The sequence below is a fragment of the Rhizobium sp. BK312 genome, from assembly GCF_014193605.1.
GTDB lineage: Bacteria > Pseudomonadota > Alphaproteobacteria > Rhizobiales > Rhizobiaceae > Rhizobium.
Map to the genome: position 1 here is coordinate 458,423 of NZ_JACHZP010000002.1, position 409,422 is coordinate 867,844.

Consider the following 409,422-nt stretch of genomic DNA (forward strand, 5'->3'; position numbering starts at 1 on the left):
GGCATGAGCCGTTCGACGCTGCATCGGAAGATGAACCGGCTCAATCTGCACTGAAGTGCCGTCAACGCGCATTCGATCCGGCGGATGTCGCAGAGTTGCGACACTGTGCGCTGCAGCACGGCAAGCCACCTCTATCGCCGGCCGCGATGTGCCCGCAGACTTCTCCCATCGGTTCGCTCATCGAACCTGCCGACCAAGGGAGGATGGCATGCTGCATCAAAAGATCGTGGAATCTCCGTTCAAGCTGAAATATGGCAACTATATTGGCGGCGAGTGGCGCGAGCCGATTGCCGGAAGGTACTTCGACAACTTGACGCCGATCACCGGCGGCAAGATCTGCGAGATACCGCGCTCCGACGAAAAGGACATCAACGCGGCCCTCGACGCCGCTCATGCGGCGAAAGACAAATGGGGCCGGACCTCCACGACCGAGCGCTCCAATATCCTGATGAAGATCGCCCAGCGCATGGAAGACAAGCTGGAAGTGCTGGCGCAGGCGGAAAGCTGGGACAATGGCAAGCCGATCCGCGAGACTATGGCGGCCGACATTCCGCTCGCGATCGATCACTTTCGCTACTTCGCCTCCTGCATCCGCGCCCAGGAAGGCTCGATCGGCGAGATCGACCACGATACCGTCGCCTATCATTTCCATGAGCCGCTCGGCGTCGTCGGCCAGATCATTCCCTGGAACTTCCCGATCCTGATGGCCGCCTGGAAGCTTGCGCCGGCGCTTGCCGCCGGCAATTGCGTCGTCATCAAGCCGGCAGAACAGACGCCGGCTTCGCTTCTGGTCTGGGCCGAACTCGTCGGCGATCTTCTGCCGCCCGGCGTGCTCAACATCGTCAACGGTTTCGGCCTCGAAGCCGGCAAGCCGCTGGCGACCAGCCCGCGCATCGCCAAGATCGCCTTTACCGGCGAGACAACGACGGGCCGGCTGATCATGCAATATGCGAGCCAGAACCTGATCCCCGTCACGCTCGAACTCGGCGGCAAGTCGCCGAACATCTTCTTTGCCGATGTCGCGGCCGAAGACGACGATTTCTTCGACAAGGCGCTCGAAGGCTTTGCAATGTTCGCGCTTAACCAAGGCGAGGTCTGCACATGCCCGAGCCGAGCGCTGATCCAGGAATCGGTCTACGACCGCTTCATGGAGCGTGCCGTCAAGCGCGTGGAGGCCATCAAGCAGGGCAATCCGCTTGATGCCGCAACCATGATCGGCGCCCAAGCATCGAGCGAGCAGATGGAGAAGATCCTCTCCTATCTCGATATCGGCAAACAGGAAGGCGCCGAAGTGCTGACGGGCGGCGCGCGCGCCGATCTCGGCGGCGAGCTGTCGAGTGGCTATTACATCAAGCCGACCATCTTCAAGGGGCATAACAAGATGCGGGTCTTCCAGGAGGAGATCTTCGGCCCGGTCGTATCGGTCACGACCTTCAAGGATGAGAAGGAAGCGCTCGAAATCGCCAACGATACGCTCTATGGCCTCGGCGCCGGCGTATGGACCCGTGACGGCAATCGCGCCTATCGCTTCGGCCGCGAGATCCAGGCTGGCCGCGTCTGGACGAATTGCTATCACGCCTATCCGGCCCATGCCGCTTTCGGTGGCTACAAGCAATCGGGCATCGGACGCGAGACGCACAAGATGATGCTCGATCACTACCAGCAGACCAAGAACATGCTGGTCAGCTACAGCCCGAAGGCGCTTGGCTTCTTCTGAGTTCTCCCAACCAAGCGAGCAAGGCTCCCGGCTGCGGCCGGGAGCCTTCCAGCATTTTCAGGGGGTGATGGAGGATCATCATGGACGACAGTGGATCGGAGCCGCGGGTGCTGGCGACCGATAAGGCGCTCGAGCTTATCCGCGAGATACAGCAGGACCACCCCGATATCCTGTTTCATCAGTCGGGTGGCTGCTGCGACGGCTCTTCGCCGATGTGCTATCCGGCAGGCGAATTCATGATCGGCGACAACGATGTCAAACTCGGCGAGATCGGCGGCGTGCCGGTCTACATCAGCGGCAACCAGTTCGAGGCGTGGAAGCATACGCAGCTCATCATCGACGTCGTGCCGGGGCGCGGCGGCATGTTCTCGCTCGACAATGGGCGGGAGAAGCGATTTCTAACCCGCTCGCGCCTGTTCGGCGGTAGCGAAGCCTGCTCAGTCCCGGACATCAGCCGTGCGCCGGCGCAATAGGCAGGGTCATAAACGGCGTGTAGTATTGGCCTAATACCCGCAACCGCAGGCGCTTTGCTAGACTGCCGTCCGTTGGTTTTTGAGGGAGGACGACGATGCCAGCAGCAAAGATTTTGATGATCACCGGTGATTTCACCGAGGACTACGAGACCATGGTGCCGTTCCAGACGCTGCTTGCCTGCGGCTATACGGTTCATGCCGTCTGCCCTGGCAAGAATGCCGGCGAGACCGTGGCAACGGCCATTCATGATTTCGAGGGCGATCAGACCTATTCCGAGAAGCGCGGCCACAATTTCGCATTGAACGCGACCTTCGCCAGTATCCGGGCTGAGGATTACGACGCACTTGTCATTCCGGGCGGTCGCGCGCCGGAATATCTGCGCCTGAACCCAGAGGTCATTAAGGCCGTTCAGCATTTCTTCGGGGCAGACAAGCCCGTCGCCGCAATTTGCCATGGCGCGCAATTGCTGGCGGCTGCGGGTGTGCTCAAGGGACGAACCTGCTCGGCCTATCCCGCCTGCCGTCCCGAGGTGGAGCTTGCCGGCGGCACCTATGCCGATATTGCCATCAATGACGCGGTTGCCGACGGTAATCTCGTCACCGCACCGGCCTGGCCGGCGCATCCGGCATGGTTGCGGCAATTCATGGCTGTGCTCGATGCGAGCGCATTGTCGGAAGCCAACGCTGCTTGAAGCTGAAAGGGGAGGCGTGCATGTGCGAATTGTTCATCAAGGCCGATGCCAGGCTCTGGGAAAGCACCACGCGCTCCCTCCGCATCGACGGTATGGTGACCAGCGTCAGACTGGAAAACTTCTTCTGGTCGAAGCTGGAGGAAATCGCCCGGCGCGACGGCATGAACGTGGTGCAGCTGATTACCAAGCTGCACCATGAATCGATCGATGCCGGCTATGATCTCGGCAATTTCACCTCGTTCCTGCGGGTCTGCTGCGCACGCTATCTCGACCTGCAATTGGCCGGCGACATTTCGAGCGATCTCTCCCAGCCGATCGCTGGCGTCGACGCGCCCGCCATTCTTGGCCGCGAGCGTCTGAAGTATCATTGATCCTATCGATGCGGCAGCGCGGCATCCGGAAATCGTCGCACGGCCGGTTTCGTGGTGGCCGTCGCGTCGACAATAACTCTTATGGCGGCATACAACTTATAGGGAGTGTTTCGTGGCGAGGAGCACCCTGGGTTATTCAAACCTTAACTAACTTCCGGTAGTAATTGAATCATCGACTATCGCATGAGGCATAGAGCTTTGCGTCAGGCTTCCATGAGGGAGAGGCTGTGGCGCTTGAGGATAAGCGATGACATCGATTTCAAATGTGCCTTCGGCGGCTCTGGCCATTCTCCAGCAATTGAATAAGGGCACGACAATATCGGAGCAACCTCCATCCGCCGCCGATGGCCTTATTGCGGTGGCGACCGGCCTGACGAATAAGGTGGCCGTTTCCAAGCAGCCCACTCAAGCTCAATCGAAAGTTTCGGAAGCCATGTTCAGCATGAGCAAGGACAGCATCGCGAAGCAGAAGCTTGATCTTATCGAACGGACAGGCAGGGCTCTGGGGGTCGAACGAAGCGACTATTCCTCCATGGACGAGTTTGTTGCAGCGATGAAAAAGGTCTATGGCGAGATAAAGGTGCAGGCTGGAGGCATGGCGGTGTTTCATGCGCTTGAAAGGCAGCTCGGCCTCGATAAGCTTGGCCTGTCGATCGAAGACGTTATCGAGAGCGCTCAAGATGGCGACAGCAACGACAAGGTCACGAAAGCCCTCGAAAGGCGGGCGAAGAAAGAAAAGGACGAGGCGAGTGGAGCCGGATCGGATCAGGCTATCCAGATCGATGCGGCTGCTGCCAATCTCTACGGCCTGCTTTCGTTCAACTGACATGGTTTGTCAGTCGCGCAATCGAGTTCTGGCGGTGCCGTCAGACGACTTTTGATGAGCTCGGCTGCCGCATCCGCTGCAGTTTCCATATAGCTCGGATCGCGATGGAGCAGGACCACGGCAAATGAACCGTCGAGGAGCAGCATGATCTGGCGCGCGAGCGGCCGGGCATCATTGCCGGCTCCGGCTTCCATAAAGGTTGAAGCAAGCCAATCCTCGACGCGCTTCTTATGGGCGCGGGCAGCCACCAGAGCCGGATGGCCGGGAAGGTTGATGAGCTCGACCGAGGTGCGCAGGAACCCGCAGCCCTTCCATTTGGCGCTGTGCGCCGATTGTGCCAGATGGCGACAAATGCCGGCAACCCTCTCGGCTGTATCGCCTTTCGTTTCCTCGAACCAGCGTTTGAAGAGGACGAGGTTCGGCTCGTCCCGCACCTGCAGATGGGCGGCGATCAGGTCGTCCTTGCTGCGGAAATGATAGTAGAGGGTACGCTTGGTGATGCCTGCTTTTTCGGCAATCGCATCGACGCTGATCGCGCGGATGCCATCGCGATGGAAAAGTTTTCCGGCGGCCTCAAGTATGCGTTCGCGTGTCGGCTGCGAGCTGTCTTTCATGGCTCAATGTATACCGGGTAGTGAATATACACAATGCGGCGGTGGCCTCATCCTCCGTCCCATGAACGAGCAACACATTCCATCATCCTCGGGGCCGCGCAGCACGCCGATTTCCATTTCATGTGCCGACAGCGTCGTTCTCGGCGGTCATCTCTGGCTGGCGGAGACGGCCAAGCCGGAAGGCAGCGTGATCATCAACCCGGCCACGGGCGTGCTTGCGCGCTACTATCACCGCTACGCGCAATTTCTGGCTCGGCATGGGTTCGATGTCCTGACCTATGATTATCGCGGTATCGGGCTATCGCGGCCGCAACGGCTGCGTGGATCCCGCTATCGCTGGCGGGATTGGGGTGAGCGGGATTTCGATGCCGCACTTCAATGGCTGGCTGGCTATCGTCGCAGCGGCCCATTGATGGTGGTCGGCCATAGCGTCGGCGGTTTCCTGCCGGGACTGGCCGAACATGCTCCTATGATGGACAGGATGCTGACAGTCGGCGCCCAATATGCCTGGTGGGGCGATTACCTGCCGCACCGCCGCGCTGCCCTCTTTTTCAAATGGCATGTCGCCATGCCCGCAATCACTGCGCTCTGCGGCTATTTTCCCGGTCGCCGGCTTGGCTGGCTGGAGGATCTGCCGAAGGGGGTAGCAAATGAGTGGAGCTTTCGTGGCCCTCGGTTCGAGCGCAGCCATCCAGCGGCAGAGAGGCAGGATGCTCTTCGGCGAATGGCCGCGGTCCGGGCGCCGATCCTCGCGATTGCGGTTTCGGACGATGAACTCGGCACGGTGCCGGCGGTTCGCCGCACGCTGAACTATTATACGGGTGCGCAATCCATCCTGGTAAGTCTGCATCCTATTGACCTTGGCCGCGACAGGACCGGTCATTTCGGCCTGTTTCACGATAGCTACAAGGAGAGCTTCTGGGTCGACACGCTGTCGTGGCTTCGCGAGGGCCGCAATCCCTGGTCGGTCTCGGCGTGAAACTGGAAGGTTAGGCCCGCCTCAGGGCTGTCGCTTTGCGCGGCTGCCTGTATTGCATGGGCTGATCGTCTCGGATAGACGGCATTTTCGGATCATGATTAAGATGGAAGCCAGGCATTTGTCGGCTCCGGATATTTAAAAAAAACGTGAAGTGGAGTTTGGAATGACCGGCCAAAATGACGAATATGTCTATGACGAAGTGACCGGCGAGTGGCGGCCCGCCGCAGAGATGGCTGCCGCAGCTGCCGCAATAGGCCTCATCGTACTTGATGCAAGCGGTAACGTGCTTGCCGATGGCGACTCGGTTACCCTCATCAAGGATTTGAAAGTGAAAGGCGCCAACCAGACCTTGAAGCAGGGTACGGTTATCAAGTCCATTCGACTGACCGACAATCCTGAAGAGGTCGATTGCCGTTACGACGGGATCAAGGGTTTGGTTCTCCGCACCGAGTTCATACGCAAGCGCTAGACCGTGGCGGCGGAGGAATTATTCCTTTTGTGCTATGCGGTTGCAAAATTGAACGGTGTCGCGCCGATTATCCGGATTTCCGAATTGTAAAATTGTAAATTGGTGCTTATCTCCCTTGCTTGATGCACTTACATGATGTGGAAAGTTATGTAGCGGCTGCAGACCGGCTGGGGGATTATGCATGCATCTCGAAGACTATGCCGCACTCGGCCGCTCGGAGTTGCGCGTCAGTCCGCTTGCGCTCGGAACCATGACTTTTGATACGGGGGGCGCCTGGCCATCCCGTGAAAACCAGCCTGCTGCAGTTCTGGCGCGCTATCTCGAACTCGGTGGCAACTACCTTGATACTGGCAATGGAGCGGTTAAAGCGGGCGGCCAGACGGTTGTCGGCACCTATATCGCCCAGAACTCGATCAGACGTGACGATCTTGTCATTGCTGGCAAATTCAATGTCGAATGGGATGGTGAAACACCTGGCCGCAAGGCCGTGATAGCCGGTTTCGAGCAGGCCCTTCGACGGCTGCGCACCGATTATCTCGACCTTTATTGGCTTGATAATTGGGATATCCAGGCGCCCCTGGAAGACATACTGGCGGCGCTCCACGATCTCGTTCAGTCCGGAAAATTGCGTTACTTCGGCATTTCCGATGCCCCTGCCTGGAAGGTGGCGCATGCGCACCTCCTGGCGCAATCCAATGGCTGGGCCCGGTTCATCGGTCTGCAGATCGAATATTCGCTTGCAGCAAGGCTGTTTGAAAACGAGCTCATTCCGCTGGCAACAGGATTGGGGCTTGGCGTCGTCTCGCATTCGCCCTTGAGTGGCGGTCTCATCAGCGGCAAATATAAGCCTGCCAATAATGCGGGCATGAGACGGGGGCATGCGGCGCAATTGGCGCAAAGGCCCGATGAGCAGGATCTTGAAATCGTGGACGCCTTATTCCGCGTCGCCGACGAGCTCGGTACGACGACCGCACGCGTCGCTCTTGCCTGGGCAATGGGACGCCTTGGCGTATCTTCGACGATTATCGGCGTTCATACGCTGGAACAACTCAATGAGGATATCGGCGCACTCGATGTCCAGCTCTCGCCCGAGCAGACGGCGACACTGGATGCGCTTACGATTCCCAATCCCGTCATGACCCTGCCGCTGCCGTTGCACAACGCCGCGCCCCTGTGCTGCGTCGATTGAGCTGCAGCCTGCAAGCGATGCATTGCAGCCGGTGTTCGATGCTTCCAATTGTGCCCGCAAGCATGGCACCGGACCAAGAGGACGATTCGATCTGCGAAGGAATGGCCGTTAGAAGCGTTGCCGATTGCCACACGATCATGATTCAATTTCACGAGTGCATGTTTGAGACGTAATCGTAATGAAATCCATTACTTCAAATGTTGGTGCTGTGCTTATTTTCGATAGTACTCAAAGTAATTTCATTAATATTGACGCCTTACGGTAGCGGTTCGATAGTGCAGCCGATGGTTACCGATGTCAGAAGCAGGAAGACCGACCTATATTCCGGCCCTTGATGGATGGCGTGGACTCGCCGTCTTTCTGGTATTGATGGGCCATTTCGGCGGCGACAAGTACCTGCCCGGTCTTGGATCCGCCGGTGTGGATCTATTTTTCGTGCTCTCCGGACGCCTTATGGCCGAGATCCTTTTCGTCAGGGAGATGCCTTTGGGCACTTTCTTCCTTCGGCGTTTCAGCCGCGTCTATCCAACTTTGTTTATATTTGTTTTGGTGAATACGGCGATCTTCTCGTCAACGTCGCTTGCGCCCGACCTTGCGGCTGTCCTCGCCGCCCTTTCTTTCACGTTAAACTACTTCATAATTACCAGTCACACCTTCGTCTCGATATTCGATCACATTTGGTCATTATGCGTCGAAGAGCACAGCTACCTCCTGCTTGGGCTGCTAGCCTTTTCATTGCGTGGTGCCGGTAACAGGTTCGTGGGGTTTTCCCTCTTGTTGCTTGGTCTTACCGCACTTGCCACCGGCATTTTGCAATATGACGTTTACGGGCAAAATCCATTTATCGTTTTTTGGTCGAGCCAGGTGGCGGCAGCGCCAATTTTGATTTCAGCTGGGTTGTTCCTGCTGATCGGGCAGCGAAGCCGCGGATTACCCCTGGAATGGCTGGTACCTTTGATATTTTTCTGCGGCTTGGCTGCGCGCTTGTTCGCCGATGTCGCCTGGCTATTTTTCGGCGTTAAAACCCTGTTGCTGGCGATCAGCGTGTGTTCGATCGAGAGCGCCGCTCGCTTTTCCAGGATTTTATTTGAAGGCTCTGTCATCCGGCGACTTGGGCGGATGTCGTTCTCAATCTATCTATGGCAGCAGCCGTTTTATGTGTTGGCTCGGCAAGGTCGCTTGGCCGAACTGCCTGCGCTGCTCATAGCCATATGCCTTGGGTTGCTTAGCTACTATCTAATCGAGCAGCCCGCACGCACTGGATTGAATGCGTGGTTCGAAAGAAGGAAACGGCCAAATGCCGTTTCTGAAAGCGCTTGAAAAAGGGCGCGATCACCTTTGATCGCGCCCGATATTTTCAGCATCAAGCGATGTCGAAGCGGTCGGCGTTCATAACCTTGGTCCATGCCGCAACGAAGTCCTGGACGAACTTCTTCTCGGCATCGGACTGGCCGTAGACTTCGGCGATCGCGCGCAGTTGCGAGTTGGAGCCGAAAACGAGATCGGTGCGCGTCGCGGTCCACTTCACGTCGCCGGTTGCCCGGTCGCGGCCTTCGAAGACGTCCTTGGCATCCGAAACGGCCTTCCACTCCGTGCCCATGTCGAGCAGATTCACGAAGAAGTCGTTGGTCAGGGTTTCCGGACGCTTGGTGAAGACGCCGTGCTGGCTCTGGCCGACATTGGCATTCAGCACACGCAGGCCACCGATGAGGGCGGTCATTTCCGGCGCCGCCAGCGTCAGAAGCTGTGCCTTGTCGATCAGCAGCTCTTCGGAAGAGACGGTGTAGGCCTGCCGCTGATAGTTGCGGAAGCCGTCGACGATCGGCTCGAGAACGGCGAAGGCCTCGACATCGGTCTGCTCCTGCGTCGCATCGGTGCGGCCCGGAGCGAAGGGCACGACCACGTCATGGCCGGCCTTCTTCGCAGCCTGTTCGATAGCGACCGAGCCGCCGAGAACGATCAGATCGGCAATCGATACAGTCTTGCCGCCGGTCTGGGCATCGTTGAACTTCTTCTGGATGCCTTCGAGCGTCGCCAGCACGGAAGCGAGCTGGGCCGGCTGGTTGGCCTCCCAGTCCTTCTGTGGAGCAAGACGGATGCGAGCGCCGTTTGCACCGCCGCGCTTGTCTGAGCCGCGGAAGGTCGAAGCCGAAGCCCAGGCGGTCGAAACCAACTGCGGGATGGTGAGACCCGATGCAGCAATCTCGGCCTTGAGGGCGGCGACATCGCTGGGCTCGATCGATACGGGACCGGCAGCCGGGATCGGATCCTGCCAGATGAGCTCTTCGCTCGGCACTTCCGGGCCGAGATAGCGCACGCGCGGGCCCATATCGCGATGGGTCAGCTTGAACCATGCGCGAGCAAAGGCATCGGCGAACTCATCCGGATTTTCGAAAAAGCGGCGGGAAATCTTCTCATAAGCCGGATCGAAGCGCAGGGCGAGGTCGGTGGTCAACATGGCAGGAGCGTGACGCTTGGACTTGTCGTGCGCGTCCGGGATCGAGCCGGCGCCGGCGCCATGCTTCGGCACCCACTGATGCGCGCCCGCCGGGCTCTTCGTCAGTTCCCATTCATAGCCGAACAGGTTCCAGAAGAAGTTGTTGCTCCACTTGGTCGGCGTCGAGGTCCAGGTGACTTCGAGACCGCTGCCGATCGTGTCGCCGCCCTTGCCAGTGCCGAAGCTGTTCCTCCAGCCGAGGCCCTGTTCTTCGATGCCGGCTGCTTCCGGCTCGGGGCCGACATGGGCCGCGTCGCCGGCACCATGGGTCTTGCCGAAGGTGTGGCCGCCGGCAATGAGGGCGACAGTTTCTTCGTCGTTCATTGCCATGCGGGCGAAGGTTTCGCGGATGTCGCGAGCGGCTGCAAGCGGGTCCGGATTGCCGTTCGGTCCCTCAGGATTGACGTAGATGAGACCCATCTGCACGGCTGCGAGCGGGTTTTCCAGATCGCGATCGCCACTGTAGCGCTTGTCGCCGAGCCAGGTATCTTCCGCGCCCCAGTAAATGTCTTCTTCCGGCTCCCAGACATCTTCGCGACCACCGCCGAAGCCGAAGGTCTTGAAGCCCATGGATTCCAGCGCGACGTTACCGGTCAGGACCAGCAGGTCGGCCCAGGAGATGCTGTTGCCGTATTTCTGCTTGATCGGCCAAAGGAGACGGCGAGCCTTGTCGAGGTTGACGTTATCCGGCCAGCTGTTGAGCGGTGCGAAACGCTGCGTGCCGGAGGAGGCGCCGCCGCGGCCGTCGCCCGTGCGGTAGGTACCGGCGCTATGCCAGGCCATGCGGATGAAGAGCGGACCGTAGTGACCGAAGTCGGCCGGCCACCACTCCTGCGAATCCGTCATCAGGGCGGTGAGGTCCTTCTTCAGGGCCTCCAGATCGAGCTTCTTGAACTCTTCGGCATAGTTGAATGCCTCGCCCATCGGGCTGGACAGCGCGGAGTTCTGATGAAGGATCTTGAGGTTCAGCTGATTCGGCCACCAGTCCCGGTTCGAACGTGCGGAAACGCTCGTGTTCCCATGCGGAAACGGACATTTGCCGGCAGTCTCGACTTTTGTATCCATGATACTCTCCCTTACGATGATTTGATTTGTGACGACCGGAGAAGGAGCTTTGCCAGCCCGCCGGGAAATGGCCCGGTTCCAAAACTGGTATGGCAGCGACATGTCAGACGCATGAATCTCTCGTCATTCTGGCCTCGCGTGAAACGGAGACGTGGAAGCAGGCAAAGCTTGGGTCCCCTGCCTTCCGACCGGTCCGTGCATCGATGAACTGAACGCAGTCAATGCTCTCAATATGAGCTTCGTATGACAGGCGGCCACATCTCATCTTTGCTGCGGCACTATAGCCAAGGCTTTCCATTAATTTAAGTTGGATTTCCTGATTGGCGCGATAAGATAGGCTTATGGCAAACTTCACGCTCAAACAGCTTCGCTATTTCGAAGCGCTGGCTCGGCTCGGCCACTTCGGACGTGCCGCCGATCTATGCTCGATCTCTCAGCCCGCCTTGTCGATGCAGATCAAGGAACTGGAGGAGCAGCTCGGCACGAACCTCTTCGAAAGAGGCGCGAGACAGGTCCGGTTGACCAATTTCGGGGAGGCCTTCGCGATCCGCGTCCGCGACATCCTGCGCTCCGTCGACGAGCTGGGAGATCTTGCCCGTGCGTCGCGCGATCAGCCGGTGGGCCGGTTGCGCATCGGCATCATCCCCACGGTCGCGCCCTATCTCCTGCCGAGCATCATCGGCAATCTCTCCCGCATCTATGACGGGCTGGATATCCATGTGCGCGAGACCCTGACGTCGAAGCTGGTCGAAGAGCTGGAGGAGGGAAGGCTGGATACCGCGATCGTCGCTCTGCCCGTCTCCGAGACATCTCTGACGGAAGTGCCACTGTTTGCGGAAAACTTCGTGTTGGTGCGACCGAGCGAGGACGAAGGCAAGCCGGTTCCCAACCGCGAGGCGCTTCGCGAAATGCGGCTGCTGCTGTTGGAAGAGGGGCATTGTTTCCGCGACCAGGCTCTTTCCTTCTGCAACATCCATTCAGCCTTGCCGCGCGAACTGATGGACGGCAGCTCACTGTCGACGCTCGTGCAGATGGTCAGCGCCGGCATCGGCGTCACTTTGATACCGGAGATGGCTGTGGCGGTGGAAACCCGCTCGGCCTCGGTGTCGACCGTGCGCTTCCAAAGCCCGCAACCCTCGCGCACCATCGGCATGATCTGGCGCAGGACGAGCCCTCTCGCCAAACAGCTCATGCAGATTTCCGAAGTGGTGCGCGAGGCGGCCGACGCCATGCGCGAACAACATGATTCGATCGGACGCGCGCAGGATCTGGAGTTTGATGGGCGAGAGCGGGCAACCCATAGGGGAATAGCGTAGCCTCTCTTGGCATGGGGTTGTGCGCGCGGATGGAAGCTGACGCGATCCCTCATATCGGGACGGATAGAGCCTGTTAACCGTGTTTCCTTACGAAAATTTATGGATAACAAGTCATGTTTCGGGAGATCTGACTTCTCCTTGAAAGGCATGTGCAATGTTGCATTCCGAAACTTCCGGCTCCTCTTTTCGTAAAACTTGTCTGCGCCTGACATTGCTTGCTCCCATCGCCGCTATGGCGATGCTGCCCGTCGCCAGCCATGCCCAGGAACAGACACTGCTTAACGGCCAGAATATTGGTACAGTGGGTGGCGCTGTCGCCGGAGGTCTCGTCGGCAACAAGCTCGGCGGTAAGAAGCACAAGACACTTGGGACGATCGCCGGTGTCGTCGGCGGTGCGGTTGCTGGCAGAATGGTCGGCAACATGGTCGACAACCGGAATTCGCAATATGGTCAACCGATGCAACAGGCAATGCCGATCCAAGCTGATCAAGGGATTGATCCGCAAGCTACGGGCAGCATCGCCAACGACGGCACCCCTGGCTTGTTAAATGGTCGGAACATCGGCGCCGTCGGCGGTGCCATTGCAGGCGGCATCGCCGGCAACAAGCTTTCGGGCAAGAAACACAAGACCTCCGGTACGATTGCTGGCGCAGTGGGCGGCGGCCTGCTCGGTGGGGTCGTTGGCAACATGGTCGGCGGTCAGTAAAACGTCATCGTAACGCGCCGGTGACGGCCGGGGGCGCTAAAGAGACGTCGTCGAGTAACCCTTGGCGTTTCGCTGGATCGGCTTGAAAGCACAAGTGCCGAAGTGGGTGGGCGAGGTTCGCCCTCATGCGGTTAAGGGCCTGCATTTTCTGCGCCGAATACAACTTCGGTCGCGATTTCGGCAATGTGAGGTTCATCGCCTTTATGTTGCAGGTCGGCGGGCGAGCGTCGAGTCCCTCGTCCCGCCCAACGTCGCGTGATCTTGATACTCTGGCCGATGCGCCTGATCGGCTGAAAATATCGTTCCGAACACCGAAACGTCACGTCCGGTTACGCTGGAGGCAGGGTTTGGGATTGGTACGCCAATGCGGACGGCGATCTGCTTTCAAGACCACCTTTGACGGATTGTCCGGTGGTGACCGTCGCACGAATCCACAAAATCGCAAGGGATCAATCCCACCACTATTGAAGGCCGCCACTGGATATCCAAACCCGCATCCTCATCTGTCACCAATCTTTCCACAGAAGGCAATATTTCAAACGATTGAAAATATTTTAATCGTTTAAATAGTTTAATGCCTTGATTTACAAAGAAACTCCTCCATGTCATGCCAGTAACGCATGGCAATGGAGGTCGTGATGCAAGAGTTTGAAAACGTAAGAAATGAAATTCCTACGTATGTGATTGATCGCCTCGAAAATGAATGGCGGGTAATGCAGACTCAGAATGGGCAGCTGGAGGCCGGGCTGGGGACTGAAACGCCTGCAAATACAGCGCCTGCAACGGGCGATAGTCTCGGATCATTCGATAAGTAGTATTTATAAAGGCAGGAATCGTACTGCGCTCGCGGGTCTAGAGCAATTCCGCTTTTTTCCATGACATCCAGAAAACGGATCAGCCCCGGCTTGTTGCCAGGGCTGCTGTTTATCGTGGCGTCGCCAGCTCCGCCTTGCGATCCAGACAGGTACCGGTTCAGGCGTCGAGATAACGCTCGGTCAGACGTGCCCACATAGCGGCACCGACGGTGAGGCTTTCATCGGCGAAATCATACTTGGCGCTGTGGAGGATGGCCGAGTTCACGCCGTTGCCGAGGCGCAGGAAGCTGCCGGGCTTGTGCTCCAGGTAATGCGAGAAATCCTCGCTGCCGGGGATAAGGCCGCAGGTGGTGACCTTCTCAGCGCCGACAAGTTCCTCGGCGATCATCCGCGCGAATTCCGTTTCCTTCTCCGAGTTGACGACCACCGGATGGCCATAGACGTAGTCGATCTCGACACTTGCGCCATAACCCTCTGCAATGGACGCTGTCAGCTTGCGGATGCGCGCCTCAAGCAGCTCGCGCACCTTCGGATCGAAGGAGCGAACCGTGAGCAGCATCTTCGCACTTTCGGGAATGACGTTCGATACTTCGCCGGCATGGATGGCGCCGACGGTGACAACCGCTGTCTGGGTCGGGTCGACGCTGCGGGCGACAATTGTCTGCAGACTGACGACGAGGTTGCAGGCGACAACCACCGGGTCGATAGTCAGATGCGGGCGTGAGGCATGGCCGCCTTTGCCTATGATGGTAATCTCAACTGTGTCGGCGGCCGCCATCAGCGGGCCGGAGCGCAATAGCCAGGTGCCCTCCGCAGCACCCGGATGATTGTGCAGCCCGTAAATGACGTCGAAGGGAAAGCGTTCGAACAGGCCATCCTTGATCATCGCGGGAGCGCCGCTGACAGCGCCCGCCTCCTCAGCCGGTTGGAAGATCAGGTTCACGGTGCCGTTGAAGCGGCGGGTGCGAGCGAGATATTCGGCCGCTCCGAGCAATATGGTGGTGTGGCCGTCGTGGCCGCAGGCATGCATCTTGCCCGGCGTCTTGCTGGCATAGGCGGCGCCGGTCTGCTCGGTGATCGGCAGGGCGTCCATATCGGCGCGGATCGCGATGCTCTTCTTGCCGGCCCCAACAGTCATGCGCGCGACGACGCCATGACCGCCGACATTACGGGTAACCTCGTAACCCCAGGCTTCCAGCTTTTCGGCGACGAAGCGCGCGGTTTCCGCCTCTTCGAAGGATAGCTCGGGATTGGCGTGCAGATGCTGGCGGATGCCGGCCAGTTCGGCCTTCATCGGCTCGAAATCCGAGAGGCGGGCGAAATCGTTGTCGAGGGTCATGGCTGTTCCAATGGTTCGCTTGAGCCGCTTTCCGCCAGAAAGCGTGCAGGCTGCACTGATGATGGAGCTGTCGCGCTAGATGAAGCGCGACAGGAAGCTTCTGGTGCGGGGATGCTGCGGATTGCCAATCACATCCTCCGGCTTGCCCTGTTCCACGATCTTGCCGCCATCCATGAAAACGACGCGGTCGGCCGCTTCGCGGGCAAAGCCGATCTCGTGGGTGACGACGATCATCGTGAGGCCCTGTTTTGCAAGGTCGCGCATGGTGGCAAGTACTTCGCCGACCAATTCCGGATCGAGCGCCGAAGTCGGTTCGTCGAAGAGCATCAGCTTTGGCTTGATCGCCAGCGCTCTTGCAATCGCGACGCGCTGCTGCTGGCCGCCGGAGAGTTGCCGGGGGTAGTTGTGAGCCTTGGCCGACAAGCCAACGCGGTCGAGCAATGCCAGCGCATTCTCGGTTGCCTGCTTGTGGCTTTCGCCATGAATGCCGATTGGCGCCTCGATGACATTCTGCAGCGCTGTCATATGCGGATAGAGATTGAACTGCTGGAACACCATGCCGATCTTGCGCCGCTGCAGCGCGATCGCATGGTTGGAGAGCTTGACCAGCCGACCCTTGTTCAGCCGATAGCCGATCTGCTCGCCATCGACTTCGATCGAACCGCGATTGATCGATTCCAGATGATTGATGCAGCGTAGGAAAGTCGACTTGCCGGAACCGGACGGCCCGAGAATGACGACGACTTCACCGGGCGTCACATCGAGGTCGATGCCTTTCAGGACTTCAAGATGTTCGAAGGACTTGTGGACGTTGCGCGCCTGTACCAGGGGACTGGCGTTGACGATTGAGTTCACGGAAGCGTTCATTGGCCTGCCTCCTGTGCCGGCACAAGCGCGGGCGTGCCGTCTGCTGCCACCTTCGTCCCGCTGGTGCGGCGGTCGGCGCGGCTATAGTAGCGCTCGATATAGCTCTGGCCGATATTCAGCACCGACGTAATCAGCAGATACCAGATGACGGCGACGAGCAGCATCGGGACGACCTCAAAGGTGCGGTTATAAATCGACTGCACGGAATAAAGCAGATCGGCCATAGCGATGACGCTGACGAGCGAGGTCGCCTTGATCATGCTGATCAACTGATTACCCGTTGGCGGCACGATGGAGCGCATGGCCTGCGGGATGATGATGCGGCGCAGAGCCCGGCTTCTCGTCATGCCGAAGGCTTCGGCGGTCTCGAACTGGCCTCTATCGACCGAAAGCAGGCCGCCACGGATGATTTCGGCCATGTAGGCGGCTTCGTTCAGAGCAAGGCCGGCGATCGCCGCCGTCATCGGGCTGATGACGGAATTGGTATCCCAGCTGACGAAGGTCGGGCCGAAGGGGATGCCGATCGATAGCGTCGGGAAGAGCGTCGAAAGATTATACCAGAAGATCAGCTGCACCAGCAGCGGCGTGCCGCGGAAGAACCAGATGAACAGCGAGGCGAGCGTGCTTGCCAGGGTGTCTTTCGACATGCGGGCAATCGCCAGCAACAGGCCGAAGACGATGCCGAGCACCATGGCGACGACGGTCAGCCCGAGCGAGACATAGAGGCCGCTGATGACGACGGGGTCGAAGAAGTACTGGGCGACGACATGCCAGCCGAAGTTTTCATTGTGCGCGACCGACCAGGCCCAATAGGCCGCGATCGCAAGGGTAACGATCCAGGCTGCCACACGACCCTTCGGGAACGGTGTGTGGGCATTTGCCACATCCCGTTCCGACGCATCGCCTGAAGGCGATGCGATGTTTCCGGCGTTCCTACTCATTTCGGTAATGTCCCGCCAAGATTGATACCGGGTTCCTTGATCATGTTGTTCTCAAGGCCCCATTTTTTCATAATGGCGGCATAGGTGCCGTTGTCCATAAGAACCTTGACGGCCTCCTTGAGGATCGGACCGAGCGGCGAGCCTTTCGGCACGACGGCACCTTGATAGAGATCCTCGAAACCGTTTTTCTGGCCGACGCCCGTTAATTCGAGCTGGCCGTTCGCCTGCGAGACGAAATAGGTGAGCGGCGCCTGCGAAGAGAAGAAGGCATCGGAGCGCTTGGAGCGGACGGCGAGGATCGAGCTCGGCTGGTCGGTGAAGGACTGAACCTCGATTGCACCCTTGCCATCAGTCTTGCACTTCTCGGCCTGCACCTGGATCACCTTTTCGGCCGATCCGCCGGCCATGACGGCGATGCGCTGGCCGCAGGCGCTATCGAGCGAGGTAATGCCCTTCGGATTGCCCTTCTGGACGGCGAAGACGACGAATTCCTGCACCCAGTCGACGAAATCATTGGCTTCCTCGCGGCTCTTGAAATCGCCGATCGGGCCGAAGGCAAATTGATAGCGGCCGGAATTGATGCCGGCGAGGATGGCGGGCAGACCGCTGACGCTTTCATGCTCGATCTTCACGCCAAGCACCTCGCCGATCGCGTCGGTCAGATCGGCGCTGGCGCCGCTCAGCTTGGTGCCGGTGACGATTTCATAGGGAGGGAAAGAGCCGTTGTTGACGGAGATCATTTTGCCCGATGTGCGGATCGCTTCCGGCAGCTTGGCTTGCAGGTCCTTGTTGACCGAAAGTTTCGGCAGGCTCGCATCCTCGGCGAAGGCGGCGCCCGACATCATCAGGCTTGCCAGGGCGAGGTAGGTCATTTTCTTCAGCGACATGTTCATTCCCCTTTTTGCTTTGTGTCTCTGATATGATGTGGTCGTCAGGCAGCGCTTGTCCGGCTGCCGTCGACGTCGAACGGGAAGAGTTCCTCCGGCGTCATCAGCCGCGGCAGGATGCCCTGCACATGCAGCTCCTCGGCGAAATCGGCGATCATCTTGCGGTTGGCGGCAAAGCCGCTCGCATCCCACCCTTCGGGCAGCTCGGTGGCCGATTTCAACAGTTCGTCGAGCATGAAGGGCGTGGTTTCGGCATATTTGCGCCGCTTGCTGAGCCACATGCGCTGCGATTCGTCGATCAACCTGCTCAATTCGGCAATGACCCAGGGATGCTCGGCGACGATCTCAGCCTTCAGGCCGATCAGGTGCATCCCCGGTACATAGCCCACATCGGCAAAATAGCGATGCTCGGCCGCGCGGAAATCGGGCAGAAGCTGGCGGAAGCCGGAGTTGCCGGCGAAATAGCCGTCCGGCATGAAGGGCGTGAAGATCGCGTCAAGCAGCCCTTCCTTCAGCAGGTCCACCATCGGCCTTTCGCCGGGTGCCGCCTCTATGCGGCCGGGACGGCCAAAGCCATCAAGGCGGTCGGTGATCGGATGGGCTTCAGTGAGGCGGCCGGCATACCATATGGCATCTTCGACGCCGACGCCTTCGCGGCGTAGCGCTGCCCGCGTCCAGGTATTGCCGGAGTCGCGCCAGCCGGTGACGCCGATACGCTTGCCGGCCAATTGGGCGAAGCTCGTGATCGGGCTTTCCTTGGTCGTGATGACGCAGCGATGGCGGAAGCCGCGCATGATGAAGTTCGGTATGCCGACCACGCTCTCGTCGCCGTCGATGCGCATCTGCGTGTAGCGGCTGAAGGATGTTTCCGCCGCGTCATAGGCGTCGCTCTTCCCAACATGCGAGACCAGCGTGCCGACCCGATCCACCTTGATGTCGAGTTTCGGGGAGGAGACATCGCCCAGGACTAAAGGCGTCATATAGTCCCAGTCGCGGAGGGCAAGGCGGAGAGTAAGGGGCATGAAATTCACTCGCGGGAAAACTTGTTTTCTCAACGAGTAAATGTTCAATATAAGTCGATCAAATGTTATTACGTTATTGAACATTAAAAATGGTGTCAGAAATGAGCGAAGAGCGGGATGCGAAATGGTTTGCCTCACAATTGAGCGATCGGACCATACGTGGCATCGCGCTTGAAACGAGCGCGCTCATTCGCGCTGGCGCCCTGCCTGTTGGCACCAAGCTGCCGCCGATCCGCGACCTCGCCTTTGTCCTTGGCGTGAGCCCGGCGACCCTGTCGGAAGCCTGGAGCGAACTCAGACGTCAGAAGATCATCAGCGGACGCGGCAGGAATGGCACATGGGTCAGCGGCGACCGCTTCGTCGCCAAGCCGGCGCGGTTAGCAAGTGTCGGCGATTACGGTTCCGACGCCCTCAATCTGACAGCAGCCGTTCCCGATGTTCGCCTGCTGCCAAAGCTGGAGGCGGCGATGGCCTATGGCGCCTCGGCCGAAAATCTCAACAGCTACGAGCGCAGCCGCATCCTGCCGGAGCTTGAGCGCGAGGTCAGGAAGACATGGCCCTATGAGCCGGAGGCGTTCCTGGCGACTAATGGCGGCTATAATGCCGTCTACACCCTGATCAACGCCCTCGTCATGCCGGGTGCTGCCGTTGCGATCGAAGATCCGACGGGCATGCGGCTTCTCGATATTCTCGAGGATCGGGGCGCCCGCATCATTCCGGTGAAATGCGACGAGGAGGGGCCGCTGCCGGCCTCGCTGGAGGAAGCGCTAAAATATCGCCCGGTCGCTTTCATCTTCCAGCCGCGCATCCATTCCGTCACCGGCCAGAGCGTGAGCCCGGCACGCATGGCAAGCCTCACGGAGATCCTTCGCGACAAGGATACGCTGATCGTCGAGGACGATGGCATTGCCGATATCTCGACGGCACCACGTCATTCGATGGGACATCTCTTTCCGGATCGGGTCATCCATATTCTGTCTTACTCGAAGACGCACGGGCCGGACCTGCGCCTCGCCGTATTGTCGAGCTCACGGGCGATCATCGACCAGATCCAGTCCTATCGCAGCTTTAGTTCCGGCTGGACCAGCCGTATCCTGCAGGCGGCGGCTGCCTGGCTGCTGCGCGATCCGGCGACGGCATCGTGCCTGGATCATGCCCGCAGGACCTATCGGGAACGCCGCGCAGGGCTCATCGATGCGCTTCGCGAGCGCGGCGTCGATGCGTGGCACGGAGAGGGATTATGTGCCTGGGTGCCGGTCTCGTCGGAGCCTTTCGCGATGGTGACGCTTGCTGCCCGAGGCATCGCGGTGCATCCCGGTGCCAAGTTCTCGATCCTGCCCAGCAGCAATTTGCGCGTCGCGACGGCCAATCTTTCGGAGCGGTGCGACGAGGTTGCCGATGCCATCGCACTTGCCGCCGTCCACACATGATTTCTGGAGACAGTCAGCCGCGTTGGCTGGCTTCAATGCCTTTGTGAGCGCCTTTCGAGGCGCCGATATAGCGAACCAGGATTTCCGCCAGCTTGGCCGAGATGAGGGCGATGATGGAAATCGCGACGAGATAGATCGCGACGTAGACGGGCTGCGGCAAGTGGGTATCGCGCATCAGATGCCCGTAAATCTCAGTGAAGCCGCGATGGCACATATAGATGGGATAGGAGAGATAGCCGAGAAAGATAGCGAGCCGTTGCAGCCTCTCTGGCAGTTCCAGCATCGTGCCGGCAAGGACGATGAGCGGCGAGATCAGGATGCAGAAAACAAGCGCATATTTCAGCGAATAGGTGGGGAGAAACAGCAAGATTAAGATCACCGCAATGGGCAGCAGGGCGGCATAGCTGTTCATGGTCCAGCCAATCGCGGTGCTGTTTCGAAGCCGGTAGATGATCATTCCGAGCGTGAAGGAAAAGAAGACGCGGGCAAAGCCGCCGTCCACCGAGTGCCATTCCCAGCCCAGATCGAGCGATTTGTGCAGGAAGACGGAGCCGATCAGCAGCGCCAGAGATGCAGTGGCTATGAGGATCAGGCTCCGCGTTTTCAATCTGAACAGCACGAGCGCGAATATGAGATTGGCCAGCAGCTCCCAAAACAGCGACCAGGCGGGGCCATTCAGCGGATAAAGCGCCAAGATGTCGCCCGCCGACCGCGTCAGAAAACTCGGCGAAGGCAGCATGAATATGGTCGTAAGGATGCTCGCGGCAAGATCGGCCCGTCCGACACCGGATGCCTGCCAGTGCAGCAGCAATTGCACAAGGCCGTAGACGCTGCCGATGAGAAAGAGCGGATAGAGACGCGCGTAGCGAGCCTTCATGAAGGCCAGCACGGTCATGCCGCTCGCGAGTTTTTCACCATAGGCCCTGGCAATCACGAAGCCGCTGAGCACGAAGAAAAAATCGACCGCGATATAGGCCGAAGGCGCATAAGGCCTGTCGAGGTGATAGACGACAACGGCGAATGCCGCCAGACCGCGCATCGCATCCAGGGCGGCATATCTGTGTCTCGTTGCATCAGCCGGCATTGATCGAAACCTCATGGGGGGGAAAGGTTACGCCTAAGCTATCCGGCGGCCCGCGCGCCGAAGAACTCGTTTCTAAGGTTGCGATCGAGCGGGCGCACCCGCGAAAGGTTGCCCAGGAACTGGCGCGGACTTGTCAGCACCGACCGGTTGAGGAAATGGGTCCTGATGAGATTGGAGGATTTGCTGTGGGCGCCGGCATGGCCGACCCGATAGATCGCGCCGCGGAAGGGCAGCGAGCCGAGCGGAGAGCCGGCGTCGGCCAGCAGCTTGCCGATGCGCACGTGGCTGCCGAGCATGGATTTGATATAATCGATCTCCGCATCCTCGAAGGTCGCCGGCAAGCGATAGAGATCGGAGCGAATGATCAGCGACGTACCGCAATAATTGGCGAAGTCGTTGTGATGCATAAGCAGCCTGCCGCCTTCGTTCCAAAGATAGCCCCGGTTGATTTTCCAGCCGTTGGCATCGGTATTTCCAGCCGCGAAATCCACGATGTTGGCGCTGACGAAATCATCGTCGTCGACGATCATGAAGAAACGGGTATCCCGCGCGGATAGCATGCCGCTCAGGACGCGGCGGCCCTTGTCCAGCCGGAATGCATCATAGACCTTCTCGCGATCGGCGCCGTTGATGTCATGCAGCTGGTTTGGCGGGAAGGTCACGCGTTCTGCCGTAAAATTCGGCGGCAGATCCGGCAGATCGGCGCCTTCATTGGCGACGACAACGCCGCGCCAGTTTTTGTTGGACTGCCCGGCGATCGATGCGATCGTTTGCGACAGCCGCCGTTTCAGCGCCGGCCAATCATTGGAATTGGCCTGATGGCGAACGGGAATGATGAACGTAACCAGTGTCATGAGGCGCCTTTCCGACTTGGTATTCTATCGCGAGATGGAATGAGCCTTTTCCGTCCTTGTTCGCGACGACTGCTACTGTGCCTTCGCGCGACGGCCTTGCAGCGTCGTTCGCACGAGGAAGAGGACCCTTTCTCTGCATAGGAGAAGGATGAGGGCTGAATAGGCGAGGCCACCGACCAGGACTTCGCAGATAAGGCGTTCTGCCAGGGGCTGGTTGATCAGGGCCGACGAGATTGCCAGCACGGCGACAAGCATGCCGAGATAAGCGGCGATGGGCCTCAGGAACTGACCGAAATATTCCGCGATGCTGAGACCGATCAATCGCGACACCATCCACAGCGTCACCGGCCAGAGCATCACTACTCCGAGCATGAGACCAAATACGACGGTTGTCACCCCGTATTGGTGAAGAATGAGCACGGTGAGGATCGAGACGACGTTGCGCACCAGCTGATAGTAGAACCACCAGTCGGATCTGCCCTGGCTGGTGATCAGGGAGGCCTGGATGATGCCGATACCGGCCATCAGGCCGATGACGCAGAAGAAACGAACCGGCCAGATGGCGGCGGCCCAGTGCGGTCCGAAGATCAGCGGAATGGCATCGTCGGCGACCGCCGCAAGCCCCATGAAGGCCGGGAAAGACACCAGCGAGCAGCCGAAGGTCGCCATGAGGAAGGCTTCGCGCACCTTGTCCTTATCATGCTGCAGCGAGGAGAGCAGCACGTGGCTGACCGAATTCAGCCCACCCGCAACGACATTGTTGAGCATCTCGTAGAGCCGCCGGGCGAAATTATAGATGCCGAGAGCGGCCGGGCTCACCAGCGTGCCGATGATCAGCTGGTCGAGATTCATGGTCTGGAGGAAGCGGTTGCCCGAGGCGAAGATGCCGTAATGCAGCAATTCGCGCAGGCTCGAGAGCTTGATCCGGAAACCCGGCAGCCATCTTGCGCCCCAGAATGCGGCAACGCAGGCAGCAGCGGGAGCGGCGATCTGGGCAATTGCAAGCGCCCATAGCCCGAAACCGGCGAAGATCAGAGCAAGACAGATGGTCGCCGAAACGGTAGTGGCGATCGCCGTGCGGGCAGCTGCGAGATGGAAGGACATCGTGCGGCCGATCAGGGCGTTTGGCACGATGATCATCATGTCGAAGAAGATTTTCAGGCCGATGATCAGCAGCAGCTTGACGATGTCGTCATGTCCGACCCAATGGGCGAGAAACGGGGAAAGCAGAAACAGCGCGGCATAGAGGATCGCCGCGGAGGCGAAGGATAGCCAGAAGACAGTATCGAGGTGGCTGCGCCGAATGGATTTCTGCTGGATCAACGCCTCGCCGAAGGCCGTCGGGCCGAAACCGGAAGCGAAACTGACGATGGCGAAGGCGAGTGCGACCAGGCCGAAATCCTGGGGCAGAAGAAAACGCGAGGTGACGACGAAGACCAGGCTGTTGAGCGCCGTTGGGATCAACGTGTCCAGCGCCGACCAGAAGGCGCCTCTCAATGCGGCCCGCGATCGGTTCTCGCTCAGATGTTCAAAGACGACTTCATCCGTTTCGGAAGCCAGCAAACGCATACCTCGCCGTTTTTAGACCTTCGGCGAATGCCGGAAACAGGCGCCCGCCATTGCCGCTTCGCCGTCGCCCGATGAAGCAGGACGGCGTGCTGGATGCATGATCTAGGCCAGCCCCTCGATTTGTCCAGGGAAAATTGTTGCATTGCAACATTGCGTTGCTGAAAGTGATGTGGCGATCAAGGCAAACGCGAAATTTGCCTCTTCCGAGCAGTGAAAAAGTGAGCTTCTACTGCGCGGCCGAGCGGACCCTTGGCTCGTCCCATTCGATCTCGGCAGCTGTTTCCGCTTCTTCCTGAGGCTCGTTCATCTCGTAAAGATAGCCTTCGAGCATGTCGCAGGCGCGTTCGGTGGCGCCGATCTTTGCTTCCGTTTCGCTGATGGCGGTGGCGATCGCTTTGATGCGGGCGCGCAGCATGTGGCCGACTACGTCTTTGCCCGGACGCTTGCCCAGCCGCTCTAAATGAAGGCCGATGCGATTGGAGTGTCGCTCGAGCTCGCTCTTGCTGAAATTCGCCTTGCGAATTTCTTCCAGAAGGCTCGCGCGCATCTTGGCGACCGGATCGAAGGTACCAGGTTCCCGTTCGTCAAGCACGACCTCTGTAATCAGCTTCTCGATCGCGACCAGCGCCTGCAGGTCGACGGCATCGGTCAGTTCGACATCATAGCCGGTATCGTCGAACACCTTGCGGCGTACGGGGTCGAGAAGAAGCTCGTAGGCCTTTTGCAGCCGCGCGAAAGCCTCGGTATCGCCGCCGGAATCCGGATGGGCTGCCTTCGCGCGCTTGCGATAAGCTGCCTTGATCTGCTCCTCGCCCGCATCGCGCGCAACGCCGAGAATATCGTAGGGATCAGTCACTCCAACTCCTGCCGCCGCTTATTCCTGTTTTAAGGCCCAGCCGCTGATATCGCCGGAGCGGTTTAAACTTCCCGCCCGATCGTTTCAATCGGCTCCGGCGCTATTTGTACCATCACAAAGGCAGAGTTTGGACAAAAAGAGTCAGGTGTCAAAAACGGAAAGGTTTCTGTTGTGGAAAGGTGGCGTTCAGGACATAGGCCACGTGGAGACGGCGAAACAAGACAAATTCGGCCCGCTCCGTTGCTGGAAGCGGGCCGATCATTCAATGCCTCAGATCTTCTAAGCGGCCGAGAACGGCACGGCGACGAAGGTCTTGTTGCCGTCTCGCTCGATCAGGAGCAGGACGGACTTGCGGCCATCCTTGCCGGCTTTGGCAACGGCCGTCTGCACCTCATGGGCGTTGTGGACCGGCTGATCATTGACCGAGACGATAATGTCACCGGTTTGGATGCCAGCCGCAGCGGCGGGCTTCTCCGGATTGACGCTGGCAACGACGGCGCCCTCGACGCCATGCGGCAGGTTCAACTGCTCACGCACATCCGGTGTTAGGTTGGCAAGGCCGACGCCAATGCTCGGTTGATTGGAGGGCTGGACCTTGCCGTCGCCAGCGTCGTTGGCGGCCTGCTTGCTGTCGTCATTGCCGCCGATGGTGACATTGACGTCCATGCTCTTGCCGTCGCGCCACAGGGTGATGGAACGTTTGTCACCGGGAGAGAGATCGGCGACCAGCCGCGACAGATCCTTCGGCGTCTTCACGCTCTCGTTGCCGACGGCGGTGACGATGTCGCCGCTCTTGATGCCGGCGCGGGCGGCCGGGGTATCGTCATTGACGCTGGCGACAAGCGCACCCTGGGTCTGCGAGAGGCCCATGGCATTGGCGATATCCGAGGTCACCGGCTGGATGGCGACGCCGAGATAGCCGTGATCGATCGAGCCGTTCTTCTCCAGCTTGGCGACAATCGCTTTGGCCTCGGCAGAGGGAATGGCAAAGCCGACACCGACGCTGCCGCCGTTCGGCGAGTAGATGGCAGTGTTGATGCCGACGACATTGCCTTCGCGGTCGACCAGCGGCCCGCCGGAATTGCCGTGATTGATGGGGGCATCGATCTGGATGAAATCGTCATAAGGGCCGCTGTGCAGGTCGCGGCCGCGAGCGGAGACGATGCCGGCTGTGACGGTCGTGCCGATGCCGAAGGGATTGCCTATGGCGAGAATCTGGTCGCCAAGCTTCAGCTTGTCGGAGTCACCCCAGGCGATGGTGGCGAGCGGCTTCGGCGCGTTGATCTTCAGGACGGCAAGGTCCGACTTGGCATCGGCACCCAAAAGCTTGGCAGGCAGTTCGGTGCCGTCGTCAAGCGTCACCTTGATGTCGACCGCATTCTGAATGACGTGATTGTTGGTGACGATGACGCCATCGGGGCTGATGATAAAGCCGGAGCCGAGCGCCATGGCGCGCTGGTTCTGTTGTTGGCGCGGCATCTGCTTCGGGAAGGGGATACCCTGGTTTTCGAAGAATTGCCGGAACTGCTCGTCCATCGGCGAGTTGCTGCCGTCGGCGCCGGTATCGGTCGCCTTCATGGTGGTGGTGACGGTGACGACGGCCGGCTTGTCGGCATCGACGATCGGAGCGAAGGAGCCGCCGGGTGCGATGATGCCGGCCGGTTCGGCGGCCGAGGCGACGGTTGCGGATGTGCTGAAGGCAAAAGGCAATGCGCCGGCGCCGACGATGATAGCGGCACCGACGATGGCGGCTGTGCGATGTTTGCGGAGAAGAGAAGGCATGGCAAAGTCCCTTGCGAGATCGTTGGCGGTTTGGCGGCCCGTCCATATCGGAGACGAGCTGTGATTGGTTCCGCGTCAATTTTGCGAGCGACTTTGTTTCCCGTTTTTACTGCAGGAAGCAAAGTATAGATTTGAATTGGCGCTTGGTGTTAATATGATCCGCCAAGAAACTTTTACAAATTAAATATTGATCATGTTTGTATTGCAAAATGTTAAGATATTACATGAATTTAATGTTGAGCGACCGGAAATTTTCCATATTTAAAGCTGCGCTGCCGGCCAACGCTTGAGGGCCTCTATTCCAAGCTCTGTCAAAGCGTAGATTCCTCGGTCAATGCGCTCGAACCAGCCGTAAACGTTGTCCCTCAGAATTTGCGGGGCCTTCGGTGCTGCTTCGCGCATGTCTTTCGGGCGTTGCGCTCCGTTTTCGATGGCAGCGGCGCAGGCAAGGGCCTGTTGGCGATAGGCGGTCATGATCGGCTTGCGCGTGCTGCCGCCTAGGGCCGGATCCCCCTTGCGCCGGCGATGCTCTTCCACAAGGCGTGACCTGCGCCGCGCATTCTTGCGCGGCATCGGCGCGACGGGGCTGACGACGATGTCGACGACATCGCTGTCCGAGACGGTGAGCATGCCGAAGCCCAGCCTTCGGCAAAGGTCGCGGAACCGACGATCGCCTTCCCGACCCTTGCCCTTTGCCGAGACGCGGGCGGCGATCCAGACCTCGTCGCTGGCAGCAGCGCGATCCACCGCCTGCAGGACGAGTTCGAGGTTGAAGGTCATCTTCAGTTCGCAGATGACGACGACAGGCGGCTCGCCATCAGTCAGGCCGACAAGGTCGCAGCCGCCGATCTCGCCTTTTACCGCATAGCCGGCCGCTTCGAGAAATGACTTGATCGGGAGATAGAGCGCCGTTTCCAAATCCGCCTCCGGGCTTTGCACATCCGCACGAGATTAGCCGATTCGGTTAACCAGACGGTCGATAGACGCGGCAATAGGTAGCCAAGTTAAAGCGAAGGCGCTGAGGTCGATTCGCCGGATGCCTATGCCGGCGCCCGACAACCGCCATTCTCGCCGCAATTCGCGCAGCCCTGACGTCATCGATATAGACGAGCCCAACCCATCAATAAAACAATGGCTTACTTGCCATATTTGATCTCGCGGAGAAGCTTTTATCGACATAACCAGTCGGAATTTCAATCTGATAGCGGAAGTTGTGTGCGGCGTGTTGAGGTGGTTACCTGATGGAGACTTGGCTCGTACTGTCGAATTGCCAAACCTACGAACTTGCGAACTCCCTGAAGCTTCTTTCCTCTCGTTTCCATATCGATGCAATCGACATATGGGCATTCACGAAAAATATCGAGAAATACAAGCAGGAATTACCCCGTTATTTCAGGGTACTTCTCCACCCCCGCTTTTACAGTATGGATTTCGATTTCAGTATCGCTCAGAATATCGATTTCATCCCCTCGATCAGCTTCGATGCCTATCATCCAGATATCTGCTATGCCTTCTCGCCCGGCTCTGTCCAAGGCCCGATGGGCTTTTATCATTCCATGATCGTCCTGGCGGCGTACGAAGACGGGTTAAGTGTAGAAACGACCCGGAAGCTCTTTCGGCGCGACGTTTTCGAACGATGCGGCTTTTTCGCACGCTGGGAACGGGAGCGGGCGCGGCTCCTCAAGCATTTTGCCGAATATGGTCTGGATATCGCGCCCTGCTTCGCACAATGGTCGCGAGGCGAAGCCTTTATGTATTCGGTGAATCATCCGAAGATCCGCTGCATTCACGATATTGCCGGCAGCTTTTTGAAGCGGCTGGGGGTCGAGCCTATTGTCAGTGGTATCAAGCCCGTTGACGATTTCCTGAACGGGGCGTGCTATCCGGTCTATCCCGAAATTGCCGAGGCTTTCGGAACCCCGGGCTCCTACCTTTTCAAGCTGCCGGACGAGTATCGACTTATTTCCCTCGAGAGGTTCGTCGAGCTCAGCTTTGCCGCGTATTCGCGGCTTCCACCGCGATCAATTCAGGTCGAATCGACCTTTCGTGCGCGCTATGACCATGTGAAAACAGTTGTGGTGGAGGCAGCTCGATAACCGATCGCTAAGCCGGCCGGGTATCATCAGCCTGTGCCATGCTGATCGAACTCTTGCGATCCGCACGCACCGTCGGTAGCCTGCGCGAGAAAAAAGGCCGCAAAAGCGGCCTTGTTCATTTGACCTTGGTCAAGCCGTGAAATCCAGCTTCACCTCGCAGGCGCCGATGGATGCCGGCAATAACGGCTTGTGGATACGCTCGCCGAATTGCCGCTTGAAGCCGAAGACGTTGCCGATCAGGCTCTTAGTGTAAAGGCCGGGGCCGCTCGAATAGATGCGCCAACCGCCATCGACGGCGATATCGCCCGCCTTGACGCGCGCCCATTCCGCAGATGCTTGATAGCGGTCGTCGAAGGCCGCATCGCTGCTGCTGAAATAGGTGTTGCGCTGGCGCAGAGACGCATGTTCCACCCTGCCGCTGACGGCAATCGGATTGGCGAGCGCGAGTGCCGCCCATACCGCTTCCGCATCGTCTTCGAGCGCCAAGGCCTCGCAGTAGCGCAGATGCGCATGCACATACATGAGCCCGATTTCGCGACCGAAGAAGGACGAGGATTCGGCCCGCCGGAACAGCTTCTCCGGACCACCGGAATAGGTTGCCGGCTTTTCCATCAGCCGCACGCCGTCCGGGAACAGCAGGTTCTCGCGAATGATCTTCATGTGGGCGTGGCGCTGATCCGGCGTGAACAGCCCGCCGATCATCGGCTGCGTCATCGCGATCAGCGAATAATGCAGCCCGGTGCGGGTATCCTCTGGATGCAGCAGCAATTCGACGCCGTCATGGCTCGGATCGAAGACGCCATAGCCAGCGACGATGCCGTCCCGCATCAGGAGCCTGTTGAAATCGGCGCGCATGGCAACAGCCGTTGCTTGAAGCGACTGCGCTTCGTCATTGCGGCTGGCGAGCGTCAGGATGTTGGCGTAGCGCACAAGCTGTTCATACAGAAGTGAAACGGTCCAGCTGCTGACCATCCAATCGCGCAAATGCGGATCGGCCGGCTGCAGGCTGTCGTTCCAGTCGCCCTCGCCGTAGCGGATCAGGCTCGTGCCCGGCACGAAGCGGCTGCGCACGGTGTCCAGCAGCTTTTCGATGTGATCGGATATCGTTGCATGTTCGGAAGTCAGCTGCATGGTGTCGTCGGCGCGCCACGGCACAGTTTTGGCAAGGAAGGCGAAGTCGCCGGTCGCCTCGATGTAATCGCAGAGCGCCTTCAGCGGCCAGACGACGATATCGCCATGCGCCTCGCCGGCGCGGATATTGGCGTAGGGCTCCAGCATGAACCATTGTGGCCAGTCGCCGCGATCTCGATACTGCTCGGAAAAGAGCGTCGAAAGAATTTGCCGGACTTCTTCGTCATGCTCGTAGGCGAGCAGGAATTCGATTGGCCCCTGGCAGACGTCGCGCGTGCCCCAGGCCGCCCCCGTATATTGTTCGAGCCCATGCGGCACGCTCAGATGGATGATGGCGTCATGCGCGATCCAGGGCAGCATCACGGCCTGCGCCGCCACATCTCGGCCATCACCCTCGATGCGCGCGCCCCGCGTCACATGGCTCCAGAAGCGGCGCGCCGGCGCCAGCATCTCTTCGCTTTCGACACCGGCGCTGTAGCGCGCAGCAAGGGCTTCGGCCGTATCCGGATCGGTCATCGAGCCCGTGACGGCAAAGCGCAGTGCTTTCGTCGGATGCGATTTCAGGGCGATGAATGAGCCATTGCGGGCGGTGCCGTCGCTATAGAGCAGTTCATCGCCACCAACGGCTTCGAACGCATCCGGGGTTGAGGTGACGAGATGGTATTCAGCCTTCGGATACCGGTCCCACAGCCAGGACGGCTGCGGCCGGAAAGAGATGCGCTTGCCCGCCGTATCGACTGCGATGTTCGTCACGGCTTCGTAATCACGTTCGCCAAGCACGATATGGCCAAATACGAGGAAGCGGCAGGCGGCGCCCTCTACGGAAACGCTCCATTGCATCGCCGGGTCGTCGCCGGAGGCGATTGCCGATACAGTGATGGTTCGGCCGGGAAGGCGGTAGATCCAACGCACATCGCTCAGCCCCATCTCGAAGGCGGCGGGCACGCCAAGCAGGCGCCAGCCATCGCCGAGATCAACGAGGATGCGCAGGCCGCTCGACCGGGTCAGATTGTAGGGATCGCGCGAGACCGAAAACAGCTTGTGGAAAGATGTGTTGCCGATGGTCAGCTGCGCCGCGAAGATGCCCTGCATCCAGCAGGTGGCGGCCAGTGTCTGGTCATCGAGCAGCATGTTCTGGCCGCTGCGGACGATGGCGCCATGGCGGCGCGCTACCTGCCGCTCCTTTTCGCGCAGCACGATGTGCCTGTTATGCGGCCCGTCGGGCACGAAGAAGGAAAGCAGCTTCCCGTCGGCGTGTTCTTCCAGCATACGCTGGGGGTAGAGCGTATTGATCGCGGCTTGATCCAGATCGTCGCTTTCGGCAAGCGGCGCGTCCTGCACGAGGCTGCGCACTGGTTGTCCAACGGATATCGTCTCCGCTGCCAGCTCACTTTGAAGCGCCGGCAGGCTATCGAGATTGGCAAGATCGGCGTCACTGGAAGCGGCCGGATGATCGGCAACGAAGAGGCCGAAGAAGGTCGTCGCGGCGGCGGCACCTGCTGCCAGGGAAAGCGGCTTCGACTGTATTGTCGGGCAGGCGACTTCGTGCTGGCGGCGCGCGCTGGGCAGGCTGGTGCCGAAGTCCGGCACCATGACGCCATCATTGCCCTTGGACGGCACGAGAAGCTGGATTGCATCGGTCGCGTAGGCCGCCGCACCTTCGAGGCAGCCCTGCGCCAGCCACGGATTTCGCCCGCCACCCTGCTTGAGGTTCTGCCTGACCATGATGACAGGGCCGAAGGCGCTATGATCGGCAATGTGGTGATCGATATATTGCGAGGCATAGGCTTCGCTGTTCATCAGGAAGCCGCGATCGCCGAGGCCGACATCCTGAACGAGAACGAGGTCGGCCGAAAGCGTCGCATTGGTGCTGTTTTCCAGCGAAACCTGCCAGAACCATGCGGTCTTGTTCGGGTGCAGCCGCAGGCTGACCGTATGCTTCACACCGGCCGTCTCGCCGCTCCACGAAAAGCCGTTTCTGCCATGGCCGAACTGCACGGCAGCCTTTGGCCCGACGATTTCCGCAGTCGCCGGCTTCGCACCGCCGATGCGCAGATAGAGCCGGCCGATACCGCCATAGACGGGCGAACCGAGGACCTGATTGATCATGACGCCGCCCTGCTGGTCGGCAAAGTCGATCGAAAACAACGTGCCGTTCGGCAGGGCCGAAGCCGAAAGGCCGGCGGTATTGCTGAGGGTGATGAGGCCAAGTTCTTCGCGGCGGGGCGTCTGAAAGCTGCGATTGGTGTCCGAGGACATAAGCGTGATCTCGCTGATTCATGGATTGGATGAGTGGCACTAGATCACAAGGCGCCGTCCGATCATAGGAGGCAATTCGCCATTCACCAGCGCAATCTTTTGTGACGGCATACGGAAAATATAGGCCTAGATCCGGCGCAACGCGCCGGATATTTTCGCGTACGGAGGCGCGGTTTCAGTGATTTGGAAGCTCCGCAACCTGGTTGGCCGTGCGAAGGATTGCCGAAAGATCGGCATCGTCGAAGGCCTCCTTAGAAATGCCTTTGGTCTGGAACGTCCTGCTTTCCCCGGGCGCGAGATTGACCAGCATGTCGTCGACCTCGGCATTCGGATTGATGCGATCGACGAACAGGCAGACATCCCGCAGGAACGACTGCGCCGTGATGGTGACTGCAACACCGTCCACCGTCTGGACGCTCTCGACGTCAAAGCGCGGCTGCGGATATTGCAGCTTCATATCCTTCTCGAAGAACCACCACGCTTCCGCATCGCCGAGGCGGGCGCGTAGATATTCGCGGCGCGGATCGCTTGGTGTCGCGACCTCGGCCGGAATCTCGATATCGGCATTCTCGAAGCGATCGCACAGGATGCGCCAGACATGGTGACGGGCAAGCAGCTTGCCGTTGAAATCGAAGCGCTCGACGGTGAAGGGCACGCGCCAGAACAGCGTTGCGTCATTGACGGCGACCGCAGCCAAGCCATCATCGCGCGGCTGGATGGTGAGCAGATGCGTCGCATAGCTATGCTTCAAGGCATACCAGAGCGGTTTCTTCCGGCCGGCGCCATCGACGGCCGCCCAGGAGGTGACCGGCCAGCAATCGTTAAGCTGCCAGACGATGGTGCCCATACAGGTTGGCCGATGCGAGCGCATATGGTCGATGCCGCAGCTGATCGCGCGCGCCTGGTTCAGCTGGGTGACGAAGAGCCAGTCGTCGAAATTTTGCGGGTGGGGAAACCAGCCTTCCAACCCCTGCAGAAGCTTGTCGTTGCCGCCGGTTGCCTTCTGGTGATGCAGGACCGCGGGGGAGGCCGGGGCGCGATCCTTCTCGCGAACGGATTGGGCAAGGGTTGCGAATGTCGGCGGTGCTTGCCAGCCGAATTCGGAGCAGAAGCGCGGGATATAGTTGCGGTAGGTCTCGTAGCCCACCTCGTTCCAGACGTCCCAGATGTGCTTGCAGCCATGTTCGTCCGCGTTCGGCGCGATCTCCATGGAGCCGGAATAGGGGCTGCCCGGCCAATAGGGTCGGGTGGGATCGATCTCGGCCACCAGCTTCGGCAGGAGGTCGAGGTAGTAGCCGGCGCCCCAGGGGCGATTGCCGAGCACGTCTTGCCAGCCCCAGTCGAAATAGCCCCAGATATTCTCGTTATTGCCGTTCCAGATGACCAGCGAGGCATAGGGCATCAGTCGCGTGATCGCCTCGCGCGCTTCCGCCTCGATCTCGCTGTAGACCGGCTCTTCTTCGGGATAGGTGGCGCAGGCAAAGAGGAAATCCTGCCAGACCATGATGCCGGCGGCATCGCATTCCTCGTAGAACGTATCGGTTTCATAGATGCCGCCGCCCCAGACCCGCAGCATGTTCATATTGGCATCGCGAGCCTGGCCGATCCGCTCACGGTAGCGTTCACGCGTCACGCGTGGCAGGAAGCAATCATCGGGGATCCAGTTGGCGCCGCGCGCAAAGACCGGCACGTCGTTGACGACGAGCGTGAAGGCAGAGCCGATCTCGTCCGGTGTCGTATCCAGCCGTACGGAGCGGAAGCCAACGCGCCGCTTCCAGCCGTCGAGCGCCGCACCGTCCGAGCCGAGCAGCTGTAGGTCGAGATCGTAAAGCGGCTGACCGCCCATGCCATGCGGCCACCAGACCTGCGGGTTGTCGATCCGGCACTCGATCAGCGCGTGGGTCTCGCCTTGCGCGACACGCACTTCCGCGCGCTTGCCGCCGATGGAGAGCACGAGTGCCACGCTGTCCGTGCCCTTGTCGGCCCATTCGATCTCGACATGCAGGCGCGCGACGCCCTGGCTGCCTTGCAGGGTGATTTCTGGCCGGATGCTGCCGAGACGGGCCTTCGACCAGCTCTCGATAACGATCGGTTTCCAGATGCCCGCGGTGACGATCGTCGGACCCCAGTCCCAGCCGAAATTGCAGGCCATCTTGCGGATGAGATTGCTCGGACCGGGATAATTCTGGGGAATATCGGCGGCGCTGCCGAGCTGTTTGCGGACCTCCTCGCCATGTTCATAGGCGGATTGGAAATCGACGATCAACTCGTTGCGGCCGCTTTTCAGGTGATCGCCTATGTCGAAGCGGTAGCTGCGATGCATGTTCCGGGTTTCGCCGAGCAAGCTGCCGTTCAGTTCCAGGCGTGCTGCCGTGTCGAGGCCAAGGCAGGAAAGATCGATGCGCTCGGCGTCCTCGCCATCCCAATCAAAAGCCAGCCGGTAACGCCAGGCGGCGCGACCGATCCAATCCTGCGAGATCTCGTTGACGTCGAGATAGGGATCGGTAATCAGCTGCGCTGCCATCAGGTCGAGATGAACGTTGCCCGGCACGGTCGCGGGGATCGAATTGGGCAGGGGCGGGGCACTGGATGGCGCGCGAAGGCGCGAGATGGTCCAGCCGGTGTCGAGCGTCTGTCTTTTCATGTCATATGTCCGTGATGAAATGGATGTCTCAAACAGCCTTTGGCGCGATGAACTGCAGGCCCGCCTGCAGGTGGCGGTTCATATGATAGGCGTAGGCGATTCGATCCCGTTGTTCCAACGCTTCGATGATGGCGCGATGCTCGTGATAGGCGCTGTCGACAGCCTCGCGTGAGCGCTTTCCGGCCTCCATCAGCCGCTGCAACAATGGCTGCAGAATGCCATAGACTTGTGACAAGGTTTGATTGCCGGCGAAGCCGACAAGGGCGGCGTGAAACCGGAAATCAAGTTCGGCAGCCTCGGCCAATGTCGATGCGGCCTTCATTGCGTCGTTGATGGAGCGCAGCCTGTCGATGGCGGTTTCGTCGAGAGTTTCGAACAGAAGATCGCTGAGATTGACCTCGATGAGGCGACGGAACCCCTGGATATCGAGAAAGCTTTCTGCCGAGATGTCGATGGCGAAAGAGAAAAGCTCCATTAGCGCCTGCTGGCGGCGATCCGTAATCACCGCGCCGACCTTCTGGCGGCTTTCGACGATGCCATAGGCCTTCAGGATGCGGATCGCTTCGCGCACTGTATTGCGGCTGGCATTGAACATGGAAGCGAGTTCGGCTTCCGAGGGTAGGGCGTCTCCGAGACCGAGATTGCGCTCGCGCATCAGCCGTCGCAGCGCGTCGACCACCTGATCGACCGCCGAACCCCTATCCTCGATGTCAGCGGTATCTGCCACCATCTCTCCTCCGCTATCGGACCATATTGTTGGTCAATAAGAGGTGTCAACCGTGATACGACGGGTAGACATTTCGCTTTTCAAGGATATTTTGACCCACAAATGGGGAGGTGTCATATGGAAAGCTGCTGGCGTTGGTTCGGCCCGAAGGATCTCGTTCCGCTCTTGCATGCGCGCCAGGCAGGCGCGACGGGCATCGTCACGGCGCTGCATGAAGTCTCGCATTCGCGCGTCTGGATGCCGACCGAAATCGAAGCGCGAAAGGCGCTGGTCGAGGCGGCGGGGCTGCGCTGGAGCGTGTGTGAATCGATCCCCGTTCCGAGCGCAATCAAGCTCGGCGGGGTAGGGGCGAAAACTGCGATCGGTGTCTGGAAGGACAGCCTCGTTAATCTCGCCCGCTCCGGCATCAAAACCATCTGCTACAATTTCATGCCTGTCGTTGACTGGACGCGTACGGATCTGCGCTTCGAGATGCCGACCACCGCGCTCGCATTGCGTTTCGACATGGCGGAGTTCGTTGCCTATGACGCGTTCGTCCTGCGCAGGAAGGGTGCGGAAGAAAATTATACGCCGGACCTGCTGCGGCGTGCAGAGGAGCGGCTGAAGGGGCTCTCGCCGGAGGCCGTGCAACGGCTGGAGAATAACATCATCGCCGGTCTTCCCGGCGGTGAGGACAGCTATGGCCGCGACGCCATCCGTTCCGCCATCGCCCTCTTCAACGGAATGACGGCAGAAGATCTCCGGGCCAATCTCGACGCTTTTCTGCAAGAGGTTGTGCCGGTTGCAGCCGAACTCGGCGCCCGTCTCGCCATTCATCCCGACGATCCGCCGATTTCGCTCTTCGGTCTGCCGCGCGTCGTCTCAACGGCAGCGGATCTGCGCCGCATCCTCGGCAATGTCGATCATGCCGCCAATGGTTTGACGCTCTGCGTCGGTTCTCTCGGCTCTCGTGCCGACAATGATGTGCTGGCGATCGCCCGCGAATTTGCCTCCCGCATCAATTTCGCGCATCTGCGCGACGTTGCGATCGAAGAGGATGGCTCCTTCGTGGAGGCTTCGCATCTGGAGGGGCGCAGCGATATCTATGCCATCCTGCGTACATTGCTTGCCGAGGAGGCCCGCCGTCGCAAAGAAGGCCGGGAAGATCATGTGATCCCAATGCGGCCGGACCACGGACATCTGATCGGCGATGATATCGATAAGCCGACCAATCCCGGCTATTCCCTCATCGGCCGCCTGAAAGGTCTTGGCGAGCTGCACGGCGTCATCCATGCGATCGACAAGGCGGGGCTTTGAACCTCACGGCATTTGCGGTCCCATCGATGAAACGGGACGAAGGGAATAAAGCCTGTCGTTGCATATTCGATAGGCTTTTGCCTAAAGTTTAATCTCGTTACTATTTTGATTTTATTTAGTTTTTTCATCTATCAATGTCCAATTCGCTAATCTTCAAACTCGAATTGGCAAGGTCGACCTTCCTATGAATTCCGTTTGGCCCGACGCCCCGAACGACGATTTTCGGTCGCTTTTCAAGACACATCCGTCGCCGATGTGGGTCTATGATCCGCAGACGTTGAAGTTTCTGATCGTCAACGATGCGGCCCGCGACCTCTATGGCTATGGCGACGCGGATTTCGCGGTCATGACCGTGCTCGATATCAGGCCATCTATGGAGCGCGAGCGGATGCTGGATGCCGTGTACCACCGCACCGACATCGAGACGGCGCAGCGCTGGACGCATCTGAAGGCGGATGGCGATACATTCGAGGTCCTGACCTATGGGCGGGAGATCCGCTTCGACGGCAAGATAGCAATCCTGGCGATTGTGCAGGATCGTACCGAGGTTAATGCGGCACGGCGGCAGGTCGATGCCACCCAGTCGCTGCTCGACAGCATCGTCGACAATCTCCCCGTCGGCGTCTTCGTCAAGGATATGGAGCGGGACGGCCGTTATATTCTCTTCAATGAGGCGTGCGGCGCTATCGCTGGGCACGCAGCACAAGATGTGATCGGCAAGTCGGATCGGGCGATATTCTCTGATGAACAGACGGCGCTTTTCCGGGAGCAGGACAAGCTTGCCTTCGAAACCGCCGAAACCGTCTACTTCGAGGAAACCATTCACACTGTGGATGGCATGTTGCGTATTCTGAAGACAGCGAAGCGGGCGCTTCCCGCCCCGTCAGGGCAAGCGCCGCGCTATGTTCTCGGCATTTCCCAGGATGTGACCGAGGAGCGCAGCGTCGAGGCACGGCTTGCGCATCTTGCCATGCATGATTCCCTGACCGGCCTTCCGAACAGAGCATTCTTTTCCGAGAGCATCGTACGGCAGGTGGCGGCTGCGAGGCCGGAAAAGCCAATCGCGCTGCTCTACATCGATGTCGATCATTTCAAGCATATCAACGACAGCAAGGGCCATGCCGCCGGTGACATGCTCCTGCGCCAGGTTGCCGAACGCCTCCAGCAGCTTGCCGAGAGGAGCGATCTGGTCGCGCGCCTGGGCGGCGACGAGTTCGCGCTGGTTTTGCGGATGACGGATGCCGGGCGAGCCCGGCGCTTCGCCGATCTGCTGTTGCAATCGCTCTCGGCACCCTTCGATCTCGATGGCGTCCGGGAACACGTGACCTGCAGCATCGGCATTGCGATGGCGCCTGAACATGGCAGCGACGCCGATGTGCTGATGCGAGACGCGGATCTGGCGCTCTATGCAGCCAAGGCAAGCGGCCGCTCAACCTATCGCTTCTACCAGACGGATATGCGGCTTGAAGCTGAACGGCGCCATCAGCTCACGCTGGAGCTTCGTGAGGCGTTGCAGAACGACGAATTCGAGCTCCATTACCAGCCGATCATCCGACTGGACGGAGACGCTCTTTCCGGCTTCGAAGCTCTGATCCGCTGGCGCCATCCCAAGCGTGGGCTCATCGCGCCGGCGGAATTCATCCCCGTCGCCGAGGAAACGGGGATGATCGTTCCGATCGGCGACTGGGTGCTGCGGGAAGCTTGCCGGACCGCCATGGAGTGGCCGGAACATCTGAAAGTGGCCATCAACCTGTCCGTCTATCAGTTCCGGCATGCGAGCCTGCTGGCCACGGTCGTTTCTGCACTGAGCGAGACGGGTCTCTGCCCCGGACGCCTGGAGATCGAGGTCACGGAATCCATCCTGCTTTCCGAGGTCGAGCAAAGCCTGTCGCTGCTGCGTGCCCTCAAGGAGCTTGGCATTCGCATCGCGATCGACGATTTCGGCACGGGCTATTCCTCGCTCAGCTATCTGCGCTCCTTCTCTTTCGACAAGATCAAGCTCGACCGCAGTTTCGTCGCCGGCATGGATGCCGATCCCGGCAATCTTGCCATCGTGCGGGCTGTTGTCGGTATTGCCTCCGGCTTCAATGCGGTGACCTTGGCCGAAGGCATCGAGACGGAGGCGCAATTGGCGAAATTGCGGGCCGAAGGCTATCACGAAGTGCAGGGTTTCCTGCTCGGGCGACCAATGTCACGCGAGGATGCCCTGGCGCGAATTCTAAGCGAAGCCCGCCCCGCCCGGCTTATGCGCGCCTGAATGCCAGCGCATGGATGGCCGCCGAGGTCTGGAACGGGCGCGCGAGAATAATCGAAAAAATTCGGCGCCGGTTGTCGGGAAGGATGATCGGCCAACGTCCTTGGAACAGCCCATTGAAAGGGCACGACACCTAGAACCGTTCCCAAGGAGACGAACATGACCGATGCAGCAGATCAGACGCAGTCCCAGCAGCCACGCGTGCCGGTTCGCGGCGGCGTCGTAGCCTATCTGACCGTCGACGGCGCTGTGAAGGCCGCCGAATTCTACAAGCGCGCTTTCGGTGCCGAACAGGCCTTCATGTATCCGGTCGATGAAAAGGGCCGGACCATGCACATCCATCTCTATATCAACGGCAGTTCGGTCATGCTCGGCGACGCTTTTCCGGAATATGGCCATGCGCTGGAAAAGCCGCAGTCCTTCACCATGCAGCTCGTCGTCGATGACCTCGATTTCTGGTGGAAGCGTGCCGTCGATGCCGGCGCCGAAGTGGTCGTCGAGCCGCAGGTGATGTTCTGGGGCGATCGTTGGGGCCAGCTCCGCGACCCGTTCGGCGTCGCCTGGGCAATGAATGCGCCTGTCAATAACTGACACTATCTCAATCGCGGTTGACGGAATGCCCTCGGTGCGGATAGCGCCGAGGCACCTCTTTTGTCCGGCTGCGAAGACGTTATTCGGCTAGCAATGCCTGCGTCAGCGGACGTTCGGCCTCCATCAGGCCATCCAGAATTGAATAGTGATGCTTGTCGGGCTCCACCACCACCTCAGTGGCAGCGCCAAGTCCTGTCCAGATATTGGCAAGCAGCGCATTCTGGCGGACGAATTCGGCGCGTTCGGCACCTCCAACCCAGCAGGTGAGGCGGACGGTTTCGACCGGCTCCAGAAGCGCCGGGCTTTCGGCCTTTGCCTCGGCATCATCGATACGAAGCTGCTCGTTCATGCTGCGCCTCATGATCGGCCGCAGGTCGTGAAGGCCGGAAATGGCAAGCACATGCCGAATGCGCTCCCGGATCGCCTCGTTGAGTGGCGATGTCGTCGTCATCATGCGCGCAACGAGCTGACCGCCGGCCGAGTGGCCAGTCAAAACGATAGGGCCACCGACGAGTTCGGCTGCTTTCGTGATCGCGGCTGAAATCTCCTTGCCGATCCCGGCGATGCGATTTTCCGGGCAAAGCGTGTAGGACGGGATCGCGACCGCGTATCCTCTGGCAATCGAGCCGGCCGCCAGGTGCGACCAGTAGCTTTTGTCCAGTTGCAGCCAGTAACCGCCATGGACAAAGACCACCAATCCCTGCGGTTGGCCTTCGGGCAGAAAGAGATCGAAGCGATTGCGCTCCGCAGGACCATAGGCCAGATCGAGTTTTGCGCGTCCCGCGGTTGTTAGCCTGTCGCGGAAAGACTTAGCCGGCTCGACCCAGGCGGCCGGCCATTGATCGCCGTCGACGATATAAGCGCCGTTGGTATAGGCGGCGTCCCAATCGGTGACCCGGAAATAGCTCATGTTCAGCTTCCTCTCTCCAGCTAACGGCGCCTGTAGATCAGGTCACGGCCGCGCGCACCGCAAAGCGTGCGTCCTTCCATGATCCGCTGCTCAGGATTTCCTCGAGCACCGTCACAGCACGCCATACGTCGCGATATGAGACGTAGAGCGGCGTGAAGCCGAAGCGCAATGTCGACGGGGCGCGGAAGTCGCCGATAACGCCGCGCTCGATCAGCGCCTGCATGACTTCATAGGCGTTGCTATGGATGAAGGAGACCTGGCTGCCGCGCTTTTCGCTGTCCCGCGTCGTCTCGAGCTCGACACCATATTGGCCGCATTTGGTTTCGACCAAGCGGATGAAGAGATCGGTCAGCGCTATGCTCTTCCGGCGCAAGGCTTCCATGTCCACCTCGTCCCAAATGGAGAGCGCCCCTTTCAGAGCTCGAAGCGACAGGATTGGCTGGGTGCCGCAGAGGAAACGCTTGATACCAGCATCGCCATCGAAGCTCTGTTCGAAGGCAAAGGGGCGGGCGTGGCTCCACCAACCGCTGAGCGGCTGAACGATCGATGCGTGATGGCGCTTTGCCGCATAGATGAAGGCCGGCGCTCCGGGGCCGCCATTCAGATATTTGTAGGTGCAGCCGACGGCAAAATCGGCATCCGCACCGTCGAGATCGACAGGCAGGGCGCCGGCGCTATGGCACAGATCCCAGATGACGAGCGCACCCGCCGCCTGGATGCGCTTCGTCATCGCCGCCATGTCGCGCAGCTCGCCGCTCTTGTAGTTGACGTGATTGACGAGGACGACGGCGACGCTGTCGTCGATCAGCTCCTCGATGGTGCCGGCATCACGGCCTTCAAGGCGGAGCGTGATGCCGGGGCGCGTCGAAAGGACGCCTTCGGCCATGTAGATATCGGTCGGGAAACTGTCGCCCTCTGCCACGATAACGTTGCGGCCCGGTCGCATGGCGAGCGCCGCATGAAGCGTCTTGTAGATGTTGATCGATGTGGAGTCGGTGACCACGGTCTGGCCTTCGGCGGCGCCGATCAGCCGGCCGACGCGGTCGCCGAGCTCCAGCGGCAGATGAAACCATCCGGCGCTGTTCCAGCTACGGATCAAGCCGTTGCCCCATTCTTCCATGGCGGCCTGGCGCACTTCGGCAAAGACCTCGTGCGAGGCTGCACCGAGCGAATTGCCGTCGAGATAGATGACGCCGGCGGGCAGGGCAAAGCGGCTGCGGAAGGCGCGCAGCGGGTCGGCCTCGTCCATAGCCTCGACGGCGGCGAGATCGGGAAGGCTATCCATGATGTCGTTGCCTCGTAATCTATTCGCGAATGGTTTCTCGGGTGGCGGCTCCGCCGCGGCTGCGGCGGATACTCGGCAGCGCCAGCATGATCAACACGAACAGGCCGGTTGCGAGCTTCAGGTTCGGCGGCGGCATGCCGGCGGCAAGGCACAGCGACACGAGCTGATAGTAGATGATGGAGCCGACGAATGGCGCCAGTAGCTGACGCAACACGGTCTGCTTGCCGGTAAAGGCTTCGCCGATCATGAGCGCGGCAAGACCGTTGATGAGGATGCCGATACCCATGTTGACATCGGCAAAGCCCTGAGACTGCACCATCAGTGCACCGCTTGCGGCTGAAAAGGCGCTGGCGATGCCGACGCCACCGATGGTGGCCGCCCAGACATTGATGCCCTGCGCCTCGGCCATGTCGGGATTGGAGCCGACGGCGCGCATGGCTGTGCCCTTTTCCGTCTTGAAATAGAGATTGAGGGCGATCAACACGATGACGGCCAGCAGGCCGGCGATGACGATCTTGCTCGCGGGAAAGCCCGGCGTCGTGAAGGGTACCCAGTCGAACACAGTCGGCGAGCCGAAGACGGAGAGGTTCGATTTGCCCATGATGCCGAGATTGACGCTATAAAGCATCGTCGACATCAGGATGCCGGCGAGCAGCGTATGAATGCGGAAGCGCAGGTGAATGAAGGCCGTGCAGCAGCCGGCGGCAAGGCCGACGACGAAGGCGACGGCGATCGCCAGCGGCGGTGCGACGCCGGCGGCAAGCAGAATGCCGCAGACGCAGCCGCCGAGCGGAAACGCGCCTTCACTGGTCAGATCCGGAAAGCTCAGCATCCGGAAGGGGATCATGATGCCGAGGACGACGAAGCTCAGGATGAAGCTCTGGGCCAGCGTGACCGGGATGAGCGAGACGAAGCTCGAAACGGTTGTCTGAATAAAGTCCATCATGATCTCAGCTCACCAGCAGCATGCGGTCGGTCTTGACGGCAAAGTGGCCGATCAGCTCGGGTACGGTGATGCGCCGCTTGCCATCCCCGGTAATTTCGAGATGGACGCGGCCGGCATCGAGCATGATGATGCTGTCGCCGAAATCGACGGCGTGCTGCATGTTGTGCGTCACCATCAATGTCGTCAGCTTGAGCGCCTCGACCGTGCGCACCGTTGCCTGCATGACGATATCGGCGGTGCGCGGATCGAGTGCTGCCGTATGTTCATCCAGCAAAAGCACGTCGGGCGAACCGCCGACTGCCATGATGAGGGATAGCGATTGGCGCTGGCCGCCCGAAAGCAGCTCGACCTTGGTATCCAGCCGGTTTTCGAGGCCGAGACCAAGCACGGCCAGGCGCTCCTTGTAGGCGGCGAGGCGGGCGGCATTCAGGCCGGGACGAAATCCTCTGCTCTTGCCGCGCAGTTCCGCGAGAAGCATGTTTTCGCCGACCGTCATGCTGGCGGCGGTGCCCTTCATCGGGTCCTGGAACACGCGCGCAAGCCGCGCGGCGCGCTTGTGGACCGGCATGCCGGTGACGTCGTTGCCGTTGATGAGAATCTGACCGGAATCGAGGCTGAGAGCGCCGGAAATCGCATTCAGCATGCTGCTCTTGCCGGCGCCGTTCGAGCCGATCACGACGCCGAATTCGCCTGTCTTGAGGGAGAGCGTCAGGCCATTGAGCGCGACCTTCTCGTCGGGCTGGCCTTTATAGAAAACCTTGCGCGCGGATTTGACATCCAGCATCCGTGCCTCCCCTGCGGTATAGGGTTATGAAATGGCGGCATCCCTGACGCCGCCATGGAAAGGAATTATGCAGTAGAGGATGCCGCCTATTACTTCGTGAAGCAATTGCAATCGGCAAGCGAAGCCGGAACCTCGGCACCGAAGGCTTTCAACACAGTCTTGTTGATCAGCGGCGCGTGGTCTTTATAGGCAGGAACGGAGGGCTTGATCGTCTTCGGATCGGCACCCTTCAAGATTTGCGCCGCGATCTTGCCGGCGTTTTCGCCAACCTGCTCGTAGTTGACGGCAAAGCTTGCCGGAACGACGCCGTTGCGAACAGCCGCGTCGTCGGAGTTGACGATGGGGATCTGTGCCTGGTGGGCGGCCGCGGCAACGGCGGGGATTGCTGGCTGCAACAGGTTGGAAGCGGGCGTGTAGATGACATCCGCCTTGCCCGCGAGCGATGCGATGCGCTGCTGGATGTCATTGACATTGTCGACGCCGACGGGAACCACTTCGAAGCCGGCTGCCGGAGCGGCCGCCTTGACCTTGTCGAGCAGCGCCACGTCGTTGGCTTCGCCCGGATTGTAGGGAATGCCGATACGCTTGGCATTCGGAAGCAGCTTCTTGGTAAAGGTCAGGATCGCGGAGATGTCCTGCAGATCGCTTGAGCCGGTGATGCCGACGTCGCCTGCGTCCCAGGACGGCACGAGCTTGGCGGCGACGGGATCGGTGACCGCAGTAAAGACGATCGGAATGCCGGAGCCGGCGAGCGCCTTCTTGGCGATCTGCGACACCGGCGTCGTGACCGTGTATATCAGCTTCGGATGTTCGGACTGCAGCTTGGCGATCATTTGCGGAACGAGCGAGGCGTCGAAGCTCGTATTGCTCTCGGAGTAGACGACATCCTTGCCTTCGACGAAGCCGTTGTCGGCGAGTGCCTTCTTGAAGCCGGCGATCGAAGCATTGAGCTGCGGATGTTCGCCGAAATTGGCGATTGCGATCTTGATCGGTTCGGCCGATGCCGTCGCAACACTGGCAACGAACGCGCCGGCAACGACGAGGCCGGAGAGCCATTTAGATGTAGATCTCAGCATATTTTCCTCCCGGATAGACAAGGAGCCGTGTTCCATCGGCTCTCTTGACGAGGGATCATAGCGACTGCCGCAAGACTGTCAATTTACGATATATGATATTCACGATAGAGAGGTTTTATATATAATTTTGGCAGCAGATGATTTTATATATAATCCGAGCCTGAGGGGACTGGGACAAGGATCATGCAAGACACGGATGCCCTAAGCAAGACGGAGGCGGCTTACTGGCTGTTGCGGCGCGACATCCTCAATACCAGGTTAAGGCCGGGTGCATCGTTAAGGTTGAGCATGCTTCGGGACACCTACGGCGTCGGCTGGACGCCGCTGCGCGAGGCGCTGTCGCGGCTGGAAGCTGAAAAGCTGGTTACCGCGGTCAGCAACCGCGGCTTCGCGGTCGCCCCCGTATCGCGCGCCGAACTGGAGGATTTGACGCGGGCACGTATGATCGTGGAGCTGCCGCTTTTCATGGAATCGATCGAGAAGGGCGGGCCGGATTGGGAATCGGCTGTTGTGACGGCGCATTACCGTCTGTCACGCTGCAAGATCGTGCTCGGGTCCCCCTCCGACGAAATGGCGGACGAATGGGACGAGAAGCACAATGCCTTTCATGCAGCACTTGTCAGTGCTGCGACATCGAACTGGCTTCAGCGCTTCCGGTCCACTATCGCGGATCAGCTTCGCCGCCACCATCGTTTTCTCGGTCTGGCACCGACGCAGCGCGGGGCCGCCGGCCTCTCCATCGGCTACGAAGAAGCTGCCGCCGCCCTGCAGGATGCCATGGCGATCGAGCATCATACGGCCCTGATGGACGCCGCCCTCGACCGCGATATCGAGCGTGCACGCGCTCTGATGACCGAGCATATCGGCTATACGCTGCAGGTTTATATCCGCTCGGAGGATAAAGACGGGTAACTCCATTATATCAAATTCCACTAAATAGCACTACTATATCAATTGGTTAGCTTGACACGTTCTGCGATTGGGCGCTACCAATATCCTGCGGTTTTCGGCCACGATGGTATCCCTGTGGTGTCCTGTTCAAAGTCTTGGAGGGCGCTAAATGGGCAAGCGCAGCACCGTGCTTTTGACCAAGCGTATCGTTGATGCGGCTCGACCCGGTCATGAACCCTACCACGTTTGCGATAGCGAGCTTTCCGGCTTCGGTCTTCGCATCGCTCCCACCGGCGTCAAGACATTCATCATCAAATATCGGGCCGACGGCGGCGGGCGATCATGTCGGTGCACTGGAGTTTCGGCCAACTTGCCAGCTTGGTCGGAGCCCCTGCGGCCTGTCTCCGCCAACTCCCCGCGACGCTCGCCGGCATCGTTCCGCGTATCATATATCCTCGGACCCAAACACGGTGACCGCTTTTTCCATCTCAATCAATGAGGGCCAAGCTCTTTCTAACTAGTTGCGCAGGCGGTGAAAAATGCCCAACCAAAATTGATATTCTTCTTCTTCGCATTCGCACCACGCCTCGAATGCGCACCATGCGACGGCCGTTGGCGCACAGTCGCCATAAAGCGCGATCATGTCATGGACTATTTGATGATAATCGCAAGCGCCATCGGATTTGCCGTTGAAGCGGTTGCGTGCCACACGTGCACGTGTCGTTGAATTTCGGGACAAGCAAACACCTCCTGCGTCCGGCGCAGGGAGCTGATTTTGAAGCCGGACGTTGGGAGCTCACAATGGAGCCGCGGAGGCCGGTATCGTCGGCCTATCTATCGTCCCTGGCATTTTGCTTGTGACAAGCGTGTCACACCGAAAGCCGGATTGTCCAAGAAATCCGACAAAATTCTAACTCTGCGCCTACGCTCGTCCACTTGAGCGGCGTTCACTTTGTTCTACTTCCATCCTCAGCGCTTCAAGACGACCCTGACAGACTGCTTCCACCCGATCGATTAAATCCGTGGTGCGGTTCAAGAGCCATGCGAGCGCCTCTCGGCTTATCTCATAGTGCTTTGAATAGCGCGCCTTCACATATGCTTCGTTGAGAATGTTGAACCAAGCGACAAAGCGCTGCTGATCGCGGGGCCAAGCGTCAGCCAACTGCTGCGCCTGACTTTCAGCGAGACCACGCAAATGCTTGAGGTTGTGGGAAGCTGGGCTGTAATTGGTTAGCACGAGTAGCAATGCTGCATAAGCCTGTTCAATTGATTGATGCAACAGGAACGCAGCTTCCTTGAAATTAGCCTCACTGATGCAAAATGCAGCGGTTTTGGCAAACACTCGCGCGTGAGGAAGCCGGTCTTCGAAATACTCTATTGCGAATTTATATGCGTCCGCGGGGTGAAGGAGATTGGGATTGGCCAACGGTGTGTTATCAAGTTCATATAGCACAATGCCGTCTCGGCGGAGGTCGACGAAAAAATACCGGCCTTGCTTAAGCAGAGTGTTTACCTCACGAAGCGAATGCACAATGAAATTGACCGGTGTTTTGATTTCATCGAGATGCATGAGCCGGTCCGCCGCCTTCTGCCAATAGGCTGAGAAATCGGTGAGTTTGCGGTTATTGACGACAATCAGCAGATCGAAGTCCGAGCGGTAGCCCTTCTTCGTATGCGGCTCATCGACCCAGCTACCACGGGCATAGGATCCGAACAGAATGATTTTCAAAATGCGGCCGCGCTTCTTGAAATCGGCTGAGCCACCCTTAAGCGCGTCTTCAAACTCCTCATGCAGCACCTCGACGACCCGCGCGAGCTCGCGCTGTTTGAGCGGCGGAAGATGGTCGATGCTGGACTTCATGAACAATGGCGGCTCTTTCACGGACATAGGACAGGCATAGCGGAGCTTGCGTTTCATATCCATAGGTTGCGCCAAGCGCACAGGAAAAGCAACAAAAATGTTGCATCAAAATTGGAGAAGCATACTAGTCTTTCATGACGAAAATGCGAAAATTAGCCAATTTCGTGTGAAATCCATTGGGAATTTATGAAATTCGGCGATTTTACCTCTATTTTTGATGCATCAAAATCTCGGATCGTTGATTTGGCGGTGAGCTACGGGGACTGTAGTATGAATCAAGAGGTTCTTTTCTGGTCGCGGAATCCCGACCTTCTGGAGCTAGGCTTGGATAGCAGCAGCACCTCTCTGATTCATGGTTGTTCCGCAGTCGAACGTGCTCAATGGCGCACTTGACCAGCGTCAGATTTGCCGCGCTTGCTATGCTTTGTTGGTCATCACCGCAATGGAGTTGCCTTGGAACGGCATTCGGGGATTCGCCGCATGAGCATTCCGATGCGTCGTCTCCGAATTTGCGTAGATGATGCTTAAAACCGAAACCATCGATTTTCACAGAGCAAATGCAAAGCTACTGTCTTTTGCAACCCTGAAGGAAGAGCTTCGTGCAGGTTTGTGCCCGTGAGATAATTTCTGCATCGGGAATATTGGCCAACTGGCCGAGCATCACGGCGCGCTGAGGCTCCATTGCCATCATTCCCCGGAGCATACCGGTTGCGGCACCCGGATCGTCCAGCTCTATCTGACCCGAGCTCATTCGCTTCTTCAGCCAATTTTCGATCGCTTTGCTCGTCTTGCGGATCGCCTGCTCATAAAAGATAGCTGCGATCTCCGGAAAGCGATCCGATTCACTCAGAACCAGCCGTGTCATCGCGATCGTCTCTTCAGAGAGGGTAAGCCTGCCATAGGATATTAAGAGCTTTTCGAGACTTTCCTGCAGTGGTGTCTCGGCAGCGCCTTCCGTATCCAACGCCAGGATGTAATTTTTGATCTTCTTGGATATGACGCTCGAAAAAAGATCGGCCTTCGCTGGGAACAGGCGATAGAGCGTCTTTGTGGAGACACCGGCGGTCTGGGCGATCATACTGATGCTTGCAGCAGCGTAGCCCGCCTTCTTGAACTGATCATCCGCGACATCGAGGATAAGCTCCCTGGTCTCTTCATCTGATCTGATCTGTGGCCTACCGCGACAGCGCTTTTCACTTTCTTTTTGCATAAGATTTTTGCCTTCATTTTCTCCACGATACAGGCATTAAGGAAAATATCAAGTTTCCTTAATTCCCAAAGTGCTCGTGTTCTAGAGCGCCGTCTCGCCCCGGTTTGGATACCCCAAATATCGGCATCTTTTCAGCGGTTCGGTTACTCGGGACATCAACCTCAGCCCGTGGCAACTAAGGACTTCCGGAATTCGATCAATTAGAAAATCTGATATTTTCCAAAATATATTGACAAGACTCCAAACAAGCATATTTTGGAAAACGAAACTTTTCCTAATTGTCCGACCTGTGTCGCCGGACTGAACCGGAGCTACTGAAATGGACGAGAATGTAGTTGGCATCACCAGCAAGATCGACCGCAAACTTGGGACCCCTGACGGCGTCGCCGACACGGCCGAAGCGAAACAGCAACCTATCGCGGAAGCCGCCATCCCAGCGCCCTCGGTTAGAGCCGATATCCGACGCTCCCGCATCAAGAATGCCTTGTTCGCCGCAGTCGCGCTGGGGGCGATAACAGCCGTTGCCTATTATGGGCACAATTATTGGACGGAGGGCCGCTTCGAGGTTTCGACCGATGACGCCTATGTCAAGGCGGACAGCACGACCGTCGCACCGAAGGTTTCCGGCTATCTGTCCGAGGTTCTCGTCAGCGACAATGAAGTGGTCAAGGCTGGCCAACCACTCGCCCGTATCGATGATCGGGATTTCCGTACGGCGCTCGATCAGGCGACGGCAGATGTCGCCGCTGCGGAGGCGACGGTCAATGCCAAGCAGGCGTCGATCGGCATTCAGCAGTCCACAATCGCTGCCGCCCGAGCAACGCTCGATGTCGATAAAGCCAACGAAACCTTCGCCGAGCAGAACAACAAGCGCTACACCAATCTGGCCACCAATGGCTACGCGCCAGTCCAAACAGCTCAACAGACCGCTTCGGCGATTGCTGCAGCCCAGGCGACAATTGTTCGAGACACCGCCGCGCTCGATGCGGCGATAAAGCAGGTCGACCTCTTGAACGCCGAACTCACTCAGGCCAAGGCGACGTTGGCGCATGATCAGGCGGTCGCGCATCAGGCGGAGCTCAACCTCTCTTATGCGACTATTGTCGCGCCCGTAGACGGAACCGTCGGCAACAGGACGTTGCGCGTTGGACAATATGTCCAGGCCGGCACCCAGCTGATGTCGGTCGTTCCGACGACGGCGGCCTACATCATCGCCAACTATAAGGAAACGCAGCTCACCGATGTCCATGCCGGTCAACCGGTCGACATCGATGTCGATATGTTTCCCGGCCGCACATATCGCGGCCACGTCGACAGTATAGCTCCGGCAAGCGGTCAGGAATTCGCGCTCCTGCCGCCCGACAACGCCACTGGCAATTTCACGAAGATCGTTCAACGTATCCCCGTCAAGATCGTCCTCGACGGAAGGGCCGCCGACACAGCTGACCTGCGTCCGGGAATGTCCGTCCAGCCCAGCATCGACACCAAGGCCGATGCCATCAGTCACTAGGTGCGAATGCAGGAGATCGTGTCATGTCCGCCATCACGACAACAGCCGGCCACGCCCAGCAACCGCGCGCCAGCACCAAGGAATGGATTGCCGTTCTCGCCGGAATGATCGGCGCCTTCATGGCGATCCTGAATATTCAGATCACCAATGCCTCCCTTCTCGACATTGAGGGTGGCATAGGCACAGGCGTCGACAACGGCGCCTGGATTTCGACATCCTATCTCATTGGCGAGATCGTCGTCATTCCTTTGACGGCCTACTTCAGCAACGTCTTTTCCTTCCGCCGCTATATTCTCGTCAACTCCGTTCTCTTTCCCCTCTTTTCCATGGCCTGCGCCTTCGCGCATGATCTCGGAACGATGATCCTGCTTCGCGGCCTGCAGGGTTTTGCAGGTGGCGTCCTGATCCCGATGGCCTTCACCATGGTTCTGACCAAGCTGCCAAAAAACCAGCAGCCGCTGGGTCTTGCCATCTTTGCTCTTTCGGTCACCTTTGCCCCGGCGATCGGACCGACGATTGGTGGCTATCTGACCGAAAATTACGGCTGGCAAACCATCTTCTTCATCAACACCATCCCAAGCATAATCATGGCGATTGCTCTCGCCCTGACGCTCGAAAAGCAACCAATGCAACTCAGCCTCCTGAAGGAAGGAGACTGGGCCGGCATCGTGACGATGGCGGTTGGCCTGTCGGCTCTGCAGACCGTGCTGGAGGAAGGCAACAAGGATGACTGGTTCTCCTCCCCCTTCATCGTCAAGCTCAGCATTGTCGCCTTTGTTTTCCTGGCCGCATTCATCTTTATCGAGCTCAGGGTGAAGAAGCCGCTCGTGAAGCTGCGGTTGCTGACGCAGCGCAATTTTGGCATCGGTGTGCTCGTCAACGTCCTGGTCGGCGTCGCACTCTTCGGCACTGTCTACATCCTCCCGCAATATCTTGGACAAGTGCAGCGCTACAACGCCGAGCAGATCGGCAATGTGCTTGCCTGGACCGGTTTACCGCAACTCTTGCTTATCCCGCTGGTGCCAGTCCTGATGAAGCGCTTCGATGCCCGCTATATCGGCTTTCTCGGTATCTCGATCTTCGCCATCAGTTGCTTCATGAATGTCATGCTTTCGGCCGACAATGCCGGCGACCAATTCTGGGTACCCAATATCGTGCGCGCCATCGGCCAGGCTCTCGTCTTGACACCGATCACCGCCATTACGACAGCCGGTATCGCGGCTGCCGACGCGGCTGCCGCCTCCGGCCTCACCAACATGCTGCGAAACCTGGGGGGCGCCGTCGGAACGGCCTCTCTTGGCACGATCCTGACCAAACGCGAGCAGTTTCACTCAAACATCATCGGGCAGTCGGTCACTCTTGCTCGCGATGAAGTTCGTGATCGCATTACGACGCTGACCGGCTACTTTATTCAGCATGGTGTTGCCGATCCCACTGTTGCGACCCATAAAGCGGTCGTTGCACTTGGCCAAATTGTCCGGCGGCAGGCTCTCATTCTCGGCTTCGGCGATACCTTCGCCGTCATCGGCATCGTTCTTTCCCTTGCTGCGCTCGCGCTGCTCTTTACGCGCAAGCCGCAAGCAGGCGGAGGCGCGGGTGGCCATTGATCGCGCGCGTCCATCGTGCTGCCCCGCGTATCGGCTCTGTCGCAAACTCCAAGTTAAACAGGCACCCTGGATAGCCATGTGGCGAGACGCGGAGTGTACGACCCCACGCAAAGGCCGGGGCGTGGCTATGACCAGCCCCGGCCTTTCGCACGCCATCAGCCGCGAAGGAACGCAAGCAGGTCGGCGGGTTCTATCGCAAAACGATATCGAGGTCACGGATGTGGAGCTATGCACTGGGGCTCAGGCGGCAATAAGTTCGAATTGCTCGGCGATTGACGGGCCTGGATTGTCGGCGAACCTCGCCTGCCGTTTGCGCATCATACGGACCATCTCGATACCGGAGAGAATGACTTCAGCGCTTGCCGTCGATTTGAAGCCGAGCACGGACCGAATGCGGCGCTTGATGCGTCGATGGTCCTGCTCGATCCGGTTGTTGAAATATTTGCTCCTGCGGACGCGGATCGGGTTCAGTGAACGCCGCGATCGGTCGCGCCGGCGGTCTTCGGCATCGCTGGAAATGACCGCTTGGTGATTGGTCAGGCTGCCGTCGATGACGATGCAATCCGGCCGGCCATGACGATCCAACGCCCTGCGAAGGAAGCGCTTGGCCGCTGGCAGGTCACGGCTTTCGCTGAAGAGAAACTCGACCGTGTCGCCGCGCTGTCGATGGCGCGGTAGAACTACATCCATTCGCCGCGGACCTTGATGTATGTCTCGTCCATATGCCACTTGCCGGTAACGCACCGCTTACGACGGTTAAAGCGCTCCAGCTCGCATTGGAACAACCAAGCTGCCTGCAGGTTAGGCTTCGTGATTATCGAAACAATAATTCACTGCCGCGTGACGCGTGGAGAATTATCTGATGCCACTCGCCGTTCAGTCAGACGCCGCATTCAACCATCCGCGGATCTACTATGTGAATCCATTGCTGCTGGGGGGGAGAGATCGATGGAGCGAGGTATTTGATCACGCGAGTGCGCTGGGTTTCGACATCGTGCTCTCGGCTCCGCCCTTTCGCAAAAAGGCAGACGCTGGTCTTTTTTCTACGGACAATTACGAGCATCTGGATACGGCGCTCGAGCTAGAAGGAGATGCAAAAGAGGCTCTTTCCATGCTGGCGCAGGAGGCGCGAGCATCGGGGATCGAACTCATGCTGGACCTTGTGGTTACCGCGCATGATGCGGGGACTACAGCCGACTTTACCCCGCTTGACCCACGGAGGTCGCCACTCTCTTCAACTAAGCCTGCGGCACTATCGCCGGCCGCGGTAATCGACGAGTGGGAAGCGCGGCTGACGGAGTTTGCGTCCTGTGGGATCGCCGGTTATCGGGTCCTTGGGCTTGCCGGCGTGCCTGCCGATAGCTGGCGACGCTTGATGACCAGCGCGAAAACGGCACGACCGGGAACCAGGTTTTTTGCGTACACGCCAGGAACCGATTTCGCTCTGCGCTCCGCATTACAGGACTGCGGCTTCGATGGCGCCTTTTCCTCGGCTGGCTGGTGGGATCTGCGCGAAAGCTGGTTCCTTGAGGAATATCGCCTGCAGCTTCCTTTCGGACCACAGATCGCCTTTCCGGAGGTGCCGTTTGGAAGGCGCTTGGCACATGGTACCGAAAGTAGGGAAATCCGCGAGCGAAAATCACGCCGCGCCCTCCATCTTGCGGCCGAACTCGGCCACGGATTGCTGGTGCCAATGGGTTTCGAATTTGGCGCCACCCTGCCGCTCGATCCGACATATGGTCATGGACAGGGTCTGCGTGTCCTCAAAGCGGAGGGAGCCTACGATATCTCTGCCGATATACGCGACCTGAATTCTGCTTCACGCGCGCCCACTCAATGGATGCTTCTTCAGTGTGAAACAACGAGCCAAGTGACAGTGATCGCCCAGGCTGATCGGCCCGCATTACGGGGTGCAACGCAGGCGCGGCTTCTCGCTGTCAACAGAGATCTGCGTCGTGCCGCGGAACTGCCTGACGACATCATGCATCGCTTGGCTTCGCCTTTCATGCCTATCGAGGTGGTGCCTAACAGCCGCAGGATCGCTCCGGGCGAGGTGCGTGTTGTCACAACCGAGGCCCGTCCTCTCGTCACGGCTGATGAAGGGCAGCTGTCTCTCACGGAGGCGACGGCCTCTCCGCGCATCGCCATCGAGCATGTCACGCCGCAGGTCGACGACGGACGTTTTGCAGTCAAGCGCATCGTCGGCGATACCGTGGTCGTCGAGGCGGACATCTTTGCCGACGGCCATGATCTACTGTCGGCCGCTCTCCTTTACCGCACCCGCGATGCGCAGGATTGGCGTCAAACCAAAATGGTCCTTTCCGAAAACGATCGTTGGCGGGGCGCCTTCCTTCTCGATCGCGTGGGACGCTTCGATTTCATGGTCGAAGCCTGGAAAAATCCCTTCGCCATCTTCCGCTACGAGCTTCTCAAGAAGAGCGAGGCGCGGCTCGATCTGCGGCTGGAATTGATCGAAGGCGAAGAGTTGATCCGCGATGCCGCGGCTGATGGCGGCATACCGATGAGGGATGAGGACAGGGCGGAGTTTGCGACGCTGCTTGCCGAGCTCGAAAGGCGCGACGGGCCGGGCAAGCTTGAATTGCTGCTTGCCACACGCACAAACGAACTCATGGCGCTCGCCGACCGCCGTCCCTTTGTCTCGCACTCGCGGACCTATGGTGTGGAAGCCGAACGCCGTGAGGCGGCCTTTGCGAGCTGGTACCAGATCTTTCCCCGTTCACAGAGTGGTGACCCCAATCGCCACGGCACTTTCGAGGATGTCATCGCCCGCTTGCCGGCCATCCGGGATATGGGCTTCGACGCGCTCTACTTCCCGCCGATCCACCCGATCGGCCACACCAACCGCAAGGGCCGCAACAATTCTCTCATCGCCGCTCCAACTGATCCGGGCAGTCCCTACGCGATTGGTTCGGAAGCCGGTGGCCATGAGGCAATCCACCCCCTCCTTGGACAATTCGATGACTTCGAGCATCTGATTTCGGAAGCAAAGCGGTTCGGATTGGAGATTGCGCTCGACCTGGCGATACAAGCCTCTCCCGACCACCCGTGGCTAAAGGAACATCCGGGCTGGTTCGATTGGCGCCCGGACGGCACGATCCGCTATGCAGAAAATCCACCGAAGAAGTACGAAGATATCGTCAATGTCGATTTCTACGCACCGGAGGCAGTCCCCGCACTTTGGGCCGAACTGCGCGACATCGTCGAAATGTGGATCGAGGAAGGCGTAGAAATCTTCCGGGTCGACAATCCCCATACCAAGCCTTTTCCCTTCTGGGAGTGGCTGATCGGCGATATCCGCGCGCGTCATCCGAAGGTCGTGTTTCTTTCGGAAGCCTTCACAAGGCCGAAGGTGATGTACCGGCTGGCAAAGGTCGGCTTTTCCCAGTCCTACACCTACTTTACATGGCGCAACACAAGGGCGGAGCTGGAGGAATATCTGACCGAGCTTACTCAAGGTGAGGTCACCGAATTCTTTCGTCCGCATTTCTTCGTCAACACCCATGATATCAATCCGGACTTCCTGCAGAACGCGCCGCGCTCTGCCTATTTGATCCGGGCCGCACTGGCTGCCACGCTGTCCGGCCTTTGGGGCGTTTATAACGGCTTCGAACTTTGCGAGGGACGGCCGGATGCTAAGCGCAAGGAATATGCCGATAGTGAAAAATACGAGATCCGCGCCTGGGACTACGATCGACCGGGCAACATCAAGGCGGAAATCTCGATGCTCAACCGCATTCGCAAGAATAATTCAGCCCTGCATTCACATCTTGGCCTGACCTTTCTGCCCTCATCGAACCCCAACGTCATGTTTTTCGAGAAGGCAAGCGTCGGACGCCACAATGTTCTGTTTGTCGCCGTGACGCTCAATCCCCACGCGACAGAGGAAAGCAATATCGAATTTCCGCTCTGGCGGTTCGGCCTGGCAGACGAAGGAACACTGGCTTTCGAGGATCTCGTCAGTGGCCAAAGATTCACTCGTGCGGGGAAGTGGCAGATGATCCGCCTCGATCCGGCTTATTTGCCTTTTGCCATCTGGCGCGTCAGGGCAGGGGAGGTCTGAGATGGACACTGTTCACATGGCCGAGAGCGATAAACTGGCCGACGATCCGCTATGGTATAAGGATGCGATCATCTATCAGCTGCACATCAAGTCCTTCTACGATGCCAATGGCGATGGCATCGGCGACTTCGAAGGCCTCTACCAGAAGCTCGATTATATAGCTGCGCTTGGCGTGAATGCCATTTGGCTCCTGCCGTTCTTTCCCTCACCCCGGCGCGATGACGGCTATGACATCGCCGACTATCGTAACGTCAGCCCGGACTACGGGACGCTCGAGGATTTCCGGAAGTTCGTGGCGGCGGCGCATGAACGCAATATCCGCGTCATTATCGAGCTTGTCATCAATCACACGTCGGACCAGCATCCCTGGTTCCAGCGCGCGCGGCAATCGCCTGCCGGCAGCCCTGAGCGAGACTTCTACGTCTGGTCGGATACCGATCTGAAATTTCCCGAGACCCGCATCATTTTTCTCGATACGGAAAAATCGAACTGGACATTCGATCCCGTGGCGGGCGCCTATTACTGGCATCGCTTCTATTCGCACCAGCCAGATCTCAATTTCGATAATCCGCTGGTGATGAAGGAGATTATCGATGTCATGCGCTTCTGGCTTGAGACCGGGATCGATGGCTTCCGGCTCGATGCGATCCCCTATCTTGTCGAGCGCGAGGGCACCAACAATGAAAATCTGCCGGAAACCCATCTGATCCTCAAACAGATCCGTGCGGCGCTTGATGCGACACATTCCGGCGTGCTGCTCCTTGCCGAGGCAAACCAGTGGCCAGAGGACACGCGCGAATATTTTGGCGACGGCGACGAATGCCATATGGCGTTCCATTTTCCGCTGATGCCGCGCATGTACATGGCGATTGCCAAGGAGGACCGCTTCCCGATCACTGACATTATACGTCAAACGCCTGATATCCCCGAAATCTGCCAATGGGCGATCTTCCTCAGAAATCACGACGAATTGACGCTGGAAATGGTCACCGACGCTGAACGCGATTATCTGTGGGAGACCTATGCCTCCGATAAGCGCGCCCGCATCAACCTTGGCATCCGCCGCAGGTTGGCACCATTGATGGAACGCGACCGCCGCCGTATCGAGCTCATGAATGCGTTGCTGCTGTCCATGCCAGGAACACCGATCGTCTATTACGGTGACGAGATCGGCATGGGAGACAATATTTATCTCGGCGACCGGGACGGGGTACGCACCCCGATGCAATGGTCCCCCGATCGCAATGGCGGCTTTTCGCGCGTAGATCCGGCGCGCCTCGTATTGCCACCGGTTGCCGATCCCCTCTACGGCTATGAGGCGTTGAACGTCGAGGCACAGGTGTCGGATGCCCATTCGCTGTTGAATTGGACACGGCGAATGCTGGCGTTGCGCGGTCGCCATAGTGCCTTCGGCCGAGGATCGTTGCGTTTTCTCACACCGGCCAACCGGCGGATTCTCGCCTATTTGCGGGAATATGATGACGAAGTCATCTTATGCGTTGCAAACCTGTCGCGCGTTCCCCAGGCGGTAGAACTCGATCTGCAGCAGTTCGAAGGGCGGGTTCCTGTGGAGTTGACCGGCATGTCGCCGTTCCCGCCGATTGGGCAGCTCACTTACCTGCTCACGCTGCCTCCCTATGGTTTCTTCTGGTTCCAGCTCAATGTCGAGGCCGACGGACCAACCTGGCGCACGGCTCCGCCGGAGCAACTCGTCGATCTGTTGACCATCGTTATCAGGCGCAGCCTGACGGAGCTTGCCGAACTACCGCATCATACTGCGGTGCTGAGTAGGGATATCCTGCCGGCCTACCTTTCGAAGCGCCGCTGGTTCGGCGCCAAGGACCAGGTCCTGCAGGAAGCGAGACTCGTTTCCGCTACACCGATACCCTTTGCCGACGGTATCGTCCTCGGCGAGATCGAGGTTGTGCTGTCGGATCATGTGGAGAGCTATCAATTGCCGCTTGCAGCCGAGTGGGATGATACGGCGCCCAACGTGCTCGCCCAGCAGCTTTCCCTCGCCCGCATCCGCCAGGGCAGGCGGGTTGGATTCCTGACTGACGGATTTGCCGTAGAGATGATGGCGCGCGGCATCCTTCAAGGCCTGTGCGATCGCTCGACGGTCAGCGGGCGCACCGGCATGATCGAATTCATCGGCACCGATCGGCTCGATTGCCTGGCGTTGACCGAGGATATGCCGATCCGCTGGCTTTCGGCTGAACAATCCAACAGCTCCTTGCTCGTCGGAGACTTGGCGATGATCAAGCTAATCCGTCATGTCTTCGTCGGAGTTCATCCGGAAGTCGAGATGACGCGCTATTTGACGGAGCATGGTTATGAGCATACCGCCCCTCTCCTGGGCGAGGTCGCCCGAACCGACGGCGAAGGTCGCCGTTCGACGCTGATCATCGTGCAAGGAGCGATCCGCAATCAGGGCGATGCTTGGAATTGGATGCTGTCGAACCTGCGCCGCGCTGCTGACGAGGTCGTTATCACCGAATCTCCAATCGAGGCGGCCGACGAACAGCTGCGTCCGCTTCTGCATTTTATTTCCATGGTCGGCGAACGCCTCGGAGAACTGCACGTCTTGCTGGCTCAGCCGACCGACAACGAAGCCTTCGCGCCACGTCGCGCGGATGCACGCGATGTCGCCGCCATTCGCGAAACCGTAACAGGCGAAATTACCTATGCCTTTTCCAAGCTGACCGACCTTGAAGATAATGTCGAGCCTGAGATCGCGGGGCGCATGTCCTTGCTGCTTGCCGAACGCGACAGGATCATCGCGCTTGCCAGCGCGGTGGCGGGCGAAGCGAAAGGCACGTTGTTGACGCGTGCCCATGGCGATTTCCATCTTGGCCAGATCCTAGTCACGGAAGGCGATGCCGTTATCATCGATTTCGAAGGCGAGCCGGCGCGCAATCTTGCCGAACGCCGCGCCAAAACGAGCCCGTTGCGCGACGCTGCCGGCCTGCTGCGGTCGCTCGACTATCTCTCAGCTACCGCCATGCTCGAAAACGATGCCATTTCTGATCATCACGATGCCCGCCGCCGCGAGGTGATCCGGCGCTTCGCGGAAAATGCGGAACGCATTTTTCTAACGTCCTATATCGAGGCACTGGCGGTTTCGCCCGATTTGCCCAAGGAGTCTGCGGAAGTTCGGCGGATCATCGATATCTTTCTTCTGGAAAAGGCGGCCTATGAGATCGCCTACGAGGCACGAAACCGTCCGAAGTGGCTTCCGATCCCGCTAAACGGACTTGCCGCCATCATAGCTCGCCTTTCGGAGAGCCGCTCATGAGCGATGTTGCCGACATTCGCAGCGGAATGGATGCGGGTTCCATGCAGGCCTTGGTGGAGGGGCGGCATGGGGATCCCTTTTCCATTCTCGGCATGCACCAAGGTGTGGACGGCCGCTACAGCGTCAGAGCCTATCTGCCGGGGGCTTTGCGCGTCGAAATCCTCGATCGAGACAGTGATCGCGCTCTGGCGTCGGCCGATCTTATCCATCCCGCCGGCCTGTTCGGCGCCACACTTGCCGAACGCAACGCCTATTATCTGAGAATTCAATGGCCCGATGCAGTTCAGGTGACGGCCGATCCCTACAGCTTTGCGCCGTTGCTCGGCGATCTTGATCTCCACCTGATCTCGCAAGGGACACATTACAACCTGAGCAAGGCTCTCGGCGCCAACCCCATGACGATTGACGATGTCACGGGCGTGCGCTTTGCGGTGTGGGCGCCGAATGCAAGCAGGGTGTCCGTGGTCGGCGACTTCAACGCCTGGGACGGACGCCGCCATCCGATGAGGCTCCGGCCACAGGCAGGTGTCTGGGAGATATTCCTTCCGCATATCACGGTCGGCGAACGCTATAAGTTCGAGATTGTCGACCGGGTCGGCAACCTGCTTCCGCAGAAGGCCGATCCGGTCGCCCGGGCAGCGGAGCCGGCGCCATCGACGGCGTCAGTAGTGGCGTCGTCCGAACCTTTCCGCTGGAACGATCATACCTGGATGGACAATTGCCGAAACGCCGATCATTTCGCCAAGGCGCTTTCGATTTACGAGGTTCATGCCGGCTCCTGGCTGCGCGACATGGAAGATGGCGGCCGCGCGCTGGATTGGATCGAACTCTCGCAGCGGCTCATTCCCTATGTCAGCGAAATGGGTTTCACCCATATCGAACTGCTGCCAATCATGGAGCATCCTTTTGGGGGATCGTGGGGCTATCAGCCACTTGGTCTGTTTGCGCCGACCGGGCGCCACGGCACGCCTGAAGATTTCGCATATTTCGTCGATCGCTGCCACCAGGGGAGGCTCGGTGTCATTCTGGATTGGGTGCCGGCGCATTTTCCAACGGATGTGTGGGGATTGGCGCGTTTTGACGGCACTGCGCTTTATGAGCATGAGGATCCGCGGGAGGGTTTCCATCGCGACTGGAACACGCTGATCTATAATCTTGGCCGCAACGAGGTCAAGGGCTTTCTGATTGCGAGCGCGCTCGAATGGCTTGACCGCTATCATGTGGACGGACTGCGCGTCGATGCCGTCGCCTCCATGCTCTATCGCGACTATAGCCGCCCGGAAGGAGAGTGGATCCCGAACCGCTACGGCGGGCGCGAAAATCTGGAAGCCATCGAATTCTTCAAGCATCTGAACAGCATCGTTCACGACCGCTTTCCGTATGCGCTGATGATCGCCGAGGAATCGACCGCTTTTCCAAGCATCACAAAACCCGCTGCGGAAGGCGGGCTCGGCTTCGACATGAAGTGGAATATGGGATGGATGCATGACACGCTCCATTACATGTCCGACGATCCGGTCTATCGAAAGTATCATCATGGCTCGATGACCTTCGGCATGATCTATGCCTATAGCGAGCGCTTCATCCTGCCGTTTTCGCATGACGAAGTCGTGCATGGAAAGGGTTCCACGCTCGCCAAGATGCCCGGCAATCCCTCGCAGAGGATGGCCAATCTCCGCGCTCTTTTCGGCTTCATGTGGGGGCACCCGGGTAAGAAGCTTCTCTTTATGGGCGATGAGATCGGTCAGTGGTCGGAATGGAGCCACGACAGTTCCGTGGAATGGGATCTCTTGGATGAACCGTCTCATGCCGGCCTGCAACGGCTGGTGCGCGATCTCAACCGGATCTACAGGCATTTTCCCTGCCTACAGCATGGCGATACGGTGCCCGACGGCTTTGAATGGGCGGTTGCCGATGATGCCGAACAGTCGGTTTTCGGAATGCTGCGCTTCGATGCGGGGCGACGGTTGGCCATTCTGGTCATCTCGAATTTCACTCCGATTTTCCGAGGCGGATATAGGGTAGGCGTCCCTTTTCCCGGCCTCTGGCGGCGGATACTCGATACCGATGACTCTGTTTACGGCGGAGCAGGCTTGGGCTCTGGCGATCGTCTTACCGACGATCTTTCTGCGCATGAGCGCCGCCAGTCTCTTCTCCTCGATCTTGCCCCTCTTTCAACGGCGATGTTTCTCTTTGAGGATGGAGAAGCGATGACGGAGGTGAGTGACCCTGAAGGCCTGCCGTCTTGGAAGTAGACGATACTATCGTGGCTGCGCATTCGACAGAACCGTCCGGTAGCGAACATCGTCTTTCTTTCAATTCGATCTATCTCTTATTGCATGAGGAGGTTGTGATGAAGATTATGATTGTCGAGGATGAGCCCTTGGTGGCACTCGAATTGGAGCGTATCGCTACCGAAGCCGGTCATGAAGTCGTTGGCTCCTTCATGACGGCAGAGCAGGCGCTCGCCTATGCGTCCAAGGCACAGGTGGCTTTCGTGGATCTCGGCTTGGCCGACGGCCATAGCGGAGCGGGGCTCGCTCGCCGATTGACGGATCGGTTCAGGATAAAAGTGATCTTTGTGACCGGCAGCCCAGAGCGGGTTGGATACGGCCTCGAAGGAGCAGTCGGAGTAATCGACAAACCATTTACCGACAAAATGATTATCGATGCCTTGGAAAAGGCACAGCGCCTACAAGGTTAAGCCTGGCGGGGTTGGAAGTCTTTCGAAGAGCGGCGCAAGCTCGTCATTCAGCTTCACAATGTGGCTTATGACAGGCTCCAAACAATGCTCCACGATCCGATCGCGTTGTTTGCCATGCCGTCCGACGAAAAAAATATCTGCCCCTCAATGGGGCTTTTCAAAACAACAGGCGTGTTCGACAGATTGGCTGTCAGATGAAGGTTTGAGGACCCCATTGGCCAGCGCACTCGAAGGGGCGAGGCGTCTGGATCGTAGGTTGCCACACAACTACGTGCGTCGCCAAGGAGCGGCACGATCACCTGATGTCTGAGCTTTAACAACTGCTCGTAATAGTCGCCAATTGTCGGATTCTCATTCATTTTGTCCCAACGTAATTTGGCGCTGCGGAAGGTGGCTTCGGCCGTCGGGTCGGAGGCATCCTCTGCTTCGAAGCCGGGCAGGCGCTTCAGTTCCTCCTTGCGGCCAAGTCTTACCTTGGCGTTGAGCTCCTCATCGAAGTCGCAAAAGAAGGGAAAGGGATCGGCAGCGCCCCATTCCTCACCCATGAACAGCATGGGGATCTGCGGCGAGAGAAGATAGATGGCTGCAATGGCCTTTATCGCCTCGATCGGGTGGGAGGAAATCATGCGATCGCCGCATGCCCGATTGCCAATCTGGTCATGGTTCTGGATGAAGGAGATAAAGGCCGATGGCGGCAAGCCAGCGCTCGGCGATCCCCTTGGCCGGCCTCGATACTCCATGCGCTCTCCTTGAAACGCGAAGCCTTCGGCAAGCGCACGGCTCAAAGGTGGTCCCCAATCGACATAATCTTGATAGTAGCCGAAGGTCTCGCCCGTGGCCGCCACATGAAGAGCGTGGTGGATGTCATCATTCCATTGTGCCGTAAAATGGCGCGGCTTGCCGTCTTCGGCGCGAGCGAGGAGAGCCGAGTCATTATCCTCGTTCTCGACGATCAGATGGATTTGGCGTTGGGGAAATGCGCTCCTGACGCGCTCGGCAAGTTCGAGAAGGATATGCGGATCGCTATCGTCCTTCATCGCGTGAACGGCATCGAGCCGCAAACCATCCATCCGAAACTCGTTCAGCCAATAGATTGCGTTTTCGATGACGAAATCGCGGACGAAACGGCTGCCGTCGCCATCGTAATTCAGCCCCTTGCCCCAGACGCTTTCGTGCCGGTCGCCAAAGATCGGCGCGTAGCGTGGCAGATAGTTCCCATCCGGTCCGAAATGATTATAGACCACATCGAGAAAGACGCAGATGCCGCGCTCGTGGGCTGCATCGACGAGCATTCTGAGATGTTCGGGGCGACCATAGCTGCTATCCGGCGCATAGGGTAAAACACCGTCGTAACCCCACCCATATCGACCGCGAAAATCCGAAAGCGGCATGAGTTGAATGGCCGTTATTCCAAGGCGCTGCAAATGGTCGAGCTTTTCGATGGCCGCTAGAAACGTGCCAGCTTCGGTGAAGGCGCCGACATGCAGTTCGTAGATGACGATTTCTTCCCAGCGGCGTCCCTTCCATCCCTGCGTTTGCCATTCGAACAATGGATCGATTAGCTCGCTCGGGCCGTGGACGTCTTCGGGTTGAAAGCGCGAGGCAGGATCCGGCACGGCAAACCCGTCGCCCAGCACGAATTTATAGCGATCGCCGATCCGCGCATCCTTGACTTCGACGATATGCCACCCGTCCTGCCTCCGCCGCATGGTCCATTCCCCACGCTGCTCGATGCGGATGAGCACGCGCTTCGCCAAGGGCGCCCACAGGCGGAACAGGACGGCATTCTCGTTGAGTTGCGGTCCAAATGCGAAGTTGTGCTGCATGACATCCCCGTTCGTCGATGACGCTGAAATTTTCCTGCATTCCAACGCATCTTGCTGGGAACGGTTCCTGAGGTGGGAACAGATCTCTTTCAGTCCCGTTCGTTAAGGCGGCCCGACGCAGCGAGGAAGCTATGACTGTCTTAACCTCTACCTATCGCCTGCAGTTTCGCGGAGATGTCACCTTCGACAGAGCAACGGAGTTGGTTCCCTATCTGAAGGATCTCGGCATCAGCCATGTCTATGCCTCGCCGATCTTTGCAGCCAAGAAGGGATCGACGCATGGATATGATGTCACGGATGCGAACGAGATCGACCCGGTGCTTGGCGGCCGCGCGGGTTTCGATGCTTTCTGCACGGCCTTGCAACATGCGAAGCTGGGCCTGATCCTCGACATTGTGCCCAACCATATGGCCGCCTCCGTCGAAAACCCGTGGTGGCATGACGTGTTGCAGCGTGGATCGAGCAGTGCCTATGCCAGTCATTTCGATATTGACTGGCGCCGCAAGCTCACCTTGCCGCTGCTCGGGCGGTCGTTCGAAGAAAGTCTGGCCGCAGCCGATTTTGATCTTCGCTACGAGCGTGCGAATGGGAGCATCTATTTGGTCTATTTCGACGATCTGCTTCCGCTCTCGATCGAAAGTGCCAAGCGGCTGACGGCGGACATAGGAACGGATGCGGAGCGGTTGCGCGCATTTTCGAACGATGCGGCCGCGATGAGAGAACTTCTCGCGGAACAGCATTGGCAATTGCTCCATTGGAAAGACGCCGCCGAAAATCTCAGCTACAGGCGTTTCTTCGAGGTGGCAGGCCTGGTCGGGATGCGAGTGGAGGACGCGCGGGTCTTCAACGACACGCATCGGCTGATCGTCGAAATGGTTCGCGCCGGACAGGTCCAAGGATTACGCATCGACCATATCGACGGACTGGCCGATCCCAAGAGCTATCTGGAGCATTTGCGGCAGGCCATCGGCCCGGACACTTTCATCGTAGTCGAAAAAATCCTTGCCCGCAGCGAGACGCTGCCGGCGGATTGGCCGGTATCAGGAACGACCGGCTACGAGTTCATTGCCGCCATGGCCGATCTCTTCGTGAACGAGGAGGGATTACGCAAGCTGGACGCCGCTTACAGGTCCGTCAGCGCGGAAGATGCCGACTTTGCCGCAGGTTTGCGCAAGGCGAAGCTGCTGATGGTCGAGCGCAATTTTGCCGGCGAGATGAGGCGCCTGACGAGGCTGGCATGTTTGATTTTTCCCGATTTCGACGCGGGAGAAATATCGTTGGCACTTCGCGAGCTGCTGGTTGCCTTCCCGGTTTATCGTACCTACGGCTATCGGGGCGCTGCATGGTCTGATGGAGCGGCGGTCATCGAGAGTGCCTGCGAGAATGCACGAAGCCGATTACCGGCCATTGATGTCCTCGATGCGCTCGGCCGTCTTTTGAAAGGGGAGGTTTCTGCAGCCGAAGCTCTGGAGTTTCGGGCCAGATTCCAGCAGCTCAGCGGTCCGATCATGGCAAAGGCGGTCGAGGACACGCTGTTTTATCGGTACAACCGCCTCATCGCATTGAATGAGGTCGGAGGCGAGCCCCATGTGCCGCCGGGCTCGCTAGCGGCCTTTCACCAATTCATGACTGATCGATTTCGGTGGCAACCTCGCGGCCTTTCCGGGACATCGACGCATGATACCAAGCGGGGAGAAGACGCCCGCGCCCGCCTCTACAGCCTGACGCAGGATCCTGATGCGTGGATCGCCGGTGCCGAGCGGTGGCGCAACATGAATTCTCCTTTTCGTTCCAGCCTTGCCGATGGAACTGCGCCTGAGCCCAATATCGAATGGATGCTTTACCAGGCGCTTGCAGGCATCTGGCCGCAGGATATCGAAGGAGCCGATTGGAATGTGCAGCAGGAGCGGTTTTGCGCCTATGTCTTGAAAGCGATCCGAGAGGCCAAGCTCCGGACGGATTGGATGAATGAAAATCCTACCTACGAGCATGCGGTTCAGGCCTTTGCTGCCGCCTTGTTTTCGAAGGACAATCGGGAGTTCATCCGCGACTTTGACCGAACGCTGCGCCCTTTCATGGAGTTTGGCTTTCGCAACAGCCTGTCGCAGTTGCTGATCAAGCTCACGGCTCCAGGCATTCCCGATATCTATCAGGGTACCGAGAGTCTGGATTTCAGCCTGGTCGATCCGGACAATCGAAGACCGGTCGACCATCTGTGGGCCGACACGCGAGTAGCCCACTCTCTCGCGTCGGATGCCGCGTCCTTGAAACGGCACATCCTTCGCAAGGTGCTGCGTTATCGCAATCAGCACCCTCTTCTTTTTCTTGAGGGCAAATATGTGCCCCTGGAAACCAGCGGGCCACGAGCGACCAATCTCGTGGCCTTCGCGCGCGTTCACGAGCGGGAAATAGCGGTTACCATCGTGCCGCGTCTGGTCCGCATGCCTTCATCGGATTTCTGGAAGGATACCGCCGTCGTGATGCCGCGAGAGTTCAAGGGGCCGCTCTATGATCTCCTCACGGATCGGCCGGTCTCAGCCGACAACCTTCTCGCAGCGCAGCTGTTTGCCGATCATCCTGTCGCTCTTTTCGTGGGAGATAGGTGACGATCCCGGCATCGATTCATGCGTACTCCAACCGCAAGGCCGGAACAAAGCACTTCAATTGGTGTTTATGCTGCGCAGCAACAATCACGAGGATTCCATGACGCAAGGCGGCGGGAGGCATGCGATTGAGCCTGGCGATTACACGCGCCTGGGAGCAGATTATGACGGGAAGGGTGTCAATTTTGCGCTTTTCAGCGCCTATGCGGAAAAGGCGGAGCTTTGCCTTTTCGACGAAAGCGGAAAGCAGGAGATCGAACGGATCGCTCTGCCGGAATATACCCATGAGATCTGGCATGGCTATGTTCCTGGATTGAAGCCTGGCGCCTTATATGGTTACCGCGTGCATGGCCCGTTCGATCCGTCAAAAGGCCATCGTTTCAATGCGAACAAATTGCTTGTCGATCCCTACGCGCGCGAGCTTGTAGGCAACATAGAATGGTCGCAAGCCCAGTTCGCCTATGTTCTGGACGACGAGCAAAAGGATCTTTCCTTCGACGAGACCGATAGCGCCGGACAGATGCCAAAATGCCGTGTCGTCGACCTGAAAAATGAAGCGCCCGATAAAAGGCCGACTGTCGCATGGCCTGACACCATTTTCTATGAGGCGCACGTCAAGGGGATGACGATGCTGCATCCGGCAATTCCGGAGCCGTTGCGTGGCACGTTTGACGGCTTTGGGCACGCAGCAGTCGTCGATTACATCAAGAGCCTCGGCATTACCTCGATCGAGCTCCTTCCCATCCATTTCTTTCCCGATGACAGTCATCTGCTCGACAAGGGTCTGCGCAACTATTGGGGCTACAACAGCCTTGCCTTCTTCGCGCCGGCAACGCGTTATTACGGGCCGAAAGGCCTCGAAGGCGTTCGCGACATGGTGCGTGCCTTTCACGATGCCGGTATCGAGGTCATCCTCGATGTCGTCTACAATCACACCGCGGAGGGCAATGAACTCGGTCCGACCCTTTCATTCAAAGGCATCGACAATTTCTCCTATTACCGGACCCTGCCGGATCAGCCCCGTTACTATATTAACGACACCGGCACCGGTAACACGATCAACACGTCGCATCCGCGCGTGCTGCAAATGGTGACGGACTCGCTACGCTATTGGGTCGAAGAAATGCAGGTCGATGGCTTTCGTTTCGATCTCGGGACCATTCTTGGCCGTGAACCCCAGGGGTTCGACCAACGGAGCGGCTTCTTCGATGCAGTCGGCCAGGATCCGGTGCTTGCTAAAGTCAAACTTGTCGGCGAGCCGTGGGACATCGGCCCGGGCGGTTATCAAGTGGGGGGATTTCCGCCGGGCTGGGCGGAATGGAATGACAAATATCGCGACACGGTACGGGATTACTGGAAGGGCACACCCGGCATGACAAGGGATTTTGCCGCCCGCATTTTAGGGTCAGGCGATGTTTATGATCTTCGCGGCCGCCGCCCATGGGCGAGCGTCAATTTCATCGCCGCCCATGATGGCTTCACGCTCAATGATCTCGTCTCCTATAACGAGAAGCATAATGAGGCGAATGGCGAAGATAACAATGATGGCCACAACGACAACCGTAGCTACAATTACGGCGCTGAAGGTCCGACGGACGATGAAGCCATCAATACCGTTCGGGAGCGCCAAAAGCGCAATTTTCTCGCGACCCTCTTTCTTTCGCATGGTACCCCGATGCTGCTGGCGGGTGATGAATCCGGCCGAAGCCAGATGGGCAACAACAATGGCTACTGTCAGGACAACGAACTTAGCTGGCTGCATTGGGACGATCGATATGGCAGCGCCGAAGCGCTTTATACTTTCGTCAAACGCCTGATCGCCTTGCGTCAGGCACATTCCATTCTCAGACGAGAAAATTGGCGCGATGGTCTGATTGTCACCTGGCTCAATCCGGGTGGTGGTGAGCGGACGGATGAGCAATGGGACGATGAAGCGAATACGGCGATCGGTTTGCGCCTATTGCGCGAGCAGCCATTCGAAGAGGGCTGGGATGATGTTCTGATCCTGTTCAACCCTCGCGATGGAGATGTCGACTTTACCTTGCCAGATGACAAACGCTGGGCGCCGGAACTGTCGACATCCGATCCAGATGAGCCGGATCGAGGCATGGTCGACAAGAAATTCTTGAAACTTGAAGCCCGCAGCCTCTCGCTTTTGCGGCCAGCCTGAAACAAGCGTGGGAGAAAAGACGATGCACATCCAGGTCTTAGGAATGTGGAAGCTAGGATAGGGTCGCGTCAAAGATCCTAGCCTCCATTCCAGCATCCATCATGAATCACAATTCTGATGATTTGGGAATGCACTCCGATTTCGATACGCAATGAACCGCTCTAACGTTCCGATTACCTCAAAGAAATTGCCCTGCCGGGTGGGGCCAGGCAGGGCGGCTGCGTAGCAGTATTTGCGCGAGTGGAGGGAACTGGAGTTCAGTAACTTGCGCACCTCAATCTATAATTGTGTGACAGTTTTGTGAATGCCACCATTCGCATCTAGGAATGGACATGCGGAACCAGAATTACGTTCCCGCACCGACTATTCGCAAACGGTTTCACGCACGACGACCCGATGATGATGGCGGTAGCCATAGCGCCTCTCCGTCCAGCACCGGCGATGATACCTATAGCGCGGAGCGTCATAGTATCCATCATCTGCGTAGGCCGGCCGATCGCGATAATAGCGTGGCGGCGCATCATAGTCGTAGCGAGGTCCAACTCCATATTCAAAGTAGACCTGAGAGAATGCCGGCGATGCAGCCAAGGTCGCGGCGAGCGCCAGTGCTGCGATTACAATCCTTTTCATGTCTTTCCATTCCAATCTACATAGGGCGGCGGCGCGCTAACCTGCGCCTTAGGCCTAGTATGCCATGAGCGCTGCTCGTGGATACGGACCAAAGTCCCGGCCAAGCAAGGACTTAGGCCTCAGAGCTCATGAAAGCTCGGTTTGTTGGCGTAGGAACGGATGGACTCCGGCTTCTCAAAGCGTAAGATGAGGTATCGCCGCCAAGCGAATAAGTAGGCGGTGGCGACTGAGGGCTTATACGTGCTCCCGCCTGCAAGACCGAGGAAGCGGCATTATGCCCTTTCGGAAATACGCATCTATTCCAAATGATCCCAATTTCCGCGAAGCGTTATTGCTGTGGGCTCGAAAGCTTGTCAGGTCCGAGATGGTCGCAAAACGTGTGGCTCGGCGGACGATCGATGTGTTGTGCGACGATCCCAGCCTCCTCGACGGACGCGACATAAACGAAGCGATTTTCAAGCTTTTGCGCCGGCACGCGTTCGATGAGAACGAATTGTCGCCTGAGCAAGGCCTTCGCGGTGATGGCCTCGTCCGTCCCCGAGAAAGAGCCGATGTAGTGAAGTGAATGGGCCGTTGTCTATCGGCAAATAGAGCTGCCTCGTGGTTCCGAGGCAGGGCTGTGAGGCTAAGCAATCAACCTCGAATGCGAACAGCTGGTTGGGGCAGATCCGTTCGCATAGTTAGATGGCCGCGACATTTCGAAACTCGGCCTAAACGCCTCAATCCGATTTACGCCAAGCCGGTCCTCCGACATCCTTACCAAGTCTGGCGGCCATACCAATCGTCAACATCAGATTTGGCGCGGTCCTTCGCAAATCCGTACCGCTCCCGGATTTTACCTTCGAGCTGATCCCACTTTCCGGCGATTTGATCGAGGTCGTCGTCGGTAAGCTTACCCCATTGTTCTTTGACCTTGCCTTTAAACTGCTTCCAGTTGCCTTCGACGCGATTCCAATCCATGAGTGGCGGCATGGGTCGTCGGCTGTTCAGGCGAGCATGCGTATTTTGGGCTCGCGATCCCAATATCGCTTGGAAGCGGCCTCTATGAAGGAGCCGAGATCTACGACGCCGGCATCGGGTTGAATACCCGCTTTGTCGAGCAGCGCCTTGGCGGCTGCGTCATGACCGATGGCTTTCAAGTGTCCGAATGCATCCATGACCCACTGAACCGCCGCTCCCTCGTGTATCAAAGACGTTGCTCCCTCGTTTGAAAGAATGACGGCGATCGCGTCGAAAAGCTGCGAAGGTGAACCAAGGAGCTGTCCGTCGGCACGGATCGTATTTCCGTCGGAAAGCTTCGTCTCCCCGACCTTGGGTGCGACGATAAAGGGCCTCGCCTTGGCGTTGTTCAAGGCGCCGATGAGATCGGAGATAGTCTTGGCGTCGCTTCCGCCAGCGATCAATATGCCGATCTGCCGTCCTTCCAGCGTTTCTTTCATGTTTTTCTGAATGGAAAGAGCGGCGGACGCATCGAGCTCGATCGGTTCGCGCGCCGGCGAGTTCCTGGTCGGGTTAACAAGACCCAGCCCGGCGGCAACGCGATTGGCGAGACCTGCATCGACGTTCAAGAGATTGCCGACCATGCGCGGAGGCACATGCGGCAGTTGCACTTTTGATAGCTCGAAGACGAAGGCGGAAGCAATGTGGGCCTGTTCTGACGGCGTCTGGGATTTCCAGAAGAGACGCGCCTGGCTGTAGTGGTCGGCAAAAAGTTCGGCACGCACACGCCGCTTGTCGCCTTGTTCACCAGGAGCCGACGCATGCTCATAGGTGTGGAAGCCGGTTACAGGACATTCGCGGGGGCCTCCGGCTTCGCTATTCTCACTCAAACTGTTCGGTTCGTAATTGGCGCGGCCCTTCGGAATCTCCATTTGCATTTGCCCGTCGCGCTGGAAATTCATGACGGGACATTTCGGCGCGTTGATTGGCAATTGATGGAAATTGGCCGTCCCGAGACGGGATTTCTGCGTGTCGAGATAGCTGAAGAGACGACCTTGGAGCAGGGGATCGTTGGTGAAATCGACACCCGGTACGATGTTGGCCGGGCAGAACGCCACCTGTTCGGTTTCGGCAAAGAAATTGTCCGGGTTGCGATCGAGGACGAGGCGTCCGACGATCTTCAGCGGCAGGACTTCTTCCGGGATGATCTTGGTGGGGTCGAGGATGTCGTAGGGAAGGCTCTCTGCAAGGGCCTCGTCGAACAGCTGCAATCCGAACTCCCATTCCGGAAAGTGCCCGGCGGCGATCGCTTCGAAAAGATCGCGGCGATGATAGTCGTTATCGGCCGCCTGTAGTTTCAATGCCTCATCCCAGACCAGCGATTGCACGCCAAGCTTCGGTCTCCAGTGAAACTTCACGAATGTCGATTTGCCCGCATCGTTGACGAGGCGGAAGGTGTGAACGCCGAACCCTTGCATCATGCGGAACGATCGGGGAATGGCGCGATCCGACATTGCCCATATCAGCATATGTGTGGATTCCGGCATCAGCGATGCCCAGTCCCAGAAGGTGTCATGGGCGGTGGCGGCCTGCGGATAGCCCCGGTCAGCTTCCATTTTAACGGCATGAACGAGGTCTGGAAACTTCATCGCGTCCTGGATGAAGAACACAGGGATGTTGTTGCCGACTAGGTCCCAATTGCCTTGCTTGGTATAGAACTTTACCGCGAAGCCGCGAACATCGCGCGGTGTGTCCACCGAGCCGGCGCCGCCGGCGACGGTTGAGAAGCGGACGAAAACCGGCGTTTTCTCGCCTTTGCGCTGAAAAAGATCGGCGCTCGTGATGTCCGAAAGCGGCTCATAAAGCTCAAAGAAGCCGTGCGCAGCCGATCCGCGGGCATGCACGATCCTTTCGGGAATACGCTCGTGGTCGAAATGGAAGATCTTTTCACGCAGGACAAAGTCTTCTAGCAGGGTCGGGCCTCGGACACCGGATTTGAGGCTGTTCTGATTGTCGGAAACCCGAATGCCCTGGTTGGTCGTCAGATGATCGGCGCCCCCATGAGGGCCACTCTCGGGGATGTGCTGGTGTGTCTCGCCGCCTTCGCCGCGGGAAGTTTCGAAGGGTGTGTCTGTCGCCATGATGTCCTCCTTCTGCCGTCGGAACTGCAGACCGAACCTCTTTCGATCGGCAATGTTCCGCTTGATTTGAGATTGGTATCCGACGATCTCAAAGCTCGATCAGTGCGATGCCGAGATCCTTCCGATGGCGACGATGCAGCGCTACCGGCGTTTCGATGATGGTCGCTTCCAAGGTCGGATGCACGACACCTTCAAGGAAATGACCGCCGCGCGTCGAGCCATCCCTGAGACCCAAGACGGCATGAAGATGGAGGCTCGCCTTGCCGTCGTCGCCCGTCGCAATATCACCGATCAGGCTCAGCACCTCGCACTGTTCGGCAACGAGAATCTTGCGATAGCTGCAGTCGGCGAAATCGAACCAGCCGACGGTCGCATGTTCAAAGGCGCCGATTGCGGTGATTGAAGCTGCGGTCAACCCCTGTTCGGTTGCGAATGCGGCAAGCGTCGCGAATGCTTCCTCATTCGCGTCGAGAACCACGACATAGGTCTTCTGCCCGTTTTGAAGATCGATTTTCTTGTGATGCATGGCATCGCCTCCATGTTGCCTGTCGTGATCGATGCCTGCCAAGACTGCCCAGCCGTTGACGGCAGCTTAGGCAGGGCCACTCTGCCGACCTTTGGCGTGACGCATTGCTTCCTCTGTTGAATTCGGCGATCCGAAATCCTTGGAACGTCGAAGGCTCAGAACCACCTGGAGCCTCGCAGGTTCCATTGGCGTGAGGACTCTTCGTCGTGCAGGGAACCTGAGGGTCGGATGAGGGTTGGCGAGGGCAAACGATCAGCGAAAGAACCTGAGAAGGAAAGGCGCATGCCTCCTCTCCCAGGCCTCCATTTCCAGCACAGCGGCAGTCAGCCCGGACACTCGGTGCGATGCGCGGCCCAGCGTTCTTGTTTCTAATGGTGCTTGAAATATTGCACTTCGCGCTCGTGCTTTTCTGCCGCCTCACGGGTTTTGAAAGTCCCGAGGTTTTTACGCCTGTGCGTCTTGGGATCGAGCTTGCGCGAGTAAAGGCGATATTCGCCTGACTTCAGTTTGCGGATCATGACAGCGTCTCCTTTCCTATGAATATAACCTCAAGGAGTGATTTCGGTTCCCGGCGCGATCAGGCTGATGCCTAGTGGATCATCTCGGCCATGGCAGGGATATGTCGATAAAGGGATTGCTGTCCTTATTTGTCCTCCAAATTCATACTCTAGCGAGATTCCGGGAACATGCGGCCCTTCGTATGGTTGGCACATACATATCAACGAAGGGCTTGATGACGAAAAAGCTTGCGCCCATCACCTTCAGTGCGGCGGTTTTCGCAACGGCGTCGTTTGCTCGGGCCTCGTCGGCGCGATGATCGACGAAGGTGTGCCGGAGGAGGAGGCGAATTTATATGGCGAGGGAATTCGCCGCGGCGGGTCCCTGGTCGCCGCCCCCTGGACGATGATCGCGTAGTGCGAGCTCGATCGATCCTTCAGGCCCATGCAGTCAATGCGGATGAGCGGCGCGCAAGCTATGTCGAGCAGGGAGGTTCTTGGAAATGCACAGGATTTCCAATCGACTGTCGCAATCCGCATCTCGGCTGCGCACGAACGCCGATAGCTGCTCGTCGGCAGCTATCGGCTCTTCGGCAGGAGAACCGAAAGGAAGGCGGGGAACCCTTCCGGTTATAGAACCGCGCGCCTTTGAGAAAGTTCCTGATAACAGTTGAATACAGGTGTGATTGTCTCTTTGGCGCTCGTATGTCCCGCCTGAACTTTAGCGTCGTCGATTTGCGTGAGTAGGCGGACCATTCGAGTGCGAGCGTCGGTCTCGCAAGGGCCAGTACGGGCGGAAATGATTGTTACGATATAGACTTGTCTCCATCAGGGAACTGCCTACTGGCTGCGCCCTGCAAGAGAATTCACGAGATTTCGGGCCGCTGCTCCGTCGTCGGATGGAGCCCGGTAGTCTTTGCGGGCCGACGACCCTGGAAACAGGTCATTCACGAACGGGTCGCGGGCTTTTGGCACGAGTGGTTTTTTTCTCTTTCGGTCATGCGGTCCCGAACCATTGCTTTTCAGGTCCTCTGACTTGTCGGTTTCTTGCTCGGTTCGCTCGTGCTGTTCTTCGGCGCGTTGCCAATGATCAAGGTGCCGTCCCTCCGGTCGTCCCTCTTCCTCCCAGATTCTGTAGGCACGCTCACGACGCTTATCCGAGTTTTTGTCTTCGTGATTGGCCACGGAAGTTCCTCCTGGTTTTTATCGGAAAGTCATTCGTCAGTTCGCTAAATGACGGAGACCGACGTTTCGCAGCCATGAGCAAATCGAGCTCAATCGATGATGGGCCGAAACGAAGGAAAAGGTTTTCGGCCATGGCATCATCGAGACCATATTTCTTTTGGAAATCCTCCAGCGAATAGGGGTTGCCCCTTACCAGTCGGCGCCGCTCCAAAGGCCGTTGCGTTTCCATATTGCGTCATCTCCTCGCGTAGCTCAGCAAAATCGCTGGCGAGACTGAAAGTTCCCCACAGCGCGAAATATTGTGAAAGAGCACGCACGGCCTGGGCGAGCGATTGGGCTACGTATCAGCGCTCCAACATCGCGGAACCAGATAGACGCAATGTGCGGTTCACCATGGCTTTTGCGTCGCGATCGAGCAAGGCAGACTTATAGCGCTGCGCTAAACGCACGCATATCTGCCGTATGACGTTGTCGAGGAGTGCCAACATGCCTCCTATCCCAGCAAGGATGTCTATTTAACGGCTTAGTCTTTTGGCTCGCCTAATCTGAAGGCGACCTCTCCGACAACCTCGATATCGCCGGACCTCGTACCAGCATGCGGCCCGGCGATATGAGTCTAATGCACAGATTTGTACAAAGCTGTTGGCAGAAAGGATACTTTCCGCTCACCAGGTTTGACGATGGAGACAACGCGTTTCATTTGTATTGGTTCGAGCGAATGCGCCATGCTTTGAGCCGTGGCCTTCACCTTCCGCACTCTATAGCACTAGGTGCTCGCAATCTTTGTCAATTCGAACCTTCCGACGTGAAGATTATCGAGCTTCTTCCTTGCCTTAAAGGAAGCCGATGCGCGAATTGACGAGGTGCTCCACGGCGCGGCTAGACGCTTGTGCTTGAAAAAATCGCATAGCGACACATTTTTAGACAATAGAGCAATGCTCGTGGTCCAGCTGGAGGAAGGATTGGCAATCCTCATGTCTCCCTCATAGCCTCATGGCTATGCGCTGTCCGGTGTTTAAACCCCAACCTGCTTCTGACCAAAACTCGTCGACGTTCGGCAAGTGGCCTTCGAGACAAGGCTGCTGGCGATGGAGGAGCGTGAATATGGTCCGAAATGCAAATGAACCCACAGGTTCGTCCTTCACTGCTTACGAGCGGAACAAGGTGTCCCCGGATTTATTGATCAATAACCCGATCGCGGAACATTTTGGGATTTCCGGCCTGTCTGCCGAAGCCTGGCTCGCCGCCATCGTCGAAAATTCCGACGATGCGATCGTCAGTAAGACCGTCAACGGCATTATTACCAGCTGGAACAGAAGCGCCGAGCGACTTTTCGGATTTTCCGCCGCCGAGGCGGTGGGGCGGCACATCAGTATCATCATCCCTGACGATCGCCTGCATGAAGAAGATACAATTATCAATCACATTCGCAATGGCAGGAGGATCGAACATTTCGAGACGATAAGGCAGCATAAGGATGGAACGCTCCTCGACATTTCGCTGACGATTTCCCCCGTCCGGGATAAGAATGGCGAAATTGTCGGCGCGTCGAAGATCGCTCGCGATATTTCTGAGCGAAAGCGGATGGTGGAGCGACAGCGGCTGATGCTGCGGGAAATGCACCATCGCATCAAAAATCTGTTCGCCATCGTCAGCGCATTGATTTCCGTCAGTGAACGGTCCGCTCCGATGGTGGGCACATCATTTGCCGAGGACTTGCGCGCGCGCGTCAGAGCGCTGGCCGCTGCCCAGGACTTTGTCCTGAAGGAATCAGAAGGCGGCTCCGATGGGCATGCTTCAACAAGCCTTTTTGGTCTCATTGACGCGATTTTGTCGGCTCACCAGGACAAGAATGGCGCCCGCATCGTCGTTAGCGGAGAGGACGTTAGCGTGAACAATGCCGTGCTGACGTCGCTAGCTCTGCTTTTGCACGAATTCGCAACGAACGCGATAAAATATGGCTCTCTTTCGGTAAACGGCGGTCGGGTCGAAATCGAGGTGTCTCGTAATAATGGACTCGCGCTAACGTGGACGGAAGTCGATGGACCTCCCGCACGGGTCCCCGAAGGAGCCGCGGGCTTCGGATCAGAGCTTGAACGCATGACAATCGCATCGTTAAGGGGATCTCTCCGTCGCGAATGGCGTCCTGATGGGGTGCGTATCCTCGTTGAAATCCCTGATCAGCTTCCGCGGCGTTAGGTGCAGAAGCTGATTGAGCCGGAAAATTTGAAGCGCGATGCCTCCAATGGTCGCCAGATGGTACAGTTAAATGGTTTAACTCCACGATCGCATGCCTTGTTCGCTGGCATATTTCGGGTCTGCTGGAGGGATTATCCACCAAGCGACTGTAGCGGGATCCTCAGACTGATGCGCAAGCCGTCCGATCTCCAATTTCGGGTGATCGAGCCCTTGAGAGCGTCCAATGCGAGTTGCTCCAATCGAGAGCCGAAACCAACCGCTCCGCTTGGCGCGTCAATTGAGGGCCCGCCGACCTCGGCCCAATGCAACTCAACTCCATCCTGGTCTCGAACTTCGACGTCGATATGGCCACCGGATGCCGACAGCGCACCATATTTGATCGAATTGGTGACCAGCTCATGAAGGAGCAACGCGATCGATGTAAGCGCAACAGCACCGACTGCAATGTCATTGCCTTGGACGGCGATGCGCTCACCCTTCTGATCCTGGTGCGCTGCAAAAATTGCTTGAATGAGGGCAAAAAGGCTCGCGGAATCGCCGGATTGGGAGTTTCCGCCGGTGTGACCCAAAACGAGATTGTGTGCGGCAGAAAGGGCGCGGATGCGCGCGCGCAAGTCGTCGGCAAGGCCGCGGGCGCTCGTTGTTGTTCGTTCGCTCACCGAGACAAGCGAATTCATGACGGCAAACAGGTTCTTCACCCGGTGGCTCATCTCTTGCAGTAGAAGATCTTGCCTCTCGATCAACCGCTTCCGCTCGGAAATGTCGCGTACGATCTTGGAAGCGCCGACGATCTCGCCATCCTTGTCCGTCACAGGGGAAACCGTCAGCGAAATATCGACCAGCGTCCCATCTTTGCGACACCTCACCGTCTCATAATGCTCAATCCGCCGGCCTGCCCGAATGGAGGCGATTATGGTTGCCTCCTCATCCAAAAGATTGGGCGGCACGATAATGGTGATGGGCTGTCCGATTGCTTCGGCAGCTGAGAAACCGAAGAGACGCTCTGCGCTTTTGTTCCAGCTCGTGATGATGCCGTTGACGGATTTGCTGATAATGGCATCTTCTGAACTTTCGACGATTGCAGCAAGCCAGGCGTCAGCCGATAGGGGGAGGGCCGCCGAATGGGCATCATTGCGTGCGTGTGACACTTGTTTCTCCTGTCTCTTACGCTGTCACAGATTGCGAGAATCAATTCGTCGTGTCGCCTCTTGGAGGCGCAATAGACTGCCTCTCAGCTGCCCGGATCGATCCGAGTAACCGCATTTAATCTATGCCCTGTATAATGGATGCCAAGCCGAGAAGTTTCAAAGTTAATGATGTCTCTAGCGGCATCAGCAGGGTCTCCGGCTCAAGTGGCGACTATTCGCCCGGAAAGTTCAATCGCGCTGGGTGGCTTTGGGAACATTTCTATTGGCGTGATGTTGGAATGACCCAAATGCGCCGCCGCTTGCCGGACTTCCTGACGAAGGTGGACAGCTGCCGATCCGGCGCTATTTACCCTCCGGCCGGGCCAGCGATCCGACAAATCGCATAAGGATCTTGACGAGGCATTCATGCGAATCCTGGTTGTTGAAGATGAAGTTCTGATTGCCCTTGATGTGGAATCTGTACTGCGCTCAGCCGGCTATGACGTTGCAGGGCCAGTCGGCAATAGCGAGGATGCTACCGAGTTGGGAATTGGCGCCGATATCGCCATCGTCGATGTTCATCTCAGTGATGGTCAGACGGGTCCCTCATTGGCCGGGTACCTAAGCCAAGCGCATGGTGTTACCGTCATATTCGCAACCGCCAATCCGGAAATCGTCGCTGCTGATCCTCACGCCATCGGGGCTCTGGTTAAGCCCGTCTTCGCCACCGATCTACTCAGCACGATAGAGTATGCCGCTGCGCTCCGCAGGGGCGAACCCGCTTCGGCACCCCCCTGCCTGAAACGCCTTCAGGCGTAGTCTTCGGGTCGCCGGTGCCGCCCCGTAAAAATGTATCCCACTGCTTGATCCGACCATGATATGGACAAGGAGAAGCGTTCCGCAATCGCTAACGCCAATTTCGGACTTGTTCATGCCGGCCAAGATATTCTGGTCCCATCGGCTGATGATCACGAAACTGATCGACGGTAAGCCCGCGACCGCTGCCAACGGTGGGGCGATCGGTATCGCCGCCGCAAGCCCCGGCCATGTTCTGGCGTGGCATGCCGCCGGTGTCGCACATGGTGGTGCGGCATTTAAGAGCCCGCCCGCGGAGCGCCCAAATGGAGCATTCGTCGCATATCTTCGCGATCTTGACGGAAACAAGCTGACCGCGAGGTCTCAGCCGACGAAATGATAGGTCGTTGCCCGCGTCCCACGTGGGAACCTCAGACCACCGGGAGGGGTTTAAGCGGTATGAATTTCGGAGGTCTAAGATGGGGCCTGCAAGATATTGCGCCGTGCGCGACACCGCTTGGTCTTGGTCTGTCCTCGACGCAAGCACAGGTCGGGTTGCGGCTTACAACAACGTTATTCTTGCCGGTCTCAGCGAACGTCTCGCCGAGGATATGGCAAAGCTCCTCAACGTGGAGTACTCGGCTGCCGACACGAAAATCTTCTCATCATCAGGATCACGCGAGATATAGGCATGGACATGAGGCCTGCACTGCTTAGTCTCCGAGATGATCGGCGGCGCTCATACCAAGCTCGAAGAGCTTTTTCTCATCGTGGACGCCCTGCTGATAAAGCTTGATGACAAAGGCGGCAATGTCCTCAGCCTTTTCGGCTTCGCGATTAATGCTTAGTTCGGCAAGGATGGCGTCAAATACGTGTTGACAGGTATCGAGCGCCTCGGAATCCAGGGACATATCTCTGGTGCGAGAGTATCTATTGACCACCCTTCGCCATCTCCTGAGCATGGATTGGGAATTCACTTAGAAACTAAAACTTTCCTTGTGGCTTTTCAATAATCGAGATTAGGACCGCTTCTGATTGTCAGGAGCGTGAAAAGCCCGGGGCCGGTATGCTGGTCGGCTTGTCTGGCTCATCTCGAACAGCGTATGCGGCGTTTTTAATCCGTCGCTACTCATTGACGAGGACGTACTTCACCACAATAAGGTCGCGCCGAGAAATTTGGTAAGAACGAGCGAAGCCACAACAGGAGCATCCGAGTGACCGAACTGACCGTATCAGACGCAATCAACCGCATTTATGAATCGCTCCAGGCAGACAATGCCGACATCGACTTGCATATCGTGACCCTCAAGGCAGCCTTGGCGCGGGCGGGTTTGAAGGACGCCGTATTCGACCCGGCTAAACTGGTGCAGAACAATCGTTCAGGCAGGAAGCTCATGCAGGCCTATTTTCGTCAACGCGGGGTGACCGTGAAATTCGCTACCTCGTGACGCGGAACCGATCTCGACGATCATGTTCGCATTTCTGCTTCGTGGCCTGGGCTGACTGGTATCCGGGAGCCCATATCGGCACAGCATAAGGTGTAGCGTCAAACTCCCGGTAGGTGCTGTCACGTTGTTTGAAAAGGTCAGCATTGAGCAGCGTGACCTGATTTACGCCCACATTCCGGTCACGGCTTTGCATTCCGCCATGGCCTTGAGGCGGTGGATATGGATGGCCAGCGCCGAGTTTTTGGAGCTGGGTGGGATGAAGAGATTTCGCAGCGTCGAGAATATGCCGATGAACCGCTGCGGACCTCCAGGCGATCGCAAGCCCTGCATCATTCGCTCTCGTTTTCGCAAAGGTAGATGCGAGTTCTCCGCTCGATTGTTCAATCCCTTGTGGGATCGGTGTTCGACGGCTGGAATGACGTCGCGCTTGGCCGCACCATATGAGCGCAGTTTGTCGGTGATGATGCGCTTGGGTGCGAGACCTTGTTTCTTCAGCGGCCGGATCAGCAACCGCTTGGCCGCCTTTGTGTTCCTGCGGGTTTGAACGATCTCATCGAGACCATAACCATCCTGGTCAACCGCGCGCCAAAGCCAAGGTGTTCGCCCGCCAATGGCTATCATGACCTCATCCAGATGCCAGATGTCACGATGCGACGGTTTCTTGCCGCGCATAGGCGGGGCCGAATTTCCGGCCCCATCGGCGGCTGATTTCATAGGAAATGACGACGCCGCGTTCCAACAGCATCTCCTCCACCAATCGCAGGCTCAGTGGGAACCGGAAATACAGCCAAACTGCCCGAGCGATGACCTGTGACGAAAAACGGTAGTGCTTATCATTGACGGTCGGCAAGCTCATCCTGCCCGACCTAACGGCCAACCATTAAACCGAAATCAACGTGACAGCACCCGTCAGTGTTCTGATCGAAGTCTCGCAATTCGACATCCGAGTTTGAGCTTTCCAGGTTCTCGCATAACAATCTGCTCCGGATTTCGCTGCGGCCTAGCGCCCGGCTGCTATGGATGACACTTAGCGCCAGAGAAAATTATTCCGATGATTCGCTGCTGGAAACAGCAATTCAATCCAATTTTCTTTGAAGATTAGAACATCTTTGCCTGTCTAAAATCTACTAAAAATATAGTGTAAATTATCTAATCAACTGGGCACGTTGTCGTCATGAACATCCTCGCGCTGAGTGGAAATGTCAAAACACCGTCGAGGACGGCGTCTTTGGTGAACCTCGCCGCTGATCGCCTGCGAAGGCGCATTGGTGGCCATGTACAGTCCATCGAGCTCGTCGACGCAGCGCCCGTGCTCTTTCGGGCGCTCAGAGCGGATCAGCTCGATGTCGAGGGCAAGGTGATCGTTGCCGCGGTGGAAGGCGCCGATATCATCATCGTAGGATCGCCCGTCTATCGCGCGTCCTTTAGCGGCGCGCTGAAGCATCTGTTTGACCTTGTCGATTATCGAGCGCTGACGGGCAAGCGCGTCGTCTTAGCCGCAACCGGCGGCACGCCGTTACACGGCCTGATGCTTGAGCACCAATTGCGACCGCTCTTCGGCTTCTTCAATGCGATGACCGTTCCGACCGCGATTTATGCGCTAGAGGCCGACTTTACTGATCACGAACTCAGGAATCCTGCGGTCCTCGAGCGCATTGATAGAGCAATCGACGAGGTTGCGGCTATCACGCCGGCGCTCGACACAGGAGCGCTCGCTGCCCCTGAGAAGCGCAGCGGATTAGCCGCTTAGTCCATAGAACGAAATTCAAGAGGGAGCCTCACATGCCTTTTTCAAACGCCTCGAACGGGCCGGTCAAATTCGCTTATTGGGTGCCGAATGTTTCGGGTGGCCTGGTGATCTCGAACATTGAGCAGCGCACGAGCTGGACCATCGAGTATAACAGAAAGCTCGCGCAGATCGCGGAAGCCAGTGGCTTCGAATATGCCCTGAGCCAGATCCGTTTCACGGCAGGTTATGGGGCGGAGTTTCAGCATGAGTCCGTCTCGTTCAGTCACGCTTTGCTCGAATCGACAACGACATTGAAGGTGATAGCGGCGATCCTGCCAGGCCCTTGGAACCCGGCCCTTGCGGCAAAGCAGATCGCGACCATCAATCACCTGAGCAACGGGCGCGTTGCCGTCAATATCGTCAGCGGCTGGTTTCGCGGTGAGTTCGCGGCAATCGGCGAGCATTGGCTCGATCACGACGAGCGCTATCGCCGATCGGAAGAATTCATCCGCGCGCTTCGCGGCATCTGGACCGAAGACAACTTCACCTTCCGCGGCGACTTCTATCGCTTCAACGAATATTCGCTGAAGCCGAAACCGATCGACCCGCAGCCGGAGATTTTCCAGGGCGGTTCTTCACGGGCGGCCCGCGACATGGCGGCGCGTGTCTCCGACTGGTACTTCACCAACGGCAATACGCCGGCCGAGATCCGCAAGCAGGTTGACGACCTCAACTCGAAGGCGAGGGAAAATGGCCATTCCGTTCGCGTCGGCGTCAATGCTTTCGCCATCGTCCGCGAGACGGAAGAGGAAGCCAAGGCTGTTCTTGCCGAGATCATCGAGAAAGCCAACCCGGATGCGGTGAAAGCCTTCGGTCATGAGGTGAAGAATGCCGGCAAGTCCTCGCCGGAAGGCGAGGGCAACTGGGCAAAATCCTCCTTCGAGGATCTCGTTCAGTACAATGACGGCTTCCGCTCAAACCTTATCGGCACACCGCAACAGGTCGCGGAGAGGGTCGTCGAGCTGAAGCGGGCGGGGGCGGACCTGATCTTGCTCGGCTTCCTGCACTTCCAGGAAGAGGTCGAATATTTCGGCAAGCACGTGATCCCGCTGGTTCGTGAACTCGAAGAAGCCGCTAGCGCGCAGGCGGTGGCGGCCGAATAAGGCCAGCCAGCCCCTTATTTCTCGCAAGAGACCGATCATGAGAGCGTGGACCGGAAACGGTCCATGCAGCGGGGAAGTGTGCGCCGCGTTTGCGCGGCCCCTGAGAGTCGTATGGAGGACAGCGAATGCCCGCCGCAAGTTATTCCTTCGACCTGCCGTCAACCGGCGCTTCGTCGCAGGATGCGGTCGAACAGATCGACCGCAGCTCTTCGCCTTCACTGGATGAAAAGAGTGTGCTGAACGCGTCAGAGGATACCGGTGGCCTCGCGTTGCACGGGATCAGCCTTTCGTTTGGCGGCGTTGCGGCTCTGCTTGACGTCGATCTGTCGGTCAAGCCGGGCGAGATTCGCGCGGTCATCGGGCCGAACGGGGCCGGCAAGAGTTCGCTGATCAACGTCATCAGCGGTGTCTATCGCTCCGACAGGGGGCATGTTCGCATTGGCTCCACCTCGTATCGGCATGTCCCGACCGAAAGACTGGCATTCCTCGGCGTCAGCCGAACCTTCCAGAACCTGGCCTTGTTCAAGGGCTTGAGCGTCATCGACAATGTTGTCGCTGGCCTGGCGCATAGGGTGCGCTCGACCTTTGCCGAGCAGGTTCTGGGCTTTCCTCGCGCGCGACGCGAAAATGCGGATATGCGCGAGCGTGCAATCGACATCCTTGAATTCCTGCATCTTGACCATGTCGGCGACCGGTTGGCGGGGACGTTGCCCTATGGTTTGCAAAAGCGCGTCGAGCTTGCCCGTGCTCTCGTGGCCCAGCCGAAAATCCTACTTCTGGACGAGCCTATGGCGGGGATGACGGCGACGGAGAAGAACGACATGGCGGACTCCATCCGAGCCGCGCGCGATCAATACGAGACGACGGTGATCCTTATCGAGCACGATATCGGCGTGGTCATGCAGCTCTCGGACCGGATCGCCGTGCTCGATTACGGCCGCAAGATCGCCGACGGGACGCCGGACGAGATCCGCACGGACCAGCGCGTCATCGATGCCTATCTCGGCGTTGCGCCGGAAAACGAAGACGGGGAGGGCATCTGATGGCGGATTTCGACTGGTCGTTTTTCATTGAGGTGCTGGTCGGTGGCTTGCTGTCCGGCGTCATGTATTCGCTCGTCGCGATCGGCTTCGTGCTGATCTACAAAACCTCGGGCGTACTCAATTTCGCTCAAGGGTCGATGCTGCTGTTTGCAGCGCTGACCTTCGTCAGCCTTGTCGAACGCGGTGTACCCTTCGCATTGGCCTTCGTCATCACTTTCGCGGTGATGGTGCTGATCGGGGTCGCCATCGAACGCACCGTGCTGCGCCCGCTGACCAACAAGCCGCCGATCACGCTGTTCATGGCGACGCTCGGGCTCTCCTATATCATCGAGGGCGCGGCGCAATTGATCTGGGGCACGCAGGTCCATGGGCTTGACCTCGGTATCGAGGATCTTCCCCTCGATTTCGGCGGCGTGCTTGTCAGCCAGTTCGACATTTTCGCCGCCGCGGTTGCGGCCGGGATGGTGCTGCTGTTGTCAATCTTCTTCCGCTACACACGGATCGGCCTGGCATTCAGAGCCGTGGCGGACGATCAGTTTGCGGCCCTTGCCGTCGGACTGAAACTGCCCTGGATCTGGGCGACGGTCTGGGCTGCCGCCGGCATCGTGGCGCTCGTTGCGGGTCTGCTGTGGGGCGCGCGCCTCGGCGTGCAGTTCTCGCTGTCACTGGTCGTGTTGAAAGCGCTTCCCGTCCTCGTGCTCGGCGGCTTCGATTCCATTCTGGGCGCGATTGTCGGCGGCCTGCTGATCGGCGCGACCGAGAAGCTCGCGGAAGTCTATATCGGCGACTATTTCGGCGGCGGTATCGAAAGCTGGTTTGCCTATGTCGTGGCGCTCGCCTTCCTGCTCATCCGTCCGTCCGGTCTTTTTGGACAAAAGCTCGTGGAAAGGGTCTAACCATGGCCGTCGTCACCACCGATCTTCACTCCACGCAGCCATCCTATCGCTGGCTGGCGCCGGCAGCCCTGATTGCTTTTGCCTATCTGGTCATTCCAATCATCGGCTCGACCTATCTCTATGAGGCGATCCTCGTGCCGTTCCTAGCGCTTAGTCTGGCGGGTGTCGGCTTGAACCTGCTCACGGGCTATGCCGGCCAGGTGTCGCTCGGGAGCGCCGCCTTCATGGCTGTCGGCGCATTCGCCGCTTATAATTTCAATCTGCGCGTTGATGGCCTACCGCTGATCGTCAGCATTCTGCTGGCCGGTCTCTGCGCGGCGGCGGTCGGTATCGTTTTCGGCCTTCCGAGTCTCCGGTTGAAAGGCTTCTATCTCGCCGTCTCGACCCTCGCCGCGCAATTCTTCGTGCAATGGGCGCTGACCAAGTTCAGTTGGCTTTCCAACGACTCTGCCTCCGGTGTGATTGATGCACCGCCGCTGACGCTGGCGGGCGTGGAGTTCACAGGTCCTGTCGGCCGTTATCTATTTTCGCTCACGGTCGTCGTGGTGCTGACCTTCCTTGCCCATCGGCTTGCGACCTCACAGACCGGCCGCAACTTCATCGCAGTTAGAGACAATGAGACGGCGGCGCGGATCATCGGCGTGCCGGTGCTGAAGACCAAGCTGCTCGCCTTTGCCATTTCCTCCTTCATCATTGCTGTCGCGGGCGTTCTCTGGGCCTTCGCCTATCTGAGGACCGTGGAGCCGGCTGGCTTCAATCTCGACCGGTCGTTCCAGATCCTGTTCATCATCATCATCGGTGGGCTCGCCTCGACCCGCGGCGCTTTTTTCGGCGCGGCGCTGATCGTCATCTTCCCGCTCGTCCTGTCCCGCCTGGGCTCATTCCTGCTTGGCGACCTATTCGATTCCGGTGTGCTCGATATGAGTCAGCGCATCGTACTCGGCGCCCTGATCATCCTGTTTCTGATCCTCGAACCGGACGGGCTTTCCTCGCTCTGGGGCAAGATCCGAAAACGGCTCGGCTCTGCCGTCAGCAGCGCCGCCTGAGTCAAGCTGGAGCGCAAGCTCCCAAGACCAACAAACGCATCATTCATTCAAACCAGATCCGGTCTTCGCGCCGGACAACACCAGGGGTGTATCCAGACATGACTATGATTGCGAAACTCAAAGCCGCTGTCATCGCGGCCGGCCTGGCCGTCTCGGCCGCCATACCGGCGGCGCATGCAGACGAACAATATTTCCCGCTGCAGAGCTACCGCGTCGGACCCTATGCGGCCGGCGGTACCGGCTTCTTCGGCGGTTTCATCGACTATCTCAACCTCATCAACACGCGTGACGGCGGTGTCAACGGCGTCAAGCTCACTTGGTCGGAAGCGGAAACCCAGTATGAAGTCGAGCGCGGCGTCGAGGCCTATGAGCGCCTGAAGAGCAATCCGAACATCGCCGCCTGGAACCCGCTTTCCGTCGGCATCGCCTATGCCATGATCGACCGCATTACCCAGGACAAGGTGCCGCTGATCACCATCAACCACGGCCGCACGGATTCCACCGATGGCCGCGTCTTTCCCTATGTCTTTCCGCTGCTCCTCAATCCCTATAGCGAGACTTCGGGCATCGTGAACTACATCGCCTCGAAGCTCGGCGGTGTCGATAAACTGAAGGGCAAGAAGATCGTCGTGCTCTATCACGGCTCGCCTTATGGCAAGGAGACCATTCCGATCTACGAGCTGCTGTCGCAGAAATACGGCTTCGACCTGCAGCAGATCGAAGTGCCGCATCCCGGTAACGAGCAGCAGGCGCAATGGCTGACGATCCGTCGCGCCAAGCCGGATTACGTCGTGTTGCGCGGTTGGGGCGTCATGAACCCGGTTGCCCTGAAAACCGCCGCGAAGACCGGCTTCCCGGCTGACCACATCATCGGCAATGTCTGGTCGAACTCGGAAGAAGACGTGATCCCGGCGGGCGATGCGGCCAAGGGATATACCGCGATTACGACGCAGGCCTCCGGCACCGAATATCCGATCGTCCAGGAGATCGTGAAGACCCTCTATGACAACGGCAAGGGCAATCTCGAGGACAAGAAGCGCATCGGCTCGGTCTACCACAATCTCGGCATCGTCAACGGCATCCTGAACGTCGAGGCGATCCGTATCGCTCAGGGGAAATTTGGCCATCGTACGCTGACCGGCGATGAAGTCCGTTGGGGCTTCGAACATCTGCAGCTTGATCCGGCCCGCGTCGAAGCGCTTGGCGCCAAGGGTCTCTTCCACTCGATCAACGTCACCTGGGACGATCACGAGGGCAACGGATACGTGACCTTCCAGCAGTGGGACGGCAAGAAATGGAACGTCGTCTCCGATTGGATCGCGCCGGACTGGGCGCTGCTGCGGCCGATCATCGAAAAGTCCTCCGAGGCCTATGCCAAGGAAAAGGGCATCAAGTTGCGCACGGCTGAGGATGCTCAGGCCACTGTGACGAACTGAGCCCAGTGGCCGGGTATCGGCAAGAGGCGGGTTCTTCCGTCTCTTGTCTGTGCTCGGCTGCCCCGCAAACCACACAGAGATCGGGTGGACCATGGCTGCAAAAGACGTTCTGCTAAGCGTCGATGGTATCAAGGCGACCTATAATGGGGCGATCACCGCGCTCCATGGTGTGAGCTTCACGTTGCATCGCGGTGAGATCCTTGCTTTGCTCGGCGCCAATGGCGCTGGTAAGACGACCACGCTCAAAGCTATTTCGAACCTGCTGCCCGCCGAACGTGGTGAAATCACCGCCGGCGGCATCCATTACGAAGGCCGTGATGTCACGACGGCAACACCGGCCCAACTCGTGCGCGCCGGTCTCGTACAGGTGCTGGAAGGCCGGCATTGCTTCCGCAATCTGACCGTCGAGGAAAACCTCGTTTCCGGTGGCCTCGGCCGCAGCGGTTCGCGCGCCGAAATCGCCTTCGACCTGGAGAAAATCTACGCGCTTTTCCCCCGGCTAAAGGAAAAACGCCGCGCTCTGGCGGGCCTGACCTCCGGCGGCGAACAGCAGATGACGGCTATCGGCCGCGCGCTGATGTCGCGTCCGGCCCTCCTGGTCCTCGACGAGCCATCCATGGGCCTCGCGCCGATCGTCGTACAGGACATTTTCAAGACGCTGCGGCGGCTGAACGTTGAAACCGGCCTTTCCATTCTGGTCGCGGAGCAGAATTCAGCGATTGCGCTGCGCTATGCCGACAGGGCGACCGTCCTCGAAAACGGCGTCGCCGTGCTTTCCGGAGAGGCAGCCGAGCTGCGCCAGCGCGATGACGTCAAGGCGTTTTATCTCGGCCAGAAATCGGCTCCCGCGCCTGCCCTGACGCCAGCAAGCCTTCCATCCGCCTGACCCGTCCATCTTCAATGAGGAGAAATCAGCATGACGCTCTCACAGGTTAATACAGAAAACGCCGTTCAGGCCGTACCGGCCATACCTCGTCCGACCGCACCTGCCCATGTCATCAAGGATGATGCCGAGGCGATTGCCGTTGCCAGGGGGCTTGCCGCCGAGTTCGTCAAGGAATCGGCCAAACGCGACCGCGAGCGGATCTGGCCGGTTGCCGAGCTGGATGCTTTCTCTCAAAGCGGCCTCTGGTCCATCAACGTGCCGAAGGCGTTCGGCGGCCCGGAGGTTTCCTACGCAACACTTGCCAAGGTCATCGAAATCATATCGGCGGCGGATTCCTCGATCGGCCAGATCGCCCAGAATCATCTGGGCGTGGTGGCTGCGATCCGCACCGTGTCGGACGCGGAGCAGCAAAAGCTGCTTTTCGCCGAGGTTCTGAAAGGCACGCGCTTCGGCAATGCCTTCTCGGAGTTCGGCTCAAAGCGGGCGGTCGATTTCGAGACGCGCTTCACCGATGCCGGCGACCATGTCGTCGTCAATGGGCGCAAGTTCTACTCCTCCGGCGCATTGCTCGCGCATCTGGTGCCGATCGTTGCACTCGATGGCGAGGGGCGGGCCTGGTATGCGATTGCGCCGCGCGCCGCGCCCGGCCTTACCGTCATCGACGACTGGTCTTCCTTCGGCCAACGCACGACGCTCTCCGGCACCGTGCTGCTTGATAACGTCAAGGTGCCGAAGACCCATCTCGTGCCGGGATACAAGGGCTATGAGGTGCCGACGGCCGATGGCGCGATCTTCCAGATCATCCAGGTCGCGGTCGATACCGGCATCGCACAGGCAGCTATCGATGAGACGGTTTCCTTCGTGCGCACCAAGAGCCGCGCCTGGGTGGATAGCAGCGTCGACAACGCCTGGGACGATCCCTATACGATCCAGGCGGTCGGCGATCTGACGCTGCGGTTGCATGCGGCGCAAGCGCTTCTGGAAAAGGCCGGCTACGCAATCGACCGGGCGGTGCTGAACCCGACTGCTGATACCGTCGCCGAGGCGCAGATCGCGACGGCGGAAGCCAAGGTGCTGTCGACCGAAATCGCGATCGCGGCCACCAACAAGCTGTTCGAGCTGGCGGGCACCCGCTCGACGCTTGCCGAACATAATCTCGACCGCCATTGGCGCAATGCCCGCACGCACACGCTCCATGACCCTGTGCGATGGAAGTACGCCATTCTCGGAAGATACTTCCTGAACGGCGAAAATCCTCCGCTGCATGCGTGGAGTTGACGATCCAAAGAGGTCTCTCGCGCCGCCGCGGCGCGAGAGACCTCCCGTAGATTCATGGCAAAGCAATGTGAACAGGAGCAAATTAGAACGCTTAAGCCTTGATAATTCGGAGTTCCCGCTGAGCCCGGGTTCGGTACTCTTCAAGGCGATGCAGCGAGGTAGTTCAAATCGTGGCGGCTAACCCGGGCACGTGTTCGCATCTCTCAGTTTTATTCTTGTCGTGTTGCTATCTTCGGCCACCTTTAAGGGGCGTCGAGGGTTGGTCCCCGAGCTAGAGATAGAGCAGTCTCGAGCAGGATCTTTGCGCCTATCTCGATATGCTCTGAGGTGACGAATTCAGCTTCGTTGTGACTGATACCGTCTCGGCATGGAACGAAGATCATCGCAGTCGGTGCAACTTTGCTGACGAAAAGTGCATCGTGAAAAGCGCCTGAGACCAATTTCATGTTGGAAACGCCTAGCCTTTCGCATGCGTTGTCGATCACATCGACAATTGCCACGTCAAACTTTCCGGGTGCCAAGTCGAAGTGTTTTTCGATATGCACTTCCACCATATGATGCGTCGCCGACGCGCGGCATTCTGCATCGATCTGAGCCTCGATGGAAGAAAGTACGTCTTCCTGCGGGTGTCGGATATCGATCGTGAATGTAACCCTGCTCGGAATGACGTTGACGGAACTGGGTTCGACACTCATTCGGCCAACGGTCAGCCTCGCCATCGGATCGGCTGGCATGACGACCAGCTGCAGTTGCGCAATCGCCGCGACGGCGGCCGCCATGGGATCTTTACGGAATTCCAGCGGCGTCGTGCCAGCATGGGCCGCCTCGCCGCTGAAGGAAACCACGAGCCACCTAGTTCCCTGTACGCCGGTGACGAGGCCGATCGGGATGCCCGCGCGCTCGAGCACGGGTCCCTGCTCGATATGCACCTCAACGAAGGCAGACACGGCATGGCCGACCGGCCGCATCCTTGCTTCCGGCAGTGCCTTCAATGTCGCCGCCAATTCATCGCCAAGTCTTGCCCCGTCGGTGCCGCGCGTATCCTGCCATCCGGCGATGTCTCCCGCACCAATAAAGGCCATGGATCCCATGCAGCCGGGAGAGAAGCGGCTACCTTCCTCGTTGGTCCAAGACACAACTTCGACGGATCGTTCTGTATCGACTCCGGTATCCTCAAGGGCTTCCAATACCTCGAAGGCGGACAGCGTGCCAAGCGCACCGTCAAACCTGCCTCCCGTGGGCTGACTGTCAAGATGGCTGCCGATCAAGACGGGTGGCGATGAAGGATCACGTCCCTCACGCCGGATGAACAGATTGGCAATCGCATCCTGGTGGACGTTGAAACCGCGGGCAACGGCCAGTTCCGCAAGTCGGCGCCGGGCCGTCCTATCCCCGATGCTCAACGCTTGCCGGTTCACCCCTCCCGCTGGCGTTGCTCCTATCGTTGCAAAATCGGCAATGCGCTGCAACAGACGCCGCGCATTGATTTTTGGGTATGACGTCATCGATGGATGCCTGTCACGAAGTCTTTTACCCGTTGCGGATCGACCGGGTTCCACCAGACGCCATCATATTTCAGTGAGCTTGCTATGATCACGCCATCGGCTACCGACAGAATGTCGTTACCATTTTCCGGCGTCACACCGCTGCCGACGAGCGTCGGCAGGCCCGCCGCCTGCTTGATCATTCTGATGTAATCGAGATCGGCTGCATGCCCTGTCCTTTGCCCTGTGGCGATAATTACATCCGCGTCAAAGAAGACGAGATCCTTGACCTGTTCCTCGACCGGTCGGTCCGCAACGATGGCATGCGCTCCATGTTTGACATGGGCATCGGCGAAGATGCGGATGCCATGGGCATTGAGCCGTGCGCGATAGCGCATTGCGCGTGCGGCTTCTCCCTCGATGAAGCCTTCATTGGCGACATAGGCGTTTGCCCATTGATTGACGCGCACGAAGCCCGCACCTGCCGCACTGGCGATTGCAAGCGCCGGAATGGCGGCATTGGCAAGAACATTGATGCCGATCGGGCCGCCGAGTTCGCGGCGAATGCGATCGGAGATGACGGCCATGTAGGCCGAGGTTTCCGGGCCGATATCATCGGGCTTGGAAAAAGGAATATCGCCATGGTTCTCGATAATCACGGCGTCGCAGCCGCCTGCAAGGTAGGCGCGGGCATCGTCAAGTCCACGTTGGTAGACAGTCTCAATCTCCTCGCTGGAGTAGCGCGGCGCACCGGGAAGCGGCGCCAGGTGAACGACACCGATGATCGCCTTGTCGCGCCCGAAAAGATCGATGAGCGCGTTTCCAGCTACCTGCCCGATGGGCTTCATTGTCCCACTCATGTGTTTTCCAGTTCTGATCTCTTGATGATTTCCGAAATTTCCATCCGCGAGGGATAGGAGGCGAGCGTTCCAAGACGGGCGACGGAGATGGCGGCGGCCTTGGTCGCCAACTTTGCAGCTGCGATCAGGGTTTTTCCCTGCGCGAGCAGGCCGACGAGGACGCCCGCAAAGCAGTCACCGGCACCGCTGGTATCAACGACCGCGCTCTTGGCAGCTGCGAGGATAGCAGGTGCGTGATCCGCCCGATCCCATACGATGCTGCCTTGGCTTCCCAGCGTCACGACGACGCTTCTCGCTCCGTTGTCGAAAAGCAGGTTTGCCGCTGCCGTTGGGTTTTCGATGCCCGTCAGCGCCGAGGCTTCGCCTTGATTGACGATGACAAGATCCACATCGGCAAGATCCTCGACCGTCATGTCCGACAGCGGACTGGCATTGAGCACCGTCTTGAGACCTGACCTGCCGGCAAGTTCCAGACAGGCGGCGGTGACCTCCCTGGACAGGTTGCCCTGCATCAGAAGGATGTCGCCCTCGCGCCAGGTCTGCGTCAGGGCCGATTGCCGCATCGGATCGAAGGCTCGCGCACAGGCGACGGCGCTGACGATGGCGTTTTCGCCGTCTTCTTCCAACAGGATCGTCGAACGGTCCGTGGAAAGAGGCAGGCGGATCAGTCGATCGACCTCAAGGTCGCTCTTCAGCATCTCGCTCACGCCACACGCCATATCGTCGTCGCCAAGCGCGCTCCAGAAGCACAGAACTGCCCCGCTTCGCGCCGCCGCGACGGCTTGATTGGCACCCTTGCCTCCGACGCCTTCAACGATCGAGGTCGCGTTGAGCGTTTCCCCCTGACGCGGAAGTCGCTGCAGGCGAAAGCTCGTATCGACGCAGACATTGCCGACGACATGGAGGCGCATGGGCGTCAGTCCTTGAGCGTTGCCCAGGCCAGCATCTGCTCGAAGAGCGTCTTGTAGCCGTTCCAGGCAATGAACTCCGGCGGCAGCCAGTGTGGACCGACATCCGAGGTCCAAACGAGTGTCTTTCCGGCGCCATAGGTGCCGGTTACCAAAAGTGGCTGCGAACCATATTCGCTCGAAACCGTCGCAAGCGTTTCAGCTCCTTGTTTCACCTTCACCTCGTTGAAACCGAGAAGGTAGGGCCAATCTTTTCCGAGGCCCTTGAGAACCGGGTGGGTGTCATTGCCCGTTACGATGGGCGAAAATCCCTCGGGAACTTCAACGCGGTCATCGATGGCAAGGCAGGTTACCGGCAGCACGTCCTCCACCGGCGTCTTATGATAGCGCGCGCCGCCATTGATGCCTTGGAAGCTGTAATAGCCGCCGAACATCAGCAACGCGCCGCCATTTGTCACGTAATCGCGCAGCAGCTTCAGCCGGTTGGGGGTCCTCCTGGAATGAATCCAGGTATCGGGATGCAATAGCAGCGTGTTTGCGCCGATATCGGACAGTACGATCGCGTCATAGTCTGCGAGTGCTTCGGCTGTCAGCGGAAAATCGCGCTGCGCCTCATGGGCCGGCATGAAGGTGACGTCAAAGGCACTGTCCTTCAATGCCTTCAGCAATTCGTCGGCGCCGGTATGATAGGTCACCGTTGGAAACTGATCGAAACCCTTGATATGGGTGGCGGTCGAAACCCATGATTCACCCGCCAGAAGAACCTTTTTCTTGCTCATGTCTGCTCCTTGAATGCACCCGACCTTCAGGCCGAGGCGGAAAATACCGATTGGGGATTGGTGATCAGCATTTGGTCGATTGCCTGCTGATCGACACCGTGGCGCTTCAGTCGCGGCAGGAAATGCTTGAGAATATAGCCATAGCCGAAGCCGCCGTAACGGGTCAGCATGATCTTGAGAAAGACGTCCTGAGACAGAAGCAGCCGATCGGCAAAGCCCAGCTCCACGAGCGCTCTGATCGCCCTTGCGTTCTCCTCGTCCGATGGCGATTGAGCATCCTGATCGGCGTAATAATAATCCATGCCGATCATGTCATATTCCAGGAAAGCACCGCGTTGCGCCAGGCTCTTTTGATATTGAAGATCGTTATGACTGGGGTTCATGTGGCAGAGCACGGTGTGACGAAGATCCGCGCCTTCTTCCTCGACCACATCCAGCACCCGATGGGCAAGGCGCTCCCATCCCGGCAAATGGATGGATAATGGCAGGCCGGTCAACCGCGAGGCTCGCGCCGATGCCCTCAGGGATTTTTGCTCCTGGGCCGTAAAGTCCTTGCTGACGCCGACCTCACCGATGATGCCTGCCATGATGTCTGGCTGGGTTTCGCCACCACCGACGTCGTTGACGATGAAGGCGGTGACCTCGTCCAGATCCATGTCCTTCAGCCACAGGGGATGCGTATGCTCGAGATAGAAGCCGGTTCCCATGATGATCTTAAGGCCGGACATGCGGGCGATACGGCGCAACTGTTCAGGATTGCGCCCTATGCCAAAGTTGGTGGTTTCCACAACGGTATGGCCACCAAGCTTCTGGAAGCGAGAAAGCTCGGCAAGGGCGAGATCCTGATCGTCCAGCGAGACGTTGTCGCGGTTTATATAGGGGTTCATCCGCAACTCGCCGATGATCTCTATTCCAACCGGCTGTTCGGCGATCGCCTTTTCGTCAGGATGGCAAGGACATTTCCATGAGATCGCTCCATCCAGGAAGATGTGCTCATGCATGAGCGTCACGCCCATATCGGCGACCGCAATGGGGCCGAGCACGGTCATTGCGCATCCGGTGTGAACGCCAATGGCATGACGCGGTCTGGCCCCCTCGGCAAAGAGATGATCCATCATGCTCAGCGGCCCCTTGCCGCGCCCTTGAAAAGGCGGAAGTTCAACCAGATCGCCACGAGGATGATCACCCCGGTTACGATCGGCGTGAAGAAGGGCGACATGTGCGAAAGGATCAGGCCGTTGGCGATAACGGCAACGGTCAAAGCGCCGAGCACCGTTCCGACGACCGAACCGCGCCCGCCGAACAGGCTCGTACCGCCCAGGACAACCGCGGCAATGACATCAAGCTCGAAGCCTTGCCCGGCATTTGAGGAGCCGGAACCCAGGCGCGCGGCAAGGATGATGCCGGCGATGGAGGCTGCGACACCCGATATCACATAGACGAATAGGGTGACGCGCCGCGTGTTGACCCCGGCGCGGCGCACCGCCTCGGCATTGGCACCGATACCGGTGACATAGCGGCCGAAGGGCGTTTCGTTGAAGGCGATATAGGCCGCGAAGAGGGCAACGATCGCGATGATCGCGGGGGCAGGAATGCCAACGAACCAGGCTTGGCCGATCGCGGTGAACGGGCTCTGCGGATCGACCGGAATCGAGTAGCCACCGGTGATAAGCAGTGCCAGGCCCCTGATGACCGATAGTCCAGCCAGCGTGACGATGAAGGCGGGGATCCGCTCATAGGCGATGAAATATCCCTGGATTAATCCGGTCGCCGCCCCAAGAAGCATCATCAGAACGACGACAATCGGCCACGCGATTCCAGCCTGAAGGCAGGCGGCCGAAAGCGTTGCGGCAAGGGCCAATACGGATCCGACCGAAAGATCGATACCGCCTGTCGTGATGACGAAAGTCATGGCCGCCGCCACGATCAACAAGGGGGCGGACTGTCTGACCACGTTCAAGAGATTGGGAGCCGTCAGAAAAACGTTTGTAAAGACGGAGAAGAAAATACAGACCGCGATGAAAAACAGGGCGATCGAAACGATGCCGCCATTGGCTATCGCCTTGTCATAAAGGCGAGCCTTGCGCAGCCGGGACGACGGGCTGGTTTGGGCGTGAGAGGATGTCATGGTCATATGGAAGCGCCTCGCTCGGTATGCTGGCCGGCCGAGCGCGCGGAGAACTTGCGACCGACGATCAGGTTGACGACTTCTTCGATATTCGTTTCGGCGATGAGGCGCTCGGCGACGTTCTGACCCTCATACATCACCTGGATGCGATCGCAGACGAGAAAGAGATCCTGCAGCCGATGCGTAATCAGAATGACGCTGACGCCGCGGCCGCTGACCGTGCGGATGAGCTCCAGCACCGCCTCGACCTCAGCAACTGCCAAGGCAGCCGTCGGCTCGTCCATGATCAGGACCGAAGGATTGAATGACGCCGCACGTCCGATCGCGATGGATTGGCGTTGGCCGCCTGAGAGATTCTCGACCTTCAGATGCGTGTCCGGAATGACGATCCCGAGCCCGTCCAGCATATGGCGCGCCCGTTCATGCATGGTCTTCTTGTCGAGGATTGGAACGCCCGCAAGCTTCCATTTCGGCTCACGCCCCAGAAAGAGATTTCCTGCCACATCGACGGTGTCGCAAAGGGATAGATCTTGGTAGACCATCTCGAGATGCGCGGCGCGCGCATCGGCGGGCGAGGCAAAGGAAACTGGTTTTCCGTCGATCTCGATCGTTCCCGAATCCGGGATCACCGCGCCCGAAAGAACCTTGCTCAAGGTCGATTTGCCGGCGCCGTTGTCGCCGACGAGACCAAGAACCTCGCCCGGCTTCAGGGTCAACGATACATTGTCCAATGACTGCATCGTGCCATAGCGTTTGGAAATACCGGTCATCCTGACGCGGTAGGTATCAACGGTTGTCATATCAGTGCTGCCTTGCGGAAATGGCCTCGGCCATGATGCCACAACGTCACGGTCGATGCGATCCGATCGACCATGACGTGACGAGATGCGGGGGCTATTTGAACATGCCCCGGAACTTGTCGACATTTTCCTTGGTGACGATGGATACCGGCACATTGATGATCGGATCGATCTTCTCGCCCTTTTTCACCTTGACGAGCGCTTCGACGGCCGCCTTGCCTTCGCCGGCCGGATCCTGCTGGATAACGGCTGTCACCCAACCCTGATCGATCCCTTCGATCGCCTGCTTGGTCAGATCCCAGCCGAAGACCTTCACATTGCCTGTTTTACCCTGGCTGGTGACGGCCGCAACGGCGCCGAGGAGTGCCGGCTCGCCGGTCGCATACAGCGTCGTCATATCGGGATTGGCGGTAATGAGATTTTCCGCCGCACTGAGCGCGACGTCCTGGACGTTCTGACCGTCCACGGTATCGAGGAAGTCGACCTTCTGGCCGCCGGCCTTTACCGCCGCCTTGAAACCATCAAGACGCTGATTCTGGATGAAGGAATTGAGTGCGCCAACGACGCCGACTTTGGCGCTGCCGCCCATCTTGTCCTTAACGTAATCGGAATAGAACTTGCCGATCTCCTCCCCCGCCTTGGTATTGTCGACACCTACGAAGGCGATGTTGTCGCCGTTCGGAATCTGTGCATCGATAGCGATGACCGGAATGCCGGCCTTCTTGGCGGCGGTGATTGCAGGCTTCACGCCGTTTACGTCGATGGCGACCAATATGATGCCGTCGACTTTCTGGGTGATGTAGTTTTCGATGGCGTCATTTTGCGCGCTGGGCACGTTGTTGGCGTTGAATATGACGAGATCGGCGCCGGCTTTCTTTGCCGCCTCCTTGGCGCCGTCATTGATCTGGTTGAAGAAGAGAGCCTGCTGGTTGATCGTCACGAGAGCCAGCGTATTCGCCATCGCGGCGCCGGCACTGCAGGCAATTGCGACGGTTGCGCCAATCGCGCAGCCGAACAGGTATTTCTTGAGATGCATGATCGTTCCCCATGTTTTTGGATTGCAAGGGGAGTATTCAAGTAACTTGAATAATTGTCAAGCAACTTGAATTGGTGGTTTTGAAGATGATCGCGAGTTCGTTTTCAGGACAGTGGCGGCGCTAGAAGGTCGCCGGCGTATTGACCCAGAAAATGCTTGCGCGCTCCGCTCCCACATTGCGATACCAATGGGGCAGTTCGGAGTTGAAGACGAAGCTGTCGCCGACGGAAAGCCGGAATGTCCGTTCGCCGACCATAAGTTCGATTTCGCCTGCAAGAACGTATCCAACCTCCTCGCCGACATGCTGGATCGGCCCGGCGCTTTGGCCACCAGCCTCGATATGGTGGATGTTGCATTGAAGCAGATGACCTTGCGAATAGGGGATTATCCGTTCGAGAGAGATGCCTTCCCCTCTACGCAAAGGGTCGAGTCCAATCAATGGCCTCGTCCCGGAACGGAAGACAATGCCCTCTTCACCGTCGGCCTCCTCGAACATCCAGCCAATATTCGTACCCAGAACACCGACAAGTCTATGCAACATAGGCAACGAGGGCGAAGCCTTGCCGTTTTCAATTTTCGATAGCAGGCTTTCAGAGCAATCCGCAGCCAGGGCGAGAGCCTTGAGTGTCAAGCCCCGGGTTTGCCTGGCAAGCCTCAGACGGCCTCCAAGCCGCGCCGGATTGGTCAGTATCTTTTCCTCGTTGTCTTCTCCCGATTTCCCGGGGGATCCAATCATGTTCATGGTTCTGGTATCGCCGTTACAAAGCCAGAGCTTAACGCCAGCCCTCCGCGTCTGTCTAGTTATCACGAACATCAGCGACATACGGGTCGAGTTGGTTCTCTCAGGCCATGGCGTCCATCTATCCTTTGCCGAGTAACGCACGCGCCGAGGTTCTGGCGACCAGGTATGCCGTCCAGCGATCTCCTTGAACGTTCAGATCTTCCTGGATTGGTTGGCGCGCAGGCGAGATAAATAAAGCGTCGCCATGATGCCCCCTTACATTTCGTTATGTCTCCCTACGTCGATATAAGGTAGGAGCAGAATTCCGCGAACGTCCCGATTCCGATGAAAAACTGTGATGAGGTTCGACCGGCGGGTTGTGGGTTCTGATCCCATCAATGCGGCTAATTTAATCAGCGGTAGGACGGACGTCCGCGGACACTATGGTTGGTATTGGTCAGCCTGGCCGATTAGCCGCTGTGCCGTGAATTTGTCTGTCACCAGCGTGTCGATCACGCCCACTCGCAACGCGCCGGCGATTGCCGCGCTCTTCTTCGCGCCGCCGGCCAATGCAATAACGCGGTCGACGCCGTGGAGGTCTTCGAGCGGAAGGCCGATGACCCGGTCGTCGAGCGGGGTTTTCACAGACTTTCCGTCTTTGTCGAAAAAGCGAAGCGAGATGTCGCCAACGGCGCCGGCCTCGGCGAGATCGGCTAGCTCGCGTGACGAGAAGATGTTTCCGGATCGGCTGAGCAGCTCCGATGGTTCGACTGCGCCAATACCGACGATCGCCAGCGTAATGCTGCCAAACAGGTCCATCGTCTCGCGAACGAAGGGATCGGCTTGCATGAGGAGCTTCGCCTCGCGCGAGGAGGTCACGCCTTGAACAGGAAGAAGTTTGGGCTCGGCACCTGTTAGGCGGGCCAAACGCGTCGTCAACTGCGTCGCATGCGTCTGGACGGAAGGGTCGCCCATCCCGCCGAGCGTCTGCACGACGTATTTTGCCCGAGCGCTCTTCTGCGGATGGATGTTTTCGACCATCTTGAAGATCGTCTGGCTCCAGCTCGAGACCCCGATGATCTCTCCGGGGGACAGCGTTAATTCGAGCAGATGGGCTGCCGCCTCGCCGATGCGCGCCATGATCGCGCCATCGCGATCTTCCGTGCATTCGACGACGATCGCTTCCGGCAGGCCGTATTTTTCGCGTAGCCCGCTCTCGAGTTCGCTATAAGTCCCGACCGGAGGGATGACGCTCGTGCGCACGATGTCTTCGGCCTCCGCCCGTTTCAGCATTCGTGAGACGGTCGCTTGCGACAGTCTCAGATGCTGGGCGATTTCCGCCTGTCGTCGCCCCTCGATGTGATACATCTGGGCCACTCTCGAAATCAGGCGGAGTTCGTTGAGGCGGGACATGGGCAATTCCGGCTTGAATGTTTATTCACACTTAGCCGGTGTCGGGCGCGCCGTCGAGCGCGCGAGCGCATCATTCCACGTATTCAATAAACCGGCACGGTCCCGAGCCTCGGGAGTGATTGCCCGAACGGCCCGGGGAAGGGACGCGATTGTGTCGAGATCCTTCCAGAGACCCAACGAGAGCCCGGCAAGATAAGCGGCACCAAGCGCCGATGCCTCCGGCGCTTCGCACTGGATGACGGCATGCTCGATAAGGTTTGAGACGCTTTGCATCAGGAAGCGGTTCTGGCTTGGCCCGCCGTCGACGTAGAGCGCGCCGAGCTCGCCTCCGCTTTGGGCGCGCATCGCGGCGATCACGTCATGCACTTGGCAGGCGATCGAGTCCGTGACGGCGCGCGCCATCTGCGCTCTCGTCGTGGAAAAGTTGATCTGCGAAAAAAGAGCCCGCGCCTCCGAGTTCCAATAGGGTGCTCCGAGGCCGACGAAAGCCGGGACGAAGCCTGGGCAGCCCGGTTCTGCGGTTGCGGCGAGTTCGACCAATGCCGCAACGTCGGCGAGCCCGAGGATCTCCGCCATCCACGGCAGGCTAGCGGCGGAAACGAGGATGTTGCCTTCGAAAGCGAAGGTTGGCGTTCCGCCGATCCGCCAGGCAACGGTCGTCGTGATGCCGTTGCGCGGTGCGATAAATGTGGGCAGCGTCTTCATGACAGAAGACCCGGTACCGAAGGTCACCTTTCCGTCGCCCGGTTTAAAGGCGCCGTGGCCGAATAGCGCCGCATGACTATCACCGATAGCGGCGCGGATCGGCGTGCCATCGGCAATGCCGGGCAGCCCTTGCGTGGATCCGAAATCGGCTGAACTGTCGAGCACCTCGGGTAGGAGCCCGACATCGATGCCGAAGATCTCCCCGAGTTCCTCGCTCCATTTCTGATGTTTGAGGTCGAACAACTGGCTACGCGCGGCGTTGGACGCATCGCAGACATGCCGGCTGCCACCGCTCAGGCAATGAATGAGCCAGCTGTCGATGGTCCCAAGCCTAAGCCGCCGGCCGGCTGGAGCACGGTCGAGAAGCCAGCGGAACTTCGCGCCAGGAAACATCGGATCGAGCGGCAGGCCGGTCAGCGCTTCCACGCGCGACAGATGGCCCTCGGCTATCAGGCGCTCGCAATCGCTAGCGGTTCGCCGGCACTGCCAGCTGAGCACCGGGCCGAGCGCTTCGCCGGTTTCGGCGTCCCAGACGGTGACGGATTCGCGTTGATTGGAGATAGCGACCGCCTCGACGGTGACCTCGCCAGCCTTCGGCAGGCAGGCCTCGATCGCTTCGCAGACGGAAGCGAAAATTCTGCGTGGATCTTGCTCCACCCAGCCCGGCTGCGGATAGGAAATTCCAACCGCGGCCGAGCCTCTGGCAAGGATCTCTCCAGCTTCGGAAACCAATACGGCCTTGGAATTGGTGGTACCCTGGTCGATTGCCAGAATTGCCCGCATCGTCGTCTCCTCACATATAGGGCCGGGGCGGATGCGCGCCCCGGCTTATACAATCTGCTACCAGATTATTTGCGCTTGAGCAGCGCGCCTGCGGCATCGGCAATTGCTATGGGCGCCATGCCGAATTCGTCGAGGAGGAATTCGGCCGAGCCCGTCGGGGCGTAGATACCGGGAACGCCGAGGCGCTTCATCGGCACGGGTGCATTGTCGACGACGACTTCGGCTACGGCCGAGCCGAGACCGCCGAAGATCGAATGCTCTTCGGCCGTCACGATTGCGCCCGTCTCGTTGGCTGCAGCGATGATTGCCGCCTCGTCGATCGGGCGGACAGTTGCCATGTTCAGGACGCGAGCCTGGAATCCGCGCTCGGCCAGGATCTCGGCGGCCTTCATCATCCGGTGGGTCAGCGTCCCGTTGGCAATCAGCGTGACATCGGAGCCTTCGCGCAGAAGGTTCGCCTTGCCGACTTCGAACTTGTGACCTTCGGGCAGCAGATCCGGAACGCCGACCCGTGACAGGCGCAGGAAACAGGGACCGTTGTAGCCTGCGGCCCATTCGACGGCGGCAGCCGTCTCGATGCGATCGCAGGGGGCGATCACCGGAAGGTTCGGCAGCACGCGGGTCCAGGCGAAATCCTCGATCGAATGATGGGTCGGCCCGAGTTCGCCGTAAGCCATGCCCGAGGAGATTCCGACGAGCTTGACGTTGGCATTGGAGTAGGAAATGTCGGCCTTGATCTGTTCCAGCGAGCGGCCGGTCAGAAATGGCGAGGCACCGCAGACGTAGGGCAGCCGCCCGCCGTTTGCGAGGCCGGCGCCAACGCCGACCATGTTCTGCTCCGCGATGCCGACGTTGACGAGGCGTTCGGGAAACTTGGACTTAAAACCACCAAGCTTGGAGGAGCCGACGGAGTCGTTGCAGACGGCGACGATCGTTTCGTTTTCGGCCGCCAGGCGTTCAAGCGTCGCGGCGAAGGCATCGCGGCAGTCGTGAAGCTTCGGTGTGTTTAAGGGCGCGTTCATCAAATTGCCTCCGACAGTTCTGCCAATGCGATTTCATATTGTTCCTTGCTCGGAACCTTGTGGTGCCAGTCGACTGTGTCCTGCATGAACGAGATGCCGTGCCCCTTGTTCGTGTGGGCGACGATGCAATGCGGGCGCGATCCGTGGCGCTCGAGCGCGGGAACGACTTCAGCCATAGAGTTGCCATCGATCTCGGTGACGTCCCAGCCGAAAGCCTCGAGCTTTGGGCGTAGAGGGGCGATATCGTTCGTGTCGGAGAGGGACGCGCCCTGCTGGAAACGATTGTGATCGACGACAAGCGTGAGATTGTCGAGGCCGAACTGGGCGGCCGCCATGATCGCTTCCCAGTTCGAACCTTCCTGCATCTCGCCGTCGCCGGTGATGACATAGGTGTGGTAGCGCGCACCTGAAAGCTTTGCGGCTTTGGCCATCCCGACAGCGACAGGCAGCCCGTGTCCGAGCGGCCCCGTATTGGTCTCGACGCCGGGAACCTTGTTGCAGTTGGGGTGGCCGTTCAGCCGCGAATGCGGCTTGAGGAAGGACGAGATTTCCTCTTCGGGGATGAAGCCGCGCTTTGCCAGCACGACATAGAGCGCGCAGGCCGTATGACCCTTGGAAAGGACGAAGCGATCGCGATCGGGGTTCTTCGGATTATCCGGCCAAACCCGCAGCACTCGAAAATAGAGTGCTGCCAGAAGATCGATCACCGACATTTCTCCGCCGATATGACCGGCGCCGGCTTCGTAGACGGCCTGTAGGTCGCGCAAACGGATCTGTCGAGCAATGCGCTCAAGGTCGGTAATCTCCATGACATTCCCTCACAGTGCATAATTATTCATATATTGATATTTTTGCACAGCGATCGGTTTAGTCAAGCCCCATTGCGGCGTTTCAATAATTGATGCGGCTTGATAACGGCAGTTGACAGGCTTTCGTCAAGTTGTTACGAATTTTCCACCATGCATGAATATTTATTCTTATATGAACGAATATCACGGTAACGTCGCAATTGCAGGAGGAACGATGGTGGCGGTAGATATCCAAGACCGGGCTCATTCGTCTGGGACATGGCGCAGCAAGCTCACTGGAGCCACGGGGCCGCTTGTCGGCCTTTTTCTTCTTTGCCTGTTCCTGACATTCACCACCGACGCATTCCTGTCGCTGCGCAATGGCTTGAACATTCTCGACCAGATCACCGTGCTCGGCATCATGGCCGTCGGCATGACCTTCGTGATCCTGATCGGCGGGATCGACCTGTCGGTCGGGTCGGTTCTTGCGCTTTCGATGATGGTGATGGGCTGGACGGCCAATACCGCCGGCCTGCCGCTCGGCGCCGGTATCGCACTTGGATTGCTGGCCTCGGCGACCAGCGGGCTCATCGTCGGTCTGGTCATCACGCTCTTCCGGGTGCCCGCATTTATCGCGACACTTGCGATGATGTCGGCGGCGCGCGGTGTTGCCAACATGATCACCGACGGGCAGCAGATCGTCGGCTTTCCAGACTGGTTCATGATGCTGGCGATCGACCGCCATTTCGGTGTGTTGACGGCAACTGTCTTTCTGATGCTCGCCGTTGCGCTCATCGCTTGGCTGTTTCTGCATTTCCGGTCGGAAGGCCGCATGCTTTATGCCGTGGGCGGCAATCCCGAGGTTGCGCGCCTTGCCGGCATAAACGTGCAGATCGTCACGATTCTCGTCTATGTACTGAGCGCGATCCTGGCTGGCATCGCTGGCATCGTCCTTGCGGCTCGCCTCGACTCCGCGCAGCCGTCCAGCGGTTTCGGCTATGAACTGGACACGATCGCTGCTGTGGTCATTGGCGGGACGTCGCTCTCGGGCGGCACCGGCGGCATTGGCGGCACGCTGATTGGCGTTCTCATCATCGGTGTCCTTCGCAACGGCCTGAACCTGCTCAACGTCTCCCCATTCCTGCAACAGGTCGTCATCGGCATCGTCATCGTTCTGGCGGTCGGCGCAGAGACAATTCGCAGACGTCGGGCTGCTTGAGATTTCGGCCCGGGAGCCGTGCGGGCCAAGCATATTCCTCTCCGAAAGGTTGGAGCGGACTACGACCCGATGGGGAGGTACCCAGGGGTTCATCAAAATGGAGGAAAGAAAATGAAACTTGCGCGTATTCTTTTGACCTCGGCCGCCGTTCTGGCCGTCTCGCTCGGCTCGGTTCAGGCCAAGGAAGCCAAGAAGATCGGTCTCGCCGTCGCCAACCTGCAGGCAAACTTCTTCAATCAGATCAAGCAAGCCGTCGAGGCCGAAGCCAAGGCGCGCGGCATTCAGGTTGTAACGGTCGATGCGAAGGGCGATGGCCCGACACAGATCAACCAGGTACAGGACCTTCTGACGCAGAAGATTGACGCCCTCATCTACATTCCGGCAGGTGCGGCAGCCGCAACCGTCCCGGTGAAGCTCGCCAAGCAGGCAGGCATCCCGGTTGTCAACGTGGACCGCAACGCTGACGGCGCGCCGGGCGACACCTTCCTTGCAACGGACTCGGTTGCATCCGCGAAGGCCGTTTGCGACTACATCCTCAAGGAAGCTGGCGGCAAGGGCAAGATGGTCATCATCCATGGCCAGAAGGGCACGACGCCCGAGCTCGACCGCTCGAAGGGATGCGCGGATTCACTGAAGGCCAATCCGGACGTGAAGGTCGTCGCCGAACAGTATTCCAACAACTGGTTCCAGGACGAAGGCTTCCAGATCATGCAGAACATGCTACAGGCCAATCCGGACATCTCCATCGTCTTCGCACAGGCCGACGCTCTGGCGCTCGGCGCCGCCCAGGCGATCAAGGTCGGCAATCCCTCCCAGAAAATCGTCGTCGGCGGGTTTGACGGCGACACCGCGGCGCTCGAAGCGCTGAGCAAGGGCGTGTTCGACGTGACGGCTACGCAGCAGACGCAGAAGATGGGCCGCGATGCGGTCGCAAATGCCGTTAAGCTCGTTGCCGGCGAAAAGGTACCGCCGGTACAGCTTCTCGACGCGACCCTGACGACCAAGGAAAACGTGGCTGGCTTCATCGCCAACCATCCGTGATCAGTCGATATCCAGAGGAGGTAGTGTCGTGACCGAGCCGGTTCTTTCCCTCAGGGGCATATCCAAGCGCTACGGAGTGCTTCAGGTTCTCAAAAACGTGGACCTGGACGTATATCCCGGCGAAGTGGTTGCGCTTCTCGGAGAAAACGGCGCCGGCAAATCGACGCTATCGGGCATCATTGCCGGATCGCGGACACCCTCCGAGGGCACGATGACCTGGCTGGGGCAGCCCTATGCCCCGGCCACCCCACGCGAGGCGATCGACAAGGGTTTGGTGCTGATCCACCAGGAACTCCAGCTTCTGCCGCATCTTTCGATCGCCGAGAACGTCTTCATCGGCCGCTGGCCGATGAAGAATGGCGTGGTCGATCGCAAGGAGATGGTTCGCCGTGCTCAGGAACAGCTCGCCCGGCTCAACCTGCACATTCCGGCGACGCGCAAGGTCGCGGGCCTGTCGACCGCCAACCAGCAGCTCATCGAGATCGCCAAGGCTCTCGCGCTGAACGCGAAGCTGCTGATCCTCGATGAGCCGACAGCGGCCCTTGGCGGGGCCGAGACGGAAGCTCTCTTTGAGCAGGTGCGCAAGCTTCGCGCCGAGGGCGTCGGCATCATCTACATTTCGCACCGCATGGAAGAGATCAAGAAGATCACCGACCGTATCGTTGTTTTGCGTGACGGCGAGCGGGTTCACGAATTTGCCGACAGCTCGACGCAGGTGCGTACGATCGTCGAAAGCATGGTTGGGCGCTCTCTCGATCGTTTATTCCCAACACTTCCAGTACCGACTGACCGGCCGGTGCTTCAGGTTTCCGGCCTATCGTCGCCGGAAAAGTCCTTCCGTGACGTCAGCTTCGACGTTCATGCGGGTGAGATCCTTGGCATCGCCGGTCTCGTCGGCGCCGGACGCACCGAGCTCGTGCGGGCGATATCGGGTGCCGATCCCGTCAGTTCCGGCACGATCAGGCTGGAGGGCGAAGCCCTGAAGCTGCGCGGTCCTGCAGACGCGATTGCCCGCGGCATCGTCATGGTCCCCGAAGACCGCAAGGAACAAGGCCTCGTCGTTTCGCACAGGATCGGCGAAAACATCATCTACGCCAATCTCGACAAGCTGGGCGGGCGGTGGATTACGTCCGCAGTCAAGCGTGCCTTCGCCGATAAGGCGGTCGCCAAGTTTGGCGTCAAGGGTCGCGCCGAGCAGTTTGCCTCGGATCTGTCCGGCGGCAACCAGCAGAAGGTCGTCATCGCCAAGTGGCTGATGCGCGATCCCAAGGTTGTCGTACTGGACGAGCCGACACGCGGCATCGACGTCGGCGCTCGCGCCGGTATCTACGACATCATCGTCAACCTCGCTAAACAGGGCGTTGCGGTCATCGTCGTCAGCTCGGACCTCGAGGAGATCCTCGGCGTTTCGAACCGCATCCTCGTTCTGGCGCAGGGCAAACAAGCGGGCATTTTGAACCGGGACGAGGCCAATGACGTCTCCGTCATGGAACTGGCGACAATCTAAACAAGACAGAAAGGAAGAGCGGTGTCGGACGTCACTCTCAATGCACCGAAACTATTCGATCTCAGCGGCCAGGTGGCTATCGTTACCGGCGCCGGCAGCGGTATCGGCCAACGTATCGCCATCGGCCTTGCGCAATGCGGCGCCGACGTCGCACTTCTCGATCGTCGCAGCGATGACGGCTTAGCGACAACCGCAGGCCACATCAGGGCTGCCGGCCGTCGCTCGATCGAAATTGCCGCCGACGTCACGAACAAGGGATCGCTCGCCAATGCGGTGGCCCGAACCGAAGCTGAGCTTGGTCCTCTTTCGCTGGCTGTGAACGCGGCGGGCATCGCCAACGCAAACCCGGCCGAGGAAATGGAAGAAGACCAATATCAGGCGTTGATGGACGTCAACCTGAAGGGCATCTTCCTGTCTTGCCAGGCAGAAGCGCGCGCCATGCTGAAGAATGGCCGCGGCTCGATCGTCAACATCGCCTCCATGTCCGGCGTCATCGTCAACCGGGGGCTCAGCCAGGCGCATTACAATGCGTCCAAGGCAGGTGTGATCCACCTGTCGAAGTCGTTTGCCATGGAGTGGGTCGACCGCGGCATCCGCGTCAACACCATATCGCCCGGCTATACGGCAACACCGATGAATACGCGGCCTGAAATGATTCATCAGACGAAGCTCTTCGAAGAGCAGACTCCGATGCAGCGCATGGCATCCGTCAATGAAATGGTCGGTCCGGCAGTCTTCTTGTTGTCCGAGGCCGCAAGCTTCGTGACGGGCGTCGACCTGCTCGTCGACGGCGGCTTCTGCTGCTGGTGATGCCATGCGAAAGCTGATTGCAGGCAACTGGAAAATGAACGGTCTCGTTTCCTCCCTGGCAGAGATCGAGGCGCTGAAGGGGCTAACGGGTAGCGCGGCCTGCGATATCGTCGTCTGCCCGCCCTTTACGCTGATTGACCGCGCTGTTCGGCAGGCCGTTGGCTCGCACCTTTCGGTCGGAGCGCAGGATTGCCACGCGCAGGCGAACGGAGCCTTCACTGGCGATGTTTCTGCTGAAATGCTCGCCGACAGCGGCGCGCGCTACATTATCCTCGGGCATTCCGAGCGTCGTGTCTCTCACGGCGAGGATGACGAGATTGTGCTTGCAAAGGTAAGAGCCGCCCATCGCGCTGGTCTGACGACCATCGTCTGCATCGGCGAGACGCGCCACGAGCGCGACGAAGGGCGGGCAATCGAAGTGGTAAACGAGCAACTGGCGGGGTCCGTCCCGGGTGAAACCGACAGCCGCAACCTCGTCATCGCCTACGAACCCGTCTGGGCGATCGGGACCGGTCTGGTGCCGACGCATGAACAGATCGAAGAGGTCCATGCCACCATTCGCAAGGGGCTCGAGCAGCGTTTCGGACACGATGGCGGTGCCGTTAGGATCCTCTATGGCGGCTCCGTCAAAGGTGTCAATGCTGCGGCGATTTTCGGATTGCGCAATGTGGGCGGCGCTCTGGTCGGCGGCGCCTCGTTGAATGCATCGGACTTCGCCGAGATTGTTCTGGCAGCCACGTGAATTTGAGCGGGCACTCCGGTTGAGGAGCGCGTACAGCCACGTCCTGGAAGGAAAAAAGAATGCAACGCTTCGAAAACAAGACGGTGGTCATAACCGGCGCAAGTCGTGGCATCGGTGCCGCGATTGCCAAACGCTTTGCCCGCGAGGACGCGAACCTCGTTGTCTCTGCCAACGAAGACAGCGTTCATGCAGTTGCCGAGCAGATCAAGGCAGACGGCGGCAAGGCGATCTCCTTCGTCGGCGACGTTACCGACAAGTCAAGCGTCATCGCGCTCTACGACGCAGCGGAACAGGCCTTTGGCACAGTAGACGTTTCCATCCAGAACGCCGGTGTCATCACCATCGCCAAGATCGAGGACATGACCGAAGGGGAGTGGGACAAGGTAATGGCCGTCAACACGAAGGGCGTATTTCTCTGCGCCCAGGAAGCGATCGCCCGGATGCGCAAGCATGGCCGCGGTGGCCGCATCATCAATACAGCGTCCGGACAGGCTCGCGACGGCTTCATCTATACGCCGCACTATGCCGCTTCAAAAATGGGCGTCGTCGGCATCACCCAGAGCCTCGCCAAGGAAGTTGCCACGCAGAAAATCACTGTAAACGCTTTCTGCCCAGGCATCATCGAAACCGACATGTGGGCCTATAACGACCAGGCTTGGGGCAAGCTGCTCGGCAACTATGGCCCCGGCGAACTGATGAAAGAATGGGTCGAAGGCATTCCGATGAAGCGCGCAGGCTCCGGCGAAGACGTGGCCGGTCTCGTGACCTTCCTTGCGAGCGACGATGCTGCCTATATTACCGGCCAGACCATTAACGTCGACGGCGGACTGATCATGTCGTAATTCAATATTCCAGAACGGTGTGTTCGATCGCATCGCAAGGTTCGGAAGTTGGAAGGTGGCGTGGCCCTCTTGCAAAGATGAGGTCCGGTCCCTTATGTTAGATTTGTTCTCAGGGCGGGGTGCAATTCCCCACCGGCGGTATCGGGGAAACCCGGAGCCCGCGAGCGCTTCCGCGAATGGAAGGTCAGCAGATCCGGTGAGAGGCCGGGGCCGACGGTATAGTCCGGATGGAAGAGAGCATGCAGCGGGCGTCGCGGGTTGCGACGTTCCTACGCCTGTTCGCCCAAGGGATATTTGTGGCCGTCATTGGTCATGCGGCCGGTAAAGCGGTTAACCCTTGAAAGGCATTGAAATGGCAATTTCCCGAATTGAAGATGCGATCGCCGCGATCGGCCGTGGTGACATCGTGGTTGTGGTCGATGACCGCGACAGAGAAAATGAAGGGGATCTGCTCGTCGCATCGGAATTGATCACGCCGGAGGCCATAGCGTTCATGATGAACCACGCGCGCGGTCTGATCTGCGTGCCGATGGAAGGCGAGCGGCTGGACGAACTCGACATTCCCTTGATGGTGCCTAACAACACCGAGATGCTGAAGACCGCCTTCACCGTTTCGGTCGACTATATCCCGGAGACGACAACGGGCATCTCGGCGGCCGACCGCGCTGCGACCGTCCGCGCCTTGGTGACGAAGGATGCGCGTCCTGAGGACTTCGCCCGACCCGGCCATATCTTCCCGTTGCGCGCTCATCCCGAAGGTGTACTCGGAAGGCCGGGGCACACTGAGGCTGCTGTCGATCTTGCCCGGCTTGCTGGCCTTTCCGCGTCCGGAGTCATCTGCGAGGTCGCGAAAGACGATGGCACCATGGCGCGCCTTCCCGACCTTGAAGTGTTCGCCGAGCGGCATGGCCTCCATCTTATCACCATTGAGGATCTGATCGCTTACCGTGACCGCGATGCAGAGACGAAGATCAGGGCAGCGTAAAGTCTCAAACAGTCGCCGGCGGTGGCAACGCAGCGCTACGGCAATCCGGTGCGCTCTGCCTCGTATGCGCTTAAGCGCAGTGCTAATAATGCGATCGTGAACGGCTTAATTAGCTCGACCTGGCGCAGCCGGCCCGAGAGGCACAACGCGTAGCCGATGTTGGTATTAAAGTCCGGGTAGTGATAGGGGCGTGGCGATCGCGACCGATGGCGGCAGCATGTCGCTCGACCCAGTGCACGGATAGCAACGCCTCCGTGCATCTCGGCCGTCGAAGAAAGGAGACTTTTAAATCGTTGGCAGCTTGGCATTGCGCTCGAGACATGCGTGATGGTGGGGAGGAACTGCGCGCCGGCCAGCTCAGGCAGTTACTCGAGCCTTACCGGCCCGATTCGGCCGAAGTATGTGCTGTCGTCCCGGCAAGCCCGAGACCGTCAGCAAGGCGCGGGCGATCGCGGACCATAAGGTGTCCATCCATTTTGTGTCGGTCGCTGCGCCCGCTTCATGGGCGAGAATGATAGCGGTCTTGGCGTCATCGGGAACCGGTGACGAGGGGTCGTGAGGCATTCGGGATTCTCCGGGTTCGCGGCACAGGTAGCACGAGGCCGAAGACACCAGCTATTCAACGGCCGCGGACGTTCACGACTTTCTGGAGCAGCGAAAACTTCACAGTTGGTAGTGACCCCACAAGCACGGTGAGCGGTCGGGCATAGCTGGAAGAATATTCCGGAAGCCGTTTGGTTTCTTGCTCTTATTCTGCGGTGCTAAATTACGTCGTCGGCAGAGATGTGCTTCACTTCGGTAATCCGAATCAACGGGAGTTCCGCGCGTTCGTTTGCCTCCCTCACATCTTGCTCCGATGCGGCGTCAAACAGGCAGAAAGATCGTTCCTCGGACGGAACGAATGTTGACCGAAGATAGCGAACGGGTTTGCCATGGCTCGTCATCTCCGCCGTGACGTTCTTCGCGCGGGAGGCCGCAGCGCCCAGTTGATCAGCAGTGATGCCGGGCAGGTGTCTTTCGACCATGTACTGTGGCATGATGGTTGTCCTTTGGTTGAGCGATGACAGCGGATGCGTTTAACCTGCTGCCCGATCGCCTGAAACTTCGGCAGTTGCGAATGGACATCTACTTTGCCGCCGTGTTTACAGATCTTGTCCGACACTCAGCGGTCTGGAACAGGGTTTCGCGCGATTCCATCACAACTACAATCGCCGAATATCGATACCTGTCTCAGACGCTTGCGAGCCAATACGGTCGGCGGCATGAGAACTTTACAGGTGATGGGCATCTTTATCTATTCGAATCTGCTGATGTCGCCGTGCATTTCTCGTTGAAGCTGATTGCATACTGGAAACAACGACGGCGTCACTTGATGTCGGACCCGGCTCACGACCTCCCAATCCGGGTCGGTTGTCACTTCGGTGAGTGTTCTCGAATGCACGACGACGACGCCTGGATCGGCCGAGCCTTGAACATCGCCAAGCGAGTGGAATCCTGTGCCGACCCAGATACGCTTTTCGTCACGCAGACAGTTCTGGATCTCATCGACCTACCGGTCTACCTCTTCCACGAGGTAAAGGTCTTTGAGCTGAAGGGCGACTATCTGCCGCGACGTCATCTCTACCGCATCGTGTCTGTCGATCAAACTGCGCTTGCCGCCAGATCCGTTGAGCAGATGACGGCCGAGGATTGGTTTTTGAAAGGGGCAGGGATCGTCGGTACCGATGATAGGGCGCTAGCAGAAGAACTGCATTGCTGCGAGAAAGCATTGGAGCTTCGACCGGACTATCCGGAAGCGCACAACAACCTTGGCGTCATCTTAAAACGCGGTGGTGACCTCGTGGCGGGCGAAGAACACTACAGAGATGCCGTTCGCCCTTGGCCTCAATATCCAGAAGCTCATTACAACCTGGCGATCCTCCTCGAAGAAACTGCTCGGCCTGAGGAGGCCGCATTGCATTACCGGGAGGCTCTTAAGTGGCGGCCCGAATATGTGGACGCCCTTCTGCGTTTGGCCGGTCTGTTCGACGCCAGGGGTGATCGGTATGAGGCAGAACATCACTTTCGAGAGTCACTGCGGCTCCGGCCTGGTTTTGCCGAAGCGCACAACAATTTCGGGGTCTTCCTCGAAAGCCTGGGCAATGCGGACGAGGCTGAGTCGCACTACATACAGGCGTTGCAGGCTAGGCCGAATTACGCCGAAGCTCACTATAACTACGCCATACTGCTCGAAGGACGAGACCTAGAGGAGGCGGAGGCACACTATCGTGCAGCCATAAGGTCGGCACCGGAATACGCGGAAGCTCACAATAATCTCGCGGTGCTTCTTCACGAGAAAGGCTCATTTTCGGATGCGCGCTCGCATTATCTAACAGTAATAAGAATGCGTCCTGCTGACCCTCAAACGTATCGGAATCTTTCTCTCTTGCTCGCAGCGATGGGGGAAAGCGAACAAGCCGACCGATACGCCCGGAAGGCGGCCGAAATTATCGTAGGGTGATCTTTTAATCAGTCATCCAGACCGTCAACTGCCGAACGACGCTTTTGGAGAACCTAATCCAAGTGCATCATGGCCAATCTTGAGGGTAGGGGATCAGCCTCCCTCTTGCAAATGCCATGAACACTTCGGTCGGTGTCTTATAGCCCAGGCACTTTATCGGTAGGTCGTTCAGATGGTGAGCGAGTTGAACCAGCGCTGATTGCGGTACTTCGGCCAGGTCAGTGTCGCCTGGCATGAAGCGGCGAATGCACTTGTTGGCGTTTTCGACCGCACCTTTCTGCCAGGGTGCACTGGGGTCGCAGAACCAGCTGCGTGCGCCGATGCCATCTTCCAGAGCCCTGAAGCCGGCAAACTCCGTGCCGCGGTCAAAGGTGAAGCTCTGGCGTGCGAAGCCTGGCAAAGGAGAGAATGTCTCGATGATCTTATCCACGATCGGACGCGAGTGCCGGCTTTGGTTCTTGATCATCACCGTGTAGCGGCTTTTGCGCTCGACCAGTGAGGTGAGGTTGGCATGGCCGAGGTCTCGCTCGAAGATCAATAGGTCGCCCTCCCAGTGGCCAAACTGCGTCCGATCATCAATAAAATCGGGTCGTTGTGATATCCGATGACTGGCCGGAAATACGCTATTTCGCGGCTTCCGCGATCCACGCGGGCGGCGTTTGCGGCGCGCCTCCGGCAGGTATCGATAGAGGCCAAGCCCGTAGTCTTCCTTGCCGTAGATGAAGCGGTAGATGGTCTCGGCGCAGATGCGAACCAGGCTGACGCTGTCGGCCAGCAGACGGCCAGCGATCTGTTCCGGTGACCAGTATGCTTTCAATCTCTCAATCACCATACGACGCAGATGCGGATGGCGCCGGAGCTTTCTCAAGCGCCGGCGCCGCTCTTTGGCGATGTCATCAGCAACTGTCGAGAAGTAGCCACTGTATTCGGGAAGCTCGTGACCTCGAAAGGTATTGCGTCGGATCTCACGATAGATGGTCGAGCGGTGACGGCCGAGCAGACGCGCCATCTCATTGATCGGAACCTTGCGCTCGACCAGATGATGAAGGCGGCGCCGATCGGCGAGGGTCAATTGCTGATAGCATCGGGACATGCCAAAATCTCCAAAGCGAAACCATTGAAATCACTGGCATGTCGCACTTGAAAATAGAATGTACCCGTGTGAGTTCATGCTGAACCGCGACTTGCGGGCCGTCTCAAGCTATCCCGCATTCCGCATTTGAGCGAGCAGCTTTTTGCGGAAGACTTCGGCGGGCGTTCGATAGCCCAGGCATTTGCGCGGCGTTGCGTTGAGGTGGTTGCAGATCTCGATCAGATCTGCGTCTGTGACCGACAGTGGATCGACCTCTCTCGAAAGCCATTTCCGTACCCGACCGTTGGTGTTTTCGACCGTGCCTTTCTGCCAGGGTGATTGTGGATCGCAGAACCAAGTGTGCGTGCCGATGCTGGCCTGGAGGTACGGCCAGTCGGTGAATTCCGTCCCGCGGTCGAAGGTTATTGAACGGCGGGCGAGATGGGGCAGGGACTGCAGGGCTTGGATAAGGCCATCCATCACGGGTCGGGACTGCCGATCATTGTTGCGCAGAAAGATCGCGAAGCGGCTAACCCGCTCGACAAGCGATGTCACGTTGGCCTTTCCGAACTTCTTGCGGAACTGGATCAGGTCGCATTCCCAATGGCCGAACTGCTTGCGATCGGCAACGACGTCTGGACGACGCAGGATGTTCAGTTCCGGGCTAAACCGTTGACCGTGCTTGCGTCTGGCATGTCGTGGCCGACGTCGCGCACGGTGCTCCGGCAGATGCCGCCACAGCTTGATAGCGTGCCCGTCAGCCGAATATGCGAACTTATAGATCGTCTCGTGGCTCACGGAGATCGGATGGCGTTCCAGGCGCATGCGGCCGGCGATCTGCTGTGGTGACCAACCGTGTACGATCCGGTCGATCACGGATTGACGGACATCAGAGAAGCGCGCGAGCTTCCGCAGCTTCGCACGACGTTCGCAAGCCATCTCATGCGCCGTCACGCAATAGTAGCCGCTGAGATCAGGTATCTGCTTGTCGACGAACATGTTGCGTCTGACTTCGCGAAAGATCGTCGAACGATGTCGTCCAAGCTTCTCGGCGATGACCTCGATGCTGAGGCCAGCCGTTCTCCAGCGAGCAATCTTACGGCGTTCGTCCAATCCAATCTGCGAGTAGGTGCGTCTCAGCGCGTTTTCCTTGCGACTGATAACCCATTGGTATCATTCGCAAGTCGCACTTCATCCTTGAACCCAACGAGGCGCGGCGCAGATCGTGACGCGCCACTCGGAGCGGCAGCGGTACCACATTGTCGATCTTGTACTCTTCGCGCTCTATCCTGCCATGCTACCACGCGAGACAGGATAAGCCCTAGAGTCCAACGCGGATGGAACCCTAACCCGGCCTTGGATCTGACGACAACCCATAACCTTCCAGTCTCCGACGGCCACCGGGAAGCGACCCGGCTTCAGTCCGGCGGCCGTCCGGACCGTCAGCAAATGGCACACCGCAAGCGTTATTTCTCGGTCTTTTGTGGGCCGCGCCAATCTTGCGTCTTGGGGAAGCATACCAACGCTCGAAGCCCGCCTTCCGCTCGATTTGATAGCGTGAGCCGCCCCCTGTGAGCTCCAATGATCGACAGCGCGATCGCGAGCCCCAGTCCCATTCCCCGGTTTCCCGATTCCGTGAGCTTTCCAGTCGATAGAGCGGTTCGAATACATACACGACTTCGTTCTCTGGGATTCGCAGGCCCTCGTCATCAATCGTGATCTCGATTCCGAGCAACGTGTCGCCGGCACCCTGGTCGGCCATGAGGTGAGCGATGAACTCGCCGTTGTCATCCAGCGCCAGATGCAGGTTTCGCCATCGCCGACGGGACTTGGCTCCATGCTTCTCGTCCAGCCATAATGCTAATTGCGGAAGCAGCGGCGGCCGTAAGGACCAGGGTGCCAACCTCGCGGGCAGCTGTAGAGGGGACGGCAGTAGCCATAGGGACCACGATGAAAGCCGCGGCCACAGCCGTCGGCAACGCGGATCACCTCGCCCGAGGCTGCCTGGGTCTGATTGAGCGGAGCGATCGGCATTGCCTGCGAGGTGGTGATCGTTGCAAGGCTCATAGCCAAAGCAAAGGCAGAAGCAGAAGCAGCAAGTAATTTCATTGAGATATCATCCTTTCTTCCGAAGTTTGCCGAGAAACCTCGGCGGTCCGCTTTTACCAACCGAATGGCGCAATGTCCGCCAATCGATCAAGAGTACCCGGTGACCGGGTCAAATATTTAATCTCAGCGATAGCGCCAGCCATCATGCCACCGCTCACGATGTACCCAATAACGGCGTCCGTCCCAGAAGCCACGGTCGGGATAGAAGATGCCAACTGCTGGACCGACCGGCACGACAAAAACGGGCCTATAATTCGGGCCGTTCGGGCGACAACGATAGGGAGGGGGCGATGAAAGCCGCGACTGCATCCGTCGCGGGCTTCAGCTGGTGAGGTAGCAACAAAGCAAGTTGCGGCCGCTAAGGCGAGTAAAGTGAGTTTTTTCGTGTGTACTTCTCCTTTTGAAAAAATTGATCGTTGTACCGTCAATGCTTGAACGAAACAGATCAGCAAATCCGTTGGTGCACTTGCGAGAAAATTGGGTTTGCCGCCCCATCTTGCTCTTACTCTCGGCAGCTAACTTACGATGCCCGTCACCACCTCATACGGAATCCGACTGTTCCCTTGTAAGCATAGTTGTCACCGATGTTGGCAAGGCTTGTATTAATCGAGCCTTCGCCATAGAGGGAGTATTTGCCATTGCCCCAGTCGTAGCTGCCGCCGACCCCGAGGCCACCCCAGAGTCGGTCCTGGGCGTTGGCAAAGGCGGCATCGGAGACGGTGGCCTTTGTCCCGCTGAGGAACTCGTTGTAGAGATTGGTAATACCATAGACGTTGACGCTTGCCGGCTGGCCGCTCGCGTCGCGCCAACTGTCACAATAGTCGATCGAGAGACCGAGGCGTGCCTTCAAACTTTCTCCGTCGTTTAGCGAGACGCCTGCGGCGAAGGGGTCGGTAAAGCCGTCGAATGTCACCCGCGAGTAAACAAGCTGCGCCTGCGGAGTCAGGGACCACGCGGGCGCAATATCGATGCGCTTACCCATCTCCAGGCCGAAGGCGTAGCCGAAGCCGTCATTACCCTTTGTAAGGCTGCGGTTGACGCTGCTCGAGGAAAGATCGCTATCATACCATGTCGCCTGCGCCTGCCCATCGACGTAGAGACCGCTGACGTCGTACCAGGTCAGAGTGCCGCCAAAGCCGTAGCCCGCAGTGTGGACCTTGCCGTCGCCGTAGATCGAGAAGATATCGGCGGCGTTCGTGCCATAACGGCCGGTAACCCCGGCGATAAGCGATCCTGAGTCGTTCTCGAAGACTTCCCCATCGACGCCGGCCTGGAACTGCCACGTCGAATAGTCGTAACTCGTCCCGCTGGTCGAGGTTCCGGCATCGATGTTGGTCCGGCCGGTATCGATGCGTGCCCAGACGCCATCGCCCGTGGTCGCGCCGCTGCCGCTGGGAGCCCACGAGCGATCCCCAACGCGCTGCCGCAGCGTGGGCAGGCCGTTCAAGCCAAGCAGAGTCTGTGCATAGGCTTCATAGATAGGCACGCCGGGCTGATAGAGTGGTTTCGAAGCGCCCGGGTCGGTCTTATCGAGTGGATTTGCCGTGCCGCCCGGATCGGCTGCCCCACCTGGATTTGCCGCGTCTCCTGGATTGGCTGCGGCGGTTGGATCGACCAGCGACGAGCGCAAATACCAGTCGCCGTCCGTCGGCGTGGTGACACCGTTCTTATAAAGCCGATAGGCATAGGCGCCCCCCACGACCGCCTGATCTCCATGAAAGATATAATCGCCAAGTAGCGTGAAGTTACCGCCTGATGCGCCCGCAACATCGACGATCTTGATGCCTTCCATCGTCTGTGCGCCGGTGCCTCCGGCGTTCGTAACCTTCAAAACGCTGTTCCCGGACGTGTCGCCATTGATGGCCAGTTTGTCGGTCACCGAATTATCGCCGCCGAGAACTGTGGTGACGGCCAACATACCGCCATCGCCGATGTAGTTTCCAATGGTGGTGAGCGTGGTGCCGGCCTTCTGTCCAAAATCGATGACACCGCCATTCGTGAGCGACTTCACAGATTGGTTGAAATCGTTGAGAGCCAGCGTGCCGCTCTGGTAGACGTTGACGTCGGACGAGGCGCTGAGATCATTTTCTCCGCCCGCGGCCAGCGTTCCAGCCTTTACAAAGGTTGAACCGGAGTAGTTGTTTTGTGCATTGAGCAGGGTCGTGCCTGCCCCCGTCTTGGTCAGACTGCCCGCGCCGCGGAAGACGCCCGTATAGTTGAGGGTCGTTCCAGCCACCGTTTCCAATGTGCCGCCAAGGTCCTGCAGTTCCGTGGCGCGATCAATGGTGAAACTATCGGTCGTGCGCAAAGTGCCGCCATTGAACGATATGCCGCCAGCCGCATCGCCAAGATTGCGATTATTGGAAATCTGGAGCGTGCCGCCATTGACGCCTGTGCCACCCGTATAGGTATTGTCGCCATTGAGTATCAAAGTCCCCAGATCGGTTTTGACGAGCTTCGAATTGCCGGTTAGTTCGGAGTCGATCGTTGCTGTAAAAGCCGCCCCCTCGGTTGTGCCGTCGCCCACACGAATGATAGAGGAGGGTGAGCCGACGAGAGTAATCACATCACCCTGAACAACATATCCGTTGCTGGCAAACTGCATACCGGACGCCTTGACCGCGCCAAGTCTGTCGTCAACCGTCACCGTGCCCGCGGTGGCCATGAAGATAGCGAAGGCACCGTCCTGGTAAGGCGCGTTCAGAGCGCCGGTCTGCTCTGTCCAGTTGGTGTTTGCGCTGCCGGACGCAGAGCTTTGCCAAACACCAGTGCCGCCATTGACCTGGCCATTGAACTGTGGCCCGACGTCCCAGAAGTTAAGGTTCAGCCCACTCGTATTGATGAGATTGACCTGCTTGTCCACGGAGGTCTGAACATAATAGCCCGTGGCCGGAATTGTCCCGATATCAAGTCCGTTGTTGGTCAGACTGCCATCATAGCTGATAACGCGATAAATACCGGGGTCGAACGAACCACCTAGCGGCGTCGCGACATTGATCGTACCGTCGAGAACAAGATTACCCTTGACGATCGTATGGTCGTTCAGCGGACCGCCGACCACATTAGCCTGACCAAAGCTATAGTCGAGACTAGAACCGTCGCTTAGGTTAAGATCGCCGTTGATTGTTAACGTACCGGGCGCGGTTCCAGCGCGGCCGGGCGCGAGAATTGCGCCGTCCTGAATAGTCACGTCGCCGCCTATCACTCCGACACCGCCAATCGTGCCGCCATTCTGAACTGTCGTTGCGCCAGTTGCGGCAAATTGATCGCCATTGACGTAGAGCCCGCCGTTAGTGACCGTCGTTTGCCCCGCGTAGCTATTGGCGCCCTCGAGATTGAGAACGCCGGTCCCGGTTTTCGTCAAGCCTCCGGCGCCTGTAATGGCTTGGCTGACCGTGGTGGTATTGCCGTTGGTGTCGAGAGTGCCGCCACCGGCATCCAAAGTTATGGCGCGGGTTTGTGTCAGATCGAACGATCTGTCGAAGCGTAGCGCACCGCCGCTGAAGGTTAGGCCGCCGTTGGCGCTGCCAAGCGCGTTGTCGGCGCTGATCGCAATCGTGCCACCACCGATCGTAGTCCCGCCCGAATAAGTGTTGCCGGCGATCGCATAAGGATTGAGCGTGAGTACGCCCGCGCCAGTCTTCTCGACAGCTCCGCGGCCGACAATCTGGCCATTATACTCGCCATTATCTGGCTGCACGAAACGGACGAGGCCATCGTTTTGGACGTTATTGAGGTTGTTGGCCGGATTTGTCCTGGTCGGAAGGCTCTGGGCCCGGGCCGCAAGAGTACCGTTCGCCTGTACGATGACATTGCCAGTATAGTTGACGTTGTCGCCGGTTAAGGCCAGTGTGCCGTCTCTTACAGTTACGGTCGTGAATCCGGACAAACTGCCTGAGACCGTCCAAAGCCCTTGGCCATCCTTGGTCAAGGTCGTAAAGTTGCTGATCGCTCCCGCAAGCGTGTCGCTGGAACCTGATGTGCCTTGCAGGAAAAGGCTGTTGGTACCGCTGCCTCCATTGATCTTGCCTGTAACAAGCGAACCCGGCTCAAAGGTCAGATTATCGTTGCCGCCTGCGAAACTGAGATCCCCGATGACGCGGGCGTTGGTGCGATTGATGAAGTTGATGCCAGCGCCGCCGCTTGTGCCGATAACGCTGCCGCCGCCCAGCTTCTCGATGATTCCGTAATTGTCGATGGTATTCTTAGTGCCGGTCACTTGATCTTGAAACCAGATGGCGGCACTGCTCTTTCCCTGTATCAGACCATAATTCGTCAGGCTGTTACCAAAACCATGGAGGTTGATCGCCTCCGCGGTTCGGCTGGTCCCTGTTTCAACGACGCGACCTCCAGCTTCGACCAGGATTTTGCCGTTGCTACCCAATTCGATCGTGTTCGGACCTGTTCCAAACAATCCGTTGCCATTCGTCGTCGTGCTGTTCGTAACGGTTGCCCCGCTTCGCACATTGATCGTCGCGCCGTCACCGACGCTGATCGCGTTCGTGTTGCCGACGCCGATCGTTGAACCGGGAGAGACTTCTACCGTCGCGTTGTTATAATTTCGTCCAGTTCCGACCCGGCTTGTCCAGGGATTGGGAGCAGCGGTATCGCATGTCGTTCTGGAGCCGTTCGTCGTGCAAGCGGCCTGCGCGTCGGAAGGGATCAGCGATGCTGCTGAGGGAATTAAGATAGCGATAGCGATCGCGGAACTCGATGAAATAAGGTAATCTTTTCTGCGCATTAAGCCTTCCTCATTACGTAAGCCGCGGAATCCTTGAGATTGTATATTTGCATTGTTGCAATCCAGGGGCGCGGACGGCGAACATGCGCGACCAAAGCGCTACGCTGTTCCACCGAATTTTGTTTCAGAAGGGTCCAAGCCTCAGTCGATAAACGGCTGGCAGGATGAAGGCACGACGCCCAATCCTTCCTCGCCCAGCGACTTCCATGTCGTTCGTCGGCTCGGCCCGATGCGAACTGCGAGGGCGGGCGAAATTTACCCGCGGTGCAATAGTTTCAGTTCGCGTCATCAAGAGTTTCTTTCAGTACTATCTCGGCACGAATCTTCTCCTGGGCGATGAACGCGTCGCTCCTATATTCTGGCGGCGAGCTCTCGGTGAAAGCGTGCGCTCGTGGAACCACGACGCCTGCTTTTTAAAGGTCGGCGCAGCGGATGATTGCGATGATCGGAATTCAACTTTCCAAACTGAATATGTGGGCGGCGGCGCCGTTGTCGGCGTTGTTCTTAAGCACTCGCCGACCGATCGTGTCGGTGCGATACCTAATCTCCCGCTTTCGCCGAGAACCTTTTGGCGTAATCCTCAATGTTCAGAAAAGGCTTCAATCGATGGGATGTAGGCGGCCCACACATTGATCTCAGTAGTCGGTTTTCTCGTTTAACCACTGCGATGATGTCATAAGGGGTTGGCTTGCCATACGAATGGGTCTTGTTCCAGATCGTGTTCTTTGAAGAAGCGGTGATGGCGGGCTGCGGCTCTAAAACGGCACCGTGCGGCTCGAAGCAGGGAATTGCTCTCAGTGGTGATTTCACCATATATGTCATATGGTCCATATACTGGTGCCATGCCCATATGAGCGGGGAAGGCCCCAATGCGCCGGCTTCAAAGTGGGATTGCAGAAAAGATAGCCCTGCACATGCGACGCGCCGGCGGATCTTGCCGCGTTGAGTTCGGCGAGGGTTTCAATACCTTCAACGACGACTGTCGGCGCCACGCACGATGCCAAGGTGACCATACATTCCAAGATCCGCTCATCCATCGCTGGTTGCCGTGGCTTGACGAACATGGCGTCGATCTTGACAATATCCACTGGAATGGACACGAGAGCCTCCACGGTGGAGTAGCCGGTCCCGAAGTCGTCGATGGCGATTTGACAGCCCAGTGACCTGAGGGATTCCAGCCTCGCCGCAGTCTCGTCAATTGTCCCAATCGGCAGGCTCTCCGTTATCTCAAGAATCATACGTGGCGCCAGGGAGTAATGTCGGACGATTACTTCGTATAATCGACTCCAGGTTTCGCATTCCCAGAAGCTGCGGGGAGAAATATTACAGCCTATCGATCCAGCGGGGTTTTCCGAGAGCCAATCAAAAGCCAGTTCCAGCATATGCCTGTCGAACGCTGCAATCATGCCGGACGCCTCAAGGGCCGGTATGAAATCTCCGGCTACCCTTACTTTCCCGTCCGGCATCTTTAGCTTGGCTAAACATTCGTGGTACAATATAGCGTTTGAATTGCTAATATCGCAAATTTCCTGCAGCGAAAAACCGACAAATCCGCTTTGTATAGCGTTGAACACTGTATCATCAATGCTGTTATTCTCGATATATAGCATCTAAAGATACTTTCCATATCACAGACATTATTCGCCGATAGATTCAATGACGCTGGAGCCAGCAATGATTGTGGGAACCTCGGTGGCATATTGTCTAGCTGGTTCGGTCTGTGGTTTTGTTATTCCTCGCCTTGCCGCCCGCCGCGCATGAAAACCTGCGCGACCATTTCAAACTGACCGCTTTGCCAATGTGGCATGACCTATGGATAGTCCTGCCCATTAACTGACGCGCAACCAAGCGGCGCGAAAATAACTCCCGTCCTCTGCGTTTCCGCGACGCGTGTTAATTGACGTAACGGGCGAAACCGCTCAAGTTCAGAAGCTGACAGCAGGATGGTCTTGCCCACATCGAGCCTTCTAGGTGACATAGATCCTCCGTCCATGCTTTTGAAATCGGTGTTCCTCTTTTAAAATCGACCATTTTTTGCCGCATAATCATCATTTGCTGGCTGGGCTGCGAAGTCGGAACGACAGGGAAACCTCACCTGGCAGCGGTCAATGGATAACCTTCTTGCAATCCATACGCTGTCGATGTCGGCCGCCTCTAACTGGACGCAAGTTACACGCCGCACTTACCCCAAAATATGCTTTAGTCGGATTCCTCCTGTATCCCGTCTGTGCGGACGCATCGCGTCCCTTTGGCGTCGCTGCGAGTTCCGGCAAGCCCCTACGGCTCTGATGGCTTTTGAAAGGTCTTTGCTTCAAAAACCGCACTGCCGTCGAAAAGGGCGCGGGAGATCGAAAGCGGCTGTGCCGGCGCTGGCATCGGCCACAGTCGGCGAGCTGGTGTGGCAATGAAACCTAGGTGACGGCCCGCGGCCAATCCACAATTTGGAGAGAGCGGTCGACAAATTCGGCGAGGCGATAGACTTTCATCTATCCACGACGCGTGGTGCCAGAGTTGCAAAACGCTTTTCGAACAAGGCCCTCAATGGTCCGAAGGAGTGGGAGAAGCCGATCCGACCATCATCAACATAGACAAGGCGCCGGCCTACGGCGTTGCTATCTCAGAGTTGAAGGTTGAAGATAAACGCGCGAAAGAGCTTCCCAACAGTTAGGTCAAACATCTGACGCTCTCGTCGAAGCCGATTGGCAAGTTGAAGCCGCTGACGAGCCGGCTCGAGCCTCTAAGACGTTTAACGCCGCTAATATGACGGTCGAAGGTTGAGATCAGCGCCCCTTGCGCAGGGCTGGCGGCGATTGACAATCTAACGGGGGAGTCGGTAGCGAAGCACGCATTGTCAAACCGGACGTCCGGCATCGAACTGCTTATTCCTATACGTTTTTGATGTCGCGTGAGTCCAATTCGCGCGGGTTCCGCGGGCACACATCTCCTATGCTTCAAGTAGCATTATTCTTATATTCGGCATACGCGGCGACATATCACGTTCCTTTGCTCTCGTTGCGACTTTCGCGGTTAAAACGAAGGTTAAACGAAGGGCTGGAGCCATACGCGTTTTTGTAAAGAAGGGCAAATCGTCCTGGATTGGAGAAATTCAGGCTTAGCGCGAGATCAATTACGCTTTCCGCTTGGCCGGCCCTGATCGCGCCATGAGCGGCAGCAAGGCGATAGCTACACAAAATCGCCGTTGGCGTCTCTCTCCGATATGTGTGGAACATGCGCTGGAGTGCTCGTCGACTACAGCCAGCTGCCTTAGCCACGTCGTTCAGATTGATTTTATTATAGAGATTATCGCGCATAAAGGCTTCCGCCCTGAGAAGCTGCCTTGGCATATCTCCTACCGCGCCATGATTGAAGGCTTCAACCATATTGTGTGGCAACCTCACGAAAAGCTTGACCAAGGCCAATTGTTCATAGGCTTTCGCGAGCATCGTTTTCTCGTGCTGCGTGGCAGTGCTAAGATCCCTCTCCGCCTGCCGAAGCGCCGCATATAGCCCATCTACATCGTGTTGCTGAAAGAGAGCAGGAGGCAATATGAATCTCTGCCCATATGGCATACCGGTAAGCTCCTCGAAATATCCCCGCAGCACCGATGACGGAATCTGGAGCAGCAGCCAGGAACTATCGGCGCCGATCTGTAATCTTTCTCCCCGCTTGCCGCTGATAGTCGCGACATGATTGACTGGGACGCGAACTATCTCGCGGCTATGCCGATCGTAGGTTTGTACCTCTCCCGCCAGCACGAAAATGATATTCACACAAGTCACGTCGCGCTTCGCAATGCCTACAATGCCGCGGGAATGTTCCGCGTTGACGATGGATATTGAACGGAGGGGGTGCTTATCAAATTTAAAAAAAACGTAAGGTCCGCCAGCTCTTTGGGACGGGGTCTCCCATCGCCATTCCGGCTCCAGAGCACTAAGATCGCGGATCATTGCGTGGCAAGAACAATCTTCAAAGCCACGAATATATTGCTCAAAAGCCTTCATAGATGTGATCATTCGTTGCCCTGTTTTAAGCTTCCCGTGACCTAAGGCCTCGCGAAATGGCTGCTCAAATTAGAACCGCTAACAACATCCCTCGATCCCATGGGCCACCGTCGCGTTTGACTCAGGCAAAAATAGGCGAACGCCTTATGGCAGAGCGCTCGACTGCCGACGACAGCTACGGCCTGCAAGTCTGGCAAGTCGCGAGTACCGCTGTCCGAAATTGATCAAATGCCCGCGCCATCGGAAGTAATCATGGTCTCGATATTGCCAGATGATACCGGAAAATATGCACTATCATCCGACAACCCATTCTTGTCCAAGAATAGCAACGACGCCCGACCTATTCTTTGAGAATCGATCAGCGGCTATCGAAATCAATCATTTTCCAGGTTATAAGCTGCCACATATACGTCCTCGCGCTCCGCGGAGAGCTATGCGGATAGGCCGCAAGTTAATTCCAAAAGCTCGTGGCTTACCGATCCATAAGTGTTCTCAGACCGAAATTTGCCGATCCTTGTTTCTAACGTTCCCGGTCTTTGTCAACGAAAGGCAACAGTCGCGGATCTGATAGTGATGCCACCCTAGGGGCTTTGGTGCTTCTTGCCATCGATAGCAGCATCGATCGCGTGCTCAACCGCATTGACCTTGAGGCATCCAGAGATATCGCCGGCCGGAATGTTTAGTTGTCTCGTTTTGGCAAAGCACCGCTCACCCAAGAAAGCGCTTTGCATCGTTGTCAATGCGTATGGAGCTGAACTTTCGTCGAAATTGCATCAAGGGGACGACCATCAGATAGAGACCTTGCTATTGGACGCCGTTTGCATTCCTTGATGCTCGATAGTGTCCGCGGTGACGCGAGAGCAAAGCCAGGCAGCGACAATGGAGCCATTATTCGATGCTTTACTCAGCAGCAGGTGTACCGGAAAATAGATCGCATGCGAAGGATGCGATATCGGTTGCATCGACGTATCCAATGCATAGAGGCACCATTAGCCGCAAATCTTGCGATACGCTGAAGGCGTGTTGCCCATTATTCTCTTGAAGACACTCGTGAAATGTGCGTGATCCGCAAAGCCGCAAATGACAGCGATGTCCGCGATGGGCATTTTGGAACGCACCAACAGTTCTTGCCCCCGACGCACGCGAGCGCGGATAAGATAGCGGTGAGGGGTCTCCTTCATTGAATTCTTGAACCGGTAAACAAAGATCGTTTTGCTAACTCCCGCTATCGTCGCCAGTTCATTCAGCGAGAGATCGCGAGATAAATTCTGTTCAATATATTCCAAAACCCGTTGCAATTGCCGACAGCTGAGCTTGCTTCCACAATCCGCAACGAACGGTCTTTTTCTTTCGACCGCGTGCTTAGCCAACACATCCGCGGCTAACGCGCGAGTCAGATATTCAATTTTAAGAATGGAATGATAGACCGGCTCGCGCAATGTCCATTTCACAGCATACATCAACGAGGCGAGACTAGGACAGATCGCACCAAATTGTGGAATGATCTCGATATCGGCTGAACAGTCAAATAGTTCCCCAGCCACCTCGCCCAGCAGATTTGCCTCAATAGATACGTCCAAAGCTCGAGTAGGAACCGAAAGCCGTGTCGAAAGAGGCATTCCCGGCGGAAGCAAACTAATCATGCCCGCAGGCATTTTGTGCTTCTCCTTGCGCCCGTCGAAGCGAAATTCGCAGTCGGTTTCTGAAAGGCTCATATCAATCCAAAGGCAGCTCGCCACATGCTGCCTTTCGATGGGCTCCTTCTCGACAATGGCCGCATGCAACGTCGGCCAACCCAATCGCTCACTCTCTTCCAAGAGGACGACCCCTTTGGCGGTATCCAGTACTGTGTTGCGTCGGCTGAAAGAACGCTCCGCTATATGAGAAGCCTCAACGCCTATTCTATTTAATCGTTCTGTTTTGTTGCTGGACAACGCCTGCGGATCCTTTAGTAAGATATTACCCGATCGTCGGTCGGATCAGCCCAGCGGGTGTTGGGCACGGTCGAAAACCAGCCCGGGCGAGCTGGATCGCGATCGTAAAGATAGCCACCCAACGACTTGAACAGCTCCGAATATCGGCCGAGCTTCTCGCGGTCGAGTTCCACGCCGAGCCCGGGACCATCGGGCACTTTAATTGCGCCGTTGGCATATCTCATCGGGCCTCCGACGATGATATCGTCGGTCAGCTGATGATAATGCGCATCGGCGGTGTAGACGAGATTCGGCAGCACCGCGCCGAGATGCAGCATGGTGGCAAGCTGAATGCCTAGTTCGCCGGAAGAGTGCACGGCAATGCCAAGCTGGAATGTCTCGCATACGCCTGCCGCCTTGATACAAGGCCGGATGCCGCCCCAGAAGGTAGTATCGAGCAGGATGACGTCGACGGCTGGATTTAGCACATTGGTCGCAAGCTGTTCGAAGTTGATGACGATGGTGTTTGTGGCAAGCGGCATATGGGTGTTTTCGCGCACGCGCCGCATGCCATTCAGCCCCCAGGTCGGATCCTCGTAGTAGTCATTATTGAGATCCTCGATACCCTTTGCAAAACGGATGGCCTCCTCGACGCTGAAGGCGGCATTAGGATCATATCGAACGGAATCGCTGCCAACAGCCTTTGCAAGTGCGCGGAAGACCTCGAGCTCGTAATCTGGCGGAAAGACCCCACTTTTGAGTTTGTGCGCCTTGAAGCCATGACTGCGCTTGAGCTCCAGTGCCTGTTCGATCAGCTGATCAGCAGTGCGGATTTCACCCTTGCCGGTATCCTTGTTGGGTAGGCGAAAGAAAAGATAACTCGCGAAACCGACCTCATCGCGCATCTTGCCGCCAAGGACGTCATAGGCCGGAACACCCAGGAACTTACCGATGATATCGATGCAGGCAAATTCGATTGCCGCGTGCATCTGCGTCCGGTTGTTGTAGAGGCTGGCGGTCGGATTGCAGATCTTGAAACGCAACTGCTCGAGTTCAAACGGGTCATGTCCGACAAGATAGGTCTTGAGGGCGCGGAACGCTGCCTCGGCGCTCTCGCCTCCGCCCCCCATCTCGCCGAGACCGATAATGCCGACATCCGTTTCGACCTCAATGATCGTGCGCACGAAGCGCCCCCAATGCGCGCCATTGGAGTGCCGTAGCGGCGCTTCCAGTGGCACGGTCACGGTTGTCGCTCGGATGTCGGTGATCTTGGGCCGCTTCATGCAGGTCTCCGTTCAATTGAATAGAATTAGTTATTCAGGCAGCGCGATGCCGAGCTTGGCCATAGTGCCGCCGTCGATTTTCATGTCAGCGCCGGTAATGAAGCGAGCCTTGTCACTGGCGAGAAAGGCAACCAGATCCGCGACTTCTTCCTGCTTGCCGACACGGCCGATCGGATGACCCTTACCCCATTGAGCGATCATCTCGTCCTGGGTCATATCACCCTTGAAGAGATCAGCGGCCCAACGAAGCATTGGCGTATCGATCGAGGCTGGACAGACGGCATTCACGGTGATGTTGTCGGCGGCATGATCGAGAGCCATAGCGCGCACCAGCGCGTTAATTGCGCCCTTGCTCGCCGTATAGGCAGCGACATTTGCTTGAGAGGCATAGGATTGTATCGACGAAATCGCGACAATCGCGCCACCGCCCCGCTTCTTCATTTCCGGAATGACAAATTTCGCAGCGAGATAAACGCCTTTTAAATTGATATCGAGCACGTCGTCCCAGACGTCCTCCGGCGTGTTTACGACGGTGCCATAGCGCTGGATGCCGGCGCAACAGGTGAGGATGTCGACACCGCCATTCCTCACGACAGCTTCGTCGACGGCGCTACACATATGTCCGGAATTTCGGACGTCGCCAACAAAGCCGGTTGTTTTGCCGCCAATCTCCATCACGGCCTTCTCAACCGAATCTTTGTCGTTGGAGACAATCAGGACCCGTGCTCCCGCCCTGGCGAACCGCTCAGCGCAAGCGCGGCCCATGCCCAAGCTGCCGCCGGTTACGATGACGCTCTTGCCGTCGAATTCCATTTTCGGCGCTCCTCCACCCGATGAAGTTAATAACATTCTACCATACCAGTATGTCAATAGTCGAATTTAGGTTCCTCTACACCACGAAACTCCGTCTTGATCGCGAGCAGGCTGCCTTCGAGCGGATGGGCGTCGAGATGTTCGTCCGTCATGGTGAAACGGGCCGAGGTGACGTAGAGGGTCGAAAGATCCGCGCCGCCGAATGTGCAACTCGTTGGCCAAGAGATCGGCAATTCGATAAGGCCCTTGAGTGTGCCATCGTTGCTAAAGCGCGCGACAGCCGCGCCGCCGACCACGCGACAATTCCAAAGATGATCGTCCGCATCGAGACAGGAGCCATCCGGCAGCCCGCGCTCAAAACCGCTGACAATCGTGCGGCGGTTGGCGATGGCTTTTGTCGCGGGGTCGTAGGCGAAGGAGTAGATTTCATTTGCAAGCGTGTCGGCAAAGAGAAAGCGGTTGTCGCGCGTCCAGCCCATGGTGTTGGTGATGCCATACTCGTTGGGAGTAAGCCGCATGATCGTGCCCGACGCATCGATGCGGTAGACCGCACCGGTGTTGGCGGTCATATCCTTGGGTGTGCCGTCCTGATTGAGATTGTTCTGCATCGTCGAGACCCAGAACGAGCCGTCCGGCGCAACACGGCCTTCGTTCAGTCTATTGTCGGGCATGTCCGGCTCCGGCACGGCGAAGGTTTCGAATTTCTCACCGGGTCGCCAGAAACAGACCTCGCGCGCCAGCCCAACAATGAAGCCGCCGTTCTTGCACATGCCGATCGAGGTGGGGAAATCAGGTGTCGGCCATGTATTGTGCCGGCCAGTCTTTACCTCCAGACGATGAATGCGCTTGCCGCCGATGTCGACCCAATAGAGTGCGCACTCGTCATGCACCCATAGAATGCTTTCACCGACGATATCCTGCGCCTCGAAAATAACACTGGCCTTCATTGGCGCTCCTAACCGTTTCCAAAACTTCCAATTGACAATAGGTAAACTAGGATCTACATCAAGCTTAAATGAAACCTATATGATAGGCAAGGGCGGAGCTTGATAGAGATCGTGTCGGGGATAAAGGAGGCAGGGGATCGGCAGGGAGCGAATGAAGGCCTCCTCGGCGGCGTGATGCGCTCGGTGAAAGCCTTCATTCGCGACAATGGGCTTCAGGTTGGCGATGAGTTGCCGAGCGAGGGCGCTTTTGCAGAACTGACCGGCACGTCGCGAACGATCGTTCGCGAAGCCTACCGTTCGCTTGCGGCGCTGACGCTGATCGATATCGGCAATGGACGGCGGGCCAGGGTGGCGGCACCAAGGGCAGACGTGCTGGCAATGATCACCGATCATGCTGTTCATACCAACCAGGCGACGATCCAGCAGATCTTCGACGTGCGGCGAACCATCGAGCGACGCACGGTGTCGCTTGCCGCGCTGCGTCGGACCGATCGCGAGGCGGGGGACATTTATGCGCTGGCCGAAGCCATGCAGCGCGATTTCGACGATCCGCAGAAGGTCATGGAGCATGACATCGCTTTTCACGAGGCGATCGGCGTTGCTTCGAAGAACCCGATGTTTTCCTTGATTGTCGGCTCCTTCCATGTCGTGACGCGTCACACCTGGCCGATCGGCTGGGCAAGCCGCGGCAGTAATGAAACCAGGCAGGAAAGCATCGACGGCCATTTCGCAATCGCCCAGGCGATTGCCAATGGCGATCCGGCCGGGGGTGAGGCGGCAATGGTCGAGCATTTCGACCTGACCGTAAAGGCACTTTTGGCGGCTGGAGTATACTGATGAAGATCACCGCATTCGAAACCATTCGCGTCAAGGAATTTCCAAACATTCTCTGGGTGAGAATCCACACGGATGAGGGTCTCGTCGGGCTCGGTGAGACATTCTTCATGGCAGAGACCGTCGAGGCCTATATCCACGAAGTCGTGGCGCCAAAGCTCCTCGGCAGAGATCCCCTGGAAATCGATAAAATTTCCAAGGATCTGACCGGCTATCTTGGCTTCCGTTCCACAGGGGTCGAAATGCGCGGCAATTCGGCTGTCGATATCGGCCTATGGGATCTGTTCGGGAGGGCGACGGACATGCCGATCGCGCAGTTGCTCGGCGGCTTCTCGCGCCGCGAAATCCGCACATACAACACCTGCGCCGGCAACACCTATATGCGTGACGCCAGCGGCCAACAGACCGGGAATTACGGCATCGGTGGCCCGAGGCGCGACTATGACGACCTCAATGGCTTTCTCGACCGTGCCGACGAACTGGCCGAGGACTTACTATCCGAAGGCATCTCGGCCATGAAGATCTGGCCCTTCGATATCGCCGCGGAGGCGAGCAGCGGCCAATATATTTCTGGACCTGCACTGCGCAAGGCGCTGGAGCCGTTCGAGAAGATCCGCAAGCGGGTCGGCGACAAGATGGACATCATGGTCGAGTTTCACTCGATGTGGCAGCTCACTCCAGCCATCCAGATTGCCCGTGCGCTCGAACCCTATGCCACGTTCTGGCACGAGGATCCGATCAAGATGGATTCGCTCTCCAGCTTGAAGCGCTATGCGGCGGCGAGCCGCGCGCCTTTATGTGCCTCTGAGACACTTGCGACGCGCTGGGCCTTTCGTGATCTGCTGGAGACCGAAAGCGCCGGGGTCGTCATGCTCGATCTTTCGTGGTGTGGCGGCATTTCCGAGGCAAAGAAAATCGCAACGATGGCTGAGGCCTGGCATCTGCCGGTCGCGCCGCATGACTGCACGGGACCGGTGGTATTATCGGCGTCGACGCATCTGTCGCTCAATGCACCGAATGCACTCGTGCAGGAGAGCGTGCGAGCTTACTACCGTACTTGGTATGCGGATCTCACTACGCAATTGCCGACTGTTGCCAACGGCATGATCACTATTCCGCCGGGGCCGGGCCACGGGGTCGAATTGGCCGACGATCTCGAGAAAAAGTTCAGCGTTTCCCGCCGAATAGCCAAGGCCGAAGCCTGAGGTCCGCAAAAAATACTTGACTTGTATGGTAGTAGGTTAGTACGGTCCGCATTGAGGAAGACATCGGGAGAAGAGCCACCACATGCGTACAGTGCAATCCTCAAACGTCTTCGTGATGGGTGAAGCAGTCGGACCGCAGGTCTATCGCATCCTGCGTGAGCGGATCATTCAGGCTGAACTTTTGCCGGGGGAGCGGCTATCGGAGTCGGATGCGGCCAAATCCTTGTCGGTCAGTCGGCAGCCGGTACGCGAGGCCTTCATCAAGCTCTCGGAGGAAGGCTTGGTGCAGGTATTGCCGCAGCGCGGCACCTTCGTCACCAAGATTTCCGTGGCTTCGGTCATGGATGTGCGTTTCGTACGTGAGGCGATCGAGGCCGATATCGTCAGGCACGTTGCCGAAAGTCACGCGCCTGAGACGATCGCCGAACTGCGTCGGCAGCTGCACGAACAGAGCAAGGTGCCACACGACGATCGCGCGGCTTTCCTAAAGCTCGACGAACTCTTTCATCGCACGCTCGCAGCAGCGGCCGGCAAGGTCTATGCCTGGAGCGTAATCGAAAGTGTCAAGGCGCAGATGGACCGCGTCCGCTTCCTCTCCGTCGACGACATGCATGTCGGAAAGTTGATCGAGCAGCATGAGAGAATCGTCGACGGCATCGCGGCCGGCGACAAGGCGGCAGCCGAGCAAGCGATCCGGTTGCACTTGCGCGAGATACTGACGTCTCTGACGGAAATCGCCCGTTTCCGCGCTGAGCTGTTCGACGATACGGCACCTACAGAGTAAATCACCAGCAACACAGGGAGGAAAGCATGCTTAAGAAATTGATCGCCGGTACGGCGCTCGGACTATCGTTGATGGCATCCGGTGCTTCTGCCGCAGGACTGAATATCACATTCATCAGCCACTCCTCGGCATCCAACACTTTCTGGCAGTCGGTCAAAAAAGGCTTTGACGATGCTTGCGCCCGCGTCGACGCCAAATGCCAGCTTGTGCTCACGCAGACTGAGGGCTCAGTCGAGCAGGCGGTCGCCAATCTCCAGGCGGCAATCGCCACGAAGCCGGATGCGATCTTCGTCGCCATCGTCGACGACAAGGCCTATGACGCGGCGATCAAGGAAGCGATCGACGCCGGCATCCTCGTGCTTGCCGTCAATGTCGATGACAGCCAAGGCGCCAAGGGCAACGCCCGCAAGGCCTTTATCGGCCAGGGCTTTGTCGCGGCAGGCTATTCGCTTGCCAAGGCGCAGTCGCTGAATTTCCCGAAGGACGGCCCGCTCAACCTGCTTGTCGGCGTCAATGCGCCCGGCCAGACATGGTCCGAACAGCGCGCAGCCGGCGTGACCAAATTTCTCGAGGAATACAAGGCCGAGCACAAGGATCGCGTGATCAACATCACCCGCGTTGATGCTGCAACCGATCTAGCTTTGACGGCGGACCGCATCGGCGCCTATCTCAACGCCAACCCAAACACGACGGCCTATTTCGATACTGGCTTCTGGGGTGCAGGCGTCGCAAAGGTGCTGAAGGATCGCGGTATTGCGCCAGGCAAGGTTCTGCTCGGCGGTTTCGATCTCGTGCCCGAGGTGCTGCAGCAGATGAAGGCCGGCTATGTGCAGGTGCAGGTCGACCAGCAGCCTTACATGCAGGGCTTCATGCCTGTCATGGAGACCTATCTGTGGAAGAAGGCCGGCCTTGCTCCATCGGACATCGACACCGGACAGGGTATCGTCACACCCAAGGATGTTCCGACCATCATGGAAATGTCCAAACAAGGATTGCGTTGATCCAACTCCTATAAACCGAGCGGCGCTATGTCTGGGTGATGTAGCGCCGCAAAAATCCGGCGTGGGCCTATGAAACGGTTTCTAAAAATCTACCTCGACAAGCCAGAACTCGCAGGCGCAGCCTTGCTTGCTATTTTGATTATTGTCTTCCAGCTCAAGTCGAGCGGCGTTCTGCTGTCGTTCGAGAATATTCGTGGCATCATGGGTCTCCTGCCGGAAATGGCGTTAGTGGCCATCGGCGTCACCGTATTGATGATCTGCGGTGAATTCGACCTTTCGGTCGGCTCTGTCTTTGCTTTGATGCCGATGTCGATGGCTGTCATGCTGAACGATGGTATTCCGTTCAGTGTGGCCCTGCTGCTGGGGTTAGTACTCAGTGCGTTTATCGGCTTGATCAACGGCTATATTACGCTGCAGTTCTCCATTCCAAGCTTCATCACCACGCTCGGCATGCTGTTCATGGCGCGGTCGCTGACGATCGTCATCTCGGGCGGCTTTCCGCCACTTCTGCCCGACGATCTGCCTACGTGGCTTTTCACCGACTATATCTGGCCGGGAGCGATCCTGCGTATGTCTTTCCTCTGGTTCGCGCTGATTGCGGTCCTTGCTGCTGCATTCCTGTCTCTGACCAATTTCGGCAATTGGATCCGCGCCGTCGGCGGCTTCAACGAGGCCGCGGCATCTATGGGCATACCGGTCAGGCGCGTGAAGATCGTCTGCTTCATGCTCTGCTCGATGCTGGCGGGTTTTGCCGGCCTGTTGCAGGTGCTGCGTCTGGGTTCACCGCTGCCGTCGATCGGCGAGGGGCTGGAGTTGCAGGCGGTTGCCGCTGCCGTCATCGGCGGCACGGCGCTGGCCGGCGGTATCGGCACGGTATTCGGTGCGATCATCGGCACGCTGCTCATCCGCACTATCGACAATGGTCTCGTCCTCTCGCGGGTCGATGCCAACTGGTTCAAATTCGCGATCGGCATGCTCACCATGTTTGCCGTCATCGCCAATGCCTGGATGGGCAAGATGTCCCGCAAGATCAAGGTGGAGGCGCACAAATGACACAAGCAATCATCGAGTGCCGTAATCTTCAGAAATGGTATAGCGGTGTGCACGCGCTGAAAAATGTGTCGCTGACAATCAATCCCGGTGAATCCGTCGGCTTGGTGGGCGACAATGGCGCGGGAAAATCAACACTGATCAAGATCCTCTCGGGAGTGCACCATCAGGATGATGGCCAGATTCTGATCGAGGGGAGGGAGGTCAATTTTCGGTCTCCCAAGGATGCCATGCATCACGGGCTTGAGACGATCTATCAGTACAATTCCATGGTTCCGACAATGTCAATTGCCCGTAACCTGTTCATCGGTCGCGAGCCCATGAAATGGCAGGTCGGCAATTTCGGGATCATGGATCAGAAGCGTATGCGCGATGAGAGCGTCAGGGCGATCGCCGATGTCGATCTGCATTTGCGTTCGCCGGACGCACTGGTTGGCGAGCTTTCGGGTGGTCAGCGGCAGGGTGTGGCGATCGCTCGCGCAATGCATTTCAAATCGAAGGTGCTGATCCTCGACGAGCCCACAAACCACCTGTCGGTCAAGGAAACGAACAAGGTTATCGGTTTCGTGCGCGGCCTGAAGGCACAGGGCCTGACCGGCATCTTCATCTCGCATAACATGCAGCATGTCTTCCAATCTTGCGACCGGATCGTAGCAATGGCACGCGGTGAGATCGTGTTCGATCGAGCGACCGCGGACACCTCGATCGACGAAGTCCACGAACTCTTGTGAGGCTGAGATGGCAATTCTCTCAGGAAAAACTGCGCTGCTCACGGGAGCGCTCGGAACGCTTGGCCGAGCGCAGGCAAAGGTCCTGGCTCAATCGGGAGCGGCTGTGCTCCTGCTCGACCGGCCGGGAGCAGAGAATGGCGAGCAATTCGCAGCAAGTATTACCTCCGAAACCGCTTGCAACGCGCTCTATGTCGGACAGGACCTGAACCGTCTCGCCGAGAGCGAGCAGAAAATAGCCGAACTCGCAGCTACCCATGGTGGTATCGATATACTGATCAACAATGCGGCATTGATAATCAATAAGCCCTTCGAGCAATTTTCTTTGGAAGAATATGAGGACCAATTGCGGGTGAATTCGTCAGCAGCCTTTGCACTGACGCGCGCCGTGACGCCGAGCATGAAGCAGAAGGGGTACGGCAAGATCGTCAATTTTTGCTCGATCACACTCAATGGACGATGGGATGGCTATGTGCCCTATGTCGCTTCCAAGGGCGCCATGTACGGGCTGACCAAATCGCTTGCCCGCGAACTCGGTCCGCATGGGATCCGGGTCAATGCGATCTCGCCGGGCGCCGTTGTCTCTGAAGCCGAGCAGCGCATCTTTGGAGACCGGCTGCAGCAATACAACGATTGGATCATCGAGAGCCAATCGCTGAAGAAGCGCATCCAGCCAACAGATATAGCAGAGCTGGCTCTTTTCCTCGTCTCACCCGCATCCGATATGATCTCCGGCCAGAACATTGCGATCGATGGCGGTTGGTAGATGGCGGTCGAGCGGATCGTTCTGGACAACGAAAAAGCGCGCCTCGAGCTCGTGCCTGCGCTTGGAGGAGGTATTGCGCGGCTTGATGTTCGGATCCCAGGCGGCTCCTTTCTTCCGGCTCTAAGACCCTGGACCGGAAGGGAGGGGGACGCCTTCTCGCTCGGCTCCAATGTGCTTGTCCCATTTTCCAATCGCATCTCCGGCGGCGGCTTCGAACAAGACGGCATATTCTATCTCATCCCCGTCAATCTTCCCGGCGAGCCATTGCCTATTCACGGCGACGGCTTTCAGCGGCGCTGGCGTACGGTTGCTCGACGCGGCGAGATCGCCGAACTGGAATGCGATGGGGAGATCGGTCCCTTCCGTTATCGGGCAAGACAGATTGTTACACTCGCAATAGATAAGCTGGTGATTGATCTCACCGTTCAAAACCTGTCGGGGCAGAAATTGCCTTTCGGTGTCGGCTTTCATCCTTGGTTTCCAAGAAACGCTGGCACCCGGCTGCGATTTCGCGCTTCAGAAATATGGCTGGAGGATGAGCGCCATCTGCCGGCCGGGCGACGAAAGGTTATCGAGGTTCCAGACTGGGACTTTGACAGTGGGCGCGTCTTGCCTGAGGGTTGGATCAACAACGTCTTCGGCGGGTGGGACAGAAAAGCTGTAATCACACAAGGGGGAGGAGCGGTATCACTCAGGATCTTTGCCTCCGATAACCTTGATTACGCGTTGGTCTATTCACCGAATTCGAACGTAGACTTCTTCTGTTTTGAACCAGTTTCTCACCCTGTGGACGCGCACAATCTCGACGGTCGGCCCGGCCTCCAGGTGCTCGAACACCGCGAAGAACTGACTGCTTCGATGACGTTGCAATGGGATGTGTGACACGCAACTCGATTAAAAGTCGCACGCTTACAGGTCGTGTGTGGCTATCGGACGAACTCGCGCCAGCGCAGCAATGTCACATTGTCGATACATGCCCGGACAGGGCGTTTTTTGTGCATTCAACCGGTCGCGCAGTAATATCAGGTCAACACCGATTGAAGGTGATCGCCGTTAGCTGGCGCCATAATCTCCAATCGAACTCAAGGTCACGCTGCCGAAGTATGTCATCCGAATAGAATTGAAATGCCATGACGCTGGAGCTGCAGAATCTCATTTTGGAAATGGTCGCCCGTGGCGAGCCTTGCAAACAACGATTGATCGTTTGTGCCTTGAGGTGGAACGCTTGGTACCGGGCATCGTTTGCTCGGTGTTGTCGGTTGATGGAGCGCGCCTTCATCCTCTCGCGGGACCCTCGCTCCCAGGATCTTATTCCGCCGCACTTGATGATCTGACCATTGGACCGTTAGTGGGCTCCTGTGGCGCCGCCGTATATTGGCGGCAAGCTGTTGCCGTGACAGATATCGCGCGCGATCCTCGCTGGGCGAAATTCAAAGATCTGGCCCTACAACTCGGCTTCAAGGCATGCTGGTCGACCCCAATCTTCAGTGGTGACCGTGTTGTTGCGACATTTGCCTTCTACTTTCACGAACAGCGAGGTCCGAGCCACCTTGAACAACAGATTGTTGACGCTAGCGTGCACCTTTGCGCTATCGCCATTGAGCGGGACGAGCGAGTGCGCGAGCGCCAGCGATTGACGTATATGGACGTGCTGACCGGCCTGCCGAACCGTGGGCAATTTAATCAGGGCCAGATCGCCAATCTCTTCCTTCTTCACCGCAAACATCTCACCGCCGCAGATCATCGAAAGCTTCGTTTCTACGCCATCGCAACATGGCGGCAGATCACCATGTCAATCAACGCGTGAAGGCTGGTACCATGCCAGACGCGCGACCTGTCCCAGCTTAAGGCGACGCCACCCATTGAGGCAATGTGAGCACAAGGCACTCCCGGGCCGGATTGACCCCTATTAGAGCGTCGCGCCACCGGCCTCACGCATTGCGGCGGGCAGCGTCTCCCAGGCCCTGATCAACTCGCCGATGGAGCCGGCCCCCATTTTGCGCATGGCATTGGCGCGGTGCAATTTGACCGTGACCGCACTTATCCCGAGGTCGAAGGCGATTTGCTTGTTGAGCCGACCGCGTGCCACCTCGCGCAGGATTTCGCGTTCGCGGTGCGTTAGTGTCACCAGGCGCTCAATATTCCGCTTGACGACCAAAGCATTGGCCCGTCGCGCCGCGTCGAGCGCGATACCGGCAATGACGGCGTCGAGCAGCGTCTGGTCGCGCACTGGCTTGGTCAGGAAGTCAACCGCACCCGCTTTCATCGCCTGCACGGTCATCGGAATGTCGCCATGCCCGGTTAAGAAGATGATTGGCTTCGCATTACCGCTTTCCAGCAGATGATGCTGTAGGTGAAGGCCGCTCGCCCCCGGCATGCGGACGTCAAGGATCAGGCAGCCGGGGCTGTCCAGTATGTCAGCCTCAAGCACTTCTCGGGTCGAGGCGAAGCTCATTGGCTGCAGGCCTGCCGAAAGGATCAGCTCCGACAAGGCCTCGCGAACAGCTGCATCGTCGTCAACGATGATTACGATGGGCTCGCTGAGGTCATTCTTTTGCTGCCGCGATAGCGGTGCCGTTCTTCGGAGCGGCTGGTCAATTTTCATGTCACCCTCCATTTCTCGATTTCTGTAGAGCTTCCCCTATCGCGATGAGTAGGGCAGGCGCGTCGAATGGCTTTCGAAAAAAGCCATCCACGCCTTTGGCGCGGCCCTGATCGGCAATCTCGTGGCGGCCTGTAACCAGGAATACCGGCAGTTCCGGACGCGCCTTGTTGACTATGTCACGAAGTTCAAAGCCGTTTGTACCTGGCATTCCGATGTCGGTGATCAACAAATCCAGATCCGACAGACCGCAGGCAAGCAGATGTTCAGCCGACCGGAAACAGCAGGCTGAATAGCCGGCGGATTCCAGCAGCTCGTCCAGGGATTCGAGCAGCCTCGCATCGTCATCGACAACCGCAACGATCGGTTTTGTCTTCTTCATCCTCAATTTCCTCCCATGCGGCGCGAATGGATGATCTGTATTCCCAATCGTTCCGCTATGCGCACGAGATCAGCAAGCGATGCCGCCGCCATCTTCTGCATCACATTCCGTCGATGGACTTGCAGCGTCACTTCGCTGATTCCGAGTTGCGATGCCGCCTGCTTGTTGAGCAGGCCGCTAACTACGAGCGGCAGCACGTCGCGTTCGCGTGGCGTCAGTTCGAGATAACGCTGCTTCAACAAGCTTAGTTCGGCCCGTTCCGATCGCTTTTTCCGATCCTCCGAAATTGCCGTATGAACCGCGGCCATGAGGTCCGCATCGCTGAACGGCTTCGTGAGAAAATCCACCGCGCCGTGCTTGATCGCCCGCACAGAGGAAGGGATGTCGCCATGACCGGTGATGAAGACGATCGGCGGATGATCGCCCTCGGCGATCTGCCGCTGCAGTTCGAGGCCGTTGATATCGGGCAATTCAACGTCGAGTATCAGGCAGGCAGGTAGATCCGGTTTTTCGGCGTCTACATAGTCACCCGCCGAACCGAACGCGATGGCGCGCATGCCGTGGGTCTCCAGGAGCTCGCCGAGTGCCTCCCTGATGCGTTCGTCATCGTCGACGATGAAAACAACATGGTTGTCCGGTGTCATGGCGCCGCTTTCCCCACGGTTGGTAAGGTGAAAATGAACCGCGCGCCACGCGGTTCATTTTTCTCGGCCCATAGACGCCCGCCATGCGCTTCCACGATCGAACGGCAGATGGCGAGACCCATGCCCATTCCGTTCTCTTTCGTCGTGAAGAAAGGTTCGAAGATCTGATCCGGGAATTCGATGCCGTTCCCCCGGTCGCCTATTTCGATCTGCACGTCGCTGTCCACGCGATGGGCGCGCACGTCGATAGTTTTCTCACCTGCAACGGTGTCCATTGCCTCCATGCCATTGCGGATGAGATTGACCAGGACTTGCTGGATCTGGATGCGATCGACCGCGATAGGCGGAAGCTTGTCTTCTACATCGATGTCGATCCGGATGCGGCGGCGCAAAGCCTCGCCAGCCACCAGGCTACATGCCTCGGCGATAACGCCTGCGGTCGACAGGCTGACCCTGTTGTCTACGGATTGCTTGAACAGCGCCCGGATGCGACTGACGACTTCCGCCGCTGAATTGGCATCGCGAATGACACGTTCAGTGGTGATCTTCGCTCGCTCGACATTGACGGGCTCGGCTGAAAGCCAGCGGTAGCATGCATGCGAATTGGCGACGATCGCCGCCAGAGGCTGATTCACCTCGTGTGCGATGGAGGCGGAAAGCTCGGCAAGGCTCGCCGCCTGGCTGGCGCGCGCCAGCCGCTCGTGTGCCATGCGCAACTCCTCCTGCATCCGAACCTCGCCATCGATATCCAGGCAGATCACATTCCATTGCACGATTGCGCCTTCGTTGTCGCGCATCGGCGCGGCTCGCGTCTCGACCCAGCGATATTCGCCATCGAAACGGCGCAAGCGATGCCTGCGTGCATAGGGTTCGCCGGTCGACAGGCAACGGGCGTACTGTTCCTTGACCCCGGCAAGATCCTCTGGGTGCACTCCGGCATCGAGCGTGCCATTCAGCCGTGATTTTTTCTTGCCATCCAATTCTTCCAGTTCGTAGCCAAGGAATTCCCGGAGCTGCTGGCTGCGATAGACCGGCTCGCCATTGGGCGCAGCGCAATCGATCATCGCCGGCAGCGTTTCCACCAATTGCCAAAGAAAGCGTTCTCTTTCCCGTAGCGCCTCCTGCGCGAGCATCTCATCTTCGATATCGATCGAGATGATATACCACTGTACGATCGCACCATCGGCATCGAGCAGAGGCTGCGCGCGAGCTTCGATCCACCGATAGGTTCCATCCTTAGTACGCCGACGAAACCGGTTCACGAAAGGTTGGCCGGTCTCGAAGCCATTCATTGCTCGCTGAAACATGATCGGAAAGTCTTCAGGGTGAGCCAAATCTCGCGCCAGCGAATCGAAGTTCTCGATGTCGGGTGTTGGTGCACCGACATTGTCCAGATATCGTCTGCTCGTATAGGTCATCCTGCGCGATGGAGCGAAGCTCAGGATATTGATCGGCAGGGTGTCGATCATCTGCTCCAATTGCCGCTTGCTGGTCTTCAGCGCTTCTTCGGCCTGCATCTGATCGTCGATATCGATGGACACCTGATACCAATGAGCGATTGCTCCATCTGCATCACGCAGAGGCTGCGCGCGCGCCTCTATCCAGCGATAGTTGCCGTCTTTCCAACGCCTGCGATACCGCATCATGAAGGGGTCGCCGGATCTGAGGGAGTTGGCTGACGCACGCAGCACCTCGGGAGCATCTTCGGGATGGACCAGTTCTTGCGCCACCCGGGTCATATCTTCGAAGTTCGCCCCAGAGAGGCCCAGATCCTCCAACGATCGCTTGTTGACGTAGGCCAGCTTGCCGGCGGGTGTCCAGCTCCAGATGTGGACTGGCAAGGCGTCCACAAGCTGGGAGAGCTCTTGCTCCCGATCGCGCAAAGCCTCTTGCGCGCGCACTTCATCATCGATGTCGATGGAGATTGCAAACCACTCAACGATCCCGCCGTCATCGTCGAGCAATGGTTCCCATCGACCGTCGAACCAGCGATAGACGCCATCTGCACGACGCATGCGATATTTCATTGCGTAGGGCTCGCCGGTCGCGATCGAGCGTCGGACCGCGTTCAAGAGCCCATCGGAATCGTCCGGGTGAACAAAAGTCCGCATGGCGGTCACCAAACGACTGCTATCCTGATTGTCCAACTGCTCGACGTCATCCAGGCCGAAATAGTCGAGCAGCCGTTTATTGAAGAAGGTTGGCTCACCTGCCGGAGTCAGACGCCTAATTTGGACGGGAACCATGTTTACGATCTGCTCGAGCTCCCGCTCTCGGTCACGCAAAGCGTCCACACTCTGACGCAATGTCTGTAAGGCGAGCTGATGCTGCCGGGATATGGCGGCCACGACCAGGGCCGAAAATGCCGAGATCGCCAGGAAGAGTTGAAGCATGATCTGGTTGTGGCGCTGGCTCTCGGCATTTCCGGCAAACTGGCTGGCACCGGATATCGTGACGATCGCGGTAATTAGCGCGAGAAGGGCGAGAGAGACGACAGCGCCTTTGAATTCGAATCGCACGGCGGCCCAAAGCAGTGGCGGCATGATGATATAGGCGAAGGGCAGGTAGCTGCCGAGCGAAAGGGCCGCGACGCCGAGAAGGATCAGTCCCACTGCGCATGCTTCAAGCCACCGCGCAACCGATAGCCCGGCCTTGCTGTTCCAGTTCTGGATCACGACCAACGCGAGCGGTCCGACGATCAGGACCCCAGTGGCATCCCCGATCCACCAGAGCGGCCAAGCCCCTGAGAAGGTTTGTGAAAATATGCCGAACCAAGCAAGCGTCGCGCTTCCGACCGTCGCGCTCACCACGGGAGCAACTCCAGCGCCTAACGCGACGAATACAAGAACTTCCCGCAGGGTTTCCAGTCGAACCGGCCGACCCAAAGCCCAGTTTACGAGCCACGCGCCGACCATGGCTTCGAGCGCATTGCCGGCATAAATCAGAACGGCGGCGGGCAGCGGGCTGTGGAACCACAGGACATTGCTGAATAGCTCCCCGAGGCAGCCGACCGATACCCACCACGGCCAACTCCGCTTGGGCGCGAGCATAAGGATTGCGATGATGAAATGCCCGTCCCGGGTACGATTGCAAGTGTCTGCGCGAAGCCGCACCCCAGAATATAGGTCGCAAAAAATTGACCTAGATGCAGGAGTTGGGGGCGGTACGACCAGACGCGCGTCATCGGCGGCTCCTGCAGGAAACACAAAGTTTAGGCTGCGCCAGCATATCGAATGGCCAGTCTCGATAGCAGCATCAGTGATCCAGCCTCGCACACTATTCGCGCCATTGCGCGGCGGCAACTTATGGAAATCCATCTATCGGCGGTGCCATCGCCGCGCTGGTGGAAAACCGTCAAGCCTCAGTGGTATCCGGGATCCACTTGGATGCCTCCTGTCTCAGCCAAAAGCCGCAGGTGGTTATCGGCCAAGTCTGCTGCGTGTTGGACGAGCTCCGAGAGAACGATGATGGAAGGAGATTGAAGAACTGGCGCGGCAAGGCCGCGCCAGTTCAGGACGGCTCGAGGAGGACGGCGGCTTGCCCCGCGAGCCGTGGCCAGCTCAAGCCTTGAGGAAGGCGAGCAGGTCGGCGTTAACCTGGTCTTGATGGGTGGCGGTGACGCCGTGGGGCGCGCCGGGATAGTAGATCTCCTTGGCCCCCTTGATCAGCCGCGCGGATTTGACGGCGGAATCCTGGATCGGAACGATCTGGTCGTCTTCGCCATGCAGGACGAGTGTTGGCACGTCGAACTTCCGCAAGTCTTCCGTGAAGTCGGTTTCGGAGAATGCCTTGACGCATTCATAGGCGTTGAGCAGGCCGGCCTGCATGCTCAAACGCCAGAACTGGTCGAGGGTGCCTTGGGAGACACTCGAGCCCGATCGATTGGCACCGTAGAACGGCAGGGCGAAGTCTCGGTAGAACTGTGAACGATCCTTGGCGAGACCGGCGCGGATCGCATCGAAGACCTCGATCGGCAGGCCTTCAGGATTGGTCGCCGATTTGACCATGACCGGCGGCACGGCGCCGATGAGGACGGCCTTGGCGACGCGCTTCGTGCCGTGCCGGCCGATATAGCGCGCGACCTCGCCGCCGCCGGTGGAGTGGCCGACCAGCGTTGCGTCCCTAAGGTCCAGCGTCTCGATAAGGGCGGCCAGATCGTCGGCATATCCGTTCATGTCGTTGCCCGACGTCGGCTGACTGGAGCGTCCATGGCCGCGGCGATCGTGCGCCACGACGCGGAAGCCGCGTTGGGCGAGGAAGAGCATCTGACCGTCCCAAGCATCGGAATTCAGCGGCCAGCCGTGGGAGAAGGTGACAACCGGGCCGGTTCCCCAGTCCTTGTAATAGATTTCCGTGCCGTCCTTGGTGATGATCGTGCTCGTTGTTTGTCTTCCGTGGTTGAGGCTGACGGAGAGAGGCTGCTTCGGAGTCTTTGCGGCAGCAACCGCGGGCAAGCCGGTTGCGATACCGGCAATGAGGCTGCCAAGCAGGGCGTCGCGGCGTGAGAGGCTAACGGCCGATGGGTTTGGAATGTCCCGCATATTTCTATCTTTCCCGATGATTAAAGTGGAGTAGGGGCCAATCAGTGGGCTGACGCCGCCTCTTCGATGAGGGCGGTGACTTCGCCGGGATGCGAGACCATGAGTGCGTGCGAGGCTCCGTTGATCACGACAGTCTTCACGGCATGTGCCCGCTCGGCCATGAATTGCATGACCGCTGGCGGAATGCTGCGGTCGGAAGACCCGTAGATCATGTAGGAGGGCAGCAGCTTCCACGACGCGACGCCGGAGGGTTCGGCAAGCGCAGCTTGGGCGACGGGTCGCTGCGTTAAAGCCATCAGCGCCGCCTTGTCATCCGAAACGTCGGCAGCGAACTGGAGACGAAACTTGGATGGTTGGATATACAGGTCCCGCTTGCCATCAGGTAGCGTCACGGGCGCGAGTGTGTCGGCAAGCGTGCTGCCTGGGAATTTTGCCGATAGGGTGACGCTGGATTCGCCGGTATCCGGCATGAAACCAGCAACGTAAACGAGAGCTTTCACGTTCGGACTGCCGTTCGCGGCTTCGGTGATGACCGGTCCGCCATAGGAATGGCCCACCAGGATAACCGGGCCGCGGACCGAATGGACAACGGATGCGACGGATGCGGCATCCGATGCGACGCCGCGAAGCGGGTTGGCCGCTGCGATTGCCACATAGCCATCCTTCGTCAGGCGGGTAATCACGGCATCCCAGCCCGACGATTCAGCAAAGGCGCCATGAACGAGAACGATTGTCGGTTTAAGATCGCGATCCTGGGACTGTGCGCTAGCGACCGTCAGCGTGGCGATCGCGGCGCCAAGCGCCAAGACCTTTATGATTTTGAGCATCTGCTTTCTCCTAACGTAGCGGTTCCTATGCGGGGAGAATGCGTGGGTTTGCGGCGGCAAACCATTCTACGCGAGATGCGCCCATCCACTGCTGAGGGATAGGATGATGTAGCGCAACCGGCGGGAAATCTGATCGATCGGCAGGGCACCGCTACATCAGAGAGCAGCCGGGCGCACCTTCCGGCCAGATGGTTGATCCACGGCGCCGGGGTAGTTGGTGATCCGGGCCATACGCCCAGCTTTCCGATCGCAATCAATCCATGGAGAACAGGATGACCAAGCGTTTGAACATATTGGCCAGGAAGAATGACGGAATCGATGGCCTCGTCGCCGTCGAGACCTGGATTGCCAAAAGTTTCGATCCCAAACTAATGGAGCTCGTCAAGGTGCGCGTGTCGCAGATCAACGGCTGCGCCCATTGCCTGCACATGCATCGTCAGGATGCGCTCAAGCTGGGTGAGACGGAAGAGCGTATGCTCTTGCTGAATGCCTGGCATGAATCGCAGCTTTACACGGATCGCGAGCGTGCGGCGCTCGCATGGGCCGAGTCGCTGACCAATGTCGCCGAGAGCCGTGCGCCGGATGGCGACTATGAAGCAGCACACAGCGTCTTTTCGGAAGACGAACTTTTGGCATTGTCTATCGGCATCGCCATGATCAATGCCTGGAACCGGCTGGCGATCGGCTTTCGGCTGCAGCATCCGGCAGATCACAAACGTGCTGGCTAATCGGCGAGCGTCTGCGAGCGGGCCGGGCGGATGCATCCGCTCGGCACAGTATCCAATCCTCAGCCTTCAACACTGAGATGCATCATCAGCAGGACGGAGGGGTAGGACATCGTTCGACCAGCGAGAATTCATGCCGGCCTCTTTGCTGCCAAGTGTCCGCCGCGGCACACCGAGAGCATGGGCTGCCCTATCCTCAGGTATGGTTTTTCCTCTCCCTTGGCCGGATCGACCGCCAAACGTCCCTCAACATAAAATCCGCGCCGTGGCTTATGACCGTTTCGATCACGCAAAACAGGAGCGCATCATGTCGCAGACAGAAACAAAACCTCACACGATTGCTCAACAGGAGACACACATGGGCTTGGAAAACAACTCACGCGTCGGGAGGACAGGCGCCGACGAGCTGGTTCCATCGCGCTACGCGGTGAAGATCGGCGACATTGACGTTTTGGTGATCAGTGATGGCGTCTTGCCGCTGCCGACCAAGATGTTGGGATACAATGCCGACCCGACTGAACACGCGGAATGGCTCAACGACATGTTCCTGCCGCCGGACGCTTTCGACTGGGCGCTGAACGTGGTCGTGGTGCGCAGCGGTAAGCAGACCATCCTTATCGACGCTGGCCTGGGGCTGGACCCGGAATTGAACCTGCCGCGGGCCGGGCAATTGATCAAGCGGCTGGAAGCCGCCGGCATCGACCTTGGATCGGTAACCGACGTGGTCCTGACCCACATGCATATGGACCATGTCGGTGGGCTGCTCGTCGACGGCGTGAAGGAGCGGCTGCGTCCGGACCTCAGGATCCACGTGGCGACGGCCGAGGTCAAATTCTGGGAGGCGCCCGATTTCACCCACGTGTCGATGCCGCCCGGCTTCCCGGACGCGCTTCGGGCGGCCGCCAAGCAGTTCAGAAAGGAATACGAAAGCCACCTGCGACTGTTCGATGATGAGTACGAGGTGGCACCGGGCGTGGTCGTCTCCCGAACCGGCGGCCACACACCCGGGCATAGCGTGGTCCGCGTGGCATCCGGCAAAGACCGGCTGATGTTCGCCGGCGATGCGGTGTTCGCGGTCGGCTTCGATCACCCCGACTGGTTCAACGGCTTCGAACACGACCCGGAAGAAGCTGCCCGCGTCCGCGTCCGGCTTTTGCAAGAGCTGGCGGAGAGCGGCGAGCTTCTGGTGGCCACCCATATGCCGTTCCCCTCCGTCGGCCATGTGGCAGCCGAAGGTGATCACTTCCGTTGGGTGCCGGTCTTCTGGGACTACTAAGCCCTAGTGGACCAGAGCCGAGCCGGCGCGCAGCCTTTAGGGCCGTCCCGGTTCGGCCGATCGGAGCTACGGCTTCGATAGGACCGGCCTGACCACGACCAACCATTCAGCAACGAATGAACGACGCGGTGCGCGAAGCGGCCGCGCATGGAGAAGCTCATGAAAATCGTCATCATCGGCGGAACCGGCCTGATCGGTTCGAAGACGGCCGACCGCCTCCGCAGCCAAGGCCACGAAGTCGTTGCCGCCGCCCCGAATACCGGCGTCAACACGATCACCGGCGAGGGTCTGGCTGAAGCGCTTACCGGTGCCTCCGTCGTCATCGACCTCGCAAACTCGCCGTCCTTCGAGGACAAGGCCGTGCTTGAATTCTTCGAGACATCGGGCCGTAATCTGGCGGCGGCGGAAAAGGCCGCCGGTGTCAAGCATCACATCGCCCTTTCCATCATCGGCGTCGATCGCCTGCCCGGCAGTGGCTACATGCGTGCCAAGGTCGCCCAGGAAAAGGCCATCCGTGAATCCGGCATACCCTATACGATCGTCCACTCGACGCAGTTCATGGAATTTTTGAGCGGCATCGCTCAATCCGCCACCATCGGCAACGTCGTGCGGCTGCCGACGGGCTACGTGCAGCCGATCGCCTCCGATGACGTTGCCGACGCCATGGCCACTGTTGCGACCGCAGCGCCCATCAATGGCGTGATCGAGATCTCCGGCCCGGAGCGCGTCCGGATGAACGAGCTCGTCGCCCGCTATCTGAAGGCCATGGGCGATGCGCGCCATGTCGAAGGCGATCCCGATGCCCGCTATTTCGGCACCAAGCTGGAGGACGGTTCGCTTGTTTCCGACAACAATCCCCGCCTCGGCCGCATCACCTTCGAACAGTGGTTCGCGACCTCTGCACGTAAATGAATGCCCGCAACTAAAGGGACGATGACGGGCCGCCCGCGGGCGGTCCATCGTCCAACCTTCGAGAAAGGAAATTTCGAGATGATCAAGCCAATCCTTACCCTTGCCATGACGGCCCTCTTGTCTGCCACGGCTGCGGCCGCTCATGATGCCGGCGACAAGGACGCCAAGGTGACCCTCGTCTATAGTCATGAATTGCCGAATGTTCCCGGCAAGAGCATGAAAGGGGTCCTGGTCGAATATGGTCCCGGTGGCTTCTCTTCGGCCCACACCCATCCGAACTCGGCCTTCATCTATGCGACTGTGCTGGAAGGCGCAATCCGCAGCCAGGTCAATGACGGTCCCGTCAAGGTCTACAAGGCGGGCGAGAACTTCTCCGAGATGCCCGGCGATCGCCATGGCGTCAGCGAGAATGCCAGCAAGACCAAGCCGGCCAAGCTCCTGGCGGTCTTCGTCGTCGACAGCAGCCAGAAGGAACTGACCTTCCCGATCAAGAAGTAGGTGCATTGAGGCGGATGCCGACGGCATCCGCCTGCGCCTCCCATAGGAAATCATCGTGGGTGAGCCCGTTATGTTTGGCGAACATCATTCCCTTCCGCTCGTCCTTATCAATTTGCTTGGCCTGGTCGGCATTGTCATTTGGCATATCCAGGGGCGCGGCCGTCCGACCGGGCGCCTGATCGTGCAGATCCTGTTCTTCACCGGCATGAGCCTCGTGCTCTGGCTTGCCGGAATTTCGCCCTATCGTCTCGACGATACCGAGCTTCAGGAAGCCGGCATTCTGCTCGCCAAATCCGCAAGGATTCTCTGGTGGCTCCACCTCGCATGGACAATGATCGGCTTCGTGCAGATCTATATCACTCTCAACCACAAGCCCCGGGAAGCACATCTGCTGCAGGATCTGATCGTCGGGGTCGTCTATCTCGGCGTGGCTCTGGCCGTCATCGGGTTCGTCTTCGGAGCGCCCATCGGCCCATTGGTTGCTACCTCTGGCGTGGTTGCCATCATCATAGGCCTGGCGCTGCAGAACACGCTTGCCGATGTCTTTTCCGGGATCGCGCTTACGCTCGGTCGTGCTTACGTCATCGGCGACTGGATCCAATTGGGCGACGGTACGGAAGGGCGCGTCGCCGAAACCAACTGGCGCTCGACCAATTTACTGACCGGCGGCCACAATGTCGTCGTCCTGCCCAATAGCGTCCTTGCAAAACAGGGAATGACCAATCTCAGCCGTCCCGACGAAACGCACTGGATTTCACTTTCCATGCACGTCGCCGCCACCCAACCGCCGTCTGTGGTTGAAGACCTCATGCTGGCCGTTCTGCGGAGCTGCGAGCGAATCGTTAAAATTCCGCCGCCGTCTGTCGCGCTCAAAGCGATCGATGCAATGGCTATCGAGGTCGAGCTGCAGTTTTGCGTAGCAAGCCCGGCGAGCAGGATGTCCGCTAAAAACGAGGTCATCGATCTCGTCTATCGGCACTGCAAGACGAACGGCCTCTCTTTGGTGATGCCGCCGGAGAGCCTGTCCTGGGTGACAGCCGTCGTCAGCGGTGAACCCGCAGCCAGTGTCAGACCGCTCTCGTCCAGCAGGGTTTAGCCATGGACGTCGAGCTTAGACGCAGGATTGACGAACTTGAACAGCAACTGGGCTCTGCGGCGGTCGAGAATACCGATCTGCGATTGGAGCTTGAAATTGCGTTGGAACGCCAGGCCGTCACTGCGCAGATTCTCAACGTCATCTCCATGTCGCGAACCGACGTGCAGTCGGTTTTCGATGTCATTTCCGAGAGCTCGCGACGGTTGCTCGGCGGTCAAACGGCGCTCGTGACGCGGGTCATAGATGGCATGCTCCATCTGGCCGCCTGCACGGCGGGAAGTCCTGCCAGCCATGCGGAGATCCGCGCTTCATTTCCGACTCCCTTGACTTCTTCGGGGATTCACAGCCGAGTTGCACTCAGCTCGGCCATGGCATTCCGCTCTGATATCGAAACCGAACCCGGCATCCCCAAAGCCGTCAAGGACATGGCACGCATTAGAGGATACCGAAGCATTATCGTGGTGCCGATGCTTTGCGACGGCATCGCGATCGGCACTGTCGGTGTTTCGCGTGCCGAGCCGGGGACGTTCAGCGACAGCCAAATCAATCTTCTCAAGACGCTTGCCGATCAGGCCGTGATCGCGATCGAGAACGCGCGGCTATTCGAAGAGGTGCGGGCGCGAACCAGGCAGCTTTCCGAGTCTCTCGACGATCTGCGCGCCGCACAGGACCGTCTGGTGCAGACCGAAAAACTGGCCTCGCTCGGCCAACTCACTGCCGGCATCGCGCACGAGATCAAGAACCCGCTCAACTTTGTCAATAATTTCGCAGCCCTCTCAGCCGAACTGATGGATGAGTTGAGCAGTACGATCGCGCCGCTTGCGCTCTCCGACAATGTTCGCGATGAACTCGAGGAATTTGGCGGCCTGTTGAAGGACAATCTGCAAAAGATCGTTCAGCACGGCAAGCGAGCCGATTCCATCGTCAAGAACATGCTCTTGCACTCGCGGGGAGGCGGCGGCGAACACCGGCTGACGGACGTGAATGCACTGGTCGAAGACAGTCTCAGCCTCGCTTTTCACGGAGCGCGCTCCGAGAAGCCGCAGTTCAACGTCACTCTTAGGCGTGAGTTCGATCGCGATGCCGGTTCCGCTGAAGTATTCCCCCAGGAGATTTCGCGCGTGTTGCTGAATCTGATGTCCAACGGCTTCTATGCCGTTGCCGAGCGAAGCGGCGAAAACATCCCTGGCTTTGAGGCCACGCTCAGCGTCAGTACACGAAACCGTGGCGAACACGTCGAAATCCGCATCCGCGACAACGGCGTCGGCATTCCGCCAGAGGTCAAGGAAAAGATATTCAGTCCATTCTTCACGACCAAGCCGCCTGGCGAAGGCACCGGCCTCGGGCTCTCAATAAGCCACGACATCATCGTGAAGCAACACGGCGGCAGGATCGATATCGACACCGAGCCCGGTGCGTTTACCGAGTTCACCATCTTGCTGCCGCGAAAGCAATTTTTTGCACAATAACAATAGGAGAGGGGCCGTGACCTTATTGGTTCTGGTGGTGGATGACGAAGCGGACGTTGAAGCCTTGTTCCGTCAGCGGTTCCGCCGCGATCTTCGCGCCCGGCGCTTCGCGATGGATTTTGCCGCCTCAGCAGCGCAGGCTCTTGCCCGCGTTGCCGACACTGGCGAGCAAACGCTGATTTTAATCTTCTCCGACATTAACATGCCTGGGATGAATGGTCTCGATATGCTGCCGGAAATGCGCGCACGAAGGCCGGATGTTCCTGTCATCATGATTACTGCCTATGGAGATGCCGAGACGCGCAGGACTGCGCTGGATCGGGGCGCGGAGGGCTTGCTGACCAAGCCGATCGACTTCGGCCAGCTACGCCTGGTCGTCGAGACGAGGCTGGGACCGGCCACATGACTACAACCGTTCTCGTGGTCGATGACGAGTCAGACCTGGAGACGCTTATTCTGCGTAAATTTCGAAAGCAGGTCCGAGACGGAGGCATCAGCTTCCTGTTTGCGCATGACGGTGTTGATGCGCTTCAGGCGATCGAGCAGTATCCTCATGTCGATCTTGTAGTCATGGACATCAATATGCCGCGCATGGATGGCCTCTCGTTATTGGCGAAATTGCAGGAGCGAGAGGACAAGAAGTTGGCCATCATCGTTTCTGCCTACGGTGATATGAATAATATACGCACCGCGATGAATCGCGGTGCGTTCGACTTCGTAACCAAACCGATCGATTTCGCCGATCTGGAAGCGACGATCCTGAAGACCATCCGTCAAGTCGAGGTCTTGCGTGAGGCACGCCGCCGCCAGGCGGAGGCGGAGCGCGCGCATGCGTCGTTGTCGCGTTATTTTTCGCCCGAACTTGCCAAGCTCCTTGCCGTCAACGGTAATGACGATGATATGCAGGTACGCTGGCGCGATATCGCTGTGATTTTCACAGATATCACGGGCTTTACCTCGCTCGTCGAGACAGCCGCTCCCGCGGTGCTGGCGGAGTTGCTTAACGAATATGTCGGCGGTCTGACGGATGTCGTCTTCGCGCATGAAGGAACGGTGGCCAAAGTGATCGGCGATGCCATTCAGGTGCTGTTCAACGCACCTGGCGACCAGGTCGACTATGCGACCCGCGCAATCGCCTGCGCACAAGCGCTCGACCAATGGGCAGAAGCGTTTCGCGAGCGCTGGAAACAGAAAGGCGTGGACTTCGGGATCACACGCATCGGCGTTCATGCAGGTCCCGCACTGGTCGGCAACTTCGGCGGCGATCGTTTCTTCGATTTCACCGCCTATGGCGACACAGTCAACACGGCCGCGAGGTTAGAGGCCGCGAACAAGACACTGGGCACGCGGATTTGCGTCAGCGATAGTGTCGCGTGCGGGGCAAGGAAATTCAGTGGGCGGCCGATAGGCGATCTTGTCCTGCGCGGACGTAACGAGCCGTTGCGCGCCCATGAGCCCTTGTTGGCGGCGCAGTTCGATGCGCCGGTCACGGCGCAGTATATGACAGCCTTTACCAAGCTCGAGCAGAATTGCGCCGCCGCCATGCCGGCTTTCGCCGCGCTGGTTGGCATGCACTCCGATGATCCGCTCGCCAGCTATCATTTGAGGCGGCTGCTCAACGGTGCCACGGGTACTCGCATACAGGTGGGATGATTGACCATGAGCTTAATGACCTATGCGAATGGCAGCAATGCGCCCCTATGTCGGACATGCAGAACGGCATTGCGGCCGCTTGAAAGCAGACGTCGATGGCGATCAGTCGAGTCGGTACAGATGTAATAAATCGCACGAACTACGCACGTCGCATCTTATTGAGGAACACCTACTGGACGTTGTGCGGCGAAATGCTACTCAGTTATATTTGAGTATCGGCAATGATCAAAAGGCTATGCGGCGGGACCGGATATCGAAGATCGTGTAATTTCTCTTGGCAGTGGGCTAGCAGCGATATCCGAACGCCTTCTCTTAGCTCATGCTCGTGGCGAAGTCCTTTTCATTTGCGGCGCAGAGATTTCGAGACCTGCAGGTCTTCCCGATTTTCGTGAACGCGTACTTGACGTGTAGGCTTCGGTCTTGTCGAGATGCACGGTACGGAACGAAGCAGCCTGCTCGACAGCTTTCCTCTTCCAGATAGCCCGCTTCGATTGAGCGGTTTCTTCGACACTCTGTATGCCCGCTACCACGCGCGCGTTGTGGTGAGTGTCCCCGATCTTTCGCGTACGACGCGGCGATTGGACTAGGCCCCCGCTTCACCGGCCTTTCAGGTGCCGGATCTCGACTATACGCCGCGGGTAGGTGGAGAGATCGCGCCAGTCGAGAGTTCTGATTAAAATTCCCACTGTTGGCAAAATATGATTGGCTGCTCCTCTCAACGGAGAACGCCGGGGTTGGTGATCGCCGCCATCAGACCCGATGGTGGCAAGAGATCGCTAATTTCCAAATCGCGGTCATATCGAGGGTTCTCGGTCGGGCAACAAAGCGATCGTCTTTCGCCGTTCTAGATCGCCAATGATCTTGCCATATCGATGATTGCGACGCCATGCCCAATCATCGATGACGATCGCTCTCGGTGGCGTTGGCGGCGGGCGATCATATCGGCGAACGGTTCGCAGCAGCGTATCATTGCTCACTGGAAGTCAGAGACGATCGGCAAACCGTGCTGCCGGGCGACCACCCAATGCAAGAGCCAGATGCCGAGCCAAGCAGTCCAGACGAGCTGTCCGGCGAGCCATGGGGCGGACCACGCCGTCGCCGAAGCGTTCGGCGAAAATCTTTCGATGGCAATTGGCGGCACGACAGACGAAGCGCCGGACCGTCAGGTGCAATTCAATCCTTCGACCCGCACACGGAAGATTGGCAATCATCCGGGGATAGCGACTATGAATACGACGCGAGGCCTTACCGCATTGGGGGCATCTGCAATCTGGTCACCGACCATATGCGGCAACGACGATCGCGTCGGCACAATGATGCACTGCTTCAACGTTTAACTCAGCAGGGATCAGATCGGAAAGCCGAAATTGGGTTCGCATGGCACTGATTCTCTATTGGAAACCAAGCCAGTTGAACTCAAAACATCATCGAGAATGAGTTAGACCCCCGCTACGACGCCGATTGACAGGCTGCATCCGCATGCCGATGCTGATCGCCTTTCCTGACATCGTGTCGGTTCATGGCGCTCCTGCGGTATCGCGTTGCGATTGCCGCCGACGACATTTGTGTCGACAGCGCTTTACCATTCCCGATCTCGGACGATCAGTGGCGACAGCCACTATTGACAAGCTGCCCCGTATATCCCTAATCTTGAAGGCTTGAGAGGGATTGAGGGATGACATGGGAGGGCTCCCTCGACGGTACGAATTTAGTCGTACTTACCATAGTTCGACGAAACTCGTACATGTATATTCGACAGGAATCGTACGGACGTGCTATACGAATGCTCATGACCCTTTCGAGCATTGATATCGTCGACACCGAGCCATCTCGTCTCCCGCCGCCCTTGCCTGAACCGGCGGTGGAGGATTTACGTCTTGACATCATCATGGGGACGCTCGCCGATCCGTTGCGCCTCACCATTGTCCGCAAGCTGCTTCTGGAATCGGAGGCCTATGATCACACTTGCGGCTGGTTCGGCTTCGATCGGCCAAAATCCTCGCTGACGCATCATTTCAAGGCGTTGCGCGAGGCGGGCCTTATCCGGCAGCGGCAATATGGCCTGGAGCGGCGCAGCCGTGTGCGAACCCAGGATCTCGACGCGCGGTTTTCGGGCCTACTCGATTTAGTGAAGGCTTGGCGGCCGGACCATTCAATGTGATCCGCTTTGGGTCTTTGTTCCGACAATTCAGATAGCGGCTCGGCATTGTCTGCATCGCTCACATAAGCTGCGCGCAGAACGAACGGTTCAGGCGCCACCTCGGCTCCGACGGCGATGTTGCAGCGATCACAATAGAAATTGCCCAACCATTAAGCTGTATCAGGCGCGAGGCCCGAATCCGCCATAAGGCTTCAGGGGAACTTCATGAAATTTCTATAGATAGAGATGCTAATGCTGGGTCGTGGGTTCGTGTCCGCCCAAGAGCAAAAAAGGGAGCAAAGCTCTTCCAGAGCTCTTGTCGACCTAGGGCTTCAGCGTTTGGTGGCGCGCGTTGGCCAAGGCGTGCGGTGAGGCGCCTGCTTTGCTCAACAGGTTGCTTACCCGGTTACGTCGATGAATAGGGGGAGCCGATTACCGGACGGACAATGGGCGAGATCTGACAGCCACAGGCGAATATCGTCTTCCATGTACTGACATTCAAAATCGTCGATCATTTGGCATCATGAGTGAATAGTATCTAATTTCATAATTTAAAGAATAGGCGACAAAAGCGATGAGATTTGATAAATTTACGCTAGCCGGTTGCGGTTTGATTGTAGATAAAATTCGCCGGACGTCTTTGCAGCGCCAGCCGGTATGTGGTGCAGGAGGAGAGATGTTATGGTGGCATTCCACGTCATGGCCGGTGCGAGCGGCGAATTTGCGCGTCCGGAAGTGCGGAAGATAAGGATCGGGGATCTTATCGATGCGCTGAGATTGGGGTTTAATGATTTCAGAGAAAAGCCCTCACATTACGTTTTTCTCTGTCTTATATATCCGATCACAGGCGTTTTCCTGATCATGTGGAGCTCCGGCGCTAACCTGATGCCGTTGCTTTATCCCTTGATGTCCGGCTTTGCGCTGGTTGGCCCGATTGCGGCCCTTGGCCTTTATGAAATCAGTCGACGCCGTGAACAGGGACTGGACAGCTCATGGTATCACGCGCTGGAGGTCGGCCGTTCTCCGGCACTGCCATCGATCATTGCCGTGGGCTTTATGCTGTTCGCGCTTTTCGTCGCTTGGTTATTTGTCGCGCAGCATATCTACACCCTGACCTTCGGCAACGCCGGTCTGACCTCGGTCTCCACCTTCCTGCTAGATGTGTTGACCACGTCTCGAGGTCTCTCCCTTGTATTTTGGGGAAACTTGGCCGGTTTCGTTTTCGCAATAATTGCGTTAGCGACGACTGTGGTGACCTTTCCGCTGCTGCTCGACCGGGATGTCGGCGCAACCGCAGCCGTAAATGCGAGCATACGCGCCACGCTTGCCAATCCAGGACCTGTTGCGCTTTGGGGATTGATCGTCGCGGCGCTGCTCGTCGTCGGCACGATCCCGATTTTTGTCGGCCTTGCGGTCGTCATGCCCATCCTCGGGCATTCAACTTGGCACCTGTATCGGAAATTGATTGCCGCCTATCCGAACCGCATGTCTTGAATTCACAAAGGAAACTTCCCCCGGATCATCTTCCAAGCCATTACGACCTATCCGATGGGAGTCGCGTCGTTTAGAATAGCGATGAAGAGAGTGAGGATTACCATGTCTTGGCGTTTTCTTCCGATCTGTCTGCTTCTTGCCATTGCCGCCCCGCTTGGCGCTCTCGCGCAGGAGGGCGATGCGACGGCAGGAGCTATTGTTTTCAAGAAATGCGCCATTTGCCATATAGCTGAAACGGACCAGAACAAGATCGGACCTTCGCTGAATGGCCTGTTCGGCAGAACGGCCGGAACACATCCGAATTTCGCCTATTCGCCGGCAATGCAGCAGGCAGGCAAAGACGGCCTCGTTTGGAGCGAGGCATCGCTCCGCGACTATTTGCACGATCCCAAAGTGAAGGTCAAAGGCACGAAAATGACCTTCATCGGGCTTAAGGACGATACCGAGATTACTGATCTGATCGCCTATCTGAAGCAATATTCCAAATAGCCAGATGCCAAGTGTGGACGAGTTGTCTTCTGCGTCGGCGGTTGGATCGGCGAAATTCGGTTCCGCGATTTGACACCGCCGATCTGTTCGCGCGGCGTCTTTGGGCCCGATACGGTTTGCCAAGATTAACTGCTGTCTTTGCCGCAATTGCCCACCTGACCTCTTCATGAGATAATACTAAAACGTCTCGCGATGGGATTATTGAAATATTCGCGGCCGGGTCAGGGAGGCGACAATGGCTGTCGTCGTGGTTCTCGTTCTGCTGGTGGTGGGATCGATCACGTTCCATCTGCTGAGCCCTTGGTGGTGGACGCCGATAGCGTCGAACTGGAGCTACATCGACAATACGATGGTCATCACCTTCTGGATCACCGGCTTCGTTTTCGCGGCGGTGGTGTTGTTTATTGCTTATTGCATCCTCCGTTTCAGACATCGCCCCGGAAACCAAGCGGCATATCAACCGGAAAACAAGCGGTTGGAATGGTGGCTTGCCGGGGGAACCGCAATTGGCGTGGCTGCGATGCTCGCGCCGGGCCTAATCGTTTGGAAACAGTTCGTGACGGTCCCAGCCGATGCCAGCGCAGTCGAAGTCGTCGGGCAGCAATGGCAATGGAGTTTCCGGCTGCCGGGCGCGAACGGCCGCCTCGGGCGGGCTGATACGCGCAACGTTAGTGCTGACAACCCGCTCGGTTTGGACAAGAACGATCCCGCGGGAATGGACGATGTCATCATCCAAGGTGGCGAGTTGCACCTGCCCGTCGGAAAGCCGGTCAAATTGCTCCTGCGCTCGATCGACGTCATTCACGATTTCTACGTGCCACAGTTCCGAGGCAAGATGGACATGATCCCGGGCACGGTCACCTACTACTGGTTCACGCCGACACGGACTGGAACATTTGAAGTTCTCTGCTCGGAACTTTGCGGCGTCGGCCATCCGCAGATGCGCGGCACGGTCGTCGTCGAAACCGAGGTCGCCTATCAAGCCTGGCTGCAGCAACAGCAGACTTTCTCGCAATCGCTGGCATCGGCGGAAAAGCCGGCGGTCAAGTAATGCCGTGCATGCTTGAAGGGAAAAGCTGTATCGGAGGGAATAGGGAGGATGTGATATGGTCGATATTGGATCCGGCACCGAGCAGGTCATCCGGCCCGCTGAAGTCGAGGATGTGGAGCTTTATCACCCGAAAAGCTGGTGGACGAGATACGTCTTCAGTCAGGATGCCAAGATCATCGCCATTCAGTACGGGCTAACCGCCATCTCGATCGGCATGGTGGCGCTGGTGCTGTCCTGGTTGATGCGGCTGCAGCTCGGGTTCCCTGGCTATTTTTCTTTCATCGATTCAGAGCATTATTATCAGTTCATCACCATGCACGGCATGATCATGGTGATCTATCTGCTGACGGCTCTGTTCCTCGGCGGCTTCGGAAACTATCTGATCCCCTTGATGCTCGGTGCGCGTGATATGGTATTCCCCTATGCGAACATGCTGAGCTACTGGCTTTATCTGCTTGCGGTCATCGTGCTGGTCATCGGCTTTTTCGCGCCCGGCGGACCAACGGGTGCCGGCTGGACGCTATATCCGCCGCAGGCACTTCTATCTGGGACGCCAGGAGGGCGCGATTGGGGCATCATCCTGATGTTGTCATCGTTGATCCTGTTCATCATCGGCTTTACGATGGGTGGGCTCAACTATGTCGTCACGGTGCTGCAGGGTCGCGCCCGTGGCATGACGCTGATGCGAATGCCCTTGACGGTATGGGGTATATTCACCGCCACCGTCATGGCGCTGCTCGCCTTCCCTGCGCTCTTCGTCGCCGCCGTCATGATGCTGTTTGACCGCTTGCTCGGCACGAGTTTCTTCATGCCCGCTATCGTCGAGATGGGCGAACAGTTGAAGCAAGGGGGTGGCAGCCCTATCCTTTTCCAGCATCTATTCTGGTTCTTCGGTCACCCCGAAGTCTATATCGTCGCGCTTCCGGCCTTCGGTATCGTCTCGGACCTGATCAGCACGCATGCGCGCAAGAACATTTTCGGCTACCGGATGATGGTCTGGGCGATCGTCATCATCGCAGCGCTAAGCTTTGTCGTATGGGCACATCATATGTATGTCAGCGGAATGAACCCGAACTTCGGGTTTTTCTTCGCGACGACGACGTTGATTATCGCCATCCCGACCGCCATCAAGGTCTATAACTGGGTGTTGACGCTTTGGCGCGGCAATATCCATCTGACATTGCCGATGCTGTTTGCCCTCGCCTTCATCGTCACGTTCATCAATGGTGGGCTGACAGGTCTCTTTCTTGGCAATGTCGTCGTCGACGTGCCGCTGTCCGATACCATGTTCGTCGTTGCCCATTTCCACATGGTGATGGGGGTAGCGCCGATCCTGGTGATCTTCGGGGCAATCCACCATTGGTATCCGAAGATCACGGGGCGCATGCTTAACGTGACGATGGGGCATATCCACTTCTGGATAACCTTTCTCGGCGCCTATGCGATCTTCTTCCCGATGCACTATCTCGGCCTGATGGGCGTTCCGCGCCGCTATTACGAGCTTGGCGAAACGGCTTTCATTCCGCCGTCGGCGCACACGCTGAACATGTTCATCACCGTTGCTGCGTTGATCGTGGGGGCTGCGCAGCTTGTGTTCCTGTTTAATCTCGCCTGGAGCCTTCGCTGGGGCAGGCAAGCGGGCGGCAATCCATGGCGGGCGACGACGTTGGAATGGCAGACACCGCAAACGCCGCCCGTTCATGGCAATTGGGGTAAGGAGTTGCCGATCGTCTACCGCTGGCCTTATGATTACAGTGTCCCCGGAGCAAGTCAGGACTTCCTGCCGCAGAACCAGCCGGCTTCGGGCGGATTGTCCGAAGGGGCGTCGTCATGAGCGCCATTCTCATCTTCATGGCCGGGATCGCCGGCATCATCATCTGGTGGATGGCAGGGCAGCGGCTGACCTCGAAACCCTGGCTGGAAGCAGGGCTGGCGGGCGATGCGCCGGAGATGCGAGGATCACCGGCGACCGCGGCGAAAGTCGGTCTCGGCATCTTTCTTGCTGTCGCCGGCGCTTTGTTCACGCTCCTTGTCAGCGCCTATCTTACCCGTCTCGGCGGCTCCGACTGGTGGAGTATTCCAATCCCGCGCGTGCTTTGGGTCAATACCGCCACCCTTGCCGCCAGTAGCGTCGCGCTGCAATGGGCAAAAACCGAAGCCCGTCTTGACCGCGGCGACGTGCTGAACACGGCGCTTGCCGTGGCGTTCGTGTTGGCTGTCCTCTTTCTCGGCGGACAGGTTCTGGCGTGGCGGCAACTGGTGTCGGCAGGCTATGTGCTCGCGGACAACCCATCAAACAGCTTCTTCTATATGATTACAGGATTACATGGCCTCCACATTCTGGGCGGACTTTTCGTGCTCGGACGGACGACAATCCGCGCCCGGACCAGCCGTGTGCGGGCAAAAGTCAGCCTGAGCGTGGATCTCTGCGCCATCTATTGGCATTTCATGCTCGTTGTCTGGCTGATCCTTTTTGCGCTCTTCGCGGGCTGGGCAAATAGTTTTGTCGATCTCTGCCGTCAATTGGTCACTTGAGGAGCTTCGATGATGACCGAATCCATAGAACGACCGGCAAACGATCCACTTCTGCAGCCCATGGGACTGCGCGGCGTGGCGGCTGATCTGTCGTCGGACCAGCGGGCGTTCAAAAACGTCTCCTGGGGCAAGGCGATGATGTGGATCTTCCTCCTGAGCGACACCTTCATCTTTGGCTGCTTTCTGCTGGCCTATATGACGGCGCGCATGTCGACCATCGTCCCCTGGCCTAATCCCAGCGAGGTTTTCGCCCTGACGATCGGAGGCACGCAAATTCCACTGATCCTGATCGCCATCATGACGTTCGTCCTCATCAGCAGCAGCGGCACGATGGCCATGGCCGTCAACTTCGGTTACCGCCACGATCGTCGCAAAACCGCCGCGCTGATGTTGGCGACGGCAGCCTTCGGAACGACATTCGTCGGAATGCAGGCATTCGAATGGACCAAACTGATCACGGAAGGGGTGCGGCCCTGGGGAAACCCGTGGGGTGCGGCCCAGTTCGGCTCATCCTTTTTCATGATCACGGGCTTTCACGGCACCCACGTCTCGATCGGGGTGCTTTTCCTTCTGATCATCGCACGCAAGGTGTGGCGAGGAGACTTCGACCAAGAAAGGCGCGGGTTCTTCACCAGCCGCAAAGGCAATTACGAGATCGTCGAGATCATGGGACTATACTGGCACTTCGTCGATCTGGTCTGGGTATTCATCTTTGCATTCTTCTATCTGTGGTGAGGATGGCATCATGGCGCAGGGACAAGCACATTCCGGACAGCAGCATCCAATAAAGCTTTACATGGTCGTCTGGGGACTGCTTTTCGTCCTCAGTACCTTCTCCTATCTCGTCGATTATCTCGGCATTCAGAGCTATCTCAGATGGTTCCTGATCCTTTTGTTCATGATCCTGAAAGCGGGTTTGATCGTTGCCATTTTCATGCATATGGCTTGGGAGCGGCTGGCATTGATCTACGCCATCTTGCTTCCCCCGGTCTTCGTGCTTGTCTTCACTGCTTTGATGGTGTCGGAATCGCACTACACGGTCCTCACCCGACTTGCCTTCTTGGGGCCTGGTCCGTAAGCTCTGGCACCATCCAGCCGTCCCTGAAACAGGACATCAAATGCTCGCCTTATGGCGGGCCAGGATTCTGCTTGAGCGCCTGATCGGCTGGCGCTGGTTTGCCGTTCTATTTTGCGTGAGCGCGATTGGCGACTCGGCGGCATCGCTTCTGATCAGCCCCGACAACATCCTCGGCGTCGGGGCATCGGGCGGGATTATCGGCCTGTTTGCGGCCGTCATCGTGGCAAGCTTTTATTTTCCGTCGGGGCCGCTGCCTGAAGCCTTGCGGATAGGCGCGATATGGATCTCGTACTTCCATCCTGCCGCGCCGGCCAGACCGCCGGTGGCATGAATATCGATTATGCGGCTCATCTCGGCGGCGCACTTGGGAGCGAGGAAGATGCGGTGGTCCCTCCCGCAGTGAGGCGCGGCATGCGAGTTCCGATAGATTTTAGAAGATCTAAAAGACCAACGATGAATTATTTCGGCAGAGTCACGCCTGAGATCTCCTCGCAGATTGCGATGAGGCGGTCTTGAAGCGCTGGATCATGAGCCTGCGGGTTCGCGGTTCGACGCTTCAGATGATAGAAGTATTCTCCCGTGACATCCGTTCTTGGGTCCTCACCGGCTGCCAACCAGGCCTGGGTCAGATGCGCCTGCGCCATGTCGTCAGGCGCGCCAGCACCTCTTGGTTGGCACCCACCCCGGCTCCAGCGCATTCGAGAACACGTCCTTCCAGCGGCGCGCGACAGCAAAGGCAAGCATCGCGTCATGCAGCTTGCTTTCCGCGTAGGCCTCAGATCCATTCCACCGACGCTTTTTCCAGAGAATGTCGTTGAGGTTGGCGTCTGCATGATGGTGCATGCCGGAAGACAGGTAGACGAGCCGCCTGGGGCGGTCGATCAGTGCAGTCAAAATATAGGCTGACAGCGTATTGATGGCGAAGACATGCGGCAGGCCCTCGGTGGTGAGATGGTGGGCCTCCCGGTATCCGACAGCGGCGTTGTGGATGACCGCGTCGAACCGGCCAAGCGCGTTGACGCTCGCCGCGACTTCCTTTGCGCCCGCGACAGTCTCGAGATCGCCGATGACGACAGTTTCAGCCTGGGGCAGGGCGCGGCGGGCATCTTCGGCACGTGCGGTGTTTCGGGCATGCAGCACAACTTGATGACCTTGCTCGGCTAAAAGCCCAGCCGCCATGAGGCCAAGGCCGGTGGACGAACCGGTAACAAAGATGCGGGACATGACCAGTCTCCTTTATGTGAACGGCGAATTTCTCTCGCCGGAAATATTGAACGATGGTTAGGCTTTCGAAAAGCGGGCGGTGCGAACGAGCACAGCGCCAATGACAGCGCAGGTTGCGCCGAACAAGTAGACAGATGCATAACCAAATTCTGCTGCAATGGCACCGCTGACAGGGCCTGAGACGCCATAGGCGATGTCGAGAAAAGCCACGAAAGCGCCCATGGCACTGCCTCTGTTAGCCGGAGGCACCCGCTTCAAGGCTTCCACACCAAGAGCCGGAAAGATCAGGGCGCAACCGAGACCCGTAATCAGCGCGCCGGCAAGCGCCGCTGTCTCACTTGACGCTGTCCATATGATCAATTGGCCGGTTGCCTCGATCACCAAAGACCAGAGTGCGACGCGATACCCACTCACCTTGTCGGGCAGTGAGCCGAAGACAACCCGTACGAAGATGAAGCCGACACCGAATGCAGTCATCACGAATCCCGCATTGTCCCAGTGGCGGGCAGCGAAATAGAGTGATGCGAAAGCGGTCAGCCCGGAGAGACCCACACCCTGCAGCATCAGCCCGGCTCCTTCGCGCCAGATTTGACTGATCACCTTGTGGAAGGGCAGGCGAGGGCCGGGAGGGGTAGCATAAGGATGCTCGCGGAGGGCGATGACACCGCCGACCGCTGGCGCCAGAACGCACGCCATCATCGCGGTCTCCAGACCCCAGGCCCGATAAAGCCCCATACCGATCGGCGCGCCGATAGCCAGAGCCGCAAACATTGCGATGCCGGTCCAGGACATCGACATGCCTGCACGCTGCGGCCCTACTGAAGCAATTGACCATGAGACACAGCCGGTGACAAAGAGGCTCTCCCCCAGACCTGCGATCAGCCGGCCGACAAAGATAAGTGCAAGGCTGATATCAGGCGAAAGCACAGGCATAGCGGCTGCCAGATAGAGCGCGCCCGCGGTTGCGCTGATCGCAGCACCCCGCAATGCCGAATGCTTGCCGCCGTGGAGGTCGGTCAGGTGTCCCGCGTAGCCGCGGCTAAGTACAGTCGCCAGGAATTGAATGCCGATGACCACGCCAACGACGAGACTGTTGAAGTCGAGCTTGTCGTGGATAAAGAGGGGGATAACCGGAAGCGGCAGCCCAACCGCGAGATAGCCACAGAAGAGCGCACCGATAATGCCGGGGGCGGGGCGGGAAAGGTATGTGGTGTCAGCCTTGGGTTCGGCCGCACCGTCGATGAGAGATGCTGGCATGACAGCCTCCATTCTGGATAATGTGTGGGTGAAGGCCGCCGCCGTGAAGCGGCGGCTCCGGCTCAAGCCACATTTATCGGGATGGATGCGCCGATCTGGTCCAGGCGATGGCCGCTCTTTTCCAGCAGGTAGTCGCGCGAGGCAGTGACGTCCGCCGTCAGTTTGATGAGATCGGCGCCGATAAGCTTTCCGCTTCGTTTGCGGATCTCGCCTGCGACCATGACCGTGTCGATATCCGACCGCTCCACCGCCTGGGCCACCGTACCGACGACATTGTTGACCGGTAGGACGGCGACACTGTCGGCGCGCACCATGATGATGTCGGCTTGCTTTCCGGGTGCCAGTGAACCGACCACACCGTCGAGCCCGGCGGCGCCGGCACCGTTGACGGTTGCCGCCTCAAGGACGCGTTCGACAGTGATCGGCGACGGCACATTGTCTTCACCGCGGAACTTGCGATAGCGCATGGCCGATCGCTGCTGCGTGAAGAGGGCGTGCATCTCACCGAACATGTCGCTGCCGAATGCAGTGTCGAGGTCGATGCCGATGGCCGGGGTTAATCCATGATCGATGGCTTGTTGATAGGCAAAACTATCGTCATCGAAGCCGAACAGCGCATCCGAGCGCGGATTGATGGTGACGTTGACGCCCGCGTCAGCAAACAGACGCCACGTTTCTTGCGGGATTCGTGTGCAATGATTGAAGATGTTGTGTGGACCAAGCACGCCCTTCTCCGCGAATTCCGGTCCGAGCTTGGCCAAATCGCCGATGAACTCGGTCAGGATGCGCATGTCGAGGCTATGGGCCACTTTCCACCAGTCGAGATTGAGTTGGCCGAATAGCCCGACATGCACAAGGCTGCCGCCTTGGTTCCACTTGCCTGCCAGCCGCTTCAGATCCTCCGGCAAGTGCGCAGACGAGGCCTTCTTGTCCATAGCAGCACCCACCATGTGCAAGGCGCGGATGCCGCTGTCTCTGAGGGCATCGAGGGCTGCGTCGGTGTGCTCCGGGCTACGCGAGGAATGGCACGCGTCGATAACGGTCGTGATGCCAGCGTCGAGGCAGGCCAGCGCCGTGAGCGTGGTGCTGAGATACATATCGAGCGGACGATAATGGGCGCCCAGCCCTTCCGCGACGAAATCAATATAGGCAAACAGGTCGTCCACATTGGGCATCATGCGGCGCATGACACCGAGCCACATATGGTGATGGGCGTCGACCAAGCCGGGCATCACGATACTGTTCGAAGCGTCTATGACGGCCACATCATCCACGGCGATGTTCGCTCCGATGGCTGCTATCCTGTCGCCTTCGACAAGCAAATCGCCGATTCCAAAATGGGGAGCCTTCTTGTCCATCGTCAGGATGGTGCCCCCTTTGAAGAGGGTGCGGTGTTTAGGGTTGCTCATGATTTGTCCTTTCAAGATTCTAATCCGGCGGGACCGTTATCGCTCCGAGGCGTTCTTGAATTAAGTGCGCTTATGTCAGATGCTTCCTGACAAGTAATCAGGAGTGATGATATGCCGTTCGATACGCGCATCCTGTCGGGGGTCAGCGTGCTGGCTGCCGTCGTCGAAGGCGGCAGCTTCGTGAAAGCTGCCGAACTGATCGGTGTCACCGATTCCGGCGTCAGCCGGGCAATCAGTCGCCTTGAAGGGCGCCTTGGGGTAAGGCTGCTCGATCGGACGACGCGCTCGGTGGCGTTAACCGACGAGGGCCGGCGGTTTTACGAAGAGGTGAGGCCGCACCTCAACGCGATTGAAGATGCCGCACTGATTGCCTCCGGCTCGGCATCAGCGGTACGCGGTCGGCTTAAAGTGGACATCGATCCCTTCTTTCTGCCACTCGTTCTTGCAGGCCGCCTTGGCACCTTTTGCGAACGTCACCCGGACCTTTCGATCGAGTTCGTAACCAGAGAGCATGTCGGCGATCTTGTTGCCGAGGGGATCGATCTTGCAATCCGGTTCGGCCAGCCGCGTTTTGCCACTCTGGTTGCGCGCAAACTGATAGAAGCGCCGATCCTGACTGTGGCCTCGCCTAGCTATCTGGAGCGCTACGGCCATCCAGAGCATCCCCGGGACCTTATCACTCATCGATGCCTGCAGTTTCTTGACCCCTATACCGGCCATCCGTTCGAATGGGAATTCGTACGCGGCGACGAGACAATCGACGTTCCGACAACCGGACCGCTGACCTTCACTGATCCAAAGTCGATGCTCCAGGAATGTATCGCAGGTACGGGCATCGCTCAGGTAATCGGTTGGGGGATCGGGGAGGCGTTGGCGAGAGGTTCGCTGATCGACTTGTTTCCCGATTGGCACGGTGAGCGTTTTCCCCTGTTTGCTTTCCATCCCTCACGCAAGCATTTGCCCGCGAAGGTCAGAGCGTTCATTGAGTTTTGCGCCGAGATCACGATGGCAATCGAACGCTCGGCGCCCACCACCACTTGATGAGATATATCGGGAATACGAGGTGCAGTTCTTTCCGCATTCGCGATTGAGGGACCGTGCTTTTAGACTAAGAGCCTAGCCAGCTTCCCTGGGAAGATAGAATTTGACTGCGGACGCCTCGATGGCATCCTATTTCCTGCGCTTGATGAGCGGGAAGCCATCCTCGCACGCGATATGGGGGCGTCGCAGGAGATGGGTATGCCATCCAGCGTACCGCGGGGTCGCCCTTGACTACCGGTTTTTCGCGCAATCCTGCCGCCGACGGTGAATACCGAGATCGATGGTTCGAGTCCCTTCAAGAGCTTAAAGAATTTTCGCACCACTTTATTCCTTTGGTGTTGGCTTCCATCGCTAACAGCGGCTTTGTGTCTGTATCCGCTTGCATCGCTTTTGAACGTTGCGGGTAATGCGTTCAAGAACACCCGTCGGATCACCAGTCATCGCAGCGATTTGCGGTGCGACCTCGTCACAGGTAGCGCTGACAAGCTCGCTAAGTTCCTCCACTCGTCGGACGGTCGATGCAGCACTCAATCCGACCTTCTCGGCAAGTGTTTGCCAATCCGCGCGCCGCAGGTCGGGCGCAATGAAACGCCCGCCAATAGCCTGCGGCAGGCTCTGATCGACCTGGTGATATACGGCTGCGCACACCAAATCGTAAAGAGGCGCCATAGTTGCTGATCCACCGGCACCGATCAGGATCGAGTAGTTTTTGGCGTGGGAGTCGCAGATCAGCACGTTAAAGACCACTGCGTCCAAAAGCTTCAGCCGCTCGGCAGGCAAAACGAGATCGCTGATGGCATCGAACATCATCGTCAGGTTCACGCCGCGGCCTGTCGATGATCGTTCGTATTTCTGCGACGGAAAATGACCCGTTAGCTGACAGAGATCTTCCTGGTATAGTCTGCGTATCTCTCCTCGAGTGTCGGTGAAGCGGTCATAGCGCTTCACCAGCAGATAGCGTCGTTTGCCGGCGATGCCGACGGCGGCATCAGCAGCTTCAATCCGCAGGCCTGCGCCAGAGCGAGGCAGAAGGCTTCGTTTTCGACGTTTCCCGCGAGTCGTCGCGAATCTGGCTTGATGATATAGGTCGATGGCGTTCCGTCGATCAGGATGGAAATCCTGCCGTCTTCATTGACGAGAACGGGCAATTTCTCCTGCACACCCGCAAGCGACATGGAGACGCCGCGCTCTCCGACCAGAAAGGGTTTGGCCGGAAGCTCGTTGGGGATGCGCTCCAGTGACCCCTCGTCGGGAATGGGCTGGAAGTTGACGCCCGCCCTTCGCGGCTCTCCGATCGACAGCGCCCCCGCGCGCGCAGGAAGATCCGCTGAAGTTCAATGTGATCCTTACCGATCGGTAAGTAATCGCGAAGTTCACGGAAAATCATCCCGATCGGTAAGCCCTTCTTCTGCAATCGAGACGCAAAAAGGCAGCTTCCAACGCTGAACCCGGCTCATCTGCGAGATCAAGCGAGAGGTAGGCAAGAGGCGTGCCCGCCGTTTTAGTCTCTAAGATGAGCCGCAGCGCTCATGCCAAGCTCGAAGAGCTTCCTTTCATCGTGGACGCCCTGTTGATAAAGCTTGATGACAAAGGCGGCAATGTCTTCAGCCCTCTCGCCTTCACGATTGATGCTCAGTTCGGCAAGGATGGCGTCAAATACGCGTTGGCAGATGCCGAGCGCCTCGGGATCCAGGGACAGATCTCTGGTGCGAGAGTATCGATTGACCACCTTTGCCGGCTCCTGAAACAGAGGCATGGAGATGGTTAGAAGCTAGATCTTTCTTTGTTGCATTTCAATCATTCAGCTGAGGTGAGCTCCCTACGCAGCCGCCAACCGGTTTTGAAAAGCAGAAGCCGTCAACTTCGAATGGCGGGGAGATCTAGCTGGGGAAGTAAGCTAAAGCCTTCCTGTCCCGTTTCGCACTCTCGAGACGGGCATCCGATAAAGCTGATTTGACACTTTGGCTTGAAGAGTTCGCATAGCGACATATGTTCAGATGATAGAGCGATGCTCGTAGCCCAGCCCGAGGACGATTGGCAAACCTTATCCTTGCTTGCATAGCGCAAGGGTTATGGCTCCGTTCCCGCGCTATAAATCCAACCTGCTTCTGACCAAAACTCGTCGACGTTCGGCAAGTGGCCTTCGAGACAAGGCTGCTGGCGATGGAGGAGCGTGAATATGGTCCGAAATGCAAATGAACCCACAGGTTCGTCCTTCACTGCTTACGAGCGGAACAAGGTGTCCCCGGATTTATTGATCAATAACCCGATCGCGGAACATTTTGGGATTTCCGGCCTGTCTGCCGAAGCCTGGCTCGCCGCCATCGTCGAAAATTCCGACGATGCGATCGTCAGTAAGACCGTCAACGGCATTATTACCAGCTGGAACAGAAGCGCCGAGCGACTTTTCGGATTTTCCGCCGCCGAGGCGGTGGGGCGGCACATCAGTATCATCATCCCTGACGATCGCCTGCATGAAGAAGATACAATTATCAATCACATTCGCAATGGCAGGAGGATCGAACATTTCGAGACGATAAGGCAGCATAAGGATGGAACGCTCCTCGACATTTCGCTGACGATTTCCCCCGTCCGGGATAAGAATGGCGAAATTGTCGGCGCGTCGAAGATCGCTCGCGATATTTCTGAGCGAAAGCGGATGGTGGAGCGACAGCGGCTGATGCTGCGGGAAATGCACCATCGCATCAAAAATCTGTTCGCCATCGTCAGCGCATTGATTTCCGTCAGTGAACGGTCCGCTCCGATGGTGGGCACATCATTTGCCGAGGACTTGCGCGCGCGCGTCAGAGCGCTGGCCGCTGCCCAGGACTTTGTCCTGAAGGAATCAGAAGGCGGCTCCGATGGGCATGCTTCAACAAGCCTTTTTGGTCTCATTGACGCGATTTTGTCGGCTCACCAGGACAAGAATGGCGCCCGCATCGTCGTTAGCGGAGAGGACGTTAGCGTGAACAATGCCGTGCTGACGTCGCTAGCTCTGCTTTTGCACGAATTCGCAACGAACGCGATAAAATATGGCTCTCTTTCGGTAAACGGCGGTCGGGTCGAAATCGAGGTGTCTCGTAATAATGGACTCGCGCTAACGTGGACGGAAGTCGATGGACCTCCCGCACGGGTCCCCGAAGGAGCCGCGGGCTTCGGATCAGAGCTTGAACGCATGACAATCGCATCGTTAAGGGGATCTCTCCGTCGCGAATGGCGTCCTGATGGGGTGCGTATCCTCGTTGAAATCCCTGATCAGCTTCCGCGGCGTTAGGTGCAGAAGCTGATTGAGCTCTTGTTTCTACCGTCTGGTGCTCTGTCACAGATTGCGAGTGCCAATTCGTCTTGTCCGAGGCGCGTTGGAACGCCTTTCGGCTTCTCGGATCGATCCGAGGGCAACCTCAATAATTCATGCACAGTATAAGGGATGCCAAGCCGAGAAGTTTCAAAGTTGATGGTGATGTCGTGGCGGGAGTCCGTGAAGTATGCTGCTGGTACGGCGATCCTTCATCAGGAGAGCTCAACCGTGGAGTATGACGGCGGGAACATTTCCATTGGCGAGATGTTTGAACGCCTTAAACGTACCCGCCGACTTGCGGACCTCCTGACGAAGGTAGATAGCAGCCGATCCGTCGATGCTTTCTAACTTTCGGTAGGACCACCAGACGTGAAAAGCGCGCAACGATGTCGCGGAGCCATCCATGCGAATACTCGTCGTCGAAGATGAATTCCTGATTGCTTTTGACGCGCAATATGTGCTGCGCTCCTCCGGCTATGACGTTGTCGGACCGGTTGGCAGCAGCGAGGATGCTTTGCGGCTGGGAGCTGGCGTGGATATCGCCCTTGTCGATGTTCATCTCAGGGATGGCGAGACCGGCCCGGAAGTGGCCGCGCATCTAAGTCAGGTACATGGGGTCACCGTCATATTTTCCACCGCCAATCCGGAAATCGTAGCCGCGGATCCTAACGCTATCGGGGCTCTTGTTAAGCCCGTCTTTGCTCCGGATCTTCTCAGCGCCATGGAATATGCTGTAGCGCTGCGCAGCGGCCGGCCCGCTACGGCACCCAACTGCCTGAAGTCCCTTCAGGCATAGATCCTGGCGCCAGCGCTCCGCATGCTTCCGCGAGAGGATAGCATCAGTTTGATGTTCGGTTAGACAGGTTTGGAAGTTTCGGCCTGCCCGATCCCGTTGGGCGCTTCGGGGGCAACGTCAACGGCAGAGCTTCCTCCGAAGAAGCCTCGTTGCTTGAGCAGGAGTTTATCAGCAAGTTCATTGCCCCGAAAGCGCATTGCTGCTTTGGCATTGCAGTTCGGGACAGATATAAGATAACGCAGGGCTCACTTTTTAGGTTGAGCGTGATTTTGCCGAAACGTTGACAGATCAGCCACTTTGCTGGAGACCCGGTTCCTGGCGAACTCGATCAGGTTTGAGGAAAACATCGGCTTGGCCAGTCCAAAGCCCTGAAGAATATCGCATCCAAGGTCTCGAAGTATGGTTGCGTGTCCAGTCGTTTCTACGCCCTCGGCTGTCGCCTTAACGCCGAGAGAATGCCCCATACCAATGATGGAGCCGACGAGTTCCCTTTGCTCCGATGATCTATCTATAGAGCGGATAAGCCGTCTGTCGATTTTTAGGGTGTGAGGCCGGAGGTGTAAAAGGCTCATGATCGAGGCATGCGCAGTGCCGAAGTCATCTACTTCAATCGATATGCCAAGCTTGCGAATGTAGGCAAGGTTTTCCTCCATTTGCGCATCCAACTCGTCGAGGACTATTGATTCCAGAAGCTCGAACGAGAAGCGGCTAGCCGTTTCCGGATCTATACCGAGCAGGGTCTTGAGTTTGGGATCTTGCAAGCGTCGGGCGGAAACGTTGACGGAGCATTTTGGAATAGACACCCCGTCCTTTGCCCAAATCTCCGAGTCCGCCATGGCCTTTCGAAAGATCAAGTCGTCGATGTCGCCGACGATGTTCATTTCGTCAGCAATTTGGAGAAATTCACTAGGTGCAAGAAGACCGCGCGTTGGATGCTGCCAACGGACAAGCGCTTCGACGCCGACAATATCAAGTGTCATCGCGTCGAACTGCGGCTGATACATCGGAAAGAATTCGTCCCGTTCCAACCCAACTAGGATCTCGTCCGAAATCTGTTTTAAGGTCACCACACGACTGCGAGATTTAGTTGAATAGAAGTCAAAGCGGTTCCGCCCATGCTCTTTGGCCTGATAGAGAGCGATGTCCGCATTGATCAGGAGGCTACGCACGTCGACGTCGCGACCGATTTCGCAAGCAATACCGATGCTTGTACTGGAGCGACAGTCGATTCCATTTATGTTTACGGGCTTGCGCAATGCATCGACGATATTCTTGGATATCGCCTCAAGCGGCTCCACCGAACCGTCAAATCTGACGATCGCGATGAACTCATCGCCGCCAAGGCGGGCAACGAATTCATCGCTTCGAACGCTCGCCTTCAGTATCTTTGCTGTATGCTGCAGTAAAACATCGCCGACATAGTGCCCATAGGTATCGTTGATCTGCTTGAAGCGGTCCAAGTCAAAATGGAGCACAGCAGCGCCGCCACCGGTGGCCTTGCAATCGGCTTCAATGCTAATGATCTTTTCTTCCAGATACCTGCGGTTGGGTAGACCCGTCAGAGGATCATGCAGCGCAATGTATTCAATATGCTTTTTGGCGGATTCGAGTTCGGCGTTCCTCGCTTCTGCAAGTTTCTTGGCGTGCGCAAGATCCCGCTGGAGGGCGAGATCGGCGGTAACATCCCAATTCGCCCCGATCATCTTGCGATGGCCGTCATTGTCGATGAACGGCAGTGTTCGGGACCGAATGAAATGTTCCGAGCCGTCCCGAAAAATTACCCTATACTCATCCGAGAAGGGGATAAGATTAGCAACATGGTGATCTACTTTCTTGAAGACCCGCTCCATATCATCGGGATGCAGCATGGACTCCCACAAGCCGCCAATCTTCACCTCAGATTGGTGCTCGACATCGTATAAGCGGAACATGCCCGCGTCCCATTCGGCACTTCCTAAGTCAAAGTCAGCCTCGAAAACACCGATCTTCGAGACTTCGAGTGCCAGTTTGAGACGCCGCGATATCCGCTCAAGCGTCTCTTCCGAATTTTTTCTGGTCGTTATGTCGGTATCCGTGCCCACGACACGGAGGGGGCGGTTGTCACTATCCCATTTGACGCAGCCACCGCGACATTCAATCCAGATCCAATGGCCCTGCCGATGCCTGTAACGGTATTGAAATACACAAGGACTTGCATCTCCTTGCCGCTGCTCGTGAATGCCATCCAAAACTGTTTGCTTGTCATCGGGATGAACTTGTTCAAGCAACTCATCCAGCGATCTTGGAACCGCATCCTCGGCCGACAGGCCGCGAATCTCGCGCCATATATCTGAGTAGCATGTTTCCTCTCGCTCGAGATCATGATCCCACACCGCAGTCCGGCTAGCGATCAGGGCGAAATCCAACGGTCTTTCGGCGCTCGTCTCCGTCGCGATCCGAAGGAGATGCACGTCGGTCGGCACAAAACGCGCCAGCACCGTTCGAGGGAGCGCGGCACCGTCGATGTTCGTTGCCAGCTCGATCAAGACATGCCAAGAAGAGCCGCTGTTGCTACGCAAGAAGACCTGCGCGATCCGGGTAACGCCGGGTATCGCCACTGCTGCTACGAGTTGCGCGTCGAAGATAATTCTATCATGGGCGTCTAGGAAGTCGTGGATATCCCTTCCGACGCGAAAGCCCGGCAGAAGTTGAGCGACATTCGCAAGGGCTGAGTTTGCCTCCATCATCTCGCCATTCGGAGCCAAGATAGCTGCCGCGAGCTCGGCGTCGGCCAACCACGCCGTAGCTGGAGAGCAATCATCCTCTTGAAGGCAACGGGCTGTCTCGATGACTGAATTCAAACGAGTTATCTCCAATACTTCGAGATCACGAGAGAACAAGCTTCATCGAGGCAAATAAATTTGCCGTTAACAGGGTGCGAGAGCGGTGAAGGAAAATCAGTCCGCGGCGCCTTCCGCAGGCTCGCCGCCAGGCAGCCCGCCAGATATGCTTCGACGGCGGCTGCCCTCGCGAACCTGCAACAATTGCCGTCAGTATCCGTGAAGGTCCCTACAGGGCCAAATCGCCAGCGCGATGCCGGCAATCGGATAATAATAGAAGGCGGCCATCAGGAACTCGCCAACTGCGATCAAAATACTCTCCGGGATGGCCGCGACGAGGAGAAAGAACCAGCAAGTAGAACTGGTCCGAGTCCGACCATCTCAGCAATTGAACCGTTTTTTTCTGGAGCGCTTTAACCCTCACCTCCCTCGGCCGTCATAGAGTGTTCGACCTGGCATCGCAATCGCTGCGGCGGCGCACGTTTGAACACCACTCTCCTATTAGCGGGCATGAAAGCACATGAGACCTTGTCCGGTTAAGGGACAGTCTATTGATAAGATCACGGATTGGCATAGTGTATGCGAACCTCAGCAGCGGGATCGTCATGACCATCAGCGCATCTTGGAATAGACCTTATAGTCGTGAGATTGACGCCTCGCCACAGACCGTCTGGAAGGCTCTCGCCGACATTTCCAACTGGAAACTGTGGAACGCCGGCGTGAAGTCAATCCAGATAAATGGAAACTTCATCACTGGATCTCATTTTTCGATGGAGCTGGCGGATGGTGAAGTGATTAACAGCGAACTGATAGATGTCAGCGCACCGAGGCACTTCATCGACGAAACCTGGGTAGGCGAAACAGTCATTCGCGTTGAGCACCGCATTGAGGTGGTGTCGGGTGATCGATGCCGGGTCGTCTATGCAGTCAGCGCCGAGGGGCCCGAGGCGCAGATCATAGGTGAAGCGGTGAGTGCCGACTTTCCCGAGGTGTTGGCGGGCTTGGCAACGTACGTTACCGGACGAGCTGCTGAGTGATTCTGTCGACGCGACGGTGAATTGATACCGGAAAATCTGATCCTTCTGCCGAGCTAATGATCGGCACTGGGCTCCGACCGCATCTGCGAAGATCACGGCCTTGGAACTGTAACGTGCGACATCACCCGGCCCACTGTCCCTACAGGTTCAGGCTGAGGGTGCACCCGATACAAGCCTATCGTTCCGCGTATCATATATCCTCGAACTCAACACGATCCTCGCGTACCCGATTGATGGTTAAGAAGCTTTCGCATCAGCCGCTTGTTGGCTTTGGTATTGCAGCGGCTCTGCATCAGCACGTCGAGAACGAAACCATCCTGATCGACAGCCCACCAAAGCCAGCTTTTCTTTCCGCCGATCGCAACCACAACTTCATCGAGATAACATTTTCGCCAAGCCGACTGGCGGATCGCCTGCGGATTTCGTCGGCAAGGTGCCGACCGAATTTCTCCGCCCACAGGCGCACGGTCTGATGCGAGACAATGATCCCACGTGCCGCCAGTAAATCCTCGACCATGCGCAGACTGAGCGGGAACCGACTACGGGTTCTCCTTCCAAATCCACTTGCATGACAGGCAGTTCTAGGTTCTGTTATCGTTGAGTTTTCCGACATTTGAGCGGAACTTCTTCGTTAACGTCTCGAGGCAATCCAATGCGTGTCGTGTTTCGCTGTGATCCTGCGCTTGTCGACCATCTGCCTCGCCCCGTTCCAGCTCGCAGCATTCTGCCGGACTGGCTCCGTGCCATGCCCGCGAAGGCGCATTCCGAGATTCATGGCCGGGAAATTCGAACCGTAAAGCAGTGCCCTCCCTTTGTTGACGCCATGTCCCATGGTTTTATGATTCTGCTCCCGTGCGACGTAACCGTTCGAAGCGGTGTGTTCGCATGGGATTGGGGTATCCCAGAACCCTCGACGGAAGGTCATCCGCGATCACCGCTCAGCTTTCATGTTGCTGAGCAGCTTGCTGGCGCGCCGTTTTCCAACGGGTTGGCAGCGGTGAAATTCAACAGCTTTTGGACGATCGAACTGGAGGAGGGCTGGTCACTTTTTGCCATGCACCCAGTCAATCGCAATGAGCTTCCCTTCCGCTTGTTGACGGGTGTCGTGGATTCGGATCGCTTTTATGATGCGGGAATCAATTTCCCGGCAATCTGGACCGATCCTCATTTTTCAGGCGTCCTGCCAAAGGGCACCCCGATTGCACAATGCTTTCCGGTACCGCGCGCAGCTCCCGATCTGATCTTTGAATATTTCGATGGGACGCATAAGACTGCCTACGAGAAAACCGTCGCCGAGGTTCTCGCCAATCCCGGAGTCTACCGAAAGCGCTTTCGCGTAAAGCGCCCGCGCGTAGCGCCAGAATCGGCTTGAATGTGAGCTGCATCTAAGATTTGAGCGTTCGCTGCAACGCCTGTCGATCCAACCATAGCTGGCCTCGCGGTGCCGAAGTTAGCGACATGGCGATTGCGCCCAATGTATCGGGCCTCAGGCTGTAGGCCGTCCGATAAGCCGCGATCGCGTCGTCCATATCGCCCATGTCCTGCAACACGATGCCTAGATTGACGGCTGCCTCGGCGTCGTCAGGCCGCTGTTCCAGCGCTTTGCGATAAGCTTCGGCGGCGCCCGCCAAGTCGTGCAAGTCTTGCCGCACCAAGCCCAAGTCAAACCACATCGAGGGAGACCTGTCGATTGCTGCTACACCCTCCAGGATCGCAGCCGCGTCATCGGGCGATCCGTCTTCAAAAAGTATCCGACCGAGGCGTGCGGCAGCCTCCGGAGAAGCAGGGTTGGCACGATTTAATGCCCTCCAAGCGCCGACTGCCCGGCTTCGATCTCCTGCGGCATCGAAGGTGCGAGCCTGCTCAAGAAGGATTTCGACATTCGCAGATAATGTGGCGGCGCGACCAAGGTGAAATATAGCTCGGTTGAAATCTCCCAACGATCGCGCGATACGGCCGGCAAGCAGTTGGCCGGGTGCGTTATCAGGCATGCCCGCCAAACTAATTTCAATGTGGATGTTTGCCCTTGCAGCATCGCCGGTGGCGAACAAAATCGCCGCGAAAAGGTGGTTAAGGGTCGGGTCGCTCCGATCCTTCTGCAAGCCTGTCTCACACAAGGACATCGCTTGGCTGAAACGACCTGCATTGAAATCAGCCACGATTTGCCGCACCTGATTTTCGACCGTCGCAGTACGCATGCCCCGCTCGCCTTTATCCGCTGCCGCCAGGAAAAGCGGCCGATATCGCAGTCATAAGTGCAGACTAAACGGCGCGCCACACAAATTCTATCGCTTGGGACTTAACGGTAAGATTCCGACCATTTTTCGAGACCGGTAATTTCTCTAATAGCCGGTCTGTTCGGGGTGAATATGCGTCATGAGCATGGCGTCGACCGCTTCCGGTCGGACTGCCTCGGCCAGTCGTTCCAGATCCCATGTTGTTAACATGAACATCGCCTGTCTCAGGCTATCCTCGCTGGAAGGTACCAGGCGTGCTCGACTGGTCGATCGGCGTCTACAACCCGCACGTCGACATCACCCAGGACACCACGACGCTCTAAGGGCGAGGGCATGCCTACAGCAAGGGAGCGATCGTTTGGTGCCGAGTGGCTATGCCTGATACAATACAACCAAAGCAGGCAATATTCATCCGGAAAAAACTAAACGTTGACGTCGTACCCCTAAGCCCGTATAGAATGGTTATCGATCTTTTGCTTGCCGAGCTTTGTCTACCGCACGATCGACACCGTGCTCTAAGCGAACTTTTCTTTCAAAAATAGTCGGTCTTTAACTGCGTGGCATCCGCTCCGCGGTTCCTTACTCTATGCTTTGAAAGGGTTCATCATGACCACTGGCACAGTAAAATGGTTCAACTCCACCAAGGGCTTCGGCTTCATTCAGCCTGACAACGGCGGCGCTGACGCCTTCGTTCACATCTCGGCAGTCGAGCGCGCCGGAATGCGCGAACTCGTCGAAGGCCAGAAGATCGGCTTCGAGCTTGAGCGCGACATGAAGTCGGGCAAGATGTCGGCCACCAATCTTCAGGCTGCTTAAGTGATATCGGCTTCTCTTTGACCACGGATGTACTGGCATTGCCGGAAGCACGCTATCATCTGAGGCCAGGCAGTTCGCCTGGCCTTTTCATTTCGGCCCGTTGCCGACATCGAGGAACCCAATGACAGAGACATACAGTAAATCTCGCCAGCAGGCAGAGATCGCCTTCGGCAATGTCCAGGGGGAGTTCTTTGCCAAGAATAGCGCGCTGGAGGAGCTTGAGTCCGCGGCGCAAGCACGCAATGCCAAGACTTTGCGGCTTCGAGAAGCGCGCCTCGCGAAGGAACAAGCGGAGCAGGCGTCGGCAACATCCACCCTGGTCGCTAAATGAGCAAAGGCAGGTTGGTCATCACCGCCTGCTAGCATTAGGATACAGATTTGACATACCACGGAAACAACGAACTCGCCGACCGACGGTCAGCTGCCGCCGGCGCCAAAGCATCCCTTCTCCAAGCTTACCGGGCCGCGAAAACGGCGGCCGAGCCTGCTCGACTTGCCAGGCAGGCCGAGCGGCTCTTGATTGTAGAAGCTCGGGAAGCCCGCCGTATTGAACGGGACCGTCTAAAGCTTGTTGAGCGCAGCCAGCTAGAGGCCGAGGCAGCAAACGAGCAGGCGGTCGCCGAGGCCGCTCGCAAGGCCGAGCGAGACAGGCGCTATGCCAATCGTAAAGCCAGGCAAGCATAGGCCTTCAGGCGCCTTCCGTCCGATCAACGGTTTTTATCGCCTACGTAGGACTGATGCATCCGCGTCGAAATCACTTATGCTTTAGGAGCGACTGTGACCACTGATACAAAAGAGCTGCAGGCGATCAATACGGCCTGGCAAATCGCGATCCAGGAAATCCTGCGCATGGTCATCCGTGACATGTATCGCACCGAGGGGGAAGCAGCGTTCAACACGCACATCAAGCGCATCGAAGAAGCGGCCGTCGATAGCATCTATACGGATCTAAGGCTCCGCGGCACTGACGAATGGACCGAAGTGCTGGTCAAGGAACGAGCCAGCAACTTTGTGACGACCCTTCTGACCTCCTTCACCTACGACCGGGCTTGATCAGGCGGCGAAAAAGGGCTTCGTTTTTTTGATATTGAAGGAGAAAATCATGTCGGCCGACCAAAGGAGATCGCTTCTGAGTCCTAAAGATAAAGTCGAGGCCAATTCACGAGCCATTGTGGCATCGCTGACGCCGTCTCAGGTGCAAGCCCTGAAGCTCGCGAGAAGTGGAGACCTGCATTCTACGGATGGCAGGTCTTGGACTCATCTTAATGCCGTCGTCACCTACGCAAGGTCGGATCGATTTGAAGAGCGTCCGATCAAAGTGAAGTCGGCCACCACGACAACGGTGGAGCGGCTTACGGAACTCGACCTGCTCAGGAATCTCGACGGAACGGATGGAGAGGCACATTCGCCACGCGCGATCACCATGGCGGGAAAGCTCTGGCTTCTCAAGCACAAGTGACCCGGGTAAATTCGCCCTGCGACCTGACGGCAAGCGTACCATCCACCGCTGAGATTGATTGCCAAACCTGCGGAGCATGCTGCTCCTTTTCATCCGAATGGCCAAGGTTCACGACGGAAGCTGACGATGACCTGGCTTTGATACCCCCTGACTATGTTGAAGCTGATCAGCGCGGCATGCGTTGCGAGGGCTCGCGATGTTCGGCACTGTCGGGTGAGGTCGGGATCAACACATCCTGTCTCGTGTACGAGGTGCGGCCAGACGTTTGTCGAGCTTGTGTTCCGGGTGATGAAGCATGCACGATAGCGCGCGCCAAAGTCGGTTTCTAGCGTATGATGGTAGACCGAACTGGTGCGTGTATTCGTGACGGAGCTGGCTCAGGCTCGCTCAGCCGCCGCCAAGCGCGACGGGGGTGGGGGGCCGTCTCTCATTGAAAATCAGTAGGCTACGGGCCTTTCCAGGCTCCGGTAGATCCATTTGGAAGGCCTGACTTCACCAGCCGAAAAGTTAGGACGCTGTCTTTTTCATTTGCTTCGCCGGGAAAGCGGGTAATCTGGCGCGTCGTAGAGCGCCCGGATTTGATTGTGGTCGAAACGCGCCTCATTTACTTCCAACAGAGATCCTCGCTGCTGCGCGCCAGGCATGTCTTCGACCGCGAAGCGGAGCGCTTCGGCTGCCGTTTCGAAACGTCTGTAACGAAGTCCGCTGCGTCCGCGTGTCGCTTTGCCCGCATAAACCCCCGCTCCGTCCGTGTAATCGAAACTGATCACGTCGTTGTCCTCCGGGTTCGGTAAGGGGGCTGACCTTCTACCCGCGCAGCGTCTCTGATGTCGCGCTCGGTCTCTCTGAGCTCGCGTCTGCGGCGCTGCATTCTCTCTCGAAGGTTCATTAGCTTTTCGGCGTTTGATCCTGCTTCGGCGCGGGGCACGCGAAAAAGCTTTTCCGCAGATTGTCTGGGGGTGTGATTTATCATTGGTTCCTCAAATATTGTGTACGACAGCGCGCCCGCTCACAGTAATATTGGCCGGATGGCGCGCCAGCGTGCTATTTCTTGTTCAGATTTGCTGGGGCGCGGCTTGCAAGTTTAACTTGTGCGCCAGATGGGGCGGGTGCCACTCCTGGTGTTTTGTCTTTCTTGGGCTTGCGGATCTCGCGGTTGCTGCGCATTTGGCCCTTAGCCATCGTTTTCTCCTCGGCGCTCGAATAAGTATCGGCGCTGCTTAACTGCTTAAATTTGGATTGGCGTTTCTTCTGATACCGCTTAACTCACGCGGGAGGAGATAACGTCCTGCCGGGCCGTTGGCGTGCAGATTTTCCAAACGGTGCCGAAATTGGGAAACACCGTCATGCTCGCTAAAGGCAGCTTTCGCTCGGCGTCTCGGCCGACGGCAGTTTCCAGGAGCATGCAAAGATCCGCGTGATCACGATATCCGAACGCACTCGTTCGAACCAGGTTTCGTGAAACGCATGCGGAATATTCGTTGGAAGACATCGCGTCCTCCTTTTGTTTGGGCAAGGCCGCCCACCGGGGCGGCGATTCCTATGACACGGCTGTTCACGTCTAGGACGCGCCTGTCTCGCCGTTTGGACAGGCTGCTGCCCTTCTACTGCGCGGTGCGAACCGATCGCACCGGCTGCAATGCTCATTGCGCCGGATCTAGGCGCAGTCGAAGTCGTGACATCGATATTGTCTTCACTGACGTGTAGAAATTCGCACTGTATAAGCGCAAACTGTAGGATGCGGTGCCACGAGCTTCCAGCGCTAAGGCGGAACCTCGTATCTTGCAGTTCGATGTTATCGCGTTATCGCATTACAAGATCTCGAAAACGATCCTGTCATCGGAGCTATGGCAAACACCATTCCAAGCTCAATTCCCAGAAAAACAAAAGGCCGGGCATGGACCCGACCTTTCACAGTCATTCGGCTCAGCTGCCAGTACATCCGTGGTCAGCGGAGCGAATGACAAATTCAAGCCGCCTGAAGGTTGTCAGCGGAGCTCTTGCCGGACTTTCGGTCCTGCACGATGTCGTAGCTGATCTTCTGGCCGTCCGAAAGCGAGCGCATTCCCGCGCGCTCGACAGCAGAGATATGGACAAACACGTCCGTGCTGCCGTTATCAGGTTGAATGAAGCCGAAGCCCTTGACGGAATTAAACCACTTCACAGTACCAGTGTTCATAACGATGTCCTTTCAAAGCAATCGTTGTGGCGCCCGCGATGCCTTGCGGGCTAAGATCGATTATTTGAGAGGAGATCCGACGGGAGCGCGGGGCTCTTGAACGACGTCACAAGCAATGGTCGATGTCCTATATATATACTCAATTTTTGATTTTACAATGGATAATGCGGAAATCGACGGTGCGCACCCAAGCCACGTGCTATTTTCCCCAGACCAGAAATGGTCGCCGCTCTGGGGAGCTGTCATTCCAAAGGTTGCTTAACCTAGCGCAACTTTGCCTCGATCGAAGAAAGTTCGATTTGCGCGACAAGCTCATGCACTTCGCCAGGCGATCGCCTTCACCCGGATGCGTGATCGAGATCGAAACGGCCGCAGCTTTTCGACAGCCGCCGTTTCCAATCATCGTCCCGGCGAGAAGAGAGGCGACAAATCCCGCAAGCTACAGCGCATGAAATAGCCTCAATGGAGAGCGATGATGTCCCGTCAGAATCGCTCTCCTCTTGTCGCTATCAGGGACCACCATGTACGGTCGCAGCACCTCGGGCATCGCCGTCAGCCCAGCCGCGCCAATGGCCGTTGTCTCACCAGGCGTCACTGTTTGCCGAGCACTTCGTCCTCATAAAGCTGGTCCATGCTGAGGGACGCAACTTCGGAAAATGCCGTCTGGTTGCGGACACTGCCGCCGCTGAGGATGACAACGTCGTCGCAGAAAGAGATCGTGCTGCGATGATGGCTGATTACGATCGTCGTGCGGCGACCGGCTCGCAATTTCAGCGTCTCGACAATGGCAGCTTCCGACAATCCATCCATGGCATTGGTGGCTTCGTCCAGAATGAGAATATCGGGATCACGAACAAGTGCCCTTGCGAGAGCTATTCGCTGGCGCTGTCCGGCCGACAGGCTCGCGCCCCTGTAGCCAACGAGTGTTGCGTATCCGTCGGGCAGTTGTTCGATGAATTCATGCGCTTCGGCAAGTCTGGCCGCCTCTTCGGCCTCGGCGCGCGAGGTATGCTGCCCATAGGCGATGTTTTCGAGAATGGTGCCGTCAACCAGTTCCAAGTCCTGGCTGGCAAGCGCGAGCCGGCTTCGCCATTGCGTGGGATCGATGCGGCTGAGCGGCAATCCATCGATCAGGATCTCGCCTTCGTCAGGTTCGACAAAACGGCAAAGGAGGTTCACGATCGTCGTCTTTCCCGCTCCCGATCGGCCGATCAGGGCAGTGGAGCGACCATGGCCAATTTCGAAACTGGTGGATCGTAGCACCACCGGACGCGCGGCGGAGCCAGGATAGCGAAAGCTTACCTTATCGAATTTTATTTCGCGGTTCAGTCTGGGAGCCGGCAGATCTCCGGCCGGCGGCTGCGGTTTGTCGGAGGCGTCAAGCAGCCAGCGGACTTGCTCGAGCGACCCGCTCCAGCCTTGCATCTGGCTCCATGCCTGCTGCAAGGCGCGCACATGTGGCTGCAGCCTGTATAGCAAGACCACGAAGGCCACAATGATCGGAAAGCTAACGTCGAAGGTCCAGGCGGTGACGACGACCGCAAGGAAAAGCGCCGAATGCAGCACCTCGGTCAGCGGCGGCAAGGCGCCCTGACGGGTCTGCAGAACGAATCCCGCCCTTCTGACTGCGTTCGATGCGCCGTCGAACACGGCCTTTTCGCGCTCCTCCTGGCCGAAAATCCGGATCAGCCGACCGGCATGAACGAGATGCAGCATTCTGCCGGCAAGTTCGTTGTTGGAAGATGTGACCTGGCGGCTCGGCATCTTCAGGCTGGCAGAAAGGCCGAAATGCACGGCCTGAATGAGGATGAGGCCGAGCGCGACACAAAGCGTCATCTGCCAGGACAGCAGGAGTAGAAAGGCAAGAAGAATGACAGTCGCCGACGCATTGACCATCGCCCCAAGCACCGTCTGTATCGCATCCGATGCCCGCCAGGATTCGTTGGAAATGATGTTGAGCAGCCGGCCTGGGCTTTCCTGCAGGAAGAAGGGATATCCGATCTTCAGGAGCCGATCGGCAAGCGCGCTGCGGATCGCGTGGCCGGCCTTGCCGTGTATGAAGTTGGTCAATGCCGTATTGGCGAAGGCGAGGATGTTCTTGAGCGTGATCAGCGCCAGGATGCAGGCGGCAATCACCATCATCCGCTGCCGGTCGTCCAGACCGGATCCAACTTGCTGGAAGAGAGCGGAAAATCCGCTCAACCCCGTCGAAGCCTTTTCGCCTCCGATAATGCTGAGCATCGGAATGATGAGGCCGATGCCGGTGCCTTCGAGTACAGCACTGATCAGGCCGAGAATGACGACGACAGGCATGAGCCGGATCTGCCGGCCAAGCGCCTGCCCCAGTAGTTGCAAACCCGGCATGAGGAGTTTCAGCATGGCGGATCTCTCGTCAATGAGCGGGTTGTCTGCTTGATTTGGTTCAGTTCCGGCTGAGGTCGGTTCGTTATCGCACATCGTGCGAATTCGAGCGCACCCAGTACATTCATGAATACGATAGGCCAATGAGACAAGGAGACTTCCGGATCGAAGCGCGGCCCGCCCCACAATTCCTTCCAAGCCGAGCGGAAAGTCCAGCAGAAATGACGCAGCAGCCACGGCGCGCCAGACAGGTGTTTCAAACAGAGCGCGCCATTTCCAAGACTATAGCTGCGATGAAGCCGTTCAATCGCCTCGCGTTGGTTGCGTCCGTGATAATGCAGCACGTTCATGTCGGGAACATATTCGATCGGAATGCCAAGCTGAAAGGCGCGGACGAGATAGTCGGTATCCTCGGCCGATTGCAGAATGCCGCCGGCGCCGAAGCGTTCGTCGAAGCGGCCGATGCGCCGGGCGACTTCGCGGTGCATCGTCATGTTGCAGCCCAGGATGAAGCCGCCCGGATGGACATCCGGCGTAAAGCGGGCCGGCTCCGGCGATCGCTTGATCGTAAACGGCAGATCGAGCGCATTGCCGAGTTCGACACGGCCGCCCCGGATGACCGGGCGTTCTCCGCCTGCGTAATGCCGCTCCAGATCCCGCAAATAGTGCAGATCCACTTCGCAATCGTCGTCGATGAAGATCAGGATGCGTCCGCGAGACCGCTCCATCCCTGCATTGCGGGCGGCGGCCAGGCCGCGGCGGCGCTCCATCACCGGTATGACCGCAATGCTGGAGGAGGCGGCGATGCGGGCGAGCCGCTCGGCGGTATCGTCGGTCGAGCCGTTGTCGACCACTACCAGCTCGCTTGCCATCGAGGCATGCGCGCGACTGGCTGCCTCGATTGATCGGATGCAGGCCTCAAGCGCCTGGGCGCGGTTGCGGGTGCAGACGATGAAGCTCGCCGTCGGCACCCGGCCGATGGACGGGCGAGGGGGCCTTGTGGCGAGCTGCGCCTGCTCTTGCGGGATGTCAGAATCCGCGCCAGCCATATCAGGCAAGCCCTTGTTGCGGCAGCACGCTTCCTGCCGGCACCGATTGCCGATATCTTGCCAGGGCGTCGAGGCGCAGGCTCGCATCGCTCCAAAGGCGGCTGCACCAGGGCGCATAGGTGGCGACGCGAAGCCCATACCGTTCGCGACGCCGTATCGTGTGCCATTTGCCTGTCTGTGTCAGGAACTGATGCGTTAATGCGGGCCGCTTTTCGTCCGCGATCAGCTGATAGAGAAAATAGAAGAAGCACATCAGCCCTTCTTCATAGCTTGCGGAGGCCCGCAGGCCGCGTGCGGCGATCCTTTCTTCGATGGAGAGGAGACAGTCGGCAGCACGGGTAACCGTGTCCTGCGTCACCGCCATACCGATATCGTGCAGGGCATGGGGATCATCGATCAGCGATAACCGTTGGAGATTTTCCGCTGCGATCTTCAGATGCGTGAAGCGCATCGGCCGCTTATGTTTGTTGGTGACGCTCTCGTCGTGAACGCGATAGGCAACGAGGCTTTCGTCGATCATGGCGGCGGGGAATTCTCGGGTGATCCGCCGGAACAGATCGAAATCCTCCGCATGCACATAGCTTGCATCGTAGGTCAGCATGTCAGCCGGAATGACCCTGCGGTTATACATCACGGTCGAATGCATGAAGACGGTGTAAAACATCGATAAAACATGCCAATCGGCCCACTGATGGATCGGATTGGGCGTGCCGCGTACAACGCGATTGCCGATGAGCCGGTCGATGCCGGTGCCGCTGATCGCAAGCTCGGGCCGCTCACGAAACAGGGTGATCTGGCGTGAAAAGCGTGTGGGATAGGCGATGTCGTCGGCATCCATCCGGGCGATGAAATCGCCTTTCGCCATGGTCATGCCCTCATTGAGCGTCGCAATGAGCCCGCGGTTTTCACGCGAGACGATGCGCAGGCGATTGTCCGCTGCCTGATACCGTCGCAGGATATTCAGCGACCGGTCGGTGGAACCATCGTCGATGGCAATGACGTCGAGGTGTTTGTGATCCTGTCGCAGGATGCTCTCGATCGCCGCGGCGAGATAAGGTTCGCCGTTATAGACAGGCAGCAGGACGGAAACCAGTGGGACGGTCATTCTTTAGCTCCCGCGCTATTGCAGATCAGAGGCTTGAACGGCTTCGCCGGGATCATGAGTATCGCGGCGAGAGAGCGTTGTTTCGTATATTTTTGCACCACGCCACGGTTCCCATGGCTCGCCGGCTGCAGCCACCGGCAAGTTGTTGCGGGCGACATAGGGAAAGTGGCGCTTGAAGCCGTTCAGCGGCTTTTCAAAAAGGCGCCATGAGATGGCAGCCACCGCTAGTGTCGCGGCACTTCCGATGATCAAGCGGCCGAAACCCTGTTGTGAGACGTTGACGGGAATCCAGGCTTGAGCCTTGACGATCAGAGAAAGGATGATCGGATGGAAGAGGTAGATGCCGTAGCTGATCCGTCCGGTTGCTGCCATCGGCGCGGATTCGAGCAGTTGGCCAAAACCGGATCGAAAGCCCAAGGAAGCGGCCCCAACCAACATGACAAGCGGCACGAGCGGAAAGACCTCCGAACCGATCCAGATGAACCAGTCGAGTACTGGAGCTATCGGATCAGGTCTCAGCCATAGTGCCACGCTGGCAGCGGCCATCAACGGCATCCAGCTCAGCCGCATCCATTGCGGCCAGGCCTGTGTCCTTTCGCGATAGACGGCGAGCAAAGCGCCGCATACGAGCGCATCCATAGAGGCCGAGGGGAGCAGGTCGCGCACCAGCGAGGGCGTTCCTGTCAGCGGCCAGCAGAGGCGATAGGCAAGCGAGCAGGCAATGACGGCTAGACAGATGCCCCCGATCATTCGCCGCGGTGCTAGCAGGATTGCCAGCGGCCAGACGATATAGAACTGTTCTTCGATGCTGAGGCTCCAGGTATGGCACAGAACCCAAGGCGTCCATTCGCCGCGCAGGGCATACCAGTAGTTTGCCAGGTAGAGCGCATGCCATTTCAGACTGCCAGTGCCGCGAACACCCTCGAGATTGACGAGCCACACCAGCGCCAGAACTGCGAAATAGGGTGGAAATATGCGCAGCGCCCGGCGGATATAGAATGCCTTCAGGGCGGTGGCCGGCTGGTAGCGGGCATCCGCCCGTGCCTCCAACAACAGGCGCGTAATCAGGAAGCCGCTGAGTACGAAGAAGAGACGAACGCCGAGATGACCCCAGATGGAACCGTCGGCCGCAAAAAAATGTGCGTAGAGAACCATGGCAACGGCAATGGTTCTTAGGCCATCCAGTTGGCGATCGCGCATATTCAACATAGACACCCCCGGCTTTTCAGCCTTTTTCGAACCCTCTCGTTACGGCGCCAGCACCCCGATATTCCGCTGCTGTCCTTCTTTCCGGTCCCCTCGCACCATCAACTTGCCAAGCGACCTATCGAGGCTTCCGGATCGATTCCGGCCAAACTTAGGCAGTTCGAGGCTGATAAGGCAGTGGTCGATCACGTGTTTGAAACAATCGGCCATGTCTCTCGAAATATTGAACTATGGCCGCTTGGAGGGGTGCAAAATTTTCGTCATTCATCAGGTAAGGCCGGCCTGGATCGCGGAGAGCCGATCAGGAGCCGTAAACGTAATCTTGGGCGGGACTTCGGTTGGTCAACCCTATGCTTACACTATGCAATTAGCGAAAGATTCCGGGGCCTTCAGACATCCATGCACTGCGGTATTGCGTACATTTTTCGCCTTTGCCTCGTTCTTTTCTATGTTTAGTAGAAAAATTTATTTATGCACCTTATGCGATATTTCGATCGCACGAACGCTTGTTGCATTGCCGGATCATGAAAGTGCACGGAACTGATGATGGCTGCCCGCGCTGGACGGATGCGCGTTCTTGCGAAGAGGCGGGCGGGGTATGTCCGACAGCCATTGCGAGTTCATCCTTGCTGCTTCATGGGCGTTGGTTCTAACCCTATCAACTGCTAGAGAACGATGGATCGCGTCGACTTCCTGGGAATGAGTGTCGGGGCCGACACCCGAATGCGATCATCCGGCGGTATAGCCTCGCCTCCCAACAAATCGAGGGCATTTGCAGCAATCTGCTCGAAGGGCACCCGCAAGGTGGTCAGCGGTGTGGAAAGATGGCTGACGATCGGAATATCGTTGTAGCCGACCAGCGAGACGTCGCCCGGGACGGACAGACCCATGCGCATCAGGCCCGATAATGCACCGATGGCTGTGTTGTCGTTTACCGCAAATATTGCCGTCGGCGCCTGCGGCAGGTGCATGATTTTCTCGGCGGCTTCCGCTCCGGATTCAATTCCGAAGGTCGACGAGACGATCAGGGATGGATCGATCGTCAGTCCCATTTCAGTCATGGCCTGGCGATAGCCTTCCACACGGGTCCGCGCGCTGGAGGCATAGGAGGGACCCGCAATGACTCCGATCCTCCGATGACCAAGATCGAGCAGGTGCCGCGTGGCGAGATATCCCCCAAGCCGGTCGTCGCCGATCGACGAAAGACTATGGCCATCGGTTCTAAGTGCCAAAACCGTCGGCACCCCCCTTGCGGCCAATATGTCGGGAAAGTCATCGTCGTCGCGCGCCGTCGATAAAATGAGCCCATCGACGCCTCGCTTCAGAAGTGACTCCGCAGCGAGGCGATCTGCTTTCGCTCTGTCGTCCGTGGTCGCGACGATGGCGAACCGCCCGGTCCTGCTGCAGGCTTTTGCAAGGGATTCGTAGAGCATCGCCATAACGGTGTCCGTGAGCCTCGGTACGATAATACCGACCGTCATGGTGTTGCCGCGACGAAGACTGGCTGCAGAAACATCTCTGACGTAACCGAGTTCCTCGGCGATCTTTCTGACGCGCCTGGCTGTTTCGCTGTCCGAGCGCGGCAGGCGCTCATCCAAAATGCGCGACACTGTCGACTTCGAAACGCCGGCCGCCGCCGCGACGTCGAGAATCGTTATGCGCGACTGGCGAGCGTTGTCTTCCACTATTGAATTCATTCGGAATTTCCGTGCCGGCGAGTCTAATCTGCGTGTGGATCTGATGATGCCTGAAAAATCCTGTTGACTCCAGAGAAATCGGAAACGATAGTGGGAACGTTCCCATTAACGATCCCGTTGCTGATTGTGAACCGGACAGCGACGACAAAGAGGAGACTACCCATGCACCCAATGGACCTCAGGGGCTTGAGCCCCGCACCGGTGACCGCATTCACCCGCGACGGTGAAGTCGACTATGCGGCGAACGCTCGGATTGCGAAGTGGCTTGCATCGATGGACGGCATAAAGAGCCTCGTCATCCTCGGCCACGCCGGCGAAGGCACATTCCTGACCGAAGAGGAACGCCTGAAGCTGATCCGTACCTATGTCGAGGCCGTGAACGGCGAAATTCCGATCATCGCCGGCATTACGGGCGAGGGCACGAAGGTTGCCGCCGAAGAGGCAAAGAAATGCAAGGCCGCGGGCGCCACGGGGGCTCTTGTCTATCCAAACCATGGCTGGCTGCGTTTTGGCTTCCAGAAGGGCGCGCCGCAGGATCGCTATAAGGCGATCTGGCAAGAGTCCGGTCTGCAGTGCATCCTGTTCCAATATCCGGATGCCACCAAGGCCTCCTACGATCTGGACACGCAGCTCGCAATTGGGACCCAGGAGGGGGTCGTTGCGACCAAGAACGGTGTTCGCAACATGAAGCGCTGGTATGTTGAAATTCCAGAATTGAAGAAGGCCAATCCGAACTTGCAGATCCTGAGCTGCCACGACGAATGGCTCTTGCCGACCATGTTCGACGTCGACGGCCTGCTCGTCGGCTACGGCAACATCGCACCGGAGCTGCTCATAGATCTCATTCGGGCGGGCAAGGCGCAGGATTATCCGGAAGCCCGCAAGATCTTCGAGCGCTTGCTGCCGGTTACCCGCGCCGTTTATCACCGGGGTTCGCACATGGAAGGCACCGTCGCCCTCAAGCTTGGCCTCGTCCATCGCGGCGTGCTCGATCATGCCACGATCCGCGAGCCACTGAAGAACCTCGGGGAAAAGGCCGAGGCTGAAATCTTCGCCGCTTTCGACGCGGCGGGCATCAGCCGTGTCGGGCAGCTTTTGGCGGCGGAATAAAAAACGCGCCTCTGTCGCCAATCGGCGGAGGCGTATTCGAGGGGGAGACTGCAGATCGGAGCGACGCTCTCTAAAGGCGGCGGTTGTGATGCGCCGGAAAGTTGCTTCGCCCATAAAGGACCGCAGCTTCGGATCGCCGCCTGCAGGATGAGCGGCAGCCGAGGCAAGATGTTCAATACGTAGGTCAATGCCAGGTCGGGGAGCCGGAGACCGGGCAGAGGGAGGATGAAATGAATATCGAACAGCGAATGACGGCGCCGGTTGCGCATGTCATCGATCCGCAAGCCGACATAAGTGCGCGGTTGGAGCGGTTGCCCGTCACCCGAGAAGTGTTCTGGGCTCGCAATATCGTCGGCGCCGCGACATTCTTCGACGGTTACACCGTTATCGCCATTGCCTACGCCATGCCGGTACTCGTGCACGAATGGGGCCTGACACCCGGCCAGACGGGCATGATCCTGTCGATGGGATATCTGGGGCAACTGATTGGCGCCGTCCTGTTCGGCTGGCTAGCCGAAAAGATCGGTCGATTGAAGGTTCTTCTCTTCACTATCCTGCTTTTCGTCAGCATGGACATCGCCTGTCTCTTTGCAGCCGGCGCGGCGACGATGATGGCGTTTCGCTTCGTTCAGGGTGTTGGCACCGGCGGCGAAGTTCCGGTCGCCAGCGCCTACATCAATGAGCTGATCGGCTCGAAAGGCCGCGGGCGTTTCTTTCTTCTCTACGAAGTGATGTTCCTGCTCGGCCTCGTCGGTGCGGGCCTGATCGGCTATTTCATGGTGCCGCTCTATGGTTGGAAGGCCATGTTCGTCGTTGGCCTGATCCCGGCTGTATTGATGATCCCGCTGCGCTGGTTCCTCACCGAGTCACCCCGCTGGCTCGTTGCCAACGGGCGTTACGAGGAAGCCAATCGCATCGTCACCAAGCTCGAAGACAGCGCCCGGGCCGCAGGCAAGACGCTTCCCGAGCCGAAACATGCCGCAGTGCCTGTGCGCAAGCAATCCGACTGGCGGGAACTTTTCCAAGGCATCTATCTCAAGCGCACGCTATCCATCTGGGCCATGTGGTTCAGCGCCTATCTGGTCGCCAACGGCACAATTACCTGGTTGCCCACCCTTTATCGTCAGACCTTCAACCTGCCGCTTGAAACCAGCATATTCTATGGGTTCGCGACATCGGTGGGTGGCGTTGTTGCAGCGGTTATCTGCGCGCTGCTCATCGATAGGGTAGGCCGCAAGCGCTGGTATACGGGAGCATTGCTCATCGCTCCCATCCCGCTTGCCATCCTCGCATGGCTCGGAGCGACATCCGCCATGCAAGTATTGGTGCTGGCAGGTCTTGCCTATGCCATCGTCCAAACGGTTACCTTCTCACTGTATCTTTACTCCGCAGAGATCTATCCGACGCGCCTGCGGGCAATCGGGACGGGTGCCGGAAGTGCGTGGCTTCGCCTGGGATCCTCGGCAGGCCCGATCGTGACGGGTTTCCTGCTCTCGTCGATGGGCATCCAGTACGTATTCATGGTATTCGCTGCAATTTTGCTGCTCGGCGCACTTGTCACCGCCGTATTCGCCGTGGAAACCAAAGGCCGGACGCTCGAAGAACTCTCTCCGTAATCCAGCCGCGTTACCTGTTCCTTCTGATGAACGCGGGAGCTGCAGGCATTCATGCTCCGTTCAGCCGCCTGGCTTCAGGATGATGGCACTGATGGAGGTTCGCTATGAAAATCTTTAACAATCTGCTTGCTGCATTTCTGGCTGTCGGCCTGATGATCGGTGCCGGTGCTGCGTCGGCTGCACCGATGATGAACATGACGAAGCCAGAGGTCCAATCATCTGTTCAAACGGTCCGTTATCATCATCGTCGCCACTGGCACGGGCCGCGACATCACCGGCATCACCACTGGAAATCGCACCGCAGCTACCGGAGCCACTACTGGCGCGGCCATCATCACGGTTGGTACAAGCATCGTCACCACCATCGCCATCACCGCTACTATCGCTGGTGATTGCAGCTCGACGGACTGGTAGCCTCATGACCAAACCGTCGCGCAACCTAAAGCCGAGCACCGGCGATATCGCCTGAACCGGCTCTGAAAGGCACTGCAGTTCGAAGGCATGATGGCGTCTGCGACAGCAGGCGCCCTTGTCGCATGGATTTGCAAAGTCTGACGGTTGGCTGCCGGGCGGGTACGAGCCCGAGTTCAGACTGCGAGCAAGGGTAACCTCAAACACCTCGCAAAACCTGCACGGTGTTCGCCGCGCATATGCTAGAAGCAACGTCGCGCCTGCCGATTCACGAACAAAATTGTACAATGGCATCGGCGACGACGCTTCGCTTCATATCGGGAGGTCCTCCCGAATTTCATGTCCGGGAGGAGGAAAGCCAGAATGACCTATGATCCTTCGAAAGATGGCGCCGAGATGGATTTCCGGCAGCGCATGTCCTACGGCGACTATTTGCAGATCGATCGGATTCTGACGGCACAGCTCCCACTGTCATCGGCGCATGACGAGATGCTCTTCATCATCCAGCATCAGACGTCCGAATTGTGGATGAAACTTGCGCTATACGAGATCCAGGCAGCCAGGAGGATGATCGCGGCCGATCAAACGCAGGAAGCGTTGAAAATGCTATCGCGTGTGGCTCGGATTTTCGAGCAGCTGAATTCCGCATGGGATGTCTTGAGGACCATGACGCCATCGGAATATACGCGCTTCCGCGATGATCTCGGCCAGTCTTCCGGCTTCCAGTCATGGCAATACCGGTTGATCGAATATGCGGCCGGAAACCGGAATCTCGCAATGTTGAAGCCGCACGAACATCGGCCTGATATTCTGGAGATGCTGGAAGCTGAACTTGCGCGTCCCTCGCTCTATGATGAAGTGTTGCGCCGGCTGGCGCGTACCGGCCTACCCGTGCCGCAGGAGGTGCTGAAGCGGGACTTGCGCCAGGCATGGCAATTCGACGAGGGTGTCATGGCCGTTTGGGTGACGGTCTATCGCGATCCGTCGCGATACTGGGAAGCCTATGAAGTTGGCGAGAAGCTGGTCGACTTCGAAGACTATTTCCGGCGCTGGCGCTTCAACCATGTTACCACGGTCGAGCGCGTGATCGGTTTCAAGCGCGGCACAGGCGGAACAGCCGGGACCTCGTATCTGAAGCGGATGCTGGAGGTGGAACTCTTCCCGGAATTGTGGCGCGTGCGCACTGAACTTTAGCGTGGCTGGAAGCCTGGCCGGCGTTGTCGAAACGTGCAGCTTCACGTCGTGCATGGTTATCGTCTATGCACGCGGTCTGCGACCATCGCCCAATTTTCAAAAGGTAAGCAGAAAGCTGAGGTCGTGATGTGTCTACTTCTATTGACAAATTAAAGTAGAATTAATTGTGCGAGTCTCGCCTTGATATGAAAGGTCGCCGTTCGACCGAATCGGAGTTTTCTGCGGAAAATCGGCGTGACGGGTAAAGTTGGAACAATCCGAAGCCGCAAACGTAAGGAGCAAGGAGCGAATATTCGAGGGAGGCGGGATTTGTTCAGCGGAATGACACTGGATTATATCGACGTCGGTCCCGGCCTTTTACGCGTTCGCCACGGCGGCAACGGGCCGCCATTGCTATTGCTGCACGGCCATCCGCGAACGCATATGACTTGGGGCCATGTCGCAGACCTCTTGTCTCCTCACTTCACGATTGTTTGCCCTGACCTCAGGGGATTTGGGAAGTCTTTCCAGCCCGTTGACAGCGAGGATAGCCGTTATTCTTCGAAACGGGCGAAGGCGCTGGACTGTGTAGCGCTGATGCAGGCTTTAGGTCATCGGACTTTTGCCGTGGCGGGCCATGACCGCGGCAGCTACGTGGCATTCCGCCTTGCCCTCGATCATCCCGAGATCGTCACCAAGGTCGCCGTGATCGACAGCATTCCGATCATCGAGCATCTCGAACGGATGGATTGGCGCTTTGCGCGTGACTGGTATCATTGGTTCTTCTTCGCGCAGCCGGAAAAGCCCGAGCAGGCCATCAATGCCGACCCTCGGGCTTGGTACAGCCGCATTCACCCTGATTTCATGGGGAAAGAGGCCTATGACGATCTGCTGACGGCGATCCACGATCCCGCGGTCGTCCATGGGATGATTGAGGATTATCGGGCAGGATTGACCGTTGATCGGGAAGATGAACTGCAGGACCGCCTTGCCGGTAAACGGATCGCATGCCCGTTGCTTTGCCTTTGGTCGACGAAAGACGATCTGGAATACTTCTTCGGCGATCCGAGGGAAATCTGGCGCTTATGGGCGGTGAATGTCACCGGCCACGGTATCGAAAGCGGTCACCATGTCGCGGAAGAAAATCCGGTCGACCTTGCAAACTCGCTCCAGCGTTTTTTGAGCGAGGAATGAAAAACTGGCCGCGGCTTAAGCTTCATGCAGGACGTGGGCGGCCCTGACAGCTGCTGATGCCCGGTTTTCGACGCCGAGCTTTACATAGATCTGCTCAAGATGCTTGTTCACGGTGCGGGCTGAAAGGCCGAGGATTTCGCCAATATCGCGGTTGGATTTGCCCTTGGCGAGCCACAGCAATACTTCGGATTCGCGCTGCGTCAGCGCAAAATGCCGGCGCAGGGCTTCGTCGTCGGCACGCTGGCTGGTGGCCGTCAGGCGAAAGAGGTATTCGTCGGCGCCGATGGCGCCGAGAAAGGTGAATTGCAGCGCCGCCTGGCCGCCATTGTTCATCGAAAGAAGATTGTCGCGAGCAGGGCCGAGCCGCTCGCGTTCCAGCATGAAGGCGGCGATATGTTTCGAGGCGAGCTCAAGGCCGTCGTCGCTGCCCGTGGCAGCATTGATCAGGCGGGTTGCCTGGGGCGTCGACCAATGGATGGCGCCATTGCCCTTGACCGCCAGGAGATGGCGGCCCGCGGCATCGAGCGCCACCCTGGCGCTTTGAGCCGAGCGGGCATTGCGCAGGTGGACCCGGATGCGGGCGCGCAGTTCGTCGATATTGATCGGCTTGGTGAGATAATCGACGCCGCCGGATTCCAGTGCGTGCACCACATGCTCGGTTTCGGTGAGCCCGGTCATGAAGACGACCGGAATCTGGGCGATGCCGGCATTGGCTTTCAGCCGGCGGCAAGTTTCGAAACCATCCATGACAGGCATGACGGCATCGAGCAGGATGAGATCGGGTGTGATGCGCTCGACGATGTTGAGCGCCGCCGGTCCCGAGGTGGCGATCAGCACGGAAAAGCCGGATTGCTCGAGCGCGTCAGTCAGAAAACCGAGCGCCTCCGGTGAATCGTCCACCAGCAGGACTATATCGCGGGGAAGGGCAGGCTCAGCCAATCTGTTCTACCTTTTCAGTGTCGAATCTGCGCAGCACCTTCAGGAAACCGTCGAGATCGAAAGCCTGGACATGGGCGCGCAGGGCATCGATGAAGGGTCTGTTTTCTTCAAGTTTCGCAAGATCCGCAAGCTTTGCTTCGATTCCCCTGACATAACCGATCTCGCCGAGCCGCAGCAATTCGCGGACATGCTCGATCCCAGGGCTCTTCAGGGGCGGTGGCGGCTTCGGCGCGGTCGGGATAGAAGCATCGGCATAGATCCATTTCAGCCCGAGATGCAGCGCGAGCTTGTCGCGAAGCTGGCGGATGTCGACCGGTTTGGAGATGGCGTCGTTATGGCTGTCGTCGCTGTCGGTCGCCGCAGCAGCGTCACCGATATTGGCCGACAGCATCAGGATCGGTGCCGTCTGGTCGTTTTCCCTGAGCCGTGAGACGAGCTGCCATCCGTTCATGCCGGGCATGGAGATATCGACCAGGAACAGATCCGGCTTGATGCCCTCGATCAAGGTCAGGCAGTCCGGGCCGCCGGCGGCGGTGAGCACGATGAAATCGAGTGGCGACAGTATCTCGCGCATCAGTTCGCGATGATCCTCATTGTCGTCGACGACGACAATGGTGCGGCGTGGACCTTCGTAGCCGACGATACGCTGCTCCTGCGCCGGCGGCTTCATCGGACGGATTACGGCCGACAGCATCAGGCGTACCCTGAAGGTCGAGCCCACGTCCTTCTCACTGGTGACGGAAATCTCGCCGCCGAGCGTATTCGTCAGCAGCTGCGTGATCGTCAGCCCCAGGCCAAGGCCGGGCATCGGCCGTACGCTGTCCGCCTCGCCGCGCTGGAAGGGTTCATAGATACGTGCGATGTCCTTTGCCGCGATGCCGCGGCCGGTGTCGGAAACGGTGAAGGTTGCGACCTGGTTTCTGTAGCCCACCTCGAAGCGAACGGTTCCGGCATCGGTGAACTTGATGGCGTTGGAGAGCAGGTTGACGAGGATCTGGCGCAATCGCTTCTCGTCGGTGCGGACATAATCGGGCAGGGCTGCGGCGCGCTCGTGGACGAAAGTCAGCCCCTTGGCCTGCGCCTGCGGATGGAACATGTCGACGATCTGATCGAGGAAATCGTGGATATTGATCTCGTTGGAATAGACCTGCAAGCGGCCGGCCTCGATCTTCGAAATGTCCAGCAGCCCGTCGATCAGGCCGGAAAGATGTTCGGCGCTGCGGCGGATGACCTTCAGCGAGGATTGCCTGGGTGCCGGAATGGTCTCATCGCGCTCCAGGATTTGCGCGTAGCCGAGCACGGCGTTGAGCGGCGTGCGCAATTCGTGGCTGAGGCCCACGACATAGCGGCTCTTGGCGCGGTTTGCCGCCTCTGCCGCCTCCTTGGCACCCTGCAGGGCAGCATCCGTTTTCTTGTGCGCGGCAATTTCCTTCAAAAGCAGCGTGTTCTGGCGCGAGGATTCCTCTTCGGCGACCACGCGGCTGTCATGGGCAAGCACATAGAACCAGCACGCGACGCCGGCGATGACGGCAAAGACGAAGAAGACGATGAGGATGGTGCGGTCGACCACGGCAGCGGTCTCGGGAGAGGCTGCGCCGACCTGATGCGCGATCATTGCAAGAATAGCGCCCATGGCGGTCAGCGCCAAGACAACGGCAATTCCATAGCGGCCGAGGCGCGTTGCGAGCCTTGCGACGATGCTTTCCGGCAGCAAGGTTTTTGCGACGGTGGCGACCTGTGTGTTGAGCCGAGCCTTCGGCTTGCACATGTCGTGGCAGCGGCTGTCGAGCGAACAGCAGAGCGAGCAGATCGGCGCGGCATAGGCCGGACACCAGGCCATGTCCTCCGGCTCGAACGGGTGCTCGCAGACGGAGCAGGTGATGGTGGTCAGGTTCTTCCAGCTCTGCCGCGGCTTGCGGGCGAGATAATATTTGCCCTTGGTGATCCAGGCGATAGCAGGTGACGCGATAAGCGCGACGATCAGGGTGATATAGGGCGCAAGCGAGGCGGCAATCGAACCGAAGGCGCCGAAATGCGCGATGAGAGCGATGGTTGCCGAAAGCGCCATGGCGCCGAGGCCGACCGGATTGATGTCGTAGAGATGCGCGCGTTTGAACTCGATGCCGGGAGGTGCAAGCCCGAGCGGCTTGTTGATGAAGAGATCGGCGGAGACGGTGCAGAGCCAGGCCATGGCGATGATCGAGAAGATGCCAAGCGTCTCCTCCAGCAGCCGGTAGATGCCGAGCTCCATCAATAAGAGTGCGATGGCGACATTGAAGACCAGCCAGATAACGCGGCCTGGATGGCTGTGCGTCAGCCGCGAAAAGAAGTTTGACCAGGCAAGCGAGCCGGCATAGGCGTTCATGACGTTGATCTTCAGCTGCGAGATCATCACGAAGGCGGCCATCAACAGCAATGCCGCGTTGTGCCAGGGGATCATGTAGCCGAAGGCGGTCAGATACATCTGTGCCGGATCGGCAGCGCGGTCGGCCGGCACGCCTGACGTCAGCGTCAGGACGACAAGGAAGGAGCCGGCGAGCAGCTTCGGCGCCCCGATAATGACCCATCCGGGTCCAGCGAGGAAGATGGCCAGGCGATGGCGCCATTTGCGGTGACCTTCCGGCGGCAGGAAGCGCAGGAAGTCGGCCTGTTCGCCGATCTGCGACATCAGCGCCAGGATGACGGCGGAAGCGGCGCCGAACTCCACCAGATCGAAAGGAGCGGCGCTGCCCGGCGCGCTTGCGGGATGGTGAATGCCGGCAAAGGCCCGCCAGAGGTCGAATTTTTCCCAGTCGGCAAAGGCGATGAAGACGAAGGGCAGGATGTTGAGAACGATCCAGAAGGGCTGCGTCAGCAGCTGAAACCGGCTGATAAGACGGACACCATGGGTGACGAGCGGGATCACCATGACGGCGCTGATGATGTAGCCGATCCAAACGGGTATGCCGAGCGTCAGCTCCAGCGCGCCGGACATGATCGAGGCTTCGATCGCAAACAGCATGAAGGTGAAGCTGGCATAGATCAGCGAGGTGATGGTCGAGCCGATATAGCCGAAGCTCGCGCCGCGCGTCAGAAGATCGATATCGACGCCATGACGGATCGCATATCGGCTGATCGGCAGGCCGACTGCGAGCATGGCGAGGCTTGCGACGATGATGGCATAGAAGGCGTTGGTGGTGCCGTAGGAGAGCGTGATCGTGCCGCCGATCGCCTCCAGCGCCAGGAAGGAAATGGCGCCGATCGCGGTTTGCGAGATGCGTTGCGAAGAAAACTGGCGGGCGCTCTTGGCGGTGAAACGCAAGGCGTAGTCTTCCAGCGTCTGGTTTGCGACCCAGCGATTGTATTCGCGCCTTACCGGAATGATGCGTTGCCGCGCAGCCATGCTTACCCTTTAGCAGTCCCGCCATCGTCATCCTGGCGGTCCGAAGACGTCGTAACATGGATCGATGCCGTGCTTAAGGGCGTCGGAGTGCCCAAAGCTGCACATTTCGCCCCGGCGTCTACGTCATTTTACGTATGTGGTTTCCTGAGGGCGCGCCGGATAGTCGCGGAAGGCAGCGGCTAATCCTTGTTTACCGGCCGTTGCGGCAGACAAAAAGAGGGGAACCACGGATGAAATTCAAGACTCTCGTCTCCGGCGCGCTGCTCGGCGCCATCATGTCCACCACAGCATTCCACGGCGCTTTCGCAGCCGACGACACCATCAAGGTCGGCGTCCTGCATTCGCTATCCGGCACCATGGCGATTTCGGAAACGACGCTGAAGGATGCCATGCTGATGCTCATCGATGAGCAGAACAAGAAGGGCGGCGTTCTCGGCAAGAAGCTCGAGCCCGTCGTCGTCGACCCGGCCTCCGACTGGCCGCTCTTTGCCGAAAAGGCTCGCGAGCTGATCCAGAAGGACAAGGTCTCGGCCGTATTCGGCTGCTGGACCTCCGTGTCGCGCAAGTCGGTGCTGCCGGTCTTCAAGGAACTGAATTCGATCCTGTTCTATCCGGTGCAGTTCGAAGGTGAGGAGTCCGAGCGTAACGTCTTCTACACCGGGGCTGCCCCGAACCAGCAGGCAATTCCTGCCGTCGACTACCTGATGAAGAACGAAGGCGTACAGCGCTGGGTGCTTGAAGGCACCGACTATGTCTATCCGCGCACGACCAACAAGATCCTCGAAGCCTATCTGAAGTCCAAGGGCGTCAAGGACGAAGACATCATCATCAACTATACGCCGTTCGGCTTCTCGGACTGGCAGACGGAAGTCTCCAAGATCAAGGCTTTCGGCGCGGCCGGCAAGAAGACCGCCGTCGTCTCCACCATCAACGGCGATGCCAACGTTCCCTTCTACAAGGAACTGGGCAACCAGGGCGTCAAGGCTGAAGATATTCCGGTCGTCGCCTTCTCGGTCGGCGAAGAAGAGCTTGCCGGCGTCGACACCAAGCCGCTTGTCGGCCATCTTGCCGCCTGGAACTACTTCCAGTCCGTCGACACGCCCGCCAACGCCGCCTTCATCAAGGAATGGCATGCCTATACCAAGAACGACAAGCGTGTGACCAACGACCCGATGGAAGCCGCCTATATCGGCTTCAACATGTGGGTGAAGGCTGTCGAGAAGGCCGGCACGACCGATCCGGACAAGGTGATCGACGCGCTCGTCGGCGTCTCGGTGCCGAACCTCACCGGCGGTACCGCCACCATGATGCCGAACCACTATATCACTAAGCCGGTCCTGATCGGCGAAGTGCAGGAAAACGGTCAGTTCGACGTCGTTTCGCAGACCCCCGCCGTGGTCGGCAAGGAATGGTCCGACTACCTGCCTGACAGCAAGGACCTGATCTCGGATTGGCGTATGCCGATGAATTGCGGCAACTTCAACGTCACCACCGGCAAGTGCGGCGGCAAGGGCTCCTGATTTCAGCCGACGCAAGACCGCCGCGGGCAGGATTTTCTGGCCGCGGCAGCTTGAGGGGACTAGCGCAATGTTCGACAAATTCGTTTACCGTATCGCCCTGGCGCTGATCGCCGGGTTCTGCCTGATGCTGGCGCTGACGGCGACAAGCCTGCGCGCCCAGGAAGACGCCCACGGCCTCATCAATTCCCTCGGCCAGGCCAATTTCCAGAAGGCCGGCGATATCGTCCAAAGCCTTGCGAAGTCGGGCGATCCCAAGGTCGTGCCGGCATTGCAGGCCTTTTCCGACGGTGATCTTTATATAAGAAAATCTGACAACCAGGTGTTTATCGCCAAATCCTCCGGCGACATGATGGATCTGGTGGATCCTTTGACCGGGCAGGCGGCCGGTCAGGAAGCCAAGGACAATCTCGGCAAGATCAAGATCAACAACAATCTGCGCCGTGCGGTTCGCGCGGCTCTCGGCGGTCTGACGCTGATGAGCCCGGATCGCGCGACGCGGCTAGAGGCGGCGCAATCCATTCTGAAGGCACCGAGTGCTGATTCGCTTGACGCCGTCGAGACGGCACTGCAGAGCGAGAAGGACGCGGACGTTCGTGGTGTGCTTGAACGAGCAAAAGCGGTTGCCGTGCTTGGCTCGGACCGTCCGATCGAAGATAAAAAGGCGGCGATCGAGACGATCAAGAACGAAGGCGGCCGCGATGCCATCGGCATTCTCTCATCGGTTTCCGTCGACGATAGCCTGAAGCCCGACGTGGCTGCCGCCATTGCCGGCATCCAGGATCAATTGAAGTTCTGGGACGCGGTGCAGAACGTCTGGTACGGCCTGTCGCTCGGCTCCGTGCTGCTGCTGGCCGCCATCGGCCTTGCGATTACCTTCGGTGTCATGGGCATCATCAACATGGCGCATGGTGAGATGGTGATGCTCGGCGCTTATTCGACTTTTGTGGTTCAAAGCATTATCCGCACCTCCTATCCCGAACTCTTCGATTGGTCGCTCGCGATCGCCCTTCCGGTCGCCTTCGTCGTCACCGGCGCCGTCGGTCTCGTCATCGAGCGCGGCGTCATCCGCTTCCTCTATGGCCGGCCGCTTGAAACGCTGCTCGCTACCTGGGGCATTTCGCTGATCTTGCAGCAGGCAGTGCGCTCGATCTTTGGGCCGACCAATCAGGAAGTCGGCAACCCCTCCTGGATGTCCGGTTCGTTCGACCTCGGCTATCTCTCGGTCACCTGGAACCGGCTCTGGATCATCGTCTTTTCACTCGGCGTTTTCGTGGCGCTGCTGCTTCTCCTTAAGCGTTCGGCCTTCGGGCTGCAGATGCGGGCGGTGACGCAGAACCGGCGCATGGCGTCTTCGATGGGGATCCGCACCTCATGGGTCGATGCCTTCACCTTTGCGCTGGGGTCCGGCATCGCCGGCATGGCGGGTGTGGCACTCTCGCAGATCGACAACGTCTCGCCGAACCTCGGCCAGGGCTATATTATCGACAGCTTCATGGTCGTGGTGTTCGGCGGCGTCGGCAATCTCTGGGGAACGCTCGTCGGTGCCTTCTCGCTCGGCATCCTCAACAAGTTCCTCGAGCCCTATGTGGGGGCGGTGCTCGGCAAAATCCTCGTTCTCGTCCTCATCATCCTCTTCATCCAGAAACGTCCGCGCGGCCTCTTCGCGCTCAAGGGAAGGGCGGTGGAAGCATGATCACGGCCTTTATCCTTCGCTCGCTCGACCGCCGGATCAGCATCGCCATTGCGATCCTGCTTGCCGTGGCGGTGCTCGTGCCGCTGTCGAACTTGGCTCTGCCGGAAACGAGCGCACTGCATGTGCCGACCTATCTGATGTCACTCTTCGGCAAGTACCTGACCTATGCGCTGCTCGCCCTCGCGCTCGATCTGGTTTGGGGCTATTGCGGTATTCTCTCGCTCGGCCACGGCGCCTTCTTTGCGCTGGGCGGCTATGCGATGGGCATGTATCTGATGCGCCAGATCGGTTCGCGCGGCACCTACGGCAATCCGATCCTGCCCGACTTCATGGTCTTCCTGAACTGGAAGGACCTGCCGTGGTTCTGGTACGGCTTCGATCAGTTCTGGTTCGCCATGCTGATGGTTCTCGCAGCACCCGGTCTGCTTGCCTTCGTCTTCGGCTGGTTTGCCTTCCGGTCGCGCGTCAACGGCGTCTACCTGTCGATCATCACGCAGGCGATGACCTATGCGCTGCTGCTCGCCTTTTTCCGCAACGACATGGGTTTCGGCGGCAATAACGGCCTGACCGATTTCAAGGATATTCTCGGTTTCAACATCCAGGCCGATGGCACCCGCGCCGTGCTTTTTGCCGTCACAGCCGTGTTCCTGGCACTGGCATTGATGCTGTCTTCGGCGATCGTGCGTTCGAAGTTCGGCAAAGTGCTTGTGGGCGTGCGCGACGCCGAAAGCCGTACGCGCTTTCTCGGCTATCGTGTCGAGCATATGAAGCTCTTCGTCTTCGTCGTATCGGCCATGATGGCTGGTATTGCCGGCGCGCTCTACGTGCCGCAGATCGGCATCATCAATCCAGGAGAATTTGCGCCTGCCAATTCGATCGAAGTCGTCATCTGGACGGCAGTCGGCGGCAGGGCTACCCTGATCGGACCGATTATCGGCGCCATCCTCGTCAATGGCGGCAAGACTGTTTTCACCGGCCTATTCCCCGACTTCTGGCTGTTTGCGCTTGGCGGCCTGTTCGTGGCCGTGACGTTGTTCCTGCCGAGGGGCATCGTTGGCACCATCGCGCACTATTTTGGCAAGACACGCCGACCGGCAAGCCCGCCGCCGAAGGCCGCGAAGGATGAAGCCCAAAAGTCCGTGCAGGCTGCGGAGTAGGACCATGATCCCGGATATCAAACCCAACAGCATGCTCTACCTCAACAACGTCTCCGTCTCCTTCGATGGTTTCAAGGCTTTGAACTCGCTATCGATCGTCATCGAGCCGGGCGAGCTTCGCGCCATCATCGGCCCGAACGGTGCCGGCAAGACGACGATGATGGATATCATCACCGGCAAGACCCGGCCCGACGAGGGCGAGGTATTCTTCAATGGCCAGATCGACCTGACGAAGAAGGACGAGGCTGACATCGCCCAGCTCGGTATCGGTCGCAAGTTTCAGAAGCCGACCGTGTTTGAAAGCCATACCGTCTGGGACAATCTCGAACTGGCGCTCAACCGCAATCGCGGTGTCTTTTCGACGCTCTTCTATCGCCTGACGCCTATCGATCGCGATCGTATCGAAGAAATCCTCGAGACGGTGCGGTTGTCGCATCGGCGCGACGAGCTGGCGGCCAATCTTTCCCACGGCCAGAAGCAGTGGCTGGAGATCGGCATGCTGCTCGCGCAGGAACCAAAGCTGCTTCTTGTCGATGAACCGGTGGCGGGTATGACGGATGCCGAGACGGCGGAAACCGCCGTGCTCTTGAAGGAAATCGCCAAGACGCGTTCGGTCGTGGTGGTCGAGCATGACATGGGCTTCATCCGCGATCTCGGCGTCAAGGTGACATGCCTCGCGGAAGGGTCGGTTCTGGCGGAAGGCTCCATCGATTTCGTCAGCAGCGATCCGAAGGTGATCGAGAATTATCTGGGGCGGTGAGATGCTGACAGTCGAAAACGCAAATCTGCATTATGGCGCCGCTCAGGCGCTGCGCGGCATCTCCATCAAGGCCGAGATGGGCAAGATCACCTGTGTCCTCGGACGTAATGGCGTCGGCAAGAGTTCGCTCCTGCGCGCCGTCACCGGGCAGCATGCCTTGTCGGCCGGCACCGTTGCCTTCAACGGCGTGACGCTGAACGGCATGGCGCCGTTCGCGCGCGCCAAGCAGGGGATTGGCTACGTGCCGCAGGGACGCGAGATCTTTCCGCTTTTGACCGTGAAGGAAAATCTCGAAACGGGCTATGCGCCGCTCTCCCGCCGTGACCGCAATATTCCGGATGACATTTACAGCCTGTTTCCCGTGCTTAAATCCATGCTGTCGCGCCGTGGCGGCGACCTCTCGGGCGGACAGCAGCAACAACTGGCGATCGGCCGGGCGATGGTGACACGGCCGAAGATTCTCGTCCTGGACGAGCCGACCGAGGGCATCCAGCCGTCGATCATCAAGGATATCGGCCGGGCGATTCGCTATCTCAGAGACTCCACCGGCATGGCGATCCTGCTGGTCGAGCAATATCTCGATTTCTGCCGGGAACTTGCCGACTACGTTTACATCATGGATCGCGGCGAGATCGTGCATGAAGGTCTGGCTGAAACGCTGGATACAGCCGACGCCCGCAGGCATCTGACCGTTTGAGCAACCGTCTCAGGTTCATTCATCTGAAGCGAGACGCTGAGAAGGCGATACTACAGTCTAACCCTTTAGAGCTGGGCAGCGGAATTCGCAAAGTGATCCGTAGGCCCGCAGGATCCCAGAAACGGTCGATCAAACCTCTCAACTCTAGTGCCGTCATGCGTTCGAGGTGCGGTCCAAATCCTTTGGGCTCTTGCGGTGGTTGAACGGGTGGCCCGCCATTCTCGGCCTACCAAACCCCAATTCGAACCCCTTCGCGCGTAGTCAAGTACGCGACCAGACCGACGTTGACAATCATGCTCTCTTGCGGGGATACAGAGCGTCATGACGGAACACACTCGCGCTACCCATCCAAAGGCGGTCAAGCGGCTCAAGCGCTCTGAAGACCATGCGAATAGCGTCACCGGCATGATCGGGGGTGGCAAGCCGTGTCTTGACATCGCTCGGCAATTATCGGTGGCCGACCGACGAACTCAACACCAATGCGAAATACCTCCGGCGGCATGACCGACCTATTGGCTTATTTCGGATTGTTCATGGCAGCCTTCGGTGCCGCAACGATCCTGCCGATGCAATCGGAGGCGGTGCTTGCTGGCCTGCTTCTGACCGGAAGATACTCCGCGGTCTGGCTGGTGGTTACCGCCGGCGTCGGCAATATTCTGGGTTCGCTCGTCAATTGGATGCTGGGAAGGGGGATCGAACGATTTCGACAGCGCCGTTGGTTCCCTGTTGGTGAGGATACCCTCGATCGTGCGCAGGCATGGTATCGAAAATATGGAAAATGGTCTCTGCTTGCGAGCTGGGTGCCCATCGTCGGAGACCCGATAACGGTGGTCGCCGGCGTTCTGCGCGAGCCGTTGCCAACCTTCCTGCTGCTGGTGACGGTTGCCAAACTCGGACGTTACGTCATCGTGGCGCTGGCAACGATGAATCTGGCATGACATCTGACGAACGGACGTCGGCCGCCCCGCCATCGTTGCCGTCCGACTCCAACTCGCTATTCCTCATCGGGCATATGAGAATCGACGCCGAGCGTTTCGAGGTTGTTATGTACGCCCACGACACCCGGAACCGTCAGAACGATCTCCTCGAGATTGCGCGCCAACGAAATCGTCTCGACGCGCCCCTCCAGCGTGATAATCCCGTCGACGCAATGCACTTCGATGTTGTCGGTAACGACTTTGCCGCTTTCTTCCAGCAGCTCGGTGATCTGTGCCTCTAACTCATCGTCGTCAATTCTGCTGGCTGGCAAGGGAACGGCCGTATCCACCCTCTCCTCGCGACCTGACGCGTCGGCGGTATCTACGGTGAATCCTGTACTCGGATCTTCGTCGAAATTGGCCGGTGTGTCGCCGTAGGGAGTATTGTCGGGATGGCTTTCCAACGGATTGCCATCGACATCCGAATAGGGCCAGCCATCTCGAATTTCCCGATCCTCGTAATCGCGATAGTCTTCTTCGCGAGACAACGGGTTTGGTTTACGTGGCGGTGCCATGTTGACCTCCTTACAGCCACCTATCATCTGGAATGATCTAACAGCAGCAATGGGGAAATGTTCCCTTCGCTTGGCCGACGCAGATCTTCGATCGACCCAATCGTCGTGGCATCTGGCCGTTTGCGAAGTTTCGCGGCAGGTTGCCGCTCAGTCAGCAGCTAAAGCGGCGTCGGTTGAAATCGCTATCTGCCTCCCGTCCGGGAGTGAATACGAATGCCGATGGCTTGGGAATCCGATATCGAACGCCGTATTTCCTGGTCCTGGGTGTCCGCGAACCTGACCGCTAGTCCCGACAGAAGTGCTTGCACGTTCGCGATCCGACGAAAAACGGAAATGCTCTAGAACCGTTCCATCTCTTGACCGACCTTCGTCAGAAATCGGCTACGGGACATGTCGGTCGAGCGGTTCATGTCGTAGTGAGCAAGGAAGACGACCGGAGCGAAGGGTTTGATCTGAGCGCGCAGCACGCGCTTGACGATCTTCTTCGGCGGATTGCCGGCGACGAAGGCGCGAAACGGATCGGCGCCATAGGTCAAGATCGCGCCGAGCTTGCGGATATGCTGCAGCTTTGAGCGCACCTTGCCGTCGACGAGTTCGAAGGAGACGCCCGGAAGCCAGACCCGGTCGAAATAGCCTTTGAGAATAGCCGGAAAGCCGAAATTCCAGACCGGGGTGACGATCACCAAAGCCTCGGCGCGCGCCAGCCGCTCGACATAGGATTTGACCGCCTCGGTATTGTCCGGATAATCATGGTAGATCATGCGGTCGCGACGCGACAGCACGGGATCGAAGCCTTCCGCGTAAAGATTGCAATTGTCCACCTCGTGACCGGCGCTCTTGAGGCTTTCGATGGTTTTCCGGTGCAGGGCTGCACCGTAGCTTTCCTCGACTGGATGGGAATGAAGGACCAGAACCTTCATGAAGCCTCCATCAGCGCCGCAAGGCCGGGGAAGAGATAGTTCTTGCCGGATTTGAAGTCGAAATTCGGGTCGTCCCAGGCGATCATCTTACCGGGATTGAGCAGGCCCTTCGGGTCGGTCTCCTTCTTGAAGGCAAGCTGGACCGCATCCGTCTGCTTCATGCCGCCTTCCTCCAGCGTATAGCGATGCGGGTTGAAGATCGGGCAGCCGTGATCCTGGTGAATCCTAATGATCTCTTCAAGCCGAGCCTCAGACGTATAGCGAACCAGCGGCAGGCCCGAACATTGGATCTGACCGTCGAACCTGATGAATTCGAGGTGGCCGGGCACCTCGTCGCCGAAGATTTCCACCATCTTCTGGACCTTGGCGACATGATCCGGCCCGGGATACTGCACCTGCAGATAGGTGATCGACGGATCGACCTTCAGGGCGCGCAATGTGGTGTGGTTCCAGGCAAGCTCATAGGCATGCGGAATGCCTTTCATGCTCTCGACCTTGTCGGAGCGGAAGGTGATTTCACCCTTCTGCTGCATGGAGAAGGCGACGAAAGGATCCATCGAATGCGGCGCAATCATCAGCGCCACGATCGATTGCCCTTGACGGATGTAGGACTTATGGCGGGTAAAATAATCTTGCGGGATGGGAGCGGCAATCGGAGCGATCTCCTTGACCAGAATGCCGTTGCACTTGGCAAGCGCGTCGGAAAAACGCACGGCATCCATGAAGTCGTCATAGCCGACCAGCACGTCGATCCAATCATAGGCCGGCGCCAGCGGCATTTCGATTTCGGTGATGATGCCGTTGGTGCCGTAGGCATGGCTGACCTTGGTCAGATCCCAGCCGGTGAGATCGAGCGTGCGGGGTTCGGCTTCCATCGTCACGACGCGCAGCCGCAGGATGTTGCCGAGATCGCGCAGACCGCCCCAGGTGATCGAACCGACGCCGCCCGAACCGCCGGCGATGAAGCCGCCGATGGTCGCCATCTGCGCGGTCGAGGGGTGAAAGCGCAGTTCTTGGCCCGAATGGGCCTTGGTCTGCCGGTCGAGCTCGGCAATGACGATGCCGGGCTCGCAGATGACGCGACCGGGATGGATCTCCTTGATCCTGTTCATGGCGGCAAGGTTGAGCACGATGCCGCCGGAAAGCGGCATGGCCTGGCCGTAATTGCCGGTGCCGGCGCCGCGCGGCGTGACGGGGACGTCATGCGCATAGGCGACCTTGAGCGTCCGGATCACCTCCTCCTCGGTTTTCGGGGTGACGACGAGATCGGCCGTGACATTGTCGAGCTGCGCCTTCAAGATCGGCGAATACCAGTAGAAGTCACGGCTTTTCTGGCGTACGAGCGCCGGATTGTCTTCGACGGCAATACCTTCGAGTTCTTTCTTGATGCGCTGATAATCCGGCATGTCAGGCTCCAATGACGCTGTCGAGTTCACGGTAATCCGGCAGGCTGCGATCAATCACCTTGCCCTTGCGAAGGACGACGCGATCGGACTGCGGACGAGAGAGGAATTCGCTCCAGCGCCGCGCGCTGAAAAGCACGAGGTCGGCCGGGCTGCCGACGGCGATCCGCCCGATATCCGGGCGGCCAAGTATCTCTGCGGGCGAGGTGGTGATGACCCTTGCAGCCGTATCCAGCGGATGGTCGAGATGCAGGATGCGCACGGCTTCCCGGAACACTTCCACCGGATCGAGATCGCCATAGGCATAGAAGGGGTCGCGGGTGTTGTCGGAGGCGACGGCCGTGGGAACACCGGCGGCGGCAAGCTCGTGCAGAAGCGTGACGCCGCGCCAGCGTGGTGTGCGGCCGGCATGGCGGTCCTGCAGGTACATGTTGCACATTGGCAGCGAAACGATGGAGATCCCGGCCTTGGCAACGAGATCGATGGTGGCGCGCGCGACATCTTCATCCTGCCGGGCAAGCGAGCAGCAATGGCCGGCGGTGACCTTGCCCTGGTAGCCATTTCGCAACACGGCTTCGGCAATCGCCTGCAGCGTCAGCACCTGCTTGTCTTCAGTTTCATCGACATGCAGGTCGACATCGAGGCCGTTGTCGGCGGCGGCGCGCAACAACTTGTCAAGCTGAGCATCGAGATCGGGGTTCATCTGGGTGACACCGCCCATCAACCCGCCTGCCTCGCGCACGACGCGAAGCAGGTCGGCGAAAAAGGCATCATCGACCATGTTGTCGAGCGGAAAGAGAGCGACAGCCTGCAGCGCGATCTTGCTCTTCCAGGACTCGCGGACCGAGGTGAAAACCTCGAAGGAAATGCGGTGCTGCGGCGCCAGCGAATCCAGATGGGTGCGGATCAGGCCGGTACCATGCGCGTAAGCCGAGCGCAGCGAGAATTCCATGCGCCTGCGCACGTCCTCGGCCGACCAGTTGGCCTCGCGGTCGGCACGCACGGCATCGAGCGCACCCATGAAACTGCCGTCCGGGTTAGAGCGCCGCCCCCATATATGGCCCTTATCGAGATGGGTGTGCATGTCGGCGAAAGTCGGCCAGACCATACCTTCCTTCATATCGACTTTGGCATATTCGACTGGCGCGGTGCCAGGCGCCAGAATACCGCTGACGAGACCGTCGGTGACGACGATATCGGCCTTGACGAGACCCTCGTTGGCAGGCGTCTTGGAACCGGAAAGCGTCACGGCTGGGACGGTGGCATTGCTCAGCACGAAGCGGGCGGCGTTCGGCGGCGACATGAAGGCGTGTGACATCAGTTCTCCCGCTTGAGGCTGCTCTCATGCCAGCGATGCAGGCTCAGCCATGAGATGAAGGAGGTGAGGGCGAAGATTGCAACGCCGAGCGCCGATAGTAGCAGGAGTGCTGCAAAGAGACGCGGCATGTTCTGGCGGTATTGCGCCTCCAGTAGCCGAAAGGCGAGACCGGAGTTGGGGCCGCCCGAACCAGCAGCGAATTCGGCAACGACCGATGCGATCAGCGACAGGCCACCGCCGATCCTCAGGCCCGTCATGAAATAGGGCTGGGCGGCGGGCAGCTTCAGATGCAGCAAGGCCTGCCAGCGCGAGGCGCCATAGAGATCGAAGAGGTTGAGCAGGTTATGGTCGACGCTCTTCAATCCCTGCACCATGTTGGAGAGGATCGGAAAGAAGGCGACGAGGAAGCCGCAGATCAGAAGTGCGGCCTCGCGCGTCGGTGCATAGATCAGGATCAGCGGCGCGATCGCGACGATCGGCGTCACCTGCAAAATGACGGCCAGCGGATAAAAGGCGAGTTCGATCCAGCGGGACTGCACGAGGAAGATCGCAAAGCCGACGCCGCCGATCAGCGCCAGCATGAGGGATATGAAGGTAATCTTGGTCGTCACCCACAGAGCCGGCCAAAGGATGCCCCAGTCGGAAACGAGCGCCTTGGCGACGGCGATGGGGCTTGGCAAAATATATTGCGGAACGCCGGTGCCGACGACCAGAAGCTGCCAGAGGATAAGAAGCGCAAGGACGGTCAGGATCGGCACGAAGATGCCAAGCGAGCGTTCGATACCGCGCTTTCTGGCTGCATCTGCCGCTGGCGCATCGGCCGATTCAACGGAAAGAGTGGCGGGCAGGCTGGTGCTGTCGCTCATCAATGGGCCTCCGGCCAGCCGATGGCCTCGATCAGGGAACGGGACACTTTTTCGCACACCTGCCGATATTCTTCCGACGAACGATAAAGCGGATCGCGCTCGCCGCTGGTTCTCAGCGGAAAATCGCTATGAACGCGGCCCGGTCGTGCCTTCATGACGACGATACGATTGGAGAGATAGGCAGACTCATAGACCGAATGCGTGACGAAGATGACTGTAATGCCGGTCTTCTGCCAAAGGTTGAGAACATCGTCGTTCAGTTTCTGTCGGGTAATTTCGTCGAGTGCCGCAAAGGGCTCGTCCATCAACAGCAGCTTCGGCTTCGTCACCAAGGCGCGGGCGATCGAAACGCGCATCTTCATGCCGCCGGACAATTCGCGCGGATAGGCTTGCGCAAAATCCTGGAGGCCGACCGTTGCCAGCGTTTCCATGATCTGGTCGTGAGCGGCCGCTTTCGAAATACCCCTGAGCTTCAAGGGCAGATGGACGTTGCCGAGCACCGTCTTCCAAGGAAGCAGCGTCGGCTCCTGGAAGACAAAGCTGATATCGCCTTCCGGCAGGCCCTTGGCGTTGATACGTGAACTCGGCCAATCGATCCTGCCACTGGAGGCACCACCAAGGCCTGCGATGATGCGCAAGGCCGTCGACTTGCCGCAACCGGAAGGGCCGAGCAGGCTGATGAACTCGCCGCTTTCGACATTGAGCGACATGCCCGATAGCGCCAGCGTGCCGTTGGAGAAGACCTTGGAGACCTGTTCCATGACGACGAGCGGCCGCTTGCGCATTTCCCCGGAGGGGACGGTGGTTGCTTTGGATAAGCTCATATCCGGTTCTCTGTCGAAATCAGCAATTGGGTTTAGAGCAAGAAGCGCCCCTCACCCTAGCCTCTCCCCGCTTGCGGGGAGAGGGGACGATCGTGTTCGTGGCACTCATTACAATCGCAACAGCCTGCGACGGCAGTTGCTGCTTTCGCGGTTCAGTGGTGGCGCTTCTTGCTCGGTCGCTCCCTCGCCCCGCAAGCGGGGTAAGGGGCTGCCTCGCGCCAATATTACTTCTTCAGCGACATCCCGATGCCCTTGCAGACGAACTGCGTATCGAAGGCCTTCTTGTAGTCGATGTCGGCATCGAAGAGCTTGATCTGGACCATCTCGTCGAAGAACTTCTTGTAGTGGGCCTCAGTGATGCAGCCGATGCCCTTTTCGAGGGCCTCGCCGGATTCGACGATGCCATATTCCTTCATCTTGGCGATGGAATAAGCGATCTGACCATCCGTCATATCGGGATTGTCTTTCTTGATCAGCTCGTTGGCCGCCTTGTTGTCGCCGTAGAGATAATTGTACCAGCCCTCGATCGAGGCATTGACGAAACGTTGCACGAGATCGGGGTTCTTGTCGACCAGCGCCTTCTGCGCGGTGATCATCGTCGAATAGGGCGAGTAGCCGGCATCGGCGATCAGGAAGACCTTCGGCTTCCAGCCGGCCTGCTTCTCGATCTCGTAGGGCTCGGAGGTGACGTAACCCTGTTGCGCGGACTGCTTATCGGCGAGGAAGGGTGCCGGGCTGAAGTTGTAAGGCTTGAACTGTTCGTCCTTGAAGCCCTGGAAATTGGCCTTCATCCACTCGAAATAGGTAATGTAGCCGTCCTTGCTCAGAAACAACGTCGGCAGCTTGGCCAGATCCTCGAATTTTTCCACGCCGGCATCCGGATGGGCGATGAGGACCTGCGGATCCTTCTGGAAGATGGCGGCGACGTCAACGATCGGAATGCCCTGTTTGACCGCATCGATCTCCTGCTGCGGGCCGCCCATGTAGAAATCCAGCTTGCCGGAGATCAGTAGGGCCGAATTGGCCGCGTTGGGGCCGCCCTGGACGATCGTGACATCAAGGCCGTATTTCTTGTAGGTGCCGTCGGCCACCGCCTGGTAGAAACCGCCGTGCTCGGCTTGCGCAAGCCAGTTCGTGCCGTAGCTGACTTTGTCGAGCGCATTTGCAGGCTCGGCGGCCATAATCGCGGCGGCAAGCCCCATGGCGGCAAAGAATGTTTTCGTCTTCAAGGCTTTATACATGGCTGACTGTTCCCCTTATCTGCCATGGGACGTCGTGGTTGGCGCCCATTTCCTGCATTTGAGCGGTTGCTTTGCTCTTTGAAAAGCATCAAAATTCGTGCGCATTGATGCCTTTTCGGCATCTGTTCCCGGGTCTGTGCCTAAATTGTGCGGTCTGGGCAAAAATTAAGCAATGGGGACAAATATGCTGCACTCGCGACGGCTTCTCTATATCAATGAAATCGCCCGCTGTGGCTCGATCCGCAAGGCGGCGGCACGGCTCAATGTGGCCTCGTCGGCCATCAACCGGCAGATCCTGGCGCTGGAAGAGGAAATGGGGGCACCGCTTTTCGAACGGCTGCCTCGCGGGCTCAGACTGACGGCGGCCGGCGAGCTCTGTATCGAGCACATTCGCGAGGTTCTGAAGAATTACGAGCGGCTTGAGGGCCGCATTCGCAGTCTCAAGATGCAGCAGGCGGGCAAGGTTCGCATCGTCGCCACTGTCGGCCTGGCCTCAGGTCCGCTACCCGAGATCATCGCGCGTTTTCTTTCCGAGCATCCAAGGGTCTTCGTCCAGCTGCGCAACGATGCCGGATCGACGACGATGGCGCCGGTCGTCTCAGGAGAAGTGGATCTCGGGCTTGGCTTCAACATTCCGGCAATGCCTGGCATTCGCTCCCTTGCCAATTTCGATATACCGATCGGCGTCGTCCTGCCGCCCGGTCATCCGCTGATCGGGCCTGGTCCCATCAATCTCGCCGATGTCGTGGAGGAGCGGCTATTGCTTGCGCAGCCCGGGACGAGCCTGCGAGAGGTCATCAATCTGATGCTTTCGCGTCTTTCCGTACAGGTCGAACCTGTGCTGGAGAGCAATGCGTCGGAAATGCTGAAGCAGCTGGTAAAATGCGGGGCAGGGCTGACACTGCTCAACCCTCTTGATGTGCTGACCGAATGTCGCCGGGGAGAGCTGGTCTTCCGGCCGATCGCCGAGCCTCATTCGCGGCATCAACCAATGAAGCTCGTCGCCCGTGCACGAGCGCCACTCGACGCTGCGACTAGCCTCTTTGTCGAATACCTGCTTGCCGAGCTTGCGGGGATGGTCGAGGAGCTGCAGGCGAAGGGGCATATCATGCTACCCTCCGAACGTCGCCGCTCGGACGCCTATTTCGAATAGAGGTTGGCAAGCGGGTAATCGCGGAGATCACGCAGCATCTCGATGAAGCCAGCGATCTCATGCCGGCAGATGAGCGCGCCCTTTTCCGCCGTGCCGTTGGCGGCATTGCCGACGACGCCGTTCGGATTGAGATCGTGGGCGATCCAGGCGAGCGAATGGGGCGGCAATGGCTGCAGATATTTGGAGCGCTCCTTCATCCATTCGGCCTTGGAAGCGAAATTCTGAGCCTTGTCCATGCGCACGAGTTCGGGCCGGAAATGCAGCATGAGCGACGTTTCGAGATCGCCGCCATGGATGCCGTAGCGCTGTTCATGGTCGTCGATCATGCCGTCGGGTGTGCCGAAGCGGGTCCATTGCGTGGCGACGACGGCCATCTGGTAGCGCACGCGCAGTTCGCGCGCGACGATGCTCATGATGTCGACGTTTCCGCCGTGGGAATTGACGATCACCATCTTGCGGATGCCAGCCTCGGCCACTTTCGCGCCGATGGCGGTCCAGACCGGGATCAGCAGCTCTGCGGGGAGCGACAGCGTGCCGGGACCGTAGACATGTTCGTTGGCCTTGCCGATCTCCTGTAGCGGCAGCACGAGAAAATCGAGATCGTCCGGACGCTGCACCTTCAATTCCGCCAGCATGCCTTCAGCGATCGCGACATCCGTCGCGATCGGCAGATGCGGCCCATGCTGTTCCGTTGAGGCGATTGGCAGGATCGCGATCGTGGTGTCTGGCGAAAGCTCGGCGAAATCATGGGTATTGAGTTCGTTCCAATAGAAGGGCTTCGTCATTGCCATGTCCTCTCGTCAGCGCCTGGTTGCTCAACGGATACGGCAAGGATGGTAACGGTGGAAAGCATCAATTTGCGGCCGTGCCGCTGCCTTTTTGCGTGCGCTGACCGATGGGCAAACTTGGAATAGGGCAGAAGCGATGCGGCAACCGAAGCATTCCGCATCGGTAAGGAGCGTGACTGCCGCCTCGATTGACGCTGTTGGAACGAGATCGCTTCGTTCCGGCGCGGGCGCACAATATGGGTCCCAGGTCGATTCAAACCATCTCACAGTTCACTCACAAGAATTTTATAAATTAGATTCGACTAAATTCATTTCCGCTATTCTCTTCCGGTCACCCGTTCCTATCTCGCACTTGCGAAATGATCGCGCATTCCAACCCGCCGGGCATGGGTACGCCCCCTGCCTGCCGTCCGGCCCATCACAAGGACTCGACAATGGGTGATTTGCTCAAGGGTATCTCCAGCTTTCGCGGAGCCGTATTTCCCGACCATCAGGCACTTTATCGCAGGCTGGCGGAGGAGGGACAGCAACCACAAGCGCTGATGATTTCCTGCGCCGACAGCCGGGTGATGCCTGAAACGATCACGCAATCCGGCCCCGGCGAACTTTTCGTTTGCCGCAATGCCGGAAATATCGTTCCTCCGTTTTCCACCGCTAACGGCGGCGTATCATCGGCGATAGAATATGCCGTCGTCGCGCTGGGCGTTCGCGATATCATCGTGTGCGGGCATTCCGATTGCGGCGCTATGAAGGGGCTTTGCTATCCCGATCTCCTGAAGCCGATGCCGAATGTTGCTGCGTGGCTGAAACACAGCCATGCTGCCCATTCGATCGTTTGCGAAGCCTATCCTGGCGATCTGCCCGAGCGCCAAAGGGTCCGCGCCATAGCCATGGAAAACGTTGTTGTCCAGCTTGACCATCTGCGCACGCATCCTTCGGTCGCGGCCAAGCTGGCGACCAACGACATTACCCTGCATGGCTGGTTTTTCGACATCGAGACCGGGGAGGTGCTCGTTTACGACGGTGCCGCCGCTCGGTTCACGGATATCAACGAGGACAGGCCCTTGCCCGTCGCCGTCACCGGTCGTGGTCGTCCGCATGTAATGCCGCAAGCTGCGGAGTAGGCCGATGATGTCAAACTCTGTTCTTTCGCGAGACTTCGCATCGTCGGTCGTCGTGTTTCTCGTCGCCATACCGCTTTGCCTCGGGATTGCCGTGGCTTCAGGCGTTCCGGTGGCCATGGGCCTTATTTCAGGCATCGTCGGGGGCATCGTCGTCGGCCTTTTGGCCGGATCTCCGCTGCAGGTGTCAGGGCCGGCGGCGGGACTGGCCGTGATCGTCTTCGGCTTCGTCGAGCAATATGGCGTTGCCATGCTCGGGCCGGTTCTCATCGTGGCGGGATTGCTGCAGGTTATTGCCGGATTCCTGAAGATCGGATCGTGGTTTCGGGCAATTTCGCCTGCGGTGGTCCACGGCATGCTCGCCGGGATCGGCATCCTCATCATCCTTGGCCAGGTCCATGTGCTGATGGGGGCAAGACCTGCTGCCGGCGGCATCGAAAACGTGACTGCCATGGAGCAGACCCTTGGCCGCGTATGGGGCGCGGGACTGACCCAGGAATCGGTTGCTCTCCTTGTAGGCTTGATCTCCTTGCTCGCCATGGTCGCCTGGGAGAAGTTCAGGCCGAAGCCATTGATGCTGGTGCCCGGTGCTCTGGTGGGGGTTGCTGCCGGCACGATATTGACGGCCGGGATGAAGCTGCCGATCGCCAGGGTGGAAGTGCCGTCTTCTCTCATCGACAGCATTTCGCTGCCGACGCTTGAGGGTTTTGCCAGAATGGCCGAGCCCGGTATCATCTTGGCGACGTTGGTCATCGCCGTGATCGCCAGCGCGGAAACGCTATTGTCTTCCGCCGCCGTCGATCGCATGCATGATGGCGTGCGGACTCGCTTCAACAAGGAGCTGTTTGCGCAAGGTATCGGCAATGGGCTTTGTGGTCTGCTTGGTGCACTGCCGATCACGGGTGTCATCGTCAGGTCGTCCGCCAATATTCAGGCAGGCGCGCGTACCCGGGCATCTGCCGTACTGCATGGTGTTTGGATCCTTGGGCTAGTGGTATTTCTGCCGCAGCTCCTTGCAATGGTGCCGCTGACGGCGCTTGCCGCAGTGCTGCTGGTGACGGGATGGCGGCTGATCAGTCTCCATCATGTCCGCCACCTCTTCGATCATCACGGCTGGGTTCCCGTCGGGATATGGACCGCGACGGTGGCCATGGTGGTGCTTCAGGACCTGCTCGTCGGCGTGGCGCTCGGCCTTGCACTGTCCATATTGGAAATCCTTCCCTATCTGCGGCGCAAGCTCGCCATCGACAGATTGGAGGATGATGAAACTATCCATCTCGACCTCGTCGGCGTGGCGACATGCAAGGATGTTCCCGCCCTGCTCAACACGCTGGAAACGCTTCCAGAGGGTCGCAAGATCAGGATTGCCGGCGCTCGCCTGCATTATCTTGACCACACGAGCGCCGAAACACTGCGTGAGTGGCTAAAACGGCAGAAAAAATCGGGACGCCTGGTCGAAATCGAGCATCCGCCGCTCGGACGCCATCGACGGCTGAAGCCGATCTTTGAAAAGCTATCGGAAGAGGTTGCCTGATCGGCGACCAGTCATGGCGGCGGGAAGGAAACTCGCACCTTCCCGCGACCTTCAATTTTAAATCCGGCAATATTTCAAGGATGGGCCGAAGCGCGCCAGGTCAAAACTCTTCCCAGGACGGCGACGCCGCAGTGGCAGCGCCGGAGCCTCCGAATGCGCCAGCAATCTTGGCTCGCAGCGAGCGTGCCGGCGATGCGGCAGGGCTGGAGCGCTCGGTGGCTGCAACCGGTCTTGCATGCGAGCGCCCCTTCTGCAGATTGAACTGACCGAGAATCTCGTTCAGCGCCGTCACCTCCTTGGCGAGGCTGTAGCTGGCAGCCGTCGATTCCTCGACCATGGCCGCATTCTGCTGCGTTCCCTGGTCGATGCTGTTGACGGCCGTATTGATCTCCTGCAGGCCGGTCGCCTGTTCGCGGGCGGCTTCGACGATCGCCCGTACATTGCGGTCGATTTCCTCCACCTCCTTGACGATCTGCTGCAGCGATTGCCCCGTTCTCGTGACGAGATCGACGCCGCTGCCGACCTGCTGGCCGGATGTGGAAATGAGCGCCTTGATCTCCTTTGCCGCTGTGGCGGAGCGCTGAGCGAGTTCGCGGACTTCCTGCGCAACGACGGCAAAGCCCTTGCCGGCGTCACCGGCACGCGCCGCCTCGACGCCGGCATTGAGCGCCAGTAGGTTCGTCTGGAAGGCAATATCGTCGATGACGCCAATGATGTTGGAAATTTCACCCGAGGATTTCGAGATTGCTTCCATTGCGGCAATCGCGTCCTGCATGACTTCGCCGGATTTTTCGGCGCCGATGCGGGCGCGTCCGACCAGCGAACTTGCCTCTTCGGCGCGCCGGGTAGAATCCTTGACCGTCGTGGTGATCTCCTCGAGTGCCGCCGCCGTCTCCTCGATCGAGGCCGCTTGCTGCTCGGTGCGTTTGGAGAGGTCGTCGGCTGCCGAGCGGATCTGATTGGCGCCGGCGGCGATGGCCTGACCACCCTGACCGACCGCAACGAGGGTCTCCTCGACCTTCGTCATCGAGGCGTTGAAATCCATTCTCAGACGATCGAGATTCGCGACGAAGGGTTGTTCCAGGCGATAGGTCAGGTTGCCGTTCGAGAGCTCTCCCAGGCCTTGTGCCAGACTGTCGACTGCAAACTGCGCGTCGGCGGCATCCTTGGCCTTCTGCGCCTCGCGTTCCAGCCTTTCCTTTTCGGAGAGGCTGCGATTGGCGTCGGCTTCCTGCTCCAGGCGCAGACGCTCAATGGCACTGTCGCGGAAGACTGCGACGGCCGCGGCCATCTGGCCGACTTCGTCCTTGCGCCCGATCCCTGAAACAGGCTCGTCGGTATTGCCATCCGCAAGCGAAACCATGCGCGCCCGCAGACGTTCGATGGGGGCGGCGATGCCGCGTGCTGAAACGAGAATAGCGATTGCAATGGCGGCAGCAAAGAGAAGGCCGAGCGCGATCAAAGCGTCGTCGATGGTGCTGTTTGCTTGTTCCGCCAACATGTTGCTCTTGTTATTGAGGGACTTGTTGAACGTGTCGAGCCACTGACGGATCGAAACAACCTCGTCATTGATCATCGGATCCACCTGCTTCAAGAGCGTGGCGGCGCTATTGTTATCGTCTATCAGGCCGGCTTTCACGGCTTGGTCTGTGAGAGCGATGATGTCATTTGCCCTTGCGACGAGCTTGTCGATTGTATCTGCTTCTGTCGGAACCAGCTGCCTGGCGTTTGCGAAACGCTGCAGAAGTACTTGCTTGTTCTCCTGATAGTCCCTGGAGAACGCCGCCGTCTGCGGATCCCCCGCTGGATATTGTAGAATCTGGTAGGCGTTGTAACTCATGGCAGTCATGCGCTGGCTGGCTCTCGACATCTCTACCGCAGCGGTTTCATCCTTGGCGATAAAATTCGAGTAGGTGCCAACCGTGTCCCTGAACTGGTTCGAGACGACGAGGACACCGGCGATCCCGATCAGGCAGATCGGGATTAAGATCGTGAGGACTTTCGTCTTGATCTTGGCGTTCTGGAGAAATGACATGGCTTGTTTCGCTCTCGAAAGGGTCGGCAACCGCTAGGACGATTGAAGAGGGGCAAGTGCCAGCGATGACCTGCTCTGGATAATGGGGGCATTACAGAGAGGGAGCATCCTGCTCGTCGCATCTTGGCGCTGTTCTTTCAAAATCTATAACCAAGCTGACAAAACGGTTAATCCTGTTCGATATTCGTCCGATAGTCCGACAAATACCGCCATAGATATGGGGCATATAATTCTAAATTACTCCATAGTTGTAGCCGTACATATTCCGGAGGCTCGAACTGGAAATTTGCGGCAGCATGCTCGGGTTAAATCGGCGATATACTTCCTGCGTCAGGTACACTCAGACCGCGCTTCGTCGTATCGAAGGAGCTTCTGAGGGCGACGTCCCTGAGTGCCAATTATTCCGGAACATACGATAGATCCGCGCGTTTCAGCAGCTCAACGGCGAGCAAGGATGCGAGCAAGAAGAATTCATTCTTTGGCGCTGCTGTCGCCGTCGTCACACGTAAGTTTAGGTCCGCTGGAGGTTCGTCAATGAGTTCTGCCGTCGCCCTCGTCACCGGAGCTGGCTCGGGGATTGGAAGAGCGACTGCATTGGCGCTTGCGAAGGATGGTTTTGCAATTGGTGTGCTGGGACGCACGCAGGAAGAGATTTCCTCGACATTTGATGAGATTTCCGTCAGGGGCGGGCAGGCGGCCATCCTCCTCGCCGACATTTCGGATGAACGTCAGATATCGGCAGCCGTGAAAGAGCTTGTCGCGCGCTTCGGCCGGCTGGATGTCGTAGTTGCCAATGCCGGCATCAACGGAGTCTGGGCGCCGATCGACGATCTGAGCCTATCGGAATGGAATGACACCATTTCGATCAATCTGACCGGAACTTTTCTGACCATCCGCGCGACGGTGCCGGAGCTGAAGCGCTCGGGCGGCGGCTCGATCATCGTCGTCTCCTCCATCAACGGAACTAGGACGTTCACGACCCCAGGCGCGACGGCCTATACCGCCACCAAAGCGGGGCAGGTCGCCATGGTGCAGCAGCTGGCTCTCGAACTGGCCCGCCATCACATACGTATCAATGCGGTCTGTCCCGGTGAAATCGAAACCAATATCGATGCGAATACCAGCCTGCGCAAACGCGAGGAAACATCGATCCCCGTCATCTGGCCCGAGGGCCAGGTGCCGATTACCGGTGGTCGGCCGGGCCGAAGCGAAGATGTGGCTGACGCGATCGCTTTCCTGGCGTCCGATAAGGCCCGTCATATAACCGGCTCGCCCATCTGGGTGGACGGGGGCCAAGGTCTGCTGCGCTAGATGGCAGAGGCCAGGACTGTCGATGTCACGGCAGCCCTGCAAATGCTCTCAAGACCGGCAAACGAGAGTGTAAAGGTCATGCATGCCGCTGCCTGGGCCAAACCCGATTCGAGCCTCCTCACTATCTGCTTGCGGATTGGCGAGCTCGCTCTTCAGCTCAGCCGCATTTTGCGGGAAGACCGGCACATCGGCCATCACACCGCATTTAAGATAATATCCCGCGTAGAAGGGCTGCCCCTGCTTTTCGGTGCTGGGCTGGCGTACAAGCAACATCAGCATGCCGTCTTTGCGTTTTGCGACAGTGAGATAGAATTCGCCATCATGCGTCAGCGCAAAACTATCTTCGTTTGGGACCGGTTTCCAAGCCTTTGCTTTCAAATTGAAAACCTGCTCCGGCGCGACCAGCATCTCGAAAGATCCCTTACCGGAAGGTTCGCCTGCATGTGAGGCAGCGCCTGTGATGAGGGCACCGATGAATGCGGTGGCGAACAAAGCTGCACTTTTCATTAAAATTCCTCGCTTACGTTGTATAGCCCATACGGATGAACGCAATGGAAGTATTTCAAAGTGCAGCTTTGTCAAGACGAGCTGTTCAAGTCCCATGGCGTCGCCTGCCTATGCTCGCGCAGCGTGTGGCTAAGGCAGTTAGCGGCGTCATCTGGCGATCAAGCGAGGGATAGCTGGAGAATGCCAATCGCCCATGGGTGTCAATAAAAGGCGTCAGTAAACCAATCGAGCTCTTATCGTTCCGGGGATCTGGCGGAGTGTGTCGAGTATTTCATTCGCCGTTTGGCCGACCCCTTCCACTTCGATAACCACGTAGCCCGTGTCGCCGTGGGTCTGCAGGAACTCGCCGACGATATTCAACCCACGCGATGAAAAGATCGTATTCAGGCTGTTCAGGATCCCCGGGCGATTTTCGTGAACATGGATGAAACGCGTGCCGTTTGGACGCGGCGGCAATTGAACCTGCGGGAAATTGACCGCACCAAGCGTCGAGCCGATATCGGAATATTCCACAAGCTTCCTGGAAACTTCCCTTCCGATCCGCTCCTGGGCCTCTTCGGTCGATCCGCCGATATGCGGCGTCAGGATCACATTATCCAGCCCTTGCAGCGGCGTTTCGAAGCGCTCCTTGTTCGACGCCGGCTCCTTCGGGAACACGTCGACGGCTGCGCCTGCGAGATGTCCCTCTTTCAAAACCTTTGCAAGAGCCTCAAGATCGACCACGGTGCCGCGGGAATTGTTGATGAAGAAGGCACCCTTCTTCATTCTGCGCAGCTCTGCCTCGGTGATCATGTTCTGGGTCGAGCTGGTTTCGGGAACATGCATCGTCACGAAATCCGAGATTTCCAGCAGCTCGCCGAGCGAAGCCATGGATTCTGAATTGCCGTGGCGAAGCTTGTCCGACGGATCGAAATAGCGAACGTTCATACCCATGCTTTCGGCAAGGACGCTCAGCTGCGAGCCGATATTGCCGTAGCCGACGATGCCAAGCGTTTTCCCACGCGTCTCGCGACTGCCTTCCGCGGATTTGTCCCATCCGCCCGCATGAGCGGAAGTCGAACGCGGGAAGATCCGCCTCGTCAGCATGATGATTTCACCGATGACGAGTTCGGCGACCGAGCGGGTATTCGAATAAGGAGCGTTGAACACCGGGATCCCGCGCCGACGAGCCGCATCCAGATCGACCTGATTCGTCCCCACGGAAAAGCAGCCGACCGCCATGAGCTTCTTGGCGGAGCTGAAAATCTCTTCTGTCAGCTGTGTGCGTGAACGAATGCCGATGATGTGTGCTTCGGCGATATGGTTCTTGAGATCCTTGTCGTCGAGGGCCTTCGGCAAATGCGTGAGATTGACGTAGCCAGATGAAGTAAAATAGTCCACCGCGCTCTGACTGATCCCTTCCAGCAGAAGGACTGAAATCCGATCACGGGGAAGAGAAAGTTGTCCGCTCATTGAATTACCTTCGATAGTCGAATTCGATTAGGCCGACGTCGCTCGCTGCCACGACCACATGACTTAGACCATCCAAGGGACAGCGCAAGAACAAACTCAATTCGCTCAGCGGAAGGACCCTTGTTTACAGCAAGTCGCCGTGCTGATGGGCTTGCCCGCCTCTTCAGATGCACTTGCCGCCATCGACATTGAGATCGACGCCGGTGATCATGCTCGCTTCGTCCGAGCAGAGGAAAGCGGCGGCGTTGCCCATGTCCGCCGGTGTCGAAAGCCGCCCGATCGGAATGGTGGCGACGATCCGCGCCCGGCTTTCGTCGCTGTCGGAGCCGATGAAGGTTGAGAGCAGTGGCGTATCGCCGGCGACGGGATTGATGGCGTTGACGCGAATTCCGAAGGGAGCAAGCTCCACGGCCATCGCGCGGGTGGCGGCGATGCCCCATCCCTTCGAGGCATTGTACCAGGTGAGGTTGGGGCGAGGGGAGACCCCGCCGGTAGAGGCAATGTTCAAAATGGCGCCGTGCCGCTCGGCCTTGAAATGCGGCAGCACCGCGCGCGCACCGTTGTAGATCGAGCGGATGTTGACATTGAAGATGCGCTCGAACAGGCCTTCATCCATATCCTCCATCGGCATCGGCGGCTGTCCGACACCGGCATTGTTGACGAGGATGTGCAGACCGCCGAACTGCGACAGCGCAAGATCCCTTGCGGCGGCGAGGCTGTCGAGCGTGGCGACATCACCGGCAAGCGGTGCGACCGATCCTTCGTGCTGCGCCGCCACCCGCTCTGCTGCCGCAAGGTCACGATCGACGAGCACGACCCGCGCGCCTTCCTCGACGAATTTCCGGACGATCCCTTCGCCGAAACCCGACCCGCCACCCGTGACGATCGCCACTTTTCCCACAAGACGCATATCAAACTCCTCCATTTGCTCCAGCATCGGATAACTCGGAGTGATTTCACAGTCCGATTATCTGAACGCTTTTTTAGCTTTCTTTATTTGTATTGTGACCGTCTGATAGCGAATATCGACGACAGAATGAAGCTGGGAGGCCGCGCCATGACATTAACTTTCGACGCCAAGCAAATGGCGGCCGAGCTTTACGACGGCAGCTTTCGGCCAATGTTCATCGGCGGCCAATGGGTTGCCGCCCAATCCGGCGCAGTCAGCGAGACCTACAATCCGGCTACCGGCGCGGTCCTTGCGACAGTTCCGCTGGCCGCGCCCGCTGATATTGATCTCGCCGTTGCTGCGGCGCGACGGGCTCTCGAAGGGCCGTGGTCCAGGTTCTCGCCCTATGAGCGCCAGACGCTGCTCCTGAAAATCGCCGATTTATTCGAAGCAAATTGGGAACGCCTTTCGGTTTCCGACACGCTGAACATGGGCATGCCAATTATGCGCACGCTCGCCAACAAACGACGGGTCATTGGCATGCTGCGGTTTTATGCCGGCATGGCGACCGCCCTTCATGGCGAGGTGATCGACAATTCGATACCCGGCGAGATCGTCACCTTCACCCGTCGGGAGCCGATCGGGGTTGTAGGTGCGATCATCCCCTGGAACGCGCCCACCGCCGCATCGATCTGGAAGATCGCCCCAGCGCTGGCGACGGGCTGCACGGTGGTATTGAAACCCTCGGAGGATGCGCCGCTCACTCCGTTGTTGATTGCCAAACTCATGCAAGAGGCGGGCGTGCCGGACGGCGTGGTCAATATCGTCACCGGCAAGGGATCGGTCGCGGGCGCCCGGCTGGCCGAACATCCCGATGTCAACAAGATCGTCTTCACGGGGTCCACCGCCACCGGGCAATCGATCGCTCGTGCCGCGGTCGGCAACTTAAAACGGGTTTCGCTCGAGCTCGGCGGTAAGTCGCCGGTGATCGTCTGCCGTGATGCCGACATAGACCGGGCCGTGCCCGTCGCCGCAATGGCGGTCTTTGCGCATTCGGGGCAGATCTGCATCGCCGGCTCGCGCTTGTTCGTGGCGCGCGAGATCCACGAAGAATTCGTCGCCAAGGTCGGCGAATTTGCCCGCTCGCTGCGGATCGGCCACGGGATCGAAGCCGATACCGATATCGGACCGCTGATCTCGGCTCGCCAGGCGCAGGTCGTCGAGAGCTTCATCGCATCCGGGCAGAGCGAAGGCGCCGCGTTGGTCGCGGGCGGCATGCGCCTTTCGGGCGCGCTCTACGACAAGGGAAACTTCATCGCCCCGACTGTATTCGGTAACGTCAAGGACGAGATGAGGATCGCCCGCGAGGAGATCTTCGGGCCGGTCATTTCAGCGATGCCCTTCGATACGATCGAGGAAGCCGTCGAGCGCGCCAATGCATCGCCCTATGGACTTGCGGCTGGCGTCTTCACCCAAAATCTCGGAATGGCGCACAAGCTGGTGCGTCGAATCAAGGCCGGATCGGTCTGGGTGAACATGTATCATGCGCTCGACCCGGCCGTGCCCTTCGGCGGCATGAAGATGTCGGGCTACGGGCGCGAAGGGGGCATTGAGCACCTGCACGAATATCTCGAAACCAAGGCCGTTTGGATACAGACGGAATAAAACTGAACCTTTACCGCGCAGATTGGTTCGGATGAGGGCGATAAGCTGTTCGGCATAGCGCTGCTGCAGCATATAGCCCAGGCTTGTAATGGTCCCGCGAGCCCGCCGGGCGTTGGGATTATGAAGCAACACGACACGGACGCGGCTTTCGACATTCTGCCCGGCCGCGATGCCCGGCACGATCGATGTGCCGCACTCGGGCGAGGCAAGGGCGATCCGCGTGCTCTCCGCCTCGTATTGAGCGCTCATCGATCTCACCGTTGTCAGAGCTCAAGAAGCGATGCATGCTCGGTACGATTTCATTCCTGCCGAATTGCGGAGCGTATCGTGGATTTCTCTCTAACTGCCGAACAACAGGCGATCTTCGACTTGGCCGCTTCTTTTGCTGCGGAACGCATCGCGCCTCACGCCGCGGCCTGGGAGCATGAGGGCACTATTCCAAGGGGTATGCTGGAAGAGATCGGCGCCTTGGGATTCGGCGGAATTTACGTTTCGGAGGAGTTCGGCGGCTCTGGCCTGTCTCGGCAGGATGCGGTGCTGATCTTCGAAGCGCTGTCGCATGCCTGCCCGTCCGTGGCGGCGTTCGTTTCGATCCACAACATGTGCGCCTGGATGATCGATACGTTCGGATCGGATACGATGAAATCGACATGGCTTCCCGATCTCTGCGCCTTCCGCAAGGTGGCATCCTACTGCCTCACGGAGCCCGGTTCGGGTTCCGATGCCGCAGCATTGCGCACGACCGCACGCCTCATCGACGATCATTATGTCCTTGAAGGTACGAAGGCCTTCATCTCCGGCGGCAACTATTCCGATCTTTATATCGTCATGTGCAGGACAGGCGGTGAGGGGGCAAAGGGTATTTCAACACTCGTGGTGCCGAGCGGCAGCGAGGGCATGAGTTTCGGCGCCTTCGAGCGAAAGATGGGATGGCGCGCCCAACCAACCGCGCAGGTTCATTTCGACGCTTGCCAAGTTCCGCTCGAAAATCGGCTTGGTGAGATCGGAGCGGGGTTCCGCTATGCTATGAAGGCTCTGGATGGCGGACGGTTGAACATCGCCGCCTGCGCACTCGGCGGAGCTCAGTTTGCCCTTGATAAAGCGGTTCTCCACATGCGTGAACGCCGCGCATTCGGTGCCGCATTGAGCAGTTTTCAAGCCCTTCAGTTCAAAGTGGCGGACATGGAAACCGAGCTTCAGGCCGCAAGGACCTTGTTATATCAGGCTGCCTGGAAGCTCGACGCCAGCTCCCCGGACGCATCCAAATTCTGTGCCATGGCCAAACGGTTCGTGACGGACACCAGCTTCGATGTGGCCAATGCGGCGCTGCAATTGCATGGTGGCTACGGCTACCTGGAAGATTACGGCATCGAGAAGATCGTCCGCGACCTGCGAGTGCACCAGATCCTCGAAGGCACCAACGAGATCATGAGGCTGATCATTGCCCGTCATATTTTCGATTGATCCAGATACCGACGGCGACCTATCGATCCCTGAGAGCGTCACTCAAATAAACACTTAATACGTCTAGCCGCCTATTGCCACAAGCTATGGTTCGCCTATGTATGCCTCGGGCCGGAGGGGCTGGGGTTGTAGTTATGGCACAGACGTCATCCGATTTAATCTATAATTTCTCGACACTTAACTTCCCCGAGAAAGACCGATTTCACACTTGGGTTAAGGATAATCATTGCGACTGCAGGCTGCAGGAACCTGAGTCCGGCCCGTTCGATGCGGAGGCCACCGGCGCGGCGCTCGGTCCGCTTATCCTATCCGGCAGACGGCTGCTTCGCCAAGGCCCGCTCCCGGCTTACGAGGTTCTGAGATCCGAGCGACGCATCCGAACCGACGGCTATGATTTTTACCGATTTACCTCAATTCTGAGCGGCCGTTTTGCCTTTCGATCGGCGGATGCGTCGTCGGTCAAGAGGGCGGGCGACTTGTTCATATTGGATGCCGCTCAGGTTAACGACTGCCTGGTTGAGGCAGACAACACGATTTCCATCGCCGTTCCAAGGGATTTATTGCCGAACCGAACAGCGCTCCTGCACGGCCATACCCTCTCAACGGGCGTTGCCCGGCTTCTGACCGATCATCTCGTTTCGCTGCTGAACAATTTCAACAGGTTGCAACCAGGGGAGATCCCCTATGTGGTGCAATCAACGCTGCAGCTTTTGACTGCCGCGGTGTCGTCGGCATCCGAGGCGATGCAGGAAGCAGCCGGTCCGCTTCGCGAACTGTTACTGGGGCGTATCTTGCGGTATCTCGATGCGCATCTACTCGAACCCGACCTGACGCCCGATCGGATTAGCCGCGATGTTGGGGTTTCGCGTGCGAAACTCTACCATTTGTTCGAGGGCAATGGCGGCATCATGCGGCAGATACAGCGCAAGCGCTTGCTCAGGGCCTATCAGATGCTGGCAAATCCAAGCGGACCAAAGCTCCACATAGCTGAGCTTGCGTGGAGACATGGTTTCTCGAACGAGAAGTACTTCTACCGGCTATTCAAAGCCGAATTCGGCCACACTCCGGGCGAGACACTGGAAAACATTTCCCACTCGACCGTCGCTTCAGAAACGATTGGTTTCCATACCCGCGAAAAGCCGGCGAACGCTCCTTCTGGCTGGACATTGCCCTTTGGCGTGCCGGGCCGTTAATTGCGTTTGCGCGAGCATAAGATGTACCAACGGGTACTCGAAATGGACATGAGCAAACCCGACGCTGGCCAGCATGTCTTGAACGATGTTAGGCCGGTGACACACTGAATTTTTGCAATTCGGACTTCTCGACCGCTCGGCTTTCCAGCCATGGTTCACTAGCCGATATCACGGCCGACGCTAAGTGATTCCTGCAATTCCAAACCCATGTGCACCTGTTATGGACGATCTTGCACCCGATGATCGGGTCGTTATTGTTGCTCGATCGGGCTTTGCTGTTATGTTCCCGAACTGGAATGGAAATCAGTCAGGAGCCGCGATCAACCTCACAAGCCCCGATAGCGGTGCCCATCTGTAGCAATGCGTGAATGGGCGGCATACCATTGAGCTTGCCTCCTATTTATCCAAGCCGCGGCGATCACGACGCGACACGCCATTCGATCCCGAACGTCAAAGGCTCAAGTCTTCCAACGCTATCCGGAATCGACTGACAGATCGCTGCGCAGTCGCAAAGCTCGGCCGTTGCCGCGGCTTGAGTCATCATCGAAGTATCTATCAGTATATTCGTCAAAAGAGGAAACTCACCTTGCGTAAGGTCATCTGTGCTTCTGCCTTCGTCGCCCTTTCATTCACGCCCGCAGCTGCCAGCGTATGTTCGCAGCATTATCAAAGCAGCGGCGTTCCCCTCGTCACCGGTGTGACCTACAAGACCTGGATGGAGTTTCCCTCCGTTAGCCCCGCCGCCGCCTTCGACAAAGTATCGAGAGCCGTTCTTGCGGAAGGCTTTGTGGATGTGAATGTCGAGAAGCAACTCGGCACGCTGACGGCACAGCAGGAGACGTCCGGCTCAGGTCGCCCGCAGACATTGCGCGTCGTCGTCCGCAAAACCGGCAAGGGCAGTCGCGTCGATGCGGTTTTCATGGTGCCGCAGGGGCAGGTTGCCCCCAACATGAGCGACAATCTCTGCCGCGTCGTCAACGCCGTGGCTGACTAGGCCGGAAGCGAATGGGTGATGGGAGCGCCTCTGCTTGCATGCTAAGTGGCAAGCTGGCTGAGGCCTGCTCCGCACCCGCTCGGTTGTTTGCCTATGTCTTCGTGCTGAATTGGCGCTGTTTAGAGCCTGTCCTATTCGCTGTCAGCTGTATGCGCGTCTCCGCGTGTGCAACGTAAGCCCAAGCACGATGCGGCTTCGGCCGTTACTGCTCGGCTATGGGATTTGTAACTTGCTTCTGGCCGATCGTCCGGCTAGGTCTTTATCACAAGTGAAGCGCGAATCGCGGTACGGCATCAGCGTATAAATAGCCCTAACCGTCTTTCGCTCCGTTGTCGTTTTTGCCAGAATTATCAAATATCGTAGAGAGTTCTGACCGGCGGTTTGCGCCTGTTGGCAGAAATTTCCCGGTGCCTGCGAATGCCGTGAACACGCGGCATCTTGTCGACGATTTGAGAAAACGTCACCGAATGAGGTGATCGATGCCTACATGCGGACGCTCAACGCGGACAACGAACGGGATGTTCCTGTCGGTTGGCGTGCCATAAACCGGCCCGTGCCAGACCTTCTCCCCAAATTCGCCGGCTTTCAGCCGATGATGTCTTCAGCCAAGGTCTTATTTTGATGTTTGCTCGCCTGTTTCACTTCCTGGAAAGCCGCATCGATATTTTCGCCCCGTTCAACGAGGACGAGACGCCGCCGACGGGCGTATGGCGTTTCATGTGGCATCATCTCAAGGTGGTCAAAGGATGGCTCGTCGCCATCATGCTGATCGAGCTCGCCTTCAGCGGTATAGAAGCGGCTATTTATTTGATGGTCGGCTGGTTTGTCGACCTGCTCAACAAGCACTCGCCACAGACGGTGTTTCAGGATTATGGCTGGCCGCTTGCGGGCGCTGCCTTCGTCATTCTGGTGCTGCGGCCGATCCTGTTTTTCGTGACGCAGGTGGTTACCAACCAGATCGTGGTGCCGCCGCTTACCAATCAGATCCGCTGGCGCAATCACATCTATACGCTCGGCCATTCGCTGAGCTATTTCCAGAATGATTTCGCCGGCAGGCTCTCGGCACGCGTCATCCAGGCGGGACAATCCATCCGTTCGGCTGTCATCGCCGTGATCGGCGACCTCTGGTACGCTCTGATCTTCGCCTCGGTCACGATCGGCTTCTTCGGCTCCGTCAATGTCTGGTTGATGCTGCCGGTTATCGTCTGGCTGGTAGCCTATGCGGTGCTTCTCAGATATTTCGTCCCGCGGGCTCTGAAACGTTCGGAGGCCAATTCCCTCGGCCGCTCATCGACCACCGGCCGTATCGTCGATTCCTATACGAATATTCTCACCGTGAAGCTCTTTGCCCGCGGCGATCTCGAGCGTACCGCCGTTCGGGACTCTCTGAAACGCTGGAACGATAGTTTCCTCGACCTGATGCGGTTGATCCTCGGTGCCAGCCTCGTGCTTCAGATCCTCAATAGCGTTCTGATCGTCATCACTGCCGGTTTGACACTATATTTGTGGAGCCACGGGGCCATGACCGCCGGCGCTGGGGCGGCAGCCATCACCTTGGTGTTGCGGCTTGTCCAGATGTCGGGCTGGCTGATGTACCTGATCCGCGATGTTTTCGACAATATCGGTACCGTGCAGGAGAGCATGCTGACCATTGCAAAGCCGCATGATCTCCTTGATGCGCCCGACGCCGGCACATTGGCGGTTCCCAGAGGCGAGATCGTCTTCGATCACGTCCATTTCCGCTATGGCGGCGCCAGGCCCGTCTTTACCGATCTGTCGCTCGTCATTCGTCCCGGTGAAAAGATCGGCATTGTCGGTCCCTCCGGCGCCGGCAAATCGACGCTGGTCAATCTGTTGCTGCGTCTCTATCCGATCCAGTCCGGCCGAATCCTCATCGATGGTCAGGACATCGCAGGCGTTACTCAGGACAGCCTGCGGCGGCATGTCGGCGTCGTAACGCAGGATAATTCGCTGCTTCATCGCTCAATCCATGAAAACATCGCCTATGGCCGCACGGGGGTCGGACGAGAAGAAATCGAGACCGCGGCCCAGCAGGCGGCCGCCCATGATTTCATCATAGGACTTTCTGACCAGGAAGGGCGTGCCGGCTATGACTCGCGCGTAGGCGAACGCGGCGTCAAGCTCTCCGGCGGCCAGCGCCAGCGCATCACCATTGCTCGCGTGTTGCTCAAGGATGCTCCTATCCTCGTGCTCGACGAAGCGACTTCCGCCCTCGATTCAGAGGTGGAGGCGGTGATCCAGGGCCAACTTCATCGTCTGATGCGCGACAAGACAGTGCTTGCCATCGCGCATCGTCTTTCGACGATCGCGGAACTCGACCGGCTCATCGTGCTGGACGATGGCCGGATCGTCGAGGAGGGGAGGCATGAGGAGCTGATCGCCAAAGATGGCCTTTATGCAAGATTGTGGCGACGGCAATCGGGAGGCTTTCTGGCCTTGGAAGATAGCCCGGTGGCATAGCGAAATCGAGATTGCAAAGCGGCAAACCGGTGACTATCTCCGGAGGTGTCACGTCTGCCGAGGTCTGAGCGGTCGTCAGCGATCCGTAGACACGGTTGTTATCGACAGCTTTTCCGCGTCACCCCGTGTTATAAGACGTCTATTTCACGCATCTTGCAAATCAACACCGAACAACTTGTGGTGCATGTGCTCGACGGCAATGCTGATGCCACCGATGAGGGCCGCCCGATTGCCAAACTGACTGATTTCGATGCGCGGGGGGTACGGCGTGCAACGTGGTAGATATCTGCTGATAGCTTCGACAAGTTCGGGCCGCGCGCCGATACTGCCGCCCATGATCACCAATTCGGGGTCGAGAGTTGCGCCGATTGCGGCAATGGCAAGCGCAATCGATCGCGAGGTTTCCTCGATGACCGCGATGGCAGCTGGTTCGCCGGCCACCAGCGCCGAAAAAAGATCCGCTACCGTTGCCTTGCCTTGCCCACCATATCCGCAATAGCGCCGCACCATTGCCGCACTGCCCACGGCGCTTTCCAGCGTTCCAAGTGTAAAGCCGTCTGGATCAAATGGCTCCCCGCCGAGAGGCAGATAGGCTATCTCGCCGGCGCCGCCGCGCGCGCCGCGCATGAGGCGACCATTGGCAATGATGCCCATGCCGATACCGGTTCCGAGTGCCACGAAGGCAAAATTGTCCGACGCGGAGCCGTGCCCTCGCCATCGTTCTCCTTGCGCAGCAAGATTGACGTCATTCTCGATGATAACCGGGGTTGCCATCCTGTCACTCAGGAGCCGGCGCAAGTCGATCGTTTCCACACCCGGGATGTTCGGTGCAACGTTGATATGTCCGGTGACCGGGTCAAGTATGCCTGGCGTCGCCAGCACGATGATGCGCAATTTGGAAAGATCAATACCGGCGCTGTGGGCAAGATCCTCAATAATGGCCTGGAATTGATCGACCAGGTAGGCCCCGCCGCGTGCGTTCGTCGGCACCTTCGTTTCGGCGACGACATTTCCGACGAGATCGCAGATGATGGCGGCGATCTTGGTTCCGCCAAGATCGATGGAGGCGGCAAAGCCCGCGCTCGCATCGAGCTCATAGGTTATTGCCGTTCGCCCCAAACGCCCATCGGTATATCCGGTCGGCTTCAGCCAACCATTGCTCTCCAAACTGCGAACGACGTCAGAAATGGTTTGCTTGGATAAGCCGGTCTGCTTGGCAATATCCGCGCGGGAAATAGGGCCTTTGGCAAGGATGGTCCGAATGACAGAGTTCGTCGAGATTTTTCGCGCGATCGGTGTCTGTGGCGCGTTAGGCATGATGGCGGTCTCGCATTCTACCTCTAATTAGTTCGGGACCTTTTCCTAATTCATCCATGTCGTGCTGCGGCAATGTCAAATTCCAGGGAAAATGAACAAAAAGCAAGTAAATCTCAGTCGGTTGGCTGGGCGAAATCATTTAATTTGTCCATATCATTGACAAATTCGGCGCGTGATTTGTAGACTTCCCCAGTGACTAAGCAAATTGCGGAGGGGTCATGAAAGCAAGGCCAACGGATGAGAGAGCTCGTTTCGCCTATGCCGCGGACTTTATAGCGCTCCATTTCAGCAAGATTGCTTGGTATTGCCGCCTGATTTTCATACGTCATCCCATGTCCGACACCGTGCGGTGAAAGGTGCTTGATTTGCCATGATGACTCCCACGTCCCACGGCGAAATCACAACCAGCCACCCGGTCATTCTGCCGATCATGGCGCCTCGACTGCAGGCGGATGCGCATCCCGACGGCTATCTTGATCTCGCTCTTTGGGGAAGCGGTCGTCTGGGGCGCATACGTTTTTCCAGGCTTACCGGACCTTACATTTATGGTCCGAACAGACTTATTGCCGAAGCGGGTGGCATCTTTGTCGCCCAATCAAGGCCCATCCTTCTGATCCGCAATGCCCACCTGGAGGGCGTTTATCCGGCGCGTCGCTGTGCTTGGTGGCATGAGATTGACAAGGATAGTCCGAAGCCCAAGCTCACCAAACGCAATGATCGCCGTATCGTTGTGACCGGTTGGGGTGCGATGATCATCGAGGTCGATGATGGCGATATCCGTATTGCTGCCGGAGCCTCAAAAGAGGAAGCAGAAGCTGCATTCGGTCTTGCAAACGACGCTATCGTCGCAGAGGCCGCGAGTTATATAGCCCGCTGCGACCTCACGCCGAAGGCCGATCCCGTATTGCGCAGCATGGTGATGCAGGGAGCACACGCCGCACTTTCCAGCATCCGCCTGGATGAGAATGGCACGTTTGCCGGTCTGGCTGCGGGGCAGGCCTACAGTGCGCCTGCTCGCACCTATTATCGCGATGGCTACTGGACGATGCAAATGCTGTTGAAGCTTGCCCCGGAAGCGGTACGTGATGAAATTCGGCTTTTGGCCAAGGGAATCCAGCCTGACGGAGAGGCGCCGAGCGGTGTGATTTTGACCGGACCGGCGCAATCGCGCGCCTGGCAGAACTTCGTTCTCGATGCCACACGAAATCCCGAGAAATATCGCGGGAAGGCTGCTCCAGAGCATCACAATCGTCCCGATGATTGGTGGAGCGATCATTTCGACAGCCCGCTTTTCTTCATCCTCTTTCTCGCCGACTATGTGGAAACGACGGGGGATGTCGTGGAGGCAGTGCGGCACTGGCCGCTTGTGACCGCCATCGTTGAACGATATCTGGCTCTTGCAGGCCCCGGCAGCGTATTGCCGCTGAAGCCGCGAAACGACAGGGATTGGGCGGACAATGTCTACCGGGAGGGCCTCGTCTCCTACAATCTCGGCCTTTTCGTCGGTGCATTGGATGGCGTGGCCAAGCTGGGAGCCGGACATGACCCCGCATTGGCGCAGAAGGCACGCGAGGTAGCGGCCTCTGCTCGTGCCGAAATCGAGGACAGGCTTTTCGTCCCCAGCAGAAATGGTTACGCCGATTTCGTCACTCCTGATGGATTTGTCGAGGATCATCTTGTCCTCGACAGTCTGACGCTCTCCCGTTATGGGGCGATCTCGCAGACACGCGCCTCTGGCCTCCTCAAGGCCATGGAAGAGGTCCTGGAGGCTCGAAACAATACCAGACAGCCCTATGGCGATTGGGGGGTGTTGTGCGCCTATCCGCCGTTCAAGCGGGCAAGTGACGTAAGATCGAAAACCGCTTTCCCCTTTCGCTATCACAATGGATCCGATTGGCCCTATTGGGACGGCGTCTATGCGGAAGAGAGAATACGCCGCGGTCTCGGTGGCGCACGCTATGCCCTCATACGCTGGTGGGAAACCTGCCTGGCAAATGGTTGGGCCGGCGCTGTCGAATATTTCTCGCCACCCTATGGACGCGGTTCCCTGCTGCAGGGGTGGAGCGCGATGCCGGCGGCTGTCGTCCTCAAATATGGCCTGGAAGCGGCAAACGCGGAGAATAGATAATGAAGGAAGGCCGGCAAGATTTCTGTTCAGATTGCCGGCTTGTCCAATTTCATAACGAAAGCAAGGTGCCCGTCATGGCTGAGTTCTTCGAAGCCGAGATGCCTGTAGAAACCCTTGGCACGTTCGTTTGCGGGACTGACGCCAAGATGGACCGCGGGCACGCCGTTGCTCGAAAGCTTATTGAGCATGGTCTTGATCATCAGGCGTCCCCATCCGCCCGATTGCGCTTCGGGCAGAATATTGATGTGGAGATGCGCGGGGTAGGTTTCTTCAAGACCCGGCGTGCCGCTGTGAGGACTAGCTATTCGCTCCAGAACATCGGCGTCTTTTTCCGTGCTGGGTACCAGACCAGCGATCTCGCGGCGAACAACCGGCCACCAATCTCTGCCGAGCGCTTTGTCAAAGCTGGCGGTATCCGGCGTACCGACAATATAGCCGACGACCCGGTCATGGCTAGCAAGAACGAACGCGAATTCCGGAGCGAATTTGAGATAGGGCACCGCCCATACGTAGCCGGGAAGGCGCGGATTGCTGTAAAGCGCACTCGCATCGGCTCCCGCGTCGGCCGTCACCAGACAAATATGGAAGAGGGCGTCAACGTCGTTCTCGGTCGCCGGGCGGATGAAATAATTGTCGATCTTGGGAGGCATCGCACCATCGATTTGCTGGCCGCTGCACGGCGCGAGCTGACATCAGGCAGCGGTAAAATTGGGAAGGTTGAGGCACTGCATCTGCGGGATGAAAGCCCGCTGATCTTTTGAAAAGGATAAGGAAATTCATCAGGTCAGTAAAGGCCTGACGATGCAAGACATTCGGCTCGTCTCAGCAGGACGGGCCGGTTGGAAACGATAGGAACTGCCGAAACGCAGCTAGAGGGAACCAATCAATGTTTAGCGATTTCATCTCCATCAACATGGCATCAATGCTGAAGAAGGCAGGAATTTTGGCGGGCGTCACGTTCGTCGGGCTCGGCATGTCGACGGTCGTCTTTGCCGAGACGCTTACAGTCTGGGACGACCATGACTCGGAGTCGCGGGCTGCCGTGATGACCGAGCTCAACGCCAATTTCCAGAAGGCGCATCCTGAGGTTAAGCTCGACCATACCGTGCGCGACTTCCAGGATCTCAATCTTACGCTAAAGCTTGCGGTTTCATCCGGCGATGGTCCAGTAGTGACCAAAGTTAACCAGGGCGCCGGCGACATGGGCGCGATGGTGAAGGAAAACCTTCTCGTTCCTGTCGATACCTATCTCAAGAAATATGGCTGGGATAAAAACCAGTCCGATAGTCTGCTTGCGCGTGACCGATGGTCGAGCAAGGGCGAGTTCGGTGTCGGGGAGACCTACGGTATCTCGTCGCTCGCCGAAATCGTCGGTCTTTATTACAACGAAAAGGTCTTGAAAGCCGCCGGAGTCGAGCTGCCGATCAAGAACTTCGACGATTTCCTTGCAGCCCTCGATAAGGTCAAGGCTGCAGGTACCCCACCGCTGACGATCGGCACGGCCAAGGGCCATCTAGCGCTCCATATGCTGGCCGGGATCAGCCAGGCGCATATCGATGCGTCCGACCGAAAGGCGCTCGATGACCTGATCTATGGCCGTGGCGGCACCTGGAATACGCCCGGCAATCTGGAATCGGTAAGACTTGCTCAGAAATGGGCAACAAACGGCTATTTCTCCGATGGTTACCAGGGCATCTCGGGTGACGATGCGGTTCAGCTTTTTGTCGCCGGCCAAGGGGCCTTTCTGATTTCTGGAACCTGGTACTTCGGCGATATGCAGAACAATCCGGATATCCATTTCATGCCGATCCCGGCGCCCGCCGGTATCAAGCATCCGCTTTCGGTTGGCGGTGTCGACCTTGCCTGGGCGATCACCAGCCTGGCGAAGAGCGACAAAATGAAGGATCTCGCCGGCGAATACATCAATTACATGGTCTCCAAGGACGCATCCGTGACCTGGGCCCGAGCCGGTTATCTGCCAGCAACTCCCGTTCCGGAAGATGCCGGGGTTAACGCTTCCCCGCTTCTGAAGGAGGGCATCGCGATCTGGAAATCGTTGAACGATGACAATGCACTGGGGCATTATCCCGATTGGGCGAGCCCCACCATGCTCAAGACGTTTGATGAAAATACGCCCTTGCTGCTTGCGAACAAACAAACGCCTGAAGAGCTGATCGGCAAGCTCGATGCGGATTATGCCGCCTACATGAAGAGCAAGTGATTGCCAGACACAGCAATCCTGCCGCTGCTCCATTTGATGAGAAGCAGCGGCGGGAAACTTCGCTACGTCAATCCTGATCACGGCCAGAGAGGCGCCAGTCGGCCCCTGGCATATTCATGAGATGGTGCATGAAACGTTCACCACTTGATGCCAACGTCAGCAGAAATCTCGTTTATATTCTGCCTGGTTCGCTGGTTTATTTTGCTCTCGTACTCGGCCCCATTATCGCAGCAATCGGTATCAGCTTCACCGAGTGGAACGGGATCGGTTCGCCCAATTGGATTGGCTTCGGCAATTATGCAAAATTGCTTTCGGATGAGACTTTCTATGTCGCATTAAAAAACAATGCGCTCTTTATGGTGTTTTACTGTGTCATCCCGATCGTCGTCGGCCTCTTGCTTGCCGCATTGGTCTGGTCGCTCAGGCAGCGAGAGCAGTTCGCGCTGCGCACATTGCTGTTTTTGCCCTATATCATGCCGACCGCCGTTCTCGGCATCATCTGGCACTGGCTCTACAATCCCGCTTTTGGCCCCATCAATCAGGCGTTAAAACTGGCTGGCCTGGGTTCGATCGCTTTACCCTGGCTTGGCGATTTCACCTTTGTCCTACCGGCCGTAGGCATCGTCGCCAGCTGGTATTTCTTCGGTTTCTGCATGGTGCTGTTTCTTTCCGGTATCCAGCGCATCGACCCTTCACTGTTTGAAGCGGCGAGGGTGGACGGTGCTTCAGGAAGCAGGATTTTCTTTTTCATAACGCTGCCGCTCCTGCTGCCGGAAATACGCATCGCGTTGCTTCTCACCATCATTGCTTCCATCAAGAGCTTTGACCTGATCTTTACGATGACCAGGGGCGGCCCAGCCAATGCAACCCTCGTTCCCAATATTTACATGTACGAGCTTGGCTTCCAATTGAACCGCTATGGCTATGCCTCGGCCGTCGCCATCATCGGTGCGATTCTGGTCTTTACAATCAACTATGCCGTTCACCGGCTGGTGCGACCTGTAAATGAAGGGAGTGCATAGTGAGCCGGAATTTTCATGGGGCAGGCGCCATCTTGCCGTCGCGTATCATTCTTTGGGTCTTTGCGGTCCTGACGGTTATCCCCTTCGCGCTTCTGATACTGACGTCTCTGAAGAGCCGTGCCGATCTTATCCAGGGCGCATTCGTATTACCCGCCTATCCGCATTTCGAGAATTATGCGAATGCTTGGATCGAAGGCCATTTTAACGTCTATTTCCTGAATTCGGTTCTGATCGTTTTCCCTGTAGTCATTATCAGTATTATACTCGGGACATTGACGGGATTCAGTTTCGCATTCCTGGGCTTTCCCTTCAGACGCACCATTTTCGTTCTCTTGACTATAGGCATGATGGTTCCGACCGAGGCCTTCATCATTCCGCTCTATTATGAGATGCGCTATATCGGCCTCATCAACACCTATGCAGCGTTGATATTGCCGCAAATTGCCATGTCGTTGCCTTTTGCGACGATGTTTATGGCAAGTGCGATGCAGCAGTTGCCATCGGAGATCATAGAGGCAGCCGTCCTCGATGGAGCATCCAGACGATACATTCTGTCGAAAGTTATCGTGCCTTTGATGCTGCCGTCTATGTCGACGCTGGCGTTGTTCCTTTTTATCTGGACGTGGAACGAATTTCTTATTCCACTTGTTCTGGTCAATGACGACAACTATCGCACCCTGCCGATCGGCATGCTGTTTTTCCAGGGACGTTATACGGTTAATACGCCTGTGCTGACGGCGGGCGCTGTCATCGTTATCGGCCCGCTCATTCTCGCTTACATGCTATTCCAGCGCAAACTCATCACAGGCCTCACGGCTGGAGCGACAAAGTAGATTTCCAGGCAATTTGCCGGGCGACGCGATGCTGGGCTGGTGTCTTTCGATCGTTGAATGACCTTTGATCCACTATTGCGGAAATGGCTCAGCGGGAAAGGTGGGCCAGCTTCACCAGGTCCGCCTTGCGGCTGGCGGTTTCCAGTCCGAGTTCGATGGATTGGCGTGCATGCCTGGCAAGGGCAACATTGTCGTCCCAGAGATTGCGCTAGATTGCCGTCTTCAGCGATAGGTCCTTGTCGACGATGGCGGTCGAGAAGGATTCGAAGGTTACGTAGTCATTCCAGCCGGTTGCGACCAATGCATCGAAAATGGTGGCGAAATCGATATTGCCGGTTCCGAGATAGCCGCGATGACTTTCGCCGATATGGACGTAGCCGATCTTGTCGCTAGCATGGCGGATAGCGAGCCCGACATCGGCCTCCTCGATGTTCATATGGAACGTGTCGAGATGCAGGAAAACGCTGGAGGCGCGGGTATCGCGAATGTGAGCCATGCCCTGGGCGGCCGTGTTCAGCATATTGCTCTCGAACCGGTTGACGATCTCGAGGTTGAGGGTGACGCCGGAAGCCTTTACCTGGTCGGCGACCTTGGTGCGATCGCCAGGATCTACGAGGAGCTTGGCGGTAAGGTGCACTGGATCGGCAAGCCATATCGCGAGATCTACATGCTGGCGATATCCCGTTGGACGAATGCCGAACCCGGCGGGATCGTCTGCATCGGTGACAGTATCGAGCATGACATCAAGGGCGCGGGCGATATGGGTCTGGCCTCCGTGTTAGTGCGCACCGGCATCCTCGCAACCGCCTCGGAGCAGGAGCTGGCCGAACTGACGCGGCGACACCATGCAGTTCCGACCTACCTGTTGCCGTGCTTTTCGGTCGACGCAGTGTGAACGGTGCGTACTTGTCCCTGTCCTCAAAGAAAATGGTTCGAAACTCTTGGGTTGATGCGGCGGATCCTGCGCAAAGTCTGGTAGAGGGTGTTCGACTTCATCACAATGTAGCGCGGAGAAACGGTGCCGCCGAAGCCGGAATAGAGCAGGATGGAACCGGCATTCGCCACACCGTCAAAGTCGAAGACCAGCCCCATCGAAGCGGCATTTTTGATGGCACTCCAGATCAATAGAGGGATCGCGCCGTTGCCGCTGTCGGCCGTGCGGGTCGATAACATGTAGTAATACGATCTGGCATCCCAGACACAAAATATAGCTGCCCTGACATCCCCTTTGTCGTCCACTGCGACGTAGAAATGACCACGTCCGCGGTCAAGTGCCCTGGTGACGACATCTATGCAGGTGACAAAGTCGATATTGGGTTCCTCACCTTTGGCCCTAAGATTGGCGATGGAAAAGCGGAAGAATGCCTGCGGGTCCATGATGTTCGAGACGCCGTAACGCTCCTCTGCCCGACGGATGACATTTCGTGTCTTGTCCCGCATGGCTTTCCACATAACTTCCAGAGGGGCCGGGCCGACTTCGAAGGTGAACTGAGCCGTCACCTCGAAATCCTCGGCCTGAAAAGCAAGCACGTCTCTGACGTTGTGGTGCAGCTTCTGACGGAATGAGGAGAACTGCGGCAGCTTGCGGATGAGCTCACGTGTAATCGCCTGACGCTTCACGAAGCGGTTCGGCTCGCTGCCGGAACCGTCGTTGATGCCCGGGCCGAGAAAGTGGGTGAGGGTCGGCATATTGATGCTGTGCAGACCAAGTCTCGTTTCCTTGAGATAGGGCAGCCGGCCCACTGTCCGCCCGCCTTCGGTCACTTCGGATATCTCGGCTCGTCCCTTCGTCGCAGCATCGAGCCACCAGTGCTCGTGAAATATTGTCGGTATCAAAGGATCCAACACTCCGGGCCTCCTCCAGAAGAAATGTGCAAACTTGCTTCTTTAATGGTTAAGTTGCTGCAACATCCCCAAAGTACCTCTCTTAGCATATTAAAGCGCCATCAGAAATGAAGTAATATTTTCCCCCGGATTAAGAGAAAATCCTGCAATCGATCGCTGTTTATATTGATAGGGCGGGCAGTATATTCAGATAGTTTGCGCTTAAACACAGCAATGATTGATGTCAAAACTCTTCGAGAGCGTCCTTAGAATCTCTCGACCATGTTGCAGCGCTCGACGCTTGCCTCTGTCGCCGCGGCGCCATCATCGGCAATTGTAAGGGTCCGCAGAGTAATTCACGAGTGAAACACTGGCTGCCCGCCATGCGCCGCCGTTCACTCAATCTGTATGCAATCTCCATGAAATCTGCACAGAACGAGGCTATTTCACCGGGCAGTGTTGCCGAGCTTTTCGTTATGCGATCAGCCACAAAGTGCGACTGCAACGGTTACGAAATGGATCGCTTAGTGACGGGATCATGATCGGCAGGTCTTATAGTATTGTGTGCCGACTGCACGGCATGGGTCAAAATGACAGTTCCGATATACCGAAGCGCGAACACCGGTGCCTGCAAATCATCCTGTCGATAATGATGTTGGCATTCGCTCTGCCGGCCTGTCAAACGATGGATCTATCTCCACCCGCAGCGCCTCCGCCCTTGCCTTCTGCCTATGCAGGGGCATCGCTCGGCAGCTCTCAGGCTGGCGCCAAGGACCTGGCATGGTGGGAAGGCTTTCACGACCGGATGTTGTTGTCGCTCGTCTCTCGTGTCGCAAACAGCAACCTCACCGTTGCGCAGGCCCAGCAGAACCTGGCGGCGGCAAGAGCGATGGCGCATTCGGCGCTTTCCGGCTATCGGCCGGAGCTGGGGGCAACCGGGATTGCAAATCCTGCAACCGGACCCCGGGTGAATAATGATTTTACGCGGCGTCCACTGCAATTGAATCTTGAGGCAGGCTGGGAGGTCGCTCTGTTTGGACAAGACAGGCAGGTCCAGAAATCGGCCGATCTGACCGCGCAGATCGCTTATGAGGATCTGGCGGCGGCAAAACTGGCGGTGACAGCAGAAATCGCCGCCAATTACGTTCACCTTCGGGCGCTCCAAAGACGTCGTGCCGACACTGCCGAGATGATCGGTCTGTTGGAGAAGAATTCCAGACTGGCAAACGTCAGGGAGCAGGTAGGTCTGGCGACGGCGTCCGACACGGAACTGCAGAAATCGGTCATCGACACTGCCAGATCGAGGCTCGTTGAGTTGGAAAGCGAGATCGCTACGTCAGTCCAGCAAATCGCGACCCTCGAAGGAACGTCGATGCCGACCGCGGACCTCCTTAAACCTCAGCCGCAGCCAACCGTCCGAGCCAGCCTGCTGGGAGGCCGTCCCGCCGATCTGCTGCGTTTGCGACCCGACGTGCGTCGAGCCGAATTCGCGGTAGCCCAAGCGGGCGCGCAGGTCGGCATTGCGAAAAGCGACCTCTATCCGAAACTACGCCTCTCCGGCACGATAGGGATTGGCGCTCCGATTGGAAGTTCTTTGTTTGGCGCTTCCGGAGGGCCATCGCTGCAAATCCCGCTGTTCGATCTGGGCCGGCGCAAAGACGTCGTCGCGGCGAGCGAAGCCAAATTTCGGGAAGCGGGCCTTGCATACCGGCAGGCCGTTCTCGTTGCCTATGAGGAAGCGTCAAGAGCGCTGCGTGAGTTCAATGCCGCCCGGCAAAAGACGACGCTGCTGCGATCGAGATTGAAGCGAGCGACGATGGTGCGCAACAGCGCTGATAAGCTCGTTCAAGAAGGTCTGGAAGATAAATCGAAGTCCATCAGAGGCGCGCTCGATATATTGGAACTGCGGGCTTCACTGACAGACAGTATCGAAGACGAAGCTCGCGCCCTCATCGCTTTCTACAAGGCAACAGGTACCGCGCAGCAGGCTTCCTCATCTCCTATGCCGGAAAGGCGGATGTAGTCATGCCAGTTCCGATCGCGCGCAAAACCCTTACCTATGAATGGCGGCGCTTTTTGCCGGCCGTCGCAGCCGTTGCCTTTTCCGGGCTTCTCATGACGGCCCAGGGAGCGTTGCTGCTTGGGATTGTGAGTGCGAATTCGCTTTATGTATCGCAATCGACCGCCGATTACTGGGCCGGCTATCCCGGCACGCAAAGCGTCGAACTTGGGCGAACGGTGAAAGCGCGCGTGTTGACGAACCTCTATTCCGAGCCTCTTGTATCCCATATCGAGCCGTTGCTGCTCGGATCCGGCGACTGGCGCGCCGTCGGAGGCAATGGTGGCGTCAGCGTCACAATCATAGGCATCGATACCGAGACCGGCAGTGCCGGGCTGGCTAAGGTCGTTCCGGCAGGACTGCGCAGCCAGCTGCGCGAGCCCGGCGCCGTGGTCGTTGACGCATCCGACGGCGACAAGCTCTCCGCCAAACCCGGAGATCTGGCAGAGGTCAACGGTCATGCCGTACGCGTGGTCGGCCTCATTGACGGGCTTCGCGGTCTGGGTGGCGTGAATGTCGTCGGTTCGCTCGATACCGCACGCGTGCTTGATCAGACGCTACCTACCGATGGTGCCGCTACCTATTTTCTGTTCGATATCAAAACTGGCGATAAGTCCGCGGGCGTGATCAGGCGTCTTAATCAACGAGCCTCTGCCGACCGGTTCGAGATCTGGCCTTCCGACAGACTTGCGAGCATGTCGACCAGCTATATGCTGTTCGATTCCGGTGCCGGTATTGCGTTCATCTTTGCGACGTTGATAGCCGCAACCATTGGAGCGCTCATAACCAGCCAGACCCTCATGGCGGCAGTCGCAGGCGCGCTTCCGCAATATGCCACGCTTCGCGCGCTCGGCGTGCCCTTTGGCGAGTTGAGAACCATTGTTGCCGAGCAGGCCGCCTGGGTGGGTGTTTCCGGCCTGATCATCAGCGGCGTATTAAGCCTTCTCATCGCCCTCATTGCGCAGGTCTACAAGGTTCCTTTCGTGCTTGACGGCATCGTGATCCTTCTCGCCTCGCTCGTTGTTCTCGTCGTGGCGGTACTTGCCTGTCTTCTTTCGATTCATCGCCTGCGTCAGGCAGACCCGGCTTCCTTATTGAGATGATATGATGCGATCTGCTATCACTGCTCTCAATCTCCACAAGTCCTTCACCGTCCAGGGCGTTCGTACAAACGCGCTCGTCGATATTTCCGTCGAGATGTATCGCGGTGAATTCGCTGTCCTCAGCGGCCCTTCCGGCTGCGGCAAGAGCACGCTTCTGGCGACGCTCGGTGGTATGACCAAACCCGACAGCGGGCAGCTTCGCGCCGGCGAAACCGATCTCTCCTCCTCGACGGACGCGCAGAGAGATGCGTTTCGCCTGAGAAGCTGCGGTTTTATCTTTCAGGGCTTCAATCTGTTTCCGGCACTTTCCGCGCTCGAGCAGGTTCAGGTCCCGCTGGATTACCTCAAGGTTCCGGAAGCCGAGGCACGAGCCCGGGCGCTTGCGGCGCTGGAGCGTGTCGGCCTGCTGCACCGCCAGCATTTACGGCCTTCGCATCTGTCCGGCGGTGAGAAGCAGCGCGTTGCCATTGCGAGAGCCATCGTCAAAGAGCCCGCGATCCTGTTTGCAGACGAGCCGACGAGTGCGCTCGACAGCACCAATGGGTCGAGGATCGTCGAGATCCTGCGTGATACGGCCAGACAGTTGGGAACGGCGGTTCTGTGCGTCTCGCACGATAGCCGTCTGTTTTCGAAAGCAGATCGCCTCCTCAGGATGGAGGACGGGCGCCTGTTGCCTGAGGAACGGCCCGCCTCCGGGCGAAACACCGATACACGAGAGTACTGGCATGGATCAAACTAAACGCTCACGCCGTTTTTGGGCGGCCGGCCTATTGGGTTCGTCCCTGACATTGGGCATTTTATGGACTGCCGTCGGCGTCCCGAAGGCGGACGAAAGCTCGGATGCCGCCGAACGCATTGCGCCAGCAATCACCGCCGCTGCGCGCGGAACAGTCGATGTCGAGGGAGGCCTTTATCGAATAACGGCCGTGCGCGACGGGATCGTTGCCGACGTGCCGGCAAGTGAAGGGGCTTATGTGCGCAAGGGTGATGTCCTTGCCCTTCTCGACAGAAGGCAGGAGGAAGCTGCGGTTCGTATCGCCGAACGGGAGATTTCCCAAGCCGAAGATCATCATAAACTCCTCGAAATCAAGGAAAGGAACCTTTCGAAGACCTATGAAAGAATGCGCCGCGCCGCTGCCGGCAAAGCCGTTTCCGATCAGGCACTCGAAGATGCGCGCAACGCCTATGAGACGCAGGCTATCGAGACCAACTCCGCTGCGACGGCTCTGAATATCGCGCGGGAACGTCTCGAAATGGCCAAACGGGAGGTGAGTCTGCGCGAGATCAAGGCGCCGGCCGACGGCGTCGTCATACGGCAGGCGATAAAGGCCGGCGAAGCCGTTTCGTCACAGGCGATGAGTGAGATGTTCGTCCTCTTGCCGGATGGCCCGAAAATCGTGCGCGCAGACATTCCGGAAGAATATCTCAACCTTGTCGGTCCTGGCATGACTGTCGAAATCATTCCCGAAGGGCGCTCCACACAAACCGTTTCAGGCCGTGTCGGCCGAGTTTCCAAAGTATTGACACACGCGAAATCGACGGAAAATCCCGGAGAACGCAGCGATATACGTACGGCAAACTGCATCATCACCGTTCCACGCGATGCCCCTTTGGCGATTGGACAGCGCGTCGTTATCCGAGTTCTGAAATGATGCTTCAGTGCCGGAAGAGAGCTCCAGCGCTCTGCGAGAAGTTACTTGAAAGGGAATGCCCGAGCAATGGAGTGATCAATGTCAAGGCAATGATCAGCCGGTGGATGAGATGCGAAAGCCACTTCTCCCAATTCGGCGAAAGGGTCGGAACCTGCTCTTTCACGATATGATTATTGTTTCTCCGTCGAAAGCACGGCCCAGCCGTATCCGGGCAACCGGATCGAAGTCGATCGATCCAGCTCAATCGTTATTGCTGCAGCGGTTCCAGCAAGCAGGTTTTTGGCACCCGGCGCAGGGAGAATGGCGTCGCCATCACGGAGATTAAGGGCGACGAGGATCGTCTGGTTGTTTGCCTCCATGGCCCAGACGGCCTGCCGAGCGGTGAGGTGAATTTTTCGGCTTTTGGCTCTGAAGAGCCAGGGATGACGGCGACGAACCCCAATAAGCTGCTGATGAAGCCGGTAAATCGGCCAGCCAAACGGAGCGAGCTCCTCGGGCCTTGCGGGAAAGGCAGGCCGGATTGCATCGTCGCCGCCGACCCGGTTTTCCTTGATGCCTCGGAAAGCTTGCTCGTCACCGGCATAGATGGCCGGCGTGCCGCCGACTGTCATAAGAATGGCAAGAGCGTGAGCGATGTGCCGTTCATCAGTCAACCGGCTCGCCAGCCGCGTGACATCATGATTGCCGACAAAGGTGAGTGGTACGAAATGCTCCAGGAACCCATTGTGCCGTTCCAGCGCCCACTGAAGTTCGAACAGGTTGCAGTCATTGATCGCGCTCCAGATCGCCTTCCACAATTCGTACTGCGTCACTGCGTCGACGCCGGTCGCCGTTACAAAGCCATTGTAGTCGCCGTGGATGACCTCGCCGAATATGTAAGCGTGGGGATGGCGCTGGCGGACATCCGTCAACACCGTTTTCCAGAATGGGCGAGATACTGCATAGGCTGCGTCAAGCCGCCACCCTGAAGCGCCACGGTCCAGCCAGTGGTTCATGACATTCGTCACATAGTCGGTAACATCCGAAGAATCATGGTCCAACGCCACCAGTGCATGATGTCCCTCGAACGTCGCATAGGCGGGGCCGCCCGTGTCGTCCTTGCCGCCGAGCAAGCGGAACCAGCTCGCCTCCTGAGAGGCCGTTCCATTCTCAATGGCGGCACGGAAAAGCGGAAAATCCCTTCCGACATGGTTAAAGACGCCATCAAGGATGACTTTCAATCCACGTCGTCGCGCCTCCATGATGAGCTGGTCGAAATCGCAATCGTCACCAAGGCGGGGATCGATGCGAAAATGATCGATCGTGTCGTAGCCGTGTGTCGATGAGGTAAAAATCGGCCCCAACAGCAGACCCGATGCCCCCAGCGCGACGGCATAGTCGAGCCAATCGACGATATGGTTCAGGCGATGACGAATGCCCGCATGGGCCCTCTGCTCGGCGCCGACGAAACCGAGGGGATAAACGTGCCAGAAGATGGCGTTATCGATCCAATGCGCCATGAGCATCGATCTCCAATCTGCCTTGATCATCAAAGGCGAGCTTGAGCATAATGTCGGTTGCCGCGATCAACGTCGTGCGCTCGCTTTCTGAAAGCACGCGCAACATCGCCTCGCGCAACCACGCCTGTCGCGCGCGCAGATCATTTGCGAGCACCGTCTTGCCCTTCTCTGTCAGAGCGATGATCAACGCTCGCTGGTCAGCCGGATCTCGCCGGCGTTCGATCAGTCCATCGCCTTCAAGACCGGCTACGATCCGTGTCAGAGATTGAGGCTGAAGGCGTTCCTCGGTCGCCAGTTGCACAGCGGGCATCGGTCCGAGGCGACCGAGCGTTCCCAGAAGACTGATGGCAGCGAGCGTCGGCGCGCCTTGCGGGCGCTCGCCGCGCAGCCGCCGTCCGAGCGCCAGGACGGCGCGCAGGAGAGAGAGGGCTTCTTGATCGACTTTATTTATCATATACTACGCATAGCGTATTAATTGAAGGAAGGCGAGCATTCATCGCCATTCCCCACCGCGGATATAAGTCGTACGCCGGTATCTGAACCGCGTGGTCGGCTTCGACGGCACGTCCTTTCCAGGTCTCGCCCGGTTTTTCAGATATTTGGAACGCAATCGCTGAAGGACAGCATTGCGCCCCAATTTGGCTCTCGTCATTCAAACGGTACGCTCGGAGCCCCACGCTTTACCGCGCGACCTGACGAGCTTCAGTTACCGGCGGACATTGCGCTCGGATCCATCCATACGGCTTCCCAGACGTGACCGTCCGGATCGGCGAGATTGCGATTATACAGAAAGCCGAGGTCCTGTTTTGGATTGATGTCCGCTTGCCCGCCATGTGCCGCGGCGGCATCATTCATCTGGTCGACGGCCTTACGGCTCTCGCAGGATATAGCCAGCATCACTTCGCTTGAGGTTGCCGGCGGGATCGGGCGGCTGGTGAAACCGCGCCACTTTTCGTGAGTGAGGAGCATGACGTTGATCGTCTCGCTCACCACCATGCAGGCCGAGCTATCGTCACTGAACTGGGCGTTATTGGCAAATCCCAGAGCCTCGTAGAAGGCCTTGGCCCGAGCCAGGTCGGTCACCGGCAGGTTCACGAAAATCATCTTGGTCATTTTTGGTTTCCTTTCTTCACGGCAGGACAGGGCCGCACCCGCGGTCGATATCCGATGGTTGATGCCGCCGTGACCGTTACGGTGGTTGCTTGCCCGGCAGAAATGCCGCAATCCGACCGTGAAAGAATTGATGTTTGGTAAGAAATCGCGTCAGCCTCTGTCTGGCCTTGTGATAGCGATTGTCTTTCGCAGCCGGCTGAGGCTTTCCGGAGTGATGCCCAACCAGGCGGCGATGTGATGCTGCTTCAAACGCTTATGCAGTTCCGGCTCCTTGCGGATAAAATCGATATAGCGCTGCATCGCGTCGTCATGCCTGAACGCAATCTCCCCCGGTTCTTTGTCGATAATCCAATGGCGCTCCATGTACCGGATATAAAAGGCGGCAATGTCGGCAAAGTCGCTGACGAGCAACCTAAAAGCCGCAAAGTCATATTCGAGGACGGTGGTGTTCTCGATCGCCGTAATCGCGAAAGGGCTGGCCTCACCGAGCAGGGTCGCGCTGACCGAAGAGGCAATGCGGTTCTCAGGAAAGAAGCATTTAATAATCATGTTGCCGTCGCGGCCGACGTAGCGCTGACATAGCAGGCCTTTAACGACGAAGGCATAGGTCGTCGGTACGTCGCCCGCCCGAATGAAGGGCTCCTCCTTACGATACTGTCTCGGCCGCAGGAGTGATGACCAGGCGAGTTCGGCTTTTTCTGACAGAGGGGTGTAGGTCCGGATTTTGGTGAAGAATGCGTCTGTGTTCATGAGCTCAATCCGCGAGTCGGCGATGATTTTGATCTGGCCCATCTCATCGCCGTGGGAAAAGAGTAATCTGGTGGCGTCTGGCGACATTTATAGGTTGCGCTTGGCGCATCTTGCCGCCGGAGTTCGTTCGTTTGGTCGCGATGGTCAGAACGCGCTCTTTACCACTCCGCCATCGACCCGAAGCGCTGCACCATTGGTAGCCGAAGACAGGGGGCTTGCGACATAGGCGACCATGGTCGCGATTTCCTCAGGCTGCGTGAAGCGTTTGATCAGGGAAGTTGGCCGGATTTTCTCGAAGAATTCGGTCTCGAATTGCGCGAAAGTCTTTCCTTCCGAGCCGGGCAGCGCGGCGACGAAATCGACGACGCCGCGCGATTTCGTTGGACCTGGCAAGACGCTGTTGACCGTGATTCCGGTGCCCGCAACGGATTCCGCAATACCGCGCGCCACTGCAATCTGGGCCGTCTTGGTCACGCCGTAATGTACCATCTCGGCCGGAATATGCACGCCGCTTTCGCTCGAAATGAAGATGATACGACCCCAGTTACGCTGGCGCATCGAGGGCAGATAAAGGCGGGCGAGACGAACGCCGGAAATCACGTTGACATCGAAGAACCGACGCCAGTCAGCGTCCGGGATCTCTTCGAACGGCTTGGGTTCGAATATCCCAAGGTTGTTGACGAGGATCTCGACATTCGGAAAGCGCCTTACGATTTCATCTGCGGCCTGCTCAGTTGCGAGATCGCCGGCAAATCCCTCCACGCGGCCGCTTCCAATCGCAGCAAGTTCGGCAACCGCACGATCGACCGCTTCTTGGGTCCGCCCATTGACAATAACGTGGGCACCCTCGCGCAAGAGAGTTGCCGCGATTGCGTGACCGATGCCGGCGGTGCTGCCGGTGACCAGAGCTAATTTGCCGTCGAGTTCGAGATTCATGATGCTTCTCCAATGAAAACGTCAGGGGTGGAATGTGTAGAACGCCTGAGCGCGCCGGGCGTTAAACCGTGGCTGCCACAAGGGCATTCAGGACTTTCAGGCAAATACTGCGATACAGACCGACAGCCAGAGCAAGGCAATTCCAAGCGCCAGCGCTCGCCGCGCGCCAACCACCTTTTCTTCATCCTCGCGCGCCACTGGCGTTGTTACGATCCAGGGAACGGAACCCAGCGCCGCAAAGCCTATGAGTGCCAGGGCCACCACAAAATAATCCGGGACATGCCAGCGCCCTTGCTCATAAACGCCCCAGTAGCCAAGGAACGCCATCCCAACTGCGAACATGGTTGCCGATGCCGAGCAAAGCCCGGTAACCGAGCCTGCCGGCGCGCGCATCCTGCTTTCTTCCGGTGTTGATCCGTTCATGATAAGCCCACGACAGCAAACAGCTCCTTCCATCATGTCAGCAAATGAGCAGAAGGTGAAGCGACTGCGGGTGTTGCTCCAGGGAAGGTCATCGCAGGAGCGCTACGATCCACATATATGCAAGACTGCGATTTTTAGTTGCGCTGCATGTCGGTCAGCGCGTGTCGCATCGATGTGCTCGAAATACCGAAAAAGCCGCCATAGGGAAGGTCGAGATCCAGGATTACGAACATGACGCTTGCGACCGAGATGATGGCCACAAGGACAATCGCGCCGGCGAGTGGGTTTTTGGGAGCCTGAAGCCCGAAACTCAAAAATACCAGCATAAGCCAGAAGATGAGAACGCCAAGAAATGGCGCGGAAAGCGAGCCATGTGCATCTTCGATGACGGTCCATCGCGCGGCCATGACATTGCTGAAAAGCTGGCTGCAGCGGGTCGCAAGGGCCTGATGCAAGGGGTCGGCGGGCTGCAGGCGATCAATGTTAAGCCCGACATTATTCAACATCGATCCAAGGGCCGGCGCCTCGCCGGTCAAAGGCAAGTCCGAGATGTCGGGATATTTCTCGCCCTGCGGAGGCGCTTCATCGGGCCAGGTGCTGGCAATGACGGCAGCGGTATAGCTGCGCAATAGCTGCCTCTCATTGTCGAGGGTCGAGCCGTAATTTTTCAGGCAACCGTCCATCTCGGCGAGACCCGCGGCATAACGATTGCGATCGTGGGAGGCGGCGGTGAAGGCATTGAGTTCCGATGCCAGCAACAAACTCATGACAAGGGCTGCAAAAGTCACGAGCAGTGCGGTTACCACCCGAAGAAAGTCCATTGTCTCGTTGCCGCGATGCGGCGCAGGCAATTTGGTGCGCAATATCGAGCCGACGAAAGCGCCCAGGACTAGAAGAACAAGCAAGACCAGCGACCAGATCGCTTCTCGTTGCATCGAACATGCTCCAACTGCATCTAATCGTTGAGTATGTCACGTTCCAGCATAAGGGAATACATCTCAATGTCGAATGGCGCAGACGTGGTGCATTTGCTTTTGCTTTACTTTGCGCGTGTTCGAAGCGTGCGCGGCAATCGCACTAACCGCTATCGGCGCGGGGATCTTGCGCCCTGATCCGAGGTCGAATTATCTTTGAATATGGGTCTTCGATCGTCCAAGAGGCGCAAAATCAGGTTCCCTTTTCTGTGGCGGTGAGTGAGTTCGATGTCGCTGACCAGCCTTGCGCCACCTTGGCGGCGCTCCAGGGTAATCTTGCGGCTGTGGAAGGCTTCCAGCTCAGCCCTGTGCGCGACGCTGATAATGGTGACCTTCGGCAATTCGCGAATGATCATCCCCATCATCTTATCCTGGCTCTTCTCATCAAGGGCTGAGGTTGCCTCGTCCAGCACGATGATATCGGGATCGTGCAGCAGAAGACGCGCAAAGGCGAGCCTCTGCTTTTCGCCGCCTGACAACGTCTGATCCCAGGGTGCGTCCTCCTCGATCTTTTCGTTGAGATAGTCGAGACCAACCTTTTCAAGGGCGGCCTTGATCTCGTCCGGCGTCCAGTCGTCGGCCGCGCGGGGATAGGCGACGGCGCGGCGAAGTGTGCCCGATGGGATGTAAGGCCGCTGCGGCAACATGAACAACCGGCTATCGGGGTGGACGTTGACGCCGCCATGACCCCAAGGCCACAGACCGGAAATTGCCCGTATCAGCGTGCTTTTGCCCGAACCGGATTCGCCGGCGACCAAGACGCGTTCCCCCGGATCGATTTCCACCTCCGTTTCCTTGACTACGGACGTGCCGTCGTCGAGCGTCACGGAGAGATCGTTGAGCGACAACATCGTCTCGTCTTCGGTTTCTCCATGCTTGATCCGTCCGAGCGTATCGTTCTTTTCGGCGCGCTCGAGCCCATCAAGCGAGGTCATAAGCGAAGCGACACGATGCGCCGAGGCATTCCAGTCGGCAAGGCGCGGATAATTGTCGACCAGCCATCCGAATGCGCTCTGAACGATGGCGAAGGCAGAGGCAGCCTGCATGACTTGACCGAGCGTCATGCTGCCTTCCAGAAATTTCGGCGCACAAAGCAGGACCGGCACGACAGGCGCAATCAACATGGAGACCTGCGACACGAGGGTCGTGCGCATATATTGATGGGCAAGCAGCGCCCACTGTTTCAACACGTTTCCGAATGTCCGCTCGAGGTCGTTGCGCTCTTCCTCTTCACCGCCGAGCAATGCGATGCTCTCACCGTTTTCGCGGACATGCGTCAGCGTGTAGCGAAACTCCGCTTCCACCTGGTTTTTGACCTCGGAAACCCGCACGAAATGGCGGCCGATGACCGCCATCGAGGTAGACGTGATCACGGCGTAGAGGACCGCCGTGACGACGAGGAAGCCGGGAATCGTAATGATTGAACCGGCGATCTCGAAAGTCAGGGCGCCGCCGATCGTCCAGAGGACCACGATGAAGGTCGAGGCCGAGAGGAATGCTGAAATGACGCCAGCGATGAAATCGACCGGGGATTCCGTGGCGATCCGCAAATCCTCCGAGAGACGGGCCTCGGGGTTCTTGTGATCGTCGCCGCCGATCAGATTCAGTTGATAATAGCGGCCGTTGGCGAGCCACCGGGCGATCAAAGCGGTTGTGAGCCAGAAGCGCCAGCGTCTTTGCATCATCATACGAACATAGACTTGTATGGTGACGAGGGCGACGCTGCCGAGCACGAGCGGGGGAAACACCGCGCTCAGGACGTAGACGGCATGAGCGTTGCGTTGCTCGATCGCGTCAAAAATCGCCCGGTTCCAGATATTGATCCCATACTGGAAACAGACATTCAGGCCGATTAGGGCAAGGAGGCCAATCGAGCATGGCCAGGCAAAACGGTCTCCACGACGGCTCCAATAACCGCGGGCGCTGATCCAGAAACGGCTGAGCAAATATCGTTTGCGTGCCTGCTCTGTTTGCTCGGGGGTCAAATCCGGGTCAGGTTCTACTAAATCGGGTGGCTGCTCGGCCTCGACAGTCGAACTCTTCCCCCGATGCAACCTTTCGGCATCAGCCGGCTTGGCATCATCGACCGATTTCGGACTGGATTTTGCGTCGGTCATAAGCACGACAACGGCCCAAAATTCAAAAAGTTTCACCCTTGATCATGAGCATGCATGCAGTGGCTTGGAGGACAGGCCGCGCGGAAGCAGCGCGAGGGTTAAAAGACTTGAGGGAACCGTCGACCGCAAAGGGCGTTTCAACAAGAGGAGGAATTTACCATGTGCCCGCAAATGCCGATTACGGCCTCAGACTTTGCACCTGCGTTTGGACTCCCGAACCCCATACAATATTTCCCCGAGCCATCGCCTCGCCTTCCGGCTTCGGAGAGCGAAAAGGAGGCTTACGAGAAGGGGGTGAAGGATGGAAAATGCGACGCCGAAAATAAAAAGAACCCCTATTCCGAGGATAGCGAACAGGCGAAAGCTTACGAGCATGGCTACCTTGATGGGCAGAAGATCAGGTTCGCAGAGTAGATATATAGCGACGGAAAACAGCGCACTCGCGATCGTCCGTGCTGTTGAAGCGAAAGGCTTTCCCGAACTTAGTCGCGTTGATGCCAGTCACGGAAACTGCTTGGCATAGCTTCATGGAACTCTATGTTTCGACCGACGTTTGCTGATCGCGATCTCTTCGATCCTGGAGATCTTTACAGGAGGCTAGCGTGTTTAAATTTCCTGTTTTATTCAGCATTATCCTCTTTCCAACCGCTGTTCTTGCCCAGTCCCCTGATCTGGAAGGAACATGCAAGACCGTCGCCAAGAATTTCTTTTTATCGGACGGGCTTGCGATTGGAACGGTGCAGTCCTTTCCGGAGCTCAAGCCGCCTGGCGTTCGTATGACCTATTCCACCCGGCCCGGCACTGCGGCAGCCGAGATGAGCGACACTTTCGAATGCGAGTTCGAAAAGGCGGACAAGCCTCACAACCTCGTCAAATTTTGCGTCTCCAGTACATGCTATGTGCCCAATGACGGGGATGCGGATCGCAAGCGACATTTTGAGGAGATGCGAATTCTTCTGCAGCGATCTGAGAAATAGGGGTGCTAAAGGGCTGAGGCCGCTCTTACCAATGAACCTCTACCGAGTTCTCGCCGCAGCTATGAAATGTGACGGGAAGGGGCCGTCCCGGAGAATATTTGTCGTAATCAATTAAGGGAAGGGCGCCGGCCAGCCCACCGTCATGGTTGATCGGGTGGACTGGCATTCGGGTCATGGTCTCATCGCCTTCAGCGTCTCATCACATTCATGACGAGCGAAACGACGAAGAAGATAAGAAAGATAAAGAACAGGACCTGTGCGATAGACGCAGAGGCGCCTGCTATACCGCCGAAGCCGAGGGCTCCTGCAATCAAGGCTACGACGAGAAATACCAGTGCATAATAAAGCATTTCGCTCTCCATTGGTTGCTGGATGGAGAACGGAGCAAAGTGCACTTTGTTCCTTGAATGGGGCTGGCGTTACGCCGTGGTTACGGCTTGTTTCAACCAAACTTGCTTTCCGCCGGCGTCCGGCGGCGGCGGTTCGGCGGCATCCAGATACATCTTTACCGGAGCCGTGAGCACAAACCACAGGCTGGCGCCAAGCAGGAAGGTGCCTGCCGCCTCGTCGCCGGCGTAGAAACAGAAGGGGAAAATGACGGCGGTAAGCAAAACTGTTAGTCGGGTCGCCCATTCGCTCTCACGCTTACGCGTGGCTGTAGCTGCCAGTGCCTGATAAGATCGTATATCGTAATTGCGCCCCATTCGACCAGGCATCAAAAATCGCAGTGACGGAACGGAAAGCATGAAGAGCGTGCCGATGGCGAAAGCGTAGATCGGGCCATTCAGCAACAGGCTGCTTGCCGCCATAAGGGCAAGAACAATGATAAGGCTCCATGACGGGCTGAGCGTCTGCGGAGAAAGACCGGTTTGTTTGTGCCACAGCCGCATGGCTGCCGATCCGCCGCGAAGCAGCGGAAGATCGATGTAGCGATTGAGGAATTCCATGGTGTGCCCTTCCAATGTCGGCGCAGCTAACCATCAGAAGAATCCGGCACCAGCATGGCAAGACTGAAAATCCGCCGATACGGTTGCGGTTACCCAGCGTTTTCCCATGTGCGGACGGAGGAACGGCCGTTATCGTCGTAGCGGAAACGCGAATAGCCTTTAGTTCCCATGCGATGTGGAATCGAATAATGTCTCTTCTCATCGCGAATGGTCAGAGAGTATTGAGAATGTCTATGCAGCCGATCTACTACAGGCTCAAAAGGGCAATAGCCCTAGGCATTCTGATTATTTTTCCGGCTGTTTTCTGTGCGTCCTGCTCGACGGGAAATAGAACTGGCGGTCAATCGGGTTCCGTAGCGGCAAGCAAATCGACAGATCCTGCCGCCGCCAAAAAAGCCGCGGAGCGTCGGCGATGGGCAGAGAGAGTCCAACGAGATAATGAGCTTGCTCCAGGCGGCTCGACACCGGGCTACTACGGCTCTTTCGGTCCTCGTTTCACTTGGTGAGCGGTAGAAGGGCGGTCTTCAGAACTTCGTCATGCCTTCTTGCTTTTACGCAGTTCCGGACGCAAAACCGCTTCGCACTTTTGCTGGAACTGCTCCAGGTTTGCGTCCTCGTTACCGAACCGGCGAAATTCAGGCCTCTCACACCGGGCTCGATCAAGCACGTCAATAGCTGATTAATCCACCCTTCGACCCGACGGGCGATGTTCCGGCTCCAATGGTGTTGGATCCAGGCCTTTCATCGCCTGGATATCGCCTTGTAATGCGATATGCCGCTCCTTATATTTCCGACATCGCTCACATAATTGGCTACAGCGGACGGCTGAAGTCGTCGGCGATCCCGTGCGCAACAGCGCCGGACCGCCATTTCGCCGAATGGCCGGTAAGGAATTTCAATTGAACAAAGCAAATATCCCCGCCGCTCCGGCGGCGATGAAGCCGCGCGACCGCGGTGAACGCATCGAACGACCGGACAAAAACCAGAAGCCATATCCCTGCCTGCTCACGCGCGCCGAATTGAAGGCGATCATAGCCGAGCAGCTCGGTTGAGCGGAACTATCAACGAAACAAGGAGAACGAGAATGCAAGTCATCGTTAGAGACAACAATGTCGAACAGGCCATTCGGGCACTGAAAAAGAAGATGCAGCGTGAAGGTCTGTTCCGCGAGATGAAGGAACATCGGGCCTATGAAAAGCCGTCCGAGCGGCGTGTGCGCGAAAGGGCGCAAGCGATTGCCCGCCAGCGCAAGGCCGTCCGCAAGAGGATGCAGCGCGAAGGGCTTCTTCCTTCCTCCAGGCGCCGAGCGGCTGCTCGATAAATCAGGGGCACCTACGAAAGGATAACATAATGGAAGAACTGCACAGCATTACGGTTTCGGAGCAGCGGCTGGAAGACTGTCGCGATGCTATTGAGTTCGATCTGCAGGAGCTGATCCGGAGCACGATTGTCTCCGGTTTCTCGGCCGAAGAGGTCCTGATTGCGATCAGCGAACTGGTCGCGGAGGATTTCGCCGCGGTCACGAAAGTTCCAAGTGTCCATTAAACAGAAGGAGCGGCCATGGGCGTTTCAGCGCAAGGAGACCTGTTTGCGGCAGTAGAACCACCATTGCCGGAGGGTTTCCGCTACCAAGCCGATATCGTTCCGGAGTCCATCCAGTTGGATCTGCTTCGCGAGATACCGCAATTGCCGCTGAAGCCGTTCGACTTTCATGGCTTCGAAGGTAGGCGACGCGTCGTCTCCTATGGTTGGAAATACGATTACGAAGCGCAGAGGGCGAGGCGCACCGGCGAACTTCCGTCGTTCCTTCTGCCTGTGCGCAGCATCGCGGCCGAGTTTGCGGGAATAGCGCCCGATGATCTGCAGCAAGCCCTCGTCACCGAATATGCGCCGGGTGCGCCGATCGGCTGGCATAGGGACAAGAAGGTGTTCGGGCGGGTTGTCGGCATTTCCCTGCTATCGCCTTGTACGTTCAGGCTGAGGCGCCGTGCCGGGGATAAATGGCAGCGCGCCACGCTAATCTGCGAACCCGGTTCCGCTTACGTGCTGTCAGGTCCTGCGCGAAGCGAATGGGAGCATTCCATCCCGCCGGTTGATCGGCTTCGCTATTCGATTACCTTCCGGGAAATCGGCTAACGCGATGTCGAGCTGCAGTGAGTTGCGGCTGCGAGCGAGCCACTGGACAAGATGGGCCGGCATAGCCGGCCCATCCGCAATCAATCATGGGCGATCGCTGTGGGGGCAGCAGTCGGCGCTTCCTGCCGCCCAAGCCGGTCGGCGACCAGCATCGACAACATCATTTCGACAAGACCGTTGGCGGCACCCTTTTCCCCGGCACCACCGCCGACCTGGATCTGCGGCACGAGAGGCAGCCTGCCGTTCTCGATCGCTTCAGCGAAGCGCATCAGAACCTGCGAATTCAGCTGATAATCCGGCCCGCCGAAGGCTGCGACCTTCTTCTCGGTGGCTTCTGCTTCCGCCAGACCGACTGCGCGCACCTTTTCGGCATCGGCGAGACCTGTGGCCTTGATGCGCTCGGCATCGGCAAGCGCAATCGCCTTGATACGGTCGGCCTCGCCGAGGCCCGCAAGGCGTACCTTCTCGGCCTCCGCCTTGGCGGTGACCTGGATGGTTTCCGCCTGCTGGCGGGTGCGGGCCAGCTGCGCCTTACCTTCGTTTTCACTGATCTCGATGGTCAGTGCAGAAGTGGTGATCTTGGCCTGTTGTTCGGCAAGCGCTTCCTTCTCGCGCAATGTGCGCTCCTGGACGGCCGCGACTTCCTGCAGCTTATAGGTCTCGACCTTTTCGACGGCGATCTGACGCTCGCGCAGCTGGATCAGGATTTGCTCTATGCTGTTCTGGCCGTTGTTGGCGCGCGGGGTACCGATCAGAACTTCCTGCAGCTCAAGGCTGTAGGAGGCGAACTTCTCGCGCATTTCCTCGCCGGATTTGCGCTGGATTTCGCTGCGTTCCTGCAGGAGCTCTATCAAGGTCTTGGTCTGGGCAATATTCTTGAAATAGGCCGAGACCATCGGATCGAGCGTCTGCTCCACCAGGCGCTTGATATCGCCGAAGCGCTGGACGACGAGCGGTGCCTTCATATAGTCGATATGTACGACGACCGAGAGCGGCAGCACGGGTTCGAACGCGTCCTTGGTGATCAGCGATACTTCGGACAGATTCTCATCCAGCCTGTGCTCGCCGAATTGTTCCTTCGTCCATTTGAGTACGAAGTTGGTGGTCGGTACGATGACGATACTACCGGCATAGGTGTTGAACGCATACTTGCCGGGCAGAAGCGGTGCCGACCAGACGCCGCGCGCGCCGGTCTCCACCAGTTCGCCATGGCGATAGGACTGGCCGGAAATGTCTGCGCCGCGGCGGCCGGTATAAGAGACAACAACACCGACCGTGCCGACATCTATAATCGTCTTGTCGACCAATTCGACGGTCGCAAAAATGCGATTAAGGAAGTAGCTGCCGTCGGCAAGCACCTGCAATTGACGGCCGCGATAGCCGCCGGCATTGAGAAATTTCTCCGGATCCTGGAAATTGTTATGGAAGTTTGCATCCGTCGGATCGTTGGCAACCGTCGGTGCGATGATCTCGCCGTCGGGCAGGGCCGGACCGTCATGGATGGTCACGATGCCGATCATGTCCTCTGCGTCATGAATGACGACGGGCTCGAAGCCCTCCCGCTCGGTGATCTGCGTCGACATGTCGGCAAACAGTTTCTGTTCCGACGAACTGAGGTTGACGGCATAGATCGATTGCGCCGTCAGCACGATGAACTGCGCAAGATTGATGGCATAGGTGCCTTCGCGCAGGATTTTACGCTGCGGGCCTTTCTGTCCGCCTTTGAGGAGAAAGTCGCGCACGTCCTGGAAGTCATCGGCTTCCATGTTCGAGGCAAGCGTCTGGGTGGGCGGCAGCGGCTTGCCGTCACGGGCAAAGACGTAACCGATCTGACCCTGTGGAATGGTCACGAGATTGGCGCGATGCAGGGAATACTGAAACGGCATGAAAAAATGCAGGCCACCGCGCACGACGTCAGGCTGGAAACCGGCCTCGCCGTTCAGCGCAATGAAACCGTTCTTCACGGAACCGCGAAAACTCCACAGCTTTTCGAGGATGCCGAGCCTGTCGTTGGGAATATAGCGGATCACGCCGCTCCATCGGAAAACTATCGCGAGCACGATTGCGGCACCGGCGATCTCGATCGCCAGCCATTCCATCGGACTGAGATTGGTGAGGGCTTCCATCTCTTCTCTCCTATGGGCGCACGGGTTCATCCACCCGACAGCCGCCCGGTTGGTATTGGTTGATAAGACGGGGAGATTGCGCGCCTAAGCACTCGACGCACCAAGGGCATGTCGAAGCTTTAGGCTGCTCACTGTCTGGAAAAATGACCACGCATCGCCAGTCCCCACTGGGGAACTGCGTGGTCGTGAGTAATCTCACATCGGTGTTGCCTTGATAGACATAACGGTAGACCACGTAGGGATTGCGCCTATAGGTTTAAAGATGCTTGGTGCGGAAATCGCATAAGTACTTCCAATGATTCAGCGATTTCGAGCAACCAATCGATCGCAGGCGGGGCTAAAGCAAATTGAAGGGCAAGCCGATTCCGTCCAGCTGGCTCGCCCCTTTTCTCGCAGCGATTCTGCGGTAAGTATTGTGCGGCTGAATTAGCAGGAACCGATATGGACGAAATAATCGAACAGCTTCTGCACCTTTGTGCGACCAGTTCGACGCTTATGGCGGTTTATGACGCCGAGGATCGGTTGCGATATGCGAACCCTGCCTTTCGATCAGCCTATTTTATCGATCCCGATGAAGCGCCGCTATGGCCAGATCTGATGCGGCGCAACTTCACACTTGGGCGCGGTACGGTCATTCGCACGGTCGACTTCGACGGATGGCTACGGTCGACGCAGTCACGTCGCGGGAAGATCGGCTATCGAGCCTTCGAGACGGATTTGGTGGACGGTCGCTGGCTTTGGATGACCGAAACCATGCAGAAGAATGGCTGGATGCTCTGCATCGCGAGCGATATAACGACATTGCGTGCCGAAGGCCGAAGCGTCCGGCAAGATCGCGACCAGGCCATCAAGGCTTCTCAAACCGACGAGCTCACAGGGATCGCCAACCGCCGTTTCGTCATGGCGCGAATAGACGATATGCTGGCCGGCGCCAGGGGTGGCGATATCGGATGCCTTGCCGTATTCGATATCGACAATTTCAAACTGATCAACGATAAGCACGGTCACGACGCCGGAGATCTCGTCCTGCGGGATTTTGCACATAGGCTCCATCAATATGTGCGGCGTACCGACTGTTTCGGGCGCGTCGGCGGCGAGGAGTTCGTTCTCGTCATGCCCGGAACAGCGCAGCAAGATGCAATCGAACTCATTGAACGGATGTTGACGACGATCCGGTTTTCCCGACCGCTCACAGCCTCGCCGGATTTCGGTTACACTTGCTCGGCCGGCATTGCCGCCTGCCTGGAAACCGACAGTGCGCCAGATTTGTACCGGCGCGCCGATCAGGCTCTCTACGCTGCCAAGCTTAGTGGCCGCGACCGGGTTCGCGCTGCCTGAAGTGACGCTTGCACATCGTTCTGCGGTTCAACATGGCAGCACCTGCCGGTATCCCTTCACTTTCGCGATAAGCAGTTGAGATAATGACCGGAACTGGTTATCTGCCGGGCTGTCCAATTCGCGAACAGTAAGGCTATAGCCGTATGGCTCCAAATTTACTCGTCACGCATTCCGGCGGCTTTCATGCCGACGAAGTGTTGTCCAGCGTCATTCTCACGCAGATTTTCCCTGAAGCACGGCTTGTTCGCAGCAGGGCGCCGGAATGGATCACCCCCGGCGCCGATCGCATCGTCTATGATGTCGGCGGCGCCTATGACGCCGCTGCCGGGATTTTCGATCATCACCAGCGCGGCGCCCCGCAGCGCAACGATGGCCAGCCCTTCAGCTCGTTCGGCTTGATCTGGAAACATTTCGGTCGTGACTATCTGGCCGCGCTCTCTGTTGCGGCCGCCTTCGTCGAGACGGTGCATGCCGCCTTCGATGCCAGCTTCGTCTTGCCGATCGACCTGGTCGACAATGGCGCACTCAGCCCGGATAGCGCCGGTCTGCTGGCGGGATTGACCCTGCCGTCCCTGCTCGAAACATTGAAACCTGTCTTCGACGATCCGGATCCGGAGGCTACCGATCGAGCCTTCCATGCTGCTGTTGAGATCGCCCGCGGTTTTGTCGAAGCAAAGATTGCCGGGATCCACGCGAAACTACGCGCTGAAACCCTGGTTCTGAAGGCGATTGCGTCCGCCGGGGATGGCCGTGTTCTCGAGCTGCCGATGGGCATGCCGTTTCGTCCGGCCATCATGAAGGCAGGTGCCGATCACCTCCTGTTCGTGGTTCATCCTCGCGAGGCCGATTGGTGCCTGACGGGAATTCGCCGCGCGGAGGAAGGGTTCGAGCTGCGCGCCGACCTTCCGGCGGCTTGGGCGGGGTTGAGCGGGCGCGATTTGGAAGTGGCGACGGGGGTCGAGGGAGCCAGCTTCTGCCATAACGGCCGTTTTATTGCCGCCGCCAAAACGCGAGAAGCTATACTTGCTCTCGCTAGGTTGGCGGTAGAGGACGTGGAAAAAAGAGCCGATCGAGTCTCGAATTAAGGCTGAACTCGCCATCGGCAAATGCCGCAAACGTCGGGAAGAACAAGCGGCTGGTTTCAGCCATGTGCCGGGCCGCTTGCATGCCAAATTGGATCAGCCTCCAGATCTCACGTCGCCAACCACGGCCTGCCACCCGCGAGCGACAGCTCCAGCGCAAGCATCCTCGATGCGATCGAGCATGGCATGGAGCATCTCGCGCTCGTGTTCAGACAGGCTTTCGAGAATGCGTGCCTCCATCGCCTGACCGATCGACACGATCTCGTCGAGCACTTTGTAGCCCTCGGATGTGAGTTCGACGGCCGAAAACCGCCGGTCGCCTGCGCCTGCGTTGCGTCGGGCAAAGCCCAGCGAAACCAGTTGCGCGATACCGCGGCTGACGGCAAATTGATCGAGCGCGCCTGCGTGGCAGATTTCCTTGCTCGAAAGCCCGGGACGGCCACCGGCGATGGCGAGAATTCGCCACGAGGCTTGCGACAGACCGTATCTTGGCCCGTAATAGGAGGCGAGCAGCTCAGCGGTGCTGCTCGCGACCAGAAACATTCGATAGGGTATCCAGCGATCGAGCCGGAAGGCCGGCTTTAGTGCCGTCCCATCCTCGCGTTCCCCCGCCAGCCCATTGTCAGCTTGATCGTTTTTTAATTGCATATTGCAGATATATTCCAGCACAATTGTGAAAACAAGCCGCCACGCCGAGCGACAATCAAGCGAGCAGCAACCTGTCCTCGGCGATCTCGCCGCCGCTTACTGCCCCGAACAGGGCGATCAGGTCGGGGACGTCGTAACCTGCCCGTTCATCGCCTGCAACATCAAGCACGATGCGCCCGCCACTCATCATGATGGTGCGCTGGCCATAGTCGAGAGCATGGCGCATGCTGTGCGTGACCATTAGCGTGGTGAGATGCTGACGTTCGCTGATCTCCGCCGAAAGTACCAGGATGCGCGCTGCCGCCTTGGGATCAAGCGCGGCTGTATGTTCGTCGAGAAGAAGTATCTTCATTGGCAACAACGTTGCCATCAGCAGGCTTACCGCCTGCCGCTGACCGCCGGAAAGTGTGCCAATTCGCGCTCTAAGCTTCGTTTCAAGTCCGAGCCCGAGGCCGGCGAGCTGTTCCTCAAATCGCGAGCGGCCGCGTCTACCGCCAAGCGCAAGGGACAGTCCTCGTCGCCCGGCGCGTGCGGAGGCGAGCGCAAGATTTTCCTCGACGGTCAGAGCCTCACAGGTTCCGATCCGTGGGTCCTGAAATACGCGGCCGATGAATCGCGCCCGCGCCTGGGCAGACAGTCGCGTGACGTCTACGCCATCAATCACGATCCGGCCCTTGTCGGGCGAAATTGCGCCGGCAATGGCCGAAAGCAGCGTGGATTTTCCTGCGCCATTGCTGCCGATCACGGTTACGAACTGGCCATGGGGAATGGCCAGTGAAGCGCCACGCAGCGCCGCTACTTCGAGAGCAGTGCCGGGATTGAACGTGACCGAGATCGTATCGAGTTTCAGCATCATGAGGCTGCTCCTTCTGCTTTCGACGGCTCCGACAGCCGGGTACGCCTGATGCCGGGCAGCTTCTTCAGCCGCGTTTTTGAAATCATCACGGCAACGGCGACCACCAGTGCGGTTACCAGATTGAGATCCTGCGCCTGGATCCCGATCACGCCCCCATCAAGTGCCAGGGCGATGACCAGACGGTAGATCAATGCGCCGAGGATGCAGCCGAGAGTGGCGCGCGCAACCGATCCGGTGCCGACGATTGTCTCGCCGATAATGACGGCGGCAAGACCGGTGACGATGGTGCCGATACCCATGGAGACATCGGCAACACCCTGGCTTTCGGCATACAGCGCTCCGGCAAGGCCAACGAGGCCGTTGGCGAGAGCCATGCCAAGCATGACCATGCGGCCGCTGTCGACGGCCTGCGCCTCGGCCATCTTCGGATTGGCGCCGGTTGCACGCAAGGCAAGTCCCATGTGTGTCGCGAGGAACCAGTCAACCAGAACCTTTGCGGCCACCACGATGCAGAGGAGCAATATTGTATTGCCCCAGACACCGAGTGCGGCAATCGTGCCGATCCAGGAAAATATGGTGTCGGCGCCATAGAGCGATATATTCGGTTTGCCCATGATGCGCAGGTTGATAGAAAACAGCGCAACCATGGTCAGGATACCCGCCAGCAGGTTCATGATCTTCAATCGCACCGACAGAAATGCCGTTACGAAGCCGGCAACCGCGCCCGCCGCAAAGCCGAGGAGTGTTGCGACGATGGGCGGCACGCCGGCCATAATCGCGGATGCTGCGACTGCAGCGCCTAGCGGAAAGCTGCCATCGACAGTCAGATCCGGAAAATCGAGCACCCGAAACGAAAGATAGACGCCAAGGGCAACGAGGGCAAACAGCAGGCCTGCCTCGCAGGCGCCGGAAAGGGCAATCAGGCTCATTGTGCGATCACCTTTGCTGCGCTTTGCGTCGTGGCCTCGGACAGAGTAACGCCCATCTTCTTGGCCGAGACGAGATTGAGATAGAGATCCTCACTGTCCAGAGTTCCAACCGGGATGTCGGCGGGCTTCGCACCGTTCAGAACTTTGGCGGCGATCTCGCCCGTCAGCCGCCCGAGCTTATAGTAATTGAAGCCAAGCGCAGCCATTGCGCCGCGCTCGACTGAGTTGGTGTCGCTGGCATAGACCGGGATCTTTGCATCGACGCCGACCTTGACCACGCTTTCGACGGCCGAAACCACCGTGCTGTCGGTCGGCAGCAGGATGACGTCGGCCTTGCCGACCAGGCTACGGGCAGCATCCGGCACGGCGGCCGACTGCGCGGCCGTCGCCTCGACGATACTTATGCCGAATTTCGCGGCTGCCGCCTTCATGTCCGCCACCTGTGCGACGGAGTTGGCTTCGCCGGCATTATAGAGAACGCCGACCTTCGTTGCCGTTGGCGTCAGTTTGTGGATCAGTTCAAAGGTCAGATTCAAGGGTTGCTTGTCGCTGGTGCCGGTGAGTGTACCGTCTGGCTGCGAAAAGCTCTTGACCAGTTTTGCTGCAACAGGATCCGTCACTGCGGAAAACACGATCGGGATTGCCCCTTTCGCCGCCGCCTGACAGGCCTGAGCCGACGGCGTCGAGATGGCAACGATCAGATCCGGTGCCTTGCCGGCAAAAGTTTTGGCGATCTGCGTTTGTGTCGGCATGCTGCCTTGTGCGCTTGCGACATCGAGCGTGATGGTCTTGCCGTCGACAAAACCTGCGTCGGCCAGCGCATCGATGATTCCTTTGCGGGCCGCATCGATGGCGGGGTGTTCGACGATATAGGTCAGGGCAACCGTTTTGTCGGCCGCAAATGCGGTCGCTGTGGGCAGCGGCATCAGCAATGCTGAGAGGGCGAGGGCGTGAAACAGAGCAGTTCTACGGCGCATGGGAATGATCTCCTCGGAAGGGTTTTCGGAAAATTCGTTCAAGCGGCTGCGAAGGTTTGCGGGCGGGATGAGGTAGGCCCACCAGGTGTCGCCACCCTTTCGGCCCGGATCAGAGGCGGCGGCAGCCGGAGCTTTGCAGGGCCGATATCGGCGATGGTCGGTGAACCCGTCATCGCCTGGGCAACATCGAGTTCTGCAGCGAGGATGCTCAAAGCGCGGGAGACCGCTTCCTCTCCACCGCTCGCAAGCGCGTAGAGCGTTGCACGGCCGAGCTGTACAGCCGTGGCGCCAAGGGCAAGCGCCTTGATGATGTCGGTGCCGCTGCGAAATCCGCTATCGACGAGAATGGCCAGCCGACCGGCCACGGCGGCAGCGAATTCCGGCAGGATATCGATACTTGCAACGGCTCCATCGAGTTGCCGGCCGCCATGATTGCTGACTACGATACCGTCCAGTCCCAATTCGGCTGCCCTTGCCCCCTGCGCTGGATCGAGTAGCCCCTTAAGGATCAAAGGGCCTTTCCAGCGATCGCGTATGAAGGCGATATCGTCCCAGGATACGGTCGGATCGAGCTGCTGTTCCATCACCTCGGCGATGGTGGCGGCGGACCTGAGGTCGAACTCGGCCGCCATGACCTCCAGCCTCGGTGTACCAGCACGCGCCATCCGCAATGCCCAGCCGGGATGGGTGGCAAGGCTCAGGAGCTTCTTTGGCGTCCAGCGGAACGGCAGTGAAAAGCCATTGCGAGCATCGCGCAACCGCCTGCCGGGAATGGCGTTGTCGACGGTGATCTCGATTGCTTCGAAGCCCAAGGCCTGGGCGTGCTGCAATAGTCTAAGGCTCACCTCGCGGTCCCGGAACAGGTAGAGCTGAAACCACTTCCTGCCTTCACCGGTAGCTGCCACGGCTTCCATGGACGCGCTGGCCGCCGAACTCATGACAAAGGGGATTCCTGCTTGTGCGGCTGCCCGGGCCAATGCCTGGTCGCCCGCGGGCCATGCAGCACCCGCCAGCCCGGTCGGTCCGATGATGATCGGCATTGAGAGCGGCTTGCCGAAGAGCGAGATGGCCGCCGAGCGGTGGCCAACATCGACCGGCGCAGAGCCGACGAGACGGATCCGATCCAGTGCAGCCCTGTTTTCGCGCAGTGTGAGTTCCGAGCCGGCGCCGCCGTCGAAAAAATCAAAGACCATTTTCGGCAATGCGCGTTGCGCGGCGATTCTGAAGTCGGCGATGGAGGCCGGACCATGCTGGCTGGACATGAATATTCTATTCCCTCCCTGGTTTATGGATCTTGCTCAATTGAACGGCGGTGCCTCGGCGAGATTGAAAATCTTGCCTGGATTCATGATGTTGTGAGGATCGACGGCGCGTTTGATCGCGGCCATTACCCGAATGGCGGGACCATGCTCTGCGACGAGCGCGGCCATCTTTCCGTGGCCGATCCCATGTTCGCCGGTCGATGTCCCCTGCAGCGCGATTGCGCGGGCCGCAAGACGTTTGGTCAGGGTTTCGACGCGCTGATGCTCATCGGGATCGGCGGGATCGAATAGGACGCAAAGATGGAAATTTCCGTCCCCCACATGGCCGCAGATCGGTGCGAGAAGACCAAGGTCTCTCACATCGGCCTTGGCAGCAAGAATTGCCTCGACGAGCCGGGATACCGGCACGCAGCTATCTGTAGGCAGGGCGCTTGCGCCCGGGCGCAGCGCAAGGTTGGCCCACCAGATATCATGACGTGCCTGCCAGAGCCTGCCTCGGGCCTCCGCCGATACGGCCGTGTCAAATCGACTGGCGCCAGCGGCATGTGCCTCCGCCTCCATGAACGGCAAGGCGGCCTCGACTGCCGCGCGACTACCGTGAAGTTCGATAAAAAGCGTCGGCTCGACCGGCAAGGAGAGTTTTGAATAGCTGTTGACGGCCTCGACCTGCAGTTCATCGAGCAGTTCGATACGTGCCAAAGTGTCGGTGAGCCTGGTCGCAACAAGCACGAAGCCGACCGCTTGTTCCAGTGTGGAGAAACTCGCCGAAATCGCAACGACGTGGTCCGGAATTGGATGCAATTTAACAGTCACGTCGGTCACGATGCCGAGCGTGCCTTCCGATCCCACCCATAGACGTGTCAGATCATAGCCCGCGGCCGATTTGCGGGCGTGGCTTGCGGTGCGGATCCGATCGCCATTGGGCAGAACGACACCGAGTGAAACGACATTGTCTTTCATCGTGCCATACCGCATGGCGTTCGTACCGGAGGCACGCGTTGAGGCCATTCCGCCAAGTGAGGCATCCGCGCCGGGATCGACGGGAAAGAACAGTCCGGTATCGCGCAGTTCGGCGTTCAGGCGCTTGCGGGTGACGCCTGCCTCGACCGTCGCCGTCATATCGTCCGGTTGAATCATCAAAATTCGATCCAGCCGCGAGAGATCGATGCATATTCCACCCATAAGGGCGGCAACATGACCCTCACAGGAGGTGCCGGTTCCAAACGGGATTACCGGCACATCGAAGGCGTGGCAGGTCGCGACGATGCGTGATACCTCATCCGCCGTATCCGGGAAGACGACCGCGTCCGGCGGATAGGAGGGATGCCAGCTCACATCATGGCCATGCTGATCACGCACGGCCGTCGCCGTTGTCAGCCGCTCGCCAAAATGCAGCTTCAATTTCGCGATTGCCGCATCGACAAGATCGCCATGGCGTCCGTAGTGGTTTACCGCAGTCGTCATCGCTCGGCCTCCTGCTGGCCATCGGACCATCGAAAGGCGGCTGGAGGCTTGGTCCCCCATGACGAGAGATTTTCCTCACTGCGGTTGCGCAGGTGGCGGCTTGCCATCGGGAATGTCCCAAGCACGACCAGCTCGCGAGCATGATGGGCGAGAATATCGAGCGCATCGGCCACCTCAGGTGCGGCGGGATCGCCCTCGAACTCGCAAAGGAAGCGGGATGGCACGAACTGTCCGCCGACAAGATAGCTTTCGATCTTGGTCATGTTGATGCCGTTTTCGGCAAATCCGGCAATGGCATGGTAGAGGCAGCCCGGCCGGTTCTGGGTGCGAAAGACGATCGTCGTCAGAAGCTGTGTCTTTTGCTCGACCGCTTGAGGTTCGGCAGACAGCACGTAGAACCGTGTCGTGTTATGCGGATCGTCTTCGACATTGCGTTTGAGGATATCCAATCCATAAAGGTCGGCTGCGACATCCGAGGCAATCGCGGCTTCGCTCGGATCCTTGCAAGATGCCACCAGCTCGGCGGCGTGCGATGTCGTCGGAGCGGCAATGGCCTCCAGGTCGAGCGCCGCAATTAGCCGGCTGACCTGACCAAGTGCGACGGGGTGCGAACGCACGCGCCTGATGCTTGCAAGCGAAGCGCCTGGCGGCGCCATGAGGCAATGTTCGACGCGCTGAAAATGCTCACCGACGATGTGCAAACCACTGTCGGGCACGATTCTGTGCACATCCGGCACCCGCCCGACCAAGCTGTTTTCGCATGGCAGGAGGATCCGGTCGACTTCACCGCGGACGGTGCTGGCAATCGTGGTCTCCAGGCTCGGCAGGGCGATGCGGTCGGCGGATGGGAACGCCATCCTGCAGGCAACATCCGCAAATGCACCGGGCCGACCATTATAGCCGACCTTATGGACCGCAAGCTCCGAGCCAAGTTTCGTGGCAACCGGAGGCAATGTACTTGTATTCGGATCGAAAGGGATCGCGGGGCGAGGGGCCGTGGATCCACGGTTTGCGGCGGTCGATGTCATAGGCGAACTCCGAAGGAAATTTGCGTATGTCAGGTCACGCCGCGGGCGGGATTGTCCCGTCCCGCGTCAAGCGCCTGTGATCGCTCATCCATGATTAATTTGCGGTCGGCAGCCTTGTCGTTTCCATCACTGTCATTGGCCAACGCAGGGCGATGCCGTTGCCGTCGGAAACAATGTCAAGATGGCGTTCTGCTGCAACAAGGCAGTCGTCGTCGGTGAAGATCTCGGTTGCCGAGAACAGCAATCGCAGAAAATGTCCGAGACCTGCCTTGGTGTCGAAGCGCCAGCGGGTGGTGACATCGGTAAATTGAGGCTTGTCCCATCCGGTTAAAGCGCACAGGCTGGTGGCAAATTCCCGGGAGAGGAAGGAGACCTCGTGGCCGGTGCAGCAACTCAGGGCGATAAAATCGTCGAAATAGGCGGCAAGCCGCGTTCCGGCGAAGATGTCGGCAACTACCAGCTTGCCGCCGGGGCGCATATGGGCTGCGATAGCCGTCCAAGCCGCTGTCTTGTCGGAAATATGGTGGACGGCGCCGCGCGACCAGGCCATGTCAAAATCGCGGATCGGCAGGTCGAGCATGTGCGCTGCCTGACCGAAGACCCTGATCCGGCCGCCACTTTCGATTTCGAGATCCTCAAGTTGTTCGGTGGACGGATCGGTTGCGACCAGTAAGCCTGTAGGGCCTACATCTTCGGCGATCGCTCGGCTGAAATGACCGTTGCCGGCGCCGATTTCCAAGACGCGTCGGCCGTCGACCGGCTGCAGGAAGCGGCGCATGGCGGCAATATCGTCAAGCCAGGCATCGGGAAAGAGGTGGAGTGCATCGCGGTAGGTCGCCGAACGGCGGCCTGAAAAGACGACCTCAGATTCAATCGGTGTCGAGGACATATACATGAACATATGCCTTCCAAAATTGTTGCGGTTCGGACATCTCCCTAGATTCTAGTTATGCGGGCAATCGCGATGCGATTTACCTCTTATGATTAAAACTACAACATAGATTTGATAGGAAATCAATTGCTATTTGCAAGTAATTTAGACATGCATAAGCTTTGTGCAATCGATCTATTTGGAGGCAGTTTTGCCCGAGACAATTGCTGTCTGAAGAGGATATTCTCCCCGACTGGAATAGCCCTATCCCGGATTTCGCAGGGGCCGCTAAGCTATAGCCGGTCATGATCCCAATGCTTGCCAACGCACAGCCGGGTACGATCCTGATTTCAAATGATTGTTAACAGTCGGCTTCAGGCATTAAGGACCAGGATATTGCCCAGAATGATCGTTGCGCCACCGAGGGCGAGACGTGTATCGACGTGCAGCCCTTCGAATATGACGGAAATTGTCATAGCAACAATGGGAACAACGGTTAACGCATAAGCGGCGCGGGCTGGGCCGATCTTTTCAATCAGCGTGAAATACATGAGAAAGGTGACGCAGGAGGCGACAATTGCGAGATAGGCAAGCTGTGCCAGATAGCCGGTTGTTACAGGTATTGTCAGGGACGTGCCGACAACCACAGCCCAGGCGAACCCGAAGCCGCATCCGCACAATGCGCCCCAACCCATGAGGACTGGGATGGGCACGCCGCGCCGCTGGTTGCGCGCAGCGATCGCCGTCCCAGCGCCGGTCGCTATCGCGGCAATGGCGGCCCATATGAAGCCTTTCAGGGTTTGCGGGTTGAGATGCAAGGCAAAGATCTGTGGGGCGGCCACGATGCCGAGGCCCAGTAGACCAAAAATTATGCCGATCGCGGCGCGGCGGCTTATTCGTAGATCCAGCAGAAACCGGCTGGCTACCGCGGCGAAAAGTGAGGAACTCGACAGCACCAGAGCTGCGATCCCGCTCGGTATACCTTGCGTCGCCTTGTAAAAGGCGATGAAAGCAAGCCCGAAAAACAATATGCCCTGCATTGCCACCCAAGAGCGGTCGCCGCGCATAATTGTGATCGGTTTGCCGGTTGCGATCGAAAAGCCGAGCATGCCTGACCCAACAAGAAACATGCGAACGGCGACCGATAGCTCAGGTGCGGAAGCACTTGCCTGAAGGGACGTCACAATGGCGCCCGACCCCCAAAAAAGCACAGTCGCAAGAAACAGGGCTGCGGTCATCTTACATCCTTTGTGGCCAGACGGTAATCCAGGCAAGCGGCGAGTTCAGCACAAGGTGCACAGGGCTCAGAGCGTAATGTCAACTATTTACTTGCAAAACGCAATTATTATTAAATTGCGTCCGCGATGTCGCTGCTGCGCCGGTTTCTGCGATAGCGATTGCCGACGTTTTGGGATCTTGGTTGATGGATCGCGCAATGTTTGAGCGTGGCAGGTGGAACGACTTGCGGTACCTGCCCGTCATATCAGATAGGCGCCAGCAGTATCTTCGGGTTCAAAACGCCGCTCGCCTAATTGAGGCACGGGTGAAAATCTGACAAGCTGGACGGCATGAAGCCGAAAAAGCAAGGCGGAAAGCCTGCATCATCCAAACCGAAACACTTACTGCAGCAGCTTGCGCGGACGCCGGAGAAGCTGTTTTCAAGTGCTTTCCGCAATCAGTATGGCGCACTTTGTTTCCGCTACAAGGGTGATGAAGGCGAAATCGAGATATTGGTGATTACGTCACGCGAGAGCGGCCGTTGGATTGTACCGAAAGGTTGGCCAATGAAAGGCAAGGAGCCTCACGAAGCGGCTGCGATCGAAGCCTGGGAGGAGGCGGGCGTTCGTGGCAAGGTGAGGAAGGTGCCGTTTGGCCGGTACACCTATCTTAAAGAACTCCCTGACGGAAAAGTCGCGCCCTGCGTCGTCGACATGTTCCAAATCGAGGTGAAGGAGGTCGGGGCGGAGTTCAAGGAGCGAGGACAGCGCCGGATTGATTGGGTCAGCCCCGACGAAGCGGCGCGCCGCGTGCGTGAAATCGAGCTTAAGTCATTGCTCGTCAATTTTAAGCCGCAGCGCAAATAATCACCCGTGCGATCTTGTCTGCTCAGCTGGAAGAATAATGGGGCGAAAGCGGTCAGACGCGGCCAGTGATTGGCATCCGGTCGTTGCGACGTTTCGATACCCACCGAATTCCGGCTCATCTTGGCAAGAGTGTCGCTCGTCATCAGACTAAGGTCCGTGTTCAACACGGGTCTATTCGGATAGTGGATGACCGCCCCCGGTCGCCGACACCACTATCACCCGTCGGCGGTCCGCCCTGTCATTGGAGGAACCTCCGGTGGCAGGGCGAATATTCGGGCTTGATGCTCTTCGCTGATCTATGATCCACTTGGTGGACCTCCATACCGACATTTGGTTTGGTGTATCGAAGCAAGATTGGAGCAGGCGATGAAAAGAATAGTCGCAGCGGGAATTCTGGCGGGAATGCTTGCAGCCTGCCAAGCCAGTCAAGAGGGGTTGAAGCCTATTCCCGGAAGCATCACCTACGGCGGGCAGCCGAGCCAACGGTTACAAAAGTCACCGGTCGGTAGCATTGTCCCTCACACATTCACGGATCAGTGGGGCGAACGAGTGCGCGAGACCTACATCCTGCAGCCCGACCGCAGCCTGAAGCTCGTAGATCGGGTATATCTCGATAACCCGTTCGATTGAACCGTATCACCGGATAGTCCGTCCTGGCAGCGTGGCTTCGGCGATGGCCACTGCCAATCAGGCGAGAGCGCATCGGATTATGGCGCCCCCAAGAAGAGTTCGTGTAGAGGTGTGCCATGAAATAACAAGCGCCGCGCCAAATTGATGCTGCATAATTTGCATCCAATTTCTTCAAAAAGACATTCAATTAAGAGATCAATTTTGGAGGCAATTTGCCATTGTGATGACGATTACCTGCTACTGTTCGTGAAGCATCGCACTTATGCACAGGCGTTTTTCCGTGACAGGGAATTTTGCAACAATATATGGTCAATGGTGACTCGCCCATGCGCCCATCACACATTGCGGATCACGACATGAAAGACTGGCATCCTGACCTTAGTCGCTCCTCCAGCCCTCGCTATATGGCTATCGCCGACCTGATCGAAATGGATTTGAGAAGCGGCGTGCTGGCGGTGGGAGACCGTTTGCCGCCGCAAAGGGAGATGGCCAAGCGGCTGAACATCGATTTCACCACGGTGGCTCGCGGTTATGTCGAGGCGCAGAAGCGCGGCCTGGTGGATTCGCACGTCGGCAGGGGCACCTTCGTCATAGGCGGGCAAGATCGCGAAAGGCGTGGTTTCGTGTCCGATGCCGCGCCCGATCCACGTCGCGCTTCGTTGGTGGACTTGTCGATGAACCTTCCACCGGAGCCTGACGATGCGGATTTGATTGCCCGCATGCGAGAAGGCCTGTCAGCCGTGGCAAGCAATCTGGTTCCGCTGCTGCGATACCAGGGCTTCGGCGGATCGGGCATGGATAAGGATGCCGCTGCCGCCTGGCTCAGCCGTCGCGGCCTGGTGCCTTCGCAGGAGCGTATCTTCGTAACGCCAGGCGCGCATCCGGCGCTGCTGGCGATCTTCGGTCTTCTGGCAAAGCCTGGCGAGACCGTATTGTCGGAAATCATTACCTATCCGGGTATGCGCTCGATCGCTGCCCAGTTGCGCCTCAATCTCTCAGGCTTGCAGATGGATGATGAAGGCATATTGCCCGATGCTTTTGCCGAGGCTTGCGAGCGGCTGCAGCCGAAAGCGCTCTATCTCAATCCGACGCTGCAGAACCCTTTGACGCTGACCATTCCCGAGAAGCGTCGCGGGGAGATCGCCGCCGTCGCCCGCAAATATCATGTGCCCATTATTGAGGATGATGCCTACGGCTTCATTCCTTTGCACGGGCCGCCGCCGTTTGGCGCCATCGCGCCAGACTTGACATGGCATATTGGTGGTCTTGCAAAATGCATCGGCGCCGGCCTTCGCCTTGCCTATGTGGTTGCTCCGGACACCAAGGCGATCTGGCCCTTCGTCAGCGCCATGCGTACAAACAATGTCATGGCCTCGCCGATGACCGTTGCGCTCGCCACGCGCTGGATCGAGGATGGCACGGCGGATTCGATCCTGCGCTTCATCCGCGCCGAGGCAGCTGCCCGCCAGCAGATGGTGGCCGATATTCTGCCCCAGGGCAGCTACAAGGCCGATCCGATCAGCTTCAACATCTGGATGCCGCTAACCAACGGCTGGACCCGATCGACCTTCAGCAGTCACATGCGTTCCTCCGGAATCGGCGTCGTGGCGAGCGACGCCTTTACCGTCGATGGTGCGGTCAGCGAGGCCGTGCGCATCTGCCTTGGCGGGCCGATCGACCGCGACCGACTGAAAGGCGCGCTCGATTTCATGGCGCATGCGCTCGAAGGCCCACCGGAAATGTCCGCCTCATTCTTCTAGGCATCGTAGAATGGCATGTCTCCAACGGTTTTTTATGCGATGCCATATGAGCTGCGCACATCAGGAACTCGGGGCACGGGCGGTCTAAAGGAGAGGTGCGTCTAGAGATTTTCTTTCAGGAGGATCTCAATGCGTAACCGCTCTTGTTCGGCCAATAGCTCACGTGCGTCGGCACGAGCGCGCATGATGCGAACCGCGCTGCGTACAGCATGACCCGGATCCAGCGCGATGACCGCATTGATGCTGCCGTCGCGCAATCCTTCTTCAGTAAAGGGGGTGCGCTCGTGGACCACGACCGAAAGATTGCGCAGATCGCTTGTCGCCGCGGCTGCCAAGAGGGGGATGCGCGCCTCTGAGCTCAGTATGTAGGCGGCAACAACATCTTTGTTGCTCTCAAGTACGCGGCCGATAATCTGGCTTGCCCGCTTCTCGTCAGCGTGTGTCTCGATCGATGGAAGGCAGGTGAGGTTCGCAAACTGCTCATTGATTATGGTATCGAAGCCGTGACGCCGCTGAATACTGTCCAGTGATTGCATGGTCTCTGCGACGATCATCACCTTCCCCCGTGTCTGACGGACAAACGTGCCGATCAATCGTCCTGCCGTTGCACCTGCCGCGAAGTTGTCAACGCCCACGAAATCCGCGGCGGGAAGCTTTTCCTGACCGGACAGAAATTGGACGACCTTGATGTCCCTTTCCAAAAGCCGCATCAAGGCATCGCGTACTTGGGGCGATTCCGGCGCCATCAGGGCTATGCCGTCGACGGTTTCCTCGCTGATGCCGGTGAGATATTTCGCAACACCATGGGCGTCCTCGGTGGGGATCTGAACGCAGTCTATATCGGTCAGGTCGCTTTTAAGCGCCGCTTCCAGATTCTCCACCCGACGCAACAGCTCGCCAAGATAAAGATCTCCCGACTTTGGCAGGATGAACCGAAACTTATAGCTCTTGTTGCGTGCGAGGCTGACGGCGGCAGGGTTTCGGATAAAGCCAATACGTTCAATGGCTTCTTGAACGCTGCGGGCCGCTTTTTTGCTCACATTAGGGCGATTGTTCAAAACCCGGTCGACTGTGGCAAGGCTTACGCCGGCGGCTTCCGCAAGGTCCTTTGCTGTTGGCCGCATGATAGCTCCACTTGAATTACAGACAGCAGACATTTCCCTCAAAAACGAGAGAAAGGCAAGAATTGATGTGCGGACCTCAAAAACTGCTTGCATTGAGGTGCGCACCTCAGTTATTTCTTTATTGTCTGGCCATCGGGTCGGATCGAAGGGAGATAGGCCGGGTTTGGAGTGCGTTTCGCAACATTCCGGCCGTCACGCTTTCACTTATCTTCTCGATGGAGGTCGAGAGGTTCAACGGGAGGATTGAAGCCATGAGGTCTCTTTTGCTGAGCCCGGCAGTTGCTGCCGGGATATATGTTGCCGTATCCGCGGCCGCGGCGTCGCACGCTCAAGCCGCCGATCTGACTCTGTGCTGGGCGGCGTGGGATCCCGCCAATGCTTTGGTGGAGCTGAGCAAGGATTTTGAGAAGAAGAGCGGCAATAAGATGCACTATGAATTTGTGCCTTGGCCGAATTTCGCAGACCGTATGCTCAATGAACTGAATTCCAGCGGCAAGCTTTGCGACCTGATGATCGGCGACAGCCAGTGGATCGGCGGTGCAGCGGAAAACGGTCAATACGTCAAGCTCAACGATTTCTTCGATAAGGAAGGAATCAAGATGGACGATTTCATCCCCGCGACCGTGGTCGGATACGCCGAGTGGCCAAAGAATACACCGAATTACTGGGCGCTGCCGGCATTCGCTGATGTCGTTGGGTGGACCTATCGCGCGGACTGGTTCTCCCGCCCAGAGCTTCAGGCGGAGTTCAAGAAGAAGTACGGCCGCGATCTTGCCGTTCCGAAGACCTGGGACGAGCTGACGGACATCGCTGCCTTCTTCCAGGGGCGCGAAATCGACGGCAAGAAAGTCTATGGCGCGGCAATCTACACCGAGCGCGGCTCTGAAGGCATCACCATGGGTGCGATGAATGCCCTTTATAGCTACGGCTTCCAATATCAGAATCCGAACAAGCCCTATGATCTGGAAGGCTTCGTAAACTCGGCGGAAGCAGTCGCGGGCCTTGAGAAATACAAGAAACTCTATGAGTGCTGCACGCCTCCCGGTCATTCCGATGCCTATATGACCGAAGACGTCGATGCCTATAAGTCAGGGCAGGTCGCCTTGCAGATGAACTTCACCTTCACCTGGCCGGGCATCAATGCCGATGCCAATGTCGGTGGCAAAAAGACCGGCTATTTCCCAAACCCCGCCGGCCCGAAGGGTGCACAGTTCGCTCAGCTCGGAGGGCAGGGCATCTCCGTGGTTGCCAACTCCGCTAAAAAGACCGAGGCCCTCGATTACATCAAATGGTTCGCGCAACCTGAGATCCAGCGGAAATGGTGGGCGCTTGGCGGCTATTCAGCACTGAAGGCTGTCGTGGACGATCCGGGCTTTGCGTCAAGCCAGCCCTATGCAAAGCCGTTCCTCGATTCGATGGCAATCGTCGAAGATTTCTGGGCCGAGCCTTCCTACGCCTCCCTCCTGCAGGCATCGCAGAAGCGGTTTCATGACTATGTAGTCGCAAACCAAGGTACCGCAAAGGACGCGCTCGACGGGCTCGTCAAGGACTGGAAGGGTGTCTTCCAGGACGACGGAAAATATTGACGCCGGCATAGGGGTATTCCCCGATAGTGGCGTCACGCAGGGTCAGCCGTGCCGACTGGGCTGGCTCTGCCCACCACCAATTTCATGCCAAGGAGACGGACATGCTCCACTCACCGATCGATCGGATTGCCGGTGCGACGCCGCCCGCGATCGCAGCGCGCGTCAAAGGTCTCTCTGATCGCGCCATAGCCTGGCTTTTCGTCGCGCCCTCTATCGTGTTGCTGCTTGCCATCAACATCTTTCCATTGATTTGGACGATCCGCCTCAGCTTCACGAACTTCCGCGTGAACCGACCCAACGAGCCGATACGGTTTGTCGGCCTGAGGAATTACATCAATATCCTGACGGATGGCGATGTATGGCGGAGCATGCAGGCAACCGCCCATTTCTTGATCTGGACCATTATTCTGCAGGTTCTGATCGGCTTCTTGCTTGCCTATCTGATCAACAAGAAGTTTCGCGGCAACGATCTTTGGACGACGATCATCGTGCTTCCGATGATGCTTAGTCCGGCGGTTGTCGGCAACTTCTGGACCTTCCTGTACCAGCCGCAAATCGGCCTCTTCAACTATGTGGTCGCTTTCCTGACCGGGAACGATCCCTCCAGCTTCTCGATGATTGCGAGCACCACGTTGGCACCATGGGCCATCGTCATCGTGGATACCTGGATGTGGACGCCCTTCGTGATGCTGATCTGCCTGGCGGGATTGCGTTCCATTCCCAGCAGCATTTACGAGGCTGCCGAATGCGACCGTGCCAGTAAATGGCGTCAGTTCTGGACCATTACCATCCCGATGGTACTGCCGTTCCTGATGCTGGCGGTCCTCTTCCGTGGCATCGAGAACTTCAAGATGTTCGATCTCGTCGTACAGTTGACCGGCGGCGGGCCGGGATCGATCACAGAGTTGACATCCATCAACTTGAAGCGCGCCGCTTTCGAACAATGGCGAACCGGTTACGCATCCGCCTACGCCGTCATTCTTTTCGTCACCGTATTCGGTTTGGCATCGATCTATGTCAAAGCTCTAAATAGGGTCAAACAACGATGAGCAGCTATTCCGTAACCGAGCCATCCGCGCGTCAGAAATGGTTTGCCGGTATTCTGGTCGTCCTCTATTCCGTCATAACCCTCCTCCCGCTGCTGTGGATCATCGCGACCGGCTTCAAATCACCAGCCGATGCGATTTCCTATCCGCCGAAACTGGTCTTCCAGCCGACGATGGAGGGATATGTCAATCTTTTTACCACCCGGACTCGTGTGCCTGAGGATCAACTCAGAGCGCTTGGTGAACCTACGACGTGGTACGACAAGTTGGTTCGCAAGGATGGGCTGATCATCACCGGTGCCTCGCGCTTCGCCGAGCGCTTCTATAATTCCGTCATCATCGGGTTTGGTTCGACGGTCCTTTGCATCGTGCTTGGCACGACAGCGGCGTATGCCTTTTCCCGCTTCAAGGTTCCGCTGAAGGATGATCTGCTCTTCTTCATTCTTTCGACCCGCATGATGCCGCCGATCGCCGTCGCAATTCCGATCTTCCTGATGTTCCGATCGCTTGGCCTCAGCGACACGCATGCGGGCATGATCCTGCTCTACACCGCCGTCAACCTGTCGTTGTCGGTATGGCTTCTCAAGGGCTTTATCGACGAAATCCCGATTGAGTACGAGGAGGCCGCGTTGATCGACGGCTATACGCGGTTCCAGGCCTTCTACAAGGTCGTGCTGCCGCAGGCCGTTACCGGCATCGCGTCAACGGCGATCTTCTGTCTGATCTTCGCCTGGAATGAATATGCGTTTGCCGTATTGCTCACATCAGGCAATGCCCAGACGGCGCCGCCCTTCATCCCAACCATCATCGGCGTCAGCGGCCAGGACTGGCCAGCGGTTGCCGCCGGCGCAACGATCTTCCTGGTTCCCGTCATGGTCTTCACGATCCTGCTTCGCAAACATCTGCTGCGCGGCATCACCTTCGGAGCGGTACGCAAATGACGACGTTTCTCTATCGCTTGGTACGCCTGCGCCGCGATGCGTGGGAAATTCTCGCTTCGGTCCTGATCGCACTCGGCGTCGTCATGCTGATGCAGCCGCTGTGGCTGTCGCTTTACTCCTATTCCTTCCTAGTGACGCTGGCAGGAACAGTCATGTTCATCATCGTCAGCCATTTCCCGGAGTGAATCATGGCGCAAATCAGAATTCACAATGTGCGCAAGGACTTTGGAGCTTTCAACGCGGTGAAGTCTTCCACCTTCACCGTGGAAGATGGGGAGTTCTTTATGCTGCTCGGGCCTTCCGGTTGCGGGAAGACGACCACCCTGCGGATGATGGCCGGTCTCGAGCTGCCAACCAGCGGTGAAATCTATATCGGTGGCGAAGAGGTTGGCATGAAGAGGGCAAGCGAGCGCGATATCGCATTCGTTTTCCAGATGTTTGCTCTTTATCCGCATATGAATGTCCGAAGAAATATTTCCTATCCGTTGGTCAGCCAGGGCATGAGAAAGGCTGAGGTCGCAAAGCGGGTCGCAGAAGTAGCCAAGATCCTGCGGATCGAAAATATCCTCGACAAGCCGATCGGCGGGCTTTCCGGCGGCGACCGGCAGCGTGTGGCGGTAGGCCGCGCCATTGTCCGCAACCCGAAAGCCTTCTTCATGGATGAGCCGCTAGGCGCCCTTGACGCCGAATTCCGCGAACACATGGCGCAAGAGCTGCGGGCGCTGCACGACCGCATGGGCGCCACCACCGTCTATGTCACCCATGATCAGTTGGAAGCCATGCAGATGGGCGACAAGATCGTGGTGATGAACCACGGGGTCGTCGAGCAGTTCGGCAAGCCGCAGGAGATCTATGACTGGCCGGCGACGAAATTCGTGGCAAAGTTCATCGGCTCGCCGCCCATGAATTTCCTGGAGTTCGATGGTTCGGTCGCAACCGGCGGAACTCATGTCAGCCTTGCCGGACACATGGTGAGGGTGCCAATGTCTCGCGAAGAACATGCCGGCAAGCTGGCGCTGGGCGTCAGGCCCGAACACATACGCTTCAACGACGATTCCGCTTATAGAGGGCGGGTCATAGCCGTGGAATATCTGGGTACGACGCAGATCGTCACAATCGACACGCAGCATGGCGAGATCAAGGTTCGTACACCATCCCACCAGGTCGCACATGTCGAAGAACTGATTGGACTGGACTTCGATTCCAGGAGTCTGACGGTCTTCAACTCTGCGACCGGGGCCGCGCTTGTTTCCGAAGCCAACGAGGGAGTGTTGCGCCGTGGCTGAGGTCATCTTGAAGAATATTACGAAATCTTTCGCCGGTCACCGGGCACTCGATGAGCTGTCCATGATCGTTCCCGACGGTTCGTTCGTCGTTCTTCTGGGGCCGACGGGTGCGGGCAAGACGACGACTTTGCGGATGGTGTCGGGCCTCGATAACCCTGATGTCGGCGAGATCATGATCGGTGGACGATCCATGCGCGGACTGACACCGGCGCAGCGCAACGTCGCGATGGTGTTTCAGCAATATTCGCTCTATCCGCACCTTTCGGTACGCCAGAATCTTGAATTTCCACTGAAGTCGCCCTTGCTGAAGACGCCGCAACGCATAATTGACGAGAAGGTGAACACGGTCGCCGAAATTCTCCAGATTTCCCATAAGCTCGACAATAAGGCGACGGCTCTTTCCGGCGGTGAAATGCAACGCGTGTCCATCGGGCGCGCACTGGTCAGAAATCCGCAGATCTATCTCATGGATGAACCGCTGAGCTCGCTTGACGCCAAGCTGCGCGCCGATCTGCGTATCGAGCTTAAGAGCATTCAGGCCAAATCCGGTGCAACCTTGCTTTACGTCACCCACGATCAGGTGGAGGCGATGACGATGGCAACACATGTCGGCGTCCTTCATGAGGGTAGGCTCGCCCAGTTCGGTTCTCCGCGCGAAATTTATGAACAGCCGGTGAGCGTCTACGCCGCCACTCGGCTCGGACAGCCGCGCATCAACGTGCTGCCTGCCGAGCTTTTCCCCGGTGCCCCGGCAAACGCCAAATCGATAGGCCTGCGTCCCGAGCATATCGCTCAAGGCGATGGCCAGGAGGCGACTGTTACCCGTGTCGAGCATCTGGGCGATCAGACGCGCCTGCATCTTTCGTTCAAGAAACACAATTTGATCACCGTCACCGAGGCTCATACGGCCCTCAGAAGTGGCGAGATCGTTAAGATCCAGCCGAACAAGCCGCTCTATTTCGACGCGGCCGGCATGCGCTTGGTTTAAGGGAGGCGAGAATGTCACAGTTCCTCAACAGCAGGGAAAAGGCGGTCACCGAAGCAATCGAGGGCCTTCTCGTTGCATCGGGGGGCGCCCTGAGCCGCCTCGATGGTTTTCCGCATATCCGTGTCGTCGTGCGTTCGGATTGGGATAAGAGCAAGGTCGCGATCGTCTCTGGAGGCGGATCGGGCCATGAGCCGGCTCACGCGGGCTTCGTCGGCAAGGGGATGCTCACCGCAGCCGTCTGCGGAGATATTTTTGCGTCTCCCAGCGTCGATGCAATCCTCGCCGGTATCCTGTCCGTCACAGGGCCGGCCGGCTGCCTCCTGATCGTCAAGAACTATACGGGCGACCGCCTCAACTTCGGTTTGGCGGCGGAGCGTGCTCGCGCCTTTGGCTTGAATGTCAGCATGGTCATTGTGGACGATGACATCGCGTTACCGCATCTCCCGCAATCTCGCGGTGTGGCGGGCACGCTCTTTGTCCACAAGATCGCGGGAGCCTTGTCGGAGAACGATGCTGATTTGGAGACTATCACTGAGGCCGCGCGCCATGTCATTGCGGGCACGCGGTCGATCGGAATGTCGCTCGACACATGCACCGTCCCTGGTTCGCCGAAGGAACATAGGATTCCGGAAGGCCGTGCCGAACTCGGGCTCGGCATCCACGGCGAGGCCGGTGTCGAGCTGGTAGAGTATACCGGCGTCCGAGCTGCGGTTGCCGCCATGGTTGAGCGTCTCGCGGCAACCATGGATGATAGGCCCCATGTCGTGCTCGTGAATAATCTGGGCGGTGCATCGATGCTGGAAATGTCGGTCATTGTCCACGAAATTGCCCGATCGGCTATTTCAGGAAAGATCTCGCACTTGATCGGACCTGCTGCGATGATGACGTCGCTTGACATGCACGGCTTCTCTATCTCGGTCTTTCCTGCCGACAAGAAAGAACTGGCGCTGTTGGCCAAGCCGGTCGCGCTACCGGCTTGGCCAGGCTTGGCAGCGATCAAACCGGCCGCGGCGCTTGCACTCCCGGATGGGCTGACGCCGATTGCTCCTCTCGCATCGAAGCACGAGCCCACCCGCCAGTTTTTGACGGATTGCTGCAATCTTCTCATTCTCTCAGAGATGGATCTGAACGCGCTTGACGCGAAGTCGGGAGACGGTGATACGGGGTCGACCTTGGCCGGCGCGGCACGCGCGCTTATCGACGCGCTCGACCGCCTTCCTCTTTCAGACTATACGCAACTCTTCCGAGCTATGGGGCAGGAACTCAGTCAGACCATGGGCGGATCGTCGGGGGTGCTTCTAGCGATCTTCTTTGCAGCTGCCGGCGATGGAGCGTCGAGTGGGCTCGCCATTCGCGAGGCGCTGCAGGCCGGGCTTTACCGCATGCAGGAGATCGGCGGTGCTCGTCTGGGAGACCGAACCATGGTCGATGCTCTTCTGCCGGCCCTGGATGCACTCAACGGCGGTTTGGCAGCAGCGGCCCATGCAGCTCGCGCCGGCGCAGACATGACTGCTACGCTCGTCCATGCCAAGGCCGGACGCGCCGCCTACATCAATGCCAAGCAACTTGAGGGTCACATTGATCCCGGCGCGGAAGCGGTCGCTCGGTTGTTTGAATATCTGGCAGGTCGCAGCGATCTATCTGGACAGCACGCACTGGACAAGCGACCGGCCAGCGCATCGCCGGCTGGCTATCGACAATGACGCACCTACCATGAGGGAGTTTGACGCGGGACTTCTCGATGGAAAAGTTGATTATGAACTTGCCGGCTTGATCGAAAGTGCCGCGACGTTGCCGGAAGGATGCAAGCGGGCGCGCGGTCGTCTTGGATAGAAGTCGCCACGACCCTATGGTGGATGCCCCAGAGGCGCTGGTGGATATGCTTCTCCCCACGGCGGCGATCAATCGGATCCACACAGCGTCTGCGGCCAAGCGGCGAGCGAAGACGCCCCGGACCTCCGCGTCATCCAACGCAAGACCGGTTTCGAAATCGGCGTAGCCTGGAACCGAGCCATCATGGGCTACGGCATAGCCCTTACTTGCTGCGCCGTGCATTGTCGATACGATAGGCAAGCTGTGCGCGTGTCAGGCCAAGCATGCGAGCGGCCGCCGAAAGGTTCCCTTGTGCCTGCACCATCGCGATCTCATACAAGGAGTGCTCGAGAGCGTTGAGCGAAAATCCGTCGGATCCCAATAGCTGGTTCGGATCGATTGCGCTTTTTCCGGATCCGGTGGCGCTATTGCGTGGATTGGGAGCAAGACGCGCCAATGCGATTTCGATCTGAGCGGCGGAAATCGTCGCCCCGGTGATCAGTGAATTGAGCACGGCGATAAGGACACCACGCATCTGGCGCAAATTGCCCGGCCAAAGTTGCGTCTCGATCAGCTTTTTGGCGCCTGCCTCAAAGCTTGGAGGCTCTAGCCCCATGCGAACTGCAAGTTCCTGTAACATGGCGTGGGCGAGTGCTAGCCGCTCGCCTTCCCGCTCGGCCAACGGTGGCATACGGACGTGCAGCGGCGACAAGACCGAGTGAAGCTCGGTTGAAAAGGCCGGCATCTCCGATTCCTGGCAGTCATCCGCTATCGCAAGAATGCGCGGGCCTCCTTCCGCCATGCCCTCCTCGACGGCCCGGGCAAAATGCGGTTGAATGTCGGCGGGTATGGTTTCGACAGCGTCGATAACGATCGTCTCGCGCTGAGGCGCGCGGCGGGTTGCCTTAACCGGTCGTGCGAGCTCGGCGCAAAGCGCAAGGTCGACTTGCATCCCAACTACCCGCCGTAGATTGGTGGCAGTGGCAGCAGATCCGCGATGCAGATAGCGCGCGGCAATGCCGCGTCCCGTCCCCGGCGCACCGGTTATCAGCACGGGCAGGGTTGTGGCCGCGAGGCGGTCGAGTCGGTCGCGCACCGGCATAAGTATCAGGCGGTCGAGGCTGGAGAGGGATGTGCTGGCAGCGCGCGCGGCGCTGCTGCGCGAAGCAGGGACGGTGCTGATGTCGTCGGCAACATCGATACGCTCGCGGAAAAGCATCACCTCTGGATCGTTGAGGCCCCAGCCATCGGCTGGCTTTCCGACTACCCGGCAATGGCTGTGGCCCTGCGCCGCGCATTCGATCTCCTTGTACACGATCAGCGTATCAAAGAACTCGCTGGCATAACCTGAAGCGTAGCCAAGCTGCGTCCAGCAAACGGGTTCAGATGCCAGTCGCGTCTTACTAAATTCGGCGGCTTCGACGCTGTCGCGCCAAAGGAATTCGGCAGAAAATCGCTTTTTGCGAAAGTCGTAGGTGTTGAAGACGGTCTCGACACGCACCACGCCGCTGAAGGTATGCAGCCGCGTCCCGGCCGTGAAGGCATCGCCTATGTCAAGATTTGGCCAGCCGGCGCGCACGAAGCGTGCGTCCGACCGGCCGGACATGAAGCCCAGGCGCAAAAGGAAGACGCGCGCCTCCTTCTCGCCGAGCAAGCGCACGAGTTCCCGCCTCAGATCGGAAAGGGCGGACGCGCGCTGCATAACGATGCGCGCGCCATTCAGCTGGATCGTTCCGTCATTCGGATTGAAGACCAGGCCGGAGAGAAGTTGCCGGACGGTCGGATTGCCGCCTCGATCCAGCATTCTCGAAGATTCGACCAATCCCTGCATCAATACCTCTTCTGCGTAGCGAGCGGTTCGGCGATCCTTTTTAGGATGGCCGCTTTATGATTTGATGAAGTCATTTCATCTTTTCAGCAAGCGGTCGCCTTGACAAGTCCACGTAGGGAGGAGAGTTCTTTTAAAGAATATCGTTCTGTTTCAAGTTATTGGAGTTTACCCGGAGAACTTCTCCGCATTCGCTGTCAGTGTTATTTGACAGGCCGCTCAGATTTCTCGTCCTAATGAACCAATTCTGCTGCGTCGGGGAGGGCAAGGCAGAATGGAGGAGTTCGAGCCAAGGCTCGGGCATGCCGCCCCTGGCGGCACGGGAGGAAAAATGACGAGCTTGCAGGATATGTTCGATGTTCGCGGCAAATCGGTCATTGTGACCGGCGGTGCGAGTGGCATAGGACGGGCCTATGCGGAGGTAATGGCGGACAATGGAGCGCGTGTCTGCATTTTCGATATGGATGCGGACAATCTCGACCGTGTGGTGGCGGAAATCGCCCGAGATGGAGCTGAAGTCTGCGGTCTGGAGATCGATGTCTCGGATCGGGCGACCATGGCGGCTGCTTTCGATGCCGTGGCCGAGCGTCATGGACGGATCGACGTCGTCTTTGCAAATGCCGGAATCGATGCCGGGCCTGGCTTTCTGTCTACAACAGGCGAGCGGCTCAAGGACGGAGCCATCGATGTTCTCGACGATCATCACTGGGATCGAGTGATCGAGGTCAATCTCTCCTCGGTCTATACAACCGTCAAGCATGCGGCCCGCCATATGAAGGCGACGGGAGGCGGTCGTATCATCGTCACCTCGTCCATCGCTGCTCAGATCAATGAGGCAATCGTCGGTACGCCCTATATGCCAGCCAAGGCAGGCGTCGACCATTTCGTACGCCAGATGGCGATGGAATTGGGGCAGTTCGGTATTCTCGTCAACTGTATCTCGCCTGGTCCCTTCATGACCAACATTGCCGGCGGCAGGCTGCGAATACCGGCGGACCGCAAGGCGTTCGAACAGCAGTCGCTGATTGGGCGGATCGGCGATCCCGAGGATATCAAGGGGCTTGCTCTCTATCTAGCGTCGCCCTGCTCGTCCTACGTCACAGGCAGCCAGATTGTCATCGACGGAGGTTCGATGCACCGCATCAAATAAATGAACTTTGCCGGATGCGGGAGGAGGAAATCGCAGCCGGCGAGTGAGATTCAGAGGGAGGATAAAATAATGGAATCGAAAAGCAGTTTGTCGATGCCTTCGCGCCGCACGGTGCTGAAGGGAATAGGCGCTGGCCTTGCTGCCTCGGCGCTCGCTGCGCCGATGATTGCCCGCGCGCAATCGGCCGGTACCATCAAGGTCGGCTTCATCACGCCAGCGACCGGGCCTCTCGCCCTTTTCGGTGAGACCGACGGCTGGGCGCTGGAAAAGATCAAGGAACAACTCAAGGGCGGGCTGGATACGGCGGCCGGCCACTTCAATGTCGAATTCCTGATCCGCGACAGCCAGTCGGACCCCAACAAGTCCGCGGAAGTTGCCGGCGATCTCATTCTCAATGAGGGCGTTCACCTGCTACTGCCGGCCTCGACGACCGATACTGTAAGTCCTGCTGCCGATCAGGCTGAACTCAATGAATGCCCCTGCATCTCGACGGGCGCGCCCTGGCAGGCGATCATCTTTCCGCGCGGTGGCAAAGACAAGCCGTTCAAGTGGACCTATCACTTCTTCTGGGGCCTGGACGAAGCGCTGAACACCTATGTCGGCCTCTGGAACACGCTGGAAAGCAACCGCAAGGTCGGCATGCTGTTTCCGCAGAACGCGGATGGTGAAACATGGGGCAACATGGATTACGGCCTGCCTGCCCCTACCAAGAAAGCCGGCTTCGAAATCGTCGTTCCCGGCTTCTTCCAGCCGCGCACCAACGATTTTTCGGCGCAAATATCGGCTTTCAAGCAAGCGAACTGCGATATCATCGGCGGTATCGCCTATCCGGCCGATTTGAAGACCTTCGTCAACCAGTGTGCCCAGCAGGGCTATAAGCCGAAGGCGATTACGGTCGCGGCCGCGTTGCTCTTCGCCTCGGGCGTGGAAGCCATGGGCTCGCTCGGTGAGGGTATGTCTTCGGAAGTCTGGTGGACACCGGCCTTTCCATTCAAGTCGACGCTGACCGGTCAGGTGAGCCGGGATCTCGCAGACCAGTGGGAAGCGGAAAAGAAGAAGCAGTGGACGCAGCCGCTCGGCTACAGCCACGCTATCCTCGAAGTGGCGATCGACGTTCTCAAGCGTTCCAAGAACCCGCTCGACCGCGCCGCCAACCTCGAGGCGGTTGTTGCCACCAACATGCAGACACTGATCGGCCCGGTCAATTTTGCCAAGGGACCGCACCAAAATGTGGCGACCTCACCGATTTTCGGCGGGCAATGGGTCAAGGGCGACAAGTGGCCCTACGACCTGAAGATCGTCGACAATACCGTCAACAAGCTCTTCCAGCCGGAACGCAAGATCGTGCCGCTGCCCTGGCGGACTGCCTAAGCAAGGCGTGAAGCCAAGGCAAAGCGAGATGCCGCTCCTGCTCGATGCGATCGGGCCGGGGCGGATTGGACGGAGGATCGGAAGGGCGCGCCTAAACGCGCCGCCGGCGGCAAAAAAGCCGGGGTGGAGGAGCATGGAAAACGGCGTACTACTCGAGGCACGCGACCTCAGCAAATCGTTCGGGGCCCTCAAGGTCTTGCACGAGGTGAGTTTTACGGTCAGCTCTGGCGAGGTTCTGGGCATCGTCGGACCGAATGGAGCCGGCAAGACAACCCTATTCAACCTGATCAGCGGCGACATGCGCGTCGATGGCGGCGAGTTGATCTTTGACGATCAGAAACTCGTTGGCCAGCCGCCCTATCGCCGTTGCAAGATCGGCATCGGCCGGACCTACCAGATCCCGCGTCCCTATGTCGGTATGACGACCTTCGAGAACCTGCTCGTCGCCGCCTTTTTCGGCAGCGGCGCCAAGGATGCCGAGAGCTATCGACGTTGCGCGGAGATCCTCAGGGCTTGCGAGCTGTCCGACAAGGCGAACCGTTCGGCCGGCTCGCTGACGCTGCTCGACCGTAAGCGGCTGGAACTCGCGCGTGCGCTCGCCTCGTCGCCGAAGCTCCTGTTGCTCGACGAGATTGCCGGTGGGCTTACCGACGAGGAGGGAAGGGCGCTCGTCTCGCTTATTCGCCGCATCCGCGACAGTGGCGTCACCATCGTCTGGATCGAACATGTGCTGCACGCGCTGCTCGCCGTTGCCGACCGCATGCTGGTGCTGAATTTCGGGGAGAAGATCGCGGAAGGTGTGCCGGCCGAAGTCATCCAAAGTCCGGAGGTGCGAAGGGTCTATATGGGGGTCGAGGCATGAGTGCAGCACTGCTTTCCACACACGGACTGGTCGCTCACTACGGCGATTTTCAGGCTCTTTACGGTATCGACTTCGAGATTGCCGCGGGCGAGGTCGTCGCCCTGATCGGGGCCAATGGTGCCGGCAAGTCGACGCTTCTGAAATCGATCATGGGCCTTCTGAGCGTTGCGCCAGGCATGGTACAGCTCGATGGCCGGCCGGTCGGAGGCGCCAAGCCGCATCGGATGGTGGCCGACGGCGTAGCGATCGTGCCCGAGGGCCGTCGCCTCTTTGTCGGCATGTCGGTGATCGACAATCTGCGCGTCGCCATCGACCACGCCGGCAAATCCGCTGCCGTTGGCTGGACGCTGGAGCGCTTGTTCGCGCTCTTTCCGTTCCTGAAGGAAAAGCAGGCCGTGCCTGTGGAATCCCTGTCTGGCGGGCAGCAGCAGATGGTGGCGATCGGCAGGGCGTTGCTCAGCCAGCCGCGCGTACTTCTGTGTGACGAAATCAGCCTCGGCCTGGCACCGAAGGTGGTGAAGGAAATCTACCAGGCGCTGCCGTCGATCTGTGAAACCGGTACGGCGATCGTGCTGGTGGAGCAGGACGTGGGGCTCGCTCGCTCCTCGTCGAACCGGCTCTACTGCATGCTTGAGGGACACGTCAGCCTCACCGGCCGATCGGCTGACGTCTCGCGCGAAGCGATTGGCGAAGCTTATTTCGGAGGGGCTCATGCAGTGGCTTGACGGGCTCATCCAGGGCATTCTTCTCGGCGGCCTCTATGCCCAATACGCGCTTGGCATGGCGCTGATGTTCGGCGTCATGCGCGTCGTCAACATCACCCATGGCGACCTGGTGATCCTCCTGGCGCTGATCGGCATCAGCCTGGCCACCACTTTCTCGCTCGGCCCGTGGTCGGTACTGGTGATGCTCGTGGTGCTTGGGGCCGTCATCGGCGTCATCCTGCAGCGGCTCATCCTCAACCGTGTCGTCGGTGCCGATCCGCTTCCCTCGCTGATTGCCACTTTCGGGCTCTCCATCGCCCTGCAGAACGCCATGCTGCAGATATGGTCAGCCGACACTCGCTCGCTAGGCGGCGGCGACATCGTGCATGCCTCCTTCCAACTCGGGCCTCTCTTTGTCGGCGTCTTGCCAGTGATCGTGCTTCTGACGGCGACCGTGCTGACCGGCGGCCTCGACGTGGCGTTGCGCTCGACACGCTTTGGCCGTGCCCTGCGCGCAGCTTCGGCCGATGTAGAAGCCGCGGCGCTGACCGGTGTCAACCCGAAGACGGTCTACACCGGGGCAACGGCAATCGCTGTCGCGATCCTCGGCTTTGCCGCAGTCTTCCAGTCGTTGCGTTCGACGGTGGCGCCTGCCGACGGGGCGTTCCAGCTGATTTACGCCTTCGAGGCTGTCATCATCGGCGGCATGGGCTCGATCTGGGGCGCCTTTTTCGGAGCGATGGCGCTCGGGGTCAGCCAGTCCGTCGGTTTCCGCATCGATCCCGGGTTCGGGATCCTCGCCGGCCACTTCGTTTTTCTGATCATCCTCGCCCTGCGTCCCCAGGGCTTCCTAGGAAGGGGTTGAAGCCGTGACCAATGCGTTCGCCGCCCGTTTGACCGATGCCATCCCGCGGCCCGCCGTGCGCGTACAGCGCCAGACGCGCTCGAGCCTGATTGCACTCGTTATCAGCGTCGCGCTGCTCGCGGCCGTCGCTTCGATGCCGCTCTGGGCAAGCCAAGGCCTCATCCGCGACGTCGTCGAACTGTGCTGTTACATCACCGTCGCGCAGATGTGGAACCTGCTCGCCGGTTATGGTGGCCTTGTCTCCGTGGGCCAGCAGGCCTTCGTCGGTGCGGCCGCCTATGCGATGTTCATCATGGCGCAGCTTTGGGGCTTGAGCCCTTTCCTCGCCGTGCCTTTGTCGGTCATCGCACCGGCGATACTGGCGGCACTCACTTATGGCCTGCTCCATCGCCTCGACGGTCCATATTTCGCCATCGGTACCTGGGTGGTGGCGGAAGTCATGCGCCTTGCTACGTCCGTCTTCAGCTATGTCAATGCCGGCGCCGGCATGAGCCTGCGTGTCATGTCGAGCTATACGCCTGGCGAACGCGCAATCGGCATTTCGATACTGGCGGCACTGATGCTGCTTGTCGCCGTTGGTGGCAGCTATCTGCTGTTGCGTTCGCGCTATGGCTTGGCGCTGGTCGCCGTCCGCGACAATCCGATTGCCGCGGCAAGCCAGGGCGTCAACGTCGGCCTCCTGAAATTCCTGATCTGGGTGGCCGCCGCCGTCGGTACCGGCCTTGCCGGTGCCATCTACTTCATGGCGCAGCTACGCATCACGCCGCCGGCTGCCTACAGCCCGACCTGGGCGAACGTGTCGATCTTCATCGTCATGGTCGGCGGGCTCGGCTCGCTCGAAGGGGTGCTGATTGGCGCGCTTGTCTATTTTGTCGCCGACCGTCTATTCGGACAGTACGGCGCCACCTATCTCGTCGTCCTCGGGCTGCTCACCCTCATCATGGCCCTTTTTGCCCGCGGTGGCCTCTGGGGATTGATCCAGAAGGCCACAAACGCCTCCTGGTTCCCGACGAGGCGCACGCTTCTGGAGGACCCGCGATGAGGGCGGCATTATTCGAGGCAGTCGGACGACCGCTCGATGTCAAAACGATCGAAACGCCGCAACCCGGCGCCGACGAGGTATTGCTGCGCGTTGCCGCCTGCGGCATCTGCGGCTCCGACCTTCACATGACGGAAGATCCCGAAACCTTCGCGCTCAAAAGAGGCGGCGTCCTCGGCCATGAAATTTCCGGCGAAGCGGTGGCCTGTGGCACTAAGGTCGCGAATTTCAAATCCGGCGACCGGGTCGCCGTCGCGCCGATGCGCGGCTGCGGTCATTGCGACAGCTGCTCGCGCGGCGAACCCGCGTGGTGCGCCGAGATGCGGCTGATCGGCGGCGGCTATGCTGAATTCATCACCGTCGCTGCCCGTCAGTGCCGTCGGCTGCCGGACGATTTGCCGACCGAGGAGGGGGCTCTGGCCGAGCCGGTTGCAGTCGGCCTGCATGCGGTCACGCGTTCGGGGTTGAAGCCGGGCAACCGTGTGCTGGTCCTCGGTGCAGGCCCGATCGGCCTGCTCGTCGCCTTTTGGGCCAGACGGCTCGGCGCCGCCCATGTCGTCGTTGCCGATCTGAACCGCCATCAGGCAGAGCGCGCGGCAGAAATAGGCGCTACCGCCTTTGCTCTCTCGGGTGAGGGCCTGGCGGAGGAGTTTCGCGCATTGACCGGAGGCGCACCCGACATCGTCTTTGAATGCGTCGGCAAACGCGGGTTGATCGATGCTGCCTGTCGGCTGGTACGCGCGCACGGTACGGTGGTCGCGGTCGGCCTCTGTGTCGGCGGCGACACATGGGATCCATTTGCCGCGATTTCCAAGGAAATACAGGTGATCTTCGCCGTGTTCTTTACCATGGCGGAGTTCGACATGGCGCTGCAGGCGCTCGGCCCCGGCCGCCATCGGCCGCAGGCACTGGTGACCGGCCGGATCGGTCTTGCCGCTTTACCAGACGCATTCGAGGCGCTCAGGCGGCGCACAACGCAATGCAAGGTGCTGATTATGCCCGCAGTCGGCTGAAACGGCATTGGAGGAGGATTGGAATGAATTTCGAAACGGTGCATTACGACATCGAGGGCGTCGCGACCGCTGTACGAGTCATCGGCAAAGGCCCGGCCGTGCTCGCGCTGCATGGCGCCGCCACCATCGAAGGCACGGAATGGGCGCGGGGCCTCGCCGATCGCTTCCGCGTCTATTTGCCCCACCATCCCGGCTTTGGCGACAGTGACGAGGCGCCGCATGTCACCGGCATGCAGGACATCATTGTCCACAACCTGCATCTGGTCGCCGCCCTCGATCTTGATCGACCGCATCTCCTCGGCCATTCCATGGGCGGCTGGATGGCCGCCGAAATGGCCGTCGTCGCCGGCGAGCGTTTTGGCAAGCTGGTGCTGAATGCGCCGGCTGGCCTCAACGATCCAGATCACCCCGGCGCCGACCTGTCGGCGATCAGGCCCGAGGCGCTACCCGGCTATCTCTCGCATAATGTCGACGTTGCCCTGCGTTATTTTCCAGGCGGAGCTGAATGCCCACCGCTCGACACCTTCCTTGCCGCCCGCGAGAAGGAGGCGCGGGCGCTCGGCAACATCGTCAAGGCCCACGGCATGGGCCATCCCAATCTCGGCCGTTGGCTTTCCCGCATCCCGAACGAGACGCTGATCGTCTGGGGCGAGAAGGACCGAATGCTGCCCGCTTCGCAGGCGCCGCTCTGGGAGAAACGCATCCCGAACGCCCGCACCCTCATGGTGCCGGAGGTCGGCCATTTCGCCATGCAGGAGGACCCGCGCGTGGTGACCGCCATCGGCGATTTCCTTGCCGGCTGAGACAGCTTGCCGCGAGAACACACCAGATTGTCAGGAGGAACAGATGAACGCACCTTTGAAACATAGTGCCGGATATTGGGGCACCAAGACAAACTTCGCCAGCCTTCTCGAGCATATCAGCAAGATCGGGCCGGTTCTTGAAGAAAACGCCGTGGCCACCGAAAAGCTCGGCAAGCTGAACGAGCCCACTTTCAAGGCGCTGAAGCCGCTGCGTATGTCACATATCTTCGCGACCGAGGAACTCGGCGGCGCACAGCTTTCGCCGACGCAAGGCCTGCAGCTGATCGAAGCCATCACCTACCACAGTGGCGCTGCCGGCTGGGTGTCGATGGTGCATGCCTGCATCGGGGCGATGTCTGCCGCCTTCCTGCCCGACACCGCGATCTCGCGGCTCTTCGGCGGCGGCACCGACAATCGTTTTTCGGGGCAGGGCACGCCAACCGGCATGCTGAAGAAAGTCGATGGCGGCTATCTGTTGAATGGCAAATGGTCTTATGCGAGCGGCATTCACCACGCGACATTCACCCATACCGCCGCCCTGCTCGACGACGGTGATGGTCATCCGGCCAAGGATGAGAATGGTAATGTCGTGGTGCTCTGCGCCCACGCACCGGTCGGCGAGCATGGACTGCTCGGCAATTGGAGCGTGCTCGGCCTGCAGGGAACCGGCAGCATCGACTACGACGCCAAGGACGTCTTCATCGCCGACGACATGGTTTTTCCGATCATGACCGCCGAGCCGCAGCGCCAGAAGGAATTCTTCAGCCTCGGCGTCGTCGGGCTGGCTGCCATCGGCCATTCAGGCTGGGCGATCGGCGCATCCCGCCGTATGCTCGATGAAATGGCCAAGTTTGCTGTGACCAAAACCGGCCGCGCCGGCATGCTCGGCGAGAGTGATAAATTTTGGTTCGATTACGGCCGGGCGGAAGCCCGCGTGCGCGCCGCCCGCGCCTTTTTGTTTGAGGTCTGGCGCGACGTGGAGGCCTCGATCGAGGCGGGCAAGCGCGTCTCGACGCGCCAGATCACCCTCGTGCATCTCGCCAAGTCGGAAGTGCACGAGGCGGGCGTGGATGCATGCCACTTCGTCTATCGCGCTGCCGGTGGTGCGTCGCTGCGCGATGGCATTATGCAGCGCACCTACCGCGAGATGCTGGTGGCGGCCAACCACTTTACCATTAACACTAACATTGTCGGCGCCGCCGGCCGCGAGATCGGCGGGCTATGGAGCGACCGCGTCTGGCAGTTCTACGATCTGGTCGAGAAGAAATGACGGCGCGGTCCGAAAAGCAGGAGCGAGCAGCTCAGCCGACGGCCGGCGCCGGCGTGACGGAGGCGTTCATGGTGGCCTTCCGCCACCATCCGGCGGGTGTCGCCATCATCACCGCCGATCCCGGAGACGGGCCAGTGGCTCTGACGGTGAGCTCGCTGATCTCGATCAGCGCCTTGCCGCCGACGGTTGCTTTCTCCCTGTCGGATAATTCCTCCAGTGCGCACGCAGTGCGTCGGGCGGAGACGGTGGTTGTGCATTTCGTGCGCCGCAGCGACATGGAGCTTGCCCGACTCTGCGCCACCCGTGGCAGGGATCGCTTCGGGCCTGACATCCGTTGGGCGAGGCTCGAAAGCGGCGAGCCGTATTATCCGGATGTCGGCCTCTGGTTCCGGGCGGCGGTTCGCGGACTGTTTCCGGTCCCCGGAGCCTGCCTTGTCTCAGCCGAACTTCTTGAGGCTTCACCCGGGGCAGGAGAGGGGCTGGCGGATGACGCGTTGGTCTATGCCAATCGCGGCTGGCATGGACTGCGCCCGATCGCTGACGCCGGCCTGGCGCCGTTGTTCTTGTGGCCTGACGATTCGGCAACCTTTTGAGGAGCGCCGTAAGCCTTCAGAGGCTCCAGATTACCGCCTGTTCATGGCGCTTGATCAGGTGTCTGAGGTCTTCGAAGCTCTTGCGAATATGAGCGCAGAAGGCCTCGACTGCCGGTACGCGGATTTCCTCGGTGCGCCGCAGGAGACCGAGCGCGCGCTCGGGATGAGGAATATTGACCGGCAGCGCCGTGATCGACTTGTCGTTGCGATAGGCGAAGACGACGCTGTGCGGCAGGATGGTGAGCGCATCGCTCGCCTTCAGATAGTTGATTGCGCTCACCAGCGAGCCGCCGGAATAGCGGATTTTCGCCTCGGTGGCGCCGAGCGAGAGGACGAGACTGTGCAGATCGGCAAACAGCGGGCTGCCGGAGGGCGGGGCGATCCAGGGATAATCGAGAAGTTCCGCAGGCGCGAGCTTGCGTCTCAGGAGAAGCGGATGCGTTACACGGCAGGCGACGACGTTGCGGCCGGGAAGCAGCTCCTGGAAGCGCATGCCGGAGCCCTCGTCCAGCACGTCGATCGGGCAAATGGCAAGGTCGATGCGATCGGCGTCGATCGCCGCCCGCAGATCCGGAAGGTAACCGTAGCTCTGCTCGATGCGCACGTCCGGTGTGGCATTCTGGAACTCGGCGATCATGCCGGAGATCAGCGCATCCATGAAGAAGGGCGTGCCGCCGATGCGCACCACGCCCGTCCGTCCGTGTCGGAAGCCGTCGACAAGCGACGAGGCCTTGCGCGCTGCCACCAGCATGGCTTGACCGTGGTCGGCGAGCGCCCTGCCGAGCGGGGTCGGCTGCAACGGCCGCCGGCCCTTGACGAACAGCGGTTCTCCGAGCCGCTTTTCCAGCATGGCAAGGGTACGCGACACCGCCGGCTGAGTGAGCCCGAGCAGGGCCGCGCCCTCCGTCACACCGCCGGCCTGTACGACGGCGGCAAGCTGAATCAGGTGTCGTTCATCGAGCTTCATAGCAATCAGGTATATTAAATAGGAGAAAAATCATCAACTGCTACGTTTCGAACTGATAACGTGCAGTTGAGGAGAAAGCATGGGGATCACGTCTTTTACAGAAGCGGATTCGGCTGCCCTTGTGGCAGAGCGACTGGCGCAGTGTGCAGGACCGCTGCCGGCCTTCATTACAGCGTTGGTCGGACATATCCACCAGGCCATCAAGGAAACACGGCCGACCCATGCGGACTGGCGACACGCCATCGAATTTCTGACCGAAGTTGGTCACGCAAGTGATCATAAGCGGCAAGAATGGGTACTGCTCTCCGATCTTCTGGGTGTGACGGCGCTGGTGGAGGAGATCAACACCCGCCGACCGAAGGGGGCTACGCCCAACACCGTGCGCGGCCCGTTCTACCGCGCCGATGCGCCGCGGCTTATGTCGGGTGCGGACATATCGCTCGACGGCATCGGCGAGCCGCTGGCTGTCAATGCTCGCGTCACCGACCTCGACGGAAATCCCGTCGCCGGCGCGAAGGTCGAGACATGGCAGGCGAATGCGCAGGGATTTTACGAGAACCAGCAGCCGGATCTCCAGCCGGAGTTCAATCTGCGTGGCGTTTTCAGCACCGACGCAGATGGCGGCTTTTCCTATAGGACGGTTCGACCGGGCGGTTATACCGTGCCCTGCGACGGACCGGTCGGACGGATGCTGCATGCGATTGGCTATCCGCTGCGCCGCCCCGCGCATCTCCATTTTACTATCACTGCGCCCGGCTTCCAGACGATCAGCACCCACGTCTATGACGGGCGCGATCCGCATCTGTCGCAGGATGCACTATTTGGCGTCAAGCAGGAGCTGGTTGGCACCTTCCTGCCCGTTGGCAGCCTCGATGGGCCGGCGCCGGTCAGGGACAATGGCTGCTCGCTCGATTTCACCTTCGTAATGGTGCGGGCGCGAGAGGAGCGCAGGTCAGCATGACACTCGATTTTTCCTATCAGCCGCATTCGACACGCGTCGTCTTTGCTTCCGGAGCGAGCGCCGGTGTTGCCCCATGGATCGAAACGCTGGGCTGCCGCCGCGCGCTAGTGCTGACGACGCCGCAGCAGGCCGCTGACGGCGAGGCGCTGGCCGCTCGTCTTGGCGCGCTTGCCGTGGGCACGTTCGCGGGTGCGACGATGCACACCCCGGTCGATGTCACCGAGCAGGCCCTGGCGCGCGCGGCCGCGATTCAGGCCGATTGCGTCGTGTCGCTCGGCGGCGGCTCGACCACCGGTCTTGGCAAGGCAATGGCCTACCGTACCGACATTCACCAGATTGTCGTGCCGACCACCTACGCCGGTTCGGAAGTAACGCCGATCCTCGGTCAGACGGAAAGCGGCATCAAGACGACGGTTCGCAGCCCGAAGATCGTGCCGGAGGTGGTCATCTACGATCCTGAACTGACGCTTGGCCTGCCGGTCGCTATGAGCATCACCAGCGGGCTCAATGCCATCGCGCACGCCGCCGAAGGTCTCTATGCCGATGACCGCAACCCCATCACTACCATGATGGCGATCGAGGGTATGCGCGCCTTTGCCGAGGCGCTGCCGGTGATCGTCAAGGCGCAGCGGGATGCCGAGGCGCGGGAAAAGGCACTCTACGGCGCCTGGCTCTGCGGCACCGTGCTTGGGCAAATTTCCATGTCGCTGCATCACAAGATTTGCCACACGCTGGGTGGCAGTTTCGACACGCCGCATGCAGAGACACACGCGATCATGCTGCCGCATACGATCGGCTTCAATGCTGCGGCGGTGCCGGAGCTGCTTGCACCGATCGGGGACATTTTCGGTGGCACGCCGGGCCAGGGGCTCTACGATTTCGCCAAATCCGTTGGCTCGCCGCTGGCGCTGAAGGATTTCGGCCTCACCGAGAGCGATCTCGACCGCGCCGCCGAAATCGCCACTCGCAACCCTTATGCCAATCCGCGGCCGATCGACCGAGCCTCGATCCGAACGCTGCTTCAGGACGCATGGGCGGGAGAACGCCCGCCACTCTAAAACGCTTGTGTTTACTTTGGGAGGAGGAAACCAAAATGTTTACGAGACGTAACCTGCTGAAAACCGCAGCAGCGACCAGCGCGCTTGCCGCAACATCCAGCCTGGCCATGCCAGCGATCGCCAAGGGAGCGGCGATCAAGCTCGGCTATGTCAGTCCGCAGACCGGGCCGCTTGCCGCCTTCGCCGAGGCCGACAAGTTCATCCTCGACGGCTTCCTGGCCAAGACCAAGGCCGCCGGGCTCGATTATGAAATTATAGTCAAGGATAGCCAGTCCAACCCGAACCGCGCCGCCGAAGTCGCCAAGGAGTTGATCGTCAGGGACGAGGTCAATCTCGTGCTCGTCGCATCGACGCCGGAAACCACCAATCCGGTCGCCACCACCTGCGAGGCGGAAGAGATGCCCTGCATCTCGACGGCGGCGCCCTGGCAGCCCTGGTTCATCGGTCAGCAAGCCAATCCAGGCGATCCGTCGTCGTGGAAGCCCTTCAACAGCACCTTCCATTTCTTCTGGGGCCTGGAGGATGTGATCGCTGTCTACACAAACATGTGGCAACAGCTGGAAACCAACAAGAAGGTGGGCGGCCTCTTCCCGAACGACGGGGATGGCAATGCCTGGGGCGATAAAGTGGTGGGTTTCCCGCCGGTTCTCGAAAAAGGCGGTTACACCCTCGCCGATCCCGGCCGCTACCAGAACATGACCGATGATTTCTCCGCACAGATCAATGCCTTCAAGTCGGGCAACTGCGAGGTCATCACTGGCGTCATGATCCCGCCGGACTTCACCACCTTCTGGAACCAGGCAAAACAACAGGGCTTCCATCCGAAAATCGCCTCCATTGGCAAGGCCATCCTGTTCCCTCAAGCGGTCGAGGCCCTGGGCAAAAGCGGTCACAATCTGTCCTGCGAGGTCTGGTGGTCGGCCAGTCATCCTTTCAAGTCCTCGCTGACGGGAGAAAGCGCCGCGGAACTCGCCGCAGGCTTTACCAAAGCCACAGGCCGGCCCTGGACGCAGCCGATCGGCTTCGTTCACGCGCTCTTCGAGGTGGCTGCGGATGTCATGAAGCGGGCGGACCCGACGGACAGCGCGGCTGTAATCAAGGCGATCGCGGCGACCAAGCTGGACACGATCGTCGGTCCGGTCGCCTGGGACGGTGCCAATGTTCCGCCTTTTGCCGCGAAGAACGTGGCCAAGACACCGCTCGTTGGCGGTCAGTGGAGATTGAAGGACGGCGGTGGCTACGATCTCGTCATCACCGACAACAGGACCGCTCCCAATATTCCCACGGGCGGCAAGATGGAGCCGATCGCCTCGGCGTGATGCGCTGCCGGGGGCTGCCCCGGAGGCGGTCATGCGCCGGATTCGGCGAACGGACGAAACGGACACCAATCAGGAAGAAGATGGTCATACTTGCCCTCGAAAATGTTTCGAAGAGCTTCGGCGCCCTAAAGGTCGCGGATGACGTGTCATTTGCGCTGGAGAGCGGAGAGGCGCTCGGCATCATCGGGCCGAACGGTGCCGGAAAATCTTCCCTGTTCAATCTGATCAGCGGCAATCTGCGCGTCGATGAGGGGCGGATTATCTATCGCAACGAAGACGTGACGCGCCAGCCGCCGATGGCGCGATGCCTGGCGGGGATCGGCCGCACATTCCAGATCCCGCAGCCCTTCCAGCAGCTGACCGTTTTCGAAAACCTTCTGGTCGCCGCCGCCTACGGTTCGCGAAAGACCGAGCGGGAGGTGTCGGAGCGCTGCGCGGATATTCTGGTGAACACCGGCCTGATCGCACGCGCCAATCAGGCGGCCGGTAGTCTCGGCCTACTTCAACGCAAACGCCTCGAACTTGCGCGGGCGCTGGCGACCGAGCCCAAGGTGCTGCTGCTGGATGAGATCGCCGGCGGTCTCACGGAGGGCGAGTGTGGCGAGCTGGTGGAGACAATCCGGACGATCCACGCAGCCGGTGTCGCTATCATCTGGGTCGAACACGTGCTTCATGCCCTCAACTCCGTAGTGAGCCGTCTTCTCGTGCTGAATTTCGGCAAGGTGGTCGGTCTCGGCAGGCCGACCGAGATCATGGAATCGAAGGCGGTCCGCCAGATCTATCTTGGGATTGACGTCTGATGGCACTTCTTGAAACACAGGGTCTTACGGCTTTCTACGGCGACTTCCAGGCGCTCTTCGGGGTCGACATCACGCTTGATGCCGGTGAGACTTTGGCGATCATCGGCGCGAACGGCGCCGGCAAATCCACGCTGATGCGCTCGATTTCGGGCATGCTTGCCAATGAGCCCAACCAGATCAGCTTCGATGGAAGGCCCATCGGCGCGCTGCCAGCCCCCGAGGTCATGGCGCTCGGCATCGCCATGGTGCCGGAAGGTCGCAAGCTCTTCCCGTCTCTGACGGTGGAGGAAAATCTGCTGATTGGCAAATATGGGCGCAGCGTCAAAGGGACATGGACGCTTGAGACAATATACGAGCTCTTTCCGGTCTTGAGGGAAAGGCGCAACAATCCCGGCACGGCGCTATCGGGCGGTCAGCAGCAGATGGTGGCGATCGGCCGGGCGCTGATGTCCAATCCAAGGGTGTTGCTCTGCGACGAAATCAGCCTCGGCCTGGCACCAGTGGTGATCCGCGATATTTACGCGGCCTTTCCCAAAATCCGCGCCGAAGGTGCCGCCATCGTGATCGTCGAGCAGGATATCGGCCAGGCGCTCAAGGTAGCAGACCGCCTCTACTGTATGATGGAGGGACGGGTGACGCTGACTGGAACGCCGGACGCAATTAGCCGCGCCGACATCCATTCTGCCTATTTCGGAGTGCATGCGGCATGAACTGGCTCGACACGATTATACAGGGAATTCTGCTTGGTGGCCTCTACGCTCTGTTCGCGGCCGGCCTGAGCCTCGTTTTCGGCATCATGCGGCTGGTCAATCTCGCGCATGGCGATCTCATCGTCCTGGCCGCCTTCTTGCTTCTGGTGCTGGTCAGCGCGCTCGGGCTCAATCCCTTCGTCGCGGCACTCGTCGCCGTTCCGGTGATGTATGCGGTCGGCTGGGGCCTGCAGTTCCTCTTGCTCAATCGCACTATCGGAGACGACATACTGCCGCCGCTGCTTGTCACCTTCGGCCTTTCGGTCGTTATCCAGAACGCGCTGTTGGAAGGCTTTTCTGCCGATAGCCGCCGCGTTTCGGTGGGCGCGCTGGAAACCGCGTCTCTCAAGATCGGGCCGATCAGTGTCGGCACCATGCCGCTGCTGACTTTCCTGGCGGCGATTGCCGTCATCGTCGGCCTCAACCTCGTCTTCTACAAGACAAGCCTCGGCCGCGCCTTCCGCGCCACCTCGGACGATCGCGCCACGGCGGGTCTGATGGGCATCCGCTCCGACCGCATCTTCGCGACCGCGACGGGCCTCGCGATGGTTGTGGTAACGATCGCGGCCCTCTTTCTCGGCACGCGCGCCAATTTCGACCCGACGATGGGGCCGGCGCGGCTGATCTACGCCTTCGAGGCGGTCATCATTGGTGGGCTAGGCTCCTTCTGGGGTACGCTCGCAGGCGGCGTGATCATCGGCGTCGCACAAACGATCGGCGCAGCCGTCAACCCCGAGTGGCAGATCCTCGCGGGGCATGTGGCGTTTCTTCTCGTGCTGTTGGTCCGCCCGCGCGGGCTTTTTCCAAGGGCGGTCGATTGACATGGTGCACGATACGCTTTCCCCCGACTCCGCTTCGCCTGCGCCGCCGCCTAGCTGGACCATATCGACCCGCGATCGCGCCTCCTCGTTTGCAGTGCTTCTCGTCGTTGCGATGATTGCAGCAGGCGTTGCCGCTCCCTTTTTTGTGCCACGCGCGGCGCTTCAGAACCTCTTTTTCATCCTGACGATGCTGACGCTCGCGCAATGTTGGAACCTGCTTGCCGGCTATGCCGGGCTCGTTTCGGTTGGCCAGCAGGCCTTCGTCGGCTTCGGGGCCTATATTATGTCCGCCGCCGTCATCCTCAGCGGGCTCAATCCTATTGTCGCGATCATGCTCGGCGGGCTTGCCGCCATGATGCTTTCCGTGCCGACGGCCTTTTTCGTCTTCCGGTTACACGGCGCCTATTTCGCGATCGGGACCTGGGTGATCGCCGAGGTCGTGCGGCTGTCTCTGGCGCAATGGAAGGCGCTCGGCGGCGGCACGGGAACATCGTTGCCTTCCGGCATCACGCGCGATCTGCCGGGCGCCCGCCTCGCCGCCGATTGGCTCAGCGTGCGGCCTGCCCAGGCCGCGGATATGGTGTGCTATTGGCTGGCGCTTTTGTTAGCGTTTGCCGCCATTGGCTTTGCCTATCGGCTGTTGCGTTCCAAGCAGGGACTGGGGCTTGCCGCCGTGCGTGACAATCGCGAGGCGGCAAGATCGGTCGGCATCGATCCAAACCGCATTAAATTTGCCGTCTATCTCGCCGCCGCCTTCGTCACGGGCCTGACCGGCGCGCTCATTTACCTGCAAAAAGCGCGCATCTCGCCAGACGCCGCCTTCTCGGTCACCGACTGGACCGCTTATGTGATCTTCATCGTCGTCATCGGCGGCATCGGTACGATCGAGGGACCGATCGTCGGCGTCATCGTCTTCTTCATTCTACAGAAGCTTTTTGCCGATTACGGCTCTTGGTATCTGCTCGTTCTCGGCCTTCTCGGCATTGCCGTCATGCTATTTGCCCCGCGCGGACTGTGGGGCCTCTTTACCGAGCGCACCGGACTTCAACTTTTCCCCGTTCGCCGCATCCTTGCCGGCGGACCATTGACCAAGACTATCAAGGGAGGGCCGCATGGCTGACATTAACACCGACGTTTTGATCATAGGGACCGGCCCTGCCGGCTCGGCCTCAGCGGCGCTGCTTGCCAGCTACGGCGTCGAGACCATGGTCATCAACCGCTACCGTTGGTTGGCCAACACGCCGCGTGCGCACATCACCAACCAACGTACGATGGAGGTTTTGCGCGATCTGGGAAAGGATGTCGAGGAAGAGGCCTATCTCTTTGCCACCGGGCAAGATTTGATGGGGCAGAACGTCTTTTGCACCTCGCTTGCCGGCGAAGAGATCGGCCGGATGCGCAGCTGGGGCACGCATCCAGTGAGCCGGGCCGAGCACCAGCTGTCGTCGCCCTCGCATATGAACGACCTGCCCCAGACCTTCATGGAACCGTTGCTCTTCAAGACGGCATGCTCGCGCGGCGCGCAGGCGCGCATGTCGACCGAATATATTCGCCACGAGCAGGACGCCGACGGCGTAACGACGACCTGCCGCGACAGGCTCACCGGCGGGGAGCTGACGGTCCGGTCCAAGTACCTGATTGGCGCCGACGGCGGCAATTCCAAGGTGGCTGAAGATGCAGGGCTCACCTTCGAGGGCCGTATGGGCGTCGGCGGATCAATGAACATCCTCTTCAAGGCCGACCTTTCGAAATACGTCGCCCATCGCCCCTCGGTGCTCTACTGGGTCGTCCAGCCAGGCGCCGACGTCGGCGGCATTGGCATGGGCCTGGTGCGCATGGTTCGGCCGTGGAATGAATGGTTGATCGTCTGGGGATACGACATCAATCAGCCGGCGCCGGGCGTAGACACGGCCTTCGCCACCAAAGTGGTGCGTGACCTCGTCGGTGACCACGAGCTGGCGGTGGAAATCCAGTCGGTTTCGACGTGGACCGTCAATAACCTCTACGCAACCACAATGCAGAACGGCCGTGTCTTTTGCATGGGGGATGCCACCCATCGGCATCCCCCGTCGAACGGACTGGGCTCCAATACGTCGATCCAGGATGCTTTCAATCTCGCGTGGAAACTCAGTTACGTGTTGAAAGGCAAGGCTGGTCCCGCCTTGCTCGACAGCTACCAGCGCGAGCGCGCGCCGATCGCCAAGCAGATCGTGACCCGAGCCAATAAGTCGATCGAGGAGTTCGGGCCGATCTTCAAGGCGCTTGGCCTGCTCGATTCCATCGACCCCGTGAAAATGCAGCAGAACATGGATGCGCGCTGCGACGATACGGCGGCAGCCGAAACGCAGCGCGCTGCCATCCGTCAGGCGATCGCAGCCAAGGTCTATGAATTCGATGCCCACGGCGTCGAGATGAACCAGCGCTATCGGTCGGAGGCCGTTCTCGCCGACGGTCAGCCGGAGCCGGCCTTCGAGAAGGATGCGGAGCTGCACTACCAGCCGACCACCTGGCCGGGTGCGCGGCTGCCGCATGCCTGGATCTTTGCCGACGACGGAACCAAGGCATCGACGCTCGATCTTTGCGGCAAGGGCCGCTTTACGGTGCTCACCGGCATTGGCGGCCGCGGTTGGGTCGAGGCTGCAAAGCTGCTCGGCCGTGAACTTGGCTTCGACATCGAAGCTCATGTCATCGGGCCGCGCCAGCATTGGCAAGATCTGACCGGCGACTGGGCCAATCTGCGTGAGGTCCGCGATAGCGGCATCATTCTCGTGCGACCCGACCAACATGTCTGCTGGCGTCGCGAAACCATCGCGGAAGACCCGGTGGCGGAGCTTCGTCGCGCGCTATCCTTTGTTCTAGCTCTGTGAGATTTCGCTATGGAAACGCATGAAAAGGGATTTTTCACGGAGGAGAACTCCGTCGAGGTCGTCACCGGGCGCAACGCCAATGCGCGTGATCCGCGGCTGAAGCAGGTGATCGAGGTCATCACGCGCAAGCTGCATGAGGCGGTCAAGGAAATCGAGCCGACGCAGGATGAATGGTTCAAAGCGATCATGTACCTGACCCAGACCGGCCATCTCTGCAACGAGTGGCGGCAGGAGTTCATCCTGCTTTCGGACGTGCTCGGCGTGTCGATGCTTGTCGATGCGATCAACAACCGCAAGCCGTCGGGTGCGTCGGAATCGACCGTGCTCGGACCGTTCCATGTCGCGGACGCGCCCGAATTGCCGATGGGGGCAAACATCTGCCTCGATCAGAAAGGCGAGGATATGGTCATTCATGGCCACATTCTCGATATCGATGGCCGGCCGGTTGCCAATGCCGTACTCGACGTCTGGCAGGCTAATGACGAAGGATTCTATGACGTCCAGCAGAAGGGCATTCAGCCCGACTTCAATCTGCGCGGCGTGTTCCGCACCGGCGAGGACGGTCGCTACTGGTTCCGAGCGGTCAAGCCGAAGTTCTATCCGATCCCCGACGACGGCACGGTCGGCAAGCTCCTAGCGGGGCTCGGCCGCCATCCGTACCGCCCGGCCCACCTGCATTTCATCCTCAAGGCCGACGGCTTCGAGACGCTGACGACACACATCTTCGACCCTCACGATCCCTATATCAACTCCGACGCCGTCTTCGGCGTCAAGGAAAGCCTGCTAGCCGAATTCAAACGCGTCGACGATGCGGTGCGGGCACGCGAGCTGGAGTTTCCAGGTTGGTTCTGGGAGGTCGAATACGATTTCGTGCTGGCACCTTCGAAGAAGAGCTAAGCTCTGCGGACGATGCCAAGGAGCGGGACGCGACAACTTGCGTTTGACTCTCTTACATCTTGAGCCGTCTGTGCGCTCATGCTCGGCTCAGCCCGGGCCCTTTCGTTCGCGCTCGGCCATGAAAGGCCCGTGATCCCAGAGGATTTCGCGCTCGTGCTTTTCGACTGATCGACGCAGCTCGGAGAATTCGCGCCGCAGATGTCCAACAAGCTTGCGTCCGGCCGGATTTGAATAGGGCTTCGTTCTCGTCATGATCCCCAGTGCCCGTTCCGGCTGCGGGATATCAAGCGGAATGACGCTGATCCTGTTTTCCCGGCGCAACGCGTAAGCGACGGAAAGCGGCAGGATTGCCAGAGCGTCCGTTCCGATCAGATAATTCAAGACGCTCATCAGAGAGCCTCCGGCGTAACGGATCGAAACCTCCTCTATGCCGAGCGTGAGCAGAATATTGTGCAAGTCCAGTACCAGCGGCGAGCCGGGCAGGGGAGCGACCCAAGGGTAGTTGAGGATGTCCTCGGTTGCCAGATTGCGCTTGCGCATCAGCGGATGGCCAGCGCCACAGGCCAGCACGTTTCGGGCAGGCAGCAATGGTTCGAACTGCAGGTCGGCCCGAAGATCGGCGGAGCCCGTCGGTGTGACCGCGACATCGATTTCACCGGATTCGAGCTCGCTTACCAGGTCTGAATAGTTGCCGTAGGACTGGTGCACCATGATCCCCGGCTCGTCGCGTTGGAACGAGGCGATCATGGGCGAGACAACCGCATCCATGAAGAAAGGCACGCCGCCAATTCGCACGCGGCCGAACGAACCCGACTTGAAACTGCGGATGATTTCCATCGCCTTGCGCGATGACGCGAGGATCGCTTTGCCCTGCAGGCCGAGCTGTTCGCCGAGCGGTGTCGGCTGCATTGGCCGTCGCCCTGAGACGAATAGCGGTTCACCCACCCGCTTCTCCAGGATGGAGATGGTTCGCGATACGGCCGACTGCGTCATGCCGAGCATGCCGGCGGCTTCCGTTACGCCTCCAGTCTCGATGACAGCGGCCAGCTGAACAAGGTGATGTTCCACGATCTTCATAGCAAAATGCTATAGTATTTATGAACAATCTCATCAATCGCCGTTTTAGATCAGCTATATTGGTGGTGGTTGGCGAGGGGCTAAGAGCTGATTGCGAACCGATGGGGAGGAATGCGGAGGAGCAGCCGCTCCCCGGGGACGATCGATTGTTTTACAGGAGGAGGAGAACGATGGCACTTGTCAGCGGCTATCATCACTTGACCCTTTGCACCGACGGTGTGCAAGAGGACTATGATTTTTACACCAAAGCGTTGGGCCTTTATTCGGTCAAACGTACCGTGCTGTTCGATGGCACCATCCCTGTCTATCATCTCTATTATGGGTCTCGCAGCGGCGAGGCTTCGACGATCATCACCACCTTTCCGTTCCGCAAACCCGCCGTTTTCGGCAGGCGTGGTACGAACCAGTCGAAGATTATCCAGCAGGCGATCCCCGCCGGTGCGTGCGGCTACTGGGTCGAGCGGCTCAATGCCCGTGGCATCGAGGCTGCGAAGATATCGCGCTTCGGCATCGCGCGCGTAGCCTTCAAACATCCGTGCGGCATTCCCCATGAACTGGTGGAAAGCCCTTCCGACAACCGGCCGCCCATCGTCAATGAGGCGCAAGGGGTTACGGCCGAGCATGGTATCAAGGGTATCTACGGCGCGGCGATTGCCGTGTTTGACCGCACCGCCATGGATGACTTCCTGACTGCCGGCCTGTCGATGACGAAGGAAGCCGACAGCAACGAGGGACTGATGTTCTCCGTCCCAAACGCAAACGGTCCCAACAGCATGGTAGAAATCCTGCATGAAGCAAATAGCCCGCAGGGCACGTGGACGCTTGCCGGCGGCACTATTCATCATCTGGCGCTAAACACCGGCGACGAGCAGAACCAGCTGCAGCTGAAGGCGCATCTGGAGGGGTTGGGATTCACCGACGTTTCCGACCAGAAGGACCGCAACTATTTCAAGTCCTGCTACGTCCGTTCGCCGGGCGGCGCGCTGTTCGAGATCGCCTGGTCGGTCGAGGGCGGCTGGGCGCTTGACGAACCGGCCGACCAGATCGGCACCACCCTGGTCTTCCCGCCGTGGTTCGAGAATCGTCGCGAAGAGCTGATCGCTGGCCTGGAACCGGCGAACTTCTAAGCTGGGAGATGGCGATGCATCATGAACCTCTCCTGCTCGGCGCTGCACCCGAGGAGGCCCAAGTCCACTGCGTCTTCATCCATGGGCGTACCCAGTCGCCTGAAGACATGGACGAGCAGGTGATCGGTCGGCTTAAGACGTTGGGCGTGGCTTTTGTACTGCCGCGCGCTGCCGGTAGAAGCTGGTATGGCGCGCGAGCTACGGAACGGTTGACGCCGGCAACGCGAGAGGAACTGGAATCCTCACTGGCTTATATTCGCGGTATTACCGACGAATTGACCCGTCGCCGTCACGCCACGCCTCTGTTGATCGGCGGCTTCAGCCAGGGCGCGTGCCTAGCCTTGGAATATGCGATGAAATACGGGCCATGGCGGGGTGCCATGGTCAATCTTACTGGTTGCCGCGTTGGCACTTCGGAGTGCGACAGACCCTTTGCGGACCTTGATCGCATGCCGGTTTATCTGACCGGATCCGACAAGGACCCTTGGATTCCTGTCGATGCTTTTGCTGACGCTGCGGAAAGTCTTGCGCGGGCACGGGCGAGTTTGCGTTGCGACGTTCTGCCCGACCGCGCGCACGAGGTTTCGCCCCAAGAGATTGCGGGGCTTGAAACTATGCTCTCGACCCTTGTCCGCGGTGACGGCGTGGTTCTGTAACCGGCAAGCTGCGTTAGACAACACATCGACAATTTTGAAATGAACAGCGACAGCAATTGTCTTGCCTAAAGCGACGCGGAAAAAGGGCCGCCAAAACCCTAACTGAAATCGCCCGATTAGCTGCTAGGGCTGTCGCCAGCGGCGTGGCGCGAGCCGCCATTGCGCTGCGGAAGGGGGCGATCGCCTGTCGTGATCAACGATTTCGATGGTGCGAATTGTCGGCTCACGTCGATTTCCTGCGAAAAGGCCTTGCGGTAGGACACGAGGGAGGTTTTGAACTGTATGTGGTAATGAGGACAGCGAAGATGCTGACCCTCTGATGAAGTATGGAACGAGATGAGCCCATCCCAAGTCGAAAGCAGCGGCCTGCGAAAGATTAGGCTCTATGAGCAGCTTCACGAGCGATTGAGAGCAGAGATTCTCGCCGGAGCGGTGCCTGAAGGTGTTGTCTTGACCGAGGCCGCCCTTGCCGATCTGGTCGGCAGCAGCCGGGCGCCGGTTCGTCAGGCATTGCAGATGTTGTTCGATGGCGGCCTGATCGCACGTCTCAATGGCCGCGGCTTCATTGTCGGTAAGACAGGGACACCACCGAAGCGGATCAAGCTCGGCGATTTTCTCGGCAAATTGTTCGACGAAGATGGCGATAGGCCGGTATTCGCATGGCAGGCGCTTTACGAGGATGTCGAACGCATCGTCGTCCATCGCTCCTTTTTCGGCCGTTATCGCATCAATGAAAACGAGTTGGCACGGCATTTCGGCGTGGGGCGCGCCGTAGCGCGTGACGTGCTGTTAAGGCTCGAGACGCTTGGCATCACCGAAAAGGACGAGAATTTTCGCTGGTCGATCGTCCCGCTCGACAGCCAGCGTATCCGTGACCTCTATGAGGTGCGCGAACAGATCGAGCCTGTGGCGCTCGCAAGCGCCTTGGGCGGGCTTTCCAGAGACCACGTCGACACAATGCTTGCGCGGCTGTCGCAGGCGCTTGCGGATTATCCCGATGTCTCGGCCTCGACCATGTACGAGCTGGAGCTCGATCTTCATCTGCGCAGCCTTCAGGCTTGCCCGAACAAGGAGTTCCTGAGCATCCTGAAGCGGACGCACTGCATCCTTACGCTCAGCAAGCATATCGTCGGCAGTCGCATCAAGAGGCCGGAATACGAGCCCTTCCTGTCGGAGCACATCGGTGTCTTTAAAATGGTGCAAAACCGAGACGAGGAGGGGCTGCGCAAAGCCATGCGAGATCATATTCGCAACTCGCAACCGAGCGTACAGGCACGCGCCGCCTATATCCGCGAGCAATACCAGCCGGACGAATACCCATTCATCGTCTGATGCGCGGCACCATCAGGTGATGGCGCCGACCTGCCAGGGAACGAATTCATTGTCGCCGTAGTCGAAGGTCTCGCTCAGGGTCTTCTTGCCGGAGGCGACAGCGATGATTTCCTCGAAAATCCGCTCGCCGGCCGCCTCGATCGTATCGTCGCCGCTGACGATGTCACCGCAATTGATGTCCATATCCTCGCGCATATGGTTGTACATTTCTGTATTGGTGGCGATCTTGACGCAGGGTGCTGGCTTGAAACCGGAAACGGAGCCTCGGCCCGTCGTGAAGCAGATCACATTGCAGCCGCCGGCAACCTGGCCGGTGACGGCAACAGGATCGTAGCCGGGCGTGTCCATGAAGACGAAACCAGGTTCGTCGACGATCTCAGAATATTCATAGACGGCTTTGAGCGGCATGGAGCCGCCCTTGGCGACCGCGCCGAGCGACTTCTCGAGGATCGTCGTCAATCCGCCGAGCTTGTTGCCATAGGACGGATTGTTGTTGAGTTCCGCTCCGTTGCGTCGGGTATAATCGCGCCACCAGTCGATCCGGGAGAGCAGCTTTTCGGCCACGGCAGGCGTAACCGCTCTGCGCGTCAGCAGGTGTTCCGCACCATAGATCTCCGGCGTTTCCGCCAGAACCGAGGTGCCGCCATTGCGCACGAGGAGATCGGAGGCATAGCCGAGCGCTGGATTGGCCGAAATGCCTGAATATCCATCGGAGCCGCCGCATTCCAGGGCAAGCTTGATGCCGGAAAGCGGCTGGACGGTGCGGGTGGCGGAATTGACCTCCGGCAGCATGTCCTTGATCATTTCGGATGCGGCGGCGATCGTCTTGCGGGTGCCGCCGAGATCCTGGATCGTCATGGTGCGCAGTCGGTTTCCTTCTTCCAGCTTGTAATGCTCCAGGATGGGCGCGATCTGATTGGTTTCGCAGCCAAGCCCGATCATCAGGATACCGCCGAAATTCGGATGCCGCGCATAGCCCTGGAGGGTACGGGCCAGATAGCGGTAGCCCTCCGACTGCGTGCTGACGGCACAGCCGCCGCCATGGGTCAGCGCCACGACGCCATCGACATTGTCGAAGCCCTCAAGCCCGCCGGTGCGATTGAAATGTTCGGCGATATATTTCGAGACGGTTGCCGAGCAATTGACCGTCGTGATGATGCCGATGAAATTACGCGTTCCGACGCCGCCCGCGCCGCGGTCAAAGCCCATGAAGGTCCGACAGTCCTCGCGCGGCAGCATTCCGGTCTCTTCGATATCGACACTGAACTGATAGGGATGGTCGGATTCGATCACGGCCAGGTTCTGCAGATGGACGTGGCCCCCGGCCGGAATGAACTGTGTTGCGACGCCGATCGGCTGGCCGAATTTGCGGATCTCCTGGCCTGCCTGGATGTCGCGAACGGCCACCTTGTGGCCCCGCGGGATCTGGTCTGCGGTAATCAAGCCGTCGATGCCGGTCGGGCTGCCGGCGCGGATCATCACGCGTGCGACCGCAACATCGTCAATGGGGTTGAGCAGGATGACAGGCGAAACGGCGGGCATGGGAAGTTCCGTATGGTTGGATTAATGTCTATTGCTAGCAATAGACAATTATTCGAGGGAAGACGTCAAGCAAGATCGACGTAGCGGGCAGGGCTTGCTTTCAGTCGCGGGGTTGGCGCGCCAGCCAAGCGGAAAGATCGGCTTCCGCACGTTCGAGCGCGCTATGGTTGAGGAGTTTTCTTAAGAAGGCCACGGCCACCGCGCGCGCTCTCAGATTGAAACGACCATCATCATCCTGACCGCCGAGCGGCTGATAGACGCCGAGTTTCACATAGAGCTGCTGCAATCGGTTCTGGACGCTGCGGACTGAGAGATTGCGCCTCTGGGCGATCGCGCGATCGGTCAATCCAAGAGCGATATCGATCAGGATCTCATATTCGGCCTCGGTGAAACCATTGACGTTGCCGAGGCTCTTTTGCTGCATGCCGCGCACTTCGCGGTCGATCACGCACTGGCTCTCGATGAAGATGCTGCGAAGCGCCAGCTTCAGGCGGTCGTCCGAGGCCGATTTCAGGACATAGCCATAGACGGCGCCGGCGGGCACGATGCGCGAGACGCCTCGAACATAGGCCTCGTCCGAATAGTTCGACCAGAAGAGGATACGCGTCTCCGGTCGCTCCTTCCAGATCGTGCGGGCCGCCTCGATGCCATTGCGCTGGCTCATCTGCAGATCCATGACGATATGAGAGGATCTCAAATCCCGCGCCAACCGTTCGCCCGTATTGCCATTTTCCGCCTCCAGCACGCCATCGCATTCAGGAAGTGCAGAGCGGATCGCTTCATTGAGATAGGAGCGATGGAGCGGATCGTCCTCGATGATCAGAACCTTCATGCGGCAGCTCCTCCAGCCGTTTGCGCGATGGCAGGCAGGCTGACACTGACAATCGTTCCACCGGACGCCGCAGCCGCCTTGATCATGAAGCGCGCTGAAATCAGGCGCGCACGCGTGCGCATGTTTTCGATGCCGCCGCCCGATAATCTGCGGGTATTTCCCAGTCCGACACCGTCATCGACGACATCAATGGTGACCGCACCCTCGGCCGCTTTCAGATGAACCGCAACGCTGCCGGCCTGAGCGTGGCGAATGGCGTTGTTGATGGCCTCTTGAGCGATGCGGAACAGGGCAATCGACACCGATTGTTCAAGGCAGTCGATCGCGCCGCCGGTCTCGTCGTTCAGTGTCCAGGTCAAAGTCGCGCCGCTCTCCTGGATCGACCGTTCGAGATGGTTCTCGATCGCCTGCGCAAAACCGAACAGTTGAAGGACAGAGGGCTTGGCCTCTTCAATGATCTGGCGAAGATCGTGCATGCTGTGTTGCAACCCGCGAAAGAGCGGCTCAAGCGCTTCACCGGTGACATCGGGCTGGCGGGCAAGCCGTTCCAGTCGCCGGGAGAGGCGGGTCAGATCGGCGAGAATCTGGTCGTGCAGGTCCATGCCAATGCGCTGGCGTTCCGCTTCCAGCGCCTCGGTCAGCTTCAGGGCACCGAGACGCAAACCCTCTTCGCGGGCCCGAGCCTCGGCCTCCACGATCGCCGACCGTTTGGCCTGGTCGGCGGCGCGAATTGCAAAGAAGTGGGGTGCGAGGAGATCGGCAATCACGCGGGCACTTTCGATATCTCGCATGGTGTAGAGGCCGGTCTGGTGACTGGAGCAGGACAGGGCGCCGATGATATGACCCTGAACTTTAAGGGGCACGTGCAGACGGCTATGCAGCGATTGATGAAAGATCGGGTGCGAGAAAGAACCCTGAAAATGGAATTGGGGATCGCTCCAGGCATCGTCGGTTAAGAGGTAATCGGTCTCGCCCCAGAGAAGCGTGCGGATGGGGCTGTTGCTTACGGGTGCGGGAAAACGTCGACCCCAATCCGTTTCCAGTCCGCTCTCGTAGGCAGTATGAAATTGCTCGTCCATCAGGATGATGCAGACGTCGAGATGGTCATGCGGGATAACATGGCTGATTTCGGCGGCGACGGCCTGGATGACCGAGTGAAAGTCGAGCTGACCTGCAAGAAGCCTCGATATGTTGAGATAATGGTCGAAGACCGATTGCGGCGCCAGATCGCGCAAGACACGCCCTCCCAGGCAAAGCGCCGGCCTCTGCTCCTCCGGCCGCGCAGCATGCAAATTTTCGACGCTATTAAGCGCCGATCCGAGCGATCCGTCTTGCGGACTTGCGCATCTTTTCTGCGGGATCCCGCAAGGTCCCACCCTTTAAGCGCCTGTACAAGCGTCACAATCTCGGACATCCTGTTTCTACTGACAGGGTAACCTTCAGTGCAAATATTATTTTCGATCGTTCGTTGAGGAGCGCGCTCGGAAATCTTGGCCTGGAAGATGAAGTACAGGCTCTTTGGGAGGAAAAAATGAATATTGCCAAGATGCTTATGGCATCCGCCGTCATCGCTTGCGTTGCCGCGCCGGGTGCTGCCTTTGCAGATACGTCATCCAAGAAAATTGCCTTGTCGAACAATTATGCCGGCAACTCCTGGCGCCAGGCCATGTTGACGAGCTGGCAGAAGGTAACGGGCGAAGCGGTCAAGACCGGTGTCGTTGCTGCGGCCGATCCGTTCACGACGGCTGAAAACCAGGCAACCGAGCAAGCCGCCCAGATCCAGAACATGATCCTGCAGGGCTATGATGCGATCGTCATCGATGCTGCCTCGCCGACGGCGCTGAACGGCGCGATCAAGGAAGCCTGCGATGCCAAGATCGTCGTTGTTTCCTTCGACGGCATCGTGACCGAACCCTGCGCCTGGCGCATTGCCGTCGATTTCAAGGGCATGGGTGCCAGCCAGATCGAATATCTCGCCAAGAAGATGCCGAAGGGCGGCAATGTGCTCGAAATCCGCGGACTTGCCGGCGTCTCCGTCGATGACGAGATCTCAGCCGGTATCCATGCGGCTGCCGCCAAATATCCGCAGTTCAAGATCGTCGGTTCGGTTCACGGCGACTGGGCTCAGGATGTCGCCCAGCGCGCCGTCGCCGGCATTCTGCCGAGCCTTCCCGATATTGCCGCGGTCGTGACCCAGGGCGGTGACGGCTATGGTGCCGCCCAGGCTTTTGCCGCCGCCAAGCGCCCCATGCCGACGATCGTCATGGGCAACCGCCAGGATGAACTTGCCTGGTGGAAGAAAGAGAAGGATGCCAGCGGCTACGAGACCATGTCGGTCTCGATCGCGCCCGGCGTCTCCACGCTCGCCTTCTGGGTCGCCCAGCAGATTCTGGACGGCAAAGAGGTGAAGAAGGACCTGGTCGTTCCATTCCTGCGCATCGATCAGGACAATCTCGAAACCAACCTTGCCAACACGCAGGCCGGCGGTGTCGCGAATGTCGAATATACGCTCGACGACGCCAAGAAGGTCATCGCCGCGGCGAAGTAACCGATATCTGCGAGCCGTTAAGACGGGCGCCGCCGCTAAAGAGGCGGCGCCTGCCGATCAAACGCCCGACCCGGACGATCCATGATTGCAGCCAAAGATAATGCTTTGAAGAGACAGGATGCCGGCCCGCAGGCCGTCGTCACCGCCCGTGGCATCAAGGTGCATTTCGGTGCCGTAAAGGCGCTCGATGGCGCCGATCTGACGGTTCTTGCCGGCGAGTGCATCGGACTTGTTGGCCATAATGGCGCCGGAAAATCGACGATCGTCAACGTCATAAATGGCGGCCTCAGCCCGCACGAGGGCAGCGTTACCTATGAGGGAGACGACAGCGTGCACGGCATCAATGCGGCGCGCGCCCACGGCATACGCTGCGTCTTTCAGGAATTGTCACTCGCGCCGAATCTAACCGTCGTCGAGAACATGCGGGTGGTCCATCGCGGCCTTGCCGGCTGGAGCTGGCGGCGGCAGGCGGCCACAATCGTTCGCGCCAAGCTCGACGAAATTTTCGCCGGTCACAGGATCGACGTCATGCGGACCGTCGGCGAACTCTCGATCGCCGAGCGGCAGATGGTAGAGATCGCAATCACCTTTTGTGCCGTCGGCGAGAAACCGAAGCTGGTTATCCTCGATGAGCCGACCTCATCCCTCGATGCCGGACTGGCCGCTCAGCTGATGACCTATGTGCGCAGCTTCGTGCAGGCGGGCGGCGCAGTCATGCTGATCTCGCATATTCTTGGCGAGATCCTTTCGACCGCAAGCCGCATTCTGGTCATGAAGGACGGCCGCGTTGTCGCCGATCGCGCCGCTCAGGACTTCACCGTTCATAGCCTTGTCCAGGCAATGGGCAGTGTCGTCAAGGAACAAGATCGCAAGCGCAGCAGCGGGGAAGGCGCCGCATCGTCTCCTTTGCTTGCACTGCCGGTGCGAGGAGGCCGAGGCCTTGGCTTCAATGCTCGCAAGGGTGAAGTGATAGGACTTGCCGGGCTTGCTGGTCATGGCCAGACTGACATGCTGCTCGATCTTCATCGCTCGCTTTCCCACAACTGGCTGCCGGGCAGGCAAGGTAATATCGCCTTCGTCGCGGGCGACCGCAGCTTGAATGGCACCTTTCCGCTTTGGAGCATCCTGAAAAACCTCAGCATCGCCTCACTGGGCGACTTTTCGCGACTGTCGGTCGTCGATCGCGGGCGCGAGGATCGCCTCGGTGCCGACTGGAGGGGCCGCATCGAAATCCGTACGCCGACGATGGCAAATGGCATCTTGTCCCTGTCCGGTGGCAATCAGCAGAAAGTGCTGTTCGCCCGCGCCTTGGCAACGACTGCGCCGATCGTGCTGATGGACGATCCCATGCGCGGTGTCGATATCGGTACCAAGCAGGAGGTCTACAGGATCTTGAGTGACGAGGCTTCGTCCGGCCGGACATTTATCTGGTATTCGACGGAAATGGACGAGATCCGGCTCTGCGACCGCGCCTATGTCTTTCGCGACGGCGCAATTGTCGCCGAACTGGTTGGAGACGAAATTACGGAGGAAAATGTGCTGGCGGCTTCCTTTGCCGGGGAGGGCGCATGAGCCGTCCATCCTCCGCTACCCTGCGCCTGCTCATTCCGGCGCTATCGCTTGCGGTGCTGCTCGCAGCGGTCTTTTACCTGCAGCCGCGCGCCATGAGCTATATCGGCCTCAATCTGCTCTTCAATCTCGCCGTACCGATTGCGCTCGCGACAATCGCGCAGATGATGATCATGTCGGTCAACGATCTCGATCTCTCGATGGGGACCTTCGTCAGCTTCACGGCCTGTGTGGCGGCGACCTATCTGCAATCTGCTCCGCTCGTCGGTATCCTCATTCTGGCGGTCGCAATTGCAGTCTATGCCGCAATCGGCATCGTCATCTATATCAGAGATCTGCCATCGATCGTGGTGACGCTCGGCATGAGCTTCGTCTGGGGCGGCCTGGCTGTCCTGCTGCTGCCGGCGCCAGGCGGCACCGCACCCGATTGGGCGCGCTGGCTGATGACTTCTAAGCCGCCACTAATACCCATCGCGATCATAGCCAGCCTCCTTATCGCGCTGTTCGCCCATTTGATCGTCATGCGCTCCTCCTTCGGGGTGCTGATCCGCGGTGTGGGCGGCAATCAGCGGTCGCTGCAGCGTGCAGGCTGGTCCGTCGTCAGCCTGCGTGCCGCGGCCTATGCGCTGGCGGGCTTCTTTGCCGTATTGGCCGGCATTGCGCTGGTCGGGCTGACCACCTCGGCGGATGCGAATATCGCGCTGCGTTACACATTGCTGTCGATCGCCGGCGTCATCCTCGGCGGCGGGGAGTTTACCGGCGGCCGCGTCTCGCCGGTGGGGGCCGTCATCGGCGCGCTGACACTGACCCTGGCGGGCTCCTTCCTATCGTTTCTGCGGATATCGCCCGACTGGCAGATCGGCGCGCAGGGCGCAATCCTGATTATTGTGCTCGCCCTCAGGCTCTTGCTCAATCGCGTCGAAAAGCGGGAGAAACAATCATGATCGCGCTTGCCGTGCTCGGCCGCAAACCCTGGATATGGTCCTTTGTCGCGGCAATCGCGGTGTGGATCATCACCGTTCTCTTTACCGGCGGCGCCAGTTCCATCGGCCTGTCGCAGGCTGCACTCACCTTTGCGGCATTCTCGGTTATCGTCGGCATTGGCCAGATGTTCGTCATCACGCTCGGGCCGGGCAATATCGATCTTTCCGTGCCGGCGACGATGACGCTTGCCGGTACGCTCGCGCTGAAACTCATGAATGTCGAAGACGGCATGATCGTGCCGGGCCTGCTGGTGTCGGTCGTCATCGGCCTTGGCATCGGGATCAGCAATTATGCCCTGATCAAGTTGCTGCGCATTCCGCCGATCATCGCAACACTCTCCATGAGCTTCATCATTCAGTCGACCGCCATCTGGAGCAACCGCGGCCTGCGGATCAAGCCGCCCGAATATCTGGCCGAGTTCACGACATCGGGGGTGTTCGGCATACCGAATGTCGCCATCGTCGCCCTTTTGCTGTCGGCGCTGGCTTGGATTCTCCTTGAAAAGACGATCTATGGGCGCTGGATCTCGGCGATCGGTCAAAGCATGTTCGCAGCGCGCATGGCCGGCATTCCCGTCGACGGAACGCGCCTGGCGACCTATGTGCTCTGCGCCATCCTCGCCTCGATCTGCGGCTATCTGCTGGCGAGCTTCTCCGGCGGTGCGGCCCTCAACATGGGTGCGGAATATCTGTTGATGTCGATCGCGGTCGTCATCATCGGCGGGACGGCCGTTGCCGGCGGCGATTCCAACGTGCCGGGCATCTGGGGCGCCTCGCTGTTCATGTTTCTGGTCGTCTCCATGCTGAACACTTATGGCTTCGGCGCGGGCCCAAGGCTCGTTCTGACCGGCCTGATTATTATTGCCGTCATTCTCGTTGCCGGCGGTCGCCCCGCTGGTGGGCGCTGACACTTTTCTCCCAAGATCCCTACAGGAAAACTGCGATGCCGACCGACGCCTCCATTTACGAAATCTACGACACGCGCTTCCGCAATCTGATCGTCCCGAGCGCCGACCTGGAGGAGCTTTACTCGGATTGCCGTTGGGCCGAGGGGCCGGTCTGGTTTGCCGATGCCGGATGCCTGATCTGGAGCGACATTCCGAACGAGCGCATGCTGCGCTGGGTGCCGGGCGGGAATGTCTCGATCTTTCGCGCGCCCTCGAACTTTGCCAACGGCAATACGCGCGATCGCCAAGGGCGATTGATATCCTGCGAACATGGCGGCCGCCGTGTCACGCGCACGGAGATCGACGGCTCCATTACTGTTCTTGCCGACAGTTATAAGGGCAAGCGCCTGAATTCACCCAACGACGTGATCGTCCGCTCGGACGGAACGATCTGGTTTACCGACCCAACCTATGGCATTCTCTCCAATTACGAGGGTTACAAGGCGGAGCCGGAGCAGCCGACCCGCAACGTCTACCGCCTCGATCCGGCCACCGGCGAGTTGGATGTCGTGGCGGACGATTTCCGCCAGCCGAACGGTTTGGCCTTTTCCCCGGACGAGACGAAACTCTATGTCGCCGACTCCGCCGCAAGCCACGACGTCAGCGCCCCCCGCCACATTCGTGTCTTCGATGTCGTGGATGGCAAGAAACTCGCAAACGCCCGGGTCTTCTGCACCATCGACACCGGCATTCCGGATGGCTTCCGTGCCGACATCGACGGCAACATATGGACAAGCGCCGGCGCCGGCGTTCATTGTTTTGCGGCTGATGGGGCTTTGATCGGCAAGATCAAGATCCCGCAGACGGTCGCTAATCTTACATTCGGTGGCCCGAAGCGGAACCAGCTTTTCGTTGCTGCAACGCGCTCACTATATCGGGTCTTCACGACCGCGAGCGGGGCTCAGATGCCTTAAGTGGTTGTTCCAAACTCCACCGTGGTTGGCGAGAATACGCTATGATGGCGTCAATGCGCAGGTTGTGGCGTTTAAGTTTCGAAGATTCCAGGCGCCTCATTTTCAAGTCCATCGTCGCCGACGGATAGAATCTGTATGACGATCTTGCTGGAAAGTCCGCCGGAGGCACTGTTGTTCGGGCGAAGAGTATTCGCACTCTCCTTTATTGTGTTATGGTAATTAACATACAAAAGCCAAGCAACTTAAAACTGGAGGGTTATTCTGCATGCGCACTTACGAACCATCTGAGTTTATTTCACAGTTGGCTGCCAATCAGCTTGTTGAACCCGTTGATTTAACACTATATGGATTGGTTAAGGTTGATGAAAACGACAGCTCTGTTCTGTGTTTTTCATCTTCGTTGTCGTGTGAGCAGTGGATATCTATCCCTGTTTCCTTGATCTCGTCTGTTGCACATGTTCGCAACGTGAAATGCAAAGATCACCAACATCCGCTTGCAAAGATTACACTTGCTGAGCCCAACAGAGAGGATGTCTCGGCTGTTCTTTTCATGCAGCTATTCGCTCAGGTCAGAGCGAATGCGCCCGCAACCCGAATGGTAACATCCAGTAAGAATCGTGCCCGGCAGGCTTGCGAGGTCCTTACATTCGATGATGTGCCCTACCTCTGCTGTGACGGAGAATGTTGGATATTGGTCTGATTAACGTCAGGTAGTTTGAGCAGCCCGCCCAAACGATTCATCGACCCCGGCAATCTTGCGACCGTGGCACGTCAAACTCAATACTCCCCCCGCGGCGGATGTAGCGTAAGCTGAAGATCCCGCAGGCCACGGCTGCCGTCGCGGCTGCCGGTTGCGGCGACGGCGGTGAAGATACGTTCGGCGTCGTCGTACATTTTCAGATTAAGGTAGCAGTATCCACGCAGCACCATTAGATCGACGCGCTCTTGCTGCAGTTGCGCGCGTTGATCGAGATAGAGCAATGTTTCGTGATAGCGCTTGCCCTCGAAGGCCGAAAGTGCGCGGTTGGCCAGTATGGCCACCTGTAATTCGGCGGCGCGCTGGTGGTTCATCGGCGCCTTGGTGGCGGCAACGGACGCATCGTTGGCAAGGCCAGCTCTCAAATAGGCCAGGCTCTGTCCATAGGCTGCCTCTTCGCGCGACTTCGAATCCGCATTGTTCAAGGCGACGCCAAAGGCTTCCACTGCTTCCATGGGCCGATTGAGGTTCATCAGGCACCAGCCTCGGGAAAGAGCGTTACCAGGCGTCAGCGCTTGCGCGTTCACGGTGGTTTTGCATCCTGCCGTTTTGCGTGGCGAGCGGGTGGCGACCCGGGCGCCGGCCTGTGGTTCAGCATAATCCTGGGATGGTGCACTGCGGGCGGGCGCGATCGGCTGGTCGGGCATCTGCGCATTGACATAGGGCCGTGTCACCGGAGGCTGAGGTGCCGCCTGGGAGATTGGGGGGAGCACATTCTGCGCTGCGCCTTGCTGCATCGATGTTTGAGGCAGAGCCTGCGGTGCGGACTGTGCGGCTTGGTTGGGCGACGGCAGCGGTTCTGACGTCGGCGTTCGAGGCGCCGGCTCGCCGAGCACGGCGATGCGTTGGGAGCGACCGGCCCATAGTCTTTGAACTTCGGCAACACCCTGCCGGTCGTTCAGCTGATTGCGGGTAATGGCAAGGCCATAGGCGGAGGGTTCGTCGTCCGGCTTCCAGCGCAAAGCGGTCTCGAACCAGCGAGCAGCTGCCTGCTGCTGGTTCATCGAGCGCGCAAACCACCCGAACTGCTGGGCTGTCGGGACGTATTTCTGCTTCACGACCTCCGCGGCGATGCGGCCTAGGACATCTTCACTGAGGTTGGCCGGCGGCTGCAGCGCGATCAGATTAGCGGTCGCCGCAAGGTAGGTTGCCATCGCATCCTTGGATTCATTGCGCCACTTATACATGGCGTCTTCGGCTTCCTGCGGCTTGCGATCGGCGATCAGCACCAGTGCCAAACCCTGTGAGATCGTTGCCGAATCTTCCTTCTCGTGCGCTGCTTTGAACCATTGCTCGGCATCGGGGTAGTTGCCGCGACGCAGATAATACCAGCCGAGGAGTGCGTCATCGGATGCAAGGCCCTGGCTGCGGGCGACACGCTCGACCTGAGATAGATAATCCTGCGATACCGTCAGCTTCGGATCGTCATTGCCCTGCGCGACGAAACGGCGAGCCAGATCGGTCCTGATACTGTCGAATTCACGCCCGCCATTGCCATCAGGCCTTTCGAGAGCCAAAAGGTCCTGCATCGGCTGATAGGGCAGCAGAGCCGCCGCCTTTTGGATGGTCGCAAGCCTTTCCTGCGGATTGGTGCAGGTTTTCAGGATATATTTATAGGCGTCCTGGCCGCGAGCGGCACGATCGGTGCGGATGAAGGCGTCGGCAACCCGCCAGAGGACGTCGATATCGCTGCAGGTGAGCAGGCTCGGCGTTCTCGCGCCGATGTCGATCACGGTCTGATATTGCTTCAGATCGGAGGCGTTGACGAGCCGGGTGCGGGCTTCCGCGATATCGAGTCGCTCCAGTAGATCGGTAGGCGGCTGCCAGCCGGGTTCGCTAGTCTGTCGGTCGGCGACGGCCTTGCGCACTTCGGCGTAGCGGCCCTCCGAATAGAGCTGCCACATGGCCTCGAGCTGCTTGTCGCTATTTTGCGGTATGGCCAGCGGATCGGCAGGGGGCTTCCAATTGGGGTAGAGCGCCTGCAGTCGGGAGATTTCGGCCTGCAGTCGCGCCTTGTCGCCCCGGCTTGCAAAATAGCGCAATGCACTTTCGTCGACCTTCGGCTGATTATCGCCAGCTTGTGCCGGGTTGGACTGCTGAGGTGATGTTGGCTTCGTTGTTTGCGGCTGTGCCTGTTCCGGCGAGGCTTGCGCCACAGAATCCGCGGCGGTTGTATTTGCCGACTTCGCGGGAGCGTCGGAGAGAACCGCCGACGGCGCAGCCGCCTGTATATGATCGGCAAGCGCCTGCAAGTCGGCGGGCTGTCCGGAGCTGCCGCCGGCCGAGCTGTTATCGGCGGCAAGCATCGCCTGCGGCTCGAGACGTGCCGACTTTGCCAGCTTGATCTTGTCTTCCGGCGAATCGTGATCCTTCGTCGCGAGCGTGAACCCCGCCACGGCGACGGCCATGAAAGCCATGATCAAGGTGGACTTTATAAACACTCCGGATGCTTCTCCGTGACGAAAGCCAGGCTCAACAGCTGCAAGGTGGCCGGATAGTAAAGCGATGGGGTAAACTGCCGAACCGAAGCAGGCAGTTTCGTACCGCTCACCACACACGCCACAACATCGTTAACAATTCTATAACCCACGTCGGGAAGCAGGTCCTTCGGCTTGCCGGTCGCCAGATCGATCGTGGCAGGCTCATCCTCCGCGACGGTCATTCCCTGCCGGAGGCGTGAAAGCAGCGCCTCGTCGTCGATCCCGGCGCGGGCCAGGTAAAGCGGGATCCTGACGCTATTATAGCCGAATTCCGCTTCGAAGCCGTCCGCGGGTTCCGGTTTTGCCTTGAGGCTTACCCAGTCGGCAGGAAGCTTGCGCGGGCCAAATTGCAGGGAGCGCAGCAGGGCAAGGCCGTCGTTGCTGAGCTTCTGCCAGCGATCGGAAGGCACCAGCAGCGCCATGACGGGGATCGCTTCGAAGACCCAATAAGATGGATTGATGACCGGCCCATCCTTGCGCCCTGGTGGCCGGTAACCTTCGGCGCCGGGAATAAGCAGCGTCGTCCCTGCGGACGTGATGACAAGATGAGCAAGGATGGATCTCGCCATGCTTGCGGCCGTCTGTAGATAATCTCTATTGTTCCAGGCCGATCCCGCCAGGGCTAGTGCGTAAGCAATCAGCAGATCGCCATCCGAAGCATTGTTCGTGTCCGCTACATGCGGGATGACGGCCGGATCCCATTTCCAGACGGCAAGACCGTCATCGCGCAGCAACAGCTCCGTGCGGGTAAAATACCAGATCTGTTCGAAATCGGCCGGATTGTTGGCCAGGTAGGCAAGCAGCATGCCGTATCCTTGCCCCTCGCTATGGCTAATGCCGCCATTGCCGTTGTCGATGATGCGACCATTCACATCCAGGAATTTCGCCTTGTAGGCGGCCCAGGCCTGCGGATCGATTGCAGCTCGTTGAGCGGCAGCCGGTTGCGCTGCCGTCATAATGGCCGCGCTGCAGATAGCAAGAACAAGGCGCCAAAGCTTCATTCGCGCCTGCCGATCTTGGAAAGAACACTTGCCGTGCTCACGCCGAGCAGGAAGGAGCCGATCACGAACAGCAAGGCGTAGGACAATATGTTGCTGGAAAGCCAGTTTGCGGCGATCAGCCGATAGTTTGTCAGCGACCAGGGCTGGGAGACGACAAAGCTGAATCGGCTCACGGGCACCGTATCGATTTTCCCCGTCTTGCCGGAATAGACCGTGATGCGACCGCCGATCTGCGACCAGGCATGTTGCGCGCTCATCGCCTCGGCGCCTGCCCGCAGGTCTCCGGCGCTGGGCGCGGTGACGACGGTCCAGGTTGCGTCATTGGTCGGATTTGCCTCCTGGGCGATCAGGAAGCTGTTTGCGTTCGATGGTGTGAACATCTGTTCGGAGCTGGGAATGAAGCGCAGCGAGCTCAGAGTAATGTCAAAATTGCGATGCATCCATTGCTGGAAGTTCTGCATCTGTCCCTGCAATATCCCGCCATTGATGCGCGTGCGCCAATCGGCAATCGTCACAGAAGCTTCCGGTATATTGCCCTGGCCAGGGGCGGGCGGACGCCAGGCGACCTGGCTCGCAGCGGAGATGTTCATTTGCGCAAGGATTGTCGACGGCAGCTGCGAAACGGATCCTATGAACAGCGCACTACGGGTGCCGACGGTATTCGGCGAGGCGGTCGGTTCGAAAGGGATCGGGTGACCGGCGGTGAGTGCCATCTGGCCTAGGAGCGTTGCGGTCGCGGACAAGGTGTCAGCATCCGGGCGGTCGATGAAGAGCGCGGCGGGCTCGGTCTCGCGGCTGTAGGGGTAGCCTGTGCCGGTGAGAGCCGCCAGATTCGGGCGCTGTGCGATCCTCGCGAAATCCGGCACCGTAAACTGGCTCGTGTCGAAGAGTGCAAATCGCGGCGTCATGCTCGATGTCGCGGCAGGCGCGCAGGCGGTATCCTCATCGGCCAGTAACATGGCTTCAAGTGTGATGGTGTTTAATCCCGGCTTGAAATGGCGCATGGTGATGCGGATGGGCAATTGCCGGAAAATGCCGCCCCCGGTCGCTGTGATCGGCTTGGTGGTGGCGATGCTGCCATTGACATAGACGTCGATGTGGCTGCCCGGCCGCACATCCGTGGCATAGGCCGCATCCAGCAGGATGGTCGCCTCGCCATAGGCATTCGCATAGAAATCGGAGGGGATCGCCACGTTGAAGCTGGTATGGAAACGCCGGCCGGAGAATTCTGTGGTCTTGACGCCCAGCTGTTCGAAGGAAAGGCTGGTGCCGGAATAGATCAATGGCGCGTCGGGTGCGGACCATCGTTGTGTTACCAGCAGATCTCGGCGGGTGCCTGGCGCGCGTTCGGTCGGCGACACGACCATGTCGACCGCAGACGCGATTGCCTGCCAGGATGGACCACTGATAAGGAGAAGCTGCTGACCGCTGCGCGGGTCCGTTGCAAAGGTCGCGAGCGCGCCACTTTGTGCTGCGGCCGGAACAGCAAAGATAGGCTGCAGCTCTGTCGGCGTGCCGACGACCACGGTCATTTTGCCCGGGCCGGGCGCGGGGAGGGCATCTGTGTCGAACGAAAAGGCCTGGTTCGGCATTCCGCTCAGAAGCGCCAGTCCCTGTGACAGATGCAGGATCGGCTTGGTCGTCTCTGGTTGAGCCAGGGCCGGTACGACGAGATTGAATTGCGTCTTGCCGATGCCGTCGACACCGATTGCGCGGATGGCATCGGTCGTCGACAGTTTTTCTGCGTCGCGGCCGGCGAAGCTGAGATAGGTTCTAGCGGGATCGATGTCGGACCAGAGCTCGTAGGTCGACGCAATATCACAGTCGACGCGGTGGCGCTGCGTCGCCTCGAAGGTCAGGAGATTGGCGCCGGGCTGCAGGAGCCCGCGCGGAATGTCGAAGCTGATATCGGACTCGTTGTCCGAGGAGCCGATCTGCTGCTGATGAACGGCGCGGTCGTTCACCAGAACGGTGATCTGGGATGCCTCCGGGGCGACGACAACTGCATTCTGATAGGCAAATGTGAGTTTTGCCGGGGCTGCCGCCTGCTCAGGCGTCAGATAGATCGACCAGGACTTGCGATCGGCCTCGCCCTCCAATCGCAGCTTTGCGAAGGGAACGACATAGCGCCGGAAGGCCGATACGTCGTTGCCGGCGGTCGCCTGCTTCGTCTTCGATGCCGCTTGTGGCGTTGTCTGCATGGGAGCAACGGGCGGGACGGCCTTTGGCGCCGGAGTTTGCGGTGTAGTGGCCGGCGGCGTCATGACCAGAGGCGGCGCGACCTGTGGTGCGACGGTTTGAGGGGTAGTGGCCGGAGGCGCTACCGTTTTCGGGGACTCCGTCTGCGGCGCGGCAGTTTGCGGGATAATGATCTGAGGTACTGTCGGCGCTTCGCCCTTTGGCCGCTCGCCGGACATGTCAAACGGCGCTGTCTGCGCCTGTGCTGTGACGGCGCCAAGGAGAAGCAGGAGGATGGGGAAGGTGCGGTTCATCAGCTTTTCGCCTTCGCATCCTGCCGTTGCTGCGTGCGATCGGAGCCCACGCCTTTGAACAGATAGAGCAGGCCACGGCTGGTCTGATAAAGCGACATGCTGAGGAACCAGAAGGTCCCGCGGATGATGCCGGGATTGCGCCGCCGCGCCTGCTGGAACTTCGTCCATTGATCGGAATTGGCAAAGACGAGATCGGCAATCAGGCGGTGGTCGGTAGCACCCTTCGGAATATATTGGCAGCCGATGGCCGTGATATCTCCCATCTGTTCGATATTGCGGACGACAATCGACAAGGTCACCATTTCGGCGCCGCTGTAGGGCTGAAAGCGTATGGTCGCTTCCGAGCCGACCTTGACCGGCTCCAGATCCTTGTTGAAGACGTTCAACCTGGCGCCGTGAACGGAGACGTCCTCGATGGAAGCAGAATTCCACCGTCCGTCGATCCCGAATTCGCTGCGGCGATCGACCCGCACGCGCCGTGAAGAGGCGCGCTCCCCGCGTTCGGAGACAACGCCGAGCGCACAGCCGGAAAGGATGAGGTTGATGATGTTCCAGCCGCCGACGACAAGCGTGACGTCCGCTTTATAGGGCTCAGCATAGATGCGGTATATGGTGACCGCTAGCGCGATGATCTGAACGGCGAAGATGACGAAGAACGGACGGCTGATTTCCGAAAGCCGGCTGACCGCGATGGACTCATCCTTGGCGGTGACCTTGAAGGTTGGCTTGCGGGGATTGAGCATGACCGAGATCACCGCCGGCAACAGATGTACCGTCTGAACATATTCGTAGAGCTCGGAAATCCAGGGCCAGCGGAACGACCCATAGAGATAGTTCTGCATCATCAAGTTCACGAGCATATAGGCAAGCGTATAGGCGAGAAACTCGCTGCCCGATGCCGTGAAGATCTCGAGATCGAAGAAGAGATAGCAGAGTGGTGCAAACAGGAAGATGGCGCGCGGAAACGGAAACAGCCAGAACAGCGTCGAGGACATGTAGCAGAGCCGCTGCGGCAGCGTCAGACCGCGCTTCAAGAGCGGGAAGCGGAAGCGCAGGATCTGCATCATGCCTTGCGCCCAGCGGCTGCGCTGGCCGATGAAGCTTGCGAAAGTCGCCGGTTGCAGGCCGGCAATCAGCGGCTTGTCGACATAGATGCTGTTCCAGCCGGCGCCATGCAGCGCAAGGGCGGTTTCGCAGTCTTCCGTGATGCTGACGCCGCTAAAGCCATTTTGCGATTGCAGCGCCTTGCGGCTGAGCACGGCGGCCGAACCGCAGAAGAAGGCGGCATTCCACTTGTCGAGACCGCGCTGGATGATGCCGTAGAACATTTCGTTCTCGCTCGGCATGCCGTCGAACGTACGCAGATTGCGCTCCAGCGGATCCGGATTGATGAAAAAATGCGGGGTCTGAACCAGAAAGAGCTTCGGGTCATCCTCGAAGTAGCCGACGGTCTCGCGCAGGAAATCACGCGCGGGCGCATGGTCCGCATCGAAAACGGCGATCAGTTCGCCGTTCGAATGCTCCAGTCCGTTATTGAGGTTGCCCGCCTTGGCATGTTCGTTGCGGTCGCGCGTCAGATATTCGACATCGAGATCGACGCAGAGCCGCTTGAGTTCGTCATGGCGGGCGATTGCCGCTTGCGATTCCAAAATCTTCGTCGAATTGCGCTTCTGTAAGGTCCCGCCATCATCAAGCAGCCACACCCTCAGCTTGTCGGCCGGATAGTCCATCGCCTTGGCGGAGGCGAGGGTGTTGGCCAGAAGATTGGTGTCTTCATTGTAGGACGGCACGAAGACATCGACGCTCGGGAAGTTCTTGGTTTCGGAAGCGCGGTTGGTACGCGGTGGTAGCGGCGTGGCGACGATGAAGAGGCTGAGCATCAGCATCGCCACGTTGTACATTTCGGCGAGGTAGAGCAGCAGGCCGGGAATGAAGTTTTCCGGCTGATTGACGGGCGGCAGCGTATAGGATGTGCGCCAATAGACATAACGCAGCACGATGGCGGTGCCAAAGGCGAGGGCCACCAGCCGCCAGGTTCCCTGCCGCTTGAGGATCTTGATGATCGCCATCAAAGTGACCACGACGGTGCTGGCAATCAGCTGCGTTTGAAGGTTGACCGGCAACGTGATCAGAATGATCCCGCAGAGCGCTATCACGGCCCATATCAAGATGCTGCGTGCAGTCTGCATTGGTGTCCCTTCAAAGGTATTGCCAGACGCCATCCTGGCGTCCCCAAGCGGAACCGCTGCTAGCGGCACCCCTGAGATATGCCAGTTGCCCCGTTACAGTCCGGTAAAGGCACGACGATATTGCTTGCAGTATTTGCCGGTAGTGGTGCGGCCGACGAACTCGCGCCGCTTCCGCCATTGATTTGGGAGGGCTCGTTTCCACCATCCGGCAGCGGTACGCGCGGTCCGATCATCGGCGGCAGCGCTGGTGCCGCCTGCGGCTGAGGTTGGATCACGACCGGCCGGCGCCTGATTGTCGGGCGCATTGTGACGGGGGCGGGCTGGTAGCCGATGCTGATCGGCGCAGTGCGGTAGGGTGCCGCGTCGGGATAGACCGGTTCGCCGGGCTTGCCGAGAGCAGCATCAGCACCGCGCGGTGCACCGAAAGGATTGAGCGCGGCGCCGGCAAAATGGCCAGCGATCGTATAACCGTAGACCGTGCTCAATAGCTCGCGTTCGCTCGCATGGGCGTCGCAGAGCCGGATGCGGACCTGCACCATGCCGAAATTGCGCTGCTCCTGCTGTGGCGCAAAGCCGGCCTTCACCTGCTGCCAGGCATAAAGACAGGTATCGCCGGCCCGGCTCTGGCCGGAAGCATAGCCGAACGGCCCGTAGCTGTTCTGGACGAACGTTGCCGAGCGCGCGAGCCGAACGCCAGGTATTGCGGCCGCCATTTCGCGAACAATCACCCGGTCACTGATCGTATCGAACGGCCGGCTCCCAAATCCCGGATTGGGGCCTGTTATGCCTTGAAATTGGACCTTGAGGAAGTTCTGGCCTGAAACGGAAGACGAGGTGGAAAGTGCGATCGTCTGCTCGACATCCTTGCCATGCCGGCGCTCGACCACGTTTATAATCGCTGGTCCACCGGGTGGCGGAAATGCCAGCGCCTTGTCACTTGTGACCGTTTCCACGCCGATCGATTGGTGAACCTGACCGGTTGTGGTGCAACCAGCCCCGATACAGGCCAACATTATCAAAACTATCGTCTTTGAAAAATGCATCTTTTAGATCGCGGCAATCCTGGTCACATTCATCGGCAAATTGCGCGACGGTCTTTGGAATCAAGTCCTTGTATTCACTATAGCAAATAAAGGTGATTATGGTTAACCGATGGTTAATTTCGCCCATTGGAGTGCCGGAAGAAGACAGAAATGCGCAGCCAACGCGCTCCATCGTGCCGAATGCGCGAAGCACGATATTTTTCCTAAGAAAAGGCTGAAACTTCAGGCGGCAAGCCTATGAATTCAGAATGAATTTTTTCTTCGAAATGCGATCTGGACGGCCCGGTTCAGCGCGACCGGAAGGACCGACATGTGGTTCTCTTCGGCATATACTTCAAAGGTGATCGTTCCTGTGGATGACACCAGTTTGCCCCATCTCTCAGCCATCTCGCGGGCAAGTTCTATCGTGCGCGTTTCCTTCGCACGCTCCTGACGTTTTTGCTCGTCGGCGGTACCTTTATGGAAGGGCGCGAGGTTCTCGCCTTCATACTGACCGGCGGAAAGATGCAGTTCCGTATCGAGCGGCTCTTTGTACCTGTCGAGGAATTTTCTCTCCATCGAAAGAATAGCTGAATCTTCCCAGTAGATCGCTGGGCTTGCGGAAATCCAGCGGCTGAAGGCATCGGGTTTGCAAAACAGCGCGTAGAGCGTGAACAGGCCACCAAACGAATGGCCGAAAAGCGTCTGGCGCGAGCGGTCGATCCGAGCTTGCCGCTCTATCCAAGGTTTGAGCTCGTCCTCGATGAGCGCCAGAAAGCGTTCAGCACCCCCGGTCTTTACATCCGGCGTATCGGGAAAGAACGGCGGATAGACGCGTCCGGGCGGCGGGCTCAAATCCCAGGAGCGGCGGAGCGGGTCATATGGCTCGTCCGTGGGATAGCCGATGGCAACGATGACGCCTTCTGTGACATTGGTTCCGTTCGGATAGCTCGCCTGCACCTTCAGCGCGTCGACGGTGGTCGCAAAGCAGGCGTTGCCGTCGGTCAGGTATAGGATCGGCCAACCCTCCGGCGGTGCCGGTTTGTCCGGGCGATAGAGAAAGATCCTGTGCGGATGATCGGCATTGTCAAACTTCAGGTCAATGAATGTGCAGCCGGGAAGGGTGGCCGGCGCCAGAATGGAAGCGGCATTGTGTGATGATGTATGAGACATGGCCTCTCCGGCTGACCGATCATGTGGGGCGCCGGAATAACAGCGCCGATATTTGCAGAAAGATGATGAAAAATCTCATATTATTGGGGGCGCGATCTGGCAAGCGGGCCAAATGCTTTGCTAAGCGTAATTTTCAGGTGCCTCCTGCAATTCGGCGTTCGGCCAACGGGGCCATTCTGCAACATGAGAGTGGAAACGAATAAAAAATATGACTCTTGTACTCATGTATTCTTGACGCCGGCTGCGCCTGCGAACTAATTTGCGCCATCTTTTTCCGAAACGGGCAGGCGCAAAGGGCTTATGAAGCAGAAATCCCATAATTGTATCAGTAATTTGACACGAAAGAGATTCCATCTTGCAAGCGGCGCCACCGCACTTGCAACAGTGTTTGCTTTAAGTGGAAATGCCTTCGCACAAGATGCTGCGGTCGATGCGAACAATGGAAATGCCACTCAGCTCGCGCCGATCATCGTCAGCGGCCAGTCGAGTGACGCAAGCGATAACACGACCGTGGCGGCAAAGAAGAGCAGGGGCGCCACCAAGATCAATACACCGATCCTCGAGACGCCTCGTTCCGTATCGGTGGTGACCAAAGAGGAGCTCGAACAGCGCGGCGCTCAGGATATCGTCGAGGCGGTGCGTTATTCGGCTGGCGTCCAGACCGGCTCCTATGGCTTCGATCCGCGCTTCGATCAGGTCTATATTCGCGGCAATGATGTTACGACCGACGGCGACTATCGCGACGGGCTGCGTCAGCCCTACATGAATTATGCGATGTTCCGGACGGATCCCTATGCGCTCGACCGCGTCGAGATCATCAAGGGGCCGGTATCCGTGCTCTATGGCGCCGGTTCGCCGGGCGGGATCGTCAATAAAATATCGAAGCTGCCGACCGAAGAGACGATCAGGGAAGTCGGCGTTCTCTATGGAACGTCGGATCGTGCCCAGACGATGTTCGATTTTGGAGGCAGGGTCAATCAGGACGATGACAGCATGCTGTATCGCATCGTCGGCCTGGCGCGAAAGGGCGACACCAATTTCGATATCGCCGACGATCGTTATCTGATCCAGCCGTCCTTCACCTGGAAGCCGGACGACACGACGAAAATCACCATCTATGGCTCGGCGCAATCGACGGAAACGGATGCCAGTGTCGGCGCCATGATCGGCCCCGATGGCAATGTTCTCGACTATCGCGACAGCGACCCGGATTACGATTATCAGAGAACCAAGCAGCAGCAGGTCGGCTATCAGTTCGAACACGAGTTCGACGGGGGCTTTACCTTCCGCCAGAATCTTCGTTTCTCTCATCTGGATTTGAAGTCACGCTATCTCAGTACCCTCGGCTGGGTCGGAGACGTCGCCCAGCGTGGTGCGACGGCGATCGGCGATAGGATGAATGTCTTCCAAGTCGACAACCAGCTTGAATCCAAATTCGAAACCGGTCCGGCTGCTCATACCGTCTTGTTCGGTCTCGATTATACCCGCATGAGCGATTCCTTCGCCTATGGGATGGATGCGACGACCAGCCCCGCCTATGACTTCGATATCAGCAATCCGAGATATGGCGTATCCGGCCCGACACCGGCCTATAATTTCAGCCGGGTTGACGCCAGCCTGCAGCAGTTCGGCGCCTATGCCATGGATCAGATCGAACTCGACAAGTGGCGCTTCACGCTCGGCGGGCGCCAGACCTGGGTGAAGCAGTCGACCGACACCACCATTGTCTCCACTGATACGACAACCAAAGACAGCTTCAACAAGAATGCATTTTCCTACCAGGCTGGTGCGCTCTATCTCTTCGACAACGGCATTGCACCCTTCACCAGCTATTCCACCTCGTTTAATCCGGTCACACAGCGGTCTGCATCCGGCAGTATTCTCGATCCGACCAAGGGCGAACAGTACGAGCTCGGCGTAAAATACCAGCCGCCAGGCACCGACATTCTGCTTTCGGCCGTTGCCTATCATCTGGTGGAGAAGAACAAGCCGGTTCTCGTCGATCCGCTGATGGGCATTTATGCCTCGCTCGGTGAAGTGACCAATAAGGGGATCGAACTGGAAGCCAGGGCAAACATCACCGATGGCTGGGATGTGGTTGCCGCCTATGCCTATAACCACTCCGAAATCACGCGTGGTGACAATGCCGGAAACGCACCGGCCGTAACGCCCCAAAACATTGCCAGCCTGTGGTCGAACTACACGTTCCAGGATGATTCTGCCGCAAAGGGCCTGACCGTCGGCGCCGGCATTCGCTATACCGGCGAGACCTACACCAGCACGGCCAACACCGACAAGAATGATGCAAGCGTCTACCTGGATGCGGCCGTGTCTTACGACTTCGGCGCGGTCGATCAGAAATATAAGGGCCTGATTGCAAGCGTCGATGTCCGCAACATCGCCAACCGCCGCCTGACGGTCTGCAACGAAGGCTATTGCTACCTCGGACAGGGCCGCAACATCACGGCCTCGTTGAAGTATCGCTGGTAAGCTTATCGGGGCGCCGTATTCTGTGCGGCGCCCGCTCCACCCCGATAGCTTCCTTTCATCGGCCGAACTCGACCTTACTGTCAGCAGGGCTACTTTGCAGCCTAAGCCTGTTGCAAGATACCCGCATTCTTGCCGATGCGGCGATGAGGCTGTAGCTAGCAGAAAATGTACCCGACCATCCCATCGCGAGGTTCCGTATGGCTGAGGTTCTTTTGTTCCACCACGCACAGGGATTGACCCCGGGTGTGCGAGCATTCGCTGATGAGTTGCGGGGTGCCGGTCACATCGTGCACACGCCTGACCTATTCGATGGACGCACTTTTCAAAGCATCGAAGAGGGGCTCGCCTATATCGGCGATGTTGGATTCGACGATATGCGGGAGCGCGGTGCCCGCGTCGCTGACGATCTGCCTCCTGCGCTCGTCTATGCCGGGTTCTCGTTCGGCGTGCTGCCTGCGCAGAAGCTGGCCCAGACACGGCCCGGAGCCCGAGGAGCTCTCTTGTTCCATTCCTGCCTGCCGATCAGTGGCGGATGGGCCTTCGGGCCTTGGCCAGATGGCGTGCCTGTCCAGATTCACGGGATGGAAAACGACCCGATCTTCGTAGGCGAGGGCGATATCGATGCCGCCCGGGAGATTGTGGCGAAGGTCGAGGACGCGAAGCTTTTCCTTTATCCCGGCGATCAGCACTATTTCGCCGACAGTTCGCTTCCGTCTTATGATGCGGGTGCAACTGCGCTGCTGACGAGCCGAGTACTTGAGTTCCTGGATCGCGTCTGATCGAAGCCAGTGTTTTGGTTTGAACTTAGTTCCCAAAAGTGGTCGTGCAGCAACGCAAGCAATCTGCCCGCCTTCGGCTAGCAAGCATCCCGTTTGCATATATGCCGCGCTCGGGGAGCAACTGCTACGTGAGACTATGCCGCCCTTCGCCGTTTCATCAGCAACATCAACAGCAGCGGAGCGCCGACGAGAGCCGACACAAGGCCGGCTGGCATCTGATAGGGAAAGGCGATCATCCGGCCGAACCAATCCGCAAGCACCATGAGACTGCCGCCGGCGAGTGCTGCACCTGCAAGCTGAGGAGCCGCGCGTCGGAGGCCAAGCTCGCGCGCCAGATGCGGCCCCATGAGGCCGATGAAGCTCAAGGGGCCGACGACCAAGGTTGCGGCCGCAGTCATGGCTGCGGCAAGGGCAAAGAGGCAGGCGCGGGCAAAGTTGACACGAATGCCGATTGCCTGGGCCGCCTGAGCCCCAAGCGGCAGCAGGTCGAGCCAGCGATGAGCCAGAAAGGTAAGCGCAAGGCCTGCTATTGCTGCCATCAGCGCAGAGATTGCCTTTGGTGTATCAACGAGATAGGTCGATCCGCTCATCCATTGCATGACGATCATAGCGCGCGGATCGCCGCTCGCGGCCAGCACGCTGATGAAGGCATCCAGCATGGCGCCCAGCGCGATGCCCGTCAGAAGTACTCGTTCCGGCGCGAAACCGGATCGGATGCCGAATAGGAAGATGGCGATAAGCACGGCGAAGGCACCGATACCGCCGAAGCCCAGTTGGGCGGCCATGTCGGGAGCAGGCAGAAGGAAGAGAGCGGCGGTGACGCCGAGGGTAGCCCCTGCCGAAATACCCAGAACCTCCGGACTTGCCATCTCATTGCCGCTGAGGCGTTGCAGGATCGCGCCGACGACGCCAAGCATGGCACCTGCGGCAAAGGCACCGGCGATGCGCGGCAGACGATAGGGCAGTACGTCAGGCCAATGGAGATAGGCAAGCAGCGTCCATGTGCCATCCGGTGCACGCCCGAAGAAGACTGCGCCCGCCAGGAGAAGGACGAGCGCCGGAACTGATGCAAGCAAGAGTACGCGCGGCGTATGTAAGGCGCGGCTCGCATTCTGAGAGGGGGAGGGCGCGCTGCGCTGCGCGGCCTTCAAACGCGGCAGCATCAGGAGCAGCAACGGTGCGCCTAGCAGTGCAGTAATAGCGCCCGTCGGCAAGAAGGTCGAAGAAGCCCCGGAGAGCAGCACGAGGGCTTCATCGGTCAGCAGCAACAAGCCCGCGCCGATGAGGGGTGACCAGATGAGCTGGCTCTTCATCTGTCTAGCGCCGGCAAGCTGGGCGATGCGCGGCGCGATGAGACCGATGAAGCCGATAACGCCGACGGCGCTGGTGACGATCGCGGCAAGCGCAATTGCGATGCAAACGGCAACAACGCGCGTGCGCTTGACCGACAGGCCAAGTCCGCTCGCGCCGCTATCGCCAAGTTCCATGAGTGCGAGCGGCCGCGCCATCAGCAAGGCCGCGATGGAAAGTGTGGCGATTTTCGGGAGAAGGGAAAGCGGAATGGTCCAGCTTTGCTGCGCCAGCGATCCGGCGCCCCAGATGAAGAGGCCGGAGAGATAGCGATCGTTCATCAGAACGAGAATGGCGGCAAGCGCTCCACTCCAGACGCCGACGATCAAGCCGGCAAGCACCAGCGCCAAGGGCGAGAAGCCGCGCCTTGCGCCGATCAGGAAGACGACTGCCGCCGCCGCGGCACTCCCGAACAGGGCAACGGCATCGCGGCTGAGACCCTGAAGAGCGGGAAAGCCAAGCATGACGGCAACAAGCGCAAGATTGGCGCCGGCCGAAATGCCGAGCGTGGAGGGCGAGGCGAGCGGATTGCGCAGTACCTGCTGCAGCAGGCTTCCCGACAGCGAGAGCGCGGCACCCGCCAGCAAGGCGGTGACGATCCTCGGCAGCGTCGAATAGATGAGTAGCAGGCGTTGAGGGTCGTAGCCTGCTTTCTGCTCGAACAAGCGTGAAAGGTCGGGCGCCAGTTGATGCCAGGCAAGCAGGCTGGCGAGCGCGAACAGCGTCAGCGCCACGGCTGGAGCACCGAGGCCGTTATTTGCTTCGGTGCGGATCATGCGAATGTTTCCAGATGGTCGAGCAATATGCGCGCGAAGCGCTCCGCTTCCTGCACCATGCCGAACATCAAGGTGCCCGGCAGCACGGAGACGCGCCCGGCTCGGACAAAGGGAAGGCTGGTCCACAACGGACTATCCTGGAGATTGTCGAGCACATTTGGCGGAAGCAGGGGTTCGAATGCGATCAGACGCAAGCTTTGATCGAGCGTCGCCAATTGCTCCAGCCCGATCGTCTCGAAGCCCCAGTAGTCGCCCGGCTTGGTCCAGGCGTTTTTTAGCCCGATCCTGGTCATGACGTTCTGGTAGAGGCCCGCGCCGCAATAAATGCGAGCATGGCGCGGGTCGACAAAATTGATGAGCGCCAACGGCGGAGGGTGGAGCTTTTTGACGCGGTTTGCGCAGTCATCGAAGAATTGTTCCGACCGGGCAAGGAATTCTTCCGCCTGTTGCCGCCGGCCGATGGCGTCGGCCAGTCGGCGCGTCGCCTCGATGGAACGTGGCAAAGCTTCGCCGCCTTCGGCAAAGATCGTCAGTTCCAGCACCGGCGAAATCGCCTCCAGTTGCGGCTTCAAAGGCGCAAGAAAGGGCGTCGTCAGGATCAGTGCCGGCTTGACGCTTGCCAGGACCTCGAGATTGATCTCGCCGGTGGTGCCGAGATCGATGACGCCATTGGGCATTTTCGGTTCGACGACCCATGTGTCCCAATCGGCAAGCGAGGCGATGGCGGCGGGCGTGACGCCGAGCGCCAGCAGTGTTGATGCCAGGCCATAATCGAGGGAGACGATCGGGCCGGATATGGTTCCTGAAGCCACTCCCGCTTGCGGAACGGCAAAAAACGCCGCGGCGGCAAGCAGCGTGCGTCGCGAAAGCATCAGGTTCTCGAGGCTGCCTTCAGATGACATAGGCAAGCGGCGTTCCATGCACGGGATGGGCGGTGACGCCCATATTGGTGCCGTAGATCGTATTGAGCGTTTCGGCCTTCATGAGGCTCGGCGACGGCCCCGCTGCAATGAGGCGCCCCTGCTTCAGCGCGTGCAGATGATCGCAGAAATGTGCCGCGACATTGATATCATGCAGGACGAGAATGACGCTCAGATCCTTCGTCCGGCAAAGCTCGCGCACCAGGCCGAGGATTTCCATCTGGTGGGCGATGTCGAGCGCCGATGTCGGCTCGTCGAGCAGCAGGCAGCGGCTGTCCTGCGCGACCAGCATGGCGATCCAGACACGCTGACGCTCGCCCCCGGAGAGCGTATCCACGATGCGGCCCGCCAAGGTATCGACATGCGTCAACTTCATCGCGATCTCCACCTTTTCCCGGTCGAGATCGGTGAAGCGCCCGAGCGCCCCATGCCAGGGGTAGCGCCCGCAGGCGACGAGTTCCTCGACGGTCATGCCGGCCGCCGATGAGGTGTCCTGCGGCAGATAGGCGACGGCGCGGGCAAAGGCCCGCATATCGTAGGAGCCGGCGGCCACGCCATCGAACAGGATGCGTCCGCCGGTCGGCTGAATCTGCCGAGCCAGCAGTTTGATCAGCGTGGATTTGCCGGAGCCGTTATGGCCGATCAGGCCGGAAATCTCGCCCGCCTTGAAGCTGATGTCGAGCGGATGAAGAATGGTTTTGCCGTCGACCTCGAAACGCAGGCCTTCCGTCGCGAAGACCGTTGCGTGACTTTGATCGTTTCCGGTGATCCTATCGTTTTTCATTATCATTCCTGCTGAAGCCCACCGGCTTCCTAAAATTCCGGTCGCCGGTGAGCGATGCGTTAGTTGATCGAGGTCAATGGCTTGACGAAGAAGAGACACGGATCGCTTTCGCGCCAGAGGGTTGGAAATATCTCGGCGCGTATGAAACCGTTTCTGTCGTAGAAGGCACGGGTCTTTTCATATTGCGGTTCGTCCCTGCCGCGCGGCGCCAGCGTCTTGACCGTCAGAAGCTTGCAATCGGAAGAGCGGGCGAAGGTCTCTGCTGCGGACAGCAATCGCTTGCCGACGCCGCTGCGATGATGCCGGCGCCTGGTTGCTATCACGAGAATCTCCATGGCGGCCGGCGGATGGGCGCGCAGCGACACGAAGCCGGCCACAGTATCCGCCTCGACGCAGCCGAACATCGGCAGGGCCTCCACGGCGCCCGCGCAGGCTTCGATGACATCGGGGTCGGTAAACCAATCGGTCAATTCCAACATGATGTCACGACAGATGGCGCCTTTGGATTCGGTTATCTCGATGGTTTCCTGCATCTATTTTTCCCTTTCCTGGCGATGGAGTGCAGTTTGCGTGCGATGGCGGTGAACCGCCATCAGGCCTGCATCTCCCGCACCCGTGTTGTTCGGTTTCGTCTGTGGCTGCTGCCGGCAGTGCAAGCATGATCGGCCTCGAGCGAGATAGCGGCGAGGCACCGCGAATGCGCCTCCCGCAGAAGGCCGCAAACAAGGGCGCAGGATACACCCGCCTCCCTGGCGATGATGTTCTGGGGGATATCGTCGAAATAGTGCTCCTCATAGAACTTCCGGGTTCTGGCAGGCATGGATTCGACCGTGCAGCGGAAGGCCTTGTAGGCCTCGGCCTCGTGAAGGCGCTCCTCCGGGCTTCCATAGGCCGAGGTGTTGCCGCCGACTTCCTCTTCGACGAACAGGCCGCGCTCATATTGCCGGCGTCGCATATGATCGGTCGCCAGATTGCGCACCATCCGCATCACATAGGGCGTTGGAGCCGCTATATCCTCGTTCAGTGGCTTGGAGACCAGCTGCAGGAGAACTTCCTGCACGACATCCTCGGCCAAGCTCATGCAGCCTGTGATCCTGCGTGCGACGGAGAGGAGCTTCGGATAGGCGTGAAGTGCTGTTTGGAGTTGCGCATTGGAAGTCGACTGCGAACGGTTGGCAATCATGTCGGGCTCTCGCTGAAATCCAAAGTTGCATTTCTGTGTGCCCCTCTTTTTGAGAGGAACCTATAAAACATGACAATGATAGTCAAGATAGCGGAGTCGAAAAGTGAAGCATCTCCTAAATCATGGTTTATCCACCTGATTTTATTTCAATTTTTTTATGGATCTAGAAGAAAATCCCGCTTTTATGATGCTGCCATTGCGGCCATGCTGTAGCGTTTGATGTCGCGATAGCCCACTGAAAACCTCTGCTTTCTCCGTCACTTATCCGGCCCGAATGGATGAATAGCGCTTCGCCTGATACCTGATATCTGCCTTCTAAGGTTGTATTTCCCGGCGTCGGTATCACGCTTTGCGGGTCGACCAGAAAACCCTGGCCGAAGCATTTCAACGCAGCCTCTTTCTGAACCCAGCAGGCGAGAAAAACATCGCGGCGATGTCGTCCATCCAATTGATGCACCTGATTGAGCTCTTGTTCGGAAAGGATCATCGGCATGATCTCGGAGGCTTCCTTCTCCGAAAATGCATCGAGACGCTCGATATCGATGCCGATGCGGGCGCCGCGGCAGATCGCAAGCGCTATGCGATCTTTCGTGTGCGACAGATTGAAGTCGATGTCAGGGTAATCGCGCAGATAGGGTCTGCCGGAAGGGGTAATCGCAAGACAAAGTGCTTGCGGGGCGCAGCCAAGCAGATTGGCGATGACGCTTCGACACAGGACCCGGCCGGCAACGAAAAGGCGCCGCGCCGAGCATGATCTGAACGCTGCGGCACGGCTTTTTTCTGCTTCGCTCAAAATCGAGTCCGGTACGGGAAGCCCGTCAGATAGGTGCAGGCTATGAAGTTCCACCTGCACCGTCTCTTCCCCCGGTTGGCCCGTCTTCACCTATTCCGCTGCCTGTCCCATGTGAGAGGGAAGGTTCGAGGGCTGTCCGTGCGTTTCCCACTGTACGATGGGATCGAGCTGATCGAGATCAAAATGCTGGCGGCCGAGCAACGCGTTGGCGATGACCGCGCTGCGCCATGCGGCAAGGCTAAGCTGCGGCTCGGCAATGCCGTGGCTATGGCGTCCGGCATTGAGAACGAAGATACGGTTATCACGCGGCCCATCCCATCTGAGCGAGAAATCGCTTTCGAGTACCGGTTCGCCGATGGAGCTGAGCTCGATGCGGTTTTCGAGCGAATGCAGGAATTCCGGAAGCACAAAGCGATAGCCGGTTGCAAAAACGACCATATCGACCGTCAGTGTTTCGATGCTGTCATCGAAGCCGTTGCGCATGGTCAGCGTGATTTCGGGACCATCCTGCTCGGCTGCGATGACGTTGCGGAAGGGGCGCAGCGATATGCTGTGGTCGGGGTGCCTGGCAGCATCGAGCTTTCGCTCGTAGAGCCGGCGATAGAGCTTCTTCAAGGTGGAGGCGGAAACGCCGTCGCTCGCCAGCACTTGCCTGCGTGTGTGAGTGAGCCGCAGCTCTTCGGGAAGTCCGTGGAAGCGCTCCATGTAGCTTGGTGTGAAGAGCTCATTGGTGAAGGGCGTGGCGTCGAGCGGCTCGAAATTCGGCCGGCGGCTGATCCAGTGGATGGATGAAACCCTATTCAGATCCAGGAGTGCATCGACGATCTCGGCGCCGCTCTGGCCGCCGCCGATGACGGCAATGCGGGGCGCTTTGACATCACCGATACGTTGCGTCGCTTCGCTGCTATGGAAGGTCATGGACTTCGGCAGCTGTTCGGCCCAAGCCGGACGAGACGCTATCTTGCCGACGCCGACGGAGAGATTGCGAGCGCTGATCGCACCATCGTCGGTGGCGATGGAGAAAAAGCCGTCATTGGCATGGACCTCCCGGACGCTCGCGCCGAAGCGGAGCGACGTTAGCCCGCGTGCGACCCATCCGAGATAATCGGCGAATTCCTTGCGCGGAACGGCTTCATATTCCGCATTGAGAAACTGATAAAAACGTTTATGCGCAACGAGATATGAGAGGAAGCTCCACGGACTTGTCGGGTTGGTGGCCGTCACCAGATCCTTGAGGATGGATGTCTGCATTTCCGCACCCGGCAGCATCATTCCCGGATGCCATGCGAAGGATGGACGCCGTTCGAAGAAGTGGACGGAAAGTTGCGGTATAGAATCGAGCTGAGCGGCAAGGCTGAGGTTGAAGGGACCGATTCCGGCCCCGGCGAGGTCGAGCACGTGCGATGTCATGGTGCAGCTCCAGAATGATGTCGAAGAGGGGGTTACTTGACGGCGTCTTTGGACAGCGGCGCCGGCGCAAAAGCATGGTCGAGCCGCCGGGCGAAACGCTGATGGAATGGCGTCTTGCCGATGATCGTCAGATGGTTGGTGCCGGTGACGATCTCCGATGCCGTGGCATTCGCCGAATAGCGCCGCCAGTCGATGACGTTGAGGGCACGCGTGAGAGAATCCTCGGCCGCGAAGGCATGGATACGGAAATCGGATTGCGCCAGGCGGTAGTTGCGGAAGATCATCGCATTGTCGATGAGGATCCAGAACGTATGCTCTTCCGAGCCGATATCGGGACCATCCGTTGGCAGTTTGACGTTATGCTTGACGATATGATGGAGGAACTGTTCGTAGACCTCCTCGTCCATGGCGGCGAACAGCCTCTTCCAGTCCTCGCGCATCGGCGTGGTGGCAAGCCAGCTCTGCACGGCAGCATGGGTGCGATCTCTGATGCCGTCTTCGAAGCGCGGCATGATGCCGACGGTAAATTCCTCGTCCATATCGCAGACATCGACCATGCCGATCATACGCAGATCGATGTCGTTGCCGAGCTGCCGGGCGGCCTCATAGGCGAGTAGTCCGCCCCACGACCAGCCGAGGAAGGCGCAGGGCCGACCCTTGGCTTGTCTGCGCACGGCTTCGGCGTAACGCGCGGTAATGTCTTCGACACGGGTGCTCAGCGTCTTGGTTTCCGTCAGCGAATAGCAGATGAAGCCGGTTGCTGGCTGTTCCGGGCCGAGATAGTCGACAAGCCGCATATATTCGCGCGTGCTGACGAGCAGGCCCGGGAAGCAATAGAGCACCGGCCGGTCACCATTGCGGCGAAGGTAGACGACGTCGACGCCAGTTTCATCGCGGCTGCCGTCGACCGCCAGCGCCAGATCGCGCACGGTAGGGTGATTGAACATATCGGCGATCGTCAGCGGCCATTCGGGATGGCGCATCTTCAGGCGCGAGACGATGCGCACGGCCATCAGAGACTGTCCGCCAATATCGAAGAAATTCTCCGTGACGCCGATATCACCGATGTCGAGGATATCCTTCCAGACATCCAGGATAGCTTTTTCCTTGTCGTTGGCAGGTAACGCCATTTCGCGTTCGATGCGCGGTGCGGGCAGGGCCGCGCGGTCCAGCTTACTGTTCGGCCCCATCGGCAACTCGTCGATCAGCATGATGGTCTGTGGCACCATGTAATCGGGCAGGGCCGTCATGGCGGCGCGGCGCAGCTCGGTCACGCTCAAGCTCTCGCCCTCGCGCGGCACAACATAGGCGACCAGAGAACTGCGCCCGCCGTCATTGTGCAGGAGAATGACAGCCTCGGCGACACGCTGATCGGAGCGCAGCACGGCTTCGATTTCGCCCGGCTCGATGCGGAAGCCGCGCAATTTGATCTGATGATCGACGCGGCCGGCGAATTCGACGATGCCATCTTCCCGCCAGCGGCCGAGATCGCCGGACTTGTACAGTCGTTCGCCAGGTGTGAAGGGATCCGGAATGAAACGATCCGCCGTCAGCTCCGGCTGGCCGAGATAGCCGCGTGCCAGGCCGCTGCCGCCGATATAGATTTCGCCAATCACGCCGACCGGAACCGGCGCAAGGTCGGCATCAAGCACATAGATGCGCCGATCGCCCACGCCGCGCCCGATCGGCGCGACCGTTCCCTCGAAGCGGGTGCCAGCCGGAATCTTCCAGATCATCGGCGTCATGATCGTTTCGGTCGGGCCGTAGCCGTTGATCAGCAGCTGCGCCTTCAGGTTCTCGGTAATCATGTCGAACACCGCCTGCGACAGTGCCTCGCCGCCGAAGGAATAGAGCCGCAACCGCGGAATTTCGCTGTTCTCCCCGGCATATTCGGCCAGCCCCCGGACATAACTTGTGGGCAGGCTGGCATTGTTGACGCCGTGTCGCTTCATCGCCGCGAAGGCATCTTCCGGTGTGGCGAGCTTGTCCTGCGTCAGCACCACGCCGCCGCCTGCCATCAGCGGCACCATCCAGCGCTCATGGCCGCCATCCGAGGTGAAGGGCAGTACCGGATATTCGCAGGATTCCTCGCTCATCTCGTAGATGCGCAAGGTGGCCTTGCAATGGTGCGCGAGTGGTCCGTGCTCGACCGCCACTCCCTTCGGGACGCCTGTCGAGCCTGACGTGTAGATGACATAGGCAAGGTGCTGCGGGGCAATGGTCGTTGCCGGTGCGTCGGCGCTCTCGGCGGACAGGTCGATGGCATCGAGATTGAGGTAGGGTGTCGCGATATCGCTCGGCAGGTTGGCGATGTGCTTTGCGCGGGAGATGACGAGCGAGAGGCCCGGGGCGGTCAGTATGTGACGATTGCGGGCCTCAGGGTGATCCGGCTCCACCGGCGTGAATGCGCCGCCGGCCTTCAGCACGGCAAGAATGGCGATGATCGCGTCGATCGATTTTTCAAGGGCGATAGCGACGCGCTTTTCCGGGCCGATCCCCATCGCGATCAACCGATGAGCCAGCCGGTTGGCGGCAGCTTCGAGTTCCCCATGTGTCACGGATTTCTCACCCTGTGCGACGGCAAACGCATTCGGCCGCCGTCTCGCCTGCGCGGAGATGACCTCGTGGATCGGCGTGCCGTCGTCCGGCTCCGGTGCGTCCGGATAGGGTGCCGAAAGCCTGCCCAGCTCTTCCGGTGACACGAAGGGAATATGTTTGACCTGAAGGCCGGGGCTGGCCTGTAACTGCGCAAGTGCCATGGTAAGATCGTCGGCGAAGCGTATGATTTGTTTTCGATCATGCTTCTGCGGGTCGAAGCCGATGTCGATGCGCAATTTGCCGACGGAGGCCGGGGAAACGGTAACGACCAGATCGGCATCGCGACGTGCCGGCGGTTCTATGGGGCTGCGCAGCGCGACTTCGTTCGAGGTTGCTTGCAGGAGACGCAGGGGTGGACGCACATCGAGGAGCGTCTTGACGAGGCCGGTGGTGTCGAAGGATTCGTCCCGTCTTATCAACGCATCGGCAAGGGCCTCGAAGGGCAGGGATTGCCTGATAGCCGTATCGATTTCCTTGACGAACGCATTGCGAACGTCCTTGAGTGTCATGGTGCCATCGAGTTCCGGCGTTAGGATCAACACGTCCTCGCAGCGGGCGGCGACTTTCTGCCTTTCCGGACGCGTGACCAGGCCGATCCTTTGAGTGCCGTATCCGCTATGGCGCCGCAGGGCGATCCCGAGGGCTGCAAGCATGTCGCCGGAGGTGTCGGCGGACGATTGTACCGGCACTTCAAGCATATGCTCGAACCAGGCCTCGTCGACCGTGTTTTTTCCCGCCGATGTTTGTGGCGGGAGTGACGCAATGTTCTCCTGGGCCGTCAGCCGCTGGAACCAGAAGTCGACCAGTTCCGGCGCCGCATGGCGCGGTGCGCCATTGGCAATCATCCACGAAGCGGCGTCGGGCAGTACGGTCTCTGCGATATCCGCCGGATCATGACCGTCGATGTTGTGAAGGAAACCCGCCGCAAGCAGGTCGAGCGCCGCAGCGTCGGCAAGGATGGCGTGGAGGGAGAATAGGGCGCCCACCGCCCGCGCTTCTTGCGTCAGGAGGATGAAGCGGGCCGGATTGCCATCGGTAAGGTCGATTGGGCGGGCCTGTTCCGCTGCGGCAGCCGTAGTCAGCGCGTTGTCCAGGTTTTCGCTTGCAGTCAACTTCGTCTCGATGATCTCGACGAAACGGTCGTTACCCAGGATCTGCTGGACGGCGCCGCCTGCCCGTGCCTCGAATTCCGAGGTGATGAGGGGATGTTGCCTAGAGAGTTTTGATAGGCCCTCGCGCGCAAGGTCAGAAGAGATCGGGGGGAAGACGATCGCGAGTATTTGTCGCCCGTAGACGACTTCGTTACCAGTCTCAGACAGGAGCCAGATACGTGACTGTGTCGGCGATAAGGAGCATTTGGCGAGATAATCCGTATCGTTTGCTGCCTTGGCGTTGCGATCGTGGACAGTCATTTCTTCGCCGCTCTCCTTGAATGTATTGAAATACATATCAAATCGATCGAAATACAATAATGTATACCTCTCAATATCTGTGAAAGATATTAAGTTCAATCGATCGATATCTATGTCTTATGGCGCCGATAAACTCGGACGTTCCGAAAATTACGTCGACGTAGCTGCATAACGAATGGGGTTTTGGAAAATTCAGATGATTTTCGAAAAATATTTTTTGGAAAATATTTTGAATTTTTGCTGACGTCGTTCGTCACCGCAGAATTAGCGCTGTGTTTAGCCTGCAGATATCAACCGGCGTGGTTCTGAAGATATGGAGATGAAAGATGGATGCTTCGCTGGCGATCAGGAGTGATAGGACGGCGGAGAAATCCTTTGATCTGCGCCTGCCGGCTTCGGGCTTTGAGAGCAGCGCGCTTGCCTGCGGCCAGCCGCTCATCATATCGGCAGGGCATGCACCGGGGAGTTTTCGCGTCGAGCATCACGGAGTGAAGGTGGCTTCAGGCCATCTATCGGGGCCGGCCACCAATCTCCTGGTCTTCGATACAATCTCCACCGCGGTCCCTCCGCTTTCTGGCGAGGATATCGTCAACGCCGTGTCGGAAGCCGTTCTGGCATGCAATCCACAGCTGGACTGCTTCCAGATCGAGCTCGCAGATGGCGACCTCATAAGGCGCCTGATGGAAGCGGGTGCCATCGAGCAGCGCGGCAATCGCCTGATCGTGCGGCCGGAATCCTTCTTCCAGCAGCCAAGATTCTGGCTTGGAAGCGTGCCAAGCAGCTATCCGGAAGTGTCGACACTGACGAATGGCGCCGTTCACCCGCAGCGGCCGCCGAAGCCCGCCGGCCGTGTCTACAGCCGCTTCATTCCCTGGCTGAATACCCAGCTTGGCTTACATGTCGCCGATATCGAGGCTGATCTTCCCCATTTCCATCGCTGGATGAACGATCCGAGGGTTGCCGCCATATGGGAAGATAGCGGCGATCTTTCCTATCACCGCGATTTCATCGCAGGCCGCCTTGCCGATCCGCGCACTCTGCCGCTGATCGGGACCTTCGGCGGTGTGCCGTTCGGCTATTTCGAGCTCTATTGGGCGAAGGAAGACAGGATCGGACCGCATTACGAGGCCGACGGCTATGACCGAGGTTGGCATGTGGCGATCGGCGAGGACGATTTCCGCGGAAAGGCCTTCGTCAGCGCCTGGCTGCCGTCGCTTATGCACTACATGTTCCTGGCCGATCCGCGCACGCGACGTATCGTCGGTGAGCCGATCCATCATCACACCCAGCAGATCCGCAATCTCGACCGTTCCGGCTTCGCCAAGGTCAAGCATATTCAGTTCCCGCACAAGAAGGCGCTGCTGGTCATGCTCCTGCGTGAGCGCTTCTTCATGGATCGGCTGCTGCTGCCTGATCTCACCGGCTTGTCCACAGAGGATGGGCAGCCTGTGCTTGGCTCGCTGGCGCGAGGCGCCTGATGAAAACAGCCGTCGATATGAACGATCCGCGCATCAAGCGGCTCGTTCTGGCTGTCGCGCTTCCGGCCGTGGCAGGACTTGCCGCCAGTGCCGGCCATCATGCGATCAACGCGATCTTCCTGGGAGCGCTCGGCCCGGACGTGCTGGCAGGCATCAGTCTGGTCATGCTGCTGTTTCTGCTCGTCGCGGCCGCCGGTCAGGGGCTGGGTATCGGGCTTGCGACGCTGCTTGCGCGCTACCTTGGCGAAGGGGATCTCAAAGCCGCGGCGTCGGTCGCAACGACAGCGCTCGCGGCGACGATCCCGCTCGGTATTTTCTTGTCGATCCTGATCTATCTCGGCCTGCCGGATTTTGTCGGCGCACTCGGCGCCAGCGACAATCTCCTCGCTCCTGGGCTCGATTATGGGCGGCTGCTTGCTTTCGGTCTGACACTCGGGCTTTTGCAGGCTATCTGCGATTTCATAGCGATCGCCGAGGGCAATTCACGCTTCTCGATGATCGTGCTGATCGCGAGCTTCGCCTTGAACGCGGCTCTCGATCCCGTCTTCATCTTCCTCTTCAAGCTCGGCGCGTCCGGCGCGGCACTGGCGACCATCGTGTCGTCCATCGCAGCCCTTGCATGCTATGCCGTCTACTTCCTGCGCCGATGGGGAACGGTGAGCGTGACCGGCGGGGCGATTTGCTGGCAACTGCTTTGGCCGATCGCGCGGATCGGCCTTCCCGCTGCCGCAACAAGCATTGTCACGGGCCTCGGCTTTCTGGTCCTGATGCGGGAGGCGGCGGTCCATGGCGGCGATAAAGGTGTCGCGGCAACGGCGATTGCCATCCGTCTGATGACTTTGGGACAGCTTCCGTTGTTCGGCTTTTGCCTCGGTGCCCAGAGTGTCGTCAGTCACGCCTTTGGCGCGGGCGATGCTGAGCGGCTCAAAGCCGTCATCCGGTTCATGCTCGCTGTGACGATTCCGGTCGCATTGCTCTATTCTATTCTGCTGTTCTTGGCTGCCGAGCCGATCGCACGCCTGTTCACGGATAGCCAGGACGTCGTGGATGAGGCAGTCGCCTGGCTGCGGTCTCTTTTTCCGATCTTTCCGCTTGCGGCCTTTCAATCCGTCCTGCTCGTCATGCTGCAATCGCGGGGCAGGGCGGGTCTGTCTGCCCTCGTCGGGCTTGCGCCGCAGGGCTATCTGCTGATCCCGCTTCTGCTCCTGCTGCCGCTTTGGATGGGCTTTGCCGGCGTTTCAGCCGCCGTGGCTACCGCTGCCATCCTTGCTGCCATCCTCGGCGGTCTTGTCTGCTGGCGGGAATGGCTCGCTATTCTGCCGGCCGACGCACCGAGCCGCCTTGTTGGCCAATCGACACTTCACTCCTGACCCAAGAGGAACGCCATGAACGAGACGCCGAGATTCGATGCCTACCGCCACGCTATTCCCGATGCGCTGATGCCGCCGCGCGATGATCCGTTCGACGCGGCCGTGCCGCCGATCTACCAGACATCGCTCTTCCTGTTCGATAGCTACAAGGAGCTGGAGGATGTTTTCGCCGGCCGTTCGAAAAAGCCGATCTATTCGCGCGGCGACAATCCGACCGTACGGCTTCTGGAGCGCAAGATCGCCGAGATGGAAGGCGCGGAAGAGGCGCGTGCCTTTTCGAGCGGCATGGGTGCGATTGCTGCCGCGGTTCTTGCCTTCGTCGGACCCGGCGACCGTATCGTCACCGTGCGGCACGTCTATAGCGATGCCTTCCGCCTCTTCGAAAAAGTTCTGAAGCGCTTCGGCGTCGGCGTCGACTATATCGACGGCACCGATACGGGGGCTATGCTTGCCGCACTTCCCGGCGCCAAGCTCGCCTATCTCGAAAATCCCACCTCGATGGTTTTCGAGTTGCAGGATCTGACTGCGATCGCCGAGGCCGCTCGCTGCCATGGCGTGGTAACGATGGTCGATAACTCCTGGGCAACGCCGCTCTTTCAGAAGCCTCTCTCCGTCGGTATCGATATCGTCATCCACGCCGCTTCGAAATATCTCGGCGGCCAGAGCGACACGGTGGCAGGTCTGGTCACTGGCTCGAAGGCGCATATCGACCGGATCAACAGCGAAATCTACCCATACACCGGAGCGAAGCTTGCGCCGTTCGAGGCATGGCTCGTACTGCGTAATCTCGAGACACTGCCATTCCGCATGCGGCATCATCATGAAGCCGGGCTCGAAGTGGCATCCTGGCTTGATGCCCATGCGGACGTGACCAATGTCATGCACCCGGCGCTCGGCGAGCATCCGGGAAAACGTACTTTCAGCGGCTTCGGTGGGCTGTTTTCCTTCGAGGTTTCGGACCGTATCGATGTGGCCGATTTCGTCGACGCGTTGCGCCTCATCCGCATCGGCGTCAGCTGGGGCGGGCCGGAGAGCCTCGTGGTGCCGGCAAAGGCGGCGCTCAGCATCTCGCCCGAGACCAACGTCTTCGCGCGCTTTGGCGTCAGCGACCGCACGATCCGGCTCAACGTCGGGCTGCACGCGGCCAAGGAAATCATTGCCGATATCGAGCAGGCGCTCACCGTCGCCAAACGCTAGGCAGTCGCCGCGCCTTCAAATCGCAAGAGGGGTGGAGTGACACGGTCGCTCCGCCCATACTATTATTCATTGTTGATCTATTCCCGCCGAGACCGATTGAGACAAGATGACCATTCCCGCTAATGAAACGCTGAGCAAGCTTGCCGCCGACTATGGAACGCCGCTCTGGATTTACCATGCCGCCGCAATCCGCCGCCGCATTGCACAACTCTCTGCTTTCGATGTCATTCGCTATGCGCAGAAGGCCTGTTCGAACATTCATATCCTGAAGGAGATGCGCAAGGCGGGGGTACGGGTCGATGCCGTATCGCTCGGCGAGATCGATCGGGCGATGCGGGCGGGCTTTTCCGCCGGCCACGCGTCGGGCGCCGCGGAGATTGTATTTACCGCCGATGTCTTCGATCGGCCGACCCTCGACCGCGTTGTTGCCGACAAGGTCGAGGTGAATATCGGCTCCATCGACATGCTGCACCAGCTAGGAGAGCATTCGCCCGGCCACAGAGTTTGGCTCCGCATCAATCCCGGTTTCGGGCATGGCCATAGCAAGAAGACCAACACCGGCGGCGAAAGCAGCAAGCATGGCATCTGGTTCGAGCAGCTGCAGGAGGCTGTGGCGCTGACGCGCCAATATTCGCTGAAACTGGTCGGGTTGCACATGCATATCGGCTCCGGTGTCGATTATGGACATCTGCAGCGTGTCTGCGGTGCAATGATCGGATTCTGCCGCACGCTGGATGTCGATATCGAGGCCATCTCCGCCGGCGGCGGCCTGTCTGTGCCCTACAGGGAGGGTGAGGAGGAGATCGATCCTTCCCATTACTTTTCGCTCTGGGACAAGGCCCGGCGCGAGATCGAGACGCATGTCGGCCATCCGATCCGGCTCGAGATCGAGCCGGGCCGCTTCCTGACAGCGGATGCTGGCGTATTGCTGGCAGAAGTGAGGGCGGTCAAGATGATGGGCCGCAACCGCTTCGTGCTTGTCGATGCCGGCTTCAGCGATCTCGCCCGGCCGGCGATGTATGGCAGCTACCATCACATCACGGTCATCCCGGGCACGGCGCCTCGCAGTGCCGCCGGAACAATCTTCCCCACCGTTGTCGCAGGTCCGCTCTGCGAATCGGGCGATGTCTTCACGCAGACCGACAACGGCACGGTGGAAACCCGCGATCTGCCCGAAACCCATGTCGGCGACTATCTCGTGTTTCATGGCGCGGGCGCTTATGGCGCGACGATGTCATCGAACTACAATAGCCGTCTCTATGCGCCAGAAGTGCTGATCGACGGCGAGACGCATCGATTGATCCGCAGGCGGCAAACACTGGATGAATTGCTTATGCTGGAAGGCATTTAAGCGCCGCCGATTTCCAGGCGAAAGACGAGCCTTAACTTCGGCCAAGCAGGGGCTTTTCCGCGATTGCGAAATGAATATAGTGGCCACGTCCGTGTGTCGTGTCCGACTGCTCTCTTATCATCTCTGGCCGCAAGGCGTGAAAGTTCTGCACCGCTATGCTGGCCTGGCTTGATCAGAAAACCGAAATCGTCGAACACGCTGACCAATCCTCGCGCTATTTCGAGCCGGCTCACGCAGCTTATTATAGCGGGAAGCCCGGCCAGCCGTTGAAGCTGATGCTGCAGGCGCGCAGCGATTTCCTGTCGATCTGGCGCCGCGCCGATTATCGAGAGCATGTGGCGGAGTTCAAGCTTCTGGGCCGCCAGCTCATCATTGTCAATTCGCCTGAAGCCATCCGCTATGTGGTGGCCAAACGCCATGAGAATTTCGAGCGCAAGACACCGCAGATGCGTCGCGCGCTGGAATATCTTTTGGGCGATGGTTTATTCATATCCGATAAGGAAACCTGGAAACAGCGCCGGCCGCTGGTCTCCGACATCGTGCATAAAAACCGCGTGCCGGCCTTCGGCGCGATCATGCAGAGCACGGCAAGCGAGCTTGCCGACCGCTGGCAGAGCCTGGGTGAAGGGGCGGAAGTCAACGCCCTGTTCGAGATGGCTGGGCTGACGGCGGAGATCATTTCCCGCAGTGTCTTCGGCAATGACCTCGGCGAGGAAAGCGCCAATGCGGTGACCGAAGGGTTTGCGAGCTACCAGTCGCTGGTCGATTCCGTCAATTTCGGCTATTTTCTCGGCTTCGATGAAGGTTTGCCCATCATCAAGACGCCAAGCTTGAGCCGGTCGGTGAGGCGCATTCACCGGATTATCGATCAGGTGATCGAAGATCATCTGGCCGGCAAGGGTGATAACAGTTCCATGGTCGAACTGCTGATCCGTCGTCAGCAGCGCAACCCCGAGCTGAAACTCGACGTGGTGGCGCTTCGCAACGAGGCTGCCACAATCTTCATGGCCGGCCACGAAACGACCGCGGCAACGCTGACCTGGGCCTGGTACCTCTTGGCGGGTGCGCCCTGGGTGGAAGAGGCAGTTCATGCGGAAATCGACGCCGTCTGCGGCGATCGGGTTCCCTCGATCGATGATGTCGCGAAGCTAGACTGGTGCCGTGCGGTCATCGAAGAGACGCTGCGCCTCTATCCTCCCGTGCCGATCCTGGCACGCCAGGCGGCTGAGGCCGACCAGATCGGCGACGTGAAGGTACGCAAGGCCGCATTGGTGCTGATCGTGCCCTGGATCTTGCATCGCACGGATTCGCTCTTTCCCGAGCCGCATCGCTTTCACCCCGAGCGCTTCCTCGGCGAGACACGGCCGACGCCCTACAGCTATATTCCCTTCGCCGCCGGCCCGCGCGTATGCCCCGGTCTGCAATTCGGCCTTACCGAGGCGATCCTTTGCCTGGCGATCCTGGCCCAGCGTTTTCGTGTCCGGATCAGGGATGGACACAAAGTTCAGCCACAATGCCGTCTGACGCTGCGTCCGCGCGAGGGTATGCCCGTGACATTGCATCGGCGTCGGGGATGACGGCTGAGGACGAAGGCGACGAAAGAGTTGTCGCGTCAAAGCGCAAGGCGTGGACCTATGAGCCTGCCAAGGCCTCGCCCTTGGCCGATTTCGCAGCTGGCGGTAACCGCCGCAAGGCATTTCTGCGCTACTGGATCTTCGAGAATATCGACAATGCCGTCGATCTCTTCCTCTATTTTTCCTTCATGCTCTTGCCGGCCAGCGTCTGCTCGGATCTCGGCGGCTGGCTTGGGCGTCTGCTTGCTCCCCGCTTTCATAAAGCGGCTTGCGCGCGCGCGGCAGCCAATCTCAAGACGATAAGGCCCGAACTCACGGATATCGAGCTCCAGCGGCTTCTCGATGCCTATGCCGATTCTCAAGGGCGGCAGATGGCGGAATATTCTGTCGTGCCGAGACTGGCACGGCGGCACGTCCGCATGATTGGCACCGAAGGGTTGGTTGAGCGTTGCAGCCAGGGCCCGGTGATCTTCATTGCGCCGCATATCAGCAACTGGGAAGTGCTCTGGCATTGTCTTCTCGACATGGGGCTGGACGTTACCATGAATTACGACCCGCCCAAACGCCGCTCACGCCACTATATCGTCAACCGCTTGCGCAAGGGAGCGGGCCTTGGAATCCTGAAACCTGGCCGCAGCTTCGTCCGCCCGGCTCTGGGAATCCTGGAAAACGGCGGCAATCTGCTGATGTTCTGTGATGAGGGATTTAACGGACGTATCCGAGCGCCATTCCTGGGCAGGCCCGTGCACCTTGAGGGCAATTATGCGCTCATTGCGCGAATGGCGAGGAAGACAAATGCGCTGATCTATCCGATTTATATTGTTCGGGAAAAGGGGGCGCGATTTGCGTTGACGGCGTTGAAGCCTTTCATGCTGCCCGAAAAATTCGGCGTTGAGGAACACCTTGTTCAGGACGTCGCGCAATTGAATGTCGTGATAGAACCGATGGTGCGCTCGCATCCAGAGCAATGGTATTTTGTCGATAATCGACTGCAGTGACAATCGAGATTCAATTTGAGTATTTCGTAATTTGGATATCGCACCACTTTCGTCACCTTGCGAATCTTACGCATTATCTGTGACCTCAGGTTGCGTGATTTGATTTTAGGAGATAGAAGCCTATCAGCTATAAGGCCAGGCATAGATGCGATTTCTCAGGGCTCAAATCGCCCTTGAGCTAAGATCTTTTAGCCGCTACCTCCGGTTTTTACCTGGCGTGATGGCAATCTACGGTACGCTGTCGAGGGATAATGCGCCGCTCAATGAGCTCAATCGCTATGAACTGAACCGCCCCCATTCGGCCAGCAAGGCGGCAGGCCTCACATTCGGTTCAAATATAGTGCGCCGCAATCTGTCGCAGCGTGCCCATGTCCGAGGTGCTGCGCGCCTTGTCCGCCCAATCCAGAAAGGCACGGATGCGGCGGGCGACCTTTTCGGGATGATGCTGGCTGATGTCCGCGATTCGGTGATCGAGGAAGGGATTGCGGAAGCGGTCGAGCGTCGTTGCGACATAGGCTTTTGCCTCGTCGCCCATACCGTTTGCGGCAAAGCCGGGCAGCACTTCGCTTTCATAGAGGGTGTCTAGCCTGGTCCGTATATCTTTGTCAGCCAGGTTGGCACGCACGGTTTCATCCGCCGGCCGGCCTTCGCGCTGCCAGATTTCGGCAAGAAACGTGTGGCCGAGATTGAGGATATGCAGTTTCAGGCGTTCATAGGGTTCGAGATCGTCCGTCAGTACGATGCTTGGATGTTGGCATGGCGCTCGCACGCCGGGCGCGCGCTTGATCGCCCATAAGGCATAAGGTTCGGCAACGGCGCCGATCGGTTCAATTGGCTCGGAAACAATACGATCGACCAAGGTTTCGGCGAAGGCGACGTGGCCGTCGAGCCAGTCATAGAAACCAGCCGCCACATTGTTGAGCCTGGCGCAATCGACGACCGCCTGCTTCAGAACATGGCCATTGCCCGTTATCAGTTCGCAGGGAAGGATGACCAGGGGGCGGGCGGAGGCCTGCCAGCGTTGGACGAGGAGGGCGGCAAGCTTTGCGGGGAAGGATCGAGGAACATCGTCATCCGAGCCGAAACGATCCTCCTCCGGCCAGGTCTGGTAACCGGTGTCGCCGGTGTTGGAGACGACGAATTCGGCCTCCTCGGCAAAGAGTTTAGACAGCTCCCTCCAATGCCCCATTGCGGAAAGGCCGCGATCGACGCTGGTGACCTGAATGGTGCGATTGAGTGGCTGGCCATCCGACATGCCGCGGATGATGACCGGATAGCCCTGCGGATTGCCGAAGGCGGCGACACGTCCGCTGCGGCTGCTGGCGCCTGAGACCTGAACGACGGCGATCGGACCGACATCCTGGCCGGATTGCTGTGCTTCGTGCACAAACAACGCCGCGTGCGCCTGCAGGAACCGGCTGGTGCCAAATTGGATGATCCGTGAGCTCAAGCCGATATCCTCATATATGAATGCTGTTGGTAGACCATGTGTGGGGATGCGCAGACACACGCATTTATCAGTGATTGTTTTTTATCCATAGAAAACATTGAAGTCGCCGGTCGTCAAATGTTTTCTATGGCGATAATAGAGCATTTCCCTCAGCGGGTTTGCTGTAACGGCCTGATCGAAGCCAGCCTGGCTACACTCGGAGCTCTGGAAGAATGCTCGGGCGGTTCGCGTGGCGGGCTGTGTTTCACGCATTCAGTCATAGAACTCGCGCGCCACAAGGCCGGTTTGCCTGATCCGTTATTTTCTTAGGGCCGAGGATGATCAGCGCGCCGCAGGACCTGCCGCCCGACGCATGTTTTCTTCGGTCAGCGTCTGGCCGTGGAATTTCGACAGCGCCATGACGACGTCATCGATTTCTTGGTTAAGCCGCTGGGCGTCCCATTGCAGGGCCGCTGCGGCGATGGCGCCGATTTCGCGCAGGCCTTGGATCGTCAGCAGGCCTTCGATCGCCATGGTCGTGCGGCGGAAGACGATGTCGGAGAGATGCACGACCATCTCCTGGCGTGCGATCCAGTCAATCTCCAGCGCGCTATGACGTGGGGCGCCGCTTATGCGTCGACTGTCACTATAGTCGCAACGGTGGGCAAGAATTTCCGCGGCGGTCGTGCCGTATCGGCCAAGCAGTTCATCCACTCTATCTGCCTCGACACCAGTCTTTGCGGCAACGGATCTAATCCAATTCGCCCGCTCGTTGGAGGTGATCGGGAAATCCCGTCCGCCGCCGATCGCAAGGCGCTCGGTCGATGTTCTGCGTCTGCGTTGGAGGCGTGCGAGCACGGTATCGGAGACTTCCTCGGCAAAGCCGCGGAACGTGGTCCACTTGCCGCCAACGAGCGAGATGATCGGGAACGGCCGTCCGGCCTGGGGTTCAAAGGCGGGTGCGGAGTGATCGCGGCTGATCAGGCCGGGCGAGGAGGCATCCGAGGCGGGCAGAGGCCGAATGCCGCTATAGCTATAGGTTACCTGATCGCGGTCGAAACGCAGGCTCGGCAGCAGCGACCTGACGCTGTCGAGGAAATAGTCGATCTCCGGTTCTTCGCAGCGAACATTGTCCGGATCGTCGCAAGGGATATCGGTTGATCCGACGAGTGCCTGGCCGAGATAGCCATAGACAAGGCAGATGCGGCCGTCATCAGCTTCGAAATAGATCATATGGCCATTCAGGCTGCGCACCAGTTCCGGATGATCGAGCAGGATATGCGATCCCTTGGTACCGCCGATCAGATGGGCGGGTGCTCCAAGAGCGGCGTTGACATGATCGATCCATGGGCCGGCAGCATTGATGACGAGCTTCGGCTTGACCGAAAAGGCATAGCCATCCGCCCGCTGGAAGGTCAGCAGGCCGTCGGCTGATGAAACCAGTCTCGTTGCATTTGCGGCAAGCGAGCCCTTGTTCGCCTCCAGCCCGTCCTTGACCAGTTCATAGACCAGCCGTTCCGGCCGGCTGATCTTGGCATCGTAATAGATGCCGCCGGCGACGATCTCTGGCGTCACATGTGGCATTTCCTTCAGCGCCCGGCGCTTCAAAAGGAACCGGTGGCGCGGCATGACGCGGTTGCGCGAGCCGAAGAAGTCATAGAGCGCGAGCCCGATCTTGATAAGCAAGGCGCCGCGGCTGCGCGGGGCGGTGGTCGAGCCCATCAGCGTGCGAAGGGCGGCCCAAATCCCGCGCGTCCAGGAGAAGATCGGCACGAAGGTCGGCAAAGCTTCGACGCAATGCGGCGCATTCTTGAGCAGTAGATTCCGCTCGAGCGCCGACTGCGCGACGAGCCGGAACTCGCCGGTTTCGAGATATTTGAGTCCGCCATGGATCAGCCGCGATGGCGCAGCACTCGTTCCCGAGCCGAAATCGGATTTATCGATGATCAGGCAATTGACGTCCTGCAGCGAGAGATCGCGGAAGAGGCCGGCACCATTAACGCCGGCGCCGAGAATGACGACATCGACATCTCCGTCTTGAAGTTGCGAGAAGCGTTGTTTCAGATCGGCGGCCATATCGGTCATAACATCATCGTCCTGGTGTATTGCCGCGATAGACCCAGTCTTCGCGACGCAAGTGGCGGTCTAGCCTTGGGAGTGCTGGGTTGCGAGATTGCCGATCCGCGGCCAGAGCGGCGTCATTGCTTCCGCAATGTCGCGAAAGAGCTGATAGCGGATACGGTAGTCTGCGCTGCGGTCGGAATCCGGATGATAGGTTCTGGCGATCTTGCCGACATCGCGCGGGTCGCTCTGCGGGCTTGAATAGACGCCAATGCCGGCACCGGCGCAAAGGGCTGCCCCCCAGGCAGCGGCTTCATCGGTTTCCGTCACGGTAACGGGCATGGCGAGTACGTCTGCAAACATCTGCACGACGATCGGATTGCGCGAGACACCGCCTGCCAACCTTGCCTGATCGAAGGAAAAACCGGCACTTAGGGCATCGACGTGAATCTTGTGGTTGAAGGCGATGCCTTCCAGAACCGCGCGCAGCATGTCGCCGCGATCATGCCAGCCGCCAAGCCCGAAGAAGCTGGCAGTGGCCTCGGCACCATAGGGCGAACCGAACAGATAGGGATGGAACAGCGCGCTCGACGGTCGATTGAACGCTGCCTCGATCTCGGGACCGAGCATGGTATGAATGGACGTGCCGGCAGCTTCGGCGCCGACGATGTCGCTGGCGCAGAGCTTATCCAGGAACCATTCGTAATTGGCTGACGATGCCGGCGAGATCGACATGTTGTTCCATTGGCCAGGCGCAATGGCGTTGCGACAGAACCAGCGGCGATCAACGCTCGGTTTTGATGACAGCGTCTCGTTGATCGAATAGGTACCGGCGATGACGGCAACGACGCCGGGGGCATAGCCGCCGGCGCCGAGGGCCGATGCGGTGACGTCATGCAGGCCGGCAACGACGGGCGTGCCTTCGGCAAGGCCGGTGCGCTTTGCGACGGCCTCGGTAACATATCCGACGATCTCATCCGATCGCGAGGCAGGCGGTAAGGCGTCGGTGATTTCATCGACACCAAAAAGCCTCAGTGCATCCGGCGCATAATCCTGCGTCGTGACATTGGTGAAGGACGTGCTCGCCTCGGTGCGGTCGGTGCCGACAGCGCCGGTCAGGCAGAAGCGCAGCCAGTCCTTGCAACTCAGGACATGGCCGATCTCAGCAAAGCGCTCCGCTTCGTTGGCTTTGATCCAGGCAAGCAAGGCCGATGGCGCCGAGACATGCGGCAATTGGCCGGTCAGCTTCAAGGATTCATCGGCAACAGGGCTCTTCAGCCATTGTTCGACGATCGAGCCGGCGCGGCTGTCGAGCGAGAGAATGGCGCGTCCGAGCGGCTTCTTTGCCTTGTCGAGCAGATAGATGCCATCGCCATGCGCGGTTGCGGCTATCGCCTGGATGTCGCTTGTCGGGCGGTTGCTGAGCTTGATTGCCTCGGCAATGGCGTCGGCCGTCTGGTTCCAGAGTTCGTCCATGTCGCGCTCGACATGGCGTGCCTTCGGCATGAATTGCGTCACGCGACGGCGGGCAACGGCAAGCGGCGTTCCGTCGATGTCGAAGATGACGGCCTTGGTGACGGTCAAGCCGCTGTCAATTCCGAGCAGACTCGGCATTCTCATTGCTCCTGATCGCAAACGAAGAGGGTAAGCCCTGACGGCTTCAGTCTCCGGATCATTTCCAGTCGCCGCCGGCGACGACGACATTGATATTCTTGCTGCGCATGCGCTCCAGATGGTCGGCAGGCGTCTTGCCGTCGACGATGACGACATCGAATTCGCTCAAATGCGCAAAACTATGCAGAGCCCGGCGTTCGAACTTCGTGTGATCCATCAGCAGGACGCGCTTGGCGGCGCTTTCGAACATGGCGCGCTTGATATCGACGATCTCGGGCGACTGATGGAAAACCACGTCGTCGATGATGGCCGACATCGAGATAAAGGCGGCATCGGCCCGCAAGCGGTTGATCTCGTTGATCGTCATCCGCCCCATGAAGGCGTTGCACCAATTATAGTACTGCCCGCCGAGCGCCAGAAGCGTCACGTCATGCATATCCTTCAGCGCATTCATCAGGGTCAGGGAATTGGTGATCGCCGTCAGCGGAACCTTGGCCGACAGCTGCGAGGCCATCTGCAGGACGGTGGTGGAATCGTCGAGGAAGACTGCCTGACCGGGCTCGATGAATTGCATCGCAGCTGCGGCAATTATCTTCTTTTCGGCAGCCTGCCGGTTGGCACGATAGACATCGCTCGATTCGATCAGGCTGGTGGCTGCGGCCGATACGATGCCGCGCGTCTTGCGGAACAGGCCGCGGCTGACCAGTTCGTCGACATCGCGATGTGCCGTCATCAGGCTGATGCCGAAACGCTCGGTCAGATCCTCGATGCGCATGGAACCCTCCGCCATCACGGCCTCGGCGATCATCTGGCGCCTGGCGATCTGACGGGAATGGCGGCTGTCGCTTGGCAGCTCGTCCTGCAGGAATGCTACGGGGCTTGTCTTGTCTGTCACTTTGGCCTCTGACGCTGAGCCTTGCGGAGATCAGCTTACTGCAGCGAATATCGTGAAAAAATATGAAAGAACAATTCGCTATCAGGATTTCTGCAAGTTCTGTCTGATATTCAGCCAGGATGCCGCTCATCGCGGCCAAGGGATGGGGACGCCGATGTGCGGCGTCCCCAATGTCATTACTGGGCGAGAACGAAGGGTGCCGTGTACTTGTCGACATTGTCCTTGGTGATCAGGATGCAGTCGAAAAGCTGCTTTTCGCTCTTGGCACCGGTCTTGCCGGTCTTGATGAAGCTGTCGGCCTGCTTGACGGCTTCTTCGGAGAAGATAGCGACCGGCTGCAGGACGGTGTACTGAAGCTCACCGGCCTTGATGGCGGCGACAGCGTCCGGCGAACCGTCGAAGCCGCCGACCTTGACGTTGGCGAGCTTGCCGGCTTCCTTCAATGCAGCAATTGCGCCAAGCGCCATTTCGTCATTGCCGGAGATCACGCCGGTGATGTCGGGGTGCGCCTGCAGCATGGACTGCATCTTGTTGTGGCCCTGGGTACGGTCCCAGTTGGCAACTTCCTTGGCAACCTTCTTCAAGTCGGGATATTGCGTCAGAACGGTTTCATAGCCGTTTGAGCGGGTGGCGGCATTGTTGTCGGAGGGCGAGCCGAAGAGTTCGGCATAATTGCCCTTGTCGCCAACGGCTTCGACCCACTGCTGAGCGCCGATCGCCGCACCCTGAGCGTTGTTGGAGACGAGCTGAGCCTTGGCAAGGCCTTCCTGGTTGATTTCGGCATTGACGAGGAAGACTGGGATGCCGGCCGCAACAGCCTTCTTGACTGCGCCGACCGAGCCGTCAGCATTGGCCGGGTCGAGGATGATGGCGACCGACTTGTTGGTGATGGCCGTATCGATCAGGTTGCTTTCGGTGTTGGTATCGCCCTTATGCGCACCGACTGTTGCCGTGTAGCCGAGCTTTTCAGCGGTTGCCTTGGCGATATTGCCTTCCGTCAGCCAATAGGGGTTGGACGGATCGTTGACGATGACGGTGATCTGGCCGGCGGCCCAGGCGGCCCCGGTCAGAAGCGGTGCCACAGCAACTGCTGCCATGACGATGCGCAAGCCTTTTTTGAACATTAGTCTCTCTCCCTTTGATGAGCTCTGGTGATGCCGGCGAACCGGCGGTCCTTTCTCCGGCCGGGTTTTCGCCGACCAGTGACAAGTTTCGGTGCAACGTCAGCCGGACTTGGTCCTGCGTCCGTACTGGATGCTGTTCATGAGCACGGCAAGCACGATGACTGCGCCGGTAAAGACCGTCTGCCAGTAGGCCGAAACGCCGATGATGACGAGGCCATCCGCCAGAAAGCCGATGACGAATGCGCCAAGCATGGTGCCGCGCACCGTGCCGCGGCCGCCGGTTAATGCGGCACCGCCAATGACGACGGCGGCAATTGCGGTCAGCTCGTAGCTGGTGCCAGCGTTCGGACCGGCCGAGGTCAGCTGCGAGGACAGGACGAGGCCGGCAATGGCGGCACAAATGCCCGACAGGACATAGACAGCGATCTTGACCTGCTTGACCGGAACGCCGGAAAGATCGGCAGCGCGCTCGTTGCCGCCTGAGGCATAAAGCCAGCGGCCAAAGGCGGTGCGGCTGAGAACGATACCGCAAATGATCGCAAGCACGGCAAGGACGATAACGCCGATCGGGACGCCGGCGAGACGGTTGAAGCCCAGCCAGTTGAAGCCGGTATTGCCGAGTTCGGGGCGGCCGCCGAGATTGTTGTAGGTAAGCCCGTTCGTCATCAGCAATGCGATACCACGCGCGACATAGAGGACGCCCAGCGAGGCGACGAAGGCCGGGACGCGCAGATAGGCGATAAGTACGCCGTTGACGGCACCGACCACGCCACCGAGAATGCAGGTCAGCACCACGACGGCCCAGACCGGCGGATACAGGATGACGCCGAAGCTCGAAAGCGTGACGCCCTGCATAAGGAAGCCGGCGATACAGCCGGCAAGGCCAAGCGTGGAGCCAACGGAAAGATCGATGCCGCCATTGAGGATGACCAGCAGCATGCCGATGGCAAGGATGCCGAAAATCGCCACATGCGAGGCCATGGTCAGGAAGTTGCTAAGTGAGAAGTAATAGGGCGACAGGAAGGAGAAGACCGCGATGATGACGATCAGCGCAAAGAAGGCGCGTCCTTCCAGGATCAGCCGCACGAGACTGAAATTCCGCCGCTGTCCGTTGGAAACTGGTTTTTTATCTGTGATGTTCGTGACTGACATAATCAGTGCTCCATGAATGCGGCTAGTGCGCGACCACTGCTTCGCCCGAGGCGGCCATGATCTTTTCTTTGGTGACATCAGGACCGAATTCGGCAGAAATCCTGCCGCGGTGCATGACGATGATGCGATGGGCGATGCTCAGGCACTCGGCGACTTCCGATGTCGAATAGATCACCGCCAGCCCCTCCTTGGCGCGCTCGGCCAGCAGCTTGAAGACCTCAGCCTTCGCGCCGATATCGATGCCGCGGCTTGGCTCGTCGAGCAGGATCACGCGAGGTGCCGTCGCCAACATCTTGCCGATGACGACTTTCTGCTGGTTGCCGCCCGATAGCGAGCCGATCGCCGCATCGCCGCCGTCGGTCTTAATATGAACCTTGCGGATGGAGTCGTTCACCAGCGTCCGCTCGCGGCCGCCCGAGGTGAAAAGACCCTTGGTGAAGGCGCCGATGCTGGCAAGCGACAGGTTCGAGCCGACCGTCATCGTTTGAACGAGACCATCGCGCTGGCGATCTTCCGGTACCAGTACAAGCCCTTGCGCGATGCGTCCGGCGATGCTGAGACCACCGACATCCGTGTTGCCGAGGAGGACGCGGCCCCCGCTCGAGCGCAGCCGTCCTGCCACGCATTCGAGCAGTTCGGTACGGCCGGCGCCCATCAGACCATAGATGCAGACGATTTCGCCGGCGCGGACTTTAAGCGATAGGCGATCGACAGCGTTATAGGCGGCGCCCGAAGGGCCTGGAACCGTGAGATTGTCTATCGTCAGCGCCACGTCGCCCATTCTGTGGCCGGTCGGCGGGCTGCCGAGGTCGAAATTGTCGCCGACCATGTTGCGCACGATCCATTCGAGATCGATGTCCTTGCGCTCGGCATAGGCGGTCATGTTGCCATCGCGCAGAACGACGGCGTGATGGGTGATCTGCAGCGCCTCTTCCAGGTGGTGCGAGATATAGACGATCGACACGCCGCGGTTCGTTAGGTCGCGAATGACCTTGAAGAGAACTTCGACCTCGCTGGCGCTGAGCGCCGAAGTCGGCTCGTCCATGATCAGGATGCGGGAATTGACCGATAGAGCGCGAGCGATCTCGACGATCTGCTGCTGGCCGAGACGTAAATCCTCGACCGGTGTCATCGGATCGATGTTTTCTTCGAGCTCCTCCATCAGTGCCCGGGTTTGGCGTTCTTCCTCGGCAAAATCGACCACGCCTCCCTTCATGATCTCACGACCCATGAAGATGTTGTCACGGACGCTGAGGTTCGGCGCCAGGCTCAATTCCTGGTGGATGATGGAAATGCCGCAGGCGCGCGCATGCGTGGAGGAGGCGAAGGAAATGGGGGCGCCATCGAGGATGATCTCGCCCGATGTCGGCTGGATGACGCCGGAGAGGATCTTCATTAGGGTGGATTTGCCGGCGCCGTTTTCACCGAAGAGGGTGGTGACCTCGCCGCGGCGAATATCGAAATTGACACCCTTCAGCGCATGGACGCTGCCATAGGATTTGGCAACGTTGCGGGCGGCGAGAACGACTTCACCCGTGGTCGTGCCATTGTGCTGGACCTGGCTCATTTCACGTCGACCTTTACCGGGGTGACGAGCCAGTTCTTCGGATTGATGAGCTTGAAGACCCCGACGACCGTTGCCGTCTTGCCGGTCAGCTTTTCAGGATCCAGGCCGCCAAGGGTCGCCTTCTTCATCTCGTTGTTGATGGCGGAGCCCGCGTCCTGATATTCGATCTGGTTGGTGAATTGCCCGAATTCAATCTTGCCAGTCGCATCGCGAAGATCGGTGCCGTTGATGGCAGGACCCGTCTGGATGCGAACGGTGATGCTGTCAGGCATGCCATTGACCTTGAATTCGTTGAGGTTGGCCTTGCGTTCGCCGAAGGCGCCCGTCAAGGAGACGGGAAGAACGGGACCGGTTGTAGTCGCGACGCCATATTTCTCGCCGGCCGCCTTCTTGTCGGCGAGAACCGCACTGGCGAGCGTCACCGCATCGACGGCGCGCTTTTCGACATCGGCCTGCACTTTCGGGAATTCGGCAGTGCCATAGGTATCCGGTTGGAAACCCTGTTCGCGCACGTCGTGTTCGGAGCCAATCTTGACCACCTTGGTATCGGCGGCGATGGCGCCGATCACGATCACAAAGGCGGCGATGCCGGCGACGATCTTCACCTTGGAGCCTGTCGGCTTGGCAGTTGCGTATTGAGCTTGCGTATTCATGTTCAAACGACCTTGGGCATGTCAGCCGGATTGCCTGATGGAGAAAGGGAGAAAAGTGCCGCGATCCGGCTTAGTGGCAGTCGGGCCTGCGCATTTGGCGCGCGGCGCGTTCCGCTTGGCTTCGGGCTATGCCGTCACCGAAAGGAAAATTCAACATCAGGAGCCTCCTCAGCATACAGGCGACTGTCTCCTCCAATCGCCCTTTTCACATTTTCCGCATCTATGCGATATTTGTGATATAAGTATGTTAATAACTGCGCTTCATATGTTATAAATCTTTAAGGCTGTCAACCATGATTTAGTGCGCTTTGTATCCGGTGGGCCTCTATGAGTTTCAATGTTTCCCGTTTTTTTGCGCTTAAGCTTGCTGCTCTATCGGTGCTTTACGGAGGTCCCGCGATCGGTGCCGCTTTAGCCGCCTTAACTGCAGGTAAACTTATTAAGTAATTAAAATAATTCGTGAATATGGAAACGCTGCACACATATTTTGCAACGTCTTACTAACCCATTCTGAGGAGCTCCGTCCGTTACGTCAATTTTCTTCGATTGCAGTCGCCGCTCCTGCTTGCGGTGACGTAACGCTTATTTCCATCTATTTTATATGAAAAAAATTACAACACCAGAAAATTATTACTGCAGGCGCGATATCTTTGTGTTATGAGGGCGGCATTCGGATGAATCGTGGATCCATTGTCTGTTAAGTGGTGCTTCATTCGTCATTCTGTCTGTGGAGTGGCAAATATAGCGACGACGAATGCGGACGAGCATAGCTTATGCCCTTGGTCGTAAGGGGAGGAATGAAAATGTTTGTGATGTTTGCTTGCGCTCGTGTTGCAAGACGCGGGACGGTGGGGTCGGCGTCCAATGCCTAAGGGTAACGGGATCATCATCGGGATCGATGCGGGGACCTCTGTTTTGAAGGCAGTTGCCTTCGACCTAACCGGAAAGCAGATCGCTTCCGCTTCGGCGCGAAATCGCTACCGGACGGGTGAAGACGGATCGGTCACGCAGTCGCTCAGCCAGACCTGGGCGGACTGTGTCAGCGCGTTGCGCGGGCTTGGAGAGAAGGTGGAAAATCTTGCTAGCCGGACGGCTGCGATCGCGGTTACGGGGCAGGGCGACGGCACTTGGCTTGTTGGTCCTGGCAATGCGCCCGTCGATGACGCCTGGCTTTGGCTTGATGCCCGAGCCGCATCGACGGTCACGCGGTTGAGCGCCCTGGAAGGTAATCGCGCCCGTTTCGAGGCGACCGGAACCGGTCTCAATACCTGCCAGCAGGGCGCGCAGCTCGCCCATATGGATCGCTTCATGCCTGAGCTTCTCGATCGGGCCGAGACGGCGCTGCATTGCAAGGACTGGCTCTATCTCAATCTGACAGGCGTTCGCGCGACCGATCCATCCGAGGCGAGCTTCACCTTCGGTAATTTCCGCAATCGTCAGTATGATGCTGTTGTCATCGATGCGCTCGGCCTTGCCCGCCGGCGCTCGCTTCTTCCCGAGATCGTCGATGGAACGGAGATCAGCCATCCCTTGACGGAAACGGCGGCAAAGGCAGCCGGTCTGCTGGCCGGAACGCCGGTATGTCTCGGCTATGTCGACATGGTGATGACCGCACTTGGCGCCGGAGTTCGCACCGGCGGCCAGAACGCGGCCTGCTCAACGATCGGATCGACGGGCGTGCATATGCGCGCAAAGGCCGTGCCGGATGTCCAGCTCAATGACGAAGGGACCGGCTATGTGATCGCCCTGCCGATCCCTGGCATCGTCACGCAGGTCCAGACCAACATGGGTGCGACCATCAATATCGACTGGATTCTGAAGATCGCGGCAGATCTGATGTCCGCAAGCGGGAGCGAGATTTCTTATTCCGACCTTATTCCGCGTATCGACGCCTGGTTTGCCGAAGCGCGGCCGACAAATCTTATCTATCATCCCTATATTTCGGAGGCCGGCGAGCGCGGTCCCTTCGTCAATGCCCATGCGCGTGCCGGCTTTACCGGGCTTTCGACGCGGCATGGATTTGCCGACATGCTGAGGGCTGTCGTCGAAGGGCTCGGCATGGCCACGCGCGATTGTTATGCCGCCATGGGCGACATGCCTTCGGAGCTGCGCATCACCGGAGGAGCTGCCCGGTCGCGCGCACTGCGGGGTTCGCTGTCGGCCGCCGTCAAGGCGCCGGTGCGTATTTCCGACCGCGAGGAGGCGGGAGCCGCAGGTGTCGCGATGATGGCCGCCGTTGCGATCGGCGCCTATTCGGACATGGACAGCTGCATTGCCGACTGGGTGACGCCCTTGCTCGGCGAAGCCGAAGCGCCGGATCAGGAAAACGTCGAGCGCTATGACCGCTTGTTCGACGCCTACAAGGACGTGCGCCAGGCAATTGCGCCGGCTTGGGACAAACTGGCCCAGCACTAGCCGTTATCAGGCCGGCGAGCGAGCGCGCCTTAAAAGATTGAATTGATGATGCCATAGGCATCCTTAGGAGCATGACATGATGGAACCGGAAATCTTTGATCTTTTCGTGATTGGCGGAGGCATCAATGGTGCCGGCATTGCCCGCGATGCGGCCGGCCGCGGCCTTTCGGTTATCATGTGCGAGAAAGGCGATCTCGCCGAGGGGACGTCTTCGCGCTCCGGCAAGCTCGTGCATGGCGGCCTGCGCTACCTTGAATATTATGAATTCCGCCTGGTGCGCGAGGCGCTGATCGAACGTGAGGTGCTGTTGAACTCGGCCAGCCACATCATCTGGCCGATGCGCTTTGTTCTTCCCCATAGTCCGACTGATCGTCCGGCCTGGCTGGTTCGTCTCGGTCTGTTTCTCTACGATCATCTCGGTGGCCGGAAGAAGCTGCCGGGCACCCGCTCGCTCGATCTGCACCGTGATCCGGAAGGGGCACCGATCCTGGATCAATATTCCAAGGGTTTTGAATATTCCGACTGTTGGGTTGATGACGCCCGGCTCGTCGTTCTCAACGCTCTCGATGCTTCCGCAAAGGGTGCGCGGATCCTGACGCGTACGGCTTGCGTCAGCGCGCGCCGCGAGCAGGGTAACTGGCTCATTCAGATGCGCAGCGAGCGCTCCGGCGAGGTGCGGACAGTGCGCGCCCGCGTATTGGTCAATGCCGCCGGTCCCTGGGTCAACGACATTATTGGCCGTGTCGTCGGCTCGAACAGCCAGCGTAGCGTCCGGCTCGTCAAGGGCAGTCACATCATCGTTCCGAAATTCTGGGCCGGCCAGCAGGCCTATCTCGTCCAGAACCACGACAAGCGCGTCATCTTCATCAACCCTTACGAGGGCGACAAGGCGCTCATCGGCACGACCGATATTCCCTATGAAGGCAAGCCGGAAGAGGTGAGGGCAGACGAGAAGGAAATCGATTACCTGATCACGGCGGTCAATCGCTACTTCAAGGAGAAGCTGCGCAGATCTGATGTGCTTGAAAGCTTCTCCGGCGTCCGGCCGCTGTTCGACGACGGCAAGGGCAACCCGTCTGCTGTCACGCGCGACTATGTCTTCGATCTCGACGAGACCGGTGGCGCGCCGCTCCTGAGCGTCTTCGGCGGCAAGATCACCACCTTCCGCAAGCTCTCCGAGCATGCGATGCAGCGGCTTGCGAAATTCTTCCCGAAGATGGGTGGCGACTGGACGCGGAGTGCTGTTTTGCCGGGCGGCGATATTCCGAATGCCGATTATGTCGCCTTTTCCGATACGCTGCGTGCGGCCTATCCTTGGATGCCGCGTGCGCTCGTCAATCACTACGGCCATCTCTATGGCGCCCGCACGAAGCAGATCGTCGGTAATGCCACGTCGCTGGCGGACCTCGGCCGGCATTTCGGCGGCGATCTCTACGAGGCCGAAGTCCGCTATCTCGTGGCTTGCGAATGGGCGCAGGCGGCCGACGACGTGCTGATGCGGCGTACCAAGGAAGGTCTGCATATGACAACTGAGGAGAAGGCGGCCTTCGCCGCCTGGTTCGATGCCGAACTGGCGCTGGCCGCCTGAACCACCAGATCTTGCCGGAGAATACCCATGCCCTTGACGCTTTCACTCAACACCAACCCGCTTGTCAATCGTTTTGCCGAGCCGGCCGATTTGATCGAAACGGTCGCGCGTGACCTGCGCATCCGCGATCTGCAATTGACGCACGAATTCATCAATCCGAGCTGGCAGGCACCGGTCATTCGCCGGCTGACGCGGGATATGCAGGCGGCACTGAAGCGCACCGGCGTTCGCGTAACCTCAGGCATGACCGGTCCCTATGGCCGCCTCAATCATTTCGGCCATCCGGACAGGGATGTTCGCCGCTACTATATGGACTGGTTCAAGACCTTTGCCGATATCACCGCCGATCTCGGCGGTCATTCGGTCGGCACACAGTTCGCGATCTTCACCTACAAGGACTACGACGATCCGGTCCGGCGCGAGGAGTTGGTCGAGATCGCGATCGACTGCTGGGGCGAGGTGGCCGAACATGCCCGGGCTGCCGGCCTCTCCTATATCTTTTGGGAGCCGATGAGCATCGGCCGCGAATTCGGCGAGACGATCGAGGCCTGCCTTTCCCTGCAGGACAGGCTGACCAAGGCGCCCTTCGCCATCCCGATGTGGATGATGGCCGATATCGATCATGGCGATGTTACCTCGCCCAATCCCGATGATTACGACCCCTACGCCTGGGCGCGCGCCGTGCCGAAGGTTTCGCCGATCATCCATATCAAGCAGAGCCTGATGGACAAGGGAGGGCATCGTCCCTTCACAGCGGAATTCAATGCCAAGGGCCGCATCCAGCCGGAACCACTGTTGAAGGCATTTGCTGAAGGTGGTGCCAAGGACAATGAAATCTGCCTGGAATTGTCGTTCAAGGAGCGCGAGCCCAATGATCGCCAGGTCATCCCGCAGATTGCCGAAAGTATTGCCTTCTGGGCGCCTTATATCGACACGGGCGTCAGCGACTTGCATATCTAGCCGGTGGAGCGGGCGAGTCCCGATTCATCAGGTACCAAATTCTTTCGAGGAGGTGGCCGGATCGGACACTATGGCCGGAGAGAACAGGCGAGGGACTATGCGTATAGAAATGAAGGGGAACGGACGATGACGGATGCGGATGCTTCGCTCGCCGTGCGGGCGGCCTGGTTGCACTATGCCGGCGGGCTGACGCAGTCCGAAGTGGCGAAACGTCTCGGCGTTCCCTCGGTGAAGGCGCACAGGCTGATTGCGCGCGCGGTTGCCGAAGGCGTCGTCAAGGTGACGATCGACGGCGATATCGTCGAATGCGTCGAGTTGGAATCCAAACTTTCGGCTCGCTTCGGGCTGCAATATTGCGAGGTCGCACCCGATCTGGGCGAGGAAGGTTTCGAGTTTCGCGCACTCGGTCAGGCGGGAGCCGGCTTCCTGCGGCGCGAGATCGAGAGCGGCCACAATAAGGTGATCGGCCTCGGCCATGGTCGAACGCTCTCTTCCGCCGTCCATCACCTGTCGCGCGTCAGCGCCAAGGATTTACGCTTCGTCTCGCTGCTCGGTGGCCTGACGCGAAACTATGCAGCCAACCCCTATGACGTGATGCACCGCATAGCCGAAAAGACCGGCATGCAGTCGCATGTCATGCCAGTGCCCTTCTTCGCCAATACGCGGGAAGACCGCGATGTGCTGCTTGCGCAGCGCGGCGTGAAGGAAGTCTTCGATCTTGCAAACGGTGCCGATCTCAAGCTCGTCGGTCTCGGCACGGTCGATACCGATGCGCAGCTCGTCTTGTCGGGCATGGTCGAGCCGAAGGAGATCAAGGAGATCACGGCCGCCGGCGGCGTCGGCGAAATTCTCGGCCATTTCTTCGATGCCGACGGCAATATTCTTGAGACGACGCTGACCTCGCGCACATTGTCTGCCTCCCTGCCGCGCATCAAAGGCGAACGGCTGGTCGCGCTTTCGGGCGGATTGCCGAAGGTCGAAGCCATCCTTGCCGTCCTCAAGAGCCGCTGTCTCTACGGTCTGATAACGGATGAGAAAACGGCGCGGGCGCTCCTGAAGGATGAGGTGTGATGCTGCGCATAAAACAGGAATTCATCTCAATATAACAACAAAAATGTTGATTTGTGAGATTTTTATGTTATATCTCCTTTAAGATCCATTTCGAGCCAAAGGCCGGAGTGCAAAGTGAAACGCGAAGAGCGCCAGCAATCGATCATCAATCTGCTCGTCGAGCACAAGACCGTCGATCTCGACGATCTCGCTGACCGCTTTGTCGTGTCCAAGATGACGATTCACCGCGATCTCGATGATCTCGAACAGGCTGGCGTGCTGCGCAAGGTCCGAGGCGGCGCGACGATCGATGCCGGCACCCAGTTCGAAAGTGATTTCCGGTTCCGCGAGCGCCAGGGTCATGACGAGAAGCTCGCCATGGCGCGCACGGCGCTGGAACTGGTCGAGCCCGGCATGACCGTCATGATCAACGATGGGTCGATGGCAGCCGTTTTGGGTGAGATGCTGCTGCAGAAGCGGCCGTTGACGCTGATCACCAACAATGCCGCAATCATCGATCGGATGAAGAACGAAAGCGGCATCACCTTGATTGCGCTTGGCGGCATCTATTCCGCCAAGTTCAACGCGTTTTTGGGCGTCGTTACCGAGGAGGCATTGTCACGGCTGCGCGCCGACATCGCCTTCCTGTCGACGCCAGCCGTTTCCGGTAAGCTTGCCTATCATATGGACGACAACGTCGTGCGTACCAAGCGGGCAATGATCGCATCGGCTGCCAAAAGCTGCCTGCTCGTCAGCCATCAGCGCATCGGCCATACGGCCCTGCATGTGATGGCCGATCTGTCCGATTTCGACGCCGTGATTACCGATCACGTGCCTGATGCTGCCATTGTCGAGCAATTTCGCCGCGACGGCATCACACTTACCATCGCCTCGAACCAGGATATGACATGACAGAGAAGCCTCGCTATTGGATCGGCACGAGCTGGAAGATGAACAAGACGCTTGCCGAGGCCCGCGCCTTCGCTGAGGCCTTGCGTGCCGCCGATGCTCTTCGGGATCCTCGCATCCAGCGCTTTGTCATTCCACCCTTCACGGCCGTGCGGGAAGTCAAATCGATCCTCTCGGAGAGCTCCGTCAAGGTGGGCGCCCAGAACATGCATTGGGCCGACCAGGGTGCGTGGACGGGGGAAATCTCGCCGTTGATGCTGAAGGATTGCAATCTCGATATCGTCGAACTCGGGCATTCGGAACGTCGCGAGTATTTTGGCGAGACCAACGAGACCGTCGGCCTCAAAACAGAGGCGGCTGTTCGTCATGGCTTGATCCCGTTGATTTGTATCGGCGAAACGCTGGCCGATCGTGAGAGCGGTCGTGCAACGGAGATCCTGAGCGAGCAGGTCATTGGCGCTCTGTCGAAGCTCCCGGACGCGCAGAAGCAGGCTGAGATCCTGCTCGCCTATGAGCCGGTCTGGGCGATCGGCGAGAAGGGAATCCCTGCAGAGCCTTCCTATGCTGATGCGCGCCAGGCTGAAATCGTCGCGGTCGCGCAAAAGGTACTCGGTCGAAAGATCCCCTGTCTCTACGGGGGATCCGTCAATCCGCAAAACTGCGAAGAACTCATATCCTGCCCGCACGTAGACGGGCTCTTCATCGGCCGCTCGGCCTGGAACGTCGAGGGCTATCTCGACATCCTGGCCAAGTGCGCCACCAAACTCTGAGGAGACATATCATGAAGCTTGCTATTGCTGGAGACAGCGCCGGCGAAGGCCTCGCCAAGGTTCTCGCCGATCATCTGAAGCATCGTTTCGAGGTGAGCGAAGTGTCGCGCACCGATGAAGGCCCGGATGCGTTTTACGCCAACCTCGCCGACCGCGTCGCCTCCGGCGTCATCGACGGCACCTATGACAAGGCGATCCTCGTCTGCGGAACCGGCATCGGCGTCTGCATCTCGGCCAACAAGGTGCCGGGTATTCGCGCTGCTCTGACCCATGACACCTATTCGGCGGAGCGCGCGGCGCTCTCGAACAATGCCCAGATCATCACCATGGGTGCCCGCGTCATCGGCACTGAGCTCGCCAAGGCGATTGCTGATGCCTTCCTGGCGCAGACGTTTGACGAGAATGGCCGCTCGGCCGGCAACGTCAAGGCCATCAACGAGGTCGATGCGAAGTACAACGCCCGTTAAGAGCGATTTTGGGAAAGGGCAGGCGGTTTGTCTGCGCTGCTCGGATGGCTGCTTCCCAGGCTGGATCGAGCCAATATCAGGCGAAGGCACTTGAAGCGCTTTCGCCTGATTATTTTTGCAGGCCTACGACACGGCCTGTCAGGCAGCAGCCAATGGCTGTGTCGCCTGATGGCGTGCCCAGGCGATACCGTCGTCGAGCGAGGTCGCGCGGTAAGCGAGATCAGTACCACCGGAAAATGCCGCCATGAACCGGCGTATCTTGCCATAGCTATTGTCCAGCACCGCATGCGGCCGTCCAAGCAGGATCGAGCAGATATGGACATGCAGACGGTCCGTGACGATCGCCTGGCCGCGGGAAATCTGGCGTATGCCGCGTCTAAGACGATTATGTGCCGCTGCGTCGAGCTTGCGCAGTCTTATTTCAGCCGGTTTGAGAGCCATGAGAGCCGTTGCCGCGCCGATCGCCTTGGAGATGCGCACACGCTTGGCGGATTCGGTCGTCCAGTCCTCTTTCGGGATATCGGGATAGGCGGAGAGATTGGCGTCGCCCACCTTCTCAAGATCGGATCTCAACATGGCAAGCACGGGAAATTCCGGGGCCTCCGGCCGGATTGGGCCGATGCTGAAGGCCATGTCCGGGCAAAGACGCACCTCGCAATCGAAGTGCTTATGGGCAAACTCTTTCGATTCCTCGTCGCGCACCAGCAATACGAAATGCTTGTGACGTCCGATGACGCGGGCGCTTTCCTCTATGCGTGCCTGCGATTTATAATGGATGGATTGCGGGAATTGGATTACCTGCCGATTGGGAAATCGCTCCAGAACCCGTTCACGGAAGTCCTGATGCGCATCCCATATGTCGCCGAAATTGCCGCCGCCATGAATGAAGATCGGGCCGGTCGGCATGGTGCGCTCGAGTTGCTCGGGCGAGAAATCGTCGATGCGCGAGACATAGGCCGGGCGCTTGCCGTATCGCCTGTTGAGATAAGCCATTTCACCGAGCCAAATGGCGGAGTCGCCGCAGTTGCGGATGTCGGGAAAGTCGAGGATCGCCAGAGGTTCATCATTGCTGATGTAATCCTTCAGGCAATCGTGGATCATGTTGTCCAGTTTGGCGATCAGCTGTTGATTTCCTGGTAATGTCATTTCCCCATTCCCCCATTCAGATGACAAACAATCCGGCCGGTGTCGGCCGCGCGTTTCAGGCAGGCCGAAGTCTCGGCAGCACTTTGCCGAGTATGTTTCGAACCTCCGTTTCCGGGCCGGCCGGCCGCTTCATCAGCGTCCACAGCAGGAGCGTCGAACCGCAATAGAGCAGGCCGCCGAGCAGGATCAGGATTGCGAGATGCGTTACGAGCACGAACTTGTCGTCCGTGTAGGCAAGATGGCTCGAGGCAAAAGAGACGCCCGCCGCCATGATGGCGACGCTCGCGAGTGCCCGAAGGTTCACCGACAATTGCTTTGCAACGGTGATGCCGGTGAAGCGTCGCACGAGCATCATGTTGACGGCCGTGCTGAAGAGGCCGGTGAAGACGCGGCCGGCAATGACCCCCGGAAGGCCATAGAGCATCAGGCCGCCGATCATGATCGGGACACGCAGGCAGAACATCTGCGTGTCCCGGACGAAGAGCACGCGCGTCTCGCCCTTTGCCATGCCGAGCGGCTGTACGAGCGAGCCCAGCGTCTGCAGCGCAAAGACAGAAGCAAGCGACTGGATGATGAAGATGACGGGCGCCCATTTATCGCCGAGCGCGAGCCTCACCAACGGATCGGCCGTCACGGCAACGCCGATCCCGGCTGGAAGGGCGACTGCCGCGACCAGCGCCTGTACGCGCTGATAGGCGGCGGCTAACCGACCGGGATCGTTGTGAATACCGGCAAAAGCCGGATAGATCGTCTGCGTGAGTGGAGCGGTCGCCTCCCGCGTCGGCATCATGGCGAGGTTACTGCCGACCGAATAATAGCCGAGCTGGATGCCGCCGAGCATCTTGCCGACAAGCAGATAGTCGAAGCGCCAGTTGAGCGTGCTGACGATCTGGCCGGCGGTCAGCCAGGCGGAGAAGGAGAAGAACTCCCGCATGTGCTGGAAGGTGATCCTGGGGCGGAAGGGCAGCACGAGATAGGAGACGATGACATTCGTCGCCTGGCTGATCAGCGTGCCGACGATCAGCGCCCAATAGCTTTGATAGATGATGGCGATTGCAACGGAGGCGACGAAGCCGGCGAATTTCTGCGAGACCGCAAGCACGAACTCCTGCCAGAAGATCAGATCGCGCTGCAGCATGATGCGGCGCGGATTCGTGAGACCACCAAGCAGCATGCTGATGCCGAGAGCGAACATGACGCCCGCCAGTCTAGGCTCATTGAAAAGGGCCGCCGCCGGATAGGCAAAGATCGCAAACAGGATGCAGATCGCCAGCCCGCGCGCGGCATTCAGGGTCCAGGCGGCACTGAAATGGGATTCGTCCGGTGCAGCATGACGGATCAGCGCCTCCGAAAGGGAAAGTTCGGTAATGGTCGTGACGATCATCAATATCGTCATGCCAAGGGCGACGACGCCAAAATCGGCGGGCGCGAGATAGCGGGCCAATACGAAGGTGCTGAGCGTTGCAAGTCCGTTCACGATGGTCCGCGACAGGCTTAGCCACATGCTTCCTTTGACGAGCCGTCCAGTGATGCTGCTCATGCGATACTGAAGTCCCACTGCGCTATGATGCGACCTCGTAACCGCACGAATATTCCTTGCCGTAACAGCGTCTTAGCTGCTGGAACGGCTGCACAGGATTATGCAGGATTATATGGTCGCTATGGATGGGGCGGACCCCGGCGTATGAGCGGGAACTAGTTCAGCGATTCCTTAAGTCAACATTCAAAATTCATTTTCACATCAGTTTTAATTCATTTTCGCATCATTTCCTTTGCGGTGCAGCATTTGCCTTTCAGATGACCAAAATTGGTAAGGCTGCTCTTGAGAAACGCCCATCTTCGCGAGCGCGAAGGCTTCGCTTTAGATTGCTACCAGCGCGGGAGGACGCAAAAGCCCGGGCAACGGGAGGTCGCCCGGGCTTTCTTGTCTGTGCGTTAAACCGAAGGGCCTTTATTTGCCGCTTCTGGTCGCGAGCCACTGCTTGAATTCGACGTTCGTATCGGTCTGGATGGCGCCGACGCCGGCATCAACGAGTGTTCCCCATACGCCTTCCGGGTCGCTAAGCGCCCGGCTATCGCTGAAGTCGAGGTTGTAGGAGACATCAAGCGTATTGATCCAGAGCCGGATATTTTGGCGTTCCAGTTCCTCGCGCCCGGCTGCGAGATCGGCGATGTCGGTAAATTTCACCTCGATCATCGGCGCTTTGAGCGGTTCGATCATTCGAAGATCCTCGGTGAATTTTCCGGGCCGGACGCGAAACATCGGCATATGCGGGATCGAGCCGAACCAATCGGCATCGAGTACAGGAAAGGAGCCGCTTTGCGGCTCGACATCCGACTTGATGATGACGTGATCCTCGGCACCCAGACGGTGCACCGCGGCAATGACTTGCGGCAATTCACGCGGAAATTTCGTGTCGATATTGACGAAGACGCGCCCGCGCGCCTCCTCCAGCGCCTCTTCGAGCGTGGGAACACGCTCATCGGTCAACGCCGTCATCTCTCCGCCAGCGCCGGCACGCAGTCGGGCCTCGCGGATTGTGGCAAAGCTGCTCGCTCCGACCACACCTTTAGCCGACGTGGTGCGGTCCAGCGTCTTGTCGTGAATGACGACGAGATGGCCATCAGCAGTCGCCTGCGTGTCGATTTCGACGAATTCCACACCAAGCTCGGCTGCCGCACGGATTGCCGCCAATGAATTTTCGGGAGCTGCCGACCAAAGCCCACGATGGGCGATCGTCAGAATATCCGGATTGGCCCGCGAGAGAAGGTCGTAAATATCGGCTGGGCGGCGTGAGGAAGAGGCGGCGATCTGGCTGTGCATGGGAAGAGCTTTCGTGAGCTGGAGGCGGAATGAGCGGATGCGGGGTTCGATGTCGAATGTGAGCACCAATGGCTATGGCCGACGCAGTGCATTGGCACCGATCGCTGTTATGGTTATTAATACACATAAAGTGTAATATTTATGACGAGCGGCAGCGAATATATAGGTCCGGATTGTGCCCGGATAGGCGAACGGCTAGGTCGGTACGACAGGATCAGGATTGCAGTCATGGCAGCGCTGGAAAAATTCCCACTGGCAAGCGAGAACGAGCGCCTCATCCTCGATATTGTCCGCAATCACGAACCGATCCGGCGTGCGACCATTACGGCCCACACCAATTTGACGCAGCAATCGATATATCGTCTCGTCGAGGCGCTAGTGGCTCGCGGCTTGCTTCGCGCCGGTGCGCCATTTAAGGGCGCGCGCGGGCAGCCGAGCCCGACGATCGAACTGGAGCGGCAGGCGGTTTATTCGGTTGGTATTTCCGTCAATACCGATGCCGTGACACTGTCGCTTGCTGATTTCGGCTGCGACATCGTCGATCAGGAGGTGCTGAGGGGCGTGCCGGTCGACCGCAAGGCAACGCTGGCAATCCTTGCCGAGAAACTGAGTTCAATCTTGGCGCGCCACGAAATATCGCGCGCGAGTGTCATCGGACTTGGCTTTGCCATGTCGGGCTTCTTCGTCGGCGATGATCGTCGCTTCAACGCTCCGGAGCCCCTGCGCGACTGGTCTCTGGTCGATCTGCAGCCGGAACTCGAGCATATGTTCGGAGTTCCGGTCTGGTTGGACAACAACGCAACGACGGGCGCCATAGGCGAGAGTCTGCGCGGTGTCGGGCGCTGGTGTAAGACCTTTGCATATCTCTCCTTCAATTATGGATTTGGCGGCGGCCTCATCCTGGAGGGCAGGCCTTATCTGGGCTTCCATGGGAATGCCGGGGAATTCAGCATCATCTACAATCCGGACGAAATGCTGCGCCGGCCGGCTTTGCAATATCTCATCGCCACATTGCGGGAGAGTGGTGTCGACATAGGTTCCGTCGAGGAGCTGCGGCAGGATTTCGATCCTTCCTGGCCGGGTGTGGAGAGCTGGCTCTCCAAGACCATGCCGATGCTCGACCGTTTGATCGCCACCCTTACGGGCGTCGTCGATCCGCAGGCCATCGTCTTCGGTGGCCAGCTGCCACCCGAGCTTGGACGAATGATGATCGCGCGTGCCCGCCTGCCGTCGCAGCGTCCGCACCGCTACGGTGCCGCGCCGCCCGGACCTCGGCTGGTTCTCAGCGAAACCAAAGGTGATGCCAGCGCGATCGGCGCGGCGCTGCTTCCACTGAAGTTCCGTTACTTTCTGTAGCCAATTCATTTGCTTTGCGCTGCTGCGACTGGGTCGAAGGGATTTCAGTTCCGCCTCATCAATGTTTCAGTGTCCTGTCAGAACCTCTTGCTAATGCACGGCCCGTATTCTCTGGACGACCGTATTGGTGCGTAAGACTGCAATCATTATCGGCAATGGCAAGCTGGAACGCGATATCGCCGGTATCGTAGACGAGGCGCAATTCGTCATGCGTTTCAACGAGCCGGTCCTTTCCGGCGGCATGAGCGGCGAGCGCACCGACATGATCATGCTGGCTGCCTCGAGCAAGATCCTGTATCGGCGGCTTCTCGATCCTGGCTTCATGGATAACGCTGCGCTTAAGGCCGCAAAGGTCTTCATGCTGGCCTACCACCCCGATATCATTCGCAAATATCATCCAAGACCCAACATTTTCCAGCGTTTGCGGGGCCGACGGGCTGACTGGACGATGCAGGCAATCGAGTTGCTGGGCAGGGCCGGCAAGGAGATCCGCATCATGCCGCCGCAGACCTATATTGCAGGCTGCGGTGAGCTCGGTATTTCTGAGCGTCACATGCACAAGGTCTTTCCCAGCACCGGCTTCCTTGGCATCCGTTATGCACTCGCAAGGTTCCCCGCGTCCGAATGGGACGTCAAGCTATGCGGCTTTGGCTGGGAAGGGTGGAAGCGGCATGATTGGCAGAATGAACGAGCCTGGGTCGAAAACAAGATTGCCAATGATCGCGTCAGCCTGATCACCTGATTAGGCCGATGGTCATCATGGGTGAAGTTCTGCCGGCCTATTGGCTATTGTCGCTGCCGAGCAACCCGCGCAGCTCCGGTAGTTTATCGTTCACCAGCCAGCCATAATAATTTTCTTCCGGCAGTTTCTTCCCGCCCGTAGCGTCCGCTGCTTGCCGCAGGGCGGCCGCACGGCGGCGCGGCTGGCCGACATTGTAAAGCGTTGCCGTCAGGCCGGGATTGTCGGTGATGTCGAAACCCTCCGCGCGGTAGGCGTCGATGGCATCCTTTACGATAGCGGCGATATAGATCACGCTGCGATCGGGATCCATGATGTCGCGGTAGATCGCCTGCGGATCATCGACGGAAAGCTTCGGCAGGCCGCTCGTCGCATGGACGAGATCGGTGACTTCAAGGGCGGTCAAAGGGCTGATCTGCCCAAGGCCGAAGGTCTGGCCGGCAAAGAAAGGCTGGAAGAAGGCGCGCTGGAACGTCATGTTTTCGTAGGTGACGCCGTCGATGACCTTGCCTCGGAAACTCTTGTCCCAGGTCTCGTCACGGCATTCCCACAATTCGGCGCTGCCGGTGAAGGCGTTGCAAGGGGCGAATTCCGGCTTTTTCAGGAAGGTTTGGACGGTCACGTCCTTATAGGCAAACTTGAAATCGGACTGCGAATAGGCGAGCGCCTTGACGTAGTAGGACTTCACCCTGTTGACGATCGTGATGTTGTAGGTGTGTTCGCCGACAAGCGCGCCAACGATGTGGATGGGGTCGATCTGGTAGGCCTGTCCAGCCTTCCTGATCGAGGCCATCAAGACCTTGTCGTCGCGAAGCACGCCGACGATCTTCTGGTATTTTTCGTCGTAGGTCGTGTTGAAGGCCTTGGCCCGCAGTACCGAGGTGTTCGGTATGGGCGGCTGGACGCTGTTGCGATTGCCCGGCGGCACGCGCACGAGCTCATGCGCGGAAGCGGCATTCGTCAATGCAAGGATAAAAAGGAGACCGAGTGCCGGGAGTATCGATAGGCGTGTTCGCATTCGCAAGCTGACTTTCCAAAATGTACCCCGGCGCGGGGACGATCTTGATACGCGATCGTTATCCGAAGGCAAGAGCGCAAGCTTCTTCCGCCCCGCGAATCACAATAAACTTCGATCAAAGCAGCTTTCGGCTGCAGAGGCATACGGGATATAGCCGTCCAGGGTTGCGTTCCCGTGGTCCAGGCTTTCGAAAGGATGTCGATGCAACATCTCGTGATCGCAGGGAGCATCTTGCTTGCAGCCGCCCCCGGCGAAGCCTTGCCGACCATGGCGGATGTCCCGGCGCTGGCCAAGGCGGCGGTCGCGCGCCGGATGGAGGTGCCGCCCTCTGCCATCCATATTCTGGTGGCCAAGCCGAGCGAACGAATGCCAGGCTTCGTCGTCTGTGGTCGTGTCGACGCGGCAAGTGCAAATGGCACCGCCGGTGCGGAAAGCGGAGAACGCTTCTTCGTCGTCATTCCCGGCAATTTTGCCATCCTGGACCAAGACGGCAAAGGTCTGGTCGATAGCTATTGGGCTGCCAATCACTGTGAATGAGACGCCAAGGCCTTGCTGATCATGGCAAGCTCTTCGGGTGTGCGACCGGATTCCAGCCGAACCCAGTTGTTCGGATCGTCGGCCGTCTGGCGCTTGATGAAGGTATAGCCCGTTCCGCTCCAGTTTTTGACCGTGTCGGTGAGATTGTCGAGGATGAGATCGCCGTCGTTCGTGCGCGCCATCAGGACAAGATGTCCCTCGTTATGGGTGTCGAGGACCACCGTCAGCAGCAGGGCAGACCGTGGCCAGCCTGCTTCGATGAGCAATTTCTTCTTCAAGAGGACATAGTCGTTGCAGTTGCCGGCACCATCGTCGGGATAGGTCCACCAATTGACGATGCCGAGCTTGTAGATGCCGTAATGATCATTGTCGCCGATGCCCTGGATCTCGTGATTGACCAGGCTGTTGATCTGCTGCAGTTGCAGCCGATGATCGCGATCGAGATTGACGAATTCCGTGCTCTTTTGGCCAGCCACGCATTCGGTTGGTTGCGCTTTGCAGAAGTTGATCCAGCCGACGGGTACGCTCGCATCCGTCACCTCGCGCGCAAATTGATGCGCATGCGCCGCGGCGGTATTTGCCACGGGTTTTGCCGTCGTTGCCGTCGAAAACAGCAGACCGGCGACGAAGAGAAAGCTTGCAGCGACGAGAAGTGAACGCATACTCGGCTCCATGAGTTGGGCTCATGAAATCCGACACGGTCAAATTTATTCGGAAAAAGATTATTCGCATTTTATCGAACCGGCGCTTTTGACCGGTACGGCAATCGGGGACGTCCATTCCTGTGCCGAACTTATGATTTCCGATCGGTTGCGAAGCGTGTTCCGCAGGGGATACAAGCTGAATGTCGACGAAAAAAGATATGGGATTTCATCCACATATCGCACTATCGGAAGAACATCTGGCGTGTTTATGATTTGTTTGTCTTAAATGCGAATCTCCATCGCGGATGGACGGTGGAACAGCCAGGGAATTGCTCGGGAGGCCTAATGATCGACGATATTCTCGACCGGATGACGCTTGAAGAGCAGGTTTCGCTGCTGTCGGGCGCCGATTTCTGGACCACGGTGCCGGTTGAGCGCCTTGGTGTCCCGAAGATCAAGGTCACGGACGGGCCGAACGGAGCCCGCGGCGCCGGCTCGCTGGTTGCCGGCGTCAATGCAGCCTGCTTTCCCGTTGCGATCGCGCTTGGCGCCACATGGGACCCCGCCCTTGTCGAACGTATGGGCGTGGCGCTCGCCGGCCAGGCCAAGAGCAAGGGCGCCTCGGTGTTGTTGGCGCCGACGGTCAATATTCACCGCTCCGGCCTCAATGGCCGCAATTTCGAATGCTATTCGGAAGATCCGATGCTGACGGCCGCTCTTGCCGTAGCCTATATCCAGGGTGTGCAGAGCCAGGGTATTGCCGCCACGATCAAGCATTTTGCCGGCAATGAATCCGAGATCGAGCGCCAAACGATGTCGTCGGATATCGACGAGCGTGCTCTTCGCGAAATCTATCTGCCGCCGTTCGAGCAGGCCGTGAAGAAGGCCGGCGTTATGGCCGTCATGTCCTCCTATAACAGGCTGAACGGCACCTATACGAGCGAGCATCCCTGGCTTTTGACCAAAGTCTTGCGGGAGGAATGGGGGTTCGACGGCATCGTCATGTCGGACTGGTTCGGCTCCCATTCGACAGCGGCGACCGTCAACGCCGGGCTCGATCTGGAAATGCCCGGTCCGACGCGCGACCGTGGCGAGAAGCTCGTGGCGGCGGTGGGCAACGGCGAGGTCAAGCTGGAAACCGTGCGCGAGGCTGCTCGCCGCATTCTCACATTGCTTGAGCGGGTCGGCGCCTTCGAGAAGGTGCCCGATTTGAGCGAACACGCGCTTGATCTGCCTGAGGATCGCGCGCTGATCCGCAAGCTCGGAGCCGAGGGTGCCGTGCTCTTGAAGAACGACGGCATTCTGCCGCTGCAGAAGGCAGGCCTTGGGCATGTGGCTGTTATCGGGCCGAATGCCGCCGAAGCCCGGGTCATGGGTGGCGGCAGCGCCCAGATCGCAGCCCACTACAGGGTCAGCCCCTTGGAAGGCATCCGGCAGGCACTGTCGAATGCCAACAGCATTCACCATGCTACCGGCTGCCGCAACAATCGCCTGATCAATGTCTTCTCAGGTGAGATGCGGGTGGACTATTTTAAAGGCCGCGACCTTACGGGGCCGGTGATCGCCACCGAAACGGCAAGCAAGGGCGAGTTCTTCTGGTTCGATCTGCCATCTTCGGAACTCGATCCCAATGAGTTCTCCGCCCGCATGACAGCCTCCTATGTGCCAACGGAGAGCGGCGAGCATGTATTCGGCATGACGAATGCGGGTCTCGCCAAGCTCTTTGTCGATGGCAAGCTCGTCGTCAACGGCTATGACGGCTGGGCTCGCGGCGACAATTACTTCGGCACTGCCAATGTCGAGCAGCGACAGGGCATCCATCTGGAAGCCGGACAGAGCTACAAGGTGGTGGTCGAATATTGCTCGTCCGCGACGACCGAGGAGGGGATCAATCTGACGGCGGTACGCTTCGGCGTGGAGAAGCCGCTCGGCGAAGAGGCGATGCTGGATGCCGTCCAAAAGGCAAGCGATGCAGACGTCGTTCTGCTCTTTGTCGGCCGCGACGGCGAGTGGGATACGGAGGGCCTCGATCTGCCCGATATGCGCCTGCCGGGCCGTCAGGAGGAACTCATAGACCGGGTGGCGGCCGCCAACGCCAATACCATTGTCGTGCTGCAGACCGGCGGCCCCATCGAGATGCCCTGGCTCGGCAAGGTTCGAGCCGTGCTGCAGATGTGGTATCCCGGCCAGGAGCTCGGACATGCCGTTGCCGATGTACTCTTCGGCGATGTCGAGCCCGGCGGACGTCTGCCGCAAACCTTCCCGAAGCGCCTATCGGATAACTCCGCCATGGTTGGCGACGCATCCGTCTATCCCGGCAAGGATGGGCATGTGCGTTACGCCGAGGGCGTCTTCGTCGGATATCGCCATCACGATACGCGCAATATTGAGCCCTTGTTCCCCTTCGGCTTCGGTCTTGGCTATACGCGATTTTCCTGGGGCGAGGCGCAGGCTTCGGCAACAAGAATGGGCGCTGAGGGAGTCACCGTAACAGTCGATGTCGCCAATACCGGCGACAGAACCGGTTCCGAACTCGTGCAGCTTTATGTGCGGCCCCCTGTTTCGGCGCTCGAGCGGCCGGACAAGGAGTTACGCGCCTTTACCAAGCTTCGGCTGATGCCGGGTGAAAAAGGCACCGCCTCTCTTGTCGTTCGTCCGCGCGATCTGAGCTATTTCGACGAGCGTATCGGAGCATTTCGAGCCATCGCCGGGCGCTATGAGTTTCTCGTGGCCGCCAATGCTCTCGATATCCGCTCCGCCGTTGCGATCGAGCTTGAAAGCGAATGGATCGGTGAGGTTTCGGACCGTTCGATCTGATATCGCGAACGGCCGCAGCTGACGAAATCAAGCATAAGTGAGGGAGGGCGCAGGTCTGCGTCCTGCACTTGCTGCAGATTTTGCGTTGACGCGTGTGGAACTTCCTAGCGACGCCGCATGCGATGCGGCGGCAACCGGCCGGAAAATGCCGACGCCTCGTCGTCGTCTGCCGACGTCTCCACTTGAAAGATCTGCCCGACGGGCTTTGGCCGGCCGAGGAAGAAGCCTTGTGCCTCGTCGCAGCCTTCGACGCGCAGGATTTCGAGCTGATGGTTGGTCTCGACGCCTTCCGCCAGAACAGGGATATCCAGGCTCTTGCCGAGCGTCAGTACCGCGCGAACGATCGCTTTTGCCTGAATGCTATGATCCACCTCGCTCATGAAGGAACGATCGAGCTTGATCTTGTCAAAGGGGAAGGATCGCAACGTATCGAGCGAGGAATATCCGGTGCCGAAATCATCGATGGCGACGGTCACGCCGAGAGCCCGGATCTGCCGTAGGACATGCAAGGTCCGCGTTTTATCGGCAATGATTGTGGATTCGGTAATTTCAAGTTCCAGCCGCGACGGCGCAAGGCCGGTTTCGAGAAGGATCGTATGAACGAGCTTAGCGAGATCCGCATGAGCAAACTGTACAGGCGAGAGGTTGACGGCGATCTTGTAGGGCTGTTCCCATGATGCCGCCTCCTTGCAGGCCGTGCGCAAAACCCATTCGCCAATGACGAGGATCGTGCCGCTTTCTTCTGCGATCGGAATGAATTCCGAAGGCGGCACCGCACCACGCTCCGGGTGATGCCAGCGGAGGAGGACTTCGTAACCACAAATCTGCCCGGTGCGAACCGACGTTTGTACCTGATAGTGCAGGTCGAGCTGATCCAATTCGACAGCCCGACGCAGGTCCTGTGCGAGCGTATGACGGGCGCGCGCGGCTTCATCCATCTTGGATTCATAGAAGCAGACGGCGCGGCCGATGTCTGCCTTGGCGCGATACATGGCGAGATCGGCGTTGCTGACCAGGCGCTCCTGGTCGACGTCATCGTCGGGATAGATGGCAACACCGATGCTGGCCCCTGTCGCCGTCTCGAAATCGTCGATCCGGATGGGCTCGAACAGAACCTTCTCCAGCCGGGCCACGAAATCCAGAAGTTCGCTCTGCTCGCTGAAGCGCTTGGCGGCAGCAAACTCGTCACCGCCGACACGAGCCACGAACTCGCCGTCCCGGACGAGGCGCAGCAGGCGGCGTCCGATTGCCATCAGTGCCTGGTCGCCAGCCTTGTGTCCTCGCAGGTCGTTGATTTCCTTGAAGCGATCGAGATCGATGCCGATGACCGCGAGTTTTACGCCGTCTTCCTTGGCATGACCGATCTCGCGCTGCAGATAGTCGGCAAAACTGCTGCGGTTAGGTAGGCCCGTCAGCAGGTCGTTGAGTGCCATATGCTGAAGCTTCTCGATGGATTCGCGCGAGGCCCGCTCGTCGATCATGTAGCTTGCCACGCCTGTACCGATGATCAGCAATCCGCCGCCGGCAACGGCAACCGCCATAGCCTTCAGTGCGTAGGCGTCCGCAATCGCAGCGCCGGTTGCAAGCGGCGTGACAGAGACGGCCGTCATCGCCGTAAAATGAAGCGAGACCACGGCGATGACGAAGAGAGCGAGGCCGGCGATCGGGGAGAGCTGCCAAGGCCGGCGCACGGCCTGATTGAGTGCAAGCGCCGCAAAAATCACCGAAAGGGCAACAGAAGCGGCAACATAACCCTGGTTCCACTCAACGATGCCATCGACGTGGTAGGCCAGCATACCGGTATAGTGCATGCTGGTGATGGCAAGGCCGACGACGGCTCCGCCGAATTCCGGTGCGATGTGCGGCAGGCGCGATAAGGCGATCGTAAACCCGCCGGCACAGCCGATAACGGCCAAAAGAAACGAGGCCATCGTCAGGATGGGATCGAAGGTGACCGGCGCTCCGACTTCATAGGCCAGCATGGCTATGAAATGCGTGCACCAGATCGACGACCCGGCAGCCACGGCGGTCAGAAAAATCCAACCGCCACGTTGAAGTTCGCGCGTCTTTTCGGCTCGTTGGAGCAGGTTGAGGGTGATCCATCCGCCGCTGACACAGACGAGCGCCGCCAGGAGAACGAGCCACAGATTGTGCTCCGTGAAGATGCAGGAAAGAACGCGCACGCAAAGATCCCAACAATAGCCATCAGGGTGAGTGGCAGTTTCCAATGCGGTCAGCTGCGCCTGATATCGACACTGCTGCTTTCACGGGTAAACACTGAAAATCAAGTAAAGATACTTTGCGTGAAATTGCAATTTCTGCAACCTTCGGCTTTATGTCCGCTGTATATCTTCTTTACGAAGTATTAGATTTTGCGCATCTTTTTCGTTTCGAACGGGGAGTTCATCGCGTCCGATTTCCATCCGCCATTTGCGCTATGCACAGATATATTACGGATTCTTGGTAAATTTGCCCTGAATATTGGAAGTATAATTGAGAAACTCTCCCTTATGAGAATCTAAATATCTCTCGAATATAATATACATAAGTATATTTGAAAGTAATAATACTTTCATTTTAGCGAATGTTTCGACGCCGCAACTTATAATGTAGAAGGTTTGCTTGTGAAGAGATTTACGATTTATCTGAAGTCCCTTTATGCCGTGCGCAAGCTCTCGGGACAGCTGCTTCTGGATCGGTCGGGCAATTTCGGGATCACAACAGCATTGGTCGCTGTTCCGTTGATCGCGGCTGGGGGACTGGCGCTCGATATCACCAATGCGATGCTCGTGCGGACGGAGTTGCAGAATGCTGCCGATGCGGCCGCGGTCGGCGCAATCGCGGATTCGTCGCCGGCGGTTGCGGCTGCCATGGCCATGACAAGCGACGGCACCGTCACGATCGGTCAAAGCGATGCCAACAAGCTCTTCTACGGCCAGGCGTCCAGCGATATTCAGAACATACCGGTCAACGTCAGCGCCGGGGTAATGCGCACGGGAAATGTCGTCTCATCGACGGTCAATTTTTCGGCGAACGTACCGACGACGTTGAGTCAGATTATCGGAAAAACATCCATTCCCGTCAGCGGCTCGGCATCTGCACAGTATCAGACGGCGACCTTCATGGATTTCTACATGCTGCTGGACAACACGCCATCCATGGGGATCGGTGCTACCATAACCGATATTAATAAAATGGTGGCAAACACGTCGGACAAATGTGCCTTTGCGTGCCACGACAGCAGCAATAAAAACAATTACTACGAACTTGCAAAGAGCCTTGGCGTCCAGACCCGCATTGGCGTCGTCGGGCTGGCGACACAGTCGCTTACGGATACTGCCAAGACGAACCGGGTGACATCCGATCAGTACAGGATGGCCGTCTATACATTCGGTAAAGATACCTCGACAATTGGCTTGACCAACGTATCCCCGCTATCATCCGATATGGCGCAGGTCAGCGATGCCATCAGCAAGAATGTGGACCTGATGTCTGTTCATGGACAGAACGACAACAGCGACCAGGATACGAGTTTCGATGCGATGTTGACGCAACTCGCGCCGATCATCGGTACGGGCGGCAGCGGAAAAACCAGCTCCGATCGTCAGAAGGTTCTCTTTCTTGTCACTGACGGCGTCGGCGACAGCTATAAGCCCAACACCTGCACCAAGCCGACCACCGGCGGGCGTTGCCAGGAGCCGCTCGCCACTGCCTTCTGTCAGCCGTTGAAGAACCAGAACATCAAGATCGCTATCCTCTATACGACCTATTTTCCCCTGCCGACAAACGGCTGGTACAACCAGTGGATCGCGCCGTTTCAATCGCAAATCGGCACCAACTTGCAGACGTGCGCCTCACCTGGCCTCTATTTCGAGGTGAGCCCGACGCAAGGTATCACAGACGCGATGAACGCCCTGTTCCTCAAGGTCATTCGCACGCCGCGCATCACAAGTTGATGCTGAAGGCCAAGCAGCGCGCCGGCTCGATCGGGAAGGCTAGGCGAAGGCCAGTGATTTGAGAAGGCCAACGATCTTCTGGCGCGTCCTGGCATCCTTGATTTTCGTGAAGGCCCGATTGAGCTCCATGCCCTCTTCGGACGAAAGAAAGCTGACGAGATCGTTGCGGACGGCGTGTGGCGCGTCGGTTGGAATAGAATTGTCAAAGGCTGCATTATCGAAGAAGTGCGATATCGGGACGCCGAGGCTGTCAGCAACACGTTGCAGACGACTTGCGCCGACGCGGTTGACGCCTTTTTCATATTTCTGGACCTGCTGGAACGTAAGGTCCAATTTCTCGGCGAGCGCCGATTGGCTCATGCCAAGCAGGCGCCGTTGCGCGCGGATACGTTTGCCGACTTCGACGTCGATCGGGCTCGGCGCCTTCTTTATTGCGATATCTTGCACTGGTTCCTCCTCCTGGCGCTTATCGATCATTTGGTCTGGAGGCTGATGGCGGATGGCGCAGCTCTCCTGAATGCCTCATTGGCGACGCTTTTGCACTATGACTGCCGGGAGTGACGGCAGACGGCAATCACGATTCATTGCGGATCGCGACGAGCTTTCCGTTTCCTGCGCATTTGGGATCGGCCCCGCGCAATTTGACCATTCGTGAGCATGTTGCTCGCGGTCAACGTACTTTCGCCTAGCTGGTGGCTGCTTCGCGACTGACTTGACGCACCATGTCGATGAAAGCCCTGAGCTTTGGCGCCAGTTCGGCGCGGCGCGGAAAGTAGAGGAAAAGGCCTGCTTCCGTCACCGCATAGTCGCCGAGGACCTGAACAAGCTTGCCGGATGCGATCTCCGCCTGCACGAGCGGCTCGAAGACATAAGCCAGTCCCACGCCGGCTAGCGCAAGCTCGACGGCTGAATGCGATTCCGTGACGATCGCCTGGCCGCGGACGGTCACGGCGACATCGCGCCCGTTGTCGACGAATTCCCATTGGTAAAGGCCGCCGGAGCGGATAAGGCGATAACCGATGCATGTGTGACCTGCGAGATCCGCCAGCGTCTTCGGCCGCCCGAACCGTCCGATATAATCGGGGGATGCGACCACGATCGCGCGGAAAGGCGGGGTCAAGCGGACCGCCACCATATCCTGAGCGATCATCTCGCCCACGCGGATACCGGCATCGAAACCCTCGGAAATGATATCGGTCAACCGCTCATCGGAGAATATCTCGACCTCGACCTCCGGATAGCGTTCCGCCATGGCCCTGATGACGCGGGTTATCGCAAGTGGCAGGCTGATACGGGAGGCATTGATGCGCAGCAGGCCGCTCGGCTTTCCCTTGGCCGCCTTGATGCGCTCCATACGATCGTGAATGTCCTGCAGCGCTGGATTAATCGTTCCGAGCAGGCTTTTTCCGGCTTCCGTTAGCGCAACACTGCGGGTCGTCCGCGCGAAGAGCGGCTGTCCAAGTCTTTCTTCCACCAGCCGAACGGCATGGCTTACGGCCGATGGGCTCATGCCCAGTTCGCTGGCCGCGGCGGCAAATCCGCCGCGGCGGGCGACGGCGGCGACGATAGGCAAATGTGTGAGCAGATCGCGATCCATTGCTGAGCAATATCGCATAATGAATGCAAATTAAATGACCTTATCGAACGGACGAAAAGCAGCGAAGCTATGAGCACTGAATTGGTGCGCCACAGAGGAGAATAGCGATGAGCATGGAATTTTACACGCTGGGCAATAGCGGACTGAAGGTGACGCGGCTTGCGCTTGGAACCATGACCTTCGGCACGGAATGGGGATGGGGCGCCGACAAGGAAGCGGCGCGGGCCATCTTCAATGCCTATGTCGATGCCGGCGGCAATTTTTTCGATACCGCCGATGCCTATACCGGTGGTACGTCGGAGACCTGGCTGGGCGAGTTCATTGCGGAGCGCGGCTTGCGCGACGATGCCGTCATTGCGACCAAATTCACCATGAACCTTGCGGCCCAGACGCCGAATGCGGCCGGCAATGGCCGCAAGAATATCCTGCGGGCGGTCGAAGGGTCGTTGAAGCGGCTCAACACGGATTATATCGACCTCTACCTCATGCATTGCTGGGACCGCCTGACGCCACCGCAAGAGGCAATGCGTACCTTTGACGACCTGGTGCGCTCGGGCAAGGTCCGGCATGTCGGCCTATCCGATGTTCCGGCTTGGTATGCGAGCCGCGCCCAGGCCATTGCCGAATATCGCGGTTACGAGCCGATCTCGGCGCTTCAGCTCGAATATTCTCTGGCCGAGCGCAATATCGAGAATGAATTCGTACCGTTCGGGACGCGTTACGGTGCGGGCATCATGGCCTGGAGCCCGCTTGCGAGCGGTCTGCTCAGCGGCAAATATCGCCCCAGCAGCCAGGGAGAGACAGCCGGACGGCTCGAAACCGTGCGGGGCACGACCAATCCCGGGTTTCAGAAGTTCAACGAGCGCAACTGGGCAATCGTCGCCGAGTTGGAAAAGGTGGCTGGCGAGCTTGGCCGCAGCATGGCACAGGTAGCGGTCAACTGGGCGATGACGCAGCCCGGCATTGCCTCGATCATCGTCGGCGCGACGAAACTGGAGCAGCTAAAGGATAATCTCGGCGCGTTGGAATTCACGATACCGCACGAACTGCGCCGACGCCTCGACGATGTGAGTGCCTTGCCGTCGACGTTCCCTTATTCCTTCTTCGGGCCGGAGATCCAGGGCAGCCTGACCGGCGGCCAGACTGTCGGCGGTAAGCCTGTGGGTTACTATCCGGATCTCAACATCTCGGGAAAGTTTGCAGGCGTCAGCTAAAGACATCACAGCCATCGCAACGCGCTGGGCAGCTGCCGGCGCGTTGCGATGAAATGAACGATTGCCTTGTTTCCTCCGGTTTCTGCTGCTAGAGACCCCGCCGTGGCTTTGAAAAGCCATGAAATCCGGTCGCAGCCCACCCGGTCAAAACAAGGGATCCTGAATTATGAAGACTATCGTGATCTGCTCCGGCGGATTGGACTCCGTTTCGCTCGCCCATAAGGTCGTAGCCGAACATCAGCTTATCGGCCTCGTCTCCTTCGATTACGGCCAGAGGCACCGCAAGGAGCTGGAATTTGCGGGCGCCTGCGCCAAGCGTCTCGGCGTGCCGCATGAAATCATCGACATCACCGCCATCGGCCGGCATCTGACCGGATCGGCTCTGACAGATGATGTCGAGGTGCCGGACGGGCACTATGCCGAGGAAACCATGAAGGCGACGGTCGTACCGAACCGTAACGCGATCATGCTGGCGATCGCGTTCGGGCTTGCGGCGGCGCAGAAGGCGGATGCCGTCGCCGTTGCGGTCCATGGCGGGGATCATTTCATCTATCCCGACTGTCGTCCGGGGTTCATCGACGCCTTCCAGCAGATGCAGAACCACGCGCTTGAGGGCTATGCCAGCGTTTCGCTCTACGCGCCTTATGTGACGATCTCCAAGGCGGATATCGTTGCCGACGGTGCCCGGCATGAAACGCCCTTTGCCGAGACTTGGTCCTGTTACAAGGGCGGAGAGCGCCATTGCGGCCGCTGCGGCACCTGTGTGGAGCGGCGCGAAGCCTTCCATCTCGCTGGTATCGCAGATCCCACGGAATATGACGATGCCGACTTCTGGGTTGCCGCGACATCGGGCTTTTCGGCTGAGGAGGTGAAGTGATGTATCGCATCACCAAGGAGTTTCATTTCTCCGCCTCGCATCAGCTCTCGCATCTTCCTGCCAATCACCAGTGTGCGCGCCTGCACGGGCACAATTATATCGTCGTTGTGGAGCTTTCGGCCGGCGAACTGGACGAGAACGGGTTCGTGCGAGACTATCATGAGCTGCAGCCGCTGAAGCGCTATATCGACGAAGCGTTCGATCATCGCCATCTCAATGATGTCTTTGGACATGACCGGGTGACCTCGGAGTATCTCGCCAAGCATTTCTATGACTGGTGCAAGGAGCGCTTGCCGCAGACATCTGCCGTGCGAGTCAGCGAAACGCCGAAGACCTGGGCGGAATACCGGCCATGAGCGAAGCGCCCATTCGCGTCAGCGAGATCTTCGGGCCGACGATCCAAGGCGAGGGCATCCTGATCGGCCTTCCGACGATCTTCGTGCGCACCGGCGGCTGCGATTATCGCTGCTCCTGGTGCGATACGCTGCATGCCGTCGATAGTGACTATCGCGATCAATGGCGGCCGATGTCGGTCGATGAGATCTGGCAGGAGGTAACGCGACTTTCAGGCGGCAAATCGCTGACCATCTCGCTCTCCGGCGGCAATCCTGCGATCCAACCGCTCGGCCCGCTGATTGCGTGCGGCCATGCGGAGGGATATCGCTTCGCGCTGGAGACTCAAGGGAGCTTGGCCAGGGAATGGTTCGCCGAACTCGATGTGCTCGTGCTGAGCCCGAAGCCTCCATCGAGCGGCATGGCGACGGACTGGATCGCCTTCGACGACTGTCTGCGCATGGCAGGCGACGGACCGCAGATCGCCTTGAAGATCGTCATATTCGATGATCTCGACTATGAATATGCGCGAGACGCGGCTGCTCGCTATCCTCAATTGCCCGTCTATCTGCAACCCGGCAATCACACGCCGCCGCCAGCCGATGCAGAAGATACCATTGTCGATATTGACGGCATCGTCGAGCGGATGCGCTGGCTCGTGGAAAAGGTCAGCAATGATCGATGGTTCGAGGCGAGGGTGCTACCGCAACTGCACGTGATCATCTGGGGAAACAGGCGCGGCGTTTGATCGATTGCGAACGGGCCACATTCTGCCTGGCCCGTTCGCAATTTACATTTTTGAAGGCCAACCAGCAGAGCCGTATCGGTGCTGCGTTACGATTTCTCCTCGCGACTGCCATGCTCTTTGAGTTCAGCATCAAAAATTCCCGCAAGTGTCTTGAGGATCTGCAACACGGCCGGATGATCGCAGGTATAGTATCTATACTGCGCCTGACGACGCACTTTGACGATGCCGGAATGATGCAAGCGGGTCAGGTGCTGGCTGAGCGCTGATTGCGATATTCCAAGCTTCTTGGCTAGGCTATTTACATCCTCCTCACGGCCGGACAGATGAATACAGACCTCAAGGCGTTTGGGATTTGAAAGCTGGCTGAGAAGATCTGCATGGTAGATGAGACGCTCATCTTCTGTGGTCTGATCTGAGGAATACATAGCACGGCCAATCGTCGATAGTTAATCTTAAAATCCCCCTGCAGCGCGTGATGATAAGCGCAAAAGTTGCAAAATTATGGCTTGGATATTCCAAAACGTTGCATCCTCGCGGAGCAGGCGGCCCCTCCCAGTTCGGCCGATTTCAAGGAAATCAACCTCTCCCAGCGGTCAACTAGGGTCCTATTGTAATTTTGGAATATGTACTGCTTTGGGTTTTGCAATTATTCTGTAACAAAATCGAACGAAATGCCTTGTTTTTGTCCGGGTTCTGACATCGCACTGCTAACAAAGCGGCTTATCTTCTGCTCCAACGAACAGGAGGTAACCATGACCCAAAGGGACTTGACAATCGCCGAGGTTCTCAAAGATCCGCTGATCCGCCAGGTCATGCGCGCGGATCGCATTTCCGTGACTGGAATGGCAAGCCTGCTGCAGGATGCCGCGCGCCGGCAGGAGCGTGCCTTGTCCGCCAATATGGCGCCGATCACGCATGCCGCTTCGTGCTCCAGGCCGCAGGCCGATTTACGCTGAGATCGTCTGTTGCGGGCCGACACGGCAATCGCTCCGTGACGAGTGCTTTGCCGTCACCTCAGATTTCAGGGCAGGATGGTCCTAGGCATGATTTAGGGTCGCCTCATTTCGCCCGACGCCTTTGCGCCGCTGTCACAGTGCGCCGCTTCGGTTCAAGGAGATCGCGTAGACGCTTGTCGTTGCCGTCATGAAAAGCTTGTGCTTGCCGCGACCGCCGAAGCAGAGATTGGACACTGTTTCCGGTACCAGAATCTTGCCCATGAGATGGCCGTCGGGCGCGATGCAATGCACGCCGTCGGCTGCCGAAGACCAGAGATTGCCGTCGCTGTCGAAGCGCATACCGTCAGCACAGCCCGGCGAAATCGCATGAAATACCTCGCCGCCGGAGAGCTGCCAGTTTTGGCCGACGTTGAAGACCCGGATATGTTGCGGATCGTTGCTATGCATGCGACCGGTATCAGCGACATAAAGCTTCGTCTCGTCAGGATTGAAGGCAAGCCCGTTCGGGCAATTGAAATCCGTCAGCACGGCCTGCATCGACCCCGTTGAATCGACCCGGTAGACATTGCACGGCAGCTCCTGATCGCTCTTATATCCCTCGTAATCCGTCGCGATGCCGTAATGCGGATCGGTAAACCAGATCGCACCGTCCGAGGCGACGATCACATCATTGGGTGAATTCAGATGCTTGCCCTGGTAACGATCTGCGATCACCGTGATGGAGCCGTCATATTCGGTGCGCGTGACACGCCTGGCGCCATGCTCACAGCTGACGAGCCGGCCCTGCCGGTCACGCGTATGGCCGTTCGAAAAATTCGAAGGTTCGCGAAAGATGCTGGTGCCGAGTCCCGGTATCCAGCGCATGATGCGGTTGTTGGGAATATCCGAAAACAGCAGGCAATTCAGATCTCCGAACCAGACAGGGCCTTCCACCCAGTCGAAACCGGTGGCGATCTGCTTGACAGGAGCATTGCCAAGAACAAACTTCCCAAAGGCCGGGTCGATGATTTCGAAGAACGACATTGTGACAATACCTCCCGTAATGCTAGATCGTGCGTTGATCTGTTATCGATAACATATCTCGATGAGTCCGCAATGAGGAGGATAGTGCATGAGCCACGTTCTGACGTCGAGCGTCTTGAGTGACGAAGGTGTGATGACCTTGTTGAATGCCGCCATTTCAGCGGCGAGCGCGATGGGCCAGCCGCAATGCATCGTCATCGTCGATCAATCCGGCGTGACGCTCGGCTGCTTCCGCATGCGCGGTTCGCGTTTTCAGTCGCTGAAAAGCGCCGGTGCTAAAGCACAGACGGCTGCCTCCATCGGCGCTCCCAGCCATTCGCTACCGGACCATGCGCGAGTGCCGCTGGCAATCGCCACCGACGGCGGGATGACGGGGTTGCGCGGCGGTTTGCCGATCCGCGTCGGCGGCGCGCTTCTCGGCGGCATCGGCGTCGGTTCGGGTTCCGGCGAGCAGGACGAACAGGTTGCCCGCGCCGCGCTCAAAGCGATCGGCGCCGACCTAGACTGAACGGGCGCGAACGCCCTCATCAGCTTCAACCGAGTGGATTTCGCGCCGCTTTCGCTCAGTTGAAGGCGATCTGCGCCTTCATGGCCTGGCTTCGATCCGACGCGATTTCGAAAGCACTGATCGCATCGGCAAGCGGTACTGTGTGGGTGATGAGCGGCCGCACATCGATAAGGCGCTTGCGCATCAGATCGACGCCAACCGCAAACTCTTCATGAAAGCGGAAAGAGCCACGCAGTTCCAACTCCTTGGCCGTAATCGCCAGCATCGGCAGGCTCATGTCGCCGCCGATACCAAGCTGTACGATGATTCCTCGCGGTCTCAGTGCCGCGATGCCACCGGCGAGGGCTGCCGCCGCGCCCGAGCATTCATAGAGCACATCGAACGTGCCCTTTTCGGAGGAATAGGGGGCAAGCGCTTCAGGTTCGTCCTTTGTGTTAATGACCCGGTCGGCACCTGCTTGCCTGGCAAGCGACAAGGTGAAATCCGAAAGATCGGTCGCGACGATCTCGACGGCACCGGCGCGGCGTGCGGCCAGGATCGAGAGGACGCCGATCGGACCGCAGCCGGTTACGAGGATGCGTTTGCCGAGAAGCTCGCCCGCACGCCGCGTAGCGTGCAAGGTCACGGCCAGAGGTTCCGCCATGGCCGCTTCACCCGGCGTCAGACCATCGGCCGGTACGCATTGAATGGCATCGGCCACGAGCGTCTCGCGGAAGGCACCCTGGATGTGCGGGAACGGCATGGCGCTGCCATAAAAACGCATGTTGAGGCATTGATTGGGCAATCCCTGCAAGCAGTAGCGGCAGGTGCGACAGGGACGGGAGGGGGAAACGGCAACGAGCTGGCCGACCTCGAGCCCCTGCACGCCCGGGCCGAGCGCGGTCACGGTCGCGCTGACTTCATGCCCGAGGATCATCGGTTCCTTCAGGCGAACAGTGCCGAAACCGCCGTGATGATAATAATGTAGGTCGCTACCGCAGACGCCGCCGGTTGCAAGCCTCAGCTTCACTTCCCCTGCACCCGGTTCTTCCTCAGGATAATCCTCGATCCGCACATCCTTGGCGGCGTGGGCGATGATGGCTTTCATATCTTCCTCCTCAAAGAACGGGTGTGGGCAGCGCCTGGCCGGCGAAATGAGCGGCGAGATTGTCGCGCATCAGTTGACCCATGGCCTTGCGCGTCTCAACCGTGCCGGAGGCATGGTGGGGCTGCAGCAGCACATTGTCGAGTGCCAGGAAGCGCGGATTGAGCTTTGGCTCGCCTTCAAAGACGTCGAGCGCTGCCGATCCGAGCTTGCCGGTCTCCAACGCATCGAGTAGGGCGTCTTCGTCTATATTGGACGCGCGGGAGATGTTGATCAACATGCCTTCCGGGCCGAGCGCCTCGATCACCTTATGACCGACAATATGCCGCGTCGCCGCCGACGCGGCGAGCGTGACGAACAGGAAATCCGATTGTGTCGCGAGCTCGACCGGATCGGCGACAAAGGTCATGTCTGATACGTAAGATTTCGCCTCGACGTCCGAATAGGCAATTTGCATGTCGAAGCCCTTCAGGCGCTTGGCGACCTCAAAGCCGATGCGGCCAAGACCGAGCACGCCGGCACGCCGTCCCCAGACGCGGCGCTTGAGGGGATAAAGCCCTTTTTGCGCCCAGCTGCCGTCACGCACCCATGTCTCTGCACCGATCATGCCGCGCGACAGGCAGAGCATCATCGCGATTCCCAAATCCGCGACATCATTGGTCAGGACGTCAGGGGTGTTGGTGACACGGATACCGCGCTCGCGGCAGGCCTGCAGGTCGACAGCGTCAAAACCGACGCCATAGACCGAAATGACTTCCAGTTTGGGGCAGGCCTCGATCATGGCGCGGTTGGCGCCGAGTTCGCCGCGTGTCGCAATGCCCCTGATCGACGGTCCGACCTCGGCGAGCAATTCGTCCTTGTTGGCCGCCTCGAAATAGCGATGAACCTGAAAGGCTGCGTCGAGCGGCTCTTGATCCCATTGCGGGTAGGGCCCAATCTGCAGGATTGGTGGCTTGCTCATCTTGTATGTCCTCCCTTGACATCAAATGTTATCGATAACATAAACAAGGGAAACGCCCATTGTCGAGATAAAAACGGAGGAAACAATGTCTGCTGGTCTTTTTGATCTGAAAGGGCGGCGCGCCCTGGTGACGGGTTCTTCCCAAGGTATCGGGCTTGCCCTCGCGAAAGGTTTGGCGGCCGCCGGCGCCGAGTTGGTGCTCAATGGGCGTGACAAGGAAAAGCTCGCCACGGCGGCTGAAAGCTTCGACAGCAAGGCGTATCAGCTGGCCTTCGACGCCACTGACCATGAGGCTACGCGTCAGGCCGTCGATGCCTTCGAGGCGGAGATCGGCGCGATCGACATTCTCGTCAACAATGCCGGCATGCAGTTTCGCACGCCGCTTGAGGATTTTCCTGCCGATGCCTTCGAGCGGCTGCTCCGGACGAATATATCGAGCGTCTTCAATGTCGGTCAGGCCGTCGCCCGGCACATGATCAAGCGCGGCGCAGGAAAGATCATCAATATCGCCAGCGTACAAACGGCACTGGCGCGGCCCTCGATTGCGCCATACACGGCAACCAAGGGTGCCGTCGGCAATCTCACCAAGGGCATGGCAACGGATTGGGCGAAGTATGGGCTGCAATGCAACGCCATCGCGCCCGGTTATTTCGATACGCCGTTGAACGCAGCTCTCGTTGCCGATGCAGACTTTTCGGCATGGCTCGAAAAGCGCACGCCGGCCGGCCGCTGGGGTCGTGTCGAAGAACTGGTCGGTGCCTGCATCTTCCTTGCTTCCGACGCCTCCTCCTTCGTCAACGGTCATGTGCTCTATGTCGACGGCGGCATCACGGCATCGCTCTGATGGCGCTCTGCCGCGCCGCTTCGTCATCATGGGCGTCAGCGGCTGCGGCAAGTCGTCGGTCGGGTTGGCGCTGGCAGCTCGCCTTGGAGGCATCTATGCCGATGGTGATGATCTTCATCCTGCGGCAAACGTCGCCAAGATGAGTGCCGGCACCCCGTTGACCGACGCCGATCGCTGGCCTTGGCTCGACAAAGTCGGTCAATACCTGGCTTTGGCGCAGGATACGGCACTGATCGGATGTTCGGCGCTGAAGCGCATCTATCGCGACCGGATTCGCGAGGTTGTCGACGCGCCGGTTTGCTTCGTTCACCTTGCCGGAACGAGGCAAACCATTCTTCGACGCATGCACGCAAGACGGGATCATTTCATGCCGCCGGCATTGCTCGACAATCAATTTGCAACCCTCGAGCTGCCGGGATCAGACGAGCAGGCGATCACCGTCGATATCGATCAGCCGCTGGATCAAGTCGTGGCGGCCATCTTAATTGCATTGGAGGAGACGCAATCATGAGCAGCAAGGTGGCGCTGATCGGCGCCGGTGCAATGGGCGGCGCGATCGGCGCCCGCCTGGCGGAAACCGGCAATCAGCTGACTGTTTTCGATCTCGACAAGGATAAGGTTGCGGCTCTGACCGTAAAAGGCGCCACGGCAGCCGTCAGCGCAGCCGCGGCGGCTGCCGTTTCCGATTTCGTCGTTCTCAGCCTCAATTCGCCGAAGATCGTCCATGCCGCGGTATTCGGGCTCGAAGGCGTTGCCGTCGGTGCCAAGCCGGGGACGCTAATTATCGACATGTCGTCGATCGACCCCGATGCGACAAAGGCTCTTGCCGCAGAGGCTGCGGAAAAGGGGCTGCGCTGGGTGGACAGCCCGCTGTCCGGTGGAGCGCCAAAGGCCCTGATCGGACAATTGACGCTGATGGCTGGCGGCAGCGAGCAGGATGTCGCGGATGCGCATCAAGTCCTGCGCCATGTGGCCTCGAACTATACGCATATGGGTCCCGTCGGGGCGGGTCAGACCACGAAGCTCATCAATCAGGTTCTTTGTGCGTTGAATTTCCTTGCGGTCGCGGAAGCGACGCAACTGGCGCTCGACGCCGGCGTCGATGCCGCGAAAATCCCGCAGGCGCTGAAGGGCGGGCGGGCCGACAGCGCCATCCTGCAGGAATATATGCCGCGCTATGTCGCCAAGGATTACCGCCGCACCGGACGGATCGACAATATGGTCAAGGATCTGAACGGCGCTCAGGATCTGGCCCGCAGGACCAATACCGCCATGCCGCTGACGGCCGTCTGTGCCGAGATACACCGCATGCTGACGGCTTCCGGGCTAGGTGGCGAAGATCAGGCGGCACTGATGGAATTCTTCAAGGGACCAAACAAGGAGATTGCTGGATGATTACCCGATACGCATTATTCGAAGGCAAGGTCAGGGAAGGAGAGGCAGAGGCGTTTCGGACGGCCGTCATGGAAACCATCCTGCCGAAGTGGAAGCAGTTTCCAGGTGCCCTCGACGTGCGGGTTACCTTTGCCGAGGCGCGCGATGAAGGCGCCCCGGAGTTTCCGATGATTTTAGCCGTGAACTATCCGGACATGGCCGCCGTGGAGAAGGCTCTTGCGAGCCCGGTGCGCACCGAGGCGCGTGCAGCGACGGAAGCGGTTCTCTCACGCTTTTTCGAAGGACGCATCCATCATCATGTCACGCTTGCCCATGAGTTTGAGCTCTAGACCGCCCTCGCAGGACGCTTTCCGATGCGCAGCGCCGGTGACGTCCTGCGCGTATGGCGGGATAGCGGAGAGCGCCTCTTGCCATCCTGGGAAGAGGCATATTACTCTGATGGTAACGATAACATAGGCCATTGATGAGTAACGATCGCAAAACGCCGACCATGGCAGACATAGCCCGCGTCATGGGAGTTTCTCCCATGACCGTGTCGCGTGCTTTCAAGGCTGACAGTCTTGTCAGCCCCGAGACGCGCGAGGCGATCCTGCGAACGGCGGAGGAGCTGGGCTATGTCTTCGACAGCACGGCGTCCAACCTGCGTTCGCAAAAGTCCGGCTTTGTCGCCGTTACCATTCCTTCGATCAACAATGCCAACTTCGCCGATACGGTCGGCGGCCTCTCGGACACCTTATCCAAGCGGGACATGGAGATCCTGCTTGGTTATACGAACTACAATGTCGAGGAGGAGGAGCGGCTGATCGAGCAGCTGCTTCGCCGCAAGCCGCAGGCGATCGTCGTAACCGGCGGTACCCATACGGAGCGTGCGCGGAAACTCCTTCAGACCGTGGCAATCCCGGTGATCGAGACCTGGGATATCCCGACCGATCCGATCGGCCACTATGTCGGTTTTTCCAACAGAGCCGTCATGCGCGATATGGTCGATCATTTCGTCGCACTCGGCTGTCGCCGCATCGCCTTCATTGGCGGCGATGTCCAGCGGGATTCACGCGGCAGCGAACGCAGGCTGGGATTCATTGCGGCGATGCAGGCACATGGGCTTGATGCATCGAGATTGATCGCAGCCGGATCGCCGCCGATCTCGATGCGGGAAGGCGCCAATGCCATGGCGAAGCTGATCGAGCTCTATCCCGATACGGAAGCCGTCGTCTGCGTCTCGGATCTTGCCGCCTACGGCGCACTCACCGAATGTCGTCGGCTAGGAATTCCCGTGCCCGAGCGTTTTTCCATCGGCGGTTTTGGAAATTACGAGATCGGTGAGGTCTGCGTACCGACTTTGACGACGATCAACGCTTTTGCGCGTGAAATTGGCGAGCGGACCGCGCAGTTGATTTTGGATATTATCGAAGGCACGCAGCCGGCCGCCGACGTCAGGATTTCGCCGGAACTGATTGCACGGGACAGCAGCCGCCAAGTTTAACCTGTCTGGCGAAAGCAGCGCGGCTCGCCGCCGCGCCACCTCTTTTGACTGAGATCAATTACCCCAGATCTTCTTATACTCGTCCTTGTAACCGTTGTCCGGATCGAAGGTGTTCTTCGGACCACCGTCGGATTGGATATTGTCCGCCGTTACAACATGCAGCGGTGAGAGATAGCCGGACCATTTTTCTCCGGCGAAAGCGCGATTGAGTTCATCGACCAGCTGCCAGCCCTGGAGATTTAGGGGCTCAGCGACCGTGACCTTCTGGAACTGGCCGGCGCGGATACGCTCATAGGCCGATTGCGAGCCGTCGCCGGCTGCGACGTTGATCGGCGCGTCGGTGCCGCTCTTGCCGGCGGAGGCGAGCGAAGGACCCATGAAATCGAAATAGAGGTCGTTGATCGCAAGCGAATGCGTCCAGCTGTCACCGTATTTCTGCAGCAGCGAGGTGGTCAGCTGCGGCATGCGCTGCGATGTCTCGGCAATCGGGGTATCGACATATTCGAGCACCTTGCCACCCAGCCGCTCGATCTCCTGCTTCATCTTGTCCGCCTTGGCGATGGCGATCGCATAGGTGGAATCGGTGAAGATAATGACGCCCGGCTTGCCCTTGGCATCGACGAAGGCCCAATCGGCAGCGGCTTTCGAGACTTCCATGGCGTCGGTGCTGACATTGGCAAAAAGACCGTTCTTGTCGTCCGGGCCGATGGTCGGGCCGGCATGCCAGGCGACCAGCGGGATCTTGGCGGCCTTTGCCTGTTCCAGCGCCGGAGCCTGTTCGACGGCGTCGAAGCCGTCAATGATGATACCGGCAGGCTGCAGGGCTATGGCCTGACCGAAAGCGGCCGTGCGGCCACCGATGGAGCCGGCGCCATCGAGAACCTTCACCTCCCAGCCGATCGCCTTTGCTGCTTCCTCGACACCGTTACTCACGCCGAGAATGCCGCCATTCTTGAGATCGCCAGCGAGCACGACAATGGTTTTGCCGGCCTGCGCCTTTGGCCCCGTGGTCGGTCCATCCCATTTGGTGACGGGCGTGGCATATTTCTCGACGACGGCCTTCGCATCCGCCAACGCGTCAGCATAGGCCTGGCCGGCGCATAGCACCAGGACCGCTGTCGTGGCCTGCAGGAATTGTCTACGGTTCATGTCTTCTCCTCCCTTTGGACATTCGAACTTCGGATGATCTTCATTTCTCCGCCGTCTTGGCGGAAAGTTGCGGTGCCTGGGCCGGCGCCATGCGTCCGGCATGGCTGCGGCGGCGCTGCGCGTAGCCGGCAATGCCGATGGCAACCAGCAATGTGACGCCGTTGAACAGGGGCTCGACATAGAAGGAGCCGCCGAACTGCTGGATGCCGGCGATACCGACCGCCAGGATGATGACGCCGATCATCGTGCCCCAGACATTGACGCGGCCGGGTTTGATCGTTGTCGAGCCAAGGAATGCACCGACCAGCGCGGGCAGCAGATATTCAAGCCCGACGCTTGCCTGACCGATGCGCAGCTTGGAGGCGAGCAGCACGCCGGCGATAGCGGCAAGCGTTCCCGAGGTGACGAAGGCGCCAATGACGAAGCGGCGGACGGGAATGCCGTTGAGCGCGGCAGCCTTCGGATTAGCACCGATCGCATAGATGTAACGGCCGATCGGCAGGTATTCGAGGACGATCCACATGACGAAAGCAAGTGCCAGAACATAGATGCCGGTGATCGGCAGGCCGAAGACCATGGTGCCGTTCAGCGCATAAAACCCTTGCGGCAGCATGCCCACCACCTGCCGTCCGCCTGTATGCCAGAGCGCGATGGCGTAGAGGACCGTGCCCGTGCCGAGCGTTGCGATGAAGCTGTCGATCTTGGCGATCTCGACAAGAAGGCCGTTGAGGAAGCCGGTCAGCGCGCCAAGCGCGATGACGATCAGGACGGCAACCGGCCAAGGCAGCCCGAACATCGTCTGAAGGCTGATCGCCAGCACGTGCCAGAGGACGATGCCATAGCCGATCGTCAGGTCGATGCGGCCAGCTGCCATCGGGATCATCGCAGCCAGCGACAGGATGGCGATGATCGTCTTGTCGGAAACGATCGAACGCAGGTTGAGCATCGTCGGGAACGTCTGCGGCAGCAGAATGGAGAAGAGCAGGATCAGGAAGACCGTCAGGATGACGAGGCCATAGACAGGCAGCAGGCGCTGGATCTTCTGGCCGAAGCTCATGGCCGAAAGCTCGGCGCGGGTCGGCTCGAGTGCGTTGGATTCGATCGATTGCATGGTGTTCTCCCCCGGTTCAGGCCGCTTCGGATGCTGATGCGGCGGCGATGACCGCCGGTGTTGTGAGGTCGGCACCGCTGAGTTCGCGCACGATCCTCCCGCGCGAAAACACCAGGGCACGATGGCAGATATGAGCGATTTCCTCGAAATCGGTGGAGACAACGAGAACGGCAAGGCCAGCCTCCACGGCCTCGGCAATGAGCCGATAGATGTCGGCCTTGGCGCCGACATCGACGCCGGCAGTCGGATCCTCGGCGATCAGCAATTTGCGGCCCGTCGCCAGCCATCGTCCGACGACGACCTTCTGCTGATTACCGCCGGATAGGGCTTCGATGGCAAGGCTCTGGTCATTGGGTCTGAGGCCGACGCGGCTGCCGAGCGAATAAGCAGCTTCGGCTTCCCGGCGTGGCGACAGGAACGAAAACAGGCTTCGTCCGGAGGCGCCGGGATTCAGGAAGGTGTTTTCACGCAAGCTGAGCGACATGGCGACGGACTCTTCGGTCCGATCCCGGGCGATCAGCCCGATGCCTGAAGCCATCGCTGCGACTGTGCTGGAAAGATCCGGTTCGATCCCGCTCAAGCGCACGCTGCCCTGCGATGGCTCACAACCGAACAGCGCGCGTCCGATCAATTCCTGCCCGGCGCCGCGCAGACCAACGAGGCCGAGCAATTCGCCCTGTCGGATATCGAAGGACACCGGCCCTGCGCCGCGACAGGATAGCTCCTTCACCGAGACGATCGCAGGCCCCGCACTTCTTTCCGCCTTGACGAACAGTTGGTCCGCCTTGCGCCCGACGATCATGCGGATGAGCTCATCCGGCGTCGTCTCGGAGACTGACTTCTGGCCCACCAACTGACCGTCACGCAAGACGGCAACGCGGTCGGCGATACGGAAGATCTCGTCGAGGCGATGAGACACATAGATCATAGCCACGCCGCGCTCTTTCAGCGGGCGGATGGCGGCAAAGAGTTTCTCGACCTCGTCGGCGGGCAGGCTGGCCGTAGGTTCGTCAAGCACCAGCACGTCGGCTTCGACTGCGAGCGCCCGAGCGATTGCGACCAGCGACTTCTCGGTGCGGGTCAGCTCCTGTACGCGGGTCGACGGATCGAAATCGCAGCCGACGAGCTTCAGTGCCTCGGCGGTACGCCGCTCCGTGGCGCGCCAGTCTATCAATTTACCGCGCAGGGAATAGCCCTGCGCAAGCCCGACATTCTCGCCCACTGTCATCCATTCGATCAGTCCGAGATCCTGATGGATGAAGGCGACCGGCTGGCGTTGATTGGGTTGTGGCGGGCGGTGGTGATAGGGTTTGCCGCGAAACAGGATCTGCCCGCCATCCGGCTTGTAGATGCCAGCCAATGTCTTGATGAGCGTCGATTTACCCGCGCCGTTTTCCCCGAGAAGCGCGAGGATTTCGCCGCGCTGCAAGTCGAGCGACACGTTCGACAGGGCTCGCGTTCCGCCAAATTCCTTGGTGATGTCGGAAAATGCGAGCAGCTTTTCGTCGTCCATCCTGCTCCTCCCAAAGCTTCGATAGGAGGAGGCTATGTTATCGATAACATTCCGTCAAGAGGCTGGGATGCTTGCCTGTATATTCAGGCATCATGCGCGGCCCCGGCCGAAAAGTTAACGTATTAACGAGAGGCATTCTTTAAATATGAAATATATCTCAATGCGTCCGATCATATTATGAAATAATATAAGCAGGAAGAAAATATATACTGCCGTTGCGATGCATCCGCATGGTTGTAATTATCATACTTATTCGATGAGCCATTGATTTTTCTAGTTTTATGGCGTTATTTTCTCCAGGGGCGTAAGCGAGGATGTATTTTCGAGGCAGATGACCGAAGGCTAAAAAGGTAATCTGCAGACGTAGCGCAATGAGGGGAACATTTGACTTACGCGACGTGCTCGGTGTCCCAAATCGAGAAAGCCGATGCCGAGGAGATGACCGCGCATTACGCGAGAACCCTGTTTCCCGCGATTGTCGAACCTCTCCATCGCCGCGGTGCGATTTCGGTGGAAGACCGCCACTATACGATCGGCTCCTGCAGCGTCTGGCGCGGCAAATGTCATTCTGGCATGAGCGTTATGCTGCCCGGTGGCCCCGAAGCCTACGGCCTTTATCTGCCGACCGCCGGCAAGATGCTTGTCGACGCCGCTGGGCGGCAATTGGAATCGGAGCCGGGCAGGGGACTTGTGGCCGATATGTCTTCTTTCAGCCGGCTCACGTTTTTCGAGCAGCGGAGCCATATGGGCATCGCATTCGAAAAGGCGGCCATGATACGGCAGCTCAGCACGCTGCTGGACGCACCGATGCGCTCTGATCTGGAATTCGCCGGCCCGGTCGATCTAACATCGGGGCGAGGGATGCAGATTGCCGCGCTTGGAAACTTGATCTGGCAGGACCTCACAGCGGCCGGCCCAGAAAAATCCTCCGCTTCATTCAGCGAATGCCTTTTGCAGGCGATGATGATCGCTCTGCTTGAGACTGTGCCACACAATTATACGCCGCAGTTGCAAGGGCCGGCATCGCCGGCAATCCCGAGGCAGTTGAAGCGCGCAATGGAATATATGCACGTAAATGCAGGTGCGGACATCAAGATCGCCGATATTGCGCGCGAGAGCGGAACAAGCGTGCGATCTTTACAGACCGCATTTCAGCAGTTCAAGAACATGACGCCCCTCGGCTATCTGCGCGAGATACGCCTGCAAGGCGCGCGCAAAGCCTTGATACAATCGAACCGTTCCCGGGTGGTGGCCGACATCGCGCGCGATTGGGGATTTTCCCATATGGGGCGGTTCGCAGCGCTATATTATCAATCCTTCGGAGAAATGCCCTCCGAGACTGTCAGGCAAGCCCGGTAGGGGCGGCAGCGCTGCCCACGCGATCAATACCTTGCCAGACCTCAGATCTATTCGCCAACTGCCGTTACGACGCGGCTGTTCCTGTCATGCGTACAACTTTGCACAGGTTGGTCAAAAGGGAAGTAGCCCGTTCACGGCCCCAAGGACATCTGAGGCTCTCTGGCCGCGTTACCGCAATGACGGGGCGGCGCATTGCTATTTTGAGGATCATATTCATAGACTGCCTCACCGGTAGGATTTTGGTGAGGGAGTGGCCGTCTCGCCGTCATGACGCATACTTAAAACCTCTTCTCGTAACGATGATGCTGGAGTGAATAGGCAATGGATCCTCTGAAGATCACCATCCTTTCATGCAGCCTTGATCCGAAAAGCAGGAGCCGCCGCATGGCTTGCGAGGCTGAAAATTTGTTGCGAGAGAGGCGATGCGAAGTCGAGTTTATCGATCTTCAGCATCTGGAGTTGCCCGCTTTCGACAATTTGAAATGCTATGAACATCCTTCATACGACCGGCTGTATCGTGCAATTCGCGATGCGGATGGTGTCTTGCTTGCGGTACCTATTTACAATTGGTCGGTGGGAAGTGCTGCCAAGAGCCTGATCGAACTTACCGGTGCGACAGGCGCCGGCGGACGAAGATCGGCCTGGTTCGATCAGATCGTCACTTTCATCTGCTCCGGTGGGCTTCCGCACAGTTATATGGCTTATGGAAGTCTGGCCATGTCGCTGATGCTCGATTTCAAATGCGTGATCAATCCCTATGTCGTTTACGCCACCGAGCGGGATTGGTTAGACGGTACCATCTCGTCCGACAGTCTCCAGGCAAGGCTGCAGAAGACGATCGAGGTACAGCTGGAATTGTCGTCGAAATTGAGATCCAGGGCATATAGTTCTGACTGGGAAATCTGATGGGCCTGCCTGGCCCAATTGCATTCGACGCGCCTGATGTTAAGACTATTCGTATGATGACTTGCTGACGATGAGAAGCGACTGCGGTTGAAGGCCAACAAAAGGGTCGGGGATTGGGAATGACGACAAATGCCCGGACACGGCAAAGGCTGGCGCAAAGGGTCATCGACGAATTGCGCTTGCAGATCGAGAGCGGCAAGCTTCGGGTCGGCGACCAGCTTCCGACCGAGCCGCAGCTTGAGGCTGCATTCGACGTCAGCCGGACCGTCGTGCGCGAGGCGATTGCAGATCTTCGTGCGGCAGGCCTCGTCACGCCGGTTCAGGGCAAGGGCGTATTCGTTTCCGACACACCGACGCGGTCTGGATTGCTGCTGACGCCGGTCGAGGTCAAGAGTATCCCCGAAACGCTGGAACTGCTGGAATTCCGCATGGCGGCGGAAGGCGAGGCGGCGGCCATCGCCGCCTATCGCAGGACTGCCGAACAGGAGGCCGCGATTGCAACGGCCAACCGTAAGATGGCGCAGCTGATAGAGCAGGGGCTGTCGACCGTCGAAGCGGACTATGAGTTTCATATGGCGATCGCGGCTGCGACGAATAACCGGTTCTATGTCGACGTGCTCCGGCATTTCGGTACACGAACCATTCCGCGCCGGCAGTTTCCGACATTGCCCGAGGCGAATGACCGCGCCTATCTGGAGAAGGTTCATGCAGAGCATGCGGAGATTTTAGCGGCGATCGCCGATCAAGATCCAGAGCGCGCGCGACAAGCGATGCGGGCGCATATGATGGCGAGCCAGCGTCGCTATCGCCATCTTGCCGAGCTGCAGGAGCAATAATGCTCGACAGGGTGCTGTTGTCATATTATGTCATATGATAGCGGTCGATTTTTCGAAAGAGATGTTCCGTCTGTTTGGCCAGCCGGATCGAGGGGATTGCGACCATCCGGTTTTCGCGCATTCGATGGATAGCAGTATCTATTTTCCAGATGATCCGCATCGCCGCCGATGGAACCGGCCCCGATGCTCGGACGAGGTGATCCGTGATTCAGTCTTCCTCCAGTGTGCATCGCACGTTCGTATATGTCTCTGCGGCAATTGCCGGAACGATCGATGCCTATCGAATGGATGGAGCGACAGGTGCGCTCACGGCGATATCCAGCATGGATGTCGGTGCGATGGTCATGCCGATGGCTGTCAGCCCCGACAGGCGACATCTTTACGCCGTTATCCGTGCGCAGCCTTACCGGGTGCTGACGCTGGCGATCGACCCCGAAAGCGGCAGATTAAGGCAGGAGGCGGCCGCAGCGCTGCCCGACAGCATGGCCTATGTTGCCCTCGACCCGACAGGCGGGCTTCTATTGGCTGCCTCTTATGGCGGCAACAAGATCGCCGTGCTGCTCATCGACAAGAATGGGCTCGTCACCGCGCGAGCCCAGCAAGTGATCGCAACCGGCCGCAACGCCCATTCGATCGTCACTGATCGGACAGGCAAATATGTCTTTGTCACCAATCTCGGCTCCGATGCTGTGCAGCAATTCATCCTACACCCGGAGACCGGGATACTGAAGCCGAACGATCCGGCTCAGGTCCTGACCGGCAAGGGCTTTGGCCCGCGGCATATCGTCGTATCGCCGGATAATAAGGCCGTCTACGTTCTGACGGAGCTGACCGGCCATGTCGTCCACTATGCGCTCGATGCCGATAGGGGCACATTGAGAGAGGTCGAGAGCCTCGCTTCCGTTCCCGAGGATGCGGGCCTGTCGCCTGGCCTAGCACCGGATGCAGTCTCACCAGACAATGGCGAGCCGAAAATCTGGGCCGCAGATATCGGCATCACACCGGACGGCAGATTTCTTTATACGACTGAAAGGACCACCAGCCGGCTTGCGCTATTGAAAATCGATGTGGATAACGGAGGGCTGACTTACGTCACGAGTTATCCGACCGAGCAGCAGCCGCGCGGCATCCGCATCGACCCATCAGGCCGGCTCCTCGTCGCATCGGGAGAGAAATCCGACCGGCTGTCCGTCTACGCCATCGACCAATCCGATGGCGGTCTCGCATTGGTGGGGCGATACCCGGTCAATGCAGGTGCGAACTGGATCGAGATGGCGACATTTCCTTGAGAGGCATCCGCGTGCGGGGAGCTGCCCCGTGCGAATATCTACACAGCTTTCGAAACGGTCCCGGTAATCAGGCTTTCGATCTCGGAGGAGGGAAGGGGCCGGGCAAACAGATAGCCCTGAAGCAATTCGCATCCGGCGCCTTCGAGAAAACGGGCCTGCTCCTCGGTCTCGACGCCTTCCGCCACGACTTCCAGATCGAGTGTTCTGCCGAGCGATACGATGGCGGACGTAATTGCCATATCGCCCGGCTTTTCGGGAATGTCGGCAATGAAGGATCTGTCGATCTTCAACCGGGAAAGCGGAAAGCGCCTGAGTGTGCTCAGGCTTGAATATCCGGTGCCGAAATCATCCATCGCGAGGCTGACACCCAGCTCTTTCAGTTCATGCATCCGCTCGATGGCGCCCTCGACGTCACGCATGATCAAACTTTCCGTCAGTTCGAGCTCAAGCCATTGCGGATCGAGATCAGCCGATTGCAGTGCGGATGCCACATGGCTTGTCAGTGAACTCTCCAGGAATTGCCGCGCAGATACGTTGACGCCCATGCGCAGTGCAGGCAGGCCGCGATCTTGCCACAGACGGGCTTGCTGGCAGGCCTTTCGCAGAACGATTTCGCCGAGCGGGACGATGAGCCCCGTTTCTTCCGCGAGCGGAATGAAGACACCGGGCAACAACAAGCCCTCGACAGGATGCTGCCACCGCACGAGGGCCTCGACCCCAATGATCTTGCCGCTGCGAACTTCCTTTTGCGGCTGATAATGGAGCACGAATTCGTCCCGCTCTACAGCGCGTCGCAATTCTTCGATACGGATCAGCTTGTTGCGGGCGTCCTCTGCCATGGCCGGCGTGAACAGGCGAATGGCATTGCGCCCCGCTTCCTTGGCACGATAGAGCGCCATATCGGCATTTGCGAAGAGTTCCGAAGCCGTCGTGCCATGCTCCATGGCGCACGCGACACCGATGCTGCAGCCTACTCGGATTTCGACGCCTTGTACGATCATTGGCTTGGAAATGTCCGCCAGGACGGCCGCGAGCCTCTCATATATTGGCTCAGCCGGATCTTCCAGAACGATGATGAATTCGTCGCCGCCGATCCTCGCGACAATGCCGCCATTGCCGACATGGGTCGATATGCGCCGCGCGACCACCATCAGCAATTCATCGCCGGCCGCATGGCCGAGTGTGTCATTTACGAGTTTGAAATTATCGAGGTCGACAAAGGCCACGGCCAGTGACCTTTGTTGTCGGGACGCTTTTTCCAAGAGGGCGCTGAGCTTGCGGTCGAGCAGCATGCGGTTCGGCAGGCCGGTGAGCGCGTCATGTTCGGCCAGATAGGCGATATGGGCGATGTCGCGATGGCGATCGATGGCAATGCCCACGGTCTGCGCTATGCCGGCGAAGAACTCCATAAGTCCGGCCTCGTCACCATCGGTTTGCACCGTCACCAGGGCTCCATGCCGGCCGCCGTCTCGCGAAAAAATGGGAAATTCCAGGATATCGCCGGCGAGCTGTTCAGTTTGCTCGCCATTGAGGACGAAGCTCACGCGTCTGCCGTTGAGCAACTCCTCAAGAAGGACCTGGGACTCCCTGAGAAATACGTCGAGATCAACGCCGCGCGCCACATCCTGTAGAAGCTTCGTCTGGGCACTCATCAGTTTTTCTGCCCGTTTTCGAGCGGAAATGTCGCGCGATGCGCCGACGACGCCAATGATGTTGCCGTTTCTGTCGCGTAGCGGCACCCGCGACATCATGAGCCAGCCTTCACCCTTCAGTCGCCGTTCCTCGACGCCGAGATCGGCCTTACCGCTCTCCATTACCTGCCGTTCGACTTCTTCGATCTTGTGGGCATCGGCCATGGGGTGAATTTCGGCGTCGGTAAGTCCAATCAACTCGTCGACATGCCTGAAGCCATTGTTGAGGACGATCGCCAGGTTAGCAAAAAGGAAGCGGCCATTCCTGTCCTTGGCATAGATATAGTCCGGTACGTAGTTGATCATGGCTTCGAGCCATTCGTAGCGCTCGGCGAGAGACTGGTACCGGGCCTGGAGCAATTCAAATGGCTTAAGGACCTGCTCGTCTTCGACGTCTTGGTCCCGGTGCGTAGGATCTGGCGCTCCATCCGGCGGCTGCATCATGTATCTTCTCTCACCCGGCAAGCGGACAATATCGGCAGGCTGTTATGCAACAATGAAAAGCATGTAGGAATATTGAGCGTCTCCCTTTGGCGAGGTTCGGCTCGTCGCTTCCATAAACGTTATCATATAACCGAATTTATAAACATCCGCTCAAGTTTTAGAGGAAGATCGCGTCTGCCGACGGCGAGCGCTCCCATGCTTCTGTGGCTGGAAACCGATAGATTTTGGGAATAACTGCCCACGAGGAAATCCATTGCGGGTAGGGGGCAAAACCGGCTAAAGCGCAGGTGGTAAAATGCAGGATTCGCAAGGATAGTCAGCATGCGCATGGGCAAAGCCGTAACAAGCGGCAATCTTGTACTTGCCGGCATGCTGCTGATGCTTCTCGGCGACTTCCTGTTTTCGCTGAACGATGCCATGGGCAAGTGGCTGGTCGCGAGTTTCTCCGTCGGTCAGATTCTGGTGATCCGCTCTTTCGGTTCGTTCATTATTCTGACACCTATGATCGCGCGACAGGGCAGTGACGCGCTTTTTCGCCTCGAACGGCCGCCGCTGCAGCTTCTGCGTGTCGTCATGGCGACGCTCGACGTCGCTCTCTTTTACGCCGCTGTCGCCTATCTGCCGCTTGCCGATGTCATGACCTTCTACATGGCCGGGCCGATCTATGTGGCGGCGATCTCGCACTTCTTCCTTGACGAGAGGATCGGCTGGCGGCGCTGGCTTGCGGTCTTCGTCGGCTTTATCGGCGTATTGATCGCGCTCAGACCTTCAGCCGCAATGTTTTCCTGGCCATCACTTTTCGGCCTCAGCGGCAGCCTCGCATTTTCATTGACCCTGGTGCTTGGACGGCGGCTGCGGCAGACACGCGATGCGACGCTGGTCGCGTGGCAGACGCTCGGTGCGCTTATTGCCGGGTTGGCGCTCAGCATCGGCAACTGGCGTTCCGCATCAGCGCTCGATCTCGGCGCGATGCTCGCCCTTGGCATTGTCGCCGGTAGCGCTCATATGCTGATAACCAGATCCTTGAAGCTCGCGCCTGCTTCGCTCCTGGCTCCGCTCCAATATAGCCTGCTTGTCTGGGCAATCGTCCTGGGCTTCGTTTTCTTCGGCGATATTCCGGACACCCAGATTATCATCGGCTCCGCTATCATCGTCCTTGCCGGACTCTTCATTTTCCATCGGAAGAACCTGGTGGATACGGTCCCGAAAGACGACGTTGCCCGGGACGGGCATTGACGCGGGGAGAGTGGTATTCCTGCTTTGCAGGATCAGGACACTCTAACTTTGCGGTACAGGTAGTGTCACAGCTATTTAGAGATGAGACAAAGTAATCAATTTAGAAACGCGACATAATAATATCTGTTATTACTTCATTTGCAAGATTCTATAGATAT

353 protein-coding genes, 14 pseudogenes and 1 riboswitch (1 of these 368 running past the window's edge) are annotated in these 409,422 nt (G+C 58.7%); of the genes and pseudogenes, 197 read left to right on the forward strand and 170 right to left on the reverse strand.

The window, feature by feature from the left end; all coding sequences use genetic code 11:
- The 6 genes from FHT85_RS06795 to FHT85_RS06820 form a co-directional block, all read left to right on the forward strand.
- Window positions 1–54 carry the end of a GAF domain-containing protein gene (locus FHT85_RS06795; protein ID WP_112410403.1) on the forward strand. Its footprint begins 900 nt before the window's first position, so 54 of the gene's 954 nt are visible here — the last part of the coding sequence; its start codon lies beyond the left edge, outside the window; its stop codon occupies window positions 52–54.
- A 154-nt stretch (window positions 55–208) separates the two neighbouring features.
- The gene (gene adh, locus FHT85_RS06800; RefSeq protein ID WP_112335766.1) at window positions 209–1,717 is read left to right on the forward strand and encodes an aldehyde dehydrogenase; all 1,509 of its coding nucleotides are present in this window, start codon (window positions 209–211) and stop codon (window positions 1,715–1,717) included.
- An 80-nt stretch (window positions 1,718–1,797) separates the two neighbouring features.
- Window positions 1,798–2,190, forward strand: a complete 393-nt coding sequence (locus FHT85_RS06805) for a DUF779 domain-containing protein (RefSeq protein ID WP_112410404.1) — start codon at window positions 1,798–1,800, stop codon at window positions 2,188–2,190.
- A gap of 95 nt (window positions 2,191–2,285) precedes the next feature.
- The gene (locus FHT85_RS06810; protein ID WP_112410405.1) at window positions 2,286–2,882 is read left to right on the forward strand and encodes a DJ-1/PfpI family protein; all 597 of its coding nucleotides are present in this window, start codon (window positions 2,286–2,288) and stop codon (window positions 2,880–2,882) included.
- Between the two features lie 20 nt (window positions 2,883–2,902).
- Complete coding sequence (locus FHT85_RS06815) at window positions 2,903–3,253, forward strand: ribbon-helix-helix domain-containing protein (RefSeq protein ID WP_112335763.1); 351 nt, start codon at window positions 2,903–2,905, stop codon at window positions 3,251–3,253.
- Window positions 3,254–3,500: 247 nt separating this feature from the next.
- Complete coding sequence (locus tag FHT85_RS06820; RefSeq protein ID WP_112410406.1) at window positions 3,501–4,079, forward strand: hypothetical protein; 579 nt, start codon at window positions 3,501–3,503, stop codon at window positions 4,077–4,079.
- On the opposite strand, the gene FHT85_RS06825 is transcribed toward FHT85_RS06820, so the two are convergent.
- The gene (locus FHT85_RS06825; RefSeq protein WP_112410407.1) at window positions 4,055–4,693 is read right to left on the reverse strand and encodes a TetR/AcrR family transcriptional regulator; all 639 of its coding nucleotides are present in this window, start codon (window positions 4,691–4,693) and stop codon (window positions 4,055–4,057) included. The two genes, FHT85_RS06820 and FHT85_RS06825, sit on opposite strands and share 25 nt — an antisense overlap.
- A gap of 61 nt (window positions 4,694–4,754) precedes the next feature.
- On the opposite strand from FHT85_RS06825, the gene FHT85_RS06830 reads away from it, so the two are divergent.
- The 4 genes from FHT85_RS06830 to FHT85_RS06845 all read left to right on the forward strand — a co-directional run bounded on the left by FHT85_RS06830 (window position 4,755) and on the right by FHT85_RS06845 (window position 8,650).
- Complete coding sequence (locus FHT85_RS06830) at window positions 4,755–5,672, forward strand: alpha/beta fold hydrolase (protein ID WP_112399537.1); 918 nt, start codon at window positions 4,755–4,757, stop codon at window positions 5,670–5,672.
- 163 nt (window positions 5,673–5,835) lie between these two features.
- Window positions 5,836–6,141 carry a zinc ribbon domain-containing protein YjdM gene (locus FHT85_RS06835; protein WP_112399536.1) on the forward strand — a complete coding sequence of 102 codons (306 nt, stop codon included), beginning with the start codon at window positions 5,836–5,838 and terminating at the stop codon, window positions 6,139–6,141.
- A gap of 181 nt (window positions 6,142–6,322) precedes the next feature.
- Window positions 6,323–7,330, forward strand: coding sequence for an aldo/keto reductase (locus FHT85_RS06840; protein WP_112410408.1), 1,008 nt, complete (start codon window positions 6,323–6,325; stop codon window positions 7,328–7,330).
- Between the two features lie 294 nt (window positions 7,331–7,624).
- Entirely contained in the window at window positions 7,625–8,650 is a 1,026-nt protein-coding gene (locus FHT85_RS06845) for an acyltransferase family protein (protein WP_112410409.1), read from the forward strand.
- Between the two features lie 43 nt (window positions 8,651–8,693).
- On the opposite strand, the gene katG is transcribed toward FHT85_RS06845, so the two are convergent.
- Window positions 8,694–10,892: a catalase/peroxidase HPI gene (gene katG / locus FHT85_RS06850; RefSeq protein ID WP_112410410.1), complete on the reverse strand. Its 2,199-nt coding sequence runs from the start codon at window positions 10,890–10,892 to the stop codon at window positions 8,694–8,696.
- A gap of 341 nt (window positions 10,893–11,233) precedes the next feature.
- Between katG and FHT85_RS06855 the strand changes: the two genes are divergently transcribed.
- The 3 genes from FHT85_RS06855 to FHT85_RS06865 all read left to right on the forward strand — a co-directional run bounded on the left by FHT85_RS06855 (window position 11,234) and on the right by FHT85_RS06865 (window position 13,729).
- Window positions 11,234–12,208 (forward strand): LysR substrate-binding domain-containing protein, encoded by a 975-nt coding sequence (locus FHT85_RS06855; protein WP_112399533.1) that lies wholly within the window; start codon window positions 11,234–11,236, stop codon window positions 12,206–12,208.
- 154 nt (window positions 12,209–12,362) lie between these two features.
- Window positions 12,363–12,914 (forward strand): glycine zipper 2TM domain-containing protein, encoded by a 552-nt coding sequence (locus FHT85_RS06860; protein WP_112410411.1) that lies wholly within the window; start codon window positions 12,363–12,365, stop codon window positions 12,912–12,914.
- Window positions 12,915–13,552: 638 nt separating this feature from the next.
- Window positions 13,553–13,729, forward strand: coding sequence for a hypothetical protein (locus FHT85_RS06865; RefSeq protein WP_015343350.1), 177 nt, complete (start codon window positions 13,553–13,555; stop codon window positions 13,727–13,729).
- Between the two features lie 157 nt (window positions 13,730–13,886).
- On the opposite strand, the gene FHT85_RS06870 is transcribed toward FHT85_RS06865, so the two are convergent.
- The 5 genes from FHT85_RS06870 to FHT85_RS06890 all read right to left on the reverse strand — a co-directional run bounded on the left by FHT85_RS06870 (window position 13,887) and on the right by FHT85_RS06890 (window position 18,785).
- Complete coding sequence (locus FHT85_RS06870) at window positions 13,887–15,068, reverse strand: M20 aminoacylase family protein (protein WP_112335754.1); 1,182 nt, start codon at window positions 15,066–15,068, stop codon at window positions 13,887–13,889.
- A gap of 75 nt (window positions 15,069–15,143) precedes the next feature.
- Complete coding sequence (locus FHT85_RS06875; RefSeq protein WP_246779898.1) at window positions 15,144–15,935, reverse strand: amino acid ABC transporter ATP-binding protein; 792 nt, start codon at window positions 15,933–15,935, stop codon at window positions 15,144–15,146.
- Window positions 15,932–16,876: an amino acid ABC transporter permease gene (locus tag FHT85_RS06880; RefSeq protein ID WP_112335753.1), complete on the reverse strand. Its 945-nt coding sequence runs from the start codon at window positions 16,874–16,876 to the stop codon at window positions 15,932–15,934. Before FHT85_RS06880 ends, FHT85_RS06875 begins: the two co-directional genes overlap by 4 nt.
- Window positions 16,873–17,763, reverse strand: a complete 891-nt coding sequence (locus tag FHT85_RS06885; RefSeq protein ID WP_112410455.1) for an ABC transporter substrate-binding protein — start codon at window positions 17,761–17,763, stop codon at window positions 16,873–16,875. The genes FHT85_RS06880 and FHT85_RS06885 overlap by 4 nt, the downstream gene beginning before the upstream one ends.
- A gap of 44 nt (window positions 17,764–17,807) precedes the next feature.
- A complete protein-coding gene (locus tag FHT85_RS06890) occupies window positions 17,808–18,785 on the reverse strand; it encodes an ABC transporter substrate-binding protein (RefSeq protein WP_112336106.1) in 978 nt (325 codons plus the stop codon).
- 101 nt (window positions 18,786–18,886) lie between these two features.
- On the opposite strand from FHT85_RS06890, the gene FHT85_RS06895 reads away from it, so the two are divergent.
- On the forward strand, window positions 18,887–20,215 hold the full coding sequence (locus FHT85_RS06895) for a PLP-dependent aminotransferase family protein (protein ID WP_112410456.1): 1,329 nt from the start codon (window positions 18,887–18,889) through the stop codon (window positions 20,213–20,215).
- Between the two features lie 13 nt (window positions 20,216–20,228).
- On the opposite strand, the gene FHT85_RS06900 is transcribed toward FHT85_RS06895, so the two are convergent.
- From FHT85_RS06900 to FHT85_RS06925, 6 genes are all read right to left on the reverse strand, one after another.
- Window positions 20,229–21,299 carry an acyltransferase family protein gene (locus FHT85_RS06900; protein WP_112410412.1) on the reverse strand — a complete coding sequence of 357 codons (1,071 nt, stop codon included), beginning with the start codon at window positions 21,297–21,299 and terminating at the stop codon, window positions 20,229–20,231.
- A 38-nt stretch (window positions 21,300–21,337) separates the two neighbouring features.
- Window positions 21,338–22,153, reverse strand: a complete 816-nt coding sequence (locus FHT85_RS06905; protein WP_112410413.1) for a galactosyl transferase — start codon at window positions 22,151–22,153, stop codon at window positions 21,338–21,340.
- A gap of 72 nt (window positions 22,154–22,225) precedes the next feature.
- Window positions 22,226–23,722: a lipopolysaccharide biosynthesis protein gene (locus FHT85_RS06910; protein WP_112410414.1), complete on the reverse strand. Its 1,497-nt coding sequence runs from the start codon at window positions 23,720–23,722 to the stop codon at window positions 22,226–22,228.
- A 226-nt stretch (window positions 23,723–23,948) separates the two neighbouring features.
- Window positions 23,949–24,578: a J domain-containing protein gene (locus FHT85_RS06915; protein WP_112335748.1), complete on the reverse strand. Its 630-nt coding sequence runs from the start codon at window positions 24,576–24,578 to the stop codon at window positions 23,949–23,951.
- A 279-nt stretch (window positions 24,579–24,857) separates the two neighbouring features.
- Window positions 24,858–26,360 (reverse strand): DegQ family serine endoprotease, encoded by a 1,503-nt coding sequence (locus FHT85_RS06920; RefSeq protein ID WP_112410415.1) that lies wholly within the window; start codon window positions 26,358–26,360, stop codon window positions 24,858–24,860.
- 261 nt (window positions 26,361–26,621) lie between these two features.
- Window positions 26,622–27,278 carry a DUF2161 domain-containing phosphodiesterase gene (locus FHT85_RS06925; RefSeq protein WP_112410416.1) on the reverse strand — a complete coding sequence of 219 codons (657 nt, stop codon included), beginning with the start codon at window positions 27,276–27,278 and terminating at the stop codon, window positions 26,622–26,624.
- A gap of 323 nt (window positions 27,279–27,601) precedes the next feature.
- Here FHT85_RS06925 and FHT85_RS06930 point away from each other — a divergent pair, with 323 nt between their 5' ends.
- Window positions 27,602–28,456: a WcbI family polysaccharide biosynthesis putative acetyltransferase gene (locus FHT85_RS06930; protein ID WP_112410417.1), complete on the forward strand. Its 855-nt coding sequence runs from the start codon at window positions 27,602–27,604 to the stop codon at window positions 28,454–28,456.
- 129 nt (window positions 28,457–28,585) lie between these two features.
- Here FHT85_RS06930 and FHT85_RS06935 read toward each other — a convergent pair whose 3' ends face one another.
- From FHT85_RS06935 to FHT85_RS06945, 3 genes are all read right to left on the reverse strand, one after another.
- On the reverse strand, window positions 28,586–31,846 hold the full coding sequence (locus tag FHT85_RS06935; RefSeq protein ID WP_112410418.1) for a GH36-type glycosyl hydrolase domain-containing protein: 3,261 nt from the start codon (window positions 31,844–31,846) through the stop codon (window positions 28,586–28,588).
- A 175-nt stretch (window positions 31,847–32,021) separates the two neighbouring features.
- The gene (locus tag FHT85_RS06940; RefSeq protein WP_112410419.1) at window positions 32,022–34,490 is read right to left on the reverse strand and encodes a glycoside hydrolase family 2 protein; all 2,469 of its coding nucleotides are present in this window, start codon (window positions 34,488–34,490) and stop codon (window positions 32,022–32,024) included.
- 28 nt (window positions 34,491–34,518) lie between these two features.
- Window positions 34,519–35,220 (reverse strand): FadR/GntR family transcriptional regulator, encoded by a 702-nt coding sequence (locus FHT85_RS06945; RefSeq protein ID WP_112410420.1) that lies wholly within the window; start codon window positions 35,218–35,220, stop codon window positions 34,519–34,521.
- A 114-nt stretch (window positions 35,221–35,334) separates the two neighbouring features.
- Here FHT85_RS06945 and uxuA point away from each other — a divergent pair, with 114 nt between their 5' ends.
- From uxuA to FHT85_RS06960, 3 genes are all read left to right on the forward strand, one after another.
- Window positions 35,335–36,513, forward strand: a complete 1,179-nt coding sequence (uxuA, locus tag FHT85_RS06950) for a mannonate dehydratase (RefSeq protein WP_112410421.1) — start codon at window positions 35,335–35,337, stop codon at window positions 36,511–36,513.
- A 184-nt stretch (window positions 36,514–36,697) separates the two neighbouring features.
- Window positions 36,698–38,770: a putative bifunctional diguanylate cyclase/phosphodiesterase gene (locus tag FHT85_RS06955; RefSeq protein ID WP_112410422.1), complete on the forward strand. Its 2,073-nt coding sequence runs from the start codon at window positions 36,698–36,700 to the stop codon at window positions 38,768–38,770.
- Window positions 38,771–38,926: 156 nt separating this feature from the next.
- Window positions 38,927–39,358: a VOC family protein gene (locus FHT85_RS06960; protein ID WP_112410423.1), complete on the forward strand. Its 432-nt coding sequence runs from the start codon at window positions 38,927–38,929 to the stop codon at window positions 39,356–39,358.
- A 79-nt stretch (window positions 39,359–39,437) separates the two neighbouring features.
- Here the strand turns inward: FHT85_RS06960 and FHT85_RS06965 are convergent, their stop codons facing one another.
- From FHT85_RS06965 to FHT85_RS06985, 5 genes are all read right to left on the reverse strand, one after another.
- Entirely contained in the window at window positions 39,438–40,268 is an 831-nt protein-coding gene (locus FHT85_RS06965; protein WP_112410424.1) for an alpha/beta hydrolase, read from the reverse strand.
- Window positions 40,269–40,305: 37 nt separating this feature from the next.
- Window positions 40,306–41,553, reverse strand: a complete 1,248-nt coding sequence (gene kynU, locus FHT85_RS06970) for a kynureninase (protein ID WP_112410425.1) — start codon at window positions 41,551–41,553, stop codon at window positions 40,306–40,308.
- Window positions 41,554–41,572: 19 nt separating this feature from the next.
- Complete coding sequence (locus tag FHT85_RS06975; protein ID WP_112335736.1) at window positions 41,573–42,496, reverse strand: ABC transporter permease; 924 nt, start codon at window positions 42,494–42,496, stop codon at window positions 41,573–41,575.
- Between the two features lie 7 nt (window positions 42,497–42,503).
- On the reverse strand, window positions 42,504–43,283 hold the full coding sequence (locus FHT85_RS06980) for an ABC transporter ATP-binding protein (RefSeq protein ID WP_112401024.1): 780 nt from the start codon (window positions 43,281–43,283) through the stop codon (window positions 42,504–42,506).
- 89 nt (window positions 43,284–43,372) lie between these two features.
- Complete coding sequence (locus FHT85_RS06985) at window positions 43,373–44,359, reverse strand: ABC transporter substrate-binding protein (protein ID WP_112410426.1); 987 nt, start codon at window positions 44,357–44,359, stop codon at window positions 43,373–43,375.
- Between the two features lie 183 nt (window positions 44,360–44,542).
- Here FHT85_RS06985 and FHT85_RS06990 point away from each other — a divergent pair, with 183 nt between their 5' ends.
- Entirely contained in the window at window positions 44,543–45,271 is a 729-nt protein-coding gene (locus tag FHT85_RS06990; RefSeq protein WP_112410427.1) for a GntR family transcriptional regulator, read from the forward strand.
- A 901-nt stretch (window positions 45,272–46,172) separates the two neighbouring features.
- Here FHT85_RS06990 and FHT85_RS07000 read toward each other — a convergent pair.
- A complete protein-coding gene (locus tag FHT85_RS07000; RefSeq protein WP_112336105.1) occupies window positions 46,173–47,111 on the reverse strand; it encodes a nucleotidyltransferase and HEPN domain-containing protein in 939 nt (312 codons plus the stop codon).
- Window positions 47,112–47,676: 565 nt separating this feature from the next.
- Window positions 47,677–48,321, reverse strand: coding sequence for a TetR/AcrR family transcriptional regulator (locus FHT85_RS07005; protein ID WP_112335731.1), 645 nt, complete (start codon window positions 48,319–48,321; stop codon window positions 47,677–47,679).
- Window positions 48,322–48,661: 340 nt separating this feature from the next.
- Between FHT85_RS07005 and FHT85_RS07010 the strand changes: the two genes are divergently transcribed.
- Window positions 48,662–49,831, forward strand: a complete 1,170-nt coding sequence (locus FHT85_RS07010) for an HlyD family secretion protein (protein ID WP_409527324.1) — start codon at window positions 48,662–48,664, stop codon at window positions 49,829–49,831.
- Between the two features lie 23 nt (window positions 49,832–49,854).
- Window positions 49,855–51,438 carry a DHA2 family efflux MFS transporter permease subunit gene (locus tag FHT85_RS07015; RefSeq protein ID WP_112410430.1) on the forward strand — a complete coding sequence of 528 codons (1,584 nt, stop codon included), beginning with the start codon at window positions 49,855–49,857 and terminating at the stop codon, window positions 51,436–51,438.
- A 240-nt stretch (window positions 51,439–51,678) separates the two neighbouring features.
- Here the strand turns inward: FHT85_RS07015 and FHT85_RS07020 are convergent.
- A pseudogene (locus FHT85_RS07020) lies at window positions 51,679–52,208 on the reverse strand (IS6 family transposase); the annotation flags it as partial.
- A gap of 92 nt (window positions 52,209–52,300) precedes the next feature.
- Here FHT85_RS07020 and FHT85_RS07025 point away from each other — a divergent pair.
- From FHT85_RS07025 to FHT85_RS07040, 4 genes are all read left to right on the forward strand, one after another.
- Window positions 52,301–55,519: an alpha-1,4-glucan--maltose-1-phosphate maltosyltransferase gene (locus tag FHT85_RS07025; protein ID WP_112410431.1), complete on the forward strand. Its 3,219-nt coding sequence runs from the start codon at window positions 52,301–52,303 to the stop codon at window positions 55,517–55,519.
- A 1-nt stretch (window position 55,520) separates the two neighbouring features.
- Entirely contained in the window at window positions 55,521–58,814 is a 3,294-nt protein-coding gene (treS, locus tag FHT85_RS07030; RefSeq protein WP_112410432.1) for a maltose alpha-D-glucosyltransferase, read from the forward strand.
- Window positions 58,811–61,069, forward strand: a complete 2,259-nt coding sequence (gene glgB, locus FHT85_RS07035; RefSeq protein WP_112410433.1) for a 1,4-alpha-glucan branching protein GlgB — start codon at window positions 58,811–58,813, stop codon at window positions 61,067–61,069. Before treS ends, glgB begins: the two co-directional genes overlap by 4 nt.
- Window positions 61,070–61,167: 98 nt before the next feature.
- Complete coding sequence (locus FHT85_RS07040) at window positions 61,168–61,518, forward strand: response regulator (protein ID WP_112339652.1); 351 nt, start codon at window positions 61,168–61,170, stop codon at window positions 61,516–61,518.
- A gap of 65 nt (window positions 61,519–61,583) precedes the next feature.
- Here the strand turns inward: FHT85_RS07040 and treZ are convergent, their stop codons facing one another.
- A complete protein-coding gene (gene treZ, locus FHT85_RS07045) occupies window positions 61,584–63,344 on the reverse strand; it encodes a malto-oligosyltrehalose trehalohydrolase (RefSeq protein WP_112410434.1) in 1,761 nt (586 codons plus the stop codon).
- Window positions 63,345–63,475: 131 nt separating this feature from the next.
- Between treZ and treY the strand changes: the two genes are divergently transcribed.
- Together treY and glgX are read left to right on the forward strand one after the other, a co-directional pair.
- Window positions 63,476–65,950, forward strand: a complete 2,475-nt coding sequence (treY, locus tag FHT85_RS07050; RefSeq protein WP_112410435.1) for a malto-oligosyltrehalose synthase — start codon at window positions 63,476–63,478, stop codon at window positions 65,948–65,950.
- Between the two features lie 97 nt (window positions 65,951–66,047).
- Window positions 66,048–68,117: a glycogen debranching protein GlgX gene (gene glgX, locus FHT85_RS07055; RefSeq protein ID WP_112410457.1), complete on the forward strand. Its 2,070-nt coding sequence runs from the start codon at window positions 66,048–66,050 to the stop codon at window positions 68,115–68,117.
- Window positions 68,118–68,480: 363 nt separating this feature from the next.
- Here glgX and FHT85_RS07060 read toward each other — a convergent pair whose 3' ends face one another.
- The 8 genes from FHT85_RS07060 to FHT85_RS07090 all read right to left on the reverse strand — a co-directional run bounded on the left by FHT85_RS07060 (window position 68,481) and on the right by FHT85_RS07090 (window position 74,523).
- The gene (locus FHT85_RS07060; RefSeq protein ID WP_112339654.1) at window positions 68,481–68,747 is read right to left on the reverse strand and encodes a hypothetical protein; all 267 of its coding nucleotides are present in this window, start codon (window positions 68,745–68,747) and stop codon (window positions 68,481–68,483) included.
- Between the two features lie 756 nt (window positions 68,748–69,503).
- Window positions 69,504–69,707: a CsbD family protein gene (locus FHT85_RS07065; protein WP_112410458.1), complete on the reverse strand. Its 204-nt coding sequence runs from the start codon at window positions 69,705–69,707 to the stop codon at window positions 69,504–69,506.
- Window positions 69,708–69,733: 26 nt separating this feature from the next.
- On the reverse strand, window positions 69,734–71,827 hold the full coding sequence (locus tag FHT85_RS07070) for a catalase (RefSeq protein ID WP_112339656.1): 2,094 nt from the start codon (window positions 71,825–71,827) through the stop codon (window positions 69,734–69,736).
- Window positions 71,828–71,915: 88 nt separating this feature from the next.
- The gene (locus FHT85_RS07075; RefSeq protein WP_112339657.1) at window positions 71,916–72,353 is read right to left on the reverse strand and encodes a PPC domain-containing DNA-binding protein; all 438 of its coding nucleotides are present in this window, start codon (window positions 72,351–72,353) and stop codon (window positions 71,916–71,918) included.
- Window positions 72,354–72,721: 368 nt separating this feature from the next.
- Window positions 72,722–72,871 (reverse strand): hypothetical protein, encoded by a 150-nt coding sequence (locus tag FHT85_RS07080; protein ID WP_112339658.1) that lies wholly within the window; start codon window positions 72,869–72,871, stop codon window positions 72,722–72,724.
- Between the two features lie 819 nt (window positions 72,872–73,690).
- Complete coding sequence (locus FHT85_RS30970; protein WP_112410437.1) at window positions 73,691–74,035, reverse strand: DUF2934 domain-containing protein; 345 nt, start codon at window positions 74,033–74,035, stop codon at window positions 73,691–73,693.
- A complete protein-coding gene (locus tag FHT85_RS30440) occupies window positions 74,004–74,264 on the reverse strand; it encodes a hypothetical protein (RefSeq protein WP_112401008.1) in 261 nt (86 codons plus the stop codon). Before FHT85_RS30440 ends, FHT85_RS30970 begins: the two co-directional genes overlap by 32 nt.
- A 115-nt stretch (window positions 74,265–74,379) precedes the next feature.
- On the reverse strand, window positions 74,380–74,523 hold the full coding sequence (locus FHT85_RS07090; RefSeq protein ID WP_162709612.1) for a hypothetical protein: 144 nt from the start codon (window positions 74,521–74,523) through the stop codon (window positions 74,380–74,382).
- 505 nt (window positions 74,524–75,028) lie between these two features.
- Between FHT85_RS07090 and FHT85_RS07095 the strand changes: the two genes are divergently transcribed.
- Window positions 75,029–76,234: a sensor histidine kinase gene (locus tag FHT85_RS07095; RefSeq protein WP_210293609.1), complete on the forward strand. Its 1,206-nt coding sequence runs from the start codon at window positions 75,029–75,031 to the stop codon at window positions 76,232–76,234.
- Window positions 76,235–76,365: 131 nt separating this feature from the next.
- Here the strand turns inward: FHT85_RS07095 and FHT85_RS30920 are convergent, their stop codons facing one another.
- Complete coding sequence (locus tag FHT85_RS30920; protein ID WP_112413090.1) at window positions 76,366–77,382, reverse strand: sensor histidine kinase; 1,017 nt, start codon at window positions 77,380–77,382, stop codon at window positions 76,366–76,368.
- 405 nt (window positions 77,383–77,787) lie between these two features.
- Here FHT85_RS30920 and FHT85_RS07105 point away from each other — a divergent pair, with 405 nt between their 5' ends.
- Window positions 77,788–78,180, forward strand: a complete 393-nt coding sequence (locus FHT85_RS07105) for a response regulator (RefSeq protein ID WP_112413089.1) — start codon at window positions 77,788–77,790, stop codon at window positions 78,178–78,180.
- A gap of 139 nt (window positions 78,181–78,319) precedes the next feature.
- A pseudogene (locus FHT85_RS07110) lies at window positions 78,320–78,556 on the forward strand (VOC family protein); the annotation flags it as partial.
- Between the two features lie 313 nt (window positions 78,557–78,869).
- On the opposite strand, the gene FHT85_RS07115 reads toward FHT85_RS07110, so the two are convergent.
- Window positions 78,870–79,067 (reverse strand): hypothetical protein, encoded by a 198-nt coding sequence (locus tag FHT85_RS07115; protein ID WP_112413087.1) that lies wholly within the window; start codon window positions 79,065–79,067, stop codon window positions 78,870–78,872.
- A gap of 303 nt (window positions 79,068–79,370) precedes the next feature.
- On the opposite strand from FHT85_RS07115, the gene FHT85_RS07120 reads away from it, so the two are divergent.
- Window positions 79,371–79,604: a hypothetical protein gene (locus FHT85_RS07120; protein ID WP_112413086.1), complete on the forward strand. Its 234-nt coding sequence runs from the start codon at window positions 79,371–79,373 to the stop codon at window positions 79,602–79,604.
- A 162-nt stretch (window positions 79,605–79,766) separates the two neighbouring features.
- Here FHT85_RS07120 and FHT85_RS07125 read toward each other — a convergent pair.
- Window positions 79,767–80,460, reverse strand: a pseudogene (locus tag FHT85_RS07125) (IS6 family transposase).
- Between the two features lie 318 nt (window positions 80,461–80,778).
- On the opposite strand from FHT85_RS07125, the gene msuE reads away from it, so the two are divergent.
- The 8 genes from msuE (at window position 80,779) to FHT85_RS07165 (ending at window position 89,081) form a co-directional block, all read left to right on the forward strand.
- The gene (gene msuE / locus FHT85_RS07130; protein ID WP_112413085.1) at window positions 80,779–81,354 is read left to right on the forward strand and encodes an FMN reductase; all 576 of its coding nucleotides are present in this window, start codon (window positions 80,779–80,781) and stop codon (window positions 81,352–81,354) included.
- A 32-nt stretch (window positions 81,355–81,386) separates the two neighbouring features.
- Complete coding sequence (gene sfnG / locus FHT85_RS07135; protein WP_112413084.1) at window positions 81,387–82,496, forward strand: dimethylsulfone monooxygenase SfnG; 1,110 nt, start codon at window positions 81,387–81,389, stop codon at window positions 82,494–82,496.
- A gap of 125 nt (window positions 82,497–82,621) precedes the next feature.
- Window positions 82,622–83,539, forward strand: a complete 918-nt coding sequence (locus tag FHT85_RS07140; protein WP_112413083.1) for an ABC transporter ATP-binding protein — start codon at window positions 82,622–82,624, stop codon at window positions 83,537–83,539.
- Window positions 83,539–84,435 carry a branched-chain amino acid ABC transporter permease gene (locus FHT85_RS07145; protein ID WP_112413082.1) on the forward strand — a complete coding sequence of 299 codons (897 nt, stop codon included), beginning with the start codon at window positions 83,539–83,541 and terminating at the stop codon, window positions 84,433–84,435. Before FHT85_RS07140 ends, FHT85_RS07145 begins: the two co-directional genes overlap by 1 nt.
- 2 nt (window positions 84,436–84,437) lie before the next feature.
- Window positions 84,438–85,481, forward strand: coding sequence for a branched-chain amino acid ABC transporter permease (locus tag FHT85_RS07150; protein WP_112413081.1), 1,044 nt, complete (start codon window positions 84,438–84,440; stop codon window positions 85,479–85,481).
- Between the two features lie 98 nt (window positions 85,482–85,579).
- Window positions 85,580–86,917 (forward strand): ABC transporter substrate-binding protein, encoded by a 1,338-nt coding sequence (locus tag FHT85_RS07155; RefSeq protein WP_112413080.1) that lies wholly within the window; start codon window positions 85,580–85,582, stop codon window positions 86,915–86,917.
- Window positions 86,918–87,008: 91 nt separating this feature from the next.
- A complete protein-coding gene (locus tag FHT85_RS07160) occupies window positions 87,009–87,803 on the forward strand; it encodes an ABC transporter ATP-binding protein (protein WP_112413079.1) in 795 nt (264 codons plus the stop codon).
- Between the two features lie 30 nt (window positions 87,804–87,833).
- Window positions 87,834–89,081: an SfnB family sulfur acquisition oxidoreductase gene (locus tag FHT85_RS07165; protein WP_112413078.1), complete on the forward strand. Its 1,248-nt coding sequence runs from the start codon at window positions 87,834–87,836 to the stop codon at window positions 89,079–89,081.
- A 242-nt stretch (window positions 89,082–89,323) separates the two neighbouring features.
- Here FHT85_RS07165 and FHT85_RS07170 read toward each other — a convergent pair whose 3' ends face one another.
- The 13 genes from FHT85_RS07170 to FHT85_RS07230 form a co-directional block, all read right to left on the reverse strand.
- Window positions 89,324–90,586 (reverse strand): Zn-dependent hydrolase, encoded by a 1,263-nt coding sequence (locus tag FHT85_RS07170; RefSeq protein ID WP_112413077.1) that lies wholly within the window; start codon window positions 90,584–90,586, stop codon window positions 89,324–89,326.
- Window positions 90,583–91,425, reverse strand: a complete 843-nt coding sequence (locus FHT85_RS07175; protein ID WP_112413076.1) for a BtpA/SgcQ family protein — start codon at window positions 91,423–91,425, stop codon at window positions 90,583–90,585. Before FHT85_RS07175 ends, FHT85_RS07170 begins: the two co-directional genes overlap by 4 nt.
- Window positions 91,422–92,336 (reverse strand): ribokinase, encoded by a 915-nt coding sequence (locus tag FHT85_RS07180; protein ID WP_112413075.1) that lies wholly within the window; start codon window positions 92,334–92,336, stop codon window positions 91,422–91,424. The genes FHT85_RS07175 and FHT85_RS07180 overlap by 4 nt, the downstream gene beginning before the upstream one ends.
- Before the next feature lie 5 nt (window positions 92,337–92,341).
- Window positions 92,342–93,112: a glutamine amidotransferase gene (locus FHT85_RS07185; protein ID WP_112413074.1), complete on the reverse strand. Its 771-nt coding sequence runs from the start codon at window positions 93,110–93,112 to the stop codon at window positions 92,342–92,344.
- Between the two features lie 26 nt (window positions 93,113–93,138).
- Window positions 93,139–94,227, reverse strand: a complete 1,089-nt coding sequence (locus tag FHT85_RS07190) for a phosphotriesterase (protein WP_112413095.1) — start codon at window positions 94,225–94,227, stop codon at window positions 93,139–93,141.
- Window positions 94,228–94,232: 5 nt separating this feature from the next.
- The gene (locus FHT85_RS07195; RefSeq protein ID WP_246779927.1) at window positions 94,233–95,240 is read right to left on the reverse strand and encodes an ABC transporter permease; all 1,008 of its coding nucleotides are present in this window, start codon (window positions 95,238–95,240) and stop codon (window positions 94,233–94,235) included.
- A gap of 2 nt (window positions 95,241–95,242) precedes the next feature.
- Complete coding sequence (locus tag FHT85_RS07200; protein WP_112413072.1) at window positions 95,243–96,040, reverse strand: ATP-binding cassette domain-containing protein; 798 nt, start codon at window positions 96,038–96,040, stop codon at window positions 95,243–95,245.
- A 94-nt stretch (window positions 96,041–96,134) separates the two neighbouring features.
- Window positions 96,135–97,076 (reverse strand): substrate-binding domain-containing protein, encoded by a 942-nt coding sequence (locus tag FHT85_RS07205; RefSeq protein ID WP_112413071.1) that lies wholly within the window; start codon window positions 97,074–97,076, stop codon window positions 96,135–96,137.
- A gap of 121 nt (window positions 97,077–97,197) precedes the next feature.
- Window positions 97,198–97,812: a cupin domain-containing protein gene (locus FHT85_RS07210; protein WP_095439014.1), complete on the reverse strand. Its 615-nt coding sequence runs from the start codon at window positions 97,810–97,812 to the stop codon at window positions 97,198–97,200.
- Between the two features lie 426 nt (window positions 97,813–98,238).
- Window positions 98,239–99,210 (reverse strand): sugar-binding transcriptional regulator, encoded by a 972-nt coding sequence (locus tag FHT85_RS07215; protein WP_112413070.1) that lies wholly within the window; start codon window positions 99,208–99,210, stop codon window positions 98,239–98,241.
- A gap of 21 nt (window positions 99,211–99,231) precedes the next feature.
- Entirely contained in the window at window positions 99,232–100,698 is a 1,467-nt protein-coding gene (locus tag FHT85_RS07220) for an FGGY family carbohydrate kinase (protein WP_112413069.1), read from the reverse strand.
- A 65-nt stretch (window positions 100,699–100,763) separates the two neighbouring features.
- On the reverse strand, window positions 100,764–101,720 hold the full coding sequence (locus tag FHT85_RS07225) for a transketolase family protein (protein ID WP_112413068.1): 957 nt from the start codon (window positions 101,718–101,720) through the stop codon (window positions 100,764–100,766).
- Window positions 101,720–102,529 (reverse strand): transketolase, encoded by an 810-nt coding sequence (locus FHT85_RS07230; protein WP_112413067.1) that lies wholly within the window; start codon window positions 102,527–102,529, stop codon window positions 101,720–101,722. The genes FHT85_RS07225 and FHT85_RS07230 overlap by 1 nt, the downstream gene beginning before the upstream one ends.
- A gap of 214 nt (window positions 102,530–102,743) precedes the next feature.
- On the opposite strand from FHT85_RS07230, the gene FHT85_RS07235 reads away from it, so the two are divergent.
- From FHT85_RS07235 to ribB, 7 genes are all read left to right on the forward strand, one after another.
- Window positions 102,744–103,727, forward strand: coding sequence for an ABC transporter permease (locus FHT85_RS07235; RefSeq protein ID WP_112413066.1), 984 nt, complete (start codon window positions 102,744–102,746; stop codon window positions 103,725–103,727).
- Between the two features lie 111 nt (window positions 103,728–103,838).
- Entirely contained in the window at window positions 103,839–104,768 is a 930-nt protein-coding gene (locus FHT85_RS07240) for a sugar ABC transporter substrate-binding protein (protein ID WP_112413065.1), read from the forward strand.
- Window positions 104,769–104,796: 28 nt separating this feature from the next.
- Window positions 104,797–106,275 carry a sugar ABC transporter ATP-binding protein gene (locus FHT85_RS07245; RefSeq protein WP_112413064.1) on the forward strand — a complete coding sequence of 493 codons (1,479 nt, stop codon included), beginning with the start codon at window positions 104,797–104,799 and terminating at the stop codon, window positions 106,273–106,275.
- Between the two features lie 21 nt (window positions 106,276–106,296).
- The gene (locus tag FHT85_RS07250) at window positions 106,297–107,085 is read left to right on the forward strand and encodes an SDR family oxidoreductase (protein ID WP_112413063.1); all 789 of its coding nucleotides are present in this window, start codon (window positions 106,297–106,299) and stop codon (window positions 107,083–107,085) included.
- A gap of 4 nt (window positions 107,086–107,089) precedes the next feature.
- Entirely contained in the window at window positions 107,090–107,827 is a 738-nt protein-coding gene (gene tpiA / locus FHT85_RS07255; protein WP_112413062.1) for a triose-phosphate isomerase, read from the forward strand.
- A 59-nt stretch (window positions 107,828–107,886) separates the two neighbouring features.
- Window positions 107,887–108,669 carry a glucose 1-dehydrogenase gene (locus FHT85_RS07260; protein ID WP_112413061.1) on the forward strand — a complete coding sequence of 261 codons (783 nt, stop codon included), beginning with the start codon at window positions 107,887–107,889 and terminating at the stop codon, window positions 108,667–108,669.
- 101 nt (window positions 108,670–108,770) lie between these two features.
- Window positions 108,771–108,912: riboswitch (FMN riboswitch) on the forward strand.
- 109 nt (window positions 108,913–109,021) lie between these two features.
- On the forward strand, window positions 109,022–109,654 hold the full coding sequence (gene ribB / locus FHT85_RS07265) for a 3,4-dihydroxy-2-butanone-4-phosphate synthase (protein ID WP_112413060.1): 633 nt from the start codon (window positions 109,022–109,024) through the stop codon (window positions 109,652–109,654).
- A gap of 357 nt (window positions 109,655–110,011) precedes the next feature.
- Here the strand turns inward: ribB and FHT85_RS07270 are convergent, their stop codons facing one another.
- Both FHT85_RS07270 and FHT85_RS07275 read right to left on the reverse strand, forming a co-directional pair.
- Window positions 110,012–110,218: a hypothetical protein gene (locus FHT85_RS07270; RefSeq protein ID WP_162709818.1), complete on the reverse strand. Its 207-nt coding sequence runs from the start codon at window positions 110,216–110,218 to the stop codon at window positions 110,012–110,014.
- 197 nt (window positions 110,219–110,415) lie between these two features.
- Complete coding sequence (locus FHT85_RS07275; RefSeq protein ID WP_112413059.1) at window positions 110,416–110,691, reverse strand: DUF4242 domain-containing protein; 276 nt, start codon at window positions 110,689–110,691, stop codon at window positions 110,416–110,418.
- 23 nt (window positions 110,692–110,714) lie between these two features.
- Between FHT85_RS07275 and FHT85_RS07280 the strand changes: the two genes are divergently transcribed.
- The gene (locus FHT85_RS07280) at window positions 110,715–112,154 is read left to right on the forward strand and encodes a tetratricopeptide repeat protein (RefSeq protein ID WP_246779900.1); all 1,440 of its coding nucleotides are present in this window, start codon (window positions 110,715–110,717) and stop codon (window positions 112,152–112,154) included.
- A gap of 67 nt (window positions 112,155–112,221) precedes the next feature.
- On the opposite strand, the gene FHT85_RS07285 is transcribed toward FHT85_RS07280, so the two are convergent.
- From FHT85_RS07285 to FHT85_RS07335, 12 genes and pseudogenes are all read right to left on the reverse strand, one after another.
- Complete coding sequence (locus tag FHT85_RS07285; protein WP_112413058.1) at window positions 112,222–113,247, reverse strand: IS30 family transposase; 1,026 nt, start codon at window positions 113,245–113,247, stop codon at window positions 112,222–112,224.
- 108 nt (window positions 113,248–113,355) lie between these two features.
- Entirely contained in the window at window positions 113,356–114,366 is a 1,011-nt protein-coding gene (locus tag FHT85_RS07290; RefSeq protein ID WP_112413057.1) for an IS30 family transposase, read from the reverse strand.
- Between the two features lie 598 nt (window positions 114,367–114,964).
- Window positions 114,965–115,078 (reverse strand): annotated as a pseudogene (locus tag FHT85_RS07295) (IS5/IS1182 family transposase); the annotation flags it as partial.
- A gap of 8 nt (window positions 115,079–115,086) precedes the next feature.
- A complete protein-coding gene (locus FHT85_RS07300; RefSeq protein ID WP_112413056.1) occupies window positions 115,087–115,335 on the reverse strand; it encodes a GCG_CRPN prefix-to-repeats domain-containing protein in 249 nt (82 codons plus the stop codon).
- 123 nt (window positions 115,336–115,458) lie between these two features.
- Window positions 115,459–115,745, reverse strand: a pseudogene (locus FHT85_RS30975) (hypothetical protein).
- 122 nt (window positions 115,746–115,867) lie between these two features.
- On the reverse strand, window positions 115,868–120,076 hold the full coding sequence (locus tag FHT85_RS07305; protein WP_112413055.1) for an autotransporter outer membrane beta-barrel domain-containing protein: 4,209 nt from the start codon (window positions 120,074–120,076) through the stop codon (window positions 115,868–115,870).
- Window positions 120,077–120,894: 818 nt separating this feature from the next.
- On the reverse strand, window positions 120,895–121,686 hold the full coding sequence (locus FHT85_RS07310) for an EAL domain-containing protein (RefSeq protein WP_112413054.1): 792 nt from the start codon (window positions 121,684–121,686) through the stop codon (window positions 120,895–120,897).
- A gap of 1,383 nt (window positions 121,687–123,069) precedes the next feature.
- On the reverse strand, window positions 123,070–124,077 hold the full coding sequence (locus FHT85_RS07315) for a helix-turn-helix transcriptional regulator (protein WP_246779901.1): 1,008 nt from the start codon (window positions 124,075–124,077) through the stop codon (window positions 123,070–123,072).
- Between the two features lie 989 nt (window positions 124,078–125,066).
- The gene (locus FHT85_RS07320) at window positions 125,067–126,011 is read right to left on the reverse strand and encodes a helix-turn-helix domain-containing protein (protein WP_162709816.1); all 945 of its coding nucleotides are present in this window, start codon (window positions 126,009–126,011) and stop codon (window positions 125,067–125,069) included.
- Between the two features lie 14 nt (window positions 126,012–126,025).
- Window positions 126,026–127,273 carry an enolase C-terminal domain-like protein gene (locus tag FHT85_RS07325; RefSeq protein ID WP_112413050.1) on the reverse strand — a complete coding sequence of 416 codons (1,248 nt, stop codon included), beginning with the start codon at window positions 127,271–127,273 and terminating at the stop codon, window positions 126,026–126,028.
- Window positions 127,274–127,303: 30 nt separating this feature from the next.
- On the reverse strand, window positions 127,304–128,086 hold the full coding sequence (locus FHT85_RS07330) for an SDR family NAD(P)-dependent oxidoreductase (protein WP_112413049.1): 783 nt from the start codon (window positions 128,084–128,086) through the stop codon (window positions 127,304–127,306).
- A 53-nt stretch (window positions 128,087–128,139) separates the two neighbouring features.
- Window positions 128,140–129,033: an SMP-30/gluconolactonase/LRE family protein gene (locus FHT85_RS07335; RefSeq protein ID WP_112413048.1), complete on the reverse strand. Its 894-nt coding sequence runs from the start codon at window positions 129,031–129,033 to the stop codon at window positions 128,140–128,142.
- Window positions 129,034–129,207: 174 nt separating this feature from the next.
- On the opposite strand from FHT85_RS07335, the gene FHT85_RS07340 reads away from it, so the two are divergent.
- The 9 genes and pseudogenes from FHT85_RS07340 to FHT85_RS07380 all read left to right on the forward strand — a co-directional run.
- Window positions 129,208–129,870: a FadR/GntR family transcriptional regulator gene (locus FHT85_RS07340; RefSeq protein ID WP_112413093.1), complete on the forward strand. Its 663-nt coding sequence runs from the start codon at window positions 129,208–129,210 to the stop codon at window positions 129,868–129,870.
- On the forward strand, window positions 129,870–131,072 hold the full coding sequence (locus tag FHT85_RS07345) for a mandelate racemase/muconate lactonizing enzyme family protein (protein WP_112413047.1): 1,203 nt from the start codon (window positions 129,870–129,872) through the stop codon (window positions 131,070–131,072). The genes FHT85_RS07340 and FHT85_RS07345 overlap by 1 nt, the downstream gene beginning before the upstream one ends.
- A gap of 82 nt (window positions 131,073–131,154) precedes the next feature.
- Window positions 131,155–131,856, forward strand: a complete 702-nt coding sequence (locus tag FHT85_RS07350) for a GntR family transcriptional regulator (RefSeq protein WP_112413046.1) — start codon at window positions 131,155–131,157, stop codon at window positions 131,854–131,856.
- 26 nt (window positions 131,857–131,882) lie between these two features.
- Window positions 131,883–132,857, forward strand: coding sequence for a sugar ABC transporter substrate-binding protein (locus FHT85_RS07355; RefSeq protein WP_112413045.1), 975 nt, complete (start codon window positions 131,883–131,885; stop codon window positions 132,855–132,857).
- A 69-nt stretch (window positions 132,858–132,926) separates the two neighbouring features.
- Window positions 132,927–133,910, forward strand: a complete 984-nt coding sequence (locus FHT85_RS07360) for an ABC transporter permease (RefSeq protein ID WP_112413044.1) — start codon at window positions 132,927–132,929, stop codon at window positions 133,908–133,910.
- Complete coding sequence (locus FHT85_RS07365) at window positions 133,907–134,638, forward strand: ATP-binding cassette domain-containing protein (protein ID WP_112413043.1); 732 nt, start codon at window positions 133,907–133,909, stop codon at window positions 134,636–134,638. Before FHT85_RS07360 ends, FHT85_RS07365 begins: the two co-directional genes overlap by 4 nt.
- A 7-nt stretch (window positions 134,639–134,645) precedes the next feature.
- Window positions 134,646–135,401 (forward strand): SDR family oxidoreductase, encoded by a 756-nt coding sequence (locus tag FHT85_RS07370; protein WP_112413042.1) that lies wholly within the window; start codon window positions 134,646–134,648, stop codon window positions 135,399–135,401.
- The gene (locus FHT85_RS07375) at window positions 135,402–136,283 is read left to right on the forward strand and encodes an aldose 1-epimerase (RefSeq protein WP_112413041.1); all 882 of its coding nucleotides are present in this window, start codon (window positions 135,402–135,404) and stop codon (window positions 136,281–136,283) included. It abuts the gene before it with no gap.
- Window positions 136,284–136,531: 248 nt separating this feature from the next.
- A pseudogene (locus FHT85_RS07380) lies at window positions 136,532–137,088 on the forward strand (GAF domain-containing protein); the annotation flags it as partial.
- 222 nt (window positions 137,089–137,310) lie between these two features.
- Here the strand turns inward: FHT85_RS07380 and FHT85_RS07385 are convergent.
- From FHT85_RS07385 to FHT85_RS07410, 6 genes and pseudogenes are all read right to left on the reverse strand, one after another.
- Window positions 137,311–138,006 carry a response regulator transcription factor gene (locus tag FHT85_RS07385; protein WP_112413040.1) on the reverse strand — a complete coding sequence of 232 codons (696 nt, stop codon included), beginning with the start codon at window positions 138,004–138,006 and terminating at the stop codon, window positions 137,311–137,313.
- 1 nt (window position 138,007) lies between these two features.
- Complete coding sequence (locus FHT85_RS07390) at window positions 138,008–138,385, reverse strand: response regulator (RefSeq protein ID WP_112413039.1); 378 nt, start codon at window positions 138,383–138,385, stop codon at window positions 138,008–138,010.
- A gap of 2 nt (window positions 138,386–138,387) precedes the next feature.
- A complete protein-coding gene (locus FHT85_RS07395) occupies window positions 138,388–139,029 on the reverse strand; it encodes a response regulator transcription factor (RefSeq protein ID WP_112413038.1) in 642 nt (213 codons plus the stop codon).
- Window positions 139,026–142,213, reverse strand: a pseudogene (locus FHT85_RS07400) (PAS domain-containing protein). Before FHT85_RS07400 ends, FHT85_RS07395 begins: the two are co-directional and overlap by 4 nt.
- Before the next feature lie 376 nt (window positions 142,214–142,589).
- Window positions 142,590–143,570: an alpha/beta fold hydrolase gene (locus FHT85_RS07405; RefSeq protein WP_112413035.1), complete on the reverse strand. Its 981-nt coding sequence runs from the start codon at window positions 143,568–143,570 to the stop codon at window positions 142,590–142,592.
- Between the two features lie 41 nt (window positions 143,571–143,611).
- A complete protein-coding gene (locus FHT85_RS07410; RefSeq protein ID WP_112413034.1) occupies window positions 143,612–144,397 on the reverse strand; it encodes an alpha/beta fold hydrolase in 786 nt (261 codons plus the stop codon).
- 272 nt (window positions 144,398–144,669) lie between these two features.
- Here FHT85_RS07410 and FHT85_RS07415 point away from each other — a divergent pair, with 272 nt between their 5' ends.
- From FHT85_RS07415 to FHT85_RS07450, 8 genes are all read left to right on the forward strand, one after another.
- Entirely contained in the window at window positions 144,670–145,125 is a 456-nt protein-coding gene (locus FHT85_RS07415) for a carboxymuconolactone decarboxylase family protein (RefSeq protein WP_112413033.1), read from the forward strand.
- A gap of 304 nt (window positions 145,126–145,429) precedes the next feature.
- Complete coding sequence (locus tag FHT85_RS07420; protein WP_112413032.1) at window positions 145,430–146,398, forward strand: MBL fold metallo-hydrolase; 969 nt, start codon at window positions 145,430–145,432, stop codon at window positions 146,396–146,398.
- A 159-nt stretch (window positions 146,399–146,557) separates the two neighbouring features.
- A complete protein-coding gene (locus FHT85_RS07425) occupies window positions 146,558–147,310 on the forward strand; it encodes an SDR family oxidoreductase (RefSeq protein WP_112413031.1) in 753 nt (250 codons plus the stop codon).
- Window positions 147,311–147,388: 78 nt separating this feature from the next.
- On the forward strand, window positions 147,389–147,808 hold the full coding sequence (locus FHT85_RS07430) for a cupin domain-containing protein (RefSeq protein ID WP_112413030.1): 420 nt from the start codon (window positions 147,389–147,391) through the stop codon (window positions 147,806–147,808).
- A 70-nt stretch (window positions 147,809–147,878) separates the two neighbouring features.
- On the forward strand, window positions 147,879–148,904 hold the full coding sequence (locus FHT85_RS07435) for a mechanosensitive ion channel family protein (protein WP_112413029.1): 1,026 nt from the start codon (window positions 147,879–147,881) through the stop codon (window positions 148,902–148,904).
- A 2-nt stretch (window positions 148,905–148,906) separates the two neighbouring features.
- Window positions 148,907–150,373 (forward strand): sensor histidine kinase, encoded by a 1,467-nt coding sequence (locus tag FHT85_RS07440; RefSeq protein ID WP_112413028.1) that lies wholly within the window; start codon window positions 148,907–148,909, stop codon window positions 150,371–150,373.
- 16 nt (window positions 150,374–150,389) lie between these two features.
- The gene (locus tag FHT85_RS07445; RefSeq protein ID WP_112413027.1) at window positions 150,390–150,779 is read left to right on the forward strand and encodes a response regulator; all 390 of its coding nucleotides are present in this window, start codon (window positions 150,390–150,392) and stop codon (window positions 150,777–150,779) included.
- On the forward strand, window positions 150,776–152,026 hold the full coding sequence (locus tag FHT85_RS07450; protein ID WP_112413026.1) for an adenylate/guanylate cyclase domain-containing protein: 1,251 nt from the start codon (window positions 150,776–150,778) through the stop codon (window positions 152,024–152,026). Before FHT85_RS07445 ends, FHT85_RS07450 begins: the two co-directional genes overlap by 4 nt.
- A gap of 983 nt (window positions 152,027–153,009) precedes the next feature.
- On the opposite strand, the pseudogene FHT85_RS30980 reads toward FHT85_RS07450, so the two are convergent.
- Window positions 153,010–153,282: pseudogene (locus FHT85_RS30980) on the reverse strand (transposase family protein); the annotation flags it as partial.
- 533 nt (window positions 153,283–153,815) lie between these two features.
- Here FHT85_RS30980 and FHT85_RS07460 point away from each other — a divergent pair.
- From FHT85_RS07460 to FHT85_RS07500, 9 genes are all read left to right on the forward strand, one after another.
- Window positions 153,816–154,187 carry an ArsR/SmtB family transcription factor gene (locus FHT85_RS07460; protein ID WP_112413092.1) on the forward strand — a complete coding sequence of 124 codons (372 nt, stop codon included), beginning with the start codon at window positions 153,816–153,818 and terminating at the stop codon, window positions 154,185–154,187.
- 660 nt (window positions 154,188–154,847) lie between these two features.
- Complete coding sequence (locus FHT85_RS07465) at window positions 154,848–155,660, forward strand: DUF2189 domain-containing protein (RefSeq protein ID WP_112413024.1); 813 nt, start codon at window positions 154,848–154,850, stop codon at window positions 155,658–155,660.
- 102 nt (window positions 155,661–155,762) lie between these two features.
- Window positions 155,763–156,149 carry a c-type cytochrome gene (locus tag FHT85_RS07470; protein WP_112413023.1) on the forward strand — a complete coding sequence of 129 codons (387 nt, stop codon included), beginning with the start codon at window positions 155,763–155,765 and terminating at the stop codon, window positions 156,147–156,149.
- A gap of 235 nt (window positions 156,150–156,384) precedes the next feature.
- Window positions 156,385–157,200 carry a cytochrome c oxidase subunit II gene (locus tag FHT85_RS07475; protein WP_112413022.1) on the forward strand — a complete coding sequence of 272 codons (816 nt, stop codon included), beginning with the start codon at window positions 156,385–156,387 and terminating at the stop codon, window positions 157,198–157,200.
- Between the two features lie 55 nt (window positions 157,201–157,255).
- Entirely contained in the window at window positions 157,256–159,034 is a 1,779-nt protein-coding gene (locus tag FHT85_RS07480; RefSeq protein WP_112413021.1) for a cytochrome c oxidase subunit I, read from the forward strand.
- Window positions 159,031–159,735 carry a cytochrome c oxidase subunit 3 gene (locus FHT85_RS07485; protein ID WP_112413020.1) on the forward strand — a complete coding sequence of 235 codons (705 nt, stop codon included), beginning with the start codon at window positions 159,031–159,033 and terminating at the stop codon, window positions 159,733–159,735. The genes FHT85_RS07480 and FHT85_RS07485 overlap by 4 nt, the downstream gene beginning before the upstream one ends.
- A 12-nt stretch (window positions 159,736–159,747) precedes the next feature.
- Window positions 159,748–160,470, forward strand: a complete 723-nt coding sequence (locus tag FHT85_RS07490; RefSeq protein WP_112339712.1) for a heme-copper oxidase subunit III family protein — start codon at window positions 159,748–159,750, stop codon at window positions 160,468–160,470.
- 10 nt (window positions 160,471–160,480) lie between these two features.
- Window positions 160,481–160,813, forward strand: a complete 333-nt coding sequence (locus FHT85_RS07495) for a cytochrome C oxidase subunit IV family protein (protein WP_112339706.1) — start codon at window positions 160,481–160,483, stop codon at window positions 160,811–160,813.
- A gap of 40 nt (window positions 160,814–160,853) precedes the next feature.
- The gene (locus tag FHT85_RS07500; RefSeq protein WP_246779902.1) at window positions 160,854–161,144 is read left to right on the forward strand and encodes a rhomboid family intramembrane serine protease; all 291 of its coding nucleotides are present in this window, start codon (window positions 160,854–160,856) and stop codon (window positions 161,142–161,144) included.
- Window positions 161,145–161,271: 127 nt separating this feature from the next.
- On the opposite strand, the pseudogene FHT85_RS07505 reads toward FHT85_RS07500, so the two are convergent.
- The 3 genes and pseudogenes from FHT85_RS07505 to FHT85_RS07515 form a co-directional block, all read right to left on the reverse strand.
- Window positions 161,272–162,037 (reverse strand): annotated as a pseudogene (locus tag FHT85_RS07505) (SDR family NAD(P)-dependent oxidoreductase).
- 57 nt (window positions 162,038–162,094) lie between these two features.
- Window positions 162,095–163,294 carry an MFS transporter gene (locus tag FHT85_RS07510; protein WP_162709815.1) on the reverse strand — a complete coding sequence of 400 codons (1,200 nt, stop codon included), beginning with the start codon at window positions 163,292–163,294 and terminating at the stop codon, window positions 162,095–162,097.
- A 62-nt stretch (window positions 163,295–163,356) separates the two neighbouring features.
- Window positions 163,357–164,703, reverse strand: a complete 1,347-nt coding sequence (locus FHT85_RS07515) for an amidohydrolase family protein (RefSeq protein ID WP_112413018.1) — start codon at window positions 164,701–164,703, stop codon at window positions 163,357–163,359.
- 111 nt (window positions 164,704–164,814) lie between these two features.
- On the opposite strand from FHT85_RS07515, the gene FHT85_RS07520 reads away from it, so the two are divergent.
- Window positions 164,815–165,744, forward strand: coding sequence for a LysR family transcriptional regulator (locus FHT85_RS07520; protein WP_112413017.1), 930 nt, complete (start codon window positions 164,815–164,817; stop codon window positions 165,742–165,744).
- 351 nt (window positions 165,745–166,095) lie between these two features.
- On the opposite strand, the pseudogene FHT85_RS30460 reads toward FHT85_RS07520, so the two are convergent.
- Window positions 166,096–166,919 (reverse strand): annotated as a pseudogene (locus FHT85_RS30460) (HipA domain-containing protein).
- Window positions 166,920–167,245: 326 nt separating this feature from the next.
- Window positions 167,246–167,473 (reverse strand): hypothetical protein, encoded by a 228-nt coding sequence (locus FHT85_RS07530; protein WP_112413091.1) that lies wholly within the window; start codon window positions 167,471–167,473, stop codon window positions 167,246–167,248.
- Window positions 167,474–167,923: 450 nt separating this feature from the next.
- Here FHT85_RS07530 and FHT85_RS30985 point away from each other — a divergent pair.
- From FHT85_RS30985 to FHT85_RS07540, 3 genes and pseudogenes are all read left to right on the forward strand, one after another.
- Window positions 167,924–168,355 (forward strand): annotated as a pseudogene (locus FHT85_RS30985) (PAS domain-containing protein); the annotation flags it as partial.
- Between the two features lie 69 nt (window positions 168,356–168,424).
- A complete protein-coding gene (locus FHT85_RS30475; protein WP_246779905.1) occupies window positions 168,425–169,018 on the forward strand; it encodes a sensor histidine kinase in 594 nt (197 codons plus the stop codon).
- A 427-nt stretch (window positions 169,019–169,445) separates the two neighbouring features.
- A complete protein-coding gene (locus tag FHT85_RS07540) occupies window positions 169,446–169,838 on the forward strand; it encodes a response regulator (protein ID WP_112413206.1) in 393 nt (130 codons plus the stop codon).
- Window positions 169,839–170,083: 245 nt separating this feature from the next.
- Here FHT85_RS07540 and FHT85_RS07545 read toward each other — a convergent pair whose 3' ends face one another.
- Window positions 170,084–172,678, reverse strand: a complete 2,595-nt coding sequence (locus FHT85_RS07545; protein ID WP_183774020.1) for a GGDEF and EAL domain-containing protein — start codon at window positions 172,676–172,678, stop codon at window positions 170,084–170,086.
- 584 nt (window positions 172,679–173,262) lie between these two features.
- Between FHT85_RS07545 and FHT85_RS07550 the strand changes: the two genes are divergently transcribed.
- Entirely contained in the window at window positions 173,263–173,694 is a 432-nt protein-coding gene (locus FHT85_RS07550; protein WP_112413201.1) for an SRPBCC family protein, read from the forward strand.
- Window positions 173,695–173,924: 230 nt separating this feature from the next.
- Here FHT85_RS07550 and FHT85_RS07555 read toward each other — a convergent pair.
- Window positions 173,925–174,232: pseudogene (locus FHT85_RS07555) on the reverse strand (DDE-type integrase/transposase/recombinase); the annotation flags it as partial.
- A gap of 114 nt (window positions 174,233–174,346) precedes the next feature.
- Between FHT85_RS07555 and FHT85_RS07560 the strand changes: the two are divergent.
- A complete protein-coding gene (locus FHT85_RS07560) occupies window positions 174,347–175,066 on the forward strand; it encodes a hypothetical protein (RefSeq protein ID WP_112401230.1) in 720 nt (239 codons plus the stop codon).
- A 13-nt stretch (window positions 175,067–175,079) separates the two neighbouring features.
- Here the strand turns inward: FHT85_RS07560 and FHT85_RS07565 are convergent, their stop codons facing one another.
- Complete coding sequence (locus FHT85_RS07565; RefSeq protein WP_112401231.1) at window positions 175,080–175,892, reverse strand: tetratricopeptide repeat protein; 813 nt, start codon at window positions 175,890–175,892, stop codon at window positions 175,080–175,082.
- 645 nt (window positions 175,893–176,537) lie between these two features.
- On the opposite strand from FHT85_RS07565, the gene FHT85_RS07570 reads away from it, so the two are divergent.
- From FHT85_RS07570 to FHT85_RS07590, 6 genes are all read left to right on the forward strand, one after another.
- On the forward strand, window positions 176,538–176,747 hold the full coding sequence (locus FHT85_RS07570) for a cold-shock protein (protein WP_025662430.1): 210 nt from the start codon (window positions 176,538–176,540) through the stop codon (window positions 176,745–176,747).
- A 121-nt stretch (window positions 176,748–176,868) separates the two neighbouring features.
- The gene (locus FHT85_RS07575; protein ID WP_112337788.1) at window positions 176,869–177,078 is read left to right on the forward strand and encodes a hypothetical protein; all 210 of its coding nucleotides are present in this window, start codon (window positions 176,869–176,871) and stop codon (window positions 177,076–177,078) included.
- 47 nt (window positions 177,079–177,125) lie between these two features.
- Window positions 177,126–177,431 (forward strand): DUF6481 family protein, encoded by a 306-nt coding sequence (locus FHT85_RS30480; RefSeq protein ID WP_112337787.1) that lies wholly within the window; start codon window positions 177,126–177,128, stop codon window positions 177,429–177,431.
- A gap of 93 nt (window positions 177,432–177,524) precedes the next feature.
- Complete coding sequence (locus tag FHT85_RS07580) at window positions 177,525–177,800, forward strand: hypothetical protein (RefSeq protein WP_112337786.1); 276 nt, start codon at window positions 177,525–177,527, stop codon at window positions 177,798–177,800.
- A gap of 49 nt (window positions 177,801–177,849) precedes the next feature.
- Window positions 177,850–178,206, forward strand: coding sequence for a hypothetical protein (locus tag FHT85_RS07585; RefSeq protein ID WP_246699014.1), 357 nt, complete (start codon window positions 177,850–177,852; stop codon window positions 178,204–178,206).
- Between the two features lie 23 nt (window positions 178,207–178,229).
- A complete protein-coding gene (locus FHT85_RS07590) occupies window positions 178,230–178,535 on the forward strand; it encodes a YkgJ family cysteine cluster protein (protein WP_112413200.1) in 306 nt (101 codons plus the stop codon).
- A gap of 195 nt (window positions 178,536–178,730) precedes the next feature.
- Here FHT85_RS07590 and FHT85_RS07595 read toward each other — a convergent pair whose 3' ends face one another.
- The 7 genes from FHT85_RS07595 to FHT85_RS07625 all read right to left on the reverse strand — a co-directional run bounded on the left by FHT85_RS07595 (window position 178,731) and on the right by FHT85_RS07625 (window position 187,803).
- Entirely contained in the window at window positions 178,731–178,976 is a 246-nt protein-coding gene (locus tag FHT85_RS07595) for a hypothetical protein (protein WP_112337785.1), read from the reverse strand.
- A 1,199-nt stretch (window positions 178,977–180,175) separates the two neighbouring features.
- A complete protein-coding gene (locus FHT85_RS07600; RefSeq protein ID WP_112338766.1) occupies window positions 180,176–180,385 on the reverse strand; it encodes a cold-shock protein in 210 nt (69 codons plus the stop codon).
- A 591-nt stretch (window positions 180,386–180,976) separates the two neighbouring features.
- Window positions 180,977–182,764 carry an ABC transporter ATP-binding protein gene (locus tag FHT85_RS07605; protein WP_112412489.1) on the reverse strand — a complete coding sequence of 596 codons (1,788 nt, stop codon included), beginning with the start codon at window positions 182,762–182,764 and terminating at the stop codon, window positions 180,977–180,979.
- Window positions 182,758–183,795: a glycosyltransferase family 2 protein gene (locus FHT85_RS07610; protein WP_112412490.1), complete on the reverse strand. Its 1,038-nt coding sequence runs from the start codon at window positions 183,793–183,795 to the stop codon at window positions 182,758–182,760. The genes FHT85_RS07605 and FHT85_RS07610 overlap by 7 nt, the downstream gene beginning before the upstream one ends.
- A 1-nt stretch (window position 183,796) precedes the next feature.
- A complete protein-coding gene (locus FHT85_RS07615; protein ID WP_112412491.1) occupies window positions 183,797–184,900 on the reverse strand; it encodes a glycosyltransferase family 2 protein in 1,104 nt (367 codons plus the stop codon).
- A gap of 15 nt (window positions 184,901–184,915) precedes the next feature.
- Complete coding sequence (locus tag FHT85_RS07620) at window positions 184,916–186,109, reverse strand: acyltransferase family protein (RefSeq protein ID WP_112399929.1); 1,194 nt, start codon at window positions 186,107–186,109, stop codon at window positions 184,916–184,918.
- A 662-nt stretch (window positions 186,110–186,771) separates the two neighbouring features.
- Window positions 186,772–187,803: a LacI family DNA-binding transcriptional regulator gene (locus FHT85_RS07625; RefSeq protein WP_112337778.1), complete on the reverse strand. Its 1,032-nt coding sequence runs from the start codon at window positions 187,801–187,803 to the stop codon at window positions 186,772–186,774.
- Between the two features lie 162 nt (window positions 187,804–187,965).
- On the opposite strand from FHT85_RS07625, the gene FHT85_RS07630 reads away from it, so the two are divergent.
- From FHT85_RS07630 to FHT85_RS07650, 5 genes are all read left to right on the forward strand, one after another.
- Window positions 187,966–188,913: a dihydrodipicolinate synthase family protein gene (locus FHT85_RS07630; protein WP_162709773.1), complete on the forward strand. Its 948-nt coding sequence runs from the start codon at window positions 187,966–187,968 to the stop codon at window positions 188,911–188,913.
- 230 nt (window positions 188,914–189,143) lie between these two features.
- A complete protein-coding gene (locus FHT85_RS07635; protein WP_112412493.1) occupies window positions 189,144–190,529 on the forward strand; it encodes an MFS transporter in 1,386 nt (461 codons plus the stop codon).
- Window positions 190,530–190,633: 104 nt separating this feature from the next.
- Entirely contained in the window at window positions 190,634–190,921 is a 288-nt protein-coding gene (locus tag FHT85_RS07640) for a hypothetical protein (RefSeq protein WP_112399932.1), read from the forward strand.
- Between the two features lie 382 nt (window positions 190,922–191,303).
- The gene (gene kynA / locus FHT85_RS07645; RefSeq protein ID WP_112337774.1) at window positions 191,304–192,134 is read left to right on the forward strand and encodes a tryptophan 2,3-dioxygenase; all 831 of its coding nucleotides are present in this window, start codon (window positions 191,304–191,306) and stop codon (window positions 192,132–192,134) included.
- 309 nt (window positions 192,135–192,443) lie between these two features.
- A complete protein-coding gene (locus tag FHT85_RS07650) occupies window positions 192,444–193,307 on the forward strand; it encodes an alpha/beta fold hydrolase (RefSeq protein WP_112399933.1) in 864 nt (287 codons plus the stop codon).
- A gap of 15 nt (window positions 193,308–193,322) precedes the next feature.
- On the opposite strand, the gene FHT85_RS07655 is transcribed toward FHT85_RS07650, so the two are convergent.
- Together FHT85_RS07655 and FHT85_RS07660 are read right to left on the reverse strand one after the other, a co-directional pair.
- Window positions 193,323–194,246: a response regulator transcription factor gene (locus FHT85_RS07655; protein WP_015343271.1), complete on the reverse strand. Its 924-nt coding sequence runs from the start codon at window positions 194,244–194,246 to the stop codon at window positions 193,323–193,325.
- The gene (locus FHT85_RS07660) at window positions 194,239–197,628 is read right to left on the reverse strand and encodes an ATP-binding protein (RefSeq protein WP_112412494.1); all 3,390 of its coding nucleotides are present in this window, start codon (window positions 197,626–197,628) and stop codon (window positions 194,239–194,241) included. Before FHT85_RS07660 ends, FHT85_RS07655 begins: the two co-directional genes overlap by 8 nt.
- Before the next feature lie 230 nt (window positions 197,629–197,858).
- Here FHT85_RS07660 and urtA point away from each other — a divergent pair, with 230 nt between their 5' ends.
- The 7 genes from urtA (at window position 197,859) to FHT85_RS07695 (ending at window position 204,393) form a co-directional block, all read left to right on the forward strand.
- On the forward strand, window positions 197,859–199,148 hold the full coding sequence (gene urtA / locus FHT85_RS07665) for an urea ABC transporter substrate-binding protein (protein WP_112337771.1): 1,290 nt from the start codon (window positions 197,859–197,861) through the stop codon (window positions 199,146–199,148).
- 67 nt (window positions 199,149–199,215) lie between these two features.
- Window positions 199,216–200,841: an urea ABC transporter permease subunit UrtB gene (urtB, locus tag FHT85_RS07670; protein WP_112412495.1), complete on the forward strand. Its 1,626-nt coding sequence runs from the start codon at window positions 199,216–199,218 to the stop codon at window positions 200,839–200,841.
- Window positions 200,838–201,998 (forward strand): urea ABC transporter permease subunit UrtC, encoded by a 1,161-nt coding sequence (gene urtC / locus FHT85_RS07675; protein WP_112337769.1) that lies wholly within the window; start codon window positions 200,838–200,840, stop codon window positions 201,996–201,998. Before urtB ends, urtC begins: the two co-directional genes overlap by 4 nt.
- A gap of 4 nt (window positions 201,999–202,002) precedes the next feature.
- Window positions 202,003–202,758: an urea ABC transporter ATP-binding protein UrtD gene (gene urtD / locus FHT85_RS07680; RefSeq protein ID WP_112337768.1), complete on the forward strand. Its 756-nt coding sequence runs from the start codon at window positions 202,003–202,005 to the stop codon at window positions 202,756–202,758.
- A 1-nt stretch (window position 202,759) separates the two neighbouring features.
- The gene (urtE, locus tag FHT85_RS07685) at window positions 202,760–203,455 is read left to right on the forward strand and encodes an urea ABC transporter ATP-binding subunit UrtE (RefSeq protein ID WP_112412496.1); all 696 of its coding nucleotides are present in this window, start codon (window positions 202,760–202,762) and stop codon (window positions 203,453–203,455) included.
- Window positions 203,456–203,776: 321 nt separating this feature from the next.
- Window positions 203,777–203,959: a metal-sensing transcriptional repressor gene (locus tag FHT85_RS07690; RefSeq protein WP_112337766.1), complete on the forward strand. Its 183-nt coding sequence runs from the start codon at window positions 203,777–203,779 to the stop codon at window positions 203,957–203,959.
- Window positions 203,956–204,393 (forward strand): YqaA family protein, encoded by a 438-nt coding sequence (locus FHT85_RS07695; RefSeq protein WP_112412497.1) that lies wholly within the window; start codon window positions 203,956–203,958, stop codon window positions 204,391–204,393. Before FHT85_RS07690 ends, FHT85_RS07695 begins: the two co-directional genes overlap by 4 nt.
- Window positions 204,394–204,449: 56 nt before the next feature.
- Here the strand turns inward: FHT85_RS07695 and FHT85_RS07700 are convergent, their stop codons facing one another.
- The 7 genes from FHT85_RS07700 to FHT85_RS07730 form a co-directional block, all read right to left on the reverse strand.
- On the reverse strand, window positions 204,450–204,947 hold the full coding sequence (locus FHT85_RS07700) for a BON domain-containing protein (protein ID WP_112412498.1): 498 nt from the start codon (window positions 204,945–204,947) through the stop codon (window positions 204,450–204,452).
- 338 nt (window positions 204,948–205,285) lie between these two features.
- Window positions 205,286–205,867 carry an NAD(P)H-dependent oxidoreductase gene (locus FHT85_RS07705; protein ID WP_112412499.1) on the reverse strand — a complete coding sequence of 194 codons (582 nt, stop codon included), beginning with the start codon at window positions 205,865–205,867 and terminating at the stop codon, window positions 205,286–205,288.
- Window positions 205,864–207,273 (reverse strand): FAD-binding oxidoreductase, encoded by a 1,410-nt coding sequence (locus FHT85_RS07710; protein WP_112412500.1) that lies wholly within the window; start codon window positions 207,271–207,273, stop codon window positions 205,864–205,866. The genes FHT85_RS07705 and FHT85_RS07710 overlap by 4 nt, the downstream gene beginning before the upstream one ends.
- Before the next feature lies 1 nt (window position 207,274).
- Window positions 207,275–208,588, reverse strand: coding sequence for a cytosine deaminase (locus FHT85_RS07715; protein ID WP_112412501.1), 1,314 nt, complete (start codon window positions 208,586–208,588; stop codon window positions 207,275–207,277).
- Entirely contained in the window at window positions 208,588–209,457 is an 870-nt protein-coding gene (locus FHT85_RS07720; protein WP_405048015.1) for an ABC transporter permease, read from the reverse strand. Before FHT85_RS07720 ends, FHT85_RS07715 begins: the two co-directional genes overlap by 1 nt.
- Complete coding sequence (locus FHT85_RS07725; RefSeq protein ID WP_112412503.1) at window positions 209,454–210,278, reverse strand: ABC transporter ATP-binding protein; 825 nt, start codon at window positions 210,276–210,278, stop codon at window positions 209,454–209,456. The genes FHT85_RS07720 and FHT85_RS07725 overlap by 4 nt, the downstream gene beginning before the upstream one ends.
- A 224-nt stretch (window positions 210,279–210,502) precedes the next feature.
- A complete protein-coding gene (locus FHT85_RS07730) occupies window positions 210,503–211,519 on the reverse strand; it encodes an ABC transporter substrate-binding protein (RefSeq protein WP_112399943.1) in 1,017 nt (338 codons plus the stop codon).
- Window positions 211,520–211,703: 184 nt separating this feature from the next.
- Here FHT85_RS07730 and FHT85_RS07735 point away from each other — a divergent pair, with 184 nt between their 5' ends.
- Entirely contained in the window at window positions 211,704–212,672 is a 969-nt protein-coding gene (locus FHT85_RS07735) for a LysR substrate-binding domain-containing protein (RefSeq protein ID WP_112412612.1), read from the forward strand.
- Here FHT85_RS07735 and FHT85_RS07740 read toward each other — a convergent pair.
- Window positions 212,660–213,457 (reverse strand): creatininase family protein, encoded by a 798-nt coding sequence (locus FHT85_RS07740; RefSeq protein ID WP_112412613.1) that lies wholly within the window; start codon window positions 213,455–213,457, stop codon window positions 212,660–212,662. The genes FHT85_RS07735 and FHT85_RS07740 overlap by 13 nt on opposite strands.
- A 437-nt stretch (window positions 213,458–213,894) precedes the next feature.
- On the opposite strand from FHT85_RS07740, the gene FHT85_RS07745 reads away from it, so the two are divergent.
- Both FHT85_RS07745 and FHT85_RS07750 read left to right on the forward strand, forming a co-directional pair.
- Complete coding sequence (locus FHT85_RS07745; protein ID WP_112337756.1) at window positions 213,895–214,584, forward strand: carbonic anhydrase; 690 nt, start codon at window positions 213,895–213,897, stop codon at window positions 214,582–214,584.
- Window positions 214,585–214,588: 4 nt separating this feature from the next.
- Window positions 214,589–216,115: a SulP family inorganic anion transporter gene (locus FHT85_RS07750; RefSeq protein ID WP_112412504.1), complete on the forward strand. Its 1,527-nt coding sequence runs from the start codon at window positions 214,589–214,591 to the stop codon at window positions 216,113–216,115.
- Between the two features lie 100 nt (window positions 216,116–216,215).
- Here FHT85_RS07750 and FHT85_RS07755 read toward each other — a convergent pair whose 3' ends face one another.
- The gene (locus tag FHT85_RS07755; protein WP_112412505.1) at window positions 216,216–218,150 is read right to left on the reverse strand and encodes a methyl-accepting chemotaxis protein; all 1,935 of its coding nucleotides are present in this window, start codon (window positions 218,148–218,150) and stop codon (window positions 216,216–216,218) included.
- Between the two features lie 534 nt (window positions 218,151–218,684).
- Between FHT85_RS07755 and FHT85_RS07760 the strand changes: the two genes are divergently transcribed.
- Window positions 218,685–219,461 (forward strand): SDR family oxidoreductase, encoded by a 777-nt coding sequence (locus tag FHT85_RS07760; protein WP_112412506.1) that lies wholly within the window; start codon window positions 218,685–218,687, stop codon window positions 219,459–219,461.
- A gap of 48 nt (window positions 219,462–219,509) precedes the next feature.
- Here the strand turns inward: FHT85_RS07760 and FHT85_RS07765 are convergent, their stop codons facing one another.
- From FHT85_RS07765 to FHT85_RS07775, 3 genes are all read right to left on the reverse strand, one after another.
- Complete coding sequence (locus tag FHT85_RS07765; protein ID WP_246779907.1) at window positions 219,510–220,064, reverse strand: hypothetical protein; 555 nt, start codon at window positions 220,062–220,064, stop codon at window positions 219,510–219,512.
- A 117-nt stretch (window positions 220,065–220,181) separates the two neighbouring features.
- The gene (serA, locus tag FHT85_RS07770; RefSeq protein ID WP_112337752.1) at window positions 220,182–221,420 is read right to left on the reverse strand and encodes a phosphoglycerate dehydrogenase; all 1,239 of its coding nucleotides are present in this window, start codon (window positions 221,418–221,420) and stop codon (window positions 220,182–220,184) included.
- Between the two features lie 163 nt (window positions 221,421–221,583).
- Window positions 221,584–222,330, reverse strand: a complete 747-nt coding sequence (locus tag FHT85_RS07775) for a glucose 1-dehydrogenase (RefSeq protein WP_112337808.1) — start codon at window positions 222,328–222,330, stop codon at window positions 221,584–221,586.
- 147 nt (window positions 222,331–222,477) lie between these two features.
- On the opposite strand from FHT85_RS07775, the gene FHT85_RS07780 reads away from it, so the two are divergent.
- From FHT85_RS07780 to FHT85_RS07800, 5 genes are all read left to right on the forward strand, one after another.
- The gene (locus FHT85_RS07780) at window positions 222,478–223,974 is read left to right on the forward strand and encodes an aldehyde dehydrogenase family protein (RefSeq protein WP_112412615.1); all 1,497 of its coding nucleotides are present in this window, start codon (window positions 222,478–222,480) and stop codon (window positions 223,972–223,974) included.
- Window positions 223,975–224,301: 327 nt separating this feature from the next.
- Window positions 224,302–225,438: an acyl-CoA dehydrogenase family protein gene (locus tag FHT85_RS07785; RefSeq protein WP_112412507.1), complete on the forward strand. Its 1,137-nt coding sequence runs from the start codon at window positions 224,302–224,304 to the stop codon at window positions 225,436–225,438.
- 134 nt (window positions 225,439–225,572) lie between these two features.
- Window positions 225,573–226,631, forward strand: a complete 1,059-nt coding sequence (locus tag FHT85_RS07790; RefSeq protein ID WP_112412508.1) for a helix-turn-helix domain-containing protein — start codon at window positions 225,573–225,575, stop codon at window positions 226,629–226,631.
- A gap of 586 nt (window positions 226,632–227,217) precedes the next feature.
- Entirely contained in the window at window positions 227,218–227,625 is a 408-nt protein-coding gene (locus FHT85_RS07795) for a hypothetical protein (RefSeq protein ID WP_015343243.1), read from the forward strand.
- 621 nt (window positions 227,626–228,246) lie between these two features.
- The gene (locus FHT85_RS07800; RefSeq protein ID WP_112412509.1) at window positions 228,247–230,106 is read left to right on the forward strand and encodes an ABC transporter ATP-binding protein; all 1,860 of its coding nucleotides are present in this window, start codon (window positions 228,247–228,249) and stop codon (window positions 230,104–230,106) included.
- A gap of 144 nt (window positions 230,107–230,250) precedes the next feature.
- Here FHT85_RS07800 and FHT85_RS07805 read toward each other — a convergent pair whose 3' ends face one another.
- Window positions 230,251–231,423: an ROK family transcriptional regulator gene (locus FHT85_RS07805; protein ID WP_112412510.1), complete on the reverse strand. Its 1,173-nt coding sequence runs from the start codon at window positions 231,421–231,423 to the stop codon at window positions 230,251–230,253.
- A 113-nt stretch (window positions 231,424–231,536) separates the two neighbouring features.
- Window positions 231,537–231,752, reverse strand: a complete 216-nt coding sequence (locus tag FHT85_RS07810) for a hypothetical protein (protein ID WP_146746699.1) — start codon at window positions 231,750–231,752, stop codon at window positions 231,537–231,539.
- A gap of 41 nt (window positions 231,753–231,793) precedes the next feature.
- Between FHT85_RS07810 and FHT85_RS07815 the strand changes: the two genes are divergently transcribed.
- Window positions 231,794–233,551, forward strand: a complete 1,758-nt coding sequence (locus tag FHT85_RS07815) for a glycogen debranching protein (protein ID WP_112412511.1) — start codon at window positions 231,794–231,796, stop codon at window positions 233,549–233,551.
- Between the two features lie 26 nt (window positions 233,552–233,577).
- Here FHT85_RS07815 and FHT85_RS07820 read toward each other — a convergent pair whose 3' ends face one another.
- Window positions 233,578–234,201 (reverse strand): GNAT family N-acetyltransferase, encoded by a 624-nt coding sequence (locus FHT85_RS07820; RefSeq protein WP_112337746.1) that lies wholly within the window; start codon window positions 234,199–234,201, stop codon window positions 233,578–233,580.
- A 236-nt stretch (window positions 234,202–234,437) separates the two neighbouring features.
- Here FHT85_RS07820 and FHT85_RS07825 point away from each other — a divergent pair, with 236 nt between their 5' ends.
- From FHT85_RS07825 to FHT85_RS07835, 3 genes are all read left to right on the forward strand, one after another.
- The gene (locus FHT85_RS07825; RefSeq protein WP_112412512.1) at window positions 234,438–235,772 is read left to right on the forward strand and encodes an extracellular solute-binding protein; all 1,335 of its coding nucleotides are present in this window, start codon (window positions 234,438–234,440) and stop codon (window positions 235,770–235,772) included.
- A 128-nt stretch (window positions 235,773–235,900) separates the two neighbouring features.
- Window positions 235,901–236,794 carry a carbohydrate ABC transporter permease gene (locus tag FHT85_RS07830; RefSeq protein WP_112412513.1) on the forward strand — a complete coding sequence of 298 codons (894 nt, stop codon included), beginning with the start codon at window positions 235,901–235,903 and terminating at the stop codon, window positions 236,792–236,794.
- Window positions 236,794–237,627, forward strand: a complete 834-nt coding sequence (locus FHT85_RS07835; RefSeq protein WP_112412514.1) for a carbohydrate ABC transporter permease — start codon at window positions 236,794–236,796, stop codon at window positions 237,625–237,627. Before FHT85_RS07830 ends, FHT85_RS07835 begins: the two co-directional genes overlap by 1 nt.
- 88 nt (window positions 237,628–237,715) lie before the next feature.
- On the opposite strand, the pseudogene FHT85_RS07840 reads toward FHT85_RS07835, so the two are convergent.
- Window positions 237,716–238,219, reverse strand: a pseudogene (locus FHT85_RS07840) (TIM barrel protein); the annotation flags it as partial.
- Between the two features lie 75 nt (window positions 238,220–238,294).
- Here FHT85_RS07840 and FHT85_RS07845 point away from each other — a divergent pair.
- Window positions 238,295–238,522 (forward strand): HAD hydrolase-like protein, encoded by a 228-nt coding sequence (locus FHT85_RS07845; RefSeq protein WP_246779908.1) that lies wholly within the window; start codon window positions 238,295–238,297, stop codon window positions 238,520–238,522.
- A 23-nt stretch (window positions 238,523–238,545) separates the two neighbouring features.
- Here the strand turns inward: FHT85_RS07845 and FHT85_RS07850 are convergent, their stop codons facing one another.
- Entirely contained in the window at window positions 238,546–239,475 is a 930-nt protein-coding gene (locus tag FHT85_RS07850) for a GNAT family N-acetyltransferase (RefSeq protein WP_112337742.1), read from the reverse strand.
- Window positions 239,476–239,944: 469 nt separating this feature from the next.
- On the opposite strand from FHT85_RS07850, the gene FHT85_RS07855 reads away from it, so the two are divergent.
- The 4 genes from FHT85_RS07855 to FHT85_RS07870 are packed head-to-tail and all read left to right on the forward strand — an operon-like array spanning window position 239,945 to window position 244,265.
- Window positions 239,945–241,474 (forward strand): TolC family protein, encoded by a 1,530-nt coding sequence (locus FHT85_RS07855; protein ID WP_312861331.1) that lies wholly within the window; start codon window positions 239,945–239,947, stop codon window positions 241,472–241,474.
- A 2-nt stretch (window positions 241,475–241,476) separates the two neighbouring features.
- Entirely contained in the window at window positions 241,477–242,613 is a 1,137-nt protein-coding gene (locus FHT85_RS07860) for an FtsX-like permease family protein (RefSeq protein ID WP_112412515.1), read from the forward strand.
- Window position 242,614: 1 nt separating this feature from the next.
- Window positions 242,615–243,352, forward strand: a complete 738-nt coding sequence (locus FHT85_RS07865) for an ABC transporter ATP-binding protein (RefSeq protein WP_246779909.1) — start codon at window positions 242,615–242,617, stop codon at window positions 243,350–243,352.
- Window positions 243,339–244,265 carry an efflux RND transporter periplasmic adaptor subunit gene (locus tag FHT85_RS07870; protein WP_112412516.1) on the forward strand — a complete coding sequence of 309 codons (927 nt, stop codon included), beginning with the start codon at window positions 243,339–243,341 and terminating at the stop codon, window positions 244,263–244,265. Before FHT85_RS07865 ends, FHT85_RS07870 begins: the two co-directional genes overlap by 14 nt.
- A 170-nt stretch (window positions 244,266–244,435) precedes the next feature.
- Here the strand turns inward: FHT85_RS07870 and FHT85_RS07875 are convergent, their stop codons facing one another.
- The 8 genes from FHT85_RS07875 to FHT85_RS07910 form a co-directional block, all read right to left on the reverse strand.
- Complete coding sequence (locus tag FHT85_RS07875) at window positions 244,436–245,764, reverse strand: alpha-amylase family protein (RefSeq protein WP_112412517.1); 1,329 nt, start codon at window positions 245,762–245,764, stop codon at window positions 244,436–244,438.
- Window positions 245,745–246,218: a MarR family winged helix-turn-helix transcriptional regulator gene (locus tag FHT85_RS07880; RefSeq protein ID WP_112337737.1), complete on the reverse strand. Its 474-nt coding sequence runs from the start codon at window positions 246,216–246,218 to the stop codon at window positions 245,745–245,747. The genes FHT85_RS07875 and FHT85_RS07880 overlap by 20 nt, the downstream gene beginning before the upstream one ends.
- 248 nt (window positions 246,219–246,466) lie before the next feature.
- The gene (locus tag FHT85_RS07885; protein ID WP_112412518.1) at window positions 246,467–246,877 is read right to left on the reverse strand and encodes a VOC family protein; all 411 of its coding nucleotides are present in this window, start codon (window positions 246,875–246,877) and stop codon (window positions 246,467–246,469) included.
- Window positions 246,878–247,027: 150 nt separating this feature from the next.
- Entirely contained in the window at window positions 247,028–247,669 is a 642-nt protein-coding gene (locus FHT85_RS07890) for a Crp/Fnr family transcriptional regulator (protein WP_246779910.1), read from the reverse strand.
- A 102-nt stretch (window positions 247,670–247,771) separates the two neighbouring features.
- Window positions 247,772–248,563 carry an SDR family NAD(P)-dependent oxidoreductase gene (locus FHT85_RS07895; protein WP_112337734.1) on the reverse strand — a complete coding sequence of 264 codons (792 nt, stop codon included), beginning with the start codon at window positions 248,561–248,563 and terminating at the stop codon, window positions 247,772–247,774.
- 96 nt (window positions 248,564–248,659) lie between these two features.
- Window positions 248,660–248,986, reverse strand: a complete 327-nt coding sequence (locus FHT85_RS07900; RefSeq protein WP_112412520.1) for a hypothetical protein — start codon at window positions 248,984–248,986, stop codon at window positions 248,660–248,662.
- A gap of 134 nt (window positions 248,987–249,120) precedes the next feature.
- Window positions 249,121–249,921, reverse strand: a complete 801-nt coding sequence (locus tag FHT85_RS07905) for a DUF4239 domain-containing protein (RefSeq protein ID WP_112412521.1) — start codon at window positions 249,919–249,921, stop codon at window positions 249,121–249,123.
- A 149-nt stretch (window positions 249,922–250,070) separates the two neighbouring features.
- Complete coding sequence (locus FHT85_RS07910) at window positions 250,071–252,077, reverse strand: ABC transporter ATP-binding protein/permease (protein WP_112412618.1); 2,007 nt, start codon at window positions 252,075–252,077, stop codon at window positions 250,071–250,073.
- 602 nt (window positions 252,078–252,679) lie between these two features.
- Between FHT85_RS07910 and FHT85_RS30485 the strand changes: the two genes are divergently transcribed.
- Window positions 252,680–253,054, forward strand: a complete 375-nt coding sequence (locus FHT85_RS30485) for a hypothetical protein (protein WP_112399964.1) — start codon at window positions 252,680–252,682, stop codon at window positions 253,052–253,054.
- 188 nt (window positions 253,055–253,242) lie between these two features.
- Here FHT85_RS30485 and FHT85_RS07915 read toward each other — a convergent pair whose 3' ends face one another.
- Both FHT85_RS07915 and FHT85_RS07920 read right to left on the reverse strand, forming a co-directional pair.
- A complete protein-coding gene (locus FHT85_RS07915) occupies window positions 253,243–253,404 on the reverse strand; it encodes a DUF1328 domain-containing protein (RefSeq protein WP_015343210.1) in 162 nt (53 codons plus the stop codon).
- A gap of 69 nt (window positions 253,405–253,473) precedes the next feature.
- Window positions 253,474–254,001, reverse strand: a complete 528-nt coding sequence (locus FHT85_RS07920; protein WP_112412523.1) for a hypothetical protein — start codon at window positions 253,999–254,001, stop codon at window positions 253,474–253,476.
- Window positions 254,002–254,900: 899 nt separating this feature from the next.
- Between FHT85_RS07920 and FHT85_RS07925 the strand changes: the two genes are divergently transcribed.
- From FHT85_RS07925 to FHT85_RS07940, 4 genes are read left to right on the forward strand one after another with little or no spacing between them, the layout of a single operon-like run.
- Window positions 254,901–255,053 (forward strand): hypothetical protein, encoded by a 153-nt coding sequence (locus FHT85_RS07925; protein ID WP_015343207.1) that lies wholly within the window; start codon window positions 254,901–254,903, stop codon window positions 255,051–255,053.
- Window positions 255,054–255,085: 32 nt separating this feature from the next.
- Window positions 255,086–255,322 carry a 30S ribosomal protein S21 gene (gene rpsU, locus FHT85_RS07930; protein WP_112337728.1) on the forward strand — a complete coding sequence of 79 codons (237 nt, stop codon included), beginning with the start codon at window positions 255,086–255,088 and terminating at the stop codon, window positions 255,320–255,322.
- Between the two features lie 29 nt (window positions 255,323–255,351).
- On the forward strand, window positions 255,352–255,546 hold the full coding sequence (locus tag FHT85_RS07935) for a hypothetical protein (RefSeq protein ID WP_112399966.1): 195 nt from the start codon (window positions 255,352–255,354) through the stop codon (window positions 255,544–255,546).
- 15 nt (window positions 255,547–255,561) lie between these two features.
- A complete protein-coding gene (locus FHT85_RS07940) occupies window positions 255,562–256,137 on the forward strand; it encodes an alpha-ketoglutarate-dependent dioxygenase AlkB (RefSeq protein ID WP_112412525.1) in 576 nt (191 codons plus the stop codon).
- An 80-nt stretch (window positions 256,138–256,217) separates the two neighbouring features.
- Here FHT85_RS07940 and FHT85_RS07945 read toward each other — a convergent pair whose 3' ends face one another.
- A complete protein-coding gene (locus tag FHT85_RS07945) occupies window positions 256,218–258,263 on the reverse strand; it encodes an SPFH domain-containing protein (protein WP_112412526.1) in 2,046 nt (681 codons plus the stop codon).
- 441 nt (window positions 258,264–258,704) lie between these two features.
- Here FHT85_RS07945 and FHT85_RS07950 point away from each other — a divergent pair, with 441 nt between their 5' ends.
- Window positions 258,705–259,601, forward strand: coding sequence for a GGDEF domain-containing protein (locus tag FHT85_RS07950; protein WP_112412527.1), 897 nt, complete (start codon window positions 258,705–258,707; stop codon window positions 259,599–259,601).
- Between the two features lie 143 nt (window positions 259,602–259,744).
- On the forward strand, window positions 259,745–260,686 hold the full coding sequence (locus tag FHT85_RS07955; RefSeq protein ID WP_112412528.1) for an MYG1 family protein: 942 nt from the start codon (window positions 259,745–259,747) through the stop codon (window positions 260,684–260,686).
- A 93-nt stretch (window positions 260,687–260,779) separates the two neighbouring features.
- On the opposite strand, the gene FHT85_RS07960 is transcribed toward FHT85_RS07955, so the two are convergent.
- The 9 genes from FHT85_RS07960 to FHT85_RS08000 all read right to left on the reverse strand — a co-directional run bounded on the left by FHT85_RS07960 (window position 260,780) and on the right by FHT85_RS08000 (window position 269,956).
- A complete protein-coding gene (locus FHT85_RS07960; RefSeq protein WP_112412529.1) occupies window positions 260,780–261,331 on the reverse strand; it encodes a MarR family winged helix-turn-helix transcriptional regulator in 552 nt (183 codons plus the stop codon).
- Between the two features lie 55 nt (window positions 261,332–261,386).
- The gene (locus tag FHT85_RS07965; protein ID WP_162709781.1) at window positions 261,387–262,184 is read right to left on the reverse strand and encodes an ABC transporter ATP-binding protein; all 798 of its coding nucleotides are present in this window, start codon (window positions 262,182–262,184) and stop codon (window positions 261,387–261,389) included.
- Window positions 262,184–263,116 carry an ABC transporter permease gene (locus FHT85_RS07970; RefSeq protein ID WP_112412530.1) on the reverse strand — a complete coding sequence of 311 codons (933 nt, stop codon included), beginning with the start codon at window positions 263,114–263,116 and terminating at the stop codon, window positions 262,184–262,186. Before FHT85_RS07970 ends, FHT85_RS07965 begins: the two co-directional genes overlap by 1 nt.
- The gene (locus FHT85_RS07975; protein ID WP_162709775.1) at window positions 263,113–264,093 is read right to left on the reverse strand and encodes an ABC transporter substrate-binding protein; all 981 of its coding nucleotides are present in this window, start codon (window positions 264,091–264,093) and stop codon (window positions 263,113–263,115) included. The genes FHT85_RS07970 and FHT85_RS07975 overlap by 4 nt, the downstream gene beginning before the upstream one ends.
- 38 nt (window positions 264,094–264,131) lie before the next feature.
- Complete coding sequence (locus tag FHT85_RS07980; protein ID WP_112412531.1) at window positions 264,132–265,355, reverse strand: alpha-hydroxy acid oxidase; 1,224 nt, start codon at window positions 265,353–265,355, stop codon at window positions 264,132–264,134.
- Window positions 265,356–265,391: 36 nt separating this feature from the next.
- Entirely contained in the window at window positions 265,392–266,819 is a 1,428-nt protein-coding gene (locus FHT85_RS07985) for an FAD-binding oxidoreductase (protein WP_112412532.1), read from the reverse strand.
- Window positions 266,816–267,847 carry a prephenate dehydratase domain-containing protein gene (locus FHT85_RS07990; RefSeq protein ID WP_112412533.1) on the reverse strand — a complete coding sequence of 344 codons (1,032 nt, stop codon included), beginning with the start codon at window positions 267,845–267,847 and terminating at the stop codon, window positions 266,816–266,818. The genes FHT85_RS07985 and FHT85_RS07990 overlap by 4 nt, the downstream gene beginning before the upstream one ends.
- Before the next feature lie 94 nt (window positions 267,848–267,941).
- Window positions 267,942–268,742 (reverse strand): class I SAM-dependent methyltransferase, encoded by an 801-nt coding sequence (locus tag FHT85_RS07995; protein WP_246779912.1) that lies wholly within the window; start codon window positions 268,740–268,742, stop codon window positions 267,942–267,944.
- A 350-nt stretch (window positions 268,743–269,092) separates the two neighbouring features.
- Window positions 269,093–269,956, reverse strand: a complete 864-nt coding sequence (locus FHT85_RS08000; RefSeq protein WP_112412535.1) for a DMT family transporter — start codon at window positions 269,954–269,956, stop codon at window positions 269,093–269,095.
- Between the two features lie 330 nt (window positions 269,957–270,286).
- Here FHT85_RS08000 and FHT85_RS08005 point away from each other — a divergent pair, with 330 nt between their 5' ends.
- From FHT85_RS08005 to FHT85_RS08015, 3 genes are all read left to right on the forward strand, one after another.
- Window positions 270,287–270,802 carry an NUDIX hydrolase gene (locus FHT85_RS08005; protein WP_112412536.1) on the forward strand — a complete coding sequence of 172 codons (516 nt, stop codon included), beginning with the start codon at window positions 270,287–270,289 and terminating at the stop codon, window positions 270,800–270,802.
- 366 nt (window positions 270,803–271,168) lie between these two features.
- Window positions 271,169–271,432: a hypothetical protein gene (locus FHT85_RS08010; protein WP_112412537.1), complete on the forward strand. Its 264-nt coding sequence runs from the start codon at window positions 271,169–271,171 to the stop codon at window positions 271,430–271,432.
- A gap of 356 nt (window positions 271,433–271,788) precedes the next feature.
- Window positions 271,789–273,192: a PLP-dependent aminotransferase family protein gene (locus tag FHT85_RS08015; RefSeq protein ID WP_112412538.1), complete on the forward strand. Its 1,404-nt coding sequence runs from the start codon at window positions 271,789–271,791 to the stop codon at window positions 273,190–273,192.
- Window positions 273,193–273,293: 101 nt separating this feature from the next.
- Here the strand turns inward: FHT85_RS08015 and FHT85_RS08020 are convergent, their stop codons facing one another.
- Window positions 273,294–274,316, reverse strand: a complete 1,023-nt coding sequence (locus FHT85_RS08020; RefSeq protein ID WP_112337711.1) for a LacI family DNA-binding transcriptional regulator — start codon at window positions 274,314–274,316, stop codon at window positions 273,294–273,296.
- Between the two features lie 251 nt (window positions 274,317–274,567).
- On the opposite strand from FHT85_RS08020, the gene FHT85_RS08025 reads away from it, so the two are divergent.
- From FHT85_RS08025 to FHT85_RS30490, 8 genes and pseudogenes are all read left to right on the forward strand, one after another.
- Window positions 274,568–275,902 (forward strand): ABC transporter substrate-binding protein, encoded by a 1,335-nt coding sequence (locus tag FHT85_RS08025; protein WP_112412539.1) that lies wholly within the window; start codon window positions 274,568–274,570, stop codon window positions 275,900–275,902.
- A 101-nt stretch (window positions 275,903–276,003) separates the two neighbouring features.
- Window positions 276,004–276,951 (forward strand): carbohydrate ABC transporter permease, encoded by a 948-nt coding sequence (locus FHT85_RS08030; RefSeq protein ID WP_112337710.1) that lies wholly within the window; start codon window positions 276,004–276,006, stop codon window positions 276,949–276,951.
- Complete coding sequence (locus FHT85_RS08035) at window positions 276,948–277,889, forward strand: carbohydrate ABC transporter permease (RefSeq protein WP_112337709.1); 942 nt, start codon at window positions 276,948–276,950, stop codon at window positions 277,887–277,889. Before FHT85_RS08030 ends, FHT85_RS08035 begins: the two co-directional genes overlap by 4 nt.
- Entirely contained in the window at window positions 277,886–278,074 is a 189-nt protein-coding gene (locus tag FHT85_RS08040; protein WP_041678216.1) for a hypothetical protein, read from the forward strand. Before FHT85_RS08035 ends, FHT85_RS08040 begins: the two co-directional genes overlap by 4 nt.
- Before the next feature lie 3 nt (window positions 278,075–278,077).
- Window positions 278,078–279,175: an ABC transporter ATP-binding protein gene (locus tag FHT85_RS08045; protein WP_112412540.1), complete on the forward strand. Its 1,098-nt coding sequence runs from the start codon at window positions 278,078–278,080 to the stop codon at window positions 279,173–279,175.
- Window positions 279,168–280,163 carry an ABC transporter ATP-binding protein gene (locus FHT85_RS08050; RefSeq protein WP_112337707.1) on the forward strand — a complete coding sequence of 332 codons (996 nt, stop codon included), beginning with the start codon at window positions 279,168–279,170 and terminating at the stop codon, window positions 280,161–280,163. The genes FHT85_RS08045 and FHT85_RS08050 overlap by 8 nt, the downstream gene beginning before the upstream one ends.
- 11 nt (window positions 280,164–280,174) lie before the next feature.
- Complete coding sequence (locus tag FHT85_RS08055) at window positions 280,175–281,866, forward strand: dihydroxyacetone kinase subunit DhaK (protein ID WP_112412541.1); 1,692 nt, start codon at window positions 280,175–280,177, stop codon at window positions 281,864–281,866.
- A gap of 232 nt (window positions 281,867–282,098) precedes the next feature.
- Window positions 282,099–282,173: pseudogene (locus FHT85_RS30490) on the forward strand (DUF736 domain-containing protein); the annotation flags it as partial.
- 25 nt (window positions 282,174–282,198) lie between these two features.
- On the opposite strand, the gene FHT85_RS08060 reads toward FHT85_RS30490, so the two are convergent.
- Window positions 282,199–283,806, reverse strand: a complete 1,608-nt coding sequence (locus FHT85_RS08060) for a XylR N-terminal domain-containing protein (RefSeq protein WP_112412542.1) — start codon at window positions 283,804–283,806, stop codon at window positions 282,199–282,201.
- A 328-nt stretch (window positions 283,807–284,134) separates the two neighbouring features.
- Here FHT85_RS08060 and FHT85_RS08065 point away from each other — a divergent pair, with 328 nt between their 5' ends.
- The 10 genes from FHT85_RS08065 (at window position 284,135) to FHT85_RS08110 (ending at window position 293,473) form a co-directional block, all read left to right on the forward strand.
- On the forward strand, window positions 284,135–284,953 hold the full coding sequence (locus FHT85_RS08065; RefSeq protein ID WP_112337704.1) for an SDR family NAD(P)-dependent oxidoreductase: 819 nt from the start codon (window positions 284,135–284,137) through the stop codon (window positions 284,951–284,953).
- A gap of 69 nt (window positions 284,954–285,022) precedes the next feature.
- Window positions 285,023–286,324, forward strand: a complete 1,302-nt coding sequence (locus tag FHT85_RS08070) for an ABC transporter substrate-binding protein (RefSeq protein WP_246779913.1) — start codon at window positions 285,023–285,025, stop codon at window positions 286,322–286,324.
- Between the two features lie 133 nt (window positions 286,325–286,457).
- Window positions 286,458–287,186, forward strand: coding sequence for an ABC transporter ATP-binding protein (locus tag FHT85_RS08075; RefSeq protein WP_112337702.1), 729 nt, complete (start codon window positions 286,458–286,460; stop codon window positions 287,184–287,186).
- A complete protein-coding gene (locus tag FHT85_RS08080) occupies window positions 287,183–287,911 on the forward strand; it encodes an ABC transporter ATP-binding protein (protein WP_112412544.1) in 729 nt (242 codons plus the stop codon). Before FHT85_RS08075 ends, FHT85_RS08080 begins: the two co-directional genes overlap by 4 nt.
- Window positions 287,898–288,755: a branched-chain amino acid ABC transporter permease gene (locus tag FHT85_RS08085; protein WP_112412545.1), complete on the forward strand. Its 858-nt coding sequence runs from the start codon at window positions 287,898–287,900 to the stop codon at window positions 288,753–288,755. The genes FHT85_RS08080 and FHT85_RS08085 overlap by 14 nt, the downstream gene beginning before the upstream one ends.
- Before the next feature lie 4 nt (window positions 288,756–288,759).
- Window positions 288,760–289,797, forward strand: a complete 1,038-nt coding sequence (locus FHT85_RS08090) for a branched-chain amino acid ABC transporter permease (protein ID WP_312861332.1) — start codon at window positions 288,760–288,762, stop codon at window positions 289,795–289,797.
- Window positions 289,794–290,807, forward strand: coding sequence for a zinc-dependent alcohol dehydrogenase (locus FHT85_RS08095; RefSeq protein WP_112412546.1), 1,014 nt, complete (start codon window positions 289,794–289,796; stop codon window positions 290,805–290,807). Before FHT85_RS08090 ends, FHT85_RS08095 begins: the two co-directional genes overlap by 4 nt.
- 23 nt (window positions 290,808–290,830) lie before the next feature.
- Window positions 290,831–291,610: an alpha/beta fold hydrolase gene (locus tag FHT85_RS08100; RefSeq protein WP_112412547.1), complete on the forward strand. Its 780-nt coding sequence runs from the start codon at window positions 290,831–290,833 to the stop codon at window positions 291,608–291,610.
- Between the two features lie 43 nt (window positions 291,611–291,653).
- Window positions 291,654–292,880: an acyl-CoA dehydrogenase family protein gene (locus tag FHT85_RS08105; RefSeq protein ID WP_112412548.1), complete on the forward strand. Its 1,227-nt coding sequence runs from the start codon at window positions 291,654–291,656 to the stop codon at window positions 292,878–292,880.
- The gene (locus FHT85_RS08110; protein WP_112412549.1) at window positions 292,877–293,473 is read left to right on the forward strand and encodes a flavin reductase family protein; all 597 of its coding nucleotides are present in this window, start codon (window positions 292,877–292,879) and stop codon (window positions 293,471–293,473) included. The genes FHT85_RS08105 and FHT85_RS08110 overlap by 4 nt, the downstream gene beginning before the upstream one ends.
- Before the next feature lie 16 nt (window positions 293,474–293,489).
- Here the strand turns inward: FHT85_RS08110 and FHT85_RS08115 are convergent, their stop codons facing one another.
- On the reverse strand, window positions 293,490–294,440 hold the full coding sequence (locus FHT85_RS08115; RefSeq protein ID WP_112412550.1) for a LysR family transcriptional regulator: 951 nt from the start codon (window positions 294,438–294,440) through the stop codon (window positions 293,490–293,492).
- A 79-nt stretch (window positions 294,441–294,519) separates the two neighbouring features.
- Between FHT85_RS08115 and FHT85_RS08120 the strand changes: the two genes are divergently transcribed.
- The 9 genes from FHT85_RS08120 to FHT85_RS08160 all read left to right on the forward strand — a co-directional run bounded on the left by FHT85_RS08120 (window position 294,520) and on the right by FHT85_RS08160 (window position 303,912).
- Window positions 294,520–295,401 (forward strand): dioxygenase, encoded by an 882-nt coding sequence (locus FHT85_RS08120; RefSeq protein ID WP_112412551.1) that lies wholly within the window; start codon window positions 294,520–294,522, stop codon window positions 295,399–295,401.
- Window positions 295,398–296,459: a maleylacetate reductase gene (locus FHT85_RS08125; RefSeq protein ID WP_112412552.1), complete on the forward strand. Its 1,062-nt coding sequence runs from the start codon at window positions 295,398–295,400 to the stop codon at window positions 296,457–296,459. The genes FHT85_RS08120 and FHT85_RS08125 overlap by 4 nt, the downstream gene beginning before the upstream one ends.
- 35 nt (window positions 296,460–296,494) lie before the next feature.
- The gene (locus FHT85_RS08130) at window positions 296,495–297,778 is read left to right on the forward strand and encodes an ABC transporter substrate-binding protein (RefSeq protein WP_112412553.1); all 1,284 of its coding nucleotides are present in this window, start codon (window positions 296,495–296,497) and stop codon (window positions 297,776–297,778) included.
- A gap of 80 nt (window positions 297,779–297,858) precedes the next feature.
- The gene (locus FHT85_RS08135; protein ID WP_112412554.1) at window positions 297,859–298,578 is read left to right on the forward strand and encodes an ABC transporter ATP-binding protein; all 720 of its coding nucleotides are present in this window, start codon (window positions 297,859–297,861) and stop codon (window positions 298,576–298,578) included.
- Complete coding sequence (locus FHT85_RS08140; RefSeq protein ID WP_112412555.1) at window positions 298,578–299,288, forward strand: ABC transporter ATP-binding protein; 711 nt, start codon at window positions 298,578–298,580, stop codon at window positions 299,286–299,288. Before FHT85_RS08135 ends, FHT85_RS08140 begins: the two co-directional genes overlap by 1 nt.
- Window positions 299,285–300,148, forward strand: coding sequence for a branched-chain amino acid ABC transporter permease (locus FHT85_RS08145; protein ID WP_112337689.1), 864 nt, complete (start codon window positions 299,285–299,287; stop codon window positions 300,146–300,148). The genes FHT85_RS08140 and FHT85_RS08145 overlap by 4 nt, the downstream gene beginning before the upstream one ends.
- Window position 300,149: 1 nt before the next feature.
- Window positions 300,150–301,268 (forward strand): branched-chain amino acid ABC transporter permease, encoded by a 1,119-nt coding sequence (locus FHT85_RS08150; RefSeq protein WP_112337688.1) that lies wholly within the window; start codon window positions 300,150–300,152, stop codon window positions 301,266–301,268.
- Window positions 301,261–303,015 (forward strand): FAD-dependent oxidoreductase, encoded by a 1,755-nt coding sequence (locus FHT85_RS08155; RefSeq protein ID WP_112412556.1) that lies wholly within the window; start codon window positions 301,261–301,263, stop codon window positions 303,013–303,015. The genes FHT85_RS08150 and FHT85_RS08155 overlap by 8 nt, the downstream gene beginning before the upstream one ends.
- Window positions 303,016–303,024: 9 nt before the next feature.
- Window positions 303,025–303,912, forward strand: a complete 888-nt coding sequence (locus tag FHT85_RS08160; protein ID WP_112412557.1) for an intradiol ring-cleavage dioxygenase — start codon at window positions 303,025–303,027, stop codon at window positions 303,910–303,912.
- An 87-nt stretch (window positions 303,913–303,999) separates the two neighbouring features.
- On the opposite strand, the gene FHT85_RS08165 is transcribed toward FHT85_RS08160, so the two are convergent.
- The gene (locus FHT85_RS08165) at window positions 304,000–304,989 is read right to left on the reverse strand and encodes a LysR family transcriptional regulator (RefSeq protein WP_112412558.1); all 990 of its coding nucleotides are present in this window, start codon (window positions 304,987–304,989) and stop codon (window positions 304,000–304,002) included.
- Window positions 304,990–305,159: 170 nt separating this feature from the next.
- Here FHT85_RS08165 and FHT85_RS08170 point away from each other — a divergent pair, with 170 nt between their 5' ends.
- The 3 genes from FHT85_RS08170 (at window position 305,160) to FHT85_RS08180 (ending at window position 308,104) form a co-directional block, all read left to right on the forward strand.
- A complete protein-coding gene (locus FHT85_RS08170) occupies window positions 305,160–306,116 on the forward strand; it encodes a VOC family protein (protein WP_112412559.1) in 957 nt (318 codons plus the stop codon).
- 14 nt (window positions 306,117–306,130) lie between these two features.
- Window positions 306,131–306,772 carry an alpha/beta hydrolase gene (locus FHT85_RS08175; RefSeq protein WP_246779914.1) on the forward strand — a complete coding sequence of 214 codons (642 nt, stop codon included), beginning with the start codon at window positions 306,131–306,133 and terminating at the stop codon, window positions 306,770–306,772.
- Window positions 306,773–307,108: 336 nt separating this feature from the next.
- The gene (locus FHT85_RS08180) at window positions 307,109–308,104 is read left to right on the forward strand and encodes a GntR family transcriptional regulator (protein WP_112337682.1); all 996 of its coding nucleotides are present in this window, start codon (window positions 307,109–307,111) and stop codon (window positions 308,102–308,104) included.
- Window positions 308,105–308,116: 12 nt separating this feature from the next.
- On the opposite strand, the gene FHT85_RS08185 is transcribed toward FHT85_RS08180, so the two are convergent.
- From FHT85_RS08185 to FHT85_RS08195, 3 genes are all read right to left on the reverse strand, one after another.
- Window positions 308,117–309,646: a UxaA family hydrolase gene (locus FHT85_RS08185; RefSeq protein WP_015343169.1), complete on the reverse strand. Its 1,530-nt coding sequence runs from the start codon at window positions 309,644–309,646 to the stop codon at window positions 308,117–308,119.
- 100 nt (window positions 309,647–309,746) lie between these two features.
- A complete protein-coding gene (locus FHT85_RS08190; protein WP_112412561.1) occupies window positions 309,747–310,478 on the reverse strand; it encodes a response regulator transcription factor in 732 nt (243 codons plus the stop codon).
- The gene (locus FHT85_RS08195; protein WP_112412562.1) at window positions 310,475–311,713 is read right to left on the reverse strand and encodes a sensor histidine kinase; all 1,239 of its coding nucleotides are present in this window, start codon (window positions 311,711–311,713) and stop codon (window positions 310,475–310,477) included. Before FHT85_RS08195 ends, FHT85_RS08190 begins: the two co-directional genes overlap by 4 nt.
- 296 nt (window positions 311,714–312,009) lie before the next feature.
- On the opposite strand from FHT85_RS08195, the gene FHT85_RS08200 reads away from it, so the two are divergent.
- The 6 genes from FHT85_RS08200 (at window position 312,010) to FHT85_RS08225 (ending at window position 318,139) form a co-directional block, all read left to right on the forward strand.
- Window positions 312,010–313,026 carry an ABC transporter substrate-binding protein gene (locus FHT85_RS08200; protein ID WP_112337679.1) on the forward strand — a complete coding sequence of 339 codons (1,017 nt, stop codon included), beginning with the start codon at window positions 312,010–312,012 and terminating at the stop codon, window positions 313,024–313,026.
- Window positions 313,027–313,107: 81 nt separating this feature from the next.
- Window positions 313,108–314,598, forward strand: a complete 1,491-nt coding sequence (locus FHT85_RS08205) for a sugar ABC transporter ATP-binding protein (protein ID WP_112412563.1) — start codon at window positions 313,108–313,110, stop codon at window positions 314,596–314,598.
- Window positions 314,595–315,539, forward strand: coding sequence for an ABC transporter permease (locus FHT85_RS08210; RefSeq protein WP_112412564.1), 945 nt, complete (start codon window positions 314,595–314,597; stop codon window positions 315,537–315,539). Before FHT85_RS08205 ends, FHT85_RS08210 begins: the two co-directional genes overlap by 4 nt.
- Window positions 315,536–316,486: an ABC transporter permease gene (locus tag FHT85_RS08215; protein ID WP_112412565.1), complete on the forward strand. Its 951-nt coding sequence runs from the start codon at window positions 315,536–315,538 to the stop codon at window positions 316,484–316,486. The genes FHT85_RS08210 and FHT85_RS08215 overlap by 4 nt, the downstream gene beginning before the upstream one ends.
- A 35-nt stretch (window positions 316,487–316,521) precedes the next feature.
- Window positions 316,522–317,439 (forward strand): SMP-30/gluconolactonase/LRE family protein, encoded by a 918-nt coding sequence (locus FHT85_RS08220; RefSeq protein WP_112412566.1) that lies wholly within the window; start codon window positions 316,522–316,524, stop codon window positions 317,437–317,439.
- Between the two features lie 265 nt (window positions 317,440–317,704).
- A complete protein-coding gene (locus tag FHT85_RS08225) occupies window positions 317,705–318,139 on the forward strand; it encodes a hypothetical protein (RefSeq protein ID WP_112337674.1) in 435 nt (144 codons plus the stop codon).
- Between the two features lie 77 nt (window positions 318,140–318,216).
- Here the strand turns inward: FHT85_RS08225 and FHT85_RS08230 are convergent, their stop codons facing one another.
- Genes FHT85_RS08230 through FHT85_RS08260 form a run of 7 tightly spaced genes read right to left on the reverse strand, consistent with a single transcriptional unit; the run spans window position 318,217 to window position 328,553 of the window.
- On the reverse strand, window positions 318,217–320,631 hold the full coding sequence (locus FHT85_RS08230) for a cellulose synthase (protein ID WP_112412619.1): 2,415 nt from the start codon (window positions 320,629–320,631) through the stop codon (window positions 318,217–318,219).
- Complete coding sequence (locus FHT85_RS08235) at window positions 320,628–321,677, reverse strand: glycosyl hydrolase family 8 (RefSeq protein WP_112412567.1); 1,050 nt, start codon at window positions 321,675–321,677, stop codon at window positions 320,628–320,630. The genes FHT85_RS08230 and FHT85_RS08235 overlap by 4 nt, the downstream gene beginning before the upstream one ends.
- On the reverse strand, window positions 321,674–324,169 hold the full coding sequence (locus FHT85_RS08240; RefSeq protein ID WP_112412568.1) for a cellulose biosynthesis cyclic di-GMP-binding regulatory protein BcsB: 2,496 nt from the start codon (window positions 324,167–324,169) through the stop codon (window positions 321,674–321,676). Before FHT85_RS08240 ends, FHT85_RS08235 begins: the two co-directional genes overlap by 4 nt.
- Entirely contained in the window at window positions 324,169–326,358 is a 2,190-nt protein-coding gene (gene bcsA, locus FHT85_RS08245; RefSeq protein ID WP_112412569.1) for a UDP-forming cellulose synthase catalytic subunit, read from the reverse strand. The genes FHT85_RS08240 and bcsA overlap by 1 nt, the downstream gene beginning before the upstream one ends.
- 59 nt (window positions 326,359–326,417) lie before the next feature.
- Complete coding sequence (bcsN, locus tag FHT85_RS08250; RefSeq protein WP_112412570.1) at window positions 326,418–327,401, reverse strand: cellulose biosynthesis protein BcsN; 984 nt, start codon at window positions 327,399–327,401, stop codon at window positions 326,418–326,420.
- Window positions 327,292–327,594: a hypothetical protein gene (locus FHT85_RS08255; RefSeq protein ID WP_162700896.1), complete on the reverse strand. Its 303-nt coding sequence runs from the start codon at window positions 327,592–327,594 to the stop codon at window positions 327,292–327,294. Before FHT85_RS08255 ends, bcsN begins: the two co-directional genes overlap by 110 nt.
- Window positions 327,595–327,644: 50 nt before the next feature.
- Window positions 327,645–328,553: an alpha/beta hydrolase gene (locus FHT85_RS08260; RefSeq protein ID WP_112412571.1), complete on the reverse strand. Its 909-nt coding sequence runs from the start codon at window positions 328,551–328,553 to the stop codon at window positions 327,645–327,647.
- Between the two features lie 300 nt (window positions 328,554–328,853).
- On the opposite strand from FHT85_RS08260, the gene FHT85_RS08265 reads away from it, so the two are divergent.
- On the forward strand, window positions 328,854–331,043 hold the full coding sequence (locus FHT85_RS08265; protein ID WP_112412572.1) for a TonB-dependent siderophore receptor: 2,190 nt from the start codon (window positions 328,854–328,856) through the stop codon (window positions 331,041–331,043).
- 197 nt (window positions 331,044–331,240) lie between these two features.
- Window positions 331,241–331,822 (forward strand): dienelactone hydrolase family protein, encoded by a 582-nt coding sequence (locus tag FHT85_RS08270; RefSeq protein WP_112412573.1) that lies wholly within the window; start codon window positions 331,241–331,243, stop codon window positions 331,820–331,822.
- Between the two features lie 134 nt (window positions 331,823–331,956).
- Here FHT85_RS08270 and fhuB read toward each other — a convergent pair whose 3' ends face one another.
- From fhuB to FHT85_RS08310, 8 genes are all read right to left on the reverse strand, one after another.
- Window positions 331,957–333,948 carry a Fe(3+)-hydroxamate ABC transporter permease FhuB gene (gene fhuB / locus FHT85_RS08275; protein ID WP_183774025.1) on the reverse strand — a complete coding sequence of 664 codons (1,992 nt, stop codon included), beginning with the start codon at window positions 333,946–333,948 and terminating at the stop codon, window positions 331,957–331,959.
- A complete protein-coding gene (locus tag FHT85_RS08280; protein WP_246779915.1) occupies window positions 333,945–334,820 on the reverse strand; it encodes an iron-siderophore ABC transporter substrate-binding protein in 876 nt (291 codons plus the stop codon). Before FHT85_RS08280 ends, fhuB begins: the two co-directional genes overlap by 4 nt.
- Window positions 334,821–334,839: 19 nt before the next feature.
- Window positions 334,840–335,652, reverse strand: a complete 813-nt coding sequence (locus FHT85_RS08285) for an ATP-binding cassette domain-containing protein (RefSeq protein WP_112337665.1) — start codon at window positions 335,650–335,652, stop codon at window positions 334,840–334,842.
- A gap of 59 nt (window positions 335,653–335,711) precedes the next feature.
- Window positions 335,712–336,185, reverse strand: a complete 474-nt coding sequence (locus tag FHT85_RS08290; RefSeq protein WP_112412575.1) for a GNAT family N-acetyltransferase — start codon at window positions 336,183–336,185, stop codon at window positions 335,712–335,714.
- Between the two features lie 59 nt (window positions 336,186–336,244).
- Complete coding sequence (locus tag FHT85_RS08295; RefSeq protein ID WP_112412576.1) at window positions 336,245–336,835, reverse strand: sigma-70 family RNA polymerase sigma factor; 591 nt, start codon at window positions 336,833–336,835, stop codon at window positions 336,245–336,247.
- Window positions 336,836–336,998: 163 nt separating this feature from the next.
- Complete coding sequence (locus FHT85_RS30800) at window positions 336,999–337,718, reverse strand: 4'-phosphopantetheinyl transferase family protein (RefSeq protein ID WP_112412577.1); 720 nt, start codon at window positions 337,716–337,718, stop codon at window positions 336,999–337,001.
- On the reverse strand, window positions 337,719–339,038 hold the full coding sequence (locus tag FHT85_RS08305) for a lysine N(6)-hydroxylase/L-ornithine N(5)-oxygenase family protein (protein WP_112412578.1): 1,320 nt from the start codon (window positions 339,036–339,038) through the stop codon (window positions 337,719–337,721).
- Between the two features lie 32 nt (window positions 339,039–339,070).
- On the reverse strand, window positions 339,071–343,048 hold the full coding sequence (locus tag FHT85_RS08310; protein WP_183774028.1) for a non-ribosomal peptide synthetase: 3,978 nt from the start codon (window positions 343,046–343,048) through the stop codon (window positions 339,071–339,073).
- 326 nt (window positions 343,049–343,374) lie between these two features.
- Here FHT85_RS08310 and FHT85_RS08315 point away from each other — a divergent pair, with 326 nt between their 5' ends.
- The 6 genes from FHT85_RS08315 (at window position 343,375) to FHT85_RS08340 (ending at window position 351,016) form a co-directional block, all read left to right on the forward strand.
- Complete coding sequence (locus FHT85_RS08315; RefSeq protein WP_112412580.1) at window positions 343,375–344,526, forward strand: GNAT family N-acetyltransferase; 1,152 nt, start codon at window positions 343,375–343,377, stop codon at window positions 344,524–344,526.
- The gene (locus tag FHT85_RS08320; RefSeq protein ID WP_183774031.1) at window positions 344,526–345,896 is read left to right on the forward strand and encodes an MATE family efflux transporter; all 1,371 of its coding nucleotides are present in this window, start codon (window positions 344,526–344,528) and stop codon (window positions 345,894–345,896) included. Before FHT85_RS08315 ends, FHT85_RS08320 begins: the two co-directional genes overlap by 1 nt.
- Before the next feature lie 15 nt (window positions 345,897–345,911).
- Complete coding sequence (locus FHT85_RS08325) at window positions 345,912–347,093, forward strand: PLP-dependent transferase (protein WP_112412582.1); 1,182 nt, start codon at window positions 345,912–345,914, stop codon at window positions 347,091–347,093.
- Between the two features lie 106 nt (window positions 347,094–347,199).
- A complete protein-coding gene (gene lysA / locus FHT85_RS08330) occupies window positions 347,200–348,444 on the forward strand; it encodes a diaminopimelate decarboxylase (protein ID WP_112412583.1) in 1,245 nt (414 codons plus the stop codon).
- A gap of 155 nt (window positions 348,445–348,599) precedes the next feature.
- Entirely contained in the window at window positions 348,600–350,021 is a 1,422-nt protein-coding gene (locus tag FHT85_RS08335; RefSeq protein ID WP_112337655.1) for a cytochrome P450, read from the forward strand.
- Window positions 350,018–351,016 carry a lysophospholipid acyltransferase family protein gene (locus tag FHT85_RS08340; RefSeq protein ID WP_246779917.1) on the forward strand — a complete coding sequence of 333 codons (999 nt, stop codon included), beginning with the start codon at window positions 350,018–350,020 and terminating at the stop codon, window positions 351,014–351,016. The genes FHT85_RS08335 and FHT85_RS08340 overlap by 4 nt, the downstream gene beginning before the upstream one ends.
- 331 nt (window positions 351,017–351,347) lie before the next feature.
- Here FHT85_RS08340 and FHT85_RS08345 read toward each other — a convergent pair whose 3' ends face one another.
- The 8 genes from FHT85_RS08345 to FHT85_RS08380 form a co-directional block, all read right to left on the reverse strand.
- Window positions 351,348–352,466 (reverse strand): mannitol dehydrogenase family protein, encoded by a 1,119-nt coding sequence (locus FHT85_RS08345; RefSeq protein WP_112337654.1) that lies wholly within the window; start codon window positions 352,464–352,466, stop codon window positions 351,348–351,350.
- Between the two features lie 321 nt (window positions 352,467–352,787).
- A complete protein-coding gene (locus tag FHT85_RS08350; RefSeq protein ID WP_112412584.1) occupies window positions 352,788–354,530 on the reverse strand; it encodes a glycerol-3-phosphate dehydrogenase/oxidase in 1,743 nt (580 codons plus the stop codon).
- Window positions 354,531–354,590: 60 nt separating this feature from the next.
- Window positions 354,591–356,120 (reverse strand): FGGY-family carbohydrate kinase, encoded by a 1,530-nt coding sequence (locus tag FHT85_RS08355; protein ID WP_112412585.1) that lies wholly within the window; start codon window positions 356,118–356,120, stop codon window positions 354,591–354,593.
- A 58-nt stretch (window positions 356,121–356,178) separates the two neighbouring features.
- Window positions 356,179–357,015, reverse strand: a complete 837-nt coding sequence (locus FHT85_RS08360; protein ID WP_112412586.1) for a DeoR/GlpR family DNA-binding transcription regulator — start codon at window positions 357,013–357,015, stop codon at window positions 356,179–356,181.
- Window positions 357,016–357,191: 176 nt separating this feature from the next.
- Window positions 357,192–358,139 (reverse strand): D-ribose ABC transporter substrate-binding protein, encoded by a 948-nt coding sequence (locus tag FHT85_RS08365; RefSeq protein ID WP_015343135.1) that lies wholly within the window; start codon window positions 358,137–358,139, stop codon window positions 357,192–357,194.
- A 99-nt stretch (window positions 358,140–358,238) separates the two neighbouring features.
- Window positions 358,239–359,291 carry an ABC transporter permease gene (locus FHT85_RS08370; RefSeq protein ID WP_041678207.1) on the reverse strand — a complete coding sequence of 351 codons (1,053 nt, stop codon included), beginning with the start codon at window positions 359,289–359,291 and terminating at the stop codon, window positions 358,239–358,241.
- 22 nt (window positions 359,292–359,313) lie between these two features.
- On the reverse strand, window positions 359,314–360,858 hold the full coding sequence (locus tag FHT85_RS08375) for a sugar ABC transporter ATP-binding protein (protein ID WP_112412587.1): 1,545 nt from the start codon (window positions 360,856–360,858) through the stop codon (window positions 359,314–359,316).
- Window positions 360,855–361,511 carry a DUF2291 domain-containing protein gene (locus FHT85_RS08380; RefSeq protein WP_112412588.1) on the reverse strand — a complete coding sequence of 219 codons (657 nt, stop codon included), beginning with the start codon at window positions 361,509–361,511 and terminating at the stop codon, window positions 360,855–360,857. The genes FHT85_RS08375 and FHT85_RS08380 overlap by 4 nt, the downstream gene beginning before the upstream one ends.
- Window positions 361,512–362,375: 864 nt before the next feature.
- Here FHT85_RS08380 and FHT85_RS08385 point away from each other — a divergent pair.
- The 7 genes from FHT85_RS08385 to FHT85_RS08415 all read left to right on the forward strand — a co-directional run bounded on the left by FHT85_RS08385 (window position 362,376) and on the right by FHT85_RS08415 (window position 369,670).
- The gene (locus tag FHT85_RS08385; protein WP_112412589.1) at window positions 362,376–363,926 is read left to right on the forward strand and encodes an FGGY-family carbohydrate kinase; all 1,551 of its coding nucleotides are present in this window, start codon (window positions 362,376–362,378) and stop codon (window positions 363,924–363,926) included.
- Window positions 363,927–364,002: 76 nt separating this feature from the next.
- Window positions 364,003–365,514, forward strand: a complete 1,512-nt coding sequence (locus FHT85_RS08390; RefSeq protein WP_112412590.1) for a glycerol-3-phosphate dehydrogenase — start codon at window positions 364,003–364,005, stop codon at window positions 365,512–365,514.
- 27 nt (window positions 365,515–365,541) lie between these two features.
- Window positions 365,542–366,474 carry a sugar phosphate isomerase/epimerase family protein gene (locus tag FHT85_RS08395; protein WP_112412591.1) on the forward strand — a complete coding sequence of 311 codons (933 nt, stop codon included), beginning with the start codon at window positions 365,542–365,544 and terminating at the stop codon, window positions 366,472–366,474.
- A gap of 126 nt (window positions 366,475–366,600) precedes the next feature.
- Complete coding sequence (locus tag FHT85_RS08400; RefSeq protein WP_112400034.1) at window positions 366,601–367,545, forward strand: sugar-binding transcriptional regulator; 945 nt, start codon at window positions 366,601–366,603, stop codon at window positions 367,543–367,545.
- 114 nt (window positions 367,546–367,659) lie between these two features.
- Window positions 367,660–368,436, forward strand: coding sequence for a DeoR/GlpR family DNA-binding transcription regulator (locus tag FHT85_RS08405; RefSeq protein WP_112400035.1), 777 nt, complete (start codon window positions 367,660–367,662; stop codon window positions 368,434–368,436).
- Complete coding sequence (locus tag FHT85_RS08410) at window positions 368,433–369,203, forward strand: triose-phosphate isomerase (RefSeq protein ID WP_112412592.1); 771 nt, start codon at window positions 368,433–368,435, stop codon at window positions 369,201–369,203. The genes FHT85_RS08405 and FHT85_RS08410 overlap by 4 nt, the downstream gene beginning before the upstream one ends.
- Window positions 369,204–369,214: 11 nt before the next feature.
- Entirely contained in the window at window positions 369,215–369,670 is a 456-nt protein-coding gene (locus FHT85_RS08415; RefSeq protein WP_112337641.1) for an RpiB/LacA/LacB family sugar-phosphate isomerase, read from the forward strand.
- A gap of 138 nt (window positions 369,671–369,808) precedes the next feature.
- Here the strand turns inward: FHT85_RS08415 and FHT85_RS08420 are convergent, their stop codons facing one another.
- The 3 genes from FHT85_RS08420 to FHT85_RS08430 all read right to left on the reverse strand — a co-directional run bounded on the left by FHT85_RS08420 (window position 369,809) and on the right by FHT85_RS08430 (window position 373,640).
- Window positions 369,809–370,816: a polysaccharide pyruvyl transferase family protein gene (locus FHT85_RS08420; protein ID WP_112412593.1), complete on the reverse strand. Its 1,008-nt coding sequence runs from the start codon at window positions 370,814–370,816 to the stop codon at window positions 369,809–369,811.
- Window positions 370,817–370,871: 55 nt separating this feature from the next.
- Complete coding sequence (locus FHT85_RS08425; RefSeq protein ID WP_015343122.1) at window positions 370,872–372,356, reverse strand: lipopolysaccharide biosynthesis protein; 1,485 nt, start codon at window positions 372,354–372,356, stop codon at window positions 370,872–370,874.
- 411 nt (window positions 372,357–372,767) lie between these two features.
- Window positions 372,768–373,640, reverse strand: a complete 873-nt coding sequence (locus FHT85_RS08430; protein WP_112337638.1) for a glycerophosphodiester phosphodiesterase family protein — start codon at window positions 373,638–373,640, stop codon at window positions 372,768–372,770.
- 228 nt (window positions 373,641–373,868) lie between these two features.
- Between FHT85_RS08430 and FHT85_RS08435 the strand changes: the two genes are divergently transcribed.
- Both FHT85_RS08435 and FHT85_RS08440 read left to right on the forward strand, forming a co-directional pair.
- Window positions 373,869–374,996, forward strand: coding sequence for an ROK family protein (locus tag FHT85_RS08435; protein ID WP_112400040.1), 1,128 nt, complete (start codon window positions 373,869–373,871; stop codon window positions 374,994–374,996).
- 124 nt (window positions 374,997–375,120) lie between these two features.
- Window positions 375,121–375,738, forward strand: coding sequence for a hypothetical protein (locus FHT85_RS08440; protein ID WP_183774034.1), 618 nt, complete (start codon window positions 375,121–375,123; stop codon window positions 375,736–375,738).
- A gap of 37 nt (window positions 375,739–375,775) precedes the next feature.
- Here the strand turns inward: FHT85_RS08440 and FHT85_RS08445 are convergent, their stop codons facing one another.
- Entirely contained in the window at window positions 375,776–376,753 is a 978-nt protein-coding gene (locus tag FHT85_RS08445; RefSeq protein ID WP_112412594.1) for a DUF1402 family protein, read from the reverse strand.
- A 201-nt stretch (window positions 376,754–376,954) separates the two neighbouring features.
- On the opposite strand from FHT85_RS08445, the gene FHT85_RS08450 reads away from it, so the two are divergent.
- Complete coding sequence (locus FHT85_RS08450; protein ID WP_112412623.1) at window positions 376,955–377,290, forward strand: hypothetical protein; 336 nt, start codon at window positions 376,955–376,957, stop codon at window positions 377,288–377,290.
- Here FHT85_RS08450 and FHT85_RS08455 read toward each other — a convergent pair.
- Window positions 377,278–377,952, reverse strand: coding sequence for a transglutaminase-like cysteine peptidase (locus FHT85_RS08455; RefSeq protein WP_112337635.1), 675 nt, complete (start codon window positions 377,950–377,952; stop codon window positions 377,278–377,280). The genes FHT85_RS08450 and FHT85_RS08455 overlap by 13 nt on opposite strands.
- 327 nt (window positions 377,953–378,279) lie before the next feature.
- Between FHT85_RS08455 and FHT85_RS08460 the strand changes: the two genes are divergently transcribed.
- Window positions 378,280–380,751: a beta-glucosidase gene (locus tag FHT85_RS08460; RefSeq protein WP_112412595.1), complete on the forward strand. Its 2,472-nt coding sequence runs from the start codon at window positions 378,280–378,282 to the stop codon at window positions 380,749–380,751.
- A gap of 104 nt (window positions 380,752–380,855) precedes the next feature.
- On the opposite strand, the gene FHT85_RS08465 is transcribed toward FHT85_RS08460, so the two are convergent.
- Entirely contained in the window at window positions 380,856–382,934 is a 2,079-nt protein-coding gene (locus tag FHT85_RS08465) for a putative bifunctional diguanylate cyclase/phosphodiesterase (RefSeq protein WP_112412596.1), read from the reverse strand.
- A gap of 480 nt (window positions 382,935–383,414) precedes the next feature.
- On the opposite strand from FHT85_RS08465, the gene FHT85_RS08470 reads away from it, so the two are divergent.
- The gene (locus FHT85_RS08470) at window positions 383,415–384,707 is read left to right on the forward strand and encodes a TadE/TadG family type IV pilus assembly protein (protein WP_112412624.1); all 1,293 of its coding nucleotides are present in this window, start codon (window positions 383,415–383,417) and stop codon (window positions 384,705–384,707) included.
- A 39-nt stretch (window positions 384,708–384,746) separates the two neighbouring features.
- Here the strand turns inward: FHT85_RS08470 and FHT85_RS08475 are convergent, their stop codons facing one another.
- Both FHT85_RS08475 and FHT85_RS08480 read right to left on the reverse strand, forming a co-directional pair.
- The gene (locus FHT85_RS08475; protein ID WP_112400063.1) at window positions 384,747–385,154 is read right to left on the reverse strand and encodes a helix-turn-helix domain-containing protein; all 408 of its coding nucleotides are present in this window, start codon (window positions 385,152–385,154) and stop codon (window positions 384,747–384,749) included.
- Between the two features lie 238 nt (window positions 385,155–385,392).
- Window positions 385,393–386,304, reverse strand: a complete 912-nt coding sequence (locus FHT85_RS08480; protein WP_112412597.1) for a LysR family transcriptional regulator — start codon at window positions 386,302–386,304, stop codon at window positions 385,393–385,395.
- 107 nt (window positions 386,305–386,411) lie between these two features.
- Between FHT85_RS08480 and FHT85_RS08485 the strand changes: the two genes are divergently transcribed.
- The 4 genes from FHT85_RS08485 (at window position 386,412) to queE (ending at window position 389,476) form a co-directional block, all read left to right on the forward strand.
- A complete protein-coding gene (locus tag FHT85_RS08485) occupies window positions 386,412–387,518 on the forward strand; it encodes an aldo/keto reductase (protein ID WP_112412598.1) in 1,107 nt (368 codons plus the stop codon).
- 166 nt (window positions 387,519–387,684) lie between these two features.
- Window positions 387,685–388,395 carry a 7-cyano-7-deazaguanine synthase QueC gene (gene queC, locus FHT85_RS08490; protein WP_112412599.1) on the forward strand — a complete coding sequence of 237 codons (711 nt, stop codon included), beginning with the start codon at window positions 387,685–387,687 and terminating at the stop codon, window positions 388,393–388,395.
- Entirely contained in the window at window positions 388,395–388,751 is a 357-nt protein-coding gene (gene queD, locus FHT85_RS08495; protein WP_112412600.1) for a 6-carboxytetrahydropterin synthase QueD, read from the forward strand. The genes queC and queD overlap by 1 nt, the downstream gene beginning before the upstream one ends.
- Window positions 388,748–389,476, forward strand: a complete 729-nt coding sequence (gene queE / locus FHT85_RS08500) for a 7-carboxy-7-deazaguanine synthase QueE (RefSeq protein ID WP_112412601.1) — start codon at window positions 388,748–388,750, stop codon at window positions 389,474–389,476. The genes queD and queE overlap by 4 nt, the downstream gene beginning before the upstream one ends.
- A gap of 86 nt (window positions 389,477–389,562) precedes the next feature.
- Here the strand turns inward: queE and FHT85_RS08505 are convergent, their stop codons facing one another.
- Window positions 389,563–389,901, reverse strand: a complete 339-nt coding sequence (locus FHT85_RS08505) for an ArsR/SmtB family transcription factor (RefSeq protein WP_112337626.1) — start codon at window positions 389,899–389,901, stop codon at window positions 389,563–389,565.
- A gap of 327 nt (window positions 389,902–390,228) precedes the next feature.
- On the opposite strand from FHT85_RS08505, the gene FHT85_RS08510 reads away from it, so the two are divergent.
- A complete protein-coding gene (locus tag FHT85_RS08510; RefSeq protein WP_112337625.1) occupies window positions 390,229–390,432 on the forward strand; it encodes a hypothetical protein in 204 nt (67 codons plus the stop codon).
- Between the two features lie 132 nt (window positions 390,433–390,564).
- Here FHT85_RS08510 and FHT85_RS08515 read toward each other — a convergent pair whose 3' ends face one another.
- Entirely contained in the window at window positions 390,565–391,455 is an 891-nt protein-coding gene (locus tag FHT85_RS08515; RefSeq protein ID WP_112400050.1) for an SMP-30/gluconolactonase/LRE family protein, read from the reverse strand.
- A gap of 88 nt (window positions 391,456–391,543) precedes the next feature.
- Here FHT85_RS08515 and FHT85_RS08520 point away from each other — a divergent pair, with 88 nt between their 5' ends.
- Window positions 391,544–391,963 (forward strand): GlcG/HbpS family heme-binding protein, encoded by a 420-nt coding sequence (locus tag FHT85_RS08520; RefSeq protein WP_112412602.1) that lies wholly within the window; start codon window positions 391,544–391,546, stop codon window positions 391,961–391,963.
- A gap of 55 nt (window positions 391,964–392,018) precedes the next feature.
- Here FHT85_RS08520 and FHT85_RS08525 read toward each other — a convergent pair whose 3' ends face one another.
- Together FHT85_RS08525 and FHT85_RS08530 are read right to left on the reverse strand one after the other, a co-directional pair.
- Window positions 392,019–393,050: an L-idonate 5-dehydrogenase gene (locus tag FHT85_RS08525; RefSeq protein ID WP_112337622.1), complete on the reverse strand. Its 1,032-nt coding sequence runs from the start codon at window positions 393,048–393,050 to the stop codon at window positions 392,019–392,021.
- Between the two features lie 10 nt (window positions 393,051–393,060).
- The gene (locus FHT85_RS08530; protein ID WP_112412603.1) at window positions 393,061–394,008 is read right to left on the reverse strand and encodes a 2-hydroxyacid dehydrogenase; all 948 of its coding nucleotides are present in this window, start codon (window positions 394,006–394,008) and stop codon (window positions 393,061–393,063) included.
- Window positions 394,009–394,093: 85 nt separating this feature from the next.
- Here FHT85_RS08530 and FHT85_RS08535 point away from each other — a divergent pair, with 85 nt between their 5' ends.
- The 5 genes from FHT85_RS08535 (at window position 394,094) to FHT85_RS08555 (ending at window position 397,730) form a co-directional block, all read left to right on the forward strand.
- The gene (locus tag FHT85_RS08535; RefSeq protein WP_112337620.1) at window positions 394,094–394,852 is read left to right on the forward strand and encodes an SDR family oxidoreductase; all 759 of its coding nucleotides are present in this window, start codon (window positions 394,094–394,096) and stop codon (window positions 394,850–394,852) included.
- Window positions 394,821–395,363 (forward strand): gluconokinase, encoded by a 543-nt coding sequence (locus FHT85_RS08540; protein WP_112412604.1) that lies wholly within the window; start codon window positions 394,821–394,823, stop codon window positions 395,361–395,363. The genes FHT85_RS08535 and FHT85_RS08540 overlap by 32 nt, the downstream gene beginning before the upstream one ends.
- Window positions 395,360–396,247 carry an NAD(P)-dependent oxidoreductase gene (locus FHT85_RS08545; RefSeq protein ID WP_112401161.1) on the forward strand — a complete coding sequence of 296 codons (888 nt, stop codon included), beginning with the start codon at window positions 395,360–395,362 and terminating at the stop codon, window positions 396,245–396,247. Before FHT85_RS08540 ends, FHT85_RS08545 begins: the two co-directional genes overlap by 4 nt.
- Window positions 396,244–396,576, forward strand: coding sequence for a hypothetical protein (locus FHT85_RS08550; protein ID WP_112337617.1), 333 nt, complete (start codon window positions 396,244–396,246; stop codon window positions 396,574–396,576). Before FHT85_RS08545 ends, FHT85_RS08550 begins: the two co-directional genes overlap by 4 nt.
- 134 nt (window positions 396,577–396,710) lie before the next feature.
- Window positions 396,711–397,730, forward strand: a complete 1,020-nt coding sequence (locus tag FHT85_RS08555) for a LacI family DNA-binding transcriptional regulator (RefSeq protein ID WP_112412605.1) — start codon at window positions 396,711–396,713, stop codon at window positions 397,728–397,730.
- A gap of 54 nt (window positions 397,731–397,784) precedes the next feature.
- Here FHT85_RS08555 and FHT85_RS08560 read toward each other — a convergent pair whose 3' ends face one another.
- The 3 genes from FHT85_RS08560 to FHT85_RS08570 are packed head-to-tail and all read right to left on the reverse strand — an operon-like array spanning window position 397,785 to window position 401,503.
- The gene (locus tag FHT85_RS08560) at window positions 397,785–398,879 is read right to left on the reverse strand and encodes a substrate-binding domain-containing protein (protein WP_112412606.1); all 1,095 of its coding nucleotides are present in this window, start codon (window positions 398,877–398,879) and stop codon (window positions 397,785–397,787) included.
- Between the two features lie 40 nt (window positions 398,880–398,919).
- The gene (locus FHT85_RS08565) at window positions 398,920–399,990 is read right to left on the reverse strand and encodes an ABC transporter permease (protein ID WP_112337614.1); all 1,071 of its coding nucleotides are present in this window, start codon (window positions 399,988–399,990) and stop codon (window positions 398,920–398,922) included.
- 16 nt (window positions 399,991–400,006) lie between these two features.
- Complete coding sequence (locus FHT85_RS08570; protein WP_112412607.1) at window positions 400,007–401,503, reverse strand: sugar ABC transporter ATP-binding protein; 1,497 nt, start codon at window positions 401,501–401,503, stop codon at window positions 400,007–400,009.
- 384 nt (window positions 401,504–401,887) lie between these two features.
- Here FHT85_RS08570 and FHT85_RS08575 point away from each other — a divergent pair, with 384 nt between their 5' ends.
- The 4 genes from FHT85_RS08575 to FHT85_RS08590 all read left to right on the forward strand — a co-directional run bounded on the left by FHT85_RS08575 (window position 401,888) and on the right by FHT85_RS08590 (window position 405,893).
- A complete protein-coding gene (locus tag FHT85_RS08575; protein ID WP_162709779.1) occupies window positions 401,888–402,862 on the forward strand; it encodes an AraC family transcriptional regulator in 975 nt (324 codons plus the stop codon).
- 321 nt (window positions 402,863–403,183) lie between these two features.
- The gene (locus FHT85_RS08580; RefSeq protein ID WP_112412609.1) at window positions 403,184–403,768 is read left to right on the forward strand and encodes an NADPH-dependent FMN reductase; all 585 of its coding nucleotides are present in this window, start codon (window positions 403,184–403,186) and stop codon (window positions 403,766–403,768) included.
- A 119-nt stretch (window positions 403,769–403,887) separates the two neighbouring features.
- Entirely contained in the window at window positions 403,888–404,604 is a 717-nt protein-coding gene (locus FHT85_RS08585; RefSeq protein ID WP_112401165.1) for a FadR/GntR family transcriptional regulator, read from the forward strand.
- 203 nt (window positions 404,605–404,807) lie between these two features.
- Window positions 404,808–405,893 (forward strand): lactonase family protein, encoded by a 1,086-nt coding sequence (locus tag FHT85_RS08590; protein WP_112412610.1) that lies wholly within the window; start codon window positions 404,808–404,810, stop codon window positions 405,891–405,893.
- Between the two features lie 38 nt (window positions 405,894–405,931).
- Here the strand turns inward: FHT85_RS08590 and FHT85_RS08595 are convergent, their stop codons facing one another.
- Window positions 405,932–408,028, reverse strand: a complete 2,097-nt coding sequence (locus FHT85_RS08595; RefSeq protein ID WP_112337608.1) for a putative bifunctional diguanylate cyclase/phosphodiesterase — start codon at window positions 408,026–408,028, stop codon at window positions 405,932–405,934.
- A gap of 321 nt (window positions 408,029–408,349) precedes the next feature.
- On the opposite strand from FHT85_RS08595, the gene FHT85_RS08600 reads away from it, so the two are divergent.
- Window positions 408,350–409,264 carry a DMT family transporter gene (locus FHT85_RS08600; protein ID WP_112412611.1) on the forward strand — a complete coding sequence of 305 codons (915 nt, stop codon included), beginning with the start codon at window positions 408,350–408,352 and terminating at the stop codon, window positions 409,262–409,264.
- Window positions 409,265–409,422 lie beyond the last annotated feature (158 nt).

Excerpts from the sequence above, each read along its gene's own strand:
- adh (WP_112335766.1), top strand. The coding sequence starts at position 209 with ATGCTGCATCAAAAGATCGTGGAATCTCCGTTCAAGCTGAAATATGGC.
- FHT85_RS06805 (WP_112410404.1), top strand. The coding sequence starts at position 1,798 with ATGGACGACAGTGGATCGGAGCCGCGGGTGCTGGCGACCGATAAGGCG.
- FHT85_RS06810 (WP_112410405.1), top strand. The coding sequence starts at position 2,286 with ATGCCAGCAGCAAAGATTTTGATGATCACCGGTGATTTCACCGAGGAC.
- FHT85_RS06815 (WP_112335763.1), top strand. The coding sequence starts at position 2,903 with ATGTGCGAATTGTTCATCAAGGCCGATGCCAGGCTCTGGGAAAGCACC.
- FHT85_RS06820 (WP_112410406.1), top strand. The coding sequence starts at position 3,501 with ATGACATCGATTTCAAATGTGCCTTCGGCGGCTCTGGCCATTCTCCAG.
- FHT85_RS06825 (WP_112410407.1), bottom strand. The coding sequence starts at position 4,693 with ATGAAAGACAGCTCGCAGCCGACACGCGAACGCATACTTGAGGCCGCC.
- FHT85_RS06830 (WP_112399537.1), top strand. The coding sequence starts at position 4,755 with ATGAACGAGCAACACATTCCATCATCCTCGGGGCCGCGCAGCACGCCG.
- FHT85_RS06835 (WP_112399536.1), top strand. The coding sequence starts at position 5,836 with ATGACCGGCCAAAATGACGAATATGTCTATGACGAAGTGACCGGCGAG.
- FHT85_RS06840 (WP_112410408.1), top strand. The coding sequence starts at position 6,323 with ATGCATCTCGAAGACTATGCCGCACTCGGCCGCTCGGAGTTGCGCGTC.
- FHT85_RS06845 (WP_112410409.1), top strand. The coding sequence starts at position 7,625 with ATGTCAGAAGCAGGAAGACCGACCTATATTCCGGCCCTTGATGGATGG.
- katG (WP_112410410.1), bottom strand. The coding sequence starts at position 10,892 with ATGGATACAAAAGTCGAGACTGCCGGCAAATGTCCGTTTCCGCATGGG.
- FHT85_RS06855 (WP_112399533.1), top strand. The coding sequence starts at position 11,234 with ATGGCAAACTTCACGCTCAAACAGCTTCGCTATTTCGAAGCGCTGGCT.
- FHT85_RS06860 (WP_112410411.1), top strand. The coding sequence starts at position 12,363 with ATGTTGCATTCCGAAACTTCCGGCTCCTCTTTTCGTAAAACTTGTCTG.
- FHT85_RS06865 (WP_015343350.1), top strand. The coding sequence starts at position 13,553 with ATGCAAGAGTTTGAAAACGTAAGAAATGAAATTCCTACGTATGTGATT.
- FHT85_RS06870 (WP_112335754.1), bottom strand. The coding sequence starts at position 15,068 with ATGACCCTCGACAACGATTTCGCCCGCCTCTCGGATTTCGAGCCGATG.
- FHT85_RS06875 (WP_246779898.1), bottom strand. The coding sequence starts at position 15,935 with ATGAACGCTTCCGTGAACTCAATCGTCAACGCCAGTCCCCTGGTACAG.
- FHT85_RS06880 (WP_112335753.1), bottom strand. The coding sequence starts at position 16,876 with ATGAGTAGGAACGCCGGAAACATCGCATCGCCTTCAGGCGATGCGTCG.
- FHT85_RS06885 (WP_112410455.1), bottom strand. The coding sequence starts at position 17,763 with ATGTCGCTGAAGAAAATGACCTACCTCGCCCTGGCAAGCCTGATGATG.
- FHT85_RS06890 (WP_112336106.1), bottom strand. The coding sequence starts at position 18,785 with ATGCCCCTTACTCTCCGCCTTGCCCTCCGCGACTGGGACTATATGACG.
- FHT85_RS06895 (WP_112410456.1), top strand. The coding sequence starts at position 18,887 with ATGAGCGAAGAGCGGGATGCGAAATGGTTTGCCTCACAATTGAGCGAT.
- FHT85_RS06900 (WP_112410412.1), bottom strand. The coding sequence starts at position 21,299 with ATGCCGGCTGATGCAACGAGACACAGATATGCCGCCCTGGATGCGATG.
- FHT85_RS06905 (WP_112410413.1), bottom strand. The coding sequence starts at position 22,153 with ATGACACTGGTTACGTTCATCATTCCCGTTCGCCATCAGGCCAATTCC.
- FHT85_RS06910 (WP_112410414.1), bottom strand. The coding sequence starts at position 23,722 with ATGCGTTTGCTGGCTTCCGAAACGGATGAAGTCGTCTTTGAACATCTG.
- FHT85_RS06920 (WP_112410415.1), bottom strand. The coding sequence starts at position 26,360 with ATGCCTTCTCTTCTCCGCAAACATCGCACAGCCGCCATCGTCGGTGCC.
- FHT85_RS06930 (WP_112410417.1), top strand. The coding sequence starts at position 27,602 with ATGGAGACTTGGCTCGTACTGTCGAATTGCCAAACCTACGAACTTGCG.
- FHT85_RS06935 (WP_112410418.1), bottom strand. The coding sequence starts at position 31,846 with ATGTCCTCGGACACCAATCGCAGCTTTCAGACGCCCCGCCGCGAAGAA.
- FHT85_RS06940 (WP_112410419.1), bottom strand. The coding sequence starts at position 34,490 with ATGAAAAGACAGACGCTCGACACCGGCTGGACCATCTCGCGCCTTCGC.
- FHT85_RS06945 (WP_112410420.1), bottom strand. The coding sequence starts at position 35,220 with ATGGTGGCAGATACCGCTGACATCGAGGATAGGGGTTCGGCGGTCGAT.
- uxuA (WP_112410421.1), top strand. The coding sequence starts at position 35,335 with ATGGAAAGCTGCTGGCGTTGGTTCGGCCCGAAGGATCTCGTTCCGCTC.
- FHT85_RS06955 (WP_112410422.1), top strand. The coding sequence starts at position 36,698 with ATGAATTCCGTTTGGCCCGACGCCCCGAACGACGATTTTCGGTCGCTT.
- FHT85_RS06960 (WP_112410423.1), top strand. The coding sequence starts at position 38,927 with ATGACCGATGCAGCAGATCAGACGCAGTCCCAGCAGCCACGCGTGCCG.
- FHT85_RS06965 (WP_112410424.1), bottom strand. The coding sequence starts at position 40,268 with ATGAGCTATTTCCGGGTCACCGATTGGGACGCCGCCTATACCAACGGC.
- kynU (WP_112410425.1), bottom strand. The coding sequence starts at position 41,553 with ATGGATAGCCTTCCCGATCTCGCCGCCGTCGAGGCTATGGACGAGGCC.
- FHT85_RS06975 (WP_112335736.1), bottom strand. The coding sequence starts at position 42,496 with ATGGACTTTATTCAGACAACCGTTTCGAGCTTCGTCTCGCTCATCCCG.
- FHT85_RS06980 (WP_112401024.1), bottom strand. The coding sequence starts at position 43,283 with ATGCTGGATGTCAAATCCGCGCGCAAGGTTTTCTATAAAGGCCAGCCC.
- FHT85_RS06985 (WP_112410426.1), bottom strand. The coding sequence starts at position 44,359 with ATGCTGAGATCTACATCTAAATGGCTCTCCGGCCTCGTCGTTGCCGGC.
- FHT85_RS06990 (WP_112410427.1), top strand. The coding sequence starts at position 44,543 with ATGCAAGACACGGATGCCCTAAGCAAGACGGAGGCGGCTTACTGGCTG.
- FHT85_RS07000 (WP_112336105.1), bottom strand. The coding sequence starts at position 47,111 with ATGAAGTCCAGCATCGACCATCTTCCGCCGCTCAAACAGCGCGAGCTC.
- FHT85_RS07005 (WP_112335731.1), bottom strand. The coding sequence starts at position 48,321 with ATGCAAAAAGAAAGTGAAAAGCGCTGTCGCGGTAGGCCACAGATCAGA.
- FHT85_RS07015 (WP_112410430.1), top strand. The coding sequence starts at position 49,855 with ATGTCCGCCATCACGACAACAGCCGGCCACGCCCAGCAACCGCGCGCC.
- FHT85_RS07025 (WP_112410431.1), top strand. The coding sequence starts at position 52,301 with ATGCCACTCGCCGTTCAGTCAGACGCCGCATTCAACCATCCGCGGATC.
- treS (WP_112410432.1), top strand. The coding sequence starts at position 55,521 with ATGGACACTGTTCACATGGCCGAGAGCGATAAACTGGCCGACGATCCG.
- glgB (WP_112410433.1), top strand. The coding sequence starts at position 58,811 with ATGAGCGATGTTGCCGACATTCGCAGCGGAATGGATGCGGGTTCCATG.
- FHT85_RS07040 (WP_112339652.1), top strand. The coding sequence starts at position 61,168 with ATGAAGATTATGATTGTCGAGGATGAGCCCTTGGTGGCACTCGAATTG.
- treZ (WP_112410434.1), bottom strand. The coding sequence starts at position 63,344 with ATGCAGCACAACTTCGCATTTGGACCGCAACTCAACGAGAATGCCGTC.
- treY (WP_112410435.1), top strand. The coding sequence starts at position 63,476 with ATGACTGTCTTAACCTCTACCTATCGCCTGCAGTTTCGCGGAGATGTC.
- glgX (WP_112410457.1), top strand. The coding sequence starts at position 66,048 with ATGACGCAAGGCGGCGGGAGGCATGCGATTGAGCCTGGCGATTACACG.
- FHT85_RS07060 (WP_112339654.1), bottom strand. The coding sequence starts at position 68,747 with ATGAAAAGGATTGTAATCGCAGCACTGGCGCTCGCCGCGACCTTGGCT.
- FHT85_RS07065 (WP_112410458.1), bottom strand. The coding sequence starts at position 69,707 with ATGGATTGGAATCGCGTCGAAGGCAACTGGAAGCAGTTTAAAGGCAAG.
- FHT85_RS07070 (WP_112339656.1), bottom strand. The coding sequence starts at position 71,827 with ATGGCGACAGACACACCCTTCGAAACTTCCCGCGGCGAAGGCGGCGAG.
- FHT85_RS07075 (WP_112339657.1), bottom strand. The coding sequence starts at position 72,353 with ATGCATCACAAGAAAATCGATCTTCAAAACGGGCAGAAGACCTATGTC.
- FHT85_RS07080 (WP_112339658.1), bottom strand. The coding sequence starts at position 72,871 with ATGATCCGCAAACTGAAGTCAGGCGAATATCGCCTTTACTCGCGCAAG.
- FHT85_RS30440 (WP_112401008.1), bottom strand. The coding sequence starts at position 74,264 with ATGGAAACGCAACGGCCTTTGGAGCGGCGCCGACTGGTAAGGGGCAAC.
- FHT85_RS07090 (WP_162709612.1), bottom strand. The coding sequence starts at position 74,523 with ATGTTGGCACTCCTCGACAACGTCATACGGCAGATATGCGTGCGTTTA.
- FHT85_RS07095 (WP_210293609.1), top strand. The coding sequence starts at position 75,029 with ATGGCTATGCGCTGTCCGGTGTTTAAACCCCAACCTGCTTCTGACCAA.
- FHT85_RS07105 (WP_112413089.1), top strand. The coding sequence starts at position 77,788 with ATGCGAATCCTGGTTGTTGAAGATGAAGTTCTGATTGCCCTTGATGTG.
- FHT85_RS07115 (WP_112413087.1), bottom strand. The coding sequence starts at position 79,067 with ATGTCCCTGGATTCCGAGGCGCTCGATACCTGTCAACACGTATTTGAC.
- msuE (WP_112413085.1), top strand. The coding sequence starts at position 80,779 with ATGAACATCCTCGCGCTGAGTGGAAATGTCAAAACACCGTCGAGGACG.
- sfnG (WP_112413084.1), top strand. The coding sequence starts at position 81,387 with ATGCCTTTTTCAAACGCCTCGAACGGGCCGGTCAAATTCGCTTATTGG.
- FHT85_RS07140 (WP_112413083.1), top strand. The coding sequence starts at position 82,622 with ATGCCCGCCGCAAGTTATTCCTTCGACCTGCCGTCAACCGGCGCTTCG.
- FHT85_RS07145 (WP_112413082.1), top strand. The coding sequence starts at position 83,539 with ATGGCGGATTTCGACTGGTCGTTTTTCATTGAGGTGCTGGTCGGTGGC.
- FHT85_RS07150 (WP_112413081.1), top strand. The coding sequence starts at position 84,438 with ATGGCCGTCGTCACCACCGATCTTCACTCCACGCAGCCATCCTATCGC.
- FHT85_RS07155 (WP_112413080.1), top strand. The coding sequence starts at position 85,580 with ATGACTATGATTGCGAAACTCAAAGCCGCTGTCATCGCGGCCGGCCTG.
- FHT85_RS07160 (WP_112413079.1), top strand. The coding sequence starts at position 87,009 with ATGGCTGCAAAAGACGTTCTGCTAAGCGTCGATGGTATCAAGGCGACC.
- FHT85_RS07165 (WP_112413078.1), top strand. The coding sequence starts at position 87,834 with ATGACGCTCTCACAGGTTAATACAGAAAACGCCGTTCAGGCCGTACCG.
- FHT85_RS07170 (WP_112413077.1), bottom strand. The coding sequence starts at position 90,586 with ATGACGTCATACCCAAAAATCAATGCGCGGCGTCTGTTGCAGCGCATT.
- FHT85_RS07175 (WP_112413076.1), bottom strand. The coding sequence starts at position 91,425 with ATGAGTGGGACAATGAAGCCCATCGGGCAGGTAGCTGGAAACGCGCTC.
- FHT85_RS07180 (WP_112413075.1), bottom strand. The coding sequence starts at position 92,336 with ATGCGCCTCCATGTCGTCGGCAATGTCTGCGTCGATACGAGCTTTCGC.
- FHT85_RS07185 (WP_112413074.1), bottom strand. The coding sequence starts at position 93,112 with ATGAGCAAGAAAAAGGTTCTTCTGGCGGGTGAATCATGGGTTTCGACC.
- FHT85_RS07190 (WP_112413095.1), bottom strand. The coding sequence starts at position 94,227 with ATGGATCATCTCTTTGCCGAGGGGGCCAGACCGCGTCATGCCATTGGC.
- FHT85_RS07195 (WP_246779927.1), bottom strand. The coding sequence starts at position 95,240 with ATGACATCCTCTCACGCCCAAACCAGCCCGTCGTCCCGGCTGCGCAAG.
- FHT85_RS07200 (WP_112413072.1), bottom strand. The coding sequence starts at position 96,040 with ATGACAACCGTTGATACCTACCGCGTCAGGATGACCGGTATTTCCAAA.
- FHT85_RS07205 (WP_112413071.1), bottom strand. The coding sequence starts at position 97,076 with ATGCATCTCAAGAAATACCTGTTCGGCTGCGCGATTGGCGCAACCGTC.
- FHT85_RS07210 (WP_095439014.1), bottom strand. The coding sequence starts at position 97,812 with ATGATTGGATCCCCCGGGAAATCGGGAGAAGACAACGAGGAAAAGATA.
- FHT85_RS07215 (WP_112413070.1), bottom strand. The coding sequence starts at position 99,210 with ATGTCCCGCCTCAACGAACTCCGCCTGATTTCGAGAGTGGCCCAGATG.
- FHT85_RS07220 (WP_112413069.1), bottom strand. The coding sequence starts at position 100,698 with ATGCGGGCAATTCTGGCAATCGACCAGGGTACCACCAATTCCAAGGCC.
- FHT85_RS07225 (WP_112413068.1), bottom strand. The coding sequence starts at position 101,720 with ATGAACGCGCCCTTAAACACACCGAAGCTTCACGACTGCCGCGATGCC.
- FHT85_RS07230 (WP_112413067.1), bottom strand. The coding sequence starts at position 102,529 with ATGGAGATTACCGACCTTGAGCGCATTGCTCGACAGATCCGTTTGCGC.
- FHT85_RS07235 (WP_112413066.1), top strand. The coding sequence starts at position 102,744 with ATGGTGGCGGTAGATATCCAAGACCGGGCTCATTCGTCTGGGACATGG.
- FHT85_RS07240 (WP_112413065.1), top strand. The coding sequence starts at position 103,839 with ATGAAACTTGCGCGTATTCTTTTGACCTCGGCCGCCGTTCTGGCCGTC.
- tpiA (WP_112413062.1), top strand. The coding sequence starts at position 107,090 with ATGCGAAAGCTGATTGCAGGCAACTGGAAAATGAACGGTCTCGTTTCC.
- FHT85_RS07260 (WP_112413061.1), top strand. The coding sequence starts at position 107,887 with ATGCAACGCTTCGAAAACAAGACGGTGGTCATAACCGGCGCAAGTCGT.
- ribB (WP_112413060.1), top strand. The coding sequence starts at position 109,022 with ATGGCAATTTCCCGAATTGAAGATGCGATCGCCGCGATCGGCCGTGGT.
- FHT85_RS07270 (WP_162709818.1), bottom strand. The coding sequence starts at position 110,218 with ATGCCTCACGACCCCTCGTCACCGGTTCCCGATGACGCCAAGACCGCT.
- FHT85_RS07275 (WP_112413059.1), bottom strand. The coding sequence starts at position 110,691 with ATGCCACAGTACATGGTCGAAAGACACCTGCCCGGCATCACTGCTGAT.
- FHT85_RS07280 (WP_246779900.1), top strand. The coding sequence starts at position 110,715 with ATGACAGCGGATGCGTTTAACCTGCTGCCCGATCGCCTGAAACTTCGG.
- FHT85_RS07285 (WP_112413058.1), bottom strand. The coding sequence starts at position 113,247 with ATGTCCCGATGCTATCAGCAATTGACCCTCGCCGATCGGCGCCGCCTT.
- FHT85_RS07300 (WP_112413056.1), bottom strand. The coding sequence starts at position 115,335 with ATGAAATTACTTGCTGCTTCTGCTTCTGCCTTTGCTTTGGCTATGAGC.
- FHT85_RS07305 (WP_112413055.1), bottom strand. The coding sequence starts at position 120,076 with ATGCGCAGAAAAGATTACCTTATTTCATCGAGTTCCGCGATCGCTATC.
- FHT85_RS07310 (WP_112413054.1), bottom strand. The coding sequence starts at position 121,686 with ATGCTATATATCGAGAATAACAGCATTGATGATACAGTGTTCAACGCT.
- FHT85_RS07315 (WP_246779901.1), bottom strand. The coding sequence starts at position 124,077 with ATGAAGGCTTTTGAGCAATATATTCGTGGCTTTGAAGATTGTTCTTGC.
- FHT85_RS07325 (WP_112413050.1), bottom strand. The coding sequence starts at position 127,273 with ATGAAGCGGCCCAAGATCACCGACATCCGAGCGACAACCGTGACCGTG.
- FHT85_RS07330 (WP_112413049.1), bottom strand. The coding sequence starts at position 128,086 with ATGGAATTCGACGGCAAGAGCGTCATCGTAACCGGCGGCAGCTTGGGC.
- FHT85_RS07335 (WP_112413048.1), bottom strand. The coding sequence starts at position 129,033 with ATGAAGGCCAGTGTTATTTTCGAGGCGCAGGATATCGTCGGTGAAAGC.
- FHT85_RS07340 (WP_112413093.1), top strand. The coding sequence starts at position 129,208 with ATGCGCTCGGTGAAAGCCTTCATTCGCGACAATGGGCTTCAGGTTGGC.
- FHT85_RS07345 (WP_112413047.1), top strand. The coding sequence starts at position 129,870 with ATGAAGATCACCGCATTCGAAACCATTCGCGTCAAGGAATTTCCAAAC.
- FHT85_RS07350 (WP_112413046.1), top strand. The coding sequence starts at position 131,155 with ATGCGTACAGTGCAATCCTCAAACGTCTTCGTGATGGGTGAAGCAGTC.
- FHT85_RS07355 (WP_112413045.1), top strand. The coding sequence starts at position 131,883 with ATGCTTAAGAAATTGATCGCCGGTACGGCGCTCGGACTATCGTTGATG.
- FHT85_RS07360 (WP_112413044.1), top strand. The coding sequence starts at position 132,927 with ATGAAACGGTTTCTAAAAATCTACCTCGACAAGCCAGAACTCGCAGGC.
- FHT85_RS07365 (WP_112413043.1), top strand. The coding sequence starts at position 133,907 with ATGACACAAGCAATCATCGAGTGCCGTAATCTTCAGAAATGGTATAGC.
- FHT85_RS07370 (WP_112413042.1), top strand. The coding sequence starts at position 134,646 with ATGGCAATTCTCTCAGGAAAAACTGCGCTGCTCACGGGAGCGCTCGGA.
- FHT85_RS07375 (WP_112413041.1), top strand. The coding sequence starts at position 135,402 with ATGGCGGTCGAGCGGATCGTTCTGGACAACGAAAAAGCGCGCCTCGAG.
- FHT85_RS07385 (WP_112413040.1), bottom strand. The coding sequence starts at position 138,006 with ATGAAAATTGACCAGCCGCTCCGAAGAACGGCACCGCTATCGCGGCAG.
- FHT85_RS07390 (WP_112413039.1), bottom strand. The coding sequence starts at position 138,385 with ATGAAGAAGACAAAACCGATCGTTGCGGTTGTCGATGACGATGCGAGG.
- FHT85_RS07395 (WP_112413038.1), bottom strand. The coding sequence starts at position 139,029 with ATGACACCGGACAACCATGTTGTTTTCATCGTCGACGATGACGAACGC.
- FHT85_RS07405 (WP_112413035.1), bottom strand. The coding sequence starts at position 143,570 with ATGCGGGACATTCCAAACCCATCGGCCGTTAGCCTCTCACGCCGCGAC.
- FHT85_RS07410 (WP_112413034.1), bottom strand. The coding sequence starts at position 144,397 with ATGCTCAAAATCATAAAGGTCTTGGCGCTTGGCGCCGCGATCGCCACG.
- FHT85_RS07415 (WP_112413033.1), top strand. The coding sequence starts at position 144,670 with ATGACCAAGCGTTTGAACATATTGGCCAGGAAGAATGACGGAATCGAT.
- FHT85_RS07420 (WP_112413032.1), top strand. The coding sequence starts at position 145,430 with ATGTCGCAGACAGAAACAAAACCTCACACGATTGCTCAACAGGAGACA.
- FHT85_RS07425 (WP_112413031.1), top strand. The coding sequence starts at position 146,558 with ATGAAAATCGTCATCATCGGCGGAACCGGCCTGATCGGTTCGAAGACG.
- FHT85_RS07430 (WP_112413030.1), top strand. The coding sequence starts at position 147,389 with ATGATCAAGCCAATCCTTACCCTTGCCATGACGGCCCTCTTGTCTGCC.
- FHT85_RS07435 (WP_112413029.1), top strand. The coding sequence starts at position 147,879 with ATGTTTGGCGAACATCATTCCCTTCCGCTCGTCCTTATCAATTTGCTT.
- FHT85_RS07440 (WP_112413028.1), top strand. The coding sequence starts at position 148,907 with ATGGACGTCGAGCTTAGACGCAGGATTGACGAACTTGAACAGCAACTG.
- FHT85_RS07450 (WP_112413026.1), top strand. The coding sequence starts at position 150,776 with ATGACTACAACCGTTCTCGTGGTCGATGACGAGTCAGACCTGGAGACG.
- FHT85_RS07460 (WP_112413092.1), top strand. The coding sequence starts at position 153,816 with ATGACCCTTTCGAGCATTGATATCGTCGACACCGAGCCATCTCGTCTC.
- FHT85_RS07465 (WP_112413024.1), top strand. The coding sequence starts at position 154,848 with ATGGTGGCATTCCACGTCATGGCCGGTGCGAGCGGCGAATTTGCGCGT.
- FHT85_RS07470 (WP_112413023.1), top strand. The coding sequence starts at position 155,763 with ATGTCTTGGCGTTTTCTTCCGATCTGTCTGCTTCTTGCCATTGCCGCC.
- FHT85_RS07475 (WP_112413022.1), top strand. The coding sequence starts at position 156,385 with ATGGCTGTCGTCGTGGTTCTCGTTCTGCTGGTGGTGGGATCGATCACG.
- FHT85_RS07480 (WP_112413021.1), top strand. The coding sequence starts at position 157,256 with ATGGTCGATATTGGATCCGGCACCGAGCAGGTCATCCGGCCCGCTGAA.
- FHT85_RS07485 (WP_112413020.1), top strand. The coding sequence starts at position 159,031 with ATGAGCGCCATTCTCATCTTCATGGCCGGGATCGCCGGCATCATCATC.
- FHT85_RS07490 (WP_112339712.1), top strand. The coding sequence starts at position 159,748 with ATGACCGAATCCATAGAACGACCGGCAAACGATCCACTTCTGCAGCCC.
- FHT85_RS07495 (WP_112339706.1), top strand. The coding sequence starts at position 160,481 with ATGGCGCAGGGACAAGCACATTCCGGACAGCAGCATCCAATAAAGCTT.
- FHT85_RS07500 (WP_246779902.1), top strand. The coding sequence starts at position 160,854 with ATGCTCGCCTTATGGCGGGCCAGGATTCTGCTTGAGCGCCTGATCGGC.
- FHT85_RS07510 (WP_162709815.1), bottom strand. The coding sequence starts at position 163,294 with ATGCCAGCATCTCTCATCGACGGTGCGGCCGAACCCAAGGCTGACACC.
- FHT85_RS07515 (WP_112413018.1), bottom strand. The coding sequence starts at position 164,703 with ATGAGCAACCCTAAACACCGCACCCTCTTCAAAGGGGGCACCATCCTG.
- FHT85_RS07520 (WP_112413017.1), top strand. The coding sequence starts at position 164,815 with ATGCCGTTCGATACGCGCATCCTGTCGGGGGTCAGCGTGCTGGCTGCC.
- FHT85_RS30475 (WP_246779905.1), top strand. The coding sequence starts at position 168,425 with ATGCTGCGGGAAATGCACCATCGCATCAAAAATCTGTTCGCCATCGTC.
- FHT85_RS07540 (WP_112413206.1), top strand. The coding sequence starts at position 169,446 with ATGCGAATACTCGTCGTCGAAGATGAATTCCTGATTGCTTTTGACGCG.
- FHT85_RS07550 (WP_112413201.1), top strand. The coding sequence starts at position 173,263 with ATGACCATCAGCGCATCTTGGAATAGACCTTATAGTCGTGAGATTGAC.
- FHT85_RS07560 (WP_112401230.1), top strand. The coding sequence starts at position 174,347 with ATGCGTGTCGTGTTTCGCTGTGATCCTGCGCTTGTCGACCATCTGCCT.
- FHT85_RS07565 (WP_112401231.1), bottom strand. The coding sequence starts at position 175,892 with ATGCGTACTGCGACGGTCGAAAATCAGGTGCGGCAAATCGTGGCTGAT.
- FHT85_RS07570 (WP_025662430.1), top strand. The coding sequence starts at position 176,538 with ATGACCACTGGCACAGTAAAATGGTTCAACTCCACCAAGGGCTTCGGC.
- FHT85_RS07575 (WP_112337788.1), top strand. The coding sequence starts at position 176,869 with ATGACAGAGACATACAGTAAATCTCGCCAGCAGGCAGAGATCGCCTTC.
- FHT85_RS07585 (WP_246699014.1), top strand. The coding sequence starts at position 177,850 with ATGTCGGCCGACCAAAGGAGATCGCTTCTGAGTCCTAAAGATAAAGTC.
- FHT85_RS07600 (WP_112338766.1), bottom strand. The coding sequence starts at position 180,385 with ATGAACACTGGTACTGTGAAGTGGTTTAATTCCGTCAAGGGCTTCGGC.
- FHT85_RS07605 (WP_112412489.1), bottom strand. The coding sequence starts at position 182,764 with ATGCTGAAACTCCTCATGCCGGGTTTGCAACTACTGGGGCAGGCGCTT.
- FHT85_RS07610 (WP_112412490.1), bottom strand. The coding sequence starts at position 183,795 with ATGGCTGGCGCGGATTCTGACATCCCGCAAGAGCAGGCGCAGCTCGCC.
- FHT85_RS07615 (WP_112412491.1), bottom strand. The coding sequence starts at position 184,900 with ATGACCGTCCCACTGGTTTCCGTCCTGCTGCCTGTCTATAACGGCGAA.
- FHT85_RS07620 (WP_112399929.1), bottom strand. The coding sequence starts at position 186,109 with ATGTTGAATATGCGCGATCGCCAACTGGATGGCCTAAGAACCATTGCC.
- FHT85_RS07625 (WP_112337778.1), bottom strand. The coding sequence starts at position 187,803 with ATGAATTCAATAGTGGAAGACAACGCTCGCCAGTCGCGCATAACGATT.
- FHT85_RS07630 (WP_162709773.1), top strand. The coding sequence starts at position 187,966 with ATGCACCCAATGGACCTCAGGGGCTTGAGCCCCGCACCGGTGACCGCA.
- FHT85_RS07635 (WP_112412493.1), top strand. The coding sequence starts at position 189,144 with ATGAATATCGAACAGCGAATGACGGCGCCGGTTGCGCATGTCATCGAT.
- FHT85_RS07640 (WP_112399932.1), top strand. The coding sequence starts at position 190,634 with ATGAAAATCTTTAACAATCTGCTTGCTGCATTTCTGGCTGTCGGCCTG.
- kynA (WP_112337774.1), top strand. The coding sequence starts at position 191,304 with ATGACCTATGATCCTTCGAAAGATGGCGCCGAGATGGATTTCCGGCAG.
- FHT85_RS07660 (WP_112412494.1), bottom strand. The coding sequence starts at position 197,628 with ATGGCTGCGCGGCAACGCATCATTCCGGTAAGGCGCGAATACAATCGC.
- urtA (WP_112337771.1), top strand. The coding sequence starts at position 197,859 with ATGAAATTCAAGACTCTCGTCTCCGGCGCGCTGCTCGGCGCCATCATG.
- urtB (WP_112412495.1), top strand. The coding sequence starts at position 199,216 with ATGTTCGACAAATTCGTTTACCGTATCGCCCTGGCGCTGATCGCCGGG.
- urtC (WP_112337769.1), top strand. The coding sequence starts at position 200,838 with ATGATCACGGCCTTTATCCTTCGCTCGCTCGACCGCCGGATCAGCATC.
- urtD (WP_112337768.1), top strand. The coding sequence starts at position 202,003 with ATGATCCCGGATATCAAACCCAACAGCATGCTCTACCTCAACAACGTC.
- urtE (WP_112412496.1), top strand. The coding sequence starts at position 202,760 with ATGCTGACAGTCGAAAACGCAAATCTGCATTATGGCGCCGCTCAGGCG.
- FHT85_RS07690 (WP_112337766.1), top strand. The coding sequence starts at position 203,777 with ATGACGGAACACACTCGCGCTACCCATCCAAAGGCGGTCAAGCGGCTC.
- FHT85_RS07695 (WP_112412497.1), top strand. The coding sequence starts at position 203,956 with ATGACCGACCTATTGGCTTATTTCGGATTGTTCATGGCAGCCTTCGGT.
- FHT85_RS07700 (WP_112412498.1), bottom strand. The coding sequence starts at position 204,947 with ATGGCACCGCCACGTAAACCAAACCCGTTGTCTCGCGAAGAAGACTAT.
- FHT85_RS07705 (WP_112412499.1), bottom strand. The coding sequence starts at position 205,867 with ATGAAGGTTCTGGTCCTTCATTCCCATCCAGTCGAGGAAAGCTACGGT.
- FHT85_RS07710 (WP_112412500.1), bottom strand. The coding sequence starts at position 207,273 with ATGCCGGATTATCAGCGCATCAAGAAAGAACTCGAAGGTATTGCCGTC.
- FHT85_RS07715 (WP_112412501.1), bottom strand. The coding sequence starts at position 208,588 with ATGTCACACGCCTTCATGTCGCCGCCGAACGCCGCCCGCTTCGTGCTG.
- FHT85_RS07725 (WP_112412503.1), bottom strand. The coding sequence starts at position 210,278 with ATGAGCTTATCCAAAGCAACCACCGTCCCCTCCGGGGAAATGCGCAAG.
- FHT85_RS07730 (WP_112399943.1), bottom strand. The coding sequence starts at position 211,519 with ATGTATAAAGCCTTGAAGACGAAAACATTCTTTGCCGCCATGGGGCTT.
- FHT85_RS07735 (WP_112412612.1), top strand. The coding sequence starts at position 211,704 with ATGCTGCACTCGCGACGGCTTCTCTATATCAATGAAATCGCCCGCTGT.
- FHT85_RS07740 (WP_112412613.1), bottom strand. The coding sequence starts at position 213,457 with ATGACGAAGCCCTTCTATTGGAACGAACTCAATACCCATGATTTCGCC.
- FHT85_RS07745 (WP_112337756.1), top strand. The coding sequence starts at position 213,895 with ATGGGTGATTTGCTCAAGGGTATCTCCAGCTTTCGCGGAGCCGTATTT.
- FHT85_RS07750 (WP_112412504.1), top strand. The coding sequence starts at position 214,589 with ATGATGTCAAACTCTGTTCTTTCGCGAGACTTCGCATCGTCGGTCGTC.
- FHT85_RS07755 (WP_112412505.1), bottom strand. The coding sequence starts at position 218,150 with ATGTCATTTCTCCAGAACGCCAAGATCAAGACGAAAGTCCTCACGATC.
- FHT85_RS07760 (WP_112412506.1), top strand. The coding sequence starts at position 218,685 with ATGAGTTCTGCCGTCGCCCTCGTCACCGGAGCTGGCTCGGGGATTGGA.
- FHT85_RS07765 (WP_246779907.1), bottom strand. The coding sequence starts at position 220,064 with ATGGGACTTGAACAGCTCGTCTTGACAAAGCTGCACTTTGAAATACTT.
- serA (WP_112337752.1), bottom strand. The coding sequence starts at position 221,420 with ATGAGCGGACAACTTTCTCTTCCCCGTGATCGGATTTCAGTCCTTCTG.
- FHT85_RS07775 (WP_112337808.1), bottom strand. The coding sequence starts at position 222,330 with ATGCGTCTTGTGGGAAAAGTGGCGATCGTCACGGGTGGCGGGTCGGGT.
- FHT85_RS07780 (WP_112412615.1), top strand. The coding sequence starts at position 222,478 with ATGACATTAACTTTCGACGCCAAGCAAATGGCGGCCGAGCTTTACGAC.
- FHT85_RS07790 (WP_112412508.1), top strand. The coding sequence starts at position 225,573 with ATGGCACAGACGTCATCCGATTTAATCTATAATTTCTCGACACTTAAC.
- FHT85_RS07800 (WP_112412509.1), top strand. The coding sequence starts at position 228,247 with ATGTTTGCTCGCCTGTTTCACTTCCTGGAAAGCCGCATCGATATTTTC.
- FHT85_RS07805 (WP_112412510.1), bottom strand. The coding sequence starts at position 231,423 with ATGCCTAACGCGCCACAGACACCGATCGCGCGAAAAATCTCGACGAAC.
- FHT85_RS07810 (WP_146746699.1), bottom strand. The coding sequence starts at position 231,752 with ATGACGTATGAAAATCAGGCGGCAATACCAAGCAATCTTGCTGAAATG.
- FHT85_RS07815 (WP_112412511.1), top strand. The coding sequence starts at position 231,794 with ATGATGACTCCCACGTCCCACGGCGAAATCACAACCAGCCACCCGGTC.
- FHT85_RS07820 (WP_112337746.1), bottom strand. The coding sequence starts at position 234,201 with ATGCCTCCCAAGATCGACAATTATTTCATCCGCCCGGCGACCGAGAAC.
- FHT85_RS07825 (WP_112412512.1), top strand. The coding sequence starts at position 234,438 with ATGTTTAGCGATTTCATCTCCATCAACATGGCATCAATGCTGAAGAAG.
- FHT85_RS07830 (WP_112412513.1), top strand. The coding sequence starts at position 235,901 with ATGAAACGTTCACCACTTGATGCCAACGTCAGCAGAAATCTCGTTTAT.
- FHT85_RS07845 (WP_246779908.1), top strand. The coding sequence starts at position 238,295 with ATGCTGGCGATATCCCGTTGGACGAATGCCGAACCCGGCGGGATCGTC.
- FHT85_RS07860 (WP_112412515.1), top strand. The coding sequence starts at position 241,477 with ATGCCAGTTCCGATCGCGCGCAAAACCCTTACCTATGAATGGCGGCGC.
- FHT85_RS07865 (WP_246779909.1), top strand. The coding sequence starts at position 242,615 with ATGATGCGATCTGCTATCACTGCTCTCAATCTCCACAAGTCCTTCACC.
- FHT85_RS07870 (WP_112412516.1), top strand. The coding sequence starts at position 243,339 with ATGGATCAAACTAAACGCTCACGCCGTTTTTGGGCGGCCGGCCTATTG.
- FHT85_RS07875 (WP_112412517.1), bottom strand. The coding sequence starts at position 245,764 with ATGGCGCATTGGATCGATAACGCCATCTTCTGGCACGTTTATCCCCTC.
- FHT85_RS07880 (WP_112337737.1), bottom strand. The coding sequence starts at position 246,218 with ATGATAAATAAAGTCGATCAAGAAGCCCTCTCTCTCCTGCGCGCCGTC.
- FHT85_RS07885 (WP_112412518.1), bottom strand. The coding sequence starts at position 246,877 with ATGACCAAGATGATTTTCGTGAACCTGCCGGTGACCGACCTGGCTCGG.
- FHT85_RS07890 (WP_246779910.1), bottom strand. The coding sequence starts at position 247,669 with ATGGGCCAGATCAAAATCATCGCCGACTCGCGGATTGAGCTCATGAAC.
- FHT85_RS07895 (WP_112337734.1), bottom strand. The coding sequence starts at position 248,563 with ATGAATCTCGAACTCGACGGCAAATTAGCTCTGGTCACCGGCAGCACC.
- FHT85_RS07900 (WP_112412520.1), bottom strand. The coding sequence starts at position 248,986 with ATGAACGGATCAACACCGGAAGAAAGCAGGATGCGCGCGCCGGCAGGC.
- FHT85_RS07905 (WP_112412521.1), bottom strand. The coding sequence starts at position 249,921 with ATGCAACGAGAAGCGATCTGGTCGCTGGTCTTGCTTGTTCTTCTAGTC.
- FHT85_RS07910 (WP_112412618.1), bottom strand. The coding sequence starts at position 252,077 with ATGACCGACGCAAAATCCAGTCCGAAATCGGTCGATGATGCCAAGCCG.
- FHT85_RS07915 (WP_015343210.1), bottom strand. The coding sequence starts at position 253,404 with ATGCTTTATTATGCACTGGTATTTCTCGTCGTAGCCTTGATTGCAGGA.
- FHT85_RS07920 (WP_112412523.1), bottom strand. The coding sequence starts at position 254,001 with ATGGAATTCCTCAATCGCTACATCGATCTTCCGCTGCTTCGCGGCGGA.
- rpsU (WP_112337728.1), top strand. The coding sequence starts at position 255,086 with ATGCAAGTCATCGTTAGAGACAACAATGTCGAACAGGCCATTCGGGCA.
- FHT85_RS07935 (WP_112399966.1), top strand. The coding sequence starts at position 255,352 with ATGGAAGAACTGCACAGCATTACGGTTTCGGAGCAGCGGCTGGAAGAC.
- FHT85_RS07940 (WP_112412525.1), top strand. The coding sequence starts at position 255,562 with ATGGGCGTTTCAGCGCAAGGAGACCTGTTTGCGGCAGTAGAACCACCA.
- FHT85_RS07945 (WP_112412526.1), bottom strand. The coding sequence starts at position 258,263 with ATGGAAGCCCTCACCAATCTCAGTCCGATGGAATGGCTGGCGATCGAG.
- FHT85_RS07950 (WP_112412527.1), top strand. The coding sequence starts at position 258,705 with ATGGACGAAATAATCGAACAGCTTCTGCACCTTTGTGCGACCAGTTCG.
- FHT85_RS07955 (WP_112412528.1), top strand. The coding sequence starts at position 259,745 with ATGGCTCCAAATTTACTCGTCACGCATTCCGGCGGCTTTCATGCCGAC.
- FHT85_RS07960 (WP_112412529.1), bottom strand. The coding sequence starts at position 261,331 with ATGCAATTAAAAAACGATCAAGCTGACAATGGGCTGGCGGGGGAACGC.
- FHT85_RS07965 (WP_162709781.1), bottom strand. The coding sequence starts at position 262,184 with ATGCTGAAACTCGATACGATCTCGGTCACGTTCAATCCCGGCACTGCT.
- FHT85_RS07970 (WP_112412530.1), bottom strand. The coding sequence starts at position 263,116 with ATGAGCCTGATTGCCCTTTCCGGCGCCTGCGAGGCAGGCCTGCTGTTT.
- FHT85_RS07975 (WP_162709775.1), bottom strand. The coding sequence starts at position 264,093 with ATGCGCCGTAGAACTGCTCTGTTTCACGCCCTCGCCCTCTCAGCATTG.
- FHT85_RS07980 (WP_112412531.1), bottom strand. The coding sequence starts at position 265,355 with ATGTCCAGCCAGCATGGTCCGGCCTCCATCGCCGACTTCAGAATCGCC.
- FHT85_RS07985 (WP_112412532.1), bottom strand. The coding sequence starts at position 266,819 with ATGACGACTGCGGTAAACCACTACGGACGCCATGGCGATCTTGTCGAT.
- FHT85_RS07990 (WP_112412533.1), bottom strand. The coding sequence starts at position 267,847 with ATGACATCGACCGCCGCAAACCGTGGATCCACGGCCCCTCGCCCCGCG.
- FHT85_RS07995 (WP_246779912.1), bottom strand. The coding sequence starts at position 268,742 with ATGTATATGTCCTCGACACCGATTGAATCTGAGGTCGTCTTTTCAGGC.
- FHT85_RS08000 (WP_112412535.1), bottom strand. The coding sequence starts at position 269,956 with ATGACCGCAGCCCTGTTTCTTGCGACTGTGCTTTTTTGGGGGTCGGGC.
- FHT85_RS08005 (WP_112412536.1), top strand. The coding sequence starts at position 270,287 with ATGAAGCCGAAAAAGCAAGGCGGAAAGCCTGCATCATCCAAACCGAAA.
- FHT85_RS08010 (WP_112412537.1), top strand. The coding sequence starts at position 271,169 with ATGAAAAGAATAGTCGCAGCGGGAATTCTGGCGGGAATGCTTGCAGCC.
- FHT85_RS08015 (WP_112412538.1), top strand. The coding sequence starts at position 271,789 with ATGAAAGACTGGCATCCTGACCTTAGTCGCTCCTCCAGCCCTCGCTAT.
- FHT85_RS08020 (WP_112337711.1), bottom strand. The coding sequence starts at position 274,316 with ATGCGGCCAACAGCAAAGGACCTTGCGGAAGCCGCCGGCGTAAGCCTT.
- FHT85_RS08025 (WP_112412539.1), top strand. The coding sequence starts at position 274,568 with ATGAGGTCTCTTTTGCTGAGCCCGGCAGTTGCTGCCGGGATATATGTT.
- FHT85_RS08030 (WP_112337710.1), top strand. The coding sequence starts at position 276,004 with ATGCTCCACTCACCGATCGATCGGATTGCCGGTGCGACGCCGCCCGCG.
- FHT85_RS08035 (WP_112337709.1), top strand. The coding sequence starts at position 276,948 with ATGAGCAGCTATTCCGTAACCGAGCCATCCGCGCGTCAGAAATGGTTT.
- FHT85_RS08040 (WP_041678216.1), top strand. The coding sequence starts at position 277,886 with ATGACGACGTTTCTCTATCGCTTGGTACGCCTGCGCCGCGATGCGTGG.
- FHT85_RS08045 (WP_112412540.1), top strand. The coding sequence starts at position 278,078 with ATGGCGCAAATCAGAATTCACAATGTGCGCAAGGACTTTGGAGCTTTC.
- FHT85_RS08055 (WP_112412541.1), top strand. The coding sequence starts at position 280,175 with ATGTCACAGTTCCTCAACAGCAGGGAAAAGGCGGTCACCGAAGCAATC.
- FHT85_RS08060 (WP_112412542.1), bottom strand. The coding sequence starts at position 283,806 with ATGCAGGGATTGGTCGAATCTTCGAGAATGCTGGATCGAGGCGGCAAT.
- FHT85_RS08065 (WP_112337704.1), top strand. The coding sequence starts at position 284,135 with ATGACGAGCTTGCAGGATATGTTCGATGTTCGCGGCAAATCGGTCATT.
- FHT85_RS08070 (WP_246779913.1), top strand. The coding sequence starts at position 285,023 with ATGGAATCGAAAAGCAGTTTGTCGATGCCTTCGCGCCGCACGGTGCTG.
- FHT85_RS08075 (WP_112337702.1), top strand. The coding sequence starts at position 286,458 with ATGGAAAACGGCGTACTACTCGAGGCACGCGACCTCAGCAAATCGTTC.
- FHT85_RS08080 (WP_112412544.1), top strand. The coding sequence starts at position 287,183 with ATGAGTGCAGCACTGCTTTCCACACACGGACTGGTCGCTCACTACGGC.
- FHT85_RS08085 (WP_112412545.1), top strand. The coding sequence starts at position 287,898 with ATGCAGTGGCTTGACGGGCTCATCCAGGGCATTCTTCTCGGCGGCCTC.
- FHT85_RS08095 (WP_112412546.1), top strand. The coding sequence starts at position 289,794 with ATGAGGGCGGCATTATTCGAGGCAGTCGGACGACCGCTCGATGTCAAA.
- FHT85_RS08100 (WP_112412547.1), top strand. The coding sequence starts at position 290,831 with ATGAATTTCGAAACGGTGCATTACGACATCGAGGGCGTCGCGACCGCT.
- FHT85_RS08105 (WP_112412548.1), top strand. The coding sequence starts at position 291,654 with ATGAACGCACCTTTGAAACATAGTGCCGGATATTGGGGCACCAAGACA.
- FHT85_RS08110 (WP_112412549.1), top strand. The coding sequence starts at position 292,877 with ATGACGGCGCGGTCCGAAAAGCAGGAGCGAGCAGCTCAGCCGACGGCC.
- FHT85_RS08115 (WP_112412550.1), bottom strand. The coding sequence starts at position 294,440 with ATGAAGCTCGATGAACGACACCTGATTCAGCTTGCCGCCGTCGTACAG.
- FHT85_RS08120 (WP_112412551.1), top strand. The coding sequence starts at position 294,520 with ATGGGGATCACGTCTTTTACAGAAGCGGATTCGGCTGCCCTTGTGGCA.
- FHT85_RS08125 (WP_112412552.1), top strand. The coding sequence starts at position 295,398 with ATGACACTCGATTTTTCCTATCAGCCGCATTCGACACGCGTCGTCTTT.
- FHT85_RS08130 (WP_112412553.1), top strand. The coding sequence starts at position 296,495 with ATGTTTACGAGACGTAACCTGCTGAAAACCGCAGCAGCGACCAGCGCG.
- FHT85_RS08135 (WP_112412554.1), top strand. The coding sequence starts at position 297,859 with ATGGTCATACTTGCCCTCGAAAATGTTTCGAAGAGCTTCGGCGCCCTA.
- FHT85_RS08140 (WP_112412555.1), top strand. The coding sequence starts at position 298,578 with ATGGCACTTCTTGAAACACAGGGTCTTACGGCTTTCTACGGCGACTTC.
- FHT85_RS08145 (WP_112337689.1), top strand. The coding sequence starts at position 299,285 with ATGAACTGGCTCGACACGATTATACAGGGAATTCTGCTTGGTGGCCTC.
- FHT85_RS08150 (WP_112337688.1), top strand. The coding sequence starts at position 300,150 with ATGGTGCACGATACGCTTTCCCCCGACTCCGCTTCGCCTGCGCCGCCG.
- FHT85_RS08155 (WP_112412556.1), top strand. The coding sequence starts at position 301,261 with ATGGCTGACATTAACACCGACGTTTTGATCATAGGGACCGGCCCTGCC.
- FHT85_RS08160 (WP_112412557.1), top strand. The coding sequence starts at position 303,025 with ATGGAAACGCATGAAAAGGGATTTTTCACGGAGGAGAACTCCGTCGAG.
- FHT85_RS08165 (WP_112412558.1), bottom strand. The coding sequence starts at position 304,989 with ATGAAGATCGTGGAACATCACCTTGTTCAGCTGGCCGCTGTCATCGAG.
- FHT85_RS08170 (WP_112412559.1), top strand. The coding sequence starts at position 305,160 with ATGGCACTTGTCAGCGGCTATCATCACTTGACCCTTTGCACCGACGGT.
- FHT85_RS08175 (WP_246779914.1), top strand. The coding sequence starts at position 306,131 with ATGCATCATGAACCTCTCCTGCTCGGCGCTGCACCCGAGGAGGCCCAA.
- FHT85_RS08180 (WP_112337682.1), top strand. The coding sequence starts at position 307,109 with ATGAGCCCATCCCAAGTCGAAAGCAGCGGCCTGCGAAAGATTAGGCTC.
- FHT85_RS08185 (WP_015343169.1), bottom strand. The coding sequence starts at position 309,646 with ATGCCCGCCGTTTCGCCTGTCATCCTGCTCAACCCCATTGACGATGTT.
- FHT85_RS08190 (WP_112412561.1), bottom strand. The coding sequence starts at position 310,478 with ATGAAGGTTCTGATCATCGAGGACGATCCGCTCCATCGCTCCTATCTC.
- FHT85_RS08200 (WP_112337679.1), top strand. The coding sequence starts at position 312,010 with ATGAATATTGCCAAGATGCTTATGGCATCCGCCGTCATCGCTTGCGTT.
- FHT85_RS08205 (WP_112412563.1), top strand. The coding sequence starts at position 313,108 with ATGATTGCAGCCAAAGATAATGCTTTGAAGAGACAGGATGCCGGCCCG.
- FHT85_RS08210 (WP_112412564.1), top strand. The coding sequence starts at position 314,595 with ATGAGCCGTCCATCCTCCGCTACCCTGCGCCTGCTCATTCCGGCGCTA.
- FHT85_RS08215 (WP_112412565.1), top strand. The coding sequence starts at position 315,536 with ATGATCGCGCTTGCCGTGCTCGGCCGCAAACCCTGGATATGGTCCTTT.
- FHT85_RS08220 (WP_112412566.1), top strand. The coding sequence starts at position 316,522 with ATGCCGACCGACGCCTCCATTTACGAAATCTACGACACGCGCTTCCGC.
- FHT85_RS08225 (WP_112337674.1), top strand. The coding sequence starts at position 317,705 with ATGCGCACTTACGAACCATCTGAGTTTATTTCACAGTTGGCTGCCAAT.
- FHT85_RS08235 (WP_112412567.1), bottom strand. The coding sequence starts at position 321,677 with ATGAAGCTTTGGCGCCTTGTTCTTGCTATCTGCAGCGCGGCCATTATG.
- FHT85_RS08240 (WP_112412568.1), bottom strand. The coding sequence starts at position 324,169 with ATGAACCGCACCTTCCCCATCCTCCTGCTTCTCCTTGGCGCCGTCACA.
- bcsA (WP_112412569.1), bottom strand. The coding sequence starts at position 326,358 with ATGCAGACTGCACGCAGCATCTTGATATGGGCCGTGATAGCGCTCTGC.
- bcsN (WP_112412570.1), bottom strand. The coding sequence starts at position 327,401 with ATGCATTTTTCAAAGACGATAGTTTTGATAATGTTGGCCTGTATCGGG.
- FHT85_RS08260 (WP_112412571.1), bottom strand. The coding sequence starts at position 328,553 with ATGTCTCATACATCATCACACAATGCCGCTTCCATTCTGGCGCCGGCC.
- FHT85_RS08265 (WP_112412572.1), top strand. The coding sequence starts at position 328,854 with ATGAAGCAGAAATCCCATAATTGTATCAGTAATTTGACACGAAAGAGA.
- FHT85_RS08270 (WP_112412573.1), top strand. The coding sequence starts at position 331,241 with ATGGCTGAGGTTCTTTTGTTCCACCACGCACAGGGATTGACCCCGGGT.
- fhuB (WP_183774025.1), bottom strand. The coding sequence starts at position 333,948 with ATGATCCGCACCGAAGCAAATAACGGCCTCGGTGCTCCAGCCGTGGCG.
- FHT85_RS08280 (WP_246779915.1), bottom strand. The coding sequence starts at position 334,820 with ATGCTTTCGCGACGCACGCTGCTTGCCGCCGCGGCGTTTTTTGCCGTT.
- FHT85_RS08285 (WP_112337665.1), bottom strand. The coding sequence starts at position 335,652 with ATGAAAAACGATAGGATCACCGGAAACGATCAAAGTCACGCAACGGTC.
- FHT85_RS08290 (WP_112412575.1), bottom strand. The coding sequence starts at position 336,185 with ATGCAGGAAACCATCGAGATAACCGAATCCAAAGGCGCCATCTGTCGT.
- FHT85_RS08295 (WP_112412576.1), bottom strand. The coding sequence starts at position 336,835 with ATGATTGCCAACCGTTCGCAGTCGACTTCCAATGCGCAACTCCAAACA.
- FHT85_RS08305 (WP_112412578.1), bottom strand. The coding sequence starts at position 339,038 with ATGACATCGCACGTGCTCGACCTCGCCGGGGCCGGAATCGGTCCCTTC.
- FHT85_RS08310 (WP_183774028.1), bottom strand. The coding sequence starts at position 343,048 with ATGACTGTCCACGATCGCAACGCCAAGGCAGCAAACGATACGGATTAT.
- FHT85_RS08315 (WP_112412580.1), top strand. The coding sequence starts at position 343,375 with ATGGATGCTTCGCTGGCGATCAGGAGTGATAGGACGGCGGAGAAATCC.
- FHT85_RS08320 (WP_183774031.1), top strand. The coding sequence starts at position 344,526 with ATGAAAACAGCCGTCGATATGAACGATCCGCGCATCAAGCGGCTCGTT.
- FHT85_RS08325 (WP_112412582.1), top strand. The coding sequence starts at position 345,912 with ATGAACGAGACGCCGAGATTCGATGCCTACCGCCACGCTATTCCCGAT.
- lysA (WP_112412583.1), top strand. The coding sequence starts at position 347,200 with ATGACCATTCCCGCTAATGAAACGCTGAGCAAGCTTGCCGCCGACTAT.
- FHT85_RS08335 (WP_112337655.1), top strand. The coding sequence starts at position 348,600 with ATGCTGGCCTGGCTTGATCAGAAAACCGAAATCGTCGAACACGCTGAC.
- FHT85_RS08340 (WP_246779917.1), top strand. The coding sequence starts at position 350,018 with ATGACGGCTGAGGACGAAGGCGACGAAAGAGTTGTCGCGTCAAAGCGC.
- FHT85_RS08350 (WP_112412584.1), bottom strand. The coding sequence starts at position 354,530 with ATGACCGATATGGCCGCCGATCTGAAACAACGCTTCTCGCAACTTCAA.
- FHT85_RS08355 (WP_112412585.1), bottom strand. The coding sequence starts at position 356,120 with ATGCCGAGTCTGCTCGGAATTGACAGCGGCTTGACCGTCACCAAGGCC.
- FHT85_RS08365 (WP_015343135.1), bottom strand. The coding sequence starts at position 358,139 with ATGTTCAAAAAAGGCTTGCGCATCGTCATGGCAGCAGTTGCTGTGGCA.
- FHT85_RS08370 (WP_041678207.1), bottom strand. The coding sequence starts at position 359,291 with ATGTCAGTCACGAACATCACAGATAAAAAACCAGTTTCCAACGGACAG.
- FHT85_RS08375 (WP_112412587.1), bottom strand. The coding sequence starts at position 360,858 with ATGAGCCAGGTCCAGCACAATGGCACGACCACGGGTGAAGTCGTTCTC.
- FHT85_RS08380 (WP_112412588.1), bottom strand. The coding sequence starts at position 361,511 with ATGAATACGCAAGCTCAATACGCAACTGCCAAGCCGACAGGCTCCAAG.
- FHT85_RS08385 (WP_112412589.1), top strand. The coding sequence starts at position 362,376 with ATGCCTAAGGGTAACGGGATCATCATCGGGATCGATGCGGGGACCTCT.
- FHT85_RS08390 (WP_112412590.1), top strand. The coding sequence starts at position 364,003 with ATGATGGAACCGGAAATCTTTGATCTTTTCGTGATTGGCGGAGGCATC.
- FHT85_RS08395 (WP_112412591.1), top strand. The coding sequence starts at position 365,542 with ATGCCCTTGACGCTTTCACTCAACACCAACCCGCTTGTCAATCGTTTT.
- FHT85_RS08400 (WP_112400034.1), top strand. The coding sequence starts at position 366,601 with ATGACGGATGCGGATGCTTCGCTCGCCGTGCGGGCGGCCTGGTTGCAC.
- FHT85_RS08410 (WP_112412592.1), top strand. The coding sequence starts at position 368,433 with ATGACAGAGAAGCCTCGCTATTGGATCGGCACGAGCTGGAAGATGAAC.
- FHT85_RS08415 (WP_112337641.1), top strand. The coding sequence starts at position 369,215 with ATGAAGCTTGCTATTGCTGGAGACAGCGCCGGCGAAGGCCTCGCCAAG.
- FHT85_RS08420 (WP_112412593.1), bottom strand. The coding sequence starts at position 370,816 with ATGACATTACCAGGAAATCAACAGCTGATCGCCAAACTGGACAACATG.
- FHT85_RS08425 (WP_015343122.1), bottom strand. The coding sequence starts at position 372,356 with ATGAGCAGCATCACTGGACGGCTCGTCAAAGGAAGCATGTGGCTAAGC.
- FHT85_RS08430 (WP_112337638.1), bottom strand. The coding sequence starts at position 373,640 with ATGCACAGCCAGATCGCCGCCTCTTCCTCACGCCGCCCAGCCGATATT.
- FHT85_RS08435 (WP_112400040.1), top strand. The coding sequence starts at position 373,869 with ATGGCAGCGCTGGAAAAATTCCCACTGGCAAGCGAGAACGAGCGCCTC.
- FHT85_RS08445 (WP_112412594.1), bottom strand. The coding sequence starts at position 376,753 with ATGCGAACACGCCTATCGATACTCCCGGCACTCGGTCTCCTTTTTATC.
- FHT85_RS08450 (WP_112412623.1), top strand. The coding sequence starts at position 376,955 with ATGCAACATCTCGTGATCGCAGGGAGCATCTTGCTTGCAGCCGCCCCC.
- FHT85_RS08455 (WP_112337635.1), bottom strand. The coding sequence starts at position 377,952 with ATGCGTTCACTTCTCGTCGCTGCAAGCTTTCTCTTCGTCGCCGGTCTG.
- FHT85_RS08460 (WP_112412595.1), top strand. The coding sequence starts at position 378,280 with ATGATCGACGATATTCTCGACCGGATGACGCTTGAAGAGCAGGTTTCG.
- FHT85_RS08480 (WP_112412597.1), bottom strand. The coding sequence starts at position 386,304 with ATGGATCGCGATCTGCTCACACATTTGCCTATCGTCGCCGCCGTCGCC.
- FHT85_RS08485 (WP_112412598.1), top strand. The coding sequence starts at position 386,412 with ATGAGCATGGAATTTTACACGCTGGGCAATAGCGGACTGAAGGTGACG.
- queC (WP_112412599.1), top strand. The coding sequence starts at position 387,685 with ATGAAGACTATCGTGATCTGCTCCGGCGGATTGGACTCCGTTTCGCTC.
- queD (WP_112412600.1), top strand. The coding sequence starts at position 388,395 with ATGTATCGCATCACCAAGGAGTTTCATTTCTCCGCCTCGCATCAGCTC.
- queE (WP_112412601.1), top strand. The coding sequence starts at position 388,748 with ATGAGCGAAGCGCCCATTCGCGTCAGCGAGATCTTCGGGCCGACGATC.
- FHT85_RS08505 (WP_112337626.1), bottom strand. The coding sequence starts at position 389,901 with ATGTATTCCTCAGATCAGACCACAGAAGATGAGCGTCTCATCTACCAT.
- FHT85_RS08510 (WP_112337625.1), top strand. The coding sequence starts at position 390,229 with ATGACCCAAAGGGACTTGACAATCGCCGAGGTTCTCAAAGATCCGCTG.
- FHT85_RS08515 (WP_112400050.1), bottom strand. The coding sequence starts at position 391,455 with ATGTCGTTCTTCGAAATCATCGACCCGGCCTTTGGGAAGTTTGTTCTT.
- FHT85_RS08520 (WP_112412602.1), top strand. The coding sequence starts at position 391,544 with ATGAGCCACGTTCTGACGTCGAGCGTCTTGAGTGACGAAGGTGTGATG.
- FHT85_RS08525 (WP_112337622.1), bottom strand. The coding sequence starts at position 393,050 with ATGAAAGCCATCATCGCCCACGCCGCCAAGGATGTGCGGATCGAGGAT.
- FHT85_RS08530 (WP_112412603.1), bottom strand. The coding sequence starts at position 394,008 with ATGAGCAAGCCACCAATCCTGCAGATTGGGCCCTACCCGCAATGGGAT.
- FHT85_RS08535 (WP_112337620.1), top strand. The coding sequence starts at position 394,094 with ATGTCTGCTGGTCTTTTTGATCTGAAAGGGCGGCGCGCCCTGGTGACG.
- FHT85_RS08540 (WP_112412604.1), top strand. The coding sequence starts at position 394,821 with ATGTCGACGGCGGCATCACGGCATCGCTCTGATGGCGCTCTGCCGCGC.
- FHT85_RS08545 (WP_112401161.1), top strand. The coding sequence starts at position 395,360 with ATGAGCAGCAAGGTGGCGCTGATCGGCGCCGGTGCAATGGGCGGCGCG.
- FHT85_RS08550 (WP_112337617.1), top strand. The coding sequence starts at position 396,244 with ATGATTACCCGATACGCATTATTCGAAGGCAAGGTCAGGGAAGGAGAG.
- FHT85_RS08555 (WP_112412605.1), top strand. The coding sequence starts at position 396,711 with ATGAGTAACGATCGCAAAACGCCGACCATGGCAGACATAGCCCGCGTC.
- FHT85_RS08560 (WP_112412606.1), bottom strand. The coding sequence starts at position 398,879 with ATGAACCGTAGACAATTCCTGCAGGCCACGACAGCGGTCCTGGTGCTA.
- FHT85_RS08565 (WP_112337614.1), bottom strand. The coding sequence starts at position 399,990 with ATGCAATCGATCGAATCCAACGCACTCGAGCCGACCCGCGCCGAGCTT.
- FHT85_RS08570 (WP_112412607.1), bottom strand. The coding sequence starts at position 401,503 with ATGGACGACGAAAAGCTGCTCGCATTTTCCGACATCACCAAGGAATTT.
- FHT85_RS08580 (WP_112412609.1), top strand. The coding sequence starts at position 403,184 with ATGGATCCTCTGAAGATCACCATCCTTTCATGCAGCCTTGATCCGAAA.
- FHT85_RS08585 (WP_112401165.1), top strand. The coding sequence starts at position 403,888 with ATGACGACAAATGCCCGGACACGGCAAAGGCTGGCGCAAAGGGTCATC.
- FHT85_RS08595 (WP_112337608.1), bottom strand. The coding sequence starts at position 408,028 with ATGATGCAGCCGCCGGATGGAGCGCCAGATCCTACGCACCGGGACCAA.
- FHT85_RS08600 (WP_112412611.1), top strand. The coding sequence starts at position 408,350 with ATGCGCATGGGCAAAGCCGTAACAAGCGGCAATCTTGTACTTGCCGGC.